We start from the raw sequence: 455,651 nt of genomic DNA, 5'->3' as shown, positions 1-455,651 counted from the left end.
GCATCGGAAGCGCTCGCGGAAGGCGAAGAGAAAGCAGTCATCGCGCGGGAAAACGCTGCCGCAAAGCATGACGAACTGCCGGCGCTCGAAGCCCGCTGGCGCGACGCGCAGACGCATCTGAACGAAGAACGCGCAGGCATCGCGCGCGCGGAGCAGGCGTTGAAGCTCGAAGCGGCGCATCAGCGCAACGCGGATCAGCAGCTTCAGCAGTTGCAGCAGCGCGAGGAGCGGCTCAGGACCGAATCGAAAGGACTCGACGCACCCGACGAAGCGCAACTCGAAGAACTGCGCATGCAGCTCGCCGAGCATGAGGAAGTACAGAGCGAAGCGCAGGCGCGTCTCGCCGATGCGCAGGAAACCGTGCCGCGTCTGGATGCCGAGCGCCGCGCGGCGCAGGAGCGTGTACAGGCCGAAAGCGCGCAGAACCACCAGCTCGAAGCGCGGCTTGCTGCCTTGCGGCAGCTTCAGGAAAGCGTTCAGACCGAAGGCAAGATCCAGCCGTGGCTCGACAAGCACGAGCTCGGCGCGCTGCCGCGCCTCTGGAAGAAGCTGCATGTCGAAGCGGGCTGGGAAGCGGCGCTCGAATCGGTGCTGCGTGAGCGGCTGGCGGCGCTCGAAGTATCGAATCTGGACTGGATCAAGGCTTTCGCCGCCGACGCGCCGCCCGCCAAGCTCGCGTTCTATTCGCCGCCCGTCGCCGGCAAGCCGCTCGACACGCCGCAAGGCTTGCGGCCGTTGCTGTCGCTCGTGCGCATCGACGACCCGGGCTTGCGCGCGGTGCTGAACGAGTGGCTCGCCACGACCTTCATCGCCGACGACATCGGCCAGGCGCTCGCGGCGCGCACGCAATTGCCGGAAGGCGGCGCGTTCATCGTGAAGGCAGGGCATGTGGTGACGCGTGTCGGCGTGCAGCTGTACGCCGCCGATTCCGAGCAGTCGGGCATGCTCGCGCGTTCGCAGGATATCGAAAATCTCACGCGGCAAGTGCGCGCGCAGGCATTGCTCGCCGACGAAGCAAAGGCCAACGCGGTACGCGCAGAAGCCGCGCATACCCAAGGCTCGCAAACTCTTGCCGATGCCCGCGCCGCCGCCGAACGCGCGACGCAACGCGTCCACGCGCTGCAACTCGATGTGCTGAAGCTCGCGCAGGCGCATGAGCGCTACACGCAGCGCAGCACGCAGATTGGCGAGGAACTCGAGGAAATCGTCGCGCAGATCGAGGAACAACGCGCGCTGCGGGCCGAATCCGAGGCGGCGTTCGAACATCACGATACGGAGCTCGCGCAATTGCAGGCGCGCTTCGAAGACAACCAGATGGCGTTCGAAGCGCTCGACGAAACGCTAACGGCCGCCCGTCAGGAACTGCGCGAACTGGAACGCGCCGCGAGCGACGCGGGTTTCGCCGCGCGCGGCCTTGCCGCGAAGATCGAGGAATACAAGCGCAATATCGACACGGCGCACGACCAAAGCGAACGCGTGGCGGCATCGCTCGAAGATGCGCGCGCCGAACTCGAAACCATCAACGAACAGACGGCGCAGACGGGCTTGCAGGACGCGCTCGAAGTCCGCGCGGCACGCGAGGAAGCGCTGCACGCCGCGCGCGTCGAACTGGACGATCTAACGGCGCGTCTGCGTGCCTCCGACGAACAGCGGCTACTCGCCGAACGCTCGCTGCAGCCGCTGCGCGACCGCATCAACGAATTGCAGTTGAAGGAGCAGGCCGCGCGCATCAGTGGCGAACAGTTCGTCGAACAGTTGCAGGCAGCGGGCGTCGACGAAGCCGAACTGCAGGCGAAGCTCACGCCGGACATGAAGCCTTCGTATCTGCAAGGCGAAGTCACGCGTCTGAACAACGCGATCACAGCGCTTGGGCCGGTCAACATGGCGGCGCTCGAAGAGCTCGTCGCGGCCACCGAGCGCAAGCAGTTCCTCGACGCGCAATCGGCGGATCTGAACGACGCCATCGGTACGCTGGAAGATGCAATCCAGCGAATCGACCAGGAAACGCGCGCGCTGTTGCAAGGTACGTTCGACGAAGTGAACCGACACTTCGGCGAACTGTTCCCGCGGCTGTTCGGCGGTGGCCAGGCCAAGCTCATCATGACGGGTGACGAAATCCTGGACGCTGGCGTACAGGTCATGGCGCAGCCGCCCGGCAAGAAGAATTCGACCATTCACTTGCTGTCAGGCGGCGAGAAAGCGCTTACCGCGACCGCGCTCGTGTTTGCGATGTTCCAGTTGAACCCGGCGCCGTTCTGTCTGCTCGACGAAGTGGACGCGCCGCTCGACGACGCCAACACGGAACGCTTCGCGAATCTCGTGCGCGCGATGTCGGTCAAGACGCAGTTCCTGTTCATCTCGCACAACAAGATCGCGATGGAAATGGCGCAGCAACTGATCGGCGTGACGATGCAGGAGCAGGGCGTATCGCGCATCGTCGCGGTGGACATGGAGTCGGCGGCGGGCTTCGCCCAAAACGGCTGAAGCGCGCGACGCAGCACCAGGATTTGAATGAGTGGCAGGCCGGACGCTGATCCGGCCAGGCGCGCAGGCGCGGAGTGGTGCGCAAAAGACCCGAGGCGTGATGCCGGAACGCGGTCCGATGCGTGCGACAGATCGCGCGGCGCTTCGTAACCCAAAAGAACGATGGAGCGTGCATGGACGAGTTGACACTCGGTTTGATCGGAGCAGGAGCCGTGGTGGTGGGCGGCGTGGTGGTGTACAACGCGTGGCAGAGCGCCAAGGTGCGCCGCAAGATGCCGCGTCCGATGCCCGACGAGGCAGCCGACGCGCTCGCGCGTCAGGAGACGGACGACGAGCAACCGTTTATCGAACCGGTGCGCCAGCCGCGTCGCGAGCCGGTTTCGAGCGAGAACGAAGCGCGCGTCGAGCCGAGCTTCGGCGGCGTGAGCCTTGCGGCCGAGCCGGCGCCCGTCGCGCCCGCGCCTATCGCTCCGGCTGATACCGCCGTCGATCTGCAGGCTGAAGCCACCGCCGCTGATGAAGCGGAACTCGCGAGCATTGACGAAGACGGACGCAACGAGCCGACCTTGCCCGCCACGAACACCATTTCGTCGGCGCCGCCGGCGCTGGTCGATCGCCGCATCGATTGCGTCGTGCCGATTCGCCTTGGTGGACCCGTTGCGGGAGACCGCGTGTTGCCGCTGGCGCAGCGTCTGCGTCGCGCGGGCACCAAGCCCGTGACGATAGAAGGCAAGCCCGAGGGCGATTCGACCTGGGAATTGCTTCGCAACGGCGCGCGTTATGAAGAGTTGCGTGCCGCCGCGCAACTGGCAAACCGCAGTGGCCCGCTCAACGAACTCGAGTTTTCCGAGTTCGTGACCGGCGTGCAGCGTCTGGCCGATGCCATCGACGGTTCGCCCGAGTTTCCGGACATGATGGAAACCGTGGGCATGGCGCGCGAGCTGGACGCCTTTGCCGCCCAGTGCGACGCGCAGCTCTCCATCAATATCCTGTCCGACGGCGCGCCGTGGTCGGCCAACTACGTGCAGGCGGTGGCCTCGCAAGACGGGCTTTTGCTCTCGCGCGACGGCACGCGTTTCGTGAAACTGGATGCGAAGCAGAACCCGGTTTTCATGCTCCTTTTCGGCGATACCAACTTTCTGCGTGACGACCTCACGTACAAGGGCGGCCAGATGATCACGCTGGTGCTCGACGTGCCGGTGGCGGACGAAGACATCCTGCCGTTCAGGCTCATGTGCGATTACGCCAAGTCGCTGTCCGAGCGTATCGGCGCGCGGGTCGTGGACGATCAGCGCCGGCCGTTGCCGGAATCCGCGTTGCTCAACATCGAAAAGCAATTGATGACGCTGTACGCCAAGCTTGAGCAGGCGGGCATGCCAGCAGGCTCGCCCGCCACGCGGCGGCTCTTCAGCCAATAAGCGCGAGGTCTCACGGCGCGCTCGTCTTTTAGCGTGCAGCGGGCTTCGAAATTGCGCCCCCGACCGGGGCGCTTTCTTTTGCGCGCGCGGCATCGCACGTTTCGTCACATCCTGGCCGTTTGGCCGATGCCACGATTTACCGATCTTCTGAGACAATCGAACGGTCGTTGGCAGACTTAATTCACTTTCCCAAGTATTTGTCGCATGTCCGCTAAAACGAAAGCCGAATCCGCCGCTGCCAGAAAGTCGGGCGCAGCCGTCCCCAGTGCCGATCGTCCGGCCGAGCGCGCGGCGTGGTTGCGCTCGGAACTTGAACGCGCGAATTACGCCTACTACGTGCTCGACCAGCCGGATCTGCCCGACGCCGAATACGACACGCTCTTCAAGGAATTGCAGGGAATCGAGACGGACCGTCCCGATCTCGTCACGCCCGATTCGCCGACGCAACGCGTGGGCGGCAAGGCGGCGGAAGGTTTTGAGCCCGTGGTGCACGACGTGCCAATGCTTTCGCTCAACAACGGTTTCGCCGACGAAGACATCGCCGCGTTCGACAAGCGTGTGTCGGACGCGCTCGCGCACGCGCCGGTGCAATATGCGTGCGAACTGAAATTCGATGGCCTGGCCATTTCCCTGCGTTACGAGGACGGCCGCTTCGTGCAGGCGTCCACGCGCGGCGACGGCGCGACCGGCGAAGATGTGACGGCCAACGTGCGCACCATCCGCTCCATTCCGCTCACGCTCAAGGGCAAGGACGTGCCGAAGCGGCTCGACGTGCGCGGCGAAGCACTGATGTTCAAGCGCGACTTCGAGCGGCTCAACGCACGTCAGCGCGATGCCGAGCAGCGCGAGTTCGCCAATCCGCGTAACGCCGCGGCGGGCAGTTTGCGTCAACTCGATCCGAAGATGACCGCGCAACGGCCGCTATCCTTTTTCGCGTATGGCATCGGCGTGCTTGAAGGCGCGGAGATGCCGGATACGCACGCCGGTCTGCTCGACTGGTACAAGGAAATGGGCTTGCCGGTGAACGCGGAACGCGGCGTGGTCGATGGCGCGGAGGGCCTGCTCGACTTTTTCCGCAAGACGGGCGAAAAGCGCGAGCAGCTGCCGTACGACATCGACGGCGTGGTCTACAAGGTCAACCGGCGCGACGAACAGGACAAGCTCGGCTTCGTTTCGCGCGCGCCGCGCTTTGCGCTCGCGCACAAGTTTCCGGCGCAGGAAGCGCTCACGCAGCTGCTGGCCATCGACGTGCAGGTGGGCCGCACGGGCGCCATCACGCCGGTTGCGCGCCTGGCGCCGGTCTTCGTCGGTGGCGCGACCGTCACGAATGCGACGCTGCATAACGAAGACGAAGTGCGCCGCAAGGACATCCGTATCGGCGACACGGTGACCGTGCGCCGTGCGGGCGACGTCATTCCCGAAGTGGTGGGCGCGATTCTCGACCGCCGTCCGGACGACGCGCGCGAGTTCGTCATGCCGACCGAGTGCCCGGTGTGCGGCTCGAGGATCGAACGTCTGCCCGACGAAGCCATTGCGCGGTGCACGGGCGGCCTTTTTTGTCCGGCGCAGCGCAAGCAGGCGCTGTGGCATTTCGCCCAGCGCCGTGCGCTCGATATCGACGGCCTCGGCGAGAAGATCATCGATCAACTGGTCGAAGAGAATCTCGTGCGCACGCCCGCCGATCTCTTCAGCCTCGGTTTCTCGACGCTCGCCGCGCTCGACCGGTTCGCCGACAAATCCGCGCAGAACCTGCTCGATTCGCTCGACAAGGCGCGCCACACGACGCTCGCGCGTTTCATTTACGCGCTCGGCATCCGCCACGTGGGCGAGTCGACGGCAAAAGATCTCGCGAAGCATTTCGGCTCGCTCGACCCAATCATCGCCGCTTCGGTCGAGGAATTGCTGGAAGTGAACGATGTCGGGCCGGTCGTCGCCGAAGCCATCCATAATTTCTTCAGCGAAGAGCACAACCAGCACGTCATCGAACAATTGCGCGTCAAGGTGTCGTGGCCGGAAGGTCCGCCCGCACCGAAAGCGCCGCTGGGCGTGCTGGCGGGCAAGACCGTGGTGCTGACGGGCACCTTGCCCACGCTCACGCGCGAAGATGCAAAGGAGATGCTGGAGGCGGCCGGAGCGAAAGTGGCCGGTTCGGTATCGAAAAAGACCGACTACGTGGTGGCGGGCGCGGAAGCAGGCAGCAAGCTTGCGAAAGCGGAGGAACTCGGGGTTCCCGTTCTCGACGAAGACGGCATGAAGAAGCTTTTGGAAGGAGTTACCCCATGATCCGAGAAATCCTGAAGATGGGCGATCCGCGGCTGTTGCGTATCGCCGAGCCGGTCGAGCATTTCGACACGCCGGAACTGCACACGCTGGTGCAGGACATGTTCGATACGACGCGCGACGCCAATGGCGCGGGCCTCGCCGCTCCGCAGATCGGCGTCGATCTGCAGGTGGTGATCTTCGGCTTCGGACAGAATCCGCGCTATCCCGACGCGCCGTCGGTGCCGGAGACGGTGCTCATCAACCCGATCATCACGCCGAACGGTCACGACATGGAGGAGGGCTGGGAAGGCTGCCTGTCCGTCCCCGGCCTGCGCGGCGCGGTACAGCGCTTTTCGATGATCCGCTACCAGGGCTTCGATCAGTACGGCAACGCCATCGAGCGGCTGGCGGAAGGTTTTCACGCGCGCGTCGTGCAGCACGAGTGCGACCATCTGATCGGCAAGCTTTATCCGATGCGTATTACCGACTTCTCGAAGTTCGGCTTCACGGACGTGCTGTTTCCTGGGCTCGATCCGGTTGGCGACGACTGAGAACGTGCGGACGCGCGAGGGCGCGTTCCGCATTTGCACACACTAAAAAGCCGCTCCTTGCGAGCGGCTTTTGTTCAGGCGAAGGACTTGGGCGTTCCGCTAACGGCCGGCTGGCGGAACAGCGCGACATGTTCAGGGTTCGCGGACGCTTGCAGACGTCCGTCCGGCAGGCGCGCAACCACGATTTCGCCGATGCCGGGGCTCATGACGACCACTTCATCTCGCAGGGCGAGCAAGGCGTCGAGCCGTCGACGGCCGCTGACGATTTCGAGGCCGCTTTTCGTTTCTCGGACAATGATCTCGACTGACATGGCGATTCTCCTTCGATCAGTTAAATGCTGAATCCTTGGTGCGCTGCAGGACGGTAAAAAAGTCTCTGCGTCACACTTGCCTAACGGAATAATGACTTATTTTCTTTAGGCGGTAATCAGCAAAAAAATAAAACTGGCGATCGATGTGGCGCCATCAGGGGTTGCAAGTCGAGACGTCGCTTTTTTGCGACGCAGCCGCGAAGCGGAGAGGATTGCGAGAACGGTCGTTCGTGGTTCGCTCCGAACGATGATCGTCCGGAGCGAAAACGCGCAATCAGAAGCTCTCGTCGGCGCCGAGATAGCGCCAGTGACCCGGCGGCAGCGCGCCCAGCGTGACGCGGCCCATGCGGATGCGTTTCAGACCGACGACTTCCAGTCCGACCAGTTCGCACATCCGGCGAATCTGGCGTTTTTTGCCTTCGTGCAGCACGAAGCGCAACTGCTCGCCGTTCTGCCAACTGACTTGTGCGGTCTTGAGCGGGACGTCGTCGAGCGACAGGCCGTGACGCAGCAGCGCGAGTTGTTCTTCCGGGAAGTGCTGATCCACATCGACTTCGTGTTCGCCGTAGCGCACGCGCACGAGGTACTCCTTGTCGACTTCGGAATGGTTGCCGATCAATTGCTTCGCGATGCGGCCATCCTGCGTAAGTACGAGCAGCCCGGTCGAATCGATATCGAGTCGGCCGGCCGGCGCGAGCGTGCGCAGATGACCCGGTGCGAAACGAATGCCGCTGCGGTCGTCTTGCCAGTGATTGGCCGGATTGATGAGCGTGACGGCGGGCTCGTAGCCGTCTTCTGCCTGACCCGATACGTAGCCGACCGGCTTGTGCAGCAAGATCGTGACGAGCAGCGACTGTGCGGAACGCGCGGCGGGCAGGACATCGATTTCCTGATCCGGGCGGATACGCGTGCCGAGCGTATCGGTGACTTCGCCATCGACGAGCACACAGCCTTTTTCGATCCACTCGTCCGCTTCGCGGCGCGAGCAGAGGCCGAGTTCGGACATCACCTTCGACAGGCGGACGAGGCCGTCGTCGTGAGCGCGGGGCTTGTGGGCGGGTTCGGTGGATGCCGGGATGACTTCGGCGTGCGGTGGGCGGTCGTCGCGTGATGCGGGACGACGGTCGCCCGCGCCGCGCTTGTCGAAGCTTGGGCGTGAATCGTCGCCACGCGGTTTGAACGTGCGTCGTTCATCGGTGCCGGGCGTGCGGTCGTCGCGCGTAAACGGACGGCGTTCGGAACGGTCGCTCGCGCCGCGCTTGTCGAAGCTCGGACGCGAATCGTCGCGCGGCTTGAAAGGGCGTCGTTCATCGCCACCGGGCGTGCGCTCATCGCGCGCAAACGGCCGCCGTTCGGAGCGATCGCCCGCGCCGCGCTTATCGAAGCTCGGACGCGAATCGTCGCGCGGCTTGAAAGGGCGTCGTTCATCGCTGCCGAGCGTGCGGTCGTCGCGCGCAAACGGACGGCGTTCGGAGCGATCGCTCGCGCCGCGTTTATCGGAGCTCGGACGCGAATCATCGCGCGGTTTGAAAGGGCGTCGTTCATCGCTGCCGGGGTTGCGGTCGTCGCGCGCAAACGGACGGCGTTCGGAGCGATCGCCCGCGCCGCGCTTATCAAAGCTCGGACGCGAATCGTCGCGCGGTTTGAAAGGGCGTCGTTCATCGCTGCCGGGCGTGCGGTCGTCGCGCGCAAACGGCCGGCGTTCCGAGCGATCGCTCGGGCCGCGCTTGTCGAAGCTCGGACGCGAATCATCGCGCGGTTTGAAAGGGCGTCGTTCATCGCTGCCGGGCGTACGGTCGTCGCGCGCAAACGGCCGGCGTTCCGAGCGATCGCTCGCGCCGCGCTTATCGAAGCTCGGACGCGAATCATCGCGCGGTTTGAAAGGGCGTCGTTCATCGCTGCCGGGCGTGCGCTCATCGCGCGCAAACGGCCGACGCTCCGACCGATCGCTCGGGCCGCGCTTATCGAAGCTCGGACGCGAATCATCACCACGCGGTTTAAACGCGCGTCGCTCGTCGCCGCCCGAAGAACCGGGCCGACGCTCCGACCGATCCCCCGCGCCACGCTTATCAAAGCTCGGCCGCGAATCATCACCACGCGGTTTAAACGCGCGCCGCTCATCGCCGCCCGAAGAACCGGGCCGACGTTCCGACCGATCCCCCGCGCCACGCTTGTCGAACCCCGCGCGCGAATCGCCCCCCGCACCGCGTGGTGTCGACGGCCGCTCGTGCGGCGTTTCAGGCCGCGTGGTCTTGCGGGCGGTGGAACTACCGGTGCGAACCGGCGACCGCGTCGACGATGTCGGACGCGGATGTTTGGCTGTCAGTTTGACGCGCATAAAGTTTCAGGCTGCGATCGCGCGCAGCAGTTCGGTCTCGATCTGGATCTGGGTGCGATTGTTCGACAAGCTCTTGCCGTCGAGCAAAAACACGTCCTCGACGCGTTCGCCAAGCGTGTTGATTCGCGCTGCCTGCACGCCGATCCGGTGTTGCGCCAGAACGCGCGCGATCGAATAAAGAAGGCCCTGCCGGTCGTTGGCCGACACGGAAAGGATGTAGTACTGGCCACGCTCGTCCGGGCGCAAATCCACACGCGGCGTGACAGGAAAGGTGCGCACGAGCCGCGATACGCGGCCCTTCGACGGCTCGGGCAAAATGCGCTCGTCCGCCAAAAGCGTGCTCAATTGTTGTTCGACGAGATTTGCGATGTCGCGATAACTCCCGTCGTGATCGGGATGCGCCACGAGAAAGTTATCGAGCGCGTAGCCATGTCGCGTCGTCGTCACGCGGGCATCCAGCACGGAAAGGCCATTGCGGTCGAAATACGCGCAGATGCCGGCGAACAGATCCGGCCGGTCCTTCACGTACACCAGCACCTGCAGCGCCGCGCCGATGGGCGACGGTCGCGCGCGCACGATCGGCGCGTCGCTTTCGACATGCCGGTACAGCACACGCGTTTGCCACGCAATATCCGCGGCATCGTGACGCAAGAAATAGCCGACATCCAGTTTGTCCCACAGCTCGCGCTGCGCATTCTCCGGCACGGTTTCGAGACGCAGGAGCGCGAGCGCCGCCTCCTGACGCGACTTGAGTTCCGAGTGCGCATCCGGCTGTGCGCCGCCGAGCACGGCGAGCGTCGCGCGAAACAGGTCTTCGAGCAGCTTGCCCTTCCAGTTGTTCCAGACCTTGGGCGACGTGCCGCGAATGTCCGCCACGGTCAGAAGATAAAGCGCGGTCAGCCGCCGCTCGGTCTTTACCACGGAGGCGAACTGCTTGATGACTTCAGGGTCGCTCGTGTCCTGCTTCTGCGCGACATGGCTCATCGTCAGATGCTGCTGCACGAGCCACACGACGAGGTCGGTGTCTTCCTGACACATGTCGTGTTCGCGGCAGAAGCGACGGGCATCGGCCATGCCGAGGGTCGAATGATCGCCGCCGCGACCTTTCGCGATGTCGTGGAAGAGCGCCGCGACGTAGAGCACCCACGGGCGCTCGAAATTGCCCATCAACTGACTGCAAAACGGATACTCGTGCGCATGTTCCGCTATTGCAAAGCGGCGCAGGTTGCGCAGCACCATCAGGATGTGTTGATCGACCGTATAGACATGGTAAAGATCATGCTGCATCTGTCCGACGATGCGCCGGAAGTTCAGCAGATAACGCCCGAGCACGCTCGTCTGGTTCATGAGACGCAGCGCGTGCGTGATGCCCTCGGGCTGCTTGAGAATCTCCATGAAGAGACGCCGGTTCTCCGGATCGCGCCGCCAGTCGCGGTCCATGAGTTCGCGCGCGTTGTAGATCGCGCGCAGCGTGCGCGCCGAGAGTCCCTTGATGCCGCGGGTCTGCTCGTAGAGCAGGAACGCTTCGAGAATGGCGTGCGGTTCGCGCTCGAAGACGTCGTCGCGGGCAATTTCCAGCATGCCCTGTTTCTCGACGAAGCGCCCCGAAATGACGCGCGTGATGCCGCTCGTCGACGGGAACAACTGCGCCTCGACGTTCTGAATCAGAATGGTCGCGAGCTGCGTGACGGCCTTTGCCGCCCAGTAGTAGCGGCGCATCAACTGCTCGCTCGCGCGCTTGGCGGTCGTCGGTTTGAAGCCGAAACTCTCGGCGAGCGGTGTCTGCAAATCGAAGACGAGAATGTCCTGGCGACGCTTCGCAATCACGTGCAACCGCGCACGCAAGGTCTTGAGAAACGCTTCGTTGCGGCGCAGTTCGCGCGCTTCGCGGTCGGTAATGAGACCGCGCAGGTCGAGTTCGCGCCAGCTACTGCCGAAACCGGCTGCGCGCGAAATCCAGAGAATGAGCTGAAGATCGCGCAGACCGCCCGGACTTTCCTTGATGTTCGGCTCGAGGCTGTACGGCGTGTCCTGAAACTTCGCGTGGCGCTGACGCATTTCCAGCACCTTCGCCTGGAAGAAGCCGCGCGGATCGAGCGTCTCCTTGTAGCGCGCGGAAAAGCGTTCGAACAGTTCCGCGCTGCCGAAGATGCGCCGCGCCTCCAGCAGCGACGTGAGGACGGTGACATCGCCGCTCGCTTCCGCGATGCATTGCTCGACCGAACGCACGCTGCTGCCGATATCGAGCCCGAGATCCCACGCCATGCCGATAAACCGCTCGACGCGCGCGTTGAGCGGGCCCACGTCTTCCTGATCGCCGCCGGCATCGGGCAGAAGCACGAGGATATCGACGTCCGAATACGGCGCGAGTTCGCCGCGCCCATAGCCGCCGACCGCGACCAGCGCCGCGTCCGCCGGCATCTCGCAGGCGGCCCAGGCGCCCTTAAGCGCGTCGTCGGTGGCGCGCCCGAGCGCGTGCATCAACGGTTCGACGTTCGAAGCCGTCTGAAAGCGTTCGATGAGCGCCGACTTCGCCGCCTTGTAGGCAGCGCGCAGCGTTTCACACGGCGTGGCGACAGGGACTGTGACGCTCATGGGCTCGGATTCAGGAAGGAAGAAGGCCGCGCACGCAAGCGCGGCCGGGGAGCGGCGGAGCTCAGGAAGCCGTGGCCGCGATCAAATGCGAGGGCGCCTGCGTGCCCGCGGACACGGTCAGGACTTCGTAACCGGTCGGCGTGACGAGAACGGTATGTTCCCACTGCGCGGAAAGGCTGCGATCACGCGTCTTGACGGTCCATTGATCCGGCATCGTGCGGATTTCGCGGCGACCGGCGTTGATCATCGGCTCGACGGTGAAGATCATGCCCGCTTCCAGTTCGATACCCGTACCCGCGCGCCCGTAATGCAGCACCTGCGGCTCTTCATGGAACACCTGGCCGATGCCGTGACCGCAATATTCGCGCACCACGCTGTAACCTTGCGCCTCGGCATGCTTCTGGATAGCCGCGCCGATGTCGCCGAGATGCGCGCCCGGACGCACCTGATCGATGCCGAGCCACATGCAATCGAAGGTGGTTTGCACCAGACGCTTCGCCAGAATGGACCCTTCGCCGACGATGAACATGCGGCTCGTGTCGCCGAAATAGCCGTTCTTGATGACGGTGACGTCGATATTGAGCGCGTCGCCGTTCTTGAGCACTTTTTCGCCGGGAATGCCGTGGCAGATTACGTCGTTGACGGAAATGCAGGTGGCTTTCGGGTAAGGCGGATAACCCGGCGGCTGATAGTTGAGCGGTGCGGGCACCGTGCCCTGTTCCTTCACCATGAGTTCGTGGCAAAGGCGGTCGAGTTCTTCGGTGGTCACGCCAGCAACGATATGCGGCGTGATGAAATCGAGCACTTCGCTGGCGAGCCGGCAGGCGACGCGCATTTGCGCGATATCGTGATCGTTTTTCAGCGTAATGGACATGACTAGGCTCAGAAATGCAAGTATGCGGCCGTGAGCCGCGAAATCGGCATTATCGCACCTTAGAGAGGGCGCCGCAGCCCGAATCAAAGGCACGCGGGGCATGGATCGGGCTTCCCAAGCGCTTTCGGGCACCTGCAAGCGGCTTGAGCTAGTCAATCCTCACATGCTATAGTTACGGGCTAAGTCCTATCCACACTTTTATTTAGGTGTAGTAGGGCTTGGAAAGTAGGTTGAAAGTTAAGGTGGCGGGACGTCTCGCTTCTCTTACAGACAATCGTTCGATTCGCAAGCCGGCGCACCCAGGGTGTCCGGCGTCCGGTTAGCTAGAAGCACCGGGCGCGGGATGCGGCAGCCGGCTTAAGACCCAACCCTCGCGGAGAATTTCATGGCAGTCACGATGCGTCAAATGCTGGAAGCAGGTGTCCACTTCGGTCACCAAACGCGCTTCTGGAACCCCAAGATGGCCCCGTTCATTTTCGGTCATCGCAACAAGATTCACATCATCAACCTCGAAAAGACGCTGCCGCTCTACAACGACGCGCTGAAGTACGTGCGTCAGTTGGCAGCGAACCGCGGCACGATCCTGTTCGTGGGGACGAAGCGTCAATCGCGCGACACCATCGCTCAGGAAGCCGCCCGCTCGGGTATGCCTTTCGTCAACGCCCGCTGGCTCGGCGGCATGCTGACCAACTTCAAGACCTTGAAGGTTTCGATCAAGCGCCTGAAGGACATGGAAGCATCCGTCGAATCGGGTGAAACCGAGCGCATGAGCAAGAAGGAAGCGCTTCTGTTCGAACGCGAAATGCAGAAGTTGCAGAAGTCGATCGGCGGCGTGAAGGACATGGGCGGCATTCCGGACGCGATCTTCGTGATCGACGTCGGCTACCACAAGATTGCCGTGACCGAAGCCAAGAAGCTTGGTATTCCGGTCATCGCCGTGGTCGACACGAACCACTCGCCGGAAGGCATCGACTACGTCATTCCGGGTAACGACGACGCCAGCAAGGCCGTCGCGCTGTACGCCGAAGGCGTGGCCGACGCGATCCTCGAAGGCCGTGCGAACGCGGTGAACGACGTGGTCCAGGCTGTCCGCGAAGGCGACGGCGACGAGTTCGTCGAGGTCAACGCAGAGGCGTAATCGAGCCCTGCGGCCGACATAAAAGGGGGCTTTGCGAAAGGCCCCTTTTTTTTAAGCCGCGGCACTCGGGAGCGCGGCATTGCGTTCCCGCACGTCCAGTACCCTTTCCCGTGGCGGATTCAAGCGGCGGGACGTATCAAACAGACTCAAGGAGCGAATGATGGCGGCAATTACCGCAAGCATGGTGGCAGAACTGCGCGCGAAGACCGACGCGCCGATGATGGAATGCAAGAAGGCGCTGACGGAAGCCGACGGCGACATGGCGCGCGCCGAAGAGCTGCTGCGCGTGAAGCTCGGCAACAAGGCGAGCAAGGCGGCATCGCGCGTGACGGCTGAAGGCATCGTCACGTCGTATATCGACGGCGGCGTGGGCGCGCTCGTCGAACTGAACTGCGAAACCGACTTCGTTGCCAAGAACGACGACTTCCTGGCCTTCGCCAAGACGATCGCCGAACTCGTGGCCAAGAACAATCCGGCTGACGTGGCCGCGCTCTCCGCGCTGCCGCTCGAAAGCTCGACGGTCGACGCCGTGCGCCTCGCGCTCGTCGGCAAGATCGGTGAAAACCTGTCGATTCGCCGTTTCGTGCGCTTTGAATCCGCGAACAAGCTGGCCTCGTATCTGCACGGAGCGCGTATCGGCGTTCTGGTCGAGTTCACCGGCGCGGACGAGCAAGTCGGCAAGGACGTCGCCATGCACGTCGCGGCCATGAAGCCGGTCTCGCTGTCGTCGGACGAAGTGCCGGCCGACCTGATCGCGAAGGAACGCAGCATCGCCGAGCAAAAGGCCGCTGAATCGGGCAAGCCGGCTGAAATCGTCGCCAAGATGGTCGAAGGCAGCGTCCAGAAGTACCTGAAGGAAGTGTCGCTCCTGAACCAGCCGTTCGTGAAGAACGACAAGCAGACGATCGAACAGATGCTGAAGGCTGCTAACGCGTCGGTGCAGAAGTTCGCGCTGTTCGTGGTGGGCGAGGGCATCGAGAAGCGTCAGGACGACTTCGCGGCGGAAGTGGCTGCGCAGGTTGCTGCCGCCAAGCAAGGCTGAGTTTTGAAGTGAAGGCGCTCGGCGGTATGGCGGCGCCGGGCATCGAAAGGCAGTAAGGCGGCAAGCATCGCGCGGGCGCGGCGAATTCGGGAAAACCCGTATACGTCGCGCCCGTCGCCCGATCCGGCCGCTTGCGGTAAATATTGTTTCACCCCTACAGTTCTACGTTGTTGCAACCCTCCTCGGCGCGATCGGAAACTCATATGCCCACAGCCTACAAACGCGTACTCCTCAAACTCTCCGGCGAAGCCCTCATGGGCGACGATGCCTTCGGCATCAATCGCGCAACAATCGAAAGGATGGTGGCGGATGTCGCTGAAGTAGTGCGGATGGGCACGCAAATGGCCGTCGTGATCGGCGGCGGCAACATCTTCCGTGGCGTGGCGGGCGGCGCGGCCGGCATGGACCGGGCGACGGCCGACTACATGGGCATGCTCGCGACCATGATGAACGCGCTGGCGCTGCAAGACGCCATGCGTCACGCCGGCATCGAAGCGCGCGTTCAGTCCGCGCTGCGCATGGACCAGGTGGTCGAGCCGTACATCCGCCCCCGCGCGATTCGCCAGCTCGAAGAAGGCAAGGTCGTGATCTTCGCGGCCGGCACGGGCAACCCGTTCTTCACAACCGACACCGCTGCCGCCTTGCGTGGCGCGGAAGTGGGCGCCGAAGTGGTGTTGAAAGCAACCAAGGTCGATGGCGTATACTCCGCCGACCCGAAGAAAGATCCGAGCGCCACGCGCTACAGCACGATCAGCTTCGACGAAGCGATCGGCCGCAATCTGCAAGTCATGGACGCCACGGCTTTCGCGCTGTGTCGCGACCAAAAGCTGCCGATCCGCGTGTTCTCGATCACGAAGCCGGGCGCGCTCAAGCGCATCGTGCAAGGCGACGACGAAGGTACGCTCGTCCACGTGTAAACTCTCGCGTTGAGAGTGGTCAACGAGAAGTTCAAGCGACGTTGAAAGGGCGCCGCGCCGCGGCCGGTGTGGAGCACGCCGGAAGATCGCGCGAAGGCGCCTAGATTGCCAGTAACCCAAGGTTTCGGAGGTTCAAATGAGTGTGGCTGACATTAAAAAAGGCGTCGACCAGAAGATGACGCGGTCGATCGAAGCGTTCAAGGCCGATCTCGCGAAGATCCGCACGGGCCGCGCCCACACGGGTCTGCTCGATCACATCCAGGTCGACTACTACGGCTCGAATGTGCCCATCTCCCAAGTGGCGAACATGACGCTCGTCGACGCCCGCACGATCGGCGTGCAGCCGTGGGAAAAGAAGATGGTCGGCGTCGTCGAAAAGGCGATCCGCGAGTCGGACCTCGGTCTGAACCCGGCAACGCAGGGCGATTTGATCCGCGTGCCAATGCCCGCGCTCACCGAAGAGCGCCGCCGCGAGCTGACCAAGGTCGTGAAGAGCGAAGGCGAATCGGCGAAGATCGCTGTGCGTAACCTGCGCCGCGACGCGAACGAGCAACTGAAGAAGCTCGTGAAGGACAAAGAGATTTCGGAAGACGACGAGCGCCGCGCAAGCGACGACGTGCAGAAATTCACCGACAAGTTCGTCGCCGAAATCGACAAGCTCGTCCAGACCAAAGAAGCCGAAATCATGACGGTGTGAGGCCGTAGATACGGTCTTGCCAGCCTCGACCATTTAGATTGAGGCTGGCTCTCACTTCTGTCGATTTCAAGATTCAACGGCCATGACCTATACCAGCTCTACCGTTCGCGTGCCCGATGTCGCGGCTGTCCCGCGCCACGTCGCGATCATCATGGACGGCAACGGCCGTTGGGCGACCGAGCGGCGCCTGCCGCGCGTCGCCGGTCACACCCGCGGCGTCGATGCGGTGCGCGCCACCGTCGAAAGCTGCGCGCGGCGCGGCGTCGAATTCGTCACGCTGTTCGCGTTCAGTTCCGAAAACTGGCGCCGGCCGACCGAGGAAGTGTCGTTTCTCATGCGCCTGTTCGTGACCGCGCTCGAGCGCGAGATCGGCAAGCTGCACGCCAACGGCATTCGTCTGCGCGTGGTCGGCGACACCGCCATGTTCGACGACCGCATCCGCGCGCTCATTCAGCGTGCCGAGACCAAGACGGCGCGCAATACGCGTTTGACGCTCACCATCGCCGCCAATTACGGCGGGCGCTGGGACATCATGCAGGCGACGAAGAAGCTCATCGCGCAATCGCTCGAACAGGGCGTGCCGGCGCGCGTGGACGACGAATCCTTCGCCGAGCATCTCGCCATGGCTTACGCGCCGGAGCCGGATCTCTTCATCCGTACGGGCGGCGAGCAGCGCATCAGCAATTTTCTGCTGTGGCAACTCGCCTACACCGAGTTCTATTTCACCGATACCTACTGGCCCGATTTCGACGCCGAAGCGCTGGATCGCGCCATCGCGTCTTATGGCGAGCGTGAACGCCGCTTCGGGCGCACCAGCGCACAAGTCGAAAACCAATCGCAGAAGGCCGACACCCTTTCATGCTAAGAACCCGTGTCATCACGGCAATCGTCCTGCTTGCGGTCCTCGTGCCGGTCACGTTGTTCGCGCCGATCGGCGTATTCGGGGCGTTGATCGGTTTTGTCGTCGTCTTCGCCGCATGGGAATGGGGACGGCTCCTCAAGCTCAACGGCGCGGGTCCGGTGGCCTACGCGCTCATTGCGGGACTCGCGCTCATTTTCAGCACGTTTCTCGGCGTCGCGCCCAAGGCGCTCTTCGAAATGGCCGCTATTTTCTGGGTGTTGGCCGGGCCATATGCGCTTTTGCGCAAGCCCGTGCTTTCGGCGGGTGCGTGGCGCGGCTTCCTGCTTTTTGCCGGAATCGTCGTGTTCGTGGCCTGCTGGCACGCGGTGGTCGCGGCCCGCACCGTGGGCGTGGCTTTCGTGCTATCGCTTCTTCTAGTAGTCTGGCTGGCCGATGTGGGCGCATACTTCGCCGGCAAAGCCCTTGGCCGCCACAAGCTGGCCCCGTCCATCAGTCCGGGCAAGACCTGGGAAGGCGCGATCGGCGGCTGGGTCGCGGTGATGGTCATCGGCACGATTGCCGCCGCCACCGGGTTCGAGGCGCCGACCGTATTCAGCGCGTTCGTCGAACATCTAGGCTGGGCGCGCGCGCTCCTCGCGCTGACCGTGCTGGTTGCGTTCAGCGTGGTCGGCGACTTGTTCGAATCGCTCCTTAAGCGCCAGGCGGGCGTCAAGGATTCGAGCGGTTTGCTGCCGGGTCACGGCGGCGTACTCGACCGGATCGACGCGTTGCTGCCCGTACTGCCGATTGCATTGCTGATGCTCGGCTAGAGAAGAATTCATGCAAAAACGTCTTACATTGCTCGGCTCCACGGGCTCGATCGGCGATAGCACGCTCGACGTCGTGGCACGGCACCCGGACCGTTTCTCGGTCTACGCGCTCACCGCGCATCGCAACGGCGACAAGCTCGTCGAACAGTGTCTGCGCTTCACGCCCGAAGTAGCCGTGGTCGGCGACGCGGAAACGGCTGCGCACGTGGCGGGCGCCTTGAACGCCGCGGGCTGCAAAACCGAGGTGACGCACGGCGAAGCCGCGCTGGTCGAGGTGGCGCGGGCGTCGCAATGCGACACGGTGGTCGCGGCCATCGTCGGCGCGGCGGGCCTTGCGCCTACGCTCGCGGCGGCGCGCGCGGGCAAGCGCATCCTGCTTGCCAACAAGGAAGCGCTCGTCATGTCCGGCCAGATTTTCATGGATGCGGTGCGTGACAACGGCGCCATCCTGCTGCCGGTGGACAGCGAACATAACGCCGTGTTTCAGTGCCTGCCGCCCTGCGCGGACAGCGAGGCAAAGCTGCACGGCGGCGTATCGAAGATCATCCTGACCGCATCGGGCGGCCCGTTTCGCACGCGCGAGCCGGCAACGCTCATCGACGTCACGCCGGACGAAGCCTGCAAGCACCCGAACTGGGCAATGGGCCGCAAGATTTCCGTCGATTCCGCGACCATGATGAACAAGGGCCTCGAAGTCATCGAGGCTCACTGGCTCTTCAATTTGCCCGGCTCGCGCATCGAGGTGCTGATTCATCCGCAAAGCGTGATCCATTCCATGGTCTCCTATGCGGATGGCTCCGTGCTCGCGCAACTCGGCAACCCGGACATGCGCACGCCGATCGCACATGCGCTGGCGTTTCCGGATCGCGTCGATTCGGGCGTCGCGCCGCTCGATCTCGCGCAGATCGCCACGCTCAGTTTCGAGAAGCCGGACTTCACGCGCTTTCCGTGTCTCGCGCTCGCAATCGGCGCGCTGGAAGCGGGCGGTCTGGCAAGCGCGGCGCTGAATGCCGCAAACGAGATCGCGGTGGAAGCGTTCCTCGCGCGCCGCATCGGTTTCATGGCGATCGGCGATGTCGTCGATCGCGTGCTGAACTCCTTGCCAAACGGCAGCGCTGCATCGCTCGACGACGTCCTCGCCGCCGATGCGAACGCGCGCCGTCTGGCGCATCGGTTTGTCGCGGAACTCACCGCCAGCGCGCCAGGCGCCGAGTCCATCGCCCATTGAGGCCGTCATGAACTTTCTGACCGAAATCGTCGCCTTCGTCGTTGCGATTGGCGTACTTGTCGTCGTCCACGAATTCGGTCACTACAGCGTCGCGCGCATGTGCGGCGTCAAGGTGCTGCGTTTTTCCGTGGGCTTCGGCAAGCCGCTCGTGAGCTGGGTCAGCAAGAAGACCGGCGTCGAGTGGACCATTGCCGCGTTGCCGCTCGGCGGTTACGTGAAGATGCTCGACGAGCGCGAAAGCGAAGAGAGCATCGCGCCCGAGGACCTGCCACGCGCCTTCAACCGGCAGCCGGTCGCCAAGCGCATTGCGATCGTCGCGGCGGGGCCTGTCGCGAACTTCATTCTTGCCATCGTGCTGTTCGCGGCGGTATTCGCGGGCGGCGTGTCGGAGCCCGAAGCAATCGTCGCGACCCCCGTGGCGAACACGGCAGCCGCGCGCGCGGGTTTCGAAGGCGGCGAAAAGATCGTTTCGATGCGCGACGCGGACAACGGCGGCGAAACGCACGCCATTCGCTCGTGGTCGGATCTGCGTTGGAAGATTCTCGATGCATCGTTCGATCATCGCCGCATCGTGCTTTCGGCGAAGACGCACGAAGGCACGTACGATTTTCCGCTGAGTGTCGGCACCATTTCGGATGCGGACGCCGAGCAGGACTTCATGGACAAGCTCGGCTTCACGCCGGGCGGTGGCACGCTTACGGTCGCGGGTGTGGAGGCGGGCAGCGCCGCGCAAAAGAGCGGTCTGCAGGCGGGCGACAAGCTGCGCGCAATAGACGGCCATAACGTCGATAACGCGACGAGCTTCATCGACTACGTGAAGGCGCACGGCGCGAAAGCGGTCACGCTCACGATCGAGCGTGCGGGCAAGCAGCAGACGGTGCAGGTGACGCCCGACGTCAAGCACGATGCGGCGAGCGGCAAGGATATCGGCCGTATAGGTGCTGCGCTCGCCAATCAGTTGCCTAGCGTCGACGTGCGTTACGGACCGGTGGAAAGTCTGCGTCTCGGCGTGAATCGCACGTGGGACATCAGCATGTATTCGCTGCGCATGTTCGGGCGGATGATCACCGGCGAGGCATCGCTCAAGAACCTTTCGGGACCGGTCACCATTGCGGACTATGCAGGAAAGAGCGCGCGTTTGGGTCTGACGGCTTTCGTTTCCTTTCTCGCGCTCGTGAGTATCAGCCTCGGTGTGTTGAACTTGTTACCGATTCCGGTTTTGGACGGTGGGCATCTGTTATATTATTTGGTTGAAGCCGTTACCGGCAAGGCGGTGTCCGATCGCTGGCAGCTGGTTCTGCAACGGGCGGGGCTGGTGTGCATCGTCGCTTTGTCGATGATCGCGTTGTTCAATGACCTGGCTCGCCTGATCCGTTTCTGATCCACTTTGACAATCTCTGGCGGCGTTGTTCGAGCGACCGCCGGAATGAATGCAGCTTTAAATACTGGGGAAGCACGTTGTTCAAACCTCATCGCTTTGTTCCTAAGACGGCTGTAGCCGCGGCGCTTGCCGCAACGGGTATCACGGCACACGCCGTTACGCCGTTCGTCGTGCAGGATATTCGGATCGAAGGTCTTCAGCGCATCGAACCGGGTTCCGTGTTCGCCTATCTGCCGATCAAGCAAGGCGACACGTTCACCGACGACAAGGCCTCCGAAGCGATTCGCGCCCTCTATGCAACGGGCTTCTTCAACGACGTTCAAATCGCAACCGAAGGCAATGTCGTGGTCGTGCAGGTGCAAGAACGGCCGGCCATTTCGAGCATCGATTTCGCGGGTCTGCACGAGTTCGACAAGGACACCATCACCAAGGCGCTGCGCTCGGTCGGCCTGTCGCAAGGCCGCTCCTACGACAAGGCGCTGCTCGACAAGGCCGAACAGGAACTGAAACGTCAGTACCTGACGCGCGGCTACTACGCGGCCGAAGTCACCACCACCGTCACGCCGGTCGACCGTAATCGCGTCACCATTCTGTTCTCGGTGGCCGAAGGTCCGAGCGCGAAGATTCGCCAGATCAACTTCGTCGGCAACAAGGCCGTGAGTTCCAGCACGCTGCTCGGCGAAATGCAGCTCTCCACGCCGAACTGGTTCTCCTGGTACACGAAGAGCGATCTCTACGCGAAAGAAAAGCTCACGGGCGACCTCGAAAATGTCCGCTCGTACTATCTGAATCACGGTTACCTCGAGTTCAGCATCGACTCCACGCAGGTGTCGATCTCGCCGGACAAGAAGGACATGTACCTGACCGTCGCCTTGCATGAAGGCGAGCCGTACAAGGTCAGCAGCGTCAAACTGTCGGGCAATCTGCTGAGTCGCGACGCCGAGTTGAGCAAGCTCATCAAGATCAAACCGGGCGAACTCTTTTCGGCCGAGAAGCTGCAGTCCTCGACCAAGGCCGTCGTCGACAAGCTCGGTGAATACGGCTACGCGTTCGCACAGGTCAACGCGCAGCCGGAAATCGATCAGGCGCATCACACGGTGGCGCTCACGCTGCAAGTCGATCCGAGCCGCCGCGTGTATGTGCGCCGCGTGAATATCGACGGCAACACGCGTACGCGGGACGAAGTCGTGCGTCGCGAAATGCGTCAGCTGGAAAGCTCGTGGTTCGATTCGAGCCGCCTCGCGCTCTCGAAAGACCGCATCAACCGTCTCGGTTACTTCACGGATGTCGATGTCACCACCACGCCGGTGGAAGGGACCAACGACCAGGTGGACGTGGACGTGAAGGTCGCGGAAAAGCCGACCGGCGCCATCACGCTGGGTGCGGGTTTCTCGTCGACGGACAAGGTGGTGCTCTCGGCGGGCGTCTCGCAGGACAACGTGTTCGGCTCCGGCACGAGTCTCTCGGTGAACGTGAACACCGCAAAGACCTACCGTACCTTGACGGTCACGCAGGTCGATCCGTACTTCACCATCGACGGTATCAAGCGGATCACGGACGCCTACTACCGCACTTATCAGCCGCTCTACTACTCGACTGATTCGAGCTTCAAGATCGTGACGATGGGCGCGGACACCAAGTTCGGCATTCCGTTCTCCGAGCAGGACACGGTCTTCTTCGGCGTCGGCGCCGAGCAGAACACCATGGACGTCGACTCGGCCACGCCGCAGTCGTACATCAACTACGTGAACGAATTCGGTCGCGTGGTGAACAACTATCCGCTGACGGTTGGCTGGTCGCGCGACAATCGCGACAGCGCGCTCGTGCCGAGCCGCGGTTACTACCTGCAATCGAACGCGGAGTACGGCACGCCTATCGGCAACACGACCTACGCTAAATTCGACGCGCAGTTCCAGTATTACTACTCGTTCGCGCGCGGCTTCGTGCTCGGCTTCAACCTGCAAGGCGGTTACGGCAAGGGCCTCGACGGCCAGACGTACCCGATCTTCAAGAACTACTACGCGGGCGGTATCGGCTCGGTGCGCGGTTACTCGCCGAGTTCGCTGGGTCCGCGTGACGCGAAAACGGGCGACCCGATCGGCGGTTCGCGCATGGCGGTGGGTAATATCGAACTCACGTTCCCGCTGCCGGGAACGGGTTATGACCGCACGCTGCGCGTCTTCACCTTCCTCGACGCCGGCAACGTCTGGGGCGACCCGAATCAGGGCGGCACGAGCGCCGGCGCGAACGGCTTGCGGTATGGCTATGGTGTCGGTCTTGCATGGATCTCGCCAATCGGCCCGCTCAAGCTGAGTCTGGGCTTCCCGCTGCAGAAACATGAAGGCGACCAGTATCAGAAGTTCCAGTTCCAGATCGGCACGGCGTTCTAAGCTGCGTCGCGACGAGAACAGAGGCTTCATTCATTTCGACGTAACGTGAGGAACACTTTGCGAACCGGTAAGCTTTCGAAACATATGGCGCTGGCGCTTGCGTTGTCGATGGTTCTCGGCCTGGGTGCGGCTGCGAGCGCGAGCGCTCAGGAAGCGCGCATCGCCGCGGTCAACTCCGACCGCATCCTGCGCGAGTCGGCGGCGGCGAAGGCTGCGCAGTCTAAGCTCGAGCAGGAGTTCTCCAAGCGCGACAAGGCGCTGCAGGACATGGCGCAGCGCATGAAGGCCATGTCCGACAACATGGACAAGAGTGGCGCCTCGCTCGCGCCAACCGACCGTGCCGCGCGCCAACGCGATCTGGCGCAGCTCGACGCCGACTTCCAGCGCAAGCAGCGCGAGTTTCGCGAAGACCTGAATCAGCGTCGTAACGAAGAACTCGCGGCGGTGCTGGATCGCGCGAACAAGGTCATCAAGCAGATCGCGGAACAGCAGCATTACGATCTGATCGTGCAGGAAGCGGTGTATGTGAGCCCGCGCATCGATATCACGGATCAAGTGCTGAAGGCGCTGGCTGCGAGCACGCAAAATGGTGCGAGCGGCGCGAGTGGCGCAAGCTCGAACTGACACGGAGTAATTGAACGCATGGCATCAGGCATGGCGATCACGCTCGACGAATTGGTCAGCCGCTTTGGCGGCGAGATAGTCGGCGCGGGCACGCAAAAGGTCGAGGCGCTTGCGCCGCTCGACAAAGCCGGCCCCGCGCAACTCGCGTTTCTCGCCAACCAGAAGTATCTGGCGCAAGTCGAGACGACGCGCGCCGGCGCGGTGTTGATCTCGCCCGCCGATCTGGAGAAGGTGGGCAATCGCGCGGGCACGAATTTCATCGTCACGGCGAACCCTTACGCTTATTTCGCTCGCGTCGCACAGGCGTTTATCGATCTTGCAACGCCCGTCTCGAAGCCCGGCGTGCATCCGAGCGCGTATGTCGATCCGGCTGCGCACGTCGCGGCGAGCGCGGTGATCGGGCCTCATGTGACGGTGGAAGCGGGCGCGGTCGTCGGTGAGCGCGTGAAACTGGATGCAGGCGTGGTCATCGGACGCGGCGTGAAGTTGGGCGACGACGTGCATCTGTATCCGAACGTCACCGTGTATCACGGCTGCAAACTGGGCGCGCGCGTGATCGTGCACGCCGGCGCGGTCATTGGCGCGGATGGCTTCGGCTTCGCGCCGGATTTCGTGGGCGAAGGCGATGCTCGCACCGGCACCTGGGTGAAGATTCCGCAGGTGGGCGCGGTGGACATCGGCGAGGACGTGGAAATTGGCGCGAACACCACGATCGATCGCGGCGCCATGGCGGATACCGTCATCGAAGAAAGCGTGAAGATCGACAATCTCGTGCAGATCGGGCACAACTGCCGCATCGGCGCGTACACGGTTATCGCCGGTTGCGCGGGTATCGCGGGCAGCACGAATATCGGGCGGCATTGCATGATCGGCGGCGCAGTGGGCATCGCAGGCCACGTCACATTGGCGGACTACGTGATCGTCACGGCGCAGTCGGGCGTCTCCAAGTCGCTGACGAAGCCTGGCATGTACACGAGCGCTTTCCCGGCGGTGAATCATGCCGACTGGAACAAGAGCGCGGCGCTGGTGCGCAATCTGGACAAGCTGCGTGATCGCATCAAGGCGCTCGAAACGGCGTTGGGCGAGAAAGCAGGTAAGGGCGACGCGGGCGGCGCGGAGTAAGCAAGCCAAGATCCGCTGGTTCAAAGCACTGGCCGGCAACCTTGATACGGGCAGTAAGCCGGCGACGTCAGCAATTTCAGCAGCGCAAGAGGTTGGTATTCTCACCGAGGCAGCGTCGAAACGTGCCGTGAGCAGGCCGAGTCAAGCAGTGTAAAAGCAGTGTAAAAGCGTCGAGGGTTCGTATCATCGCCGGCGCATAAACGAAACGCGCAGTAAGCAAGCCGGGTTCAACGGTTTCAAAAGGCGTCGACGGTCCATCCCATCATCGAGGCAGCAACAATACACGCAGCAAGCCGCATCGAAGATAAACACAAAGGCATTTCCGGCGGGCGCAAGATTCGTTCAACGCGTCCGCAGTCAATTTCCGCGCACAACACGCGCGCGAGCAGAACGACCATGAGCACAGAAAAAATCAACCTCGATATTCACAAGATCCTCACGCTGCTGCCGCATCGGTATCCGATCCTGCTCGTGGATCGCGTACTCGAACTCGAGCCGCACAAGAGCATCAAAGCGCTGAAGAACGTGACGATCAACGAGCCGTATTTTCAGGGTCACTTCCCGACGCGGCCCGTCATGCCCGGCGTGCTGATTCTCGAAGCGCTCGCGCAGACCGCGGCGCTCCTGACTTTCGCCGAGGAACCGCACGATCCGTCGACCACGCTGTATTACTTCGTGGGTATCGACGGCGCGCGCTTCAAGCGCGTGGTGGAACCGGGCGATCAACTGATCCTCAACGTCAACTTCGAGCGGTACATGCGAGGCATCTGGAAGTTCAAGGCGCGCGCCGAAGTGGACGGCGTGACCGCTGCCGAGGCCGAGCTCATGTGTACCGTGAAGAACACGGCCGCCTGAGGCCGCGTTCACCGTCAAGACACAGGCAGCACGAACAGCTTGAGGCGATAAGCGCATGAGCAAGATTCACCCTACCGCGATCATCGAGCCGGGCGCTCGACTCGACGATACCGTCGAAATCGGACCGTACGCGATCGTCGGCCCCCACGTCGTGATCGGCGCGGGCACGACGGTCGGTTCGCACAGCGTGCTCGAAGGGCACACGAGCATCGGACGCGACAACCGCATCGGCCACTATGCGTCGATCGGCGGGCGCCCGCAGGACATGAAATACCGCGACGAGCCCACGCGTCTCGTGATCGGCGACCGCAATACCATCCGTGAATTCACCACGCTGCATACCGGCACGGCGCAGGATCAGGGCGAGACGTCCATCGGCGACGATTGCTGGATCATGGCTTACGTGCACGTCGGCCATGATTGCCGGCTCGGCAACAACATCATCATGTCGAGCAACGCGCAACTGGCGGGCCATGTGACGGTCGGCGATCACGCTATCGTCGGCGGCATGTCGGGCGTGCATCAGTTCGTGCGTATCGGCGCGCATTCCATGCTGGGCGGGGCTTCCGCGCTCGTGCAGGACGTGCCGCCGTTCGTCATCGCGGCGGGCAACAAGGCCGAGCCGCACGGTATCAATGTCGAAGGGTTGCGCCGGCGCGGCTTCACGCCCGACGCCATTTCGGCGCTGCGCCAGGCGTATCGCATCGTCTACAAGAGCGGTTTGTCACTCGAAGAAGCGAAATTGCAACTGAAGGATCTGGGCAAGGCAGGCGGCGAGGGCGATGCTCCGGTCAAGGCGTTCTCCGATTTCATCGCGACGTCGCAGCGCGGCATCATCCGCTAAGCGCGCCCGATGACGCCAATCACCCACTCGCCACGCATTGCGATGGTCGCGGGCGAGCCTTCCGGCGACCTGCTCGCGGCGTCGCTGCTTCAAGGTTTGCAAGAAAGGTTGCCTGCCGATACGCGTTACAGCGGCATCGGCGGTCCGCGCATGACTGCGGCGGGCTTCGAAGCCCACTGGCCCATGGACAAGCTGTCCGTGCGCGGCTATGTCGAAGCGCTGCGCCATATTCCCGAAATTCTCGGCATTCGCAACGAACTGAAGCGGCAACTGCTCGCGGAGCCGCCGTCGGTGTTCATCGGCGTCGACGCGCCCGATTTCAATTTCGGTCTCGAAGAGCCATTGCGCGCAGCGGGCATTTCGACGGTGCACTTCGTCTGCCCGTCGATCTGGGCGTGGCGCGGTGGCCGCATCAAGAAGATCGTGAAAGCGGTCGATCACATGCTGTGCGTCTTTCCGTTCGAAATCGCGTTGATGGAAAAGGCGGGCGTGGCGGCGAGCTATGTCGGCCATCCGCTTGCCGACGAAATCCCGCTCGAACCGGATGTCGCCGGCGCGCGACGCGAACTCGGTATCGCACAAGGCGGTCCGGTGATTGCCGTGCTGCCGGGCAGCCGCCGCTCGGAGATCGCGCTGATCGGCCCGACCTTTTTCGACGCCATGGAACTCATGCAGTTGCGCGAGCCCGGCGTGCGCTTTCTGATGCCGGCCGCGAACCCCGCGTTGCGCGAGCTTCTGCAGCCGCTCGTCGATGCGCATCCGAATCTCTCGCTGACGATTACCGACGGCCGCGCGCAGACCGCCATGACCGCCGCGGACGCCATCCTCGTGAAAAGCGGCACGGTCACGCTCGAAGCCGCGCTGCTCAAGAAGCCGATGGTCATTTCCTACAAGGTGCCCTGGCTCACGGGCCAGATCATGAAGCGTCAGGGCTATCTGCCCTATGTCGGCTTGCCGAACATTCTCGCGGGGCGCTTCGTGGTGCCGGAGATCCTGCAGCACTTCGCCACGCCCGAAGCGCTCGCCGACGCCACGCTCAAACAGTTGAACGACGAAGCGAACCGCCGTACCCTGACGGAGATTTTCACGGACATGCATATCGCGCTGCGTCAGAACACGTCGCAGAAGGCGGCCGACGCGGTCGCGCGAGTGCTGCAAACGCGGAGAGCCGGATAATGGCGCGTGAGACAAAAGCGGTGCGGGCGACACTCCAAAGCGGGCTGGATTTCAGTTCGCCGTTCGACATCGTCTGTGGCGTGGATGAAGCAGGGCGCGGTCCGCTGGCGGGGCCGGTCGTGGCCGCCGCGGTGATCTTCGATCCCGCGAAGCCGCGCATCAACGGTCTCGACGATTCGAAGGCCTTGAGCGCGAAACGCCGCGAGGAGCTTTACGAGAAGATCGTCGATCGCGCGCTTGCTTTTTGCATCGCGTCGGCAAGCGTCGAGGAAATCGACACCATCAACATCCTGCATGCTTCCATGCTCGCCATGAAGCGCGCGGTCGAAGGGCTTGCGGTTGCGCCGACGCTCGTGAAAGTGGATGGCAACCGCTGCCCGACGCTGTCGATCCGCTCGGAAGCCGTGATTGGCGGCGACGCGCTCATCAAGCAGATTTCGGCGGCATCGATTCTGGCCAAGGTCACGCGCGACCGCATGCTGCTGGAATTGCACGACGTTCATCCTGTCTACGGATTCAATGCACACGCGGGCTACGGCACGCCGCAACATCTGAAAGCGCTTCATGAGCATGGGCCGTGCGAGCATCATCGGCGTTCGTTCGCGCCGGTGCGCGAGGCGCATATCCGTTTCGGCTCGATGCTGCCGGCCATTGCGCCCGAGGTGTTGCAAGCCGCCGCGACCATCAACGACGACCCCGATGCACGCGCGTTCTGAATCTTGAAATCGATCACCTCGCGGGACAACCCGCTCTACAAGCGTCTCAAGGCGCTCGCCGGTTCGACCGCGCAGCAGCGCCGCAGCGCTCACGCGCTCCTCGAAGGGCTCCACCTCGCTTCAGCCTATCTCGACGCCGCCGGTCAGCCGGAAACCTGCGTCGTGACCGAAGGCGCGCTCTCCCATGCCGAAGCGCGGGAGATCGTCGCGCGCATCGAGGAAAAACGTGTGATCGTGCTGCCGGATGCGCTCTTCGGCCAATTGTCGAGCGTCGTGCACGGCGTTGGCATGTTGTTGCTCGTTGAGAAGATCGATGCCGCGCTGCCCGACCGCGTCGAGGCAACCTGCGTGATTCTCGACGGCATTCAGGACGCGGGCAACGTCGGTTCCATTTTGCGCAGCGCGGCGGCGGCGGGTATCACGCGCGTTTTCTGCGCGCCGGGAACGGCTTACGCGTGGTCGTCGAAGGTCTTGCGCTCGGGCATGGGCGCACACTTTCTGCTCGATATCTTCGAGGATGTCGAACCGGCAAACCTGATTGCGCGCCTGGATGCGCCCGTGACCATCACCGACTCACATGGCGCGGTCGCGCTTTACGATTGCGATCTCGTGGGTCCGCTCGCATGGGTCTTCGGCAACGAAGGCGCGGGCGTGTCGCAGGTCTGGCGCGATGCAGTCACGCATCGCGTGACGATTCCACAGCCGGGCGGCATGGAATCGCTGAACGTGGCGGCTGCGGCGGCAATTTGTCTTTTCGAACAATGCCGCCAGCAGCGGCGCTGATCAGTAGTACGACGGCCGCTCCGGCTTGATCTCCTGCAGAATCGTGGTGGCGATTTCCTCGATCGACTTGTGTGTCGATGAAAGCCATTTCACGCCTTCGCGCTTCATCATCGATTCGGCTTCGTTGATCTCGTAACGGCAGTTTTCGAGCGCCGCGTACTTGCTGCCCGGCCGGCGCTCGTTGCGAATCTCCGAAAGCCGCTGCGGGTCGATGGAAAGACCGAACATCTTCTCGCGATGTTCCAGCAAGGGCGTCGGCAGTTTGCCGCGCTCGAAATCTTCCGGAATCAGCGGGTAGTTCGCCGCCTTCACCCCGTATTGCATTGCCAGATAGAGGCTCGTCGGCGTCTTGCCGCTGCGCGAGACGCCCACGAGAATCACGTCCGCTTCCGTGAGATTGCGGTTGGATTGACCGTCGTCGTGCGCGAGCGAGAAGTTGATGGCCTCGATGCGGTTCTTGTATTCCTCGGTATCCGCGTTCTGGTGGACGCGGCCCATGGCATGCGTCGACTTGATTTCCAGTTCGTGTTCGAGCGGCTCGATGAAGGTCTGGAACATGTCGAGCACGAGCGCATTGCAGCCCTTGACGATCTCGTTCGACGCGCTGTCGACGAGCGTCGTGAAGACGATGGGCCGCCGTCCGTCCAGTGACACCACTTCGTTGATCTTCTCGACGGTCGCATGCGCCTTGTCGATCGAGTCGACGAACGGCACGCGCACCAGCCGGAATTTCTGGTCGAACTGGGCGAGGATCGAATGCGCGAACGTCTCGGCGGTGATTCCTGTACCGTCGGAAACGATGAATACGGATGGCGGCATCGGCGATATGGGGAACGAGTTGGAAGGCACGTGCTCGAAGGTAACGCGCGAGCACGGGAGCGGAAAAGGCCTGTGTTAAGGTAACTGGATTCGGGGTGTGCGCCGCCGAACCATCGGGCGTCAAAGACCTCGATTTTGCCGTCTATTTGCTGATTATGCCGGGACAAAATTGAGAAATGGCACGGTAGAATAGCGGCAACCTGTTCGATAAGCAATTGCGTATGGATTGATTGGGATTTTCGTCAAAACGAGGTTGCTTCGCTTATTTTTGCTTCAAAGAAGCATGAATCCGAGCAGTTTCAGACGTCCCTATCCATACCGCGATGGCTTATCAAACAGGTTGTACGAGATGCGTCTCGCGCTTCCAATGAGCGCCGCCGCATATGAGCCCACTCGTGCGATCGTGAATTTCATCCACCTTAGGGGCTTGTATGACTAACGCAGTTAATGTTGCGAACGATGTCGCAAAGGATCAGGCGTATGTAGTTCCATTCGAGCAGTTGCGAATGACCGACGTGGAAATCGTCGGTGGCAAGAATGCGTCGCTCGGCGAGATGATCAGCCAGCTTTCCGAAGCCGGCGTTCGCGTGCCCACGGGCTTTGCCACAACTGCACTCGCGTTTCGCGATTTCCTGCATCACAACAATCTGACCGAACGCATTGCGAAGCGTTTGGAGACGCTCGACGTCGACGACGTGAAGTCGCTCGCCGAAGCCGGCAAGGAAATCCGCCAGTGGATCGTCGACGCGCCCATGCAGCCGCGTCTCGAAGACGAAATCCGTCGTGGGTTCGACGTCCTTCAGAACAGCTCGCCCGAAGAGCTTTCGTTCGCCGTGCGTTCCTCGGCGACCGCTGAGGATTTGCCCGACGCATCGTTCGCGGGTCAGCAGGAGAGCTATCTGAACGTCGTCGGCATCGAAGACGTGCTCGACCGCATGAAGCACGTGTTCGCGTCGCTGTACAACGACCGCGCCATTTCTTATCGCGTCCACAAGGGCTTCACCCACGCCGAAGTCGCGTTGTCGGCTGGCGTGCAGCGCATGGTCCGTTCGGACGTGGGCGCGGCGGGCGTCATGTTCACCATCGACACGGAATCGGGCTTCAAGGAAACTGTGTTCATCACGTCGAGCTACGGTCTCGGCGAAACGGTGGTGCAGGGCGCGGTGAATCCGGACGAGTTCCACGTCTTCAAGACCACGCTCGCGCAGAACAAGTATCCGATCATCCGCCGTTCCATCGGCTCGAAGCTCATCAAGATGGAGTTCACGAAGGCCGGCGAAGCGGGCCGCGTGAAGACGGTGGACGTGCCGCACGAGCAGCGCAACCGCTTCTCCATTTCCGATGAAGACGTGATCGAGCTCGCGAAGTACGCGGTGATCATCGAGAAGCACTATCAGCGTCCGATGGACATCGAGTGGGGCCGCGACGGTCGCGACGGCAAGATTTTCATTCTTCAGGCGCGTCCGGAAACGGTGAAGAGCCAGGCCGCGGGCAAGGCCGAGATGCGTTTCAAGCTGAAGGGCCAGTCGAACGTGCTGACCACGGGCCGCGCAATCGGCCAGAAGATCGGCGCGGGTCCGGTGCGCGTGATTCACGACCCGTCGGAAATGGAACGTGTGCAACCGGGCGACGTGCTCGTCGCCGACATGACCGACCCGAACTGGGAACCGGTGATGAAGCGCGCATCGGCCATCGTGACGAATCGCGGCGGGCGCACGTGCCACGCGGCAATCATCGCGCGTGAATTGGGCGTGCCGGCAGTGGTTGGCTGCGGCGACGCAACGGACTTGCTGAAGGACGGCGCGCTCGTCACGGTATCGTGCGCGGAAGGCGACGAAGGCAAGATCTACGACGGCCTGCTCGAAACCGAAGTGACCGAAGTGCAGCGCGGTGAACTGCCGAAGATTCCGGTCAAGATCATGATGAACGTCGGCAATCCGCAACTTGCGTTCGACTTCTCGCAGTTGCCGAACGCGGGTGTGGGCCTGGCGCGGCTCGAATTCATCATCAACAACAATATCGGCGTGCACCCGCGGGCTATTCTCGAGTACCCGAATATCGACGCCGATTTGAAGAAGGCCGTTGAAAGCGTTGCGCGCGGTCATGCGTCGCCGCGTGCGTTCTACGTCGACAAGCTGACCGAAGGCATCGCCACGATCGCGGCGGCGTTCTATCCGAAGCCCGTCATCGTGCGTCTGTCCGACTTCAAGTCGAACGAGTACAAGAAATTGATCGGCGGTTCGCGCTACGAGCCGGACGAAGAAAATCCGATGCTCGGTTTCCGCGGCGCATCGCGCTATATCTCGGACGACTTCGCCGAAGCGTTCCATATGGAATGCTTCGCGCTGAAGAAGGTGCGTGAAGACATGGGACTCGACAACGTCGAGATCATGGTGCCGTTCGTGCGCACGCTGAAGCAGGCGGAGCGCGTGGTCGGTCTGCTCGACAAGTTCGGGCTCAAGCGCGGCGTGAACGGCCTCAAGCTCGTGATGATGTGCGAGGTGCCGTCCAACGCGATTCTCGCCGAAGAATTCCTGCAGTTCTTCGACGGCTTCTCCATCGGTTCGAACGACTTGACGCAGCTTACGCTCGGCCTCGACCGCGACTCCGGCATGGAACTGCTCGCCGCCGACTTCGACGAACGCGACGAAGCCGTGAAGTTCATGCTGAAGCGCGCAATCGAGACGTGTCTGCGGCTCAACAAGTACGTCGGCATTTGCGGCCAGGGCCCGTCGGATCACCCGGACCTCGCCGAATGGCTGGCAAAGCAGGGCATCGAATCCATGTCGCTGAACCCGGACACCATCATTGACACCTGGCAGCAATTGGCGACTACTTTGTCAAAATAAGTAAGCCGTGCCTTTCCGTGTGCTGACGGAGAGGCGCATCATGCTATAAAAAACACCCCGGACCTTTCCGGGGTGTTTTCGTTTGGAGACGAGCATGGCGACGAATGGACTGATCTGGTGGATCGCAGCCGGTGCGTTGATCGTAACGGAGTTGTTTACCGGCACGTTCTATCTGCTGATGATCGCGCTCGGGTTGATCGCGGGCGGTCTTGCGCATGCAATGGGCGCGTTGCCGCACGTGCAGTTCGGCGTGGCGGCGGTCGTCGCGCTGGTCGCGGTCGCCGTGTTGCGGCGTTCGCGCTTCGGCAACTGGAAGCGGCGCGACGCCACGCGCGATGCGGCGGTGAATCTCGACATCGGCGCGACGCTCGAGGTCGACGAATGGCGCGATGGCCGCGCGCGGGCGATGTATCGCGGCGCGCAGTGGGACATCGTGCTGGCGCCGGGCGAGTCGGAAACGGCGCGCTGGTATCGCATCACCGCGCTCGACGGCAGCCGGCTCGTCGTTGCCGCAAAAGGCTCCTGAGCGCAAACCGGTCGAAACTCGATCAACAAGAACCCAAGGAGTAGAAAATGATTTTCGCGCTAGTCTTGCTCGTCATCGCAATCGTGATTGTGGTGAACACGGTCAAGATCGTTCCGCAGCAGCACGCATGGGTGCTGGAACGTCTCGGCCGCTATCACGCGACGTTGACGCCGGGCCTGAACATCGTGCTGCCGTTCATCGACCGCATTGCGTACAAGCACGTGCTCAAGGAGATTCCGCTCGAAGTGCCGAGCCAGGTCTGCATTACGCGCGACAACACGCAATTGCAGGTGGATGGCGTGCTGTACTTTCAGGTCACGGATGCCATGAAGGCGTCGTATGGATCGAGCAACTTCGTTTTTGCCATCACGCAGCTCTCGCAGACGACGTTGCGTTCGGTCATCGGCAAGCTGGAACTGGACAAGACTTTCGAGGAGCGCGATTACATCAACCAGAACATCGTCGCTTCGCTGGACGAAGCCGCGTCGAATTGGGGCGTGAAGGTGTTGCGCTACGAGATCAAGGACCTGACGCCGCCGAAGGACATCCTTCACGCGATGCAGGCGCAGATCACCGCCGAGCGCGAGAAGCGGGCGTTGATCGCGGCATCCGAAGGGCGCAAGCAGGAGCAGATCAACATCGCTTCCGGCGCGCGCGAGGCGGCGATTCAGAAGTCCGAGGGCGAGCGTCAGGCGGCGATCAATCAGGCGCAGGGCGAGGCAGCGGCCATTCTCGCGGTGGCCGAGGCGAACGCGCAAGCCATCGAGAAGATCGGCGCGGCGATTCAGACGGCGGGCGGCATGGAAGCGGTGAACCTCAAGGTCGCCGAGCAGTATGTCGGCGCGTTCGGCAATATCGCGAAGGCGGGCAACACGCTCATCGTGCCGGGCAACATGTCCGACATGGGCTCGATGATCGCATCGGCGCTCGCTATCGTGAAAGGCGAGGGCGGGGGCGGCATCATCAGGAAGAGCTAAAGCAGAAGGGGCGCTTTGGGGCGCCCCTTTTTGCATGCGGAATCAACGCGCGGCCGTTCGCATGAGACGCGCGCGTTCGCGGTCCCAGTCGCGCTTCTTCTCCGTCTCGCGCTTGTCATGCAGCTTCTTGCCCTTGGCAAGCCCGATCTCGCATTTCACGCGGCCTTCCTTGTAGTGGAAGTTGAGCGGCACGAGCGTATGCCCACGCTGCTCGACCTTGCCGATGAGCTTGTCGATCTGATCGCGATGCAAAAGCAGCTTGCGCGTGCGCACCGGGTCCGGGTTGATATGCGTCGAGGCTTCGGGCAGCGGGCTGATATGCGTGCCAATCAGGTACAGCTCGCCTTGCTTGATGACGACGTAGCCTTCCTTGATCTGCCCGCGGCCCGCGCGCAGCGCCTTGACTTCCCAGCCTTCGAGCACGAGACCCGCCTCGAAGCGTTCCTCGATGAAGTAATCGAAGAAGGCTTTTCTGTTGTCGATGATGCTCATGAATGGAAAGTGCCCAACTCGTTTAAAATCACAATTTTAGCAGCGCGCCGTCTGTGGGACGATCCCATGCGTGAAGCGCAGTTGCCGCCCAATCAAGCCACCCGCCGCGCCCTTTATGGCAGACGTCCAAAAAACAGTATTGATCCGCCATTCAGCGGAAGAAATGTTCGACCTCGTCACCGATGTCGCCGACTACCCCAATTTTCTGCCGTGGTGCGGCGGCGTGGAGATCGGGCGGCAGGACGAGAACGGCATGGAAGCGAAGATCGACATCAGCTTCAAAGGCATCAAGCAGCACTTTGCCACGCGCAACGTGCAAAAACGTCCGACCAGCATCGATATGGTGTTCTTAAGCGGCCCTTTCAAGAAGTTCACGGGTTACTGGCGCTTCACGCCCCTGCGCGCGGACGCCTGCAAGATCGAGTTCGCGCTCCACTACGAGTTCTCGAACCTCATTCTGGAGAAGCTGATCGGGCCGGTGTTCAGCCATATTGCCAATACGTTCGTCGATTCCTTCGTGAAGCGCGCGGATCAACGGTACGGCAAGAAATGAGCCTTCGTATCGACGTTTGCTACGGTCTTGCCGATGGCGCGAGCTTTCTCGCACACCTCGATCTGCGCGAAGGTGCGACGGTGCGAGAGGCCATTGAAGTGAGCGGGGTCTTGAAGCAGCATCCGGAAATCGATTTGTCGACACAAAAGGTCGGCGTGTTCGGCAAGGCCCAGCCGCTCGATACGGCGTTGTCGGACTTCGATCGCGTGGAGATTTATCGGCCGCTCAAGGTCGACCCAAAAACCGCGCGTTTGCGACGGGTGGCGAAGACACGCAAGGCCGGTTCGATCGAAGGCCGCAAGTGGCAGTCGAAGGATTCGCGTTAGCCGGCGCCTTTCAATGCGCAGGCGCTTCCTTGCTAACGCGAGGCGTCACGACGCTGTGCTGACGCACCGACCAACTCACGCCCGCAGTCAGCAAAGCGATGGCGCAGAGTTCCGGCACGCGCGGCCAGCGGCCGTCGTAGACAAAGGCATAGAGCAGCGCGAAGAGCGTTTCGAACGCAATCAGCTGACCGGACAGCGTTAGGGGCAAGCGCTTGGACGCCGCGTTCCACAAGATGTTGCCGACCCACGAACCGCCCGCCGCCAGGGCAAAACTCACGAGCCAGAACAACTGCCAGCGTTCGGGCGACACGGCGGCCTGCACGCTGCCTGCGGGCAACATCCACATGATCGCGCCGAGGATTGCGCCCAGCACGCCCGTCACGATTCCCCACAGCACCGACCATTCGTTGCCATCGAAACGATGGTTCGCCTGCACGTAGCGCGCGTTGACGACCGCATACCAGGTCCACGCGGCGAGCGCCCCGAGCGCGCATGCGAGGCCGGGCAAGCCGTGTCGGCACGCTGCTCGTCTCGACGCTGCCATGCTGCAAAAACACGTCGCGAAACACATCCAGATTGATGCACGCGATGCCCGCCAGGATCATCGACAACGGCCCGGCGAGGTGCCGCAATTCCACCGCGCCATGATCGCGCCGCCCCGCGAGCGTGACGGTGACGGGCAGGATGCCGACGATCAGCGATGTCGGCGCGACGCCGACCAGTTGCACCGCGCTTGCAAGCAGCATGTAGTAAAGAAGGTTGCCGACGAGCGCCAGTTTTACGAGCGCGAGGAGATCGGCGCGCGTGAGCTTGGTCATCAACCGCCGCGCGATAGGCAGCGCCACCGCGAGCGACACGGCGCCATACATCAGATACCGGCCGACGCTCAAAGCAAGCGGCGAGAAATCGGGCAACAGCCGCGGCGCCAGAAAAATGAAACCCCAGATTGCTCCGGCCGACATTCCGTACATCACACCGCGCTGCATCCCGACTCCCTGACCCACGTCCATTCGATGTAGGCGAGGGTAAAGGCGCGCGCCAGCCAGCGTCTTGTCTAATTCTGCATATGCCAGGAGCGGTCAGAACGCCCGCACGCCCGGCCCGTAACTTGCATGCGTTTGAGCTAAGCCGCTGTTCGGGCAGTGAAAACCCGAGGAACTATCGGTATAATCCGCTTTTGCGCCCATAGGATTTGCCATGCGTCTGATCCAGAAAGCACTCACGTTCGATGACGTGCTCCTCGTGCCTGCGTTCTCCAGCGTACTTCCGCGCGATACCAGTCTGAAATCCCAGCTGACTCGCAACATCTCCCTGAATATGCCCCTCGTGTCCGCCGCCATGGACACGGTCACCGAAGGCCGGCTTGCCATCGCCATGGCGCAGATGGGCGGCATCGGCATCGTTCACAAGAATCTCACTGCCAAAGAGCAGGCGCGCGAAGTCGCCAAGGTCAAGCGCTTCGAGTCGGGTGTGGTGCGCGACCCGATCACCGTGCCGCCGGAAATGCGCGTACGCGACGTCATCGCGCTCACGCAGCAGCATGGCATTTCGGGCTTTCCTGTCGTGGAAGGCGCGAAGCTCATCGGCATCGTCACCAACCGCGACCTGCGCTTCGAAGAGCGCATGGAAGAGCCCGTGCGCAACATCATGACGCCGCGCGAGCGCCTCGTGACGGTCAAGGAAGGCACGCCGCTCGCGCAAGCCAAGGCGCTGATGCATAGCCATCGCCTGGAACGCGTGCTCGTGGTCAATGACGCGTTCGAACTGCGCGGCCTGATGACCGTGAAAGACATCACGAAGCAGACCGAGAATCCGGACGCGTGTAAAGACGAAGACGGCAAGCTGCGGGTGGGCGCGGCAGTGGGCGTGGGCGCGGACAACGAGGAGCGCGTCGAGCTGCTCGCGGCGGCGGGCGTGGACGTGATCGTCGTCGATACCGCGCACGGCCACAGCCAGGGCGTGCTCGAACGCGTGCGCTGGGTGAAGCAGAACTACCCGAAGGTGCAGGTGATCGGCGGCAACATCGCTACGGCGGCTGCCGCCAAGGCGCTCGTCGAATACGGCGCGGACGCGGTGAAGGTCGGTATCGGTCCGGGCTCCATCTGCACGACGCGCATCGTCGCGGGCGTGGGCGTGCCGCAGATCACGGCAATCGCGAACGTCTCGGAAGGATTGCGCGGCAGCGGCGTGCCGGTGATCGCGGACGGCGGCGCGCGCTTCTCGGGCGATGTCGCCAAGGCGCTTGCGGCCGGCGCGAACGTCGTCATGATGGGCAGCATGCTCGCGGGCACGGAAGAGTCGCCCGGCGACGTGTTCCTGTTCCAGGGCCGCCAGTACAAGGCGTATCGCGGCATGGGTTCGGTCGGCGCGATGAAGGACGGCGCGGCGGACCGCTACTTCCAGGACAACTCGGCGAACATCGACAAGCTCGTGCCGGAAGGCATCGAAGGCCGCGTGGCCTACAAGGGCTCGGTCAACGCCATCCTGTTCCAGGTCATTGGCGGCGTGCGCGCGAGCATGGGTTATTGCGGCTGCAGCACCATTGCCGAGTTGCACGACAAGGCTGAGTTCGTGCAGATCACGGCGGCCGGCATGCGCGAGTCGCACGTGCACGACGTGCAGATCACGAAGGAAGCGCCGAATTACCACGTCGACTGAACATATTGACTAACCCGGGGATCGATCATGAAACCGTTGCTGCGGGCCGTGCTGATCGTCAATGCGCTGATCTTTCTGGCGTTCGGCGTATTGTTCCTGCTGACGCCGTGGACCGGCCTGTACGCCGCGCTGCAACTCGATCCCATCCTCGTTCAGCCCGCCTTCGCCGGGCAATTGCTCGGCGTGGCGTTGCTCGGACTGGCGTGGCTTTCACTGCACGCGGCTATCGACGGCGCGTTGACGGCGCGGGCCGCAAGAGTTTCGGGCCATGTGGAGTGGCTTTCCGGCGTCATCGTGCTGGTCTGGCTGCTTGGGTTGCGCACGCCGGAAGTGGCCGGCTTCGGGCAGGTGAGCGCAACGCTCGTTGGCATCGTGCTCATGGTGCTAGGTCTTGGCAGCGTGCGTTTGTCGTCGGCCGTGCGGCGGCGTGAGCGTCTGGCGGCGGCAGGCAAGGCTTCGGCCACGCGGGCAGAACAGAAGGCGGCGGACAAGCGCGAGCAAGGCATACCGTTGGACACCGCGACACGTCCGTTGGCGCGCGCGCCGGAAGCCACGGCCATCGATCCAGTTTCAGGCCGCACGGTCGATTCGTCCGGGCGTCCGCTTGATACCGCGACGCCGCTGTCTCGCACGCGTATGGACGGCGGCGCGGTCGATCCGGTCACGGGCCGCACGTTCGACCCCGTCGGTGGCCGCGAAATCGATCCGGTGACGGGCAAGCGCATCGAGCCTGTAATCAGCGGCGATATCGATCCGGTCACGGGCAGACGCGTCGATCCGCTGACCGGTGCAGATGTGCGCCAGACGCCGCTCTGATGGCGTGCAGACGGCAGATCATCGTCGGGCAGTACCGCAGTAAGACAAGCACGGTCGGCCTTTGCGCCGACCGTCGATTTATTGGCAGCCGGACTTCGCGCGAGATTCGCGCGCAGCCGGCACAAGACCCATTCGTTCACTTAGCCTTTGGCCGCAGCCATGCACGACAAAATCCTGATCCTCGATTTCGGCTCCCAAGTCACGCAACTGATCGCGCGGCGCATCCGCGAATCGCACGTCTACTCGGAAATCCATCCGTACGACGTCGATGAAACCTTCATCCGCGAGTTCGCGCCGAAGGGCATCATCCTGTCGGGCGGCCCGAACTCGGTCACCGAGGCGGGCTCGCCGCGCGCGCCGCAGGTTGTGTTCGATCTCGGCGTGCCGGTGCTCGGCATCTGCTACGGCATGCAGACGATGGCCGATCAGCTTGGCGGCAAGGTCGAACTCGGCAGCGTGCGCGAATTCGGCTATGCGGAAGTGGCTGCGCTCAACCACACGGGCTTTCTTGAAGGCATCGAAGACTTCAAGAGCGCCGAGGGCGAGGCGATGCTGAAGGTGTGGATGAGTCACGGCGACAAGGTCGCCGACTTGCCGGCCGGCTTCAAACTCATGGCCTCGACGCCTGCGTGTCCGATCGCCGCGATGGCCGACGACGACCGCCGCTTTTACGGCGTGCAATGGCATCCCGAAGTCACGCACACCGTGCAAGGCCGCGCGATGCTCGATCGCTTCGTGCTTAGACTGTGCGGCGCGAAAGCGGACTGGGAGATGGGCCATTACATCGACGAAGCGGTCGCGAAGATTCGCGAGCAGGTTGGCAGCGAGCATGTCATTCTGGGCTTGTCGGGCGGCGTGGATTCGTCTGTGGCGGCGGCGCTGTTGCATCGCGCGATCGGCGATCAGCTGACTTGCGTGTTCGTCGATCACGGCCTCTTGCGTCAGAACGAAGCCGAGCAGGTGATGTCCACGTTCGCCGATCACCTAGGGGTGAAGGTGATCCATGTCGATGCGAGCGCGGAGTTTCTCGCGAAGCTCGCGGGCGTGACGGACCCGGAGGCGAAGCGCAAGATCATCGGCGCCGAGTTCGTCGAAGTGTTCGATGCGGAATCCCAGAAGCTCACGGATGCCAAGTGGCTCGCGCAGGGCACCATTTATCCGGACGTGATCGAATCGGCGGGCAAGGGCAAGAAGGGCGCGCATACGATCAAGAGCCATCACAACGTCGGCGGCTTGCCGGAGACGCTGAACCTGAAGCTGCTCGAACCGTTGCGCGAGCTGTTCAAGGACGAAGTGCGCGAGTTGGGTGTGAAGCTTGGTTTGCCGCACGCGATGGTGTACCGCCATCCGTTCCCGGGACCGGGACTTGGCGTGCGTATTCTCGGCGAAGTAAAGCGCGAGTTCGCTGACCTTTTGCGTCAGGCGGACGCGATCTTTATCGAAACGTTGCGCAATACCATCGACAAGGAAACGGGCAAGTCGTGGTATGACCTCACGAGCCAGGCGTTCGCGGTGTTCTTGCCGGTGAAGAGCGTTGGTGTCATGGGCGACGGGCGGACTTATGAGTATGTCGTTGCGCTGCGCGCCGTGCAGACGCTGGACTTCATGACTGCGCATTGGGCGCATCTGCCGCATGAGTTGCTTGGGCATGTGTCCAATCGGATCATTAATGAAGTGCGGGGGATTAACCGGGTGGTTTATGACATCTCGGGGAAGCCGCCAGCGACGATCGAGTGGGAGTGAATCGACGTGTCTTTATGGGCCATCGCCGGGTAATTAACCCTTTACGAACCGGCGGACGATGCCCTGACAGCTGAACAATCTTGGGTGGCGCGGGATCAAAGCTTTTGGGAGGGGACGGGTTGACAAGCCCGTCGCTGCCTTGAGCTCTATGCTGGAGTGCCACCGCTAGAGCAGACGTGCAGCTTGCCCTTGCTTCGTCAGCAGTGATACCGCTTTTTTGTCGAAAGAAACGAAGGTCTCCGCCCCAAGCCAGCTACCATCGTAGGCGATGACCCCATCAGCAAAATCTCCGCCCGCATCCAGTAACGCAAGTCCTGCCTCGGCGCCCGGACGATTAACCACGACATTGCTTGTGCTCAACAGCGTGCGAATTGCGAAAGCGATATCCGCACGAGCAACGCCGTATTGGCCGCGCAGCACCCAAACAACCTCGCATAGCGTTTGCAGGCTAACCGCCACCATGTCGGCCGTATCCAAAAGTGCGACAGCGCGCGTTGTTTGAATTGCGTCATCGTCCACAATGGTGCGAAGCAGGACGTTCGTGTCAGCTGTCACCTTCATGCCTTGCCAGCCCCTCGGGCCGCGCCACAAGCGGCAATCGCGTCGTTAATTTCCTCGATAGTTAATCGAGCGCCGTTCGTCTTGCCCTTAAGAATGCCCCGCAGTTCCCGAAATGAACCCTTTGTTTGAGCGGCCGTCAATTCGGCCCGGCCGTCCGGCAGCAGGTTCAACTCGATTCTCTCGCCGGGCTTGATACCCAAGTGCTGCAGTACCTCTTTCCGAAACGTGACCTGGCCCCGCGCGGTGACCGTCAGTGTGCTCATGAGATACCTCCATCAGTTGATGATCGATTGTAATGCAAAACTGCATTACAATCGAGTTTAGGACAGCGTCAGCGCTGCCACTTCCACCGGCACAAACAAAACCGGCACCCCGAGGTGCCGTTTTTCGGCTTTACAGACTTTGCTTTCAAAACAACCTCAACAACCCATCCAGCCCAACGAAGTTAAACGCGAGACTAGCCGCCTCCCTCACCACCGGCTTCGCGCGAAACGCCACCGACAGACCCGCTTCCGCCATCATCTTCAAATCGTTGGACCCATCGCCCATGGCGATCGCGCGTTTCGGATCGATGCCGATCTCCAAGCAGGTCTCGCGCAGCGTGCGCGCCTTGACATCCGCGTTGACGATCTCGCCTAGCACCTTGCCCGTCAATTTGCCATCGACGATTTCGAGCGTATTCGCGCGCGTGTAGTCGAGGCCGAGTCGCGTTTTCAGCCGCTCGGTGAAGAACGTGAATCCGCCCGACACCAGCAGCGTTTTCAAGCCCGCTGCCCGCGCGCCGGCGAGCATGCGTTCCGCGCCCGGCGACAACTGCAGACGCTCGTCGAACACGCGTTGCAATGCGGTCGCCTCCAGTCCCTTCAACAGTGCGACGCGGCGCGTGAGACTCTCGTTGAAGTCCTTGATCTCGCCGCGCATCGAGGCTTCCGTGATCGCCGCGACTTCCGCCTTCAGCCCGCAGAAATCCGCGATCTCATCGATACATTCGATCGTGATGAGCGTCGAATCCATATCCATCGCGACGAGGCCGAAGTCGGTCAACTTCGCGTTTGCGTCGATGAACGCGTAGTCGAGCGCGTGCGTGCCGCAATAAGCGTCGACGTCGGCGCGTTGCAGCGGATCGGCATCGGTCAGGCGCAAGAGCGTGTCGTCGATACGCTGCGTTTCGCGCGAACGGGCGAGGGCGGCGAGCGGCTTCAGATGCGCATCGGAGATAAGACTGGGGCTTTGAATGACGAGGTTCATCGCAGGCGGATTGTGATAAGCGCGAAAACCGACATTGTACGGGCCCCACGCGGGTGAAGACCGGCTAGCCTGTCCCAAAGCCAAAGCCAAAGCCAAAGCCAAAGCCAAAGCCAAAGCCAAAGCCAAAGCCAAAGCCCAAGCCCAAGCCCAAGCCCAAGCCCAAGCCCAAGCCCAAGCCCAAGCCCAAGCCCAAGCCCAAGCCCAAGCCCAAGCCCAAGCCCAAGCCCAAGCCCAAGCCCAAGCCCAAGCCCAAGCCCAAGCCCAAGCCCAAGCCCAAGCCTACCGCTGCACGCTTGCCGGATCGACGTCCCAATACGGCGGCTCGCCGAAGCGCTCGGCCAGAAAATCGATGAAAGCCAGCGTCTTCGGCGGCACGAACGCGCGACTCGGATACACCGCCCAAATCGCGACCGTCTGCGCGCACGGATAATCATCGAGCAGCGTCACGAGTTCGCCGCTCGCGAGCAGCGGCGCCACGCTCCACGTCGACTTCAACGCGATACCGACGCCCGCCGCGATCGCGTCCCGGATCACTTCGCCGTTATCGGTCACGATGCGCCCCGACACGCGTACATCGATCACGCCCGTCGGCGTATGAAAGCTCCAGTCGCGCTGGTCGGATAGGATCACGCACTCGTGCTCCGCAAGCTCGGCCGGGTGCCGCGGCCGGCCATGCGCCTCGATATACGCAGGCGACGCGCACAGCACGCGCCGGTTGCTCGCCAGCTTGCGCGCGACGAGCGTCGAGTCCTTCAACGCGCCGATACGAATGGCGAGATCGATGCCCTCATCGACGAGATCGATGATCTGATCCGTCATGCGCAGCTCGATGCTCACACCCGGATACAAGCGCAGAAACGCCGGAATCAGCGGCGAAACATGCTGACGCCCAAGCGACGACGGCATGGTCACCCGCAGCCGTCCGTGAGGCCGTTCGCGTGCGCGGCCCACCGATGCGCGCGCGGCCTCGGCGGCATCGAGCAGTTCACGTGCGTGGGCCGCGAAAATCTCGCCTTCCTGCGTGACGCTCACGCGCCGCGTCGTCCGATGCAAAAGCCGCGCGCCGAGCATGCGCTCCAGCCCCGCGATGCGCGCGCTCGCCACCGCCGGGGAGAGGCCGAATTCACGCGCCGCCGCCGACAAACTGGCAAGCGCCGCCGCGCGCACGAACAAGCCGACGTCGAGCAGATCGAGACGTTCGCGCGCGTCGGAATCGGCATGGCTGGCAAGCGGTTCGCTACTCATTCGATGGATTTCCCAAAAAATGTTTCAACGATTATGACGGTTTTACGGAACGCCGACGGCGGCTAAGATGACTACACCTCATGCAATCAAACACGGAGCTCAAACATGAAAGCCATTGGACTGACTCGCTATCTGCCGATTTCGAATCCCGAATCGCTCGTCGATATCGAGCTCGACAAACCCGCGCCGTCCGGGCGCGACTTGCTCGTGAAAATCGAGGCGATCGCCGTCAACCCCGTCGACACGAAAGTGCGCGCGCCAAAGGACAAGACCGAGGCCACGCCGCGCGTGCTCGGTTGGGACGCGGCGGGCGTCGTCGAAGCGGTCGGCCCCGAGGTCACGCTCTTCAAGCCAGGCGATGCCGTCTATTACGCAGGCGACATCACGCGGCAAGGCGCGAACAGCGAGTTTCATCTGATCGATGAACGCATCGTCGGCGCGAAGCCGAAGTCGCTTGATTTCACGTGCGCGGCGGCGTTGCCGCTCACGACCATCACCGCATGGGAAGCGCTCTTCGACCGCCTGAACGTGTCCGCCGAAGGCAAGGACGCGGGCAAGACGGTGCTGATCATTGGCGGGGCGGGCGGAGTGGGGTCCATCGGCATTCAGTTGGCCAAGCAGGTTGCGAAGCTGAACGTGATCGCCACCGCATCGCGGCCGGAATCCGCGCAATGGGCGAAGGAGCTGGGCGCGGATCACATCGTCAATCACTTCGAGGACATCCCTAAGCAGCTGAAGGACGCGGGCTTCCCGCAAGTCGATTTCGTGCTGATCTTCAACGACACCGACAAGCATTTTCCGGCAGCGGCGGAAGTGATCAAGCCGCAAGGCGGCATCTGTACGATTGTCGAGAATGCGAAGCCGATCGCGGTCGAATTGCTGAAGGCGAAAAGCGCGGCGTTCCACTGGGAGTTCATGTTCACGCGCGCGATGTTCCATACTCCCGACATGATCGAACAGCACAAGCTGCTCACGGAAGTGGCGCGGCTGATCGACGCAGGCGCGATCCGCACGACGCTCGGCCGCGACCTCGGCAAGATCAATGCGACGAATCTGCGTGAGGCGCATCGCCTGCTGGAAGAAGGGCGCGCGATCGGCAAGCTCGTGCTAACCGGTTTTTGACGAACTTCAACGAAGCGGGCCATCGTTCAAGTGCACACGGGTTTTCCATTAGGAGACCCGGGCATGCTCGGCGCTAGACTGAATTCGCCTTCAGTCATCCGGCGAGTCGTTCGCGGCGCGCCGGAATTCCCCAAGCGTTTAAACGGAGGTGCCGGCATGAATCGTCGCCCGAATTTCAGTCGCATCGTTTCAGCGTTCGCGCTCGCGTTGGGCGTGACCGCGAGCGCGCATGCGACGCCAGGCATCAAGGTTCTCTCCGAAGCGCCCAATGACGGGCCGATCAAATACAGCGTGAAGATGGTGTCGAAGAGCTTCGGCAACGAACAGGAAACGCGCACCATCCGTTCGGGGCAAAGCGACGACTTTACCTGGCAGGGCGCGGCGCCTGCTGGCGCGCAGCCAGTGCCGGATGGCTGTCCGCAGGCTGCATCGGTGCCGCATAGCGCGGACGGCGCGGCGGTGCGCCAGGTGCAGATTCGCTTTGCGCCGGTCATCGCGGATAACGGCGCGGCCAATGTGCAGATCAGCTTTCGAGCTTATGCGCCGAAGGGTGTGAATAAGGTCACGGTCGGCGGCAAGAGCTTGCAGTGTCCCGTCGATAATCGCTTCAGCCAGGTCGTGCGCTTTTCCATGTCGACTTCGACCGGCTCCAAGAAGACCGTCACGCTCGATGATGGAACGCAACTGACGATTACGGCGAGTCGGAAGTAGGGCGCTGATGGCGCGGGCTTGTTTCGCGCTGATCGTGACTTGCTGCTTTGATCGGCATGCAGACGGCGGGGCGGTGGCTTAAGCATCGGCCCCGACGATAATCTCAGTGCAATCGGTCCGCGTGCGTCTCAGGCGAGGTCAACGAGGCTCTTGCCAGAGGCGATGTCGCGACCGCAATGCACAAGCGCACTCAAGCGCACTCAAGCGCACTCAAGCGGATTCAAGCGCATTCAAGCGCATTCAAGCGCATTCAAGCGCATTCAAGCGCATTCAAGCGCATTCAAGCGCATTCAAGCGCATTCAAGCGCATTCAAGCGCATTCAAGCGCATTCAAGCGCATTCAAGCGCATTCAAGCGCATTCAAGCGCATTCAAGCGCATTCAAGCGCATTCAAGCGCATTCAAGCGCATTCAAGCGCATTCAAGCGCATTCAAGCGCATTCAAGCGCATTCAAGCGCATTCAAGCGCATTCAAGCGCATTCAAGCGCATTCAAGCGCATTCAAGCGAAGCAACTAACCGTCTATTTCCTCGCCATCTAACTACTTCTATGTACACCGCTGTCACCAATTCATCTCCGTAAAGCTTACAGCCAGCAGCACCTTCCGCGGATCAGATCCAACAACGCAATCAACGCCCGCCGCCAATCTCCCTGATTTGGCACGCTTCCTGCGGTACACCCCGATGCCCGCTTCAAACGCAGCTTTCAACCGCGCGTGAAGCGCGTCCCATCGACGGTTCCGCCAGCGAGGTTTTCGCGATGCCGCACATGATCTGGAAGGGTGCGATCAGCTTCGGGCTGGTCCACGTGCCCGTGCAACTGTATCCCGCCACGCAGTCGGACAAGGTCGGCTTCAATCTGCTCGACAAACGCTCGATGGACCCCATCGGCTACAAGCAGATCAACAAGAACACCGGCAAGGACGTGACACGCGACAACATCGTGCGCGGCTTCGAGTACGAGAAGGGCAAATACGTCGTGATGACCGATGCCGAAATCCGCGCGGCCAATCCCGAGTCGACTCAAACGGTCGATATCCTCGCTTTCGTCGATGCCCCCGAAATCTCGTTCCTCTCGCTCGACACGCCGTACTATCTCGCGCCCGATCGGAAAGGCGAAAAGGTTTATGCGCTTCTGCGCGACGCCTTGAAAGACACAGGCAAGGTCGGCATCGCTAGCGTCGTGCTGCACAACAAGCAGCATCTGGCCGCATTGATTCCCGTCGGTCCCGCGCTTGCGCTCAACACCTTGCGCTGGGGCGACGAAGTACGCGATTTCACCGACTTCAAGTTCCCCGATGAAGACACGAAGAAAGCGGGCGTATCGCCGAAAGAACTCGACATGGCCAAGCGCCTGATCGACGACATGAGCGACTCGTGGGACCCGACGAAGTATCACGACACCTTCAAGGACGACATCATGGCGCTCGTCGACCGCAAGGTGAAGGAAGGCAAGGTCGCGGAAGTCATGAAGATCGACGAGGGTAGCGGCGGCGAAGGCAAGGCATCCGCCGATATTCTCGACCTTTCCGAACTGCTCAAGCGCAGCCTGAAGAAGGGCGGCGCGGCGCCGGCCAAGCGCGGCGCGGCTGCATCGAAAGACGACGATTCGGGCGAAGAACCCGCCGCGAAGCCCGCGCGCAAGACTACGCGGCGCAAACGTGCCTGAAGCGTGAGGCGTGCCTGGCCGCACCCATGAGCTGCGCGACGGCACGTTACGCGGTCTGATGAAGCAGACAGAGCGTGGCGACCAACCCCGCAACATCGGCGACGTTTGACGCGATCACACACAGCACCACGACTACCAAGCCTCCCATAAACGGAGCCACGAAAACGATGGCCGGCAAACTCGAAACCTATCAGCGCATGCGGCGTTTCAACGAGACGCCAGAGCCGTCCGGGACGCAGAAGGCTGCCGCGAAGAAACGCGCAGCCAAAAAAGCCGCCGCGGTCGAGACGCTCTCATTCGTGATCCAGGAACACGATGCGCGCCGCCTGCACTACGACTTTCGCCTGGAGCTCGACGGCACGCTCAAGTCGTGGGCCGTGCCGAAAGGCCCGAGTCTCGATCCGACGGTCAAGCGCCTTGCGGTTCATGTCGAAGATCATCCGATCGATTACGGTTCGTTCGAAGGCGATATCCCCGAAGGAAATTACGGCGCGGGCAGCGTGATCGTCTGGGATCGCGGTCGCTGGGCGCCGCAAGCCGGCAGCTTCGACGAAGCCCTGGCCGAATATGAAAAAGGCAAGCTCAAGTTCGTGCTCGATGGCGAAAAGCTGCAAGGCGGCTTCACGCTCGTGCGCAGCCACATGCGCGGTAGCGGCGACAAGGAACAGTGGCTACTCATCAAGGAACGCGACGACGAAGCGCGTCCCGAAAGCGAATACGACATCCTTCTGAAGCGGCCCGGCAGCGTCTTGTCGGAATCGCTCGGCGCGCGGGGGAAGGATGGCGCGGTCGTCGAGCGCATCGAGCGCAAGACCAAGCCTGCCGCCAAGAAAGCGGCCACCAGAAAAACCGTCAGCAAGACAGCGAATGGGCGCGAGCATCCGGATATCGTCGCGAACCGAAACGCGGAGTCGTTGCGCACGCTCTCGCATGACCCGGCGATAGAAGGCGCGGTCAAGGCCAAGCTGCCCGCGACCTTCAAGCCGCAACTGGCCACACTCGTCGATACCGCGCCGCCCGGCGAAGACTGGGCCTATGAGATCAAATTCGATGGCTATCGCGTGCTCGTGCGGATCGAGACGATCAAGGGCAAACGCGATATCCGCATTTTCACGCGCAACGGCAACGACTGGACGGCGAAGTTCAGCAAGCAGGTGAAGGCGCTCGAAGCACTCGACATAGAAGACGGCTGGCTCGATGGCGAAGCCGTCGTGCTCGACGATCGCGGCCTGCCGGACTTTCAGGGGCTGCAAAACGCGTTCGATGTCGGACGTCCGCAAGATATCGTCGTGTACTTCTTCGATCTGCCTTATCTGAACGGGTACGACTTGCGCGAGGTGCCTGTCGTGCAGCGCCGCGCCATTCTGAAGGCGATCGTCGAACCGCTCGCCGATCCCGTGCTGCGCTACTCGGAAGACTTCGCTTTTCACGCCGACGATCTCCTCAAAAGCGCCTGCGACATGGCGCTGGAAGGGATCATCGGCAAGCGGATCGACTCGACTTATGTCTCCGGACGCAGCGCGTCGTGGATCAAGCTCAAGTGCCGGCGCCGGCAGGAGTTCGTGATCGGCGGCTATTCGGAACCGGCGGGCACGCGCGGCGAGTTCGGCGCGTTGCTGCTCGGCGTGTACGACGCCAAGGGCAAGCTGCAATACGCGGGTCGCGTCGGCAGCGGCTTCGATCACGCCACGCTCACCGCCGTGAAGAAGGAACTCGACAAGCGCGAAACCAAAAGCATGCCGTTTGCGAGCGAGCCGCAGGAGCGCAGCCGCACGCCGGTGCATTGGGTGAAGCCCGAACTCGTGGCGGAATGCAATTTCGCGGAATGGACCAAGGAGCGCATCGTGCGACAAGCATCGTTCGTCAGTCTGCGCGACGACAAGCCGGCCAGGCAGATCGTCAAGGAAGAAGCGGTATCGGCGCGAAAGGTGGAAGACGAGGGCGCGCCGAAGAAGACGGCTGCCAGGAAAACCGCCGCGAAGAAAGCGCCCACGAAAACCGCGGCCAAAAGCAAATCGACCGCCGAGGTCGAAGGCGTCAAGATCAGCCATCCGGATCGCGTCATCGACAAGTCCACGGGGCTTCGGAAAATCGATGTCGTCGAGTATTACGCGTCGGTCGCTCAATGGATGCTGCCGCATCTGCACGACCGGCCCGTGTCCCTCGTGCGCGCCCCGGAAGATATCGGCGGCGAATTGTTCTTTCAGAAGCACAGCGCAAGGCTCGCGATTCCGCACATCACGCAGCATGCGGATATCGATCCGGGACATCCGCCGCTGCTCACCATCGAATCGGCGCAAGCGCTCGTCGGCACGGCGCAGATGGGGACGATCGAACTGCATACGTGGAACGCGCTGGCGTCGAACATAGAGAAACCGGATCGCATGGTGTTCGACCTCGACCCCGGCGAAGGCGTCGGCTGGAAGCGCATGGTCGAAGCCGCGAAGCTCACGAAGGAACTGCTGGCCGAACTCGGACTGACCTCGTTTTGCAAGACGAGCGGCGGCAAGGGCTTTCATGTGGTCGTGCCGCTCGCCAAACAGTCGGGATGGGACGAAATGAAGGGCTTCTCGCAAGCCGTCGCGCAGCATATGGCGAGTACCTTGCCCAAGTTCTTTTCCGCGAAGATGGGCATGCAGAATCGCAAGGACAAGATATTCATCGACTATCTGCGCAACAACCGCGGATCGAGCACGGTGGCGGCGTTCTCGTTGCGCTCGCGGCCGGGACTGGGCGCTTCGATGCCTATTGCCTGGGACGAAATCGACGAGGTCACGAGCGGCGATCAATGGAACATCGGCAACGTGGCCGAGCGCATGAATTCATTGCGCGCCGACCCGTGGGCCGACTACGCGAAGGGCCGCCAGCGTCTTACGGCGGCAATGAAGAAACAGCTTGGCATCGACGCTAAAAGCAAGACCAAGTGAACGCATCAAGGAGAGGGACCATGAAGCCAGTCAAGACAGCACCCGAAAGCGCGCCCGAACGCGGCCGCGAAATGTCGAGCAAGGACGAACAGACGCAAGTGGACGACGATTCATCGAACGCGGCGCTGCCGCACGAGGCGGATCAAAGTGTCGACTCGCAGGATGAGCACGAGCCGCGCGAAGTCGGCAAGCAGGCGCATGACGATGTAAAACGCGGTCTCGTCGATACCGACCGGCGCGGCGGCGGCGCGTATCAGGAAGCCACGCAGCGCGACGATCACGCGAACGAGAATAGCGGCGGCAGCAGCGGCGGCCGAGGCGCGAATTGAACCAGATGGTGAAACCACGAGTCTTGCACTGACATTGCGTGAGACGGTTGCGTAAAATGATTTTTGTTTCGAAAGCAGAACACGTCGATCATGCGTTTTCTACCGGATCATTCAGTGCCGCGCGCGTTTCATCCGGTAAGCGCTTCCGATGCAAGCCTCTTTGCTTGCTTGAACATCCATAGCGTCCTCAGCCAACCCGACAGAACATGTCCCAAGATCTATTGTCCCGGCTCAAGAACGAAACCGCCGTATGCCATACGCGGCTCGAGAACGCGCTCGACCTCATGCAGGACAGCCTGCAACGCGCCGAATACATTGCGCTGCTCGAACGCTTCTACGGCTATATCGCGCCGTGGGAAGACGTCGCGGGCGCGCAGATGCCCGAGTCGCTGCAAGTATTTTTCGATGAGCGCCGCAAGACGCCGCTCATCGCCGCCGATCTCGCCGTGCTCACGGGCGAGCGCGTGCCCGTGGGTTCGGTCCCGCGCGCTCACGCGCTTTACGATCTGCCACAGATCAAGAGCGTCGCGAGCGCGATCGGCTCCATGTACGTGATGGAAGGTTCGACCCTGGGCGGGCGTTTCATCGCGCCGCATGTTGCCAAGCTGCTCGATCTCGAACCCGGTTTCGGCAACGCTTATTTCGAAGGTTACGGTTCGCACACCGGCAGCATGTGGAACGCCTTCCGCACGACCGCCGCGGCGACGGTGCCCGAGGCGCAATACGACGAAGCCGTGCATGCCGCCATCGCGACCTTCGAGAGCATGCAGGCGTGGCTGTGCCCGGAATCCGCGGAGGTCGAAGACCTTCAGGCCGTGAGCGGAGTGGCCACATGAGCGAGGCGGCAAGCGGACCAGCCGGTTCTGCGTCCTTTCACGGCGACTCGCAAGGTCCGCCGGATGCCGTCGCGCGCCGCCTGACGCTCGACTCCGGCGTTGCGAGCAAGGACTGCGACGCCGAGCCCATCCATGCACCCGGTGGCATCCAGCCGCATGGCTATCTGCTGGTGCTGGACGACGCTCTGCGCATTCTGCAGGCAAGCGAGAATCTGGCTGCGCTCACGGGCCGCGACATCGAGACGCTGCCTGGCGAATCGCTCGAAACAGTGCTGGGCGATGTGGGCGCCAAGCGCATTGCGAAAGCCGCCGCGACGGCGGAGATCGACGACGCGCCGCTTTACGTCGGCCCGGTGGATGCCGCCAAAGCGGACCACGCTTCCGTGCGCCTGGATGTCACGGTGCATCGCCATGAAGGCGCGCTCATCGTCGAGATGGAAACGGCTGCAATCGGCGACGCCGCTTTCGCGTCCATGTATCCGCTCGTGCGCACGTTCGCACGCGGTTTGCAGGATGCCGGCACCGTGCAGGAACTCGCGGAACTCGCCGTGCAGGAAGTCCGCGCGATCACCGGCTTCGGTCGCGTCATGCTTTACAGCTTCGATGAGGAAGGCCGCAGTCATGTGCTCGCGGAAAATCGCGACGAAAGCTACGCGTCCTTTCTGCATCAGTTCTTTCCGGCTTCCGACATTCCGCGTCAGGCGCGCGCGCTGTATATGCGGCACCGGATTCGCCTCGTCGCCGATGTGAACTATCGCCCCGCGCGCCTCGTGCCGGCGCTCAATCCGCTGACCGGCCGCCCGACTGACCTCACTTACGCCACGCTGCGCAGCTTCTCGCCCGTGCATCTGGAATACATGCGCAACATGAACACGCATGCGTCGATGTCGGTATCGATTGTCGTGCGCGGGCGCTTGTGGGGCCTCATTTCCTGTCACGATCACGATCCGCGCATCGTGTCGTTCAATACGCGGCTGGCGGTCGAACATCTGGGGCACATGCTGTCGCTGCAGATCGAGGCAAAGGAAGAGCGCGCCGAGGGCGAATATCTCGCCGGGCTGCGTCGCACGATGGGCCGTCTCGTCAGCGCAATGGGCGAGCACACCAATTTCGTGGCCGGCTTGCAGGCGGCGCCGAACGACGTGCTGGGCTTCGCGCGTTCGGCGGGCGCGGCTATCGTCTTCGATGAAAACGTCACGCTCATGGGCGCGACGCCCGATGAAGACACGGTGCGCGCGCTCACGCACTGGCTCGCGGAAAACACCACGGGCGTGTGGGCAAGCGACTCGCTCGCGCGCGAATGGCCGCCCGCCAAGGCGCACGAGGACAAGGCGTGCGGCGTGCTCGCCGTGCCGGTATCGCAGATCTTCCGCAACTATTTGCTGTGGTTTCGCCCCGAGGTTATGCAGACCATCAAGTGGGCGGGCGAGCCGGTCAAGATTCGCGACGCGGAAGGCGCCAGCGCCCCACGCACGAGCTTCAGTCCCTGGCTCGAAACGGTGCGCGGGCATTCCGCCATGTGGCGTCAGGGCGAGATCGAAATCGCCAACGAATTGCGCGGCGCGCTTCTGAATATCGTGCTGCGCCGTGCCGAGGAACGCGCGGAACTCGCGACCGAACTCGCACGCGCGAACAAGGAACTCGAAGCGTTTTCGTATTCGGTATCGCACGACTTGCGCGCGCCGCTGCGCCATATCGCGGGTTACGGCGACCTGCTGCGCGAACTGGAAGGCGAGCGCATGTCGGAAAAGAGCCGGCGGTTTTTGAACAACATGCTGGATTCGGCGCGCTTCGCGGGCACGCTCGTCGACGATCTTCTGACCTTCTCGCAGATGGGCCGCGCGGCGCTCAGACCCGCTCCGGTCGACCTGAACCAGCTCGTCGGCGTGATCGTGCGGGAGTTCGAAATGGATGCCTCCGAGCGCCGGATCGAGTGGGTTATCGGCGATCTGCCGCGCATCACGGGCGACGCCGCCTTCCTGCAACTGGCGCTGCGCAACCTCATTTCGAACGCGGTGAAATATACGAGAACGCGAGAATCGGCGAAAATCGAGATATTCGCCCAGAAAAGCGGCGACGAGTACATCGTCGGCGTACGGGACAATGGCGTCGGCTTCGACATGAAATATGGAGCCAAGCTGTTCGGCGTGTTCCAGCGGCTGCACCGCGCGGAGGAGTTCGAGGGCACGGGTATCGGCCTCGCCAACGTGCGGCGGATCATCGAACGGCACGAGGGACGCACGTGGGCGGAAGGGCGGCTCGGAGAAGGCGCGGTATTCTATTTCTCCCTGCCGGTCGTGTTTCGACATGTCACGGGCCGCGAAGGCGTCCGCCTGGGTTCCGGCGCGCCGTCGGGAACCTGAATATCAGCGTCAATACCAGACCATGCTTAAACCGATTTTGCTTGTCGAAGACAATCCGAACGACCTCGAACTCACGCTCGTGGCGCTGGACAAAAGCCAGCTTGCGAACGAAGTGATCATCGCGCGCGACGGTCAGGAAGCTATCGACTATCTCACTTGCGAAGGCGACTGGAGGGAGCGCACGCCGGGCAATCCCGCCGTCATTTTGCTCGACTTGAAACTGCCGAAAATCGACGGGCTCGAAGTGCTCGACACGATCCGCTCGACCCCGGTTCTGAAAAGCGTGCCGGTCGTCATGCTCACGTCCTCGCGCGAAGAGCAGGACCTCGTGCGCAGCTATGAACTCGGCGTCAATGCTTATGTAGTCAAGCCCGTGGAGTTCGCGGAATTCGTCGAGGCGATCAGCGATCTCGGCGTGTTCTGGGCCGTGCTCAACGAGCCGCCGCCGGGTTCCACGCGCTTTCGCCGACCGCCGTCCGCGCAATGACCGACGTGAACCTCGTGAACTTCGTGACTGCCAATATCGACCGCATCGTGCGCCGCCGCGCGTTTTCTCGCGAGGCCGCCTAGACCATGCAGCCCCTGCATCTGCTTCTCGTGGAAGACAACGCACTCGATGCGGAGCTGACCATCGCTCAGCTCGAGCGCGCCGATTACGCGGTGGATGCGTCCATCGTCTACGACTCGGCGAACTTCATCGCGGAGCTCGCCGCCAAGCGCTTCGACGTGATTCTCGCGGACTTCGTCATGCCCACGTTCTCCGGCATCGAGGCGCTGAGCATCGCGAGCGAGCGCGCGCCGGATACCCCGTTCATCTTCGTGTCCGGGCTGCTCGGCGAAGAACACGCCGTCGACATGCTCAAACGCGGCGCGACCGACTATGTGCTGAAGCAGCGTCTGCAACGGCTGCCCGCGGTGGTGCGCCGCGCCATGCGCGAGAGCGACGAGCGTGCGCAACGCATTGCGGTGGAGCGCGCGCTGCGCGAGACGGAGACGCACTTTCGCATGCTGATCGACGCGCTGAAGGACTACGCCGTCATCACGCTCGACCCGGAAGGGCGCATTCGCACGTGGAACGCGGCGTCGGAGCGCATTCTCGGCTTTCCGGCGCAAGACGTGCTCGGCCAGAGCGCGAGCATCTTCTATAACCAGGAAGACCGCGAAACCGGCGTATTCGAGGACGAACTCGACATCGCGCGGCGCGAGGGCAGCGCCAGCGACGACCGCTGGCTGTGGCGCAAGGACGGCCACTCGTTCTTCGCCTCGGGCGTGACCACGGCCATCCGCACGGAAAACGACGAACTGATCGGCTTCTCGAAGATCGTGCGCGACGCCACCGACGCGCACATGGCCGCCGATGCCTTGCGGCTCGCCAAGGATCAGGCGGAATCCGCGAATCGCGCGAAAGACCATTTCCTGGCGGTGCTGTCGCATGAATTGCGCACGCCGCTCACGCCGATTCTCGCCGCCGTGCGTCTGCTCGAAATGAAGCATTCGCTGTCGCACGAGGCGCATCCCACGCTTGAACTGATTCGCCGCAATGTGGAACTGGAGGCGCGTCTGATCGACGATCTGCTCGATCTGACGAGCATCGCGCGCGGCAAGCTGAGTCTGAATTTCGCGAGCGTCGCGCTCGATACCTTGCTCACGAGCGCGCTCGACATGTCGGAAGCCGACATGCGCGCGAAGAATCTCACGCTCGACACGCGCTTCGACGCGCACCAGTTCGTCGTTTTCGGCGATGCCGCGCGCCTTCAGCAGATCGTCTGGAACCTGATGAAGAACGCGGTGAAGTTCACCCCGGCGGGCGGGCGGCTCGAAGTACGGACGTGGAATCCGGATCGCGCGACCATCGCGGTATCGGTGACGGATAGCGGCATCGGCATCAGCGCCGAAGCATTGCCGCGCATTTTTTCCGCGTTCGAACAGGCCGACGATTCCATCACGCGTTCCTTCGGCGGGCTGGGCTTGGGCCTGGCTATCGCCAGCACGCTCGCGCAGAAGCATGGCGGCACGCTCTCGGCCTACAGCGAAGGCCGCGATGCGGGCGCGCGTTTCACGCTCACGTTGCCGCTCGCGAAAATGGAGCCGCAGCACGAGGCCGAGCCGCTCGTCGAGGCAAAGCGGCACGAACACGGCCGTTCGCTGCGCGTATTGCTCGTCGAGGACAACGAGCAGACTTCATCGGCGATGGCGGAAGTGCTGGAGATGCTCGGTCACGTCGTTACTGTCGCCAGCACGGTGGCAGTTGCGCTCGAACGCGCGAAAGAGGCGTCGTTCGATCTTCTCGTGAGCGACATCGGCTTGCCGGATGGCACCGGTCTCGACATCGCGCGCGCGTGGCGCGAGCTGCAGCCCGACAAGCCCGCCGTGGCCATTACGGGCTACGGCATGGACGAAGACATTCGACGTTGCCGGGAAGCAGGTTTTCGGGATCATCTGACGAAGCCCGTCAACTTTTCGCGGCTCGAAGGGCTCATTCAGACGCTGGCCGAAACGCCGGACGCCTGAGCTGCAAAAAAATCCGGCCGAAGTCCGGATCGATGTCGATTGACGCCTGGCTTGCACGTTGTAGGGTAGGAGAGCGGCGCCGATTCCCGGCGCGTCTCGTCACTTCTACGGAGCCAGCCATGTCCACACCCGCCGTCAACCCCATTCCGCCTGGCATGCGTTCGCTGACCCCGCACCTCACGTGCGCGGGCGCGGCGGAGGCGATCGACTTCTACGTGCGCGCCTTCAACGCCGTCGAACTGGGCCGTCTGCCCGGACCGGACGGCAAGCTCATGCATGCCATGGTCAAGATCGGCGATTCGGTGCTGATGCTCGTCGACGAGAACCCGACCTTCGGCATGCTCGGCCCGAAGGCGATCAAAGGGTCGCCGGTGACCATCCACCTTTATGTCGAAGATGTCGATGCCACGTTCACGCAGGCCATCAATGCCGGCGCCGAAGTCACCATGCCGGTTGCCCAGATGTTCTGGGGCGACCGTTACGGCCGGCTCGTCGACCCGTTCGGGCATCAGTGGTCGTTGGCATCGCACGTACGCGACGTGAGCCCCGAGGACATGCAAAAGGCGATGACCGCGCCGCGCGAATAACGCGCCTTTCAAGGAGAGACTCATGAACAAGATATCGCCATGCCTATGGTTCGACGGCAACGCGCAGGAGGCCGTCGATTTCTATCTGAGCGTGTTCAAGGACGCACGCATGGTTGAAACCATGCTGCATAACGAGGCCAGTCCGGGCACGCCGGGCAGCGTGCTCGCCATTCTGTTCCAGTTGGAAGGCGAAGACATCATGGCGCTCAACGGCGGCCCAGAATTCAAGTTCACGCCCGCCCTGTCGTTGTTCGTCAAATGCGACAGTCAGACCGAGATCGACCGCTACTGGGACAAGCTTCTCGAAGGCGGCCAGGCGATGGCCTGCGGCTGGCTCACGGACCGTTTCGGCGTGACGTGGCAGATCGCGCCGAGAAAGCTGCTCAAGATGCTGCAGGACCCCGACCCGGACAAGGCCAACCGCACGATGACCTCGATGAGAACGATGGTGAAGCTCGACCTCGACGAACTGGAGCGGGCATACCGCGGAGCGTGACGCGAAAAGGAAGCGCTTCAGGCAGAGCGCTTCTTCGCCTTCCTCTCCACGAGCTTCGCGGCCATGAAGCGGTGATCCGGCGAGAACAGCCGCCGATACGTCAACACGACTGCGCCGACCACGCCGAGCGCCGAAGCCGCGGCGATCAGAAACATGATGACGATCTGATAGCGCACCGCCTGCAATGGCGATTGTCCCGCCAGCACCTGACCGGTCATCATCCCCGGCAGACTGACGAGGCCCACGACGGTCATCTGGTTGAGCGTAGGAATCATGCCCGCGCGCACGGCCTGCCGCGCGGGCCCTTGCGCGGCTTCCCAGCGCGTCGCGCCTAATGCGAGCGACATCTCCACGGCCGCGCGTCCGGCGGTCAGTTCCTCCGTCATGCGTTCGATGCCGAGCGACACGCCTGTGAGCGTATTGCCGAGAATCATGCCGAGAATGGGTATGGCGTATTGCGGCTCGTACCACGGATGAATGCGGATCACGACGAACAGCCCGAATGCGCAGATCAGCCACGAACTCGCCCAGATCGACACGATGCTGTCGGCGCGTTGTCCGGTGTAGGTGCGCCGTCCGCGATTCGAAGCGGACAATCCCGCGATGATGGTCATCAACGCCATGAGCGGCAGCACGACATACCACCGGCTGAAGGCAAACACCCAGCCGAGCACATAGCCTATCAGCAGCAATTGAACGACGGTGCGTATGGCCGCGATCGCGAGCTTGCGTTCGAGCCCGAGATTGAGCGCGACCGACAACGCGCCGTTCACCACGATCAGCGCCGCCGCAAGCGCGATATCGAGGAGACTGAGGTTTTGATAACCGTTCATGGCGCGCTCGCTTCGGTGAGGACGCCCGCGTTCATCGACAAATGACGCGTGGCCACGCGCGCAGCCTGTTCGGGGTCGTGCGATACCCAGATGCTCCCGCGCTTGTTGCCCGGTTTGTCATCCGCTTTGTCCGCCGATTCGAACCACGCGCTGACCAGCGCTTCGATCGAGCGCGCCGAAGCCGGATCGAGCGATGCCGTGGGCTCGTCGAGCAGCAGCACGTCGGGCGCGAGTTGCAGTACACGCACGAGCGCGGCGATCTGCGCCTCACCGCCGGACAACTCGCTTGCGGCCTTGTCGAGAAAGTCCGCGCCGCGTCCCGCCGCTTCCGCAAGTTGCGTGGCCATCGCGCGATCGAAACGGGCATCGCGATAAGCCTTGAGTGTGTACGGATAACGCAGGTTGTCCTCGACACTTCCGTCCAGCATCGCGGGCCGTTGAGCGATGTAGGCCACGCGTCGTCGATAAGCCGGAATGCCCGCGCGCGCGATACGCTCGCCGCGCCAAGTCACGTAACCCTCGTCGCAGGCATCGAGCAGCGCGAGGGTACGCAAAAAGACGCTCTTGCCCGATCCCGACGGTCCTGTGATCGCGGCGCGCTCGCCTTCGCTCAGCACGAAATCCGTGGGATGCAAAAGGACGGTGCCGCGCGCGGTATCGCGCCGTGCGACGCCAACGGTTGCGACGAGTGAAGAAGGCATCGGACCTCGTGGGGCATTTATCGAGCCGTCATCTTACGGAAAAGGCCGGGCGTTGCCCATGACATGCGGCGCTCATGACACACGTCGACCGTCACGCGGGCACACTCTGTGCTGCGCCACACACAATCAGAAAAAATGGATGGAGAGGTCATGGCGCAGGCCCGCACGAGCAGAAAAATCGGAAAGATCGTCGCATGGTTTTTTGCCGTTCTGGCGGTACTGATAGCGGTGATCGTGGTTATTTTCCTGACGTTCGACTGGAATCGCCTGAGGCCGTGGGTCGATGACAAAGTCTCGCAAGCTATTGGGCGGCAGTTTCATATTACCGGCGACCTGAAGGTGGGCTGGCGCCGTCCGCCTAACGAAACGGGCTGGAAACGCTGGGTGCCGTGGCCGCGCTTCTCGGCTGAAAAGATCACCGTCGCGAACCCGGACTGGGCGCGCAACCAGTATTTCGCCACGCTCGACGAAATCGACTTTCAGGTGGCCGTGCTGCCGCTGCTCGCGCACGACATCGTCATTCCCGCGATCAATCTGGTGAATCCTTCCATCGATGTCGAGCGGCTCAAGGACAACCGCAACAACTGGACGTTCAAGTTCAAGCAGTCCACCGAACCTTCGACGTGGAATCTCAAGCTCGGCGATATCTCGCTTGCAAAAGGCAAGGTCGGCGTGCACGACGAAGTGACCAAGGCCGAGATGCAGGTCGATATCGATACGCTCGGCCAGGCCGTGCCGATCGGCGAAGTGATGAAGCAGCAACAAGAGGCGTCGAGCAAATCGTCGGCGGAGATGGTCGGCAAAAGCGGCGCGGCCAAACTGGAAAAGCAGACGGATGCAGCGGCGGCTTCGGAGGCGTCCGCAGCTTCGGCTGCATCCGCGGCTGCGGCGGCGAATGCATCGGCGCCGAATCCGGCGAGTACGTCGGCCAATCAGAGCATCACGACGAAAGAAGGCGTGAAGCCGCCGATTCCGCCGTATGCCTTCGGCTGGACGGTCAAGGGCACCTACAACGGCGGCAGGGTTTCCGGCGACGGCAAACTCGGCGGCGTGCTCGCGGTGCAGGACGCGGCGCGCCCGTTCCCCGTTCAGGCCGATGTGCGCCTGGGTGACACGCATATCGCGTTCGTCGGCACCGTGACCGATCCCGCGCATCTCGCGGCGCTCGATCTGCGGCTGTGGATTCAGGCGGTCAGCATGGCGCATCTGTATCCGTTCACGGGCGTGACGCTGCCGGAAACGCCGCCTTTCGCCACGGAAGGGCGCCTCACCGGTCAGTTCAAGGAAGACGGCAACGTGTTCCACTACGAGAACTTCACGGGCCGCGTGGGTGGCAGCGACATCAACGGCTCGCTCGTCTATGCGGGCAGGAAGCCGCGACCGCTGCTTCAGGGCGAACTCGTGTCGCATCTGCTGCGTTTCGCGGACCTCGCGCCGATCATCGGTGCGGATTCGAACGCGAGCAAAGCCAAGCGCGGCGAGACGGAAAAGCAGCCGTCGGCGAAGGCGTTGCCGACCGAGGAGTTTAAAACCGATCGCTGGAAGGCCATCGATGCCGACGTGAAGTTCACCGGTCAGCGCATCATCAAGGACCCCGACCTGCCGATCACGGATCTCTATACGCACGTCGTGATGAAGGATGGCGTGCTGTCATTCGAACCGCTCAAGTTCGGCGTGGCGGGCGGCGCGTTCTCGTCGAACATTCATCTGGATGGCAGTGCGGCGCCTCTTAAGGGACGCGTGTCGGCGGAGGCGCGGCATCTAAAGCTCAAGCAGCTGTTCCCGACCGTGAAAACCATGCAATCCGCGCTCGGTGAAGTGAACGGCGACGCGGCGTTGTCCGCCACCGGCAATTCGCCCGCCGCGCTCGCTGCAACGTCCAACGGCGAGATCAAGGCGCTCGTGACGCAGGGCACCGTGAGCCCGGCTGTACATGGAAGCGGCGGGCCTGAACGTGGCGAACGTCGTCTACGAGAAGCTCTTCGGCAAGCGCGATGTGAACATCAACTGCGCCGCGACCGATTTCGTCGTCACGGATGGCGTGCTCGACTCGCGCGTATTCGCACTCGATACCGACGACGCGGTCATCAACGTCGACGGCAACATCAATCTGAAGAGCGAACAGATGGATCTGGGGATTCATCCGCATACGAAGGGCTTCCGCATCTTTTCGTTGCGTTCGCCGCTGTATGTGAAGGGCACGTTCAAGGACCCGAAGGTTGGCGTGAATGTCGGCGCGTTGGCGGTGCGCGGCGGTGCGATGGTCGGTCTTGGACTCATCAACCCGTTTGCCGCGTTGATCCCGCTGATCCAGCCGAGCAACAACAAGCCGTTGCCGTGCGCGCAGATGCTGGCCGACATGCGCAATGCGCCAACAGCGCCGCCTGCCGGACAGAAGCAAACGACCAAGGCGGCGCCGGCTTATATGTCGTCGGGTGCGGCCGCGGGCTCGGCTTCCAAGCCGCCGGCGAAGAAGGCCGTGCCGGCCGCGCCGGCCAGTGCGGCGCAGTATCGCGGAAGCTAAGAGCAACGTACTGCACAGGCTTGTCCACAGAATCTGTGGACAAGTCGGGCAAGGATCGAGCTATTCGTTTGACACGTAGAGCATGACCTGATCCGCGACGCACGGCGTTTTGCGAACAGAATCAAGAAATTAGCTGAGTCGCCAAGCGCTTTTCCACAGGCATTTCCCCGTTTGCGGGGGATAAGTTATGCAGAGGGCGCGGGCAGGTTGGCGCGACTTGAAGCGCAGGGTGTTTTTCGTTGCGCGTCAAATGCTTAGACGAGTTCACAGCGGGTTTTCAACAGGGTGGTCCCCAATTGCTGGGGACAACTTCGGCTCTTTGAGACGCCCTTCCTAGACCGAGATTCCCGGACCGCCATTGCTTCCGAGCAACTGCTCGACGGAATTCGCATCCTTATAGTCTTGCTCGGGCAGACCATCGAAAACAGCGATCACATCGTTGCTGACACCGGCTTCGCGCGCGGCATTCACTAGTGCGTCCTTGTTGGCTGGGAACGTGGCATAACGCAGGACTTCGGCGATTTCATCGTCGATGGGTTCGTCGTTCAGGCTCTGAGTTCCGGGTGTATCCGACATGGAATTCCTGTAGATGAAGAAGTGAGCGCTTCAGGTCTGTACCTGAATGGTCTGGCTTGCCATACCGTGACTCGGCGTACGCGATTTCGGCAGCGGCACATGACGCCAGTGCGCGTGGTCGAGACTATCTGCCGCGATTTCGGGCGCGGGCGGCGCGACCGGCCCGGCGTTCACACGCAAGGCAGCGCGCGTTGCGGCCACTACGGCCGAATCGTCAGTCGAACTCGTGTGCAGAGGCGCGGCGTAACACGACGCCGAAACCAATGCCATCGTCAACAACGTTGAGGTCTTCATCGGGCAACCCCTCCTCACGTAGGCAGCGAGAAGCATCAAGCAAAGCCTATGCCGATACGTCCCTCACGCACCGTTCGTGCGTGCATGCCAATGAAGCAGACCTCGCACGGGCGCAACGAGCGGTGCTCGCGCGCAAACACTTCGCGTGATTTCTAACTTATGAATAATCCGCTTCCACCCAGCGCTGCGGATCGGCATGCGCCGCGAAATTGCACAGCCGCGCACTTTCAGCGCTGGGTCGGATTCAGACGGAAGTATGCGTCGAGAAGAGAGGTTTTGTACACGACACCGAGCAGCAGCGGCTCGCTCTTTTTTTCGATGACAGGAAGCCGCTCGCCCTGAAACGCGAGGAAGTGCTGCAGTGCTTCGCCGAGCGACATGTCGGGTGTGAGCACGTCGAATTGCGGCTGGAGGTAATCGGCGGCGGTACGCGCGGATGTGTCTTGCTTGTCGAGAAGATCGGACGTGATGTCCTTGAGTGCGACCACACCGCGAAAGCGCCCCGCGTCATCCACGACATACAGATACTTCACGGGATATTCGAGGAACACGCGCGTCATGTCGTTCACGTTTGCATCGAGCGGGACGACGGTATCGGGCGGCTTGACGAGTTCGCGCATCTGCGTGGCCGCGAGGCGCAGACGCTCCTTCTCTTCGCGCGTGCGACGCAGGGTGACTTCGTACATCGACGTCTGCTCGGAGGTTCGGGCAATGAAATATGCCACCACGCACGAAAGCATGAGCGGCAACACCACCGAGTACGACAGCGTCATCTCGAAGATCATGAGGATCGCCATGAGCGGCGCGTGCGTGGCCGCGGCGAGAAACGCGCCCATGCCCACCATGGCGTAGGCGAATGGCTGTGAAGTCGTATGCGGCCAGATGGCGTGAACGCCGAGACCGAAGAGACAGCCGAGCACGGCGCCGACGAAAAGCGTGGGCGTGAAGATACCGCCTACCGCGCCCGAGCCGGCCGTCGCCGCGGTGGCGAGGAGCTTGAAGACGAGCACCAGCAAGAGCGCGGACCACGTCCACGGCTGATGCAGAAGCGAGTTCACCACTTCATAACCGTTGCCCCAGACTTCGGGCCACCAGATCGAAATGACGCCGACGATCAGTCCGCCGAGCGCGAGACGAATCGGCAAGGGCAGCGGCAACTTCGCAAAGCGCTTGCGCGACTCTGCGAGCAGCCGCAGGAAGTGTGGCGCGAGCGCGCCGCACAGCAAACCGAGCACGACGAAGAGCAGCACTTCGAGGCCCGCGATGGGCGGAAACACCGGCATCTGGTAAGGCGGCCGATACCCGGCGAACTCGCGCATCGTGATGTTGGCGACGACCGACGACACGACGATCGGCCCGAAGCTCTCCATGACGATGGAGCCCAGCACGATTTCGGTGACGAAGAACGCGCCCGCGATCGGCGCGTTGTATGCGGAGGTGATCCCGGCCGCCGCGCCGCACGCCACGAGCAGTCGCAGGCGCGGCGGATCGAAGTGGACCCAGCGTCCGATAAGCGATGAAGCGAGCGCGGCGAGCTGCACCATCGACCCTTCGCGGCCGATGGAGCCGCCGCTCGTGATCGTGAAAAGCGACGACAGGCTGCGCCAGATGCTTTGCCACACGGGCACGACGCCATCGCCGATGGTCACCGCTTCCATGTAATCCGTGTTCGCGTGCTTGTCTTGACGAACCCGTGCGACGATCAAACAGAAGCCCGCGATGAGCCCGCCCGCCGCTGGCAACACGATACGCAGCGGCCACGGCAGGCTTTCGGCCATCTTGACGAAGTTGCCGGGTTCGCCGCCGAACGCCCGTTGCAGCGAATCGATGCCTTCACGAAACGCCGATGTCGCGAACGCGCCCGCAACGCCGACGACGACTGCCCAGATGAGCATGGTGTGCGCATCCGACAAACGGAAGAGTTGTTGAGCGCGCGTGCGCAGCCGAAGCAGGAACGAAAGCACGGATTATCGTGGAAAGCTTAGAAGCAAATGGAATAAGGCCGACGCAAGGATAGCATTGCGCATCATCCGTCCACTTTCGAGCGCGCGAAAAAAAGCCCGGCTATCGAAGACAGCCAGGCTTTTCAAGTGATGCATCCAGCGCTTCGGTCTACGCGCTCACCACTTCGGCGCGAACGAAGGATTCGCGTTGCGCTTGCCTTCGTCGAGCTTGTCGATCTTCGCGATGTCGTCGGCGTCGAGCTCGAGCTTTTGCGCATCCCAGTTGATCTGTTGATGCTCCGGATTCGTCGATGCCGACAGCACCACGATATCGCGCGCCAAAAGCCATGCGAAGGTAACTTGCGCGGGCGTCGCGCCGTGCTTCTTCGCGATGGCCTTGATGGTCATGTCGTTATGCGCGCGGCCTTCGCCGAGCGGCATATAGGCGGTCACTTTCACGCCGAGCCGTTGGGTGGCTTCGACCAACGCGCGGTTCGCGAGGAACGGGCTCACTTCGATCTGGTTCGTCACGATCTCCTTGCCGCCCGGCGCCTCGAGTGCTTGTTCGAGCAGCGGCGCGGTGAAGTTCGACACGCCGTAATGACGGATGAGGCCGAGCTTCTGCGCTTCCTGAAACGCGCCAAGCGTTTCGGCGATAGGCACCGCGCCCTCGGGCGACGGCCAATGCACGAGCGCGAGATCGATCGTGCCGATATCGAGCTTTTCGTGACTGTCCTTGAGACTCGCGATCAGCTTGTCGTGCTGCAGCCGGTCCCACCAGACTTTCGTCGTCACCCAGACGTCTTCGCGCGGAATGCCTGACTCGCGCACGCCCGCGCCGACGGCGGCTTCGTTGTTGTAGAACTGCGCGGTGTCGATATGACGAAAGCCGATCTGCAATGCGCTTCTGACGGCTTCGGTGGTCTTCGCGGCATCGACACGGAATGTGCCGAGGCCGAAGGAGGGAATCGTTTCGATCATGCTGGCTCCTTGTTTCGTTGAGGCGATCAGTGAACTCAGTGACGCGTCTTACTTCGCGTCCTGATCGAGTTCGGGATAGTGCCTGAAAATGCCGGATTCGTTGAACGGGATGCGCCGTTCCGAATCGACATAAGCGGCGATATTGGACCGTTGCAGCACGGCGTCATGCAGCGCCGCGACACGCGGATAGTGCTTGCCGAAGGTCTTCATCGCGCGCGGGAAGGCGTAGTGCAGGCCATCGACGAGTTGAAAGACGGAGAGATCGACGTAGGTCGTCGTGTCGCCGACCATTTGTGTGTCGCCGTGCGGATTCTGCTTCAGCACGCGCTCGAAATAACCCATGAATTTGGGCACGCGCTGGTCCAGGAAATTTTTCGAGCGCGTTTTCGCGGCTTCTTTCTGGTCTTCGTAATAGAGATCGGTCGCGAGCGGATGATGCGTGTCATGCACTTCCGCGACGATATCCGCGATGGTCAACTGCAAGCCATGGGCTACGTAGCGCAAGCCTTCGTCCTTCGGCGCGAGCTTTAGCTTCGGGCCGAGATACAGCAGGATATTCGCGACATGCGGCACGATCAGATTGCCGTCCTTCAGAAACGGCGGCGCGAACGGAATGTGCGGCTCGGTCTTGCTGCCGAGGAGCTTCATCATCGCGTCCATGCCTTTCTTCGAACGCGCGACATCGATGTATTCGGCGCCCGCGTCTTCGAGCGCGAGGCGCACATATTCGCCCCGGCCTTGCAATCCGTCCCAGTAATAGAGTTCGTAAGCCATGCGTGGGCTCCTTGTCAAACGTGCCGTGCTTTTGACGCCATGCGCGGCGGATGCTTGGGTTGGCAAGTTAATCGCGTGCTGCTTGCCGCGCGGTCGAGCACGCGAACGAGTGTTCAGGCGAGCAACACGCGTACCCGCCTGGGGCCGTGGCGGCGCGGGCCGCGATGTAAAATGAAGCCTTTGCTCGAGGGCTGACTCGCGATGCCCGTCAGAGAGCGAACGACTTCGAAGCGGAGAGAAGATGGACAAGCAAGGCTTCACCACTGGCATCGTACACGGCGATCGTGACGCGGGCGTCGAGCATGGCGGCGTGCGTCAACCCATCCATACGTCGGTTCAGTATGGCTTCGAACGCGTGGAAGATCTCATCGGCGTGTTTCAAGGCACGAAGAAGGGCGGGTTCAACTATGCTCGTCAGGGCACGCCGACCACTGCGGCGCTCGAGCGCAAGATCACGAAGCTCGAAGGCGGCGCGGGTTCCATCTGCTTCAGCACCGGCATGGGCGCAATCTGCGCGGTGTTTCTCACGCTTCTGCGCGCGGGCGATCATCTCGTGTCGAGCCAGTTCGTCTTCGGCAATACCAATAGCGTGTTCGGCACGCTGCGCGCGCTCGGCATCGAAGTGACGGTGGTCGATGCAGGCGATGTCGCTAACGTCGCCAACGCGCTCAAGGCCAACACGCGCATGGTGTTCGTCGAGACCATCGCGAATCCGGGCACGCAGATCCCGGATTTGAAAGGTATCGGCGAACTGTGTCGCGAACGCGGGCTCGCTTATGTCGTCGATAACACCATCACGTCTGCGGCGCTTTTCAGGCCGAAGGATGTCGGCGCGAGCCTCGTCGTCAACTCGCTGACAAAGACGATTGCGGGACACGGCGCGGCGCTCGGCGGTGCGGTCACGGACACGGGCGTCTTCGACTGGAGCACGTACCCGAATATCGCCGATGACTACCGGCGCTCGCCCGCGAAGGAGCAAGGGCTTCTGCAAATTCGCAAGAAGGGTTTGCGCGACATGGGCGCGGCGTTGTCGTCCGAGCAGGCGCATCAGATTGCGCTAGGCGCGGAGACGTTGGCGTTGCGAGTCGGCAAGAGCAGCGATAACGCGCTCGCACTGGCGCAGTTCCTGGAGAAACACGAAGCGGTGGGTCGCGTGCTTTATCCGGGTTTGCCGAGTCATCCGCAATATGAAGTCGCGAAGAGTCTGTTCAAAAACGGCTCGTGGCTCTTGTCATTCGAGTTGCGCCATCCCGAACGCATGATCGACTTCGTCAACGCGCTGCAGATCCCGATCAAGGCGACCGGTCTCGGCGATACACGCACGCTCATCATCCCCGTTGCACCGACCATCTTCCACGAAGCCGGTCCGGACGTACGCCGCGCAATGGGCATTTCGGACGGCATGCTGCGCTTGTCGCTGGGTATCGAGGATATCGACGATCTCATCGCCGATTTCGAACAAGCGTTGAAGCACGCGTAAGCCGCGAAAGCGGGCTTCGAATGCAAAAAAGCCGTCGGTTCAGTCGACGGCTCTTTTGTGTCCAGCATCGATACGATCAGCCGAAAAGACGCTCCACACCATACGTGATCGCAAGTCCACCGCCGATCAACCATGCATACAGAATCGCGCCGGTTGCAATCGCACGCGGACCCGCTTCGCGAATCTGCGCGATGCGCGTTTCCATGCCGAGTGCGGTCATCGCCATGGTGAGCGCGAAGGTATCGAGCGTGTTGAGCGTGCTGGTCGCGCTGGCGGGCAACACGTGCAGCGAATTCACCACCACGAGCGCGAGGAAGCCGAAGGCGAACCAGGGCACCGCGAGCTTGCCCGTGCCGCTTTGTGCGCTTTGATCATGACGCTTGCGATTGATCCAGAAGCCGACCACGAGCAGGACCGGCACGAGCAACATGACGCGCGTCATCTTCACGATAGTCGCGATATGCGCCGCTTCCGGGCTCACGTTGCTTGCCGCGCCAACGACCTGCGCGACTTCGTGAATCGTGCCGCCGAAGAAAAGGCCCGTGCCGAGCGTGTCGAGATGCAACCAGCCTGCGTGAATCGCGAGCGGATAGAGGAACATGGAGAGCGTGCCGAACAGGACCACGCTGCCAACGGCCATCGCGCTCTTGTGGGGCTTCGATTGCAAGGTCGATTCGAACGCGAGCACGGCCGCGGCGCCGCAGATGGCGCTGCCGGCGGCCGTGAGCAAGGCGGTATCGCGGTCGAGCTTCATGACCTTCATGCCGAACCATGTGCCGATGGCAAGCGTACTCACGACCACCAGCACAGATACCGCGAAACCCGACAGCCCGACGTGCGCGATTTCTTGCAGACTCACGCGCAACCCGAAGAGCGCCACCGCGATGCGCAGCAATTTGCGCGCGGAGAAGTTCACGCCCGCCGCCCAGCTTTCGGGCATGCCGTGGCGCAGCGCGTTGCCGTAGATCGTCCCCGCGGCAATGCCGACGATCAACGGGCTGATGCCCAATCCAGCGATGAACGGCAGCGCGGACAGATGCGTCACGGCTGCCGCGAACAGCGCGACGAAAAGAATTCCGTTTAGCTGCCCACGCGCGGACGATGCTTCGGCGATTGACGGTGCGGCGGGTACGGCGGACATGGAGACGTCCTTTGACATTGCGTTGCGATGTGCTAATCCTAAATCACTCATATGCATATGAAAAATCGTGATTTAGGATGTAATGTATCGGTTGATCTGATATTTTTGCAAGATGACCCCGGATCAGCTGATAACCTTCGCCACCGTTGCCGAGCACGGCAACATCAGCCGCGCGGCTGTTGCGTTGCATTTGTCGCAGCCTGCCGTGTCGGGGCAGCTTCGGCTTTTGCAGGACGAATTCGGCGAATCGCTGTATTTGCGCGACGGCCGGGGCGTTCGCCTGACCGCAGCCGGCGAACAGCTGCTCGTCCACGCGGAGCGTGTGCGCGAGAGCTTCCGGCAAGCACACGCGCTGCGGGACGCGTTGCGCGGGCTCGAGCGCGGCACATTGCGTATCGGTGCGAGCACGACGCCCGCGAGCTACCTGCTGCCTTATCTGATCGCCGCATTCCACAAGCGCTATCCCGACGTGACGCTGACGACCATCGACGGGAACACGGCGGAAATCGTCGCTGCGCTCGGTTCGCTCGATATCGCGCTTATCGAAGGCCAGCCAAGTGGCGAGTTGCCGTCGGGCACTACGGTGACCGCTTGGCGCGACGACGAGATCGTGGCTATCGTTCCGCGCGGTCACCCGCTCGCCGAAAGGCAAGACGCCACGCTCGATGAAATCGGCGGCTATCCGCTCGTGCTGCGCGAAAGCGGCTCGGGCGTGCGGCAGATCGTCGAGCGCGCGTTCGCACAGGGCAAGGTGGCCGTGCGCGTCGCGCTCGAAATCGCGGGCGTCGAGGGCGTCAAGGAAGCGGTGCGGGCGGGCATGGGTATCGGCTTCGTCTCGGCAATGTCGATCCGGCATGAGGACGGCATGCTGCAACGCGTACACGTCGGCCCGGCGCCGCTCACGCGCCGCTTTTCGATCCTGCTTCCTCATGCCGACACGCCTTCGCGTGTCGCCGCGCGCTTTCTCGAACTCTGCCAGGACGCCTCGATTCTCGGCTAGGGAATTCCACTATGGCACAACGCGCACCGCCAAGAGCACTATTCGTCTTCATTGGGGCGCCACGGCGTCCTTTTCAAACAGCTGTAATGGAACCGGTTCCACCGCTAGTTTTTGTCAGTTTTCAATGGAAAAGAGGCGTGATTTCATCTGATGTTTCAAAAATCGGCATGCGCCCGGATGTCGTCGTAGTCGCCAGCGCCTTCGGCTCCGCCACGGTGCGCACCGATGGTCACGCAGTCTGCGCCGAAGCCGCCGCGCGCGCTGGCGCCCAGGGTTTCGAAGTGCGCCGCGAACTTTTCGCCGACGAATCCGATGCCAGTTTCGACGCGCTCTCGCGTCTCGGCGCGCGCATCCGCACACTCGGTTTGTGGGCCGTCCACTCGACGCCCGCAACCTTGTTTCGCGACGATGGCGCTCTCGATGACAGTGCGCTCGCCCAGACCATCGGCGAGGCGCATGCGCTGGGCGCGCGCATCGTGAAGCTGCAATTGGGCGGCACGGAACGCGGCGTGGCGACCGATGCGGCAACGCTCGATCGGTTGCTGAACGCGGTGGCGTCGTCGCCAGCGCGGGTGGTCGCCGAAAACGGCCAGTTGAAGGCGGGCGGCACGATCGGCGCGTTCGAGGCGTTGTTCGCGGCTTTGCCCGCGCAGGCGCAAAACGGGCTTGCGATGACCTTCGACACTGGCAACTGGCGCTGGCCGGATCAAGACCCGCTCGATGCCGCCGTGCGTCTCGCGCCGCACGTGGCCTATATCCATTGCAAGGCAGTGACAGGCGAGGGCGCGCGACGTTTCGCCATAGCCCCGTCGCAAGACGATGCGCACTTCGCCGCGCTCCTCGCGCAATTGCCGCGTGACGTGCCGCGCGGAATCGAATATCCCTTTCTCGACGCCGATGACGCCGCCGTTCAGGTCGCGCGTATCGCGGCATTTTGAATACAAGGTACCGCATGCAATCACAACGAAACGCCCTCGACATCGTTACGTACGGCGAGGCGATGACCATGTTCGTCGCCGCCGAAACCGGCGATCTGGCAAAGGTCGGCCAGTTCACCAAACGCGTCGCGGGCGCGGATCTGAACGTGGCTATCGGGTTGTCGCGGCTCGGCTTCAAGGTGGGCTGGATGAGCCGTGTCGGGCGAGATTCCTTCGGTCAATACGTGCTCGATGTGCTCGCGGCCGAAGGCATCGATGCGCGCCGCGTGAGTATCGACGAGCGCTATCCGACCGGCTTCCAGTTGAAGGGCAAGTGCGACGACGGCAGCGATCCGGCAGTCGAATACTTCCGCAAGGGCTCGGCCGCAAGCCATCTTTCGCTTGACGATTACGCCGCTGATTACGTGCTCAACGCGCGGCATCTGCACCTGACGGGCGTGGCGCCGGCCATTTCCGCGAGTTCGCGTGAACTGGCTTTCCACATGGCCCGCGAAATGCGTGCAGCAGGCAAGACTATTTCCTTCGATCCGAATTTGCGTCCGACACTCTGGCCGTCGCGCGACGCGATGGCGCAATCGCTCAACGCGCTCGCGGCGCTTGCCGATTGGGTGCTGCCGGGCGTGAGCGAAGGGTTGGCGCTGACGGGCTACGAGAAGCCCGAGGACATCGCGAAGTTTTATCTCGATCAGGGCGCGAAGGGCGTGGTCGTGAAACTGGGCGCATACGGCGCGTATTTTCGCACCGTCGATGGCGATGCCGGCATCGTGCCCGCGGTGCCCGTCGCGAAGGTCGTGGATACCGTCGGCGCGGGCGATGGCTTCGCGGTCGGCGTAGTGAGCGCGATGCTCGAAGGCCGCGACGTGCGGCATGCAATCGCGCGCGGCAACCGCATCGGCGCGCTGGCGATTCAGGTGATCGGCGACAGCGAGGGCCTGCCCACGCGCGCCGCGCTCGACGTGCTCGAAGCGCAGGATGTGGGCGCTGCCCTCGACGCCGCGTGATCCTCAGAGACTCAATCGAACTGTGTTCGGAGACAACCATGCAAGCATCTTCAACCCCGACTCTCGCCGTGCGCCGCTGGTGGATGATCATGCCGATCGTCTTCATCACGTATAGCCTTGCGTATCTGGATCGCGCGAACTATGGCTTTGCGTCGGCGGCGGGCATCAATCAGGATCTGGGCATCAGCAAGGGACTGTCGTCGCTGATCGGCGCGTTGTTCTTTCTCGGCTACTTCTTCTTTCAGATTCCGGGCGCGATCTACGCCGAACGCCGCAGCGTGAAGAAGCTCGTCTTCTGGAGCCTGATTTTATGGGGCGGTTGCGCCGCGCTGACGGGCATGGTGAGCAACATACCGTCGCTGATGGCGATCCGCTTCGTGCTCGGTGTCGTCGAAGCGGCGGTGATGCCCGCGATGCTCGTCTTCATCGCGAACTGGTTCACCAAGTCGGAGCGTTCACGCGCGAATACGTTTCTGATTCTCGGCAATCCGGTGACAGTGCTGTGGATGTCGGTCGTCTCGGGCTATCTCGTGAATTCGTTCGGCTGGCGGCACATGTTTATCGCCGAAGGTTTGCCCGCGGTGGTGTGGGCGGTGATCTGGTGGTTCATCGTGAAGGACAAACCCGCGCAGGTGACGTGGCTCACGGACGCGGAAAAGAGCGATCTCGATGCCACCTTGCGCGCCGAGCAAGCAGCGATCAAGCCGGTGAAGAACTATGGCGAGGCATTCAAGTCTCCCGCTGTCATCAAGCTGTGCGCGCAATACTTCTGCTGGAGCATCGGCGTGTATGGCTTCGTACTCTGGCTGCCGTCCATCCTCAAGAGCGGCTCCACGCTCGGCATGATCGAGACGGGCTGGCTTTCCGCAGTGCCTTATCTCGCCGCGACCATCGCCATGCTGCTCGCTTCCTGGGCCTCCGACAAACTGCAGGCGCGCAAGGCCTTCGTATGGCCATTCCTGCTGATCGGCGCGGTGGCGTTCGCGGGTTCGTATCTGCTTGGATCGAACCACTTCTGGGCTTCGTACGTCTTGCTCGTTATTGCAGGCGCGGCGATGTATGCGCCTTATGGGCCGTTCTTCGCGATCGTGCCTGAACTGCTGCCGAAGAACGTCGCGGGCGGTGCCATGGCGCTCATCAACAGCATGGGCGCGCTCGGTTCGTTCGTGGGTTCCTATGTCGTCGGATACCTGAACGGGGCCACTGGATCGCCGGCTGCGTCATACGTCTTCATGAGCGCGGCCTTGCTCGTGGCCGTGGCGTTGACGCTGGCCGTAAAGCCGCCAGCGGTGGTGAGTCCGCGCGTCGCCGTGGGGTCGTGATGTCCAGAGCTCCAGAGCGCTGCTGCTGTCTATGCTTTAATGGAAAGCATGAACGTAGCGGCCGTCATCCACTCTTACCATGAGCCTGCAAAGGTCTGAAAACTCCATGAGCCGAAAGAAAATCGTAGCCTACAAGTCCTTGCCATCCGATGTCGAAGCGTACCTTCGCGAGCATGCGGATGTCGTACATGTCGATCCGGCCGATCATGATGCATTCGTCGCGGCGCTCAAGGATGCCGACGGCGCCATCGGTGCGAGCGCGAAGATCACGCCCGCGATGATCGAAGGCGCGACGCGTTTGAAGGCGCTTTCGACGGTCTCGGTAGGCTTCGATGCATTCGATGTCGACGACCTGACCAAACGCGGCATCGTGCTCACGCATACGCCTGACGTGCTCACCGAATCGACCGCGGATACGGTCTTCGCGTTGATCCTCGCCAGCGCGCGCCGCGTGGTCGAACTCGCGGAATGGGTCAAGGAAGGGAACTGGAAAGCGAGCCTGGGCGAAGAAGGTTTTGGCGTGGATGTGCAGGGCAAGACGCTTGGTATCGTGGGGCTCGGTCGCATTGGTGGCGCGGTGGCAAGACGCGCGTCGCTGGGCTTTCGCATGAACGTGCTTTACACGAATCGCAGTTCCAACGAGCAAGCAGAGAAGGACTACGGCGCGAAGCGTGTCGAACTCGACGACCTCCTTGCGCAATCCGACTTCGTGCTTCTGCAAGTGCCGCTCACGGCTCAGACGCGTCATATCATCGGCGCGGCGCAGCTCAAGAAAATGAAGAAGAGCGCAATTCTCATCAACGCATCACGCGGACCGACCGTCGATGAAGCGGCGCTCATCGAAGCTCTCAAAGACGGCACGATTCGCGCGGCAGGCCTCGACGTGTTCGACAAGGAACCGCTGCCCGTCGATTCGCCCTTGCTCAAGCTGAAGAACGTCGTCGCGTTGCCGCACATCGGCTCGGCCACGCATGAAACGCGTCACGCGATGAACCTCAACGCCGCCGAGAACCTCATCGGCGCGCTCGATGGCACGCTCACGCAGAACATCGTGAATCGCGAAGTCCTCAAGCGCTGAACGCGGATCGGATCGCCGGGCAGCCACGATGCGCTAACATGCGCATGCCGAGGCCAACGACAACGATGTCGATACCGCTCGCCCGATGTCGGGCGTTCGTCAAGCCATCACGACCACCATGTCCGACGATCCCACTTCAAGCAACCGGCCGCGCGTTTTCGGGGCGCGCCGCGCGACCATCACCGATGTCGCGCGCGAAGCCGGCACCGGCAAGACCAGCATCTCGCGTTATCTGAACGGCGAGACGGGCGTGTTGTCGCCCGATTTGCGCGAGCGTATAGAGGCGGCTATCGCGCGGCTGGACTATCGACCGAATCAGATGGCGCGCGGCCTGAAGCGCGGGCGCAATCGACTGATCGGCATGTTGCTCGCCGACCTGACCAATCCGTACTCCGTCGAAGTGCTGCAAGGCGTGGAAGCCGCGTGCCATGCGCTCAACTACATGCCGCTCATCTGTCACGCGGCCAATGAAGTCGACATGGAGCGGCGTTATCTGCAACTGCTTACGACGTATCGCGTCGAAGGCGTGATCGTGAATGCGCTCGGCGTGAAGGAAGCGTTGCTGCAAGGCTTCACGCAAGGCGGTATTCCGGTCGTGCTGGTCGATCGTTCGGTGGAAGGCATCGTTACCGATATGGTCGGGCTCGACAATCCGGCGGCCGTTGCACTGGCAACCGGACATCTCATCGATGAAGGCTTCGACGAATTGCTCTTCATCGTGCAGCCCGTCACGCATGTCAGTTCGCGGCGTTTGCGCGAGGCCGCGTTTCGCGAAAGCGTGAGCGCGCGTGCTGCAAACGGCGCGACGCTCGTGATCGATCTCGCCGATGCGGCATCCACGCTCGAAGAAATCGATCGGCGCATCGAAGGTGCGCGCGCGGCAAACCGGCGCGTCGCTTTGTTCGCGGCGAACGGTCCGGTGGCTTTGCGCGTCGCGGTGCATCTCAAGGAACGATACGGCGCGGACTGGCAAGCGGGCGTCGCGTTGATGTCCATCGACGATTCCGAATGGGCGCAACTCGCCGGCATGACGACGGTGCGGCAGCCGACTTACGATATCGGCCGACGCGCGGTGGAGTTTCTGCATGAGCGGCTCGGCGGCGCGGTCATGCCGCCACGCGAATGTCTGTTGCCGGGAGAACTCGTCGTGCGCGCATCGACGACGAGAGCAAGACACGAAGCATCACAAGGAACCTGAATGGTCAGTCTATCGACGTTGCTGTGCGTGGGGTTCGCCACGTTCATCATCGCTGCATTGCCGGTTGTGTTGTATAAGCTCGCGAGGCCGCGTTTTCAGCTCGTGCCGCGCGAGGCGATACTCGGCATTGCCGTGTTTGCGCTTTTCGCCATGGTGATCGAGCGCGCGCTACATGGCTTCATGCTGGGCAATCCGGCCACGTCCGCGTGGCTGATGAATCCCGCGGTCTTCGTAGTCTATGGCGCCATCACTGCGGGCCTGTGCGAGGAAGTGGGCCGCTTCCTGGCGATGAAGTGGATCATCTCGCGCGAGCCCGGCGCGCTCGATCGTCCCGGTCCGGCGCTCGGTTACGGCATCGGACATGGTGGCGCGGAGGCGTGGATCGTCGGCGTGCTCGTACAGGCGCAATGGATCGTGTATGCGATCCTGGCCAACAACGGTACGCTCGATGCGCATTTCGAAAGCGCGCCGCTCGATGCAGTAGCGCGTATTCACTTGGTGCTGATGAGTCTCTCGCCTGTGTCGGCGGCTATCTTCGTGGTCGAGCGGGCGAGTGCGTTTGCCTTCCAACTCGGCTTCTCGGCACTGATGTGGCAGATGCTGCGCGAACGGTCGCGTCATGCGCTTGGCGTGCTGATTGCGGCCCACGCGCTCGTCGGCATGCCGGCCGCGCTCTTTCAAGCGCGCCTGATTCCGCTCGCCGCCGCCGATGCCGTGTATCTCGTGCTCGGCGTGATCGTCACCGTGGCGCTCGTGCGCTACTATCGCGCCGCAGTCACGCGCCAATCCTGATTCATCGAGTATCCATGGACGACTACCAATACGACTGCCCGAGCGCGGACATCGACATGCTTGCGCATGTCATCAGCGATCTCTTCCCCGAGCAGACGCAATTCGCCGAACGCCTCGACGACGAAGGCCGTACCTCGCTGACGATTCATTACATCGCGATGCGTTTCGGTTCGACGGCGCGGCGCATTGCCATCGACGTGCGTTTCGATGCTGCCGCGCTGGCACGATATCGAGCCATGCCGGTGAGGATGCATGCTCGAAGCTATGCAGTGTTACGTGCCTATGTGGAGGCGACGCTGGGTTCGCTGGAAGAAGCATACGCGAATGGCGAGGCGGTCCCGCGGCAGCTTGAAATCGAGATGGGAGAGGATTTCGCGTGAAGGGGCAGGTTGTATTCTGTATGCCGACAGGTTGCGTTTTGTATTCGAGATTTGAGCGAGGTGGGGCGGAACGGGTGATCGATTCAGATGCGAGTTGGCTGTTCGCTTTCGCATCTTGCACTCGGATGTGCGTGCGCTATGCGGCTGTCCGCGTCGGATGCGGCTATCTGAATTCTGTATGCCACGCCTTGGCATTTCGCATTCGAAGTCTGCGTGGATTTATTGAACCTGGTTGAGGCTGTCTTCGGCATACGTGCGATTTGAATTCCGCATGCCACGCTAATGCACTTCGCATTCGAATTCCGCGTGATCTGCACGCTCGTTGAGGCCATCCCCGTCGAAGGCAGCAACTTGAATCCTGCGTGCCGCGCCCCTGCATACCGCATTCAAACTTCGCGATAAACCTTCGCGAAGCGCGCCGCCTTCACGACGCCATAGTCGCCCGGCGCATACTGCATGACCCAATCGCCCGCGTCGCCGGTGAGCACGTCGCCATCGTCTGACCGCGCGATGGAAAAAGGCTCATGCATCTCCCGCGCAAGAACCACGCTCGGCTTGTTGCGGTAGGTTCCAGCCTCGCCATGCGCGATGCCGCCTTCCGGCACGTACTTGGGATCGAACCGGTCACGCGACACGACCCAGCGTTCACCCGTCGCGCCAGTGACGATAGCGTCGCCGGGCGCATAGCGATTCGGGCCTTCCAGGCTCATCAACTCGCCCGGCGCAGCGGCGAATTCCACGGTCACGGCTTCGTCCTTGACGACGCGGCGCGCGGCAGCATCTGTTGTGAGATCGAGGCGGGATAGATGGAGCATGATTAGTCGGCCAATGCGGTTGCGGTGCGGGATCGTAACGGCAATCGGATGATTTTGCATCCAGAATACGAAAAACCCGCTTCGTTCGCCATGATGACGCCCGATGCGGGTTTTGGCAAAGCCGCCGAATGCCAAGCATTCAAGCGCTTACGCGCTGCGGCTTAAGGCTTCGTCGTCGATGCCGGTTGTGCTGCGCCCGCGTGCGACGGATGACGAGCGCGTGCATTCTTTGCGCGATCATGATGCTCTTGACGGAAGCTCGTATCGGCAAGCTTCTTCTGCTCCGGCGAAAGGCTTGCGTAAAGCGGCTCGAAAGCCTCAACCAGACGTTTTGTGCCGTCTGCATTCGCCTGCGTGATCTGCTCGTATTGCTTCATGTCATCGAGCGCGGACATGGTGTCGCGTTGTGCAACGCGTTGGCGGTATAGATCGCCCACCGTGTGCGCGTTGTCGCGCATCACGTCGGCGAACTTCGACCACTGATCTTCCTGCTGCGATGTGATCTTGAGGCTTGCATGCAATTGGGCGATACGTTCTTCCACGCGAGCTTCGCGCTTCGTGGCGCCGGGCGCCGATGCCGCCGTCGTGGCGGAGGCAGATGCCGCGGAGGGCGCCGCGGTCTGTGCGAACGCGGCGCTAAGCATGCAAGATGCCGCCAGTGCTACGAATGTTTTTTTCATTCCGAAACCTTAGTCGAAGTAAGAGAAAGCGCGCTTGCTGGTTGATCTCAGTCAAGGCAGAAACGTCGTCGGCGGTTATTAGTAACACGCCTGCCTGACAATTCGCCTCGATTGCCACAACTGCTTACATCCGATACTTCTCTGGAAAATTCCGTAAAGGAAGCTCAAGCAAGATCGGGCGGTGACGTCGGCGATAATCCTGCTTGCGGCCGATTGCATACCGCATGCGGTACACAAAACGCATAACGCAACACAAACGCCAAACATCACAGCGAGAAGGACGACATGAGACCCCCGCGCCTCGACCAGCTCGACGACATCGACCGTAACCTCGTCGCGCTATTGCAGACGAACGCGCGTGAAAGCGTTGCCGATCTCGCGCGTCAGCTGGGCGTGGCGCGCACCACAGTCATCGCGCGCATGGCGCGGCTCGAAAAGAACAACGTGATAGCGGGCTACGGCGTACGGCTAGGCCAGGACGTGCTCGACGCCAGTATTCAGGCTTACGTCGGCATCAAGCTCGCGCCAAAGTTCGGCCGCGACGTGCAGAAACGCTTCGCGCGCATGCCGGAGATGCAACTGCTTTGCGCGGTAAGCGGTGAATTCGATTACGTCGCCTGGTTGCGTGCGGACTCGCCCGATCGCCTGAACGACTTGCTCGATGAAATCGGCACACTGGAAGGTGTGGAGCGCACCACCACCTCGATCATTCTGGCGCGCAAGATCGACCGTTCGAGTTAGGACGATACAAAACGCAGCGGGATATTGTCAAAACGTCGAAAATTATCGTCGATACGCATCATTTTGCGTCTAGGATCAATATTCGTCGGTCCCTAAACTGTATTCAGCATGCCTTCCCAGGCGACACAAAATGCAAAATACACTAGGAGAACAACGATGAAAGTAGCGTTAGTCGGCGCCGGATTGATCGGCAAGAGCATCGCCCACTTGCTTCGTGACACGGGAGACTTCGAAGTCGTTGCATTCGATCGCGACGAACAGGCGCTCACCGCGCTCGAAGCGGAGGGAATCGCGACTCGCCGCGTCGATTCCGCCGAGACGCCAGCGCTGCGTCAGGCGCTCCACGGCTTCGACGCACTCGTCAACGCCTTGCCGTATTACCTTGCCATCAGCGTTGCATCGGCGGCCAAGGCGGCGGGCGTCCATTATTTCGATCTGACCGAGGACGTGCGCGCAACGCATGCAATTCGCGCCATCGCGGAGGGTTCGGACGTGGCCTTCATGCCGCAGTGCGGGCTCGCGCCGGGTTTCATCGGCATCGTCGCGCATGATCTGGCCGAGCGGCTCGATAACGTGCGCGAAGTGAAAATGCGCGTCGGTGCGCTGCCCGAGTTTCCGACCAATGCGCTCAAATACAACCTGACATGGAGCATCGACGGACTCATCAACGAGTACTGTCAGCCATGCGAAGCGATCCGCGATGGCCGCACGCAATGGGTCCAGCCGCTCGAAGGCGTCGAACATTTCTCGCTGGATGGCATCGAGTACGAGGCCTTCAATACTTCGGGTGGGCTCGGCACGTTATGCGAGACGCTGGCGGGCAAGGTGGAATCGCTCGACTACAAGTCGGTTCGATACCCCGGCCATCGCGATCTGATGAAGTTCCTCCTCGACGATCTGCGCATGTCGACCGATCGCGACGGTCTCAAGGCAATGCTCAAGCGCGCGGTGCCATCGACTTCGCAGGACGTGGTGCTGATCTTCGTCACGGTAACGGGCATGCGCGGCGGCCCATCGGGACAACTTGTGCAGAACGTCTTCACGCGCAAGGTCTTTGCCAAGGAAGTCGGCGGCATGCCGATGAGCGCAATCCAGATCACGACGGCGGGCGCCATCTGTGCCGAGCTCGATCTGTTCCGCGAAGGCGTGCTGCCGCAAAGCGGGTTCGTGCGTCAGGAACAGGTGCCGCTCGCGGCGTTTTTGAATAACCGTTTTGGAAAGCTCTATCAAGGCGCGAATATGGTTTCGAGCGCGCCGCGGATGGCGACGCTCTGAACCAGCCACTTCAGATACGCCTCGTCGGTCTGCGAGGCAATAACGGACATGAGAGCGGACATGAAGACAGCACCACTTCGGCATTTTGCATGCACGCTGCCACACCTCAAGCCTGATCGATCACACGCTGATACCGCTTCATCAAGGGCGTCGCCGTGACGCCATGAATGATCACCGACGCCACGATCACCGCGATGACAAGCGGAACGAGCGGCTTGGCCACGTCCTTCGGCGCCTGCTCGATTGCATACAAAAGATAGTAGAACGAGCCGACACCGCGTATGCCGAACCAGCTCATCAGCCGCCGTTGCGCGCCATGTGCGCCCGATCCGATGAGCGATGCCTCCACCGACAGCGGCCGCGCCACGAAGAACAAGCAGCCGATCAGCAAGGCCGCTTGCCACGTGAATAGCTCACGCCAGATAGTGGCGAGCACGGCGCCGACCATCAGCATGATCGCGACTTCGGCGATACGTTCCAGTTCGATCGTGAAGCCATGCACGCGCTCGGCCATGAAGGCGTGCGCGCGGGCCGGATCGGATGCAGTGGCGCCGACATCGTCGGCGTCGATCGTGCCGACCGCTTCGCGCGCGGACTTGTCGCCGCTCGCTTTCTGTTCTACGCGTCGCATGGCGAGTCCCGCCGCGAACACGGCGAGAAACGCATACGTGTGCAGCAATTCGGCCACGCCATACGACAAGGCGATCAGTCCTAGCGCATAAAAACCTTCCGGACCGAGCGCCTGTCCGTGGCGCGTGCGCAGATAAGCCACGAGCCGCACAGCCAGTTCCCCGAGGAACCAGCCGCTGCCGAGCGCGCCGGCAATGCCCCACAAAGCCTGCAACGCGAAGCTCCAGTGCAGCACCGCCGCAGGCGACGCTTCGAAACGGCATACCGCGATGCCGAGCAGCGCGAAGGGCAACGCGATGCCATCGTTCAGTCCGCCTTCGCCCGTCAGCGAAAAGCGCAACAAGTCGATGTCGCCAGGCTTTTCGACCTGGACATCATGAGCGAGGACAGGGTCGGTCGGCGCGAGCATCGCGGCGAGCAGCAGCGAAGGCCCCCAGCTGAAGCCGAGCACATACACGCAAAAGACGGTGAGCAGGGCGACGGTCAAGACCATCGCGACCACGCCGAGCCGTAGCGGCAGTATCCAGATGCGGTCCGTGGGCGGCACGCGCAGACGCAAGCCGATGGCAAAGAGCGACGCGAGCATCGCGACTTCGGTGATGCGTCGCAAAACCGTGGCGTCGGTCGCGAGATCGAAATGCAGCATGTTCGCCGCGCCCGGCCCCAGCACGAAGCCAATGGCGAGGTAGCACATCGCGGTGCTGATCGGCAAATGCCGGAATGTCGAACTGGCGAGCCCCATGAAAATGAGCACGCCGCCGACGATGAGAAACCACATCGTCTCGGTCATGGAAGCCCTGTTCGATTGTTTCGAGGATGGCGGGAAGCCGTTTGGTCCTCGTTTGCATTCTGCATGCAGGATCAATGCAAGCGGCTGAGAAGACAACAGCAAGCACGTCACATGCCCATGCTTGCAGCAAACCTGCTTGCGCCCGACGATCCGCGTAATATTGGCTGGCTAATTTGCGTTTTGCATGCTGTATCCATTTGGTTCGGCGACACCGGTCCAGCGTGCGCATTTAGGAGATCAAGGCATGTCACAGCACTTCGATGCGGTCGTCATCGGTACAGGTCAGGGCGGCTCGCCGCTCGCCGTGCGGCTGGCACAGAGCGGAAAACGAACCGCCGTGATCGAGCGGCATCTTTTTGGCGGCACGTGCGTGAATGTCGGCTGCACGCCGACCAAGACCTATGTGGCGAGCGCGCGCGCCGCGCATGTGGCGCGCACGGCGGCAAAGTACGGCGTGATCGTCGGCGGCGACGTGAAAGTGGACATGGCGCGCGTCAAGGCGCGCAAGGACGAGGTCATCGCCGGATCGCGCAATGGCATCGAGGCGTGGCTGCGCGGCACGCACGACATCACCGTATTCGACGGACACGGGCGCTTCACCGGTCCGCATGCGCTGCAAATCGAAGCCGCCGATGGCTCGCAGCAGGACATCGACGCGGACATGATCTTCATCAACACGGGCACGCGAGCGTCGGTGCCGAAGATCGACGGGCTCGACGGCGTGCCGTATCTCACGAATTCATCGATTCTCGAACTCACCGAAGTGCCCGAGCATCTCGTCATCGTGGGCGGCAGTTATATCGCGCTCGAATTCGGGCAGATGTTCCGACGCTTCGGCAGCCGCGTCACGCTTCTGGTACGTGGCGAGCGCATCCTTGCGCGCGAAGACGAGGACGTCGCGCTTGCGATGCAGGACGTGCTCCAGCGCGAAGGCATCGAGTTTCGCTTCGGCACGGAACCGCGTCGCGTGGAAACGCAAAAGGGCTGCGTGCGAATCGTCACCGAGGGCGAAACGATCGATGCCTCGCATCTGCTGTTCGCCACCGGCCGCACGCCGAATACGGACGATCTCGGTCTGGAACATGCTGGCATCGTGCCGGACAAGCACGGCATCATCGAAGTGGATGGGCAATTGCGTACGCGCGTCGAGGGCGTATGGGCGCTGGGCGACGTGAACGGACGCGGCGCGTTCACGCACACGTCGTGGAACGATTACGAGATTATCGCGGCCAACTTGCTGGATGGCGAAACGCGCAGCGTCGATACCCGCATCATGGCTTACGCCGTGTTCGTCGATCCGCCGTTTGCGCGTGTCGGCATGAGCGAGGCGGAGGTCAGGAAGGACGGGCGTGAGGCGCTCATCGCCACGATGCCGATGTCGCGCGTAGGCCGCGCGAAGGAACGCGGTGAAACGGATGGCTTCATGAAGGCGCTCGTCGATGCCCGCACCGAGCGGATTCTAGGCGCGCAGATCTACGGCATCGAAGGCGACGAGGTCATTCATACGTTCATCGACATCATGAATGCCGACGCTTCCTACAAGACGCTGCAGCGCGCCATGCACATTCATCCGACGGTGAGCGAACTGGTGCCGACGCTTCTCGGCATGCTCAAGCCATTGAAGTGATTATCAAACCTTGACGGATGGTTCGGCGGTGCCGGCCTCGGCTTTCTCCGCTCCGCGCGTCTCCGGCATCGCGAGCCAGACGAGCAAGACGGCGAGCGCGCCCGCAGCGGCGAGGCCGAAAAAGCTCATCGACGTGCCGAAGCGATCGGCGGCAAAGCCTGCGGCCGCGGTCGACAAGGTTGCTCCGACGCCCGCTGCCAGCCCGAAGAAGCCGATGGTCAGGTTGTAATGCCCGCGCCCGCCGGCGACATCGGCGGCGATGAGCGGCAGCATCACGCCGAAGACGGCCGCGCTGATGCCATCGAGCATCTGGACCGGCACGAGCAGATAAGGGCTGCTGACGCCGGCGAAGAGAATCGCCCGCAGGGGCAAGGCGCAGAAGCCGATGATCAGAACCGGCCGGCGTCCCCAATGCTGCGCCTTGCGCCCGACCCACGGCGAGAGCGCCGCGACGATGAACTGCGGCACGATGATGCACGCGGCGATCACCAGTTGAACGTTGTCGCCCATGTGCGCGGTGACTTCGCCGGCGGCAAGATTCAGCATCGCCGCGTTCGAGAGATGGAACAGCACCACGCAAGCCGCGAAGATCAGCAGGCGCCGGTCTTTCAGAAGCTCGCGCAAGGACTCGCGCTCTTCGCCTTCCGGCGTCAGGTTCGGCTTGCCCGCAGGCATGCGCGGCACGACGGGCGGCGCATCGTAATGAATCATGCGCAAGGCGAAGATTGCCGGCAACGCGAGCGCCGCCGTGAGAAAGAACACCGAGCGCAAGGACAGATATTCTCCGAACGCGCCCATCAACGCGGCGGTCAGCGCGCTGCCTATGGACGCCCAGCGCGCGTTGCGGCCGAGCCGGTCGCCGAGATCGGCACGCGAGACGAGTGCGAGCGAAATCGCGGCCATCGCCGGGACCAGCATGCAGCTCGCGAAGCCGTGCAGCACTTCGGCGGCGAACACCGGAATGAAGGTCGGACTCGCTGCGAGCAACAACGCACTCGCGATGATCGCGACGATGGCCGAAAGCGCGGCGAACTTCTTGTTGCGCATGGCATCGACGAGCGCGCCCGCGGGCAGCTGGCTCGCCATCGCGCTGATGGTGCCGACCGACAGCATGAGGCCGATCTCACCCTGCGTCCATTTGTTGGCAGCGAGATAAGAGGCGATGAAAGGGCCGAAGCCCGTCTGCACGTTGGCGACGAAGAAGTTCAGCCAGTCGAGCGCGCGCAGACTTCGTGCAATTACCATGTTGTGATTCGGTTATCGATCTCGTGAATCTTCATGTGCGTCTTTTGCGTCATGTGCGTCGTCTGCGTCATTTGTTCGGGCGCGCGCCGGACGATGCCGACGACTGCGCCGCCACGGACCCGGATGCGGTCGTGCCGGTAGACGAGTTCGAAGGCCGGCGCGCCCGCCGATGCCGTGGCCGCCGGCGAAGAAACAGGCGCGGCGGGCGCGGCTACGACCGGCGAAACGATCTTGATCGGTTGCTCGGGCGAGTATGTCGGCGAGGCCTTCAGTTGCGCTTCGGTGAAGTCCATCTGCAAGCTCGCTTGCTTGTTGCGCGTCACGACATGCAGATCGCCCCAGTTCGCGGCCACATGGCGCTTGTCTTCCGCGAGCGAATTGCTCAGGTCGAGCACGAGCGCTTCGGGCTCGCCTTGCGAATCGACGAGCACGTCGACCACCCGTCCGATACGCGCGCCGGTCTTCTGGGTCACGGTCGAATCGACGAGTTGCAGGTAGCTCGGCGGCGCTTCCGCGACCGGTTGCGGCTTCGGCGCGGGGTCGGCGGGCTTGCCCTTGACGGCGGGCGCGGGCGGCACGAAGGTGATCGGCGCGGTCTTCGAGTTGGGCGCGAAGCGGAACGCGGTCCACGGGAAGTTGACTTTTCGGTCGCCTACGCCGAGGAAGCCGGCGAGGTTCACCATCATGAGCTTCGGCTTGGCGGCGGTATCGATATACAGGTCCACCGCGCGGCCCACGACCTTGCCATCGGCGCGCTGCACTTCGGCATCGAGCAGGCCGTGCAGCTGATCGTGCTGCAGGATACGCGTGGAGATGATCGGCGGGGGCGGAGGCGGCGGCTCGGGCGCCTCTTGCGGCTGCACGATCACCGGCTCCGGCGGTTTCGGTTTGACGATACGGCGTTTGGGCTTCGGCGCGGGCGCGGGCTTCGGCGTCGATGCGGGCTCGGGCACGGCGGCGACAGGCGCGGGTTCCTCGGGCTCGGTGCTCTCGGTTTCGTCCGGCGTCGGAATATACGAATGCTCGACGATGGGCGCGGGCGTCTGCACCGGCAAGAGTCCGCAGGCGGACAGGGCGAAGGCCGCGAAGATCACCGCGAGCGTTGCAAGCGGGAATCGCTCATGCCGCGCAGGGTGCCGCATCAGCGATGCGACAGCGCGCCAGGCGAGGCGCATAGCGAGCATCCCCGCTACGAGGCCGAGCGCGGCGAGGCCGGTCGTCGACGCATCGCTTCGATGCGAGAGTCCGCCTGTCATCACAAAAGCTCCATGGTTCCGTGTCACCTGTCGATCGGAGCGGGCACTGCGCGCCTCGCTCCAGTGCCATGCAAGAGGGCGGCTTCGTTACCGTGCATTCAGCGCGGCCTTGCCAGAGAGCGTGTCACGCGCGCCGTCACACATCAGACGGGCGTGTATGCGTGCTCGCCGCCTTCGCAAGACGCGCGGCAGTGTCCGGCGCGCCCATTTTTTCGGCGGCGTCGCGTGCGGAGAAACCGCCCTTGTCGCGCGCATCCGGATTGGCTCCACGCGCGATCAGATATTCGACGATCTCCACGCGATTGAACATGGCCGCGATCATCAACGCCGTGCGTCCGTCAGGCGATGCGCCTTCGACATCGGCGCCATGTTCGAGCAGCGTCTCGATTACAGGCTTGTAGCCCTTGAAGGCCGCGCCCGCGATTGGCGACTGGCCGTTATCGTTGCGCAGGTTCGGGTCGGCCTTGTGTTGCAGCAGCACGCGCACGGCATCGGCGTGGCCGTGATAGCTCGCGAGCATGACGAGGCTGTCGCCCTTGTCGTTGCGCAGGTTCGGCGGCAGGCCCTTGGCAAGCAGCGCGTCGAGCATGGCGGCGTCGCCTTTGCGCGCGACTTCGAAGACTTCGGTCGCGAAGGCGATCATTTCGTCGTCCGGGCCGTCGGCGGGGCCATTTGCCGGCGAAGCGTGCTGCGGGGCGTTGCCCGAAGGCGTATCCCTGGTTGGGTCGTGCGGCATGGTCAGCTCCATGGTTTCGCGTTATCTGAATGGCGCTGCGGGCAACCGGCTGCTCATCGGGTAAGCTTGAGCGCCGCGCGGAAATCTTCCGGGAGCATACACGGGGTTGCGTGCGCGCTTCATAACTCCGGCGCGCGGCGGGCTTGGCAACGCTCGTGCGACGGGGCGGGCAGCAGGAATCGCGCCAACTCTTTCAGCGTGTGCCACCGAAGCCCTGACGCTCAACGAATCCAAACTCAACCGCGCTCTTCGATGACGACCACTTCCCCCGATGACGATGCCCGCGTGCGCCGCCGCGCTCCCGCCGCCGAACGCAATGGCGATGCGATTCTATCGGTCTTGACGCGCGTGCTGCCGTCCGCTGGCGTCGTGCTGGAGATCGCGAGCGGCACCGGTCAGCATGCCGTGCATTGCGCGGCGGCGTTGCCCGGCATCGTGTGGCAGCCAAGCGATGCGGATGCCGCCGCGCGCGCATCCATCGACGCGTGGCGCGAGCATGCGGGCCTCGCGAATCTGAACGCGGCGCTTGCGCTCGATGTGCGTGAGGACGACTGGCGCATCGGCGAGGACGCGGGAATCGCGGCGGTCGTGTGCATCAACATGATCCACATCGCGCCGTGGGAGGCCGCCGAAGCGCTGTTTCGCGGCGCGTCGCGGCATCTTCCGGCGGGGGGCGTACTTTACCTGTATGGGCCGTATCGGCGCAATGGCGCGCATACCGCTCCGAGCAACGAAGCGTTCGACACGGAGTTGCGCGCACGCGATCCGCGCTGGGGCGTGCGCAATCTGGAGGCGGTGGAGGCGTTGGGTAGATCGGTGGGCTTTGCGCTCGAGGAAGTGGTGCCGATGCCGGCGAACAACTTCAGTCTGGTGTTTCGGCGCGGTAAGATCAGGTCGATCGGTTTGCGAGGCCCGACCGCGCCGCGAACCATCCGCGCCAGGGCACTGTCGCCATCAACGAGGCGAGGACGATCAGGCCGCCGCCGATCCATCCCGTTGCCGATACATGCTCGCCCAGCCAGACGCTTGCGAAGAGCGCGCCGAACGCGGGTTCGCTGCCCATCAAAAGCGATACGCGCGTCGGACTGCTGCGGCCAATCGCATAGTTTTGCGCGAAGAACGCGAAGAGCGTGCACGCGATCACGAGATACATCACCGAGCCCCAGAACGCGCCGTGTCCCGCGAACGACGGCAAGGGCTGCCATTGCGACGGCACGAAGAAGAACGCCAGCAGCGCGCTGCCGCTCGCGACGACGCCCGCCTGCACGGCCGTCACGGTGAGCGCCGGAAGCGGCGAGGCGCGCATCACGCGCTTGGTCACGCACACCGAGAGCGCGCGCAGCACGGCGGCGACCAGGATCAGCGCATCGCCGGGATTGAAGCTGAACGCGCCATCGCCGGCGAGCAACCACGCACCGCCGAGCGACACCGCGACCGCGAGCCACTCGGTCGCGCCGGGTTTGCGACGCAGCATCGCCCATTCGACGAGCGGCGTCATCACCACGCACAGACTGATAAGAAACGCGGCGTTCGCGGCGCGCGTGAGCATCACGCCAAAGGTCTCCGCGAGGAAGATGGCGAGCAGCAAGAGGCCGCAAGTCAGCACACCCATGAGCGTTTTCAGGTCGACACGGCGCAAGTGGCGCAGGTTCACGCTCAACAGCACGAAGGTAATGCCGAACCGCAACGCGATGAGCGCCAGCACCGGATAAAACCCGAGCGCGTTTTTGACGACGCCATAGCTGCTTCCCCAAACCATCGCCACCACGAAAAGCAGCAAATCGGAGACAGGAAGCAGGCGGCGAACAGGCGATGCGAAGGTCATGCGGCGGCTCCGGTAAGTGCTGACTGGCAGTGCCCAGCAGCGAGCCGTCATTGTCGAATGATGCGTTCATCGCGATAATTGGGTCTGGACGCACAGATTAATTGTCGCGGATGCACAAATGAACCCTTCGGATCTTTTCGACTTGCTGCCGGACATGGCGGTATTCGCACGCGTGGTCGATGCCGGCAACTTCTCGATCGCGGCGCGGCAATTGGGCAGCACGCCATCGACGGTGAGCCGGCAAATCAAGCGGCTCGAAGACGCGCTCGCCACGCGCCTGCTCGAACGTTCGACGCGCAAGGTGCGCGTGACGGAATCGGGATATCAGGTGTATCGGCATTGCCGCGACATGGCGACGGCCGCGTCCGGCGCGGTGGATGCCGCCGGGCAACTATCCGGCAAGCCACAGGGCAAGGTCTCGCTATCGGCGCCCACGGCATATGCGAAGTCGGTGATTCATCCGCTCGTGCCAGGCTTTCTCGCGGCTTATCCCGAAGTGGATTTGCAGCTCGTGTTCAGCGATCACGACATCGATCCGCTCGCGAGCGACGTCGATCTCGTCATTCGCGCCACCGACGATCCGCCGCAAGGTCTCGCGGCACGGCGCATCGGCCGCGTGCGATGGCTGCTGTGCGCGGCGCCTCGTTATCTTCAGACGCGCGGCGAGCCCGCGCATCCGCGTGATCTTGCGCGTCACGATTGCATTCCGCTCGGCGAGACCGTGGACGATCATCGCTGGCGGTTTGCGCGCGGCGGTGAGACGGCGACGGTCGCGGTGCACGGCCGGTACATCGCCAATCACGCGGGCGCGCGGCTCGACGCGGCGGAGAACGGCATGGGCATTGCGACTCTGCCGGAGTTCGCGGCGCGCGAAGCGCTTGCGAGCGGCCGCGTGCAAGCCGTGCTGGTGGATTGGGAGGTGCAGGCGCGCGCGTATCGGGGACCGGTGTGGCTGCTTTATCCGCCCAATCGCTTTTTGCCGCCGAAGGCGCGCGCGCTGATCGATTATCTGCACGCCCATCTCGGCGAGTCAGACTGACCGAACCGGCTTGACATGGCCCACATTGACGAAACGCAGGCTGCACGCGCACCGAATCGGGCCGCGCCGTGTAGACTGCCAAAGGTCGTTCATCGCGCCGCGCATCATGCGTGGCGCTCAATCCGATCTCCTTTTCCGGAGGCGTCGTACATGCACGCAGCGTTGCCGCAGGGCGAACAGGAAGCCGGTTCGGTCGATACAACAACAAGAGCGCCGCGCGATCTGCGCCGCGTCGATATTCATCCGGATCACTGGTATCCGCTTGCATGGTCGCGCGAGGTCAAACGCGGCAAGACGCACGCCGTGAAGTTCGCGGGCGATCCCATCGTGCTCGTGCGCAGTGAGTCGGACAAAGTGTTCGCGCTGGAGGACCGCTGCGCGCATCGGCAAGTGCCGTTGTCGGCGGGTGTCGTGGATGGCGAATCCATCCGCTGTTGCTATCACGGCTGGACTTACGACTGCACCGGCCGTTGCACCGACATTCCGTATCTCGGCCGCGAACGCTTGCCCAACGGCGTGCGTTCCTATCCGTGCCGCGAGGAAGCGGGGCTCATCTTCGTCTTCACCGGCGACCCGGCCAAGGCCGACGAAGCCAAGTTTCCCAACCTCGTCTCGGCGAGCGACAAAGCCTACAAGACACGCCGTTTCGGCAAGCCCGTGAAGTGCCATTACAGCTTCATGCATGAAAACCTGATGGATATGAACCATCAGTTTCTGCATCGGCGGCAAATGGGCAGCATGCGCGCGCGCTCGGTCGGACGACGTCGCGGCGACGACTGGATCGAAGTCGATTACACCTTCGCGCGCGAGGCGGGCAAGCAGCCTATCGGCGAGGCGCTCGTGTTCGGCCAGAAACGCGGCACCAAGGCCGACGATTCGCACAAGGACGTGATGACGATTCGCACCGAGTATCCGTACCAGACGCTCAAGATCCACACGAAGGACGAGACGATGGTAATGGACCTGTGGATCGCCTATGTCCCGCTCGATGCCGAACAGCGCACCAACCGCACCTTCGGCTTGCTGTCGATCCGCCGCCCGAAACTTCCCGGCGTGCTCGATGCCGCGTGGCCGTTGCTCGTGTGGTTCACCGAGCGCATCTTCAAGGAAGACCGGTGGATCGTCGAGCGCGAGCAGGAAGCGCATGACAGGCAGGGCGCGGATCACAACCACGAAGTGTTTCCGGTCATTCTCGAATTGCGCGCTTTGCTGACCGAGCATGGCGTGGCGCACCGCGCCGGTTATGGCGATGCCAAGCGCATCCATTTCATGCAGCCGGTGATGGACTTGCCGACGTCGTGATGCCACCGATTGCGGCGGCATCGCCACGGCGCTATACAAGAAGAAGGCCATTCGTCTGGAGGACCATCACATGAACGGCGACCCGACTGATCCGCGCAATCTGAACGATCCGCGCGCAACCGACCCGGCGGTTGGCGAAGCGCATCCTGGCGTCGAGCATTTCGATGCGGCGCTTTCACACGTCGATGAATCCGTCGCGGCAGGCAGGATGGCGGCCGGCGCGGCAAAGGGCATTCTTTACAGCATCATCGAGACGCTCGGCACGCTCGTCGGCGACCCGGATTTGCCTGCGCATGCGCGTTCGGGCTATGAAGGCTTGCTGGAAACAGCGCGCGAACTGCGCTCGAAGATCGACGACTGAGCCATCCGCGCGCAGTCTCATGAACCGCATGGTGACCATCCATGCGGCTTCCCAACAATCGATTAGTGATTTACATATTTCCTTCGGCACCGTAACGGCCTTCGTCGGGCCGTAAGCCGTGGTCAAACTCAGTCGCGCCGCGTGGCTGGCACTGTGCAAATCCTTTCAGTCGTGTCTTCGGCCCAGGCCGAGTCCTCGGGCACGCTTCCCTTCTCCGCGTATCAAATTTTCACATCGAGCCTTATCCAGTAGGGCTTTGAGGCGATCGCGCCGGCTTCGTCACAACTCTTCCCCGCTCTCGTCACATCTCGATATCCGTCCCGCAGTTGTCAGCTACCGGTCAGTTTCATGACCGGATGCCCAATATTTGCGCGCCAGAAAATACTGGTTAACCACACAGTGCAAAAAAAAGACACGAATCTGCCTGATTCTTTCGCATTGCATCCGTAAGCCATACACTTGCCAGCGATGAAATGTTACGAATTTATAAGGCGGTTCAGCGTTAAGCGGCATCCGTTACCGGCTCACTAAAGATCAGAAGATTCGCCATTCGCACACAGGAGAAGAAATGAAGGGTTTCCGCTTGACCAAGGCTGCCATCGTCGCCGCCACCGCCTTTGCCGCAGCAGTCCCGGCGTTCGCTCAAAGCAGCGTGACGCTTTACGGTATCGTCGATGACTCGATCGTCTACCAGAGCAGCCAGGGCGCACTTGGCTCCAACAGCGGCGGACGTTCGAACGTCAAGCTGGCATCGGGCATCTGGGCGGGTAGCCGCTTCGGCCTGAAGGGCGCCGAAGATCTCGGCGGCGGCAACAAGGCAATCTTCCAGTTGGAATCGGGCTTCAACATCAACAATGGCGGACAGCAATACGCCAACGCGATGTTCGGCCGCCAGGCTTGGGTCGGTCTCACGAACCCCACCTATGGTACGTTGACTCTCGGTCGCCAATACACGTCGTATTACACGCTGATGGCGCCGTATAGCCCGACGAACTGGCTGACCGGATACTTCGGCGCGCACCCGGGCGATCTGGACGAACTGGATACGATCTACCGCGCGAACAACTCGATCGTCTACACGTCGCCGAAACTCTTCGGCTTCACGGCAAGCGGCTCTTACTCTCTGGCTGGCACGCCGGATAGCGCCTATCGCGGATCGACGTGGTCGGGCGCCTTGCAGTACGCGCAAGGCCCGATCGGCGCGACGGTCGCGTTCACGCGTATCAACAACTCGACGATCGGCGGCGGCGTCTACGGCGCGGATTCGACGACCAACACAGGCGGCCAGTCGGGCATCTCGGCAGTCACGAACGGTTATCAGGGCGCGCAAGCTCAGAACCGCTTCGCGGTTGGCGGCGGCTACACGTTCAACAGCCAGTGGGATATTTCGGCGACGTACACGAACGTTCAGTACATCCCGGGTATCAACTCGAAGTTCACCGACACGGCGATCTTCAATACGGCTGGCACCGTGCTGCACTGGAAGGCAACGGCGGCATGGGACTTTGCCGCTGGCTACAGCTACACGTGGGCAAGCAAGGCGAACGGTATCGACGATGCAGCGTCCTACCATCAGTTCAACCTGAGCCAGTACTACTCGCTGTCCAAGCGCACGGGTCTGTATGCACTGGAAGCATTCCAGCGCGCCAACGGCCGCACGCTCGGCACGCCGACGTTCACCGCTGCGGGCGCGACGAATCGCCAGATCAACGCCACGGCTTCGATCGGCGACGGCTTCCAAAGCGCTCCGTCGACCTCGCGCAGCCAGTTCGCGGCAGGCGTGGGTATCATTCACCGCTTCTAAGCTTTCGGGCTGCCGAGCGGGTTGTACAAAGCTGCATGCAGAAAACCGGGCGCTTCGGCGTCCGGTTTTTTCGTTTACGTGGTCGATGCCGGGTTCATGTCGGGTTGCCGGGTTGCCATATTGCCGGGTTGCGGGCTTGCTGGCGCAGCCTTTGCTGCGAATGGTATTTCGCATGCAAACGTCGGCATTCAGTCTCGCTCAAGGGCCTGTAACGGAGATACGGACATGACCACCAAAGACGAATCACTCGATGAACAGTTGTTTCGCCTCTTCGCCGTCGAACAGCGCGTACTGGCACAAAATGTCGACGGCAAGGTTATCGACATCGGTGCGATCGAATCCAAAGACGGCGAGTATTGCGCGAGTCTCGATGTAGGCGAGATTTCAGTGGAGCCCAAGCGCAGCCCGGAACTGGCGCTCAAGGCTTTGGTGGAAGAGCTGTCGTTCGATTATCTCGATGGACTGTTCACCAGCGAAGGCGAGACGGAAGTGAGCGGGCGGTTGCAGGATTATCCGAACGTGGAATTTGCGCTCGATGAACCGCTGCCGCGTGGTTTGACCGATGGAACGCCACCACAGGTGTTCTGATGAGCGTTTGCATGCTGCATTCTTAATGCGGCATGCAGCATGCAAAATCACGCGTGCCCTCGCGGCGATTCACCACCTTCGACAGACCGGGCCGCGGCGCTGCCAGCCGAAATTCTGGTCTTACCGCCAGACAGCGTTCCGGAAGCATGCCCCCGGACCGGCGGTGCGTCGCGCGGGGGAAACATCGCGCCGACGAGGCGATCGACGAAATAGAAGAACTTGTCCGACGCGTACCCTGCAATGAACGCCAACGCAAGCGGCGATACGTCCTTGCCGCCCTCCAATAGCTTGCTGAAGAGTCCAATGGAAATGCCGACGATGATCGCGCTCGTCACATGTGCGCGATTCGCCACTTTCGAATGCTCGGGATGAAACGTGCTGGCAGACGACTCCGCGCTCAACTGCCGCAAGATCGCGGCGCACGCACCGAGCCATGCATACAGCACGGGCAGCAAGAAGCCGGTCACAGCACCCACAATGGAAAGAATGATGTCGTTTGCATACAGCGCCATCGCGCGGATGTCCTGATAGACGGCGATCTTCTGAAACCCTTGCTCGACAGCGTCGAGATCGGTCGGCGGATGCTCGTCCCCGGTCTGCGCGCGCGGTTTGGCCAGTAGCGGCAGTGTGATTTCGAGCACCTTCCGGGCGACGTCCGGATTGCATTGCCAGTCGCTGTCTACATTGCCGCCGGTGTATCGACGCGAATGCGAAGTGCGGTACGCGCTCTGAAAATTAAGCACGCTCTCTTGATCGTCGCAAGGCCGCTTATAAGGGCTGCGGATGACACCGAGTCCAAGGCCGGTGGTCAACGCACTAATGCGGGACACGTCCGCGAAAAGCTGCCGGTTATTGGTCGCGAAGTTCTGCAGTTCCTCCTTGATCTGCAGAGCGGGCTGCGAGTTCTGCAGCGCGATGAGAGCGGCATCGTCCTTCTTTTTGACAGCCTCGCCGATAGCCACCGCATGCGCCTGCAACTGGTTGTGCAGTGTGAGCGCGGCCGCGTCGTTGCTCTTCACGACGTTGGCGATATCGCTCGAAATCTGATTGCCCACGAAGAGCAGGCACGACAACGACACCACCAGCACGGTGAGCGCAATCGCCGAGCGCGTATAGATGCGGATTGCACGACGCGCGCCTTCGCGTGCTTCGTTGCCGGCAGTCGCGGCGACGACAGGCGTCACCGCATGCGCGATACGGCTCATCGCGGCATAGAAGGCGCTCTCCGTTTCCGCGTTCCACGTGCGGTTTTGCTGGGCGGCGCGTGCCCTCGACATGGCTTCGACATCGTGTTCATCGAGCGGTTTGCCGTTTTGTGCGCCATACGAGACCATGTCGCGGCAGTGATCGAGATCGGCGACGATGCTGCTGCCCGGATAATGCGACGCTGCCGCGATACGGCTCATCGCACCATAAAACGCACTGGCGGTAGCGCGGTTCCACACGCCGCGACCGAAGGCGCAGCGCGCGTTACGCACGGCGTCGACGTCGGCGTTGTCGAGGATCGTACCGGTTGCGGCAGCGCGCGAGATGAGTGCTTCGCATTTGGCAAGATCCTCGGCCGCGCGCGGCCCGGGATCGCCGTGCCCGGCTTCCGTATCGCTCGGCTCGATATCTTCGCGCTCGCCTGCGCGGAGTTGCGGTGTGGACGGTACGCTCATTACGGTCTCCCGTCGATCAAACCGAATAGGCGACAGCCCTGACGCTGGGATCGCCAATTGATCGGATTACTGATCGATCGACTGCTTGCTCATTGACCAACTGGCAGCCTGCGAAGCTGTGCGCAGAGTTGCGGATAGATGTCCAGAAAACCGGGCGTATCGAGCCGCTTGGAAAGGCTTGGATCGATCGTCTCGTTGAGCGCCGTACCTGCAACACGTGGTGCCTTTTCGCAAACATCCCTTAGCACGGCGCTTTTGCTAATGAACTCGGCGTATGAATCGATTGGTTCGCACGCGTAAGCGGCTAACGGAATATCGATTGGCTTGTCGAACACGAGGCCATGCGATGCCGCCTTCTCACGCAGCCATTCGGCGGGAATCAGCGGTAGCAGATCTTCGGGCGTGCGTGGTGGACTCAGGTAGCCGCCGCCGACATTGGCATGCGCGCCCATGAACCAGCGCTGCTCGAGCGGCAAGTTGCCACGATCCTCGGAACCTTGCGTCCACAACGTCGGCGCATAGAGCGAGCGATATTCGTTGGCCGCGATCGCGTGATACGCGGCCTTCGTCGTGTTGGACAGCGTCGTATCGTGGAACTTGTAGTAGCTCGAAAATCCCGGCACCGGCAATGTGCCGACTGGAATGCCCAGCTCGCCGACCGTATCCCAGACGCCAACGAATGCGATATCCACATCGCGCGAGAACTGCTTGCGATACGCGACGACTGCGTCATCCGTGGCGCTCGCATTCTGATCACGATAGATGCCGTATGCCTGATCGATCGAATCTTGTCCCGTGTCGGTGGCGAGCCCGCATTTGCGGATCAGCCCGGCAAGACTGCGCGCCGAATAGGCGCCGCGACTGAAGCCGAGAATGAAGATCGATGCGCCCGGTTTGTAGCGTTCGCAAAGCCACGCATAACCGGCCTTGATGTTTTCCGATAACCCGTCGCCGAACGCGCCGCCGAGGAACTTGCTGGCCAGCGCGAACAACCCGTTACCTTGTGTCCCGACGCCTTGAACGTAGAGCGTTTCCTGCTCGTCCGTCTCGGGTGCGAGCTTGTAGAGCAGATATGCGTTGGTGCGATCGTTGGGTTCGTTCCAGGTGCCGTCGAAAAAAATGGCGAGATTCATGATGAAGGGTCTCCTTACCAAATCTCGATACGCTCTCATACGTTGTCAGCGGTCTGACAAAAGCGCCTTGAGTAAGGGATAGGAAATCGCGGGGCAAGCTGCAAGCATCGGATACGCGAAAACGGCGCGCGGGCATGGAGCGGCTGTATTTTGGCGGATACGAGGGGGACCCATGCATCTTGCGCACGGACGGATCGACATGAATGTGCCATCCTTGATCCACGGCCGATGCGATAGGGCGTGATCGGGCCGTCGACTATTGCGGGGGTGAATCATGAAGAAAACGTTTCTTGCCATGATCGGTTTTGCATGCGCTGCAACACTCGGTGCACCGGCATTCGCACGCGACGATGGTCCGCGCTTCGCGCAGGACCATCTCGATCGGTTGGTCGCGCAGCATGCGGACGCGAATCGGCATATCCGCGGTGGGACGCATGGCGCGGCGGCATCGGGAACGGTGTCATCGCAAAGTTTTGGCAACGACGCTTCCAAGTGATCGCTCGCGGCTTTCGCGATGGCTTGTGTGCCGGCCGGGTGCAATAGGCACCAACGTGTACGGCGCCGGAAGAGAGACGCTTTCGTGCAAGGCGAGAGCGGAGAGGCATTACGCATTGGGTCGACCGCATGCAAAATGCAAATCGTTAGGGCGCGCCTGACAGCATCATGTGACGCTCCGAAGGAAAGCCACGTTCGTGCGACGCGAAGATGGCGCAGGTTCCAGGCATCCGGTCCACCGCATTCAACATGCAATCGGTTGGCAAAGGTATGAATTTTGCGACAACCGCCCGAATGTTCCGCGGCGACATGCCGACGATCCTCCCCGTCAATTCCCCTGAGAGCCATGACACGGAAAGCCCTATCGATAGCTGTACTCTCTGCATCTTTTCTGGCGGCAGGCTGCGCGGGCATCGGCCCGAGCCGTCTAAAAGCCGATCAGGTCGACTATTCACGCGCACTCGGCGATGCCAAGAAACGCGAAATTCTTGCCGCAATCGTCGGTTTGCGCTTCGCGGATTCGCCTTCATTCCTCACGGTGAGCAGCATCATTGCCGCCTACACGTTCGATACCACCGCTGGCGCCACGCTCAATGCGGGTTCTGGCAGCGTGCCGAACTACGCGGCAGCCACCGGAAGCGTGTCGTATTCGAACCATCCGACATTCACCTTCACCCCTACCACGGGCGACGCCTACGCGAGCGCATACATCCGCCCGCTCGCACCCGCGCTCGTGATGCCGCTTGCCGAAAGCGGCATTCCGGTCGATCTGCTCTTGCGCATCACGGCGCAATCCATCGGCGGCTTACAGAACGGCACGGCGCTCGGCGGCCCGAACGGATCAGGCGCGCCTGAATTCTTCATGCTGATTCAAGCGCTGCGACGTCTGCAACTGGCCGGCGAATTGAATATTGAATCACGTAATGGAAAGGATGGCGGCGTGTTCATCACGCTCGGCGCAACGCGCAGCGGCACTAATAAGCAGACCGTCGGCGATCTCACGCTTGTGCGTAAGCTGCTCAAGTTGTCCCCGAAGATGAAGACGTATGAACTCGTCTACGGCCAGGCGGCGGATCATGATCGCATTCCGATGGTCACGCGTTCCGTGCTTGGAATCCTGACCGATATCGGCGCGCAGATCACCGTGCCGGACGAGCAGGTGGGAACGGGAGCAACCAAGCCGACCATCGGGTTGATCGGCGGAGAGACGCGTCCGACCATCATCGTGCAAGTGGGCGAGAAGCCGCCGCAGGATGCGTATGTCAGCGTGCCCTACGACAAAACGAACTATTGGATCGACAGAAGGGATTTCGATTCGAAGTACGCATTTACCGTCGTGCAGAACCTGATGGCGCTAGCCGAAGTGACGGACACATCGAAAGCGCCGGTCGTGACGATCCCTGCCAACTGAGTTTGTCCGCGCGCTCGGCGTCTGCTCGTTATTGCTCTTCTGAAAGGCAGGTCGATTGGCGCCGCCGCTATGAACGTTCTCGTGTCGCAATGTCGCGAAGCGCGAAATGAGATTGCCAGCACGGCTCGGATAGGCCGCTTGCATTTGAATGCAAAGTACCTTGGCTTTGCATTCTGCATCAAATTACGCGCCAAGCAACACAAGCACACGCCAAGCGCAGACAACCCCAGCGCTTACTGCCCGAAGAACGTGCCGAACGCGCGAGGTTGAGTGCTCGCCGTGCGACCAGCTTGCGACGACCCAGCCGTGACCGAACCATAGTCATTCGACTGCGCTGACGCTTGCGCAATGGATTGCGTGCTCACACGCGCTTCGGCTGCCTGAATATTCGACGGATAGGTAGGATCGGCTGCGACCGGGTTGTAGCCGGCGTTCTCTAGTTGCGCGAGTTCGGCGCGAACCTGCGCGCGAGTAAGCGGCGCATTTGTTTGCGCGTAAGAAAGGGCGGGGACGGCAAAAGCAGCGGCGATGGCAATCGCAGAGAAGAACGGTTTCATGGATGTCGGCTCCGTGGTGGATAGGTCGTGCTCTTCGAATAGCTTTCGGGACAGCGTTTGCACGGAGTGTAGAGAGGGCTGAGTCGCCGATCATCTATCGATCCGTTGAAGGATCTTTCTAGGGATGGCAACAATCCATGGATGCGCTTGAATTAAAAATACCACTCACTGGCATACAAAATTAGGGTTTCACCTAGCCTATCGGCGTTCAAGACGTTCATCTTAAAATTAATCAACCGGACGGTCGGTTAATCGATATACTCGCTGCATCGCTTCTCAAAATAGAGCGGAGTCTCGCATGTACACGCAATCCCTCGATCTTCCGGGTCAGCCCGCGGTTTCGGACGCTACAGCCGAGGCGTCGTCGCAACAGCAGCATTTCGATGCGGTGATGCAGGCGGATGGCAAGATCGAACCGCAAGACTGGATGCCCGAGGCGTATCGCAAGACGTTGGTGCGGCAGATATCTCAGCACGCGCACTCGGAGATCATCGGCATGCAACCCGAGGGCAACTGGATCAGTCGTGCGCCTAGCCTGAAGCGCAAGGCGATCCTGCTCGCCAAGGTGCAGGACGAGGGCGGCCACGGCTTGTATCTCTACAGCGCGGCTGAAACGCTCGGCGTCTCGCGCGACCAACTGACCGACGCGCTGCATGCGGGCAAGGCCAAATATTCGAGCATCTTCAACTATCCGACGCCTACATGGGCCGACGTGGGCGTGATCGGCTGGCTCGTGGATGGCGCCGCGATCATGAATCAGATACCGCTGTGCCGCTGTACTTACGGCCCTTACGCGCGCGCGATGATCCGCATTTGCAAGGAAGAGTCGTTCCACCAACGGCAGGGCTTCGATGCCCTGCTCGCGATGATGAAAGGCACGCAAGCGCAGAAAGACCTCGTGCAGCAAGCCGTGAATCGCTGGTGGTGGCCCGTGCTGATGATGTTTGGACCGAGCGACAAGGATTCCATTCATAGCGGCCAGTCGTTCGCGTGGGGCATCAAGCGAATTTCGAACGACGACCTGCGGCAAAAGTTCGTCGATGCCACCGTCGAGCAAGCGAAGATTCTCGGCGTAACGTTGCCCGATCCCGATCTCAAATGGAACGAAGCGCGCGGTGCGCATGACTATGGCGAGATCGACTGGGACGAATTCTGGCGAGTGGTCAATGGTGACGGTCCGTGCAACAAGGAACGGCTTGCGACTCGCGTAAAGGCGAATGACGATGGCGCGTGGGTGCGCGAAGCGGCACTCGCTTATGCCGACAAACAAGCGCGCAAAGCGCAGGATCAGCAGAAACAGGCCGCATGAAGGAGACGACGATGAGCAAGGAATGGCCGATCTGGGAAGTGTTCGTGCGTAGCAAGCAGGGTCTAGATCACAAGCATTGCGGCAGCCTGCATGCGCCCGACGCGAGCGCTGCGTTGAGAATGGCGCGCGATGTCTATACGCGGCGTCAGGAAGGCGTGAGCATTTGGGTGGTGCCATCATCGGCTATCACGGCATCGGACCCGGCGGACAAGGGCGAATTATTCGAACCCGCGATCGACAAGATATATCGGCATCCTACGTTCTTCGTGCTGCCCGACGAAATCAATCACATGTAAGGGCGGGACATGACGACGCTCATTTCGACGCGCGAACATCTCGCTTACGTCCTGCGCCTCGCCGACAACGCGTTGATCCTCGGTCAGCGCAATGCCGAATGGTGCAGCCACGGTCCCGCGCTCGAAGAAGACATCGCGCTCGCTAACATGAGTCTCGATCTCATCGGACAGGCGCGCTTGCTTTATTCGCATGCGGCAACGCTCGAAGCCGAGATGACCGGCACGCAGAAAACCGAAGACGACTACGCGTACTTTCGTGGCGAGCGTGAGTTCGCCAACTATACGATTGCCGAGCTGCCGCACTATGGACCGCTCGCGGGCACGGTGCGAACCGAGCGCGATTACGCAGTGACCATCGTGCGCAACTTCCTCTATTCGGCGTTGATGGCTGAGTTATGGACGGCCTTGCAGGCATCGGCCGATGCGCAGCTTGCCGCCATTGCCGCGAAGTCGATCAAGGAAGTCCGTTACCACTTGCATCATGCACGCGACTGGCTCGTGCGCTTCGGCGACGGCACGGAGGAGTCGCATCGACGCGCACAGGCAGCACTCGACTATTTGATGCCTTACACACGCGAGTTTTTTGCGATCGAGGCAATCGAGCGCGCCGTTGCACAAGCAGGCATCGCGCCGCTTGCAAGCGATTTCGAAGCGGCATGGCGCGCACAACTCGGCGACGCTTTAGACGAAGCCACACTCACCGCGCCCGCCGATGTAAAGCATGTCAGCACAGGCAAACTCGGCGAACACTCCGAGCATATGGGTTATCTGCTCGCGGAGATGCAAAGCCTCGCACGTCAGCACCCGGGCGCAAGCTGGTGAACACCATGCACGCCGATACTGTCTTGCAACACGTATGGTCCGTGCTCGAAGCCGTGCCGGACCCGGAGATCCCCGTCGTATCCATACGCGAACTGGGCATCTTGCGCGACGTGCGTCATGGCGCGGACGGCGTGCTCGAGGTCGTGATTACGCCGACTTACTCGGGATGTCCCGCCATGTCGCAGATCGCCGAGGACATCGCGTATGCAATCCATACCGCGAAGCTCGGGGCGCATCGCATTGAGACGGTGCTCGCGCCGGCATGGACCACCGACTGGATCACCGATGAAGCGCGCGACAAGCTACGACGTTATGGCATCGCGCCGCCGACGGGGCAATGTGGAACTGCTGCGCCGAATCAGGAGCAACCGCTGCGTTTCGTGCCATATAAGTCTATGAAGCAGGAGCCGGTCGCGTGTCCTCGTTGCGGTTCGACGCATACGGAAAAGCTCGCGCAATTCGGCTCGACGGCGTGCAAGGCGCTGTACCGATGCGTCGATTGCCGCGAGCCGTTCGATTACTTCAAGCCGTACTGATCCGTTTCTTTTTTATCGATTCGACGCTCATGGCCACTCCGCAATTCCATCCGCTGCGCATTCGCGAGGTTCGTCCTGAAACGGCCGACGCGGTCACCGTCTCGTTCGATGTACCGCCACTGCTGCGCGACGCGTTCCGCTTCACGCAAGGGCAGTTCGTGACCTTGAAGGCGCATATCGACGGCGAAGAGACGCGCCGGTCCTATTCCATCTGCGTGGGTGTCACGGACTACGATCGCGATGGAGAATTGCGTATCGGCATCAAGCGCGTGCGCGGCGGGCGTTTTTCGAACTTCGCATTCGACACGCTGAAGCCCGGCCACGAGATCGAAGTCATGACGCCCGATGGCCGTTTCTTTACGCATCTGAATGCGGACCACGCCAAGCATTACGTGGCGTTTTCAGGTGGCTCGGGCATCACGCCAGTGCTCGCCATCGTCAAGACCACGCTCGATATGGAACCCACGAGCCGCTTCACGCTTGTGTATGGCAATCGCAGCGTGGATGCGATCATGTTTGCCGAAGAGCTCGAAGATCTCAAGAACCGTTATATGAGCCGCTTTTCGCTCTATCACGTGCTCTCGGACGACTTGCAGGATGTCGAGCTCTTCAACGGCGTGCTGGACGAAGCAAAGTGCCGTGCGTTCCTGCAAACGCTGGTGCCTCCGCAAGAAATCGATGAAGCCTTCATTTGCGGTCCTGGGCCGATGATGGATGCGGCTGAAGCCGCGCTCAAGAGTTCGGGCGTCGCACAGAAACAGATCCATGTGGAGCGTTTCGGTACACCCTTGCCGCAAGCGGGCGTTCCGGCCGTCGAAATTACCGAGAACACGCCTGCGGCCGACCTTGAACTCGTCATCGACGGAAAAAGGCGCAAACTGCGTTTGCCCTATGAAGGCGTGAGTGTGCTCGACGTCGGACTCAAAGCGGGTTTGGCGCTGCCTTATGCGTGCAAAGGCGGCGTGTGCTGCACGTGCCGCGCAAAAGTGCTTGAGGGAGAGGTAAAGATGGACCGGAATTTCACGCTCGAACAACACGAGATCGATGACGGTTTCGTGCTGACGTGCCAGTGTCATCCGGTTAGCGACCGCGTAGTCGTGAGCTTCGACGAACGCTAGACACGGCTTAGCGTGGCTTAAGAAAAACAATTCAGGAAATATCGGAAGAATTCTTTACGCATAAACCCTCGCAAGCGTTTGCACAAATTGTTTTGTAAGCTTTGTTTGTGTCATCGTACGGATGCTTTCAGCGCTTAGTTGGCGCTTAGTGAAAAGTATTCGAAATAGCGAACATCAAACGGGGCAAGCGAAACTTCGATGTGGATCGTCAGACTCGCGCTTAAGCGCCCGTACACGTTCATTGTCCTGTCGCTGCTGCTGCTTATCATCGGCCCGCTCGTGATCATGCGCACGCCGACCGATATCTTTCCGAACATCGACATTCCGGTCGTTAGCGTAATCTGGTCGTACACGGGCTTGCCTCCTGATCAAATGGAGCGCCGTATCACGCTCAATTACGAGCGTGGGCTTTCGGTGGCGGTCAACGATATCGAACATATCGAATCGGAATCGCTGCCAGGCATTGCGGTCATCCGCATATTTTTTCAGCCGAACGCAAACGTGGATGAAGCGATCGCGGAAATTACCGCGCTTTCGCAGACGCAGCTTCGTCAGTTGCCACAGGGCATCACGCCGCCGAACATCTTGCGCTTCAATGCGTCGACCGTGCCGATCTTGCGGCTTGCGTTGTCGTCGTCGGAACTCACCGAGCAGCAGCTCTACGACTTCGGCAATAGCTTTCTCAAGACGCAGCTTGCGACAGTGCAGGGTGCATCCGTGCCGTTGCCCTATGGCGGCAAGCAGCGGCAGATCATGGTCGACATCGACTCGCGCAGGCTGCAGGCAAAGAATCTTGCCCCCACCGATGTCGTGAATGCCATCAGCGCGCAAAACCTGATCTTGCCGACGGGCACGACCAAGATCGGACCGACCGAATATCAAGTGGGACTCAATGCGAGCCCGGATACGATCGAAGGTCTCAACGACATTCCGATCCGAACAGGGCCTGGCGGCACCATCTATATTCGCGACGTGGCGCACGTGCGCGATGGCTTTCAGCCGCAAACGAATATCGTGCGACTCGATGGCACGCGTGCGGCGCTTCTGACGATCAACAAGAGCGGCAATGCATCGACGCTCGATATCGTGTCGCGCGTGAAGAACCTGTTGCCGACGCTGCGTGGCATGGTGCCCGAATCTTTGAAGATAGAGCCGGTCGCCGACCAATCGCTGTTCGTGCGCGCATCGGTAGAGGGTGTGTTGCGCGAGGCCGTGATCGCGGCGGGTCTGACCGCGCTCATGGTGCTGCTGTTTTTAGGTAGCTGGCGCGCGACGCTTATCATCGCCATCTCCATTCCGTTGTCGATGCTCACGTCGATCGTCGCACTCTCGGCGATCGGGCAGACCATCAACATCATGACGCTCGGCGGACTGGCGCTCGCAGTCGGTATTCTCGTGGACGATGCGACCGTCGCTATCGAAAACATCAGCCAGAATCTCGAAGAAGGCAAGGAACTGGAGCAAGCGATTCTCGATGGCGCGCAACAAATTGCCGTGCCAACGCTCGTTTCCACGCTTTCCATCTGCATCGTTTTCATTCCGATGTTCCTGCTTACCGGCGTTGCGCACTACCTCTTCGTGCCGCTGGCCGAAGCAGTCGTTTTCGCCATGATTGCGTCGTACTTCTTCTCGCGCACGCTCGTTCCGACGCTTGCGAAGTATCTGCTGCGCAACCACGAACACATGGGTGGCGATGTCGAATCGATGAAGGGTTCGCGCAACCCCTTCGTGCGTATTCATCTCGGTTTCGAGAGGCGCTTCGAAGCGGTGCGCGGACGCTACCGCGCCTTTCTCGAAGCTCGGCTCGCGCATCCCGCGCGCTTCGCTTCGTTGTTCCTCGTCTGCTGTCTGCTCTCGCTCGCCCTCGCACCGTTTCTTGGCCGTGACTTCTTTCCTTCCGTCGATTCGGGCGTGATCGCACTGCACTTGCGCACGAAAACCGGCACACGTATCGAGGAAACAGCGGCATTGACCGATCGTGTCGACAAGCGCATTCGCCAACTCATCCCGTCGCGCGAGGTGCATTCGATCATCGACAACATGGGCTTGCCGGTATCGGGCATCAATCTTTCGTATAGCAACACCGGCACCATCAGTTCCGCCGATGCCGACGTGCTTATCACGCTCAACGAAGATCACGCGCCGACCGACGACTATATCCGCCAACTCCGCAAGCGCTTGCCGCAGGAGTTCCCCGGCGTGGCGTTCTCGTTCCTACCTGCGGATATCGTGAGTCAGATTCTCAACTTCGGTGTCCCGGCGCCGCTCGATATCGCCATCACGGGCCGCGATGTGCGTGGCAATCGCGCCTTCGCCAATCACTTGCTCGAGAAGATTCGTCGCGTGCCGGGTCTCGTCGATGCGCGCATTCAGCAGCCCTCCGATCTTCCATTCGTCAACGTCGAAGTAGATCGTACGAAGGCGCTTCAGGCAGGCTTTACGCAACGCGATGTCGCAAGCAATCTGCTCATCACGCTGTCGGGAAGTCAGCAGACGACGCCTACGTTCTGGCTCAATCCCGCGAATGGCGTGAGCTACAACGTCATTACGTCCGCGCCGCAATACGATATGAACTCGTTGCAATCAGTCGCGAATATTCCAGTGACATCGGCTAGCGGCAAGACGAATATTCTTGGCGCGCTTGCTTCATTGTCTCGCGGGTCGCGCGATGCCGTCGTGTATCACTACAACGCGCAGACCACCATCAATCTTTATGCAAGCACCGAGCGGCGCGATCTGGGCGCGGTGTCGGATGACGTTCAACGCATCATCGACGAAGCGCGCGGCCAATTGCCCAAAGGCTCGTCAATCGACATGCGTGGACAAGTCGAAACGATGAACGGGTCTTTCTCGGGCCTGGCGTTTGGATTGATTCTCGCCGTCGTGCTGGTGTATCTGCTTATCGTGGTCAATTTTCAGTCGTGGCTCGATCCGTTCATCATCATCACCGCGCTGCCGGGTGCGTTAGCGGGCATTGTCTGGATGCTCTTCCTCACGCATACGACGCTGTCCATTCCCGCATTGACCGGCGCGATCATGTGTATCGGCATCGCGACGGCCAACAGCATTCTCGTCGTGAGCTTTGCGCGTTCTGCATTGCAGGAACACGGCGATGCCATGCGCTCGGCGCTCGAACGCCGGCTACTCGCGTTTCAGGCCCGTGCTGATGACCGCACTCGCGATGATGATCGGCATGGTGCCCATGGCCATCGGTCTCGGCGAGGGCGGCGAACAGAATGCGCCGCTCGGCCGCGCGGTGATCGGCGGCCTGATGGTCGGCACCATCGCCACGCTCTTCTTCGTGCCCGTGGTGTTCTCGATGATCTATAAGCGTATCGAAGCGAAGCGCGGCGGCGCAAAGCACCTGGATGGCGAGCCGCAAGGCCAGTCGTGATGCCGATATATACGGAGTTCGAATGAACGAGCAGTCAAACGAACGATCGACACGCAAGCGCGGGCGCATGTGGCTCGTGATCGCGCTCGTGGTCGTCGTGTTGCTGGTGGCGCAGGGTATCTGGTCACGCCATTCCGCGCACGCGGAACTGGAACGCGATGCCGGCGAGCACAGCGTCCAGACCGTCGAAATCATCAAGCCGACGCGCATGAAGCCGACACAGGACCTCGTGCTCGCAGGCGATATCCGTGCCTTCTCCGATGCCCCGATTTTTGCGCGCACCAATGGCTATCTGAAACGCTGGACCGCGGATATCGGCACCAAGGTGCGCAAAGGACAGCTGCTTGCGGAGATCGATGCACCCGAGATCAATGATCAGCTGCGCCAGGCTCGCGCCGATGCGCAGACGGCGCGCGCCAATTATTTGTTGGCGAAGACCACCGCCGATCGTTGGGTGCAGATGGCGAAGAACAACTCGGTCTCGCGGCAGGAGACAGATGAAAAGACCGGCGACATGCTCGCCAAGGAAGCTGCGTTCAACGCCTCGCAGGCGAACGTGTCGCGACTGGAGCAGATGGTTTCGTTCCAGAAGATATATGCACCGTTCGATGGCGTCGTGACGGCCCGCAACACCGATGTCGGCCAGTTGATCGATGCGGGCAGCGCGGGGATCGGCCGCGAGCTCTTCCATATACAAGATGCCACTACGCTGCGCGTGTTCGTCGATGTGCCGCAAGCCTACGCGCGACTCGTGACACCCGGCTTGCCGGCGGAACTGATCCTCAACGAAGAGCGCAATCGCAAGTTCGAGGGCGTCACGGTGCGAACGGCGGGAGCGGTCGATCCGGTTGCACGCACCATGCGTGTCGAAGTCGGCGTGAAGAATCCGAGCGGGGAATTGCTGGCAGGCGCCTATGCGCAAGTGCGCTTTCATCTCACCAACGCTAGCGCGTCGTACACGCTACCCGGCAATGCGCTGCTGTTTCGTCCGGATGGCGTGCATGCGGCGAGCGTCGATGCGAACAATCGCGTGAAGCTGCTGCCGATCACGCTTGGAACCGATTACGGCACGCGCGTTTCGATCGCAGCCGGATTGTCGGGCGATGAGCGTGTGATCGTGAATCCCCCGGATTCGATCATTGATGGAGCGGCGGTCCGTATCGGACGCGCGAACGCCACGCCTGGTGCGAGTCAACCGAAGCAGGGCGGCGAAGCATCATGAGCATGCTGCATGCAAAATGCCGAATGCCAAGTTTGGCGGCGGTGCTGGCGCTAATGTTAAGCGGATGCGCGGTCGGGCCGGATTACAGCAAGCCCGACGTGGCGATGCCCGTTGCATACAAAACGGCAGAACCCGCCGATGCGCCCGTTCATGCGGACACACTGCCGCAAAACTGGAAAGCCGCGCAGCCCGCCGATGCCACCCAACGCGCTCCCTGGTGGGAAATCTACGGCGACCCGCAATTGAACGCTCTGGAGGAACGCGTCGCGAGCGCGAACCAAACGGTGGCGGCGGCATCCGCGCGTTTTCGCGGCGCGCGAGCGGCCGTCGCGCAGGCGCGTTCGGCATACTTTCCGACTGTCACGGCGAATGCTGCATTCAATCAGTCGCGGGCGTCGTCGAACATAATGTACAAGTCGAGCGCGGGCGTGACCGTGCCGGACTATCTGGTCGATGCGCAAATCTCGTGGGAACCCGACTTGTGGGGCCGCATTTCCCGCGCGGTCGAAGGTGGACGTGCGGGAGCGCAGGCAAGCGCAGCCGACTTGCAAAGTGCGATCCTGTCGATGCAGGCCGAGCTTGCAAGTAACTACTTCGAGTTGCGCGGCACGGTGGAGGAAGAGCGGCTTTTAAAGGAGACGCTGCAAGCCTACGACAAGGCGCTCGTGTTGACGCGTGACCGGTTTGCAGGCGGCATCGCGGCCGAGTCCGATGTTGCGCAGGCGGAGGAGCAGTTGCGCTCGACGCAGGCGCAGTTGATCGATCTCGAAACCGCGCGCGCGAGCCTCGTGAATGCAATCGCGATTCTCGTTGGCGAGCCGCCGTCGAGTTTCACGCTCGATGTCGAGCCGCTCGATGAAGGGCATGCGCCGCGCCCATCGGCGGCACTCGCTGCGCTGCCGCTTTCCGTGCCTTCCGCGTTGCTGGAGCGACGGCCCGATATCGCGGCGGCCGAGCGCCGCGTCGCTGAGGCCAACGCACGCGTCGGCGTGGCGACGGCCGCGTTCTTTCCGAATCTGCTGCTTGCCGCGACGGGTGGCCTCGAAGCCACCAATTTCAGTTCCTGGTTGATGGCGCCAAGCCGCTTCTGGTCGCTCGGGCCGCAACTCGCTTTCACCGCACTGGACTTCGGTGGCCGTGCCGCGGCACGCGATGCGGCACGCGCGACTTACGACGAGAGCGTCGCTGATTATCGTCAAACGGTGCTCACGGCTTTCGGGCAAGTGGAGGACAACCTCAACGCGCTGGAGGTTTTGCGCCGTGAGAGCGAAGCGCAACGCGACGCGGTCGATGCAGCGAAGCGCGCGTTATCGAAGGTTGGCAATCGCTACGAGAACGGCGCGATCACGTATCTGAACGTAGTGGTGACGCAGGCTATCGTGTTATCGGATCAACGCACGGAGGTGCGTATCGAGCGGCGGCGCATGGCGGCCAGCGTCGCGCTGATCAAGGCGCTCGGCGGCGGATGGACGACCGCCGCGTTACCAGATGCGGAAGAAGTATCGCGGCAAGAGTGAGAGGGCATTTTGCATTCGGTCTTTTGCATGCCGGAATTATGCATGCCGAATGCAATTGCCTGGCAGAAGCGCTCGCCATGTGAAACGCCGGGCCGCATTCGTCGCGTTCCCGGCGTATCGCCCAGCAGTCGAATACCTCAACCTTGCGCTTTCGGCCTGCAGATCATGAAGTATTGCGAACTCAACCACCAAGGCATATGCGGCACCGGGCTCATATGCACGGCATCGATATCGAAGCCCACGCTTACGAGATCGCGCAACTCACGGAAGTCGAAACCCTTATGCGTGATGCGCGGATTGATCGGCCGGCTCACGGACATGCCGACCATCGACTTGAGTACTTCGGAAGGCGTGTATTCCGATTTGAAGGAACGACTGCGGAGCATCCAGTTCGATACCTTCGGCGCGATTGCGAGGCCGTACATGATCGGCACCGAGATCACGAGCGCGCCGCTCGGCTTGAGAATGCGCGCGGCGTCATCGAGCAGCATGGCCAGTTCGTTGTCGTAGAGATGCTCGCAGACTTCGAAGGCGGTCAGCACGTCGACGCTTTGCGGCGTTACGTTGTTCAGCGACTCCGCGTATTTGACTTCGGGAAAGGTGGGCGCCATGTACGGATCGTGACCGACGAGCGTCACGTCCGGGCGCGCTTCGCCGAGCGTGTGCAAAAAGAGTCCAGGGCCAGCACCGAAATCGACCACCGTGCCGCGTTTCGCACATAGTCCGGTCACCAAATCGATCGCCATGTTCATGCGCGTTCGATGTGCATAACGCGCTAGCGGATTGCCGGATTTGACGGTTTGTTCTTCGTATGAAATTTCGCGCATCGGTGTGCTCCCCCTCGTTCGACTAGGCCATTTGTTCCTGGAATTTTCTGCGCCGCGTTCTTTTTTTTTATCGTTATGTCGGTTGATATTGCCGGGACTCACTGAGTCACGCAATCGACGACAGTAGGCCTTTAGCGCCTAACTTCTGCCGGCGTCCGCCACGTGCATCGGCCCTTGAGGCCTGTCTTGCAGCAGCGGAATCCAGACTACACGAAGAGCCACGCGCCGCATGCGATGAGGGCCACACTCCAGAGCCAATCGACGTTGACCCACCCCGTGCGTAGAAACCCGAGCCCCACACGCTCATGCACCGTCACGGCCAGCATGGAGATGACGGCAATGACGGCAAGCATCGACGCCGTGTGGATGGCGAGCGCGAGGGCGCCCGCTTCGAGCGCGCCGCCGGCAAGCTTGCCCGAGCACAGGGGCAAGAGCGCCGGCACGAGCATGAGGCCCGCGCCGTGGGCGCTCGACATCACGAACGACCACAACGCGAGGCCCGCGAGGCCCGTGCGCATGCCAACCGAAGGCCGTCCACGATGACCGCGCCACAGCCGCCATATGCCCCAGCCGATCAGCACCAGGCCTGCACCACGCGCGAGCATCTCATGTCCAAGCATGGTCCCGAGCGTAAGCGCGCCAACCAGCACGAGCCCTACCGATAAGGCATGACCGAGCGCAATCGGCACGAGCGAGATCAGAACGACGCGCCTGCTATGCGCATAGAGTCCGAGCGCGACGGCAAAGAGCCAGCCCATTGCGGGATTGAGTCCATGAAAGGCGCCCAATCCCGCAGCCGTGAGCCATAACGCCGACGAGGAGGTCACGGATAGCAGAACGAATCCGATGAGCAATCGCCGCCTTGCAGCCTGATCTGATGCGGCCTGTGCCCCTTCGGCCAGTCGATGAAGAAGTTCTTGTCGGTGCTAAGGCCGCCGTTCGGATCGGCGTCGAGCTTCACCATCCAGCCGTCGATGCCTTCGGGATAAAACTGCGCGTCCACCGCGCCATAAAGCGAGTTGGTGAAGTAGACGCGCCGACCATCGCGACTGACTTCGACCATTTGCGGTCCGCCATTCAGTGCACCGTTTTTAGCGCCGGGATGAGTGGCGCGCGACACGATCCCGCCGATGCGGACCTTACCCGTGAGCTTGGGCGAGAAGGGATCGGAGACGTCATACTGAAGCATGTCGCCCGTGCCCCAGCAGGACACGTAGAGGAAGCGATCATCCATCGAGAGATCGATGTCGGAGACGAGCGGCGGCACCGCGCCGAAGCCTTGAAGAAGCGGCGGCAGAACCGAGGCATCGGCAGGTTCCGCGGGAATGTCGATGATCTTCTTGACGGCCCACTTGTCCTTGTCGCGATACCAAGTCCATATCGACGAGGACAGATCCTTCAAGCTGATGACGCAATTCACGAAGCCGTATGCCTTAGTCGGATCGTGCGCGGGGCGCAGTTCGAACACGAGTTGATACTCATCGCCAAAGTCGATTTCCTGAATATGCTTGCGCTTGGTGAAGTCCCAGAAATGCAGTTTTCTGCCGTATTTCGCGCCTAAAAGAAGTTCGGGTACGAGGCCGCTCTCGAAGGTATCGGGCGTGCCCCATTCGCTCGTCACCATCGTGTCGTAACCGAGATGCCACCAGCCATCGTAGGCAAGCTGTTGCGGGCCGCGGTCCACTTCCCATCGGCCTAGTGGATCGAAGCTCTGTTGATCGAGCATCAGCACGCCACCAGGCGCTTTGCCTTCTGCATTGCCCAATGCCGTGATGTAGATGCCTCCCGGTCCGCAATGCACGGTATGCGGACGCGTATAGCCCGTTTTCTCGGCGAGTTCATCGGGCTCGATCGTGCGCACGATCTTGAGTTGCTTTGGATCGGGCTTCGTATCGACGATATGAATGCGCGACGAGCGCAGCCCCGGCACCACGAGATAACGCCTTTCCATATGCGGATGCGGCGCATTGGGGCAAAGACACGAAGAGCAGGCGTTCCAGCCGAAGTGATGCAGTTCGTCGCCGGTATCGGGCATGGCGAGTTCGCCGACGATCTTCGTGTAGTCCGGCGAATCGGGATCGACATCCACGACCGCCAGCTTGTCGGGCGTATTGCGCTCGGGGTCGAATGTCGCGACATAGGCGAGTGTTTCTCGCGGAGCCTTGGCTGCAAGGCGAGGCGAAGGATAGAAGCTCGGGTCGGGTTTCCATGTTGCCATGTTGCACGTCTCCGGTTAGCGGTCCTTGAGCGGCTCTTCTAAAGCGTTCTTGCGACTCTCTTACGTCTCTTGAAGTCTCTTCATCATAGGACAAGCGTGCGCGACTCGTTCCGTCAAGCTTCGAAGTATTTGCGCAATACAAAGCAACGTGCGCTTAAGGATCGCTCGGTCGCTCCAAGCTTTACCTCAGGCTGGCTTGAAAAATTCCATCGGCATGCACTGCGCCGTGAAGTTCGTTTAAGCGCATGATGCCTGGAAGCGCCGCACGCTCTCAAGCTGTGCAAGCGTCGCCCCTTGTTCCGCTAAGGAGGTTGCTTATGACCGAACCGATGATCAGCCTGATGGTGGGCATTGTCGTGCTGCTATGCGCCGCGGTGATTCTCGTGATGCATCATCGTCATCCGCATATCAACGTCCCCAAGGCACGATGGGTCGATACACATCCGCCGCGCGACTGGATGCGTCACAGACATTAAAGCTCGAAGTGTTTTAAGCACATGCGGCGCCGGCTGATTACCGGCGCTTTTTATTGCCTTGGCCTGGCTGCTATGAATCGCTTTAGCGTCTTGGCCCTTTCATCACTTCGGCTTCCATGGCGGCGTGCCATTCCTCGTTGTGCTCTATCGGCTCCATGTCTTCGTCGATGAACGCCGATGCACGCTCGGCCACGGAGCGCGTTTCCTCTTCATCGTCGATGTCGGCGGTATCGTCGTCATCGCCAGGAGGGTCGAGCATGTCCTTGATCATTGCGTTGAGTTCGGGTGTATCCCACGGCTCGTTCCGCTGCTTTTTCTTCTTGATGTAATGCCGCACTTCGGCGTCCTGCTCGGTGGTCAACGGCAGCCCGCGGAAGGTGCCTTGCGCGTCCAGGTTATCCATGATCGGTGCTCCTATTGCTGAGGCATTCAAGCGTTTTTGAGCCGTTCTAGTGTAACGCGCTTCGACCTCGTGCCACGTCGTATAAAATGGCGCGCTTTTCCCGAACGCATCGATACCTCGCCATGTGGTTCAAAAACCTCCAGCTTCACCGTCTGCCCGCACCGTGGAACATCACCCCTGAAAAGCTGCAGCAGTGGCTCGCGCCACTTGGCTTCAGTGCTGCATCGAGCGTCGAGAACGAACGGCGCGGCTGGGTTTCGCCGCACGGCGACGACTCGCTCGTCTATGCCGTCAACCGACAGATGCTCATTACGTATCGCGCCGAGAAGAAGCTCTTGCCCGCTTCGGTCGTGACGCAGTTCACCAAGGAACGCGCGCTCGAAGTGGAAGAACAGCAGGGCTTCAAACCCGGCCGCAAGCAGATGCGCGAGCTCAAGGAGCAGATCACCGACGAACTCTTGCCGCGCGCGTTCAGCATCCGGCGCGATACGCGCGTGTGGATCGACCCTGTAAATGGCTGGCTTGCAATCGACGCTGCGTCGGCGACGCTATGCGACGACATCATCGGTCTGCTCGTCAAGTCGGTGACCGATCTTCCGTTGATGAGTGTGCGCGTGGCACGGTCGCCCGTTTCCGCGATGACCGAGTGGCTCCTAACAGGCGAAGCGCCCGCGGGCTTTACGCTTGACCGCGATACCGAGCTGCGTTCTGCTGGCGAGGGCAATGCAACGGTCCGCTACGTGGGTCACGCGCTGGAAGCGGAAGACATGCGCCGTCATATCGAAGCGGGCAAGCAGTGCATGCGGCTTGCCATGACGTGGAACGACCGCGTTTCTTACGTCTTGACGCCATCGCTTACGTTGAAGCGGGTCAGCGCGCTCGACGTCATCAAGGAAGCCGCCGATCCCACCGCGACCAACGACGATGAACGCTTCGAATCCGACTTCACGCTGATGACAGGCGAACTCGCGCGCATGCTCGCCGACCTGACCGATGCGCTCGGTGGCGAGGAAGACCTTCGTGCAGCGGCCTAGATAGAAGCGGAAGCAGATGCAGCGGGTGCGAGAGAGGCGAAGGCGTAGTTGTTCTTGCCGTTACGCTTGACTGTGTACATGGTGTCGTCGGCGACCGCGACGAGGCGCCAATAGTCGCTCACCCGGTCCGGGTAGCTCGCGATGCCGATACTTGCTCGCACCAGCGAAAGACGCATCTGCATGTCGGTTTCGGTTACGCAATCGATAATCCGTTGCGCGATCGCGGCCAGCTCCTTGTCCCCGGAAAACTCGCGCACGAGCACGGCGAACTCGTCGCCGCCGATACGCGCGACGACGTCGCCACTACGCACGGTCTGGCGAAAGCGTCGCGATACCGCAATCAGGAACTCGTCGCCGATACGGTGACCGTGCGTATCGTTGACGCGCTTGAAGCCGTCGAGGTCGATATACAACACGGCGATGCGTGCCGGTTCGGTGCCGTTCGCAAGGCGCGCGGCCGACTCCTCCAGTGACGCGAACAGCTTGCGTCGATTGGGCAGGCCCGTCATCGCGTCGTGCAGTGAAGCGTGTTCGAACTCATGCGACATGCCGACCAATTGTCGATTGCGTTTTGCATACATTCCGATCGCCGTGATCAACACGCCGAACACGATCGCCGATAACGCGATGAGCGTATGCGACACGCTCACGATGCGCTCGCGCAGATCGGCGCTGGCGCGGTCGCGCTCGGTGCGCCAGTAGGCGTAGACGGAATCGAGCGCGCTGCTGGCCGCGCGAAAATCGGCAGCAGGCGAGAGGACGTCAGCGGGCATTGGCGGCGCGGGCACCGGGCTCGAACCGATGAGCGCGTGCAGGCTTCCGAGCCGCGCGGCAAACTCGATGCGCGCCTGGCGGTACGCAATGTGGTGCTGTGCATCGCTCGCCGGCGTGCCTAGCAGCACCACCGAGGCGCTACGCGCGGCATCGGCGCGCTCGACTGCTTCGAGCACGAGCCCGATGTATTCCTGATGCAATTGCACCGAGAAAATGGTGCGGACCTGAACCGCAAGAAAAAGCAGGCCGATGAGCAGCAGCGACAACGCCACGGCTGCAAGCGGAGCGGGCCCGCGAATGCCCGCACGCCGGGCGAGCGCCTGAACGGTATTCAAAATGCGATGCGGCAGCGGCCGATCCACGGCGTCTTCATCCGCGGGCATCGGTGGCGCTGCCGATGCTTCACGGACGGGAATATTCCTCTCGCTGACCGGCTGTTGCATTGCGTCGATAACTCACTCGATGGAAGAACGCGCCCACGCGCGCGAAGAGGCCGGTGTCCGTTCTGGCGCGCGCCGCGCGACGGCGTGCAGCCTGAGTCTGCCCGGCGCTCGCTTGGGCCGAAGCCGCACGGTTTCCGCGCGCCGAGGCAGTTTGCGACTGAGGTCGCGTTGCGGCCACCGCGCTCGGACGTTGCACGGTCGGCGCCGCTTGCGTTGGAGCGGCGGCGATAGCGGCGGCATCCACTGTGTCCGCGCCATAGACGGCGGGTGCAGTCGTGCTCACGGACGCATCGCGAACGGAGACGGGCGCCGCTTCCACTGTGCCAACGGCTTGCGTCTGCGTTTGCACCTGTGCAGGCACCTGAGCCGCGACAAAAGTCGGTTGATCGACACCTAACGTCTGGCGTGCGCTGGACATCGCTTCAGCATAGACGCGTTGATCGTGCGAGAACCACATGCTGTAGGCGATGGTTCCCAGCACGCCGACGGCCAACGCGCCCGCCGACGCGCTCCACAAGGCGAGACGCCCAAAGCGCAATGGTGCGCGCTGCGCCACGGGCTCATCCTCCAAATCGAGCGGCGGTGTTTCCATGGCAATGACAGTGGGATCATTCGCGGGTCGTGCGTGACCCGCGATGCTCTCCTGGGGTAGTTCAGCGTGGTGAGGCATGACAGCGCTCTCCGGAACGTGATCGTCGGGCGATGTCCAACTAGCGTTACACAACACGCTCGACACCGCCGTATAACAGTGGAATGGCGCGCACGCGATATGAAGGCCCGCGTGGCGCACCCATTCAAACGAATGGCCCAACTGATGATGAGTACAGCCTTGAAGATCGATGGCTATGCAGCGACAGCCGACTGATCCTTCTCGCCGCAATAAAGCATGCCGAACGCCCGCGTTACCTGGCGCTCAACGATGGATGCAATTCAGTTTGCTTCGCACGATGCCCGCGTAAGGAGGGCTGGCGCCGCATTTTATAGGCGAAGTGCTTGGAGCGGCACCATGCCATCGACATTTACAGGACGTGTTGCTCGCATTTTGAATACTACCGTAGCAGAGTTCACGCCCGCGCATCGAAATGGGGAATTTAGCGCTATTTGTCGGACGAGAAAGTCAAACTTATGTGCGATAGCGCACATAAAATGCAATCGGACCATCAGGCGGATAGGTTCAGCCCGTGCCAGTGTGGAACGGTTGCGGCTCGGTGGCCTGAGGCAGGCCGAAGCGCTCGAACTCGGAGATTACTTGCGCACCGAAGAGCAATAACGTGGCGAGTGCCTCCAGACTAAACAGCACGACAATCGACGTCGTCAGCGATCCGTACACCACGCTTACCTGCGAAAGCGTCGCGAAGTACCAGACGAGCACGTGGCGCGTGATTTCCCAAAGAATGGCAGCGGTCACGCTGCCTATCAACGCGAGCCGCAGTGACGGTCGTCCCACCGGCATCACGAGATAGATCGATGTCAGCACGAAAACCTCGCCCGCGAAGCCGAGCAAATACAGCAAAAGGCGCGACACGCCTTTGAGCGATATTTCGATGCCGAGGAAATAGAGGCTGTTCGTGCCCATCGCCTGAAGCCCGTTCGAGACGAAAGTCACGATCAGCATGCCGACGCCCAAGAACAGGATGTAGCAGTACGGCAGCAAGGCGGACAGGAGAAAGTGCCGACGGCGGATCGCCACGCGATGCACGAAGATCACCGACATCGCGTTCTCGAGCACGGTGAAGGCGAGCGAACTGAAGAAGATCATCGTGATGAGAAGAAGCCAACCGATGACCGCGCGATGCGTCAAAAAATTCGCGAGTTCACGCACGACTGCGCGTGCCTGTCCCGGCACGAGCCATTCGAGTAAATGGGAGAGCGTGTCGAGCAGTTCCTTCTGTCCGATGAATTTCGACAGCACGATCACGATGAGGATCAGAAGCGGCACGATCGACAAAAGCGCGTAATAAGCCACCGCGCCCGCGAGCAGCATGCCCTGATTGGCGCGAAATGCCTTGATCGTGCGCATGACGAAGCCGAACGGGTGACGTGCGACGTTCGCTACGTGCGGGCCCAGAATCGGGCCGAGTATCTTCGACATGGAGCCTCCGCGGCGCGTGGCCCACGGCGCCATGTCGTTCTGGAAAGCAAGTAATGCTCCCGTCCGTGAATACTCTTGCTCAGCCGGGACGGCGCGCCTCGCTACGGGCGGCCGCTTGCTGCGCGGCTTCTTCGAAGGCGAGGTCGAGCAGTGTATCCACGTCCTGGGCGGGCAAGTCGGCGGCATCCACGTTGCGCAGACGGCAAAAAAGGGCAAGCGCCTCGGCGGCTGCGGCGAAGGCGTTGTTCATATCGCGGGAGTGTAGGCGTTTCTTTCTCATGCACCGCATAACGGCATGCGGATCACCTGACTTTAGCGTGTGGTAAGCGTGTCGTTGCTTGTCGGTGCAATGATGCGCGCGGCGTTAGGCGACACGGGCGTGGCGGACATCGACCTCGCGCCGCCGATGAATCTACTCGGCTCAACGCAGCCACTTGCGCACGTCCTGCTCCCAGTCGGGCTGTCCGCAGTTCGGCGGGTTTTCCGGGCCTAGAACGGTGATGTAGCCTTTGCTCTTCATACAGGATTCGTAGGCGCGCACCTGTGTGCAGCGGTCCGCGCCTGCCTGTCGCGACTGCGTCTTGCAGGCGTTCATCGAGTTGTCCATGCCGCTGAAGTCGGCGGGACCGTCGTTGTCGGAAGCGGGTGGGTTGGCGCTCGCGGAGAATTCGACCGGGCCGGTCTGTGCGCAAGCCGAAAGGAATAGGGCGGTCGCGATTGAAAGCGCTCGGAACGGCAGACCCAGCGGGAAAGTTCTCATCTTCTCGATTCTCCAGGCGTTATCGATGTTTTGCGTGGTTGTTGTCGTGCACGTTCGAGGTGACATGGCCCGGTGCGCTGGCGTGCTTGATGGCTGTGGCGCAAAACGGGCAAAGTTGCCGGCGACGCTGGGCATTTTGTGTTTTGCATGCGGTGCACCTAATGCCAAGGGTGCTATTCGCAGTGCCGTTTGGGATGATGCCGTCGTGTCTATTATCCGCGCGGAGGTTACTGCGTGTCCCGAATCGTGACGTGATGGCTTTCTGCGTTTGACACGCGGCGGACTTGGCGCCCGCGCCTGTTTTGCCGCAGTCCCTCCTTGGTGGGATGCCGTCGGCTGCATTGTTCCTGTGTGTAGAGTTGATCGTGCTTTGCGTTTGGCATTTTGCATGTGGTGCTTTGCATGCCATCCGCATCATTCGCCATTCGCCATCCCTGCGCCAGGCACTGTATGCAAATCCACGGTCCAGAGACAGCCCATTTCGCCGATACCTCTCGTCTTTGAGACGATCGAGTAGTCAATCGAGACGCTGCGACATTCGCGCAACGGCCTGACGGACCTAAGCTTTCTCCATCGACGGACACAAGAGCGCAGCACGCGTTCTTACCCGCGCATTCACGGAGAAGGGCAATGGACACCAATGATCGTATGAACAAGCGTCAACCGATGCCGGTCGCTTTTTTCGGCATCGCGGTGGGCCTTCTGGCCTTGGCGGGCGCATGGCGAGCGGCGGCGCATGTCTGGGCGATTCCGGCCGTCGTGCCGCCGCTCTTGACCGCAGGCGCGCTGTCGGTTTGGCTCGCTTTGATGATCGCGTATGCACGCAAGTGGCTTATCGAGCGCGACGCGGCCATCGCCGAGATGGCGCATCCCGTGCAGTCGTCGTTCGCCGCGCTCGCGCCTGTATCGACGTTGCTCGCGGCGCAAGCGGTGCAGAACTATTCGCGGGAGTTGACGATCGCGTTGTTCGTCGCGGGTGTGGTGAGTCAGCTCGGCCTCGGCGCTTATCTTCATGGACGCTTCTGGCAAGGCGGCCGGAAGCCCGAACTGACGACGCCGGCCATCTATCTGCCAACCGTCGCGCCGAGTTTCGTCGCGGGAACAGCGGCAGCGAGTCTTGGCTGGACGCAGATCGGCGCGTTGTTCTTCGGGGCGGGTGTGTTCTCGTGGCTCGCGATCGAATCGATCGTGCTGCATCGCGCGGCTGTACACGATCCGCTTCCCGACGCGCTGCGTCCCACGCTCGGCATCCAGCTCGCGCCGCCGGTGGTGGGAGGCGTGTCGTATCTCGCGATTACGCATGGCGTGCCGGATCTCTTCGCTTACATGCTGCTCGGCTACGGTCTGTATCAGGCAATGATGCTCACGCGGCTCCTGCCGTGGATTCGTCAGCAATCGTTCACGCCTTCGTACTGGGCGTTCAGCTTCGGCGTGGCAGCGTTGCCGACGATGGCGATCCGCATGCTGGAACGCGGCGCAGCAGGTCCGCTGCTTTGGCTGGCTCCGGCATCTTTCATCGTGGCGAACGTGGTATTTGCGAGTCTCATCGTCGGGACCGCGCTGGCCCTGTTCAAGGGCAAGCTTTTTCCGATAGTGGCCACGCAAGTCAAGACAGTTTGAGACGACGAGCCTGCGAGGTGCAGGCTCGTTCAGCACGAACATGCAACTAATGGTCGGCTTTTTGAACATCCACATTCAACTGTCGATGTCGTACCGTTCTCCAAAACTAGCTTCCAGTTTGGCCTCGACGTAATCACGCAGAAACGCTACCCAAGTCTTGATCTTCGCATCGAGGTATTGGCGCGAAGCGTACATCGCATACACCGTCATCTTTTGCAGTTCCCAGTCCGGCAGCACGCGCACCAGCGCGCCATTCGAAAGCGAGGGCAGGGCAGACAACATCGGCAAAGGCGCAATACCCAGACCGTTGGCCACCGCGACGGCGAGTGCATCGGCGGAATTCACGCGAAGGCGGCCAGGCGGAAGTTCGACATCGACTTTTCCTTGCGCGCCTTCGAACGTCCATCGATCCACCGGAAAGAATGTCGTGACGAGTTGAAGGCACGCATGCTTCGAAAGATCTTCCACGGTCATCGGCATGCCGGCCCGCCGCAAATAGTTCGGCGATGCGCACAGCACGCTCGGCATCGTGCAAATACGCGTGGAGACGAGCGCGGAGTCGGGCAGCGTCGAACTCGTGACCTGCAGGAAGACGTCGTAGCCTTCGTCGAGCATGTCCGGAACCTGCTGCGACAAGGTCAACTCGACGCGCACGAGCGGATGCTCTTCCAAATACTGAGAAAGCGCCGGCACGACATAGTGATGACCGAAGGTGATCGGCGCGTGCATGCGCAACACGCCGCTTGGCGACACTTGCGCGTCGCTGGCTTCCGCTTCAGAGAGGTCGACCAGCGAGATCACTTCCTTGCAGCGCGCCAGATAGCGATTCCCAGCATCGGTCAATGCGACGCGGCGCGTCGTGCGATTCAAAAGACGCGTGCGCAGATGCGACTCGAGTTCGGTGATCGCGCGCGACGCTTGCGCGGTCGTAATGTCCATGTGCTGCGCGGCGACGGTAAAGCTTGCCGCCTCGGCTACCCGGACAAAGATTCGCATGCTGCGCAAGAGGTCCATTGGCAGGCATCCTTTTTATCGAGCCGGAAATATCCCATGCACGATACGAGCGCGCAACCCGCTGACGGGTTCAACAGGGCACTGCAAGCTTCATTTCAGTGTTCACATCTGTTACAGCGCTTGTAACTCAAGCCTGCAAAGGCGTCGCTAACATGGATTCATGGCTGCGATGCGCGGTCGCTTCGGACGAGGAAAACATGAACGTGAAGAGTCTCATCGGACTGGGTATCGCGTCTTGTGCGGGGCTTGCTTGTGGATCGGCGCTGGCGGGCGTGAGCGTCGGCGTCAATCTGGGTGTACCGGTGGCGGTCTATGCGCCGCCTCCGCCCGTATATGCGGCGCCCGCCGCGCCGGTTTATGCCGCGCCGCCTCCGCCGCCTCCGGTCGTGTATCAATCGCCGCCCGTGGTCGCTTATCAACCGGCGCCCGTTGTCGTCGCGCCGGGGCCTGCTGTCATCGTCGGATGGCATGGCGACCGGTATTGGGACGGCTATCGGTACTGGAACCGGCGTGACTGGTACGCGCATCACGGTGGATATGGATATCGCCGCTGGTAAGCGAGACGAACGGGGAGTCGCATCGATCATGAAAAACATTAATCGACAACACGGTAAGCGAGGTGCGGTTCGAACGCTCGCGACTGCAACTGCGATAGTCATCGCGGCGGGGCTTGGCGGCTGCATCTATGCGCCGCCTTACGGCTATGCGCCTGCGCCCGCTTACGGCTATGCACCGGCGTATGGCTATGCCTACGGCCCCGGTTATTACGCGGCGTCGGCGGTTTCAGTGGGGATCGGCGTGGGCGGTTATGGGCATTGGCACGGGCATTGATGCGTAATGGTTGTGAGGGCGGCAGGAGACGCCATGACTTCGTTGGAACACACGTTGCTCCTCCGTCCTCCGACCCGGAGGATCACGTCATGTCCCATGAAACCAAAACCTCACTTGCCGCCAACGCGCGCTGCGAATCTTTCATGCTGGCGCCAAACGGCTGGGTACCGAATAACACGCGTTTGCCGGTTCTCGTCTGGCGTAATGCAATCGACTCGCGCGAGTTCGACGTAGCCGGCCGCTTCGAATCTCTCTTTCAGCAAAACGGCTGGCCGCCGCAATGGCGCGACGGGGTCTTCGACTATCACCACTTTCATTCGACCGCGCACGAAGCGCTCGGCGTGATCTCTGGCGAGGCGGAATTGATCATCGGCGGGCCGAAAGGTCGAGTCATCGCGATCCGCGCGGGCGATGCCATCGTTCTTCCCGCCGGCACCGGGCACTGTCTTTTGACGAGTGGTCGTCGCTTTCAAGTGGTGGGCGCCTATCCGCCGGGACAGCAGTGGGACATCCGCCGCGAAGGCATCAGCGAGGCGGAGCGACAAGCGATAGAAGCGTTGCCGTTTCCCCATGACGATCCCGTGGCCGGCGAAGATGGCCCGCTCGTCCATCTCCGGCGGTAAAGCTACGCGCTCCTGGCGTCACTGCTTCGCTTCGGCTGCGCGTCGTGCGCGCGGCCACGCAACGCGCTTGACCACGCCCGTTGCAAGCCCTGTCCCGATCAGCACGATTCCGCACGCCACCGCCATCCCGACCGATACACGTTCCGCGAGAAATAGCGCGCCCCACAGAATTCCGAAGATTGGAATGACGAAGGTCACGGTAATCGCGCGAGCGGGCCCAGCCACGGCGATCAAATGGAAGAACAGCATGTAAGCGACGCCTGTGCATGCCACGCCCAATCCGAGCACCGCGCCCCATGCGTGCATCGACACGCTCGCTGTCGGCCACCAGAACAGCGCAAACGGTAGCAGGACGAGCGTCGCGGCGCTCATGGTGCCTGTCGCGACGATCAACGAATCGACACCCATGAGATGCCGCTTGGTGTAACTGGCGGCGATCCCATAGAACAATGTCGCGCCCAGTGCAGCCAGGGCGGCGAGCGCAGTGGCGAGCGGTGCAACGGGCGCGGCGCCGGCATCGTGGACGAACATCTGATCCCAAACTAGCGCGAGCACGCCCGCAAAGCCGATGGCGAGTCCCGCGATGCGTAGCTTGCTCAGGCGATCGTCGAGCCAGATGTAGGCGACGAGCGCGCCCCACAGCGGCGTGGTCGCGTTGATGACGGAAGTGACGCCAGCCGACAGCGTCAACTCCGCATAGGCGAAAAGGCAAAACGGCGCGGCCGAGTTGAGAATGCCGACCATCAGAAGCGGCCATGCGCGCTCGCGCATCGTGGTGAGTGCCTGACGCATGCGGCCGCGAAGCATGAGCACCGCAAACAAAAACACTGCGCCGATGCCGACGCGCAAGGCCATCAACGGCGCCACGCCGAAATCCGTTACGCCGATACGAATGAAAAGGAACGAACCGCCCCACAGCGCGGCAAGGATGAACAACTGGACGAGATTGACGGGATTCATGGCGGGCTTCGCAAGAGAGGGAAGAGCGAAGCCATGGTATCGGCGCTTGTTGAGCGGATGCTTCCGCGCGGCGTGAAACGAATCATGCAGCATCAAGCCCGCATCACCGATAAACGCTTCGTTCTTGTTCGCCGAATCGTAGGCTGGCCGTGTGGGCGTCGCAAACGAGCAATTCTCACGGATATGTGAGCCAGATTGCGATTGAGTCGATATCGCGTGGCGCCATATCGTCAGGAGCGAGTTGCCGCCGCGCCCATTCGGTGCGACTCTTGCGTAAGGGTGACATGGGCGTCACGACAGGCTTGATGACTTGGTGGGACGACGTAAAAAGGAGAGCGCCATGGACAATGCAAACGGCAACAAGAAGGGAGTTGCGGCATCGGGCGAATTGCTGCCGCTTCGGCAAAGGCGCGTGCAGGGCGCACTCGGGTCCGCGCTCACGCCCGGTCTCGAACAGCATCAGGGCGTGATTCCACTCTCGCCCGGCGCGCCGCACAAACCGGCGCACGCGGCGCATCCGTCGCATCCGTCGCGGCACGTGCATGGCAGCGTGCTGGAAGGCGGCGACAGTCCGGCCGTGCTCGCTCAGCCCGCAGCAGTCACGGCGCAGCATCTAGGTAGCCGGTTTCATCCGCAGGCGGCCAAGAACAAGTTCATCGAGCATGGGCGGCGCGCCAAGGACGCCGTTGCGATGCGCTATCGCGACGTCACCGAAGGCGCCGACGATTACGTGCACTACAACCCGTGGAAGTCGATAGCACTTGCGGCAATTGGTGGACTGATCGTCGGCTTGCTGGCCGCCCGCTGAACTTTTGTCGAAGTGCGGGCCTCGTCCTTGCTGAATCACGTAAATGGCGCGGTGCTTATCATTGCGTCATTCCAACATGAACCGACGACCCTTCAACATGCGCCCCGGGCGCAGCGAAATCTGGAATCAGCGTACCGCCGTGGAAAGCGATCCACGGCGCGTGATGCTCGTGCATTCCGAGTCCGATGTCGGCGAGTCTTTCGCGATGATGCTCGCCATGCGTGGCTTCGATGCCGTGCAGATCGCGGATGCGCAAAGTGCGCTTCATTTCGCTCACATGTGGCGGCCGCAGGTATTGTTCATCGATACACGCGTGAACGAGGCGCACGAGGTGCTGGCAAAGCACGACCATGCACTTGTACGCGCGTTGCGCGAATGTGGCAGGGAGGCATCGCTGGATCAGATGTTGATTGCGTTCGCGGCCGAGGAGAGCAGCGACCCACGCAACGTGTTGTTGAGCGCCGGCTATGACGGATTCTTCAGAATGCCGTGCCCCGTGTGGCGTCTTTTCGATGCGGTGACGCGTTTTTACGTGCACTGATAAGTGCATCGAGCGTCGATTCGTTCACCGAGGCGGCGCCGCCGCCCCGATGCAACGCGTACGCGTTTTGCTATTGCTTCGTACTGTTCCTGAAGTCGCCGGTTTCGAGTTCCACGGACTGGCCGTGATTGCGTTCGAGCGCTCGCCGCGCTGAATCTTCGATTTCGACGCGTCCGCCTTCGAACGCGCTGAGGATGGCATGGGAAGAGGTGCCGGTATTGCCGAAGTGATCGTTGAGCGCATCGAGAGAGACGCTGCACCAGACTTCACGTCCATCTACATTGGCTTCGAACGCAACTCGCGCTGCCGCCACGACGTGACGCCGCCCACTGAACTCTATCGTCATCCTTATTACCTCCGGTTGTTCGTTTGAGGCACGTGGACCGCAATGCTCGTGATCCACGCTTCAGGTCGCGCAACGGCAATGACGCTGGTACTCGACTCAAGCTGCACAACTACGCGCCTGTCCCGTGCATCATACGCCGCCCGCCACGGGTTCGTGCTTTTGCAATGGCCGTGCCCGAACGCATGTGGACACGCGTGCAACGATCAGCCACAACACGCACAACCGCCGCGATGGCGCATGCCGTAGCTCCCCGAATCTTCGCTCACGTTGGCGCCGCCGTTACCGCCGCGTCCAAGCGATGGCGCGCCGATGGTGACGCGCGCGCTGGTCTCACCGCAGCGTGGACAGGCTGCGGGTTCATCGCGTTCGGCGATACGGCGATTTGCTTCGAAAGTGCCGCAGTCGGCGCATTCGTAATCGTAGACAGGCATGGCTTCTATCGGGCAGAAGATGGAATGAACGACCAGTTTATCAAGTTCGAGCAAGCGACATTCCGCTTTACGCATTCTCGAATCTGCCAGAAAAACATTGAGTGGCACCTGCATTGCTGACAACAGGTAGCACCAATCGCCACAGGAGGCCACATGAAACGCAATATCGTTATGATCGTCACCGCGCTTGCAGCAGCCGCGCCAATCGCGAGCTTTGCACAGACCGAAGCTGCCAGCACCACGCTTGCCAACGACCTTACGCAACCGGACAAGGATTTCGTGCAGGGCGCGTCGTCTTCGGGATCGACGGAAATCGATGCCGCCAAGCTTGCTCAGACGCACTCGCAGGACAAAGACGTGAAGAGCTTCGCGCGTCATATGATCGTCGACCATACCAAGCTGACCGTGCAGCTAAAAATGGCGGCGCCCAAAGGCGTGACCGTGCCCAAGGACAATTCGGATACTTCCGCGATCGATTCGCTCAAGGCATTGCACGGCAAGGCATTCGATACCGCATATATCCAGAAGGTTGGCGTGCAGGGCCACCAGGAGGCAGTGGCGCTATTCCAGAAGGAAGCAGACGGCGGCCAGAACGCGAAGCTGAAGGAAGCGGCGCAAAAGGCGTTGCCGACGATCCAGGATCACTTGAAGATGGCTCAGGATCTCGCGTCGAAGAAGGGCGTGCAGTAGTCGTTCGTTGCGGCGTCAGCCCTATTGACGCCGCCATTCTCATGTATTTTCAACGCGCCTGTTCGCGTAACAGGCGCAAGCGCGCTTCAGCAATCGACTGGAAGCCGCCCCCGTGTTCGTCGAAGATCGATACCTTTCCCTGCCCGATGTCATATACCCAACCCTGCACTTGAAGCTGGCCAAGCGCGAGCCGTCCCGCGACTGCCGGATGCGTACGCAAATGCGTAAGTTGAAGGCGTATGTTTTCTTCGACCATCGCCTGAACCATGCGCTCGTGTTCGAGTTTTCGCGCCCGTACCACACTGCGCGCCGCTTCTGCGTTGCGTAACCACGCGTGCACGGTAGGCATTTCATCGGCGATGGTTGCGCCCGAGGCGAGGCCCTTCATCGCGCCGCAGTCGGAATGGCCGCAGATCACGATCTGCCGCACGTTCAATGCGAGCACCGCGTATTCGACTACCGCCGACACGCCGCCGAGCATCTCCCCATAAGCCGGCACGATATTGCCGATGTTGCGGCACACGAAGAGCTCGCCGGGCCGCGTCTGCGTGATCATCTCGGGCGACACACGCGAGTCCGCGCACGTGATGAAAAGCGTGTGCGGTGCTTGCCGTCGCGCAAGACTCTTGAAAAGCGCTTCGCTATCGGGGAAGACGAAGTGGCTGAAATCGTCCGCGCCTTGAAGCAGATAGAGGAGGTCGGGCGTGTCGGAGCCGTTGCGTTCTTCACTCATCGATTTATCGGACATGGGCGCCTCGGGTTCTGGACAATGCGCGGCGTTGGTTCGCGCTCAGGCGAGAGCTTGCGGGGTTTTGAGATAGACCGCAAGCGAAGGAGCGAGGGGCGGTGCACCAGGAGGGGGCGTGGGTCGGGGAATCGCTTTGCAAGCGAGGACGTTTCTTTATAGTTATTGACGAATTCGGACCGGTGGTTTGTTATCTTTGGGTCCGTTTTCTTTTGCGTGCCCGAAGCATGTCCGCCACATCCGATTCATACGGCGCAGCAGCGGCGTTTTACGCCAGCGAGCGGTTCGTTGAAGCGCTTGAAGCGCTGAGTTATCAAATAAATCAGCCGTACGCGGATATCGAAGCGCTGAATCTCGCCGCGGTGTGTTGCTATCGCCTGAGTCGACTCGACGAGGCCGAGTCGCATTGGCGTCGTGCGGTAGCGCAAGATCCTCAATACGCCGGTGGATATGCCAACCTCGGTAATTTGCTGATGCTGCGAGGCAGATTGGAAGATGCGGAAACTGTCTATCGCGAGGCGATTGCCATTCGTCCTGATTTCGCGGAGGCTCATTACAATCTCGGTAATCTGCTTGTCAAAAAGGGACGTCTTGTGGAGGCAGAGGCCGCGCTTCGTCAGGCGTGCGCCGCGCGCGCCGATTTTGCGGACGCACATTTCAATCTCGCGAATCTTTTGAAGAGTCAAAGTCGGTTGGCTGAGGCTGAAATTGCCTTTCAACGCGCAATTGCTGATAGAGGAAATTACGCGGACGCATTCAACAATCTGGGTAATTTATTGCGCGAAACAGGACGCCTCGTGGAAGCGGAGGCGGCTTTGCGGCAAGCCGTGGCGTGTCGCCCTGATTTTGCTGAAGCAAACTTTAATCTCGCTCAGGTTTTGAACGATCTGAAAGACTTTGCGCAAGCTGAGGCGTTTTACCGGCGCGCCGTCGAACTCCGACGAGACTACTCGGAGGCACACGTCGGTCTCGGCGCGGTTTTACATAAGCTGCAACGCGTGCGAGAAGCGCAAGCGGTATTTCTCGCGGAATTGTCGATTTGTCCGGACGACGCGAATGCGCTTATGGGGCTGGCCAATGCCTACCACGCACTCGATTCGTTGGAGGATGCGGAACGCATATATCGTCGAGTTCTCATTCTGGAGCCGGATAACATACAGGCAAGAACCACACTCGGTTATACGCTTCAAAAGCTGGAGCGCCTTTGCGATGCCGAGACTGAATACCGCAAGGCGTTGATTCTGGCGCCCGATGCTGCCGATATCCACTACAACCTCGGCATACTTTATGGTCATCAAGATCGCCTGAACGACGCTGAACGGACATATCGCCGGGCCATAGAATGCTGTTCGGATCACGTCGAAGCGCATAACAATCTTGGCCGGATTTTGCAAAGCCTCGGTCGCCTTGAAGAGGCTGAATCAATCCTGCGCCGGTCGATTGCAATCCGAGACGATATTCCCGAGGCTCATAATAACCTCGCCGGCGTACTCAAGGATATGGGCGCAATGGAAGAGGCAATCCAAAGCTTCCGTCGCGCCGTCGATTGCGGACCGAACGATGAATGTGTGCATCGAAATCTCAACTACGCGCTGACCTATCACGCAGAAACGCCACGCGAAATTCTCGAAGAATGTTTGCGCTTCGCCGCGCGACACGAAGCGCCGCTGCTTCGCCATGACATCGTCCATACCAACAATCGCGATTCTGAGCGACGGCTCAAAATTGGCTACGTCGCGCCAGACTTCGACGGACGCTGTCAGGCCATGTTCACCGCGCCGGTCTTCGCGCAACACGATCACGCGGCGTACCACATCTTTTGTTATTCCAGCGTTAAAACGCCCGACGCGATAACACACCTGATCCGTCCGATGGCCGACACTTGGCGCGACGTTCACGCGCTCGACGACGAGCAATTGGCGCAACTCGTTCGCGACGATGGCATCGACGTATTGGTCGATCTGACGATGCACATGTCGCGCGGCCGTCCATTATTGTTCGCACGCCGACCGGCGCCTGTGCAAGTGCAATGGCTCGCGTATCCGGGCACGACGGGTAGCAGCGCCATCCGCTATCGCCTGACCGACCCGTGGATCGATCCGCGCGACACGGCCGATCTCGCCGATCGTTATAGCGAAGAGACCGTGTGGTTGCCCGAGACGTTCTGGTGTTTCGATCCGCGCGTCACGTCGCCGAATGCACCGAACGTGAATGCGTTGCCAGCGTGGCGCAACGGTCACATTACATTCGGATGCCTGAATAATCCGTGCAAGGCGTCCGAGCGCACGTTGCGCATGTGGGCGGCAATACTCGCCGCCGTGCCCAATGCGCGCTTCATTCTGCTAGCCGGTCCCGGCCCGCGCGAACGTTTCAGTGAGCGTCTCGGCGCGTTGGGCGTCGATCTGTCGCGCGTTCGGTACGTGGGATATCAGTCGCGCGTCGATTATCTGCGGACCTATCAATCAATCGATATCGGCCTCGACACCTATCCGTACAACGGCCACACGACGAGCCTCGACGCCTTGTGGATGGGCGTGCCCGTGCCATCGCGCGCGGGCGAAACATCGGTCAGCCGCGCGGGTCTGAGCCTGCTGATGAATCTTGGCATCGGCGAACTCGTGGTTCATGACGACGCGGCGTACGTCGATGTCGTGACTTGCCTCGCCAACGATCTGCCGCGTTTGACCGAGTTGCGCTCGACGTTGCGCGCAAGGCTCGAACGCTCGCCGATGATGGATGCACCGCGCTTCACGCGCAATCTGGAAGCGGCGTATCGGCAGATGTGGCGCGCATGGTGCGCTTCGCCAGGCGCTTGAAAAAGAGCGTCACTTCGGTTTTTACGAACCGAAGCCTCTGAAAATTCACGTTTTTCAGTGTCGAATGCTGCGATAGGCTTGGGTCATCGTAAGCAAAAAGAAAGGATTCGACATGAAATGCCCCGTGTGTCCCGCGACGGATCTCCTGATGACCTCGCGCGAGAGCATTGAAATCGATTATTGCCCGTCCTGTCGCGGCGTGTGGCTCGATCGCGGCGAACTCGACCGGCTCATTCAGCGCGACGAACAGGTCTCGCCGCAGCAAACGGCAGGGCGCGAAGCGTGGCGCGACAAGGGCGACGATCGCGACCATCGCGACCATCGCGTGCGACCGCGCTATGACGACCATCGCTATGGCGACTCGCACTCGAACTATGGACATTCACGCAAGAAGAAGTCGTTTCTCGGCGATCTGTTCGACTTCGGCTGAACCCGTCGTTCCAACTTTTCAGGCAATCCGACCCAACCGCGCGCTGCGCGAAGGAGATCAAGCATGGCAACGGTAAAGCAAGTACTCAAGGCCAAGAGCGATGACATGGTGCATACCATCGACGTCGAAGCGAGCGTGTTCGATGCGGTCGTGCTGATGTCGAAGGCCGGCGTCGGTGCCGTCGTGGTCACGGTGGGAGGGCGCGCGGACGGCACGGTGTGCGGGATCGTCACGGAGCGCGACTACGCGCGCAAAGTCATCTTGCAGGACAAGGCATCACGCAATACGACCGTGTGCGAAATCATGAGCGCGCCCGTGTTGTCGGTGAGCCTGCGCACGAGCACCGACGAATGCATGGCGCTCATGACCACGCGCCATGTCCGTCATTTGCCGGTGATCGAATGCGGCCGGCTGATGGGGATCGTTTCCATCGGCGACATGGTGCGGCAGTTGATCGATGAGCAGCAGTTCGCGATCGAGCAGCTGGAAACGTACGTACGCGGAACCAGCGAAGAAATGCCCGCTTGCGCGCTTACCCGGCGCAGTCCCGTGCCGCAGACGTTGGCGCTGCGCTTCGCTTGATGCGCAAATCAGCGCGCATCCGCATTCAACAGACGCCCCAGGCTATCCGCCAAGCCACGCCATCCCCCCAACTCGTTCGCGCGTACGAGCCGCGTGGCCGGATACCACTTCGTTACCGCCGGATCGCGTTCGTACCGCCATTCAGCGACCTGATTGAGCAGCAAGTAATTGCGTTTGCCGAGGGCGCCCGCGATGTGCGCCAGGCTGCCATCGTTGCCGGCGAACGCATCGAGCCGGTCGAGCAGGGCGATGGATTGCGCGAAAGTCGTGTTGGAATCGAGCGTCGTGAAACGGTTGAGATTGCGTGAACGCGGGTCGTCCAGCCAACGCTTGCGCTCGAAGCCGCGCTGCATGATGACCCAGTAGATGTCGCCGGAGTGGTCGAACAGCGCGTCGAGATCGGGCAAACACAGGCTCCGATGACCAAAATTGTCTGGCGATTCGGACGACGACCAGAAGATGCCTACGCAGCGCCTGCCGCGCGCGCGATGCCAGATCGTGTCGAGAATGGCGTCGGCCGCATCCGGCTCTGCGGGCTCGATATAGCGCCCCAACGGCATATGGCCGAGCGCTGGGAAGAGGGACGTGAAGAGCGCGAAGGGATCGGTCCACATGTCGCCTTCCGCCGATGCGCGTGTGAAGCCGGCCGCGCGCATCGCGGCAGCAAGCGCCTCGTGTTCGGATTCGGGTATGACGAGCCTGAACCGGCTGTCTTCATACTCGACTTTCACTCCCATGACTTCCAGCGCGCCTAGATAGCGCACCCATTGAATAAGATCCCCGTAACCGGATGCAATCGACTTGACGGTGATACGCGCGGGCAATTCACGCTGGCCGCTCCAGTATCCGTCGAGATTCACATGTGGAAAGAGCACGCGCCGCGCTTCTGGCGACGACCACCATCGATGCATTGCCGCAACTCCATGCTCGATGCCGTGCAGCCGCATCTGGCTGCGTGCCTGGTGATGGCCGAGCACGTAGACTGAATGCTCGTCGACGCCATCCGCGCTCAAATCGAGCACGCGTTGATCCTCGCCGAGATAGTGCCAGCCGTAGACGCGCCACAAAAACGCGCCGATGGCCGGCGTCATCGGCTTTTTCCCGAAATAGTCGATTGCGGTGAGCGCCGTTTCCTTGAGCCCCAAATGGGAGCAGGCATCGGCGAGACAGTGAATCTGGTAGCCGAAGACATCCGACTCGCGCGTCAGATAAAAACAGATGTCGAGCGCCTTCTCGAATTGCTGCGCGCGCAAATGCGTTACCGCGCGCCAATGCCAATAATCGGCGCTGTTGCTGTCAGCGGCGCGGCGTGCATCGAGAAACTCGAAGCATTCGTCGATGTCGCCGGCATATAGTTTCGGCGAAAGGTCCTGGTAGTTTTCGATCATGCGATGACTCTTATCGTTTGACGCGGACGCGCTCAATTGGCGTAACCGGGTAGTCTGGCACTTCGATGTCACTGTGTTTCGAAGTTTCGATTAATCTTTGAGAAAGATGACAATTTTTGAATTAATCGGTGACGAACGGCTATTAAGTATAGGTGGATGTTGCATGCAAAAACACGGCATCTCCTTATAGTTTTGCCGTTGAATGGTGCTACTTCTAAGTCTTACCAAGTAATTGGCAACGGATTCGGTGTTGGCGCATTGCGTGATCATGGCCGCGAAGGGAGACTCGATGGATGGCCAGGATGGACGACGCTGCCCGCCAGCGGGTGCGAGCCGCCCCGTATGTTGTCGGGCTTGACGCCATCCGCGTAGCGCCTAAAAAACACGCAGAATCCCATCGCGCTACGAGATCGACTTGTCAGACTGCGACCTTCAACAGCGCACAACAGAATGGCTGCGAATGCGGATTCTGCGTCATCAACGCCAAGCAGCCCTTCACTCCGGGCCGCGTGGCGCGTAAATCTTTTGTGCAAGGTCCGAAAATCAACTCCGCTTCGACGACACGAAAGGCGGCGAGCATGTACTTCTAAATGCGGAGCGCAATCGGGATATTGCAGTCGAGACTCACTGGGACGGGCACGACACGAAGATTATCGGAACAACGAAACCACCGTCGTGAAGCACGACCGGACCGAGTCGGTTGGCCATGACGAAACGATCACCATCGGTTATTGATCGTAGCGAGCGGGGGAACAACAACGAGAAGATTCCCATCGGCGCGAACCGGACCGATACCGTAGGCGAGAAGAAGCCATCACCGTTGACGCCAAGCGCACAATCCTCGCCAAGCCCTGGAGACCGCGACCGTGCTCTTGCAACGCACGCGGTAGGCATCGATGAAACCGTTTCGGTGGCGCGATGCGGAGAGGTGACCATCGGCGCGTTTCAGGCGGTGCCGATGGTGCTTACGAAAGCGTGAAAGTCGGCGCGAAACAGACGATCGAACTGCAAGGAGATATTAACTGCGATCAAGTTATTTTCATTTCTAGCAGTAATCTATCTTTTGAAAATGCCCTATGGCAATTACGTAATTCAGCTTTTCCCGTATTTTGATCGAGTGCAAAGGACGTGAAATTACAGCTTCAATACTTCACCTCACGTGATAGGCTGCCAATCATTGATCTTTCCGCTTGTAACGGAGCAGGTAAAGTTTAGCGCGATTGGTTTTCCAACGACGAAAGAGATCATTTCCGAGATATCCATGTCCGGCGCCTTTAGGCCGCACCGCCAAGTACGCGACACGCGCCAGCAATCGACACCGTTGCTTTAGCAGTCTTAGCTTACTTTTTCTTCGGATTATCAGACATATTCGGCAGTGCTCGAAAATCACAACTAGAAATGTCCTAATCAACATCTATCGCTTCCCCCTATTAAAACCCTGTCCGTGCCGAATAAGAATTAAGCCGTCGAATTCAAATAAACGTGATTCGAGAGCAGGCGCGACTCGCCGACAACAGTGTAAGAACTGTAGTCCTCGCAAGTGACGCGATGGATTCCAGACGCTAAACAAAACGCGCATGGAAGGTCAATTTTTCTGAGCGCGCACGAGTCCATTCATCCGAACAGATCGCCGCTTAGCACGCGAGCATCCCAAATGAATCGACGTGCGCAACTAGAATCAGTCAAAGAGGAACAAGAAGAGATGAATTCCGGCTCGTTATTCGAAGTCTTCGTCCGCAATACAAACCGTGGAGTAGCAGCCTCTTACACCAGTCTACGGGACGGAGAAACCGTCGAACGCACATTGACTCACGTCGAACTACTCCAGCGTGCCAGAGCGTTGGCAGGGTGGATGAAGCAGAAGGGCTTCTCGGGTAAGCGCGCCATCATGGTGTTCCCAGTTGGCTTGGAGTTCGTGGAAGCGTTTCTGGCGTGTCTCATGGCGAATGTTATAGCGGTGCCGGTTGCACCGGTGCCGCTCACGGGCGACTCCAACAAGGTTCGGCGAATGCTCGCGATCATGGAGGATTGCCAGCCATCGCTAGTGCTGGGTGTCAGCAAGAGTATCGGCAATTCGGCGCTCTTCGTGGGACGGTATCCCCAATATGGAAACCTGACGTGGCTGGAAGTCGATCGATTCGACGAATGGGATTCGTTGTCCGACTTAAGCTTCGACATGCCGTCTCCCGAAGCAATTGCATTGCTGCAATACACGTCTGGCTCCACGGGCATGCCCAAGGGAGTCATGCTGTCGCACCGAAACATCCTCAGTAATTTGCAGCAATGGGATCAGGGACTGGGGCATGACGACGACAGCAAGCTCGTCTGCTGGGTGCCGCATTACCATGATCTCGGCTTACTGTACGGCATCCTGTTCCCGATGTATCGATGCATCTCGGCCTATCTGTTGCCGGGCGTTGCGGTCGCGCAGAAGCCATCGCGCTGGCTGCGCGCGATTTCGGATTTCAAAGGCACGCACAGCATGGGGCCCAACTTCATCTACGGGCATTGCTGTGAGCGCATGACAGAGCAGGAATGCGAAGGTCTCGATCTGTCTTCCTGGCGCATGGCGCTCAACGCCGCAGAGCCGATCCGCGCGGAAACCGTGGAGCGATTCACCCGAAAGTTCCGGCCGTTCGGCTTCGATCCTCTCGCCATGACGGCGGCCTACGGTCTGGCCGAAGCGACGTGCATCGTCACAGGCCAGAACTGGGATTCGCCATGTCGCATCCTGCGCTTGTCCGACAAGGAACTGCAGCGCAACAAGGTCCGGTTGGCGGGACCGGACGAGACGGTTGCGTCCCTGGTGGCCTGCGGTCAGCCGCTATCGGACACCATCGTGAAGATCGTCGATCCCGCAGGCTTGACCGAATGCGCGCCGGACGAGGCCGGGGAAATCTGGGTATCCGGCGACAACGTGGCGAGCGGCTACTGGATGCGGCCCGACGAATCGGCGGCGACGTTCGGCGCCACCCTGCCCAGCGTTCCCGGCAAGGTTTTTCTGCGCACGGGTGACCTCGGTTTCATTCACGAGGGCGAAGTCTTTACGACCGGGCGCATCAAGGATCTCATCATCGTGCGGGGGGCAAACTATTATCCGCAGGATGCTGAAAGCCTCCTCGAGCGCGCCCATCCTGGTTTCGTGCATGGCTCCTGCGCTGTTTTTTCGGTGCTAAAAGAGGGCGAGGAGCGCGTGGTCGTGGTCCAGGAACTCACGCGCGGACATCGCAACGGCCCTTATGAGGAGATGTTCGATGCGATCCGGCGCGCGGTGGGGGCGGCGTTCGATCTCCCGGTGGAATCCATCGCCCTGATACAGCCAGGCACCACGGCCAAGACCTCGAGCGGCAAGATTCAGCGCCGCCAGTCCAGGCAGGCTTTTCTCGACGGTAGTCTGCGGCTCAAACTGACGGGAGATTTTGGATTCGCGTCCAGAGATCTTGGTTCGCTGCTCAGCGGTCAACAGTTGTCGTTCGGCCCGCTGGCCATCTCCTTGCCGATTTTTGACGGCGGTAGGAACAAGGCAAACCTCGCGGCGGCGGATGCGCGCTACCAAGAGGCTGTGGCATCGCACAAGAGCAAGCTGTTGCTGGCGCTGAAAGAAGTCGACGATGCGCTGACTGAAATCGCGACGAATGAAACCGCTGTGACGGGACGACAGCAAGCGCTCGATGCTGCCAGACGAGCAATTGCAGTCGCCAAGGCCCGTCAGAAGAGTGGCTTGACCAACTACCTGGATGTGCTGGAGTCGGAGCGCACGATGCTGACCATCGAACGAGCCAGCCTGCAAAACCGCATGCGGGCGCTCGTCGCTAGCGTCGAACTAGTGCGTGCGGTAGGCGGGGGATGGGACGCAGGGAGTGCGGTAACTCCCGGCCAGTTGGAGTGATGGCGTCGCCAGGATGCGCGTTGAGGCGCCTCCTGGCGACGCGACGCTTCTACGACGATGCCAACGGCTTCGCCTTCTGGGCGGCGATCTTCTCCACAAGACCTGCGAGCCAGCACATGGGACACCCCTTGAGCAGGAAGAGGGCGGTGACAAAGCAAACCATGGAAAACAGCTTCACTGCCGAGGCGGAAAAAATCAGGAAATACATGCCCGCGCCGATGAGAAGGAGCGCTAGAACTCCCCTCAACAGATGAATGGTGATAGATCGACTGCAATACATGGATGCCTCCGAAATGAGTGTTGTCGATGCGTCTTCGGGAAGATTCGAACGGAGTTCGTTATCCCTTAAGTCTTCGGCCCACCATCGCGCACATTGGACAAAAACCGACGAAACCCATCACGACGAACGACACGCCCGCAACGACAAGCAGCCACTTGAGCCACGGCTCCATAGGGATGACGAACGCGACGATGGCGACAGCCACGCCAACGCTGGTTCGAAGGGCACGCTCCCACAGAGGCAGGTTTTTCTGAAAAAAAAGTGCAGACATATGCGTTTGTTCTCTTGTTCGATTAATGAGTTAAGACGGCAAGCTTTCTGTTTAGATGTGTGCGAAAAAGCTAAATTGAAGCTATCTTGAGCAGCTGATTCTGCGCCGATGGGAATACTTGCGCTCGCAATAAATACATTTTCCACTTGCCAGCAAATCCGCTTGAAATTCGTTATGCGAAGCAAATATTCAATGCTAAGGATATGCGTCATACATGAACGATGTCAATGAGTTGATCGTGATCTTATTATGAGATAAAAAATGATTAGGTATTCTTATATACGTCATTTTTATCGATAGGAAAGGGAGATTGCCAGGGCGCACGCAAAATCGGCGATTCGCGGATTTTCACCGCCTGTGTTGTCGCCGATGTTTGCTTTAGTCAAGGCAAGGCAACGCACGCGTCGCCGACGTTGCGCTTAACTCGAGAATTGCTCGTTAGCATCAGGCGGCAATCGGCCACCTAAACTCTTTGCCGAGATAAAAAACGTCAGGCAGGTCAAAGGACGATCTACCCTATAGCTTTTTCAATTCCCGGATTGTGTCGCAGCAAGTTCGGAAGAGGTCGGGTCGGCCTTAAGCCACGTCATCAACATTTCATCGATTGGCGGCTAACGGGCGGCGGCCGGTTCGGTCGTGTATTCATCGACAAAGTTCGCGGTCGAAGGCATCACGGAAGCCATGCATGCCGAGTTGAAGCCGCTGAACGTTCACGCGACGGTGGTTGAACCGGGCTGTTTCCGTACGGATTTTCTTGATGCGTTCTCGCTGCTCGCCGCGCCCGACGTGATCGATGAGTACGACGAAACCCCGGGCGCAGTTCGACGCACGACATTAGAATATGCGCGCTACATTCATGTCGAGGCCAATTTGAAATGTCCGATATCCGGCTAAATTGAAATGTCCGGTTTGGGGTCGGTTCCTGCTTCCAAAGAAGACAGTTTCCCCACCGAGGCTGCCCGCATTTCGGCACTTCTGAGCATCATCGCGTTCAGGTCGATCTGCTTGAGTTCGCGTTGCTTGCGCGTGTTGTTGGCGCGCATCTTCGGGCGCACCTCTTCGCCCCGATTGGTGCGTGAGGGCGCTGACTTGATAGGGCGATTGTCGCGCTCCATCTGCACCTGCCTCGACAGCGCAAGGACGTGTCCAAGACGCTTGTTGTCGACCTCAGCGCCCTGGTCGACATGGGACAGGCGATCATAACGCCGACAGGGCAACGCCGCGCCATTCGCCCAAATCTCGATGCGCCCGTCCGGGTACTCGTACACATCGAGATAGCGATGGATCAAGGCGCGCGTCGCCGGCGAATCTTCAAGCAGGTACATCACGCGATCGTATTGCACCGTCAGCGAGGCCGAGACGCAACGAGATTCGCGTGCCGTCAGAATCGAATCGAGATCCTCGTCGGCACGCACCGGACGATGCGCGTCAAAGTCGCTCTTCGCGCGCTTGCCGAAACGGTCGTTGAAGTCGGCGATGGAAGTGGGGCGCATAAGCATTCGCGGCCTCCCACGTGTCGATCTCGCGCAGCCGCAATTCCTTGACGAGCCGATCCTGCAAGGTCAAGTTGGCACGCTCCACGCGCCCCTTCGCCTGACTGCTGTTGGCGCACAGGGTCTCGACGTTGAGCTCGTACAAGGCCCGGCCAAACTGCGTGACCCCCTTGTCAGCCTTGCGCGAGCCCCGGTTGAGCGAGAACACACTGGCTTTATCGCTATGCAGCGCCAAGGGCTTGCCGTGCTGCTCGATGTAGCGGCGCGTTGCCTCGAAATAACTGAAGGTCGATTCGGTGGCCGTGAAGTGCAGGGTCATCAGACGGCTGGTGGCATCGTCGATGAACACCAGCAGCGTGCACGCCGGCGCGCGAGCTTCGAACCAGCGATGATCGCTGCCATCGATCTGGATCAGCTCGCCATAGCACGAGCGACGGTTGCGCGGCTGATGGATCCTTGGAGGACGCTGTCGACGTGGCGTCCAGAGTCCGGCGCCGATCATGAGCCGCCGAACGGTTTCCTTGGCCAGCCGAATGTCATGACACTCGCGCAGCTTCTCGCAGGCAAGCGTCGGGCCAAAATCGCTATAGCGCTCTTTGACGATGGCCACGGCCCGGACCGCCAAGCCCGCGTCGACACGATGATTGCCCGTTTGACCGCGCTTGCCGGAAACCAGGCCCGGCGCGCCTTGTTCGCGTAACCGCGCACTGAGACGCCGCACCTGTCGTGTACTCAGTCCAAGTCGCTCGGCGGTCCGCCACGGTTTGAGCAGTCCGTCGACCACTGACTGAATCACTTTGAATCGGTCCAACTCGCGCATCGACATGGTAATCGTGTCCGTTGCAGCCATCGCGGTCTCCTGCGCCGAAGCATCGGCGCGGGGTAAGCTTAGGCGGTTCGAAGCGGACATTTGAATCTGGCTAAAAGCGGACATTACAATCTAGCCGCTACAACGCAAATCTGCGCTAATTTATCTTATGTAAAGTTTTGCTAGCTGTGGTCGAAGGGTGAATCATTAGACAAAAAACGGCGCCTACGTTATTGTATCGCCCCCACTTAATCTCCCTGGGGAATCTAAGTGCCCACACAGGTACGACATGGCCGCATCGAGGATTTTCTCGCCCTAGCAGATGGGCTTTCGTGCAGGGACATCGCGCGTTTACTTCGCTGCTGCCTGCGTACAGTCAAAAATTATGTCGCTGGTCGCTCGCCGATTCCTTGGCATCGAATCGAAATTCTTCGCACATTGCTCGACGATTCCCGCGACGCACCGAAATGCAAGTGCATACGCGGAGATCCAAACGAAGATGGGAGCGTGGTCGCAAACCTTGAAGATGGCATAGCAACCGAAGACGTTCCGCCTGAAGAGCTGCTCGCTTGGGTTGGAACTCATGCCCCACACTACCTCTCTAGCAAACGCAGCTTCTCTCACTACGTTAAAGGCTGGAACGTCGTCGACAAGATTCGACGCGCTAAACGCGAAGGCACGTTTCGATCGGTGCAATCGAGATGGAGGAAACTTGCTCTCGATCTGGCCACGTCATGGCGTTGTTGCTTTTCGCCGTAAAGGGGCCGGGTGTTTTCGGCGCAATGGCGCCAGCGAAAGGCGCCTGATTCGGGGCTCGAACGGGGATCAAGAATCCTTGTTTTTACCTCCTTTCGCAAGTGCTGATTTGTTGCTCTCGGGCATCGGGCGTGGAACACGGTAGCTCTCGCCGTCGAGCACGACGCGGTATGCCGCGTGTCGCAAGCGATCAAGCGTTGCAGCGCCGAGCATTTTGTTGGTCGCGAACGCGTCGCCCCATTCCGTAAAATCCAAATTACTTGTTAAGACAGTCGATGTACGCTCGTACCTCTCGGCAATCAGATCGTGGAAGTCTTCGTCTTCGGGCGTGCGCATGGGTTTCAGTCCAAAGTCGTCAATGATGAGCAACGGCACCTTGGCAAGCGCCTGGAATCGCCGTTCGTAGGAGCCCACGGCTTGCGCGTTGCGTAGCGTGCTGAGAAGCCGAGTCTGAGTCATGAACAGGACATCGTGACCTTGCCGGGCGGCGGAGTGGCCCAGTGCCTGCGCCAGATGGCTTTTGCCTGTTCCGCAAGGACCGGCGATCAGCACGCTGACCTTCTCATCGATGAAGCGACAGGTCGCGAGATCATGGACGACGGCGCGATTAAGATTGGGTAGCCGGTCGAAGTCGAAACCTTCCAGTGTCTTCTGTCCACGGAAGTTCGCGCGGCGCATGCGGGCGTCGAGCTTTCGATGATCGCGCCGTGCGATCTCGTCCTGGATAAGCAACGTCAGGAAATCGGTATAGGCGAGCTTACGGTCGATGGCTTCACGGTTGCGTGCTTCGAGCGTGTCGAGGATGCCGGACAGTCGCAATTGCTTAAGAGAAGACGTGAGTTCGGGAATTGGATTCATGTTCAATGGATCAGGAGAGTCTGGGTATCGCGGCAGAAGCGGCCGCCGTGGGTGTAGGTGGTCGAGCCTGACTCAACAGGTTCAATCGACAGCCAGGTCTGATCGAGGCCTTTCTGCAAGATCAGCTTGACGGCTTTGTAGCTCGGCGTGCCGAAGTGATTCGCGCGACGGCAGGCCGCCTCCAGGCGCGATGCGCCGAACTGCTGAGCGAAGCGCAGCACGCCCTGGACGGCGCGCAGCTTGATGAGAACCTGATCGCCGAAGAGCGTGTGAACAAGCGCGTAGCATGACGGCCCGATACGTTGTGCTTCTCTCAGACACCATTGGGTGTCGTGCATTTGCCAGGCCTGTGCTGCTGGCGGCATGTGATCGGCCACAGTGATACGCGTTCCTGGCGTAGTCTGGCGGACATGCGATGCCGACAGTTCGTGCTCGTAGTAGAGCTGCACCATGGTGGCGGTCGCCTTGAGCCACAGATCTTTACCGGCAAGCCGGAACGGCACAGAATAGTAGGCGCGCTCGAATTGCACATGGGCGTCGCGATGAACCTTCACGCGCGCCCAGGTTGCCAGCTCGGGCGGCACATCGGGAAGCGGCTGCAACAGCGCCTGTTCGACATCCTCGAAACGCTTGAGCGGCACTTCGCGCGTCGTGCCATGCGTCCGGGTGCTGGCCTCGTGCATCACCCAGGCTCGCGCTTGCCGGTTGGCGTCGTCAAGGTCACGGAATTCGCGAAGAGGAAGGAAACTCGACTTCACGTATTTGACGCCCGACTCGACAATTCCTTTTTTAGCCGGGTCCCTCGGCGGACACGGATCGACCTTGAACGAATACCCTTCGGCGCATTGCGCGTAAGCGCGCTGGACTTCGGGTTCGTAGATGCAGGCCTTGACGATGGCACACTTGGGGTTATCGATGATGACGCGGCCCACTACGCCATTGAACCACTCGAAGGCGTGACGGTGACATAGCAACCATGTGTCGACGCTCTGATCGCGGACAAACTCAACGTATTGATGCCGCGACCAGCACAACGTCATCACGAAGAACCACGTCTTGTGGACCTCACCGGTGTGTGCATCGGTGATGGTCGGACCTGCGCCGAAATCAACTTGCGCGGCTTCTGCGGGTTTGAACTCAAGCCGCATCGGAACATCCGGCGTGAGCTCCGCCTTCAATTGCTGAAGTAGCCTGTAGACGGATGAGTAGCTTCCCGTGTAGCCGTGGTTGCGCACCAGCGCGCTGTGAATCGTCGTGCCGGGGACGCCCGCGTCGTGCCACTGGGCAATCTGTTCGCGCCACGGTTCGGCCGACGAGATACAGCTCGCGGGCAGGAACTCCTTGTGGCTGAACGCTGTAGCAAGCTGCGCGTCATCCGGCAGAGCGTTGTCCGGAGAAAGCCACCCGCGCTCGGTTGCGATCTCCCGCACGGCTGCCAGCTTCTTACGGCCCATGATCTTCGACCGGTCGATATCCCGGTCGGAGTCACCCTGGCGCATTCGCACCAGAACCTGTCGATATTGGTACATCTCGAACTTCCTCTTCAAGCCACCCTCCGGAGCAAATGCGTGCCGGCAGAGTAGCGGTTGGTGAAGTTCGAGCGCCCGACTCAGACGCCAGTGGCGCCTTTACGGCGAAAATCTACTGGCGCCTATATGCCGAAAAACTTGCGGCGCCTAAACGCCGAAAACTCCCTGGCGCCTTTATGCCGAAAACGGTTTGGCTCCTTAACGGCGAAAGTTCACAGGCGTTCCGGGAAACTATTCTCGGCCGCACCGGCGTACTTTCGCAATCGCAACTAGTGTAAAAATTTTGGACAGAAAGTATTGACAAGGCTGACCCGCTGAGTGCGCTGGCACACGCGCAAATTCGGCCGCTGCCGCCCATGCTTCCACTTCATTCGCGTAGTCTTCGGGTAGCACCTTCAGATTGCGATCGCTTTTGCCCCCGATCACAACGGACTGACGCTTGCCCGCGCGGTTGTGATGCCCGTGTGTACGCACCCCAGCGTAGCTTTCGCGCTGCGCGATATGATAGCGATGGCTGCCACCTTCGCGTCGCGTGAGATTGACTTGGGTAAGCGTGCAGTCGCTTGCCTTTTATTTCGGGCTGATTTGGGTGAACAACAAATGCAGATCCTTCACATTCATCATCGCGTCGAATCGTCCGGAAAGGCGAGTCACCGATGACATATCATGCGCTTGCAGCCTCAGCCGTCTTTTCGAAGACGAGGATCTGCGAGCGACCAAACATGAGTTTGTAGCCGTTCAGAAGTTTGGTCAGTGAGCTGACCCCCGGATATGTACCCGGCGGCGTCCCTTTGACAATGCGACTCGTCCAAAGATACGAAAACGGCTTCATCGTTAGGTAGAGCGGTATGAGCACCTTTCGTTTAGATCGGTCGACACGTATTTCAGTGAGTCTACATCCCATGGAACCAAAGAAGTAGATCAAGTGAAGAGGCGTATATGGACTGATATGGCCACGGTCGAGCAACGTCCCATTGCTTTGACGCATGTTGTTCGCGCCGAATTGAAAGAACGTACCTGTAAAAAGAAACTGAAAACGAGAATAAAGGTTAGCGATGTTTGGTGTCGAAATAATTATCCGGCCTTGCGGCGCTGTCACTCTAACCAATTCCCGCATCAGACCTATCGAGTTGACTACATGCTCGATCCCTTCGAGGCACGTCACGACATCGAACTCTCCGTTAGACCATGGCAGAGGAGCCTCCATGTTTGCGCGAGTAGATCCTGGCCAACCGTTGATGTCTGCTTTAACGACCTGATGTCCTAGCTCTTCGAGTGTGGATCCAAAGACGCCGCACCCGGCCGGAATATCAAGTATTCGCTCGTTTCCACGAGAGTGCTCTGCCAAGTAGGCAAGCACAATTTCCATATACCTCGTCATGTCTAAACGGTCAAAGCTGAAACCCGGTTCCATTTCGCCTCGTAATTCGGATGAGAAACGTATGAAGATACCATTTCAGCCTTGCTTTCAACAATATGACCTTGTCTGAAAAAAGCAAAAAATCGAAAGCAGCCGGGACGTCCGCGATATGAACGCACGCTGTAACCGCCGAAGGTCCCTGCAAGCGAACTTCCTCGCTCAAGAAGCGCGCTTGCGAAAATGAGATCGGTGCTTGGCTGTTGTAGGGTCATCTCGTACCTCTAACTCGAGTGCGCTCGTAAAGCCCGCGTCGCCCGTGAGCGTGTGCACCACCCTTTTGACAAGCCAAAGCGTGTCGTCAATTTCAGGTTTAAAGCCTTTGATCGTCACTGGCAGTTCAGGAAACACCTCCGCGCGGCCGTGCGCCAATGTGTAATCCATCGTGGCCTGACTGCGCTGCACCCGCGCATATTCCGCCTTCGCTGCTGCTCGTGCCTCGGCTTCGCTCGCGTAGTCTTCGGGCAGCACTTTCACATTGCGATTGTTTTCTCCGCCGATCACAACGGACCGCCGTTTACCTGCGCCGTTGGAATGCCAATGCGCCCGCACGGCAGAATAGCTCTCGCGCTGTGCGACGTGGTAGCGATGGCTATCGCCGTCCTTCCGCGTGAGTCTCACCTCGGCAAGCGCCCGCCCGCTCGCCGTCTTGCCGGTGCCGATCGGCATGAAGAGCAAATGCAGATCCTTGACGTTCATTACTGCGTCGAAGCGCCGGGCAAGCCGCGTGAGAAACGACATATCGCTCTCATGGGTCTGATCGATATGGGCAATCGCGACCGAGGCGAGCACCTCACTCACCGCGGCTTTTAGCGAATGTCGTGATGCAATGGTGCGCACGATCGCGCCGAGTGTCTGGCCATGCCAGCTTTGTTCGCGCCGCTCGTGCATGGCATGGGTCATCGAGGCTGATCGTGCGCGAATCGTGATGAGATCGGGTGCGCCGCTGTGCTCGATTTCATCGACCGTGAAGACTCCTTTGTCAACAAGCGACTCCCCAACCCACCCGATCGCCACGCGAATGTTTGCACCACGTTTCGGTATGGCAAATGTGTTTTTGGAATCGTCGATGACGAGATCAAGCGTGTCGGATTCTTCGGCGCGCGACTCCGAGAGCGTCAGACTGATGAGCTTGGGCGCGATCAGGCGCGACAGATCACGACCATCGAGCGTGATGCGATAGTCGGCTTGCGGTTGTAAGCGTGCGTGCACGGTCATGCTCAGGAACCTTGCGCATTCGCTAACGCATCGTCGTCGACACGCTTGATCAACAAATTGAACTCGATCTTGCGAGCAACACCATCACGCGTGTGATAGCTCGCGGTCTCATTCAAGCTCTCGATGATGAACGCGCCATACACGGTGCCCGCGCCGTCAACAAGCACATACGCCTCGCCCGTGTCCCCCATCTTCGCGAGCTCGCCCAGCGAGGCGATAGCGCCAATTGAATTGTCTTGCGCGATCATGCCATTGAGCGTGATCGTGTCGTCACCGACGCCCACGTACTGACTTGCATCACGCACGCCAATGCGCGAGCTGGTTCGATGCTTCCAGTTGCGCTGGCGTTGCAATTCCTTGAGCGGCGCGGTTTTGAGACTAAAGACGAACTGTCCCAGCGACATCATCATGGCGGCTCCCTCGTGCTTACGCTTTATCCCGCAGGCTTGAGCCCAAGCGCGACTGCTTCGCGCGTTCACGGCGATCGAGCTCAGCCGCAACGGCTCGCGCGATGGCTTGCGCGTCCATGCCCGGCTGCGGATAGATGTTGATCGTGACCGCATCGGTAGCGTTCCTTGCTGCACTACCCGCTGCCGTCGCCGCCAATGGTCCGCGCGTGTCGATTGGCACGCGCGGACGTGTCAGCGCGACGGTAGGCTCAATAGACTTGGTGAGCTGCGGCACTGCCGCGATCGCAGGCGCAGCGAACGAGCTTGCCGCGACTGCCGCCAGGCCGATGGCCGCGCGTGCGACACGCTCCTGAGCGCGGTCGATGCCGAGCGCCGCGCCCTCTCCGACGAAGTGGCCCAGTGCGCTGAAGACGCGACTTGGGCTGTGGATGCCGAGCTTTGCCTTGAACCAGCCGACGGTCGAGCTCGCCACGTTCATGATTGCATCCTTGACCGACCCCATACTGCTCGTAATGCCGCTCACCAGGCCAGAGATGATGTTCGTCCCGATCGTCGCCATCGAAGCGGGGAGTGCTTTGAGCCATGCCACGCCCCCGGCAAACGTCGATCGCATATGCTCCCAGAGCGATGACGCACCGGATTTGATCGTGTCCCAGTGCGTGTAGATGGCGTACGCAGCCAGGGCGATCACAGCGACGAGGGCCGTGATCGCAAGCCCGATCGGGCTCATCAGCAGCGCTCGCCCGGCGAACATGGCGGCAGAGCCAAACATCCGAAACGCGCCGACGGCAAGCCCCAGCCCTCGCGTCAAGAGACCGCCCTTCATGCCGAGCACCGCCATGCTAAAACGCAGCAACGCGAGCGGCCCAAGGATGGCCGCCAAAGCAATCGTCAACGTCCCGCACACGGCAAGTAGCGCGGCGAATACCGCTAACACGGTAATGACGGCCTTCGCCGCGCCCGGATGCGCTTTGACCACGGTGAGCAACCGTTCGGCTAGCGAGCGCGTTTTGTCGAGCCCCGCGTTATAGAGCGGCGTGACGCGCTGACCAATCTCATTTTTGAGGTCACGCAGCTTGGCCATTGCGGCAAGCTCTTTGCCGCTCGTTTGCTCCTGCGCAATGCCGCTCAGCGTATCAATGTCCGCCGCCACCTTGTTCTGGCGCTCGTTCTTTGCAATCTGATTGCGTTGCAAGAACATCGTGGTGAACAAGTTCGAGGCGGTCGAGTTCGTGAACATCGAGCCGATCGTGCTGACGATCGCTTTCTCGTCGGTGATCCCTTTCTTCGCAAGCGCTGGTAGCAACGTCTCCTTCATCCACTCATAGGGCGAGGACTTGAACTGTTCCGAATTGAGCAGCGCTCCATCGGCGAATGCCTTGACGTGGCCGTTCTTGTCGTATTCGACTTTTTTGGAATCGAGCAGTCCGAGATTCATCAGCTTGCGCGCGGCGCGTACGGTCGTGCGCCCCTCGATCAGGTTCTGGTAGCCCGACATGAGGCCCTTACCGGCGCTGCCGCGCATCTCCTGAATAAGCGGCTCCATCTGATAGAAGAACGCGTCTTTGGAAAGCGACTTGGCGGCCACGCCGCCGCGCTGAATGAACTCCATCCACTGATCACCGCCGACCCGGCCGCCGGTCGCCGATATCACTTTCTGAACGCGGTTGGCCTCATCCAGGAACGTCGCTTGGTCCTTCGTCCCGCCTCGCAGTTCGATCACCTTGAGCATGTTCATGAACTTGCGCTCATTGTCTTCGGCATGCTCTCCACCGTACACGGCGTCGTTCGCAAACTTCATCTTCGACAGGATTGGTGTTGCAACCTTTGCATGGTGTGAATCGGCAAAGACCGACATCGAGTCGCGCATCATGGTCATATTGTCGGAGGTGCTCGCGCCGTACACCTTCATGCCGCGTGCGAACTTTACGGCGTCCTGCGTGGCGTGCTCGCCCAAGCCCAGAGCCTGAATTCGTGCGATCTCATTCTGGACCTTCTTGGCCTCGCCGAGCGTCTCACCCAGGCCGCCCAGAATGTGCGTGCCGGTGCTCTTGGCCGCATAGCCGCCGATGGCCATGTTGGCCCCGACGCCCTGCATGGCTTGCATCTTTGTGCGGGCGGCCGCGATGCGCTTCTCGCGCTCCGCAAGCTGTTCGAGTTGCTTGTGCTGTTGCGCGATCGATTCCTTAGTCGCGTCGATGCTCGTCTTGAGTTCGCGCTCGTGCCGAGCCAGGCTCGATGTCGCGACACCCGCGTCCGATAGCTTCGTTCGCAACTCGCCCAACTTCGCGACCTGCTGACTATGCTTGGCGGTGAGCGTCACGGCGGCCTGCTTGGCCCGCTCGAAATCAGCAATCATGGCTTTCGACGGCGGCCCCGATGCATGCAGCGCGCGTGTGAGTTCTCCCACGGTGGCGTGAGCGGACTTCATTTCAGCCGTCGTCTTGGCAACGCTACCGGAAAGCTCGCGAAACGCGGCGATGTTCTTCTGCGTGTTGCTCAATTGGGTTAACTGCGCACGCGTTTCTTTGAGCGATGAGGCGAGCGCTTTGTTGCCTGCGAGCATGGTCTTCAAGGGCTTGGTGATCTTGTCCACCATGTCGAACATGACCCGAAGTTTCAATGCGTTGTCCACCGCTATTCGCTCCCGCTACGTTGCCGCGCCCGCTCGCGCCACGCCATCAGCTCCACTAGACCAAAGTCATCCATTACCGCAGGCGTCCAGCCAAAGACCACGGCGATGTCGGCCATCGCATCTTCTACCCTTTCAGGGATTCCAGTTTCGATTTGACGGCCTTCGACATCAAAAAACCCGCAAAGATGCCTCCTAACTCGACCAGATCAGCGGGATCGATGTTGGCGACATCGTGCTCGGTGAGCGTAGGCATGCTGATGCGCGGCAGCACCTTCGAGAGCGCGGCGACATCGAGGTTCACGAGGTCGGACAGCGACACGCCGCGCAACTCGCCCGACTTGGGTTTTCGCAGCGTGACAGTGGTGATGGTCTGCTCGCCGCGCACCAATGGCGTGTCGAGCGTGTGCGTGTTTGCATCGGCCTTCGGTTCGTTATCGATTTGATTGGTTTCCATATTCGTTTCTGTCAGTCAAAGTGGTGAAGGAATTGTGAGCGCTGCGCCCCAGCTCAAATGCCGATCGCTTTGCGAAGCGCGGCCAATAGATCCTTGCCGTTGATCTTTTCGATCGAGTTGATGAAGTCGATCTCGATGAGCTCTTGCCCGTTGATCGTCAGCTTGTAATAACTCGCGACGGTCGTGACCTTGAACGCGGTGTCGTCTTTGGCCTTCGCTGTGCCCATCTCGATCTCGCTATGCCGACCCTTGATGACAATTTCGACTGAATCGACACTGGTTGCGTCTTCGGACTGGTAGCCGCCAGAAAAGCGCAGCAACACGCCATCGTGCGTGGTCACGCCATACTGGGCGAGTACAGGACGCATCAAGCCGCCGCACGTCCATTCCATCTGGATGCCCTCTTGACCGAAATCAATCTTGATCGGCCCGCTCATGCCTGCGCCCTGATAGTCCTCCATCTTGCGGGTGAGCTTGGGCAGCGTAACCTCGGCAACTTGCCCGATAAAGCTTTCGCCGTTGTGAAACAGGTTGAATCCTTTGAGTTTGCGAGGCATACCCATGTTTTTAGCTCCTTGAAGGGGTCACGCAGCTGGTCACGGTGACGCCAACGGTTAAGGCAAATCGTTACGCGCTCACGCGCGAGGCGAAGTCTGCGAGATACCGGTCGGTGATGCGCTGACGCAGCACAAGGTTTTCAAGCGGCGGCACGGGCGTATAGTCGTAGTCGATGAACGACTGCCCAGACTTCAACGTGTCGGTTGTGTTGGGGGCAGGATCGAACCAGGCCGAGCCGCCGATCAGATAGCCTTGAGAAATCCACGCCCTGAATTTGCCGTTGATCGTCTCGATGATGTCGCGCGGCAACGACGGATGAAGCGGCCCGTCGACGACGGGCATTTGTGCTTCCGCGATCGAATCGGCGAGCACCTGTGCGGTGCGCGTCGAGTTCTCGAACGCAAAGAGCGGATCGCTGGAGCAGGTACGCGAGCCCCAGAACCGGAAGCCGTCCTTGTTGATGAGCGTCGTGACGCCTTTTTCATTGAGATAACCCGCGTCGGTAGCCGGATCTTGCAGACCCCACGAGACGTCAGCCGAGATGCCCACCACGCCATTGACGGCGACGTTCGAGAGCGTCTTGTGCCAACCGATTTGCTCGTCGATCTTCGCACGCAGACCTAATGCGTACGCCACTGACGGAACCTCGACGTTTTTCTTCGCATCGCTATCCCAGGCGATGAAGTTAGGCCAAAGGAGCATGATCTCGCGCTGGCCGAATTGGTCTCGATACGCGGCGACCTCCTCCTTGGTCTTGCACCCCCAAGCGAACGCATACGTCATCGCGCGCAACGATTGCGCAATCGGCAGCATGGCGGCGGCGACTTCCGGCCGGTCCAGTCCCGGCACACCGATAATGCGCGGCGTGACATGAAGCTTCGCGTTTGCGGCGAGAAAAGCTTTCATGCCGGTGTAGCGGCCGTCGCTCGTCACGGTCCCGATCACATTGCCGACCGTCTCGTCCTGGTCCTTACCTTCGGCCACCCGCACGACAACAGTAAGGGCCTTCGTCTGCGCGCCGATGGCGCGAAGCGTGGTAGAGAGCGTGCCCTTCTTTCCAGCTTTACCTAGCGCGTCGACGACGTTCGTGAGCAGAACCGGTGTATTCAAAGGAAAGGCGTTTTCGTCCGCATCGTCTGCCGTGCACACCACGCCGATCACAGCGGTGGCCACGGTGCGAATGGGTCGCGTGCCCTGATTGATTTCGATAACACGAACGCCGTGGTGATAGTAGGTTGGCATGGTGCGAAACTCCGATGATGAGGGTGAGTAAATACGGGAGATGAGGCTTACGGTACTGTGATGTCAGGCACCACATCGGCGTCGCTGAACACGAACCGATTGGGCGGGAGCGCGGACGGGTCGATGCGCTCGGGGGGCGGCTCGATCAGCACTCGCTCGGCAAACCGAGTCAGGTCTTCGCCCTTACCAGGCACGCCCTCCACCTGAACGGTAGCGATACCGATGGACTGCGCGCCTTGTTGCGCGACCTCGCGGTTGTAGAAGCTTGCGACCTCGACGATGCTCTGCTTCAACTGCAGATCAACAGTCACTCGGCGGACAACATGAAACGATGCGGGGACACCGATCGAGGCGATTTCAACGTTTTTTTTCAGCGGCATATGTGGATTCCAAATGAGAGATTTACAGGGGTGACACCGGCCACTCGATGTGCTTCGGGAAACCGGGTTGAGCGGTGACTGCGCGAAGCGCCTGGCGATAGACGACGAGCGCTTTGAAAGTGGAAGCATCCAACGTCGTCGGCACGCCCGCGTCTTGCTCGTCACGATGCCGATCGACTAGCCACTGTGTCGCGGCGAGCCGTTCGTTGCGTTGCTCGCGCGCTTGGGCTGCGATGACTTCCATATCCTCCACGTAACTCGCAATTGGACCGAACTCGCCCGCGACCAATCGGGCGAATAACGCCCGACCGTGCGCTTCAACATCAGTGGGCATAGCAAAGAAGACCTGTGGTTCCGTGATGCCCATCGGATGATTGGGGAACGTCACAGTGCAGCGGATGCATTGCTTTTGCTCGGGATCCATCCATTGAGGGTTCGTGACGGTGCCGATCTCATACGGATCGCGGATCACCGGCGCTTCGTGCAATATCGCGCTGGTGCTGCGAGCTGAATGCGCGGCATGACGGTTGGCATTGGTGTCGAAAAGGATTGGAATCTTCATGATTAGCTGATGCGTTGCCAGAGGTAGACATACAGCGAATGGTTGCCACCGACCTTGCACTGATCCTGCCGACGCCAGTTCCCCGAGTACGCGGCAAAGCCGCCATCAGAGGGTTGAGTCGGCGAGATATAGCCGGGACGCGAGGTGCGAAGGCAAAACGAGCCGACGCCGCCTGGATCAAGGATCGTGCGGGGCGCAGCCCAGTTGCCGAAATTAGTGTGCGTAAGGATCGCGCCGATGTAGGTGGTATCGACATACATGTCGACATTGGCGCCCCAGTTAAGCGTTACCTTGTGGGCGGTATCACTCACGACATAGCCATACCCGCCGTTGCCATTTCGGATCGGCGCGCGTGCGTTGATGCCGTTATCACGCGCAGCGAATTGAGTGTTCAGCCAGTTGGACAGCCATCCACCCCAAACACCGCCGGAGAGGTTGCCGTCGCTGGCGAGAGAGGCGTGCCCACCGCCTGCGTAGACATAGCCCAAAGACACAAGATCAGCGCCTTGCACACGCTGATTCGAATACAGTGGCCCGTTGATCGAGCCTCCGTTCGTCGTCAAGGGATTGGGCAGATTGCCAGTGTCCCAGGGCGTGACACCCGCCCATGTCGGGCGCGCGCGCGGCAAAGACAGCACGCCGCTGTCGGACAAGGTCGCGTTAATCGCGCGATTCGCGCTATTGACGAATTCGAGTTGCCGTTGCGTCGCGTTCGAACGTACAAAAGGCGAGAAGCCGTTCGCATCGAATAAGAGCGCCGGACTATAGGGAGAGCCCGCAGACTTCAGACGAACATCGCCGCCTACCGGTCCGCCCGTAGTCGAATATTTGCCGTCTAGCGCGGCCTGCAACCCGTCAATCTCGAGAATTGCGTGGTGGTGCCCACGATTGGATTTGTCAACGATGGCGTGACCGATCGCCGCTTGAACACCGGCCGGTGTCGCCGCGCGGCGAGTATCCGTGCCCGCGACGGTCTCAGCACTGGTGGCAAGCTCCACCACGCCTTGCCGTTCCGTGGTCGCCGGCGGATTGAGGAACGACGTTTCGCCAAAGACCAACTGCGTAGCATCGATCGCCGCGAACTGCATGTCACACGAGAGCAACAGCAAGGCAGCGGGCGACTTTTCCATGATCGGCGTGTCCTGCCCGTACGCGGCTAGCAGCGTGCCGTCTTCGAGATACAGCCCAAAACCGTAAAGCGAATATTGGTCTTCGCTATCGTCCGTAAGCGTCGCGTGAATCGTGTCGGGGGCCACGTTCGTGCCGCCGAAGGTGATGATGCGCTTGAGCTCGTTCGGCAGCGACTTAAGCGCCTTGCTCGACTCGAATGCCGCGGTCGCAAGACCGATCTCGACAATCTTGTGCGCATTCGTACCGTCCTTATTCGGTGCAACGAGCGCCGCGCGGCCAGCATCGGTTAGGGTGAGAAGATTTGCCATCGTCTGCTAGTCGATTCGTTATTCACATAAATTGAGTCGGCGGTACACTGCCACGCGCGCCGCAGCGCCGATCGGTTGCTGAACCTGCTTCGAAAATCCCTGCTTGAACGTGTAGTGCGCCCGCAGGGGCTTGGTGCGGTCGATCTCTGCACGGATGTCGGCTACATACTCGGCGCTCGGCACCTTGCCCTCATGACCGCTGACGGTCATCAGGATTTCGAACGTGCCTGGCCTGCCCTCCGGCTGGAGCTCGAACCACTCGCGCAGGATGAGGTTGCCACCGAAGGCTGCAACCACCTCGCGCACCGCGGCGGCCGTCCCCTTGCGACGCGCTACGGGTATAGCCTGCTTCACACGCGCGCGTTTCACGTGTTCGGGCCAATACCCTTTCCACGTATCAACGCCCAACTGCCACGCGAGCCACGGCAGGAGATCGAGACGAATCGCATCAGGATCGATGAGCGTGGCAAGCGGCGTCGGAATGTCGTCAATAGATGCGCTCGTATCGGCAAACCGGCGTTCGAGCCGAGTCGCATTGGGCGGAAGCAATCTATTCAAGGATGTACACCCCGTCGTCGATCAGTTCGATGCTGGTGCAATAAGGCGCTTGCGTCTTGGACGCTTTGATACTTTGGAGCGGCTGCTCAAGCACGACCTTCTGAACGCCCGGTGCGCGTGCGGCCGCATAGATTCCATCGAGCGTGACTTCCATCCCAAGCCGGTGCATCTGCTCGGCGTAGCCTTTCATGGCTTTGTTGGCCTCTTCAAGCGCGACCGCGCGATCGGGGCCGGAGAAGAAAGTCAACCTCGCGCGCACCTCATATTTGATGACTTCAGCTGACTTGACCGTGACCTTATCGGTGAGCGGTCGCACGTCGCTCGCACTCAACGCGGCGGCGACGGCATCAATCAAGCTCGCTTCGGCCGCGCCATCATCCAAGCGAGACAGGATCGTGACGAGCACCTCACACGGCGCGGGACTGATGGCGGTCGCGTCGAGCACATGAGCGTGCGCGTTGCGCGCAAGCGAGATATAAGCGCCTTCGGGACCTGCCACGGAGAAACGCTGTGGCGCGAGCTGCACCCGCGCACGCAGATCGGCATTGCCCTCCATCTTGGCCTTGGTCCCCTTCTCGGCGTTCGCCGGCGTGATCGTCTGCCGTTTAATGCCGACGAGCGCGGCCAGATGATCCAGGTCTGCATCGATCGCATACGCGAGCATGATTCGGCGCGCGGCATCGTTCACGCGCTGGCGCAGCGTCATTTCGCGATAGGCCAGCAGCTGCAACAAGCGCACAATCGGCTCCGATTCGAGCTTGAGTGTCTCCGATATCTCCGCCTGTTCCTCCTTGGCATGCAGCGAGACGAATTTCGCTTTCAAAGTCGACAACAAGGTGTCGAAATCGATCGTCTCGATGATGTCTGGCGACGGGAGCTTAGAAAGATCGATAGGTGTTGCGCTCATGCTACTTTTCCACTCAAGACGTCAACGCGCGCACGCACGGGCGTGCCGCTCACACCGGTCCAGCCCTCAATTTCAAGATAAAGCACCCCTTGCGCGGCCTCGTCGGCGACAAGCAGCACCCGAGTCAACGTGAGACGCGGCTCCCAGCGCATCAGCGCAGTCGCAACGGCCGCATACAGGCGAGTTCGCATCGCGCCGTTGGCCGGTGCGTCGATCAGATCGGTCAATTCGGAGCCGAAGTCGCGACGCTTGATGCACGAGGCAAGCGGCGTCGAAACGATCTTGCCGATCGACTGGTAGAGATGATCGAGGCCGGAGATCCAACGGCCGTTGAGTGCGTTCATGCCTTTCATACGGTCCTCCTCAGTCGGCTCGTTCGTCGGCTCGCCCGTCGGCGTATTGCCGACTTTCCGACCCTTCCTCCAGCGGCCGCATTCATGCCTCTGAAGTTCGCGCCCTTGATCGGCTTACTCGTCGGCGCATTAGAGCCTTGGGCACGATGCAGATGGCTTTCCACACTCACACCGGCCGCCGTCACGTCCTTCGAGAAGTGAGCACCGCCGTCAATGCGCATCGCATGGCCACCGCTCCCGCCTCCACCCTGTCCGCTCATACCGGACTGGAATGCAAATGCGCCTACGACCGTCATTGATCTGCTGACCACGACATCGCCGTCGAGCAAAATGTGCTTCGCGTCCAGCGTCGCATCATCGCTGCGAACGGTGACCGCTTTGCTTTCGACGACGACGGCGCCAGGCGCGCTCAGGTTCACCGATGCGCCGTCCGGAAGACGGACTGAGAGTGAATGCTTGGCGTGGTCGTATTGCACGAGCGCGCCATCGGGGTAGGCGATCGCGTGAACGTCGGGACTGCGACTCGGCGGCGTCACTGCATCACAGAAGACACCGCCCCAAGCCACACCTTGCGCAAGATCGCCCATTGGACAGAGCAGGATCACTTGCTCGCCGACGCTCGGTGGATTCCAGGCACGGGTCTTACCGGCGCGCAAGGTGACGAATGGCAACCAGTTCGTCATGAGCCCAGGCGCATGCTCATCATCGGGGTCGCCCACCGACACCCGCACGCTGGGCGGGTTCGTCGAGAGGTCAACCTCGGCCACTGATCCTCGGCGGATCAGGTTGATGAGAAGGCGGCGAAATTCATTGGCGTGCATGTCGCCAATCTTGCCAAGCAAGCGCGCGCGAGACGAGTAATCACCGATGTTTCGCGCCTGGACACAAAATTGTCCGCCGAGGAAAATGCTAATCGTGTGAGATATGTTTGAGCAGCATGTCGCGGATCAACTCGCGATCGTCGCGGGTGAAGCCAAGCAGCTCACGTGCGGGATAGCGATACTCCGGGCCACCGGGCGCGACATGATCCGTCTCACCGAATTGATGCACACGCGCGATCCGCGCCACGCGACCGATGAAGCCGATGGCGAGCCCGTTCGCATCGGCTTCAATGCGCATATAACGCGTCGTGCGAAGCTTGGAGAACATTGCCGAGCGCTTGATTCGGCCTCGCTTGCCGCGCAGCTTCTTTGTTCCAGACTTCAAGCGCGGCTTGCGGGGTTCATAAGCACTGCCGTCCGGATTGCGTTGCGCGGCGATGCGCGCTTGCTGGCTGCGGCGCAGCTCGCGGGCGATATCGCGCATCACCGCGCGCCGAGCAGCGGGATCAAGCTTGGCAAGCAGCGTGCTGGCCCACGTCTCCAGGCTATCGAGTTGAGATTGTGAGTCCATCGTCTGCTAACCATTCAAACAGCAACCTGTTCGCCCCCGGCATCGTCGACCTTGAGGCGCTTGCTGATAAGCTTTTCCGCCAAGCGCAACAGATAGTGCGTAAGCGGCCACCTCTGGCGGCGTCTCGCTCAGTAACCTTACCCACTCACCGTATGCGCTGATATCGCCTACATAGCCCACAGCTTGGCGACGGATCAGATTTGCGATCGCATCGCTTTGTTCCATGCGATTCATTGAGGTATTTGAGGACATGACTTGCTCCAACATCGAATGTTTCAACGAAGCGAGCGGACGGATTCAATTCAGCTTTCCCAAGGCTGCTGGGCGGATTGTGAATCATCAACATGTGTCACTGTTCGCGCGCCATTCTCAACCGTCACGACGACACTTTCGGTGAGTTGCAGCTTGATAGACACGTCGGCGGTGCTGTTGCCAAGAATGTCGATCTCGTAAGTGATGCCGCTTTCACGCTGATCCCAGTTCGTTACAAGGTCAGGCTGATGCGCGCGGACCCAATTAATCACCGCGATGAATATGTCGTCTGCCTGGCCCGCGTAATCAAGCACTAGCACATTGAGCACGTATCGGTATTCGAACGAGCTCGACTTCGCGCCGGTCGCGGCAATCGATCCTTGATCGATAAATACCGTCAGCTTGTCCGGGTTTTCAGCAAGCGTCGGAATAGCGGCTGCGAGCGCCCCGCGCAAACTGCCAGGTTTAATCATGCTTTGCATCCTTGCTCTGCGCGGCGTTCCGCGTCTGCGCGCGAGCCTGACACTCGACGATCAGATCGACTTTCGCGGCGCACGTGGCCCACGCGCCCTTCGCTGTTGTCAGTGCGTCCTGTAACTCGCCGTTAGTGCGTGGTGACATCGCCGGTAGACCGCACGGCGTGATCGTCTGGCACTGCTGCACTAAAATCTGCGGAGCCGGTGTAGGCTGGATTGGCTGACAAGCGCACAACATCATCAGGCAAAGCAGTGTCGGCCCAAGCGTGAACGGTCGGACTGTCATGGATGGCTTCCCTCATCGCTTGGCGTTGCGTCGAGATAGTCTTCTCGGCAGCGGCCGTCGCCCTGTCGAGCTGCGCTTGCTGCCGCGCTTTTTCAAGAGCGTCACGTTGAAGATCGCGAATGGTCCTATCGCGATCTTCAATGCGCTGGCTCGCGGCGCGCAGTAGTCCACTTTCCACCCCGAGCTGCGCACGCAACGCTCGGACATAAAGCACGGCGCTGACCGACGCTGCAATGAGCAGTGCGCAGACAGCGAGCTTAAATTTGATCGCGAGAAAGTTCATGCAGTCGCTTCGGCTGGCGTTGGCTTAGGCGCGAGCGTAGGCGTAGGCGCATAGCGCTCATACGCGCGCGCAAGCTTCACGTCATAGAGGTTCGCCTTGTACGCCTTGCCGTTATAGCCTTCAGCAAACGCCTCCCAGCGGCGCGATTTCAACGCCGCGAGCAGCTTGGCGTCAGCGGCAACGAAACGCACGAATGCATCGAGCTGCTCCCTTTCGCTCGCCTCCATACGCGACACGAACTCTTGCGGGCTTTGATAATCGAGTCGCTTCCAGTGTTCGCCCATGACCTGGAAGGCGCCCCAGCTCGTTGCCTCCCAGGCGGCGACTGGTGCGAGCATCTGAGCCCACGCGAGCCGCACATATTCCGCCGATCCGCCTTCATAGCCGCCACGGGTTTCCGACACAATGTTCGGGTAGCGAGCCGCGAGCGGATTGGGGTCGATCCCGTGGGTCACCAACCGCTCCCAGAATACGTGGCGCTCGAACAGGATGACGGGTCGGCCATCAGCAAGGAAGCCTTCGCCGCGAGACTCGACCTCGTTCACCGCACGCACGCACTCGACAGGAACATCGAGTGAGGCGGCCGCTTTAACGATATCCGCATCAGCAAGATGCTTGGCATCTCGCTTTCCGGTTGCAAGCGCAAGCATGGTCTTCGGCCCTGCAAGGCCGTCGATCACGAGACCCGCGTCGGCTTGTAACTTTTTGACGGCAGTCTCGGTAGACTCATCAAATACATGCGTCACCGCGAGCTCGAAACCTGCGCGAAGCAATCGGTGCTGCAAAAGCGCCACCTCATCGCCCATCGAGCCAAATCGAAGGATCCTCATTGTTCGCCACTCCATAAAAGGCGCGCCACGTTGCCGCGCGCGCAGAACACAAAAAACGCGAGCAAAACCGACCGCGCGGCTTCGAGGAAGTCCACGTGCCGGGGATGCAGCGCCAGCTCGATTGCCGAACATCCAAGTACGCTCACGAGCGACCAGGCAAGCCATGAGACGTGAGCTCGGTGCCGAGCGCCGTTGCGCCGGAAGAACACGATGCGCAGCGCCGCCACGACGTGCGCCATCAAGGCGATGCTGGCAAAAGAGAGGTTCATGTCACTTGCCCCGCTTGAGGAGCGCAAGCAGATCCACGCTCTTGACCCGCTCGATAAGCTGCAACGTCACGGTGATAACCAACGAAGCCGCGAAGAAAGCGGCGACACCGCTTGATCGCACCGGCGTCGAATCGATGATCTCCGGGGCAGTCATATAACCCATGATGAGCGAGATGATCATGTAGGCCGCGCGCTGGACGATACCGATATCTTTCGATGTCACGACAACGAGCGCTGCGCCCGCGAATGCTCCGATCAGCGCATTGCCGTCGATTCCCGGTGCAAGGCTCGCAAGTCCAATCACAGCGGACAGCGCCATCGCAGTGGTAGTGTTGGGCTCGGCCATGGGCCAGTTCCTCAATCAATCGAACAATTGCAATAAAGGCGTCGTGCTAGCGACTTCACCGAGTTCGGGCATGCTCACGAGCGTGCCAAGAGGAAGCATCAGACCCAGATCGGCAAGACCCGGGTTCGCTTCGAGCACCGCCTCGACCGTGCCGTTGGTGCGACCATAAAATCGCCAACACAACAAATCGACCGTATCGCCCTGCTGCGAGCGCACCTTCATCAAATCGCCTCGACCGTTAATCTGCGCCGCCCGACGATATCGCCCAAGGCCCAATAGGCATCCCGGCGCGCCTCGTCCGGCGACAACGCCACGGCATCGACGCGGCGCGTTCCGCTCTGTGATGTGTCGTAGCCCCGATATCGCTCCAACACCAACGCATGCGCCCAGCCGTACACGGCGCGCCGATAGCGGCGCACCTGGACGCTTTCGCCTGCGACCTGGCGAGGATGGGTCGCCGCCAGATCGGCCGCCCCGCTTGCCTCACATTTGACGCGCCACGCATGCAAGACGTCGGCCGCATGGGCGATGCCTTCGACTACCGCATCGAAAAGCCGCGCGTCCGTCACCGTGCCGTCCAGGCGCAAGACGACCCGCACGTCTCGTAGATCGATGTCCGGGTACCAACCGTCGCCCTTGAGGATCGGCTCGACGCGCGGCGGGTTCGGATCATGGGCCGCGTGCGCTGAAATCGGAGCGACCGATACGAAATCGTTCATCGCCGCCTCGTCGTGCAAGGGTGACGGTAGGGTGGGCGGTGGACGCGCGTCGTTCGGCCAAGTGCAATACCTGCCGCTCGGCGCGCGTGCCGCCCTGTCGCGAGGGACGCGTTACTCATCCGATTCGCTCCCCGCCGAATCGGATAATGGCGCTCGAGCCGCGAGCGCCGCCTCGATGCGAGCGATGTCGCGTTTCACGCCAATCCGGTTGTTCAGTTCGAACGCGACGCTCAACGCATCGAGTGCAGCCACCGGGTTGCTCGCCTCGATCGCCAGCCCGTATGCCTTGTTGAGCTTCGCCTTGATCTGGTCGACCATATCGAACGGCGCAACCAGCGCAATCACTTCGGCGAGCATGTCCGCGTCGACGCCCTGCGCGTCGGCGAATCCTTCGGCCACCGTCGCCGCAAGCGTGCGCTCGAACGTGGCGGGCATCTGCAACCCATGACGGATTGCATAGGCGGCAACGTCGAGTGCGCCGCGCCAGTCGCCGGCGTCGATCATCCAGACCATCACCGTCACCAGTACATCGTCTTGGCCGCCTTCGTCGCTCGACAGCGCTTGAGCGATGTATGGGGCGTAGTCCGGCAAGACTTCGCGCTTGATCTCGATCTTGCGTGCCATCGAGCGCGTATCCTTCAGGCGCATCTGATCGGCCGCGAGTTTCGCGCGCATCAGGTCTTGCGCGCGGGCCTGTTGCCGACCTGCGCTGACCGATACGTTCGACGTGCGCAGCGCCGCGATCTGCTTCAGATGACGGGAAATCGGCGTGTCTCGTTCCATGGCGCGCTTAATCCGCCTGATTCTGAGCGGGCTTGGTCTCGCTGCTCGCAAACTTCACGTTGTCGATCAGACAGCCCGCGCTGTAGTCCTCGACCACGTACGCTTCGTTGCTCGATTCGAAGAACTCGTAGCGGTCGCGCTTCGGATTGTCGATGATCGAGCGGCGTCGGCCGCCAATCTGCCAGTAAATCGACAGATTTTTCTGCGGCGTGATGAACAGCTTGCCGCTCGGCATGAACGGCGCACGCACGGCCTTAATGCCGCCCATGCGCTGCTGGCTCACAATCAGGTTGGCCGCGATCTGGTCAACCGGACGATTGTCCGCGTTGAGCGTGACGAAGTAGCGGTCGAGCATCGTTTCGCGGCCACACAACACCACCAGATCGGGGTTACTCGCATGCCACGGCGCGACCAGCGAATTCACCGCTTCGAAGACGAGCGCGTCGGGCGTGTGATAGTGCGCGTCCTTTCCGCCCACCACAATTTGGTCTTTCATGACCTGATGGGGCGCGTACAGACGGTATTTCTCAAGCCAGCCCACATTCACGTCCTCGCACACCGGATTTTTCGACCGGTCCGACGTGGCCGCACGCGACTTGCCGTTAAAGCCGATGCGAATGCGATCCAGCGCTTGCTGACGAATCAGCATGTCGCGCAGCTTCGCCTGAAAGCCGTTGAGGTGCGCCCACGCATCGAGCAGGTCGTAACGCATCTGCGTATCGAAATTCGTCTGCGTCGCAAAATATCCGTTCGGATCGAAGTCGTGCGGATCGATCGGCTCGCGCTCTTTCTGAGTGGTGTCCGTCGTGCTCGCGATCGTCGCGCCGATCAGCAGGCCCAACTTCTCGCCTTTCTGCGCGGTGACGCCGATCATGTTGATGCCCTTCAGAAAGTCATCCGACTCCTGAATGCGTTTTTCGATCGTTTGCTGGACGGACGGCGTAACGGCAAACTTCTTTGCCGCGTCAGCGACGCCGCTCAATCGTGCGACCTGCTGCGAATAAGCTTCGATCGCGGCGCGTGCAATCGGTGTCATATCGTTTCCTTGTGTGCGATGCGTGGGTTCTTCGGTAAGCGGCTGCCGCGATCAGCAGTCGGTCAATTCGCCAGTGCCGCCGGTGCCGCCACCACCGGTGACGGGCGGGCGCGGCGCACTGAACTGCACCGATTCCATCTTCTTCACGAAATCGGAGAACTGTTGTTCGAATCGGTCGAGGCGTTCCGTTACGGCTTTGTCTGCCGCTTCGCCCTGCGCCTCACGCTGAGCCTGATGGAACGCTTGGGCGAGTTGCTCGGCCGTGAACGTCTGCGGTGCGCCCTTCCCCGAGCCCGCTGCTGGCGAGTTGGCTGGAGAGTTGGATGGCGACACTGCGTCGCCCACCTGAGCGCCGCCGCTCGATTGCGCGCTGAAACCGAGCTTGGCGAGCACGTTGCCGAAGAACGTCACCGGATCAGGCGCACCGCTCGCACCGCTCGCATTACCCGCTTGGTCGGCCTCGCCGAAGTCCGTGTCGATCTCGACACTCGCCGAGAACACGTTTTCGGGACGCTGTTTCTTCGACCGAAAGTGATCGGGATGCTGCTGAGCGAACGTCAACACGTCGGTGCCGAAGCTGGCCGGACTGTCGGTCACGCCCAGACCCACCAGATATGCCTTGCCAGAGCCGCCAAAGTTCGTATCGATTTCGACGCTCGAATAGATTTTCTGACGGCTCTTCGCCATCGCTTTTAGATCGTCCGTCGGATCGATCTGCGCGAACAACGCCAACTTGCCGTCCTCTACCGCTTCGGCCTTCAACGCGCGCACATCGCCGAATGCACGGAATGGGCTATCGGGCGCCATGCCACGAATGTGCTCGCAGAACACGCGTGCGCCGATCTTCGTTTTCGGGTCGTACGTGCTCGCCATGTCTTCAATCTGCTGACGCGTGATTTCGCGCCCGTCCGTCGTCGCGCCTTGCGTCGCCACGCGCTTCCAATTCAACGGCATCGTGTTTCCTCCCTGATCCAGTCCGGTGTCGTTGCATGGTGCGTGAGCCGCGAGCGCACTTCAATGCGCCGCGTGGCGCGTGAGCCTCAGCACAAATTCAAGGGCTCACGCCTGCGCTCCCGCGCGCGATACGCTCGACACATGACCACCGCAAACCCGTTTTCCGCGTTCCCCGACCGATCACAAGTTGTCGAACTAGCCGTTCGCCGCGCCGCACGCGACCTGTTCTGGTCGGGCTGGACGATCACGGCCATTGCCGAACACATCGGGCACAAGCGCTCGACTGTCGAGACATGGAAGCAACGGGGGAAGTGGGATCAAGCGACGCCCGTCGACAAGATCAGCGACGCGCTTGACCAGCGCATGCGCGTGCTCATCACCAAGGAGAACAAGGACCCCAAAGACTTCAAGGAAATCGATCTGCTCGGCCGCGAGATCGAGCGAATGTGCAAGATTCAGGCACGCAGCGCACGCGCTTCTGCCCAGGTTGGACATGAAGAAACCGCCGCCCCGCGATCACCGACACGCAGGTCCAAACGCAACGCGATGAGCGACGAGCAGCGCCAAAAGCTCATCGATGCCGTGAAGGATTGGCTAATCGGCCATCAACGCATCTGGTACATGAACCGCGCGATGCGTCGCCGCAACATCCTGAAGTCGCGGCAGATCGGTGCGACATTTTATTTCGCGATGGAAGCGCTCGAGCGCGCGCTTGAGACGGGCTATAACCAGATTTTTCTGTCGGCCAGCCGCGCGCAGGCTCACGTGTTCAAAAGCTACATCCAGAAGTTCGCCTGGAAAGCGGCCGAAGTGGAATTGACGGGCGATCCGATCATTCTGCCCAACAGCGCGGAACTGATTTTTCTTGGTACGAGCTCGCGCACCGCACAGAGCTATAACGGCGATCTGTACTTCGACGAGTATTTTTGGGTCGGCAATTTCGCGACGCTTAACAAGGTGGCGCAAGGCATGGCAACGCACAAGCACTTGCGCATGACGCACTTCTCGACGCCATCGACGACGACACACGAGGCGTATTCATTCTGGACGGGCGCGCACTATAACAAGGGGCGCGCAGCCGATCAACGCGTTGAAATCGATGTCTCGCATACGTCGCTTGCACGTGGTCTGACATGTCCAGATGGCCAATGGAGGCAGATCGTTACGGTGGAGGACGCCGTCGCCGCAGGCTTTGACAAAATCGATATCGACGAGCAACGCAACAGCAATAGCCCAGCTGACTTCGCCAACCTGTATATGTGTGAATTCGTCGACGACACGGCCTCAGTGTTCCCGTTCGACGCAATGAAACGCTGCATGGTCGATAGCTGGGAAGCGTGGACCGATGTGAAGCCGCTTGAGGCGCGTCCGTTTGGCGTGCGACCCGTCTGGATCGGCTATGACCCCGCACTGTCGAGCGAAGGGGACGCCGCCGGATGCGTGGTGATCGCACCACCCACCCAACCGGGCGGCAAGTTCCGCGTGCTCGAACGTCACCGCTGGCGCGGCGAGGACTTCGAGACACAGGCGCAATACGTGCGCGAGATCACCCGGCGCTATAACGTCACCAAGATCACGGTCGACGCAACCGGCGTCGGTTACGGGCTATATCGTCTGGTTCAGCAGTTCTTCCCGCGCACCTACGCATTGCAATATTCGCCCGAACTCAAGACGCGACTGATTTTGAAGGCGCAGTCGGTCATCACAAACGCACGACTCGAATTCGACGCCAGCTACACGGACCTGGTGCAGTCATTCATGTCGATTCGCCGATCGATGACCCCAAGCGGCAGCAAACTCACCTACACCGCCGCACGCAGCCAGGAGATCGGCCATGCAGATTTGGCCTGGGCCTGCATGCATGCGCTCGACAACGAACCGCTTGAAGGCGCGACCCGCGCTCGCAGCACTGTGGAGTTCTATTAATGCTCGTCACCTCGATCAGCAGCGCCAGCGAAATTGCAGCGCGCGACACACTCAGCTCAATTACCACATTCGAGTTTGGCGACGCCGCCACCGCGCTTGAAGCGCCCGACATCTTCGACTATCGCGAACTGTGGACGATCAACGGCTTTTTCGAGCCGCCCATTTGTCGAACTGGACTGGCGAAATCGCTTCGCGCGGGCACCCATCACGCCTCCGCCCTGTACTTCAAGCGCAACGTACTCGCCTCGACGTTCATCCCGCATAAGAGGTTTTCGCGCGAATCGTTCAGCCGCTTGGCGCTGGATTATCTGACCTTTGGCGATGCCTACCTCGAACGCGAAACCAATTTGTTAGGCAAGGCACTCAACTACCGGCCGACCGTCGCGAAATACACGCGCCGGATGACGGATCTGGAGCACGTTGCGCTGATCGACGGATACCAGGTCGCCCATACCTTCGAGCGTGGTTCAGTGTTTCAGCTCGCCGAGCCCGATGTGAACCAGGAGGTGTACGGGCTGCCTGAGTACATCGCGTCACTTCAAGCGGCGTGGCTCAACGAGTCCGCGACGCTGTTCCGCCGTCGCTACTACGCCAATGGTTCACATGCCGGTTTCATCCTGTACCTGAATGATCCATCGGTCGATCCAGAGGATGTGGACGCAATTCGTCAGCAGTTGCGCGAGACGAAGAACCTTGGCAACTTCCGAAATTTGTTCGTGCATTCGGCCAGTCGCGACGGCAACGGGAACAAGGGCTCACTCGAGTTAATTCCGATATCGGAAGTGGCCGCCAAGGATGAATTCTTTAACATCAAAAATATCACGCGCGACGACAGTCTCGCCGCCCACCGCGTACCACCGCAACTGATCGGTATCGTGCCGAGCAACACCGGCGGATTCGGTGCGGCCGACACTGCTGCACGCGTGTTTGGCTACAACGAAATCCGACCGTTACAGCAAAAATTCTTGGCGATCAACGAATGGGCCGACGAGGAGATTGTGCGGTTCGAGGACTACGCTGTGCCACCCGCTGCATCACCTAGTCACGTCTAGGAGCAAAGACATGAGCAGTTTGAAAACGCAATTCGAATACGCCGAACCGGTCGCCATCGGCATGAACACGGCGGGACTGAACGAGTCCGCGACGCTGTTCCGCCGTCGCTACCACGCCAATGGTTCACATGCCGGTTTCATCCTGTACCTGGATGATCCATCGGTCGATCCAGAGGATGTGGACGCAATCTGTCAGCCGTTGCGCGAGAGCAAGAAGCTTGGCAACTTCCGTCATTTGTCCGTGCATTCGGCCAGTCGCGACAGCAACGGGAACAAGGGCTCGTTGGAGCTGATTCCGATATCGGAAGTGGCTCCGCGGATGACTTTCAGAGGCGGTTTAAAAAAGAAGTGAAGGACTCTGCTAACTTTACAGACATCCTGCCTCCATGACGACGAGACCAAGGGATAGACAAGCCAATCATTGACGACAGATTATGCGCCAACTCGAACCGTTACTGCTCCAGCCGAAAGCTCATCGCGAGAAGTACTCTGGTCGCAAGCCGGTACCCGGTCATGCAACGTGAACGACATTGTGTTTGTGTTGCGCACAGGGCTGAGTTGGCGCGATCCCCCGGAATGAGCCGCGGCTCTGCCGTGACTTGTTGGCGCCGCCGACGCGACTGGCAGGAAGCGGTGTTTAGGATCGACTGCGCGAAGTGCTGCTCGCCACGTTACGCGCAGCAGGCCAAATCGACTTGTCACGCAATTATCGATTCGTCTTTCGTGCGAGCTTGCGGGCCCCAAGACGGCTTGCGCTGCCGGATGCGTTTGACCTGCTCGCGCCTACTCACGCGGGAATGGCACAATTTGATCATACGAAAAATCAAGTTTCAACGTACCGTCGTTACCGTACTTGTCATATAAATATACCTTCCGAATACCTAAGTAGTTTTCCCATCCAAATTGTGTAAGACGCGATATTGGAATTGTTAATCTGCACACGTAGACGTCGAAACCATTCTTTTCGAGGGGGTAGGGGTCAACAACGCTTCGTTGGTCATTTTGATCAATTTCAACTTTATACAGTGACCCGATCAGAAAGATGGTAGATGCCAATAGAATCTCGCCCGACCGAAAACCACAGGATTGGCGGGGGCTGATGAACCAACTAACGACATCAAGTCGGTCTCCCCAATTATGCGCCGCGTACGCATTTACTCCTGCGCCCGTGGACATACCAGCAGATGCGTCGGTAGCTGCCACTCGCTGTTTTGAATCAGGGACCTCGTTAACGAAAATCTCAATATTCGGCGAAAGCAATAGCTCAATGCGTATTCGATTGAACGCAGTCTTACAGTGGAATTTTTTCGTCCAGCTATGTGCAGTCTGCATTTCATAACACGGTACATCATCCGCCATGGGCCTAAATTCATTGAAGGAATACATTTTCCAAATATAGGGATTAGAGTAGTCAATGATTTTTGCAGTGACCAACGCGCATTTAAAACCGTCGGCGAGTGACTCATCACGAGTCGATAGACGACTTCCGTCAGCAAGACTAACTTGCGCCGCAACCTGGACGCATCCCTCGATCAACGTTGTCAAATATAATCTCAAGTTCGCATTTGAACTCAAATCATGAACGTCGACAGCTGAAATTTCGTTATCTACTTTTTGAAGCAAAGGATACTCAGAGCAGGAACAGGAGCAAACCCATCCAGTGCTGCGATGTTGTCCCAATCTTTCCCCAGTTTCAGCATCGATAAGTTCTATCCAGCGAAAAAGCTCGTCAGGACTTATGTCAAGATATCGACCTTCAGCGTCGTACGATTCGAACACAATATCAATGGCGGCCTGGTGTTTTCCATTTGCAAAAACAAACGGACTCCCGCGGCCTGGCGTTCGAACTTGAAACTTCGCTACTTTTTTGACGCACTTCCACGTTCCTGGTTTCATAGAAATCCCTTCGTTGATTTCGAGCGCAGACCGATGCACTGAAGTGCGCTGATGTTCCGCGCGCATTCAAAACACACCTTTATGGTGCAGGCGCCCCCCCTGTATTTGCCCTTGCGAATGCTGACGGACGCGAAGGGGCAAAAAGCACGATTCAGGAGTGCGCGCCTGCATATGCGATCCGATTCCGAGTCTAGCGACATCTCGCTGAAATTTTCTTGACAAGGGAAGAACTCTTTCTCCATGGCGCTTTAATTTGTCCTTAAGGTTGAAACGTGCCTTACTAAGGACAAGTGTTAGCGGCACCGAGCAAGCGCCACAAGAAGGCGGCGCAAGGTTGGGTACTCTTGACATCAAAAATTGCGTGCGACGATAGCCTCGCCGCCGATTTCAGCGAAATGACGAGCGACGAGTCACCCGCCACTTGTCGCACTGACACCGGTCGAGCTTGGTTTTCCGAGCCTGCGTCTGGACCCGCACACCGCGCGTCAAAGTGCGTCTGGAAATATCCTCCAATAGTCGCCGAAACCCGCGTCGCGCCGGCTTGCGCCTGTCCAACCTTTTGCGTCTGGAAACGCCATTTTGTTTTGGAGGGCAGGCGCGGAGGGGACTGCGATTTTCGAGGTCGCAGCGCGCACGACGCGCCTAAAGGCGGCACCGTAAAAAGGTGCCTCACGACGCGCGTCTGACCTGCAACGGGCTTCGCGCGGCCTGCGACATCCTCGCGAGCATCGTGACGCCGAGCCCTCTACAGGGCTGCAATCAACCCACGCCGACGATCGATGCACACAGCTTTTGATAGCACTTTTTGATTGCATGCGCTTTCACTTTCTGCTATCATGAACACATGAAAGCCAAACATGCCCGTACCCTCGCCGCGATCTTCACCAAACCAACCCTCAGCGGGATCGTGTTTTCGGATATCGAGGCGCTTGTAAAATCGTTGGACGGCGACGTGATCGAGCGCGAAGGTTCGCGCGTGAAGATTCTGTTAAACGGGCAGGAATGGCGATGCCACCGACCGCACCCCGGCAAGGAAGCACGTCGGTATCAGATTGAGGAAGCGCGGGAGTTCTTTGAACGAGCAGGAGTCAAGCCATGAACACCATGCATTACAGCGGATATATCGCTCGCGTCGAGTTTGACGAGCGGGATAATATTTTTGTCGGGCGCGTGCTCGGCGTGAATTCGATCATCAGTTTTCACGGCGAGTCCGTGATCGAATTGCGCACGGCCTTTATTGAGGCGATTGATGATTATCTGGCGGATTGCAGAGAGCGCAATGTCTCGCCGGAGAAACCGGCATCGGGCCGGTTAATGCTGCGCATCAATCCGAATGTGCATGCGGCGGTCAGCATTGCGGCGTCGGCCGCTGGCGAGAGCATCAACCAATGGTCGGAAGAGGTTTTGGGGCGTGCAGCACGCGAAGCACTCGACCATGCCGCGCACGCCTGATGACCGGAAGAGTCGCCATTTAACTACGCTCGGTCTGTCGTCGGTGCACGATCCGCGCGACGACATTTATTTCGGTCGCGCCGACCTTCAAGGCGACACCGTGATTAGCTTTTATGGCAAGACTGCTTCCGAGCTCCTTACCGCCTTTGTTAAGGAGATCGATGATTATCTGGCACGACACAACGAGCGTAGAAACGACACAGCACACTTCAATTCGCGCGGCTGATTCCGCTTATTGAATAGGGCAGCACGGGCCCACGCACCTTAACGCTTTCGCACCCGCTATAGACTCACGCTGACTCGTATTACGAGGCGAGCACGTAGAGACGCCCGCGCCTTCGCATATGCCTTGACCGACTCGAAAGTTTTCTCGTTTTACGCGCTCGTTCTACACGATCGCGTCGAACGAGCGCGAAGTCTCTTACGATGCATCCCTCGACGCGTCACGCGCGGCATCTAGCGCGGCGCGAAGGTCCGCTCCCTTCCCGATACAAACATCATCGTGCACACGGATAATCTCAATGTGTTTCGGGAGTTGAGTGCCTCTTCCGGCGAATCGGATACGCACATCCCCGCATTGCGTGCCAAGCCAGTCCAATCGGGCGGCATCGGCTATCGATTCCACCGCCGACTCGATGGGATTTGACCGCTCGACCATACGAGGCATCACCTTTGACTTTCCAGCCTCGCTCGCCCTCTTCACGCCCTTCTCAAGCGCGGCCACAGCTCCAGTGCCATGCTGGCGCATTGTCTTGATGGCCGTCGTCGCCGACACCTTGCCGCTCGTCACCATGTCGCGTATCGGTTTAGGCGCTCCAACGAGCGATAGCACGTTCAATACTTTCGCCAGAGGGAAACCTGTACGGCGCGAGATTTCCTTCTCAGAAAGGCCGCGACCGATCAGCGTCTTGCAGACCAATCCCTCCCCGTACGGCGTCAATCGCTTGCCGCTGTTATTCGTGATCAGGCCGACAATCCGATCTTCGTCCGTCGTGCCCCTGGCTTCGTTCACAACCGGCACAGCCTCGATGTTCGCGCCCTCTTCGTTGGCCAACTGCAACGCCGCGAATCGAGAATGACCGTCCGACAAATACAGAAATCCATCCGCTGCGGCCAGGACGGTCAACGGCTTGTGTCGATAGAAGCCGTTCGCCTTGATTGAGTCCGCCAGTTCGCGGACGTGCTGCGCGTACTCTGGATCCGACGAGCGGGCATCGTTGAAGCCTGGCCGCAGTCGGATCGCATCGAGCGACACCATGTAGATGTCAACGGAGCCTTGTCGATACGGTGCCACTACCTGTTTGACGTTGCCAGCGACGAGCTCAAGCACGCCCTGCTCTGTAGACTGGATACTCACGGCTATTCTCCTTTTACATGTTGGCGCGTTACGCGCCTCCTGACAAAACCGTCTCTTCGCCCAGCTCGACATCGGCGAATAGGGGCAGCGACTGCCGTCGCCCGAGCTTGGGAATTGGGACGACGGGCGGAATCAAATCAATACGTGTGCGGCACGCGTGACCACACCGCACGTTGTCGCACTGAAAATCGATCAACCACGCTGTGTCAGAAAGCTTCTCCATAGCGCGTGCAATCGAGCGCGAACCACAGTGCGGGCACGCAATCGAAAATCTCACAGCACCCCCCGTACGCGTTTGGTTGTGCGCGAATTGACTGGCCCACGCAGCCCAGGAGCAACCCCGGCGTGAATCTCCAGCACGACATGTGGATTCGGAGCCTGCGCGGGCGACAGCGAGAACAGGATTTCGAAACTGGCCGGAGCACGGTATCCGCACGCCTCACAACAGAAGTACAGGCGACGCAATAGGACACCGAGTTGCTCGCTGTGCCGCACTTCCAATTCTTCGCTACACGATGGGCACTCCATGACCATCGTGCGCGGCTGATCGACGCATTCGCTCATGACGCCTCCCATCGCTTCTCGCGCGTGCAAATCGAGGGACGGCCTCTCGCTTCCGCAAGCGCGTAGTCCGCAAGCAAATCCCCTATGTCATCGGAACTCACGTGAATTTCCTCGACCGCACGTGCAACCGGCCGTGCGTGCAGATCAGAACGCGCATGCCGATCCGGGACATCGGCCGTGCGCCACGAATTCGTCGTCGCCGCACCCCTTCCCGCAGGCTCGCCGTTATCGGCGCGATCGTAGTCAGCGATCCAGTCGTCAAAGTCGCTCGAATCAGGCGTTTGGCTCTGCGTACAGTTATTGACACGAGTCCAAGGGCACGCTTCGCGCGCCAACCCCAATCCCAACTCCCAACTCATGCGGCTCGAATTACGAGTGAGGTCGATCTCGGCATCGCTCGGCACACGCGGCACGATCGTCCATGTATGTCGGTTTGTGCGCACCACCATGCTCACGAACTTCTCACGCAAAACGATCCCGTCTTGCTCATACCGAATGCCGCGAGCCTCCAGGCCCTTAACGCAATCGCCCACTGGCTCCCCGTATTGGCCGAGGCGCTCATCGTATTCACGATAGATCTGCACCGGGCGATCGTTGCGAGGACAGAACATGCCGCCGTTGGACTTCACGTACTTCGCCCAGGATGCGGACTCGACCTCACCATCGCTGTACTGGAATTTATTCACGGCCGCGTACATTTCATCGAGCACGCAAGGCGCGCCATCAGGCACCTTGTCGATTCGGCGCGCCTCGCGCCACACGGTCACGGGCGGACCACCGATCGGCTGGAACTGACGGATGCCCCACGTCGATGCCCACGCATCAACCCGCATCGCCGTCTCAAGACCAGCGTTGCCAAACATGTCGTCTTGCACGCCGTACCCGTCGATATTCTTCGCGACGTATTTCGCGATGTAGCCCGCCGCTGTTCCTCGCTTCCAATCGATCGGCCTGAAATCGACGCGGTGATGTTTCGCGCCTCGCTCATCAGGCGAATCCTCCAGCGCGTAACGTCGTATCCATGCGCACAAGCGCGGCAACAGCGCCGCACGCTCGTCTCGTACGAACACGTCTTTTACGCGCCCGCGCTGACCGGGTGCGCGCACGCCTTTGCGGCGACGGAACAAGGCGGGATCGAAGAAGACAAGAAAATGCCAATGCGGGGTGCCGTCATGATTAGGCTCGGCGATACGAAAGCCGTACCACTTCACGCCGTGATTGCCGAGGAACGCGCGCAGACGCGCGAACATGCTTGAAAGATAGGACTGCGCTTCGTTCGGTAGCGTGCCGTCATAGCGCGGGTTCTCGCGAACGTTCCTCACGTACCACCGCCCGTTCGATCGAACGGATCGTTTGCCCTTGGTGAACTTGTGCATGCGTGATGGACACGTCACCGTAAGGAACAAGCCGATGTGCCCGAGCTCGCGTGCGATTGCCTCGCACCCGTTGATGCGAGTCATCAGTTCGCCGCGCTTGATCGCAGGGTTCGAGACGGAGCGTTCTTTTAAATCAGCCAACGAAAAACACGCGCCTTCTTCATTCGTTGCCAGTGTCCGTTCAAGCAATCTTTGGGTCCGCTTGCGCTGCTGCACGCGCCTTTTGAGGGATTCATCGCTCACGTACGAACCCATCTTTGCGTTGATAAACCCAAGTTGCATCGCCGCGGCTTCGAAGAATTTACGATGCATGACGCGAATCGCCTTTCGCCACCACTTTGCGCAAGTCATACGCAAAATGGCGGGCTGATCCATCACGCCAGCGATGGCGCCATTGCGGGTGATGCGCATCGGCATCGGCGGTTCGCAATTGAACTGCCGCACGACGCGTTCGAGCGCCGCACGCCGTGCCTTCTTACCGGTGTAAGCGGGGGCAAGTCCAAGACATTCCGCCGCCTTCCGCGCAGCCGCTTCGCGGATCGTTGCGTCGTCAGCGTTTAGCGGGAGCTTTAATGCGTTCAGCCGGGACGTGATATCGAACAGGAACAGATTCGCGGTGCGGCGTGCGTCGATATTGCGCGCGGCGTGACGCTCGCGCCATTGTTGGTCGATCTGGTCGCGCCAGCGAGCCGGAAAGCCTTGAAGTCGCTGCGACGCCCATTGCTCATCCGTCGGTATACGTCTATAGCTCATGCGATTGCGGAAGAATTAATGAATATTAAATCGATCTCTCCTGTCTTTTCATCCATTCATAGCCTGGTTAAAGAAATATGGAATTTCAAGCTTCGAAAGGATTTATCCGACCGAGTGATTGCGCTCAATGAGCTAATCTTTTCCGCGCAATCGAACCTGTTCGTTCAGCAGGAGACGATAACGATGTTTCGCGCTAAAGCCGACGACGTTGTAGAAGAAATTGGTCGCCTTGCAAAATAAGAAGAGGAGAAGAAGAATTACGATATGTACGAGCCGATACCCGGCTCCTCTGTGTGGCACTACCGCGCGGATGATGGTGCGGATCAGACGATGGCCCAGCGGCCCAAGCCCTCGGACGATCTTTGTCCCCGCTGCTTCGACAAGAACGAGCGATTGGTACTTCAGGGTTTTGAATATCAGGGTCATCGCCTTTCTCCAAGAAATGCTTCTCGTATGGGTTAGTCGCGAATGTCGACAAACCGCCCAAATCAACAATCGACTTCTTCTAACATAGCGCGGCACGGCCGATGAAATGCGCCTCGCCATCGTTGCCTTGACTTGAGCGCCGCTATGTCCGCTGCGGCGCTTGAACTGACCATGACGGCTGCACGCCATCTTCATCTTCCGGATGCATGCCGCACCATGCGAGCACGCCGACTATTACGATCAGCCAGATCGCCCACAGTGGCATCGGCTTCTTTTCCGGTTTTAGATTCATAGATTTGAGTTTCTAATTTGCAACATAACGGCCGCGCTTTGACAGGTCGCGCAGCAATGGACGCAGTTCTCGCATTGCTGCGGCTTCGGCTTGATCGGATTCCACCGTACGCGGCGGGCTCGATAGCTTCGGAACCGTAGCAAGCACGCCTGCACCAATGCCGAGAACCGCTAGGTCCTCGATCAGCAGTTCGCGCGTCGAACACACCTCATCATCGCGGCGCTGATCCATGTCAGCCCCGCGACGTGCCAACCGCGAACAGGGGCATGTCGGCTGCATCGTCACCGACACACACTGACGTGCTCGGCTCGATGCCGGTTGCCGCGCAAGCCGCAGGTGAAACCCAAACCACTTCTTCGCGCGCTACGGTGCCGACCTGCCCGCTTGCACGTGCGCTACGGGTGAAGCGCGCCCACCCACCCAAGGCGCGGTCGTACATTCCCGACGCATAGCCGCTGACGACGGCCATACCACGCAGATTTGCGAGCATCGCCAGCAGATCGGCATGTTCGAGCGCCGACATTTCGCAGCGATAGTCGCGGCCAAGCCCACGCGACACGCTGATGCGCACTTCGGGTAGGTATGGCGGATCGACGTAGAAGAGGACACTCGGCGCGTCGTATTTCGCGATCAGCTCGACAGCGGGCATATGCTCGATCAAGGTTCCGCGCAAACGTGCGCCAATGGCCGCGAGGCGCCCGGGGTATCGAAGCCATTGCCCCGCCCCATCCGACCAGACGTCCGCAGCAAAGCCCGTCGGAGCTTGCAGCGGTCGAGTCGATCCACTGCTACCGAAACCCATCTGCGCCCGCACGCACAACCGCCGCGCACGCTCAACCGGTTCATTCGTCTCAAGCCATGCATCGTTAAATTCGGCACGCGCGTAAGGTGTCGCCTCCAATGCCGCGATCAGACGTGCGCGCATGGCATCGTCGCGGACCACGCGAAACAGATTCACAATCTCGCCGTCGAGATCGTTGTAAATCTCGACTTGGCTTCGCGGCTTCTGCAGTAGAACGGCGGCCGAGCCACCGAACGGCTCGACATAAGTTTCATGCGGCGGCAGGTGCGAGAGCACCCATGGCGCGACGCGAAACTTGCTACCAAAATAGCTGATCAGTGGCGCTGTAACGCTCACGCGGCCTCCGCGTTGATCATTCGAAGTGCTTCCCGCGCAGCGCGCAACGCGTCATCGCGCGACATGCAGCAAGCCGGGGCGGCCCCGCTTTGCTCGTACCAGTGGAATTCTGACCGGCGTACCGTGAAGTAGCCGCCGCGCGTGCGATGTTCGTAGAACGGGCCGGTTTCGGTAATGTCGCGCTCGATCTGGCGAGGCGCAGCGGCTCGAACGTCAGCATCTGTCATACGGACCTCGCGATGGACGATGCACGCTTCGCCGATGACGTACCCTGGCTATCGCTCGCGCGCTTGTAGGTGTCGATCGACGAATGCTCGCGACAGAGCCGCAGCACGCCCGATTCGATATCCGTCTCGATTTCGGGGCGTTCAACGTCAGCACACGCCAAAAGTACTCCCTCCTGACCGTGGTATAAATCCACCTCCCTGACCGGCCCCGTTTCGGTTTCTTGCAGTTGCGCGCGCACACGCGTAACCGTGATGACCTTCGCATCAACCAACGTGGTGTAGATAGACATGAAAACCTCTGAATTCATCGAACTCAATGCAGTCAAACCGCATCAGTTGCTTGACGAGAACCTCGACGCTCGGCCAGCTCCCGATGTGATCGAATCGTTTGTCGCGATCGTTGAGCACATCGATTACACGTATCCAGTCGGCCAAGATGTGAAACAGAACCTCGAAACCGCGCTGTCTGACTTCTACGGTGCCTATGCTCAACGTCTTTCGCCCGACACAATCACGACCCTGCGCAAGAAAATTCGTACCGGCGTTGCGCACATCGCGACGCTTTCGACGCGCTTGTAACTGCGGGGCGACTGACCCGACCTCACACATCGCACATGACGTCGAAAGGCCTCATGTCGTCGCACACCTCGTCGCGGTGCGCATACAAAACCGCTGCCTGCTGCACGTTTGTTACCGGCCCGAGATACGGATCGAAATAGCCAAGCAGCCGCCCTGCCATCGAGAAAAACAGGTGCACCACGCGCGGCGCATCGCCGACTCGAACGTCGCCAACCATGGCGCGCACGTGAATGAGAGGCATCACCTCCGGCACCGTCAGTTCCGTAACGCGCGGCGCAGTAGCACCAATACCCGTTGATCCGCTATTCATCTGGATCCCCTCACACGGAAACTCGTGACAGCGCGTATCTGCTGCGCGCGTGGTCCCTCCAGTGCTGCCAGCCGCTGCACTTCATCGCGCGCGCGATGGCGGGCCATGCTTTGCGCATTGCTCGCGCGGATCACGCGCTGAATTGCGATCCTCTCTTCGTTCTGCCAGTTAGTACTGCTATTGATGTTCATTGCTTGAATTTCCAAAGATACCAACGCCTTAAGGCGCCAGCGATGTCAGAATGGCGTCAAAACTAGGATTGGGGGTTATGCGTCGCGCCCTTGCTTCGGGATGTGCTTGATCGCGCGATCCAAATAAGCCGAACACCAGTCCAGCCGTGTACGGGCGGCGTTTGCTTCCCACTTCGCCGCGAGAGCAGCCGTGATCTGCTCGGGAGTCGCGCCTGCGCGCTCCGCACAGTCGAACCCGCGCGAAATCATGTCGATCCATTCACTCACGTCGTCAGGTGCCGGTCCGACCTCCCTCAATTCCACGCGGCTGTGATCGCAGATGCCAGCGGCACGACTACCGAGGCGGGACGTGTTAGCGCCGTTCACGACCGTATCCGGCAAAGAGGGCATTGCGGCGTAATCGTTCACGACTCGCGGACGCCTTTCCATGTCGAACGCGCGACGCAACACATCACTGCGCGCACGGAAGCGCACCGGATCCTCAGTCGAGGTTTCGGCGACGCCATCCTGATGATTTGTGATGTTCCAAAACGAAGTCTGATGCCATGACAACAATCGCGAAACGTTCGCGATCATGACGTGCGCCCGATGAAGTTCCCGGCATAGCGTTGAAGCGTCAGCGTCCTTAATCACTGCCCCGCGCGCTTGGGCGCGCACAACCCCGCCTCCTTCCTCGATCACAGCGGCGTGATAGTTCGCCGCTCCCCACATACGCTTCTGGTCGAAAGTCACAACACCGAGCGCATTGCGGATGATGATGTCCGCGGCGCGCAACTCGTCGCGCAGTTCATTGACGATCGGATTCACGCCTCACCTCTCGACTCATCTAGCTTTCGCCCCGGCGGGCGTTTCCGAGCATACTTTCGCGCATACATCCGCGCCCTTCGCGGAGGACGCAGGAAGATGCTCCATACTCTCCGCTCGCGAATCAACAGGAGCGACGCATAGAAAGCTGTCTTATATCGAACGTTGAACTGGCCTCGTTCGATTCTAAGATTGTCGACGGCCTCAACCTCAAAACGGTCACCAAGTTCACCCGCGGCTACCCCATGCAAATCGGAATCCACAATCGCGCCGGGACGCTGTACCGGAGTATGTGTCTGGAAGGCAGGATTGAATGGCTCGGAATCTTGCAATGATGTTTCGATAATGGATATAGTTCTCACCTGCCGATCGGTTGAGTGGTTATCGTCCTGCGTCATAATGTCGCTCCGTTTCATAGGGTAAGCGGTTGGAGGGAACGCAAAGCCAAGCGCCGACAGCCGCTAGTACACGTCCGATTCCCTAATTGCGCGGATCGTGTGACTATGGGTGTCAAAGAAGTTTCGGTAGCGTCCGACTACCGCATACGCCTGAAGCTCAAAAGCGCTCAAAAAGATTTTTATTCCGCTTACAGAGCTCTTCATTCCAAAGGCGCTTACTTCTTTCGGAACCGGTTGACTGCGGCAAACGGCAGCGAGCCGAGCCCTTGTATTTTGATGGCTTAGTAATTGGCTTCGTATGGCCTGTGACTTAGGACAGGCGATGTTTTGACGTTGATCAAAAGGAGGAAAAGCACCATGGAAAGTCGCTTGATAGCCGACTCGCTTGTGGCAGCATTTGATCCCTCGGTCGTCGCTGGCCTCGACCTTTACACAGTCCATCAGTGGAGCATCCAGCCAAAAATGCAGATTGCTCTTCGAAATGAGTCGAGAAGCATCTATCGAACAATCGGCGTTGACGGCATGGTCAGGTGGATGAACGCGCTTGATTGGTTCATCGAGAGGGGGTTCGTCGATGAGATCGGGCCCTATGGCGAGAGGTGGGGCAATTACGATGCTATCTTCACTCGAAGACGTTGATTTCTCAATAAATTCTCCGAGTTGCCCCTCTTCGCACGCATAGGCATGCGAGCAGGTTGACGAATTTTGGTAATCAACTGCACAATCTCGACTTTTACGCATCTACCGCTCTCCATGTGAGCTTGGCCTTCATCGCCAAAACCGAATTGGGTTGGCAAAGCTGCTTTGCGGCTAATGCCTGCCATCGCTCTGGCTCTAGCCGGTTCCGTTGAAATGCCAATCTATTCTCTAATCAAACAAGCGTCGAAGAACGCTAAATATGTTCTCGATAAATATCCTTATGGCGGGCCGAACCCAGATGCATTGAACGAACTTATAAACGCTGTAGAACCGTTGCGACAGATGTCGAACGGCGCATGGGATGCCGCCGAGTCGCTACTCTGCGAAGCGGAGTATTTCTACTCTGGTTACTGCGCCGAAGTCCGTCATCAGACTTACCGTAGCTGGGCGAGTAGACGATCCCGTGACGACATGTATCGAGATGTCATCCGGATGCGCCTTGAAGCCATCAAGTACTTGAGCATTCTTTGATCTGTGCATCGTCAAAACCTCCGCGTTGATAGCGATACTATCGAAGTGTTGACGCCCGTATGTTCGGACGTGGACCGCCCCGACCTCGCGCAGATTGGCGACATAAACTCGACTCTCACATACAGTTAGCTGTATTACCGATATTCCTTGTTCAATCTCAGAGTAGTATCGGCTTCTCAAAGCTACCGCGAATCGATAAAAAATGTTTATCGGAGACGAAGATGCCTACCTACACACTAATAAAACAGGCTTCGAAGAACGCCCAACATGTCCTTGAAAAATATCCAGACCCGGGGCCAAACTGCGCCGCATTGAAAGAACTTGAGACGGCGATCGAGCCGCTTCGGAAAATTCCGAGCTGTGCCTGGGACACTGCTGCGATGCTTTTAGCGGAAGCGCGCTTTTACTATTCGACCCACACCTCCGAAATTCGTAACAGGTCGTGGCGTGTCAGGATCTGTCATGAGTCTCACGACGAAATGTACCTTGCCGTTCTGCGAATTCGGCTGGAGGCCATCAAGCATCTGAGCGGATATTGAACTCACAGAGCGTCCGTGCTTATGACCTTCCAAGTGTGGTGTCGCACCACAGAAATGGAACCAAGCCATGCGGTTTTCAAAACGGTTTGCCGACGAGCGATCTCTCACAGCTGTCGCTGATGCTAAGCGCGACATTTTTTGTGAAGTGGCGCGCTCGGATTTCGATCGTCGGAAATCTGAAAGCGGTGCGCGAATGTCGACAAAAATTTCATGGGCAAGGCCGGACCCTTCTAATGCATGGTCGTGTAGAACTGCTGAGCACGTCATTTGATCCCCCTGCTAACCCCTATGTACCTTCGTCGCGAAGTCGCCCGGCGCGCTGGGTAATGATCCCAGGAACCGGCGGGGTTGAGGTCCGGTGCCGGGCGACATGCGAAGAATAGTTCGACCCAGTCGAACATGTCAAGCCCTATCGAACGTTCGACCATTGCGAACGTTGCCGGCGGTCGAGCGTTCGGATAGTCTTGACGCTGGGTTGAATTTCTTAGGGGTCTACTGATGAAAACTACGATTGAATGGCTCGACGATGTGAAAAGCGAGTTAAAACTACCGTCTGATTACGCAGCAGCCAAAGCACTCGGCGTAACTCGTTCAACTGTCAGCGCTTATCGAAACGGAAAATCGACTTTTGACGAAGATACCTGCTTCCGGGTCGCCGAGATCCTGGGCGTAAGAGCATTTGAAGTCGTTGCGTCAACCCATGTAGAGCGCGCGCGTGATGATCGCCATCGCGACTTCTGGATGGATGCCTTGGAAAAATTTTCCAGGGGTTTTCGGTGGCTGGCGGTACCCGCTAACGCTTGTCGGGCTTGGCCCCTACAGGTGTAACGCCAGCTTCAGTTAGCAAAACTCTTTATCTTATGTAAACTCAAAGATTAGACACAGCAACCACGACCCCAACATCACCCCATTTCCTCCGCCCGCCTCAAAAGAAACGCCTGCTCCCGAGCATTCCTGGTCAACGCGGCCGCACGCGCGAACTCCTCGCGCGCTTCGTCTTTGCGTCCCAACTTCGCCAGCAAATCCGCACGCACACTTGGCAACCAGGGATAAGTCCTGAGCGCTGGCTCGTTACGCAAATCATCAACGATATCGAGCGCAGCCTGCGGCCCATAAGCCATGCTCACCGCGACCGCGCGATTCAGTCCGACTACCGGCGTGGGCGCCGTTTGCATGAGCGCGTCGTATAACGCGACGATCATCAGCCAGTCAGTCGCGTCGGCGCTCGGTGCGCGCGCGTGACACGCGGCAAGCGCCGCCTGTAGCGCATACACGCCGCGCGCGCCGCCCAAGGTCTCCGAGCGCTGCAAGGCCGTCAGCCCGCGACGAATCAAAAGCGGGTCCCAGCGGCTGCGGTCCTGATCGGGCAGCAAAATCGGCCGTCCTTGGGCATCGACACGCGCCTTCGTGCGCGACGCCTGAATCTCCATCAACGCGACGAGGCCGTGAACTTCGCTCTCCGTGGGCATCAGCTCGGCGAGAATGCGTCCGAGACGCAGTGCGTCTTCACAGAGCGCGGGGCGCATCCAGTCGTCGCCGGCGGTCGCTGAATAACCTTCATTGAAAATTAAATAGATGACTTCGAGCACCGACGCAAGCCGCGCCGCCCGCGCGTCCGCCTGCGGCACCTCGAACGGCACGCGCGCCGCCGTCAGCGTGCGCTTCGCGCGCACGATCCGCTGCGCGATGGTCGGCTCCGGCACCAGAAACGCGCGCGCGATTTCATCGGTCGTCAAGCCGCCGAGCAGGCGCAACGTCAGCGCGGCGCGGGCATCGACGGAAAGAACGGGATGACACGCCGTGAAAATCAGCCGAAGAAGGTCGTCGCCGATGTCGTCTTCGCGGGCCGCGTCGAGGGCATCGACGAAATCGGGCGTGATGTGCATCTCCTGGGCGTCGAGATCGCGGCCCAGTTCCTCGTGCTTGCGCGCGTGCAGCGTGTGCTGCCGCAGCCGGTCGAGCGCCTTGTTCTTCGCTGTCGTCATGAGCCACGCTCCCGGCTTGTCCGGCACGCCCGCATCGGTCCAATGCTCGAGCGCCGCGACGAACGCGTCCTGCGCGAGTTCCTCGGCAAGCGCGACGTCGCGCACCACGCGGGCCACGCTCGCAATCACTTTCGCCGATTCCATTCGCCAGACCGCGTCGATAGTCTTGCGCGTCGCGATCGACTGCGCCGCCCGCCCGGCGTCCGAACGCTCGCTCACGCCGCTTCCGGATTCATATGCACGAGTTCCCAGATGTGACCGTCCAGATCCTCGAAGCCGTGGCCATACATGAAGCCGTGATCCTGCGGTTCGCGCGGCGCCCGCCCGCCCGCTTTCAACGCCTTCGCGACGAGCTCGTCCACTTCCGCCCTGCTCTCGCACGAAAGACACACGAGCGTTTCGGTGGCCTCGTGCGGATCGACGATCGCCTTTGCGGTGAAGGTCTGGAAGAACTTCTCGACGAGCAGCATCGCGAAGATGTTTTCGCCGATAACGAGGCACGCGGCGTCGTCATTGGTAAAAGCCGGGTTGAACGAGAGGCCGAGTTCCTTGAAGAAGGTCATCGAGCGCTTCAGATCGCGCACGGGCAAGTTGACGAAAATCTGTTGATGCATGGCGTAAGGCTCCGACGCGAATGGAAAGACGAGCGAAATTGCCGGCTTCATTGGGACGACGTTCGACGCGCCCGCCGATCGACAGGAAATCACCCGGGAGCAGCGAAACTCGCCTCAGAGATAGCACGGCCCGACTTTGCGGACCTCGATCGTGCACCACGCGGCCGCCGGGCACGTTGCGGCAATTTCAACTGCTTCGGCGTGCGTTTCGCAATCGAGCAGGAAAAATCCGCCGATCATTTCTTTTGCCTCGGCGAACGGTCCGTCGATGATTCTCGCGTCATCCGCCGATGCCCGCGAAACCCGCGACGCATCCTTGAGCGAAGTCAGCGACTCGCATGCGCGCAAAACGCCACGCGCTTTCAGGCCGTCGGCGAACTCTCCCATCTGCCGATACGCCTCGCGCCCCTCTTCTGGCGTGCGTTGGCTGCGTTGCTCCACGGGCTCGATCACAAGTAGCAGATAAACCACATCCACCTCCACGAAAAGTTTTTTAGCGTCGCTCAAGTTAAACCGTCGTGGCGCTATCGGCAAGGCTGGCGTGGGTTTGCCATGCGAAATCAAGCAAAAATCTATCCTCATACGTAACATTTTGTTACTCAGTATTACTCAACGCCATTCGATCCAGCGAGTAGTATTTGCTTCCGACGAGTCGGAAATGTCTTAGAAACGAGCAATAGTTACCTTTTATCGATTTCTTCTCATCATTAGTTCCAGCAGACCACCCGCTTTTCGTCACCCTTCTATCTCGCGATATCGAGCGATATAGCAAACGTTTGCGCGTTCAACCGTTCGTGTAGCAAAAGCGGGAAGCGTGCATGTCGAAGCCGGTCGGATGGCGTATCAGAACCCAGCCCGCCTGTCGAAAACCAGATGCTTTTTGCATCGCTGGGCGTAATCGAAATGAACGCCTGGTTTTATCTGCGCTTATGCGTTTTGAATCGATGACCAAAAGTCCTTTCCTGCTTTCGACGCTCGTTCTCGCTCTTGCCGGTTGCGGCGGCAGCGACGGCGGTTCTCCCGCCTCCACGAGCGCGGCTAGCGCCGGCCCCGCCGGCGTGGCAAACGCCTCCGCCGCCTCCGGCTCCGAAGCCGATGCCACCGAACAAGCGGTTGCCAAGGCTGCCTCGAATCTGCGTCTGACGTGTGCTTCGCCGGCGGTGTCGTCGGCATCGGCCGGCAACGGCAAGATTACCGTCGATACCCCCGGGGGCGACGGTTCGCGCATGTTCGCGATCAACGCCAAGTTCAAGGTCGCCGTCACCACGCGCGCCGGCAGCGCCGATACGCTCAAGTGGACTATCGCCGATGCGCTCGGCAAGACGGTCGCGAGCGGCAGTTTCGCGGTGCCTTCCGTTGCAACGACCACCCTCACCTGCTCGTCCACGCTCGCCGGCTACTTTGCCGTGTCCGCGACGCTCGCCAATGGCGGCGGTCAGGTGCAAACCTCAGGCACGCGTCCGAATGGCTTCGCGAGCTTCGGCGTGACGCCGGATCTGAGCGGCACGATTCCGGCCGTGACCTACACGAAGCAGGAACAACATCGCTTCGGCATGCAAGGCTTCAACGACAACGGCGTCATGCTGTCGGCGCTCGGCATTTCCTCGACTATCGACGATCGTCAGATGTCGGTGATGGAACCGAACGGCCGCAACACCTTCAACCCAAGCGCGAACAACCTCGATCCGTTCTACACGTCGGGCAAGGTCATGCGTCTCGTGCGGCTCGACGGCATTCCCGGCTGGGCAAGCGGTCACGGCCTGAGCCCGGACTACGGCTATGCGCCGGCCGATCTCGGCTACTTCTCGAACTACCTGTCGCGCGTCGGTCAGGAAACGGAGGCGATTCGCCAGAAGTACTATCCGACGATGTCGTCGAACTACTATCAGGTGACGTGGGAGCCGTACATCCTGTGGAAAGACACGGATGCCAACTTCGTCGCGCTCTACAAGGCCGCGTATCAGGGCCTGCATGCGAAAGATCCGCACGCCGTCGTGATGGGCCCGGCCGAGCCGTTCCCGTCGCTGACGACGGATCGCCTCAAGCGCCTCGCGCCCTTGGGTTACGCGCAATATATCGACGGCATCGCGACGCACGGTTATTACGATGCGGGCACGTCGCCCTCGCATCCGCCGGAGCGTCATCACACGGACCCGGACCCCGCCGATGCCGCGAATTCGCTGCTCAACGAGATGCGCAACCTGCGCGCGGAGATGGCGAAGGAATACAAGCCGAACATGAAGCTGTTCGTGACGGAAACGGGTATCAGCTATGACATCGGTTCGAGCTATGGCCCGAACTATCCGTCGCCGAACATTCTGTACGCACAGGGCGCGGTGGTGGCGCGTACGCATATCATCATGCTCGGCGAAGGCGCGGATCAAACCTATGTCTTCTTCGGCCCGGACTTCCCGGGCGAACCTGGCTACGGCACGTTCTTCGACCTCGACAATCCGCAAGCGGCATTCGGCACGACCAACATCAGCCCGAAGCCGGCCGCGATGCAAGTCGCCACGATGACCCGCGTGCTCGACGGCACGGTGACGCTCGGTCCGGTCAAGAACCTGCCGGCCGGCGTGTACGCCTATCAATTCCAGCAGCTTGGCAGCGGCAAGATCATCACCGCGTTGTGGACGCATAACAATGCAGTGTGGCCCGCGGCCGACGGCACCTTCAGTTCGAGCTACAACACCTCGTACAAGCTGCAGGTAGGTGTGCCGGGCACGGCGGGCACGGTGGCGTTGATCGATCCGATGGGCAACGTGTCGAGCGCGCCGTACAACAACGGCGGCATCACGCTCACGCTAACCGAGTCGCCGCGTTATATCGTGTCGACGCTGGCGGACATCGCGAAGAACAATACTACGAAGCCGCTGGGTTATAGCGGCAACTAAGCGCGATCGAGATACTCGAACGAAGACAACCCGTACCGTGGCAACGCGGTCCGGGTTTTTTATGACTTTGAAAATCCTGTCTCGATATTGACAGCGCGCCTGGTTCCAACTGATACTCCATTCCATGCACGCAGACCTCGTCCTCGCCATCGCCGCGATTAAAAACCCAATGAACGCCATTAAGCATGGCGGGTCATCGGGAGAACGTGTGCGCTAGCAGCCAAGGCTCAAGCAGACAAGTTGGTTCCGAAGGCCCCGCCGAAAGACGGGGCCTTTTGTTTGATGCGTGCTGGCCTTCCGTCTTCGGCTCACGACATGGAGAGCGAGATGGAAGAAGGTTCGGAAGTGCTACAACGCGGCGTGTTGCACGGCGTGGCAGCGGGCAAGCTGGATGCGAGCGGCGCACGCGTGGTGGTGTATGTCGAAGTCGCGCCGCATCAGACGGTGTCGTGGCGTCTTGCACGCGATGCCGACTTGCGTATCGCCGATGCATCCGTGTGGCTCACGCGTCATCAGGATCCCTACGATTACTGGATGAAGCCCGGCGATATCGTGCGCCTGAAGCGCGGCGAACGCGTATGGTTGTCGTCGGAGAGCGAGCACGCGGTCGAGGTATCGCTGACGTCGTATCGCAAGAATAAGGCGCGCACTTGGGCGCGGATTCTCGCGCGCTTCATGCCGCGCGCCGCGAACGCGACCAGCTTCTGAGCGTGCGCTCAAGACGGGCGCTCAAGGCAGGCATTCAAGGCAAGACACAGCGAAAGTTCGCCGCGACATTGATGCTGCCCTTACCCAGGTAACGCGGATAGCCGGGGTAACGGCAGATCGGCCGCGTGCGTCCGTTGGTGGCCGGCGCAATGTCGCTGCCGATGAGCGTCTCGGGCGCCGTGCCATTCGTGACCCACTCGTCGAGCGCGCCCAGTTCGTCCCATGCGGGAATGAACACGCCGTTGCCATGCTGAAAACCCGGCACCATGTAAAGCCGCATGAAGGAATCGACGCTGTCTTGGCCGTACTTTTCGATGAGCCCGTTGAAGAACGCGATGGTCTGGTTCGGGCTGATGACTTCGTCGGAGAGTCCGTGCATTGCAATCAGCTTGCCGCCGTGCGCGATGAATGCCGCGAAGTCCGGGTTCATCGCGCCGACCGTGTAGGCGAGCGTGATGAGCCGTTGCTTGTAGCGCGCGGGATCGTTCAGGTCGAAATTGAGCGAGTTGAACGAGAGATCGCGCGTGACGAAGTGGCGGATATACGCGTCGCCTTGCGCGAAGAGATAGCCATTGGCGCCGAAGGTTGGCGGCGAAAGCAGCGTGGGTGAATCGCCGAGACCGAGCGTGCCGGAGAAATCGACGCCCTGAAACACGTTGTAGCCCGGATAAGTATCGACGTTATACGCGAGCGGATACGGCAGCTTCAGGCCATCGCGCAGGAGTTCGAGCGTCTCGATCTGCACGTCGGAAAGACAACTGTCGCGCAGTGAAGGCCGCTGCCCGTTCGCGCAGCGCAACGACGCGATGATCTGCGGCTCGAGCTTCCGGCAAGCTTCCACATTGCCGACGATGCCATCGGCCGCGCCGTCGAGCTTGTCGCATTCATGCACGACCGTTTCGAACAACCGCCGCTGCTGCGCGAGGCCGACGAATCCGCCGGGCTTGGCATAGGACGCCTGCCCGACTTTCACGCCCATCAGCCGCACGCCCGAGAAGTTGATAGCCGGCGCATTGGCGATCACGCCGTCGTAATCGTTCGGAAAGCGTTCGATGACCGTGAAGCCTTCGCGTCCGCCGGTCGAGCCGCCCGCGAAGTACGTCTTCTCGGGCGAACGTCCATAGCCCATCTGGATGAGCGCGAGCGCGACATCGCGGGTCTTCTTGAGATGCGCGAAGCCGAAGTTGACGATGGCTTCGTCGTTCACGGCGAAGTCCGCGCGCCCCGCGTTGCCCGAGTGCCCCGAGTCGGAGCCGAAGGTCGCATAGCCGCGCGCGAGCGGCGTCGAGTCGGGCGCGAAAGGCATGGGTTCGGTGCCGGAGACGAGCGTGCCGTTATAGCCGCCGCCGCCCATCTGCAACGCGCGGCCGTTCCATCGGCTTGGCAGATTCACTTCGAAGCGGATGTCGGGCGTGTTGTCCTGGATTGCCCGGATGATGCCCGTGACGCGGCAATACTCGCCGTTGCGATTGCCCGGCGCGGCGGCCTTCGTCACGGACGCGCTCTCGATCAGCGCGCCGCGCGTCGGCAGACCGATGATCGATGCGGGCACCGTCTTGCCACCGAGGTCTTCGCAATGCTTCGTGAGATACGTGGCGGCATGCGCGCCCGCAAACGGCAAGGCGAGCGCCAAGAAGACGAGCAACTGCCGCCATGTCCTCATGGACCGGCCCGCGAGACAGCTAGATGAAAGACAGCGAAGACGTGACACGAGATGGGTTGGCCGCTTCGAACGCCGCTCAATATATAAGAAGCGATCGGCGAAGGCCAATCGCACCGGCTGCACGTTGTTGCGGCACAACCGCCGCACATCTCGCGCCTGCCCTCTTTCGCTTCTGGTCGAAGCGTTCATTCGCCGTCCCATTCGCCGCGCAGGTCGCTGCTTTCGAGCAACTGAAGCAGGGTCTCGGCGGGCCGGCTCAGATGTTTCGCGCCGAACGCGATGAACTCCACCTCCGGCAATCCCGGCAACGCTTCGCGATTCACAGGCGGCGCGAGTCCGCGTCCCGCCAGAAAATGCGAACGCACCGTGAGCCCGAGTCCGCCGCGCGCCGCCGCGATGCAGCCCGCATGGCTGCTGCTCGTGCAGACGGTTTGCCAGCTCGCGCCGGCCATGGCGAGCGCATCGAGTACCACAGCGCGCGTCACGCTCGGCTCGGCGACCAAGATGAGCGGCAAGGGCTGAGTCGTATCGACGATGGCGCCTGGCTTTGCAAGCCACTCCAGTCGGCCGCTGAACAGCCGCGTGCCGCGCGCATCGCCGATACGGCGCTTGCCGACGGCAAGATCGAGTTCGCCAGCATCGACGAGTTGATACAGCCGTCCCGTCATGCCGATGGTGATCTCCAGTTCGACATCCGGATGCGTGTCGCGAAAGGCGGCAAGCACGCTCGGCAGCGGCCCGAGCGCCAGATCGTCCGATGAACCGAGCCGCACGCGTCCGCGCAGCCGCGGCGAACTGAACTGCGATTGCGCATGCGCCATCGCTTCGAGAATCACGCGGGCGTGAACGAGCATGGCTTCTCCGTCGGCCGTGAGCGCGAGAGAATGGGTATCGCGCACGAGGAGCCTTCGTCCGACGCTTTCTTCGAGGCGTCGAATGTGCTCGGAGACGCTCGACTGGCGCAGACCGAGCTGACGGCCGGCGTCGGTAAAGCTGTGCGACGTGGCCACGGTCGCGAAGGTGGTCAGCCACACGGGATTCAGCATGCGGCATTGTGATCGGAAATCACGATCACAGTCAATGCGGTTAGCGGTCTTCCCGATAGCGCGCGGAGTCATTAACATTTCGCAATGCGCGCTGACGGGCTTTTCACTGGCCTTTCGTCAGGCTTTCGCGGCGCGCCGCTCCTGCCACTTCGCCCCTCAAATGAACAAACTGTCATCGCACACGGCTCTACTCTGGATCGTCGCCGTGGGCTTCTTCATGCAGGCGCTGGACACGACCATCGTCAATACGGCGCTGCCGTCCATCGCCCGCGATCTGCACGCGGCGCCGCTCGCGATGCAGTCCATCGTTGTCGCCTACACGCTCACGATGGCGCTTTTCACGCCCGCTTCGGGCTGGCTCGCCGACCGCTTCGGCACGCGGCGCGTGTACTTCGTCGCGATCACGTTGTTCGTGATCGGCTCGCTTGCCTGCGCGAGCGCCCACACGCTCGATCAACTCGTCATGGCGCGCGTGCTGCAAGGCATCGGCGGGTCGATGTTGCTGCCAATCGGCCGCCTTGCCATTCTTCGCACGATGACGGGCGAAGCCTACGTGTCCGCGCTCGCGATGATTTCGGTTGCCGGACAGGTCGGCCCTATTCTCGGTCCGACGCTCGGCGGCTGGTTCGTTCAGTCGTTCACGTGGCACTGGATCTTTCTGATCAACGTGCCGATCGGCGCGGTCGGCCTTTATGCCGTGCGGCGCTTTCTTCCCGACGACGCCATCAGGAACGCGCCGCCTTTCGATTTCGTCGGTTGCGGGCTCTTGTCCCTGTGCATGGTGGCGTTTTCGTTGGCGCTGGATAGTCCGGTGCAAACGCATCGCGGGCTCGTGTCGGCGGCGCTGTTCGTCGTGGCCGCCGTCTCGGCCTTCGCGTATATCCCGTATGCGCGCAGAAAGCGCAATCCGCTCTTTCATCTCGCGCTCTTTCGCGAGCCGAACTTCAGCGTCGGGCTGATCGGCAATCTGGTTTGCCGGATCGGGTCGAGCGCGGTGCCGTTCTTGTTGCCGCTTCTCATGCAGCTCGAACTCGGTTACGGCCCGCTGCATTCCGGCTTGATGATGCTGCCTATCGCGTTCGCGGGCACCTTGTCGAAGCGCTGGATCGCGGGCCTCGTCAAGCGCTACGGCTACGACAATTTTCTGCTGGTGAATACGGCGCTGGTGGGCGCGTCGATCATCGGCTTTGCGTTGTTTTCGCCGTCGCTGCCGCTCGTCGTGGAGATCGTCATTCTCGCGCTCTTCGGCGCCTGCAATTCGATGCAGTTCGCGGCGATGAACAGCGTCACGCTCAAGGGCCTTTCCATCAAGGATGCGGGCAGCGGCAACAGCCTCTTCTCGATGGTGCAGATGCTTGCGATCGGGCTTGGCGTGTCGATCGGCGGGTCGCTCGTGCAGGTGTTCGAGCATCAGTTCGGCTCGGGCGCGATCGGTTTCAGACTGAGCTTCCTGTGCATGGGCGTGGTGACGTTGCTATCGGGTCTCGTGTTCAGACGGCTCGACAACGCGCCGCGCGCCGCCGCGCCCGCGCCTGCCGCGCGCTGATATCGGCGTGCGTCCGGGTAGCCCCGAGCGCGCGGCACGCATAAAGACTATCCTGTCGATCGCTATTCAACCTCGGGAGCGCAATCGTGCAATATCGCAAATTCGGCAGCACCGGTCTCACCGTCTCGCGTCTCACCCTCGGCACGATGACCTTCGGTTTGCAGACGGAGGAAGACGCGTCGTTCGCCATCATGGATCGCGCGGCCGAGGCGGGCGTCAATTTCATCGACACCGCCAACGTTTATCCGCTTGGCGCGACGAACGACCTCGCGGGCCGCACCGAGGAAATCGTCGGACGCTGGTTGAAGGGCCGGCGGCATCAATACATTCTCGCCACCAAGGCCGTGCACGCGATGGGGCCGCTTACATGGGATCAGGGCGCATCGCGCAAGCATCTGCTCGATGCAATCGATGCGTCGTTGAAGCGTCTTGGCACCGACTACGTCGATCTCTATCAACTGCATAACGACGATCGCGACACGCCGCTCGACGAGATGCTCGAAGCGCTCGATACCATCGTGAAAAGCGGCAAGGCACGCTATGTCGGGGTATCGAATTTTCTGGCGTACAGGCTCGCACGTGCGCTAGGTCGCGCCGATGTACTGCGCACCGCCCGCTTCGTTTCCGTTCAGCCGCGTTATAACCTGCTGTTTCGCCAGATCGAGCGTGAACTGCTGCCGCTGACGGTGGAAGAGGGGCTCGCCGTGATTCCGTATAACCCGCTCGCGGGTGGCTTGCTGACTGGCAAGCACAAGCACGACGCCGCGCCTTCGGACGGACGCTTTACCGCGACGGTCGGCAAGGCGGGAGAAATGTATCAGCAGCGCTACTGGCATGAGCGCGAGTTCCAGACCATCGAAAAGCTGAAAGATGTGGCGAAGGAAAACGGCCGGTCGCTTGCGAGCACATCGCTTGCATGGGTGCTGGCGAATCCGGCGGTGACCTCGGCGATCATCGGTGCAAGCCGCGTCGAACAGCTCGACGAGACGCTCGCGACAGTGGAGCAGCCGATCGATACCGAACTCAAGGCGAAGCTCGACGATCTGACGGTGGAGTACCGATGGGGTGACGCGTTGCGTTGATCACCCTCGCCCCGGCCGCGCCCGATACAAGCCTTCGAGCGAATAAATCGCCAACGCCGCCCAGATCGCGCCATAGCCGATCAGACGGTCATGCCCGAACGCCTCCTGATAAATCACCACGCCGATGAGCAACTGCAGCGTCGGCGTGATGTACTGAATCAGGCCGAGCATCGACAAGGGAATGCGCCGCGCGCCGGCCGCGAACAACAGCAACGGCACGGCGGTGATCGGCCCGGCCGCCGCGAGAAGCACCTCGATGCCCACGGACGCATCCAGGAAACCGCTATGTCCGTTCGCGCCGAGCACGAATAAATAAAGCAGCGCGACAGGACACAGCAACATGGTTTCGAGCGTGAGCCCTTCGAGCGCGCCGAGCTTCGCCGTCTTGCGCAACAACCCGTAGCCGCCGAAAGTCAACGCGAGCGCGAGACTGATCCAGGGCGGCGCGCCGTTCACCCAGGTGAGCCACAGCACGCCGAGCGCGGCGATGACAACGGAGAACCATTGCATCGGCCGTAACCGCTCGTGCAGGAAGGCCATTCCGAACAGCACGTTGACGAGCGGATTGATGAAGTAGCCAAGACTTGCCTCGACGATTCGCCCGTCATTTACCGCCCAGATGTAAATGCCCCAGTTCGTCGATAGCAACACGGCGCTCGCCGCGAAGCGCGCAAGCAGACGTTTGTCGCGCAGCACCGGGCCGAGCCAGCGCCACTGACGCCGCACCGTCAGGACGATGAAGAGGAAGATCAGCGACCAGGCCATGCGGTGCGCAAGCATCTCTAGCGCGCTAATCGAATGCAACGCCTTGAAGTAGATCGGAAACAGGCCCCAAAGCGCGAAGGCCGCGAATGCGTAGACGACACCAGGATTCATTGTTGGATACGTAAAGCGCACCGTGCCACGCACGTGGAACGCGCATTGCTCTTGCATCCGGCTCGATTGAGACCGGAAGCGGTCCGCAAGGAATGAAAGCCGGATTTTAGTCGAGAGCGGTGTCAATGGTTGAACGCTGACCGAAGCGCCGGTCGAAACAGCGCTCCAACGCAGTGCACGAATGACGTCGGCAGCCGCGTGCTAGCATGCGCGAACTCGAGCGGCGCTGCCCGCTCCCCTTCCGCTTAACCGGTCCCAATGAATAATCAGTCCGTCCATCAAAGCTTCTTTCATATCCTGTTGTTCGTCGTCACGCTCGCGCTTGCGTGGGTGCTGCTGCCCTTCTTCGGCGCGATCTTCTGGGGCGCGATTCTCGCTATCCTGTTTCAGCCAATGCAGCGCTGGCTCACCGTGCGCTTCGGCAAGCGGCGCAACCTCGCCGCGCTGACGACGTTGGCTGCGGCGATTCTCATCGTCATCATCCCGTTGGCCGTGGTGGCCGTGACGCTCGTGCAGGAAATCGCGCTTGTCTACGCGCGCATCAAGAGCGGCGACCTGAATTTCGGAGTGTACTTTCAGCACGTGCTGCATGCGCTGCCGACTTCGGTGCAGCAGATGCTCGGGCGCTACGGTCTCGACGATATCCCTGGCATCCAGCGTCGACTCATGGAAGGCGCGGCGCAGATCAGCCAGTTCGCGGCGGCGCAGGCGTTGTCCATTGGCCAGAACACGTTCCAGTTCGTCGTGAGCTTCGGCGTCATGCTGTATCTGGTGTTTTTCCTGCTGCGCGATGGCGGCGAGATCGGCCGGCGCATCCGTCGCGCCTTGCCGCTCGATCCGGCGCCGAAGCAGCATCTGATCGCGAAGTTCACGACCGTCGTGCGTGCGACGGTCAAGGGCAATATCGCGGTCGCCGCCGCGCAGGGTTTGCTGGGCGGGCTCATCTTCTGGATTCTCGGCATCAACGGCTCGCTCTTGTGGGGCGTGCTGATGGCGTTTCTCTCGCTCCTGCCCGCGGTCGGCGCGGCGCTGGTCTGGGCGCCCGCGGCGATCTACTTCTTCGCGACCGGCCAGATCTGGCAAGGGCTCGTGCTGGTTGGATTCTGCGTGGTCGTGATCGGTCTCGTGGATAACGTCCTGCGCCCGATTCTCGTCGGCAAGGACACGAAGATGCCTGACTGGGTCGTGCTCATTTCGACGCTCGGCGGCATGGCGCTTTTCGGCATCAACGGCTTCGTGATCGGGCCGCTGGTTGCAGCGCTCTTCATGGCAAGCTGGGACATCTTCACGCAAGACGAGGAAGGCAAGGAAATCTGAAGCCTGCTTCGGACAAGAAAAAAAAAGGGCTCCGCGAGGAGCCGTTTTTCTTTAAAGCTACCGATCAGCGCGCGTGATTCGGCGGCGTGTACCGACAGTCGAAGCGCTTTCTCACCGTGCCATTTTCATCGACGCTCTCCAGATAAACGTCGAACTGCCACAAGCGCGCCATGTGCTTGAGCACTTCGTCGCTGTCGTTCGACAGATGCCGGTTGTCCGTCATGAAGTGGCGCAGCGTGAGACTGCGGTCGCCGCGCGTGTTCACCGAATAGACCTGAATGTTCGGCTCGCGATGATGTATGTCGTATTGGCGCGACAACGCCTGCCGCACATAGCGATAACCGCTGCCGTCGTGAATGGCCGAGACTTCGAGCGAATCGCGCATGTCGTCGTCGAGAATCGAGAAGAGGCGCATTTCCCGGATCAGATGCGGCGACAAATACTGCGCGATAAAGCTCTCGTCCTTGAAGTTGCGCATGGCGTAGTGCAGCGATTCGAGCCAGTCGCTGCCCGCGAGTTCGGGGAACCACTCGCGATCTTCATCCGTCGGGCTTTCGCAAATGCGGCGAATGTCGCTCATCATCGAAAAGCCGAGCGCGTACGGATTGATGCCGCTGTAATACGGCTTCGTCACGGGCGGCTGATACACCACGTTGCTGTGCGAATGCAGGAACTCCATCATGAAGCCGTCTTCGAGCCGGCCTTCGTTATAGAGCGTGTTGAGCAGCGTGTAGTGCCAGAACGTGGCCCAGCCTTCGTTCATCACCTGCGTCTGCCGCTGCGGATAAAAATACTGCCCGACCTTGCGAACGATACGAATGACTTCGCGCTCCCACGGTTCGAGCAGCGGCGCGTTCTTTTCCGCGAAGTACAGCAAGTTCTCCTGCGGCTCCGGCGGATAACGGCTTTCGATTTCCTCGGCGGACTGTGCCTTGCGATTCGGCAAGGTGCGCCAGAGTTCGTTGACTTGCGACTGCAGATATTGCTCGCGTTCACGCCGCATCGCGGCTTCCTTCGCAAGCGAAAGTTTCTGCGGGCGCTTGTAGCGATCAACGCCGTAATTCATCAGCGCATGGCAGGAATCGAGCAGTTCCTCGACGCGATCCAGCCCGAAGCGCTCCTCGCATTCGGCGATGTAATTCTTCGCATACACGAGATAGTCGATGATCGCGTGCGCGTCGGTCCACAGCCGAAAGAGGTAATTGCCCTTGAAGAAGGAGTTGTGCCCATAGGCCGCGTGCGCGATGACGAGCGCCTGCATCGTCATCGTGTTCTCTTCCATGAGGTACGCAATGCATGGGTTCGAATTGATGACGATCTCATACGCGAGACCCATCTGCCCGCGCCGATAGCTCTTCTCGGTCGACAAGAAGTGCTTGCCGAAGGACCAGTGCCGATAATTCACCGGCATGCCGACGGAGGCATAAGCATCCATCATCTGTTCGGCGCTGATGATTTCGAGCTGAATGGGATAGACGTCGAGCCCGTATCGGTTGGCGACGCGCGATATCTCGGCGTCATATTCCTCGATCATCTCGACGGTCCAGTCGGACGGGCACGGCAGCGGCCGCTTTTCTGCAACATTCATCCTGCCTTCCTTGTGCGTCTCCTCGGACGCCTTGTCTTCGACTACATCCTTGTCTGCTTCCTTCCCTTCTTCCAGTTCCAACGTCGATGCAACCGCACGATCGTCCGTGCCATCCGGTCGAGCCTTGCGCGCTTCCTTCTGCACATTCCGTTTCGTCATGCAGCCGCCTGTTGCTTTTCGAAGAGTTCGCGGAACACGGGGTAGATGTCCGCGGCGGAGTCCACCTTCTTCATGGCCAGTTCAGGCGCGCCGAGCGCAAGTTGCGCATATTCCACCCACAGATTTTGCTCTTCTGGCGCAACTTGAATATAGGCGAAATAACGTACCTTCGGCAGGATGTCGTCCGAAAGGAGCTTGCGGCACTTGGGGGAATCGTCGGTCCAGTTGTCGCCGTCCGATGCTTGCGCGCCGTAAATGTTCCATTCTGTCGGCGAATAACGCTCGTCCATGATTTTCTTCATGAGTTCGAGCGCGCTCGACACCACGGTGCCGCCGCTTTCGGTCGAATGGAAGAAAGTGTCTTCGTCCACTTCCTCGGCTCGCGTGTGATGGCGGATGAACACCACTTCGATTTTCTCGTAGTTCCGCTGCAGGAACAGGTAAAGGAGAATGAAGAAGCGCTTGGACAAGTCCTTGCGCTGCTCGTCCATGGAGCCGGAAACGTCCATCAGACAGAACATGACCGCCTTGCTCGACGGCGTGGGCTGCTTGACGCGATTCACATATCGCAGATCGAATGGGTCGATGAATGGGATACGCGTGATCCGGCCCTGCAGGATCACGATGTCCGCTTCCAATCGCGCGATGTCTTCGGGATCGGCGTTATCGCTCTTGAGTGCTTCGAGCTGACGTTCCATCTCGCGCAGTTGCGCGGTGAGCGGCATGCCGAGCGCGATACGCCGCCCGAGCGCGCTCCTCAGCGAACGCACCACGTCGATGTTATTCGGCGTACCTTCCGCCGCCCAGCCCGCACGCACGTTCTTCCACGTGGGCACCGCGAGCAGTTGCGTCTTCACGAGACGCGGCAGTTCGAGATCGTCGAAGAAGTACTGCATGAATTCTTCGCGCGACAGTTCGAACACGAAGTCGTCCTGGCCCTCGCCTTCGTTGCTCGCGCTTTTGCCGCCGCCGCCCGAACCGCCTTGCGGACGCGGAATCTTGTCGCCGCGAATATAGTCGGCGTTGCCCGGATGAACATACTCGCGCTTGCCGCCCGGTCCATGACGGAACGAGGGCTCGGCGATATCCTTCTTGGGGATGGTGATGCTCTGAGTGCTCTGAATATCCTTGATGCTGCGATCGCGCACCGCGTCCGAAACCGCGCGGCGAATGTAGTTCTTGACGCGTCGCAGAAAGCGCTCGCGATTGGCGATGCTCTTGTTCTTACCAGCTAACCTGCGGTCGATGATCTGGTGCAGCACATTCAGTCTCCCGCGTTGATGGCGAGGATGCGAGGCGCTGCGCGAGCCTTGGGCGTGCCGCGAAGGGCATGCCAGCGTCTCTCTCTCGCAAAGTGCCCGCTTTGCCGCTCAGGAAGTCACACCTTGCGGCGCAAACTTCGGTCCCGAGCGGCGCGGACCTACATTACAGCATGCGTCCTGCTTACGACGACTTGCGCACGCGCAGATACCAGTCGCAGAGCAGCCGGACCTGCTTCGGCGTATAGCCCTTCGCGACCATGCGATTGACGAAGTCTTCATGCTTGCGTTGCTCTTCGGCCGAACCTTTCGCATTGAACGATATGACCGGCAGAAGTTCTTCGGTGTTCGAGAACATTTTCTTCTCGATCACCACCCGCAGCTTCTCATAACTGATCCACGCCGGGTTTTTGCCGCCATTGGCCGCCCGCGCACGCAACACGAAGTTCACGATCTCGTTGCGGAAATCCTTCGGGTTGCTGATGCCTGCCGGCTTTTCGATCTTTTCCAGTTCCGCATTGAGCGAGGCACGGTCGAAACTCTCACCGGTATCGTGATCGCGGAACTCCTGGTCCTGAATCCAGAAGTCGGCATACGTCACGTAACGGTCGAAGATGTTCTGTCCATACTCCGAATACGATTCCAGATAAGCGGTCTGAATTTCCTTGCCGATGAATTCGGCGTAGCGCGAAGCCAGTACGTCCTTGATGAACGACAGATACTTCTGCTCCGTCTCCGGCGGAAACTGTTCGCGCTCGATCTGCTGTTCAAGCACGTACATGAGATGCACCGGATTCGCCGCGACTTCCGACGAGTCGAAGTTGAAGACGCGCGACAAGATCTTGAACGCGAAGCGCGTGGACACGCCTGTCATGCCTTCGTCCACACCGGCAAAGTCGCGGTACTCCTGATACGACTTCGCCTTCGGGTCCGTGTCCTTGAGGTTCTCGCCGTCGTACACCTGCATCTTCGAAAAGAGGCTGGAGTTTTCAGGTTCAGCCAAGCGCGTGAGCACGGCCATCTGCGCCATCATCTTGAGCGTGCCTGGCGCGCATACCGCCTCGGCCAGCGACGAGTTACGCAGAAGCTTTTCGTAGATCTTGACCTCTTCGCCGTAGCGCAGGCAATACGGCACCTTCACGACGAAAATACGATCGAGCAGTGCCTCGTTGTTCTTGTTGTTGCGGAACGCCTTCCATTCCGACTCGTTCGAGTGAGCGAGAATCACGCCGTCGAAAGGGATCGCGCCGAAGCCTTCCGTGCCCTTGAAGTTGCCTTCCTGCGTAGCCGTCAACAACGGGTGCAACACCTTGATCGGCGCCTTGAACATTTCGACGAATTCGAGCATGCCCTGATTGGCGAGGCACAGGCCACCCGAATAGCTGTATGCGTCCGCGTCGTCTTGCGAATAGGTTTCGAGTTTGCGGATATCCACCTTGCCGACGAGCGAGGAGATGTCCTGATTGTTCTCGTCGCCAGGCTCGGTCTTGGCAATGCCGATCTGACGAAGAATGGAAGGATAGCGACGCACCACGCGGAATTTGCGGATGTCGCCGTTGTACTCGTGCAGGCGCTTCACGGCCCACGGAGACAAAATGCTCTTGAGATAGCGGCGCGGAATGCCGTATTGCTCCTCGAGCACGGGACCATCTTCGTCGTAATCGAAGAGGCCAAGCGGTGATTCGTTGACGGGCGAGCCCTTGATCGAATAGAACGGGACGCGCTCGGCAAGCTGCTTCAAACGTTCGGCGATCGACGACTTGCCGCCGCCCACCGGACCCAGCAGATACAGGATCTGCTTCTTCTCTTCCAGACCCTGCGCCGCGTGCCGGAAATACGACACGACGTTCTCGATCACTTCCTCCATTCCGTAGAACTCACGGAATGCCGGATACACCTTGATGACCTTGTTCGCAAACACACGCGAAAGCCGCGGGTCGAGTCTCGTGTCGACGAACTCGGGTTCCCCGATGGCCGTCAACATACGTTCGCCCGCTGTTGCATATGTGGCAGGATCTTCCTTGCAGAGCGCGAGATACTCTTCGAGCGAGAATTCCTCCTCGCGGGTTTTTTCGAAGCGGGTCGCGAAACTGCTGTAGATATCCATGCTACCTCCTCGCCGAAGTCAGAAAGCTATGCCGTGCGCAACGCGCGTAATCGAAACGACATCGCTTGAATTCATCCTAAACCCTTTCGAATTTTTTTTCACGCACTTGCGAAGCTATCCATCTGAGAAGAAGTGCTAGCTACACGAATTATTTTCGGTGCCCTACAATCCTCATCCCAATCTCCTCTTTTGCACATGGTCTTGCGCGGCGTTCTCGCCGCCTGTACGCATGACCGCGCTTTTGTCACTCTCACCCTGCCTTCATCCGCCAGCATCGTTGGGCGCCGTACGCTGTTGTTTCCATCTCATGACTCATACGTGCGCGCATGCATGTCAGATGCAATAACGCGGGTTACGCGGCTGTCGTGACAATAACCGCGCGTGGCGTGTGGACTCTATGAACGCGTGGTGCGACGTGACATGAAGCGTCAGGTAAGAACGAGTTCGAGCTCGCCGATGCGGTCGATCGCGCCATGCACCATCGCGGGACCTTCCACGCGATAAGCGCCCGTATAAGAACCCGTGGTGATGGTCCAGAACGGTTCGACCGTCAGCCCCATGCGCGAACAATGATTGACGAGCCACGGCAGCACGACGCGGGGATCGCCCGCTGGATTGCCTTGCGCGGCCGGAGCAATCGGCAGGCCATCGAGCGTCAATTCGATACGCGGCGACAAGAAGTCGAAGCCCGCCGATACGACCTCATAAGGCTCCATGCCGCTCACGATGAGCGCGCCGTTGTTCTGCGAATCGGCAAGTTGCGCGAGTGGGTCGACGTTGGGCCATTGCGCGAGGCGGCTATCGACGATTTCGAGTGCGACGGCCATGCCGCCCAGTGCGTCGAGGACTTCGGCGTGGCTGTAAGGGTCGCTACGCGGCGGCAGCGGGTAGGCAAAGCGAAACGCTATTTCGAGTTCCACCAGTACGTGAAAAAACGAGTCGAACGCGAGCCGCGCAGGCGATACATGCACGAGGTCTGCATCGATGGGTGCGCCTGCGGCGAGGGCATCGGGCGCGCGGGCGCCGATCTTCCATGCGCCGATGCGCGCGTTTGCCGCACGCAGCGTCTCGTGCTGGATGGCATAGGCCGTGGGCGCGTCGGCGGGAATGTCGCGCGGCGCAAGCGTCTCGATGCTCCGATGCTGCCGGCGCGCGTCCACAAGCTGTGCGGCGAGTGTCGATCCGGTCATGTCGATAGTCCTCGTATGCAAGATGATGCGGTGGCATCAGTGTACGGGGACGCGCTCGATGATGGCGACAGGTGCGTCTTGCGTTCGCACCTCCGGCTTTAGACTTGGCGCCGCCATGCGCGCGACGGCGAAGTTCCGTTACCGCAGCGGGCTCAAAACGTCTCCCAATCCCCGCTTGCAGCCGCCGCTGCAACCGCCGGCGTGGCAGCCGGCTTTGCTGCCTGCGAAGGCTTGGCGGGGACGGGGCGCTTGCTTGCCGCCACAGCCGCTGGCTTGCGCGTAACGCGCCTGGCGGCGCTCACCGAAGCCGAAGCCAAAGGCGCATCCGCGCTGAAACCCTCATTTACCTGAAACACCGCAACCGCCTGACGCAAACGTCCCGCCTGATCTTCCAGCGATTGCGCCGCTGCTGCCGCTTCCTCGACGAGCGCGGCATTCTGCTGCGTCACTTCGTCCATCTGCGTGACCGCAAGCGACACCTGGTCGATACCACTCGACTGCTCCTCCGACGCCGCCGCGATCTCGCCCATGATGTCGGTCACGCGCTGCACCGCGCCGATGATCTCGTTCATCGTGCGGCCCGCTTCATCGACGAGCGTGGTGCCCGACTGCACACGCGCCACCGAGGTATCGATCAACTCCTTGATTTCCTTCGCCGCCGCCGACGAACGCTGTGCAAGCGAGCGCACTTCTCCCGCGACCACCGCGAAGCCGCGCCCTTCCTCGCCCGCGCGGGCCGCTTCCACGGCTGCGTTGAGCGCGAGAATGTTGGTCTGGAACGCAATGCCCTCGATGATCGTGATGATGTCCGCGATCTTCGACGAACTGCGGTTGATCTCGCCCATGGTATCGACGACCTGCCTGACGACCGTGTTGCCCTTGCCCGCGATCTCCGACGCGTTGGCCGCGAGCGCGCTTGCCTGACGCGCATTGTCGGCGTTCTGACGGACCGTGCCGGTCAGCTCTTCCATGCTCGACGCGGTTTCCTGCAACGCGGATGCTTGTTCCTCGGTACGCGACGACAAATCGGTATTGCCGGCGGCGATCTGCTGCGTGGCCGATGCGATCGATTCGCTGCCCGAGCGCACGGTGCGAACCGTCGTCAGAAGGCTTGCGCGCATCTTGGCGAGTCCTTCGAGCAATTGCCCCATTTCGTCGCGCGAAGTGACCACGACTTCACGGCGCAGGTCGCCCGCGGCAATCGCCTCGAAATGGCCGAGCGCGGCTTCGAGCGGGCGCGCGATGGCGCGTCGGAGCGAAACCCACGCGAACGCCGCCGCGGCCAGCCCGAGCGCGATGGCAGACATCGCGACCGCGCGGAACCACAGAAACTGGCTCTGCGCGTCTTCGTAGCTCTTGTGCGAGGACTCGGACAGGAACTTGCGCAGCGTTTCGTTGGCGTTGGCGTAATCGTTGTAGATCGCCTGCATCGACTTGGCGGAAGCGATGATCGCGTCGTGGTCGTTGGCGGCAACGGCCTTGAGGCCCTTGTCGAGCTCACGCTGCAGTTCGAGACGTTTGGCCTGCGCCGCTTCCGCGAGGCGCGCTTCGCCGGACTCTTGCGGCAGCGCCGTGTATTGCTTCCAGAAGCCATCGGCGCGCTCGCGCATGAGGCGTGAACGCTCGATGGTCGCCGCGACTTCTGCCGTGCCCGCGAGCAGCGCGCCGCGATCGAACACGAGCCGTTCGCGCATGGCGTACATCTCGGTGTTGCCGACGGCGATGGCGCTCGGCATCTGATTCGAGTAGGTATCGAGAAACGCGGTGTTCGAGTGATTCATGCCGCTGAGGCCGAGCGCCCCGATGGCGATCAGCAGCGCGCCGAGAAACGCCATCGAGATGCCGATGCGCGCCTTGATGGTCAAAGCCTTGTTCATGTGTCGTCCCATGCCGCTCGTCAATGCGGTCGTAGCCAGGTGAGGGCCGGCGCGCGCGGAGAGTCGCCGCAACCGATTCGCGTAGCGGCGCTCCTGCGCTCGCTTACTATGTAAACGGCGCGAAAGGGACTGGCTTGAGGATATTTATTTCATCAGACGAAAAGAACGGCGCAAGCTACGCGCCGGTTTTCAGTGAAAACTGAACACTTATGCGGAAATTTCGCTGCGATGCGGAATCGAAGGCTGCGCGCCCTCACGCGTGACCGCAAGCGCGGCGGCGCGCTGGCCGAAACCGATGGCGTCGAGCACCGCCGAGCCGCGCGCGAGTTCCGCGGCAAATCCGCCGATGAAGGTATCGCCCGCCGCGGTGGTATCGACAGCCTGCACTTTCGGCGAAGGCAAGTGCTGGCCGCCGTCGTCGCCATTACCGTCTGATACGAGCAGCGCGAAGACGCCCTGCCCACCGAGCGTCACGATCACGTTGCGCGCGCCTTTTTGCCGGAGCGCGTGCGCGGCGCGGCGCGCATCGTCGGGTGTGGAAATGGCAATGCCCGACAGCGTCGCGGCTTCGAGTTCGTTCGGAATCAGATAATCGACGAGGCCGAACCAGTCGGCCGGCAACTCGTTCGCGGCGGGCGCGGGGTTGAGGATGGTCGTGCGCTGCAGGCGCCGGGCGGCAAGCGCCGCGCGCACCGTATCCGGCGGCGTTTCCAGCTGGCAAACGATTACGTCGGCGCGCGCAAGAAGCGCCTCTTGAGACGCGATGCTCTCGGGCGTCACCTGCGCGTTGCTGCCCGCCACGATCACGATGGCGTTCTGGCTCGCATCGTCGACGATGATGAGCGCGACACCCGTTGGCGCGTCGGTGCTGAGAGCCACCGTGGCGCAGTCGATGCCTTCCGCCTCGAGACTCGTCTTGAGCGTCGCACCGTTGCTGTCGTCGCCAACGCAGCCGATCATCGCGACCTCCGCGCCCAGGCGCGCCGCCGCCACCGCCTGATTACCGCCCTTGCCGCCCGGCACTTGCGCGAACGCGTGGCCTGCGAGCGTCTCGCCGGGTTTCGGCAAACGCGGCGCGCGTGCGACCAGATCCATGTTCAGACTGCCGACCACGGTGACGCGGCCTTGCTTGGCTATTGACTTGTCGCTCATTACGCTCCTTGTGTTGCTTCCAACGTCTATCCGGCGCGTCGCGCCTCGTGCACGACCGCCGTCGATTCGCGCCGCACGAGACGCGGCGCCACGACGCGCCGCCGCGTATTGCCCGCGAGCTTGCCGGTGATCCGCTCGATCAGCGTTTGCGCGGCCATTTCGCCGAGCGCGCGCACCGACTGTCCGACGGTAGAAAGCGCGGGATACGTGTACCGCGAGAGTTCGACATCGTCGAAACCGATGATCGAGCAATCCGTCGGCACGTTGATATGGCGTTCCGCGGCCGCCCGCAATGCACCGATGCCCATCATGTCGTTGCACGCGAAAATGGCCGTCGGCTTCATCGAGTCGAACAGTTGCGATGCTGCCGCGTAACCGCCCGTCGCCGAGAAATCGCTCTGCACGATCGCGTTCGGCTCGATCTCGATACCGCGTTCGGCCATCGCGCGAATGAAGCCATGCAGACGCATAGCGCTCACCGCCGTCGCGACCGGCCCGGTAATGCAGCCGATCTCCGAATGCCCGAGTTGCAGCAGATGCCGCGTGGCGAGATACGCGCCCTTCTCGTGGTCGATCTGCACGAGATCGGCCGTGACGCCTTCGATATTCCGGTCGACGATCACGAGCGGTTCGCGCGATCCGGAAAGACTGTGCGCGAGCACCGAATCCTCCCCCGCCGATGCAATGACCAGCCCGTCGATGCGCTTTTCCTGCAGCACGCGCAGGTAGTGGCGCTGCTTCGCGGGATCGTCGTCCGAATTGCAGAAGAATACGCAATAGCCGTTCTTCGCGCAGCCGTCCTCGACGCCGCGCGCGAGTTCCGCGAAATAAGGGTTCGTCGCGTTCGGCACCAGGAGGCCGATGGTCGCGGTGGACTTCGCCTTCAGCGAACGCGCGACGGCCGAGGGCACGTAATCGAGTTCACGAATTGCCCGTTCTACTTTCGCCCTGACATCGGCCGATACCGGCCTCGAATTGTTGACCACATGGGACACCGTCGTAAACGACACCCCGGCAATGGCTGCCACGTCTTTTATCGTCGCCATACATCGTCCTTCGCTATCTTTGTGCTGCTGCTCTCTTATTTGAAATAGGCGTTCGGTGCGCACTGGCCTCGCGTGCGCTTTTTGGTTTCGCTGTTCCCGTCAGCTACGGCGTAATGCTGCCGCTTCCCCGATCGCCCTGGTCTTTGCTGCATGCTGCCTGTCATCCCGGCGCGCCCCGTGCGCGCCGTACTGCCTTACCCTTTGCTCCTTGGTCGAATTCGCCTGACGCTCCCCGTCAAGCCCGCTTACGCCGGCTGCGATACGTGTCGAGCACGACCGCCACCACGATCACCGCCCCGGTGATGATGCGCTTGGTCGGTTCGTTCGCGCCGATCTGCGCGAGCCCCGCCGCCAGCACGGAAATGATCAAGACCCCGAAGAACGTGCTGATGACCGAGCCGCGCCCGCCCATCAGACTCGTTCCGCCGATCACCACCGCCGCGATCACCTGCAACTCCAGCCCCGCGCCGCCGTTAGGGTCGGCAGCTTCGAGGCGCGAAATCTGAAATAGCGCGGCGAGCCCGGAGAGCGCGCCCATCAACGCGAAAACGATTACCTTGTAAGGACGCGGATTCACGCCCGCAAGCCGCACGGCTTCCTCGTTCGTGCCTATTCCTACGAGATATCGGCCAAAAACCGTCCGAGTCAAGACCAGGTGCGCAATTATCATCACGGCGACCGCGATCACGAACGACGGCGAGATGCCGAAAGCGATCGGATTCGACAGAAAATCGAAGGCGTCGCCGATATACGCGGTCCGCGAATTGGTCATCTGGTAGGCGACGCCGCGCGCCGCTTCCAGCACGCCGAGCGACACGATGAACGACGGAATGCGCCACGCCACCGTCACGAGCCCGGTCAGCGTGCCCGTCAGCGCGGCGGCGGCCATGCCCATCAGCGCGGACGGCAACGCGGGCCAATGCCACTTCAACGCGGCGACGCTCACGACCGATGCGCCGAGCGCCAGGACCGACCCCACCGACAAGTCGATTCCCGCGATGATCAGCACGAAGGTCATGCCCACCGACATCACGACCAAATCCGGAATCTGGTTGGCGATGGTGCTGAACGTCTCGTAGGTGAGGAAGTGCGAACTCAACACCGAAAACAGCGCGATCATCGCGGCGAGCGCGCCGACGAGACCGAGGTAATTCGAAAAGCCCAGCCGCGTGCCGATGCCCTTCGGACTCTTCGGCGCATCGGCTGGCAGATTGGCTTGAGTCTGACCGGTCATTCAGTGCTCCACTTTTTGGTCTTGTTCGGGCGGCTTCGCGTCCGGCGCGAGCGGCTCGTGCAGCATGGCTTCGCGTTTCGCATAGCCCGCGAAGGCTGCGGCAAGCAGCGCATCCTGCGTCCAGTTGGCGCGCTCGAACACGCCCGTCATCCGTCCCGCCGACATCACGCCGATACGGTCGCAAATCAGCATGAGTTCGCGCAGATCGCTCGACACGACCACGAGCGCGCGTCCTTCGCGCGCCAGTGCGCCCATGAGCCCATAGATATCGAACTTCGCGCCCACGTCGATCCCGCGCGTCGGTTCGTCGAACAGGAGCACGGTGCAGTCGCGGGCGAGCCAGCGGCCGATCACCACTTTCTGCTGATTGCCGCCCGACAGTTCCGAGACGGCCTGCGCCGGCCCGGATGTGCGAATACGCATGGCGTCGATCTGCGTCTGCGCGAGCGCGGCTTCGCGCTTCGTGTCGATCACGCCGTGACGCGACACCGCGTCGAGATTACCCAGTGAAACGTTCGCGGCGATAGGCAAGCCAAGCAGCAGGCCCTCGCCCTTGCGGTCCTCCGTGATGAGCGCGATGCCGTGCTTCACCGCATCCGACGGCGAATTCACGGCAACGGGCCGCAACGCCTGCCCGCCGTGCGCAATCGAGACCGTGCCGGAATCCGCGCGATCCGCGCCGTAAATCAGGCGCATGAGCTCGGTGCGGCCTGCGCCAATCAGCCCGCTCACCCCGAAAATCTCGCCCGCCTTCACTTCGAAGGAGACGTCGCGCACCACGCTGCCGCGCGTCATGCCGGCGACCTTCAGCGCCACGCCGCCGATTCTTCTTTCGCCCAGGTCGATACGCTCGCCGAGTTCGCGTCCGACCATCAGCGTCACGAGCCGATCGCTCGACAGTTCGGCCATTGGTCCGAGATGCACGAGACGCCCGTCGCGCAGGACGGCAGCGCGCTCGGCGACGCGGCGCAATTCCTCTAGCCGGTGCGAGATGTACACGAGCGCGACGCCGCGCGCTTTCAGGCGGTCGATCTGCTCGAACAGCAAATCGACTTCGCGCGCGGTGAGCATGGCGGTCGGTTCATCGAGGATCAGCACGCGGCAATCGCCGATCAGGTTGCGCGCGATCTCCACCATTTGCTGATGCCCGATGCCGAGCGCACCCACGAGCGTGTCCGGGTCGATGGCGTCGAGCCCGACTTGCGCCATTGCGTGGCGCGCATCTTCCGCGAGCTTCTTGCGGTCGATCCAGCCAAAGCCGCCTTTTTTCGGCAGGCGGTTGAGGAACAGGTTTTCCGCAATCGACAAAGTCGAAAGCAGATTCAGCTCCTGCATGACCATGCGCACGCCGAGCGCTTCGGCCTCGGTGCGGCTTTGCGGCGTGTACGGCTTGCCGGCGAGCGTCATCGTGCCGGCCGTGGAGTTCACCAGCCCGCCGATGATCTTCGACAAGGTGCTCTTGCCCGCGCCGTTCTCGCCCGTCAGCGCGAGCGCTTCGCCCGGCACGAGGTCGAGCGTGACGTCCGCGAGCACCGGCTCGACATAGGTCTTGCCGACGCCGCTGACTGTCAGCACGCTGGCATCGTTCACGTCGTTCGCTCCTCGAAAGGGGCGCCATGGAATTGGCTACGCATCCTCGCTGTGTGTTCCGCTTGGGGCCCGACGGCTTGGCGCAAAGCGTCGCGCAGGCAAGGGCCTACGTCGACGTTCAAACGCGCTCGTTCGTGCTTTATCGGCATGAAAGCCGCGAAACTTGAATGGACCGAGGCTCGCGCATTCATGCCGTAGTGAAGGTTTGCGCCCGCTCCGTGTTCCGGCGGGCGGAGCTGACTGCTGCATCGCCGCGTGCGACGACAGGCAGCAGCTCGTCATGTCATGCCTACTTCGTGATCAGTTCGACCGGCGTTTCCACGACCGTCGACAGCTCCGACTGCTTTTTCTTGCCGGAAATCGCCTTCAGCGCCACGTCGATCCCGAACACCGCCTGTTTTGCGGCGTATTGATCGGCGGTGGCGAGCACGCGGCCGTCCTTCAACATCGGCTTGATGGCCGTGATGTTGTCGAAGCCGACCACCTGCACCTTGCCCGCCTTGCCCGCTGCGCGCACCGCCGACACCGCGCCGATCGCCATGTTGTCGTTATCGCACAGGAGCGCCTTCACGTTCGGGTTCGCGTTCAGGATCTGCGAGGCGACCGCGTTGCCCTTGTCGATTTCCCAGTCGCCCGACTGCAGCGCGACGACCTTCATGCCGCCACCTTCCATCGCGTCCTTGAAGCCGGCGCTGCGCGCCTGCGAGTTGGTCGTCGTGGTCACGCCTTCGACGATCGCCACTTCATCGCCCTTCTTCAGATGCTTGGCCAGATAGTCGCCGACCTTCTTCGCGCCTTTGCGATTGTCCGGACCGACGAACGGCACGTTCAGATTCTTCGACTTCAACACGTCCGGGTCCAGCCGGTTGTCGATATTGACGACGATGATGCCCGCGTCCGCCGCCTTCTTGATCACCGGCACGAGCGCCTTCGAATCCGCTGGCGCGATGATGAGCGCGTCGACCTTGGAGACGATCATCTGCTCGACGATGCGAATCTGCGCGGCGGTATCGGTTTCGTCCTTGATGCCGTTGGTGATGAGATCGAACTGGCCGGAGTTGTGTTGCTGATAATCCTTCGCGCCGTTTTCCATGGTCAGGAAGAACTCGTTGGCGAGCGACTTCATGACGAGCGCGACCTTCGGCTTGGCCGGCGTCTGCGCAAAGACGGACGACGATGCGAACGGCAGCGCGGAGCACGCGATCAGCGCGACGGCGGCCGACAGCACGCGGCGGCGGATGTTTCGATTCATGGATCTCCTCCAGTACTTTCGTTTTGAGTTGTCTGGGCGAAACTGATTCTGGTCAATCTCATAGCCTGACGAGCGTTGGCAAACGCGAATGTCCAGTCGCTGCTTTCAACGCTGTTCAACGTTTGCCCGCCGTCGATTCTCGTTGCGAAGCGGCGTCGGGTCAATCGGGCTAACGTGTAGTGGGCGCTTTGAACATGCGCCGAAATGATGGCTCGACCGCATTCGCAAGAAGAAAGCTGCCAGCCGCGGCCGTTGGCGGATGCAATGTGCTTGCGGTCAAGGGTTTCAAAGGTCTTCCACCGACTCGCCTTCGATCTCGTTGTCGATGATCTTGCGCGCGTAGTCGATGCCCGCGCGCACCGCGTCGATCGGGCTTTCGAAAGGTTCCTGATCGGGCACGCCGAACATCGCGGTGCGGCCGCTGTCGCCGTGCGCGCTGCGGGATATCGTCGTGACGATATCGAAATGGCGCGGACCGTCGTCGGGTTCGTCACGCTCCTTCGCGCGCCGCAGAGCCTGCACCTTGATTTCGAAACCCTTGTAGTGGTCGGATAGCGGAGTGGACATGCGCGTGCTCCTTGTCGTTGGTGGCGGCCGTGGGTAGGACAGCCGCCTTTTCTGAATGCTGCACTAAAAACTCTCGAGGCGTCCATGAACATGCCGGTCTTACGGCGAGCTGCATACGCGAGCTCTTTTGCCTTGTAGCGAAAGCCGTTTGCAAGGCGTATTCCCTCTCGTCTCCCGATTTCACCCGATGCCACACATCAGTGATATTCGGTTTGCCATAATGCACGGGCGGATGGCGCATGCTTGTCAGGCGCATCCGGCATTCGTCGTCCAAAGAACAAACTTCATTCAAATCAGGGAGCGTCACATGATCATTCGAGCCACCGCCCTTGCAGCAGTCATCGCTGTTTCCAGCCTCACGATCAGCGCGAGCCCGGCGTTCGCCGCCAACACCCAGCAATCGAAGATGACCGACTGCAACAAGCAGGCAGCCGACAAGAAAGGCGATGAGCGCAAGGCGTTCATGAAGAGTTGTCTGTCGTCGTCGGCGCCCGCCGCCGCGCCCATGACCCAGCAAGAGAAGATGACCGCGTGCAATGGTCAGGCATCCGGCAAGAAGGGCGACGACCGCAAGGCGTTCATGAAGAGCTGCCTCAGCAACAAAGGCTGATTGCCGGCATTGCGTAATGCGCCGCGCGGCATCGTGCGGCGCCCATCCTTCGCCTCTTGCTGCTTGGGGATATTGCACTGCACCCAAGCAAATGATTCGCACCGTCGTCTTTTTCTCCTAAGATGGCGCGAAGGCGGCCCCCCAATATTCGAAGAAACACGCCATCGGCCGCCGCTCGTCTAGCGGGGCGTCATGCCTCGCACGGAGGCAATGGATGGCATGGAGACACAAGAACCGCTGGTTCAGGCGGTGGCTCGTCACGATCACCTTCTGGCTCGTGCCGGTGATGATCGTCGCGGTCAATGAAGTACGCGACGAAATGGCCTACAACACGGTCGATCTGCAAAAGTCGCTATCCACGTGGGAACTGACCGATGCCCAACGCGCATCGGGCGCCGCGGCCCGCTGTCATGGCGCGCCCGACGAAGCGCGGGCCGCCGGCTGTCCCGCCGACATCCTCAGCGCCAATGCGGGCAAGCATCAGGAAGCGCTCGACGAATACGATCATCGCAAATCCACGCTCGCGGGTTATCTCTGGCACGCGTTCGTCGGCTACTGGGTCGTTCCTGCTGCATTTTTGTTCGTGCTCGGCATGGTGATCGGCATCATTCGACGACTGCTACGGCGCACACCGGGCGAGCAAAACGCTTCGGCAGCCGCGCCCGCGTCCAAAGTAAAAACGACGAGTCACCCTTGAAGCCGGGTCGGGAACGGTCGTTGCTACTGATGACAGCGGCCGCAGCGTAACATCGACGGCCGTGCGGTGAAATTAATGCAAGCCATACGGAAACGGTTCGGGCGAAATCGCGCTGTCAGGTCTTTCCAATCGAGCGGTTTCCGGGTGAGCGTTGCGCTGTATCGCATGACGAAGGTTTTTGTCGTGTAGCTACGCAACAACGATATCAGTGACAGATTGGGCGTAAGCTTGCCAAGTCAAAGTTACCGAAGGGAGCGGCGGCACTGCGCGCGGGTTGGTTCGAAGCAATTTTTCGGGTCATCCGGCGGGGTCTGATGGTTGCACGGTGCTGTGCTATAACTTGGCGAACCTCACCCTCCCGATCTAATGGGGTTTCCCAAATTCCACGATGGAGAACAACGATGCAAAGACGAAACTTCATGCTCAAGTCGACGGCTGTGCTGGCACTTGGCGGCCTCACGCTGGCGGGATGTACGACCAATTCCAACACGGGTCAGGAAAAGGCTGCAGGCACTGCTGATGACCGCCGCTCCATCGACGCGGACGTCGACAGCGCAATCCAGCGCCTCTATTCGACCGTCGCCGGTTCGCGCGAACTGGTCGCCAAGTCGCGCGGCATTCTGGTGTTTCCGTCCGTCATTCAGGCTGGCTTCATCGTCGGCGCGCAATATGGCAAGGGTTCACTGCGCGTGGGCGGCGGCACGGTCGGCTACTACAGCACGACCTCCGGCTCGTTCGGCCTGCAGGCAGGCGCGCAGTCGAAGTCGCTGATCTTCCTGTTCATGACGCAAGACGCGCTCGACAAATTCCGCAATTCGGACGGCTGGTCTGCCGGCGCGGATGCATCCGTGGCACTCGTGAAGATGGGCGCAAACGGCGCGGTGGATACGAACACGGCCACCAGCCCGGTCGAGGCGTTCGTGCTGACCAACGCCGGCTTGATGGCCGACGTATCGCTGGCAGGCACGAAGGTGACGCGCCTGAAGATGTAAAAGCCGGCTCGCGCGGCCTGGCCGCGCGTTTTGCTGCTTTTGGCGTCGACAAAGCATGACCGCCGTGTGTCGCGACCTGATGGTCGCGGCACACGGCGGTTTTTTTGTGCTTTCGCGTTGCGGACTTAAGTCGTCGCGCGATCGATCAGCTTGAAGCGCGAGCGCTTCTGCGCGCGCACGACGGACTGATACGCATCGATATACTGCCGCGCCATCCGGTGCGCGGTGAAGCGCTCCTCGAAACGCTTGCGCACGCCTTCGCGCGACAGCGTATGCAGCCGATTCACGGCGGCGACCGCACCGATCTCGTCTTCGACGATGAACCCCGAGACGCCCTCGTCCACCACTTCCGGCACGGCGCCGCGATTGAACGCGATGACGGGCGTGCCGCACGCCATCGACTCGATCATCGCCAGACCGAATGGCTCCGGCCAGTCGATCGGAAAAAGCAAGGCATGTGCGCCCGATAAGAACTCGGCCTTCTGACTGTCGTTGATCTCGCCGATATATTCCACGTACGGCAACTTGAAAAGCGGCGCGATCTCACGTTCGAAGTATTCGTGGTCCGCCGCGTCCACCTTGGCGGCGATCTTGATCTTCAAGCCACAACGCCCGGCAATGCGAATGGCCGTATCCACGCGTTTTTCCGGCGAAATGCGCCCGAGAAATGCCAGATATTCCTGCTTGACCGGTTGCGGTTCGTAGAGCTTTTCCGGCAGCGCGTGATAAACCGTCGTCACCCACTTCGCCTGCGGCAGCGGATGACGCTGCGCATCGGAGATGGACACCACCGGCGCGGTGTTGAAAGTATCGAAAACCGGCTGCTGCTCGGGCAGATCGAGCCGGCCATGCATGGTCGTGAGAAACGGCGTGTCCTGGCGCTTGAACAGCGAGAACGAGTAGTAGTCCATGTGGAAGTGCAGGACATCGAAGTCTTCCGCGCGGCGGCGCACCATTTCCAGCAGCAGCATGTGCGGCGCGATGCGGTCGCGAATGGCCGGGTCCAGACGCAACGCGCGCGGCCAGACGGCTTCGAGATTCGCTTTGGTTTGCGAGTCGCCAGTGGCGAAAAGCGTGACTTCGTGACCGAGCTCGACGAGCGCCTCGGTCAGATACGAGACGACGCGCTCCGTTCCGCCATACAGCTTGGGCGGCACCGATTCCGTCAACGGGGCAATCTGGGCAATTCTCATCGTTCTCGTCTCCCTGTCGGCCGTGAACTTCGTGCCGGCCGGCGTCAGCGCTGCAATGCTCGTTCTCGCGTCATGCGAAAAGGTCGCGCCAAGTTCCCTAAACGTTCGGGCAAGTCGCCTGAACGTGTGTCGAGTATGACAGTAGGCCGTAAGGTCTGGATAACGAGGTTTGCCCTAGGCGACGGCGCGCTCGTTTTGCGCGCTGGTTTGGCACGTGATGTCATTATCGATGGCTCATGCGTCAGCACCGCCGCCTATTTCACTTTCATCGCTCTGTTACAGGTCCGAAACAATCGTTTCGGATGGCGGTTACGGGTTCTTTTTCATGGCCGGCGCGGGCTTCTTGCGCGGTTTGCCACGAAGATCGGCAAGGAAATTGTCCCGCCACACGCCCAGATCGTATTTGCGCAGCGAAGTCATGTTGGTTTCGTAGCGCTGGCGGCGTTCCGCGAGCGGCATGGCGAGTGCGCGCGAGATGGCGTCGCTGGTGCCGACGATGTCATGCGGATTCACCATCACCGCGCCCGTCATTTCCGCGGCCGCGCCGGCGAATTGCGACAGCACGAGCACGCCCGGATCGTCGGGATTCTGCGCGGCGATATATTCCTTGGCGACGAGATTCATACCGTCGCGCAAGGGCGTGACGAGCCCGACTTGCGATTCGCGAAACAGCGACATCAGCTTCCACCGGTCGTAACGCTGATTCAGATACCGGATAGGCGTGTAATCGAGGCCGGAATAGCGCCCGTTGATGCGCCCTGCTTCGTATTCCAGATTCTGGCGGATCTGTTGATACGTCTCTACGTCCGAACGCGTAGGCGGCGCAATCTGCACGAGCGTGACGTTGCCGCGCCATTCCGGCGACTTCTCCAGAAAATGCTCAAACGCGCGAAAGCGCTCGACGAGCCCTTTCGAATAATCGAGCCGATCGACGCTCATGATGAGCTTGCGCCCTTCCAGACTCTGCTTGAGGTCCATGACATCCTGACGCGCTTCGCCGCGCTCGGCCTGTTCGGCGATCTCGTCCGGAAACACGCCGATGCGGTAGACGCCCGTCGTGAGCTTGCGACCGAACGCTTCGACATGTCCGTCGGGCGTCGCCGTGCCGTGCGCGTGCCGCACGATGTAATCGTGGAACGCGGTCTGATCGCCCTCGGTCTGAAAGCCCACGACGTCATAACAGCACAGCGACTTGACGAGCTCCTCGTGAGGCGGAATGTTCAAGAGAATTTGCGGCGACGGAAACGGGATATGCAAAAAGAAGCCGATGCGATTCGTCACGCCCGCGCTGCGCAACGCCTCGGCGAACGGAATCAGGTGATAGTCGTGCACCCAGATCACGTCTTCCGGTTCGAGCAGCTTGATGAGTTTGTGCGCGAGCCACGAATTCACGCGCCGATACCCCGCGTATTCGTCACGATCGTAGACGGCAAGATCGTTGCGATAGTGGAAAACCGGCCACAGCATGGCGTTGGAAAAGCCGCGGTAGTACTGGTCGTAGTCCTTCTTCGGCAGGCCGACGGTGGCGAACGTCACCGCGCCGTCTTGCTGTAGCGTCGGCCCCTGGTTCGCGACGGTCTCGCTCACCACGTCCCCGCTCCAGCCGAACCACACGCCGCCGCTGTCTTTCAGCGCGCCGAACACGCCGACGGCGAGGCCGCCCGCAGAGCCCTTGGTTTCGGTCGGGGTAGCGACCCGGTTGGATACGACGACGAGACGGCTCATGAGTATTCCTTTTTCGTTTGCTGACTACGATGATTCGGTTGCGGTGCTTCGCTTGAGATTTCTGTCGCTTCTATCGCTTCAGCGCATCCACCGGCGCGGTCGATGCCGCCGAGTTCGCGCGCGGATCGGGACCCGTGCGCTCGCCCCGGCTCGCGACCGGGTCCGCCGCGGTATTCGCGGTGGTTGGCGATGCCGTGTTGGCGCGTTCCAGCGGCGGCGCGAAGTCTACGTGCTTGCTGTCGGTGGAGAGATCGGCCCGTGCGCGTGGCAGATACTGCGGATACGCCGCCTGCACGAAATTCAGCAAGCCTTCGCGCACCCGGCAGCGCAAATCCCAATTGAGCGCGGAGTCGAAGGAACTGACGAGCGCGCGCAATTGCATGGCGTGCTCGGTGGCATCGGTGACTTGCAGCACTTGCACGCGGCCGTCCCACTCCGGCGCGCTCGCCAGAATGCGTTCGAGTTCCGCGCGCAGCGGCGCGATCGGCATGCGGTAATCGACGAAAAGAAACACCGTGCCGATGATCTGCGAGCTATTGCGCGTCCAGTTGGTGAACGGATTCTCGATGAACCATTGCAACGGCACGATCAGCCGCCGCTGGTCCCAGATGCGGATCGACACATAGGTACCCGTGATCTCTTCGACGCGGCCCCACTCGCCCTGAATCACGACGACGTCATCGAGACGAATGGGTTGGGACAGCGCGATCTGCAAGCCGGCGATCAGATTACCGAGCACGGGCCGTGCGGCGATACCCGCGACCAAACCCGCCACGCCGGCGGAAGCCAGCAAGCTCGCGCCGATCTGCCGCACGCTCGGAAACGCCATGAGCGCCCCGCCAAAACCGATGATTACGATCACCACCATGACCGAGCGCGCCAGCACGCGCGCCTGCGTGTGGATGCGGCGCGCGTTGAGATTGTCGTCGGTATCGAGCGGATGCGCCTGCACGATCGCCTCGCCCACCGCGCTCGCCGAACGCGCGGCGAGGAACGTGAGCGCGCCGATCAACGCGACGGTTTCGATATCGCGCAATACGCCGATGAGCGGCAGCGTGTCCGGCGCCTCGAAGATCACGAAGCCGAACGCGAGCATGATGACGAGGACGAGCGCGGGCGCGTCGATGTAGCGCAACACCGTGCTCATCAGCGGATACGGCCGCGCGACGCGCGTCAAGACGCGCGCACCGATCCGATGCACCCCGATGGCGACGATCAGTGCGATGGCGGCGGCGCACAGCGCGCCGGGCCAGGTGCCGAGCGGGCGCTCGGCTAGATCGAGAAAGCGGTCGAAAGAAAGCATGAGCGTCGCGGGATCAGCCTCGCAGGAAGGTGGATACGGCGGCCGCGTGCACGAGCCTTGCCACTATGCGCCATGTCGGACGCATCGTGCGCGGTTCGTGCTGCCGGGGTGCGTCTTTAGTCGGCGTCCAGGTCGGCTTCTACGTCTTCAAGTGCAGCGGCGGGCGGCGTCGAGCATCAAGCAAATTCGCTGCCCGCCTCGCAGCCTTGCGATCAACGTTCCGCCTTGCAGGGAAACGCCTTGCCAAGTCCGAGCGACACCATGGTCGTCGCATTGAAGCCGGACTTGTCGGGATTGTCCGCGATGTACTTGCGCACTGCATCGGTCAGTTGTTGCGGCTTGACTTCAGCGGGCAGGCAAAAGTATTGGCCGACTTGCGGGCCGGAGGTTCCGCCAATTGCCTCGATGGTGTTATACACGCCGTCCGCGGCGCCTTCGATATAGGCCGCGCAGGCAGTACGGGAGTTCGGGTCGGTCTTGGTGCAAAGTTGATTCAAATCGCTGCCAGTGAATGCGAACGCGCTGACGGGCGTGGCGAGAACACAGGCGAAGACGAATTTCCGCAGCATGGTCTTCCTTTTATGTGGAGCGGCGGCTCGAAGGGGCGCGGCGGCCGCGCCTGGCCGCCCGCTCCCCGTGGTTACGTTATTTTGCACTGTTTGTGCTGCTTGCGGCGCCCGTCGAGGCCGCCGGCATGGCGTCGAGGCGTGCCTGCAGGCCTTCCGCGACGTCCTTCTCGTTGTACTTCTTCGCGAAATCCACAGCCGTCATGCCAAGCTGGTTCTTCACGCGCAAGTCCGCGCCTTCGTCGAGCAAAAGCTTGCAGGTGGACAGATGCCCGCCGCGTGCGGCCATCATGAGCGGCGTCGTGCCGTTCGGCGCGCCGGCATCGATATAGGCCGAATGGTCGAGCAGAATCTTCACGATATCGTCATGACCGTTGGTTGCCGCGTAGTGCAGCGGCGACCAACCCTTCTTGTTCACTTCGGCATCCTTGGCGATCAGGAGATTCACGAAAGTCGCGTCGCCGTTGAGCGCGGCGAGCATCATCGCGTTTTCACCGGCCGGGTCCTGCTTCTCCAGATCGGTCTTGGGATTGTCGGCAAGCGCCTGGCCTACCTTGTCCGACTTCTCGCGCGCGGCGATCACGATGAGCGGTGCGCCCGTGTTGTCGACGGTATTCGGGTCCGCGCCCTGCGAAAGCGCCTTCTTGACCGAGGAGATGTCGTCGAACTTGACGTCCTTGATGAGCGCGTCCACGGACTCGGCCAACGCGGGTTGCGCGAACGCGCACGCGGCGAGCAGCACGCCGATCAACATTTGCCGCGTGCTCGAACGTGTGCTCGTGCGCTTGCTTTGTCCCGCTTCACGCGAGGAAAACATCGGGGATTTATTCATAGTGAACCTTTGGATTGCCTTTGAAACAGTGGTTCTCGCCGAGCGTGCCGGTCAGACGGCCTGCGCGCCCGGCGGGATCTTGAACAGCCGGAAGAAGTTGTCGGTGGTGGCTTTCGCGACCGCTTCGTCCGTCTCTTCGCGCAACTGCGCGATGTGACGTCCGACATAGCTCACGTAAGCTGGTTCATTCGGCTTGCCGCGATACGGCACCGGCGCGAGATATGGCGAGTCGGTTTCGATCAGCAGACGTTCGAGCGGCACGCGCCGCGCCACGTCGTGCACGTCCTCGGCCTTCTTGAACGTGACGATGCCCGAAAGCGAAATATGAAAGTTCTGCGCGAGCGCGGCTTGCGCCACTTCCCACGTCTCGGTGAAGCAATGCATCACGCCGCCCGGCACGCTCGCGCGTTCTTCTTCCATGATACGCAGCGTGTCTTCCGGCGACGAACGCGTATGGATGATGAGCGGCTTGCCGGTCTCGTGCGCCGCGCGAATGTGGTTACGAAAGCGCTCGCGCTGCCATTCCATGTCGGCGATGCTGCGGCCTTCCAGCCGGTAATAGTCGAGCCCGGTCTCGCCGATTGCGCAGACTTTGGGATGCCGCGCCAGTTCCACTAGTTGCGCGACGCTCGGTTCCGTTGCGTCTTCGTGGTCCGGATGCACGCCAACCGATGCGAAGATGTGCTCGTGCCGCTCGGCGATATCGAGCACCGATGGCAGCGTCTCCAGATCCACCGACACGCAAAGCGCGTGCGTGACCTTCTGCTCGCGCATCTTGTCGAGCACTTCGGGCAGCCGGTCGGCGAGGCCTTCGAAATTGATGTGACAGTGGGAATCGACGAACATCCGCTACTCCTTTGCTCTCGCGCCAAGCCGCAAGCCGAGAATGACGAGATCGCGCTCGACGCCGTCCAGAACCGCGACGCGCGGCAGCGTGCCCCACGACTCGAAACCGAAGCTGCCGAAGAGCTTCATGCTCGGCTCGTTATGTCCGAAGACGAAGCCGAGCACGGTGTCCACATCAAGCGTCGGCGCGCGCTCCAGCGCCTCGTGCAACAACAGCTTGCCGAGCCCCTTGCCGCGCGCGCGTTCGTCGAGATAAATGCTCACTTCGACCGTGCGCGCGTAGGCCGGACGGCCGTAGAAATCGGAGAAACTCAGCCACGCGATGACTTCGCCGCCCTCTTCCACGACCCACAGCGGACGCTTGTCCGGTCCGTGCGCGTGAAACCAGGCAAGGCGGCTTTCGACTGGGACCGGATCGAGGTCGGCCGTGACGAGGCGCGAGGCGACCGTCGAATTGTAGATGGCGACGATGGCGGGCAGGTCGTCCAGCGTGGCGTCTCGATATTGAAGACTCATGGCGTGATTGCGTTCAGGTTCAGGCGAAGATGTCGCGATAGCCCATGAAGAGTTCCTCGAACACGAGACGCGCGTTCAACGGATGATTCTCCACGGCGCGTTGCCGCGTGACGGTTTTCATGTAGCGCGAAAGCGCAGCCGGGTCGGCGCTGGCGGCGCATCGCGCGAGCGCCTTGGCCGCGCCCGGAAAATAGCGCGGGCGGCCTGCCGTGCGCTCGGCGAGCACGTCGTAAAGCCAGCGTTGCAGCCAGCCGAGCACCAGCGGCACCGGCAGTTTCTGCAGGTTTTCGCCGCACGCGAAGGCGTCGCAGTTCGGGCCGGCCGCAAGTTGCGCCAACGTGAAATCGCGCAGCGCGCGGTTCTCGTCGCTCGCGAGCGCAAGCGCGTTGAGCGGCGCGCCGCCCGCTTGCGCGAGAAGCCCGGCGGCATCGTCGATACCTCGTGACGCAAGCCACGCGCGCGCTTCGTCGAAGGGCGGCACGCTCATCGGCCACTGTCGGCAGCGGCTGATGATGGTTGGCAACAAGCGGTCGATACGCGCCGACACCAGCAGGAACACGACGCCCGAAGGCGGTTCTTCCAGCGTTTTCAAGAGCGCGTTGGCCGCCGCGACATTGAGCGCTTCGGCGGGATAAAGCAGCACGACACGCAAGCCGCCGCGATGCGATCCGAGACTGCAGAAGTCGAGCAGCGCGCGTACCTGTTCGATCTTGATTTCCTTGCTCGGCGCGCGGCTCTTCTTGCCTTCGTCGCCATCGGCTTTCTCGGCGGATGCATCGGCGGAAGAATCCGCGCCTGCCGCCGCAAGCCCTGCAAGCGCCTCGGGCAACACCGCGCGGTAGTCGGGATGATTGCCCTGCGAGAACCACAGGCAAGCGGAACACGTGCCGCACGGCTCGCCGCTCGGCAGATGCGTTTCGCACAGCAACCCTTTCGCCAGATACTGCGCGAATTGCAGCTTGCCGATGCCCGCTTCGCCATGCAGCAAAAGCGCATGCGGCCAGTTCGCGCGTAGCTGCTGGAGACGCTGCCAGTCGTTGGCTTGCCAGGGATAAATCATCGGCGGTTCAGTGGGTTAGGCGTTGCTTGAGCGTGGATCAAAGGCTCGCGATGACATCTTCGAGCTGCGTGCGGATATCGTCGATGGGCCGGCTCGAATCGACGATGAAAAACCGCTGCGGCGATTCGGCCGCGCGCCGCAGATATTCGGCGCGCGTGCGCTTAAAAAATGCCTCCGATTCGCTCTCGAACTTGTCCGGCGCGCGCGCGGCCGAACGGCGTTCGCTCGCGGTCTCCGTCGGAATGTCGAACAGAACGGTAAGGTCCGGCTGAAAACCGCCCTGCACCCAGCGTTCCAGCGCTTCCAGCTTGTCGCGCGGCAGACCGCGTCCACCGCCCTGATAAGCAAAGGTGGCATCCGAAAAACGGTCCGACAGCACCCAGTCGCCATGCGCGAGCGCCGGTTCGATGACCTGCGCGAGATGCTCGCGGCGCGCGGCGAACATGAGGAGCGCCTCGGTTTCGAGGTCCATTGGCTGATTCAGCAGAATGCCGCGCAACGTTTCGCCGAGCGGTGTGCCGCCTGGCTCGCGCGTCATCACGACCGAGCGCGCGTGCGCGGCGAGTTTTTCGGCGAGCCGCTCGCGAAACCACTCCAGATGCGTGGTCTTGCCCGCTCCGTCGATACCCTCGAATGTAATGAACTTGCCCCGCGCCATTCACTGACCCCGGATGTATTTGTCGACGGCCTTGTTGTGGTCGCCCAGGTTGTCGGAAAAGATGCTGCTGCCGTCGCCGCGCGACACGAAATAGAGCGCATTGCTCGCGGCGGGATTGAGCGTCGCGGTGAGCGCGGCCACACCGGGCAGCGCGATCGGCGTGGGCGGCAAACCCATGCGCGTGTAGGTATTGTACGGAGTGTCGGTCTGCAGATCCTTTTTCTTCAGATGCCCGCCGTAAGCCGGACCGAGGCCGTAGATGACGGTCGGGTCGGTCTGTAGCGGCATGCCGATCCGCAGCCGGTTGGCAAACACCGCCGCCACCAGCGGCCGGTCGGTTGCGCGCCCCGTCTCCTTCTCGACGATCGACGCCATGACGAGCGCCTCGTAAGGCGTCTTGTAAGGCAAATTCGGCGAGCGCGTGTTCCAGGCTTCGGTGAGCCGCTGCTGCATGATCCGGTACGCGCGCTTGTAGACCGTGAGGTCGCTCGTGCCCTTGTCGAAAAGATAGGTATCCGGGAAAAACAGTCCTTCCGCCGATGCCTTGTCCACCTCGGGCGCGCCGATTGCACGCAAGAGGTCCGTGTCGGACATGCCGGCGGTGTCGTGCGCGAGCGCGGGGTTGGCGTCGAGTTCGGCGCGCATTTTTTGCAACGTCCAGCCCTCGATGACGGTGGCCACGTACTCGTTGACGTCGCCGCGCGCGATCTTTTGCAGCACTTCATACGGTGTCACGCCGCTTTTGAACGCGTAATTGCCGGATTTGAGCTGCGACGAAAGCCCGAGCACGCGCGTCATCAACACGAAAAGCTCGGATTCGACCGGCACGCCGCCGCGAATCAACTGGGCGCTGACGCTGCGCAAGCTGCTGTGAGGCTTGATGGTGACGTCGAGTTCGGCGGGCGTGAGGTTCATTGGCCGATTGGCCCAGTAATAAACGCCACCTGCGAGCGCCGCCGCGAGCACCGCGACGATCACCACCGCCACGACGCATTTCTTGAAAAGGGACATGCCAGACACACTAGGAATAAGACCAATATAATAACTTGCCCGCCTGCGCCCCGGTCAGTTTGACCGGCCGGACCGACTGACAGGATTGACCGCACTTGACGCCATGAATTCCCAAACCCAGCTTTCCCCCGGTTCTGCTCCAAGCGCCATTCCCGCCGACGACTTCGAAGCCGTGAAGACAGCGGGCGCTTTCGTGCCGCTCACGCAGTTCGGCGTGATCGACATCAAGGGCGAAGATGCCGCTTCGTTCCTGCACAACCAGGTCACCAACGACGTCCAGCATCTCGACGCATCCACGGCGCGCCTCGCGGGCTATTGCTCGCCGAAGGGACGCCTGCTGGGTTCGTTTCTCATGTGGCGTTCAGCCGATACCGTGCGTCTCTTGATCTCGCACGATGTCCAGGCGCCCGTGCAAAAGCGTCTGTCCATGTTCGTGCTGCGCGCAAAGGCGAAACTGAGTGACGCGACGCCGGAACTCGCGGCAGTCGGCTTTGCGGGCGATGTGCGCGCGGCACTCTCCGGCATCTTCGATGCGTTGCCCGACGGCGTGCATGTCAAGGTGGAAGGTCCGCATGGCGCGCTGATTCGTGTGCCGGATGCGGCGCATCGGCCGCGTTTCCTGTGGGTCGGCCCAAGGGCCGATATCGAAGCACGACTGCCCGAGCTCGGCGAGAAGTTGCGGCGCGCGGGACCGGCGCTGTGGGACTGGCTCGACATCCACGCGGGCGAGCCGCGCATCACGCAGGCGACGACCGAGCAGTTCGTCCCGCAGATGGTCAACTTCGACGTGCTGGGCGCGGTGAACTTCAAGAAGGGTTGCTATCCGGGACAGGAGATCGTCGCGCGCAGCCAATATCGCGGCACGATCAAGCGACGCACGGCGCTCGCGCACGGCGAATCGGCCACGCCGGGCGCCGAGCTGTTCCATTCGGCCGATCCCGGTCAGCCTTGCGGCATGGTGGTCAACGTGGCGCCGGCCGAAGGCGGCGGCGTGGATTGTCTTGTGGAGATCAAGCTGGCGTCGCTGGATAACGGCTCGGTGCACGTCGGCGCCGCCGATGGCCCCGCGCTCGAATTCGTGCCGCTGCCCTACGCCTTTCCTGCCGACGCCTGAACGCCATGTGCCTGATCGTCTTCGACTGGCAACCCCAGGCCGCGCCCGCCAACGGCCGCGCGCTGCTGACGCTGGCGGCGAATCGCGACGAGTTCTTCCGCCGCGAGACCGACCCGATGCATTGGTGGACCAACGCGCCCGGCGTGCTCGCGGGCCGGGATCTGACGGGCGGCGGCACGTGGCTTGGCGTAACGCGCGACGGGCGCTTTGCTGCGCTGACGAACTATCGCGCGCCGAGCGAGATGCGGCCGGATGCGCCCACGCGTGGCACGTTGGTCAGCGAATATTTGACGGGCGAGCGCGTCGAGCCTTTGAAGTATCTCAAGCGCGTTGCCCTGGAAGGTCATCGGTACAACGGCTTCAATTTACTGTGCGGGGATTTAACACGACGTGAGCTCGGCTGGTACGGCAATCGCGCCGATGCCGAGCCGGTTTTGCTCGAAGCGGGCGTGCATGGGTTGTCGAACAGCTTGCTGAATACGCCGTGGCCGAAGCTCGTCGCCCAGCGCGATGCTTTACGCGATTTGATTCACGCCGATGAGCGGCCATCGCTCGACGAGCTGATCGAAACCTTGCGTGACCCGCGTATCGCCGACGATCACGTCTTGCCATCCACTGGCCTTTCCATCGAGCGTGAACGCGTGTTGTCGGCGGCGTTTATCGAGAGCGATGGATACGGCACGCGCGGGACGACGGCGTTGCAAGTGTTGCCGCTGACGCATGGTATGGAGCTGCATGTCAAGGAACGCAGTGACGATGACGGTTCGCACAAGGTCGTGCGGCCGGGGGATTTTGTGCGGGCGTTCGGGTTTGAGGTGGCGTGACGCATGATCGCCGCGACCCACGTTTCAACAGTAAGAGCACTATCAAGGTAATCGCAATGGCGACAAATTTGCCATGTACTTTTCAGAATCTAATCAAGCCCTCACCCCAACGCCTTCCTCAACGCAGCCACCGCATCCGCATGCGCCCGCGCCACGTCGCGAACAAACCCGCCCATCTTGAAGAACTCGTGAATCATCCCTTCATACCGCATCAGTTCCACCGATACGCCCTGCGCTGAAAGCTTCTCCGCGTAAGCGACATCTTCATCGTAAAGCGGATCATGATCCGCAGCCGCGATCCACATCGGCGCCACGCCACGATAATCCGGCTGCCCGCCCGCCGCATCCAGCGGCGCAAAACGCCAGTCGTCCCGGTCGCGTTCATCGCGCACGTACTGCTCGAAGAACCATTGAATCGTCTCTGCGCTCAGCAAGTACCCTTCGGCAAGCCGCGCATGCGATTCGCTTCGCTGCCACGCGCTCGTCCCCGGATAAATCAGCATCTGCAATTGCAAGGCGATGCCTGCATCGCGCGCCAGCACCGAACACACCGTCGCGAGCGTGCCGCCCGCGCTGTCTCCACCAATCGCGATGCGAGCCGGATCGATCCCCAACGTGGACGCCTCTCGCGCGAGCCATTGCAAGGCGTCGAAGGCATCGTTCACGGCGACCGGAAACTTGTGTTCGGGCGCAAGCCGGTAATCGACAGATACCACCGCGCAGCACACGTCATGCGCGAACTTGCGGCACAGCGCGTCGTGCGTCTCGATGCTTCCCACCGTAAAGCCGCCGCCATGCAGATACATGAGCGCGCCAAGCGGCTCCGCCCAATTCGGCTCGATCGGATAATACGCACGCACACGAATGGACCCGCCATCGCGCATAGGAACGGGAAGATCTTCGACACGCGCCATGGGCAACGGCGCGACATCGAGAATGGGCGCGCTCATCGCATAGGCGGCGCGCGCTTCTTGCGGCGTGAGCGTGTGATAAGGCGTGCGCCTCGCGCGTGCGATCATCTGCAAGACTTGCGCGACCTGGGGATTGAGCTGCATTGTCATGCCGATGCCGAGGTCAACGCGACTTGAGCGACATGGGATCGCTCGGGTCGCGCAGCTGCGCGATGTCGTCCAGCCGCAGCTGCACCGAAGGCATGATGTTCGGATGCGTGACCACATAAAAACGATTCGCGCGGATAGCGTCGAAGGTCAGTTCGGCGACATCCCGCGCCGATAGCTTGCCGTGCTCCACCGCCTTTGCCAGTTGCCGCGCCGCGAGCTTCTGCGACGCCGTCATCTCTTCGTCGTTGACGAGCGCGCAGGGCCGCGCGCGTTCGGCATCGGCGATACCGGTCGGCACGAACGCCGGACACAACAAGGACACGCCGACCGACGCGCGCGCGAGCCGCAGATCGTGATGAAGCGTCTCGGTCATGGCCACGACCGCATGCTTCGACGCGTTATAGACGCCCATTGCGGGCGCGGCGAGCAGCCCCGCGACCGAAGCCGTGTTGACGATATGCGCCGGTTCGTTCTGGGCCAGCATGATCGGCGTGAACGCGCGAATGCCGTTGGCAACACCCATCACGTTGACGCCGAAGACCCATTGCCAGTCGTTCGCGCTGCTCTCCCAGATGAAGCCGCCAGCGCCCACGCCCGCGTTGTTGAAGAGCAGATGCGCGCCGCCGAAGGCATCGAGCGTAGCGCGGGCGAGTGCATCGACGTCCGCGGGATTCGAGACGTCCGTTCGCACGCCGCGCGCCTCGGCGCCTCGTTCGCGCAGCGATGTCACGGTGGCATCGAGCGCGGTGGCGTCGATATCGGCGAGTACGAGCTTCATGCCGAGCGCCGCGCCCTTTAGCGCAAACTCGCGGCCGAAGCCGCTCGCCGCGCCAGTGATCACGGCGACTTTTCCTTCGAAGCGGTCCAAGCGGGCTCCTTTCTCGCGTGGTGTGGTACTCGGCGCGTCAGATGAGCTTGACGAGCTGCTTGCCAAAGTTCTTTCCGCGCAAAAGACCGAGGAACGCTTCAGGCGCATTTTCCAGTCCCTGCGCAATGATCTCGCGGTAGATCAGCTTCTTGGTCGCGACGCGTTCGCCGAGTTCCTTCAACGCTTGCGGCCACAATTCCATGTGCTCGCTCACGATGAAACCCTGCAGCTTCAGACGCTGCGTGAGCAGAATGCGCGGCGCCTGCAGCGGCAATGGCTTGCCGTCGTAGCCCGAGATCATGCCGCACAACGCAATGCGCCCGTGTGCGTTCATGCGCGGCAACACGGCATCGAGCACTTCGCCGCCGACGTTTTCGAAATAGCCATCGATGTCATCGGGCGCTGCGGCTTTCAGCTCGTCGTACAAATGGCCCGCCTTGTAGTCGATGCATGCGTCGAAGCCCAGCGTCTCGACGACATAGCGGCACTTCTCGGCGCCGCCCGCAATGCCGATCACGCGGCAGCCCGCAGCCTTCGCCAGTTGCCCGACCACGCTGCCGACCGCGCCGCTTGCCGCGCTCACGGCGACCATATCGCCAGCCTTCGGTTCGATGATGCGATTCAGGCCATACCAGGCCGTCACGCCCGGCATGCCGACCGGGCCGAGATACGCGGACAGCGGAACGTGCGTGGTATCGACGGCATAAAGACCCGTGCCGTCCGATGTCCCGTATTCCTGCCAGCCGTACATGCCGACCACGTTGTCGCCGACCTTGAACTTCGGATTGCGCGACTCGACCACTTCACCGACCGTGCCGCCGATCATCACTTCGTTCAACGCCTGCGGCGCGGCGTATGACTTGGCATCGCTCATGCGCCCGCGCATGTACGGATCGAGCGACAGATAGTGATTGCGCACGCGCAGCTCGCCTTCCCGCAGCGGCGCAAGCGGTGTTTCGACGAGCCTGAAATTGTCGGTCGATGCCTCGCCTTCCGGTCGCGATACCAGCAAAACCTGGCGATTCTTCTGAGCGTCTGCCATTGCGAATCCTCCTGTTCGGAATGAATCAAGCGTCGCTCGGTCCCGGCGTGGCCTTGGGATCGGAACGCATTTTCTGTTTCACGATATCGCGGCCCACTGCGAGCCTGCGCATGTATTTGAACGTGCCTAGCGCCTTGGCGACGAAATGCCCTTCGCTGTCGCGCACTTCGCCTTCGCAATACGCCATGGTGGTGGAGCGATGCAGCACGCGCCCGATGCCGCGCAATTCACCGCGTCCCGGCTGCATGAAGTTCACCTTCATCTCGACGGTAACGACGCCGATGCCATTGCCCGCGAGACTGCGCGCGGCGAGTGCCAGCGCGGAATCGAGCAAGGTCATGGTGACGCCGCCGTGCGCGATGCCCCACGTGTTCAAATGCGCATCTTCGAGCGCGAGCCGCACTTCCGCTTCGCCGTCGGCGGCCTTGACCAATTCCACGCCGAGCGAGTCGATGAACGGGCTTTCGATGGCGACGTCATGTGGCTTGTCGGTCATGGTCGTCACACTTCGTAGTCGACGCATTGACGGTCTTCGCGCACCGCGGCAATGAAGTCTTTCAGCGCCACGTGCTTCGGATGCACCTGATAGGCAACGAGCGCCGCTTTGTCGTCGAAGTCGGAGACGAGCACGACATCGTAAGTGCAGTCGAAACCCGGTTGCGCCGTACCGACCTCGAAGTGTCCCTGCCCCTTAACGATGCTGCGGCAGGTTTCGAGCTTCTCCTTGAGCTTCTGCGCATTCTCCGCGCGGCTCGCGCCTTCCGCCGACTCCTTCAGCTTCCACATGACGATGTGACGTAACACGGCAACTCCTGGTCAAGAAAACGATTAAGGCAGAAGCGTAGCAAAGATTCGACGGTAGCTTCGGAGGCTCACGCGAGCAAATAATCGGAGCGTATGCGTTCGACACCCGCGTCGCGCATTTCGCGCCACGCTCGATCAAGCGAGCCGTCGAGATCGATCGCGCGGCACGCGTCTTCTATCACGCTCACTTCGAAGCCCGCGCGACGCGCATCCAACGCGGACCACGCAACGCAATAATCCGTCGCCAGCCCCGCGACCCATACGCGCTTCGCACCGACGTCGCGCAGATAGCCTGCAAGACCCGTGGGTGTCACGCGATCCGCTTCGAGAAACGCGGAGTAGCTGTCGACATGTTCGTGATGCCCCTTGCGGATCACGAGCCGCGCGTGCGGTAATTGCAGGCCGCGATGTAGCGCCGCGCCCTCGGTGCCCTGCACGCAATGCACCGGCCACAGCACCTGTTCGCCGTAAGGCATTGTCATCATGTCGAAGGGCGCCCGTCCTTCGTGATTCGCCGCGAACGAGACATGCGAGCGCGGATGCCAGTCCTGCGTCAGAACGACATGCGAGAACGCGCGCGCCAGGCGGTTGATGACGGGCACCACCTCATCGCCTTCCTTCACGGCGAGCGCGCCGCCGGGCATGAAATCGTACTGCACGTCCACGACGAGTAAAACGTCTTCTACGGGTTTCATCATGCTCATCTTCAAGGGTTGAACCGGCCGTTGACCGCCGCGAGTTGCGTCACGCGGGCGGCGGGCTGCCATGCGTCGCCGTTGGGCTGTTGCGCATAGCGGCGCATGGCGCGTTCCACGGCGGCGAGGCCGATGGTGTTGGCGTAGAACATCGGGCCGCCGCGCCAGAGCGGGAAACCGTAACCCGTCAAATAGACCATGTCGATATCCGAGGCCTTCGAAGCGATGCCGTCTTCGAGAATACGCGCGCCTTCGTTGACGAGCGCGAGCATGAGCCGCTCGACGATTTCATCGTCCGCGATATGCCGTCTTTCGATGCCTGCTTCCTTCGAATACGCGACGATCATGTCGTCGACCGCTTGTGATGGCAGCGCATCGCGCTTGCCTGGCTCGTAGTCGTACCATCCCGCACCGGTCTTTTGTCCGAAGCGGCCCGCTTCGCACAGCCGATCCGCGATTTTCGAATAGCGCAGCTCGGGCTGCTCGACATAACGGCGCTTGCGAATGGCCCAGCCGATGTCGTTGCCCGCAAGATCGCTCATGCGAAACGGCCCCATGGCGAAGCCGAAATCTTCGATTGCACGATCGATCTGCGCGGGCAGCGCGCCTTCCTCCAGCATGAAAAGCGCCTGCCGCAAGTACTGTTCGACCATGCGGTTGCCGATGAAGCCATCGCATACGCCCGAGACTACGGCCGTCTTCCTGATCTTCCGCGCGAGTTGCATGACGGAGGCGAGCACGTCCTTGTCCGTTTTCGCGCCGCGCACCACTTCGAGCAGCTTCATCACGTTGGCGGGACTGAAGAAGTGCGTGCCGATGACATCGCCCGGACGTTTCGTGAACGCGGCGATTTTGTCGAGATCGAGCGTCGATGTGTTCGATGCGAGAATCGCGCCGGGCTTCGCGACTTCATCGAGGCGGCGGAAGACTTGCTCCTTCACGCCCAGGTCTTCGAATACCGCTTCGATGATCAAGTCCGCGTGCGCGAGGTCCGCATAATGGAGCGTCGGTTGAATGAGGGCCATGCGTTCATCGACCTCATCTTGCGTGAGCTTGCCCTTCTTCACTTGCGCTTCGTAATTGCGGCGCACGTTCGCCAAACCCCGGTCGAGTGCGTCCTGTTTCGTTTCGAGCAGCACAACGGAAAACCCCGCGTTAATGAAGTTCATGGCGATGCCGCCACCCATCGTGCCCGCGCCGATCACGCCGATGCGCTCGATCTTTCTGACGGGCGTGTTCGACGGCACATCCGCGATCTTGGACGCCGCGCGTTCGGCGAAGAACGCGTGCCGCAGCGCGCGGCTTTCCGGTGTCTGCACGAGCGCGAGAAAGCATTCGCGCTCGAAGGCGAGCCCGCGTTCGAAGCCTTCTTTCAGGCCTTTTTCGATGGCATCGATGCACTTGTGCGGTGCCGGAAAATGCTTCGCCGTCGCGATGGCGTTCGCGCGCGCGGCCTGGACGATTCGATCGGCATCCGTGTGTTCGATGGGGCGTTCGCGCACTTGCGGGTGCATGCCGTCACGCTTGGCGACGTGCTGAGCGAAACGCACGGCGCCATCGAGCAAGTCGCCTTCGATCATTTGGTCGAAGAGCGCGGTATTCGCGAGTCGTTCGGCTAATACCGGCGTCCCCGACACGATCATGCCAAGTGCCCTTTCGAGGCCAACCACGCGCGGCAACCGTTGCGTGCCGCCCGCGCCGGGCAGGAGGCCGAGCTTCACTTCGGGCAGCGCGATCTGCGCGCCGGGCGACGCCACGCGGAAATGCGCGCCGAGCGCGAGTTCGAGGCCGCCGCCCATCGCCACGGCGTGAATCGCCGCGATCACCGGCTTCGCGCTGCCCTCGATTGCTTCGATGACCGTCTTGAGCGTCGGTTCTTGCGTCGCCTTCGGCGTATTGAATTCGGTGATGTCCGCGCCGCCCGAAAACGCCTTGCCGGCGCCGATCACGACGATGGCGCGCACGTTGTCTTCGTCACGCGCGCGCTCGATGCCTTCCACGATGCCAAGCCGTGTCGCGTGCCCGAGGCCGTTCACCGGCGGGTTGTCGAGTGTGATGACGGCGACGCCGTCGTGGATCGTGAAGTGCACAGCCATGAAGATGTCTCCCGTTCGCGCGTCTTTGGCGAGGTCATTGTGAGTGATCGACGCAGAATACACAAAGGAGAACGATCGTTCAAATGCGCGTCGTCCGGCGAATGAAAACGCCCCGGATCGACCGGGGCGCGAGGTCAGCCGGAAGCGCTGGTATCAAGATGTCTTCTCACCCTTCTCCGGCAGCACATGCTCACGATACAACGCGCGCAGCCGCACCTTCTGCAGCTTGCCCGTCGCCGTATGCGGCAACTCGTCGGCGAACACGACATCGTCCGGAATCCACCACTTCGCGACCTTGCCCTCGAAATGCGCGAGCAAATCCTCACGCGTGATGGTCGCGCCCGGACGCAGCACGGCGACGATCATCGGCCGCTCCGTCCACTTCGGATGCGAGCACGCAATGCACGCCGCCTCCGCCACCTGCGGATGCGACACCGCGATGTTCTCCAGATCGATCGAACTGATCCACTCGCCGCCCGACTTGATCACGTCCTTGCTGCGATCGGTGATGTTCATGAAGCCATCGGCGTCGATGGTCGCGACATCGCCCGTCGGGAACCAGCCGTCGATGAGCGGCGACTCGTCGCGCCGGAAATAGCGGTCGATGACCCACGGTCCGCGCACGTGCAGATCGCCGAACGACTGGCCGTCCCAAGGCAGTTCGTGGCCGTCGTCGCCGACCACTTTCATATCGACGCCAAAGAGCGCGCGCCCCTGCTTTTCGAGCGAGATGCGCTGTTCCTCGGCCGAACGCTGCTTCTGCCGGAAACTCAGCCGCGCGAGCGTGCCGAGCGGCGACATCTCCGTCATGCCCCACGCATGAATCACCTGCACGCCGTAGTCTTCCTCGAAGGTCTTCAGCATGGCGGGCGGACACGCCGAGCCGCCGATCACCGTGCGCTTCAAGGTCGAAAAGCGCAAATCGTTCTGCTTCATGTAGGCGAGGAGCGCCAGCCATACGGTCGGCACGCCCGCCGAATAGGTGACGCCTTCCGCTTCCATCAACTCGTAGAGCGACTTGCCGTCGAGGTCCTTGCCGGGGAACACCAGCTTCGCGCCGACGAGCGGCCCCGCATGCGGAATGCCCCACGCGTTGACGTGGAACATCGGCACGACGGGCAGGATGGAATCGCTCGATGAAGCGCCCATCGCATCGGGCAAGGCCGCGCCATAAGCATGCAGCACCGTCGAGCGATGCGAATACAGCGCGCCCTTCGGATTGCCCGTCGTTCCCGACGTGTAGCAAAGAAACGATGCCTGACGTTCATCGAGCATCGGCCATTCGTAGACGCCATCCTGTTCGCCGACGAGACTTTCGTAGCTCATCACCGGCACGCTCAGGTTCGAAAGATGCTGCTCGATGCAGGCGGCATCGCCGAGTGCGATCCAGCCTTTCACGTTCGGACACTGCGGCGCGATCATCTCGACGAGCGGCGCGAAGGTCATGTCGAACAAGACGTACGAATCGTCGGCATGATCGATGATGAACGCGACCTGATCCGGAAAGAGACGCGGATTGATGGTGTGGCACACGGCGCCCATGCCCGCCACGCCGTAATAGCACTCCAGATGCCGGTAGCCGTTCCAGGCCAGCGTGCCGATGCGCTCGCCCTGCTCCACGCCGAGCGCGATCAAGGCCTGCGCGAGTTGCTTCGCGCGCTTCTCGCAATCGCGGTAGGTGTAGCGATGGATATCGCCTTCGATACGCCGCGACACGATTTCCGTATCGCCGAAGTGGCGCGAGGCATGGGACAACAGGGACGACGCGAGCAACGGTATTTCCATCATCTGGCCGTAAAGCGGCGACGTCATGGGTGATTTCCTCGGTGAGTCGGTTGGCGAGTCTGGGCTCGAGTCATTGGATCGGTCATTGGCTTTGCGCCGCCCGATGCCCGGCCGGGCGCGGCCCTGCAGGCCCGCGGGCGCGGATTTACAATATCGTTTAACCAAAAGGCGCTCAATATGTCGTTTTCCCCAAGCAATGCCGTGCGTGCAGCGTCCGGCGAGAAGGCTTCCGGCGCTGATTCCATGGACGCCATCGCCGCCGCGATCAAGGTTGGCCAGCCCGGCTCGTTCGCGGCGCTCGGGGCCGCGTTTCTGACGCGCCTTCCCGCCACGCCGGTGCCCGATCCTTATCTCGTCGCGATCTCGCGCGAAACGGCGGACATGCTCGGCATCAATCCGGATGTCGCGGAAGGCAGCGAGCAAAAGCGCTTTGCCGAATACTTCGCCGGCAATCCCACGCGCGAATGGCCCGCCGGCGAACTGCCTTACGCAGCGGTCTATTCGGGGCATCAGTTCGGCGTGTGGGCAGGTCAATTGGGCGATGGCCGCGCACTTACACTCGGCGAGATCGAGCCAGACGCCGATCGGGACCATGACGGCACACGCTTCGAACTTCAGCTGAAGGGCGCGGGCCGCACACCGTATTCCCGCATGGGCGATGGCCGCGCCGTGTTGCGTTCGTCGATCCGCGAATTCCTGTGCTCCGAAGCCATGCACCATCTGGGCATTCCCACGACGCGCGCGCTCGCCATCGTCGGCTCCGATATGCCGGTGCGGCGCGAGAGCATGGAAACAGCGGCGATCGTCACGCGCGTCGCGCCGAGCTTCGTGCGCTTCGGGCATTTCGAACACTTCTATTCGAACGACCGCGTCGACGATCTCAAAGCGCTTGCCGATCACGTGATCGAGCGCTTCTATCCGCATTGCCGCGATGCCGACGATCCCTACCTCGCGCTCCTCGACGAAGCCGTGCGCAGCACCGCCGATCTGATGGCGGAGTGGCAAGCCGTCGGCTTCTGTCACGGCGTGATGAACACCGACAACATGTCCATTCTCGGTCTCACGATCGACTACGGCCCGTTCGGTTTCATGGATGGCTTCAACGCGCATCACATTTGCAACCACACGGACACGCAAGGGCGCTATTCGTACAGCCGTCAGCCGCAGGTCGGCTATTGGAACCTGTTTTGTCTGGCGCAGGCGCTGGTTCCGCTCGTCGGCGCGAACCTGCCGGAAGAAGACCGTGCGCAACGCGTGGTCGAGGAAGCGCAGAAGGTTCTCGAACGCTACAAGGCGCGCTTCGGCCCTGTGTTCGAAGCGAAGATGCGCGCCAAGCTCGGCCTCGAAATCGCGCGCGAAGGCGATGACAAACTCGCCAACGGTCTCCTCGAAATCATGCACGCGAACCGCGCGGACTTCACGCTCACGTTCCGGAACTTGTCGAAGCTCGCGAAATCCGATACCTCGAACGATTCGCCCGTGCGCGACCTCTTTCTCGACCGCGCCGCTTTCGACGCGTGGGCGGTGCAGTATCGCGAACGTCTCGCGCACGAAACGCGCGACGATACGGATCGCGCGGCCGCGATGAATCGCGTGAATCCGAAGTACGTGCTGCGTAATCACCTGGCCGAACAGGCGATTCGCCAGGCGAGCGAAAAGGATTACACCGAAGTGGCGCGGCTTCTCGACGTGCTGCGCCGTCCCTACGACGAACAACCCGAATACGAAGCCTACGCCGGCCTGCCACCCGACTGGGCGAGCGATCTGGAAGTGAGTTGTTCTTCTTAGGATCGCCCCAAAATAGCTGGCCTGATCCGTTTTTCCGACTTTCGGCCGATAAAAGGAATGATATGAGCAGAGACGACACCACCGACAACACTGGCGCCACGGCGTATCCGCTGCAAATGGACGATGCGGCGTATCGCAGCGAACTCAACGACATGCAGTATCAGGTCACGCGCCACGCGGCGACCGAGCGCCCGTTCTCCGGCGAATACTGGGACCACTTCGAGCGCGGCGTGTATGACTGCGTGTGTTGCGGCACGCCGCTTTTCGAATCCGCGACCAAGTTCGACGCGGGCTGCGGCTGGCCCAGCTACTTCAAGCCGATCAACGGCGAAGTGATCGAAGAGAAGACCGACCGCTCGCACGGCATGCTGCGCATCGAAGTGCAGTGCAAGAACTGCGGCGCGCACCTCGGCCACGTCTTCGAAGACGGCCCGGCGCCCACCGGTTTGCGGTATTGCATCAACTCGGCTGCGCTACAATTCGAATCCAAGTAAGCGCGGGCGGGTTGTGGCGGGCTAATCAATAAGCCCGTGCATAATTTTCTGCCGCATGGAACGCCCGCTTCTCGAGAGCGGGCGTTCGTTTCGCGCGCCGCAGCCTGCTCGCTGCCCACCTCATCGCCACGCCAATGAAATTTCTGTTCGATCTGTTTCCGATCATCCTGTTTTTTGTCGCATTCAAGATCTGGGGCATCTATACGGCAACTGCCGTGGCCATCGCGGCGACGCTCGTGCAGATCGCGTGGGTGGCGTTCCGCCATCGCAAGGTCGATCCAATGCTGTGGGTGAGTCTCGGCGTGGTCGTGGTGTTTGGCGGCGCGACGCTCGTGCTGCACAACGATACCTTCATCAAATGGAAGCCCACCGCGCTTTACTGGCTCTTCGCCGTGGCGCTGATCGTCGCGCAACTCGGCTTCAAAAAGAACCTCATCGAAGCGATGATGGGCAAGCAGATCGTCCTGCCGCATCGCGTGTGGGGACAATTGAACGTGGCGTGGGCGGTGTTTTTCGCGCTGCTCGGTATCGTCAATCTCGTGGTGGCGTTTCACTTCACCACGGACCAATGGGTCAACTTCAAACTCTTCGGCGCGACGGGGTGTCTCGTGGCGTTTATCGTCGCGCAAAGCTTCTGGCTCGCCAAATACATGAAGGAGGATGGTCAATGAACGCTTCCTTCGATTTTCCGAACGCGAGCGCGGCCGACAAGATCGCGCATCTCGAAGCGCGCCTCGAAGCGGCGCTCGAACCGCAAACCGTGCATATCGAAGACGACAGCGCGGCGCATGCCGGGCATGCCGGCGCGGCTTCGGGCAGTCATTACACGGTCACGGTCATCGCCGAATGCTTCGCGGGCCGCGCGCGAGTGGCGCGGCATCGACTGGTGTATGATGCGCTGGCCGCGGAAATGCAGCATGGCGTGCACGCGCTGGCCATTCGGGCTTATACGCCGCAAGAGTTCGCAGAACAATTCGAATAGACTCCGCGCGGGCTTTGGCGCCTGATTGCCGCGCTTTTGCCTCGCCTCTCCCGCGTGTCGAATCACTCAGCTTCTTCCAGATCAACCTCTCAATCAAGCGCCTTTCGAGGTCGCTCGTTGCTCAGTTAGGAACCTCCGATGACTTTGAAAAAAACCCGCGTCTGGGTCTTGCTGGCTGCGTTCGCCGCGGCTCCCGCGTTTGCGCAGAACATCGCCGTCGTCAATGGCACGCCGATTCCCACGTCGCGCGCCGATGCGCTCGTGAAGCAACTCGTCCAGCAGGGTCAGCAGGATTCGCCGCAATTGCAACAGGCGGTGCGCGAGGAACTCATCAACCGCGAAATCCTGATGCAGGAAGCGTCGCGCGAAGGCCTGCCCATGCGTCCCGACGTGAAGGCGCAGATCGCGGTCGCGCAACAGACGGTCGTGCTGCGCGCGATGATCGAAGACTTCGTCAAGAAGAACACGCCGACCGACGCCGAGATCCAGGCGCGCTACGAGCAACTCGTGAAGCAGACGGGCGGTGGCAAGGAACTGCATCTGCATCACATCCTCGTAGAAAGTGAAGCGCAGGCGAAGGACTTGATCGCGAAGATCAAGGGCGGCGCGAGCTTCGAGGACTTGGCGAAGCAATACTCGAAGGACCCGGGATCGGGCAAGAACGGCGGCGATCTAGACTGGTCCGCGCCGCAAGCCTACGTGCCGGAATTCGGCGCCGCCGCCGAGAAGCTCAAGAAGGGTGAAGTAACGCCGCAGCCGGTGAAGACGCAATTCGGCTGGCACATCATCCGTCTGGACGATACCCGCGACGTCGCCCCGCCGCCGCTGGAACAAGTGAAAGCGCAGATCGCGCAGCAGATTCAGCAAGAGAAGCTGCAGGCGTTCGAGGAAGGGTTGCGGAAGAAGGCAGTGGTGAAGTAAGAGCGCTGATCGCCCTTCGTCGCTGTCGGACAAAGCCGCCTTCGGGCGGCTTTGTCGTTTTCGGTGCGTGTCTGCAATCGGCAAAAAAACACCCCGAAAAACCACTTCGGGGTGCTCTCATCCCACCGATACAACCGAACCTCACCCCATGAACCGCCGCGCGTTCTGAAACACGCGCAGCCACGGACTGCCGTCAGTGGTCCAGTCATCCGGTGTCCAGCTCATTTGCACATTGCGATGCACGCGCTCCATATGCGGCATCAAAACGGTGAAGCGGCCGTCGGGCGTCGTGACCGACGTGATGCCTTGCGGCGAGCCGTTCGGGTTGAACGGATACTGCTCCGTCGCGCGGCCGTGATGATCGACGAAACGCATGGCGACGAGTGCCTTCGCGGCATCGCCCTGTTGCGAGAAATCGGCGAAACCTTCACCATGCGCGACCGCCACCGGAATGCGCGAGCCTTCCATGCCGCTAAAGAAGATCGACGGCGAACTCTCCACTTCCACGAGCGAGAAGCGCGCTTCGAACTGCTCGGACTTGTTGCGCGTGAACTTGGGCCACGCCTCGGCGCCGGGGATGATTGACGCCAGGTTCGACATCATCTGGCAGCCGTTGCAGATGCCGAGCGCGAAGGTATCGGCGCGGCTAAAGAAGGCGGCGAACATATCGGAAAGACGCGGGTTGAAGCGAATGGTCTTGGCCCAGCCTTCGCCCGCACCCAGCACGTCGCCATACGAGAAGCCGCCGCACGCCACCGCGCCCGCGAAGTCGGCGAGTGTCGCGCGGCCTTCGAGCAGATCGCTCATATGTACGTCATGCGCATCGAAGCCCGCGCGGTCGAATGCATACGCGGTTTCGAGATGCGAGTTCACGCCCTGCTCGCGCAGGATCGCCACGCGCGGACGCGTGTTCGTCGCGATGAACGGCGCGGCGACGTCTTCCGCCGGATCGAAGGTCAACACGGGCGACAAGCCGGGATCGGCGGCATCGAGCAATGCGTCGTATTCGGCGTCGGCACAAGCGGGGTTGTCGCGCAGACGCGCGATGCGCCAGCTCACCTCGCTCCATGCGCGCTGCAACTCGGTACGCGGCGCATCGAAAATCTTCTTCGCGTCGCGATAGATCTCGACCGTGTCGCGCTCGTTCGGCTTGCCGATGACATGCGCGCACGCCGACAAACCATGCCCGCGCAACGCGCCGAGCACGGCATCGCGATCCGCCGCGCGCACTTGCACCACCGCGCCGAGTTCTTCCGTGAACAGCGCGCGGATCGTGCGGTCGTCGCGCCGGCCGCTCGTCTGCTTGGTCCAGTCTTTCGCGTCGCCGTAATCGGATTCGTGGTCGGCATCGAGTGTCAGCATGTCGACGTTGAGCGACACGCCCACGTGCCCCGCGAACGCCATCTCGCAGACCGTCGCCCACAGGCCGCCGTCCGAGCGGTCGTGATAGGCAAGCAGCTTGCCGTCGGCGTTGAGCGCCTGAATGGACGCGAAGAAGCGCTTGAGGTCTTCGGGATCGTCGACGTCGGGCACGGCATCGCCCACTTGCTGCGTCACTTGCGCGAGGATGCTGCCGCCCATGCGATTGCGCCCGCGCCCCAGATCGATGGCGATCAGCACCGTATCGGCATCCGCGACGAGTTGCGGCGTGAGTTGACGGCGCACGTCCTCGACCGGCGCGAACGCCGAGATGATGAGCGACACCGGCGACACCACTTCCCGTGAGCCGCCGCGTGCGTCCTGCCACTTGGTGCGCATCGACAGCGAATCCTTGCCGACCGGAATGCTGATGCCGAGCGCCGGGCACAGTTCCATGCCGATGGCCTTCACCGTGTCGTAGAGCGCCGCGTCTTCGCCCGCGCTGCCGCACGCGGCCATCCAGTTGGCGGAGAGCTTGAGCTTGCTCAACGATTCGATCGGCGCGGCAGCGATATTCGTCACTGCTTCGCCCACTGCCATGCGGCCGGATGCGGGTGCGTCGATGATGGCGAGCGGCGTGCGCTCGGCCATCGTCATGGCTTCGCCGCGATAGCCCGCGTAGTCCATGGTCGTGATGGCGCAATCGGCCACCGGCACTTGCCACGGGCCCACGAACTGGTCGCGCGCCGTCGTGCCGCCCACCGAACGGTCGCCGATGGTGATGAGAAACGACTTGCTCGCGACGGTCGGGTGCTTGAGCACATCGACGGCGACTTCCGAAAGCTGCAGGCCGGTGACATCGACCGGCGTGAAGCTCGGATGTTCGCGCGCAACGTCGCGATGCATTTTCGGCGGCTTGCCGAGCAGCACATCCATCGGCATGTCGACGGGTTCCTGACCTTCGTTTTCATCGTCGATGAGTTCGAGGTCGCGCTCGTCCGTCGCCAAGCCGACCACTGCCACCGGGCAGCGTTCACGCTCGCAGATTGCCTCGAAGGCCGGCAGATCGGCGGGCGCGATGGCCAGCACATAGCGCTCTTGCGCTTCGTTCGACCAAATTTCGCGCGGCGACAGTCCGCTTTCCTCGAGTTGTACCTTACGCAGTTCGAAGCGCGCACCCTTGCCCGCGCCATCGACGAGTTCGGGGAACGCATTCGAAATGCCGCCCGCGCCGACGTCGTGAATCGACAGAATGGGGTTGTGCTCGCCCAGTTGCCAGCACGAGTTGATGACTTCCTGCGCGCGGCGTTGAATTTCAGGATTGCCGCGCTGCACGGAATCGAAGTCCAGCTCGGCGGTGTTCGCGCCCGTGGCCATCGAACTCGCCGCGCCGCCGCCCATGCCGATGCGCATGCCCGGTCCGCCGATCTGGATCAGCAGCGTGCCCGCCGGCAGATCGTTCTTGTGCGTGTGCTGGTCCGAGATATTGCCGATGCCGCCCGCGATCATGATCGGCTTGTGATAGCCGCGCACGCGGCCCGCGACGTTCTGCTCGAAGGTGCGGAAGTAGCCACCCAGGTTCGGACGGCCGAATTCGTTGTTGAATGCCGCCGCGCCGATGGGGCCGTCGATCATGATCTGCAACGGCGACGCAATGCGATCCGGCCGGCCATACGCCTCATGCGTTTCCGACGGATTGCGCGAGACGAGCGGCGTGGCGGCATCGCGGGCGTTTTCCCACTTCTGACGCGCATCGGGCAAATCGAGGTTCGATACCGTGAAGCCCGCGAGACCGGCTTTCGGACGCGCGCCGCGACCGGTCGCGCCTTCGTCGCGGATTTCGCCGCCCGAGCCCGTTGCCGCGCCCGCGAACGGCGAGATCGCGGTCGGGTGATTATGCGTTTCGACCTTCATCAGCGTGTGCGTCAACTCGACCTTGCGCTGATACTGCTCGCTCTCGCCGCGCGGAAACCAGCGCTCCGCGACGCCGCCCGCCATGATCGCCGAGTTGTCCGAGTACGCGACGATCGTGCCTTCGTGATTCAGCTTCTCGGTGTTGCGGATCATGGCGAAGAGCGACAGATCCTGCTTCTCGCCGTCGATGGTCCATTCGCCGTTGAAAATCTTGTGGCGGCAATGTTCGCTGTTGGCCTGCGCGAACATCATCAGTTCGACGTCGGTCGGATTGCGGTTGAGGCTTTTGAAGGCATCGACGAGATAGACGATCTCGTCTTCCGCGAGCGCGAGGCCCAGTTCCGCGTTGGCCGCTTCGAGCGCCGAACGCCCGGCGCCGATGATATCGACCGTCTGCAAAGGCTTGGCGGGCAGTTCGTCGAAGAGATGCAGCGCCTGATCGCGCGAGGCCGCGACGCTTTCGGTCATGCGGTCGTGCAACGCGTCGGCAACGGCGGCGCGCGCTTCGTCCGACAGGGTTTTCCTGCCGCCGAGCAGACCGCTCTTCAGGACGACCGTGTATTCGACGCCGCGCTCGATACGCCGCACTTGCGTGAGGCCGCAATGATGTGCGATGTCGGTCGCCTTGCTCGCCCACGGCGACACCGTGCCGAAACGCGGCACGACCAGAAACGTTTCGGCGTGGCCGCGTCCCTTGCCTTCTTCGAGCGGCGCACCGTAGTGCATCAGCGCGTGGATGCGGTTGCTGTCCTCATCGGAAAGCGGTTCGACCGAATTCACGAAGTGCAGAAACTGGCCGCGCACGCCGACGATGTTCGCGTCGATGCGCGCGAGCGTCTCGAGGAGGCGGGTCTGACGGAAATCGGAGAGGGCCGAAGCGCCGGGGAAACACGAGAAGTGGGCCATTGTGACGGTGCGTCGATGACGTCTGTGTGCCGCTAGGTGCCGCGCTCGAAACGCCGGAAACGGCCACGAGCGTGGATGAGCGACGTGAGGCGAAAGGAAGACCGCGATTATACCCCGGATGCGTCTCAAATTCGGCCGGCCCGACCGGCGCCATTGCCCGTCGCGCGTGCGCATCCCGCCGCAAACGTGACGCATGGCTTATCCTGAAATCGATCCTGCAGTGTACGCAGTGCAGAAACGTTCGCGACGGACATGCTGCGATCTGGCACCTATGGTCCCGGCGCGGCTCATTTGGCGCTATCATGGCGCGCTTTCTTCGGGTGTGGCGAGTCTGCCGCGCCCGCCGTCTCATCGTCGACATGCGCGGCGCGCCCGAGCTTGCGGCGCGGTATGCGGCGCAAGTTCGCGCCTTCGGGCAAAAAAGTCATGGATGTCATCGTTATCGGCGGAGGAATCGCCGGCATCGCCACCGCTTACCAGTTGCATGCGGCCGGGCATCGCGTCTGCGTGGTCGAGCGCTACGCGACCGTCGCCCAAGGCGCCACTTATGGCCAGGGCGGCGCGCTTCTGCCCTCTCCGCTCGATGTCTGGTTCGGACCGACCTTCATGTCGTCGAACCGCGCGAAGCAAAACGGCATGGTCGTGAAGACCGGCTTTCATAGCGCCGTGCGCGATTTTCTGAAACAACTCGCCATGCTGCGCGAGCCGGACGCGTTCGCGGCGCAATATGCGTTGCTGGAACCGCTCGTCGCGTTGTCGCGCCGTACCGTCGCGGAAATCGAGAGCGCACTGCAACTCGAATTCGAACAGCGGCGCGGCATGCTGCACGTGTTTCGTCACGCGCGCGAACTGGAGGAAGCGCAGCCGGCCATCGATCTGTTGCGGCAGTTCAAGGTGCCGCATCGCGTGCTGACGCCTGAGGAATGCGTCGCGGCGGAGCATTCGGTGCCCGAATATCCCGAATTCGCGGGCGGCGTTTTGCTGCCCGAGGAGCGCACGGCCAATTGCCCGCTCTTCACCAAGCAACTGAAGCAGGTGCTCGAAGACGGCGGCGTGCAGTTCCGCATGAATCGCACGGTAACGGCGCTGCGTCTGGACGATAAGCGCGCGGCCGTCGAACTCGCCGATCCGGACGCGAGCCGCAACAAGCGCAACGAAAATGTCGAGTTGATCACGGCGGACGCCGTCGTGGTCGCGGCGGGAGCCGAGACGCCCGCGCTCGTCAGGAAGTCCACGCCGTGGCTGTATCCGCTGCGCATGCATACGCTCACCGCGCCGATTGCCTACGAAGAGCGCGCGCCGCATCTGACGGTCGTCGATTCGATGAAGCGCATCACGATGACACGTGTGAACCAGCGTCTGCGCGTGGCGGGCGCGGGCGTATTCCAGAGCGCATCCAAGGCCGACAAGCCGCTCGATGCGAGCCTCGCCCGTCGTGCCCTCGACGTGCTCGGTCAGGGCACGCACGACTGGATTCCGGGCGCGGGACGCGTCTCGGCCGCGCGTCCGTGGGAAGGCCTGCGCCTCTTCTCCGCCGATGGCCTGCCGGCAGTCGGCGCGACACGGCATCCGCGTGTGTTCGTGAACGCGGCGCATGGTCCGGCGGGCTGGGGGCTCGCGTGCGGGTCGGCGAAGGTGGTGGCGGACCTCCTGTCCGATGTGACGCCCGAGGTTCCGGAACAGACACTTGCGGCATTGAGTATCGAGCGGTTTTGAAGAGCGCGCGTCCGTGCTCTCGCGTGCTGCGGTGCTAGTGGCTGCGTCGGCTTGGCATTCGGTTTGTGCGAGCCGCGCGCGTCTTTGAGCGACTCACGAAACTTGCGATCCTGGTCGAGCCGAATCGCCACCTGCTTCAGGCACGAACGGTGCGAATCGGCGCAATGTTCGCTGCACGCCTATCATCGTCGACATGACCGATCCCCGACCGCCCTACTTCACGCCCCGCGACGATGCCCTTGCGCTCCTGACGCTCACGGAGCTGCGTTCGCTCGAAGCGCGCGCCGCTGCCGCGCTGCCGCCTCACACGCTGATGGCCCGCGCAGGCGCCGCCGCCGCACAGCTTCTGCTCGATACGCGCGACCTTCATACGAAGAAGCCCGTCTGGATCGTCGCCGGCCCCGGCAACAACGGCGGCGATGCGCTCGTGATGGCTGAGCGGCTTCACCGCGCGGGAGTGACGGTGCGCGTTTGCATGCCGGTCGAGGTCAAGCCCGACGACGCCCGCTGGGCGCTCGAAGCAGCGCGTGCCGCAGGCGTGACGATCGACACCGAAGTCCCCGCATCGTTCGATGAATTCGGCTGGCTGATCGACGGCATGTTCGGCATCGGCCTGACACGGGTGCTGGACGGCGTGTTCGCCGACATCGCGACACGTCTGTCGCAAAGCGCGCGCGATGCCGACAGCCGCGACTATGGCCGAGTGCTCGCGCTCGACGTCCCGAGCGGTCTCGACAGCGACACCGGCGCACCCGTCGCGGGCGGCGCAAGCGTGCGCGCGAACGAGACGATCACGTTCATCGGCGCGAAGCCGGGCCATTTCACGGCGGAAGGCCGCGATCTGTGCGGCACGCTGCATGTCGCAACGCTCGACATCGAGCCGCCCGCCGCGCCTTCCATCGTGCTCAACGTGCCGGCCCTTTTCGCGGCCCACATGCCGCCGCGCGACAATGCGACCAACAAGGGCACATTCGGCACGCTTGCCGTGATTGGCGGCGATACCGGCATGTGCGGCGCGCCCATCCTCGCCGCGCGCATGGCGCTCTACGGTGGCGCGGGCAAGGTCAACGTGGCGTTTCTAGGCGAAGGTGCGCCGTCCTACGATCCGCCGCATCCCGAACTGATGCTGCATCACGTCGACGACTTCGCGCTCGAAAAGATGGACGCGCTTTCGATCGGCTGCGGCATGGGCAAGAGCGACCGCGCGAGAAAAGTGCTCGCCGATGTCCTGAAGCTCGACGTCGCCAAGCTGCTCGACGCCGATGCGCTAAATCTCGTCTCGAAAGACGACGCCCTCGCCGCAGAAGTCGCGGGACGCGGCGCCAGGGGCAATCCGTGCGTGCTCACGCCGCATCCGCTAGAAGCCGCGCGGCTCTTGCAAACCGATGCAAAGGCGGTTCAGGCGGACCGCATCGCGGCCGCGCGTCGGTTGGCAACGCGTTATTCGGCGGTCATCGTGCTGAAAGGCTCGGGCACGGTCATCGCGTCGCCGGATGGCCGCGTCGCCATCAATCCGACCGGAAACGCAGGACTCGCCACCGGCGGCACCGGCGACGTGCTCGGCGGATTGATCGGAGCATTGCTCGCCCAAAAGTTGCCTGCGTATGAGGCGGCGCTGGCAGGCGTGTACTTTCACGGGCAGGCCGCCGAGCATCTGGCGAGCGAAGGCACCGGGCCTGCGGGACTGACGGCGGGCGAACTTGCGCCTGCCGTGCGCAGTCTCATCAATCGGCGCTTCTATAAACGGCAGCAGCGCGCCTGATTCGCGCGAGGCTTGCACGGCGCCGCGATGACGCCTTGCAAGCATTCGTTCATGCATCGTCGCTATACTGCCTCTTGCTTCTTACATTCGAGCATCCGCGGCACCGCTGGTCGCGTTCACGAACTGACTGACGCCACCCGCCAAGCCGCCTTTGCACGAACGTTTCCTTTGTCACTCAGGACTATCGAACCGTTATGACGCTCAAATCGCTACCCGCCTGGTCGGCGCTCCAATCGCACTACGATGCCATGTCCGGCGAGCGCCTGCGCGACTGGTTCGCGCCGCAAAACGACACCGCGCCCACGCGCGCCGAGCGCTTCACGTTCGACGGCGGCGGTATCAGCATCGACTTCTCCAAGAACCGCATCACCGACGCCACGCTCAAGCTGCTCATTCAACTCGCCGAAGAGGCGAAGGTGATCGAGCGCCGCGACGCCATGTTCGCGGGCGATATCGTCAATATCACGGAACATCGCGCGGTGCTGCATACGGCGCTGCGCGCGCAAACCGACGACGCGCCCTTCGCCGAACAGGTCCGCGCCGAGCGCGCGAAAATGGCCGCGTTCGCCGACAAGGTCCGCGACGGCTCGTGGACCGGCTATACCGGCAAGCGTATCCGCCATGTGGTGAACATCGGCATCGGCGGCTCGGACCTCGGGCCGAAGATGGTCGTGCACGCGCTGCATCATCTGGCATCGAAAGAACTCGACACGCATTTCGTCTCCAATGTCGATGGCGCCGATCTCTGGAACGTGCTCCAGCAAGTCGATGCCGAAGAGACGCTCGCGATCATCGTCTCCAAGACCTTCACGACGCTCGAAACCATGACCAACGCGCACTCCATGCGCGATTGGTTCTTGAAGCAGGGCTGCCCGGAAAGCGAGCTTTCGAAGCACTTCGTCGGCGTCTCGGCGAACCCGGCGGAAGTGGTCAAGTTCGGCATCGCGAAAGAAAACGTCTTCGAGATGTGGGACTGGGTCGGCGGGCGCTATTCGCTGTGGTCGGCGGTGGGCCTGTCCATCGTGATCTCGGTCGGACCGAAGAACTTCGACGCGCTGCTGGAAGGCGCGTACGCGATGGATCAACACTTCCGCGAAGCGCCGCTCGACAAGAATCTGCCCGTGCTGATGGGCATGATCGGCATCTGGTATCGCAACTTCTTCGGCTCGCAGAGCGATCTGATCGCGCCTTATTCGCAGGCGCTGCACTATCTGCCTTCGTATCTTCAGCAACTGGAGATGGAAAGCAACGGCAAGTCGGCGACGCTAGCAGGCGGCATGGTCGATTACCCGACCGCTGCCGTGATCTGGGGCGAGCCCGGCACGAACGGCCAGCACGCGTTTTTCCAGATGCTGCATCAAGGGCCGACCATCATCCCGATCGATTTCATCGCCGTGCTCACGCCTGAGCATCCGCTCGTCGATCACCATGCGAAGCTGCTCGCCAACTGCTTCGCGCAAAGCGAAGCGCTGATGCTTGGCCGCACGCTCGAAGAGGCGAAGAAGGTCGCGGGCCCGGGCAAGGAAGAACTTGCCACGCATTTGAGCTTTCCGGGGAATCGGCCGACCACGACCATCATTCTCGATGCGCTCACGCCCGAGGCGCTCGGCGCGCTTATCGCGCTGTACGAACACAAGGTGCTCGTGCAGGGCGCGGTGTGGGACGTGAACTCGTTCGATCAGTGGGGCGTGGAACTCGGCAAGATTCTCGGCAAGGTGGTCGAGGCGGATATCATCGCCGCGAGCACCGATCCGAAGAAGCACGATGCCTCGACCTCCGCGTTGATCGAGCGCGCACGCAAGGCCTTGAAGTACTGACGGCTGGTTGCGTCGTTAAAGCCCGCATCGGCCCGCATCGGTCGATGCGGGCTTTTTTATACGCTCAGGCCATTGACGAGCCGCCCTGCTTCGATCGTCACGGTGGCATCGCAACGTTCGGCGAGTTCGACGTCGTGCGTGACGAGCACGAGCGTCGCGCCGTTGCGTTCGTTCATCGCGAACATGAGATCGATGATGGCATAGCCCGTGGCGGCGTCGAGGCTGCCGGTGGGTTCATCGGCGAACAGCACCGCCGGATGCGTGACGAAGGCGCGCGCCAACGCCACGCGTTGCTGTTCGCCACCGGACAGCAGCTTGGGATAATGCGCCGTGCGTTGCGCGAGACCGACCTGATCGAGCAGCGAGCGCGCGCGCGCGGCAATCTGATCGTGCGGCAACTCCGCGCGCAGTTCGAGCGGCAGCATGACGTTCTCGAGCGCGGTGAGATGCGGCATCAACTGGAACGACTGGAACACGAAACCGACCGCGCCGCTTCTGAGCGCGGCGCGCTGGTCTTCATCGAGCGTGGAAAGCTCCTTGCCCAATAAACGAACCGAGCCCGCGCTCGCGCTGTCCAAACCCGCGAGCAGGCCGAGCAGTGTCGACTTGCCCGAGCCCGATGCCCCGACGATCGCCACGCTGCTGCCCTTCGCGATGGACAGATCGATCTGATCGAGTATCGTGAGCTCGCCCGTTGCGTCCTTCACCCGCTTGCTTAAACCCCGAACTTCGATGACCGGCTCGATATTGTTTTGCATGGACACCCTGAAAAAGAACTGGAGCGCGCGTGCTTGCGTCGCCTTGACAATGCTTGCGGCAAGTTCCGCGCTGCATGCACAAGACGCAGCGACGAACAAGCCTGCAATCGTCGTGCTCGGCGACAGCCTTTCCGCCGAATACGGATTGCCTCGCGATACCGGCTGGGTCAATCTGCTGCGCCAAAGGCTTGCGAAAGAGCGTCTCGATTATAGCGTCGCCAATTCGAGCATCAGCGGCGACACCACGAGCGGCGGACGCGCGCGATTGACCGCCGTGCTCACGCGTATCAAGCCGGCGGTGGTAGTCGTGGAACTCGGCGCGAACGATGCCTTGCGCGGCGTGCCGCTTGCCACCACCGAGACAAATCTGCGTGGAATAGTCGAGGCATCGCAGGCGGCGCATGCGAAGGTTTTACTCATCGGCATGTACGTTCCGCCCAATTACGGCCCCGACTATTCGCAAAAGTTCCACGCCATCTATGAACGCATCGCCAAGGACAAGAACGTGGCGCTCGTCCCTTTCCTGCTTGCCGGGATCGAAAACAAGCCGACGATGTTCCAGTCGGACCAGATTCATCCGACGGTGCAGGCCCAGCCATTGCTATTAGAAAACGTCTGGCCAAGCTTGAAACCCTTGCTGGGCGCAAGTGCGTCGTAACAACGAAGACGCCAGCCGCGACAGCTTTTCCAACAAACGCGGAACACGGCCAAGATTCAGTTATCTGAGACTTTCGCGTAACTCTTATAACCCCGCTCGCAAGAGAGCGCTCTACAAGGAGGTCACGTGAAATACTTCCCTCTGGTTGCATTGACCATCGCGATTTCGGCATGTGCCGCTCAACCGCCCGCAGGCGTGCAGCAAGTCGGCATGAGCGACAAGCCGGTCAAGGCGGTCGCCGAATGCGTCTCGCATGCATGGGCTGACAAGACGCAACAACAAGTCGTGTCGCAAGATACGCTTGCCAACGATCAGGCCGTCGATGTCTATGTGCCGGGTCAGCAGCCGCCGAATGGCGCGGCTGCCGTGGTGCGTCCGAAGTGGTCCGGTCCGGGCTCGTGGGTGGGTTTCCGCGCATCGGGTGCCGCTGGCAGCCAGGCGACGGGCGACATTCAGGCTTGCCTGTAAGGACACTGTTGCTGGTTACATCGGGCAGCAATGAAAAAGCCCCGCGTCCTTTCGGACACGGGGCTTTTTTGTGCGACTGACGTTTTACTGCTTCTTATTGATTGGCCGCAGGCACCGGCGCCTGACTCAGCTTGACCTTCGAGCGCGCCTTCAACGAGTCGATATACGCTTCCATCTCGGCTTGAGCATAGACCTGCGCGATCTGCTGCTGCGCGCCGGCGAGACGATCCGCGGCCACCGCGTTGGCTTTCTCGATACCGTTGACGCGATAGATCGCATAGCCGTCCGTGCCGAGGTCGACGCCGACGTACGCGGGCAACTTCGAGGCATCCGCCTTGAAGATCGCGCTCAACGCGGCAGGCGGCAAGCCCTGCGCGTCGTTGCGCGAGACGATGATCGGTGACGTGAAGCCATCGGTCGACTTCGATTTCTGCAGATCGGCAAGCTTCGTCTGGCCTTCCTTGAGCGCCATCGCAGCTGCGTCTTGCGCGACGACCTTCGTGCGTACCGCGTCCTTCACGGCGTCGAACGCGGGAACGGTCGAAGCCTTGTAGTCGGTCACACGCGCGGCGATCAGCGTGTTGTTGCCTGCATCGACGGCTTGGGTGTTGTTGTGATCTTTCACCGAGTCCGGTGAGAACACGGCCGCCAGAAACTTCGCATTGTTGAGCGGATTGTCCTGCGGCAATTGCGTGTTGAGCTTCGGACCGACCGTAGCGGTCTGAACCGTGAGCTTGTATTTGTCGGCCGCGGGCTGCAGCGACTTCGCCTGTTCGTAGACGGTGTCGGTGAAGCCTTGCGCTGCTTCTGCAAAGCCTTTGCTGCCCTGTTGCGCGGCGTAGTCCTTGGCGAGCGCTTCCTTCACTTCGTCGAACGACTGCGTAACCGACGGCTTGACGTCCGTTGCCTGAATGATGTGGTAACCGAAGTCCGACTCGACGATATCGCTCACTTCGCCCTTTTTCAGGTTGAACGCGGCGTCGTCGAAAGCCTTGCCGCCCGCGATCTGACCGCGCGCGAAGTAACCGAGGTCACCGCCCTTCGACGCCGAGCCCGGATCTTCCGAATTCTTCTCCGCTACTTGCGCGAACTGATCGGGATGCGCCTTTACTTGCGCGAGCAATTGTTCGGCCTTCTGCTTCGCCTTCGCCTTGTCGGCCGCGCTGGCGTCCTTCGGCGCGTTCACGAGGATGTGACTCGCGCGCACCTGACCTTCCGTGCGGTAGCGCTGGATGTTGTCGTCGTAGAACTTCTTGAGATCGGCGTCGCTCGGCTTCGATGCCGCCGCGAGCGTGGACGGCGACAGCACGAGGTACTGAATGGTCGCGGTCTCGGGCGTGGCAAAGTCATTGCGATGCGCGTCGTAGTACGAATGCAGTTGCGCGTCGGTGGGTTGAACTTTCGCGGCGTAATCCGCCGCGCGCAGCGACATGCCCTGCACCGCGCGACGCTGCTCGGACAATTCGGTCAGGCTCTGCGCGAGCGACTTCGAGGTGAACGAAGACTCCTGAATGCTTGCCGGGATCTGCTGATTTGCGATTGTGTAGCGCATGCGCTCGTCGTACTGCGCGGGCGTCATGCCCTGCATGGCGAGCATTTCCTTGTAACGCTCGATGTCGACGGAGCCATCGGGCTTGCGCAGCGACGCGACGATCGGATCGGACAGCAGCGCGCGACGCACGGCGTCGTCGGATGCGGTCAGATGCAGGCGTTGCGTCTCGTCCGACAGCGCGCGCTGTTGCACGAGACTGTCGACCATGGCGGCGCGCGCTTCGGGCGTGTCGAACATGCGGGCGTCGAACTGAGCGCCCAGCATGGAGCGCGCGCGATCCACTTGCTGGCGGAAGGCGTTATCGAATTCGGGGCGCGTGATCTTGTGACCGTTCACGCTGGCGACGTAAGCGCTTTCGTCGAAAAAGTTGCTGAAACCCTGAATCCCGACAATGCCGAGACCCGGCACGATGATCAGGATCAGCAGGGCCATCATCAGGCGCTGGTGATTACGGAAGAAGTCGAGCATGCGTAGCGCTGCGTGGTTAGAACAAAACGCTCGATATTACAACAGCGCGAGGGGAAAAGGCGACAAGTCGGGGTGTAAGGCTTCCGGTGGGAGCCGCGTTTGGTGGTCCATCTATGTTCCAGGAAGCGGAAAATCCTTCGTACTCAAAGGCTTAACCGTTCATGCGGAAGATTCGGCGGCATTATCGCAATGCCTGCAAATTTGGCAATGCACGAGACGCGTCGACGCTGTAAATTGCTTCGGAATCTTAATCAAGAAGCGGAAAAGAGAAAGTCCCGCAAGCTTGTGACTTGCGGGACTCTTTCAGTCGATCCTGGCGGAGCGGACGGGACTCGAACCCGCGACCCCCGGCGTGACAGGCCGGTATTCTAACCAACTGAACTACCGCTCCTTGCTTGATGCTCAACCCTAACTGCTGTGAACCGGAAACTGGTGGGTGCTGAGAGGCTCGAACTCCCGACCTACGCCTTGTAAGGGCGCCGCTCTACCAACTGAGCTAAGCACCCGTTCCGCGATTCAAGCGTTGCTGCTTTTTGCTACTCCGCGCTGACTAGCAGCTCATGTAAGAGTTGCCGTATCCAGCGAGTCCGCTAGTTTAGCGCATCCTTCAGCGCTTTGCCAGGCCGAAATTTCGGCACCTTGGCCGCCTTGATCTTGATGGCCGCGCCCGTGCGCGGATTGCGTCCCGTACGCGCCACGCGCTTGCCCACGGCAAAGGTTCCGAACCCCACGAGCGTCACCGTTCCGCCCTTTTTCAAGGTCGCGCTCACGCCGCCGATCACGGCTTCGAGTGCACGCCCCGCTGCCGCCTTGGAAAGATCGGCTTGCTCCGCGATATGGTCGATCAGGTCAGTCTTGTTCATTGTGATCCCCGAATCTGTAATGGCACGATGTGGTCGATGTCGTTTCGCATCGAAACGAGCAGCATCGATTTTTCGATTCGATGCGCGGCCATTAAACGCAGCCGAAACGGGAGTGTCAACGAGGGTTGCGCCTGATTTCATCTGCTTTGGAAGCACTGCTCGAATTCGTCGACGCAAACAAAAAGACCCCGCAAGCGTGAACCTGCGGGGTCTTTTTTTACGACTTGGGCCGTAAGTGCGACAGCGTCAATGAAGCGTGCTCAGTGCTTCACGAACTCGCCGACAGCCGGACCATCTTTCTTCGCTTCAGCGGCCACTGGCGGCTTGGCTTCTTCTTCCGGCAACGGTGCCGGCGCGCGTTCGAGCGCCAGTTCCAATACGCGATCGATCCAGCGAACCGGAATGATCTCGATGGCGTTCTTCACGTTGTCCGGAATGTCGGCCAGATCCTTGGTGTTTTCTTCAGGGATCAGCACGAGCTTGATGCCGCCGCGATGCGCCGCCAGCAGCTTCTCCTTCAACCCGCCGATAGGCAGCACTTCGCCGCGCAGCGTGATTTCGCCCGTCATCGCGACATCCGCGCGAACCGGAATACCGGTCAGCACAGAAACCAGCGCCGTCGTCATGGCGATACCGGCGGACGGACCGTCCTTCGGCGTCGCACCTTCGGGCACGTGAATGTGGATGTCCTTCTTCTCGAAGGCCTCGTCCGACACACCGAGACGACGCGAACGCGAACGCACTACCGAGCGCGCCGCTTCGACAGATTCCTTCATCACGTCGCCGAGCGAACCCGTGCGGATCACACCGCCCTTGCCGGGCATGACCGCCGCTTCGATCGTCAGCAAATCGCCGCCGACTTCCGTCCACGCAAGACCCGTCACCTGACCGATCTGGTTTTCCTTCGCGGCCAGACCGAAGTCGTATTTGCGCACGCCGAGGAAGGTGTCGATGTTCGTGCCATCGACCTTCACCGCGCCTTCGGCCTTCTTCAGCAACAGCATCTTCACGACCTTGCGGCAGATCTTCGACACTTCACGTTCGAGCGAACGCACGCCCGCTTCACGCGTGTAGTAGCGAATGATGTCGCGGATGGCTTGTTCCGCCACTTCGATCTCGCCGTCCTTCAGACCGTTATTGCGCTTTTGCTTCGGCAACAGATAACGCTGCGCAATGCTGACCTTCTCGTCTTCCGTGTAACCCGAAAGGCGGATGACTTCCATCCGGTCGAGCAGCGGCGGCGGAATGTTCAGCGAGTTCGACGTCGCGACGAACATCACGTCCGACAGGTCGAAGTCCACTTCGATGTAATGGTCCGCGAACGTATGGTTCTGTTCCGGGTCCAGCACTTCGAGCAACGCCGATGCAGGATCGCCGCGGAAATCCATCCCCATCTTGTCGACTTCGTCGAGCAGGAAGAGCGGATTGCGCACGCCGACCTTGGTCAGGCTTTGCAGAATCTTGCCGGGCATGGAACCGATATACGTGCGACGGTGCCCGCGAATCTCGGACTCGTCATGCACGCCGCCAAGCGCCATGCGCACGAATTTGCGATTGGTCGCGCGAGCGATGGACTGCCCAAGCGACGTCTTGCCGACGCCCGGAGGCCCGACGAGGCACAGAATCGGCGCCTTCACTTTCTCCACGCGCTGTTGAACCGCGAGATATTCGAGAATGCGTTCCTTGACCTTTTCCAGACCGAAGTGGTCTTCGTCGAGCACGCGCTCGGCATTGGTCAGGTCGTTGTTGACCTTGCTCTTCTTGCGCCACGGCAGACCAATAAGCGTGTCGATGTAATTGCGCACGACAGTGGCTTCCGCCGACATCGGCGACATGAGCTTGAGCTTCTTGAGCTCGGCGTCCGCCTTCTTCTTGGCTTCCTTCGGCATGCGCGCGGCCGTGATGCGCTTCTCGAGTTCTTCGAGATCCGCACCCTCCTCGCCTTCGCCCAATTCCTTCTGGATGGCCTTGACCTGTTCGTTCAGGTAATACTCGCGCTGGCTCTTCTCCATCTGGCGCTTCACGCGGCCACGGATACGCTTCTCGACCTGAAGGATGTCGATTTCAGCTTCGAGTTGCGCGAGCAAATGCTCGAGGCGTTCGATCACAGGGAACATCTCGAGGATGTGCTGCTTTTGATCGAGCTTGAGCGGCAAATGCGCGGCGATGGTGTCCGCGAGACGACCCGCTTCGTCGATGCCCGACAGCGACGTCAGGATCTCGGGCGGAATCTTCTTGTTGAGCTTCACGTACTGATCGAACTGCGACACGATCGCGCGACGCAGCGCTTCAGTCTCGGCGCTGTCGGCGTGGTCGGGTTCGAGCGGCATCACATCGCAGGAAAACTGCGTTTCCTGTTCTTCGATGGACAGCGTCTTTGCGCGCTGCAAGCCTTCGACGAGCACCTTCACGGTACCGTCCGGCAGCTTGAGCATTTGCAGGATGTTGGCGACACACCCTACTTCGTACATGTCCTTTTCGGTCGGCTCGTCCTTCGCCGCCGTTTTCTGGGCGACGAGCATGATGTGCTTGCCACCTTCCATCGCGGCTTCGAGCGCCTTGATCGACTTGGGCCGCCCGACGAAGAGCGGAATCACCATATGCGGGAAAACGACTACGTCGCGCAGCGGGAGCAGCGGCAACGTGATGCGTTCCTGCGGGAGGAGTTGGGTTCCTGACATTTCATTTCCCCATTAATGGAATCGGTTCGTTCGTAAGTAAGGCCGTTAAGAGCTATTGCAAGCCTTTATCGGAAGGGAAAAGTCGTTAGTCGACGACCTGGTCAGTAACGTCCACAATAAACCGAAAAAATAAACAAAGGCCGTTCACGTTGCCATGAACGGCCTTTCGCCGGGACACAGCCTGCTTCAGTTCGACCCTGCTACTTTCGGTGCGTCTTCGTAGATGAGCAACGGCTTGCCGTCGCCGTCGATCGTGTTGTCGTCGACGATCACCTTCGAAACGCCCTTCATGGTCGGCAGCTCGTACATGACATCGAGCAACGCTTGTTCCAAGATCGAACGCAACCCGCGCGCACCCGTCTTGCGACGAATGGCCTTTTGCGCGATGGCCTGCAGTGCCGCCGGACGAATCTCCAGTTCCACGCGTTCCATGGCAAAAAGCTTGTGATATTGCTTTACCAGCGCATTTTTCGGCTCGATCAGAATCTTCACGAGCGCGGCTTCGTCAAGCTTGCCGAGCGTGGCCACAACCGGCAGACGGCCGATCAGTTCGGGAATAAGACCGAACTTGATCAGATCTTCCGGTTCCACATCCCGCAGTACTTCGCCGGCATCGCGATCCTGCTTGCTCTTCACGCTCGCGCCAAAGCCAATGCCGGTTTTTTCCGTACGATCGGTAATGACTTTCTCGAGCCCGTCGAACGCGCCGCCGCAAACGAACAGGATGTTGGTTGTGTCGACCTGAATGAAGTCCTGGTTCGGATGCTTGCGCCCGCCTTGCGGCGGCACCGAAGCCATCGTGCCTTCGACAAGTTTCAGCAGCGCCTGCTGGACGCCCTCGCCCGACACGTCGCGCGTGATGGACGGGTTATCCGACTTGCGGCTGATCTTGTCGATTTCGTCGATATAAACAATTCCGCGCTGCGCCTTGTCGACTTCGTAATTGCAGTTCTGCAGCAGCTTCTGGATGATGTTTTCGACGTCTTCACCGACATAACCGGCTTCGGTCAGCGTGGTGGCGTCGGCAATGACGAACGGCACGTTCAGCATGCGTGCAAGCGTCTGCGCGAGCAGCGTCTTGCCGGAGCCGGTCGGCCCGATCAGCAAGATGTTGCTCTTCGACAGCTCGATCTCGTCTTTCTTGTCGAGGTGCTTGAGACGCTTGTAGTGGTTGTACACGGCCACGGCGAGAATTTTCTTCGCGCGTTCCTGGCCGATGACGTACTGATTGAGGATGTCGCTGATTTCCTGCGGGCTCGGCAGGTCGGACTTGGTCAGCCCGGCCTCTTCTGCCGCGCCGGCCGCTTCGTCGCGAATGATCTCGTTGCACAAGTCGATGCATTCATCGCAGATGAACACGGACGGCCCAGCGATGAGCTTCTTCACCTCATGCTGGCTCTTGCCGCAAAACGAGCAATACAGCAGCTTTTCGCTGCTGGAACCTTTTTTGTCCGCCATAAATGTGTGAGCCTCCGGACACTCTTGTTACATGATACGCCCTTCGATCCGGCCACGCAGTTTCGCCTGTGTGGCCCGTCCGAAGCGCGTTTTGGCGCGTTTCGCGTGACGCCGCATGCGCCACTCGCAACAGCCGGCTTCGTGTTTCGTGGAAGCCGGCGCGGCGTCGTTCCGGACGCCTTAAGGACGCTTATGCAAAACCTGGTCAACGATGCCGTACGCTTGCGCGTCATCGCCCGACATGAAGTTGTCGCGGTCGGTGTCGCGTGCAATGCGCTCGACCGGCTGACCTGTGTGATGCGACAGCAATTGGTTCAGACGCTCCTTCAAGTACAGGATTTCCCGCGCTTGAATTTCGATGTCCGACGCCTGACCACGCGCGCCACCCAGCGGCTGGTGAATCATCACGCGCGCATTCGGCAACGCGACGCGCTTGCCCTTAGCGCCCGACGCCAGCAGGAACGCGCCCATGCTTGCGGCGAGCCCCATGCAAAGCGTGGTGACGTCGGGTTTGACGAATTGCATCGTATCGTAGATCGCCATGCCGGCTGAAACCGAGCCGCCCGGGCTATTGATGTAGAGGCTGATGTCCTTGTCCGGATTTTCGCTCTCGAGAAACAGCAACTGCGCGACGACAAGATTCGCCGACTGATCATTGACTTCGCCGACGAGAAACACCACGCGCTCTTTCAGGAGGCGCGAATAGATGTCATAGGCACGCTCGCCGCGGCCGCTGGTTTCCACGACCATCGGAACGAGGCCGAGCGCCTGGGCTTCGAAGTCCCGCGATGCGTGGGACGCCAGTGTGTCGAGCAATTCAGCGCGAAAGGTCATGCAATTTCCTTGTTCGGAATAGGGATACTGATCGACGAAGGAGCATCCGGTAGAACGGCATGCGTACGCACAAACTTTAATGCAAAAAAGGCGTGAGGGCCGTCAGTCCGACGACCCGCACGCCCCCGGGCTCTACGCGTCAGGCTTGCGCCGTTGCGCTGGCCAGTTCCTCGAAGCTGACTTCCTTGTCGGTCACCTTGGCCTTGCCGAGAACGAAATCGACGACGTTGCTTTCAACGACGTACGCTTCCATTTCGGAGAGGCGCTGCTGATTCGAATAATACCAGCGGACGACTTCCTTCGGGTCTTCGTAGCTCTTGGCGAATTCGTCCACTTCCGCGCGGATCTGCTCGGGCTTGGCCTGCAGTTCGTTGGCCTTCACCAGTTCTGCGAGCACGAGGCCCAGCTTCACGCGACGCTCGGCTTGTTCAGCGAACATTTCGGCGGGGATCGGTGCGTCGGCAGCGTTCGGCACGCCACGTTGTTGCAGATCCTGGCGCGCCATTTCGACGAGACGTTCCTGGTCCTGTTCGATCAGCGCCTTCGGCACGTCGAGTTCGGAAATCTTGAGCAACGCGTCCATGACCTGATTCTTCACGATCTGCTGCGTGCGGCGCTTTGCTTCGCGCTCGAGGTTGTCCTTGATCTCGCCGCGCATTTTCGTGAGATCGCCGTCTTCGATACCGAGCGACTTCGCGAATTCCGCGTCGATTTCCGGCAGATGCGGCCACTCGATCTTTTTCACGGTGACGGCGAACTGCGCGGTCTTGCCGGCGACGTCCTTGCCGTGATAGTCCTCGGGGAACGTAAGGTCGAACTCGCGCGTTTCGCCGACCTTCAGGCCGGTCGCTGCTTGTTCGAATTCCGGCAACATGCGGCCTTCGCCCAAGACGAACGCGAAGTCTTCCGCGCTGCCACCTTCGAACGGCACGCCGTCGAGCTTGCCGATGAAGTCCAGCGTGACGCGGTCGCCTTCCTTGGCCGCCGTGTCCGCGCCGCCGTCGCCATGCTCGCCGCCTTCGCCGCGCGCGTGGAAGTGCACGCGCTGCTTGCGAAGGATGTCGAGCGTACGGTCGACTTCGGCTTCGGAAATGGTCGTGACGGTGCGTTCGATTTCAGCGGTGGCGACGTCGCCGAGCTTCACTTCGGGATACACCTCGAAGGTCGCGTCGAATGCGTAGTCTTCCGCAGCGGCTTCGACCTTCGGCGCAAAGCTCGGCTGGCCCGCGACGCGCAGGTTTTCGGTGCGCGTGACGTCGAAGAATTCCTTGCCGACCTTGTCGCTCAGCACTTCGGCTTCGACCTGACCGCCGTATTGCTGCGTGACCATCTTGAGCGGCACCTTGCCCGGGCGGAAGCCCGGCATGCGCACGGTCTTGGCCAACTGGCGGATGCGCGAGTCCACTTCCTTCTGCACGGTGTCTTTCGGCAGCGAGATGGTGACGCGGCGTTCGAGCTTGCCGAGGTTTTCAACTACGTTAGCCATGGCTTCAATCGTCCTAGAGTATTCGGGTGTTCGGTGTTCGGTTCTTCCGCGGTTCTGGTTGCGCGGGTCCGGATGAGTTCTGCATGAGCCGCGCCGGGTGCGATGTCGGGCTTCGAAAACGCGCCGCCATGTCGAGACAAGGGAGCGCATCTCGCGACCGCCAGATGTTCGCCAACGCCGAGTCAGCCGGCAGAGCCAAGTATTCTAGCAAACAAATCGCGCGGCCTCTGACCACGAAACCCGCTTGGCCCGTTTCGAGCGATTTGCACGGTTTTTCAGCGCAATTCCACTCGAAATACACATTTTGAGTCCATCGGCGCGACACTGCGATGGCGGTTATCGCACCTTCGCTATTTTGCTGCGGGCGGAGCGCTGATAAGCTTGCCGGCGCGTGATTCACGAGAAGCGAAAGGAGCGCGCATTGCGTTGCGCGCTCGATTACCTCAACGCATGAAGCGCATGCGCCATACGCATGGCGACGCGCGATGCAATGCGCATACATCGGGCTTCGCTTCGGCTTTTCAACGTCCACTCACACAGAAAATATTCGAGACACCATGCCTAACGTCACGTCTGCCACGTCTGCCCCTGTCGTCGTCATCGCGCCCGATTCGTTCAAGGGTTCGCTTTCCGCCGAGGGCGTTGCCAACGCCATTGCAGAGGGCATTTTGCGCGCGCGTCCGGATGCCGAAATACGCATTCATCCAATGGCCGATGGCGGCGAAGGCACGCTCGACGCCATGCTCTCCGCAGGCGGCGAACGACGTCTGCTCAACGTGCGCGGCGCGGCTTCGGCCCGGCGCGACGCGGCGACCGGATTGCTGGCGGATGGCGGCGCGATCATCGAGACGGCCGAAGTAGTCGGCATCACGGACCCGGACGGCATGGCGACGCCCGTCACGGAGCGCAGCACGCTTGGCATGGGCGAGGCGATTCGCGCCCTGCTCGATTCGGGCGCGCGCACGTTCTACGTTGCGCTGGGCGGCAGCAGCACGAACGACGGCGGCGCGGGTCTGCTCGTCGGGCTCGGCTTGAAGCTTTTCGATGCGAACGGGCGCGAACTCGAGCCGGTGCCGTCGGCGTTGGCGAAGATCGCGCGTATCGATGCGTCGGGGCTCGATTCGCGCGTGAAGGAAGCGGAGTTCATCGGCATGTCGGACGTCGATAATCCGCTCACCGGCGAGCACGGCGCGACCGCGATCTTCGGTCCGCAGAAGGGCGTGACGCCGGAGCAAGTGGCGACCATCGATGCCGCCCTCGCGCATTTCGCGGATCAACTCGAACCGGCGATGGGAATCGTCAAGCGCGACGAGCCGGGCGCGGGCGCGGCGGGTGGTCTGGGTTTCGCGCTGCATATGCTGGGCGCGCGCTTCGAAACCGGCGCCGAAGTGGTTGCGCGCGAGATCGGACTGGATGCGGCACTCGAGGGCGCTGACTGGCTCATCACCGGCGAAGGCCGGTCGGACGTGCAGACGCTGCACGGCAAGGCGCCGTTCATCGCCTGCAGGCACGCGCGGGACGCAGGCGTGCCGGCGACGCTTTTGTCGGGCGCGGTGGATTCGGCGGCGCTGCCGCGTCTGTCGGAGTTTTTCAGCGGATGCTTTTCGCCCGCGCCCGGCCCGATCACGCTCGATGTCGCGATTCGCGATGCCGCGCGCTTGCTGGCGAACGAAGCGGAGCAGTTGACGCGGTTGAGGTTTGGAGCAAAGTGAAGGGTCGGTGCTTGCGAAATGGCAAGCGCCAACAAAAAACCCCTTTCAGAAACAAAGGGGTTTGTTTGGTGCGAGGAGCGGGACTCGAACCCGCACACCATTGCTGGCGTCAGGACCTAAACCTGGTGCGTCTACCAATTTCGCCATCCTCGCAGCACGACTTCGAGCGGGGTTTCGTTTTGCCGCGCAACCTTGGTTGCGTGGCGCCGCAAAGCGCCCGGCGCTGTTTCGCCGTGTTCGACACCGGTCCAGTGTGTCGAGCCCGAGATTCTAACGCATTCGTCTGGTGATGTCTGGGAAAATCCGTGACAGCTTTCTAGGGGCGTGATTTCGGCTCAGGGAAGGCATTGAATCTTCAGGAATCCTCGACGTCGATTGTTGCCAGGTTCAAGGATAGTCGCGTCTGTTGTGAGCCACCCGACAGCGAACGATTCAGGGCTCACGCATCCGTTCACGGTTCAAAGCGTCTCCTCCGGCGCGGCTCGTCAAATTGCGACGCGCGATCGAGTGCGAGAAGCCGCAGCGTGCATCGTCAGACGGACACGCCGCCCAACTCCACCATGACCACTTCGCCTTTGGCCTGCGAGCGTCCGGCGAAATCGATACCCGATTGCCCCATCAGCTTCCTGATCTCGTCAGGCATCCTTTCGCTTGCTTGCGCTGCCGCAATCGGCCTGTCGATATGCGACAGAAACTGCCGCACGCTAGATGGCGGCAGGAACACGAAAACGTTCAGCGGATAAGACAGCTTTGCATCGCTGGCGCGGTTGGCCGTGATGTGCAGTCCCATGGTCGGCGAGACGTGCATCTGACGCGGACACACTCGAAAATCGAAGCCGAAATCGCTTGCCACGCTTCTCAGGAGAAACGGCAGGCATCTGTCTCCAAACTGCTTGTTCTCGGTCTTGCTGAGGGCCATGGCAGCCTCCGGTGCGCGCGCGGTTCGTTCACGAGCGCCCAGTGTTGCGCGGCGCGAAAACGGCGTCGGTGGGTCGGCGCACATCCGCGTCGATCACCGTGCATCGGGAAGACGTTCGCCGCGCCTGGCAGCGGAGCCTTTCGCGGGCGGATAAAATAGGCGTCGCGTCACGTTCATGCGTCAGAACAATCAAAGCCGGACGCCCCGCCCCACTTGGCCTACCCCACAAGCTCAGTTCGTGAATTTCGACGATTATTGCCAGCAAAAAGCCGCGCCCGAAGGCTCGGGCACTTACTACGCGCTCCGTCGCGCGCCCACGGCGCGTCAGCCGCTTTTGAGCGCGCTCTATGCGTTGCGGCGCGAACTCGAAGAGACCGTGAAGGAAACGAGCGACCCGACCATCGGGCGGACCAAGCACGCGTGGTGGCAAAACGAACTAGGCAAGCTCGATGCCGGTGAACCCACGCATCCCGTGACGAAAGCCTTGCTGGCGCACGCACCGTCCGCGGCGCAACCCGTGCTCGAAGATGCGGGCCGCGCGCTGATCGATGGCTTCGGCATGGATCTCGATCAGGCGCGCTATCTGGACTGGCCAGGACTGCGTCGCTATCTGGAGCAGACTGGCGGCGCGTTCGGAACGGCGGTCGCGCGTGCGACCGCGCGCGATCCGGCGCAAGCCGCGTCGTGGGCGGCGCCGCTCGGTTCGGCGCTGTTGCTGGCCGAGCGCGTGCAGGAAATCGGCGACGACGCGCGACATGGACGCATCTACGTTCCTATCGACGAACTGCAGCGCTTCGGCGTGACGGCGGCGGACATCATCAATCGCAAATACAGCGATAGCTTCACGGAACTGATGCGCTTCCAGACCGAACGCGCCCGACGTGCGCTCGAAGATGCGCTTGCCGCAATACCGCCGGCCGAGCGTTCATCGCAACGTGTTTTGCGCTCGCAGGCGGCGCTGTCGCTTGCGCTGCTCGACGAGATCGAGCGCGAGGGTTTTCAGGTGCTGCACCAGCGGATAGCGCTAACGCCAATTCGGAAGCTCTGGATCACCTGGCGGACGCGATAGGTGCGTGGACAGCGCTTTTCATTGCTGTTGATTCTTCGGCGCGTCGATTGGACGCGGGGCGCAACGGGCTGACGTCGTCACCGCGATTCGAAGGCGCTCGTGAATACCGCCTCCGCCATTCGTGTCTGCAAACGGCCAATGCACGCGAATAAACCGCAGCGCTTGCGCAGCAGGCCCAATGCGGCTAGCGATCGGGTCGAACGCGTGAGCGGCGGCTCTTCAATGGCGCGAGCCGGAAACGGAAGACCGCTAGAACATAGCAATAACGTCTACGCACGAATCAATGGCAGCGCGTCCGAAGACGGCCCCAGGCTCGCCACCGATTCGAGCTCCGCGCACGCGCTCAGAACCGTCGCATAAACCCGCCTGAAGTCGATGCCGACGCTCACGCCGCCATCGACGTCCAAGTCATCCAAACGTGGCGCTGCCCCATACAGCCCGCCGCTCACGCTTCCACCCAACACAAATTGTGGTGCGGCCGCGCCGTGATCGGTGCCTCGCGCATCGTTTTCACGAGCGGAGCGCCCGAACTCCGAATGACTCATCACAAGCGTGCTGCGCCAGTCGCCCGACGCGATCAACGCGCGTCGCAACGAAGCGAGCCCGTCCGCAAGCTGCGCCAGCACACGCGCGTGCTTGGCCGCCTGATGCTCATGCGTATCGAACCCCGGTAGCGTAAGACGCACGAGCGCGACCTTGTCACGTTCAGCGCGCCCGACGATGAAACGCGACGCCGCATCGCATGAAGCGGCAAACGAAGCGCGTGCCTGCCCGATCCATTCGACCGCGCGGCTGGCATTTGCGAAAGGCCCCGCCTCCGCCGTGCCAACGACGCTCGCACGCGTTGCGTCCGAACGCGCAAGCCAGCCATCACGGCGATATTGGGCGGCGCTCGAAGCCGTATCCCAGATTTCGCGGGAGCGAAAATGCGAGCGGCTGGAGCTCGCATACCCCACGCCCTGGACGATGGCCAATTCGCGCGCTTCCCAAGCCGGCATCAACGCGAGCAAGGAAGGATGCAGCCCGGTTTGCTCATCAAGATGCAAGACATGCTCGCGCGGGATTGCAAGCGTCGGCCTGAGCGCGCGATAGCGATCATCGTTGAGCGGGATGACCGTGTTGAGGCCGTCATTGCCGCCGCTGAGTTCGACGAGCACGAACGTCTTGATCGAACGTCGCGCACGCGCCGTGGCGAATCCGTCCGCGCTCGCGCCACCTGCAAGCGCGCCGGCAATCTGCATGAAGCGGCGTCGGTTCATCGCGGCTCGCGCTCAACGCTTGTAGAGATCGCGCACGGCCTCTTCGATATGTTGACGCAAGAGGCGCCGCTCATCGGCGGTCATGACGGTATGGCGCGGAGGACGCGCGGGCGGTGCCTGATCGACCTGCTGAACAGGCTGCATCGTGGCGGCTTTGGTGTCGCGGTCGGGAAAATTGCCGTTCTTGGACGAGCGCTGCTGCGCGCGAATCATACGGCCGTCGAAGCGATTCGGCCGGGTGTCGGACGTGGTGTCGAAAGCGGTTGAGGGACGCGCGAAGCCCGGCGTCTGGGCGAAAACATGGTGCGTGCTCAGGATGGCGCAGAGCGCGCTGGCGAGAAGCGTTAGTTTGAAGATGCGCTCGACGCGCACGGGTCCGCGTTGCCGCGCTCCCAACATGTTTTTCCCTTCGTTGCTCGACAACCGGACAGCCTCATTCTTTTAGCGCACGTCTCAAAAGGCTTGGTCCGGCCAAATGACGCGCTGGTCTAATGGAGTATCTACCGAATGGCGGGCTTAGGTAAGGGAGTGTACGCATAGAACCTTTTGGGCGTGCCACAGTCGCCGTAAATTTTGTAACGGACTGTTACACTCGCTTTTGTTACAAACTCGACGATTGAACAAACGCGCTAAGATGCCGCCATGGAAACCAAGAACCCATCCAAAATTCTCGTCGTCGACGACGACCCGCGCCTGCGCGATTTGCTGCGCCGTTATCTGGGCGAGCAAGGCTTCAACGTGTATGTCGCGGAAAACGCGCCGTCGATGAACAAACTCTGGGTGCGCGAGCGCTTCGATCTGCTCGTGCTCGACCTCATGCTGCCCGGCGAAGACGGTCTTTCCATCTGCCGCCGGCTGCGCGGAAGCAACGACCGCACGCCGATAATCATGTTGACGGCGAAGGGCGAGGACGTGGACCGCATCGTCGGTCTGGAAATGGGCGCGGACGACTACTTGCCGAAGCCGTTCAATCCGCGCGAGCTCGTCGCGCGCATTCACGCGGTGCTGCGCCGCCAGACGCCGTCGGAGTTGCCGGGCGCGCCGTCCGAAACCACCGAGGTATTCGAGTTCGGTGAATTCGCGCTGAATCTCGCCACGCGCACGCTTACCAAGAACGGCCAGGAGATTCCGCTGACCACGGGCGAATTCTCGGTGCTGAAGGTGTTTGCACGGCATCCGCGTCAGCCGCTCTCGCGCGAAAAGCTGATGGAACTCGCGCGCGGCCGTGAATACGAAGTGTTCGACCGCAGTCTCGACGTACAGATTTCCCGCCTGCGCAAGCTGATCGAGCCGGACCCGAGCAGCCCGCGTTTCATCCAAACGGTGTGGGGCCTGGGCTACGTGTTCATTCCCGACGGCGCGGCCTGATGCCTCATGCTTTGACGCGAGTCCGCCACGCTTTTTTTTCCTCCATCGAGCCGAACCCGATAGACCCATGCGCATCGACAGGCGGCTACTGGCGCTTGCGTTCGGCGGCCTGTTCTGGCGAACCTTCGCGCTGATCGCGCTGCTCATCGCGGTCAGTCTCACGGCATGGTTCCAGAGCTTTCGAGTGATCGAGCGGGAGCCGCGCGCGCAGCGCGTGGCGCTTCAGCTCGTCGCCGTGGTCAAGCTCACGCGCACGGCCCTGCTCTATTCCGATCCCGATCTTCGTCGCGCGCTCCTGCAGGATCTGGAGAGCAACGAAGGCGTGCGCGTGTATCCGCGTGAGACCACCGACAAATACCGCCTGCAGCCGGATGAATCGCTCAACCGTCTGATCGAGCGCGACGTGCGCGGACGCCTTGGCAACGACACGATCATCGCGCAATCCGTGAACGAGATTCCCGGCGTGTGGATCAGCTTCAAGATCGACGACGACGACTATTGGGTTGCGCTCGACCGCGATCAACTGGATACCGTCACCGGTCTGCAATGGGCCGGCTGGGGGGTTTTCGCGCTCGCGCTGTCGCTCTTCGGCGCGGCGTTCATCACGAGTCTCGTGAACCGGCCGTTCGCGCGACTGGCGCTCGCCGCGCGCAAGGTCGGTTCGGGACAATCGCCCGAGCCCTTGCCGGAGCGCGGCATGGGCGTCGCCGCGGAAACCAATCGAAGCTTCAACCAGATGGTGCAAGACCTCGAACAGCTCGAAGCGGACCGCGCGCTGATGCTCGCGGGCATTTCGCACGATCTGCGCACGCCGCTCGCGCGTTTGCGGCTCGAAACCGAAATGAGCCCTTCGGACGAAGCCACCAAGCTCGCGATGATCGACGACATCGAACAGATGGACATGATCATCGGGCGCTTCCTCGACTACGCGCGGCCGATGCAGCGCATGCCCGAGGCCGTCGATCTCTCGATGATCGCGAGCGAACTCGTCGCGCGCTTCCAGGCCGACGAAGGCGTCGTGATGCGCACCGACCTCGCGCCCGGCGCGGTGATCGAAGGCGACCCGACGGATGCGCGCCGCGTGGTCGGCAATCTGCTCGAAAACGCGCGCAAGTACGGGCGCAGCGAGCAGGACGACATCGCGCGGATCACCGTGCTTACGCGCGTCACGCACGGCAAGGTCGAACTCTCGGTGATGGACGAAGGCCGCGGCATCCCCGACGATCAGGTCGCGCTCATCACACGGCCCTTCTATCGTGTCGACGCCGCGCGCACGCAGGCGAACGGCACGGGTCTCGGCATGGCGATCGTGCAGCGGCTCGTCTCGCGTCAGCGCGGCACGTTGCGCCTGCGCAATCGCACGCCGCTTGCGGGCTTCGAAGTCACCATCGATTTCCCGGTGATGAAAGGCGCACGTTTCGACGGCGTCTGACACCTCCCGCGTTTCCTGGAAATTCGTCAAAAACTATTTGAAGTTATAGTCAAATACTATTGCTTCGATTTAGTGATACGCTTAATATGGATTTGTGCAGCGCGATGGCATGACGATTGTTTTCATGTCCGCGTTACGAAGATTCAGTAGCCTCATTTTGCGTTTGTCCTTTCAACGAACACAGGAGTCACTGCATGAAGACCGTTGGCGATAAAGTCGAAGCATTCACCGTCACCGCTGCCAAGCCGGGTTTCAATCACCACGAAGAAAACGGCCAGTCGGCATTCGAAGAAATCACCGAGCAGTCGTTTCCGGGCAAGTGGAAAATCATCTACTTCTACCCGAAGGACTTCACGTTCGTCTGCCCGACTGAGATCGTCGAGTTCGGCAAGCTGGCAAAGGACTTTGAAGACCGCGACGCCATTTTGCTCGGCGGCAGCGTCGACAACGAGTTCGTCAAGCTCGCATGGCGTCGTGAGCACAAGGACCTGAACAAGCTGAACCACTACTCGTTCGGCGACGTGAAGGGCGAACTCATCGACCAGCTCGGCGTGCGCGACAAGGAAGCCGGCGTGGCGCTGCGCGCGACGTTCATCGTCGATCCCGACAACGTCATTCAGCACGTCTCGGTCAATAACCTGAACGTCGGCCGCAATCCGGAAGAAGTGCTGCGTATTCTCGACGGCCTGCAAACGGACGAACTCTGCCCGTGCAATCGCGCGGTCGGCGGCTCGACGCTCTGATCGCACGAGCCTTTAAGCGCCTCAGGCAACGCCCGTAGCCCGCCCTCTTTCGAGCGCCCGCTCGGAAGCCGGCGGGCTTTATTGACGCCATCGAATAAGGAGAACGCATGGAATTCCTGTCATCGATCAAGGAGCTGGTGCCGGACTACGCGAAAGACATTCGCCTGAATGTCGACGGGACGATCGCCCGTTCGTCGCTGGAAGGCAACGACGCGGTCGGCGTCGCGCTCGCCGCCGCGTATGCCGCGAAGGCGACGAAGATCGTGAATATCATCCGCGAGTCGGGTGTCATGGCGCCGGAAGAAGTCAATGCCGCGCTCACGGCGTCCGCGCTGATGGGCATGAACAACGTCTGGTATCCGTACCTGGAGATGGCCGACAACGCCGATCTCAAGACGCAGCCGGCTGGACTGCGCATGAACGCGTATGCATCGCACGGCGGCGTCGACAAGCGGCGCTTCGAGATGTACGCGCTCGCGGCGTCGATCATCGGCAAGTGTCACTTCTGCGTGAAGTCGCACTACCAGAATCTCGTCACCGAAGGCATGTCGACGACCCAGTTGCGCGATGTCGGGCGCATCGCGGCCGTGATCAACGCGGTGGCGCTCGCCATCGAGGCCGAGGCGAAGTAAGCCCTTGACGCCACGCGCGCGTGGCGTTCGATTTCAACTATCGATCGACGTGCGCCGCAACAGCACCGCGGCCTGCGCCTCGATACCTTCCTTGCGGCCGAGATAGCCGAGCTTTTCGTTGGTCTTCGCTTTCACGTTGACGCGATCGACGGCCAAGTCCAAGTCTTCCGCGATATTCGCGCGCATCGCCTCGATGTGCGGCGCGAGCTTCGGCGCCTGCGCGATGATCGTGCTGTCGATATTGGCGATGGCGAAACCCGCTTCCGACACGCGCTTGAACGCTTCGCGCAGCAGCACGCGGCTGTCGGCGCCGGCGAATTCCGTCGCGGTATCCGGAAAGTGCCGGCCGATATCGCCGAGCGATGCCGCGCCGAAGAGCGCGTCGGTGATGGCGTGCAGCAGCACGTCCGCGTCCGAATGGCCGAGCAGGCCGCGTTCGTAGGGAATCGTCACGCCGCCAATGATGAGCGGGCGGCCCTCGACGAGTTGATGTACGTCGTATCCCTGTCCGATTCTGAAATCCATCGATGCAACCTTGCTGTAGAAAGTGTGTGTCGGAGCCGTCAGGCCTTCGTGGCGAGCATCGCGCCCGCGAGCGCGAAGTCTTCCGGATAGGTCACCTTGAAGTTGCGCAGGCTGCCCTGAACTAATCGCGGCGAATGGCCGAGCCATTCGATTGCGCTCGCTTCGTCCGTGAGATCGTGACCGTCGTGACGCGCACGTTCGATCGCTTCGCGCAACATGCCGAGGCGGAACATCTGCGGCGTTTGCGCCTGCCAGAGCCCGTCGCGCGATTCCGTGCGGGCGACGCGCGGGTGGTCATCCGCTGCATCGGGCATGCTCGGTGCGACCCGTTTCAGCGTATCCGCGACCGGCAATGCGAGAATGCCGCCCACGGCGTCGTGACGCAGGGCGCCGACGAGCTTGCGAATCAGTTCCGGCGTGATGCCGGGACGCGCGGCGTCGTGGACGAGCACCCAGTCGTCGTCGCGTGCGCCGAAATCGGCCAGCGCGACGAGACCGTTATACACCGATGCCTGTCGTGAAGCCCCGCCGCAGCGCTGCACCGCGAAGCGCAGGCCGGCAAAGCGGCGCGCATCGAAATGATGATCGTCGGGAGCAAGTACGACGAGGGTCTGCGAGAATTCGGAACACGCGTCGAAGGCGGATAACGTGTAACCAAGCATCGGGCGGCCCGCGACGGTCTGATATTGCTTCGGCATGGGTGCGCCGGAGCGGCTGCCGTTGCCGGCGCACGGAATCAGCGCGAACAGGCGCGACGTAGTGGCGGGTGAAATCGATGGCGCAGTAGACGGCGCATTTGACGAATTTGCAGTCGTAGTCACGGGCAGATCACTGAGCCAGGTCAAAGTGGAGCCCGGATTTTATAATAGGTCTTTAGCGACCACGTCCGGCCCGTCCTCGAAGAGGGCGAAAGAGCCGACGGTTAATTGCATATATATGTCCTCGAAAGCCGTCAACGCGCAGTCCAGTTCTCCCATCCCGCTCGTGAAGGCGGGTCAGCGCTTTGTCTTCGACGGCGCGCCCGGTTCATCCGATGCCCTCGCCATCGCGCGTTATTACACGGCAAATCGCGAGTCCGTGCGGCTCTTGACGGTGCTCTGCGCAAGCGCGGTCGATGCGCAACGCCTCGCAACCGAAATCCCCTATTTCGCGCCGGATGCCCGCGTGCGTCTCTTGCCGGACTGGGAAACGCTGCCGTACGACACGTTCTCGCCGCATCAGGACCTCGTATCCGAGCGTCTCGCGACGCTGCACGATCTGGGCGAAGGACGTTGCGACATCCTGCTCGTGCCGGCGACCACGGCGCTTTATCGCATGCCGCCCGCGTCGTTTCTCGCGGCTTACACGTTTTCATTTACGCAGGGCGAGCGCCTCGACGAAAGCAAGCTCAAGGCGCAGTTGACGCTCGCGGGTTACGAGCACGTGAGTCAGGTCGTGCGTCCCGGCGAATATTGCGTGCGCGGCTCGCTGATCGACCTTTATCCAATGGGCTCGCCGCTGCCGTATCGCCTCGACTTGTTCGACGATCAGGTCGATTCCATCCGCGCCTTCGATCCCGACACGCAACGCAGCCTGTATCCCGTGCGCGACGTGCGCCTGTTGCCGGGCCGCGAATTTCCGTTCGACGAAGCCGCGCGCACCGCGTTTCGCAGCCGCTGGCGCGAAGTGTTCGAGGGCGATCCGAGCCGCTCGCAGATTTACAAGGACATCGGCAGCGGCGTGCCGTCGGCGGGCATCGAATATTACTTGCCGCTCTTCTTTGACGACACCGCAACCCTCTTTCACTATCTGCCGGAGAACTCGCAACTCGCGTTCGTCGGCGACATGGATGCCGCGATCAAACGCTTCACGGCCGACACGAAGCAGCGCTACAACTTTCTTTCGCATGATCGCGAGCGGCCTTTGCTCGAACCGCGCCGCCTCTTTCTAAGCGACGACGACTTCTTCACGTTCGCCAAGCCGTTCGCGCAACTGAAGTTCCCGGCGTCGCCCGAAGGCGGCTGGGCCGTGCCGCTGCCAGGGCTTGCTATCGACCGCCACGCGGACGAACCGTTGCTCGCGCTGCGCCATTATCTGGAGCAGACCGAAAACCGCGTGATGCTGGTCGCGGAATCGGCGGGACGGCGCGAAGCCATCCAGCAATTGCTCGTCGATAACGGCCTGCGCGGCGAACTGCGCGACACGTTCCAGGAATGGCTCGGCGCGGATGCCAAATTCACGCTCGGCATAGCGCCGCTGGCGAACGGTTTTTCGTTGCCGGAAGCGAAGCTGTCTATCGTCACCGAGACCGAGCTCTACGGGCCGCTCGCGCGCCGCGCAGGACGCCGCCGCCAGGAACAGGCGAGCAATGTCGATTCGATGGTGCGCGATCTCGCCGAATTGAAAATCGGCGATCCGGTGGTGCACGCGCAGCATGGCATCGGCCGATACATGGGTCTCGTGTCCATGGACCTCGGCGAAGGCGAAACCGAGTTTCTGCACCTCGAATACCAGAACGACGCCAAGCTCTACGTGCCCGTCGCGTTGTTGCATGTGATCTCGCGCTATAGCGGCGCCGATCCCGAAAGCGCCCCGCTCCACACGCTCGGTTCGGGCCAATGGGAAAAAGCCAAACGCAAGGCCGCGCAGCAGATTCGCGATACCGCAGCCGAACTGCTCAACCTCTACGCCCGCCGCGCCGCGCGCGAAGGCTACGCGTTCAAGCTCGATCCACGCGACTACGTGAAGTTCGCCGAGAGCTTCGGCTTCGAGGAAACGCCCGACCAGGGCGCCGCGATTGCCGCGGTCATCGGCGACATGACGAGCGGCAAGCCGATGGATCGGCTCGTGTGCGGCGATGTCGGCTTCGGCAAGACGGAAGTGGCCTTGCGCGCGGCGTTCATCGCGGTGATGGCGGGCAAGCAAGTGGCGATACTTTCCCCCACCACGCTGCTCGCCGAACAGCATACGCAGACTTTCACCGACCGCTTTTCCGACTGGCCCGTGCGGATTGCCGAACTGTCGCGCTTCAAGAGTTCGAAGGAAGTCACGCAGTCGATCGCGCAGATCAACGAAGGCAGTGTGGACATCGTCATCGGCACGCACAAGCTGTTGTCGTCGGATGTGAAGTTCAAGCGGCTCGGGCTCGTGATCATCGACGAGGAACATCGCTTCGGTGTGCGGCAGAAGGAAGCGCTCAAGGCGTTGCGTGCGGAAGTGGATGTACTCACGCTCACCGCGACGCCCATTCCACGCACGCTCGGCATGGCGCTCGAAGGCCTGCGCGACTTCTCCGTGATCGCGACCGCGCCGCAGAAGCGCCTTGCCATCAAGACCTTCGTGCGGCGCGAGGAAGACGGCGTCATTCGCGAAGCCATGCTGCGCGAGCTGAAACGCGGCGGGCAAGTCTACTTCCTGCATAACGAAGTGGAAACCATCGAGAATCGCCGTTCCATGCTCGAAGCACTCGTGCCCGAAGCGCGCATTGCCGTGGCGCACGGCCAGATGCACGAGCGCGAACTCGAACGCGTGATGCGCGATTTCGTCGGCCAGCTCGCGAACGTGCTGCTGTGCACGACCATCATCGAAACGGGTATCGACGTGCCGAGCGCGAACACCATCATCATGCATCGCTCGGACAAGTTTGGACTCGCGCAGCTGCACCAACTGCGCGGGCGTGTCGGGCGTTCGCACCATCAGGCTTATGCGTATCTGCTCGTGCACGACCCGCAGTCGCTGACCAAGCAGGCGCAGCGCCGGCTCGAAGCCATTCAGCAGATGGAGGAACTCGGCTCGGGCTTCTATCTGGCCATGCACGACCTCGAGATTCGCGGCACGGGCGAAGTGCTCGGCGACAAGCAATCGGGCGAGATTCACGAGATCGGTTTTCAGCTTTACACCGACATGCTCAACGACGCCGTGCGCGCACTGAAGGAAGGCCGCGAGCCGGATCTCAACGCGCCGCTCGCCGCCACGACCGAGATCAATCTGCACGCACCGGCCATCTTGCCCGCCGACTATTGCGCGGACGTACAAGAGCGTCTTTCGCTCTACAAGCGGCTTGCGAACTGCGAATCGAGCGATGCCATCGACGGCATTCTCGAAGAGCTCGTCGACCGCTTCGGCAAGTTGCCGCCGCAAGCGCATGCGCTCGTGGAGACGCATCGGTTGCGGCTTGCGGCGAAGCCGCTCGGTATCTCGAAGATCGACGCCAACGAGAGTTCCATCGGCTTGCAGTTCGTGCCGAATCCGCCTGTCGATGCCATGAAGATCATCGAGATGGTGCAGAAGAACAAGCACATCAAGCTCGCGGGACAGGACAAGTTGCGCATCGAAACGCGCAGCCCCGATCTCGCGGTGCGCATTGCCACGGTGAAGGAAACGTTGCGAGCGCTCGGCGCGCCGGTGCGGCAGTCGGCGGCCGTGGCGCGCTAGGTTCATCCGGCGCGTGGGTATCGACGGGAGGCACGGCGCGCGCATCGATCGGAAGACGGATCAAGCGCCGCGCCCGGCGCACCCCGTCATGGCCGCTCTCTGCAAGGCAGTGACGGGAGCCATGCCGCAGCGCATATATTGACCAGAAGGTCAGCAAGCGTGGTTTCGGCTATGATCGGCTTCTACCCCGCAGGAGCGAAAAATGTCCCAAATCGCCGCTGAGGCGCAACAAGCCACGACCTCCGCCACGCCTCAATCCTTACCCTGGATCGAACGTCTCGTTTCCTTCGATACAGTCAGCCGCAATCCCAACCTCGGCCTCATCGAAACCGTGCGCGACGAACTGCGCAAGGCGGGTGTCGAAGCCAGCATCACGACCGATTCACGCGGCCAGTGGGCCAATCTCTTCGCCACGGTGCCCGCGCACGACGGTCAGACGAACGGCGGCATCGTGCTGTCGGGACACACCGACGTGGTGCCGGTCGACGGTCAAAATTGGAAAAGCGATCCTTTCAAGCCCGAAATCCGCGATGGTCTGCTCTACGGTCGCGGCACCTGCGACATGAAGGGGTTTATCGGCGCGGCGCTCACAATGCTGCCGAAGATGCAGGCGACAAAGCTCGCCAAGCCGATCCACTTCGCGCTTTCGTTCGATGAAGAAGTAGGCTGCGCGGGCGCGCCGCTCATGATCGCCGACTTGCAAAAGCGCGGCGTCAATCCGGATGGCTGTATCGTCGGCGAACCGACTTCCATGCGCCCGGTCATCGCGCACAAGGGCATCAACGCGTTCCGCTGCTGCGTGCGTGGCTTTGCGGCGCATTCGTCGCTTACGCCGAAGGGGCTGAATTCGATCGAGTACGCCGCGCGCCTCATCTGCTTCATTCGCGACGTCGCCGATGAATTCCGCGCCAAGGGCCCGTTCGACGAGTTCTACGACGTACCCTTCACCACCGCGCAGACGAGCACGATCAAGGGCGGCAACGCGCTCAACACCGTGCCCGCGGAATGCACTTTCGACTTTGAATTCCGCAACCTGCCGACCATCGACCCGGACCCTATCTTCAAGCGCATCGAAGCGTTCGCGCGCGACACGCTCTTGCCGAAAATGCAGAAGGAGCACGAGAACGCGGCCATCGAATTTTCGAAGATCGCCGCCGCGCCCGGACTCGACGCCACCGAGCAGGCCGCCATCACGCAACTCGTGCGCGCGCTCACCGAGAATCAGGAGAAGCGCAAGGTCGCTTACGGCACCGAAGCGGGACTTTTCGCGATTGCGGGCGTGCCGAGCATCGTGTGCGGACCGGGCAACATCGAACAGGCGCACAAGGCGAACGAATACGTGTCGCTCGACCAACTCGTCGCTTGCGAAGCGTTTCTCGGCAAGTTCATCCATAGCATGTCGGTCGAAGCCCAGGCGCGCTAATCATCGACCGTCGTACGATCCATCGAGCCATGTCCACAGCAACGCATTCCGACCATACGATCGACGGCACGCCCATTCCAACCCTCGACGAGATTGCCGAGCAGCATATGGCGCTCACGCCCTGGGTAGCGCGCACGCCGATCTTCGAGCGGCACGATTTTCCGACGCTCGAAGGCACGCCCGTCACGTTCAAGTTCGAGCTGCTGCAGGCAAGCGGCACGTTCAAGGCGCGTGGCGCGTTCTCGAACATCCTCGCGCTCACCGACAGCGAACGCGCGGCAGGCGTGACGTGCGTGTCGGCGGGCAATCATGCGGTCGCGGTGGCTTACGCGGCGCAGCGCATGGAAGTGGGCGCGAAGGTGGTCATCACGAAGAACGCCAGTCCGACGCGCATCGCGCTTTGCCGGCGCTTCGGCGCGGAAGTCGTGCTGGCGGAAAATGTGATCGAGGCCTTCGAGATCGTGCGGCGCATCGAGGCCGAGGAAGGACGCTTCTTCGTGCATCCGTTCAATGGTTATCGAACGGTGCTGGGCACGGCGACGCTCGGTTACGAGTGGACGTCGCAGGCGCCGGATCTCGATGCGGTCATCCTGCCAATCGGCGGTGGCGGGCTGTCCGCCGGCGTTTCGACCGCCATGCGTCTCGCCAACCCTTCGCTGCATGTCTATGGCGTGGAACCGGAAGGCGCGGATGCGATGAGCCGAAGCTTCGCCGCCAATCACACGATCAAGCTGAGTTCCCTGCACAGCATCGCCGATTCATTGATGGCGCCGCATACCGAGCAATACAGCTATGAACTGTGCAGGCGACATATCGACGAGATCGTCACCGTATCGGACGACGCGTTGCGGCACGGCATGCGGCAGTTGTTCAACGAACTGAAGCTGGCTGTGGAACCGGCGTGCGCGGCAGCGACCGCCGCGCTGCTCGGACCGTTGCGCGAGCGTCTGCAAGGCAAGCGCGTGGGCGTGTTGCTGTGCGGAACCAACACGGACCCGGCGACGTTCGCGACGCATTTGGCGAGTACGTGAAGTGCCATTGCAGGCGCTGCGTGGAACCGAAGCATCTGGCAATTGCTGGCAATTGCTCGATGCTCACAGTGACATCGTAGGTAAAAAGCGGCTTTAAGCGGCGCTTGCCGTGTTCAGGCGAACACGCGGAAAAGCGCCACTCTCGCGGTTCCTCGTCAACGAGAGCAGACTAACGCGCCTGCGTTCACAGCACCTCGGCCAGCCTTCTGCGCTCATTGCGCTGCATGAAGTAATTCGCGGCGATCACCCCGACCGTCACCAGCGCGATGAACAACGTCGCGAGCGCATTCATTTCCGGATTCAGCCCCAGCCGCACGCGCGAAAACACGACGAGTGGCAGCGTGGTCGATCCCGGTCCCGACAGAAACGCGGAGAGCACGAGATCGTCAATCGACAAGGTGAACGACAGCAGCCAACCCGCCACGAGCGCCTGCGATATCAGCGGCAGCGTGATCGCGAAGAACACGCGCAGCGGTGTCGCGCCGAGATCGAGCGCGGCCTCTTCCAGCGACGGATTCAGCTCCCGCACGCGTGACTCCACGATGATCGCCACATACGAGATGCACAGCATCACGTGGCCGATCCAGATGGTGAAGAGCCCGCGCCCCGCCGGCCAGCCGATCAGCTTGGCCATCTCCACGAAAAGCAGCAGCAACGAGATGCCCTGAATGACCTCGGGAATCACGAGCGGCGCGTTGATCATGCCCGTGTAGAGCGTGAAGCCGCGAAAGCGTCCCATGCGCGCGAGCACGAACCCCGCCCACGTGCCGATCACGACCGACGCGCACGCCGTCAGAAACGCGATGCGCAACGACAGCCATGCCGCCGCGATAAGCTCGTCGTCGTACCAGAGCGCCTTGTACCAGCGCAGCGAAAACTCCGTCCACACGGTGACAAGCTGCGACTCGTTGAACGAATAGACGATCAGGCTGAGGATGGGGATATACAGAAACGCGAACCCGATTCCGAGCGCGGTGATCTGCAGCGGACGGCTCGGCTTGATCATCGTTTCTCCTCCAGTTGCTTCGCCTGGAAGTGCTGGAAAAGCGCCATCGGCACGAGCAGGAGGAGCACCATCGCGCAGGTGACTGAGGATGCCATCGGCCAGTCGGCGTTATCGAAGAACTCGTTCCACATGACGCGGCCGATCATCAAGGTATCCGCGCCGCCGAGCAACTCGGGAATGACGTATTCGCCCACCGCCGGGATGAACACGAGCAGACATCCGGCGATAATCCCGTTCTTCGACAGCGGCAAGGTAATCTGCAGGAACGCCTTCCAGGGCTTGGCGCCGAGATCGTAAGCGGCTTCGAGCAAGGTGAGATCCATCTTCACGAGATGCGCGTAAAGCGGCATGACGAGAAACGGCAAGTACGAATACACCATGCCGATATAAACCGCGACATTCGTGTGATAAAGCTCGATTGGCGAATGGATGAGGCCGATCGACATCAGGAAGTTGTTGAGCAAGCCGTTGTTCTTGAGAATGCCGATCCACGCGTAGACGCGTATCAGGAACGACGTCCAGAACGGCAGCATGACGGCCATCATCAGCAGATTGCGCGAGGCCGGATTCGCCCGCGCGATGTAATACGCCATCGGATAGCCGATCACGAGGCACAGCAAGGTCGAAACCGCCGCGACCAGCAGCGAATTCATGTAGGTCGCGAAGTACAGGCTGTCGGTGACGAGAAACGCGTAGTGCGAGAAATCGAGCGCGATATTCAGCACGCCCTCTTTCAACGCCACGATATCCGTGTACGGGGGAATGCCGAGCTGGCTGTCCGCGAAGCTGATCTTCACGACGAGCAGGAACGGCACGAAAAATAGCAGCAACAGCCACAGGAACGGCCCGGCGATGACCGCGGTGCGGCCGCTCACGCCCATCCGGTCGAGCAGTTTCATCATCATGCCGTCAGCACCACGCCCGCCGACGCGCTCCAGCGCACGTAGACTTCATCGTCGAAAGTGGGGGAATCGATTTCGCCGAGCGCGAGGCTCGATACGTTCGCGACCACCGTCTTGCCGCTTTCGAGCGTCACGTGATAGAGCGTGTAGCCGCCCATGTAAGCGATATTCGTCACACGTCCGCGGCCCCAGTTGAACGCGCCCTCGGGCGGCTTTCTCATGAGCGCGATACGTTCCGGGCGCACCGAGATGGTCACCGGCATGCCGAGCGGCCCGGTAATGCCGTGGTTCACATAGAGCCTGACCGGCAGTTCCGGCGACTCCACGAAGATATGGTCTGGCTCGTCCTCGACCACGTTGCCGTCGAAGAGATTGGTCGAACCGATGAACTGCGCCGAGAAGCGGCTGTTTGGATACTCGTAGACCTCGTGCGGCGTGCCGATCTGCACGATACGCCCTTCGCTCATCACGGCGAGGCGCCCGGCCATGGTCATCGCCTCTTCCTGATCGTGCGTGACCATGATGCAGGTGACGCCCACCTGATCGAGGATGTTGACGAGTTCCATCTGCGTGCGCTGGCGAATCTGCTTGTCGAGCGCGGACATGGGTTCGTCGAGCAAGAGTAGCTTGGGACGCTTGACGAGGCTGCGCGCGAGCGCCACGCGCTGCTGCTGGCCGCCCGACAACTGATGCGGTTTGCGCTTCGCATACTGGCCCATCTGCACGAGTTCGAGCGCGGCTTGCACGCGCTCCTTGAGTTCGCCACCGCGCACGCCTTCCTGCTTCAAACCGAATGCGACGTTCGATTCCACGCTCATGTGCGGAAAGAGCGCGTAGGACTGAAACATCATGTTCACCGGCCGGCGATACGGCGGCATCTGCGCGAGGTCTTCGCCTTCGATCAGAATCTGCCCTTCGGTGACGGTCTCGAGCCCGGCGAGCATGCGCAACAGCGTGGACTTGCCGCAGCCGGAACTGCCGAGCAGCGCAAACAGTTCGCCCTTCGCAACCGACAGGTCGACGCCCCTCACGGCCACCGTCTCGCCGAACTTCTTCACGACGCCGACGACCTGCACGAAGTTGTCGTCCGACACGAGTCCGGTGGACGGAAAATTGTCCGGCGCTTGTCTGCCGGAATTAGGCGCTGCCTTCAACGCGCTCGACTGCTCACTCATGATTGCCTGTTCGACTCCTGCAACTTGTCCTTCATCGATGACTTCGTCTGCCCGGCTACGCGACGATCACGAACAAAGCCCCCGGAGGTCCAGGGGCTTCGTCGGTTCAAAGCATAACCCGCTTTTGCTAACTAGCGGCCGGATTTGAGTTCGGTCCACAAGCGCGTCTGCAGACGCTGGATTTCGGGCGGCAACGGCTTGAGCAGGAACAGCGTCTTGATGACATCCTGCGGCGGATAGACAGCCGGATCGTTCGCCACGTCCTTGTCGACGTACTTGCGCGCTTCGAGGTTCGCGCTCGGGTAATACACCGCATTCGTGATCGCGGCGTGCACCTGCGGCGTCTCGATGTAGTTGATCCACTCGTGCGCGGCGTCCTTGTCCTTCGCGTCCTTCGGAATGGCCATCACGTCGAACCACACCGGCGCGCCGCCCTTCGGAATGTAGTACTCGATCTTGTAAGCCTTCTTCGCGTCCACGGCGCGATGCTTGGCAATGACGACATCGCCCGACCAGCCGTAGGTGAAGCACACGTCGCCGCCGACCAGGTCGTTGATATAGCCCGACGAGTTGAATTGCGTGATGTACGGGCGAATCTTCTTGAGCATCGCGAGCGCCTCGCGATAATCGGCGGGATTCGTGCTCATCGGGTCCTTTCCGATGTAATGCAGCGCGGCGGCGAACATCTGGTCGGGCGCATCCAGCACGGACACGCCGCACGCCTTCAGCTTCGAAATGTTCTCGGGCTTGAAGAGAATGTCCCAGTTATTGAGTTCGACGTTCGCGCCGAGTATTTTCTTTACCTTGTCGACGTTATAGCCGAGGCCGGTCGTGCCGTACGCCCAGGGCACCGTGTACTTGTTGCCGGGGTCCGCGCCTTCCACGAGCTTCATCAATTCGGGATCGAGATACTTGAGGTTCGGCAGCTTGGACTTGTCGAGCGGCGCGAAAATGTTTGCCGCGATCTGCTTGCCGGCGTAGTTGCTCGTCGGCACGACGATGTCATAGCCCGAATTGCCCGTCAGCAGTTTGGCCTGCAGCGTGTCGTCGCTGTCGTAGTTGTCGTACTTCACCTTGACGCCGGTTTGCTTGGTGAAGTTGGGGATCGTGTCCTTGGCGATGTAATCCGACCAGTTGTACACGTTGAGCTGCGTGTCTTTGGCCGATGCCGTGAGGGACATCAGCGGCAACAGCGTCGCCGCGCACGCCAGCGCGCCCGCGAATTTGGCCAGCTTGGCCACGGGGGCCGCCAGTTTCTCGTTCATCTCGTTTCTCCCTTGTTCCGACTGTCGACGGCGTCGTGTCGGGCCCGGCTCTCAAGGAACGGCCCGCGAACCCCATAAAAACCCGAAAACTACCATTAAACCGAAGCACGACAAAAATAATGTCCGGCTTGTCGCGCGAATCTCACGTGCGTCGAGGGCAGCCGCCTGGTCATAAGGCCTGCCCGTGCCACGGTTCATCGATCTGCTGTACCGAAAGTGCGCGCATTTTAGCGTCTAATGACGCCGTGCGACACCTGATAAAACCACACTCGTCAAAGGGAACCACGCCGCGAAAGCATCGCGAAATGTCATTATCGATGGAAGGGACTTAAGCATCCACGTGCGACCGTCGCTCGTAAAGACACAAGAGCGGCGCGACGGCACGGTTTGAGCCCAATTCCTTGCCTGACGAATAGCCAGCGGAACACTCGTTGCTAGCCAATTCGGATGTGCGTTGATTTTTCCCACGCATTCTCAACCGGCAACGCGTGCGCTCGTGCCGCGGCTTCAGAAGCCGTGACACGACAGCGCTGTTGCAACGCTATTCAAGGCAACCGACCGCATGAACACCAATCCGTCCGCGCTTGCGCAGCTTTCGGCTACCGAGCCCGACGTACCGCCTCAATCCGGCAATCGTCAAGACCGGCCCCGCGCGCCACGCGGCCGCTGGTACACGTTCGTCGGCGCGGGTTCGCTCGTCGCGGTCGGCTACATGGACCCGGGCAACTGGGCGACGGCGCTGGCGGGTGGCGCGCGTTACGGCTATCAGTTGCTCTTCGTCGTGCTGCTCGCGAGTCTCATGGGCATGCTGCTGCAATGGGTGGCGTCGCGCGTGGGCGTCGTCACCGGCCGCGATCTCGCGCAGTTGTGCCGCGAGCGCTATAGCCGCCGCACGACGCTCGTGCTGTGGCTCGCATGCGAAATCGCCATCATCGCGTGCGACGTGGCCGAAGTCGTCGGCAGCGCGGTCGCCTTGCAGATGCTCTTCGGCGTCTCGCTGACCGCAGGCGTGTTGTTCTCGGCGGTCGGCACTTTCATCATGCTCGCGTTGCAAAGCCGTGGGCAGCGGCCGCTCCAGCGTGCCATCACGGCGATGATCCTTTTCGTCGGCTTCTGTTTCGTCGTCGAACTGGCGCTGGCGCATCCCGTCTGGAGCGATGCCTTGCGTGGCTTCGCGCCCCCGCGCGAGCTTCTGCGCGATGCCGGCATGCTCTGGCTCGCCGCCGGCGTGTTGGGCGCGACTGTCATGCCGCACAACCTTTATCTGCACTCGGCGCTGGTGAAGGAACACGCCCCTCACCACGACGACGCAACCATCGGCCGCGCGCTCAAGGGCGTGAATATCGATACGTTCGCATCGCTCGGGCTGGCGTTTATCGTCAATGCGTCGTTACTGGTGGTGGCCGCGTCGGTGTTTCATGCAAGCGGCCACTTCGATGTCGATGATCTTGCGGACGCGCATCGGCTCATCGCACCGCTCGTGGGAAGCCACTGGGCGGGCATTGCGTTCGCCGCCGCCCTGCTCGCGTGCGGCTTGAACGCGACGGTCACGGGCACGCTCGCCGGTCAGGCAGTGATGGAGGGCTTCCTGCAGCTAAAAATGGCGCGCTGGGCGCGGGCGCTTTTGACGCGTTCGCTTGCCATCGGCCCGGCGCTTTTCGCCGTCGCGAGCTTCGGGCAGCATGGTTCGAATACACTGCTCGTCGCGACTCAGGTCGTGCTGAGTCTGCAATTACCGCTGGCAGTGATTCCGCTCGTGCGCTTCGCTTCCGATGCCGGTCTCATGGGCCGCTGGCGCGTCGCCCGCGTGCCGCTTGCACTTGCCTGGGCTTGTGCAGGACTGATTCTTGCACTGAACGGCGCGCTGTTGTGGCAGATGGTGGGTTCGGTCTGAGCGAAAGGCGTTGGTATCGGCGTCGGCGCCTGGGCAACCTCCCGCGGGCTTGAGCAAGAAATGCCTGCAAGCGCGATAGTGCGAGTGCCCGACCAATGACTCGGCACAGCGCGCCGCGTCAGCAGCCCTGCCGCACACCCCGACAACAAAACGCCAAACTACCCGATGCATCGTCCAAATTCGTTTGTTTTGCCGACACTCCTTCGTGCGGCTCATGCCCAAACCGGCGCTCGGCGCCGTCTTCGCGCCGCGACGTTCGCACTTGCCACGCTCAGTGCAGCGAGCACGGCGCATGCCACTGTCTCCGTGCTGCAACCGGCACGCGAAGCGGCGGCGTCGCAGCCGCTCGAAATCACGCTGCTTTATACCGATGACGGTAGCAAACCGCTTTCCATCGATGTGCCGAAGCAACTGACGGTGAATCTCACCAATGGCGATCTGCCGCCTGCACCACTCACGCTCGCCCGCGATCCGAAGGTGCCGGACCATGTGCGCCTCGCGCCTGGGCAGTATCGCCGGGTGCGCTTTACGGCTGCGTGGCCCGAAAGCGCGCGCGGCACGATGAAGATCGATCCGGTCGGCTTCGATGCTTCACCTATGCTCGTCACGCTCAACCGCGGCAATACGCAGACGCAGGTGGTCGCCGCCGAGAAACGCGAAGCGCAGGCGACGACGCCCGCGCAAATGGCCACCGCCACCGCCGCCGCGAACACGACGGCCGTGCCGACGACGACCATCGACACCATGCTGTCCGGCCGCCTTTCGACCTTCGAGCCGATGTACTTCGCCGATGGCGAGAACGGCGACAACCTCGCCAAGTTTCAGTTCAGCTTCAAATACCGGCTGCATCTGCCGGACGACCCGCGCTCGCGCGGCTTCCTCGACAATCTCTACTTTGCGTACACGCAGACGACCATCTGGAACCTCTCCGCGCCGTCCGTCCCGTTTCGCGATACGAGCTATCAGCCGCAGCTTTTCTACTACGTGGAAGACACGGGCGTGAAGAGTCCGTTGTTCACGCGCATGGGCGTGGCGGCGGGTATCGGGCATGAATCGAACGGCAAGAGCGGCGATGAATCGCGCGCAATCAACATCATGTTCGTGCGGCCGACGTGGGATTTTGGCGACCTGAACGGCGAGCATCTGACCATCTCGCCAAAGATCTATTACTACTTGTCGAGAAGCGGGAATCACGACATCGCGGATTATCGCGGCTACACCGACTTCCTGGTCAAATACGGCAGCCCGGATGGCTGGCAGCTCGCGACGACCTTGCGCAAGGGCACGAAGCACTGGTATGGCAGCGTGGATTCGCAGCTCACCTACCCGCTGGCGAAGCTGATCGGCAGCGCATGGGGCGGTTATGTGTTTGCAAGCTACTTCAACGGTTACGGCGAAGATATCCTCGATTACAACCAGCGGCGTCACTGGATCGCGCGAATAGGCTACAGTATTGCCCGCTAATGTCTTTCAATGCGCGCGTCATGGCTTTGGTCGTGGCGCGCGGCAATCAACGAATCCATGTCTTCGAATCTCCACGATCTTCCTGATAGTCCCTGCATCGGCGTGTGCTCCACGCTTTTCGACGACATTTGCAAAGGCTGCGGCCGCACGGCGGGTGAAGTGTCGAATTGGGTGTTTCTTTCCGATGCCGAGAAGCAGGCCGTGTGGGAGCGGATCAAACGTGAAGGGACGGCGATGCGGTTCAGGAAGCCAACGTGAACCGGCTCGGCTAAAATGGTTTTGGCGGACCCGGACGAGCAGCATCCGCCTCAGTCATGGCGAAACCCGGGATGGGCTGCCGATGCGGGGTTGCTGGTTTCCCGACACAACAAAACCAGCGCCATAACCAATGAAAAAGCCGCGCATACGTCTGTATGCGCGGCTTTTGTTTGCAATGCCGACTGCGGCTTTACTGAATGCCCTGACTCGACAAGAAGTCCTCGTAATTCCCACCGAAGTCGCGCAATGTGCCATCCGTCTTCACTTCGATGATCCGGTTCGCCAGCCCGCTCACGAACTCGCGGTCATGCGACACGAAGATCAGCGTGCCTTCGAACTTGTCGAGTGCAATCTGCAGCGATTCGATGGACTCCATGTCCATGTGGTTGGTCGGCTCGTCCATGAGCAGCACGTTATGGCGGCCGAGCATGAGCTTGCCCCAGATCATGCGGCCCTTCTCGCCGCCCGACAGCACCTTGACGTTCTTCTTGATGTCGTCTGCGTTGAAGAGCAGGCGCCCGAGCGTGCCGCGCACCATCTGGTCGTCATCGCCTTCCTGACGATACTGGTCGACCCAGTCGGACAGCGTCTCGTCCTTCGGAAACTCTTCGTAAGTGTCCTGCGGCATGTAGCCGACGTTCGCGTTCTCCGCCCACTTCACGCGGCCGCCGTCCAGGTCGAGCGCGCCCCTGAGCGACTTCAGAAGCGTGGTCTTGCCCGCACCGTTTTCGCCGATGATGGCGATCCGCTCGCCCGGCTGCACGCTCAGGCTGAAGTTCTGAAAGATCGGGCGGTCGTACTTCTTCGTGATGCCCTCGGCCACCACCGCGATGTTGTGCAGCTTCTTCTCGAACTCGAAGCGGATAAACGGATTCTGCCGCGACGACGGCTTGAATTCCTCGATCTTGATCTTGTCGATCATCTTGAGACGGCTGGTCGCCTGACGCGCCTTCGACTTGTTCGCCGAGAAGCGGCGCACGAAGTCCTGCAGGTCGGCCACGCGTTCCTTCGCCTTCGCGTTCGCGTTCTGCTGACGCTCGCGCGCCTGCGTGCTCGCCAGCATGTAGTCGTCGTAGTTGCCCGGCCAGAGCTTGAGCGTGCCGTAATCCATGTCCGCCATGTGCGTGCAGACCTGGTTCAGGAAGTGTCGATCGTGCGAGATGATGATCATCGTCGAGTTGTACTGGTTGAGCACGTCTTCCAGCCAACGGATCGAGTTGATGTCCAGGTTGTTGGTCGGCTCGTCCAGCAACAGCACGTCCGGTTTCGAGAACAGCGCCTGCGCCAGCAGCACGCGCAGTTTCCAGCCTGGCGCAACGTTGCTCATCGGGCCATTGTGATCGGCGATATCGATGCCGATGCCAAGCAACAATTCGCCCGCGCGCGCTTCGGCCGTATAGCCGTCGTACTCGGCGAACTTCGCTTCGAGGTCGGCGGCGCGCATGTAGTCGTCGTCGGTGGCGTCGGGGTTCGCGTAGATCGCGTCGCGCTCGGTCATCGCGGCCCACATTTCGGTGTGACCCATCATGACCACATCGAGCACGCGCATGTCTTCATACGCGAACTGGTCCTGACGCAGCTTGCCCAAACGCACGTTCGGCTCGAGCATGACGTTGCCCGAACTCGGCTCCAGATCGCCACCCAGGATCTTCATGAAGGTCGACTTGCCGCAGCCGTTCGCGCCGATCAAGCCATAGCGGTTTCCCTCGCCGAACTTGACCGAGATGTTCTCGAAGAGGGGCTTGGGCCCGAATTGCATGGTGATATTGGCGGTAGACAGCACGGCGCGTCCTTTGAATGATGTACGGCGAAAAACCTATGATTTTAGCAGATTTTGGTGGCGATTCTGGCCGGGAGCGGCATGAGCCTTGGCATTCCGGCAGATTACGCGGATCAAAAAACATCGGGGCGCCGGCCGAACCGGCCGCGCCCCGCGCTCAACCGCTCTCGATCCGCGCGCGGCGGATGCGCTTCAAGTCCGTTCAGCGATAAACGCCTTCACCACGGCTGCATCCGCAGGAACGATATCGAACCTTTGTGGCAGTTTTTCAAGTCCCACGAACGCGACGGGACGCTCCGGCTCGCGGTTCAACGCCTCGCGGATGGTCTCGCCGAATTTGATCGGCTGCGCGGTCTCGAGCACGATCATCGGCACACCGGGTTTGAGGTTCTCGCGCGCAACCTTCACGCCGTCGGCGGTGTGCGTGTCGATCATCGTGCCGTAACGCTCGAACACATCGCGAATGGTTTTCACGCGGTCGTCGTGATCGCTCTTGCCCGACACGAAGCCGAATTGCTTCACCCGCGCAAAGTCGCCGCTCGCCGCGAGATCGAAGCCGCCCTTCTCGTCGACGTCGCGGAACAGTTGCAGCACGCGCGCCGGGTCGCGGCCGAGCAGGTCGTACACAAAACGCTCGAAGTTCGACGCCTTCGAAATATCCATGCTCGGGCTGGTCGTGTGATACGTTTCGTCCGCGCCGCGCACGCGATAGATGCCCGTGCGGAAGAACTCGTCGAGCACGTCGTTTTCGTTGGTGGCGACCACGAGCTGATCGATCGGCAGACCCATCATGCGCGCGATATGCCCCGCGCAGACGTTGCCGAAGTTGCCCGACGGCACCGTGAACGACACGCGCTCGTCGTTGCTCTTCGTCGCGGCAAAATAACCCTTGAAGTAGTACACGACTTGCGCGACCACGCGCGCCCAGTTGATCGAATTGACCGTGCCGATCTTGTGCTTCGCCTTGTAGGCGTGATCGTTCGATACGGCCTTCACGATGTCCTGGCAATGGTCGAAATTGCCTTCGACCGCGAGGTTGAAGATGTTCGGGTCTTGCAGCGAGAACATCTGCGCCGTCTGAAACGCACTCATCTTTTTATGCGGCGAAAGCATGAACACACGCACGCCGGTCTTGCCGCGCATGGCATATTCGGCGGCGCTGCCGGTATCGCCCGACGTTGCACCGAGAATGTTGAGCGTTTCGCCGTGCTTTTCCAATGCGTACTCGAAGAGATTGCCGAGTAGTTGCATTGCCATGTCTTTGAAGGCGAGCGTCGGACCATTCGACAGTTCGAGCAACGACAGCGGCGTGCCGTCCTCCACGCCGAGCGTCTTCAGCGGCGTGATCTGCGCGGCGCTTTCTTCGTGGCGCACGTTGCTGTAGACCTGCGCGACGTAAGTCTTGCGCGTAAGCGAACGCAGGTCGTCGGCGGGAATGTCATCGCTGAATTTCGACAGCACTTCGAAGGCGAGATCCGCATACGACAGCGTGCGCCAGCGCGCGAGCTCATCGGCCGATACGCGCGGATATTCCGCCGGCAAATACAGACCGCCGTCCTTTGCGAGACCGCCGAGCAAGATGTCCGAGAACGTGTGGCGCTCGTTCGAGCCGGCGCCGCGCGTCGAGATGTAGTTCATGTCGCGTTCCTGTGCTTAATTCAGCGTTGCCATGCGCAGTTTCGTCACCTTGGAGACGACCGTGGAGAGCGCTTCGATCTGGGCGATCGCCGCGTTCGCGTTCTTTTCCACCGTCTCGTGCGTGATGAGGATGATGTCCGTCTCGCCCTTGTGCTCGCCGCCGACGTCTTCCGATTCCTTCTGCAGCAACGCGTCGATGGAGATGCCCTTGTCCGCGAGAATGCGCGTGATGTTGGCAAGCACGCCCGTCACGTCGGCGACACGCAAACGCAAGTAATAGCCGCTCGTCACTTCGTCGATTGGCAAGATGGGCGTGTTCGCCAGACTGCCCGGCTGGAAGGCCAGATGCGGCACGCGATGCTCCGGGTCGGCCGTATGCAGACGCGTGACATCCACGAGATCGGCGACCACGGCCGACGCCGTCGGCTCCGCGCCCGCGCCCTTGCCGTAGTAGAGCGTCGTGCCGACCGCATCGCCATGCACGACGACCGCGTTCATCGCGCCTTCGACGTTGGCGAGCAGACGCTTGGCCGGCACCAGCGTGGGGTGCGTGCGCAACTCGATGCCCTTCTCCGTGCGCCGCGCGATGCCGAGCAGCTTGATGCGATAGCCGAGATCCTCCGCGTAACGAATGTCGATGGCCGCGAGCTTGCTGATGCCTTCCACGTACGCGCGGTCGAACTGCACCGGCACGCCGAACGCGATCGCGCTCATGATCGTGACCTTGTGCGCGGCGTCGACGCCTTCGATGTCGAAAGTGGGATCGGCCTCCGCGTAACCCAGATCCTGCGCGCCCTTCAACGCGGTCGCGAAGTCCAGCCCGCGGTCACGCATCTCCGAAAGAATGTAGTTCGTCGTGCCGTTGATGATGCCCGCGATGTATTCGATACGGTTCGCGCTCAGGCCCTCGCGAAGCGCCTTGATGATTGGAATGCCGCCCGCCACCGCTGCTTCGAACGCAACCATCACGCCCTTCGCGTGCGCGGCTTCGAAAATCTCCGTGCCGTGCACCGCGAGCAGTGCCTTGTTCGCCGTGACCACGTGCTTGCCGTTGGCGATGGCGCGCAGCACCAATTCGCGCGCGAATCCCGTGCCGCCGATCATTTCGCAAACGATGGATATCGCCGGGTCGTCGACGACGGCGAGGAAGTCGTCGGTGACCGCCACGTTCGCTGCCGCTTGCACCTTCGACGGTGTACGCACGGCAATGCGCGTGATCTCGATACCCCGTCCCGCGCGGCGCCTGATTTCTTCCTGATTGCGGCGCAGCACCGTGAAGGTGCCGCTGCCAACCGTGCCGAAGCCCAACAGTCCTACTTTGATCGGTTCCATACAGCGTGAGTCTTCTAAGAAAAGTTAAGCGGAGTGACGTTTGCGATAGCCGTCGAGAAAGCGCGCGATGCGGTTGATCGAGTCGGCCAGATCGTCGAGGTTCGGCAGGAAGACCACGCGGAAGTGATCCGGCGTCGGCCAGTTGAAGCCCGTGCCTTGCACGAGCAGCACGCGTTCTTCGAGCAGCAGGTCGGTGATGAATTGCTGATCGTTTTCGATCGGGTACATCTTGGGATCGAGCTTCGGGAACATATACAGCGCGGCCTGCGGTTTCACGCACGTGACGCCCGGAATGGCCGTGAGCATGTCATAGGCGAGCTCGCGCTGTTTGAACAGCCGCCCGCCCGGCACGATCAGGTCGTTGATGCTCTGATAACCGCCGAGCGCCGTCTGGATGGCGTATTGGCCGGGCACGTTCGGGCACAAGCGCATGGACGCGAGAATGCCCAGACCTTCGAGATAGTCTTTCGCGCGACGGCGATTTTCCTCGATGAGGCCCGACACGGCCATCCAGCCCGCGCGATAACCGCACGAACGGTAGCTCTTCGAGAGACTGTTGAACGTGACGGTGAGCACGTCCTCGGAGAGCGCGGCCATGGACGTGTGCGTCATGCCGTCGTAGACGATCTTGTCGTAGACCTCGTCCGCGAAAATGATCAGGCCGTGTTCGCGCGCAATGTCGATCAGTTCGAGCAGCAGTTCGTCCGAATACAGCGCGCCCGTCGGATTGTTTGGGTTGATGACGACGAGCGCCTTGGTGTTGGCGGTGATCTTCGAGCGGATGTCGTCGAGATCGGGCATCCAGCCATTGCCTTCGTCGCACATGTAGTGACGCGGCGTGCCGGCCGAAAGACTTACCGCGGCCGTCCAGAGCGGATAGTCGGGCGCGGGCAGCAACACCTCGTCGCCATCGTTCAGAAGCGCCTGCATGGCCATGACGATAAGTTCCGACGCGCCGTTGCCGATGAAAATGTCGTCGAGCGTCACGCCCGTCACGCCCTTTTGCTGCGTGTAATGCATGATCGCCTTGCGCGCGGCGAATACGCCCTTCGAATCCGAATAGCCCGACGAACCCGGCAAATTGCGGATCATGTCCTGAATGATCTCGTCCGGCGCTTCGAAACCGAACGGCGCCAGATTGCCGATATTGAGCTTGATGATGCGATGCCCTTCTTCTTCGAGACGCTTCGCGTGTTCGAGCACGGGCCCGCGAATGTCGTAGCAGACGTTTTGCAGCTTGTTGGATTTGAGAATCGGTTTCACGGGCGCGGCTCTTGTGTTTGGGCTGTCTGGTGGATTCGTTTTTAAGGATTCGTTCTGGCGTTCTGTCGTTTCGGCGTTTCGATGCAGCAGGTGCCTCGGTCGATGCTCCGGCGGTTCGTGTCCGCTTCCGGAACGCGCACGCGAAGCGGGATGACACGAAGTGACGCGGGATGGCGACGAGCTGCGGCAGACTACGGCATGTTACTGGACTGCCGCCGCTTCTCGGGATTTCGAACCCTGGGCGAGGAACACCGCGCCGGATAGGGGCGCAGGCGTAACGCTACGGATTGCGTGTCGAAGGCGGCTTGTGGCGGCACGCGAGCGCAACGGGGGCCGCACGAGCGGTCCGCGCGGCTGGAAAGTTATAATTTACTGATTATGGCCCGGTTCCGCAATGCACCAAACACTGGCGCGAAGCGCCTTTTGGTGCGTTTTCCGCCGCCTTCTCGCGCTTTTTTCAGCCGCGTTCGGCGGATGCCGGGTTTCACTCCTTTCCTTGCCGGACCATCGTTTTGAAACTTCATCAAGACTCCAGCGGCGCGCTCAACACCATCACGAGCTACGGAGACGACTTCGTCGCAATCAATCTCGAACGCCATGAGGGCAGCGTGATCGTCATGCCCGAGGTGCCCGTCGTCAAATGGCCGGTGGCATCGTTCGACGCGCTCGCGCCCGAGCATTTCGAGGAACTCGTGAAAGCCGCGCCCGAAGTGGTCATCTTCGGCAGCGGTTCCAGATTGCGCTTTCCGCATCCGCGGCTCACGGCGGCGTTGACCAAGCATCGTATTGGCGTGGAAACGATGGATATCGGCGCTGCCTGCCGCACCTACAACATATTGATGTCCGAAGGCCGGCGCGTGGCCGCCGCACTGCTGATCGAGGAATGAGCGGAAACTAAGGCTCGGCTAAGGATGCGCCGCAATACTTCGGCGACAGGCGCCTCTTTGGCGCACGCGCTGGCGTCTCGGCGCCCGGCGTGCGCCAATTTGACGAATCCGGCCTGGCAGTGCGATACACTCCCGCCCGGCGAACGTTGCGCCGAGCCTGAAAGGCGGTAATACAGCGTGCGCCACGGCCAGTCCGGCGCTCATGCGAGCCTGCACGCAAGCGATGGCTTCGCGCCCCGCGCGGCCGGTTGCGCCACTCATTCACAAGCGCCGCGCATGGCGGCATCGAACAGGTCGACTTCATGAACGATACGCCTTCGCGGCTACCGCTCACGCGTCTCTCACTCATTCTTCTCGTCGTCGCGCTGGCCGTCATCTGGTTCGGGCCGCTCGGGCTCAGGCATCTCGTGCCGAGCGACGAGGGCCGCTACGCCGAAATGGCGCGCGAAATGTTCGTCACCGGCGACTGGATCACGCCGCGCTACAACGGCTACAAATACTTCGAGAAACCGCCGCTACAGACCTGGGCGAACGCGCTGACCTTTGCGTGGTTCGGCGTCGGCGAATGGCAGGCGCGGTTCTATACGGCGCTTTGCGGCTTCGCGGGCGTGCTGATGGTCGGCTACACGGGCGCGCGGGTCTTCAACGCGATGACGGGCTTTGCGGCCGCCGTGATTCTCGCGACCTGCCCGTACTGGAACCTGATGGGCCACTTCAACACACTCGACATGGGCCTGTCGTTCTGGATGGGGCTCACGCTCTGCGCGCTTTTGCTCGCGCAACGCCCAGGGCTGGCCGGGCGCGAAGTGCGGCTCTGGATGTGGCTTTGCTGGGCGGCGATGGGCGCGGCCATGCTTTCCAAGGGGCTCGTCGGCGTAATCCTGCCGGGCGCGGTGCTGATCATCTACTCGCTCGTGGCGCGCGACTGGGCGCTCTGGAAGCGGCTTTATATCGGCAGCGGGCTGATCGTGTTCCTGATCGTCGTCGCGCCGTGGTTCGTGCTCGTGCAGATGAAGAACCCCGAGTTCTTCGATTTCTTCTTCATCGTGCAGCAGTTCAAGCGCTATCTGACGCCCGAGCAGAACCGTCCCGGACCGTTCTATTACTTCGTGCCGGTGCTCATCGTCGGCTTTCTGCCGTGGCTGTCGATCGCGTTCCAGAGCATGCGCCACGGTCTCAAGACGCCGCGCCAGCCCAACGGCTTCGCGCCCGTGACCATGCTGCTCGTCTGGTCCGCGTTCATTTTTCTGTTCTTCAGCGCCTCGCATTCGAAGCTGCTGTCCTATGTCTTGCCGATTGCACCGGCGCTCGCGCTCGTCTTCGGGCTTTATCTGCCGTCGCTGACGAAGCCGCGTTATCGCATGCATCTGATCGGCTATGCGGTGTTCCTGATCGCCGCGGCGTTCGGCGCGATCTTCATCGGCCGGGCGGGCAGCGCGAATACGCCCAATGCGCTGTATCGCGCGTTCCAGATGTGGGTTTATGCGGGACTGGCGGTGGCGTTCGTCGTGACGCTCGCGGCGCTCTGGCTCAATCGCCGGAACGTGCTTGCGGGCGCGGCAGGACTGGGCGCGGCGTGGCTGCTGCTCGGTACCATCGCGGGAACGGGTCACGACGTTTTCGGCACCGACAGCTCGGGCGTCAAGCTCGTGCCGGCCGTGAAAGCCGCGATGGCGAAACTCCCGCCCGGCACGCCCTTTTACTCGATCGCCAAGCTCGATCACACCATGCCGTTCTATCTCGATCAGCCGATGATCATGGTGCAGGAAGCCGACGAACTCACCTTCGGCGTGCAGACGGAGCCGCGGAAGTGGGTGCCGAGCATCGACCAATGGGTCAAGCTTTGGGACTCGCAACCGTATGCGCTCGCGCTGATGCCGCCTGGCCGCTACGACGACCTCGCCGCCCGCCATGTGCCGATGCAGGTCATCGCCCGCGACGCGCGCCGTGTGATCGTCGAGAAACCGCAACCGTGATGGCGCACTCTGCCACCTCGCGCGGCATCACGTCTGACACAGTGCGTGCCACGCGCGCAAGCGGATTGCACGACCGTTCGGCCAACCCCGTTGTGGCGGCCCGGCTTTTTCCTTATCGTGTGAGACCAGCAAGACCGTCGGCACGATCAACCAGGCGCCAACCCGCGACTAATCCGCAATGAATCCGATTTCCTTCGCTTGTATCCTCATCGGCGTATTGTTGAACGCGTGCGCGCAGTTGCTGCTGAAGGCGGGCGTCAACGCCGTCGGGCATTTCGAACTCACGGCAAGCAACATTCTGCCGGTCGGTTTCAGGATCGCGACGCAATGGCCGATCATCGGCGGCCTTGCCTGCTATGTGCTGAGCGTGGGCGTGTGGATCGTCGGCCTGTCGCGCGTGGATGTGTCGATCGCCTATCCGATGCTCTCGCTCGGCTATGTCGTCAACGCCTTCGCGGCGTGGTATTTGTTCGGCGAGGTGCTGTCGCTGCAGCGGCTGATCGGCATCGGCATCATTCTGCTCGGCGTGGTCGTGCTGGCGCGCGGTTAGGCGCCGCGACCGGCGTTGAATTCACTCGTGCCGCCAATACATCAGATCAACTCCATTTTCTTAAGCAAATAGTCCATGACTCAGACATCGCGGCCGTTCCTGCCCTTCGTCAAGCCCGACATCGATGAAGAAACCATTCAGGGCGTCGCCGACGTGCTGCGTTCCGGCTGGATCACGACGGGCCCGCAGAACCAGCAGTTCGAGGCGGAATTGTCGGCGTTCGTCGGCGGCAGGCCGGTGCGCGCGTTCAACTCAGGCACCTGCACGATGGAAATCGGCCTGCGAATTGCAGGCGTCGGCGCGGGCGACGAAGTCATCACGACGGCGATGACTTGGGTATCGACGGCGAACGTCATCATCGAAGTCGGCGCCACGCCGGTTTTGGTCGATATCGACCCGGCCACGCGCAACATGGACCTGAACTTGCTGGAACGCGCCATCACGCCGCGCACGAAAGCGATCATGCCGGTGTTTTTGGGCGGCCTGCCGGTGGATATGGACCGGCTTTACGCCATCGCGCGCGCCCACAAGCTGCGCGTGATCGAAGACGCGGCGCAGGCGTTCGGTTCGAGCTGGAACGGCAAGCGCATCGGCGCGTTCGGCGATCTCGTTTCGTTCAGCTTTCACGCGAACAAGAACGTGACGTCGATCGAAGGCGGCGCGCTCGTCTTGAACGACGAGGACGAAGCCGAACTCGCGCGGAAGTATCGCCTGCAGGGCATCACGCGCACGGGTTTCGACGGCATGGACTGCGACGTGCTCGGCGGCAAGTACAACCTGACGGATGTGGCGGCGCGCGTGGGTCTCGGGTCGCTGCGCAAGGTGGAAAGCATCACGCAACGGCGGCGCGAACTGGCGCAGCTTTACTTCGATGCGTTCGACGGCGGCGCGGCCGTGAAACTCGGTCTAGGCTTGCCGCCGCGCAACTTTACGGACAGTAACTGGCACATGTTTCAGGTCACGCTGCCGCTCGATCAACTGAATCTCACGCGCGCGCAGTTCATGGGCGAGCTGAAGGAGCGCGGCATCGGCACGGGCGTGCACTATCCGGCCCTGCATCTGTTCACGCTGTATCGCGAGCGCGGCTTCAAGGAAGGCATGTTCCCGCACGCGGAGCACTTCGGCGCATCCAACGTGACGTTGCCGCTTTTCCCGCAAATGAGCGCGGAGGACATCGCGCACGTGGTCACTTCCATCGACGAGATCTGTGCGCAGCACGCCAGACTGCATGCCTAACAAGGACACCCAGCGCAACATGAGTCATACGGATTTCGCGGCGACGGCACCCGAGGTAACGGTCGTCATTCCGGTCTACAACGAGGAAGCCGGCCTCGCCGCCCTCTTTGAGCGCCTTTATCCGGCGCTCGATGCGCTCGACGCATCGTACGAGGTGATCTTCATCAACGACGGCAGCCGCGACAAGTCGGCCGCGCTGCTCGCGCAGCAGTTCCACGTGCGTCCGGACACCACGCGCGTGATCCTGCTCAACGGCAACTATGGTCAGCACATGGCGATTCTCGCGGGCTTCGAGCAATCGCGCGGCGAGATCGTTGTCACGCTCGACGCCGACTTGCAGAATCCGCCCGAGGAAATCGCCAAGCTCGTCGAAAAGATGCGTGAAGGCTACGATTACGTCGGCACCATTCGCGAACAACGGCAAGACAGCCTGTGGCGCAAGAAGGCATCGCTTGCCATGAACCGTCTGCGCGAGCGCATCACCAAGATTCGCATGACGGATCAGGGCTGCATGTTGCGCGCGTACAGCCGGCATATCATCGACACGATCAACCGCTGCGGCGAAATCAACACGTTCATTCCGGCGCTTGCCTACACCTTCGCGCAGAACCCGATCGAAGTGGGCGTGGCGCACGAAGAGCGCTTCGCGGGCGAATCCAAGTACTCGCTTTATAGCCTCATCCGGCTGAACTTCGACCTCGTGACGGGCTTTTCGGTCGTGCCGTTGCAATGGCTGTCGTTCATCGGTGTGATTCTTTCGGTCGGATCGGCGGGACTGTTCCTGCTGCTGTTGATACGCCGCTTTATGTTCGGCGCGGAAGTTCAGGGCGTGTTCACGCTCTTCGCCATCACGTTTTTCATGCTCGGCGTGATCATCTTCGCGCTCGGCCTGCTCGGCGAATATATCGGCCGGATCTATCAGCAAGTGCGCGCGCGTCCGCGCTATCTCGTGCAGACCATCCTCGAGCAGCGCGACGGCCTGCCCACGGCCAGCCAGCCGCGCCAGCAAGTGATCCATCTGGCGGTCGCCGATCGCGAGGACGAAGGCCGATGAAGCCGCGCGCCGTCGTATTCGCTTATCACAATGTCGGCGTGCGCTGCCTGCAGGTGCTGCTCGCGCGCGGCGTCGACGTGCGGCTCGTCGTGACGCACGAGGACAGCGCAAGCGAGAACATCTGGTTCGGCAGCGTGGCGCAGGTCGCGGCGGAACATGGCATCGACGTGATCACGCCCGCCGATCCCAAAGCGCCCGACGTGCACGACGCAGTCGCCCGCGCCGCGCCGGAATTCATCTTCTCGTTCTACTACCGGCACATGCTGCCCGTGACGCTGCTCGCGTTGGCCAGGCGCGGCGCGTACAACATGCATGGCTCGCTGTTGCCGAAATATCGCGGCCGCGTGCCGACCAACTGGGCGGTGCTCAACGGCGAAACCGAAAGTGGCGCGACGCTGCACGAAATGGCCGAAAAGCCCGACGCCGGCGCGATCCTCGCGCAGACGTCCGTGCCTATCCTGCCGGATGACACCGCCGCTCAGGTCTTCGACAAAACCGTGGTCGCCGCCGAGCAAACGCTCTGGCGCGTACTGCCCGCCCTGCTTGCCGGCGAAGCGCCGCGTCTGCCGAACGATCTCGCCGCCGGCAGCTACTACGGCGGGCGCAAACCGGAAGATGGCCGCATCGACTGGACGGCGAACGCACAACGCGTCTACAACCTGATTCGCGCGGTGGCGCCGCCCTATCCCGGCGCGTTCACGGACATGGGCGGCGAGCGCTTCATCGTCGCGCGGGCGCGCCTCGTTCCTGAAACCGGTGCGCCCGGCGTTACGCGCGAGCGGCTCGCCGCGCTCAGGGATTTGCCCTGCGGCCTGACGCTGGCGGATAATGCGCTGTTTGGCGTCTGCGGCGATGGCCGCGTCGTCGCCGTGCACGAGTTGCGTCATCGGCCATTGAATGCCGAAGCGCAGCCCGTGGGCGAGGAGCGCACCGTCGAACCCGCCGAATTCGGCCGAATCATTCAATCCTCTCGTCATTCATGAAAAAAGTTCTCATCCTGGGTGTCAATGGCTTCATCGGCCATCACCTTTCCAAGCGCATCCTCGAAACGACCGACTGGGAAGTCTTCGGGATGGACATGCAAACCGATCGCCTGGGCGACCTCGCGAATCACGAGCGGATGCATTTCTTCGAAGGCGACATCACCATCAACAAGGAGTGGGTCGAGTATCACGTCAAGAAGTGCGACGTGATTCTGCCGCTCGTCGCCATTGCCACGCCCGCGACCTACGTGAAGCAGCCGCTGCGCGTGTTCGAACTGGACTTCGAGGCCAACCTGCCGATCGTGCGGTCGGCGGTCAAGTACGGCAAGCACCTCGTGTTTCCGTCGACCTCCGAGGTGTACGGCATGTGCGCCGACGAGCAGTTCGATCCGGAGAACTCCACGCTTTCCTACGGCCCCATCAACAAGCCGCGCTGGATCTACGCCTGCTCGAAGCAGTTGATGGACCGCGTGATCTGGGGTTACGGCATGGAAGGCCTCAACTTCACGCTGTTCCGCCCGTTCAACTGGATCGGCCCGGGCCTCGACTCCATCTACACCGCGAAGGAAGGTTCGTCGCGCGTGGTTACGCAGTTCCTGGGACACATCGTGCGCGGCGAGAACATCAGCCTCGTCGATGGCGGCGCGCAAAAGCGTGCGTTCACGGATATCGACGACGGCATCGGCGCGCTGATGAAGATCATCGAGAACAAGGACGGCATGGCGTCGGGCAAGATCTACAACATCGGCAATCCGGTCAACAACTTCTCGGTGCGCGAACTCGCGCACAAGATGCTCGCGCTCGCCGCCGAGTATCCCGAGTACGCGGAGACCGCGAAGAAGGTGCAGCTCGTCGAGACTTCGTCGGGCGCGTACTACGGCGCGGGCTATCAGGACGTGCAGAACCGCGTGCCGAAGATCGACAACACCATGCAGGAACTGGACTGGAAGCCGGAAGCGAGCATGGACGACGCGCTGCGCAAGATTTTCGAAGCGTATCGCACGCTCGTCGGCGAAGCTCGCGCGCTCGTCGAGCAGTCTTAAGGAACGGCGCGTGGCCCGTATCGTTCTCAAGATCGACGTCGACACCCTGCGCGGCACGCGCGAAGGCGTGCCCAATCTCGGCAGATTGCTCGACAAATACAGCGCCCGCGCGACGTTTCTGTTCAGCCTCGGGCCGGATCACACCGGCTGGGCGCTGCGCCGCGTGTTCCGGCCGGGATTTCTCAAGAAGGTGTCGCGCACGTCTGTCGTCGAGCATTACGGTGTGAAGACGCTGATGTACGGCGTACTGCTGCCAGGGCCGGATATCGGCCGCGAGGCGAAGGCCGAAATGCGCGCCATCCACGAAGCCGGGTTCGAATGCGGCATCCATACGTGGGATCACGTCTACTGGCAGGACAACGTGCGCGCGCGCGATCAGGCGTGGACCGTGTCGCAGATGCAGCAAAGCCATGCGCGCTTCATCGAGATTTTCGGCGCGCCGCCCGTCACGCATGGCGCGGCGGGCTGGCAGATGAACGGCTACGCGTTCAAACAGATCGACGCCTGGGGCATGCGCTACGCATCCGACGGGCGCGGCCATACGCCGTATATTCCAGTGCTCAATGGCCGCACGCTCGATCACATTCAGATGCCGACCACCCTGCCGACGCTCGACGAAATCCTCGGCGTCGATGGTGTCGACACGACCAACGTCGCCGCGCATCTCTTGCGTCACACGCAGAACAATCCGCGCGACCAGGTTTTCACGCTGCACGCCGAACTCGAAGGCCAGAAGCTCGCGCCGGTGTTCGAGCAACTGCTGGCGGGCTGGCGCGCGCAGGGACACAGCTTCGCCACGATGGGCGACTATCATGCGACGCTGGACCGCGCTTCCCTGCCCACGTACCCTGTCACGTGGGGCGAGATCCCTGGCCGCGCCGGCGAATTGATCGTTCAGCCGGGCTGATCCGCTTCTGCTTACTAGTCCCTCTGCTTCAAATAAACAACATCTGGCCAAGGTTGGGCTACGCGCCCGACCCTGGCCGACAAAGGAGAAACTTCGTGTCAGTCGCAGTCGATCAGCCCGTTCCCGACTTCACCGCACCCGCCACCGGCGGCGAGTTCACGCTCTCGAACCTGCGCGGCAAGAAAGTCGTGCTGTTCTTTTATCCCAAGGACAACACGCCCGGCTGCACGACGGAAAGCCTGCAATTTCGCGACCACTACGATCAATTCCAGGCCGCTGGCGCGGAAGTGGTTGGCATCTCGCGCGACAGCGTGAGATCGCACGACAACTTCAAGGCCAAACTGGAGCTGCCGTACACGCTGGTATCGGACGCCGACGAAGCCATCTGCTCGCTTTTCGATGTCATCAAAATGAAGAAGATGTATGGCAAGGAAGTGCGCGGCGTCGAGCGTTCCACGTTTCTGCTCGATGCAAAAGGCGTGCTGCGCCGCGAGTTTCGAGGCATCAAGGTGCCGGGGCACGTCGAGGCCATCGTCGAGGCTGTACAAGCAATTTGAGGCGCGCTATATTGGTCCGCAATGAGCGCCTGTCCACCCCATGACCTTCTACCGAGCGAAAGCTGCCGTACGCCATTAGGCGCAACGGCAGGAGCCCGGGCTATGCGAGGCATCTACGGCGGTACAGCGCACCAGACTCGAAGTCAGCCGCTGGTTCCGGTAGTCGGGACGGCGGCTTTTTTATTGGCGTCGCGCGAATGCCACAGTCGGCCACGAAGTTTTCCGGACCTTCGCACAACACCAGTGGACGCACACTCAAGGAGCAGATCGAAACTTAGGCGAACCGGCGTTTTCGACAAACGAAGCGCGCCGCCGGACGCAGACTGCGAACCACGATTCGCTGCGAGGGCGAACGAGCAGAATGCGACAGGCGGCGCGCAATATACGACCCGATTCCTTTCGAGGGAACACCATGCCTTTGCCTACCGCCCCGGCCAAGCTCGGCCATCTCCTCCCGGCTGAGGAATACAAAGCCAAAGCCCGGCCGTCGAAGCAGAAGAAACAGACGTCGTCATCCGGCGACGAGGAAAACGGCGCGGTCCAGACCGTCGCCGCCGAGCGTCCCGCGGCGAATGCCGCGCATACGCTGCGTTCCATCGCGAGCGAGGTGCTGACCCAGATTCCGCTCGAAGCGCCGAGCGAAGCCGTCATGCCCGCCGCGCCCGCACCTGCAACGCGCGCACGCCGCACTAAACAGACTGCCGCGCTCCTGCAGCCGGCGCCGAACGCGCGTCAGGCAGCCGATGAAGCCGCGCCCGCAACGCCTGTCGAACCCGCCGCGCGCGAAGCCCGTACCGGCCGCGCGGATGCACCCGTCGCGCCCGCGGCCACGACCGCCGCGCGCGCCGCGAAAGAGCCGGCCGCGCAGAACAAACGCCGTCAGCGCGGCGTGCAGGAAGCCGAATTGCACAAGCTTTTCGTGCTCGATACCAACGTGCTGATGCACGATCCGAGCTCGCTCTTCCGCTTCGAGGAGCACGACGTCTATCTGCCGATGATGACGCTCGAAGAACTCGACAATCACAAGAAGGGCATGTCGGAAGTCGCGCGCAATGCGCGTCAGGTGAGTCGCACGCTCGACGCGCTCGTCGCGCACGCGGGCGAGATGTCGGCGGGGCTGCCGCTCGCCGCGCAGGGTAATCGCGACGCGCTCGGACGGCTCTACTTCCAGACGACGCTCACCGATATCGAACCGGTCGAAGGCTTGCCTGTCGGCAAGGCGGACAACCAGATTCTCGGCGTCGTGCGCGCGTTGCAGAAAGAGCGCCCGGACCGGCAGGTCGTGCTGGTGTCGAAAGACATCAACATGCGTATCAAGGCGCATGCGCTCGGCCTGCCCGCCGAAGACTACTTCAACGATCAGGTTCTCGAAGACAAGGACCTGCTCTATTCGGGCGTACGCGCGCTGCCGCAGGACTTCTGGACCAAGCACGCCAAGGGCATGGAGAGCTGGCAGGACACGAAAACCGGCACCACGTATTACCGCGTGACCGGTCCGCTGTGTTCGTCGATGCTCGTCAACGAGTTCGTCTATCTGGAGCCGCAGAACGGCGAGCCGTCGTTCCATGCGGTGGTGCGCGAGTTGAACGGCAAGACGGCGCTCTTGCAGACGCTGCGCGACTACGGCCATCACAAGAACAACGTGTGGGGCATCACGGCGCGCAATCGCGAGCAGAACTTCGCGCTCAACTTGCTGATGAACCCGGAGGTCGATTTCGTCACCCTGCTCGGTCAGGCCGGCACCGGCAAGACGCTCATGGCGCTTGCCGCCGGCTTGGCGCAAGTGCTCGACGACAAGCGCTACAACGAGATCATCGTGACGCGCGCGACCGTGCCCGTGGGCGAGGACATCGGCTTTTTGCCGGGCACCGAGGAAGAGAAGATGCAGCCGTGGATGGGCGCATTCGACGACAACCTCGAAGTCCTGCAGAAAACCGACGATGCCGCCGGCGAATGGGGCCGCGCGGCGACGCAAGAACTGATTCGCTCGCGTCTCAAGGTGAAGAGCATGAACTTCATGCGCGGCCGGACGTTCGTGGATAAGTACGTGATCATCGACGAGGCGCAAAATCTCACGCCCAAGCAGATGAAGACGCTCGTCACGCGCGCGGGTCCGGGCACGAAGATCATTTGCCTGGGCAATATCGCGCAGATCGACACGCCTTATCTGACTGAAGGCAGTTCCGGCCTGACCTACGTGGTGGATCGCTTCAAGGGATGGACGCATAGCGGCCATGTGACGCTTGCGCGCGGCGAGCGCTCGCGTCTGGCGGATTACGCGTCGGATATTTTGTAAGCGCTTTTGACTTGACGAAACGGCCCGGTGAAGCGATTCGCTGGGCCGTTTCTATTCGTCCGATCGTTTCGCCACTGCAACACTTACGACGCAAACTTCATGTCATGTCTCAGGAAAACTTGCCGCACGTCCGTTCGGCGGTCTAGTATCGACAGACTGCCCTCTTTTGGCGAGATGCTGCTCGCCGTCTGCAATGCGTCGAATCTGGCTGCCGCTTCTTGTCTCCGTTCTGCTCGCCGCGTGTGGAAGCGTGCCGCAGGAGAGCGCGCGCAAGCCGGCGGCATCGTCGACAGCCGCGAATCGCACGTACAAGCCGCCTCCTGGTTTCCCGACTTTCGTCGACCATAGCGTCGGGCGCGAGGAAATCTCGATTCAGGCGATGGCGCTCGTTGGTGTGCCGTATCGATGGGGTGGGAATACGCCGGAAGCGGGCTTCGATTGCAGCGGACTCGTACGCTATGTGGTGGATCGCGCGGCGTCGGTGAATCTGCCGCGAACGACCGCCGAGATGAGCGGGCGCGGGGAATCGATCGAGCCGGACGGCGTTGCGCCCGGCGATCTGATTTTCTTCAACACGACGGGGCGGGCGCATTCGCATGTCGGGATTTATGTCGGCAAGTTGCGGTTCGTGAATGCGCCATCGACGGGCGGGACGGTCCGGCTCGATTATTTGACCAATCCTTATTGGGCAAAGCGTTTCGACGGAATCAGGCGCGTTGCGCCGCCGAAGAGCGGGCCCGCGCCTTTCGATGCGCCGACGTACTTGGCGTCGCCTGCTGGATCTGACGTGCCGACGGCGGCGGGTGCGAGCGCTCAGGTTTCGGCTAATGGACGGTTATCTTCGACGCCTGCCGATTCATATGCTCGGGAAAGCGCGGCGGGGACGAGTAACGAGGCATATCAACCGCCTGTATCGGCATTGAATGCGGGGGAACGGCGAAGCACGGTGACCAATGCCGCACGATCCAACGCCGATGCGTTCGAGCCGCCGCCATCCAGTTTGAGTGCGGCGCAGCGGCAGGCGCTTGCGGCCGGCGCGACGGCCAGTTCCGCGCGATCGAATGCCGATGTTTCCGAGCCGCTCCCATCGACCTTGACCGCAGCGCAGCGACAGGCACTCGCGGCTACCGGTACTGCACAATCCAGTACCGATGCCTTCGAGCCGCCGCCACCTACTTTGAGCGCGGCGCAGCGTCAAGCGCTTGCGGCAGGTGCAACCACCAATACCGCACGATCCAGCGCCGACGCCTTCGAACCTCCGCCGCCCGCCTTGAGCGCCGCACAACGCCAAGCCCGCCTTGCCGGTGCAATCGCGCCATCCGCGGTGGCAGGCTCGGCAAACGCTTCCCCCGATCCCATCCAAGCCGCCGCTGACGCCTTCGAACCGCCGCCGCCGACATCGAACGCCGCACGCAAGCAAGCGCGCGCGGCGCAGGCAACGAGCGATCCCGCCGATCCGCCCGCGCACGTCATCCGCGCATCGACCGGCTCGCTTACCGCGCCGCGTCCGAACCAAGCTGACGATCCCATCGCGCGCTTCGCCACCGGCAGCAACTGAGACTTACACGAGATTCAAGGCGCGCGGCCGCGTCCCGAACACCGACTTTGAGGCCGGAATCTCTTCGTCGCGCTGTTCGCGTCTGCCGTTTTGTTCTGTCCGCGTTGCCCTATATCGCCGGATTTAGGCTTTATGGATAGAAATAGCGCTTCGGTTACGGCAACGCCGCGCGCGGCTAAAGCGCATCCGATACATATCGAACCGAGCGAAACGCAACTCCATCGCCATCCACAGTCGTCGCCCCTCTCTGCTATCGTGACTAGATCCCGCCGCGACAGGCGGCGCAATCAGAAGGAGCCAATCACCATGGACTTGGGTCTTGCCGGGAAAGTCGTCCTGATCACGGGCGGCAGCAAGGGAATCGGTTTTGCATGCGCAAAAGCCTTTGCAAGCGAAGGCGCAAAAGTCGCGATCGTCTCGCGCGATGCCGCCAACCTCGCGCGCGCCCGCGAACAACTCGCGAAAGAAGGTCATCACGTGCATCTCGCCCGCGCCGATCTGCACGAAGCGCACAGCGCCGAAGATGTCGTCGAGGAAGCGAGCGCCGCGCTCGGCCCCATCGACATCCTGATCAACAGCGCCGGCGCCGCGCGCCGCTACGATCCCGACACGCTTGACGCTGCCGCGTATAAAGCCGCGATGGACGCGAAATACTTCTCCTACGTCTATCCGCAGCAAGTGGTGCTAAAGCGCATGGCCGAACGCTTGCGCGGCGATCCGAACATCGAGCCGGGCGCGATCGTGAATATCGTCGGCATGGGCGGCAAAATCGCGTCGGACATTCATATCGCGGGCGGCGCGGCCAATGCGGCGCTCATGCTCAATACCGTCGGCCTTGCGCATCACTATGCCAAGCTCGGCATTCGCATCAACGCGATCAATCCGGGATCGACGCTCACCGAACGCGTCGAGGAAGCCCTCGCGCTCGAAGCCGAACGGCAAGGGACGACACGCGACGCCGTGCTCGCCGAGAGCCAGTCGAAGGTGCCGCTAGGCCGCTATGCGAAACCCGAGGAAATCGCCGACGTCGCGCTGTTCCTGGCGAGCCGTCGCGCGAGTTATGTATCGGGCGCAATCATTCCGATGGACGGAGTGTCGTCGCCGATCATCTGAGAGCGACGCCGCCGAGCGCGGCAATCGATTTGCAACAGATGCAAAACGGCCCCGTCGTGAACGGGGCCGCTGAAGAAACCGACTACAAGATTCGGTGGCCGATCCACCAACCGACCGCCGCGAGCACCGCGGATGCCGGAATAGTCAAGATCCACGCCCACACGATATTTCCCGCGACGCCCCAGCGCACCGCGCTGAATTTCTGCGTCGCGCCCACACCGACGATGGCGCCCGTGATCGTATGCGTGGTGGACACCGGAATGCCGAGGAACGATGCGACGAAGAGCGTGATCGCCCCGCCCGTTTCCGCGCAAAAACCACCGACGGGCTTAAGCTTGGTGATCTTCTGACCCATGGTGCGCACGATGCGCCAGCCGCCGAACAAGGTGCCAAGACCCATCGACAGGTAACACAATCCGATGACCCAGATGGGCGGCGCGTCTGCCGCGGAAGAAGCGTAGCCAGTCGCGATCAGCAGCATCCAGATGATGCCGATGGTCTTCTGCGCGTCATTCCCACCGTGGCCGAGCGAATAGAGCCCGGCGGAAATGAGCTGCAAGCGCCGGAAGCGCCTATCTACCTTCGATGGTGGCGTGCGGAAATACAGCCACGACACGAGCAGCATGAAAAACGAGCCGAGCACGAAGCCGAGCAGCGGCGAAATGAAAATGAACGCGACAGTCTTCAGAAGACCGTCCATGTTGAGCGATCCCCAGCCCGACTTGGCGAGCGCGGCACCGACGAGTCCGCCGATCAGCGCGTGCGACGAGCTAGACGGAATGCCGTAGTGCCATGTGACGATATTCCAGCCGATCGCGCCGACGAGTGCGCCGAAGATCACGTAGTGGTCGACGATATCGGGATCGATCGTTCCCTTGCCGACGGTCGCCGCGACCTTCAGGTGGAAGATGAAATACGCGATGACGTTGAACGCCGCCGCGAAAGCGACCGCTTGTTGTGGCTTGAGCACGCCGGTGGAGACCACCGTGGCGATGGAGTTGGCCGCGTCGTGAAAGCCGTTCATGAAGTCGAACGCGAGCGCGACTATGACGAGCAAGGCGACTGCCCAGATGGCGAGTTGAATCGAATGCATCGGTTGCTTTTGTTTTGACCAGCTGTGAAAAGCGCCGGTTTTGTCCTCTTGACCCGCCGCACGGAGCTTTGATCACGCGCTGGCGGGCATGGCCGGCGTGGTCAGGCGTTTTCCAGAACGATGCCTTCGATGATGTTCGCGACGTCTTCGCACTTGTCGGTGATCGTCTCCAGCAACTCGTAGATGGCCTTCAGCTTGATCAGCGTCTTGACGTCGTCTTCCTCGCGGAAAAGTTTCGACATGGCGGAGCGCAAGACGCGGTCGGCGTCGGATTCCAGGCGGTCGATTTCTTCGCAGATCTTCAGGATTTCGCTCGCGCGCTTCATGTCCGCGAGCAATTCCACAGCCTTCTGCACACGCAGGCACGTCGCCGTGCAGATGTGCGCGAGCTGGCTCGCCTCGGAAGTCACCGCGCGTACGTCGTAGAGCGAAATGGCCGTGGCGACGTCCTCCATCAAGTCGAGGATGTCGTCCATCGTCGTGATGAGCTTGTGGATTTCGTCGCGATCGAGCGGCGTGATGAAAGTCTTGTGCAGCAGATCGATGGTTTCGTGCGTGAGCTTGTCGGCGCGCTTTTCGGCCGTCTGGACGTTCTGCTTGTGGACCTCGGCTTCGTCGAGGTTATCGATCAGCAATTCGAGCTCGCGGCTTGCATCGATGATGCATTTCGCGTGCGCGTTGAAAATCTCGAAGAATTTGCCCTCGGTGGGCATGAAACGACCGAACATGAAAATCCCGAAAAATGGGTCAATGAGACAGACATCAAACCGACATATTGTACCTTTGCCCGGCAGCCCACGCACCGCGCGCGAAGCGCCGCGCGGCGCGTGTCGACACGAAGTCTTGACATCGAGCAGAAGGGATGCGCGCGGCTTCGGGCGTTATTCGCCGTAAAAACTCTGCGCGCCGGCGAAATTGTCGAACTTCGTGTATTGGCCGTGAAAAGTCAGCCGCACGGGCCCGATCGGACCATTACGCTGCTTGCCGATGATGATTTCCGCCGTGCCCTTGTCCGGGCTGTCGGGGTTATAAACTTCGTCGCGGTAGATGAAGAGAATCACGTCCGCGTCCTGCTCGATAGCGCCGGATTCCCGCAAATCCGACATGATCGGACGCTTGTTGGGGCGCTGTTCCAGACCGCGATTCAACTGCGAAAGCGCGATCACCGGCACGTCGAGTTCTTTCGCGAGCCCCTTGAGCGAGCGCGAGATTTCCGAGATTTCGGTCGCGCGGTTTTCGCCGCCGCCGGAGCCGGACATCAGCTGCAAATAATCGACGATGATGAGCCCGAGCTTGCCGCACTGCCGCGACAAGCGCCGCGCGCGCGAGCGCAGTTCCATGGGGTTCAGGCCGCCCGTTTCATCGATGAAAAGCTGCGCCTCGCTCATTTTTTGGACCGCGTGCGTAAGCTTCGGCCAGTCTTCGTCGGTGAGGCGGCCGGTACGCATTCTGTGTTGATCCAGCCGGCCGACCGAGCCGAGCATACGCATGGTCAGTTGCGTGCCAGGCATCTCCATCGAGAAAACGGCGACGGGCAGACCATACTCCACCGCCACGTATTCGCCGATGTTCATCGAGAACGCCGTCTTCCCCATCGACGGACGTCCGGCCACGATGATCAGCTCGCCGCCGTGCATGCCCGACGTCATGCGGTCGAGGTCGACGAAACCGGTTGGCGTGCCCGTGACATCGCTCGGATTGGCCGTGTGGTAAAGCGTGTCGATGCGCTCGACAACTTGCGTAAGCAGCGGTCCGATTTCCAGAAAGCCCTGCGTGCCGCGCGCCCCGTCCTCGGCGATGGAAAACACACGCGATTCCGCCTCGTCCAGAATCTGGCGCACTTCCTTGCCTTGCGGATTAAAGGCATCGGCGGAAATTTCATCGGCGACGGAGACCAGGCGGCGCAGCACCGCGCGATCGCGCACGATTTCCGCGTAACGGCGAATGTTCGCTGCGCTAGGCGTGTTCTGAGCAAGCGCATTCAGATACGCGAGCCCGCCCACTTCCTCGGCCTTGCCGGCCATGTTGAGCGCTTCGTAGACGGTAATGACGTCGGCGGGCCGGGTGGTCGAGATCAGCTTGCCGATGTGCTCGTAGATGATCCGATGGTCATAGCGATAAAAATCGCCTTGCGACATCACGTCGGCGATTCGGTCCCACGCCGCGTTGTCCAGCAGCAAACCGCCGATCACCGATTGCTCGGCTTCGATCGAGTGCGGCGGAACCTTCAGCGCGTCGAGTTGCGGGTCTTTGGACGGAGCGTTCATGGGGTGGAATTATCGATGAAATAGACGCAAGCGGACAATAAAAAAGGCAGGAACCTGAAACGGTTCCTGCCCTTCTTTTCTGCCGGACTCGGCTGGCTGGGCGTGAAGCCTTACCAGCGGTCCGCAGCGACCTTAGGCGTGCTCGCCCAGCACCGACACCGTGACGTCGACCAGCACGTCCGTATGCAGCGCCACTTGAACAGCGTGGTCGCCCACCAGCTTCAGCGGGCCTTGCGGCAGACGCACTTGCGCCTTTTCCACTTCTGCGAAGCCTTGAGCCTTCAGTGCTTCGGCGATGTCGGCGTTCGTGACCGAGCCGAACAGACGGCCGTCCACACCTGCCTTCTGCGAGATCTGAACCGTGAAGCCGTTCAGCTTTTCGCCTTGCTTTTGCGCGGAAGCCAGCTTTTCAGCGGCAACCTTTTCGAGATCGGCGCGGCGCACTTCGAATTCGGCGATTGCGTCTTTCGTTGCGCGGCGAGCCTTCTTGCCGGGGATCAGGAAGTTACGTGCGTAGCCGTCCTTGACCTTGACGATGTCGCCCAGGTTGCCCAGGTTGACGACTTTTTCCAAAAGAATGATTTGCATTTTGGCTTGTTCCTTATGCGTCGTCTGATTAGGCCTTGTGCAGGTCGGTGTACGGCAGGAGCGCGAGGAAACGCGCGCGCTTGATTGCCGTGTCGAGCTGGCGCTGATAGTGCGCCTTCGTGCCCGTCAGACGAGCCGGCGTGATCTTGCCGTTTTCGCCGACGAAGTCCTTCAGCGTTTCCGTGTCTTTGTAGTCGATGTACTCGACACCGGCTGCCGTGAAACGGCAGAACTTCTTGCGCTTGAAGAGCGGGTTTTGTTGCTGACGACGCTTGTCGAATTTCTTACCAGTCGGGCGGGGCATGTTCAGTCCTTTCCAATGTCCTGCAATTCTGTGATGTGAAACACCAGGGTTCGTGCGTTGCGGCTTTTTTTAGCCAGAAAGCCGGTGAAGCGTGTTTCCACGCCCATCTGACAGCTTTCCAGTCTGCCGCTCACCTCGCCGGCGGCTACGGCCGGCATTGTCAGTTCGACTTGACGGGCAATGCCCGCTTCGACGACTTCCGTTCGGTGATGCAACGTGCAGCTTGCGATTGGTACGCCGGCGGGCGTGTATCGCACCGGTTCGCGTTCCACGACGCTCGCTGTCAGTTGCAGCCTGTTCACTTAATTCCTGGTGGCTGACGAAAATCTTCGCCTTAAGCCTGCGCTTCGGACGGCTGCGAGGCCGCCTTCTTGGCTTCTTCGCGCTGCACTTCCTTCATCATCGGCGACGGGCCGGTTTCGGCCTTCTTCATCTTGACGATGAGGTGACGCAAAACGGCGTCGTTGAACTTGAATGCGTGCTCGAGTTCTTCGAGCGTAGCTTGATCGCATTCGATGTTCATGCAGACGTAGTGAGCCTTCGCGAGTTTCTCGATCATGTAGGCCAGTTGGCGACGGCCCCAGTCTTCGATACGGTGGATCTGGCCACCGTGCGAGGTGATCGTGCTCTTGTAGCGCTCGATCATGGCGGGCACTTGCTCGCTCTGATCGGGATGCACGATAAATACGATTTCGTAATGACGCATATTCACTCCTTGTACTGAACTTTTGGATTAAAGCCACCCGGGCGTCGGACCGGTGCGGCAAGTGAGAAGCCCAAGACTATAACGCGATGCCTTCCCCAAGGCAAGCCAAATCGGCGGTTTCCGAAAGACTTTGGCCATGATTTCAAGCAGTTACAACGTGGCCACACAAAGCCGCACGAGCCGTACAAAGCCGCGCGAGCGACGCTTAAGCTGAGTGCGTCCCGGCGGGCAATGGTTCGCCGGGAAGCGCGAGCGGATGGCTCCAATAACCGTCCTGCGCGTAAATTTCCTTCAAATAATCAATAAAGTAGCGCACGCGCGCCGGAACGTAGCGCTGCTGCGGATAAACCGCGAGGATGTCGTAGTCGGGCAGCTCGAAGTCGTCCAGCACGGTTTCGAGTTCGCCCGACGCCAACTGACGCTGAATCTCCCAGGTCGAACGCCAGCCGAGCCCGAGCCCCTCCGATGCCCAGCGATGCAGCAACTCGCCGTCGTTGCAGTCGAGATTGCCGGTCACGCGCACCGTCACGAGCTTGCCGTTACGGCGAAAGTACCAGCCGCGGTTCTGTCCGCCTTGCAGATTGAACGCAAGACAGTTGTGATTCGGCAAGTCTTCGAGCGTCTTCGGCCGGCCGTGCTTCCTGAAATACGCGGGCGTGCCGCAAACCACGCGGCGGTTGCTCGCGAGCTTCACGGCGACGAAGTTCGGGTCCACCGCCCCGCCGATGCGGATCGACAAGTCATAACCTTCGCGCACCAGATCGACGACGCGGTCGGTCAGATTGAACGACATCTGCAATTCCGGTTTGTCGACGAGGAAAAGCGGCGCGTGCGGCGCGACATGCATGCGCCCAAACGCCGCCGGCGCCGACACGATCAGATGCCCGCCCACCGCGCGCCGGCCGGCCGCGAGTTCGTTCTCGGCCTGATCCCACTCCGCGAGCAGATTCTTGCAGCGGTCGAGAAACGCCGCGCCCTCCTCGCTCACGACGAGCCTGCGCGTCGAGCGATACATCAGTTTGACGCCTAGGCGCTTTTCGAGCGCGTCGATGCGCCGGCCCAGGATCACCGGCGACACGCCCTCTTCCAGTGCCGCCGCCGCGAGACTGCCGGCTTCGGCCACGCGCACGAAGGTTTCGATCTGCTTGAAGCGGTCCATCTCTTTGTCTCCGGCCTCATTCGATACTTTTTGTTTGGTAAAAAACGACTCCGGTTGATCTTATCAAACCTTTTGCACGCGCCTAAAGTGCATCGGAAGCCTGCTGCCATGCGCACGACCAAGACAGCAACCCCGAATAGAGACCCCTGGAAGGAGACAACCATGCCCAAGATGAGAGCCGTCGACGCAGCCGTCCTCGTGCTGGAGAAGGAAGGCATCGACACCGCGTTCGGTGTGCCCGGCGCCGCCATCAACCCGTTTTACTCGGCGCTCAGAAAAGCCGGCAGCATCAGCCACGTGCTGGCGCGCCACGTCGAGGGCGCCTCGCACATGGCCGAAGGTTATACGCGCGCGGCTCCCGGCAATATCGGCGTTTGTATCGGTACGTCGGGGCCGGCGGGCACGGACATGATCACGGGCCTCTACTCGGCTCAGGCGGATTCGATCCCCATTCTCGCGATCACGGGCCAGGCGCCGCGTGCGCGTCTGTACAAGGAAGACTTCCAGGCCGTCGATATCGAATCGATCGCCAAGCCCGTCACCAAGTGGGCCGTCACCGTGCGCGAACCAGCGCTCGTGCCGCGCGTGTTCCAGCAGGCGTTCCATCTGATGCGCTCGGGCCGTCCGGGTCCGGTGCTGGTCGACCTGCCGATCGACGTGCAGCTCGCCGAGATCGAATTCGATATCGACACCTACGAGCCGCTGCCGATCTACAAGCCGAAAGCCACGCGCGCTCAGGTCGAAAAGGCGCTCTCGATGCTCAACGACGCCGAGAAGCCCTTGATCGTTTCCGGCGGCGGCGTGCTGAACGCAGCGGCGGAAGATCTGCTCGTCGAGTTCGCCGAAACGCTCGGCGTGCCAGTGATCCCGACTTTGATGTCGTGGGGCGCGATTCCCGACGATCATCCGCTGATGGCAGGCATGTGCGGTCTGCAGACGTCGCACCGCTACGGCAACGCGACCATGCTCGCGTCGGACTTCGTGCTTGGCATCGGCAATCGCTGGGCGAATCGCCATACGGGCAGCGTCGAGGTCTACACCAAGGGCCGTAAGTTCGTGCACGTGGATATCGAGCCGACGCAGATCGGCCGCGTGTTCGGACCGGACCTCGGCATCGTGTCGGATGCGAAGTTCGCGCTCGAACTCTTCGTCGAAGTGGCGAAGGAATGGAAGGCCGCGGGCAAGCTTGCGGACCGTTCGCAATGGGTCAAGGACTGCCAGCAACGCAAGAGCACGATGCTGCGCAAGACCCACTTCGACAACGTGCCGATGAAGCCGCAGCGCGTCTACGAAGAGATGAATCTCGCGTTCGATCGCGACACCTGCTTCGTCTCGACGATCGGTCTTTCGCAGATCGCGGGCGCGCAGTTCCTGCACGTGTTCAAGGCGCGTAACTGGATCAACTGCGGCCAGGCCGGCCCGCTCGGCTGGACCATTCCCGCCGCGCTCGGCGTGCGCGCCGCGGACCCGCAACGCAAGATCGTCGCGCTCTCGGGCGACTACGACTTCCAATTCATGATCGAGGAACTCGCTGTCGGCGCGCAGTTCAAGCTGCCTTACGTGCACGTGGTCGTGAACAACTCGTATCTCGGTCTGATTCGTCAGGCGCAGCGCGGCTTCGACATGGACTACTGCGTGCAGCTCGCGTTCGACAACATCAACGCGCCGGAGCTCGAAGGATACGGCGTGGATCACGTCGCGGTCGCCGAGGGTCTTGGCTGCAAGGCGCTGCGCGTGCACAAGCCCGAAGACATCGCGCCGGCGTTGAAACAGGCGCAGGCGCTCGCGGCGCAACATCAGGTGCCGGTCGTGGTCGAGATGATTCTCGAACGCGTGACCAACATCGCGATGGGCACCGAGATCGACGCGATCAACGAGTTCGAAGAGCTCGCCGAAACGCGCGCCGATGCGCCGACCGCCGTGACCGTGACGCCGCTCGACTGAGCGTCCTAGAACTGACCGACCATCAGGAATAAAGACATGCCGAAATTTGCCGCGAACCTGACCATGCTGTTCAACGAAGTCCCTTTCCTCGACCGCTTCGCGGCGGCGTCGAAGGCGGGCTTCAAGGCGGTCGAGTTCCTGTTTCCGTATGCGTACTCGACCGGCGATTTGCAAGCACGCATCGAGGAACACGACCTGCGGATCGTGCTGCACAACCTGCCCGCGGGCAACTGGGAAGCGGGCGAACGCGGCATCGCCTGCCTGCCGGATCGCGTGAGCGAGTTCCGTGAAGGCGTGCCCCGCGCAATCGAATACGCGAAGGCGCTGAAGGTGCCGCAAGTGAACTGCCTCGTTGGCATTCCGACGGCGGGGGTATCGAAGGAACAGGCGCGCACGACGATCATCGAAAACCTGCGCTTCGCCGCCGATGCATTGAAGAAGGAAGGCATCCGCCTGCTCGTCGAGCCGTGCAATGCCTACGATATTCCGGGCTTCGCGCTGAACCGTTCGTCCGAAGGGCTCGACGTGATCCGTGCGGTCGGCTCGGACAATCTGTTCCTGCAATACGACATCTATCACATGCAGCGCATGGAAGGCGAACTGGCCGCGACGATCAAGAAGAACCTGCCGTCGATCGCGCATATCCAGCTCGCCGACAATCCGGGGCGCAACGAACCGGGCACGGGCGAGATCAACTACGCGTTCCTGTTCGATCTGCTCGATTCGATCGGCTACGAAGGATGGATCGGCTGCGAATACAAGCCGCTTGCAAGCACCGAAGCGGGCCTTGGCTGGCTTCGCACGATCGCCGCCGCAAAGCCGCGCGCCGCCGCTTAAAACCCGAGACACAAGGAGAGCAAGAGAGTATGGCAACCATTGGATTCATCGGCCTTGGCATCATGGGCGCGCACATGGCGCGCAACCTTTTGAAGGGCGGTCACAAGGTCGTCGTGAACGGCAAGTTTCCGGTGCCCGACGACATCCGCGCACAGACGCAAGTCGCGGCCGATTCCACCGGCGTGGCGCAAGCGAGCGAGATCGTCATCACGATGGTGCCCGACACGCCCGATGTCGCCAACGTCCTCTTCGCCGATGACGGCGTGGCCAACGGCCTCACGAAGGGCAAGCTCGTGATCGACATGAGCTCGATCAACCCGCTCGATACGCAGGACTTCGCGAAGAAGATCAACGCGCTCGGCTGCGACTATCTCGATGCGCCCGTGTCCGGCGGCGAAGTCGGCGCGCGCGAGGCATCGCTCACGATCATGGTGGGTGGCCCGCAGAAATCGTTCGATATCGCGAAGCCTCTGTTCGATCTCATGGGCAAGAACATCTCGCTCATCGGCGACAACGGCGCGGGTCAGACCTGCAAGGTGGCGAATCAGATCATCGTCGCGCTCAACATCGAAGCCGTCGCCGAAGCCTTGTTGTTTGCCTCGCGTTCGGGCGCCGATCCGGAACGCGTGCGCCGGGCATTAATGGGCGGGTTCGCCGCGTCGCGCATTCTCGAAGTGCACGGCGAGCGCATGACGAAGCGCACGTTCGACCCGGGCTTCCGTATCGAACTGCATCAGAAGGACTTGAATCTTGCGCTCGAAGGCGCGCGCAAGATGGGTCTCGCCCTGCCCCACACCGCGAGCGCGCAGCAGTTGTTCAGCGTGTGCGCGGCCAATGGCGGCAAAGCCTGGGATCACTCGGGACTCGTGCGGGCGCTTGAAATCATGTCGAACTTCCAGGTTGCTCAAGAACCGCAGAAGGCGAAAGCCGCGGCTTGAACGACCGGTACCGTGGGGCGTCCCGCGTATGGGCACGCGGGACAAATGCCGCTCTGGGCTGAGGGCGGCAAGTGGGGTCCGAGAGCGGCACCCGTCGGTCGAGCCGGGTAAGCCTTGGTCGGTCAGACGGTTTTCCGTCGGGTGTCCGCGTCGGATTGTTGGATCGCGCATGAACCAGCCATTGTCACAATCTCCGAACTATCCTTGAAGTGATGCGACTAACGAAGCCTTGCCCTGGCGCAAGCGCTCACCATCGACACTTAAGGAGTTCAGCAATGGGAATCCTCAGCTTTATCAAGGAAGCAGGCGAGAAGCTCTTTGGTGCAACCTCGCAAACCGCGCAGGCCGCGCCCGCGGCCGTGGATGTCGCGGAGCTCAATCTCAAGGCCGGCGAAGCCATCGCGACGTACATTCGTTCGCAAGGGCTCGAAGCGCAGGATCTGCAAGTGAAGTACGACGGCGCGTCGCACACGGTCAGCGTATCGGGCGAAGCCGCGGATCAGGCCACGAAGGAGAAGATCCTCGTCGCGGCGGGCAACGTGCAGCACGTGGACAAGGTGGATGACCAACTGACCGTGCCGTCGCCCGCTCCGGAGTCGCAATTTCATACGGTCGTGGCCGGCGACAATCTCTGGAAAATCGCGGAGAAGTATTACGGCAGCGGCGCGAAGAACGATGTCATCTTCGAAGCCAACAAACCCATGCTCAAGAGCCCGGACAAGATCTATCCGGGACAGGTGCTACGCATTCCGGCTGCAAGCTGAAGCAACGAAAAACGCGAACTCCGGTTCGCGTTTTTCGTTTCAGTTTTAGTACGTCTCGAAGATGCGCTGAAGGCCGGGCGCATCGCTCACGCCTCTCGCAAGCGCCAGTTGCAACAGCACGCGCGCCTTGTACGGATTGAGCGTGCCCGCGCTGACGGTGCCGAGCGCATCGTCGGGTGCGGCGCCGTTGCGCATCACATGACCCGAGCCGACGCGCGATGAACGCACCACCGCCACGCCTCGCCCAATGGCATCGGCGAAGGCTTGCGCGAGCGTCGAACTCATGGAGCCGTTGCCGGTACCCGCAAGCACGATGCCCTTCACGCCAGCGCCGACGAGCGCATCGACCGGAACGCGCGATACGCCCGCATAACTCGCGACGATTTCGACCATCGGCCAGTCTTGCGGCACGGTGAACTCGCTCGCGAGCGTATGCGGCCGCACGACTGTGCGTTGAAACTCGACGCGTCCGTCCTGCACGAAACCGAGCGCGCCCGCTTCGGGCGAACGGAAGGCATCGACGGCATAGGTGCTCGTCTTCGTGACTTCGCGTGCGCTGTGGATCAAATTATTGAACGCGATCAGCACGCCCTGCCCCGCCGCCTGCCTCGAAGCGGCGACCGTGAGCGCGTTGAGCAGATTCAACGGACCATCGGCGGACAGCGCACTGGAGGGCCGCATCGCCGCGGTCAGGACGACCGGCTTCGCGCTCTTCACCGTCAGATGCAGCAAGTAAGCGGTCTCTTCGAGCGTGTCCGTGCCGTGCGTGACGACCACGCCATCGATATCGTCTTGCGCGAGCAGTGCATCGATCCGCCGCGAAAGCGTCGTCCACAGCGCGGGCGTCATGTCCTTGCTGTCGATGCTCGCAATCTGTTCCGCGTGAATGCGCGCGACCGAGCCGAGCGCGGGCACGGCTTCGAGCAGCTTGTCGACGCCGACCACGCCTGCTTTGTAACCCGCTGTCCTGGATGCATCGCCAGCTTGTCCGGCGATAGTGCCGCCCGTCGCGAGAACGGCGAGGCGCGGCAAGGTATCGAGAGAAGTGTTCATGCCGGCGATTGTAAATCAGCCGGGATGAACCTGAACTCGCTCAAGCCGCTTCGCGCAGTTGCGCCGCGATCTGCGCTTCGTCGAGTTGCGGCGCGAACATCTCGATCAGCCGGTAAGCGTAAGCCCGCAAGAACGCGCCCTTGCGCAAGCCGACGCGCGTCGTGCTCGCCTCGAACAGATGCTGCGTATCGAGCGCGACGAGTTCGCTGTCGCGCTTCGGGTCATACGCCATCGCCGCGACGATGCCGATACCCATGCCAAGCTCGACATACGTCTTGATCACGTCGGCATCGATGGCGGTGAGGACGATATCGGGAATGGCACCCGCGCTCGCGAAGGCCTGGTCGATATGCGAGCGTCCCGTGAAATCCTGATCGTAAGTGACGACCGGATACTCGGCGATCTGTTCCAGCGTGATGTTCTCAAGTCCGACGAGCGGATGGCCCTTCGGCACGACGACCGTGTGATGCCACGAGTAGCACGGGAACGTGACGATGTCGGGATAGCGGTCGAGCGCTTCCGTCGAGATGCCGATATCCGCTTCGCCGTTGATGATCATCTGCGCGATTTGCTGCGGACTGCCCTGACGCAGCGCGAGATGCACCTTCGGGAACACTTCCGTGAACTGGCGGATCACCTTCGGCAGCGCGTAACGCGCTTGCGTGTGCGTCGTCGCCACGACGAGATGGCCGTTGTCCTGATCCGCGAACTGGCGCGCGACGCGGCGCAGGTTTTCAGCGTCGAGCAACATGCGCTCGATCAGCTGATGCACCTGTTTGCCAGGCTCGGTAAGACCGGTCAGACGCTTGCCGCGTCGGATGAAGATATCGACGCCGAGTTCGTCCTCGAGGTCCTTGATCTGCTTCGACACGCCAGACTGCGACGTATATAGCACGTTCGCGACCTCGGTCAGATTCATGTTCTGACGCACTGCTTCGCGCACGAAGCGCAATTGCTGGAAGTTCATTTCAGCCTCTCTTTATGCCGTTGCTTTTGTTTGTTGTGCCCCGTTCGCATCGCCTGCCGGGAACACGCGCAACGCGCGCGGCACGGCGGTCGCGCCGTCGCCTACGTCGAGTCGCAGCGTGCGCCACGACTCGCGGTCGAGTTCCGCTTCGAGGATGCGCCCCGAGTTGCCTTCGAGTTCCACGCGCACCGAGCCGCCGAGCGTCACCACGCGCCGCACGCCGACCACGATGCCGTCGCGATGCGTGCCATCGACGGGATAGATCGCCAGATCGTGCGGACGCACGTAGGCCAGCGCGCGGCCGCTGAAATGCGCGGGCACGGCAATGGCCTGCGTGGCGCCATCGGCGACGAAGCCGTTGGCATCGACATGACCTTGCAGGCGATTGGCCGCACCGAGGAACTCGTAGACGAACGAGGTCTGCGGATGGTCATACACGTCTTGCGGGCTGCCCACCTGCTCCACGCGCCCATGATTCATCACGACGATGCGGTCCGCCACTTCGAGCGCCTCTTCCTGGTCGTGCGTGACGAAGAGCGTCGAGATATGCAGATCGTCGTGCAGACGGCGCAGCCAGCTACGCAATTCCTTGCGCACCTTGGCGTCGAGCGCGCCGAAGGGTTCGTCGAGCAGCAGCACTTTAGGTTCGACGGCAAGCGCTCGCGCCAACGCGATACGTTGACGCTGACCGCCCGACAGTTCGGACGGAAAGCGCTCCGCGAGCCAGTCGAGTTGCACGAGCTTCAACAATTCATGCACCTTCTCGCGGATGACGGCCTCCGTTGGCCGCTCGCGACGCGGCTTCACGCGCAAGCCGAAGGCGACGTTCTCGAACACGGTCATGTGGCGGAACAGCGCGTAATGCTGGAACACGAAGCCGACTTGCCGCTCACGCGCGCCCACTTCGGCAACGTCCTCGCCGTTGAGCACGACCTGACCGGCATCGGCATATTCGAGGCCGGCGATCACGCGCAAGAGCGTGGTCTTGCCGCAGCCGGAAGGTCCGAGCAGCGCGACGAGTTCGCCCGACGGAAAATCCAGCGTGACGTTGTCGAGCGCGGTGAAGGTGCCGAAGCGCTTCTGCAGATTGCGAACGATGATGCTCATGATTGATCCACGCCTTCCATTTATACGGTTGCCTTCACGTCGCTCAGCGTGGCCGTCATGCGGCGCTCCGCGATCAGCTTCAGCCCGAGCGTGACGAGCGCGAGCAATGCAAGCAGCGACGCCACCGCGAAGGCGGCCGAGAAGTTGTATTCGTTGTAGAGAATCTCGACGTGCAGCGGCATGGTGTCGGTCTGGCCGCGAATGTGGCCCGAGACCACCGAGACCGCGCCGAACTCGCCCATCGCGCGCGCGTTACAGAGAATCACGCCGTAGAGCAGGCCCCACTTCACGTTGGGCAACGTCACGCGCCGGAAGATCTGCCAGCCCGACGCGCCGAGCACGTGCGCGGCCTCTTCCTCGTCGTTGCCTTGCGCCTGCATCAACGGAATCAGTTCGCGCGCGACGAACGGGAACGTCACGAAGATAGTCGCGAGCACGATTCCCGGCACCGCGAAGATGATCTGCACATCGTGCGAAATCAGCCACGGTCCGAACCAGCCCTGCGCGCCGAACATGAGCACGTAGATGAGGCCGGAGATCACGGGCGACACCGAGAACGGCAAGTCGATGAGCGTCGTCAGAAGCGCCTTGCCGCGAAACTCGAACTTGGCGATGGCCCACGATGCCGCGAGCCCGAACACCACGTTGAGCGGCACGGCAATCGCGGCGGTCAAGAGCGTGAGCTTGATGGCCGACCACGCGTCCGGGTCCTTGAGCGAATCGAAGTAATAGTCGATGCCCTTCGCGAAGGCCTGCACGAACACGGCGACGAGCGGCACGACCAGAAACAGCGCAAGAAACACGAGCGCGATACCCGTGAGTATCCAGCGCACGGCGCGCGGTTCGGTGACGGGATTGAGCCGGTTGGTCTCGCCGCGCGCGGCGGTGTTCACTGGAAGCGCCTTGCTGTTTGGCGTGCTCATGCGTGACCTCCGCCCGGAGTTCCGGCATGCAGCGAGGGCCCCGCGGCCACCACGGGCGCCGCGCCCGTCTTGCTCGTGCGGCGTTGCAGGAACCATTGCAGCGTGTTGATGAGGAGCAGCATGAGAAAGGACACGCACAGCATCACGACGGCGATGGCCGTCGCGCCGGCATAGTCGTACTGTTCGAGCTTGGTGATGATGAGCAGCGACGTGATCTCCGATTTCATCGGTACATTGCCCGCGATGAAGATGACCGAACCGTATTCGCCGAGCGCGCGCGCGAACGCAAGCGCGAAACCGGTCAGAAGCGCGGGAAAGAGCGCCGGCAACACGACGCGGCGAAACGTCAGCCAGCGCGTGGCGCCGAGACATGCGGCGGCTTCTTCCTGCTCGCGCTCGAAGTCTTCGAGCACCGGCTGCACCGTGCGCACGACGAACGGCAAGCCGATGAACGTCAGCGCCACGAGCACGCCGAGCGGCGTGAACGCCACCTTGATGCCGAGCGGCGCGAGATACTGCCCGATCCAGCCGTTGCTCGCGTACACGGCGGCAAGCGAAATGCCGGCGACGGAGGTCGGCAGCGCAAACGGCAGATCGACGATGGCATCGACGACACGCTTGAACGGGAACGTGTAGCGCACGAGCACCCATGCGACCAGGAAGCCGAAGATCGCGTTGATGACCGCCCCGCCGAGCGCCGCCGTGAACGTGAGTCGATACGACGCCAGCACACGCGGCCCGGTGACGGCGCGAACGAACTGCGCCCAGTCGAGCGTCGCGGTCTTGGCGAAGGTCGCCGCAAGCGGAATCAGCACCACGAGGCTCAGGTAAGCCACCGTGATGCCGATCGTCAGCCCGAAGCCGGGTAACGCACTCGGCTTTCGGAAAGTGAACGTTGTCATCTTTGCTTCATCCTTGATCGTCCTGCCTTCGGCGCCCGGGGGATAAGCGCACTGTTTTTTAGTCTCGTCATGCGCGGCCGTCTTTGCGGCCGCTTTCATTGCGACTCGAGCGCCTCGCGGCGCCCGGTCTCTTGTCTGCTTACTGCGGCTGATAGATCGAATCGAACACGCCGCCGTCCGCGAAGTGCGTCTTCTGCGCTTTGGTCCAGCCACCGAAGGTGTCGTCGATGGTGTAGAGCTTGAGCTTGGGGAACTGCTTGGTCAGCTCGGTGGGCACCTTGTCCGAACGCGGACGATAGAAATTGCGCGCCGCGATCTGCTGGCCTTCGTCGCTATACAGATACTTCAGATACGCTTCGGCCAGCTTGCGCGTGCCGTGTTTGTCGACGACCTTGTCCACCACCGCCACCGGCGGCTCGGCCAGAATGCTCACCGAAGGAACCACGATCTGAAACTTCTCCGGACCGAATTCCTTGAGTGACAGGAACGCCTCGTTTTCCCATGCGATCAGCACGTCGCCCTGACCGCGCTGCACGAAGCTGGTGGTCGCGCCGCGTGCGCCGGAATCGAGCACGCCTGCGTTCTTGTAGAGCTTGGTCACGAACTCCTTCGCGGTCTCTTCGTTGCCGCCGGGCTTGTGTTGCGCATACGCCCACGCCGCCAGATAGTTCCAGCGCGCGCCGCCCGAGGTCTTCGGGTTCGGCGTGACGATCGACACGCCCGGCTTGGTGAGATCGTCCCAGTCCTTGATGCCCTTCGGGTTGCCCTTGCGCACTAGAAACACAATGGTCGACGTGTACGGCGATGCATTGTCCGGCAGACGCTTCTGCCAGTCCGTCCCGACGATGCCCTTGGAGGCGAGCGCGTCGATGTCGTAAGCAAGCGCAAGCGTCACGACGTCTGCCTGAAGCCCGTCTAGAACCGCGCGCGCTTGGCCGCCGGAACCGCCATGAGATTGCTTGAAGGTGACCGTTTCGCCGGTGTCCGCCTTCCACTTCTTCGCAAAGGCCTGGTTGAAGTCCTGATACAACTCGCGCGTCGGATCGTACGAGACGTTCAGAAACGACGTGTCCGCGTGCGCGGTGGCCGAGATTCCGAAACTCGCCGCCGTGATCGCCAGCGCGGCAAAGAGTTGTTTCGCGCCGCCCTTCAATCCAGCCCTGATGCTATGCATTCCCCGTTCTCCGTCTTATCGAATTGACGGAATCAGTCTAAAGGCGAGCTTATATGATTAGAAATAATTGTTTCTCACTTTTTTAGATGCAAAAGTGCTAAAGCGAGAGTTTTCGCAGTCCGAGGGAGAAATAGCGACTGTTTGAGCGCGCTGCAGCCTTGTCAGTAAAGGATCTCGCGACGAACTTCAAGTAAAGCTTGAAAAGCGCGAAATACTGTATAAAAATACAGTCATCTGTCCATCCATACAGTGCGCCGAGGCTCCAGCAAGTGACCAAACCCTCAAAACTTACCGCGCGACAGCAGCAAGTGTTCGAGCTCATCCAGCGAGCCATCGACCGCACGGGCTTTCCGCCCACGCGTGCCGAGATCGCCGCCGAGCTTGGCTTCAGTTCCGCGAACTCCGCCGAGGAACATCTGCGGGCACTGGCGCGCAAGGGCGTGATCGAACTCGCGGCGGGTTCGTCGCGTGGCATCCGCCTGTTGGGAGGCTCCGCGCGCATCGACCGTTCGGACGACCTTCCGCATCAGTTCACCTTGCCGCATCAGAGCATCATGCAGTTGTCGCTTCCGCTGGTCGGGCGCGTTGCGGCAGGCAGTCCCATCCTTGCGCAGGAGCATATTTCGCAACACTACGCGTGCGACCCTGCGTTCTTTTCGGGCAAGCCCGACTATTTGCTGAAGGTGCGCGGCTTGTCCATGCGCGACGCGGGCATTCTCGACGGCGACCTGCTTGCCGTACAGAAGCGCAATGAAGCGAAAGACGGGCAGATCGTGGTCGCGCGTATTGGCGACGATGTCACGGTGAAACGCTGGAAGCGCCGGCCAGATGGCGTGGAATTGGTCGCGGAGAATCCCGACTACGAAAACATCTTCGTGCGCTCCGGCAGCGGCGACTTCGCGCTGGAAGGAATCGCGGTCGGGCTCATCCGCTCCGGCGAGTTCTAACGCACGACTCGAGCGCGCGGCGCGTCAACATCGCCGCCCGCTTCGCCTCCTCGCCCTCGCGCGACGCGGCACGTTTCAAAAATTACAAGCATGACGGCCACCGCTCGCGGCGTGCCGCGGTGCGTCCTATCGTCTGTCGTCTGTCGTCCGCCGTCTGGAGAGTCATCATGGAACGTTTCGCCCGTTTGCTGCCCTTTCGTCAGTTTGGCCGTCTGCGTCATTTGCGCTCGCTGATCTCATGTGCCGTGGCGCGGCCTGAAGCGGCGCCCGATCTCTTCGACGAGATGCCCGCGTTGCCGTCGCGTCAACCCGCCTTCGCCCGTGTGTCGCTCAAAAGCGCGGTGCATGCGGAATCGGAACAGCGCGCGCCGGTACGGGTGTATCGCAGTGAGTCGCGGGTAATCATGGTCGGCAATATCGGCGAGGTGTCGCGCATGATCGACCGGTGTATCGACGAGGAACGCGCCGGCGTTAGCAGCGGCATTCTGGCCTGAGCGCGGTCGAGCGTTTGCCGAGTGAATTTGAGTTATGTGCAATGCAGGCAGTCCGCAATCTATCGGCTGCAAGGAATGAAGCTCGGGATATATCCGGCGTGAACATGGTCAATCGTTCTTTCATGTCACCCATGTCACGCCGGGGGTCGTTCCTTCGCATGTCCCGCACTACGCGTTATTTCGTCGCCGCGCTCGTCATTCTCTTCATCGTTGCAGGGTTAAGCCTTGTCTATGCGTCGCCCTATATCGCGCTGAACCGCGTCAAGCACGCGGCCGATGCACGCGATGCACAGACCGTCAACGAATACGTCGACTTCCCCGCACTGCGTGAAAGTCTCAAAGAGCAAGTCGGCGCACTGCTGACGCGGCGCGTCGATATCCAGAAGAGCGGCAATCCGCTCGCGATCATCGGTGCAATGATCGGCGCGGCGCTCGTAGGGCCGCTGGTGGATTCCTACGCTACGCCCGAAGGCGTCGCCGCGATTTTGAATGGCATTCCGCCGCGGGGAGATCCAGGCGAGCATCCACCGGATGTCGTGCCACCGGTTCGAGACGGTCAGGCGGCGGCGAGTTCACCGCCGTCGGAAGCGGCATCGAGCATGGTTGCGACTCAAGAACCGCCGCGACAACCACCGCAGACCACGGCCGGATATCGCAGCTTCGATACGTTCGTGGTGACCTACCAGCACGGTGCCGGCGATGCGCGGTACTCCGCGATCTTTCATCGGTACGGGTTGATAACGTGGAAGCTGGTTGCGGTTGATTTGAACGGGTGAGTTCGTTGTTGGACAACCATTAAAGTGCCGGTAAGCGCTTCATGGCATTTTTTGCGGCGTTAAGCGTGCGCGGCCGTCACGCAAGGAGACGGCAGCTGGCGCTGATAGCGCAAAAGAGCACTGGCCGACGCAGGCCAGCCTCATCGCGCAAACCTATCCTCAAACACTTACTTCGGCCCGGTCCGGCTTCGCCGCATAAGCCGCCTCATCTTCCGCTTCGGCCGACTCACCTGCCTGACAAACCGCAACCAATATGCTGCATGACACGCGATCGAGCAGCGGTGTGTTGCCCGCGCCCATCCACCAGCGCGCGAGACCGCTGCGGCATCGATGGCCGACCACGACCAGATCGACCTTAAGACTTTCCGCCAGCGTGGCGATTTCATCGATCGGATGCCCGAATGCGAAATGGCCCTGCGCCTGCAAGCCGCGTTCGCGCAGCCACTCCACGCCTTCTTGCAGGATATCGCGTGCGGCATCCTCGAACCGTCCGCATGCCATGTCGGTCAGAAGACCGGCGCTTTGCGCAATGCTCGAACGCATATCCACCACCGCCAGCACGTGCGTCTCCGCGTTCAAGGCAAGCGCGAGATTCGCGCCCTGACGCAACGCCTTGCGGCCCTCTCTGGAGCCGTCGTAGCACAACAGGATTTTTCGATAGCCTGACATCATGATCTCCCTGCCGCGTAGCCGATGGTGTCGGCAAATCGAGTGCGGCGCATCTTCATCATGGTAGGTCGCCTCATGCGTGGCAACGATGGAAAACGCTTACATGGCAACAAGCGCTAGCGCACACCGTGCCAGAGGCCTGAGCGCCTTGCCAGACAAGCGCGCGGCGCCATTTGCCAAAACAACAGGAAGACGCGATGCACGCTTCGATCACAGGAACGATGCATGCGCTTGCATGCAAAGCGCCGCGCTGGTGCATTGGATTACACTAGCCGGCTGAGTTTTCTCCTCGCAGGACGGCCGCATGACCGACATAAATCACCGAGCTGGCGCGAACCCGAACGCGGCGCCAGCGATCGAATTCAGCGAAGTCAGAAAACATTACGGCGAGCGAAGTGTCGTCGATGGCTTGTCGTTCGACGTTCAGCCTGGCGAGTGTTTCGGCCTGCTTGGCCCGAACGGCGCGGGCAAGACGACGACGCTCAAGATGCTGCTCGGCATTACATCGCCCGACAGCGGCACGATCCGTCTCGTCGGCGAACCCGTGCCAGCGCGCGCACGCTTCGCGCGGCAACGCGTGGGCGTCGTGCCGCAATTCGACAACCTCGATCCCGACTTCACCGTGCGCGAAAACCTGCTCGTCTTCGGCCGCTATTTCGGCTTGGCAGGCGCGCGCATGGAAGCCATCGTGCCTTCGTTGCTCGAATTCGCGCGCCTCGAAAGCAAGGCCCAAGCGCGCGTCGGCGAACTGTCGGGCGGCATGCGGCGGCGGTTGACGCTGGCGCGCGCCCTCGTCAACGATCCCGACGTGCTCGTGATGGACGAACCCACCACCGGCCTCGATCCGCAAGCGCGCCATCTGATCTGGGAACGCCTGCGCTCGTTGCTTTCGCGCGGTAAAACCATTCTGCTCACGACGCACTTCATGGAAGAGGCCGAACGCCTGTGCGACCGGCTTTGCGTGATCGAGGAAGGCCGCAAGCTCGCGGAAGGAAGGCCGCGCGAGTTGATCGAATCGGTGATCGGTTCGGACGTCATCGAAATCTACGGACCCGATCCGCAGGCGCTGGCCGCCGAACTGGAACCGTTCGTCGCGCGCACGGAGATCAGCGGCGAAACGCTTTTCTGCTATGTCGACGACCCGCAGCCCGTGCATGCGCGCGTGAAGGGCCGGACGGACGTGCGCTATCTGCATCGTCCGGCGAATCTCGAAGATGTTTTTCTGCGCCTGACCGGGCGCGAGATGGTGGACTAATCAAGCGATGGACACTTTCGATCGATCAGGCGCAAGCATCGAGAAAACACGCGTGCGAGCCAAACACGCCGATACGCTCTCGCCCATGAGCAACGCGCTTCCCGCCAACGCGAGCAACTGGATGTCGGTATGGCGGCGCAATTATCTGGTGTGGAAGAAGCTCGCCATTGCATCGATGATCGGCAATCTCGCCGATCCGATGATCTATCTCTTCGGGCTAGGCCTCGGTCTCGGCTTGATGGTCGGACATGTCGACGGCGTGTCGTATATCGCGTTTCTCGCGGCGGGCACGGTGGCGTCGAGTGTGATGATGTCCGCGAGTTTCGAGGCCATGTATTCCGGTTTCTCGCGCATGCACGTGCAGCGTACGTGGGAAGCGATTATGCATACGCCGCTGACGCTCGGCGATATCGTTCTCGGCGAAGTGATCTGGTCCGCGAGCAAATCGGTCTTGTCGGGCGTGGCGATCATGCTGGTGGCGGGCGCGCTTGGCTATGCGAGTTTTCCGTCGATGCTGCTCGCGCTGCCCATCATCGTGCTTACGGGACTCGCATTCGCGAGCACGGCGATGATCGTCACAGCCATTGCGCCGAGCTACGACTTCTTCATGTTCTATCAGACGCTCGCGCTCACGCCCATGCTCTTGCTCTCCGGCGTGTTCTTTCCGGTCGCGCAATTGCCTGCTTTTGCGCAGCATGTGACGCAGGCGCTGCCGCTTTATCAGGCGGTCGAGTTGATCCGCGCCGCCATGCTCGGCCGGCCCGTGCACGGACTCGCGTTGCATCTCGCGGTACTCGCGGCGTATTCGGTTGTGCCGTTCTTCCTGTGCGCGTGGCTGTTTCACCGCCGCATGATGAAATAAAGGGCGATGAATCATCGCCCTTTATTCCGACAGACAACCACGGATTTACTTCACGCCGAACTCTTTGTGGCCGCCGAAGCCGAAGCGCATTGCCGAAAGCATGCGCTCCGGGAAGGCTTCGGCATCGCGCGACCGGAAGCGCGTATAAAGCGCCGCTGACAACACTTGCGCCGGCACCGCTTCCTCGATGGCCGCTTCGATCGTCCAGCGCCCTTCGCCGCTATCGGCCACTTCGGTCGAGTAGCGTTCGAGCGAACCATCGCCCGCAAGCGCGCCCGCGGTCAGATCGAGCAGCCACGACGACACCACGCTGCCACGCCGCCAGACTTCCGCGACATCGGCCAGATCGAGCGTGTAGCGCTCGTTTTCCGGCAATTCGGTCGATTCCTTGTGCTTCAGAATATGGAAGCCCTCGGCATACGCCTGCATCAATCCGTACTCGATGCCGTTGTGCACCATCTTCACGAAATGTCCCGAACCCACCGGTCCGCAATGCATGTAGCCGTTCTCGACACGCGCATCGCGTCCGTCGCGGCCGGGCGTCAAGGGAATGTCGCCGCGTCCCGGCGCAAGGGTCGCGAGAATCGGATCGATACGGTTCACCACCGCGTCATCGCCGCCGATCATCATGCAGTAACCGCGCTCCAAGCCCCAGATGCCGCCTGACGTGCCGACATCGACGTAATGCAGGCCCTGCGCTTTCAGCTCGGCGGCGCGGCGGATATCGTCCTTGTAGAAGCTGTTGCCGCCGTCGATGATCACGTCGTCCGGGCTCAGAATCTGCCGGAGATCGTTAAGCGTGTCCTCCGTGATCTTGCCGGCGGGCAGCATGAGCCAGACGACGCGCGGCGTGGCAAGTTTTGCGACCAGATCGCCGAGATCCTTCGCGCCGGTCGCGCCTTCGCTCGCGAGTGCGTCGGTTGCTTGCGGACTGTGGTCGTAGACGACGCATTGATGCCCGTCGCGCATCAGGCGGCGTCCGATGTTGCCGCCCATGCGCCCCAGTCCGACGATGCCAATCTGCATGTCCGTTACTCCTTGCCGTTGTGTTTGACGCGTTCGATCTGCTTTTTCGCTTCTTCGTAGACGCGTTCCGGCGTGAAGCCGAATTTGGCCTGAAGCGCCTTCAACGGTGCGGACGCACCGAACGTATGCATGGCGAGCACGGTGCCGAGCCGGCCGACGTAGCGGTCCCAGCCGAGCGTGCCGGCCTGTTCGACCGCAACGCGAGCATTCACGGCATTCGGCAACACCGATTCCTTGTAGGCTTCGTCCTGTTTCTCGAAGAGGTCCCACGAAGGCATCGATACGACGCGCGCCGCGATGCCTTCGGCCTTCAGCGTCTCGTAGACGCCCACGCACAGCGCGACTTCGCTGCCGGTGGCAAGCAACAGCACTTCGGGCGTCTTGCCGCCTTCGGTGTCGGCAAGCACGTAAGCGCCGCGCCGCACGCCTTCAGCCGACGCGTATTTCTTGCGATCGAAGGTCGGCAGCGGTTGACGCGTCAGCACGATGCACGACGGCTCCTTGTGATACGACAGCGCGACGCGCCATGCTTCGCCGACTTCGTTGGCATCGGCGGGACGCAGCGTGGTGAGGCCCGGCACGCCACGCAACGAAGCGAGTTGCTCGATCGGCTGGTGCGTCGGTCCGTCCTCGCCCACGCCGATGGAATCGTGCGTGAACACGTAGACCACCGGCAGTTCCATGATCGCGGAGAGGCGGATCGGCGGCTTCATGTAGTCGCTGAAAATTAGGAACGTCGACGCATACGGCCGCATGTTGGACAGCGCGAGTCCATTGGCAACCGAGCCCATGCCGTGCTCGCGAATGCCGAAGTGCAGATTGCGGCCGTCGTAGCTCGTTGCCTCGAAACTGCCCGCGCCGTCGAACTTCAGATTCGTTTTCGTTGATGGCGACAAGTCCGCCGCGCCGCCGATCAGCCAGGGAATGGACTGCGCGATGGCGTTCAGCACCTTGCCCGACGACTCGCGCGTGGCGATTCCCTTTTCGTCCGGCTCGAAGGTCGGAATGCTCTTTTCCCAGCCTTCCGGCAGCTTCGCTTCGAGCATCAGCGTGAGTTGCTTCGCGAGATCCGGATAGTCCTTGCCGTAGGAATCGAACTGCTTCTTCCAGGCTTCGTGCGCCGCCTTGCCGCGCGCGCCCATGCCGTCGGCGAAATGTTGCACTACGCCGTCGGGCACGAGGAACTGCGCGTCTTCCGGCCAGCCGTACGCGCGCTTCGCCGCCTTGATCTCATCGGCGCCGAGCGGTTCGCCGTGCGCGGCCGCCGTGTCCTGCTTGTTCGGCGCGCCCCAGCCGATGATGCTCTTCACCACGATCAGGGTCGGCTTGTCGGTGGTCGCCTTCGCCTTGTTGATGGCCGCTTCGAGCGCGGCGGCGTCGTTGGCGTCGTCGACGTGCAGCGTGTTCCAGTTGTAGCCGTGAAAGCGCGCTTCGACGTCGTCGCTATACGCAAGGTCGGTGTGTCCTTCGATCGTGATGCGGTTGCTGTCGTAGATCCAGATGAGATTCGACAGCTTCAGGTGCCCCGCGATCGATGCCGCTTCGTGCGAGATTCCTTCCATCATGTCGCCGTCGCCGCAAAGCGCGTAGACACGGTAATCGAATAGCGGCGAATCGCTTTTGTTGAAGTGCGCTTCTTTCCAGCGCGCGGCCATCGCCATGCCGACGCTGTTGCCGAGACCCTGACCGAGCGGACCTGTCGTGGTTTCGACACCGGTCGTCATGCGGTATTCCGGGTGGCCCGGCGTCTTGCTGTCGAGCTGACGAAAATTCTTGATATCGTCGATCGAGATGGCCGGCTTGCCGGTTGGCTTGCCGAACTCGTCGACTTCCTTCACGCCGGACAGATGCAGCAGCGAATAGAGCAGCATCGACGCGTGCCCGACCGACAGCACGAAGCGGTCGCGATTCGGCCAGAGCGGCGCGTCGGGATCGTAGCGAAGATGGTTCTGCCAAAGATGGAACGCGACTGGCGCGAGCGCCATCGGCGTGCCGGGGTGACCCGAATTGGCTTTCTGCACGGCGTCCATCGACAGCGTGCGAATGGTATTGATCGTGAGCGTGTCAAGATCGGCGGAAGACTTCGGCGTTGCTTGAGACATGAGCGACGACTCCTTTGCTAAGGGCGCGCTGTGGCTGAGGGCGCCGCAGCGGGCAACCAGGACCATCGAGCAAGTGTAGTGCCTTACAGCCGGCACTGCATCGCAAGTGACACATGGGGCGCGCCGTCGCCCTTATCTGGCGGTGATTCCGGGGCGCGGACAAGCGGCGGCGTTACGGCAGGATACGGACGCAATGCATCCTTGAAGCTTTGCAAAAGTAAGGCAAGGTCTAAGTAAGCGAAGCGCGCATCGCCGATATTGCGTGCGCGCGAACGGTCAATCGTGACACATCCGCGCGCAGGCCATCAGGTTTCGCGCCAAGGCCTTGTTCGCAAACGGTTTAAGGCGCGGCAAAGGCGTGACCGGAAGGACGGTTCAAGGCGCCGGGTTAGGCTGACGTTCATGAAGCGCTTCGATCTCGGCGATGATTTCCTCGGAAAGTTCGACGTTCACGCTGTCGATGTTTTCCTTCAGCTGTGCCATCGACGTCGCACCGATCAGCGTGCTCGTCGTGAACGGACGGCTGTTGACGAACGCCAGCGACAACTGCGCGGGCGTCAAACCGTGGCGCTTCGCCAGTTCGACATAGGAAGTGACGGCAGCGATTGCCTGCGGCTTGCTGTAACGCTGAAAGCGCTCGAATAGCGTGATGCGCGCGCCGGCCGGGCGCGCACCGCCTTCGTATTTGCCCGAGAGCCAGCCGAAGGCCATCGGCGAATAAGCAAGCAGGCCCACGCCTTCCTTGTGCGTGAATTCGGAGAGCCCAAGTTCGTACACGCGGTTCACGAGACTGTACGGATTCTGAATGCTGACGACGCGCGGCAAGCCCGCCTTTTCCGACGCGCGCAAGAATTGCGCGACGCCCCACGGCGTTTCGTTGGACAGCCCGATATGACGAATCTTGCCGGCCTTTGACGAGTTCGCCGAGCGCGGCGAGCGTTTCCTCGATCGGCACCGTGTATTCATCGTCGATGTACGGATAGTTCGGGCGGCCGAAGGTCATCGTGCTGCGGTCGGGCCAATGCAGCTGATACAAATCGATGTAATCCGTTTGCAGGCGCGCGAGGCTGCTGTCGACGGCTTCGACGATATTCTTGCGGTCGAACTGGTTGCCCGCGCCGCGGATGTGCCGCGGATTGTGCGGCTGGCGCGCGGGCCCGGCGATCTTGGTGGCAAGCACGATATCGGCGCGCTTGCCGCCGTTCCTCGCGAGCCACGTACCGATGTACTCCTCGGTGCGGCCTTGCGTTTCAGGGCGCGGCGGGACCGGATACATTTCGGCGGCATCGATCAGATTCACGCCTTGAGCGAGCGCGTAGTCGATCTGTTCATGCGCCTCGCTCTCGGTGTTCTGCTCGCCCCAGGTCATGGTGCCAAGCCCGATCAGACTCACGTCGACACCCGAATCTCCCAGCTTCCGATACTTCATTGCGTTCCCTCTTGTTGCCATTGTGTTGGCGTTGCGTTGGCGTCCTGTCGGCCTTTCGTCGGCGATGCAGTCGAACGGCGGGCCGCAACCGCAAAAATTACCATAGCCGTGCGAGATCTGCTGTCGTGGCTAAAATAGCGGGCCGCGTCACGGCTTTGCAGCGCATCCGAACCTACCCATTTTGCACAAGGAAGTCTCAGCCGATGCCCTCTCCCGCTGCTCCAACTGACAACGAACGCGCGCAGCGAGGCTCATCGCTCATCATTACGCTGGTCGCGGCCACGTTCTTCATGGAGAACCTCGACGGCACGATCATCGCGACCGCGCTGCCGCAGATGGCGCATTCGTTCAACGTGCATCCGGCCGAGATGAGTCTCGGCATCACCGCGTATCTGCTGACGCTCGCGGTGTTCATCCCGATTTCCGGCTGGGCCGCCGACCGCTTCGGTTTGCGCACGGTGTTCGGCAGCGCGATCGCCGTTTTCACGGCCGCTTCCGTGCTGTGCGCGACGACTTCGACCCTGCCCGCGTTCGCGGCGGCGCGCGTCTTGCAGGGCATCGGCGGCGCGATGATGGTGCCGGTCGGGCGCCTGGCCGTGCTGCGCGCCACGCCGAAGAACGACCTCATGCGCGCCATCGCCATCATCACCTGGCCGGGGCTCGTCGCGCCGGTGATGGGACCGCCGCTCGGCGGCTTCATCACCACGTATTCGTCGTGGCGCTGGATCTTCTATCTCAATGTGCCGCTCGGCATCATCGGTTTCTTGCTCACGTTGCGCTTCATCGACAACGTGCGCGCGGATGCGAAGCGCCGCTTCGACCTCGTCGGCTTCGCGCTGTGCGGAATCGCCTGCACGACGCTGCTCTATGCGATGGAGCTGATCGGCCGCAACGAGACGTCGTGGCGCTACGCCGGCGTGCTCGTGATCGTCGGCGTGGTGGCGAGCGTCGCGTCGTGGTGGCATTTGCGGCGCGCGGCGCATCCGGTCGTCGATCTGTCGGCGCTCAAGGTAAGGACCTTTGCCGTGGCGATGGGCGGCGGGTCGCTGTTTCGCATCGCCATCAGCGCGGCGCCGTTTTTACTACCGCTGATGTTTCAGGTCGGCTTCGGGCTGAACGCCTTCGAATCCGGCCTGCTCACGCTCGCGGTGTTCGCGGGCAATCTTTCGATGAAGCTCATCACCACGCCCGTAATGCGGCGCTTCGGCTTCCGGCCGGTGCTGATCGTCAACGGCGTGATCGCCGCGCTTTCGCTTGCCGTGATGAGCTTGCTCACGGCATCGACGCCGACGTTCGTGATCGTCGCCTTGCTGTTCGCGAGCGGCTTGTCGCGCTCCTTGCAGTTCACGGCGCTCAATACGCTGAGTTTCGCGGATGTGCCGAAATCGCAGATGAGCGCGGCATCGGCGTTATCGAGCACGCTCTTTCAGATGACGATGGGCGTGGGCGTCGCGGTCGGCGCCATCGCCCTGCGCTTTGCCGAATGGCTGCATGGACACGACGCGCAGTCCATCGCGACGGAAGATTTCAGCGTGGCATTTTTGATCGTCGGGCTGGTGGGATTGATCGGCGTGGTGGATCTGTTCAGCCTCAAGCGCGATGCGGGAGCGCTCGTGTCGGGGCATAAGGGGAAGGTTTGACGGATTCGTCGTGTGTTGGGTTTCGGAGCGACACTGTCGAAATGAAGGCCGCGTTTTTGCGGTGATCTCCTGAGCGGCCTTTGCCTGGCCTCAAGTTTCGCTCCGACGCGCCGTAATCCGCGTTATGAACACGCACAGTCTCGACTCCATCGCCGCTCTCAGCGAAGCTGTAGCCGTCATCCGTCACGCGCGCGGGCTGAAGAATCCGAACGACCTGCCCACCGGCACGCCTGAATGGAAAGCCGCGAGCGATGCCTTCGCCGACGACTTCGTGCGCGCACTCGACGGCGAACCGAGCGTGCGCGCCTGGTGGTGTTTCTGATCTTCCGATCGTCGATGCAAGCCGATGCGTTGAACGCCGTTTCCCGCGCGAACCCGGCAATTCCTACGAGTCTCATTCCCGAAATTCCGGTTTCCCGAGTCAGGTCTTCCTAAATCGCTCAACGTTTGCGCCTGGCTATCAAGACCACCGGCCCCCACGCCGAAAACTTGCATATCACCATGATCCTTTCGGGAGCCGCCTGTGAAGTGGGCCGTTTCTTTTCTATCTATCGTCGTTGTCAGTTCCCTGACCGGCTGCGCGCCGCTGCCGGCCGCCAATCCGGTCGCGCAGACCGATAAGCCGCCGGTCGCCACGGGCATCATCAGTTTCGAGATTCCCGCCGATGCCCTCGGCGCCCGCGATGCGCAACTCAGCGCAATTCTCACCAAAGCCGGCTCGCTTGCAGCCGCGCAGAAGCAGCCGACCACCATTCTCGTCACCGCGCTCGCGCAGGATTTGCCCTATATCAATCAGGCAATCTGGAGAGGCGTGCCGGCGAAACGCACCGTCCGGCTGAGCCTCGAGAACCGCACCGCCGGCGCGCGCGAGCCGTACAGCGTGTCGATCAAACCAACGCAAGGAGGCTGACATCATGCGACGCACTCTCTTGGTCATCGGCGGCTTGCTGGTTTTTTCGACCGCATCCGCTGGTCCGCTCGATGTCAGCGCGCCCGGCGTGCAAACCTTGGCCGCGCTCATGCCCGGCTCGCCGCGTGTGTATCCGCCGCTGCCGACGCTCGCCATGCTGCCGCCTTCGACCGGCGACGACGAACTTCCCGCCAAGCCATCCGCGAAAAAGAGCAGAAAGGCGCGCCCGGTCGCGGATTGCCGATGCGACGGTCCCGAACCGCGTCTCGTGGTATCAGGCGAATCGCGCAGTTATATGAAAGACATCGAACAGCGGCTGGACGCCGCGTTGATCCGCTGAACGCCAGATGGGCGGACAACAAACGCCTATCGACCGCTTCGTATAAGACCAACACGGGAGCCACGATTCATGTTTCCACCAGCGATAGCCGCCACGCGGCTTGCCCTCGCCGCCTGCGCGGCGCTCGGATTGTCGCTTGCATCCGGCGCGGTGCACGCCGATGACTGTTTCGAACTGGCGGGCGCGTATCAGGGCGTCAATCCGCTCGTGCTGCGCGCGGTTGCCTGGCGCGAGTCGAAAGGCGACGCCAGCGCAGTCAACCGCAACGCCAACGGTTCCATCGATGTCGGCCAGTTGCAGATCAATTCGATTCATTTTCCCGACCTGGCGCGCCAGGGCATTCCGCATCGCGCGCTCGCCGATCCGTGCGTAAACGTGTTCGTCGCGGCGTGGCTGCTCAAGCAAAAGATGGTCAAGTACGGCAACACGTGGCGCGCGATTGGCGCTTATCACTCGGAATCGCCGAAACATCGCGATGCCTATGCGCGAAGCATCCAAAGCATTCTCGTGAGCTGGGGCGAATTGCAGCCGGCGATGCCCTAAGCTTCGGCATCGACGATTCAGCGCCTTCGCGCCTTCGCGCCTTAGCGCCTTAGCGTTTGAGCCAGTCGAGCCAGCCAAGCGCGATCGCCGCGTTGACGATCACACCGGCGGTGGCCGCGATTGCCGCGATCATCGTCCAGAAGGCCGAACGGCGCGATGCCTGCGCGGATTCGCGGGCGAGTTGCGCGGCGTCGTTGGCCGAATTGACGGATGCGAACATCGCGCGAAACTGCTCGTCCTGATGCGCGACCTCCTTGCCGTGCAACCACGCGCGTTTGGATGCGGCTTCGGGGTCGCTCGTGGCGGCTTCGTCGAGATCGGCGCGGACGGACGCTTCGCCCGCGGCGTCGTAGCGGCGAAAGCGTGCTTCGCGGGTGCTGCCGTGGTCTTCTTCGGGTGGATGGCTCATGTGACGCTGATTTTGATCGTGGCTTCGAGAACAGTCGATTCTGCCAGCAGTCCGAGGCGCGTCGTGTCCCGGTTCGCAGGCAGCAGACACGACCGCGCAACCACGCGCGGCCGTCGATCACCGCACCGGCTTCAAAGCTGACTCATCCCGCCATCGATCACCACTTCAGAGCCCACGATGAACCCCGCCTCCGCCGACGCCAGCAGCAGCACCGTCGCCGCCACTTCGCTCGACTTGCCGAAGCGCCCGAGCGGAATCTGGCTTTGCAGTTGCGCGGCGGCTTCATCGGCGAGGCCGAGCTTGTCGTGCAAAGGCGTCGCGATGGGACCGGGGCTCACCACGTTCACACGCACGCCGCGCGGCAGCAATTCCGCCGAGAGCGTCTTCGCAAGCGAGATGAGCGCTGCCTTGCTCGCGGCATAGATCGACGAAGCGAGCATGCCGATATGCGCGTTGATCGAACCGTTCAGCACGATGGATGCGCCTTCGTTCAGTAGCGGCACGAGCGCCTGAATCTGAAAATACGGACCCTTCACGTTGATCGCGAAGGTTTCGTCCCACGCTTTCTCGTCGATATCTACGAACGGAGCGAACGTGGCGACGCCTGCATTGACGAACACAGCGTCGAGCCGGATGTGCGCGTCACCGAGATGCCGCGCGAGTTCCTGCGCGGCGGCGATGGTGCCCGTGACATTGCGTATGGCGACGGCGTTAGCGCCGAGCGTCTCGCGCGCCTTGGCGAGAGAGACTCCATCGCGACCCGTGATGACGACGCGCGCGCCTTCCGCGGCGAATGCCTGCGCCGCCGCCAGACCAATGCCGCTGTTGCCGCCCGTAACCAGAACTGTCTTGCCTTCGAAGCGATTCATGACGTTCTCCTTTGAACGTTGATCAGTGTGAAGGCAGTATGGCGGGCTTTGCGAGCAATGCCGTACGGGTAAATCGAGGAAAACGTGCGGAATTGTCGAACGAGTTGAGCGGCGCACGGCTGCGAACCGTGCGTATTGCCAATGCTAGCCTCAGCGATCGTTGCTCATGCCTTTTAGCTGATCGTTGCCGGCGTCGCGCGCGGCATCGGCGGTAGCAAAGTTCTCTTCCGATACGAGCGCGCGTCTCACTTCGCGCGCTTCGAAATCGACTAGCACGAGTACCCAGACGAATCCGCCCGCTTGCTCGGCCGTCTGCACGAACGCGCGGACGTTGCCTTCTTTTGACGATGTCATCCTGACCTCCTCCTTGGTGGAACCACGACACGCGCGGTGACGACGAACGTCGCTTAGGCTTCGAAATCCAGACCGCCAAGCAGCACGGAAGTCTCGGCCTGCGAGCGCGTGACCATATCGACATCGCGTGCGCCTTGCCAGGCCGCGAACTTGATGTCGAGTGCGTCCAGATAGCGCATAAAGCGCGCCTCCCCGTGAGGATGCATGAGACGCTCGATCTCCTCGTCGTCCCACGTGAGAAAGATGTTGAGCGGCAACGGATAACCACGCGCGCGCTCGTCGTCCGCATGCGGTGGGGTTTGAGCGCCGAGGTGCAATTTGGCAGGCTGGTGCGGATATTCGCCGGGAACGATATCGACGCGCACGCCGTGAAGCAGCGCCGCCACTCGCTCGGCGATACGCGGCATGAATTCGCTTTCGAAGCGAAGCGCCTGCTCCAGGTTCAACGCCCTTCTCCGTGTGCTTTCAATGCGTGCGGCGCGCCGTCAGACTGGCGGCAAATCCTCGAGCGATTTTTCGATCTGCCCGTCTTGCACGCGCGCTTCGATGCCGATATGGCCGTTCGCGTAGGGCAGCGAGCTGACTTTCGGACCGAGAAAAGTGCGACCGCCGAGGGTAAAGAGCGTGCGGACCTCCTTGCCGCTCTTGATGGCGTCCACGACCTCCTGCACTTCCACGATGGTGGTGGGCGCGGCCCAGTCGTTGGTCGCGGAATCGAAGCTGCCCCAGCGCACGTTGGTCACGCGATCGTTGACCCAGCGCACGCCGTCTATCGCCAAGGTAGTCATGGCTGCCTCCGTTGCCGTGTTCGGAATGGTGGTTTGATGATGCTAGCACGGGGGAGGTGTGGGGGTTGGCTGGTTCGAGTGTCTGTCGAAACGTGCCTTTCGACAAAGCGCTTCGCCGCACTGCGGTAAAATCACACCTTCGCCTTAAACCGATGCAGACCGCGCCACGGTCAGTCGCTCCACATGTCCGCCGTTCAAAAAATCAGCCCCCGCCGCGTGTCCGTCGCTCCGATGATGGACTGGACCGACAGGCATTGCCGCTCGTTGCATCGGCTCGTGTCGCGGCACGCTTACCTCTACACAGAGATGGTGACCACGGGCGCCCTGCTTTACGGCGATGTCGCGCGTCACCTTGCGTTCACGCCCGCCGAAGCGCCGGTTGCGTTGCAGCTCGGAGGCAGCGAGCCGGCCGATCTGGCAAAGAGCGCGAAGCTCGGCGAGCAGTGGGGCTATGACGAAATCAATCTGAATTGCGGCTGCCCGTCCGAGCGCGTGCAGCGCGGCGCGTTCGGTGCATGTCTGATGAAAGAGCCGCAACTAGTAGCAGACGGCGTGAAAGCCATGCGCGATGCCGTGTCGATTCCCGTGACGGTCAAGCACCGTATCGGCGTCGATTCCGTCGAGGACTACGCGTTCGTGCGCGATTTTGTCGGCACCGTCGCCGATGCGGGTTGCGAAGTGTTCATCGTCCATGCGCGCAACGCTATCCTGAAAGGCCTGAGCCCGAAGGAGAACCGCGAGATTCCGCCGCTCAAATACGAATATGCGTATCAACTGAAGCGGGATTTTCCGCATCTGGAGATTTCGATCAACGGCGGCATCAAGACGCTCGACGAGGTCGAGGAACATCTGAAACACGTCGATGGCGTCATGTTGGGCCGTGAGGCTTATCACAACCCGTATGTGCTCGCGGGCGTCGATACACGCTTTTATGGCGCGACGACGGCGATTCCTTCACGCGAGGAAATCGAAGCCGGACTCATTGGCTATGCACGCAACGAACTTGCGCGCGGCACGTATCTCGGCGCGGTGACACGTCACGCGCTTGGGCTGTATCGCGGCACTGCCGGTGCGCGTGGATGGCGGCGCGTGCTTTCCGATAGCCGGCGGCTAGCAACCGGCGATCTTGCGATTTTCGACGAAGCGCGTGCTCATTTGCGCGAAGGTGCGGAAGCTATCGAATCTTGAAGCCGTCTAGCGAACGAAGATGCGTGAAAGGGCTAGGCAAGCGCAATTTTAGTTCGTATAATCTCGCTTCTTGATTGCTGAGCAACTTTCGGCAAGATGGAATCAGGTAGTTCAGTGGTGGCTGTAGCTCAGTTGGTAGAGTCCAGGATTGTGATTCCTGTCGTCGTGGGTTCGAGTCCCATCAGCCACCCCACGGAATTAAAGCAAAAAGCCCGGTCAATTGACCGGGCTTTTTGCTTTTCCGAAAGACGAAATCTTCCGCGAATTTTCAGCCGACGCGCCTGTCTCATCAAAGACCGCGGCGCTCCCGTCGCGGCTTCGCTCGTGGAGACTCGACATGAAAAAAACGACCCTCGCGCTTCTCCTCATCTGCTCGGCCGTAGTGGCGCAAGCCCAAACCGCGCGCCCCGACGACAACGCCTCGATGGTCAAGCCGCCGAGCGCACCCGGCTCGCCTTCCGCCGAGACCACGCGCCCGAACAATCCCGACAACATGCCGGTGAAGCGCCCCAACCCGCCGCCCAACAGCGACCGCATGCTGCATCACAGTCCGGCGAGCGACGCCATTGCAAAGTAAGCGCGTCCGCGTCATATCTGCTTAGGCATCGCTTCGACACCGGCTCGCGCGCCCCTATAATGGCGCGTCACGACAACCAACGAGAGCCGCGGTTCGCCGCAAGCGGTCCTGCCAATGCATAAAGTCATTCTGCCGTTCGTTTCTGGTTTTCTTGCCGCACTCTTCTTTCGGGAATCGACGCTCGCGCTGCTGCATGCAGCAGGTCTCATCGATCAAGCCGGCTTTTCCATCACCCCTTTTCTGCCGCTCGGCATTCCAACTTTTATCGCGAATGCGTTATGGAGCGCGGTGTTCGGCGTGCTGCTCTCGTGGCTCTTGCGCGTTGCGCCGGAGAACCGCGCGCCGTGGATTGGCTCGCTCGTATTCGGCGGGATCGTGCTAACTGCGGTCGGCGCATTCGTGATCGATCCCGCGCGCGGCATCTGGCCAAGCGGCAACATGCTGCCGCGACTCGCGCCCAACTTCATCGCCAACGCAATCTGGGGCTGGGGCGCGCTCGTCTTCATGCGCGCTTTCACGGCCGGCAACGAGTCGCGTTGATCGCGCGTTCTCGCTAAGAACGCTCAGTCCTTGAGCAAACGCAGCGGATGCGTCGCCGGCGTCCAGGCGCTCTCGAACATACGTTCGACATCCTTGACGCCCACCTCCTCCGCCCGCGCGATCTTCCAGCTCGGCTGATTGTCCTTGTCGACGATACGGGCCCGAATGCCCTCGATCACATCGCCGCGTTCGAACGTCGTGCGCGTGAGATCGAGGTCACGGCGCAAGGTCTCCGCCATCGACGAATACCGCGCGCGATCCACCTGCTGCAGCGAAACATCCACCGACAAAGGCGAACGTTCGCGCAGTTCCGCCGCCACGCGCTCGGCCCATTCGCGCGCGGCGCCATCCGTCTCACGCGCGAGCGATGCGAGAATCGCCGCGCCATTGCCCGTGGCGAAATGCTTGTCGATGAGCGTGCGTCCCTCGGCAAGCGCGCTGCGGTCGAGCGTCGGGCTCACCTTGTATTTCGTCGTCTCGTTTTCGACGAAGCGAACGATCGCCACGCCATCGAGAAAGCGCTGATGCCGTAGCGATTCGATCAAGCCCGGCAACGCGCCATCGTCGAGATAAGCGTCGGCCATGCGCGCATAGAGCGCGTCTGCCGCGCCCATGCTCGCGCCCGTCGCGGCCAGATAACGCCCGATCGCGCCAGGCGCGCGCGCGAGAAACCAGCTCACGCCGACATCGGGAAAGAGTCCAATACGCGTCTCGGGCATCGCCATCTTGGTCGACTGCGTGACGATTCGCAGCCCGCCCGTATGATGCGCGCCTTGCGAGATACCCATGCCGCCGCCCATCACGACGCCGTTCATCACCGCGATATACGGCTTCGGGAAGGTGAAGATCGCGTGGTTGAGCTTGTACTCGTCGGTGAAAAACGCGTCGATCGAATCGCGGTCGCCCGCCTGCGCCGACTCGTAGAGAAAGCGGATATCGCCGCCCGCGCAAAACGCCCGCACGTGCGGGCTATACACCACGACGGTGCGGATTGCCTGGTCGTGACGCCAGGCGCGCAAGGCCTCGCTGATCGCGCGCAACATGGGCGCGGACAGCGCATTCAGAGCCTTCGGGCGATCGAGTGCAATGAAGCCGATGCCGTTGGCGGAGTCGATACGGATATCTTCGGTGGTCATCGTGTTGGAGTGTCGGGTCGGTTCGTTCTGTCAGTCAGTTTGGCAGGCCAGATGCCAGCCAGTACTCAACCTGCGGTCAACCTGTTGTTCACTACGCGAGCCACGCGTCGAGCGATAACTCGAGTATCTCGGCCGCAGGCATTGCCCGCGATACGCCGCACAGCGCCAGCGCGACGATGCCATGCAAAGTCGCCCACAACGCCTGAGCGCAATCGGCCGGCAGTGTCTCCGGCGGCAGGCGCTTGAGCCGCCCCGCGGCGCGTAGTTCGACGAAGGCATCGGTCATCGACGAAAGCGCAGCCATGCCGTCATCGGTGCCATGGGTTCCATCGCCGCGGCGGTCCGCGTCCATGAACATCAGCCGATACGTCTCCGGCTCGGCCAGGCCGAATTCGACATAGACGCGCGCCATTGCTCTAAGACGCGCGGCGGGATTGGCAATGCTCGCTTGCGGCGCAAATGCCGCGCGCAATGTCGCATGTCCTTCTACGCACAAAGCGTGCGCGATGTCCGCGCGGCTCCGAAAATGCAAGTACAAAGCGGCAGGCGAATAGTCGATTGCCTGCGCGAGCCGGCGCATCGAAAGTGCTGCAAAGCCTTCACGCTTCACGATAGCTCGCGATACGTCGAGTATGCGCCCGCGCAAGGCATCCCGCTGCTCTTGCCGCAGCGAACGCGCCTTGCCCGATGGTGTCGATATGTGTCGCGGCAGATCCATGCGGGATATTGTCGACATCGCCTGTCGGCTAGTCAAACCCGAATTTGCATGACGCGAACGGTCACCGCGCAAGCAGCGCGGCTAGCCAGCAAAACGATCAGACGATCATCTTGCCGCTGTCGCTATCGCGAGGCGCGGCTCGATAAAGCGGCTCGTCGGATTCGCCCAGCAGCACGGAGGCGAAGACGATGCATAGACCCAGAAAAACGACACCGACGGCTGCCCAGATGAGCCATAGTGCGTTCGACTCAATAAGCGAGTGGAAAAAGGAGAGAAACATGACGACCCCACGCGACTTTTTATAATGGTTGCTCGTTGTGGCTTGCACGATGAAGCGCAGATGCCCGAGCAAATGTCGTGCCGCACGAAATCGCCATGCGTGCGGCCGTAGCGAGATAGTACCCGCAAAGCGGAGATACGCAGTCGAATTGACGGAACGCTAGCGTGCGCCGCTTTCAGGCGAGCACGCGTCCTGGCGGAAAATGACCGCTCTTGAGAAGCACGGGCATGCCATTCGTGACTTCCAGATGCTCGCGCGCCACGGCTTCGATGCGCGCACGGCCTGCATCGAAAGCGCTGATCCAGCCGCGGCTATCGTAAGTCTCGGCGCCGAAATGATCCTCCAGCGCTTCCACCGATATGGCGCACGGTACGCGTCGTCCGTCGACGAGCGCGGCGAATTCGATGGTGAGGTTGGAGTCGCAATAACCGGGCGCGTCCGGAAGGAAACGGATGTCCATGATGTTCTCGTGGCTCAGGCGCGGTTGCTGTCCGAAGAAACCGGCCCCGGAGTGTTACAGCACCGACGCAAAGTCGTTCAGGCATTCCCTGCAGGATTGGTTTCGAGCAAAGGACCGAGGCGCTTATGGTAACTGCGTCGATGCAGCGCGGTCCAGCGGCGCGCAGTGTAGAGCGTTAGGCTGCGAGCACGTCCTCGTTCACATCGACGACGAGCAGCGAGCTCGCCAGCGGATCGGCGTAATTGAAATCGAGCAGGCGGCTCATGTCGCGCACCCGCTCGCATACGCGCTCACGCGCCTCCTCCGACAGATGCGGATAGTCCCGCAGTACCTGCGGCTCGAACCGATAATGCACACCCCAGGCGATGTTGCCCGGATGATTCGCCACCCCGCTCGTGCGCCAGCTCACGAACAACGCGGGCGTGGCTTCGAGGCCGATCTCCGCGATGTCCGCGCCGCTCGGAAAGAGGTCGATCAGGCAGTTGGCGATGTCATAAAGCACCGCGTGCCGGAGATGAACGGGGCGCATCACGTCATCGGTTTCAACAAGCGGTCGATATACTCGCGCCCCGCCTGTTCGACGTGCGCAAGCGCGGCATCCTCGGTGGCGAAGCGCCGTTCCGGGCCGAGATCGACGAGCGCCTCGAAGCGATGCACATCGTCCGGACCACCACGCGCCAGGCTCACTGAGCCGACATAGATCGGCTTGAGCGCCTGCCCGGCGTTGTCTTCGTTGCGATCGCCATCGTGCGCCTGCACGAGCCGGGCGGACGCGCTGATGTAATACCCTCGGTAAGGACCGGTCACTCTTTCGGCCATCGTGTTGACCTCCTTTTTATGTTGGTGACGAATCACACGTCATGCGGCAATTACAACCGGCGTTTGCCATCTATCAGGCGCGCGATCCGGAAAATAGTTCACGCGAACCTGTCTTTACCGCTTAACGCCGTTCGTTCGATGATTCGCAAGCCTCGCGCCCGGTTCGAGCCATCGTGCTTTTTCACGGCGCGCGTAGCGTATGGGACAATGCGTATCCCAAAAAGCCGCCGAAAAAACGTCCTGCGGCGAAGTCATTGCAATCACGAGGAAAAGATGAAGGAATTCGATCGGCGCTCACGCCGGCTCATCGCGCGCGCGGCGGCGCCTGGCATCGCCCTGATCGCGGTTTTTGCCATCGCCGGAACGAGCGGATGTGCTTCGTCCAACGATGCATCGCTCATCAATCTTCCCGATGGCCAGACGGGCTACGCAGTGAACTGCAGCGGCGCCGATGCCGGATCGAGCTGGGCGAGCTGCTACGTGCTCGCGGGCAAGGCATGCGGCGCGACGGGTTACGACATCGTGTCGAAGGACAACGAGGAAGGCGGTCCGAGCGGCGGCGGCTTGAACAACGTCGTGACGGCAAACGTCAAGAATCGCTCGATGATCGTACGCTGCAAGTAGCGGTGCCGCGCCGCGTCAATGCGCGCTCATCTTCGAAAACACGTTCAGCACAATGACGCCCGCGACGATCAGCCCCATGCCCAACATGGCGGGAATATCGGGCGTCTGCTTGAAGAAGAACGTGGCGACGAGCGTAATCAACACGATGCCCGCGCCCGACCACACGGCATAGACGAGGCCGACCGGCAAGGTCCGCAAGGTCAGCGACAGCAGATAAAACGACAACCCATAGCCGATCACGACGATGGTCGCGGGTAACGCGCGCGTGAAGCCATCGGAGGCGCGTAGCGCGGAGGTCGCGACGACTTCCGCGACGATCGCAATCGCAAGCAACACATAAGCGGTGGAACGCATCGGCTGGTTGGGTCTCCGTTGAGTCTTTGGAATGCGTGACGACGCTCAGACGCGGCCGAGCGACAATGCGGCGAAGTCATGGCCGAGCACCGCGCATAGCGCTTCGACCACCATCTGATGATCTTCGCGCTGAGGCAGCCCCGACACCGTCACGGAGCCGATCACGCCGACATTCGCGACGCGCAGCGGAAAGCCGCCGCCGTGCGCCGAGTAATCGGCGGCATTGAGGCCGTACTTGTCGGCGAGCGTGGTGCCCGCCTGTTGCAGCGAGAGACCGAGCCCGTACGAACTGCGGCGAAAGTGTTCGACAGTCTTCGCCTTGCGTTCTGCCCAGCGCGCGTTGTCGGGCGTGGCGCCATCGAGCGAAGCGAAGAACATGCGCTGACCGAACGTGCGCACATCGATGACCACGACCGCGCCGCGCGCCATCGCCATCTCGCGCAGTTGCGTGCCGGTTTGCCAGGCTTCATCGGCATGAAACTGCGGGAACACAAGCGCGCGTTCCTGATGCGCGATGATCTGCAGATCGTGAGGAATATCCATGATGGCGTGCGTCCTTTGAAAAGGTTCGATGTGCGTTAGCGCTGACGAGCTTTAGGGGATTTTGACACGAGGGATACGCAGGCGTTGCGCCGCGTCTGGTCATGAAGTGGAGGTATTGCGACTTGCCTTACTTCCAGTACTGCGCCCATACATGTATGCAACTGCGTGCTGGAAAAGCAAAAGCCCGGCTTTAACCGGGCTTTTGCTTGAATGCTTGGTTGCGGGGGTAGGATTTGAACCTACGACCTTCGGGTTATGAGCCCGACGAGCTGCCAGACTGCTCCACCCCGCGTCCGTCGAAGAAAAGATTATAAGTCATCACTTACTCAAGCGCAATGGTCTTCGTGCGTTCTTCTACGTAAGCTCATCTTCCACGCGGGCAGCAAAACTTCATTGGTTTAGTCGAAAGGCCATCGCGGGACGCATGGCATAATCGATCGGTCATCGAGCATTGAAAAAAGATTCGGGCACGGCATGCATTACTTGCGTCGCGGCATGATCAGAAAGTTAAGCGGGTTCGCTGCGCTATGCGCGATCCTGCTGCTTTCGTTCGCGCCGCTCGTAGCGCAAACGCTGGATGGCAAGCGCGTCGAAGCGCTCTTCTCGTCCATATGCGCGTCGAGCTCGAATGGCATCGCGCATACGGTCGATACCGCATCGCACGCGAACCATGACGCTTTTTCGCATCTGCAAGCGTGCGGATATTGCGACCTGCTTGCGCATGCGCCTACGCCGCCATCGATGCCGCATGGCTTCACGGCATCGACTTTGGCCGACGACACTTTCGTCGCCAAGCAAAACAGCACCGCGCCGCATCGCATGCCGCCAGGCGTGGCGCTGCCTCGCGCGCCGCCTGCTCTCGCCTGATACGCGTTCCCCTCTTCCGACATGCCATACCTCGCGTTTGCACGCTTCGCGCGGCAAGCGTGAAAATCACAAGGATGCATCATGAGTACCCTATCCGCCTTGCGCGGCGCGCTGGCTTGCGCATTCTTCGCATCGGCGTCGTTTGCGTTCGCGCACGCGCTGCCGAAGCTGCAACAGCCTGGGCCCGGCGCGACCGTCAACGCGCCGCACGAAGTATCGATCGACTTCGGCGAAGCGCTCGAACCGACCTTCAGCAAACTGACCGTGACCAATGGTCAGGGCAAGCAGGTCAACACCGAAAAGTCCGTCGTCGATACGAAAGACAAAAAGCACATGAGCGTCGCACTCCACGACTTGCAGCCGGGCGTCTACAAAGTGCAATGGACAGCTGTCGCCGCCGATGGTCATCGCACGCAGGGCAACTATAACTTCACGGTCAAGTGAGAAAGCAATGAAGAAAATCGCTGTATTGTTCGGCGCGCTGACGTGCGCATCTTTCGCGACGCTGTCTCATGCCGCGCCGCTCGAAGCGCGCGATTGCTGGGTTCGCGCAATGCCGCCGAACCTGCCTTCGTCGGGCTACTTCACGCTGGCCAACAATGGCGACAAAGCCGTCACGCTCACGGGCGTCGATACCCCCGCGTTCGGCATGGCGATGATGCACAAGTCGGATACCAAAAGCGGCACCGCGACGATGGCCCCCGTCGATTCCGTCGATGTCCCCGCGCATGGCACGCTACAGTTCGCACCGAAGGGTTATCACGTGATGCTCGAACAGCCGGGCAAGCCACTCAAGATCGGCTCGACGATTCCGCTCACGTTCAGCTTCGCGGACAAGAGCACGCTCGATGTGAGTTGCGCGGTGAAGTCCGCGGCGACGGTCGGTAACTGAAGCACCGTCACCAATAGAAAACGCGCCGGGTTCGTTTAGAACCACGGCGCGTTTTTTTATCCTGCCTTACCCATCACGGCTTATTAAACATATCCATGATCTGCTTGCGCTCATCGGTGGTGACTTGCGGCGCGGGCGGCGCCTGCATGCCCGCCGGGCCGACGCCGCCGGTAGTGTTGGTATCGCCCGCTGTCGGATTGACGTTGTCCATGCCGATGCTCGCAACGAAGCCCGCACCCGGCGTGCGATCGGCATAGAACAGTTCGCCGTCCACGGTGGTCACGCCGTCGGGCCGCTGCATCTGTTCCTGCGGGATGCCGCGCAACGCGCGTCCCATGAAGTCGACCCAGATCGGCAACGCAAGCTGCGCGCCGAACTCGCGGCTGCCCAGCGTCTTCGGCTGGTCGTAGCCCATCCACGCCACCGCGACGAGCTGATGCTGATAGCCCGCGAACCAGCCGTCCTTGGCGTCGTTGGTCGTACCCGTCTTGCCTTGCAGGTCGCTGCGCTTGAGCACGTTGGTGCCCGAACCCGTGCCCGCCGTCGCCACCGTATGCAACAGGCTATTCATGACGTAAGCGTTGCGCGGTTCGAGCGTCTGCGGCGCGTTCTTGCTGGCCGTGAGCGGATCGGCGCGCGAAATGACGCTGCCGCGCGCATCGGCGACTTCGCCGATCAGATACGGGTTGATGCGATAGCCGCCATTCGCGAACACCGAGTACGCGCCGCTCAACTGCAACGGCGTGACGAGTCCCGCGCCCAGCGCGAGCGGCAGATACGGCGGCGTCTTGTCCTTGTCGAAGCCGAACTTCTGCGTGACGAAGTCCTGCGCGTAGCTCGTGCCGATATACGACAGGATACGAATCGACACCAGGTTCTTCGACTTCTGCAAGCCGGTGCGCATGGACATCGGGCCGTCGGGTTGATCGTCGTCCTTCGGTTCCCAGGCGTCGCCACCGGGCGATGCGGGCGGAAAGTACAGCGGCGCGTCGTTGATGATGGTCGCCGGTCCCAAGCCCTTGTCGAGCGCGGCCGAATAGATGAACGGCTTGAAGCTTGAACCCGGCTGACGCCACGCTTGCGTCACGTGGTTGAACTTGTTCTTGTTGAAGTCGAAGCCGCCGACGAGCGCGCGGATCGCGCCGTCCTGCGGCACCATCGAAACGAGCGCGCCTTCCACTTGCGGCAATTGCGTGATCTGCCACGTGTCCTTCGCGTCCTTCGCCAGCCGGATGATCGAACCCGGCTTGATGGCAAGCGCCTTCGATGCATTGTTGCGCAGCGCGGCCGCGACGAAACGCAGGCCCTCGCCGGAAATGGTGGCCGTATCGCCGCCGACGAATTGCGCGACCACTTGCTTCGCGTTCGCCACGGTCACCACGGCAGCGACGAGTTCGCCGTTGTCCGGATGATCGACGAGCGCATCCTCGATGGCTTCGGCGCGATCGTCCGCGTTGCCCGGCAGAGCGATGCTGCCTTCCGGCCCGCGATAACCGTGACGCCGCTCGTAATCCATGATGCCCTTGCGCACGGCGCGATAGGCCGCGTCCTGATCGGCGGAATCGATGGTCGTCGTGACCGTCAGGCCGCGCGTGTACGCTTCTTCCTTGTACTGCGCGTACATCATCTGCCGCACCATTTCCGCGACGTACTCCGCATGCACGCCGTATTCGGTGCCACCCGACTTCGTGCGAAGTTCTTCGGCGACCGCCTGATCGTATTGCTCGCGCGAGATGAAGTGCAGATCGAACATGCGCTTCAGAATGTACTGCTGACGCACCTTCGCGCGCTTCGGATTGACCACCGGGTTATATGCCGACGGCGCCTTTGGCAAGCCGGCGAGCATGGCGGCTTCGGCAAGCGTGATGTCCTTCAGGTCCTTGCCGAAATACACGCGCGCCGCGGCGGAAAAACCATAGGCGCGTTCGCCGAGATAGATCTGATTCATATACAACTCGAGAATCTGGTCTTTCGTCAACGCGCGCTCGATTTTGTAGGCGAGCAGCATCTCGTAGATCTTGCGCGTATAAGTTTTTTCGCTCGACAGAAAGAAGTTGCGCGCGACCTGCATGGTGATCGTACTTGCGCCTTGCGACGCGCCGCCGTGCGTGATGTCGCTCACGCCAGCACGCAGAATGCCGATGAAATCGACGCCACCGTGATCGTAGAAGCGGTAATCTTCAATGGCGAGCACCGCCTTCTTCATCTGGTCGGGAATGTCCTGAAAACGCACGAGGCTGCGGCGCTCTTCGCCGAATTCGCCGATCAGCACGTGATCCGACGTGTAGACCCTAAGCGGCACTTTCGGGCGATAGTCGATCAGCGCATCGAGCGAAGGCAGGTTCGGCTCCATCACGACGAGCGCATAGCCGACGATCAGCCCGCCCACCACCACGCCGATAGCCGCGAGCCCCGCGAACCACAGCGCGACGCGCGCGAGCGGCGAGCGTCGGGAATCGCGCCCGTCGCGGCCATTCTTTCCATTGCGGCCGCCATTGCCGCCATTGCCGCCATCGCGTCCGTTGCCGCCGTTGCGTCCATTGCCGCCGCCGGCATCGTTGGATGAGTCGTTCCAGCGAGGTTCGCGATTCAGTCGCGATGAATTCGTAGAGTCGGGTCGTTTGATGATAGGCATGACTGGGATCGTTCCGCGCGCTTCGAAGCGCGCGCTCTGTGGCGCCTTGGGTATGTCAGCGCCTGAGCACTTTCAGAAAGACGGGACCAAGCGAATGGGCAGGCCGGCTTCGACCGTGTGGGACGGGTAACCGTGAATAACAGCGCATTTTAAAGAATTCGCAGGCGACACTACAAAACCCGTCGCGATTTTTTGTAAGTAATTGCCGATGTGGCGCCCGAAACCCGGTCTTCGGCGGAAAGGGTCGGGGTTGCACCGGGGTTATCCCCCGAAAGTGTTGAGAGCCTTGTGGACAACCGTATGAGAAAATAGCCAAGTGGTTGATCGCAGAGCAGTTTTGCGAAATGCCCGAGGATCGTCGCCATGCGGTCGCGGCCGCACGCGCGAGCCCGCGAAACCGATATGATTGGTTTTAAGCCACTCAGGTTTCAAGTGGCGCCAGAAGTTGCGGTAAAGAAGTCGTGCCGTTTGATGATAGGGAACGCGGTTCAAGCGCCCACTCGTGCGTACGCGCTTACGCGCTTACAACCGCCCTACTGTTTGCGAGCTGCTCATGACGACCAAGCCTACCGAACGCATCGTTGTTTTCGTGACCCCGGCGCAGAAACTCGCCATCAGCAACACGGCGGATCAGCTCGGCATCAGCGTGAGCGAGCTGATGCGGCGTGCAGTGCTCAACTTCAACGCGACGAGCGAGCAGATCAAGGCAGCGGGTATCGTCGATCGCCTGCGCGCGCCCAAGGCGCCCGATCCACTGACCGTGGCCTTGCGCAGCGTCGCCGCTAAGGCCGCGGCCCGCGAGGCGCGGGAAGCAGCGGCAAGCGCCACGAAGCGCGCGGCCGCGAAGCTTGCGCACCTTCCTGTGCCCGACGAATCCGCAAGTCCCGACGAACCTCTGGACGACGATGCCTCTCTAACCGACGATGGCCGCGCGGACAACTGAAGCACGCGCTGTATTCCGCTTCGTTCGTTTGCACGACGTTACACTCCTTCACCTTGCTTAAGCCCCGATTAAGGCGCGGCATGCTCTAATAAGCGGGGTAAACCCGGTCGTCATCGGCTGGTCAACGACGCTTGCAATCCTGCGCCATGCGCCTCACATTCGAGCCGCGCGGGCTTGCATGCCGCGGTCTTCATCAAGGAGAAATACATGTCGCTTCTGGATTCCATCACGCGCACGGTCAAAGGTCTGCTCAACGACGCAGCCGACACCATGCAGGACCCATCGCGCGATGCGCGGCAGATCGTGCGCGAGCTCGACGACAGCATCGCCAAGGCTGAGAACTCGCTGATCGAAATCGAGGCGCAGGTCGCCACGCAGCAGAGCAAGCGCGACGTCGCGGCCGAGAAAGCGAAGAAGTACGAAGACGGCGCGAAGCGCGCGCTGCAAACCGGCGATGAAAGCCTCGCGCGCGAAGCTCTCGCCGCGCAAGCCAACGCCGAGACGGAACGCGATGCCCTCGCCGGCGAATTGCAGACACTCGTGCCTTCGGTGGAGCATTTGAAGCAGCAAATCGCCGACATGCGTCAACGTCGCAACGACTTGAACGCGCGCTCGAACATTCTGCAGGCCAAGCAGCAGATCGCCACCGCGAAAGACACGGCGGCGACCGCGCTGGGCGGCATCGGCGGAAAGAATCTGTCCGAAGACTTCCAGAAGCTCGAAGACAAGGTGCAGTTGGCCAACGCGCGCTCGGACGCGCGTCTGAATTCGGCGGATCAGAAGTCGGGCAAGGCGCTCGACGACAAACTCGCGGCGCTCAATCGCGGTCCGTCCGTGGAAGACCGTCTCGAAGCGCTGAAGAAGCAGTTGAATACGCCGGCGCAGTAATATGTTCGTCGGTGCGCGGCGCGGCCCTGGCGGCTCGCGCGCGCCGGACGAATCAGCGGGAATCGCGCTTGCATGCAAGCATTCGCTTTCCCCGATTGCAGCTCAGAAAGGAGACGGGTGCTTATCGCGCCCGGCCTGCAACATGAAAAAGACTCTGTCGGCTCTTGCGCTCTCGCTATCCCTGGCCCTTTGCCTGTCGGTTGCGTCTCCGCTCGCCTTCGCCGTGCCAACCGCGCAGCAAGTCGAGCAGTCGATGACGCAAGGCAACTGGCCAAAGGCCGATTCGCAGTTGAGCGAAGTGCTCGACGCGCATCCGAAGAATGCTCATGCGCATTATCTCTATGCGCAGGTGCTCGATCGCGAAGGCCGCTATAGCGACGCGCTTTCGCATCTTCAACAGGCGCAGTCCATCGATCCCGCGCTTGGCTTCACGACGCCCGCGCGCTTCAACGAAACGCAGGCGCGCATTCAGGCCGATGCGAATCGCGCGAGCATCAGCCCAAACACCGGTAACGAGACACGCAGTTCGACCGGCGCGGTCGCGACCAATCCGTTCAATCAGGGCGCACAGGTCGCGCCGCAGAAACATGGACCGTCGATCGGCATGTGGATCGGCTTGATCGTGCTGATCGGTGCGATTGCGCTCGTGCTGCGCTGGGGAATGAAGCGCGCCCGCGTCCGTGACGATGGCCGCGCCGACGACGATCGTCGCACGCAACTCAAGCGCGCGACCGAACTGCTGAACGAAGTGCGTTCGCTCAAGCTCGACGTCCGGCTTTCCACGACGCCTGGGCATGAGGCATTGCTAAAGGAAGTGGAAGGCGCCGAGACGCAATTGCGTGAGATGGTCGAGGCGTTGTCGGATGCCAAAAACCCCGTGCCGCCGTATGCGATTCAGGATTTGGAAAATCAGGTGGCGAGTTTGAGGGCGCGCGCCGAAGGCCGTCCCGACCCGAACGCTGCCCAGGCCGCGGCGCAGGGACAGTCGGCGTATGCGCAAGAAGCGGAGCGCTTCGGGCGCGGGCAGCAGCAGCCTTACGGGCCGCAGGGGCCTTATCCTCAACAGGGTCCGTATCCGCAGCAAGGGCAACAGCCACCGGTCGTCATTCAGCAAGGCGGCGGTGGATTCGGCGGCGGCATGGGCGGTTTGTTGACTGGCGTTCTGCTTGGCGAAGCGCTGTCGAACGGACGAGAACGCGTAATCGAGCGTGACGTGCCGGTGGAACGTCGCAACGACAACGGCGGCGGCCTGGACTTCGGTAACGGCGGCGGCGGCGGCGGCGGTCTCGACTTCGGCAACGGCTCGAACGATTGGAGCGATGGCGGTGGCGGCGTAGACCTCGGCAGCACGGACGATAGCTGGCGCGATACGTGATTCGCGCGGTTGGAAACTGGCGTTATGAGCCCCGCTTCGTGCGGGGTTTTTTTTGGGGGCGCTCGCTTGGCTTTTCGGCCGTAACGTTCAGCATGTGGAGCGTGCGCTAAAGCTCGATATTTCGAGCATTAGCAGCTATGGAGACCGACCCAGTCCGGCACATCGACGTGTGTTGCTGCCATAAGCCCGCGCAAAAGCTCAATACATCAGGGACGCGAAAGGCTCACCCCCCGCCACCCAAAAACCGCAACAACGCCCACAAGAACTTGAAGAACCCAACCACGAATTCCCAAATGCGTTCGAGCTGATCCCAGGTTGCAACGCGCATCAACGCTTGCAGCATCATGCGCCAGGCGCCGCGCGAAGTCTTTCATGCAACCGCACAGGGAAAAAGAAGCGAAATGGCATGGTTAAAAAAAGAGGCGGCTCGCCGCCGCCTCGTCGTCATCGAGGGAACTGCATGATAACCGCTTGCGTCCGGTCACTACGCAAGGGTCATCTCATTCCTCACGCGGCCGGCTTGTCTTCCGGCGCATCGGGCGGCACGTCATCCGTCAGCGCTTCTTCCAGTCGCTTGAAGATTCGCCGCGTCGCGCCGCGCGCATGCAAGGCCAACAGCAGCAGCGAACGCCCCGTCACCTGATACACGTTCCCCGAGTCGAAATCTTCCAGTTCCTCGCGAATCGGCGCGTTCGTATCGATGAGGCAACTCCACTGATCCGAGCCCGGGATATCAGGCAGCTTGAAATCCACGACATCGTGATATGAATTGACGATCAACAGCAACGTCGCATCGGATGCCGGCTTGCGAATGCCCGTCGCCTGCGCGCGACCGTCGAGCACCATGCCGAAGCAGCGCATGTTCGGGTCGCCCCATTGCTCGTCCGACAGTTCCTGGCCGTCCGGACTAAGCCACTTAACGTCCGCGACTTCGAGATCCTGGCGATACTCGCCCGTCAGGAAGCGCTGACGCCGCAGCACGGGCAGCGTATGACGCAAGGTCGTCAATTTGCGGACGAACTCGGTAAGCGCGCGACCTTCGTCGTCGATATCCCAGTTCACCCAGCTGATATCGTCGTCCTGACAATACGCGTTGTTGTTACCCTCTTGCGTGCGGCCGAATTCGTCGCCGGCCAGGATCATCGGCGTGCCTTGCGAGAACAGGAGCGTCGCGAGCAGATTGCGCTTCTGGCGCTCGCGCAGCGCGCGAATCTCGGGATCGTCGGTCGGACCTTCCACGCCGCAGTTCCACGACTTATTGTCCGAATGGCCGTCCTTGTTGTCTTCGCCGTTCGCGTCGTTATGCTTGTCGTTATAGGAGACGAGATCGTTGAGCGTAAAGCCGTCGTGCGCCGTGATGAAGTTCACGCTCGCCCACGGACGGCGTCCGCGCTTGTTGAACTTGTCGCCCGACGCGGTCATGCGCGTGGCGAGTTCTGGCGCTTCGCCTTCGTCGCCCTTCCAGAAACCGCGCACGGTATCGCGATAACGGTCGTTCCATTCCGCCCAGCCCGGCGGGAAACCGCCGACCTGATAGCCGCCCGGACCGCAATCCCACGGCTCCGCGATCAGCTTCACGGTCGCGAGGATAGGGTCCTGACGGCAGCTGTCGAGAAACCCGCCGCCTTCGTCGAATCCATAGGTCTCGCGTCCGAGAATGGTGGCGAGGTCGAAGCGGAAGCCATCGACGTTCATTTCCGTCACCCAGTAACGCAGGCTGTCGGTGACCATCTGCAAGACGCGCGGATGCGAAAGATTGAGCGTGTTGCCCGTGCCCGTATCGTTGATGTAGTAACGCGGCTCGTCCGGCATCAGCCGATAGTACGACGCGTTGTCGATACCCCGGAACGACAGCGTCGGCCCGCGTTCGTTGCCTTCGGCGGTGTGGTTGTAAACCACGTCGAGGATCACTTCTAGGCCGGCTTCGTGCAGGCGGTCGACCATCTCCTTGAACTCCGCGATCGCACCCGAACCGCGCGCAAAGAAGCGCGGATCGGCAGCGAAAAAGCCGATGGTGTTGTAGCCCCAGTAGTTCGTGAGTCCCTTGTCGAGCAGGTAGCTGTCGTTGACGAACGCCTGGATCGGCATCAGTTCGACGGACGTTACGCCCAGACTCTTGATGTAATCGACGATTTCCTTCTGGCCGAGCCCTTCGAACGTGCCGCGCATATGCTCGGGAATCGCCGGATGGCGTTTCGTGAAGCCGCGCACGTGGGTCTCGTAGAAGATCGTGTGTTCCCAAGGCACGCGGCCACGTGTCGGGTGCGTCCACGAGAACGTCTGATCGACGACCTGGCACTTCTGCATGAAGGGCGCGCTGTCGCGTTCGTCGAAGGTGAGATCGTCGCCTTCCGCGTTGAGCGTATAGCCGAACACGGCGGGGTCCCACTTTAGTTCGCCAACGTGCGCCTTGGCATACGGGTCGAGCAGCAGCTTGTTCGGATTGAAGCGATGTCCGGCTTCGGGCTCGTACGGTCCGTGCACGCGATAACCATAGACCGCGCCGGGCGCCAGGTCGTTGATGTAGACATGCCATACTTCGTCGGTATATTCGGGCAATTCGATGCGATGCGTCTCCTGCTCGCCCTTTTCGTCGAAGAGGCACAGCTCGACTTTGGTGGCGTGGGCGGAAAACAGCGCGAAGTTGACGCCTTTTCCGTCCCAAGTCGCGCCGAGCGGAAAGGGAGAGCCCTCGGCAATGCGGAGTTCGTTCGGCATGAGATGATGAGTTCGAATAGAGTGACGCGTAAAGCGTCGGGATGATGTGTCGCATTGGGCGATTCCAGCGGACATGAGTGAGCACATCGCGTGCCCACGCGCACGCAGGCTCCTCCGGCGTGATGCTTGCTTCGGCGCAAGATTAGATCGACACGCCGACCGAGTGAGTGGGCGTGCCTTGTAAAAACTATCGGCGCGTAAGCGTCTGAAGGAGAATTCGCTTGCCCACGCGCCCGAACTCCTTGGCATCGACATCATCCGATACGCTTGGCACGGCCGAGGAAAGCCGCGCCAAGGGCCGCGCGCTACGCGACGCCGTGCCCTTCGAAGCCCACGCGGGCTGGCAGCCCGAAGCCAACCGGCCGAACCCTGTCGAGCGCGTGCTCGCCGTCAACGCCGGCCGTCAAGAGCGGCTCATCCCGCTGCGCATGGCGCGCATGGCCGAGTCGCCGTTCGCGTTCCTGCGCGGGTCGGCCACGGTCATGGCCTGGGATCTGGCGAAGTCGCCCTCGATCGGGCACAACGTGATCATCGACGGCGACGCGCACATCAATAACTTCGGACTCTTTCGCACGCCGCGTCAGGACGTGGTGTTCGACCTCAACGATTTCGACGAAACACTCGTCGGTCCGTGGGAGTGGGACCTGAAGCGCCTCACCGCGAGCATCAACGTGGCCGCGCGCGAAAATGGCGTCGATGCGAGCGGTCGCGAGCGCGCGGTGCGTTCGGCATGCGCGGCGTATCGCACGTCCATGGCTTCGCTCTGGCAGGTGAGCCCCTACGATCTCTGGCAAATGCGTTCATACGCGAGCGCCCTCCACATCGACGCGCCGACCAGGCTCGATGCCAGCGAAAAGGAAACCATCACGAAAACGGTCGAGCGCGCAATGAAGCGGTCGCACGCGACCATGCTCGCCAAGGTCGCCGAACCCGCTGGCAAAAGCTGGCGCTTCAAGGTCGATCCGCCGATTCTCACGCGCCTCGACGCCGCCGAGAAGAATCATGTGGTCGATGGCCTGAAGCCGTATCTGCAAACCATCGCGGGCGAATGGCGCATCATGCTGGAACGCTACGAAGTCGCCGATGTGGCGCATCGCGTGGTGGGCGTCGGCAGTGTCGGCACACGCGCCTATCTCGTGCTCATGCTCGGCCGGGCGCTCGGCGACCCGCTGTTCATCCAGGTGAAGGAAGGCATCGTGCCGGCCGCCGCGCCCTTCGTCGCGCCGCTTGACGAGACGCAGCAGCATCAGGGGCGTCGCGTCGTGCAAGGGCAAAGGCTCATGCAGAGTTCGTCGGATGCGCTGCTTGGCTGGACGACCATCGCCGGGCGCGATTTCTACGTACGCCAGATGAAGCAGATTCGCGGCTCCATTCCGGTCGACTGGCTGCATGGCGCGACCTTCGATTTCTACGCGTGGTGTCTCGGCCTTCTGCTCGCTCGCGCGCACGCCCGCACGGGCGACGCCGCGCTGATCACGGGCTATTGCGGCACCTCCGACAAGTTCGACGCCGCCTATGCAAGCTGGGCCGAACGCTACGGCGCACAGACTGTCGCGGATCACGCGGCATTCTGCGCGGCTATCAGCGTGGGTCACGTGAGCACGACCTGAAAGGCATGTCCCGCGCGCCGCGCGCACGTTCATCGAGCGAATTGACTATCATGCTCGTGTCTCTAGACGAAGCGCGCGCCTTATGGCGTTTCGTCTGTGGATCAATGGCATAGCCCTTGCTGCCGCTTTTAGCTCGCAAAAAATGTCTCACACCAACCGGAGGAAGCCGCGCATGAGCATGATCGACGAATTCAAGAACTTCGCCCTCAAAGGCAACGTGATGGACCTCGCCGTTGGTGTGATCATCGGCGGCGCTTTCTCGACGATAGTCAACTCCGTCGTGAAGGATCTGATCATGCCGGTGGTCGGTCTGGCCACGGGCGGGCTCGACTTCTCGAACCTTTTCATACGTCTGGGGCAGATACCGCCCAGCTATAAAGGCAATCCCGATTCGTATAAAGACTTGCAGACCGCGGGTGTCGCGGTGTTCGGCTACGGTTCGTTCATTACCGTGCTGATCAACTTCATCATCCTTGCGTTCATCATCTTTCTGATGGTCAAGTTCATCAACAATTTGCGCAAGCCCACCGAAGCGCCGCCGCCGCCCGCCGCCACGCCGGAAGACGTGTTGCTGCTGCGCGAGATCCGCGACGAGCTGAAACGGCCGCGCGTCTGATTCGATCACGGCCGCAAGCCGGGTTTGTCGAGCGCGTGAGCGCATTGCATTCGGGCGCACCCACCCGTCAATTGGTGCGCCCCCCCGCTTTTTTCTTTCTTTAGGCTGTTCGACAGGGCAGCAGCGGGACTATTATTGAGATAGATGCTCAGAGGGATGCCAGCGGGCCGCCAAACGGTCATCGGCATGATTCGTGCGCCACGGGTGTGCACCGGTAGCAGAACCCGGCGTGCATTCAAGTTTGCGAATCACCGTGACCGGATCACATCGATGCGCTATAAAAGATCGACGTGCGGCACGCAAGACGGGAGTGGCCGCATGAGGACGCTGCGTTTCTTGCAAATCTTTTTCAGGCGAGTTTTTATGTCCTTCCCGAAAAAGCGTAAACGTGTGAAAGCTGATGGCGACGAGTCTTTCCTCGCCGTGGTGCGGCATTTCAAGCCGTTCGGTCAGCTCGATACGAAAATTGCACGCGCTCGCGCGCAGGACGAGCCTGTGCTCTACGCGCATGTGCTGCCAGGGCTCGATGTCCTGCTATGCAGCGTGCGCGGCGCTCAACCGCCCTATCCCGCCATCGACGAACTGCACAGGCGCTGCGTGGAGTCGATCACAAACGCGCTCGAACAGCCGCTCGACGGTCTGGAGAACGGCGGCTACTGGTACGAAGCGAACGGCTTCGGCTTCCTCGTGTTTGCGAGCCGCGCTCGCACGCAGATCTTAAGCGAATTCGGCGCGACCGTTTCGGCGCGCAGGCGGCGCGGCGCGCGTCGTCAGGATGCGGGCGACGCCGCATCGCGTCCGCTGCGCTGATTTCCGGCTGAATTCCTTCGATGTTTTCCCCCGCGCCTCGCTCTTTCGCGAGGCGCGCGTCTTTCATGCGTCGGCTGTGTGTTGGCGCACGCCTTGCTGCATCGACACCGCGAGTATTTCGCATTGCACCCGTTCGCCCCGAGCGATCGCCATGCTTTTCACAAGGAGAACATCATGACGGAACACGTCTACAAGCAGATCGAACTCACCGGCTCGTCGCAGGAATCGAGCGATGACGCCGTGCGCGTCGCACTGTCGAAGGCATCGAAGACGCTGCGCAACATTCACTGGTTCGAAGTGACGGAAACGCGCGGACATGTCGAAGACGGCAAGATCCAGCACTGGCAGGTGACGATCAAGGTCGGCTTGCGTATCGAAGACTGATTGCTTCAATTAAAAACCGCGCGTCGTGGCAGCACGACGCGCGGTTTTTCGTTTCGCAGCCTGCTCGCGAGGCTTACTTCGGCAGCGAGCCGTCCACACCTTCCACGTACCAGTTGATACGCTGCATTTCCGGGTCGGTCAGCGTCTTGCCGGCCGGCACCTTTTCCGCGCCCGACTGATCCTTGATCGGACCCGTGAACACATCCCACTTGCCCGAGTGCAGATCGTCACGCTTCGCCGACACGGCTTGCATGGCCTTCGGCGGAATCGCGCTGCTGTTCAGGTCTTCGAGGTCCACGGCCTTCTGCGGCATACCGAGCCACACCGGGTCGTTCTTCCACTTGCCATCGAGCACTTGCTGAATGACCGCGTTGTAGTACACGCCCCAGTGCGCGACCACCGAACCCAAATGCGCGTTCGGGCCGAACTTCTTCATGTTCGAATCCCAGCCGAAGGCGAACACGTGCTTCTCGTTCGCGGTGTTGAGCGTGGCGTTCGAGTCGGTGTTCTGCAAGAGCACGTCCGCGCCCTGACCGATCAGCGTTTCGGCAGCCTGCTTTTCCTTGCCCGGATCGAACCAGCTGTTGATCCAGATGACCTTCGTGTGGACCTTCGGATTCACCGAACGCGCGCCCATCGTGAACGCGTTGATGTTGCGGACCACTTCGGGAATCGGCACCGATGCCACGAAGCCCAACGTATTGCTCTTCGTCACATAACCGGCGGCGACGCCTGCCAAGTACGCGCCTTGATACATCCGCACGTCATACGTGCCGAAGTTTTTGGCCTTCTTGAAGCCCGTGGCCGTGAGGAAAATCGTGTCCGGGAAATCCTTCGCCACCTTCAACTGGAAGTCCTGATAGCCGAAGCTCGTGCCGAAGATGACCTTGTTGCCCTTGTTCGCCAGATCGCGGAACACGCGCTCCGAGTCGGCGGATTCCGGCACGTTTTCCACGCGCGTGATCTTGATCTTGTCGCCGAACTTCGCTTCGGCTTCCTTGCTGCCCGCGTCGTGCGCGAAGGTCCAGCCTGCATCGCCCGGATTGCCGAGATAGACGAACGCGACGCCCGGTGCATCCGCCGCTTGCGCGCTCGCCGTCGCGAGCGTAGCGGACAAAGCGACGGTTGCCGCGATTGCCTTCAGCCATGGTTTATTCATTGTGTTTCTCCTGGTCGATGTTGTTTGATGAGCCACGAAATGGAAAACGACGTGCGCCAGTTTCGTCGGAAAAAAATCGCAACGGAACCGTCTGACGGCGCGCGTGCTGCCTCCCTGCAACAGCGGAGAACCGCGCGCGCGTTGCCAAATCCACGTTCAGCTTGCCGCGAAGAACGGCTTGCCAAGCGATGCGGGCGCGTTCAGCTTGATGGTGTTCGGATTGCGCGAGATCAGCACCAGCACGACGATGGTCGCGATATACGGCAGCATCGCGAGAAACTGTGTCGGCACCGGCACGCCGATGGCCTGCGCGTAGAACTGCAGCGCCATCACGGCGCCGAACAAGAGCGCGCCGATCAAAAGACGCCCTGGCCGCCACGTGGCGAACACGACGAGCGCGAGTGCAATCCAGCCGCGTCCGGACGTGAGCTGCTCCTGCCAGACGTGCAAATAGACGATGGAGTAATAGCCGCCCGCGATACCGGCCATCGCGCCGCCGAAGAGCGTTGCGCCGTAGCGCACGCCGACCACGGGAAAGCCCACCGAGTGCGCGACCGAAGGCGATTCGCCGACCGAGCGCAGCACGAGCCCCGCACGCGTCTTGTAAAGAAACCAGCCGATCACGCCAAACATGATGAACGCAAGATAGCCGAGCGGCGTAAGCGAGAAGATAGCCGGGCCGAGCACGGGAATGCTGGCAAGACCCGGAATCGGCATCACGTCGATGCTCGCGCGCACTGCCGCCGACGTGTACGGCTTGCCCACGTAGGCCGAAAAGCCGATGCCGAAGATCGTCAGCGAAAGGCCGGTGGCGACTTGATTCGCAAGCATGGTGATGGTGAGAAAGCCGAACAGCAGCGCCATCGCGATGCCCGCGAAAATCGACGCGACGATGCCGAGCCACGGATTACCCGTGATCGATGTCACCGCGTAGCCGGTGACGGCGCCCATCAGCATCATTCCCTCGACGCCCAGATTGAGCACGCCGGACTTTTCCGCGACGAGTTCGCCCGCGCCCGCGAACATCAGCGGAATGGCCGCGACGACCGCGCTCGAGGCGAGATTGCTGGCTTGATTGATATCCATGTCGTAGGTCTCGTCAGGAAGCGTGATGCGCGATCGCGCGGCGCCGGATGCGGTAATTGACGAACAGGTCGCAACCGAGGAGGCAAAAGAGCAGCAAGCCCTGGAAGACGCCCGCAAGCGCCTGCGGCAGTTGCAGCGAGGTCTGCACCGCTTCGCCGCCGAGGTAGAGCAGCGCCATCAGGAGACTTGCGAGCACGATGCCCACCGGATGCAGCCGTCCCACGAACACGACGATGATCGCCGTGAAGCCGTATCCCGGCGACCAGCCCGCCTGCAATTGCCCGATAGGCCCGGCCACTTCGCCCATGCCCGCGAGCCCGGCGAGGCCGCCCGAGAGCAGGAGCGAGGTCCAGATGGTCTTCTTGTCCGAGAAACCGGCGTAGCGCGCGGCGAGCGGCGCAAGACCGCCCACGTTCATGCGAAAGCCCGCGAAACTCTTGCGCATGAAAACCCACACGAGCGGCACCGCGATGGCCGTGAGAAACACCGACGCGTTGATACGCGTGCCCTTGAGCCACGTCCAGTGCCAGTCGCCGTAGAGACGCGGGAAGAGCGCGTCGTCGCCGAACATCGCCGAGATGGGGAAGTTCATGCCTTCGGGGTCGCGCCACGGGCCGCTCACGAGATAGATCAGCAACTGCGTGGCGACGTAGGTGAGCATGAGGCTCGTCAGAATCTCGTTGGTGTTGAAGCGGCTCTTGAGCAGCGCGGGAATCGCCGCCCAGAGCATGCCGCCCACGACGCCGCCGAGCATCATCAAGGGCAGCGTCCACCAGCCGGAGGTATCGCCGACATGGATGGCGATGCCGCCCGCGACGATGCCGCCGAGAAGCATCTGCCCTTCCGCGCCGATATTCCACACGTTCGCGCGATAACCGACCGCAAGCCCGAGCCCGATCAGGCACAAGGGCGACGCCTTCAGCAGGAGCTCCGACCAGCCGTTCACGTTCGAGAGCGGTTCGACGAAGAACGCGTGCATCGCGCGCAGCGGGTCCTGCCCGACGAGACTGAAAATCAGGAAGCCGATGACGAGCGTCGCCACCGCGGCGACCACGGGCACGGCGAGCTGCATGGCGCGCGACGGTGTCGGGCGCGCTTCGAGTCGATAAGGGAAGATCATCTTTACTTGCTCAATGAGTCGAGTTCGGCTGCGGGCGCGCGCTTTCCGTCGAAGAGTCCGGCCATGAACAGGCCGACTTCCTCCGCGTTGGTTTCGCGCGTCTTGCGCACCGGCGACAGCTTGCCGCGCGCGATCACGGCGAGCCGGTCGCAAATGTCGAACAGTTCTTCCAGTTCCTCGGAGATCACGAGAATGGCGACGCCGCGCGCCGCGAGATCGAGCAACTGCTGGCGGATGAAGCCCGCCGCGCCGACATCGACGCCCCAGGTCGGCTGGGCGACGACGAGCACCTTCGGCTCCTGAAGAATCTCGCGGCCGACGATGAACTTCTGCAAATTGCCGCCCGACAGACTTTGCGCGAACGCGCCGCTGCCGCCGCAACGCACGTCGAAGGCCTTGATGCAGCGATCGGCAAAGCTCTTGACCGCGCGCGAGTTGACCCAGCCGCCGCGCACCATGCTCTGCCGATGCGCGGTGAGCAAGCCATTCTCGGCAAGCGACATGGCCGGAACCGCGCCGCGCCCGAGCCGCTCTTCCGGCACGAACGCAAAGCCCAGACGCCGCCGCGCGCCCGCGGACAGCCGCGCGGCTGGCGTGCCGCAGATCGACACGGCGTCCGTTGCGACATGGGAATCGCGAATCTCGCCCGAGAGCGACGCGAGCAATTCCGCCTGACCGTTCCCCGACACGCCCGCGATCCCGAAAATCTCGCCCGCCTGCACGACAAAGGAGACGTTTTCGAGCGACGTGCCGAACGGATCGGGACTCGCCACCGAAAGGTTCTTCACCGCGAGCCGGACATCGCCCGGCGTGTGTTGGCGACGCTGATAATCCGGCAGCGAATGGCCGACCATCAATTGCGCGAGCGAGGCATCCGTTTCGTTGCGCGGATCGACATTGCCGGTCACGCGGCCGCCGCGCATCACGGTGGCGTTCTCGCAGAGCGCGCGAATTTCGTCGAGCTTGTGACTGATGTAGAGAATGCTGCACCCTTCCGCCGCGAGCCGTCGCAACACGGTGAAGAGCTTCTTGACCGCTTGCGGCGTCAGCACCGAAGTCGGCTCGTCCATGATGAGCAAGCGCGGGTTCTGCAGAAGACAGCGCACGATCTCCACGCGCTGACGTTCGCCGACGGTGAGACTGTGAACGTGACGTTGCGGATCGACATCGAGCCCGTAGTCCGCCGACACATCGCGAATACGCTTGGACAGCGCTTTCATGTCGAACTTGTCGTCGAGCGCGAGCGCGATGTTTTCGCCAACGGTCAGCGTCTCGAACAGCGAGAAGTGCTGGAACACCATGCCGATGCCGAGCTTGCGCGCCGCCGCCGGACTGCCGATTTCGACGACTTCGCCCTGCCAGCGAATCTCGCCTTCATCCGGACGCACCGCGCCATAGATGATTTTCATCAGCGTGGACTTGCCCGCGCCGTTCTCGCCGAGCACCGCGTGAATCTCGCCTGGCTTCACGATGAGGTTCACGCCGTCGTTGGCCTTGACGGACGGGTACTGCTTGCTGATGCCGGATAGCGCCAGGCGCGGTGGCGTATCCGTAGGGGTGATGGCGTTGCCCATGAGTTCACGGAGTGCGCCCGGCCACCGGCAGGCCGAGCTGGAAGAAAAGGACCGCAGACGGGTCTTGTGACACAAAGGTGTCGCATCAAACCATACCGCGGGCAGAATTTACAGAATTCGCGACACGAAGTCGATCTCTCAAAATTCGATGCAATGCGCCGCTCTCCCAGTCTTTGCGGGTAAGCCACACCTTGACGTAATCTCTCCGTCATATTAAAAATGATATGCAACACCCTACGAACGATCAGCCAGAACATATACTGGCTATAGCGGAGATAACATGAGTCAGCAGCGCGAGGCGATCGATACATACTTATTGCGCGTCTTGCACACTTTGCTGATGGAACGCAGCGTCACCCGTGCGGCCGTCAAGCTTAATCAGTCGCAACCTGCCATCAGCGCAGCGCTCAGGCGTCTGCGCGACATCACCGGAGATCCGCTGCTCGTGCGCGGCAAGTCCGGGATGGTGCCCACCGAATACGGTCTACGCTTGCTCGAACCCACGCAGAATGCCTTGCGCGAGATCGAGCGAATCAAGGTGCAGCAGCATAATTTCGACCCTTCCACGTCGGTGCGGTGTTATCGCATCGGCTGTCCCGACTATCTGAACGTTCTGTTCGTGCCGACAGTTGTCGAGCGCTTCCGGCAGGCCGCGCCCAATGCAACGCTCGAATTCCATTCGCTCGGGCCCGCGTTCGATTACGAACTCGCGCTGGAAGACGGCAAGCTCGATATCGTCGTCGGCAACTGGCCCGAACCGCCGGAGCAATTGCATCTGTCGAATCTGTTCGTCGACAAGATCGTGTGTCTCGTCAGCAATCAACATCCGTTCGCCAAGCGCGGCGGTCTCACGCTCGATCAATATCTCAACGCGCCGCATCTTGCGCCCACGCCTTATTCGGTCGGGCAGCGCGGGGCGATCGACGTGCATCTGGCGCGCGAGCGGCTCAAGCGTCATGTCGTGGTCACGCTGCCTTACTTCAATCTCGCGCCTTACGTGCTGATCAAGTCGGATCTCGTCTTCACGACTACCCGCCTCTTCGCCGATCATTACGCGAGGTTCCTGCCGCTTGCCGTCGTGCCGGCGCCGCTCGACTTTCCGCCCATGCAGTACTACCAGTTGTGGCACGAGCGCTGTCATTACTCCGATGAGGTTCGGTGGCTGCGCGGTCTCGTCGCGGAAGCAACGCGCTCGCTTATCGATCAGCCTTGAAAGCGGTTCTTGCGGCTTGGAACGCGCCATCCCGGCGCATTCCGGAGCCGCCTTCCCGCGTTTCTAACGCCTACCCGTGACTCGCCAGTTCACCCGCGAGCCGGTTATGCCGCTCTACCACGGCGCCCAGATCCAGCGTCGTCAGGCGCCCTTCCTTCACTACGATTTTCCCGTCGATCACGCTCGTCGATACCTGCGACGGCGCGCAGAACACGAGCGCCGCCACCGGATCGTGCAGCGCGCCCGCGAACGCCGGCTGCGACAGGTCGAACGATACGAAATCGGCCGCCATGCCCGGCGCCAGCGCGCCGATGTCGTCGCGATTGAGCACCTTCGCGCCGCCGAGCGTGGCGATTTCCAGCGCTTCGCGCGCGGTCATCGCGTCAGGGCCGAAGCCGACGCGTTGCAGCAGCAACGCCTGCCGCACTTCGCCGACCATCTGCGCGCCATCGTTCGATGCCGAGCCATCCACGCCCAAACCCACGGGCACGCCCGCGTCACGCATCGCGCGAATGGGCGCAATGCCCGACGCGAGACGCATATTCGAGCACGGACAGTGCGCGACGCCCGTTCCCGTGCGCGCAAAGAGCTCGATGCCCGGCTTGTCGAGCTGAACGCAGTGCGCATGCCATACGTCGTGACCGACCCAGCCCAGGTCTTCCGCGTATTCGGCGGGCGTCATGCCGAACTTCTCGCGGCTGTACGCCACGTCGTTCACGTTCTCCGCGAGATGCGTGTGCAACGACACGCCGTATTCGCGCGCGAGCAGCGCCGAATCGCGCATCAACTCGCGGCTCACCGAAAACGGCGAGCAAGGCGCGACGACCACCCGCAGCATCGCGTAGCGGCCTTCATCGTGATACGTTTCGATCAGGCGCTGCGAGTCCTTCAGAATGGCATCTTCCTTTTCGACGACCGAATCCGGCGGCAAACCGCCGTCTTTCTGACCGACGCTCATGCTGCCGCGCGCCGCATGAAAACGCATGCCGATTTCGCGCGCCGCCTCGATGCTGTCGTCGAGCCGGCTGCCATTCGGATAGATATACAGATGATCGCTCGATGTGGTGCAACCCGAGAGCATGAGTTCGGCCATCGCCGTCTGCGTCGACACGCCGATCATCTCGGGCGTGAGATGCGCCCAGATCTTGTACAGATTCGTGAGCCAGCCGAACAGCTCGGCGTTCTGCGCGGCGGGAATGGCGCGCGTCAGGCTCTGATACATGTGGTGATGCGTATTGACGAGGCCGGGAATCACGAGATGACCGCGCATGTCGAGCACGTCGTCGGCGGTTTGCGGCAATTCGCTCGTCGGGCCAACCGCGACGATGCGATTGCCTTCGATATACAAACCGCCATCGGCGATCTCGCGGCGCGTCTCGTCCATCGTGACGAGCATTCGCGCGTTCTTCACCAGCAGACTGCGGGTTTTCGCTTGCATCTGTTTGCCTCCGAAGTTGGAATCGAAAAAGTAACTGGACCGTGTGTAAAGCCCCGGTTACCCAGCTTCGACGCCGTCTTCGGGACGCGGCATGATAAGCGCGCATCGCCACTTTCCGCAGCCAAAAATATCGCGGCAATGGCACAGCCGGCATAGTCGTCTTCAGGCCCGCAATATATTCGCGAATTTTGGCGCGGTTAGCATCGCCCGATAGCCGTGTGGAAGCGCGGCGCGGGCGTCTCGTGAAGAAGAACCAAGCTTACGCGCCGCTGTCATGCGCCGGGCATTATCTTTCCTATCGGGGCCGCACAGCGCGTCTCAAATTTCTACAATGCTGATCACGGCGCGCATCTGAAACGCCGACGGGTATGTAGCCACTGACGTGGAGCCTCGATCCGCCGCCGCCGCACCTCGGACTGAGTCCACGGTGCGGGTTTTTCGGATCGATGCGCGAGCCGGTCATCGCACAACTCAAGGAACATGCGAATGGGCAAGCTCACTACCCACGTCCTCGACACCGCGCACGGACGTCCCGGCGCGAACATCAAAGTCGAGCTCTTCGCGCTCACGAACGACACGCGGCGCGCCATCAAAACCACCCTCACCAACGACGACGGCCGCTGCGACGCCCCGCTGCTCGAAGGCGCCGAACTCGTCACGGGCGAATACGAACTCGTCTTTCACGCAGGCGATTACTTCGCCGCGTTCGGCGTCACGGTGCCCGAACCGCGCTTCGTCGATCGCGTGGTGCTGCGCTTCGGTATCGCGGATGCAGACTCGCACTATCACGTGCCGCTGCTCGTCTCGCCGTGGGCCTACAGCACGTATCGCGGCAGCTGAGCGCGAAGCCGAGCCCCAAGCGAGCGTTGAACAGAACACAACGGAACACACCAGCACATCGCGTTCGTCCCCAGACACGCTGACGATGTGCGCATAACGATTCGGTAGTGGAGGAGTAAATGGAAGGCTTTGTCACCGACTGGCTCAATCTGGCGTTGCGTTGTCTGCACGTCATCGTCGCGATCGCGTGGATCGGCGAGTCGTTCTACTTCGTGGCGCTCGACAACAGTCTCAAACCGCCGCAAGACCCCAACGCCCGCCGACGCGGCGTGTTCGGCGACTTCTGGCACGTGCACGGCGGCGGTTTCTACCACATGCAGAAGTACTCGGTCGCGCCGCAAGACATGCCGGAGAATCTGCATTGGTCGTTCTGGCCGTCCTACACCACGTGGATGTCCGGCTTCGGCTTGTTCTTCGTCTTGTACCTGCTTTCGCCGAGCACGTATCTCATCGACAAGAACGTGCTCGAAATGGGACCGGTCGTGGCAGTCTCGGCCGCGCTCGGTTTCCTGATGGCCGGTTGGATCGTCTATGACACGCTGTGCCGCGTCTTCGGCAACAACGATCGGCTGCTCGGTATCTGCGTCGGCATCTATGTGCTGGTTGCCGCGTTCGTCGCGTGTCACGTGTTCGCGGGGCGCGCCGCGTATCTGATCACGGGAGCGATGCTCGCGACGATCATGTCGGCGAACGTGTTCTTCGTCATCATTCCGGGCCAGCGCAAGATGGTCGCCGCGATGCTCAAGGGCGAAACGCCCAACGCCATTTACGGCAAGCGCGGCAAGCAGCGCTCGGTGCACAACACATATTTCACGTTGCCCGTGGTGTTCGCGATGCTGTCGAATCACTACGCGATGACCTACACGCACAAGTTCAACTGGGTTCTGCTCGTGCTCATCATGCTGGCGGGCGCGTTGATCCGTCAGTTCTTCGTGATGCGTCACCGTGGTCAGGTGCTCTGGTACATGCCGGTCGCGGGTCTCGTGCTGGTGCTCGGCGCGTTTGCGTGGACCATGCCTTCGCCGACGATTCCCGTGGCGCAAGCCGCAGGCGCACCAACGCTCAAGGTCGCCGATATCCAGCCGATCATCCAGCAGCGCTGCGCGACGTGCCACTCCGCGCATCCAACCATGATGGGCAGCGCGCCCGCCGGCGTCCTGCTCGATACATCGGCGGAGATCAAGCAGAACGCGCAGCGCGTGCATCAGCAGGCGGTCACGCTAAAGGCGATGCCGCTTGGCAACGTCACGCAGATGACGGACGCGGAACGGCAGAAGATCGCTGCGTGGTTCGACGGAGGCGCGGTGCAGTAACGCTATCGCCCCGCTCTTCGTTGTCGAGAAATAGCCCGATCGATTCGCTTCGATCGGGCTATTTGTTTTGGTGACGACTTGCCGCGGGCGCTCGAACATATCCACTCCCCTCGCGCGACCCAAGAGATGCCTTTCGTCGAAAGAGTTTTTCTAACTCGGACCGGCATTTAATCTGCTTTGCCATAGCTTCGGCGCGTGGTTAATCTTGCGTCTGTTTTCGCGGTCGCGATCGTGCCGCAATCGTCTTTGGTCCGAGTCCACCACCACTTTGAAGGTTCGCTAAATGGCTGACATCACCCAGGCGCCTGTGATTTTGATTACGGGTGGAAGCCGTGGCGTAGGCGCGGCGACTGCGCGTCTCGCTGCCGCGCACGGCTACGATGTGGCGATTAGCTTCGTGTCGAACGAATCCGCCGCGCTCGCGGTCGCGGCCGATGTCGAAGCGCTCGGCCGCGGAGCGTTGGCCGTGCGCGCCGATAGCGCGGACCCCGAGCAGGTCGCTCGGCTCTTTGCGGCGCTCGACCGCGAGTTCGGCCGCATCGATGTGCTGGTCAACAACGCCGCAATGCTCGCGCGCCAGTCGCGCCTGGAAGACCTGGACTTCGAGCGGATGCAGCGCATCTTCGCGGTCAACTCCATCGGCCCTATTCTCTGCGCGCAGCAGGCGGTGAAGCGCATGTCCTACCGGCACAATGGACGCGGCGGCGTGGTGATCAACATCTCGTCGGCTTCGGCCCGGCTCGGCAGCCCGAATGAGTACGTCGACTATGCGGCGTCGAAGGGCGCCATCGAAACCTTCACGACCGGTTTTGCCAAGGAAGTCGCGCGCGATGGCATACGCGTCAACTGCATCCGCCCTGGGCACATTTACACGGACATGCATGCCAGCGGTGGCGAACCAGGACGAGTGGACCGCGTGAAAGACTCGATTCCGATGGGACGCGGCGGTCAGCCCGATGAGGTCGCGCGGGCGATTCTATGGCTGGCAAGCGCCGAGGCTTCGTTCATCACCGGCACGTTTCTCGATGTCACCGGCGGCAAGTGAGCGGTGCTCTTCGTCGCATGCGTGTCGCTCGTCTCACGCGCACCGCGCGGCCGGCGCCTGACCCACTTGCCCCGCCGCGCGATCTCACGCTCAATGCGCCGCGAAGTAATCCTTCACCGCGCCGATGAACGTGTCGATGTCCTCGCGCGACACATCCCGATGCGTCACGAAGCGCGACGCATAGAGCATCTGCGTAAGGATGCCGCGTTCCTTGAGATACGCCTCCAGCGGCGCGCAATGCGCCTCCGGGATGCGTGCGAACACCATGTTCGTGGCATGCGACTGAATGCCGATGCCATCGATCTGCTTCAACCCTTCAGCGAGACGTGCGGCGTTGTCGTGATCTTCGGCGAGCGCTTCGACATGATGATCGAGCGCATAAAGACATGCCGCCGCGATCACGCCCGCCTGCCGCATGCCGCCGCCCAGCACCTTGCGCCAGCGATGCGCCACTTCGATCAACGCACGGCTTCCCACCAGCACGGAGCCGACCGGCGCGCCAAGTCCCTTCGAGCAGCAGATGGACACGGAATCGAACGGTGCCGCAAGTTCGCCCACCGGCTTGCCCGATGCCACCGCTGCATTGAAGACGCGCGCGCCATCGAGATGCGTGGCGAGTCCGCGTTCGCGCACGAGCCGGGTCGCGGCCAGCACGTATTCCGCCGGCAGCACTTTTCCGCCGATGGTGTTTTCGAGCGCGAAGAGACGCGAGCGAGCAAAGTGATCGTCGATGGGTTTGATCGCGGCGATGATCTTTTCGAGCGGCAACGAACCATCGGGCGCGTTCTCGATAGGCTGCGGCTGAATGCTGCCGAGCACGGCCGCGCCACCGCCTTCGTACTTGTACGTGTGCGCCATCTGGCCGACGATGTATTCGTCGCCGCGCGCGCAATGCGCCATTAGCGCGGCGAGGTTGCTTTGCGTGCCGCTGGGAAAGAACAGGCCCGCTTCCTTGCCGGTGCGCGCGGCGAGCGTGGCCTGAAGCTTGAGCACGGTGGGATCGTCGCCCCAGACGTCGTCGCCGGTTTCGGCGGCGGCCATGGCGGCGAGCATCGGCAGGCTCGGACGGGTGACGGTGTCGCTACGTAGATCGATCATGCGTGGTTCTCGCTTTTCGTGCGTGTCGGTGTCGGGGCGTATATCTTAGTCCCGCCGGGCGCCGCGCGAAAAAAAAAGACCGGTCAAGGGCACCGGTCTTCTTGCTCCGACTGAACGCACGAATGCGTTACCGCATGGCCTCAGCGGTCAGCCAGAGCGATTCCTTCAGGTCCTGCTCGTTGAGATTGCGCCCTTCCCCGCCGCGATCGACGACGATGAAATCGCTGACCTTGTCGAGCGCGAGCAGCGGATGATGCCAGACGCCCTTCGCATAGTTCACGCCTTGCCAGCCCTTCGTGACGAACGCGCGAATCTTCGATTCGTCCAGCTCGCCCGCCGGCGCGACGACGACGAGATACGTGCGGTCGTCGAGCGGCAGAAATGCCTGGCTGCCCAGCGGATGCCGTTCCATCATCTTCACTTCGAAAGGCAGCGTGCGCGGCTGCCCGCGAAACAGATTGACGAGCGTATGGCCGCCTTCATCCGTCACATCGACGCGGCACAGATCGTGAAACCGGATCGTCGTGCCGAGGTTGATCGGAATCTCTTTCGCGCCATCGAGTTCGATGACATCGCCGAAAGGCTCGAACGCAGCGCGCGTCAACGGTTCGATAGCGAGCTTCTTCATCATGCAAGCGTTCCGAAAAGACGCAGACGCGATACGCCGCCGTCCGGGAAAATATTGAAGCGCACGTGCGTCACGGGGCCGAGCGCCGCGAGCTCCGATTCGAAGAAATGCTGCTTGTCCATCGCAAGCTTTTGCTCGCCGAGAAGGACCGGCCAGAACATCGCTTGCGTGACGAGCGAGCTGTCCGTGCCGCCCTTCACGTTGGCTGCCTGCAGCGAGCAGCGATCCGGAAAATTGCCCTTGAAGTGCGCGGTATCCACTTCGACTTTCTTGATGATGCCAGGCTGCGCCAGCGCGACGATACACCAGTCGTTGCCAGGTTCGCGGCGGCGGCGCGTTTCCCAGCCGTCGCCCATGTTGACGCCGCGGCCGGGCATCAGCAACGTGGAAGCGAGCCCGAAATGCTGGTTGTTCGTGCCGACGAGATACGCGCCGTTTTCCATCGCGGCCAGATCGAACAACTGATTGCGATCCGCGTTGCGCCAGTCGAGTTGCGGCTGACCATAAACACGCAATCGCGCGATGCCGCCATCCGGATAGACATTCACGCGCAAATGCGTGAACGGCTGCTCGACGGCCACATCCAGATAGTGATGGCTATTGCCCTGCAAGGTCGTCGACGGCACGATTTCGGTCCATTGGGTCGACTGATTCGGCGCACCGTCCGTGACATGCGCGCCTTCAATCGATGCCGCCGGCGGGAAGTTGCCCGTAAAGTGGCTCGTATCCAGATCGATGCCCTTGATCACGCCCGGACGCGCGAGCTTGACCACGCACCAGTCGTAGCCGGTCGTGCGCTTGCGGCGCGTTTCCCAGCCGTCCATCCACTTGCCGTGATCGTCGAACTTGCCGGGGATGAACACGGCGGGCTCGGGGTTTAGCATGCGTTCTTTCGGCGCGAAGAAATCGTCGCTCGCCTCCAGTGCCTGCGCGCCCAGACGCGGGTCCGCGAGATTCACATAACGGCGCGTGAATTCGGGCGCGTTGGGATCGAGTGTCGGAATTGCCATTGTCTTCGTCCTTGTCTTTACGGTGAAATGCGGATCAGTGCTGGATCAGGTCGTCTAGCCTGAAACGCGCGATCCGGTAAATCTGATCGAGACTCGCGCGAAGCTCCTCGGCGCGCTCGTGCCGCACACGCTTTTCGAAGTTCGCGATGATGCCGTGGCGGTCGTAACCCCTCACGGCGAGAATGAACGGAAAGCCGAACTTCTGACCGTACTGCTGGTTCAGCGACTGCAGGCGGTCGAACTCTTCCTGCGTGCAGAGATCGAGGCCCGCGCCGCTTTGCTCGCGCGTGGATTCTGCGGTCAGTTCGCCGCGCACCGCCGCCTTGCCCGCGAGTTCCGGGTGAGCGTTGATGAGCGCGAGCTGCTTCTCCTCGCCCGCCGTTTCGACGGCTTGCGACATGGTCGCGTGCAGGCTGTCGATGTCCGCGAACGGGCGCTTTGCCGCCGCGATTTCCGCGACCCACGGCGAATGTTCGAAGATGCCTGCGAGCACCGTCACGAAAGTGTCGGCGGGCATGGAGTTGAGTTGGTCGAGTGTGTATTGCATCGCCTTCATGCCGCCGTCCCGTTTGCTTGTTGATGAGGATGATGCTCGCGCCAGTGCTTCGCGATATCGACCCGCCGCGAGACCCACACGCGGTCGTGTTTCTCGATGTGATCGAGAAACTTCTGCAGGCCGCGGAAGCGCCCCGGGCGTCCGAGCAGCCGGCAGTGCATGCCGATGGAAAGCATCTTCGGCGCTTCGTCGCCCTCTTCGTACAGAACGTCGAAGGCATCGCGCAGATACGTGAAAAAGTGTTCGCCCGTATTGAAGCCTTGCGGCGTGGCGAAGCGCATGTCGTTGGTGTCGAGCGTGTACGGCACGATCAGATGCGGCTTCTTCTCGCCGCCCGTGACTTCGACTTCGGTCCAGAACGGGAGGTCGTCGCCGTAATAGTCCGAGTCGTAGAGAAAGCCGCCGTATTCCGCCACCAGCCGATGCGTGTTCGGGCTATCGCGGCCCGTGTACCAGCCGAGCGGACGCACGCCGGTGACACGCTCGATGGCTTCCATGCCGAGGCGCATGTGCTCGGCTTCGCGCTCGGGCGACATGTCCTGATAGTGAATCCAGCGATAGCCGTGGCAGGCAATCTCATGCCCCAGTTCGACGAAAGCCCTGGAAAGCTCCGGATGCCGCTCCATGGCCATGCCGACGCCGAAGATGGTGAGCGGCAACCCGCGCTTTTCGAATTCGCGCAGAATGCGCCACACGCCTGCGCGCGAGCCGTATTCGTAGATTGACTCCATGCTCATGTGACGCGACGGATACGCTGCCGCGCCCACGATTTCCGACAGAAACTGCTCCGAGCCCGGATCGCCATGCAACACGCAGTTTTCGCCGCCTTCCTCGTAATTGAGCACGAACTGCACGGCGACGCGCGCGCGCCCCGGCCAGTTCGCCTGCACGGGATGGCGGCCGTAGCCGATCAGGTCGCGGGGGTAGTTCGGATCGTGTGACATGGCGAGGGATAGTGTCGATGGGCAAAAAATGCGTCGAATCAACGATTCTGCGGTGTTTCAGTGTAACGAAAAGCCCCGGACGCGCCCATACAGCGGCGCAGATAATCCGGGTCACGGCAGGTGTATGTAGATCGGCGTTTTTGCCATCAGCGCGGGCTGAAATCCGACAACACGCCGTCGTAGCGCTTGGTGAGCGGGCGGGCGAAGTCGCCGCGTTTGGCCGTATGGAGCTTGAGCGCGACGAGCGCTTCCGCCCATTTCACGGCCGCCGTCACGCCTTCGACGACCGGTGCGCCGATCGCATCCTCGACTTCGCGGCAGAACTCGGCCATGCCCGCGCAGCCGAGAACGATGGCGTCCGCGCCGTCTTCGTCGAGTGCGCGCCGGCATTCTTCGATGATCGTCTGGCGCGCGGCCGAACCGGGCTCGTCGAGTTCGAGCACGGCGACATCGGTGGCGCGCACGTTCTTGCAGAAGCGTGTCATGCCGTATCGCTCCGCGAGATGCCAGGCCATGCCGCAGGTGCGCTGCAACGTCGTCACGACCGAGAAGCCCGGTGCGATCACGCTCGCGGCATGCATGGCGGCTTCCGCGATACCGATCACCGGGCCGCGCGCAAGTTCGCGTGCTGCATACAGCGCGGGGTCGCCGAAGCAGGCGATCACGTAGCCGTCGATACCCTGCCGCTCACCCGCTTCCACTTCGGCGAGAAGTCCGAGCGAGGCGACGGCTTCGTCGTAATAGCCTTCGATGGAAGGCGGGCCCATCGTCGGACTGACCGCGATGATCTCCGTGCCGGGCGCGGCGACTTCGCGGGCGCAGCGGCCCATGGCGTCGGTCATGCGCTGGGTGGTGTTGGGGTTGATCAGTTTGATGCGCATTGCGGTTCTCCTTGCTGCTTCTGGCTTGCTGCGGTTCTAAGGCTTTGCATCTTGCATCTTGCATCTTGCATGCCTTCGGATGGGATGCGGTCTTTTGCATGCCATCCGAAGGCGTATGGTCTTTTGCATGCTTCGATTGCTTCGATTGCTTCGCTCGCGGTTTCGACGCTTTGCATCTCGCGTTTCGCATGCCTTCGGTTAGGGTGCGGTATTTGCATGCCGCCCGCTGGCATCCGGCATTTGGTCCTTTAGATGCAGTCGGCCGGCGTACAGTCCTCTGCATGCTTCGCTTGCTGCGCTCGCGGTTCTAAGGCTCTGGCGTCTTGCGTCTTGCGTTCTGCAGGCCTTCGGATGGCATACGGTCTTTTGCATGCCACCCGCTGACATCTTGTCTTTTGCATGCAGCCGGCCGACATACAGTCATTTGCATGCCAGCCGGCCGACATCGCAATACGCGTCAAACCCGCTTCCGATCTGCCAACACGTAATAAAACACCGCCGCCAATCCCGCGCCGATGAACCACGAAAAGTTCGCGGAGCTTTCCAGCGACGGCAGCATCACACAAAGAATCGCGATCACCGCAGCGGGCAACAACGCCATCACCGCGCGACGATTCACGCCCTTCGTGTACCAGTATCGACCGCTCTCTGAAGTCGTGTAGAGGTCATCGACCACGAGTTTGCCGCGCTTCATCAAATAGAAATCCACGATCAGGACGCCATAAAGCGGCCCGATGAAGCTGCCGAGAATATCCAGCGTGTAATGAATCACGGCCGGATTGTTGAACAGGTTCCAGGGCGTGATGAAAATCGATGCCGTCGCGGCCATCATCCCGCCTGCGCGCCAGCTAATCAGACGCGGCGCCACGTTCGAAAAGTCGAACGCCGGCGACACGAAGTTCGCCACGATATTGATGCCGATGGTCGCAATCGTGAACGTCAGCGCGCCGAGAATCACAGCCGTCGGATGATCGATACGGCCAACCGTTTCCACCGGATCGGTGATCAATTGTCCGAACACCGGCAGCGTCGCGGCAGTCGTGACGACGGTCACGAGCGAGAACGCCAGGAAGTTGACCGGCAAGCCCCAGAAATTGCCGCGCTTCACGCTGCGAAAGCTCTTGCAATAGCGCGAGAAGTCGCCGAAGTTCAGCATCGGACCGGAGAAGTAGGAGACCACCAGCGAGATCGCGGTGATCATCACCGGCACCACTTCCATGCCGTGATACTTCACGCCGCCCAGATTCAGCCCGATGTTCTGAATGCCCGCACGCCACACCATGTAGCCCGCAAGAATAAACATCACGACATACACAGCCGGGCCGGCGAAGTCGATGAACTTCTTGATCATCTCCATGCCGCGCCAGAACACGATAGCCTGCAGCACCCACAGCAACATGAAGCCCGCCCAGCCGAGCGCGGACAGCCCGACGAAGCCATACCGATGCACATCCGCGTAAGGCATGAGCGAGGGCACGAATTTCAGCACGACGATAACCAGCGCGCTCGATGCCAGATAAGTTTGGATGCCGTACCACGCCACCGCAATCAGCCCGCGAATGACCGCCGGAATATTCGCGCCGAGCACTCCGAAGGTCGCGCGGCACGCAACCGGATACGGCACGCCCGCGACCTGACTCGGTTTCGCGATGAGATTGCACAACACGTTGACGAGCCCGATGCCGATCAACAACGACACGAGCACTTGCCAGCTCGTGAGGCCGAGCGCGAACAGACTGCCCGCGAAAACATAACCGCCGACGCTATGCACGTCCGACATCCAGAAAGCGAAGATGTTGTACGCGCCCCAGGTCTGATTTTTAAGCGGAGCGAGGTCTTCGTTACAGAGCCGGTCGCTATAACCGGCAGGCATACCAGAATGGTCGCGGTCTCCTTGAAACTCGCTTTCGTACGGCGGCAGAGCTGAGCTGCCGGATGCACTGAACTGGCCCATGACGTCTCCTTCGATAGGCTGCTTGCGTGATGAAAAAAGGCAAATGCTCGTGCGTGACTGGGATCAGTCGGATACCTTCGCCGGCCTTCGGATTTCACTCGGGCTCTGACGCGGTACTCTTGGGATTTGCTGGTTCGCCGGGAGCGTAATGACAAAAACGCGCGGGCACTTGCCTTCGCGCCTGCCGCCACGGCGATTGTCATTGCGCGCTCTTCTATTTCCCGAGCGGTCATTCAGTGCAGCGCATGACGCGCGTTGGATGGCGCGCGCATTGCAGACTTAAGGCGTTGCTTGCTACCGGTCGACCGGGTCGACAGCGTCGAGAATCGGCGCACTTTCGGCCGGCCGCGCAAAGACTTCTTTCAGATCGACCGCGCCGCGCGCTGGCCGCTCCAACATTTTCAATTCGACATCGCGCAGATGCTGCGCCATCAGATTCGCGGCCTTCGCGGCATCGCCGGCGTCGAGTGCGGCGAGAATCGCTTCGTGATCTTCGAACGAGCAAGAACTCCTGCCGAGCGATTCATACAGCGCCGAGATCAGCGTCGAGCGTGCAACGAGTCCGGACAGACATTCGCACAGCACGGTGTTGCCGGTGAGTGCGGCGAGCTCCGTGTGAAACTCGCCAGAAAGACGAATCCACTGCGAGAAGTCCCGGCTCTCGAACGCACGCCGCTCCCGCCCGATAGTCATGCTGATCGACTTGAGCCGACGCATGCCGTGCCCCTTGCCGATGCGCTCCACCACCGCCAGTTCGATGATGCGTCGCATCTCGAACACCTCATGCACTTCCTGCAGCGACGGACTCGCGACGAAGGCGCCGCGGTTCGGCTCCAGATCGACCAGTCGCTCGTTCGCCAGTTGCGCGAGCGCCTGACGTACCGTGCCGCGTTTCACATCGAACACTTCGCATAACTGCGCTTCGGTCAGCTTGGCCCCAGGCGCAAGCCGATGCTCGAGGATCGCGGCGCGGATGTTCTCGGCGATCGACTCGGCATTCGCTCCGCCATTCAGGCTCGAAGCGATCGATGCTGCACTCGGTTTGGGTTCGGACATGATGTGCTCGCTTGCATGTTGACCATCTTAGAATCGACATAAAGATTGTCAACAATTTGTTGTAAAAAGCTGCGATGAATCGGGCGTACAGGGACGACCCATTGTTCGCACAGCCATTTCCCACGGGCATAAGCGAGGATTCATCGACGTTTTGTCAGCATTGTTCGCACTTTTTTGTCGACAATTGAGCACGGGAAGTAAGCCGATATCAACTCGCGTGGAAATATAAGAAAGACAGTTAGTTGCGATGCGAGAATAAAAGAAAGGCGCTATGAAAAGCGCCCACGTTCCCCGATCAAACCAGATGCGGATAATCGGACATCGTCAACTTGAACCCGCGCTCGTTCGATACGAGATGCGCCGACGCGCCGAACGGCAACGTAAGCAGGTTATCGACGTGTCCGAACTGCAAGCCGGTGACGACGGGAATTCCCGTTACTGCCCTCACCTGATCGATCATCGCGTCGAGTGAGTAGCCGTTGTCGTATTCGGACAAGCGTCCACCCGAGAACTCGCCCATCACGATAGCCTGCTGCCGCCCAAGCACGCCCGACTGATGCAGCTGATAAATCATCCGTTCAATGCGAAACGGATGTTCGTTCACATCCTCGATGAACAGAATGCCGCCCTCGACCGGCGGCAAATACGGCGTACCGACCAGCGACGCAAGTATGGCCAGATTGCCGCCCCACAACATGCCGCTGACATCGACGGATTGATGCTGCGGCTCATGACTCGTCACCGTCAGCGTGGGATGCGAGATCGCCTGCCAGAAATGCGTCATCGTGAAGATGCTCAGATGCTCCGCGCCGAAGTCGCCCGCGAACATGGGGCCGCCGAAGGTCTTGACGCCCGCTTGCGCAAAAAGCGCGCATTGGATGGCCGTGAAATCGCTATGGCCGACGAGCGCGACAGGTTGATCGCGCAGCCTGTCGCGCAAGCCGTCGTAATCGAGACCATGAAGAATGCGCGACGCGCCATAGCCGCCGCGCACGGCAAGCACCACGTCCGGCAAACGACGCGACGGATCGGCGAGCCGGTTCAAATCGGCCGCGCGCTCGCTGTCGGTGCCGCCAAAACGCTGGAAACGGCGCCGCGTGGCATCGACGTTCTCAAGCTTGTGCCCTTGAGCTTTCAACCTGCCGATGCCGCGCTCGACAGCCGCCGGATCGTTCGGATAGCCCGAAGGCGCGATCAGATCGATGGTGCGTGATTTCACGTTTATCAGTTCGTTTTGTTGGTGGAAACAGCGAACTCGCCGCCCTGCCCGGCTTCGCGCGCGCGCCGCAAATCGCGTTCTTCGCGCGCCAGACGCCTTCGTTCCGCAAAGAAGTTCTTGAGCGACCGGCCGCATTCGTCCGCAAGCACGCCGCCTGTCACGCTGGTGTGATGATTGAGCCGCTCGTTGGCGAACACGTCGACCACGCTGCCGCATGCGCCCGTTTTCGGATCGGCCGCACCGAACACCACGCGCGCGATCCGAGCATGCATGATAGCGCCCGCGCACATGAGGCACGGTTCGAGCGTGACATAAAGCTCGCAGCCCGGCAGCCGGTAGTTTTCGAGCGATTGCGCCGCCGCCCGCAAAGCGGCCATTTCGGCGTGCGCGGACGGGTCATGTCCGCCAATGGGATGATTGAAGCCCGTCGCGATGACTTCATCGCCACGAACGATCACCGCACCCACGGGCACTTCGCCCGCGCGGCGCGCTTCGTCGGCGGCTTGTTGCGCGAGCGCCATGAAGCGGCGATCGCGTTCGTCGGAGGAATCGACGGATGCGGTGGAAAAGGAAGCGTCGGAAAGGTTGGGGAGGTCGGGCGACAAGATCAGCCCATCTCGCTGCGGCCCTGAGCGCGCTCGGACAGCCGCTCGGCAATGCGCCGCCTGTATTCATGCGGCACGCAACCGCCGCCGCGCAAGGATTCGAGCGCCATGTCGAGCGCGAGCATCTTCACCTGAATACGGCAGCGCGCGGCCGGGTCGGTCACGCGGTCCAGCTCGTCCTGAAGCCCGCGCAGTGCGCGCAGCTGTTCGACGGCTGGCGGGACGAAACCCGCGTTCTTGAGAATACGATTGGCGACGCGCACTTCCTCCGGCACGAGGAGATCGTCGTCCAAGGCGAGGGGCGCGCCTGCGCCGGGAAGATCGTTGAATTCGCCGCGCGAGGCGGCTTCGTTGATCCGCTGTTCGACCAAAGCATCTAGCAATTTCATCGGGGGATTCGACCGGCTCTCACTGGTTGGCGGGCGCGGTCTGTCGCGATTTCCGTGGGTTAGCCTGAAGTCGGATGGCAGCCGGAATACCACGCTTGAAGCGCTGTTCGGCAGATCCCGACAATCCAATTCCTATTCTAACAGCGGCTGGCACGCTGTTTTCATCGCGCGGCCAGAGCGCGATCGGGCTGCATTGTATACCGGCTTTATGCGTGATTTTCGCCACATTCGATGGCGTCGTTTCGACGAATGTGCTTTCGCGTATAGCCTTCGGTCGCCCGCATGAGGCTGCGCGTGTATTCGTGCTTCACGTCGCGCGCGCGGACGGCTTCCACATCGAGTTGCTCGACGATCTCGCCATTTTTCATCACCGCGACGCGCTGACACAGAAAACCGACCACGGCGAGGTTGTGACTCACGAGCATCATCGTGAGCTTGCGCTCCGTGTGCAAGCGACGCAGCAAGTTGAGGATTTCGGCTTGCACGGAGACATCCAGCGCGGACGTCGGTTCATCGAGCAAGAGCACGCGCGGACCCACGATCAACGCGCGCGCAATCGACACGCGCTGCCGCTGCCCGCCCGACAATTGATGCGGATACCGAAATCTGAACGCCGGTCCGAGCCCGACCTCGGCAAGCGCGGCCAAAATGCGCGCGTCTTCATCGCCGATACCGTTGATCGCGAGCGGCTCGCGCAAGGTCTTGTCGACCGTGAAGCGCGGATGCAGCGCCGCGTACGGGTCCTGAAACACCATCTGCGGACGGCTATCGCTGACTCGCAGGCTTCCGCTCGACAGTGGCACGAGGCCGGCAAGTGCGCGCAGCAAGGTCGACTTGCCGCTGCCCGATTCGCCGACGAGCCCGAACACCTCGCCCTCCTCCACGCGAAAAGTCACGTCGCGCACGGCATCGACGTGACCGGTCTTCGTGCGGAAACGAATGCTCGCGCGGTCGATATCGATCATCGTGCGCTGTCTCCTTCGAACGATTCCGTGAGCCACGCCGGATCGCGCCGCAAGGTCGGCAACTCGGCGGGTGGATCGACGAGCGGCGGATTGGCGGCCAGCAGCCCGCGCGTGTACGGATGCTTTGCGTGCGCGAGATCCGCCGCCGCGCATGTCTCGACGATCCGCCCGCCGTACATCACTGCCACGCGGTCGCAAAACGACATCACGAGCGGCAGGTCGTGGCTGATAAAAACGAGTCCTGTGTCGTGACGCTCGATCATCTCGTCGAGCACGGCAAGCACTTGCATGGAGACGAGCACGTCGAGCGCGCTGGTGGGTTCGTCGGCGATCAAGAGGCGCGGGCCGGCGAAGACCATCATTGCGATCATCACGCGCTGGCCCATGCCGCCCGACAGCTCTTGCGGATACGCATCCGCCACGCGCTCCGGGTCGCGGATATGCACCGCCGACAACGCCTCGACGATACGCGCGCGCATGGCCTTGCGGCCGAGGCGTTCGCCTTGCCGCGCGAAGGTTTCGCGCATTTGCTGCGCGACGGTCATGACCGGGTTCAACGAGAATTTCGGGTCTTGCAGAATCATGCTCATCTGCGTGCCGCATAAACGCCGGCGCTCGTTCGGCTTCATCGCGAGCAAGTCCTGGCCGTCGAAACGCAGGGCTTTCGCGGCCCAGTTCGCCCCTTGCGGCAAGAGACCGAGCAGCGCGCGGCCGGTAAGCGACTTGCCCGAACCGGATTCCCCGACGATACCCAACCGTTCGCCGCGCTCGACCGACAACGAGACGCCGCGCACGGCGGGCATCGGCACGCCGTCGTGGCTGGCGAAAGAAATATCGAGTCCATCGATCTCGCACAAGGACATCTCAGCCTCCGTGACGCGGATCGAAGACATCGCGCAAACCGTCGCCGAGCAGATTGAACGCCAGGCTCACGGCGAGAATGGCGAGGCCGGGAATAGTTGCAACCCACCATGCATCGAGCAGCACATTGCGGCCAGAGGCAACCATGTAACCCCATTCGGGACTCGGCGGCTGCGCGCCCAGTCCCAGAAATCCGAGCCCCGCGACGGCGAGGATGATGCCCGCCATGTCGAGCGTCGCGCGCACGATCACCGACGACGAACACAGCGGCACGATATAGCGCAACAGAATGCGCGCGGGCGACGCGCCCTGCAGACGCGCCGCGTGGATGAAGTCGGCCTGCGCGAGCCGCAGCGATTCGGCACGCGCGAGCCGCGCATACGGCGGCCACGCCGTGATCGAAATGGCGATGACCGCGTTGAGCACGCCCGGCCCGAGCGCCGCCGCAAACGCGAGCGCGAGCACGATCTTTGGAAACGCGAGCGCGACATCGGTAATGCGCATGAGCACGGTATCGACGAAACCGCCGCAATAACCCGCCACCGTGCCCATGAGCAAACCCACGGGCACGACGAGCACCACGACCAGCATGGCGATACTCAACGTGAGCCGCGAGCCGTGCACGAGCCTCGACAGGATGTCGCGGCCGAGCTGATCGGTGCCGAACCAGTGCGCTGAGTTGGGCGGCGTAAGGCGTTCGGCGAGCACTTGCTGCAACGGGTCGCGCGTGACGACGAGCGGCCCGAAGATCGCCACCACGACGAGCAGCACGAGTATCGCGAGACCGAACATGCTGAGCGGATTCGCCGAGAACGCGCGCCAGCGCCGGTATGCGCGCCCGAGCGCCGCCTGACGCGGCGACGCGGGCGTGTCGGTGAGCAACCACGCGCGCCAGTGCGCCCGCGCGGGTTTCATCGGCGTGCGCTCGACGGGCGAATGCATCGACAAGCGTCCTCCATGTCAGCGTGCGCGCGGATCGAACACGCGGTAAAGCGCGTCGGTCAGCAAATTGAGCGCAATGAACGTCGCGCCGATCACGAGCGTGCTGCCGAGCACCGCGTTCATGTCCGCGTTCAAAAGCGCGCCCGTCAGATACGAGCCGATGCCCGGCCACGCGAACACGATTTCTGTCAGCACCGAGCCTTCGAGCAGATAGCTGTACGCCAAAGCGATCACCGTCAGCAACGGCACCGCGATATTGCCGAACGCGTGCCGCCAGATCACGCGCCGCTCGGACAAGCCCTTCGCGCGCGCGGTCGTCACGTATTCCTGGCTCAGTTGTTCGAGCATGAACGAGCGCGTCATGCGGCTCAGATAAGCGATGGAATAAAACGCCAGCACGCCCGCCGGCAACGCGATATGCGAGAACGCGTTTCTAAAGACGTCCCACTCGCCCGCGAGGAGCGAATCGATTAGTAGACTGCCGGTGCGCGTATCGACCATGCCGTCGTACATCGGGTCGATGCGGCCCGGACCCGAAACCCAATGAAGGCGCGCATAGAACAGCAACAGACCCATCAGCGCGAGCCAGAATACGGGCACCGAACTGCCCGCCAGCCCGATGAAGCGCGCGATGTGATCGACCATGCGGTTGTGCTTCACGGCCGCAATCACGCCGAGCGGCACGCCGATGCAAACGCCGATGAAAGTGGAGAGCGTCGCCAGTTCGAGCGTCGCGGGAAACACGCGTTTGATGTCGTCGATGACGGGATTCGCCGTCAAGAGCGACACGCCTAGATTGCCGTGCAGGACATCGCGCGCGTAGATCATGAATTGCTCAATGAGCGGCTTGTCGAGCCCGAGCTGCAAACGCGCCGCCGCATACGCCGCCGCCGATGCGCGGTCGCCGAGAATGGCAAGCACGGGATCGATGGGAATCTTGCGGCCGATGAAGAACGTGATCGCAAGCAGCCCGGTGAACGTCACCGCGAGCATGATGATCCAGCGCACGAGTGCAAGCACGAAGCGCACGCCCCTTCGCCGGCCGCTCGCGGCGCGCATTCGGTCGAAAAACGTGGGCGTGACGGACATTCGCAGGCTGCTTCGCTGGTTATTGTTTTTTGATGTCTTTGTAAGAGACGAGATCGTTGATCGGCCCGACTTCCAGCCCGCTCACGCCCGGCCGCGCCGCCACCTGCGACACCTTCTGGAACATGATGACGAAGGGCGACTTCGCGAGCACTTCGCGCTGCATGGTCTCGTAGCTCTGCGCGCGCTTTTTCGTATCGCTTTCGGCGAGCGCGGCGTTCGTTTCCTTCGTCAGTTGCGCAATGTCCCAGGCGTTGCGCCACGCAAGCATTTTGTAGCTCGACGCATCCGAGTTGTCCGGATTCCACACGAAGCCCTGCGCGTTGCTATGCGGATCGATATAGTCCGCCGACCATTCGCCGATATAGATGTCATGCGCGCGCGCCCGGTAGCGCCCGAGCGTCTGCTTGTTGTCGCTCGGCATGAGTTGAACCTTGATGTTGGCAAGCGCGAGGTTCGCCTGCACCGCCTGCGCAATCTCGCTGTATGGATAGTCGTTGCGCACGTCCATCTTCACGGTGAAGCCATTCGCAAGACCGGCCTTGGCCAGCAACGCCTTGGCCTTCGCGACATCCTGGTGATACGGATTGTCATTGAGCGCGCCCAGGAATCCCTCGGGCAGGAAGGTTTCGTGCACCTTGTACGTCGTGCGGATGACGTTCTTCTGAATGCCCTGATAGTCGATCAGCCACTTCATCGCCTCCCAGACTTCGGGCTTCGCCAGATTCGGATTCTTGTTGTTGAGGCCGAGATACATGAGCGTTGCCTGCGGCACGGCGTTCACCTTGATCTTGCCGGCCTTGGCAAGCGTGTCGAGGTCGTCGGGGCTCAGATCGCGTGCCACGTCGATGTCGCCGTTCTCGATCATCAGACGCTGGCTCGCCGCTTCGGTCACATGGCGCAGCACGATGCGCTTCATGGCAAGCGGCGCGCGATACCCGTCGAAACGTTGCAATACGATGCTGTCGTTGGCCGTCCACTTCACGAGCTTGTACGCGCCCGAACCGGCCTCGTTCGTCTTGAGCCATTCGTTGCCGTAGTCGCTGCCCTTCTGATGCGATTCGAGCAGCTTGCGATCCTCCACCGACGCCGGCCACGAGCCGAGCACGTTCAACACGAAAGTCGGCGCGTAGCGTTGATCGGTGGTTATGGCGACGGTCGTATCGTCGATCTTCTTCACGTTCTGCAGCGCGTTGGCCTTCGTGAGCCCGATGCCCGCAAGCACGGCGGCCGCGCCCTTGTCCAGCAACGCGGTGCGCTGGATGGACCAGGCGACGTCGTCGGCGGAAAGCGGATTTCCCGAATGGAACTTGAGGCCGGGGCGAATCTTGAACGTGAACGTCAGACCGTCCTGACTGACCGACCACGACTGCGCGACGTCGCCGTTGAACTTCGACGGGTCTTTCAGATCGACGCGCACCAGCCGGTCGTACGTGTTCGCGACGTATTCCTCGGGCACGAGTTCGTAGATTTCGCCGGGATCGAGCGAGGTGAACTCGTCGAGCAGCGTTGCCATGACGAACATGTCCTTTGGCGTGGCGGCCTGCGCGAGTGTCAGTGTTCCCGCGCCCGCCAAAACCAGAGCCATTGCCAGTGCCGCCGCGACTGCCTTGCGCAAGACCATGTGCTTTTCCGTTCGAAGTGAGGTTGGGTTCACATCAGCCGCAACGGGCCGCTTTCTTCGTTGTCGATGAGAGCAAGTTCGCGCGAGCCCGGCAATTCGTAATGCCACCACTCGCTGGGTATATGCGCGAAGCCCGCGCCGTGCATTACGCCGAGCAGCAGCGTGCGGTTGTGCTGTACGTGCCTTGGCAAACCCGCGTGAAAGTGCGCGGACTCGGGGACCATTGCGTCGAAGCCCGTGCCCATGTCGAGCTCGCTGCCGTTTTCATCGACGAGCGTGAGGTCTACTGCCGTGCCGCGGCTGTGATTCGAGCCGCGCTTGAGATCGGCGATGAAGGTCGGGTCGGGCAGAAAGTCCCAGAGCACCTGCTGCGCTTGCGGCGGCCGATAGGCGTCGAAAATCTTGAGCGTCATGCCGAAGCTTTGCGCAATGGCGACCGCGCGGCGCAAGGCCGCCTCGGCGGGTTCGAGCAGCAGACAATGCTGCGCTTTGTAGATGGGTTTGCCGGTGAGATTGCGATCGGTCGCGTAGACGAGATCGATCTCCACCTGATGCGTCCGTGGCGTGATGTGCAGCAAGGAGAATCGAGTCATGTTTCTGGATGCGGAAGCTGCGGTTCGTTTCATTCCGATAGACGAACCTTAACCCGATAGAAAAATCCGCGAAACTGTTTGTTTGGGTGGTTTTGTTTCGGCCGACGGGTTGGGTCGGGCGAGCAAGCGCCACCGGGCGAGCATCTCACCCCAACGCCTTCTCCAACGCCCTTTCCACGTCCGCCCTCAAATCGCTCTCGCTCTCCAGCCCGATATAAAGCCGCACCAGCACGCCCTCATGCGGCCACTTCGACGCCGTGCGCATCGACCGGATGTCGTAGGGCATCGCGAGGCTGTGCGCCCCGCCCCAGCTCCAGCCGATGGAAAACAGCTCGAGCGCCTCGACGAACGCATCGACTTGCGCCGCGCCATGGCGCGCGTCGAACACGAACGAAAACAAGCCGCCCGCGCCGCCCGAAAAGTCCCGCTTAAAGAACTCGTGGCCAGGACAATCGTCCAGCGCCGGATGCAGCACCGCCGCGACTTCCGGGCGCGTCTTCAGCCATTTTGCCAAAGCAAGCGCGGAACGGTCATGGGCCTCGTAGCGCAGTTGCATCGTCGGCAAGCTGCGCAACACGAGCGATGCGTCGTCGGACGACACACCCACGCCCAGCCGCATGCGCGCGCGCTTGAGCTTCTTATGCAGCTCGAAATCGCGAACGATGGTCGCGCCCATCAGAATGTCGCTGCCGCCCGACTGATATTTCGTCAGCGCCTGCACCGAGATATCGACGCCATGTTCGAACGGCTTGAACGCGAGCCCCGCCGAATACGTGTTGTCGATCGCCGTCACGATGCCGCGCGCGCGCGCCACGGCAACCATGGCCGGCACGTCCTGAACTTCCATCGTCACCGAGCCGGGCGCTTCGAGCCAGATGAGCTTCGTGTTGTCACGGATGTCATCGGCAATGCCCGCGCCCTTCATCGGATCGTAGTAGGTCACCTCCACGCCGAAGTCGCTCGCGAGCCAGTCTGCGTGATCGCGATTCGGTCCATACACGTTGTCCGGCACGAGCACGTGATCGCCCGACTTCACCAACGCAAAGTACACGTTCGAAATGGCCGCGAGCCCGGACGGTTGCAACAGTGCGTGCTCGCCGCCTTCGATCGTCGCAAGCCGCTGCGCAAGCGCGACCGTCGTAGGCGTGCCGTGCAGCCCGTAGCGCCATTTCGAATCGTCGCTCCAGACGAGTTCGCGCAAGGTGGCGAGGTCCGGAAACACCACGGTCGAGGCGCGCGTAACCGGCACTGAAAAGGACTCGAAGCCCGGCGTGATGCGGTCATCTGGCTGGACGATACGGGTTTGCAGGTCGCGTTCGGAGTTGCTTGAATCGGTCATGTCGAAGCAGAGTTGAGTGGTTGATGCGCGGGAGTGTCGCCAACGCTCGGCCGAGGAATAGAAGTGGGAAGGTTCGCAATGGGCGTCGTGTCGAGCACTGACGCCCGCTTCGAACGACCATCACTCACCGATGATCACGTTGCTCGTCCCGCCCACCGCATTACGCGGCGGCGCAGGTTCGAGCGAAGGCGCGGGCGGCGCACTGCGCGTGAGAGGCGCACCCTGCACAGCGGGCAGCGTCGCTCCCGCCACCGCTGGACGAAGATCGAATGGCCTGGAATTGGAATCGTCCGGGTCCATGCGCTCGCCCGACACGCTGCCATCCGCCGCGAACTTTCCCACCCAGTTGCCAGTGATATGCGTGCCGTCGTTCGATTCCTCGATCTCCAGCGTATCGCCATCGCGATCGCCAGCAACGAGAATCACCGACGGGCTGCCCGCGAACCGATATTCGCCATGCACGCCCGAGGGATCGTCGGTCTTCGCGCCGAGCCTCATTTCGATTTGCCGGTCGCCGAGCGTGCCGACATAACGCGGAAAGCGCGCGTATTCCGGGTTCGGCGTGAGCGGCTTTTGCGGTGGCAAGGCAAGCGTTTCGATAGCCTGCTGCGCGCCATGCGACTCGCCCTTCGCGCTGACAGGCGCATTCGCCGCGGCCGTCGACGCATCCGGCGGCATTGGAGAATTACAGCCGGCAAACGCGAATGCGGCGCCTGCGATCGTCGCCCAGTGCAAGCGCTTCATTGTTTCGATCATCCTTCGTTCCTTGACCCAAGCTCCGAGCGTCAGATGCGCTCGAAAATCGCCGCGATACCCTGACCGCCGCCGATGCACATCGTCACGAGCGCATACCGCCCGCCAATGCGCTGCAACTCGTACAGCGCCTTCACGGTGATGAGCGCGCCCGTCGCGCCGATCGGATGCCCAAGCGAAATGCCCGAACCGTTCGGATTGACCTTCGCCGGATCGAGCTTCAGTTCCTGCGTGACCGCGCAGGCTTGCGCGGCGAAGGCTTCGTTCGCTTCGATCACGTCGAGATCGGCGACGCTCAGTCCCGCGCGCTCCAGCGCCTTTTGCGTAGCGGGAACGGGGCCAATGCCCATGATTTTCGGATCGACGCCCGCATGCGCGTAAGCGACAAGGCGCGCGAGCGGCTTCACGCCGCGCTTCTCGGCGACGCCGCGCTCCATCAGCACGACAGCCGCGGCCGCGTCGTTGATGCCCGATGCATTGCCCGCCGTGACCGTGCCGTTTTCCTTCGCGAACACGGGACGCAGCTTCGAAAAATCTTCGGCCGTCGCGTTCATGCGCACATGCTCGTCGCGATCGAAAACGGTGTCGCCCTTCTTCGATGCCAGCGTGATCGGCAGAATCTGTTCCTTGAAGTAACCGGCTTCGATAGCCCGCGCCGCGCGCCGGTGCGATTCGAGCGCGAGCGCGTCCTGCGCCTCGCGCGTGATGCCGTACTTGTTCGCGACGTTCTCGGCCGTCACGCCCATGTGGATCTTGTCGAACGGGTCGTTCAACGCGCCGAGCATCATGTCGACGACGCGTGCATCGCCCATGCGCTGACCGAAGCGCGCGGCGGGCATGACGTAGGGCGCGCGGCTCATGCTTTCCGCGCCACCGCCGATGGCGATCTCGGCGTCGCCCAGCAAGATGGATTGCGACGCGGACACGATGGCCTGCAAGCCCGAGCCGCACAGACGGTTTACCGTGAGCGCGGGCGCGTGTTGCGTCACGCCGCCGTCCAGCGCGGCCACGCGCGCGAGATACATGTCACGCGGCTCGGTCTGGATCACGTTGCCGAACACGACATGGCCGACCTCGTCGCCCTGCACGTTTGCACGCGACAACACTTCGCGCACCACGCGCGCGCCGAGATCGGTCGGCGTGAAATCCTTGAGCGCGCCGCCGAAGTCGCCGATTGCCGTGCGTACACCGCTTACCACCACTACTTCTCGCATCATGTTCTTGTCTCCTGAGTTTGCGTGGGTCTTTTACTCCGCGAGCGCAGACTCCACTGTCTTTCTGGTCGGAATGGGGGCTACCGCGCCGAAGCCTTGCGTCGATAACGCCGCCGCCACGTTGGCATAACGCGCCGCCATAAAAGGGTCGTCACCCGCGACGATACGCGCGATGAACGCGCCGCCGAAGCAATCTCCGGCGCCGGTGGCATCGACCGCGTTCACGACGCGGCCCGGCACCACGCGCCGCTCATTGGGTGTCGCGATATACGCGCCTTCCCGGCCGAGCTTGAGCGCGACGACTTTCGAGCCGAGCGCGAGCAGGAAGTCGACGATGGCGTCCTTGTCTTCATGGCCCGTGATGACGGTCACGTCGTCCCAGCTCGGCAGGCAGATGTCCGTCATGCGCAGCGCTTCGAGCATCACCGCGCGGGCGCGCGCAAGCGGCCACAGCTTCAGGCGCAGGTTCGTGTCGAAACTCACCTTTGCGCCGTGCGAGCGCGCGTGATCCATCGCGGTAAAAGCGGCATCGCACGCGGATACGCCGATTGCGAGACTGATTCCCGACAGATGCACGACCTTCGCCGCCGCGATCGCGTCGAGCGGCAGATGCGCGCTCGCATAACGGCTCGCCGCCGAACCCGCGCGCAAGTAATCGAAGCGATGCCCGCTCTCGCCGTGCGACACGAAATAAACGCCCGTGGGCGCGGTATCGTCGATACGCACCGTCGATGTATCGACATTCTCCGTGCGCCAGAGATCGAGCAGCAGTTGCCCGAACTGGTCGTTGCCGACGGCGGACACGAAGCCCGTCGACGCGCCTTGCCGCGACGCCGCGATCAGAAAGTTCGAGACATCGCCGCCGAAGCCTTGCAGATAGTTCGGCTGATTTCGCGTCGACTGGTTGAACTCGATCATCGCCTCGCCGAGCGCGAGCACCGAAGGCATGGAATGCGCCATGACTTATACCTCGCCCCAGAGATCGTGGCCGTCCGCGCCGGTGATCTTGACGGAGACGAAGTCGCCGGCCTTGTAGCGCTTCGACGCCTTCGTCGCCGGCGCGATATACACCACGCCGTCGATTTCCGGCGCATCCGCCGCCGTGCGGCCAACGCCGCCGTCCGTGCTCACTTCATCGACGAGCACGCGCAGCGTCTTGCCGACTTTCCTTTTCATGCGCGCGGCCGACAGTTCCTCGGCCAGTTCCATGAAGCGCGCGCGGCGTTCCTCGCGGACTTCGTCGGGCAGCGCGCCATCGAGTTCGTTGGCCGTTGCGCCTTCGACCGGCGAATACGCGAAGCAGCCGACGCGGTCGAGATCCGCCTCGCGGATAAAGTCGAGCAGCGTTTGAAACTGCTCCTCGGTTTCGCCCGGAAAGCCCGCGATAAAGGTGCTGCGGATGGTCAGATCGGGGCAAATCTCGCGCCACGTCTTCACGCGTTCGAGCACTTTCTCCGCATTGGCCGGGCGCTTCATGCGCTTCAGGACTTCGGGATGCGCATGCTGGAACGGCACATCGAGATACGGCAGAACGTGGCCGCGCAGCGGGCCTTCGGCCATCATCGGGATGACTTCGTCGACGCTCGGATACGGATACACGTAATGCAGACGCACCCACGCGCCGTATTGCGACGCGAGCTCGCCAAGCGCGCCGACGAGTTCGGTCATGCGCGTCTTGATAGGCTTGCCGTCCCAGAAGCCGGTGCGGTATTTGACATCGACACCGTACGCGCTCGTGTCCTGCGAGATGACGAGCAGTTCCTTCACGCCGGACTTGAACAGATTTTCGGCTTCGAGCATGACTTCGGCGATGGGGCGCGAAACGAGATCGCCGCGCATCGAGGGAATGATGCAGAACGTGCAGCGATGATTGCAGCCTTCGGAAATCTTGAGATACGCGTAATGACGCGGCGTGAGCTTGATGCCCGCGGGCGGCACGAGATCGGTGAACGGATCGTGCGGCTTGGGCAGATACGAGTGCACGGCGTTCATCACTTCGCTGGTCGCATGCGGACCGGTGACGGCGAGCACTTTCGGATGCACTTCTTCGATGAGCCCCGTGCCGCTCGCGCTCTTTTTCGCGCCCAGGCAGCCCGTCACGATGACCTTGCCGTTCTCGGCAAGCGCTTCGCCGATGGCGTCGAGGCTTTCCTGCACGGCTTCGTCGATGAAGCCGCAGGTGTTGACCACGACGAGGTCGGCGCCATCATAGGTGCCGGAGATTTCGTAACCTTCGGCGCGCAGCTGGGTCATGATCTGCTCGGAATCGACAAGGGCTTTCGGGCAGCCGAGACTGACCATGCCGATGCGCGGCGCGGGCGTGCTAGTGCTTGATTTCAAAGAAGTATTCACGGGGACATCCGGAGAAAGACGCGCGCGGGCGACAGCGCGTGCCTCGGTCGAGGCGAATCTCGTATTTTAACCGGTTGTGGCGTGGAGAATCACTGACGGCCGGCCGCATACATCTTCACAGACGATTTCTCCCACGCGCGTATTAACTGGACGGGCGAGATTCCTGCCTGCGTCGAGAAGGGCGATTTCCTTAAGCGCGCGTTGCGCTGTCCGGTCAATGACGCACGATGGCACCAGCACGCAGTCACCCGCGGCGGCTTCATGGCATTCAGCGAAGTCTCGACGGATTTTCAAGCGCATCCGCCGCTCGGCGCGGCGGTGGCTGAGTCGGCCCGTGCGCTCGGGCCATGAGCGCCTATTTCTTCTCGGTCGTCGGCGGCACGACAGGCGTCGGAAACGGAAACGTGTTAAACATCGTTTTCGCCTGGGTCTGCATCTGCTCCTGCATCTGCACGAACATGTTCTTCGACTGCTCAATGTAGCTCGTCATCATGCCCTGCATCATTGGCGCCTGCATGTTCATGAATTGCGACCAGACTTCCGGATTGAGCGCGTTGCCGTCGTAGATGCCCTTGCTCTGTTCGGACAGCTTCTGCTGGATGTCGATGAACGCCTGGATATTCTTCTCCAGATACGTGCCCATCATGCCCTGCATGGCATGGCCGTAGAAGCGGATGATCTGCGAGAGCATCACCGATGAAAACATCGGCAAGCCGCCGCTCTCTTCCTCGAGAATGATCTGCAGGAGAATGCTGCGCGTGAGGTCGTCGCTCGACTTCGCGTCCAGCACTTTGAATTCTTCCTGATCGAGCACGAGCTGCTTCACATCCGACAACGTGATGTAGGTGCTCGTTTCCGTGTCGTAGAGCCGCCGGTTAGGATATTTTTTGATGAGTCGTTCGGCGGATTTCTTTGTAGTAGTGGTGGTCATTTAACGCCTTTAAACGCAGGACTTTACTGCGGTGCTAGCCGCCACGGCTTGCATTGTCGCAATAAAGCGTTGCCGCCAGTTCGCCGCGTCGTTGATCTATCCGGCAAGCAGCAGCGTCCCTCTTCACGCCTTCACGCCTTCGCGCCTTCCGTGAGGGACGCCGCCACCCGTCAGCCCATGTGCAAGCCGCCGTTCAGCGAGAAATCCGCGCCGGTGGAGAATCCCGATTCATCGGAAGCGAGCCACGCGACGATGGAGCCGATTTCATCCGGCGTGCCGAGCCGGCGCACGGGAATGGTCGCCACGATCTTCTCCAGCACTTCGGGGCGAATGGACTTCACCATCTCCGTGCCGATATAACCCGGCGACACCGTGTTGACCGTCACGCCCTTGGTCGCCACTTCTTGCGCCAGCGCCATCGTGAAGCCGTGAATACCGGCCTTCGCGGTGGAGTAGTTCGTCTGGCCGAACTGCCCTTTTTGACCGTTCACCGACGAAATATTGATGATGCGCCCGAAGCCGCGCTCGACCATGCCGTCGATCACCTGCTTCGTCACGTTGAAAAGACTCGTCAGGTTGGTGTCGATGACCGCGGTCCAGTCTTCATGCGTCATCTTCCGGAACACGACATCGCGCGTGATGCCCGCGTTGTTCACCAGCACGTCGACTTCGCCGACTTCCGCCTTGACCTTGTCGAACGCGTTCTTGGAAGACTCCCAGTCGCCCACATTGCCTTCCGACGCGATGAAATCGAAGCCGAGCGTCTTCTGGTCTTCCAACCATTTCACCCGGCGCGGCGAGTTCGGGCCGCAGCCCGCGACGACCGTGAAGCCATCTTTATGGAGCCGCTGGCAAATGCTCGTGCCAATTCCGCCCATCCCGCCGGTTACATACGCTACGCGCTTTGTCATTCCTCACTCCATTTTCGTTATGCGGAACGGCGTTCGAACGACGCCTTCCGCTTGGCCCTTCCCATGCCTTCGGGTGTTGCGCTCAGTCACGCTCGAGCGCAAGCGCCACGCCCATGCCGCCGCCGATACACAGCGACGCCAGACCCTTCTTCGCATCGCGCTTCTGCATTTCGTGCAAGAGCGTCACGAGAATGCGGCAGCCCGATGCACCGATCGGATGGCCAATGGCAATTGCGCCGCCGTTCACGTTGATCTTCGACTGATCCCAGCCCATTTGCTTATGCACGGCAAGCGCCTGCGCGGCGAAGGCTTCGTTGATCTCCATCAGGTCGAGGTCGTTCACCGACCAGCCCGCGCGCTCGAGACAACGCTTCGATGCAGGCACGGGACCCATGCCCATGACCTTGGGATCGACGCCCGCATTCGCATAAGCCTTGATGCGCGCAAGCGGCGTGAGACCGAGCGCCTCGGCCTTCTTCGCCGACATCACGACGACCGCGGCCGCGCCGTCGTTGATGCCCGATGCGTTCGCCGCCGTCACCGTGCCTTCCTTCGAAAACGCGGGCTTGAGCGTGGAAAGCGCTTCGGCCGTGACGCCGTGGCGCACGAATTCGTCGGTGGCAAACCGCAGCGGCTCGCCCTTGCGCTGCGGAATGGACACCGGCACGATCTCGTCGTCGAAGCGCCCTTCCTTCTGCGCCTTCTCGGCCTTGTTCTGCGACAGCGCCGCGAACTTGTCCTGGTCTTCGCGCGAGATGCCGTATTCCTTCGCGACGTTCTCGGCGGTCGTGCCCATGTGGTAGTTGTTATAGACGTCCCACAGGCCATCGACGATCATGGAGTCGATCAGCTTGGCGTCGCCCATGCGAAAGCCGTCGCGCGAGCCCGGCAGCACGTGCGGCGCCGCGCTCATGTTTTCCTGACCGCCGGCGATGACGATATCCGCATCGCCCGCGATGATCGCGTTGGCCGCGAGCATCACGGCCTTCAAACCCGAGCCGCAGACCTTGTTGATCGTCATGCCCGGAACCATGTCGGGCAACCCTGCCTTGATGAGCGACTGGCGCGCCGGATTCTGTCCCGAACCCGCGGTCAGCACCTGACCCAGAATGACTTCGCTCACCTGATCCGGCTTCAGTCCCGCACGCTCCAGCACCGCGCGAATCACCGTTGCCCCCAGTTCCGGCGCCGCGATCTTCGCGAGCGAACCACCGAACTTGCCGACCCCTGTACGCGCGGCCGATACGATCACTACGTCAGTCATTTCAGTTTCCTTTGGCATCAAATGAATTCGGTTATGCGTGCGACTTCGCGCCGTGTCAGAAGTCGCGTTCCAGCACGTAGCGTCCGGGCGCGGGCTCGATCACCGGATAAGTCTTCGAGCCTTGCGACGTGCCCGCCTTCACTTCCTCGCCCGCGTTTTGCGCGAGCCATGCGGACCACGTCGGCCACCAGCTTCCCGGATGTTCCGTGGCTGCCTCGAACCACGCGTCGGCGGTTTCGGGCAGGCGCTCCTCATGGCTGTCGAGCATCCAGAAACTGCGCTTGTTCTTCGACGGCGGATTGATGACGCCCGCGATGTGCCCCGACGCGCCAAGCACGAACTTTTGCGGGCCCGTGAGAATGGGCGCGGATGCATACGCGGACTTCCACGGCACGATATGGTCTTCGCGCGAACCGTAGATGAAAGTGGGCAACGAGAGCGTCGACAGATCGATCGCCTCGCCGCACACCGTCAGCGCGCCCGGTTCGCGCAGCTTGTTCTCCAGATACGTGTTGCGCAAATACCAGACGCACATCGGACCGGGCAAGTTGGTCGAGTCGCTGTTCCAGAACAGCAGGTCGAAGGCTTGCGGCGTGCGTCCCTTGAGATAGTTGTCGACGACGTAATTCCACACGAGATCGTTCGGCCGCAGATACGAGAACGTATTGGCGAATTCGATCCCGCGCATGAGCCCGGCGGGCGCGCCGTTCTTGCCGCCGATCGACTGCTCGCGCATCTGCACGTGTGCTTCGTCGACGAAGACGTCGAGCACGCCGGTGTCGGAAAAATCGAGCATCGAGGTGAGCAGGGTCATCGACGCGGCCGGCTCTTCGCCGCGCGCCTTCGCTACCGCGAGCGCCGTCGCCAGAATGGTTCCGCCGATGCAGAAGCCGAGCGTGTTGATCTGCTCCTCGCCCGTGATGTCCTTGATGACGCCGATGGTTTCGAGCACGCCCTGTTCGACGTAATCGTCCCATTCCTTCGCGGCGAGCGATTGATCCGCATTGCGCCACGACAGGATAAAGACTTGCTGCCCTTGTTCGAGCGCATAACGCACGAGCGAGCTTTCAGGCTGAAGATCGAGGATATAAAACTTGTTGATGCAAGGCGGCACGATCAGCAAAGGCCGCGCATAAACCTTCGGCGTGAGCGGCTTGTACTGGATCAGTTGCACGAGTTCGTTCTCGTACACGACCGAGCCTTCCGTCGAACCGATGTTCTTGCCAACCGCGAAGCGCGACTCGTCCGACTGCGAGATCTTGCCGCGCTGCAAGTCGTTGAGCAGGTTGAGCATGCCCTGGCGCAAGCTCTCGCCCTTGCTTTCGATGACCGTCTTCTGCGCTTCGGGATTGAGCGCGAGATAGTTGCTCGGCGAAGCCGCAGCCGCCCATTGCTGCACCGTGAAGCGGATGCGTTCGCGCGTCTTGGGATCGCTCTGCACGGCGTCCGCGAGTTCTTGCAGATAACGCGCGTTCAGCAGATACCACGCGGCCGTGAAGGCATATGCCGGCGTGTTCTGCCACGTGGTGTCGGTGAAGCGGCGGTCCTTGAGCGATGCAGGGTCGATGCTCTGCTCGCCCGCCTGCTTGAGCAATGCGGCGGCATCGCGCGAATAATTGCTTTGCAGTTGTTGCAGACGCTCGGGCGCGATGGCTGCCGTCGGAATCTTCGGCAACGTAGGCAAGCCCTGCATCGACGCGCCGAAGCCCGGCATGCTGCTCGCGAGCTTGGCGAATTCGGCCAGGCCGTTCATCTTCGCGAAGTCGGGCATTTGCGGCATGACGGTTGGAACCGCGCCGAATGCATTCGGAAATGCACCGGGCAAACCCGCACCGGACAAACCCGGAAACGCGCCCAAGCCGGGAAACGAACCAAACGAACCGAACGCTCCGAACGGCGGCGCGCTCGCGCTATTCGCAGCGGCTCCGTCATTCGTCTGCGCGTTGGTTTGCGCGTTGGTCTGGGGATTGAATTTCGCCCATTGCGCGGGATCGGCGACCGAGCGCCACGCGTTGAGCCATTGATCGAACGCTTGCTGTACGCCTGTCGGATCAGCGGGAACTTCAGCCGTCGAACTGCTGGCAGTACGGGAGCGGGCGGAGGACGCAGAGGAGGAACTAGATTTGGAAGCCATACCCGCTTTTGACCTGTAAGTCTCGCAAGACTGATTGCTGATGCAGGCATCGCCGGGCTTGTCTCAACCAGCGCGCAAGTGTCGATGCGCACTATGCGCGCCACAAGAGTCACCTAGCTACGCCGTGCCCGATTGAATGAATTCCGGGAACATTCTTGCTCTTAGGACTCAGGCATGTCAATGCTTCACCTGATTTTGCCGCAGTGCGATATTTTTTTAATTATCGTTTTCCCCATGCGAGATATTGCATTCGCATGGGCTTACGCAAGTTCCTGCGACTTAAAGCTGGCAGTTGTCGCTGAATGCAGATGACGAGCAGTTAATCGCCAAGCCAGATCATGGCGGCCATGCGTCCCGTCACGCGATCGCGACGATACGAATACAAGCGCTCTCGCTCGCTCACCGTGCAGTGCGTACCGCCATGAACGCGCTTCGCTTCCACGCCGATATCGGCTAAACGCAAGCGCGCAAGCGTATAGATGTCGGCGAAGTATTTGCCTTGTGCGCCGGTCGGCTTGAACGCTGCCGCGGTGAGGTCGCGTTGATCCGCATTCGCGATCGACACGAAGGCATCGAGCACGTCCTCGCCCACTTCGAATGCAGCGGGACCAATGGCCGGACCGAGGTAAGCATTGAGGCGCGATGTCGGCACGCCCGCGAGTTGCGCCACCCGCGCGCCCGTCTTCTCGACGATACCGCCCGCAAGACCTCGCCAGCCCGCATGCGCGGCGCCGACCGCGCGGCCTTCGTCGTCGCAGAAGAGGACCGGCAAACAGTCCGCCGTCATCACCACGCAGACGACGCCCGGCCGGTCGGTCACGCTCGCATCGGCGCGCGTCGGACCGGCTGCACGGCGCTCGATGACCGCGTGCGCATCTTCAACCGTCGTGCCGTGAATCTGTTCGAGCCACGCGGCTTGTCCGATGCCCGTCAACGCCAGCGCGCGACGGCGATTTTCAGCGACGGCATCCGGCGCATCGCCGCTCGACAAGCCAAGATTGAGACCGCCCGCGCCCGGCGTGCCGCCACTGAAAGGCGCCGCGCTCACGCCGCCCGCGCGAGTCGTCACGAGCGCATGCACACGCGGCGAGACGCGCCATTGCGGCCACACGCAATCATCCGCGCTCAATGTGACGTCAGTGCGATGGGTCATGCTTCGTCGTCCTCGGCATCGGCATCGTGTTCGCCTTCTTCGTCGTCGTATTCGTCGTCCCAGTCTTCGCCGTCGTCCATTTCATAGACTTGCGAGAAGTCGTCGTCTTCGTCGAGTTCGAGTTCGTCGTCGCGCCCGAAGCCGAGTTCCGTGGCGAGCTTGACGAGATCCTCGGGCACGTCCGCGCGCCAGTGCACCTGCTTTCCCGTTGCCGGATGAACCAGACCGAGCCGCCACGCGTGCAGCGCCTGACGCGCAAAGCCGTCGGGCAGCGGCGTCACCGAACGCCGGCCGCGTATGTGACCGTAGACCGGATCGCCAAGAAGCGGATGGCCGCTCGCCGCGCAGTGCACGCGAATCTGGTGTGTGCGTCCGGTTTCGAGATCGCAATGGATCGCGCTCACGGGCTGCCCGTTCCACTGCGTCCGGTCGATGGTGCGAAAGTGCGTGCGCGCCGGTTTCCCCGATGCGCCTTGAACCACGGCCATGCGCGTCCTGTCGCGCGAATCGCGGCCGATGGGCGCGTCGATGGTGCCGTCGTCCGGCATCCTGCCCCACACGAACGCGACATAACGGCGCTTCACCGTGCGCGCCTGCAACTGCCGCACGAGGTCGGTCTGGGCTTCGAGCGTGCGCGCGACGACCATCAGCCCCGAGGTCTCCTTGTCCAGCCGATGTACGATGCCCGCGCGCGGCAGCCCCGCCGCCGCATCGCCATAACGATGTAGGAGACCGTTGAGCAAGGTGCCGCTCCAGTTCCCCGCGGCGGGATGCACGACCATGCCGGCGGGCTTGTTGATGACGACGAGCGTTTCGTCTTCGTACACGATGTGAAGCGGCACCGGCTCGGGCGTGAACGCGAGTTGCTCGGGCAACAGGTCGGGCACGAGCGCGATGGTCGCGCCAAGCGGCACGGGCTGGCGCACCTTGGCGCTGGCGCCATCGACGAGCACGCGCCCTTCCTCGATCCAGCCTTGCAGACGGCTGCGCGAAAACTCGGGGAAGATCTTGGCCAGCACCTTGTCGAGCCGCTCGCCTGCGAGTTCGTCCGGCACGCGCGCCTCGCGCGGCGCTTCCTCGTTGCGATGCCGCGCTTCCTTGCCGCGATGCGGCGTGCCGGCATCGGGCGCATGCGCGTCCGAATCGGTAGAAGCTGCGTCGTCGGGCTTGGCGCTTCGGCTATAATCTTTGAGTTGGTCTTTGGTACGGCGTGTACTTGAGCGGGTCATTTGAACGGGATATCGGGTTGTACCCGGTGAGTCAGTCTTCATCTCGGGCTGCAGTTCGGGACATTGCGCAAGACGTTCTTTACAGCGCGCGACACTGCCGGGCAAACTTCAATGCAGGCAATGCAAGGAAGCCGCGCCAGACCGTTGCGGACCGGGAAACCGGGCGGAATTCGAAGGATTTCCAAACGGAAAATCCCGAGCGAAAACCGCACCGGACACACAGCTAGACATAGCGAGATTCAGCCAGGAACAGCAAGCACTAATGCGAGCCTTCAACACCATTCATCAATCGATGCAGCAATCGATCAAGTATCTGGCGCTGGGCGCGAGCGTCGCCATTGTCACGGCCTGCCACGGCTTGCCGGAGAAGACCGACGAAACGGCTACGTGGAACAACAACAAATTATATACGGAGGCCCAGGACGCGCTTTCAGGCCGCGACTGGGGCAAGTGCTCCAAGTATTTCGAAGCGCTCGAAGGCCGCGATCCGTTCGGTCACTTCGCGCAGCAGGCGCAGATCAACGTGGCTTACTGCAACTGGAAAGACGGCGAGACCGCATCGGCGGATCAGGCAATCGACCGGTTCATCAAGCTGCACCCGGATCACCCGGACATCTCGTATGCCTACTACCTGAAAGGCATGATTCACTTCAACGACGACCTCGGACTCTTCGGCCGCTTCTCCGGCCAGGACATGAGCGAGCGCGACCCGAAGTCGCTGCGCGAGTCGTATGACGCGTTCAAGGTCGTGGTCGATAAATATCCGCAAAGCAAGTATGCGCCCGACGCCGCGCAACGCATGCGCTATATCGTGAACGCGCTCGCTTCGCACGAAGTCCACGCGGCGGATTACTACTATCGTCGCGGCGCGTATGTCGCGTCCATTAACCGGGCGCAGCTCGCCATTCGCGAATACAAGAACGCGCCGGCCACCGAAGAAGCGCTGCATCTCATGATGCTCTCATACGAGAAGCTCGATCAGCCGCAACTCGCCGACGACACCAAGCGCGTGCTTGCCGCCACGTTCCCCGACAGCCCGTATGTCACGGGCAAGCGTCGCGCGAGCGCGGAAAAGGCGTGGTATCAGATCTGGTAAGCAGAACGCGAGATCGTTCGGCTGGTCAGGCAAAAATGGGCGCTTCGGCGCCCATTTTGTTTGTCGATCAACCGCTCCCGCGCCCTGCTGCAAGCCTTACTCGGCAAGCTCCGCCGACGCGTCCGCCGCTTCGCTGAAAAACGCCCGCGCGACTTCCAGTTCACGCGTGCGCTTGAACGGCGGCAGGCTTTGCCAGATGCGTCGGCCGTATGGTTTATCGACGAGCCGCGTGTCACAGATCATGAGCACGCCGCGATCCGTCTCCGCGCGAATCAGCCGCCCCGCGCCCTGCTTGAGCGTGATGACGGCCTGCGGCAACTGATGCACGGCGAACGGGCTCAAGCCTTTCTTCGTGAGCGCGTCGAGGCGCGCGGCAAGCACGGGATCGTCGGGCGGCGCGAACGGTAGTTTGTCGATGACCACGAGCGAAAGCGCATCGCCACGCACGTCGACACCTTCCCAGAAGCTCTGGCTGCCGACGAGAATCGCATTGCCATACGCGCGGAAGCGGTCGAGCAACTCGGTACGGCTCGCGTCGCCCTGCACGAGCAGCGGATTGTCCCAGCCGCGCCGCTCGATCACGTCGCGCAGACGCTGGGAGATGCGATCGACCGCGCGCAGCGTCGTGCACAGCATGAACACGCCGCCACCCGATGCCTCGATCACCGGCAACGCGGCGTCGAAGACGGCGTCGGTGAACTGCGGCGAGGACGGCTGCGGCAGATTGCGCGGCACGTACAAAAGGCCCTGCGACGGGTAATCGAAGGGACTCGGCAAGGTCATCGAGCGGCGCGCGTTCAAACCCATTTGCGCCGCGTAATGCGTGAAATCGCCACGCACCGAAAGCGTCGCGGAGGTGAAGATCCAGGCACGCGGCACGCCCGCGCGCTGCTTCGCGAAGATCGGCGCGACCGACAGCGGCGTCTCGTGCAGTTGCACCGTGTGCGAGAACACTTCGATCCAGCGCACCATCTCGTTGGGCTCGTCGCGCGCGGCTTCGGCGGCGGTATCCGCGTCTTCGACCACTGCACGTTCGAGCGCGGTCGGCGGCTTGGTCCAGCCCGACAAAAGCCCTTGCAATTCGCGCGCGCGCCGCACCAGCGCCTGCAGCGATTCCGCGCGCTCGCCGTGTGCGCCGAGCGCGGCCGTGAGTGCATCGAGATGGGTTTGTAGCGTGTCGAGCGCTTCGAAAAGCGGATGTCCATCGGCCAGCTGGCCGAGCGAGAGGCGAATCGAATCTTCCCGGAATGCGAGCCGCAGGTCGCGCGCCGCGCGTTCGAGCGCCGCGCCGAGCTTGGTCCAGTCGGCGGCGTCGCGAGCGTGGGACAAACCTTCGGCCACCGCATCGCGGGCGAGTTCGAGCAGTTGCGTGGTCGAAAGCGTCTCGCCGAAAAAGAGCGTCGCCGTCTCGGGCAACTGATGCGCCTCGTCGAAGATGATGGTGTTCGCCATCGGCAAGAGTTCGGCCATGCCGGTGTCGCGCAGCATTACATCGGCGAAGAACAGGTGATGGTTCACCACCACGATGTCCGCCTGTTGCGCTTCGCGGCGCGCCTGCATCACGAAGCAATCCTTGTAATGCGGGCAATCTTGTCCGAGGCAATTGTCGCGCGTGGACGTGACCATCGGCCAGACGGGCGAGTTCTCGGGGACACTCGCAAGTTCGGCCTTGTCGCCCGTGCGCGTGATCTTGGCGAAGCGCACGATCTCCTGCAGATGCGACGTGTCCTGACGCGTCGGCAGCCGCCCGTTGTCGGCGGTGCGTTCGAGATAGTAGTGGCAGAGATAGTTGGCGCGGCCCTTCAGCATCGCGGAGGTGACCGGCACGGCGAGCGCGTCGCGCACGGTCGGGATATCGCGCTGAAAGAGCTGATCCTGCAAGTGTTTGGTCCCGGTCGAAACGATGACCTTGCCGCCCCACAACATGGCCGGAACGAGATAAGCGTAGGTCTTGCCCGTGCCCGTTCCCGCCTCGACGATCAGCGTGTTCTCGCCGCCATCGACGGCGCTCGTCGCGGTGGCGATACCCACGTCGTCGGCGGATGCCTCGTCTACCGCATGCGGCTTGTCCGATGGCCCGAGCTTGCGCGCCGGGCGGCGCTGCAATTCGAACATCGCGGGTTCGGGCATGGCGCGGCCGGACGCTTCCATCGCGGCGGCGACGGAGCGCGCCATGTCGATCTGCGACGCGCGCGGCCGATAGCCGTCGATCGCGCGCGCGAGAAGGCCTTCGGCGGAGAAGATGGCGTCGAGTTCCGTGCGGCGCTTGTCCGTGAGTTCGAGCGCAGCGCTTGCGCTGTCGCGGGGTTGTGCGGGTAAGTTCAAGGCGGGGCTAGATCCTGCGGTTGCGGTCACGGCGCATGGCGGCGCTTTGCTGCCTCAAGCGCCTCGACCCGCGTCGATGCGCTTCAATGCGCGTCGCCGTCGAGCTGCAGTTGCAGCAGAAGTATGGTGTCTTTCACCTTGAGCTTGCGCTTTTTCAAGCGCCTGAGCTCGAGGTCGTCGATACCGCCCATCTTGTCGATGAGCGTGGACAAGCCGTGATGCTCTTCCTGCAATTGCGTGATGCGATCGCGGAGCACGGTGGCATCCACGGCGGGTTGTCGGGGTGCGTTCAAGCGCTGCTGCATGCTCGCCTCCTTTCATCCTCATCGCCCGGGCGGTGCCTTGGGCGTCACTTACCTGGTTGCTGCTGTTGCTGCTGTTGCTGCTGTTGCTGCTGTTGCTGCTGTTGCTGCTGTTGCTGCTGTTGCTGCTGTTGCTGCTGTTGCGCCTGCTGGGCTTGCTGTGCCTTTTCCTGCTGCTTGCGCGCGGCTTCTTTCTGACGCGCCTCGACTTCCGCGCGATGCTGCGCGGCATCGCGTTGTTTCTGTTCGTAACGGTCCGCCTTCTGCTCGCGGTCCTGCGCGTCCTGCACGCCGCGGGCGCGCGCTTCCTCGAGTTGCCGCTGATAGTCCGCCTGCTTGCGGTCGTACGCGGCCTGATTGGCCGCGCGCTGCGGCGCCTCGGCCTGACGTTGCGCGGCGGACAGCGCGTTCTGACGCTGCTTTTCCTCGTAGGACTGCTGGCTCGACTTTTCGCTGGCGGCGCGTTGCGGCGCTTCCGCATCGTATTGTGCCTGCTTGAGCGCGGTCTGTTCGTCGCGCTGCTTCGTGCGCTCGGCGCGTTGTTCGTCGTCGAGAGCGAGCTGCTGCTGGCGAATCTGCTTGCGCTCTTCACGCATGGCCGTGCGCGCGTTGTCGAGACAGTGGTTCACGAAGAATTTGCCGTAGCAGTCGTGTTCCTTGACGCCGTATGCGTAGTCGTTCTGCGCGGTGCGTTTGTCGAGCGCCTTTTGCCGGCGCGCATTGTCGGCCTTGAGCGCGTCTTCGGCGCTCGGCTCGGCACTGACCATGGCGGATGAGGCATCGCCGAGCGGCGTGGCGCGCACCGACGTGGTGGGGTCGATGCCCTTGGGCGTCTGCGCAATGGCATTCGGCGCGAGAACGAGCGTGCACAGAAACGCGCACGCGGCGCAGATGGACGCGAGCGGGGAAAGGCGAAGTTTGGGCAAATGAATGGACGGCAACGTGATAAAGACCCGATGCATTAAGCGATGCAACGACAGACGCAATGCAGCCTGCGCGATGCCGAAATTCTATCACCGTGAACCGGAGCCCTTCTCCATTTATGGCAAAATCCCCCGCTCAAGCAACCCGGCCGCAACCGGCAGCACGCCCGCTTTGCGAGGCGCAAGAAGTAGTCAGCGCGCACCAAGCGGGACACAGGGCGTAAAGCGCGCAACGCGTCGCACGGGATGCGCGCCCTGCGTCTTGCCGTTGCACAAGGCCAGCAGAGAGCAGACAGCGCAGACCATGACGCAAACCGTAGCACTCAAGATCGTACAGCGCATTGCCACCGAGCTTACCGTGCAGCCGCGCCAGGTGGCCGCCGCCGTGCAGCTTCTGGATGAAGGCTCGACTGTCCCGTTCATCGCCCGGTATCGCAAGGAAGTGACCGGCAATCTCGACGACACGCAACTGCGCACGCTCGAAGAACGCCTCCTGTATTTGCGCGAACTCGAAGACCGGCGCGCCACGATTCTTTCGAGCATCGACGAGCAAGGCAAGCTCACCGACGAACTGCGTACATCGATCGAAGGCGCGGACAGCAAGCAGGTGCTGGAAGACCTGTATCTGCCGTATAAGCCGAAGCGCCGCACGCGCGCGCAGATTGCTCGCGAAGCCGGCCTGGAACCGCTTGCACAGGCGCTCCTCGCCGACCCGACGCTCGATCCGCAGAGCGAAGCCGCGAAGTTCGTCGATACCGAAAAAGGCGTCGCCGATACCAAGGCCGCGCTCGACGGCGCACGCGATATCCTTTCCGAGCAGTTCGGCGAAACGGCCGAGATTCTCGGCAAGCTGCGCGAGCACCTGTTCAACCAGGGGCTTGTCATGTCGACCGTGGTCGAGGGCAAGCAAGGCGAGGAAGGCGAAAAATTCCGCGACTACTACGACTACAGCGAAACCATCCGCACGGTGCCGTCGCATCGCGCGCTCGCGCTGTTCCGTGGCCGTAACGCGGGCGTCCTGAGCGTGAAACTCGGGCTCGGCGAGGAACTCGACGCACAAACGCCGCATCCGGGCGAAGTGATGATCGCGCAGCACGTGGGCATCGCCAATCGCGGCCGCGCGGGCGACAAATGGCTCGCCGACGTGTGCCGCTGGTGCTGGCGTGTCAAGGTGCAGCCGCATATCGAAAACGAACTGCTCACCAAGTTGCGCGAGGAAGCCGAGCACGAAGCCATTCGCGTGTTCGCGCGCAATCTGAAGGACTTGCTGCTCGCCGCGCCCGCTGGCCCGAAAGCCGTGATTGGCCTCGATCCGGGTCTGCGCACCGGCGTGAAAGTCGCCGTCGTCGATCGCACGGGCAAGGTGCTGGCCACCGACACCATCTATCCGCACGAGCCGCGCCGCGACTGGGACGGTTCGCTCGCGAAGCTCGCGCGCATTGCCAAGGCGACGCAGGCAGAGCTCATTTCCATCGGCAATGGCACGGCATCGCGCGAAACCGACAAGCTCGCGAGCGAGCTCATCGCGAAGCATCCCGAACTCAAGCTGCAGAAGATCGTCGTGTCCGAAGCGGGCGCGTCGGTATATTCGGCTTCCGAACTCGCGGCGAAGGAATTTCCGGACCTCGATGTTTCACTGCGCGGCGCGGTTTCCATTGCGCGCCGTCTGCAGGACCCGCTCGCGGAACTCGTCAAGATCGACCCGAAAGCGATCGGCGTCGGCCAGTACCAGCATGACGTGAATCAGCGCGAACTCGCACGCTCGCTCGATGCGGTCGTCGAAGATTGCGTGAACGCCGTCGGCGTCGATGCCAACACGGCTTCGGTCGCGCTGCTTGCGCGCGTATCCGGTTTGAACGCGACGCTTGCACGTAATATCGTCGATTATCGCGATGCCAACGGGCCGTTTGCGTCGCGCGAGAATCTGAAGAAGGTGCCACGTCTCGGCGACAAGACGTTCGAGCAGGCCGCGGGTTTTCTGCGTATTAACAACGGCGAGAATCCGCTGGATCGCTCGTCGGTGCACCCGGAAGCGTATCCGGTCGTCGAGCGCATTCTCGCGAAAATCAAGAAGCATGTCGGCGATGTGCTCGGCAAGCGTGAAGCGCTCACGGGCCTCTCGCCCACCGAATTCGTCGATGACCGCTTCGGTCTGCCGACCGTGCGCGACATCCTCGCCGAACTGGAAAAGCCGGGCCGCGATCCGCGTCCGGAGTTCAAGACGGCGACGTTCCGCGAAGGCATCGAGAAGATCGCGGATCTCGAACCGGGCATGGTGCTCGAAGGCGTGGTGACGAACGTCGCGGCGTTCGGCGCGTTTGTCGATATCGGCGTGCATCAGGACGGACTCGTGCACGTTTCCGCGCTGTCGACGAAGTTCATCAAGGACCCGCATGAAGTCGTGAAGGCAGGCCAGGTCGTCAAGGTGAAGGTGCTCGAAACGGATGTGAAGCGGCAGCGCATCTCGCTGACCATGCGTCTCGACGATGACTTCGCGCCGGCAGCGGCAGGCAGCGGCGCGCCTTCGCAACCGCGTGCAGGCCAGCAGGACCGGCGCGCGGGCGGCGGGCGCGATGCGCGTTCGAATAATCAGCGCCGCGAGCCGGAACCGGGTGGCGCGATGGCCGCTGCTTTCGCCAAGCTCAAACGCTGACAGCCGGCACGCTTCAAACAAAAAACCCACGCTTTGCGGCGTGGGTTTTTTGTTTCCAGAAGCAAGCGCTCGTCAGATTTCGATCTTCGTGCCCAACTCCACGACGCGATTGGCCGGAATGCTGAAGAAGTCCGTCGGCTTCGCGGCGTTCTGATGCATCCACGCGAACACGCGCTCGCGCCACACCGACATGCCCGGCAACTCGGTCGGCACCACCGTTTCACGCGCCATGAAGAACGACGTGTCCATGAGTTCAAACGTCATTGCGTGCGTGCGCGTGATTTGTTCGAGCACGGCTTTCACGTCCGGCGTTTCATTGAAGCCATACGCTGCCTTCACGAGAAAGAGCCCGCCGCCAACGTCCTTCACTTCCATGCGATGCGCGCCATCCACATACGGAATATCGCGCGTGATGAAGTTCAGGAAAATGGTGCGCTCGTGCAGCACCTTGTTGTGCTTCAGGTTATGCAGAAGACTCACGGGCACGAGCGAATCGCTGCCGGTCAGGTAGATCGCCGTACCCGACACGCGATGCGGCGGATGCGCGAGCAGCCCTTGCAGGAACGGCATGAGCGGAATACCGTCGGCGGCCGTGCGATCCTTCACGATCATGCGGCCTTTGTACCAGGTCATTAGCAGGAAGAAGAGTATTCCGCCGATGCACAGCGGCAGCCAGCCGCCCTGCCCGATCTTCAACAGACTCGCGCCGAAGAAGCCGATGTCGATCGTGAGCAGCACCGCGATCAGCGCGCCGACGAGCCAGCGGTTCCAGCCCCAGAGATTGACCATCACCACCGAGAGCAGGATGGTCGTGACGAGCATGGTCGCGGTCACGGCCAGTCCATAAGCCGCCGCCAGATTCTCCGAACTCTTGAAGCCCACCACGATGCACAGGATGATGAAGAGCAGCATCCAGTTGACGAGCGGAATATAGATCTGCCCGATCGCCAGTTCCGACGTATGCAGGATCTTCATGCGCGGCACGTAACCGAGCTGAATAGCCTGACTCGTCAGCGAATACGCGCCCGAAATCACTGCCTGCGATGCAATCACCGTGGCGACGGTGGAAAGGATCACGAGCGGGAGCAAGGCCCAGTCTGGCGCCAGCAAGAAGAACGGACTTTCGATGGCCGACGGCGTATGCATGAGCAACGCGCCCTGCCCGAAGTAATTCAGCAGAAGCGACGGCATGACGAGCGCGTACCAGCCGCAGCGAATGGGCTTCGCGCCGAAGTGGCCCATATCGGCATAGAGCGCTTCCGCTCCGGTCAGCACCAGCACGACCGAGCCGAGCACGATGTAAGCCTGCAACACGTGCGAGGCCATGAAGGAGATTGCATAGTACGGGTTGAGCGCGACCAGCACGCCCGGTGCGAGCACGATGTGATAAGCGCCCAGCACGGCGAGCGTGATGAACCACACCAGCATGATCGGGCCGAACAGCTTGCCGACCACTGCCGTGCCATGGCGCTGAATCCAGAACAGCAGGACCAGGATGACCATGGTGATCGGCAGCACGTAAGGCGACAGCTTCGGTGCGGCGAGTTCCAGCCCTTCCACCGCCGAGATGACCGACATGGCGGGCGTGATGACCGCATCGCCATAGAACATGCAGGCGCCGAAGATGCCTAGCATCAGCAGCACGCCCGACATGCGGCCCGGCTCCTTCACGCTGCGCAGCGCGAGCGTCATCATGGCGAACACGCCGCCTTCGCCGTTATTGTCGGCGCGCATGACGAAGAGCACGTACTTGACCGCGACCACCATGACGATGGCCCAGAAGAGCAAGGAGATGACGCCGAGAATGGACGCCTCGGAAAGCGCGATGCCGTGCGACGGGCTGAACGCTTCCTTCAGGGAATAGAGCGGACTCGTACCGATGTCGCCAAAGACGACGCCAATGGCGGCGAGCGCAAGAGATGGCAAAGGCTGTTTATGCTCTTGCGCGTGAGTCATGTTAGTCATAAAAGCGAGATGTCCGTCCAGGGCGGAAAGAAACGAACGCCATTCTATCTAACGTCGCGTGCAAAAACGCTGCCTCTCGTATTGCCCGATTGCCCGGCAACACGCGTGTGTGAGTTTAGCATCGCGTTTCGTGCGCGTCGGCTGAACGATTCAGGGCGCTTGGCTGCATCTGTGAAATTAGGTGACCCAAAGCAAAAACGCCGTTGCGCCCGGCATGAAGCGGGACGAACGGCGTCTTGCCCGTTATCGGGCAGCAAGAACGAGGCGACGAAGTGGCGCTCACTCGCGGCTGTTCTGCAGGCCCCGCTTGATCCAGGCGCCGAGATTGTGCGGCCGTACCGTGTCCCACTCCTCGAACGGTTGATGAATCCACGGATTGGTTTCGAGAAACTGCACGTGATAGTCGGGCGTAACCTTCGAGCACGCCTTGTACCAGAGCACGGCCGAGCGCACCGCCGTAATGGCCGGATAGCGCTCCTTCAGATGCTCCTGCACGCGCGCGAGCGTAACGCCTGAGTCGACCAGATCGTCCACCAGCAAGACGTTGCCGGACAACTCGCCGCGCGTCATGGTGATGTACTGCGCGATGTCGAGATCGCCCTGCTCCGTGCCCGCGGCTTCGCGATACGAACTCGTTGCGAGAATGGCGAGCGGCAAGTCGTAAATGCGCGAAAGTTGGTCGCCGACGCGCAGCCCGCCGCGCGCCAGACACAGGATCTTGTCGAACTTCCAGCCTGAGTCGTGTACTTTGAGCGCGAGGACTTCGATCAACCGGTGATATTCATCCCAGTTGACCCAAAGATTTTTGTCGTCGTTGCGCGGGTCCGTCATCGCGATCATGGTAAGACTCTTTCAAATACGTACTAAGGGTTATATATGAAATGTGGCCGCAAGGTAGCGGCCACATTCTTTACAGCGTCCGGCTCAGGTTGAAACGCTCGCGCTCAGACCTTGAACGGATGACGCAACAGGATGGTTTCATCGCGGTCCGGTCCGGTCGACACCATGTCGATGGGCACGCCGGCAACTTCCTGCACGCGCACGAGATAAGCACGCGCGTTCTCGGGCAGACTGTCCCATTGCGTAATGCCGATGGTGCTTTCCTTCCAGCCGCCGAAGGTCTCGTAGACCGGTTCGCAACGCGCCACTTCCGAGGCGCCGCGCGGCAGGATATCGACCTCTTTGCCGTCGAGTTTATAGCCTACGCACAGTTTCACTTCCTCGAGACCGTCGAGCACGTCGAGCTTGGTGATGCACAGCCCCGAAATACCGTTGATCTGAATGGAGCGGCGCAGCGCGGCGGCGTCGAGCCAGCCCGTGCGACGCGGACGACCCGTGACCGAACCGAATTCCTTGCCGACGGTCGCCAGGTTCAAGCCCACCTGGTCCTGACGTTGCGCGTTGTCGGCATCGTACAGTTCGCTCGGAAACGGGCCCGAACCGACGCGCGTGCAATACGCCTTGGTGATGCCGAGAATGTAGTTGAGCCGTTGCGGACCGATACCCGCGCCCGAAGTCGCCGCACCCGCGACGCAGTTGCTCGACGTGACGAACGGGTAAGTGCCGTGATCGACATCGAGCAGCGTGCCTTGCGCACCTTCGAACAACAGATTGCGGCCAGCGTGGTTTTCGTCGTACAGACGGCGCGAGACGTCCGTGACCATGGGTTCGAGACGCGGCGCGTAACCGAGCATGGTGTCGAGCGTTTGCTGGTAGTCCACTTCGGCCGCGCCCAGATACTTGCTCAGCACGAAGTTGTGGAAGTCCAGCACTTCGCGCAGACGTTCGGAAAACACCGGCACGTCGAAGAGGTCCTGCACGCGCAGCCCGCGACGGCCGACCTTGTCTTCGTATGCCGGACCGATACCGCGCCCCGTGGTGCCGATCTTGCCCGCGCCGCGACGCGCTTCGCGCGCCTGATCGATCGCGACGTGATATGGAAGAATGAGCGTGGCGGCTTCGGAAATGAACAGGCGTTTCTGAACGTCGATGCCCGCGGCTTCGAGCTCGTCGATTTCCTTGAACAAAGCTTCCGGGGACAACACGACGCCATTGCCGATATAGCAGGCCGTGCCCGCGCGCATGATGCCCGAAGGGATGAGGCGCAGAATGGTTTTCTTGCCGCCGATGATGAGCGTGTGGCCGGCGTTATGACCGCCCTGGAAGCGCACGACGCCCTGGGCGTGGTCCGTCAGCCAGTCGACGATCTTGCCCTTGCCCTCATCACCCCACTGGGTGCCCACCACGACGACGTTGCGCCCCGGGTTCACATTCACTGCACTGGCAGACATGTTGATTCGTTAGCTGGTTAAAAACGTATTTTACCTATGTTCGCCACAGGTTCCGAATTTTTCGGGATACGTCGGGGTTAGGAAATCGGCATCCATTCGTATGACGCGCGTCTCACTTCATGCGCCGCGCTCAGGCGCCGCGTTCAGGCGCGCGCTTCGACGATCCATTGGCCGTCGCGCTCGATAAGTACGCGGTCGAAGGCGAATTCGTCGAGATCGTGCTCGTGACCCGGCAGCGCCTGAATGACCACTTCGCCGGCATCGCGCAATGCGGCGACGGCGGCGCGTAGCGTGTCTTCGTGCTTCCACGGTGCAAGGATCGCGCTGCCGCGGGCATCGACGGGAGAAATACGCGCGACTTCACGCAGGTCCAGCGAAAAGCCCGTTGCCGGACGCGCACGTCCGTAGGCGAGCCCGACATCGTCGTAGCGGCCGCCATGCGCGACCGCGTTGGGCACGCCGTCGACATAGGCGGAGAACATCACGCCGCTGTGATATGCGTAGCCGCGCAAATCGGCGAGATCGATCATGAGTTCGGCGCCGTCGACCTGGCTTGCGAGAAACGCGAGATCGTCGAGCGCACGCGCGATGACCGGCAGATTCGGCAGACGGCCGCGCGCGGTTTCGAGCACCGAGGCGTCGCCGTAGAGCGTAGGCAGCGCGCGCAACGCTTCGCGCGGCACCTGGCCGAGATGCGCCGTGAGTTCGTTGATACGCGGCACGTCCTTGCTCGCGAGCGCCTCATAGAGCGCTTCGCCAAGCGATGCAGCCGCCGGTTCCAGTTCCAGCAACGCGGCGAGCACGCCCGCGTGGCACAGATCCAGACGCACTTTCGTGAGACCCGCGAGATGCAGCGAATCGAGCATCAGTTGCTGGATTTCGAGGTCCGCTTCGAGCCCCGCGTGACCGTAGATTTCCGCGCCGATTTGAATCTGCTCGCGCGTCGCGTGCAGGCCGCGCGGACGCGTGTGCAGCACGTTGCCCGCATAGCACAGACGCGTCACGCCATGCCGGTTCAGGAGATGCGCGTCGATGCGCGAGACCTGCGGCGTGATGTCCGCGCGCAAGCCGAGCGTGCGCCCGGACATCTGATCGACGAGTTTGAAGGTGCGCAGGTTCAGATCGCTGCCGCCGCTCGTCAGAAGCGATTCGAGATATTCGAGCATCGGCGGCATCACGAGCTCGTAACCGTACGAACGGAAACGATCGAGCAGACGGCGTCGCAACTCTTCGATCTTGCGGGCTTCCGACGGCAAGACGTCGGCGATATTCTCGGGAAGTAACCAGGTGGACATCGATACGTTTCCTACGGGGCGCGCGGCGCGTGACGCGGCGCGCTTTGACGAACGGATTTAAACAAGATAGGCCAATTGGCGCATCACGGTGTGCTCATGTTGCGATGAGCAGCAGGATGAGCCCGAGCACCATCGCGATCAGTCCGCCAATGCGGATGTGATGCGTCGGGCGCTCCGCGATGCGGCGAAAGGTATCGCGCCACGCGGTCGGAAAAACGAAGGGAAACATTCCTTCGATGATCAGCATCAACGCAAGTGCGAGCAGTAACGTCTCGGCCATGTTCCAAGGGAGAAAGGCGAAAGCGCGAACGGATCGCGCTTTCGCGGGGCACGATCAGCGCTTGGCCGTGGCAGCCGCGGAAGAAACATCCGCGCTGCCGCCGTTCGGGCCGCGCATGAAGCGGAAGAAATCGCTGCTCGGGTCGACCACCATCACGTCGCCCGGTTTGAAGGTCTTCTTATACGCTTCGAGGCTCTGATAGAACTGGTAGAACTGCGGATCGCGTCCGTAGGCGTCCGCCGCTATGGCTGCCGCCTTGCTGTCTCCTTCGCCCTTGATGGACTGTGCCTGACTGTATGCATCGGCGAGAATCGCCTGTTGTTCGCGCTGAGCGTCCGCCTTGATCTTGTCGGCATCCGCCGTGCCCTTCGCGCGCTCGATGGCGGCGGCCTGCTGACGCGCCGCGATCATGCGTTTGTAGACGGAGTCGGCTACCACGGACGGAAAGTCGATACGCGTCATCTGTAAATCCACGAGCTGCACGCCGAAGGCCGCCGCCGCGTCTTCCACCGACTTCTGCGCTTCGCTTGCGAGCGTTTGCTGGCTGCCGAGCGCGTCCGTGAGCGAACGCTTCGCGAACGCACTGGCGAGCGACGTGCGCGCGAGCCCGACGATGCGCTCCTGCGCGGTCTGCGTGTTCTTCTCGTTGCTCTCGAACAGTTTGAGCGGATCGGCCACGCGATACTTGATGACGGTATTCACCAGCACGTCGTTCTTGTCCGACGTGGCGAAGCGGTCCGCGCCCGCTTCGTCGATGGTGAGCGTGCGGGTATCGACGAGCGTGAGCGTCTGGAACGGCGCGGGCAGCTTGAAATGCAGGCCCGGGCCGTCGAGTTTCGGTTCGCCGTCACCGTGGGAAGCCACGACGGCAGCATGCCGTTCGTCGACCGTGAAGATCATCGATGAACCGATGAACAGCACGATCACGACAGCGACCACAAGCGCAATGATTCGATTCATGTTCTCGCGCTCCTTATTGCAGGTCGTCTTGACGATTGCGCGAGCGGAAAGCATCGCGGGAGCGCAGCGGGTCGCTTGCACTGCTTGCGGCACTGGCCGCGCTGGCCGCACTGGCTGCAGTCGTCGCGCTGGCCGCGCCGTTGATCGCACCGTTGGCCGGCGCGTTCACCACGGCCGGCGACGACGCCACGCCCGGCGCACGCGCCTGTGCGCCATCGCCAGCGGGCGCGCTAGCGGCTGCGGCGGCACTGGCGGTATCGGCTTCTTTCACCTGCTGACGATTCGCCTCGACGAGCTTATCCAGCGGCAGATACACCACGTTACTGCCTGCCTTGCTGTCCACGAAGACCTTCGTGGTACGCGAATAGATTTGCTGCATCGTGTCCAGGTACATGCGTTGACGAATGACCGCGGGCGCTTTCGAGTATTGCTCGTAGACCTGCTTGAAGCGCTCGGCGTCGCCCTGTGCTTCGGTGACCTGGCGATTGCCGTAGGCCGTGGCTTCGTCGACGAGACGCGCCGCGTCGGCTTTCGCACGCGGCAGCAGCTGATCGGCATAGGCTTGCGCGGTGTCGCGAGCGCGCTCGTTGTCCTGACGCACGCGCGATGCTTCCTCGAATGCCGCCTGCACTTGCGTCGGCACCTGCACGCTTTGCACGGTCACGCCCGTCACCTGCAAACCGGTGCGGTAGAGATCGAGCGAGCGCTGGATGGATTCAGTTAGACGCGCGCGCAACGCCTCGCGATCCTTGTAGAGCATGTCGTCCGTGCTGATAGACCCGGCGATCTCGCGGACTGCCGCCTGCGACGCCTGCGTAACGCTCTGGTCGGGATCGAGATTACGGAACAGGAAGTCGGTCGGCGACTTGATCTGATATTGCACGGCGAAGCGCACGTCGACGATATCGGCGTCGTTCGTCAGAACCGAGGCATCGCGCACGTTGCCTTGCGCGAGCGCGGTGCCGCGACCCACTTCGACCGAGCGGACCTGCGAGATGTCGACTATATCGTGCGACTGAAACGGATACGGCAGGCGCCAGTGAATGCCTTGCGCCACCGTTTGCCGATATTTGCCGAACTGCGATACCACGCCGACGTGACCGTCCTGTACGACGAACACGCCGCTGCCGAGATAGATGGCGATCAGCACGCCAATGACGATGCCAAGCCCGATGCGCGTGCCGCGGCCGTTCTCGCGCGGCGCGCCGCCGTTGGGCTTGCGTCCGAACAGACCGGCGATGCGACGGTTGAAGTCGCGCCACATCTCGTCGAGATCGGGCGGGCCTTCGTCCTTGCCGTTCGGGCGCTTGCCGTCTTGCGGACGCTTCGAGTCGTTCTTCACGCCGTTGCCTTCGCCCCGCCCCCAGCGCGGATCGTTGATCGAAAAGGCGGCATGCATGCGCTGCCTGTTAGTCCGCTCGTTGTAGTCGTTCACTCGGTGATTCACCATTAGACAGCCGGGGGTAGACATCCAGACAGATAAGCCCGGGCGATGCAATCCGGAGTTCCGCGAGCCGATCAGTGACCGTGCTCGGAAACCTTGTGGTCACGTTGTTCGGTCAGCCGGTGGTCTTCCGGCTGCGCGTTCGTGTCGTGTGTTTCGTTTGACCCGGACAGCGGGGATTGCGTTGCATCGGACTCGAGTTGCGGCGCTTCGATTTCAGCGAGCACGCTCGGTAAGGCCTCTTCGCTTTCGTCCGTTTCCGCAGCAGCGATTTCGGCGATGGCGGCGCGCAGCGCATCGAGCCCCTGGCCCGAGCGTGCACTCAAAAAGACGCGCGAAATATTACCATACTCGTCCCTTTCAACCGCTTCGCCACGGGCCGCCAGCTCAGGCACCGCGTCGATCTTGTTGAAGACGAGAACCTGCCGGATGGAATCCGCGCCGATGCCGCGCAATACCTCGTTCACCTGATCGATTTGATCGAGGCGCACGGCGCTCGATGCATCGACCACATGCAGCAGCAAGTCTGCGTGGATGGTTTCCTCGAGCGTGGCGCGAAACGCCGCGACGAGCTGGTGAGGCAATTCGCGGATGAACCCGACCGTGTCCGATACCACCACGTGCCCCGCTTCCTCGCCGAGATAGACGCGACGCGAGGTTGTGTCGAGCGTGGCGAAAAGCTGGTCGGCGGCGTACGCTTGCGCCTTCGTGAGCGCATTGAACAGCGTGGACTTGCCTGCGTTCGTATAGCCGACGAGGGACACCGACATCGTGCGATTACGCGTGCGCTGACGACGCTGCGTACCATGCTGACGGCGCAACTTCTCGAGCCGGGTCTTGAGCGCCTTGATACGCTCACCGATCAGCCGGCGGTCCGTTTCGAGCTGCGTTTCGCCCGGACCGCGCAGGCCAATACCGCCCTTTTGCCGTTCCAGGTGAGTCCACGCGCGAATGAGCCGTGTCGACAGATACTGCAGCTGTGCGAGTTCGACCTGCAATTTGCCTTCGTGGCTGCGGGCGCGCTGCGCAAAAATGTCGAGGATGAGGCTCGTGCGGTCCACCACGCGACGGTCGAGCGCGAGTTCGAGATTGCGCTGCTGCGCGGGCGCGAGTGCGTGATTGAAGATGACGAGCTCGACGTCGTTCGCTTCGCAAGAAAGGCGCAGTTCTTCAACCTTGCCGCTGCCAATGAACATCTTGGCGTCCGGAGCCGAACGGCGGCCGGTTAGCGTGACGGCGGGATGGGCGCCTGCACTTTGTGCGAGCAGGCTGAGTTCTTCCAGACTGGCTTCGAAATCGATCTTGCCGAAGTCGATGCCGACGAGCGCTGCATTGATCAAATTGATATTTTTCGGTTTTTGAAGCGACCGGCGAATTGTTTGATGTTCGCTTTTTGTGAAAACAGCGCCGGTCGCGACGAGGTTTAGGACGATTCAGCGTCCGGGTGGAAATTCACCGGACGGGCCGGCACGACGGTGGAAATGGCGTGCTTGTAGACCATCTGTGTGACCGTATTTCGGAGCAACACGACATACTGGTCGAACGATTCGATGTTTCCTTGAAGCTTGATGCCGTTGACCAAATAGATCGACACCGGCACGTGCTCTTTACGCAGCGCGTTCAAAAACGGGTCTTGTAACAATTGCCCTTTGTTGCTCATAGCAAACTCCGAGTTTTTTTGCAGGTTGGATGTATTGTCGGCGAAGAAAAAGAGATCCGCCGACAATCGCTACACTATAGCTGATTTTCGTTTCCGCACCAGCCTGGCCAAATGGCCGACCGGCCTGAAACGCTTGACTCACGCGGCTTTCAGCCTTTGTCCGCGTATGGGTTATGGCTCGACCGGAACTCTATGCGCAGTGGCGTCCCGACCAATCCGAAAGTTTCTCGGAAGCGCCCTTCCAGATAGCGTTTATAAGTCTCGGTAATGGCGTCGAGCGCATTGCCGTGCACCACGATGATCGGCGGATTTTGTCCACCCTGGTGTGCATAACGCAGCTTCGGACGAACCGGACCGCGACGGCGCGGCTGCTGAAACTCCACCGCGTCGATGAGCGCGCGCGTGAGCTTCGGTGTTGGCAACTTGGCCATGGCGGCGGCGTAGGCTTCATCGACAGACTTCATCAATGGGCTGATGCCGCTCTTCTCCAGCGCCGAGACGTAGTGAAATTTAGCAAAGTCCAAAAACTTGAGCTTGCGGGTGAGATCCGCCTTCGTGCGCTCGCGCACATGCGAATCCAGACCGTCCCACTTGTTCACGCCGACCACGAGCGCGCGGCCCTGTTCGACCACGAAGCCCGCGATGTGCGCGTCCTGATCCGAGATGTCCTGCTGGGCGTCGAGCAAAAGGATCACGACGTTGGCATCGGAAATGGACTGCAAGGTCTTCACCACCGAAAACTTCTCGATGGCCTCGAACACCTTGCCGCGACGACGCAAGCCCGCCGTGTCGATAAGCGTGTATTTGCGGCCTTGTCGCTCGAAATCAATATAAATCGAATCGCGCGTGGTGCCGGGCATGTCGAACGCGATCACGCGCTCCTCGCCGAGCAATGCGTTCACGAGCGTCGACTTGCCAACGTTCGGACGTCCGACGATGGCAATCTTCACGCCGTGCTGCGCCTTCTCTTCTTCGCTCTCCTCGGGCTGACCGGCATAAGCGATGTCGAGCGCGTCGTTGATCATCTCGGTGACGCCGTCGCCGTGCGCAGCCGAGATCGCGCGCGGATCGCCGAGACCGAGTTCGTAGAAGTCGGACGCGACGGCCGAATACTTCATGCCCTCAGCCTTGTTCACGACGAGAAAAAGCGGCCGGCCGGTCTTGCGCAGATAGTCGGCAATCGCCTTGTCTTGCGGCGCGAGCCCGTTGCGTCCATCGACGATGAACACGACGATGTCTGCCTCTTCCACCGCCTGACGCGTCTGCCGCGCCATTGCGTGCAGGATGCCGTCTTTCGCGACCGGCTCGAAGCCGCCGGTATCCACGACGAGATACGGCCGCTCGCCGCCCACGCGGCCTTCGCCGTAGTGGCGGTCGCGGGTGAGGCCGGGCAGATCGGCGACGAGTGCATCGCGCGAACGCGTCAGCCGGTTGAATAAGGTGGATTTCCCCACATTGGGGCGCCCGACGAGGGCAATCACGGGTTTCATCAGATGTTGTTCAAGGTTGAACGCAAGACGGCACACGAGGCGTGCGAACGAGACCTCTCGTTCCGCTCATGCCGCGCCACGGCTGCGCTTGTCGAAAATTAGCATGGATTCGGCTTGCGGCACGCGCGACGCGTCACGGCGTCAGTGTGTCAAGCCTGCGGCGCTGGGACGCCGCTGCGCCTCGTCAGAGGCAGTTTTGGCGCGCCGCCTTCGCGCGACGCGCTTTGATTCTTGCAGCCCACCGCGCGTTTTGCGTTCCGCTGGCAGGCTCTCGGGAGTGCGCGCGATTGCCGCGCCTCCTGCTTTCTCTTGCGGCCCGGTTCTGGCCGGACCTGCCGCGCGATCGGCTTCGAGCGCGCAATACCGCTCGATCAGACGATCACGCGCGTGTTAGTTGCTGGGACGAAAGCCGTAGATGCCGCCGTCGTGCGTCAGGACCACGAGCGTGTTGCCGGCGAGCACGGGCGGCGCGGTGATCGCGCTGCCGTCGGTCTTGGCGCGGCCGACGAGTTCGCCGTTATCCGCGCTCAGGAAGTGGACGTAACCTTCGAAGTCGCCAACAACGACCGCGCGACCGAGAATATACGGCACGCTGACCTGGCGGTTCTTCAGCTTGTCCGTTTTCCAGAGCTGCGAGCCGTCCGAGGTGCGGAATGCATTTACGACCGACCAGTCATCGCCGGCTGCGACCAAGTCCGAATCCTGCGCAAGACCGCTGTCGGACGAGAAGCTCTTTTCCCAGTCCGGACGGCCGGAATTTGCATTGAAGCAGCCGATGCGGCCCTGGAACGTCACCGCGCAACTCTGCGCGCCGACGAGTCCCGGTGCGCCGGTCACGTCGTTGATGCGCTCGACTTCGGTCACGCCCTTCGGATACGAAACCGGTGTTTGCCAGAAGGCATCGCCCGTTTGCAGGTTGATTGCAGCGAACGTGCCGCCCGGGAATCCAGCAAGCACGGCCTGATTGCCGGCGAAGGTCATGCCCGCCGCGACGCGCAGATTCAGCGGCACCGCGCGCAATTGGAAGACCCACTTTTGTTCGCCGGTCTGCGCGCTGAAGGCCACGACCTTGCCGTCGATGGTACGCACGATCACGAGGTCGTTGCCGACGAGCGGCGGCGAGATCAGTTCGCCCGGCGCGACTGCCGTCCACAACTGCTTGCCGTCCGGTCCGAGCACGTAGACCGAACCCTTCAGACCGCCGACCGCAGTCAGATTGCCGTCGCTGCCGACGCCCGCCGACAGATCGTCCTTGAGCTTGATGCGCCAGACATCCTGACCCGTTTTCGCGTCGATCTTCACGACCGAGCCGTTCTCGCCTGCGGCAAAAATTGCGTCGCCCACGGCAACCGGCGCGAACAGATAGCGGCCTGCCTTGCCGACGCTCGCCTTCCACGCCTGGGAGACGTTGAGCACCGGCTTGAACTCGACGAGCGGTGTCGGCACGCGGCGTTCATCCTTGGTGGATGAGCAAGCCGCGAGCAAGGCGGTCATCGCGCAGGCAAACGGCACGGCGTAGCGTTTCAAAAAAGTCATCGGTGGACGCAACATGAATTATCGGATTCGGTTGATCGGCGCCCGGCCGCGCCTTCGCCTTCAAGGCGTTGCGCGGCCGGGCGGCCTGATTGTTATATGGCTCGGTCGATTGCGGCGGCGCGCGCTCTTCAGCCGCCGAGCGCGTCGAGCTTGAACTGGACCAGTTGCCGCGCGGAGGTATCGTTCGCGGGCAGCGCGCCGAGCGCCAGCTTGTAGGATGCGCGGGCGTCGTCGCGCTTGCCTTGCGCCGCAAGCAGATCGCCGCGACGGTCCGCGATCACACCCTTGTAGGCGTCGAGCGGCGCATCCGCGAGCAGCTTCAGACCCGCGTCGTAATTTTTCTCGTCGAGCAGCACCAGCGCGAGGCGCAGCTTCGCGACTTGCTTGTACTCGTCGTCCTTCGCGTGATCGATGGCCCATTGCAGTTGCGCTTTCGTGCCGGCGGTATCGCCCGCCGTGTATAGCGACTTGGCCGCCGTGAGCGCGCTCATCTGAGCGTAGGCCGTGCTGCCGAACTTGTCTTCCATATCCGTCGCAATACGGCTCACCATTTTCTGATCATTGCCGGTGACGGCCTGCTGAAGCTGGTCGTACAGCACGGAAGCTTCGGCCGCCTGATGACGCTGCCAGTAATTCCAGCCGTTGTATCCGGCTGCGATTACAAGCGCCACGAGGATGATCCACGTCGTGGAATTACCCCACTTGGCCCACCAGGCTTTCAAACTTTCCAGTGATTCTTCTTCGTCGTGATAGCTCATCGTCCAGCTATTCCTTCCTGCGTTTCATTGCACTTCGAGTGCCGTGCGCGATGCCGGACGGTTCACTCATCCAGCGCGATGCCCACGGCCATTGCCCGCGTGTCGGGCCGCCTAGTCTTCGGCGGATGCCACCATCGCATTGATTAGGTATTCGGTCAAGTCTTCCGCCGGAACGTTGACCTGCTCGTTCTTTTGCGCGTCCGACGTTTCGGCGCCCGTGCGGCGCAGCGGCTTTACGCCGATCGTGCCCTGCGCGAGTTCGTCTTCGCCCAGCACGACGGCAAAAGCCGCGCCGCTCGCATCGGCTTTCTTCATCTGTGACTTGAAGCTGGCAGGCGCGCCGTCCGGACTGCAATGCAGGATCACGTCGAGGCCCGTGTCGCGCAGACGCTCCGCCACGATGAACGCCTGCTCGGCGGCAGCTTCTCCCTGATGCACTACGTAGACGTCCGTACCTTCCGCTTCCGGCACGAGATTCTCTTCCTTCAGCAACTCGAGGATACGCTCGACGCCCATCGCCCAGCCGCACGCGGCCGTGGGCTTGCCGCCAAGTTGCTCGATGAGCGGGTCGTACCGGCCGCCGCCCGCCACCGTGCCTTGCGCGCCGAGCTTGTCGGTCACCCACTCGAACACGGTGAGGTTGTAATAGTCGAGACCGCGCACGAGACGCGGATTGATCTTGAACGGAATGTTGTTGGCCTTCAGCAGCCTTTGCACGCCCTCGAAATGCTTGCGCGATTCTTCGCCCAGGAAGTCGGTGAGCTTTGGCGCGTTCTGCGCGATTTCCTGCAGCGCGGGATTCTTCGTGTCGAGCACGCGCAGCGGGTTGGTGTAGAGACGTCGTTTGGCTTCTTCGTCGAGCGCGTCGACGTGCTGCTCCAGATACGCGATCAGTTCCTTGCGGTGCGCCGCGCGCTCGTCAGGCTGGCCAAGTGAATTCAGTTCCAGGCGAATGCCGGTCAACCCAAGGTCGTCCCACAGGCGCTGACACATCATGATGATTTCGGCGTCCGTGTCCGGTCCCGCGAAACCGAGTGCTTCCACGCCGACCTGATGGAACTGGCGATACCGCCCGCGCTGCGGACGTTCGTGACGGAACATCGGGCCGATGTACCACAGGCGCTTCGGACCGTCGTAAAGCAGGTTGTGTTCGATGCTCGCGCGCACCACCGCCGCCGTGTTTTCGGGCCGCATGGTGAGATGTTCGCCGTTGAGCGAATCGGTGAAGCTGTACATCTCTTTTTCGACAATATCCGTCACTTCGCCGATCCCGCGCGTGAACAACTGCGTATGCTCGATGATCGGCGTGCGGATGTTCTGATAACCGTATGCGCGCAGCATCGACTTCACCGTGGATTCGAAAAAGTCCCACAACGCGGCATCCTGCGGGAGGATGTCGTTCATGCCCTTGACGCCGGTCAGCTTGCCGAGCCGTTTCTTCTGTTCAGTCATCTGTCTTTAAAGTGTTGCCGCGGACGTTTCTTCGCGCTTGCCGGTTTCTTGCCCGTAGGTGCGCTCGACGTAGTCGCTGACGATTTGCTGGAATTCCTCGGCGATACGCTCGCCACGCAAGGTCTTCACCTTCACGCCGTCGATAAACACGGGCGCGGCGGGATTTTCGCCCGAACCCGGCAAACTAATGCCGATGTTCGCGTGTTTCGATTCACCCGGCCCGTTGACGATGCAGCCCATCACCGCGACGTGCATCTTCTCGACGCCGGGAAACTGGTCGCGCCACACGGGCATGGAGTTGCGCAAATAGCTTTGGATCTGCGACGCGAGTTCCTGGAACAGCGTGCTGGTCGTGCGCCCGCAGCCGGGACATGCAATGACCATTGGCGTAAAGGAACGCAGGCCCATGGTCTGGAGGATTTCCTGACCGACGACCACTTCGCCCGTGCGCGCGCCGCCTGGCTCGGGCGTCAGCGAAATACGGATGGTGTCGCCGATGCCTTCCTGCAGCAGCAACGACAGCGCCGCCGTCGAAGCGACGATACCCTTCGAGCCCATGCCTGCCTCGGTCAGGCCGAGATGCAGCGCGAAGCTGCAACGTTTAGCGAGTTCGCGATAAACGGCGACCAGATCCTGCACGCCGCTCACCTTGCACGACAGGATGATCTTGTCGCGACCGAGGCCGAGTTCGACCGCGCGTTCCGCCGAGCCGACCGCCGACTGGATCAGCGCTTCATACATCACGCTTTGCAGTTCCCACGGCGCCGAGCGCGCGGCGTTTTCGTCCATCATGCGCGCGAGCAGGTCCTGGTCGAGGCTGCCCCAGTTCACGCCGATGCGCACCGGTTTGTCGTACTTGATCGCGGCTTCGATCATCTGCGCGAATTGCGTGTCGCGCTTTGCGCCCTGTCCGACGTTGCCGGGATTGATGCGGTACTTCGACAGCGCTTCGGCGCACGCCGGATGATCGCGCAGCAGCAGATGCCCGTTGTAATGGAAGTCGCCGACGAGCGGCACGGACACGCCCATGCGGTCGAGTTGATCGCGGATGTGCGGCACTTCCGCCGCCGCTTCCGGCGTATTCACCGTGATGCGCACGAGTTCGGAACCCGCCTGCGCCAGTTCCTTGATCTGGATGGCGGTTCCGATGGCGTCGGCGGTGTCGGTGTTGGTCATCGACTGCACGCGCACCGGTGAGTCACCGCCGATGGTGACGAGCTGACCGCCCCAGCGCACGTCCACCGCATGCGATGCACGACGCTTCGACGAGCCGCCGAACACCGGTTCGGTCGAACAGATCTTGCTGCTAATCAGGGATTGAGCTTCGGATTGCATCGAAAAACCCTTTGGCCACCAGGCGCCGCGTGCAAGCGGCGCGACGGTGCGAATATGGAACCTTGAACGGGCATCACGGAAAAAGCCGGAATGCCCATGACTTGCACGCGCGCTGAACCTCCGACTCCGACACCGCTACGCGCCGCCCGTTCAGGGCAGCGTGAAGCGCGCGACGTTGCCGCGTGCGGAAACGTATTTCTTGGCGTCGACCGGCTGATCGTCAAACGAGATGGAATCGACGCTCTTCGCGTTGCCGACGGTCACCTTGAACGGCGCTTCGCCCTGCACGCGTTGCGTGCTTCCCGCGTGGACGAGACCGGAGAAAACCTCCTTGCCGTCCTTGCCGCGCACGCTGAACCAGCTATCTTCCTTCACTTTCAATTCGACTGCGCTCGCGCCCGTGCCGGCGACGACCGGCGCGGATGCGGCGGCGCCAGCGGCCGGCGCCTGCTTGGCTGCGGCCGACGCGCTTGCGCCCTGCAACGCCGCAATGGTCGACGACGAGGCCGGCAACGCGTTCGTGCCGAGCGGACGTGGCATTGGCTGTTCGCCGGGCGCGGCGGCCACTTCGGGCAGCGAGGCGGCTTCGCCGGTGTTCGCCGCGGCGGCTTCATCAGGCGTGGAGACGACGGAAGCGGACACCGTGTCGCCCGGCGCAGCCGTGCCAGCGCCCGTGCTCGACTTGAGGCGCGCGAGCCACGCCGACGAATCGCCGCCGGTATGCCACATCACGAGCGCGGCCAACACCACGACGACCGCCGCGATGCCCCAGAGCCACGAGCGTTTCTTGCCCGACGAACCACCGAGTGGCACCGACACGCGCTGTCGCGGCAGACCCGCACCCGCCGAAGCCGGCACCTTCAGATTTTGCCCGACCGCCGCGCCCTCGCGACGAAACGCCTGCGTGAAAGGCGCGGGATCGGTACCAAGAACCTTGGCGTAGCTACGCACAATACCCGCTGCGAACGTGCGATCGGGCAATTGACTGATGTCGCCCGCTTCGAGCGCGAGCAGCTTGTTCGGCGAAACCTTGAGACGCGCTGAAATGTCGTCGATCGACCATGACTTCGCGTGACGAAGCTGCGCGAGCCGCGCGCCGACAGCGGCAATCGAATCCAGAGGCCCCGTCTGGCTCGCGTTCGATGCCGCCCCGCCAGTGCCCGCCTGACCGTCATGCTCATTGACAGGAAGACCCCCGGTATGACTGCCAAAAGGCGTCGGGTGCTGCGGCTCACTCATCCCAATTTCCTCGCATCGATTCTTTTATATAGCGCGGCTAAGCCGGCGGATTGCATCAAAACGTGAACGATACAGCCCCGGCAATGTTGCAGACCGCTTTATAACAAAATGTTCGGCTTTGCGCGCCGGCCTGGCGCGACTTCCGTCTTTTCGGACTTGTTTTTCTTCGCTGTACGGCGGCAATGCGTCAGACCGCGCGCACCTCGATCACCTTGCCTGGCGCGCGACCCATGCGTTCCACGAGGCGCGTGCGATCCTTCACTTCGCCCGCAAGCTGCCCGCAAGCTGCGTCGATGTCGTCGCCGCGCGTCTTGCGCACGGTGGTGACGATGCCCGCGTCCATCAGAACCTGCGCGAAGCGCTTGATCTGCTCGTTCTTCGAACGAGTCAGACCTGATTCCGGGAACGGATTGAACGGAATGAGGTTGAATTTGCACGGCACGTCGCGCGTGACGGCCAGCAGTTCGCGCGCATGGGCTTCGGTGTCGTTGACGCCGTCGAGCATGCAGTATTCGAACGTGATGAAATCGCGCGGCGCAACCTTCAGATAGCGCTGGCACGCAGCCATCAATTCACGCAGCGGATACTTCTTGTTGAGCGGCACCAGCATGTCGCGCAGCGGATCGTTCGGCGCGTGTAGCGACACGGCGAGCGCCACTGGCAGATCCGCGGCGAGGCGGTCCATCATGGGCACGACGCCGGAAGTGGATAGCGTCACGCGACGGCGCGACAGGCCATAGGCGTTGTCGTCGAGCATCAGACGCATGGCGGGCACGACGGCGTCGTAATTCAGCATGGGCTCGCCCATGCCCATCATCACGACATTGGTGATGACGCGCTCGCCCTTTCCCGGGCCGCCGACTTCGCGCCCGAGCGACTTGCGCAGCGCGAATTCGGCCATGCGCAACTGGCCGACGATCTCGCCAGTGGTCAGATTGCGGGAGAATCCCTGCTTGCCCGTGGAACAAAACCGGCAGTTCACCGCGCAGCCGGCCTGCGAGGACACGCACAACGTGCCGCGCGTTTCCTCGGGAATGAACACGGTTTCGACAGCGTTACCGTTGCCTACGTCGATCAGCCACTTGCGCGTGCCGTCGGTGGAAACGTGATCGCGAGAGATTTCGGGCATCGCCAAACTGGCGCGACCCTTGAGTTTTTCGCGCAGCGATTTCGCGAGGTCCGTCATGCCGTCGAAGTCGTCGACGCCATATTGGTGGATCCAGCGCTGCAATTGCTTGGCGCGAAACGGCTTTTCGCCCAGGCTGCCGCAATAAGCGACGAGCCCGGCGGCGTCGAGATCGAGAAGATTGACGGTGCTGCTGTTCGTCATGTCGAGTCCTGCCATTTCAGATTGCGAAGCTCGGGAGCTTTTGCCCGAGACCGTTCGCGCCAATTCCTGCATGTTCCAGCTTTTCAAGCGATGCCGGCGCGACAGCCGCATGATCCGGCGCACTGCCTCGAGGCACGGACCGATGCGGCAACCAACGCGCGACTTAGCGCGAGTAGACGTTCACTTGCGAGAAGAAGAACGCGATTTCCTGCGCTGCCGTTTCCGGAGCGTCGGAACCGTGCACGGCGTTTGCATCGATGCTGTCCGCGAAATCAGCGCGGATCGTGCCCTTGTCTGCCTTCTTCGGATCGGTCGCGCCCATCAGGTCGCGGTTCTTGATGATCGCGCCTTCGCCTTCCAGCACTTGAATCTGCACCGGACCGGAGATCATGAATTCCACGAGGTCCTTGAAGAACGGGCGTGCAGCGTGCACTGCGTAGAACTTTTCCGCGTCCGCGCGCGACAGATGCACCATGCGCGAAGCAATGATCTTGAGTCCAGCACTCTCGAAACGGCTGTAGATTTGGCCGATAACATTCTTTGCCACTGCGTCCGGCTTGATAATCGACAGGGTGCGCTCGATTGCCATGAAAAACTCCAAAAAATTAACGGTTTACGGATTAAAAGGAATCGACAATTGTAGCATGAAGCAGGGTATGATTGCGATTGAAACCTTACGGCGCCGTAAGGGTCGAACCGTCATACATCAGCGTGCCTTAAGCGTCTATCGCGCCGAGAAACGTTGGCGCCATTGATTTCGGACCGTGCGGCAGTCATATTGGAGTCGAGCCGCGCTTTGCAACCGCCCCGCGACATCAGGCACTGCACGAAATCGGAATGGCGCGGGCAACGGCCTCATAATCGCTTAAGTATTCCTACCGTATCATTCGTGTATGACGGATGTAGCGCGGGTCGACGACAGACAATTTGAAGCAAGGAGAAACCATGAACGAATCACCCTACAGTTTTGGACGCAACGGCAGCGTCACTTCGGTCGAGGTGCGCAACCGCGTGCTACGCAACACTTACTGGCTGCTCGCGCTCTCCATGGTGCCGACGGTGCTCGGCGCGTGGGTCGGCGTAGCGACGGGCTTTTCCCTCTTCGCGGCCACCAGCCCGGCAATGAGCTTCATCGCGTTCATGGCGATTGCGTTCGGCTTCATGTTCGCCATCGAGAAAACGAAGAACAGCAGCATGGGCGTGATCGTCCTGCTCGGCTTCACGTTCTTCATGGGCCTGATGCTCTCGCGTCTTCTGAGCTTCATCCTCGGTTTCTCGAACGGGCCGCAGCTCATCATGATGGCCTTTGGCGGCACGGGCGTGATTTTCGCGGCCATGGCGACCATCGCCACGGTCAGCAAGCGTGACTTTTCGGGCCTCGGCAAGTGGCTGTTCATGGGCGTGATGGTCATTCTGCTGGCTGCAGTCGCGAACATTTTCCTGCAACTGCCGGCGCTCGTGCTGACGATTTCCGTGCTCGCCATCGTGATCTTCTCGGCTTACATGCTGTTCGACGTGCAGCGCGTTGTGAATGGCGGCGAGACGAACTACATCAGCGCGACGCTCGCCATCTACCTCGATCTGTACAACGTCTTCACGAATTTGCTGGCACTGCTTGGCATCTTCGGCGGCAACCGGAACTGATCGAACCGGTGCTTCAAACGAAAAACCGGCCTTCGGGCCGGTTTTTTTGCGCCTTCTTAAATAAAAGCGCTTCAGTCGCGTTCGAACAATGCAATGGATTCGACGTGCGACGTATGCGGGAACATGTTGACGACGCCCGCGCCCTTCATCCGATACCCCGCCTCGTGGACGAGCAGGCCGGCGTCGCGCGCGAGCGTCGCCGGGTTGCACGACACATAAACGATGCGCTTCGGCAGCGAACCCTCGCCGCTTTGAGCGATGTCCGCAAGCGCCTTCGCCACTGCGAGCGCGCCCTCGCGCGGCGGATCGATCAGATATTTGTCGAAGTGCCCGAGCGCGCGCAGATCGTCGGCAGTCACTTCGAACAAATTGCGGCAGGCAAACGACGTATGGCCGTCCACGCCATTGGCCTGCGCGTTTTCCAGCGCGCGCGCGGTCAGCGCTTCGCTTCCTTCGATACCCACCACTTCGCGCGACACGCGCGCAAGCGGCAGCGTGAAGTTGCCGATGCCGCAAAACAGATCGAGCACACGATCGTTCTCTTCCGGCGCGAGCAGGCTCAACGCGCGCGCCACGAGCACGCGGTTGATCTGATGGTTCACCTGCGTGAAATCAGTCGGCTTGAATGGCATGCGGATGTGAAACTCCGGCAGCGTATAAGCCAGTTCGCTCTCGAGCGGATAAAACGGATAAACCGTGTCGGGACCTTTCGGCTGCAGCCAGAATTGCACGCCGGCGTGTTCGTCCGCGAAGGCGCGCAAAAGCGCTTCGTCGGCGTCGTTGAGCGGTTCGAGAATGCGCAACACCAGCGCCGTCACGTCCGCGCCAACCGCAAGCTCGATCTGCGGCATGCGGTCACGAATGGACAAACCGGCTACCAGATGCCGCAGTGGCACGAGCATGGCGGAAACGTGCCGCGGCAGCACCTCGCAGCTCGTCATATCGGCGACGTAGCTGCTCTTGCGTTCATGAAAGCCGACGAGCACGCCGCCCTTTTTCTCAACGTGCCGCACCGTCAGGCGCGCGCGATAGCGATAACCCCACGACGGCCCGTGAATCGGCCGGAACATGGTTTCCGCGCGCAGTTTCGACAAATGCTGGAGATTGTCCTCGAGCACCCGCTGCTTCACGGCAATCTGCGCGCGCACGTCGAGATGCTGCATGGAACAACCGCCGCACGTGCCGAAGAACTGACACTTCGGCTTCGTGCGGATGACCGCCTCGCGCAACACGTTCACCACTTGCGCCTGCTCGAAACTCGGCTTCTTGCGATAGCTCGAATAGCTCACTCGTTCGCCGGGCAGCGCGCCTTCGACGAAGATCACCTTGCCCGGCTCGCCGTTCTCGTTGACCGTGCGGCCGACGCCGCGCGCGTCCATGTCGAGTGACTCGATTTCGATTTCGGGCGCGACGAATGACGGATCGGGCGTAACGGTTTTGGCCGGCGCGGCGCGGCGGCGATGCGAATTTTTTCGAGCGGCTTCAGACACCTGCGTACTTCCTGACTGACGTGTTGGCAAAGGCGAGATTGTAGACGAACGTCACGGCCTCGCACTCACCGGCCGAATGCGGCGAGATATTCGGCCCAATGCGGCGACGCTTCCAGCGCGAGCGCGTTCTTCACGAAGTTGATCTCGTCCGCGTACTCGTCCGGCGTGAGTCCGCCACGCATCATCTGAAAGCGGCAATACATAAGGTAAGTGTTGACGACATCCGTTTCGCAATAGTTGCGGATCTCGTCGATCTGACCATCGCAATAGGCGTCCCACACCTTGCCGCCGTCCATGCCCAGCTTGCCGGGAAAGCCGCACAGTTTGGCGAGTGCATCGAGCGGCGCGTTGGCGCGCGCCTGATACATCGCGAGCACGTCCATCAGGTCGAGATGCCGCATGTGATAGCGGCTGATGTAGTTGTTGAACCTGAACTCGCGATCGTCCTGGCCCAAGTCCCAGTAACGCGGCGCGGCGATGCCATGCACGAGCGCACGATAATGGAGCACGGGCAGATCGAAACCGCCGCCGTTCCACGAAACGAGTTGCGGCGTGTATTTTTCGATCACGCGATAAAACGACTGGATCAACGATGCCTCGCCATCCGTCTTCGTGCCAAGCGAGCGCACGCGAAAACCGCTGTCGTCGCGAAAGACGCAGGAGATGGCGGCAATGCGTTGCAGATGATGCGGCAGGAAGTCGTTGCCTACGCGCTCGCGGCGCGCGGCGAACGCGTGTTCGGCGACTTCGCGCGCGGACAAATCGTCGGGTAAGTCTTCGAGACGGCGAATGCCGTCGACATCGGGAATGGTCTCGATGTCGAATACGAGAATCGGTGTCATTGAATTCTGGAAACGCGGCGCTCTTTCGAACGCCGCTTTGGAGCGTTAAAGCACGGCGTCCTTGCGCACGCCGTTCGAGGCGAAGAAGCGTTTGAGCCGCAAGAGCGCCTCTTGCTGGATTTGCCGTACGCGTTCGCGCGTGAGGCCCATTTCATCGGCCAGTTCTTCGAGCGTGGCGGGTTCGATATGGTTCAGCCCGAAACGCCGTTCGATCACATGCCGATGTTTATCCGACAGACGCGAAAGCCAGAGCCGCGTGAGCGTTTCCAGTTCGCGGTGCTGAACTTCGGCATCCGGCGACTGGCTTTGATCGTCCGAAAGGAGATCGAGCAGGCTGCTGCCGGGGTCGAGGTCGAGCGGGGCATCGAGCGAAGCCGTGTGTTCGTTGAGCGCGAGGATATCGGTGACTTCCTCCGGCGTCTTGCCGGTGAGATACGCAATATCCTCGATGCTCGCGTCGCGGCGCTCGGGCGCGACGGGATCGGTGGAATTCGCCGAGTTCTTTTCCAGATGACGCTTCGCGCGCAACACTTGATTCAGTTCGCGAATCACATGCACCGGAAGGCGCACCGTGCGCGCCTGATTCATGATTGCGCGCTCGATGCTCTGGCGAATCCACCACGTGGCGTAAGTCGAAAAACGAAAACCGCGCGTGGGATCGAATTTCTCGATTGCGTGCATGAGACCGAGGTTGCCTTCCTCGATCAGATCGAGCAAAGGCACGCCGCGATTGAGATAACCCTTAGCGATACTCACCACCAGCCGCAAATTGCGCTCGATCATGACCTGGCGCGCCTCGAACTCGCCCGCCTTGGCAAGACGCGAATAACGCTGCTCTTCCTCGACGGTGAGCAGCGGTTTCACGCTGATGCGATTGAGGTAATGCTGAATGGTGTCGGCCGTCAGTTCGGCCTGCAAAAGAGAGCGAAAGTCGTCGGGTTCGGGCGCGGAATCGTTTGCGCCTTCTCCCGACTCGTCGCCACCCTTTTTACGGTTTTCGCCTTCTTCGTCGGAATCGATATCGACGTCGATGTTTTCGGCATCGTCGTCTCGGGTCGAAGCACCGTCTTCCACCGACACTTGCAACGGTCGGCTGATGGTCTCAGTCTCGGCTTGCGGCTGGCGGCGCTTCGTTTTTTGCATGATGGCTCGCTTTATTGCGGCGGCAAATACTTCAGTGGGTCAACAGGTTTTCCCTGCCGGCGAACTTCGAAATGCAACATCACACGGTCTGAATCGCTGTTGCCCATTTCGGCGATTTTTTGACCTTTGGTCACCGCGTCTCCTTCTTTTACCATCAAAGCGCGGTTGTGTGCGTACGCAGTGAGAAAAGTCGCGTCGTGCTTGATGATGATGAGATTCCCGTAGCCGCGCAAGCCATTTCCGGAGTAGACGACCCTGCCATCCGCCGATGCATTGACTGCATCTCCCGGTGCACCGCCAATGTTCAAACCTTTGTTCTTCGCGTCGTCGAATGTGCCGAGAATCGGACCACGCGCCGGCCAGATGAAAGCCGGTTGAGCCGTTGCCGCGCTGTCCACGCCCGGCGCCGGCGTGGTGCCCGCGAGCGCACCCGATGCAGCGCCCGGCGCCGCGCCCATGCCCGACGACGGACCGTAGTACGGCGGCTGCGTCGTTGCACCCGACTGCGGCGTGCCATAGACGCCCGCGCCGCCGTTAAGCGGTTGCGTAGCCACCGCGCCACCCGCGATCGGTGCGGTCGACACGCCCGGCGTCGCCGCTGCCAGATTCGCACCCGGAGGCGCCACACGCACCAGTTGACCGACTTCGATCTGGTTCGGGTTCGTCAGGTTATTCCACGTTGCGATGTCGTGATAATTCTGACCGTTTTCCAATGCGATCCGATATAGGGTGTCGCCCGGTTTCACGCGAATATAGCCAGGCGGCGGCGGCTGGTTGGCAAGCGCGGCGGCATCCGTGGCGATAGGCGCGCCCGTTCTGTCGACCACCGGCGCTGAATCCATCCGCGACGCACAGGCCGCCAGCATGGACAGCGCAAGGACGCACACACCGCGCTGCGCCGCCGTTAGGCGAACGTCCGCACGCGTTTCTCGCAAAGCACGCAAGATACTCATCGGTTTCAAATCACTCCGGATTTTAAAGGTACAAAAAAAACGCGATCGAGCTGCGACTCCCGCCATTGCGTGGCCGACACGCGCGTGACGAGCGTGAGCACCTGCGACTGCGCGGCCTGCGAGCCCACCGGCGCGACGAGCCTGCCGCCTATCGCCAGTTGTTCGAGCAAGGCCTGCGGCACGTCGAGTCCCGCGCACGCGATCACGATGGCATCGAACGGCGCCGCGGCAGCCAGTCCGAGCCGCCCGTCGCCGTAATGCAGCCGGATATTCGGCACACGCAGCGGCCGAAGATTGAGCTTGGCGCGTTCGGACAACGGCCGCACGCGCTCGATCGAATAAACCTCGGTCGCGACCTGCGACAGCACCGCTGCCTGATAGCCGCAACCGGTGCCGATTTCCAGCACCTTGTCCAACGTGCGCCCGGCCGCGACCAGTTCGATCATGCGCGCGACGACCGACGGCTTCGAGATGGTCTGATGGTGACCGATCGGCAGCGCAGCATCTTCGTAAGCCTGCGCGGCGAGGCCGGGGTCGACGAACATATGGCGCGGCACGACCGACATGGCGTTCAACACGCGCGGGTCGGTCACGCCGTTCGTGCACAGGCGTTCGACCATGCGCTCGCGCACCCGTTCCGAGGTGAGCGTCTGCGTGCTGGCGAATGCCACGTTGGGCGCGCCCTTTTTCGTGGCCGTCGATGCCGCGTTCAGATCGCGTCCGGCGGGACGCTGCGCGGTGCGCAATGCACTCGTTCGGGGATGCGGCGCCTGGGCCGGACTGCGATTCGCGCCCGGAACCGGTTTCGCAGTTCCACTTGCCGGTTTGGTAGCGGCCTTGGCGACGGAATTGACGACAGGCTGAGCCACCGAGCGCACCGGAAAAACCGTGGTCGCGGACTTGGCGGATGCCGCCGCGCTCGCCGGATTCTTGAGCGCTGAAGCCGCGCCGCGCACACTGCCCGGCTTCGCGGCAGCGGCTTTCGTGGTCGATACCGCCACTGACTTGGCGCGCGCGTCCTGCGTGCGGCCGGCCGGCTTGCGCGGCTCGCGCACGAGGTCCGCGAGCGCCAGCGGGAAGCGCTTGGCGCGCTCGTCGCTCATGAGCGACGGCTCCCGGCTTGCGCCCATTCGCGGGTCTCGGCCATGAGTTTCGTGTGAGTCAGGTCGAGCTGCAGCGGCGTGATCGAAACGAAGCCGTTCGCGACTGCGTGAAAGTCGGTGCCTTCGCTGGCGTCGAGCGCGTTGCCCGACGGGCCGATCCAGTAGATCGGGTTGCCGCGCGGGTCGGTCTGGCGAACTACCGGCTGCGACGGATGCCGCTTGCCCAGACGCGTGACCTTCCACTCGCGCAGTTGGTCGTACGGCAGGCTCGGAATATTGACGTTCAGAAGCGGATGACCCGGCATGGGGTGATCCAGAAAATGCGCGACGATTTCGGCGGCCACGCGCGCCGCATCTTCTAGATGCAGCCAGTCACGCCCGACGAGCGAAAACGCGATAGCCGGAATGCCGAACATGAAGCCTTCGGTGGCGGCCGCGACCGTGCCGGAATAGAGCGTGTCCTCGCCGACATTCTGGCCGTTGTTGATCCCTGACACGACGAGATCGGGCCGCGCTTCGAGCATGCCGGTGAGCGCGATATGCACCGAGTCGGTTGGCGTGCCGTTCACGAAGTTGAAACCGTTAGCCGACTGATGCACGCTCAATGGCCGCGACAACGTGAGCGAGTTGGACGAGCCGCTGCAGTTCTGCTCCGGCGCCATCACCGTTACTTCGCCGAGCGGCTGCAAGGCGTCGTGCAGCGCGTTGATGCCGCGCGCCAGGTAGCCGTCGTCGTTGCTGAGTAGGATTCGCATCCGGCGATTGTAACCGAGGAAACATGACGCGCCCACGCTTTGCGGGGTCGCGCACAGACAGCCGTCTGCCCTACACTTGGCGTCGGCCCATCAAGGAGGACACATGCGCGCCGTTCGATGCAACCAACACGGATTACCCGATACGCTCACCGTCGAAACGCTGCCGGATTTGCACCCCGAAGCCGGGGAAATCGTCATCGATGTGAAGGCCGCGAGCGTGAATTTTCCCGATGTACTGATCATCCAGAACAAGTACCAGTTCAAACCGCCGCTGCCATTTACGCCGGGTGCGGAACTCGCGGGAATCGTGCGTGAGGTGGGTGCGGACGTCACGCGCGTGAAACCTGGCATGCGCGTCGCGGCTTACACCGCGCAAGGGGCATTCGCGCAACAGGCGCGTGCTCGGGAAACGGATTGCGTCGTGCTGCCCGACGACGTCGACCTCGCGCTCGCCGCAGCCTTCACGCTTGCCTACGGCACGTCCTATCACGCGCTCGTGGATCGCGGCGCGCTCAAGTCGGGCGAGACGCTCCTCGTGCTCGGCGCGGCGGGCGGCGTGGGCGTCGCGGCAATTCAGATCGGCAAGATTCTCGGCGCGCGCGTGATCGCGGCGGCATCGAGCGCGGAAAAGCTCGCGTTCTGTCGCGAGCAAGGCGCGGATGAAATCATCGACTATCGAAACGAAGACTTGCGCGAGCGCGTCAAGGCGCTCACCCATGGCCAAGGTCCCGATGTCATATTCGATCCGGTGGGCGGCGCCTATGCCGAACCGGCGTTTCGCAGCATCGGCTGGCGCGGGCGCTATCTCGTGGTCGGCTTCGCCAACGGCGAGATCCCGAAGCTGCCTCTCAACCTCGCGTTGTTGAAGGGCGCGAGCATCGTCGGCGTGTTCTGGGGCGATCACATGCGCCGCGAACACGCGATCGCCGATACCGAATTTGCCACCATGGTCGACTGGATCAAGGCCGGCAAGTTGCTGCCGGTGGTGACCAAACGCTATCCGCTCGATGCAACCGCGCAAGCCCTCGATGACATGATGAACCGGCGCGTGACGGGGAAGATCGTGATCGAGCCTTGAGGCGCTTCGAAGGTTGGTCGTGGGCCACGGTGCATGCGCGACGCCCTGCCCCATGCGCAAGCCGGCACCGGTGTCGCGGCCATCTTCGGGCCGCCGCGAGAGTTCGCGTTTTTTACGCGTAACGACTTCCTCAGATCACGTTCGCCGCACGCAACCGCGCGATGTCGTCCTCGGCATACCCAAGCGACCGAAGCACTTCGTCCGTATGTTCGCCGAGTTGCGGTCCGAGCCAGCGCGTCTCGCCAGGCGTCTCGGACAGCTTCGGCGTCACGTTCGGCAGCGTGATCTCGCGGCCGTCCTGCCACGGAAAACGCTGCAGCATTTGACGCGCGATGTACTGCGGATCGGTGAACATGTCGGCCACGCTGTAGATACGGCCGGCGGGCACATCGGCGGCGTTGAGGACGGCGAGTGCCTCGTCGATACTGCGCGTCGACAACCACGCGGCGATGGCATCGTCGATTTCCTGCGTGCGCGGCACGCGGCCATCGTTCGAAGCGAGCGCGGGATCGTCGGCGAGATCGGCACGGTCGATTGCCGTCATCAACCGCTTGAAAATGGGATCGCTATTGCCGCCAATGACAATGCTGCCGTCGCGGCACGGATAGGTATTCGACGGCACGATGCCCGGCAGCGACGCGCCGGTGCGCTCGCGCACCATGCCATAGACGCCGTACTCGGGCACCACGCTTTCCATCATGTTGAAGACGGCTTCGTAGAGCGCGACATCGACCACCTGCCCTTTGCCGCCATTCACCTGCCGATGATGCAGCGCCATCAACGCGCCGATCACGCCGTGCAGCGCGGCAATGGAGTCGCCAATGGAAATGCCGATGCGCGGCGGCGGTAACTCGGGATAGCCCGTGATATGACGCAAGCCGCCCATCGATTCGGCGATCGCGCCAAAGCCCGGTCTGTCGCGATACGGCCCGGTCTGGCCGTATCCCGAGAGCCGCACCATCACGAGACCGGGGTTTTCGGCAGAAAGCACCTCATAGCCGAGCCCAAGTTTTTCGAGCAAGCCCGGCCGAAAATTTTCGACGACGATATCCGCTTCTTTCGCCAGCCGCCGCACGATCTCCTTGCCCTCTTCGGCCTTCAGATTGATCGTCACGGACTTCTTGTTGCGCGCCTGTACCGCCCACCAGAGCGACGTTCCGCCCACTTCAGGGTAAAGCTTGCGCCACTTGCGCAGCGGATCGCCGCCCTTCGGATCTTCGATCTTGATGACATCCGCGCCGAATTCGCCCATGAAGCGCGCCGCGAACGGTCCCGCGATGAGCGTGCCGAGTTCCAGCACCTTGACGCCGGCAAGCGGGCCCGTCGATGCGGTCATGTCGTTCGTCTCCGCCAATTTTTAAAGTGGGATGTCGAGTGGCTTGAAGCGCGGCGTGCCGTCGGCGAGCGTCTCGTTGAACATCGCGGCGGGCCGCACCCACAAACCGCGATCATGCGGCCAGAGATGCTCGTAGACGATCATGGCTTCCTCGGTTTCCGAGTGCCGCGCGACGCCGATCACGCGATACAGCCCGCCCTTGTAATGTCGATGCGTCGCGAGCGCGAGTGCTTCGGTTTCTGTCATCGATGCAGTCCTTGATCTTTTCTCACACCGAGCGGCGGTCGAGCATCGCGCGGGCGATGGTGCCGGCATCGACGTATTCGAGTTCGCCGCCCACCGGTACGCCGCGCGCGAGCCGCGTGACCTTCAGCCCTTTCGACTTGAGCGTCTGTGCCAGATAGTGCGCGGTCGCCTCGCCTTCGTTGGTGAAGTTGGTGGCAAGCACCACTTCATTCACGGTGCCGTCGAGCGCGCGGTTGATGAGCCGCTCGAAGTGAATTTCCTTCGGCCCGATGCCGTCGAGCGGACTCAGCCGGCCCATCAACACGAAGTAGAGCCCGCGATACGTGAGCGTCTGCTCCAGCATGATCTGATCGGCCGGCGTCTCGACGACGCATAGAAGCGCGGAATCGCGTTCTTCGTCGCTGCATACTTCGCAGATGTCGGCTTCGGTGAAGGTATTGCACTTCTCGCAGTGCTTCAGATGCCCGGTCGCGAACAGCAGCGCGTTGCCGAGTTTGTCGGCGCCCGCGCGGTCGTGCTGCATCAGGTGATACGCCATGCGCTGCGCCGACTTCGGGCCGACGCCGGGCAGCGCACGCAGCGCTTCGACGAGCGCCGACAAGGCGGATGGTTGTTTCATGTGTCCTCATGGGCGGGCCGAAAGCGCGGCAAACGCCGCGTGCGCCTTCGGCCACGCGCTTAAAACGGCAGCTTGAAGCCGGGCGGCATGGGCATGCCGGCCGTCATGCCGCCCATCTTTTCCTGCGTGGTGGCTTCGGCCTTGCGCACGGCGTCGTTGAACGCGGCGGCAACCAAGTCTTCGAGCATGTCCTTGTCGTCGGCGAGCAGGCTCGGGTCGATCTGCACGCGGCGCACGTCGTTCTTGCAGGTCATCGTCACCTTGACGAGACCGGCGCCGGACTGGCCTTCGACCTCGATCAGCGCGAGCTGATCCTGCATCTTCTTCATGTTTTCCTGCATTTGCTGAGCTTGCTTCATCAGCCCGGCGAGTTGGTTCTTCATCATGATTCGGCTCCTTGAAACGGATAGTGCGTATGACGGGCAGACGCTCAGGCGAAAATGCCCGTGCGCCCGGTTGATTCGTTCGCGGCGCGGCTTCTGACGGCGCGCCTCGCGGGATGGCTTATCTTACAGAAGACGCGCCCGAAGGATTCGCGCCCGTTGCGGCAACCGGCTTGATCGATCCCTGCACGATGCTCGCGCCGAAATCGCGAATGAGCGATTGCACGAACGGGTCTTGCCTGATTTCCTGCTCGGCTTGCTGCTGGCGTTTCGCGCGTTCGGCGGCGTCGAGCGCGGCGGCGGTGCGGCGTGCGGGCGCAACCGACACATTGACCTCGAGCGCGCGGCCGAGTTTCTCCGTGAGCGCGGTCTTGAGCTTGGCGACTTGCGCGGCGTCCGCGTATTGCGGCACGGGAACGACGAGTGTGAGCGAACTGGCGTCGCAGGCGGTCAGTTCGCTGTTGAACGCGAGCTGGTATGCGATGCCCTTGAGCGGCAGATCGACCGCGAGCGTCGCCCATTCTCCCGCGATGCCTATAGCGTCGAGCGGCACGGCGGGCGGCAGCGGCGTGGCGTCGATCTTCGGCGCGGGCTTCGCTGCGGGCGCGGGTTCGTTGCCGAAGCGCATGTCGTCCGGTGCGTTATCGAACGCGGGCATGTAGCCGTCGTCGGGAGCGGCGGAGAAGTATTCATCCTCCGATCCGGGCGGCGGGTAGTCGTCGGGCGGCATGTCTTCCCAAGGAGGGATGACCTTGGGGCTTGCTTTCGCGTTGGCGTCATTGCCGGCGCGAGCGGCATTGTCGACGCTGGCGTTCGTGTTGGTGTTGATGTGGGCGCTACCGTTGCCCTTGCTGTCGACGCCCACGCCGGTGCTGCGCCCGCGAACGCCATTGTCGAGGCCGACGTTGCTCCCGCCAATGGCATCAGCACCCGCGTTGTCTGCCGCAGGCGTCGCCTGTACGTCAGAGCCCGCGCTGGCGCGCGGCGCGACGCGGCGCGGCGTCGGCACGGGAACCGAGGGCTTCGGCACGGCAGGTTTCGTTGCAGCAGGAGCGCCCGCTGGCGCTGCCGCCGCGCCTCTTCCACCACGATCCGATGAAAGTCGCATTCCCGCACTACGCAATACTTCGAGCGCGTCCCTCGCGCCACCTGCGGCGCTGCGCGGCGCGACAGATCCGGCAGACGGCGACACGGTTTCGGACGCGCCATTATTAGAAGCCTCGTCTACAGCTTGCCGAGCCGCGGCAGAAAGCGGCGCCGATGCGACTGGCACTTCGTCAAACACAACGTCTCGTGCATTCCCGACAGCAGACGGCGTATTGGCCTGAACGATCTCTCCTGTGCCTTGCGCGAGCGGCGATTCGGCGGCCTCGGCTACAGAAGGCGACTCGGCAGAGTCGGCCTTCCGCACATCTGAAGATGCGGCGCTCGGCGTGGCCGAATCGAAGTCTTTCCGCGCCACTGGTGCATCGCTTGAAGATGCGATGGTGTTCAGAGGCGCGGCCGAATCGGCAGCGGCCGCGGCAATATCCCGTGCGCCTGGAGGCGTGGCGCTATCTGCAACAGGAGCGGGATTGGCAGTGGCCGTCTGCGCGCCTGAAGATGCGGCGCTGTCCGACACTAAAGCTGAATGACCGACGTCCGCTCTCGATGCGCTTGACAAGCCAGCCGTGTTTGCAAGCGCAGTCGAATCGCCAGAGGTCGCGTTCTTCGCGCCCGAAGGAGCGGCACTTCCTCCAGCGTCCGGCAAGTCCGCGGAACCGGCGTAAGCCGCACGCGATGCCGCATCCGCCATCGCCGAATCTCGTGCATCGGACGCTCCGACTGGCTTCGCGACTGATTCAGCCGATTCGACACTGCGCTTCGCTTCAGCGCCCGCAAGCTCGTCGGATGCGTCACGTGGCCCGACTTTCGCCGAGGTCGCAGACCGTGCGCCATGCATGTCCAAATCGGAAGCAGCCGCTTCACCCGACTCAGCCAACTTTTCAAAAGAACGGTCGCTAATCTGGTGCCGCGCGCCCGCTCGATCCGCCAGAACGCCATCGCGAGCCACCGGTGCCGGCGCCACGGCCCGCTCCGCCATAGCTCCCGCGAGCGCCGCATTGCGCGCGCCCTTCACGCTTTGCGGCGCGCTCACCACGAGCCCGCCACCGCCACCTCCGCCCGGACCGCCAGCGGGTTCGAACGCGAGCATGCGCAGAAGCGTCATGGTGAAGCCCGCGTATTCATCAGGCGCGAGCCCCAGTTCGCTGCGTCCGACGGTCGCGATCTGGTAGAACAACTGAACCTGTTCGGCCGACAAGCCCTCGGCGAATCGACGAATATCTCCCGCCTCCGGCCACTCGTCCAGCACCGATGCCGGCGCGAACTGCGCCCACGCAATCCGATGCAGCAAGCTCGCCAGATCCTGCAACGCGGTCGAGAACGATAGACTGCGCAAAGCCATTTCATCGGCGATGGCAAGCACGCCCGCGCCATCGCTTGCGGCGAGGGCATCGAGCAGACGGATCAGATAGCTTTGATCCAGCGCGCCGAGCATGCCGCGCACGGCTTCCTCGGTCACCTGATTGGCCGAATAGGCGATAGCCTGATCGGTCAGCGAAAGCGCGTCGCGCATGCTGCCGTCCGCCGCGCGCGACAACAACCGCAGCGCCTGCACTTCGAACGCAATGCTCTCTTGCTGGAGGATGTTCTCCAGATGCGACACGATATGCCCCGCGGGCATCTGCTTCAGATTGAACTGGAGGCAGCGCGACAGCACGGTGACCGGAATCTTCTGCGGATCGGTCGTGGCGAGAATGAACTTCACATGCGGAGGCGGCTCTTCCAACGTCTTCAACATGGCGTTGAACGCGTGGTTCGTGAGCATGTGCACTTCGTCGATCATGTAGACCTTGAAGCGCGCGTCGACCGGTGCATAAACCGCGCGCTCGAGCAGCGCCGCCATTTCGTCGACACCGCGATTGCTCGCCGCATCCATTTCAACGTAATCGACAAAACGGCCTTCGTCGATTTCCCGGCAAGCGCGGCACACGCCGCACGGCTTCGAGGTCACGCCGGTTTCACAGTTGAGCGCTTTTGCAAAGATGCGCGAAAGCGTGGTCTTGCCGACGCCGCGCGTACCGGTGAAAAGATACGCGTGATGCAGGCGTCCACCGTCGAGCGCGTGCGTGAGCGCACGAACGACGTGCTCCTGGCCGACGAGCGACTCGAACGATTTCGGCCGCCATTTGCGTGCGAGAACTTGATAGGTCATGCGCGAAATTGTATCAGCAACGACTAGCGGCAAACGCCGCCGAAAGCGGCTGTCCGGCGCATCTGGAGCACGCGTGAAGATGCGGATTCAAGTCGCGTAGATGCGAGCGAATCGACTAAAAACCAGAGGAGAGTGAAGCAGGAAACCGCGGAGACTGAAGCCGGAAAAACGCAAATAAAGCGGAAGGTGACGAGCCCGACCCTCGGCACTGGTGGAAAGCGGCTGTGGCTGCTTCGTTCCCGACCTGACCAGGTTGACCGCGCCACCATGCGAGGAGGCCCGTCACGTCGAATCATATCACGCCGATAGCCGCGCCCGATAGACCTCGCGAGCACGCCGCCGACGCCATGCAGCTCCGCTCTTGCATTGCCCGAATGCGCCTCCAGCTGAGCAATGAAGGGCTGCGCGACGGCGCCTATCGGCATCGGCGACAGATAGCAAATTAAGCTAAGATGAGCGTTGAATCACGTGCGGCGCATGCTTCATCGTCCATGCGGCCAGTCCGCAAGGCTCGTCAGACGTGGTAAGCCGGCTTCGTCTCGCCCAAGCGGCGACGAAAATCTTTTACTGTTTTGGTGTATCGTGGCGAGCATTCAAACGCGGGCCTCGAATCAATAGAGGTATTCAGACAATGAGCGAATCAATCAAGCACATCAGCGACGCATCTTTCGAACAAGACGTCGTCAAGTCGGACAAACCTGTTCTGCTCGATTTCTGGGCCGAGTGGTGCGGTCCGTGCAAGATGATTGCCCCGATCCTCGATGAAGTCGCAAAGGATTACGGCGATCGCCTGCAAATCGCGAAGATCAACGTCGACGAGCATCAGTCGACGCCGGTAAAGTTCGGCGTGCGCGGTATCCCCACGCTGATCCTGTTCAAGAACGGCGCAGTGGCCGCGCAGAAGGTCGGCGCGCTGTCGAAGTCGCAGTTGACCGCGTTCCTGGACAGCAACCTGTAATAGCTCGACCGGTTCGGAGCCAGCATCGTCGGCCTTTGAACCGCGCTTGAACCACGGCGCCGATGTTGTCCACCGACAACATCGGCGCCAAAGCCCCGCCCCCGGCCAACCTAAGGCCCGCGTCGCGTGTGCTATGCTACAATTACAAGAGTTCAAGAAGTACTAAGTCCTAGAGCGGTTCCGCTCACCTCTTCTCCCAAATCTTTCTGTCGTACCTCTTCTCCCTGGCGGGAAATCCGTATGCATTTATCCGAGCTCAAGTCTCAGCACGTGTCTGCACTGATCGAGATGGCCAATGGCCTCGAGATCGAAAATGCGAACCGCCTGCGCAAGCAGGAACTCATGTTCGCCATACTTAAAAAGCGCGCCAAGGGTGGCGACACGATTTTCGGCGACGGCACGCTCGAAGTGCTGCCCGACGGCTTCGGCTTCTTGCGTTCACCCGAGACTTCGTATCTCGCGAGTACGGACGACATCTATATCAGCCCGTCGCAGATTCGCCGCTTCAACCTGCACACCGGCGACACCATCGAAGGCGAAGTGCGCACGCCGAAAGACGGCGAGCGCTATTTCGCGCTGGTGAAGGTCGACAAAGTCAACGGGCAGCCGCCCGAGGCCTCGAAACATAAGATCATGTTCGAGAACCTCACGCCGCTGCATCCGAATAAGCCGTTGCCGCTCGAGCGCGAAATGCGCGGCGAGGAAAACGTCACTGGCCGGATCATCGACATGATCTCGCCTATCGGCAAGGGCCAGCGCGGTCTGCTCGTGGCGTCGCCGAAGTCGGGCAAGACGGTGATGCTTCAGCACATCGCGCATGCCATCAAGTCGAACCACCCGGATATCGTGCTGTTCGTGCTGCTCATCGACGAGCGTCCGGAAGAAGTCACGGAAATGCAGCGTTCGGTCAAGGGCGAAGTAATCGCTTCCACCTTCGACGAACCTGCCGCGCGCCACGTCCAAGTCGCGGAAATGGTGATCGAAAAGGCCAAGCGCCTGGTCGAAATGAAGCACGATGTCGTGATTCTGCTCGACTCCATCACGCGTCTCGCGCGCGCCTACAACACGGTCGTGCCTGGCCTCGGGCAAGGTGCTGACGGGCGGTGTCGACGCCAACGCGCTGCAACGTCCGAAGCGCTTCTTCGGCGCCGCGCGCAATATCGAGGAAGGCGGGTCGCTCACGATCATCGGCACCGCGCTGATCGAAACCGGCAGCCGCATGGACGACGTGATCTACGAAGAGTTCAAGGGCACCGGCAACATGGAAGTGCACCTGGAACGGCGTCTCGCGGAAAAGCGCGTGTATCCGTCGATCAATCTGAACAAGTCGGGCACGCGCCGCGAGGAACTGCTGATCAAGCCGGACCTGCTGCAAAAGGTTTGGGTGCTGCGCAAGTTCATTCACGACATGGACGAAGTCGAAGCCATGGAATTCCTGCTCGACAAGATCCGTCAGACGAAGAGCAATTCCGAGTTCTTCGACTTGATGCGGCGTGGTGGCAGCTGATTTGCCATTCGCTTCTGCGTCGAGAAAAAACCGCCTGCCTTTGGTCAGGCGGTTTTTTTATGTCGTCGCTGTCGGCTGATGTCGATTCGCGTTTGCCGGCCACTCTATCCGCGTGGCGACAGCTCCAGCCGATCCCGCAAGCAGCGCATTCTGCCCACGATCGTCCCCCATCCGTACAATCCGGTCTATCGCGCTTCCAACGCCTCAATCGATGACCAATCCCTTCACCCGCTGGTTCGGCGCGCAACGCCGCGAGCGCACGCTGCGCAAATACGCGATCGACGAAAGCCTGTGGCGGCGCACCCTCGATGCCTATCCGTGCTTCGGCCACCTGAATCCGGCCGACCTCGAACGTCTGCGCGAGACCGCGAGTCTCTTCATCGCGCAAAAGGAATTTTCGACCGCGCACGATCTCGAACTGACCGACGCAATGATCGTCTCCATCGCCGCGCAAGCCTGTCTGCCCGTCCTCAACCTCAGTCTCGACCTTTATCGCGGCTGGGTCGGCGTGATTGTCTATCCGGGCGAGTTCGTCATCAAAAAGACAGTGGAAGATCAGGACGGCGTCGTGCACGAAGTGGAACACGATGCCAGCGGCGAAGCATGGGAAGGCGGCCCGGTCGTGCTCTCGTGGGAAGATGCCCAGATGGCCGATGGCGCTGACGCCTACAACGTGGTGATCCACGAATTCGCCCACAAGATCGACATGGTGAACGGCGAGGCCGATGGTCATCCGCCGCTCTATCGACGCTGGCACGCGCCGCTCGACTCGACCGCATGGGCCGATGTCTTCGATAACGCCTATGACCAATTCTGCGCCCGCGTCGACGCGGTGCCGCAGCGCCGTTTCGGCCGCTTCGAGCGCGAATCGCTGATCGATCCCTACGCGACGGATCATCCGTCCGAGTTTTTCGCGGTCTGCAGCGAGGCGCTGTTCGTTACGCCGAAACCCTTCGAAGCGGAGTATCCCGAGTTGTATCGCCTGCTTGCGCGCTATTACCGGCAGGACCCGGCGGGCGTCGGCGCCCTCTTCTAAAGCTTCCCAAAAAGATGTCAAGGGTCTGATTTTCTGGCATAATCGCCGTTTTTCGACCCTAGGCAAGTGACTCGCACGAGCGCCTTGAACTCAAGACGCAACGGGTTGGCTACCGCCAGATACCAGGAAAGACCATGAAAGAAGGCATTCACCCGAATTATCGCGAAGTTCTGTTCGTCGACATGTCGAACGACTTCCGTTTCGTGACCCGCTCGACCATCCAGACGCGCGAAACCGCCGAATTCAACGGCAAGTCGTACCCGCTCGCGAAGATCGAAGTGTCGTCGGAATCGCATCCGTTCTACACCGGTCAGCAAAAGATCATGGACACGGCAGGCCGCGTCGAGAAGTTCAACAACAAGTTCGCTCGCTTCTCCACCAAGAAGTAAGACGGACCACCGTTTCAGCAAAAAGGGCAGCTCTGGCTGCCCTTTTTTGTCTCTGCCGTTTCCATGATGCTGCACGGCAAAACGGTAAGGGTTGTTGCACGGCGTTACCGCGAGCCCGTCGACACTGACGCACTCCGAGGCGCGCGTCTACAATGCCGGATGCTCTGGCCCCCGCCGCGCTTGCACGCACCTGGCAACCTACCCGCACGCACCAACGCACGGCGCACTGCCCGTTTCTCTCGATAAGCCCTCACGCATGCGATCTGTCGTTCGTCTGACCGCCTCCGCCACCAGCGCCCTGCCGCGCTGGCTGCTGCTCGCCATCTGTATCGTCTACGCGTCGTTCGGGCTGTTCGGCCGCGACCCGTGGAAGAACGAGGACGCGGCGGGCTTCGGCGTGATGTGGACGATGGCCAACGGCGACGCGCGCGACTGGCTGCTGCCCAATCTCGTCGGCAAGGCGCTCACGGGCGACGGCCCGCTGATGTACTGGCTCGGGGCATCGTCGATCCGGATCCTGAGTCCGTGGGTCGATGCCAGCAACGCCTCGCGCGTGGTCACGGGCCTGCTCTTCACCATCGCGTGCGCGTTCGTCTGGTACACGGCCTATCTGCTTGGCCGGCGCGACGAAGCCCAGCCATTCAAATACGCGTTCGGCGGCGAACCCGAGCCGCGCGACTACGGCCGCACGCTCGCCGACGGCGCCTTGCTGATTCTCCTCGCCTGCTTCGGGCTCGCCGAGCGCGGTCACGAAACCACGCCGCAGCTCGCGCAGTTCGCCGGCACCGCGATGCTCATTTACGGCCTCGTTCGCAGCATCGACAAGCCGATTCACGGTGCGCTCGTGTGGGGCGCGGCAATCGGCGTGGTCGGCTTGTCGAGCTCGCCCGTGCTGGTGTTCGCGCTTTTGCTATGCACGCTTGCAATGACCATCATCGTGCGTCAGGTGCGCGCCGCGCCGCTGCTGATCTACGGCCTGCCCGTCGCCGTCGTGCTGATCGCCGTGTGGGTGCTGCCGACGCTGCATTTCTTCCCCGACGACGGCGAATGGTGGCTGCGTCAATGGTGGCGCAACAGCTTCGATACTTTCTCCGGGCCGCCATCGCTCGTGTTCGGCTACGCGATGAAGAACCTGCCGCTCTTCACCTGGCCCGCCTGGCCGCTTGCAATCTGGGCCTTCGTGAGCTGGGGCGGCATGCGCCGCTCGCCGCACGTCGCCGTGCCCTTGTCCGTGATCGGACCGCTGCTCGTGCTCGTCGTGCTGCAGGCGCGCGAAACCAATCGCCTCTTCTTGCTGCTGCTGCCGCCGCTGTCCGTGCTCGCGACTTTCGCGCTGCCGACCTTGAAACGCGGCGCGATCAACGCGATCGACTGGTTCGCCATGCTCAGTTTCACGATCATCGGCACGCTCGTCTGGCTCGTGTGGACGGCCGGCATGTTCGGCTTTCCCGCGCCCATGGCCCGCAATCTCGCGCGCCTCGCGCCCGGTTTTCATCCTGAATTCAAACTCATTTCGTTCGTCTGCGCGGTCGCGGTGACGGCGTGCTGGTTCCTGCTCGCGCGCTGGCGGCTTGCACGCCATCCGAAGGTGCTGTGGCGCAGTGTCGTGCTATCGAGCGCGGGCACCACGCTGATGTGGGTCTTGCTCATGACTTTATGGCTGCCGGTCGTCAACTACAGCCGGACGTATCGCGATGTCGCGGAGCAGATCGCCGATCATCTTCCGCCCGACTACAACTGCATCTCGCCCGCACGTCTAGGCGACGCGCAGATCGCCACCTTCGCGTACTTCGGCGGCATGCACTTCGCGTTCGACGAAGATTGCGACGTGGTGCTGCGTCAGGATCGCGCGGATTACGGCGATCCGCCGTCCATCTCGGCGTTCGAATGGAAGCTCGTCTGGGAAGGCCGGCGCGTGGCCGACCGCGACGAGCGCTTCCGCCTCTACGTGCGCATTGCGCGCCCCACGCCGCCGGTCAAGAAGCCGCTGCGTCCGAAAAGCCTGCGCCGGGTGCAATAGCGCATGGGCGCCGCCGTGTCTTCCAAAGCCGCCACGGGCATGCTGAGCGATGTCCGCAAGATCGGCGCGCTTGCTTGGCCCGTGCTGATCGGCCAGCTTGCGGTGATCGCGTTCGGCGTGATCGATACCGCGATGGTCGGCCGCTTCTCCGCCACCGATCTCGCGGCGCTCGGGCTCGGTTCGTCCGTCTATATCTCGGTGTATATCGGCTTGACGGGCATTCTCGTCGCGCTCCAGCCGATTGCCGGGCAACTCTTCGGTGCGGGCCGCGAGGCGGAAATCGGCGAGGAAACGCGGCAGGCGCTGTGGCTCGCTTCGGTACTCATGGTGATCGGCTTCGTTCTGCTCTACTTTCCCGAACCGCTGCTGAGTCTCGCGAAAGCGCCGCCCGCGCTACATGACCGCACGGTGGACTACTTGCGCATTCTCTCGTTCGGGCTGCCCGCGAGTCTCGTGTTTCGCGTGTATAGCTCGCTGGCGAACGCGGTCGGCAAACCGCGGCTCGTGATGTTTCTACAAGTCGGCGGGCTCGTGCTCAAGTTTCCGCTCAATACCTGGTTCATCTTCGGCGGTTTCGGCGTGCCCGCGCTCGGCGGTCCCGGCTGCGCGCTTGCGAGCACGCTCATCAATTGGGCGCTCGCCATCGTCGGAATCACGGTGCTGCTGCGCGTGGAATTCTTCCGGCCGTTCGGCATCTTCGCGCGCTTTTGCTGGCCCGTGTGGAAGCGGCAGATGGCGCTGCTGCGTCTCGGCATTCCGATGGGGCTTTCGTATCTCATCGAAGTGACGTCGTACACGTTCATGGCGCTCTTCATCTCGCGCTTCGGCACGACCACGCTCGCGGGACATCAGATCGCGGGCAACCTCGGCGCGGTGCTCTACATGACGCCGCTTGCCATCGGGATCGCGTCGTCGACGCTGGTGTCGCAGGCGCTCGGCGCAAAGCGTCTGGACGACGCGGCCTCGATCTCGCGGCACGGCATCGGCATGGCGTGCGTGCTGGCGCTGGTGTACGGCGTGATCCTGCTTGCCGCGCGGCCGCAGATCATCGCCGCCTACACGCCCGACGCCCACGTAATCGCCGCCGCGATGCCGCTCGTCTTCATCATCTTCTTCTATCACCTCTGCGACGCGCTGCAGATCACCACGGCGTTCATCCTGCGGGCGTACAAGGTCACGCTCGTGCCGACCGTCATCTACGCCATCGCGCTGTGGGGCATCGGCCTCGGCGGCGGCTATCTGCTCGGCTTCGATGTCGGCGGCATGGTGCCCGAGTGGCTGCAAGGCGCGCGCGGCTTCTGGATAGCCAATACGGTGAGTCTCGGCGTGGCGGGCGTCGGCCTCTTTCTGTACTGGCGGCGCGTGAGTACGCGGCATCGCAACGTGGCGACGCGCTGAGAATCGCCGAAATGCGTCAACGCAACCGATTCGTCGCAAGAATGGCGTAGGGCTCCAGTAAAATCGCGCGGACAAGAATTACTCGGAACGAGTGGATGAGCCGCGTCATGAAAAAACAAAAATGGATTCTGGCCGCAACCACCCTCATCGCCGCTTTCGGCATGAGCGTCGCGATGTATCGGGCCGATGCCGCGCGCGTCGTGACCGTGTCGCCACAAGGCAAGGTCGTGCAAGTGCGTCAGGTCGTCGTGAAGTTCGACGAAGCCATGATCGCGTTCGGCAGTCCGAGCGCCGCGGCGCCCGGCAAGCTCGCCTGTAGCGGCGCGCCCGCCGCGGCCACCGCCGGCGGCGCGCGCTGGATCGACGAAAAAACCTGGGCCTACGATTTCAACGCGGACTTGCCGCCAGGAGTGCGCTGCGGCATCGACCTCAACAGCGGCTTGAAATCGAGCGCGGGCAACGCGCTGTCCGGTCCCAGCCACTTCGCGTTTCAGACGGGCGGGCCATTCGTTACGCGCGTCGAGCCGAGTTACGGCGATATCGAGGAAGACCAGACCTTCGTGCTGCGGTTGAACGGCCCGGCCACGCAAGCGTCGGTGCTCGATCACGTCTGGTGCGAATCGAGCGCACTCGGCAACCGCATTCCCGTAAGGACGGCCGACGACGCCACGCGCGGCGCGCTTCTCAAACACTTCGGACTCGCTAAGGAAAGCGACCGCGTGCTCACGCTCGCATGCGGGCAAACGTTGCCGTCCGGCTCGAAAATGCAGTTCGTCTACGGCGCGGGCGTCACCGGGCCGAGCGGCATGCCCAACGATGTCGAGAAGCGCTTCGACTACAAGGTGCGCGATCCGTTTTCCGCGAGCTTCACGTGCGAACGGGAGAACGCGAACGCGCCCTGCACGCCGCTGCGCCCGCTCAGGCTCATGTTCACCGCGCCGATCAGCCGCGCCGACGCCCAGAAGTTCGCGTTGCGTGGTCCCAAAGGCACGGTCGCGCCGCACTTCGATGAAGACAGCAAGGACGCGGAAGTCGAAGCAGTAGAATTCGCCGCGCCGCTGCCGGAGCGCACCGATCTCACCATCGAGGCGCCCGCCAATCTCAAGGACGTGAGCGGCCGCACGCTCGCCAACGCCGACTTCTTCCCGCTCAAGACCGCGACCGCGCCCATGCCGCCGCTCGCGAAGTTCTCGTCGGGCACGTTCGGCATCATCGAGCGCTTTGCAGAGCCGGACATGCCCGCCATGTTGCCGGTCACGCTGCGCCATGTGGAAGCCGACCTGCACGTGCAAGGGCTCGACTCGGGCACCTCGCAGATCACCAAGCTCAGACTCGACGCCGACACCGACATCCGCCAATGGATGCGCAACGTCGATTTGTTCGACGGCATCGGCATGTCGCGCTCGTCGATCGAAGCGCGCATGCCCTCGCTTTTGAAGAACGGTATCGCGCCCGTCATCGTGCCGGAATCGGACGGCACCGTGAGCCGCAATCCGACCATCGACATTCGCTCGCTTTCGCTCTTGAGAAAGCGCGCGGGCGTCGAAACGCTCACGCTGCCCGCCGCCGATCCCAAGGCGCTGCGTCCCTTCGAAGTCGTCGGCATTCCGCTCGCGAAGCCGGGCTTCTATGTCGTCGAACTGGCGTCGCCGGCGCTCGGCGCGTCGTTGATGGGTCAGAACAAGTCGATGTTCGTGCGCACGTCGGTGCTCGTCACGAACCTCGGCGTGCACTTCAAGCAAGGGCGCGAGAACAGTCTCGTCTGGGTGACGACGCTCGACAAGGGCAAGCCCGTCGCCAATGCGGATGTACGCGTGACCGACTGCAACGGCGATCAAGTGGCCACCGGCAAGACCGATGCGCAAGGGCTCGCGACCATCGGCAAACCGCTCGCGGCCATCCGCGAATGCAACGAGAACAGCTTGTCGTACGGCGGCTTCTTCGTCTCGGCGCGCGTTACCGATCCGGTCACCGGACCCGACATGGCCTTCGTGACCTCGGACTGGAATCGCGGCATCGAATCGTGGCGCTTCAACGTGCCGACCGACATGAGCACGAGCCGCACGGTACGCGCGCACACCATTTTCGATCGCACCTTGCTGCGCGCGGGCGAAACGGTGTCGATGAAGCACCTGATGCGCGTCGAAACGCTCAAGGGTTTCGGCTTCCCGCCGAAGTATCCGACGCGCGTGACGATTCGTCATATCGGCAGCGGACAGACGTGGCACATGCCGCTCGCGTGGAGCGCCGATCACAGCGCCGACTCGAGCTTTGCCATTCCCGCCGCGGCCAAACTCGGCGAATACAGCGTGACGCTCGATAACGGCGCGGCCAGCGACACCAACGACGCGAGCGACGACGACGGCGAAGGCAGCAATGTCACGCAGTCGTACGAGACAGGCAGCTTCCGTGTCGAGGAATTCCGTCTGCCGGTGTTCAAGGGCACGGTCTCGGCGGGCGACAGCAAATCGGCCGGTCTGATCGCCGCGCAAGAAGCGCCGGTCGATGTCCACCTCGAATATGTGCAAGGCGGCCCGGCATCGAACCAGCGGGTGCAAGTGTCGGCGCTCGTGCGCGACACGTCGCCGCCCTTCGCTTCAGACTACGATGCATTCAGCTTCTCGCCGTATCGCAAACCCGCGGACGATGGCGCGAGCGCGCCCGCCGAGGACGAGGACAGCGAGCAGCAGACGGAGACCACGACGAAACTCGTCGCCGACAAGCTGCGCGTGACGCTCGATCGCAATGGCGACGGCACGCTGATCGTGAAGCCGCTGCCCGCCGTCGATTCGCCCAAGCGTCTCGCGCTCGAAGCGAGCTTCGCCGACCCGAACGGCGAGATCCAGACCATCAGCGGCAGCGCCACGCTCTGGCCCGCCGCGGTCGCCGTGGGCGTGAAGGCGGTGCATTGGGCGTCGGTCGGCGGTTCGGTGCCGGTGCAAGCGCTTGCGCTCGATTTGCAGGGCAAGCCGCGCGCGGGCGTATCGGTCGAAATCAAGGGCATGGCGCGCGTGACGTCGAGTTCGCGCAAGCGCATGGTCGGCGGCTTCTACGCCTACGACAACCATTCCGAAACGAACGACCTGGGCACGCTTTGCAGCGGCAAGAGCGACGATCACGGCATCGTCTCGTGCGATGCCAAGCTCAAGACCGCCGGCAATATCGATCTGATCGCCGTCGCGAAAGACGGCGATGGCCGCACGGCCAACGCGAGCACGTCGGTCTGGGTCACGCGCGAAGACGAACTCTGGTTCGGCGGCGAGAACACGGACCGTATCGACGTGCTGCCGGAAAAGAACAGCTACGAGCCCAGCGAGACCGCGCGCTTCCAGGTGCGCATGCCCTTCCGCTCGGCCACTGCGCTCGTCGCGGTGGAGCGTGAAGGCATCATCGAAACCCATGTGGTCGAACTGAACGGCAAGGACCCGACCGTCGAACTGAAGGTCGAGCAAGCGTGGGGGCCGAACGTCTATGTGTCGGTGCTCGCGTTGCGCGGACGTATCCATGAAGTGCCGTGGTATTCGTTCTTCACGTGGGGCTGGAAAGCGCCGGTCGAATGGGCGCACGCGTTCTGGTATGAAGGCCGTCAGTATCAGGCGCCGACGCCGCTCGTCGATCTCTCGAAGCCCGCGTTTCGTTACGGGCTGGCATCGATCAAGGTGGGCACGGCATCGCACAAACTGGCGGTGAGCGTCACGCCGGACGCGAAGTCGTACACGGTGCGCGCCAAGGCGCATGTGAAGGTCAAGGTCGCGTTGCCTGACGGCAAGCCCGCGCCCGCAGGCACGCAGATCGCGGTCGCGGCCGTCGATGAAGCCCTGCTCGAACTCATGCCCAACCAAAGCTGGAACGTGCTCGACGCGATGTTGCAGCAGCGCGCCTACGGCGTGGAAACATCGACCGCGCAGATGGAGATCATCGGGCGGCGGCACTTCGGGCGCAAGGCAGTGCCAGCGGGCGGCGGCGGCGGACATAGCGCCACGCGCGAACTCTTCGATACGCTCCTGCTGTGGAATCCGCGCGTTACGCTCGATGCAAACGGAGAAGCATCCGTCGATGTGCCCTTGAACGACGCGCTCACGCGCTTTCGCATCGTCGCCATCGCGGCGGTGGGCGCGGGACGCTTCGGCACGGGCAGCGCATCGATTCAAAGCACGCAGGACTTGCAACTCATCTCCGGGTTGCCGCCGCTCGTTCGTGTGGGCGACGCATTCCATGCGCAGTTCACGCTGCGCAACACGACGCGGCGCACCATGCGCGTCGTCGTCACGCCGCACGCCGGTTCGCTCGCGCTCGATGCACGCACGGTGGAACTCGCGCCGGAATCGTCGCGGGAAGTTGCTTGGGACGTGACCACGCCCGACGTGCTCGGCATGAACGCATCGGCGAGTCTCGCCTGGGACGTGAGCGCGGTGGAGCAAGGCAGCGCTTCGGCCACGAAGCCCGCGAGCGATGCCGTCAAGCTGCAGCAGCGCGTCGTCGCGGCCATTCCGGTCACGACGCAGCAAGCGACCATCGCGCAGGTGGACGGCACGTTCAGCGTGCCCGTCGCGCCGCCCGCCGATGCCAGCACGTCGAGCAACGGCGCCGTGCGCGGCGGTATCGCGGTGTCCTTGCAGCCGAAGCTCGCGGACGGCTTGCCCGGCGTGCGACGCTGGTTCGAACGCTATCCGTATAACTGCCTCGAACAGCAGACTTCGCGCGCGCTCGGCCTCATGGACGCAGCGCAATGGCAAGCCGTGCTCACGCGCATGCCGTCGTATCTGGATCGCGACGGTCTCGCGAACTACTTCCCGCCCTACGACGACGAACGTCCGACCGGCAGCCCGACGCTCAGCGCGTACTTGCTCGCGGTATCGGACGAAGCGTCGAAGCTCGACCGCCGTTTTGCGATGCCCGCGGAATTGCGCGATCAGCTCGCCGCCGGTCTCGCGAATTTCGTCGACGGCAAGCTCGAACGCAAGTTCTGGGCGCCGCGCAACGACCTCGACTTCGAAAAGCTCGCCGCCATCGAAGCGCTTTCGCGCTACGGTCTCGCGCAGCCGCGCATGCTCGGTTCGATCACCGTCGCGCCGGATCAATGGCCGACCTCGGCCGTGCTCGACTACTACGCGATACTTTCGCGCGTGGACGGTATCGCCGATCGCGAAGCGAAGCGCGCGCAGGCCGAGCAGATCATCCGTGCGCGGCTCACGTATCAGGGCACGCGTCTCACGTTCTCGACCGAACGCGACGACGATCTCTGGTGGCTCATGACTGGCAATGAGACCAACGCCGCGCGCACCGCACTCATCTTCGCAAACGCGCCCGCGTGGAAGGACGAGATGCCGCGCCTCGTGGCCGGCCTCCTCGCGCTGCAGAAAAACGGCGCATGGCAGACCACGACCGCCAATCTGTGGGGCTCGCTCGCGGTGGGACGCTTCTCGCAAATTTTCGAAAGCACGCCGGTCACGGGACGCACGAACATTGCGCTGGGCGCGGCGACGCAGAGCGTGGACTGGAGCGCTGCCGCGCCTGCATCGGCGTCGTCGTCGGCGACCCCGATCACTAAGAGTGTCAACACGCGCAGCAGCTTGCTGCCGTGGTCAACCGGCTCGCTCACGTTGACGCAAGACGGCACGGGCAAACCTTGGGCGACCATCGAAAGCCTTGCGGCCGTCGCGTTGAAGGCGCCGTTCGCGGCGGGCTATCGCATCGTGAAGACGGTGACGCCGGTCGATCCCGCCGTGAAGGGCGTGCTCTCGCGTGGCGACATCGTGCGCGTGCATCTCGACATCGACGCGCAAAGCGACATGACCTGGGTCGTCGTCAACGATCCGATTCCCGCTGGCGCGACCATTCTCGGCTCCGGTCTCGGACGCGACTCGGAAGCGGCGACTTCCGGCGAGAAGCCGGATCGCGGTTCGTGGCCTGCCTTCGTGGAACGTGGTTTCGAAGGGTATCGCGCGTATTACGACTATCTGCCGAAGGGCAAGCTGCAAGTCGAATACACGATGCGGCTGAATAACGCCGGTTCGTTCGGCCTGCCGCCGACGCGTGTGGAAGCGCTCTACGCACCGTCATCGTTCGGCGCATTGCCAAACGCGACGGTCGTCGTGAAGCCGCTCGCCGCCAGCGCGAAGTGACGCCGTGAAGCGCGCCCTGTGCTTTCTGATCGGCTGCGTCGTGGCAACGGCGGCGTGCGCGTCGCCGAGCTTCGACGAGGTGCGCGCGAACTGGCGCAGTTCCGACTGGGTGCTGTTGTCGCGCGATGGCGAACCGCTGCAACGCACGCGTGTCGATACGCACGCGCGGCGCGGCGACTGGGTTGCGCTTGCGGATGTCTCGCCCGCGTTGCGTGAGGCCATCGTGGTTTCGGAAGACAAGCGCTTCTACGACCACGCGGGCGTCGACTGGCGCGGCGCGGCGGCGGCGGCATGGGCGAATCTGTGGAACACGCGCACGCGTGGCGCATCGACGGTGACGATGCAGCTCACCGGACTCATCGACGACGATAACGGCAAGCCGAACGGCCGCCGCAATATCGGCGAAAAGGCGCAGCAGACAGTAGGCGCGCTATGGCTCGAACGGAGCTGGCGCAAGGACCAGATTCTCGAGGCGTATCTGAATCTCGTGCCGTTTCGCGGCGAGATCGTGGGTTTATCGGCGTTGTCGCAGACGCTTTTCAACAAGGCGCCGTCCGGGCTCGATGAACGCGAGGCCGCGCTCGCCGCCGCGCTCGTGCGCGCGCCGAATGCGCGTTATGACAAGGTCGCGTCGCGCGCCTGCGTCATCTTGCGCGACATGCAGGCTTTGCATACGAGCGACAAGACGCACGCGAACGACCCGTGCGTCAACCTGGACAGCTATGTGCAACTGACGCTCACACGCACCGCGTCGGCGCCGGGCTTCGCACAAGGCGACGACGCGCTCGCGCCGCATTTCGCGCGGCGCGTTGCAGGCGAAACGCATCCCAAGGCGGGCGATCGCGTGCGCTCGACGCTCGATGCGCATGTGCAGCGCTTCGCGCGCGACACGCTCGCGCGCACGCTTGCCGAACTCAACGCGCGGGCTCATCCGCGCAATGTGCACGACGCGGCGGCGGTGGTGATCGACAACGCATCCGGCGATGTGCTCGCTTGGGTCGGTTCGGCGGGCGGCTTGTCGAACGCGCCCGAAGTCGATGCGGTGCTCGCCGCGCGGCAGGCCGGTTCGACGCTCAAGCCGTTTTTGTATGCGCAGGCCATCGACGAAAAACGCCTGACCGCGGCCACGCTGCTCGACGACGCGCCGCTCGATCTCGCCACCGGCGGCGGCCTCTATATTCCACAAAACTACGATCACGACTTCAAGGGCTGGGTGAGCGTGCGTACGGCGCTCGGGTCGTCGCTCAACGTACCGGCAGTGCGCGCGCTCGTGCTCGTCACGCCGCATCGCTTTGCAAAGACGCTGGTCGCGCTCGGTCTGCCGCTCACGCAAGCGGGCGATTATTACGGCTTCAGCCTCGCGCTCGGCAGCGCGGATGTCACGCTGGCCACGCTTACCAATGCGTATCGCGCGCTGGCCGACGGCGGTGTCGCGCGGCCGTCGTTCGATCTTGCGAGCCACGCTGCCGCGCCTGCGGGAAAGCGCGTGTTCAGCCCGGAGGCGAGTTTCATCGTCACGGACATGCTCGCCGACAACAACGCGCGCACGCGCACCTTCGGTTTCGACAGCGTGCTCGCCATGCGCACTTTCAGCGCGGTCAAGACCGGCACCAGCAAGGACATGCGCGATAACTGGGCCGTCGGTTTCACTTCGCGATACACCGTCGGCGTGTGGGTCGGCAATGCCGATGGCGCGCCTATGTGGGACGTCTCCGGCGTCACCGGCGCGGCGCCCGCGTGGAATGCGCTCGTCGGCTATCTGCATCGGCGAGCCGCCAGCCACGCGCCGACTGCGCCGTCGGGCGTGATCGAAACGCAGGTCGCGTATCAGAACGATATCGAACCGAAGCGCGGGGAATGGTTCGTGCGCGGCACGCAGATGAGCGCTATCGGCATCACGGCGAACGCGGCGGGCTCAAGCAGAGCGAGCGGCAAAGGGGACAGCCAGGCGGCGCGCATTGGAGCGCCGACCAATGGCACCATCTTCGCGCTCGATCCCGACATTCCGCCCGCGCGCCAGCGCGTGTGGTTCGAACGCTCGGGCAATGGCGCGCTCGCGTGGCGCCTCGACGGCAAGCCGTTCGGCCGCGATGCGCGCGTCGCCTGGCTGCCATGGCCGGGACATCACGTCCTCGAACTCGTCGATGCGCGCGGCAACGCGGTCGATTCAATCGCCTTCGAAGTGCGCGGCGCGTTTCTCAAGACTGCTCAAAGGCCGTCGCGGTAAGGCCGAAGCATGCCTTGCAGCATGCAAAATATTGATGCGTCATCCAATCTGCATTGCGCGACGTTAAAGATTGTGCGCTCGTGTGGTGCGCGCGGCGGGGTCGTGCACAATGCGAGCCGTCATCGTTCGGGACTTGTTTTTGCCCTATGCTTAACGGCAAAGTCGTTATTCTGTCGTAAGCCCGGACGCATCGATTCATCATTCTTTTCCATTGCCTGGAGTGCCGTCATGCTGAAAAAGCTGCTGATGCTGTGCTTTGCGTTGATGCTGTCCGTCGGAACCGCGTTTGCCGCGGTCGATGTCAATACGGCCGATCAAGCCGCGCTCGATTCCGTGAAGGGCTTGGGTCCGGTGAAGTCGAAAGCGATCGTCGACGAGCGCGCGAAGAACGGCCCGTTCAAGGACGCCGACGATCTCGCGACGCGCGTGAAGGGTCTTGGAACGAAGTCCGTGGCCAAGCTCGAGGAGAACGGTCTGACCATCGGCGGATCGTCGCAGCCGCCCACGGGCAAGACCACGAAGCCCGCCGTGAGCAGCACGCAAGGCGCCGCGCCGTCCAACTCGACGGTCAAATCGTCGACAGCCGCCACGGCGGCAACCTCGCCCGCGGCCACCACCGCGCAAACGCCAGCCGCCACGCCGCAAGCGCCGGCTACCGCCACACCTGCTTCGGCTACGAAAAAGAGTTCGCGCAAGTCCAAGGCCGCAAGCGCGGCGGCGGCTGCAAGCGCGGCGCCGGCAGCGACGACGGCACCCGCCGCGGCAAGCGATGCGAAGCCTTCGAAGCGCAAGAGCAAGAAAGACAAGGCCGCGAGCGCCGCGGCTGCCAGTCAATAAAAGTTAGAAAAGATCGAGGCGAGCAGGCGACGGCCAACCGCATCATGCCATCGCCCTTCAACCTCAAGTACTTCGTCTCAAAGCTCGCGTTTCGCTCTCTTCGCACGATGCAAGCGCGTCACGCGAGCCACCCCACCCCGCAACTTCTCGTAGTGAGACTGCCATGAGCCTAATCGATATCCTCGCCTCCACCCTCGGCAACTCGTCGCAACAAGGCGGCCAACCCGGTCAATCCGGCCAGGCTGCGCTGATCACGGCGGCGCTCGAATTCGTCAACAATCAGCCGGGCGGTATCGCGGGGCTGATCCAGCGCTTTCATCAGGCGGGCGCGGGCGACATCGTGTCGTCATGGATCGGCACGGGCGAAAACAAGCCCATCAGCCCGGACACGCTGAACAACGCGCTCGGCTCGGACAACGTCGGTGCGCTCGCGCAGAAAGCCGGCGTGTCGAGCGATCAGTTGTCGGGCATGCTCGCGGCGGTGCTTCCGCATATCGTCGACCGCGCGACGCCGAACGGCGAAGTGCCCGCCAATGGCCAGATGGATCTGTCGAGTGTGCTCGGATCGCTAGGCGGCCTGGCGGGTCTCTTCGGCAAGAACGAAGCGCCGAAACAAGGCTGAGTCTGATTCATCGCGTTTGTGTTGGACCCTGCAAGCGGTCGCCTTGCGGGGTTTTTGTTTTGCGGGCCGCGGCGTTGGCGTCATCGATCGTTCCCGCTGCCGCCAAACAAAAAGGGCGATGGATCACCCATCGCCCTTTAGAAATCGCCGCCGAAGAACAAGCAGCGATCAACCGCCTTTAGTGCACTACGCGGTCGAACACGAACTTCCCGTCCTTGATATCGACCGGAATGACGTCCTTGGGTCCGAACCTGCCAGCCAGAATCAGCTTGGCGACCGGATTCTCGATCTCCTGCTGAATCGCGCGCTTCAACGGCCGCGCGCCGAACACCGGGTCGTAGCCGACCTTGCCGATCTGTTCGAGCGCCGCATCCGACACGTCGAACTGCATGTCGAGCTTGGCCAGGCGGTCGTGCAGACGCTGCAACTGAATCATCGCGATCGATTCGATATTCGCGCGATCCAGCGAGTGGAACACCACCACGTCGTCGATCCGGTTCAGGAATTCCGGCCGGAAATGCAGCTTCACCTCTTCCCAGACGGCGTCCTTCACCGCTTCGTGCGGTTCGCCGACCATGCTCTGGATGACATGCGAACCGAGGTTCGACGTCATCACGATCACCGTGTTCTTGAAGTCGACGGTGCGGCCTTGTCCATCGGTCATGCGGCCATCGTCGAGCACTTGCAGGAGCACGTTGAAGACGTCCGGATGCGCCTTCTCGATCTCATCGAGCAGGATCACGCTGTACGGCTTTCTACGCACGGCTTCGGTGAGATAACCGCCTTCTTCATAGCCGACGTATCCCGGCGGCGCACCGATCAGACGCGCGACGCTGTGTTTCTCCATGAACTCGCTCATGTCGATACGAATGAGATGATCTTCCGAATCGAACAGGAACGCGGCCAGCGCCTTGCACAGTTCCGTCTTGCCGACGCCCGTCGGCCCCAGGAACAGGAACGAGCCATACGGACGGTTCGGATCGGACAGACCCGCGCGCGAACGGCGAATCGCGTCGGCCACCGCGCCGATGGCTTCGTCCTGACCGACCACACGCTCGTGCAGCTTGCCCTCGATCTGCAACAACTTCTCGCGCTCGCCCTGCATCATGCGCGAGACCGGAATGCCCGTGGAACGCGACACCACTTCCGCGATTTCCTCGGCGCCCACTTGCGTGCGCAAAAGACGCGGACGCGTCGGGTTGTTCTGCTCCTGCGACTCGGCCTGCGTCACTTGCTTGAGACGCGCTTCGAGTTCGGGCAGCTTGCCGTATTGCAGTTCGGCCACTTTCTCGAGCTTGCCTTCGCGCTGCAAACGCGCGATGTCCGCACGCGCCTTCTCGATCTCTTCCTTGAGCTGCGCGCTGCCCTGCACGGCGGCCTTTTCGGCGGTCCAGATTTCTTCGAGATCCGAATATTCGCGATTGAGCCGGTCGATTTCTTCCTCGATGAGTTGCAGACGCTTCTGCGATGCCTCGTCCTTCTCCTTCTTCACGGCCTCGCGTTCGATCTTCAACTGGATGAGACGGCGGTCGAGCTTGTCCATCTCTTCGGGCTTCGAATCGATTTCCATCTTGATGCGCGACGCCGCTTCGTCGATCAGATCGATCGCCTTGTCCGGCAGAAAACGGTCCGTGATATAGCGATGCGACAACTCCGCCGCCGCGACGATAGCCGGGTCCGTGATCTCCACGCCGTGATGCAACTCGTACTTTTCCTGCAAGCCGCGCAGGATCGCGATGGTCGCTTCCACCGAAGGTTCGTCGACCAGCACTTTCTGGAAACGCCGCTCGAGCGCCGCGTCCTTCTCGATGTATTTGCGATATTCGTCGAGCGTGGTCGCGCCGATGCAATGCAATTCGCCGCGCGAAAGCGCCGGCTTGAGCATGTTGCCCGCGTCCATTGCGCCTTCGGCCTTGCCCGCGCCGACCATCGTATGAATTTCGTCGATGAAGACGATGGTCATGCCTTCGTCCTTGGCGATATCGCTCAGCACGGCCTTCAGGCGCTCCTCGAACTCGCCGCGGTACTTCGCGCCCGCGAGCAGCGCCGCCATGTCGAGCGACAGCACGCGCTTGCCCTTGAGCGTTTCGGGCACTTCGCCGTTGACGATACGCTGCGCCAGTCCTTCGACGATAGCCGTCTTGCCGACGCCCGGTTCGCCGATCAGCACCGGATTATTCTTGGTGCGGCGTTGCAGAATCTGGATCGAACGGCGGATTTCGTCATCGCGGCCGATCACCGGATCGAGCTTGCCTGCGCGGGCGCGCTCGGTCAGGTCGACGGTGTACTTCTTGAGCGCCTCGCGCTGACTTTCGGCGTCCTGGCTATCGACCTGCGCGCCGCCGCGAACCGCGTTGATCGCGGCTTCGAGCGCCTTGCGCGTAAGACCATGCTGGCGGGCCACGCGGCCCACTTCGCCTTTGTCGTCCGCGACCGCGAGCAGATACATTTCGCTCGCGATGTAGGTGTCGTTGAGTTTCTGTGCTTCTTTATCGGCGTTGTTGAGCAGGCCCGCGAGATCGCGGCTGACCTGCACGTTGCCGTCCGTGCCTTGCACTTGCGGCAAACGATTCATCGCGTCGTTGAGCGCGTTTTGCAGTGCCTGAACCTGCACGCCCGCGTGCGACATGAGCGAGCGCGCGGAACCGTCCTGCTGCGCGATCAGCGCGGCAAGCAAGTGAACCGGTTCGATATACTGGTTGTCGTGACCGACCGCCAGACTTTGCGCGTCTGACAGCGCTTCCTGAAATTTGGTGGTGAGTTTGTCGATTCTCATTATTGAAAGCTCCAATTCGAATACGACCGAAATGAGGCGCTTTTGGCCGGTTTCAAGCCTCGTTTAGCCGTTTGCGCGCACTTTTTCGCTTGATTTCGAGAAAGCCCGCGCGAGGGTCGACGCATGAGAATGACCTGTCCGTCCGGTTTCCGTTCACCGTCCGGCCGCGTGCAGGACTTAACCGCGCGTCAGGCAGACGAGCTTTGCATGCGCTCGACCGATACCGGAATCACGCTCACGATGCCAAGCAACTGCGAGAGCTCATCCGCCGGACGCGCGAGTTCGCCGACCGTATGCTTGTCGAGTTCCGCAAGGAAGGCATCGCGCGCCGTCGCGAAGACGCCGCGCAACAAGCAGGCCGACTGAATCACGCATTGCCGGTGTGCCTTGTCGCGCGAAAAACAACCGACGATGTCGAAGTCGCTTTCCATTGTTCGCACGATCTCGCCGATCGTCAGATAAGGCGTGCGCTCGCCAAGCCGCAGTCCGCCATGACGCCCTCGCACCGTTTCCACCCAGCCGAGTTCGCCCAATTGTTGGACTATTTTCATCAGATGATTTCGCGAGATGCCATACGCCTCGGATATCTCGCCGATGGTCGAAAGGCGGGACGGGCGCACGGCAAGATAAAGCAGGACGCGCAGGGTGTAGTCGGTGTAGTCGGTCAGTCGCATGATGTCACGATGATTTTGTGCGCGGAACACGCGCATCGAGAACAACGGAGCCAGAGGCACGCGGGCAAACGAAGAGCAGACGGCGAAAGCGGCGCGACGCGGGATGCGCGGAAAAACACCGTGCGCGCGCCAGCGACAATGACCTCAACGCGCACATAAGGTCTAACATCCTGACGCGGCCTGCCACGAAAAATTGAACGACCGGTCGGATTATCGCTGTTCAAGACGCGACATTTTGCGACAAAACAGCGCCTATCGTCAGCATAATGTGCTGACGCTTGCGTGTAAGCATCCGCATAACATTTATTTGCCATGACCCTTCACGAATCATCTGCCCGCCCGGCTCGCTTTGCGGAACCGGACGAAGCCAACATCCGGACGCTCGTGGAGACGTTTTATCGCCGTGTCGATGACGATCCCCTGCTCGGCCCGATCTTTTCGCGCGAACTGACGGGCCGCTGGGACGAGCATCTCGCTAAAATGACGACCTTCTGGTCGAGCCTCGTGTTGGGAACGAAGCAGTATCGCGGGAATGTGCAAGAGGCGCATCGGCCGCTCGAAGGTATCGCGCCCGAGCATTTCGCACGCTGGCTTACGCTCTTTCTCGACACCGTGGACGCGCGTTACGAGCCGGCCGCCGCCGTGCAGTTCATGGAACCGGCACTGCGGATCGCGCACAGTTTGCAATTGAGCAAGTTCGGCTGGGATTACAAGATTCCCGACGCGCAGCAGGAACTTCTCGCGGCGCTCAAACGGCAGCGCACCGGCGGCCGGGAAGAGCCGCGTTTCGCGGCGCAGCCATCGGCGGAAGCGTTTCCAGCGAGATTCGTGGGACGTTCGGCGGATACGGAGTGACGCTCGCGGCGTTCTTCCTCGCCGATCACGCTTGTCTTGCCGCCCAAGGTTTTTGGCTTTTACCCGTTTGCGAGCGCTCTTAGCGCGATTTCGCGTGCCGCTTTTGTCTCGCTAGTCACGCGGTAAGCGGTTTGACTTGTCCGCGGATCGTCGCCTTTTCCTAAGACCATCGCCGCGCTTTAGCTTTTCGGCTTTTGCCAGCGAGCCAGCGCCGTATCATCCGATTCGCGCGCATCGACCCAGCGCTCGCCCGCGTCGGTTTTTTCCTTCTTCCAGAACGGCGCCTGCGTTTTCAAGTAGTCCATGACGAAGGCGCACGATTCGAACGCCTCGCCGCGATGCATCGCCGTGGTTGCGACCAGCACGATCTGATCGAGCGGCCTCAGTTTTCCCACGCGATGTACGATCAGCACGTCCGACCCAGGCCAGCGCGCACGCGCCGACTCGGCAATCTCGTGCAGCGATTTCTCCGTCATGCCGGGATAGTGCTCGAGCTCCATCGTCTCGACCGCGCTGCCTTCGTTCAAGTCGCGCACCGTGCCGACGAAGCACGCCACCGCGCCCACTTTCGGATTGCCCGCTCGCAGCGCGGCGACTTCCGCGCCGAGATCGAAATCCGCCTCCTGTACGCGCACGATCGTCATGTCAACCGCCCGTGACCGGCGGGAAAAACGCCACTTCGCAGCCATCCGTGATGCGCTGCGACGGGTCCGTCATGACGTGATTGCAGGCCATGCGCAACGCACGGCCTTCGGCGAGCGTTTCGGCCCACGCGCCGCCGCGCATGCGCAGCCAGGCGCGTACATCGCCGACATTCACGACGGTGTCCGGCACGCTGACCGTCTCGTTCGCGACACCCAGCGCTTCGCGCACGCTCGCAAAAAATCTCAGTTCGATATGCATTTGATGGCCTTCTACCGCATCAACTCTGAAAAGGGAATGAAGCGCACCGTCTCGCCCGCGCGGATGGCGTGATCCGGCGGATTG

General features: G+C 61.8%; 428 protein-coding genes, 5 tRNA genes, 1 other RNA gene and 8 pseudogenes (2 of these 442 running past the window's edge). 186 read left to right on the top strand and 256 right to left on the bottom strand.

Annotated elements, in window-relative coordinates:
- The 4 genes from smc to def all read left to right on the top strand — a co-directional run.
- Window positions 1-2,484, top strand: the 3' portion of a protein-coding gene (gene smc, locus P9292_RS36235) for a chromosome segregation protein SMC (protein ID WP_309963903.1). 1,032 nt of this gene lie to the left of the window's left edge; 2,484 of the gene's 3,516 nt are visible here — the last part of the coding sequence; its start codon lies off the left edge, out of view; its stop codon occupies window positions 2,482-2,484.
- A 173-nt stretch (window positions 2,485-2,657) separates the two neighbouring features.
- The gene (locus P9292_RS36230; protein WP_309963900.1) at window positions 2,658-3,902 is read left to right on the top strand and encodes a cell division protein ZipA C-terminal FtsZ-binding domain-containing protein; all 1,245 of its coding nucleotides are present in this window, start codon (window positions 2,658-2,660) and stop codon (window positions 3,900-3,902) included.
- 204 nt (window positions 3,903-4,106) lie between these two features.
- Window positions 4,107-6,185, top strand: a complete 2,079-nt coding sequence (gene ligA / locus P9292_RS36225) for an NAD-dependent DNA ligase LigA (RefSeq protein WP_309963898.1) — start codon at window positions 4,107-4,109, stop codon at window positions 6,183-6,185.
- Window positions 6,182-6,715, top strand: a complete 534-nt coding sequence (def, locus tag P9292_RS36220) for a peptide deformylase (protein ID WP_309963895.1) — start codon at window positions 6,182-6,184, stop codon at window positions 6,713-6,715. Before ligA ends, def begins: the two co-directional genes overlap by 4 nt.
- A 74-nt stretch (window positions 6,716-6,789) precedes the next feature.
- On the opposite strand, the gene P9292_RS36215 is transcribed toward def, so the two are convergent.
- From P9292_RS36215 to map, 4 genes are all read right to left on the bottom strand, one after another.
- Window positions 6,790-7,026 (bottom strand): hypothetical protein, encoded by a 237-nt coding sequence (locus P9292_RS36215; RefSeq protein ID WP_244827756.1) that lies wholly within the window; start codon window positions 7,024-7,026, stop codon window positions 6,790-6,792.
- 274 nt (window positions 7,027-7,300) lie between these two features.
- A complete protein-coding gene (locus P9292_RS36210; protein WP_309963892.1) occupies window positions 7,301-9,364 on the bottom strand; it encodes a pseudouridine synthase in 2,064 nt (687 codons plus the stop codon).
- Window positions 9,365-9,370: 6 nt separating this feature from the next.
- Window positions 9,371-11,959 (bottom strand): [protein-PII] uridylyltransferase, encoded by a 2,589-nt coding sequence (locus P9292_RS36205; RefSeq protein ID WP_244827758.1) that lies wholly within the window; start codon window positions 11,957-11,959, stop codon window positions 9,371-9,373.
- Between the two features lie 61 nt (window positions 11,960-12,020).
- Window positions 12,021-12,833 carry a type I methionyl aminopeptidase gene (map, locus tag P9292_RS36200; protein WP_244827759.1) on the bottom strand — a complete coding sequence of 271 codons (813 nt, stop codon included), beginning with the start codon at window positions 12,831-12,833 and terminating at the stop codon, window positions 12,021-12,023.
- A gap of 385 nt (window positions 12,834-13,218) precedes the next feature.
- Between map and rpsB the strand changes: the two genes are divergently transcribed.
- The 16 genes from rpsB to P9292_RS36120 all read left to right on the top strand — a co-directional run bounded on the left by rpsB (window position 13,219) and on the right by P9292_RS36120 (window position 29,417).
- Window positions 13,219-13,971 (top strand): 30S ribosomal protein S2, encoded by a 753-nt coding sequence (rpsB, locus tag P9292_RS36195; protein WP_244827760.1) that lies wholly within the window; start codon window positions 13,219-13,221, stop codon window positions 13,969-13,971.
- Between the two features lie 160 nt (window positions 13,972-14,131).
- Window positions 14,132-15,013, top strand: a complete 882-nt coding sequence (gene tsf / locus P9292_RS36190; RefSeq protein WP_244828013.1) for a translation elongation factor Ts — start codon at window positions 14,132-14,134, stop codon at window positions 15,011-15,013.
- A gap of 203 nt (window positions 15,014-15,216) precedes the next feature.
- The gene (gene pyrH / locus P9292_RS36185; RefSeq protein ID WP_244827761.1) at window positions 15,217-15,930 is read left to right on the top strand and encodes a UMP kinase; all 714 of its coding nucleotides are present in this window, start codon (window positions 15,217-15,219) and stop codon (window positions 15,928-15,930) included.
- Window positions 15,931-16,066: 136 nt separating this feature from the next.
- Window positions 16,067-16,627, top strand: coding sequence for a ribosome recycling factor (gene frr / locus P9292_RS36180; protein ID WP_244827762.1), 561 nt, complete (start codon window positions 16,067-16,069; stop codon window positions 16,625-16,627).
- 82 nt (window positions 16,628-16,709) lie between these two features.
- Window positions 16,710-17,492: a polyprenyl diphosphate synthase gene (gene uppS, locus P9292_RS36175; RefSeq protein WP_244827763.1), complete on the top strand. Its 783-nt coding sequence runs from the start codon at window positions 16,710-16,712 to the stop codon at window positions 17,490-17,492.
- Window positions 17,486-18,298, top strand: coding sequence for a phosphatidate cytidylyltransferase (locus P9292_RS36170; RefSeq protein WP_309963890.1), 813 nt, complete (start codon window positions 17,486-17,488; stop codon window positions 18,296-18,298). The genes uppS and P9292_RS36170 overlap by 7 nt, the downstream gene beginning before the upstream one ends.
- A 10-nt stretch (window positions 18,299-18,308) precedes the next feature.
- Window positions 18,309-19,526: a 1-deoxy-D-xylulose-5-phosphate reductoisomerase gene (locus tag P9292_RS36165; RefSeq protein ID WP_250464499.1), complete on the top strand. Its 1,218-nt coding sequence runs from the start codon at window positions 18,309-18,311 to the stop codon at window positions 19,524-19,526.
- 7 nt (window positions 19,527-19,533) lie between these two features.
- Complete coding sequence (gene rseP, locus P9292_RS36160) at window positions 19,534-20,907, top strand: RIP metalloprotease RseP (RefSeq protein WP_309963888.1); 1,374 nt, start codon at window positions 19,534-19,536, stop codon at window positions 20,905-20,907.
- A gap of 77 nt (window positions 20,908-20,984) precedes the next feature.
- Complete coding sequence (gene bamA, locus P9292_RS36155) at window positions 20,985-23,297, top strand: outer membrane protein assembly factor BamA (RefSeq protein ID WP_244827767.1); 2,313 nt, start codon at window positions 20,985-20,987, stop codon at window positions 23,295-23,297.
- Between the two features lie 84 nt (window positions 23,298-23,381).
- On the top strand, window positions 23,382-23,921 hold the full coding sequence (locus P9292_RS36150; RefSeq protein ID WP_309964314.1) for an OmpH family outer membrane protein: 540 nt from the start codon (window positions 23,382-23,384) through the stop codon (window positions 23,919-23,921).
- Window positions 23,922-23,951: 30 nt separating this feature from the next.
- On the top strand, window positions 23,952-25,043 hold the full coding sequence (lpxD, locus tag P9292_RS36145; protein ID WP_244828014.1) for a UDP-3-O-(3-hydroxymyristoyl)glucosamine N-acyltransferase: 1,092 nt from the start codon (window positions 23,952-23,954) through the stop codon (window positions 25,041-25,043).
- A 396-nt stretch (window positions 25,044-25,439) separates the two neighbouring features.
- Window positions 25,440-25,898, top strand: a complete 459-nt coding sequence (gene fabZ, locus P9292_RS36140; protein WP_244827769.1) for a 3-hydroxyacyl-ACP dehydratase FabZ — start codon at window positions 25,440-25,442, stop codon at window positions 25,896-25,898.
- Between the two features lie 55 nt (window positions 25,899-25,953).
- Window positions 25,954-26,742: an acyl-ACP--UDP-N-acetylglucosamine O-acyltransferase gene (gene lpxA, locus P9292_RS36135; protein WP_244827770.1), complete on the top strand. Its 789-nt coding sequence runs from the start codon at window positions 25,954-25,956 to the stop codon at window positions 26,740-26,742.
- A gap of 9 nt (window positions 26,743-26,751) precedes the next feature.
- On the top strand, window positions 26,752-27,918 hold the full coding sequence (lpxB, locus tag P9292_RS36130; RefSeq protein ID WP_309843072.1) for a lipid-A-disaccharide synthase: 1,167 nt from the start codon (window positions 26,752-26,754) through the stop codon (window positions 27,916-27,918).
- On the top strand, window positions 27,918-28,634 hold the full coding sequence (gene rnhB / locus P9292_RS36125; RefSeq protein WP_244827772.1) for a ribonuclease HII: 717 nt from the start codon (window positions 27,918-27,920) through the stop codon (window positions 28,632-28,634). The genes lpxB and rnhB overlap by 1 nt, the downstream gene beginning before the upstream one ends.
- Window positions 28,635-28,637: 3 nt before the next feature.
- Entirely contained in the window at window positions 28,638-29,417 is a 780-nt protein-coding gene (locus P9292_RS36120; protein ID WP_309963885.1) for an RNA methyltransferase, read from the top strand.
- Here P9292_RS36120 and P9292_RS36115 read toward each other — a convergent pair whose 3' ends face one another.
- Window positions 29,418-30,236: a pyruvate, water dikinase regulatory protein gene (locus P9292_RS36115; protein WP_244827774.1), complete on the bottom strand. Its 819-nt coding sequence runs from the start codon at window positions 30,234-30,236 to the stop codon at window positions 29,418-29,420. It lies immediately after the preceding gene.
- Between the two features lie 431 nt (window positions 30,237-30,667).
- Between P9292_RS36115 and ppsA the strand changes: the two genes are divergently transcribed.
- The 3 genes from ppsA to P9292_RS36100 all read left to right on the top strand — a co-directional run bounded on the left by ppsA (window position 30,668) and on the right by P9292_RS36100 (window position 34,588).
- Entirely contained in the window at window positions 30,668-33,085 is a 2,418-nt protein-coding gene (gene ppsA, locus P9292_RS36110; protein WP_309963883.1) for a phosphoenolpyruvate synthase, read from the top strand.
- Window positions 33,086-33,179: 94 nt separating this feature from the next.
- Window positions 33,180-33,611 carry an NfeD family protein gene (locus P9292_RS36105; protein ID WP_250464507.1) on the top strand — a complete coding sequence of 144 codons (432 nt, stop codon included), beginning with the start codon at window positions 33,180-33,182 and terminating at the stop codon, window positions 33,609-33,611.
- Between the two features lie 47 nt (window positions 33,612-33,658).
- Entirely contained in the window at window positions 33,659-34,588 is a 930-nt protein-coding gene (locus P9292_RS36100) for an SPFH domain-containing protein (RefSeq protein ID WP_244827777.1), read from the top strand.
- A 42-nt stretch (window positions 34,589-34,630) separates the two neighbouring features.
- Here the strand turns inward: P9292_RS36100 and smpB are convergent, their stop codons facing one another.
- The gene (gene smpB / locus P9292_RS36095; protein ID WP_250464509.1) at window positions 34,631-35,080 is read right to left on the bottom strand and encodes an SsrA-binding protein SmpB; all 450 of its coding nucleotides are present in this window, start codon (window positions 35,078-35,080) and stop codon (window positions 34,631-34,633) included.
- A 115-nt stretch (window positions 35,081-35,195) separates the two neighbouring features.
- On the opposite strand from smpB, the gene P9292_RS36090 reads away from it, so the two are divergent.
- Window positions 35,196-35,633, top strand: coding sequence for a type II toxin-antitoxin system RatA family toxin (locus P9292_RS36090; RefSeq protein WP_244827779.1), 438 nt, complete (start codon window positions 35,196-35,198; stop codon window positions 35,631-35,633).
- The gene (locus P9292_RS36085; RefSeq protein WP_244827780.1) at window positions 35,630-35,959 is read left to right on the top strand and encodes an RnfH family protein; all 330 of its coding nucleotides are present in this window, start codon (window positions 35,630-35,632) and stop codon (window positions 35,957-35,959) included. Before P9292_RS36090 ends, P9292_RS36085 begins: the two co-directional genes overlap by 4 nt.
- 10 nt (window positions 35,960-35,969) lie before the next feature.
- Here the strand turns inward: P9292_RS36085 and P9292_RS36080 are convergent.
- Window positions 35,970-36,945 (bottom strand): annotated as a pseudogene (locus P9292_RS36080) (DMT family transporter).
- A 211-nt stretch (window positions 36,946-37,156) separates the two neighbouring features.
- On the opposite strand from P9292_RS36080, the gene guaB reads away from it, so the two are divergent.
- The 3 genes from guaB to guaA all read left to right on the top strand — a co-directional run bounded on the left by guaB (window position 37,157) and on the right by guaA (window position 41,176).
- On the top strand, window positions 37,157-38,617 hold the full coding sequence (guaB, locus tag P9292_RS36075; RefSeq protein WP_244827782.1) for an IMP dehydrogenase: 1,461 nt from the start codon (window positions 37,157-37,159) through the stop codon (window positions 38,615-38,617).
- Between the two features lie 27 nt (window positions 38,618-38,644).
- Window positions 38,645-39,433, top strand: coding sequence for a hypothetical protein (locus tag P9292_RS36070; RefSeq protein WP_244827783.1), 789 nt, complete (start codon window positions 38,645-38,647; stop codon window positions 39,431-39,433).
- A gap of 159 nt (window positions 39,434-39,592) precedes the next feature.
- Entirely contained in the window at window positions 39,593-41,176 is a 1,584-nt protein-coding gene (guaA, locus tag P9292_RS36065; RefSeq protein ID WP_309963881.1) for a glutamine-hydrolyzing GMP synthase, read from the top strand.
- 165 nt (window positions 41,177-41,341) lie between these two features.
- Here guaA and P9292_RS36060 read toward each other — a convergent pair whose 3' ends face one another.
- The 4 genes from P9292_RS36060 to P9292_RS36045 all read right to left on the bottom strand — a co-directional run bounded on the left by P9292_RS36060 (window position 41,342) and on the right by P9292_RS36045 (window position 44,230).
- The gene (locus P9292_RS36060) at window positions 41,342-41,737 is read right to left on the bottom strand and encodes a type II toxin-antitoxin system VapC family toxin (protein WP_250508935.1); all 396 of its coding nucleotides are present in this window, start codon (window positions 41,735-41,737) and stop codon (window positions 41,342-41,344) included.
- A complete protein-coding gene (locus tag P9292_RS36055; RefSeq protein WP_309963878.1) occupies window positions 41,734-42,000 on the bottom strand; it encodes a transcriptional regulator in 267 nt (88 codons plus the stop codon). The genes P9292_RS36060 and P9292_RS36055 overlap by 4 nt, the downstream gene beginning before the upstream one ends.
- Window positions 42,001-42,145: 145 nt before the next feature.
- On the bottom strand, window positions 42,146-42,985 hold the full coding sequence (serB, locus tag P9292_RS36050) for a phosphoserine phosphatase SerB (protein WP_309963876.1): 840 nt from the start codon (window positions 42,983-42,985) through the stop codon (window positions 42,146-42,148).
- A gap of 279 nt (window positions 42,986-43,264) precedes the next feature.
- Entirely contained in the window at window positions 43,265-44,230 is a 966-nt protein-coding gene (locus P9292_RS36045) for a LysR family transcriptional regulator (protein WP_250508938.1), read from the bottom strand.
- A gap of 105 nt (window positions 44,231-44,335) precedes the next feature.
- Here P9292_RS36045 and P9292_RS36040 point away from each other — a divergent pair, with 105 nt between their 5' ends.
- The 11 genes from P9292_RS36040 (at window position 44,336) to P9292_RS35990 (ending at window position 57,779) form a co-directional block, all read left to right on the top strand.
- On the top strand, window positions 44,336-45,352 hold the full coding sequence (locus P9292_RS36040; RefSeq protein WP_244827789.1) for a zinc-binding alcohol dehydrogenase family protein: 1,017 nt from the start codon (window positions 44,336-44,338) through the stop codon (window positions 45,350-45,352).
- Between the two features lie 156 nt (window positions 45,353-45,508).
- Window positions 45,509-46,063, top strand: coding sequence for a DUF6013 family protein (locus P9292_RS36035; RefSeq protein ID WP_309963872.1), 555 nt, complete (start codon window positions 45,509-45,511; stop codon window positions 46,061-46,063).
- A 758-nt stretch (window positions 46,064-46,821) separates the two neighbouring features.
- Complete coding sequence (locus P9292_RS36030; protein WP_244827791.1) at window positions 46,822-47,730, top strand: Ku protein; 909 nt, start codon at window positions 46,822-46,824, stop codon at window positions 47,728-47,730.
- A 167-nt stretch (window positions 47,731-47,897) separates the two neighbouring features.
- The gene (gene ligD, locus P9292_RS36025) at window positions 47,898-50,657 is read left to right on the top strand and encodes a DNA ligase D (RefSeq protein ID WP_309963870.1); all 2,760 of its coding nucleotides are present in this window, start codon (window positions 47,898-47,900) and stop codon (window positions 50,655-50,657) included.
- 20 nt (window positions 50,658-50,677) lie between these two features.
- The gene (locus P9292_RS36020) at window positions 50,678-50,986 is read left to right on the top strand and encodes a hypothetical protein (RefSeq protein WP_409015361.1); all 309 of its coding nucleotides are present in this window, start codon (window positions 50,678-50,680) and stop codon (window positions 50,984-50,986) included.
- 206 nt (window positions 50,987-51,192) lie between these two features.
- Window positions 51,193-51,822, top strand: coding sequence for a biliverdin-producing heme oxygenase (locus P9292_RS36015; protein WP_309963868.1), 630 nt, complete (start codon window positions 51,193-51,195; stop codon window positions 51,820-51,822).
- Window positions 51,819-54,185: an ATP-binding protein gene (locus tag P9292_RS36010; RefSeq protein ID WP_250525756.1), complete on the top strand. Its 2,367-nt coding sequence runs from the start codon at window positions 51,819-51,821 to the stop codon at window positions 54,183-54,185. The genes P9292_RS36015 and P9292_RS36010 overlap by 4 nt, the downstream gene beginning before the upstream one ends.
- Window positions 54,186-54,207: 22 nt before the next feature.
- Window positions 54,208-54,672, top strand: a complete 465-nt coding sequence (locus P9292_RS36005) for a response regulator (RefSeq protein WP_309843048.1) — start codon at window positions 54,208-54,210, stop codon at window positions 54,670-54,672.
- Window positions 54,673-54,758: 86 nt separating this feature from the next.
- Window positions 54,759-56,696, top strand: coding sequence for a response regulator (locus P9292_RS36000; protein WP_244827796.1), 1,938 nt, complete (start codon window positions 54,759-54,761; stop codon window positions 56,694-56,696).
- A 119-nt stretch (window positions 56,697-56,815) separates the two neighbouring features.
- A complete protein-coding gene (locus P9292_RS35995; protein WP_309963866.1) occupies window positions 56,816-57,283 on the top strand; it encodes a VOC family protein in 468 nt (155 codons plus the stop codon).
- A 22-nt stretch (window positions 57,284-57,305) separates the two neighbouring features.
- Window positions 57,306-57,779: a VOC family protein gene (locus P9292_RS35990; RefSeq protein WP_309963864.1), complete on the top strand. Its 474-nt coding sequence runs from the start codon at window positions 57,306-57,308 to the stop codon at window positions 57,777-57,779.
- Between the two features lie 17 nt (window positions 57,780-57,796).
- Here the strand turns inward: P9292_RS35990 and P9292_RS35985 are convergent, their stop codons facing one another.
- Window positions 57,797-58,612, bottom strand: coding sequence for an ABC transporter permease (locus P9292_RS35985; RefSeq protein WP_309963862.1), 816 nt, complete (start codon window positions 58,610-58,612; stop codon window positions 57,797-57,799).
- A complete protein-coding gene (locus P9292_RS35980; protein ID WP_309963861.1) occupies window positions 58,609-59,313 on the bottom strand; it encodes an ATP-binding cassette domain-containing protein in 705 nt (234 codons plus the stop codon). The genes P9292_RS35985 and P9292_RS35980 overlap by 4 nt, the downstream gene beginning before the upstream one ends.
- Window positions 59,314-59,463: 150 nt before the next feature.
- Here P9292_RS35980 and P9292_RS35975 point away from each other — a divergent pair.
- A pseudogene (locus P9292_RS35975) lies at window positions 59,464-61,837 on the top strand (AsmA family protein).
- Window positions 61,838-62,170: 333 nt separating this feature from the next.
- On the opposite strand, the gene P9292_RS35970 reads toward P9292_RS35975, so the two are convergent.
- From P9292_RS35970 to P9292_RS35950, 5 genes are all read right to left on the bottom strand, one after another.
- Entirely contained in the window at window positions 62,171-62,413 is a 243-nt protein-coding gene (locus tag P9292_RS35970) for a DUF2795 domain-containing protein (RefSeq protein WP_250464545.1), read from the bottom strand.
- 30 nt (window positions 62,414-62,443) lie between these two features.
- Window positions 62,444-62,707 carry a hypothetical protein gene (locus P9292_RS35965; protein WP_244827803.1) on the bottom strand — a complete coding sequence of 88 codons (264 nt, stop codon included), beginning with the start codon at window positions 62,705-62,707 and terminating at the stop codon, window positions 62,444-62,446.
- 227 nt (window positions 62,708-62,934) lie between these two features.
- Window positions 62,935-64,671: a ClcB-like voltage-gated chloride channel protein gene (locus tag P9292_RS35960; protein ID WP_309963859.1), complete on the bottom strand. Its 1,737-nt coding sequence runs from the start codon at window positions 64,669-64,671 to the stop codon at window positions 62,935-62,937.
- Window positions 64,672-64,827: 156 nt separating this feature from the next.
- Complete coding sequence (locus P9292_RS35955; protein WP_250464550.1) at window positions 64,828-65,631, bottom strand: aldo/keto reductase; 804 nt, start codon at window positions 65,629-65,631, stop codon at window positions 64,828-64,830.
- A 48-nt stretch (window positions 65,632-65,679) separates the two neighbouring features.
- A complete protein-coding gene (locus P9292_RS35950; RefSeq protein ID WP_309963856.1) occupies window positions 65,680-66,405 on the bottom strand; it encodes a glutathione S-transferase in 726 nt (241 codons plus the stop codon).
- 241 nt (window positions 66,406-66,646) lie between these two features.
- On the opposite strand from P9292_RS35950, the gene P9292_RS35945 reads away from it, so the two are divergent.
- The gene (locus P9292_RS35945; protein ID WP_309963854.1) at window positions 66,647-67,885 is read left to right on the top strand and encodes a cystathionine gamma-synthase family protein; all 1,239 of its coding nucleotides are present in this window, start codon (window positions 66,647-66,649) and stop codon (window positions 67,883-67,885) included.
- 76 nt (window positions 67,886-67,961) lie between these two features.
- Here the strand turns inward: P9292_RS35945 and P9292_RS35940 are convergent, their stop codons facing one another.
- Window positions 67,962-69,026: a YeiH family protein gene (locus tag P9292_RS35940; RefSeq protein ID WP_309963851.1), complete on the bottom strand. Its 1,065-nt coding sequence runs from the start codon at window positions 69,024-69,026 to the stop codon at window positions 67,962-67,964.
- A 112-nt stretch (window positions 69,027-69,138) separates the two neighbouring features.
- Between P9292_RS35940 and P9292_RS35935 the strand changes: the two genes are divergently transcribed.
- The 8 genes from P9292_RS35935 to P9292_RS35900 all read left to right on the top strand — a co-directional run bounded on the left by P9292_RS35935 (window position 69,139) and on the right by P9292_RS35900 (window position 76,735).
- The gene (locus P9292_RS35935) at window positions 69,139-70,026 is read left to right on the top strand and encodes a LysR family transcriptional regulator (RefSeq protein ID WP_309963849.1); all 888 of its coding nucleotides are present in this window, start codon (window positions 69,139-69,141) and stop codon (window positions 70,024-70,026) included.
- A gap of 167 nt (window positions 70,027-70,193) precedes the next feature.
- Window positions 70,194-70,964, top strand: a complete 771-nt coding sequence (locus tag P9292_RS35930) for a TIM barrel protein (protein WP_309964310.1) — start codon at window positions 70,194-70,196, stop codon at window positions 70,962-70,964.
- A gap of 14 nt (window positions 70,965-70,978) precedes the next feature.
- A complete protein-coding gene (locus P9292_RS35925) occupies window positions 70,979-71,965 on the top strand; it encodes a sugar kinase (RefSeq protein ID WP_309963847.1) in 987 nt (328 codons plus the stop codon).
- Between the two features lie 38 nt (window positions 71,966-72,003).
- Window positions 72,004-73,287: an MFS transporter gene (locus P9292_RS35920; RefSeq protein WP_309963843.1), complete on the top strand. Its 1,284-nt coding sequence runs from the start codon at window positions 72,004-72,006 to the stop codon at window positions 73,285-73,287.
- A gap of 106 nt (window positions 73,288-73,393) precedes the next feature.
- Window positions 73,394-74,365: a D-glycerate dehydrogenase gene (locus P9292_RS35915; RefSeq protein ID WP_309963840.1), complete on the top strand. Its 972-nt coding sequence runs from the start codon at window positions 73,394-73,396 to the stop codon at window positions 74,363-74,365.
- A 118-nt stretch (window positions 74,366-74,483) separates the two neighbouring features.
- Window positions 74,484-75,563 carry a LacI family DNA-binding transcriptional regulator gene (locus P9292_RS35910; protein WP_250464700.1) on the top strand — a complete coding sequence of 360 codons (1,080 nt, stop codon included), beginning with the start codon at window positions 74,484-74,486 and terminating at the stop codon, window positions 75,561-75,563.
- Entirely contained in the window at window positions 75,564-76,355 is a 792-nt protein-coding gene (locus P9292_RS35905) for a YhfC family intramembrane metalloprotease (protein ID WP_309963838.1), read from the top strand.
- A 14-nt stretch (window positions 76,356-76,369) separates the two neighbouring features.
- Window positions 76,370-76,735 carry a DUF3022 domain-containing protein gene (locus tag P9292_RS35900; protein ID WP_250464566.1) on the top strand — a complete coding sequence of 122 codons (366 nt, stop codon included), beginning with the start codon at window positions 76,370-76,372 and terminating at the stop codon, window positions 76,733-76,735.
- A gap of 386 nt (window positions 76,736-77,121) precedes the next feature.
- Here P9292_RS35900 and P9292_RS35895 read toward each other — a convergent pair whose 3' ends face one another.
- Window positions 77,122-77,550 (bottom strand): PGDYG domain-containing protein, encoded by a 429-nt coding sequence (locus P9292_RS35895; protein ID WP_309963837.1) that lies wholly within the window; start codon window positions 77,548-77,550, stop codon window positions 77,122-77,124.
- 161 nt (window positions 77,551-77,711) lie between these two features.
- Window positions 77,712-78,230: a Spy/CpxP family protein refolding chaperone gene (locus P9292_RS35890; RefSeq protein ID WP_250508956.1), complete on the bottom strand. Its 519-nt coding sequence runs from the start codon at window positions 78,228-78,230 to the stop codon at window positions 77,712-77,714.
- A gap of 285 nt (window positions 78,231-78,515) precedes the next feature.
- On the opposite strand from P9292_RS35890, the gene P9292_RS35885 reads away from it, so the two are divergent.
- Both P9292_RS35885 and P9292_RS35880 read left to right on the top strand, forming a co-directional pair.
- The gene (locus P9292_RS35885) at window positions 78,516-78,971 is read left to right on the top strand and encodes an Lrp/AsnC family transcriptional regulator (protein ID WP_309963835.1); all 456 of its coding nucleotides are present in this window, start codon (window positions 78,516-78,518) and stop codon (window positions 78,969-78,971) included.
- A gap of 156 nt (window positions 78,972-79,127) precedes the next feature.
- Window positions 79,128-80,246: a saccharopine dehydrogenase C-terminal domain-containing protein gene (locus tag P9292_RS35880; protein ID WP_244827818.1), complete on the top strand. Its 1,119-nt coding sequence runs from the start codon at window positions 79,128-79,130 to the stop codon at window positions 80,244-80,246.
- A gap of 106 nt (window positions 80,247-80,352) precedes the next feature.
- Here P9292_RS35880 and P9292_RS35875 read toward each other — a convergent pair whose 3' ends face one another.
- Window positions 80,353-81,666: a sodium:proton antiporter gene (locus tag P9292_RS35875; RefSeq protein WP_244827819.1), complete on the bottom strand. Its 1,314-nt coding sequence runs from the start codon at window positions 81,664-81,666 to the stop codon at window positions 80,353-80,355.
- A gap of 244 nt (window positions 81,667-81,910) precedes the next feature.
- Between P9292_RS35875 and P9292_RS35870 the strand changes: the two genes are divergently transcribed.
- Window positions 81,911-83,293 (top strand): FAD-containing oxidoreductase, encoded by a 1,383-nt coding sequence (locus P9292_RS35870; protein ID WP_309963832.1) that lies wholly within the window; start codon window positions 81,911-81,913, stop codon window positions 83,291-83,293.
- Window positions 83,294-83,296: 3 nt separating this feature from the next.
- Here P9292_RS35870 and P9292_RS35865 read toward each other — a convergent pair whose 3' ends face one another.
- From P9292_RS35865 to P9292_RS35855, 3 genes are all read right to left on the bottom strand, one after another.
- Entirely contained in the window at window positions 83,297-84,538 is a 1,242-nt protein-coding gene (locus P9292_RS35865) for an MFS transporter (protein ID WP_244827821.1), read from the bottom strand.
- Window positions 84,532-85,794 (bottom strand): PRC-barrel domain-containing protein, encoded by a 1,263-nt coding sequence (locus tag P9292_RS35860; protein ID WP_309963830.1) that lies wholly within the window; start codon window positions 85,792-85,794, stop codon window positions 84,532-84,534. The genes P9292_RS35865 and P9292_RS35860 overlap by 7 nt, the downstream gene beginning before the upstream one ends.
- 136 nt (window positions 85,795-85,930) lie before the next feature.
- Window positions 85,931-86,437 (bottom strand): ankyrin repeat domain-containing protein, encoded by a 507-nt coding sequence (locus P9292_RS35855; RefSeq protein ID WP_250525816.1) that lies wholly within the window; start codon window positions 86,435-86,437, stop codon window positions 85,931-85,933.
- Between the two features lie 345 nt (window positions 86,438-86,782).
- Between P9292_RS35855 and P9292_RS35850 the strand changes: the two are divergent.
- Window positions 86,783-87,412, top strand: a pseudogene (locus tag P9292_RS35850) (DUF938 domain-containing protein); the annotation flags it as partial.
- A gap of 7 nt (window positions 87,413-87,419) precedes the next feature.
- Here the strand turns inward: P9292_RS35850 and P9292_RS35845 are convergent.
- On the bottom strand, window positions 87,420-88,355 hold the full coding sequence (locus P9292_RS35845) for an EamA family transporter (protein ID WP_309963827.1): 936 nt from the start codon (window positions 88,353-88,355) through the stop codon (window positions 87,420-87,422).
- 118 nt (window positions 88,356-88,473) lie between these two features.
- Here P9292_RS35845 and P9292_RS35840 point away from each other — a divergent pair, with 118 nt between their 5' ends.
- The 5 genes from P9292_RS35840 to P9292_RS35820 all read left to right on the top strand — a co-directional run bounded on the left by P9292_RS35840 (window position 88,474) and on the right by P9292_RS35820 (window position 93,449).
- Window positions 88,474-89,394 carry a LysR family transcriptional regulator gene (locus P9292_RS35840; protein ID WP_309963825.1) on the top strand — a complete coding sequence of 307 codons (921 nt, stop codon included), beginning with the start codon at window positions 88,474-88,476 and terminating at the stop codon, window positions 89,392-89,394.
- 150 nt (window positions 89,395-89,544) lie between these two features.
- Window positions 89,545-90,696, top strand: a complete 1,152-nt coding sequence (locus tag P9292_RS35835; protein WP_250492436.1) for an aromatic ring-hydroxylating dioxygenase subunit alpha — start codon at window positions 89,545-89,547, stop codon at window positions 90,694-90,696.
- Window positions 90,697-90,766: 70 nt separating this feature from the next.
- The gene (locus P9292_RS35830; RefSeq protein WP_244827827.1) at window positions 90,767-91,057 is read left to right on the top strand and encodes a hypothetical protein; all 291 of its coding nucleotides are present in this window, start codon (window positions 90,767-90,769) and stop codon (window positions 91,055-91,057) included.
- Between the two features lie 568 nt (window positions 91,058-91,625).
- Window positions 91,626-92,861, top strand: coding sequence for a porin (locus P9292_RS35825; protein WP_244827828.1), 1,236 nt, complete (start codon window positions 91,626-91,628; stop codon window positions 92,859-92,861).
- A gap of 21 nt (window positions 92,862-92,882) precedes the next feature.
- Window positions 92,883-93,449, top strand: coding sequence for a hypothetical protein (locus P9292_RS35820; RefSeq protein WP_309963823.1), 567 nt, complete (start codon window positions 92,883-92,885; stop codon window positions 93,447-93,449).
- A 47-nt stretch (window positions 93,450-93,496) separates the two neighbouring features.
- Here P9292_RS35820 and P9292_RS35815 read toward each other — a convergent pair whose 3' ends face one another.
- Together P9292_RS35815 and P9292_RS35810 are read right to left on the bottom strand one after the other, a co-directional pair.
- Window positions 93,497-95,110, bottom strand: a complete 1,614-nt coding sequence (locus tag P9292_RS35815) for a hypothetical protein (protein WP_309963821.1) — start codon at window positions 95,108-95,110, stop codon at window positions 93,497-93,499.
- Window positions 95,111-95,199: 89 nt separating this feature from the next.
- Window positions 95,200-96,243 (bottom strand): DUF2235 domain-containing protein, encoded by a 1,044-nt coding sequence (locus P9292_RS35810; RefSeq protein WP_250525779.1) that lies wholly within the window; start codon window positions 96,241-96,243, stop codon window positions 95,200-95,202.
- Between the two features lie 274 nt (window positions 96,244-96,517).
- Here P9292_RS35810 and P9292_RS35805 point away from each other — a divergent pair, with 274 nt between their 5' ends.
- Window positions 96,518-96,739, top strand: a complete 222-nt coding sequence (locus tag P9292_RS35805; RefSeq protein ID WP_250492432.1) for a hypothetical protein — start codon at window positions 96,518-96,520, stop codon at window positions 96,737-96,739.
- A gap of 345 nt (window positions 96,740-97,084) precedes the next feature.
- Window positions 97,085-98,149 (top strand): hypothetical protein, encoded by a 1,065-nt coding sequence (locus tag P9292_RS35800; RefSeq protein ID WP_250464599.1) that lies wholly within the window; start codon window positions 97,085-97,087, stop codon window positions 98,147-98,149.
- A gap of 233 nt (window positions 98,150-98,382) precedes the next feature.
- Here P9292_RS35800 and P9292_RS35795 read toward each other — a convergent pair whose 3' ends face one another.
- Entirely contained in the window at window positions 98,383-98,706 is a 324-nt protein-coding gene (locus P9292_RS35795) for a DUF4148 domain-containing protein (protein ID WP_309963819.1), read from the bottom strand.
- A 298-nt stretch (window positions 98,707-99,004) separates the two neighbouring features.
- On the opposite strand from P9292_RS35795, the gene paaA reads away from it, so the two are divergent.
- The 8 genes and pseudogenes from paaA (at window position 99,005) to P9292_RS35755 (ending at window position 108,920) form a co-directional block, all read left to right on the top strand.
- Window positions 99,005-100,015 (top strand): 1,2-phenylacetyl-CoA epoxidase subunit PaaA, encoded by a 1,011-nt coding sequence (gene paaA / locus P9292_RS35790; RefSeq protein WP_250508967.1) that lies wholly within the window; start codon window positions 99,005-99,007, stop codon window positions 100,013-100,015.
- Window positions 100,016-100,026: 11 nt separating this feature from the next.
- On the top strand, window positions 100,027-100,311 hold the full coding sequence (gene paaB, locus P9292_RS35785) for a 1,2-phenylacetyl-CoA epoxidase subunit PaaB (protein ID WP_309963817.1): 285 nt from the start codon (window positions 100,027-100,029) through the stop codon (window positions 100,309-100,311).
- A gap of 9 nt (window positions 100,312-100,320) precedes the next feature.
- Window positions 100,321-101,133, top strand: a complete 813-nt coding sequence (paaC, locus tag P9292_RS35780) for a 1,2-phenylacetyl-CoA epoxidase subunit PaaC (RefSeq protein WP_309963815.1) — start codon at window positions 100,321-100,323, stop codon at window positions 101,131-101,133.
- A 5-nt stretch (window positions 101,134-101,138) separates the two neighbouring features.
- Window positions 101,139-101,669 carry a 1,2-phenylacetyl-CoA epoxidase subunit PaaD gene (gene paaD / locus P9292_RS35775; protein ID WP_309963813.1) on the top strand — a complete coding sequence of 177 codons (531 nt, stop codon included), beginning with the start codon at window positions 101,139-101,141 and terminating at the stop codon, window positions 101,667-101,669.
- Window positions 101,670-101,698: 29 nt separating this feature from the next.
- The gene (gene paaE, locus P9292_RS35770) at window positions 101,699-102,787 is read left to right on the top strand and encodes a 1,2-phenylacetyl-CoA epoxidase subunit PaaE (RefSeq protein WP_309963810.1); all 1,089 of its coding nucleotides are present in this window, start codon (window positions 101,699-101,701) and stop codon (window positions 102,785-102,787) included.
- 198 nt (window positions 102,788-102,985) lie between these two features.
- A pseudogene (locus tag P9292_RS35765) lies at window positions 102,986-106,181 on the top strand (efflux RND transporter permease subunit).
- A gap of 22 nt (window positions 106,182-106,203) precedes the next feature.
- Complete coding sequence (locus tag P9292_RS35760) at window positions 106,204-107,403, top strand: efflux RND transporter periplasmic adaptor subunit (RefSeq protein WP_250464612.1); 1,200 nt, start codon at window positions 106,204-106,206, stop codon at window positions 107,401-107,403.
- A gap of 23 nt (window positions 107,404-107,426) precedes the next feature.
- The gene (locus tag P9292_RS35755) at window positions 107,427-108,920 is read left to right on the top strand and encodes an efflux transporter outer membrane subunit (protein WP_309963808.1); all 1,494 of its coding nucleotides are present in this window, start codon (window positions 107,427-107,429) and stop codon (window positions 108,918-108,920) included.
- Between the two features lie 137 nt (window positions 108,921-109,057).
- On the opposite strand, the gene P9292_RS35750 is transcribed toward P9292_RS35755, so the two are convergent.
- The 3 genes from P9292_RS35750 to P9292_RS35740 all read right to left on the bottom strand — a co-directional run bounded on the left by P9292_RS35750 (window position 109,058) and on the right by P9292_RS35740 (window position 111,965).
- Entirely contained in the window at window positions 109,058-109,747 is a 690-nt protein-coding gene (locus P9292_RS35750; RefSeq protein ID WP_309963806.1) for a methyltransferase domain-containing protein, read from the bottom strand.
- A gap of 206 nt (window positions 109,748-109,953) precedes the next feature.
- The gene (locus tag P9292_RS35745; RefSeq protein WP_309963804.1) at window positions 109,954-110,601 is read right to left on the bottom strand and encodes a hypothetical protein; all 648 of its coding nucleotides are present in this window, start codon (window positions 110,599-110,601) and stop codon (window positions 109,954-109,956) included.
- Window positions 110,571-111,965: a selenium-binding family protein gene (locus P9292_RS35740; RefSeq protein ID WP_250508974.1), complete on the bottom strand. Its 1,395-nt coding sequence runs from the start codon at window positions 111,963-111,965 to the stop codon at window positions 110,571-110,573. The genes P9292_RS35745 and P9292_RS35740 overlap by 31 nt, the downstream gene beginning before the upstream one ends.
- A 317-nt stretch (window positions 111,966-112,282) precedes the next feature.
- Between P9292_RS35740 and P9292_RS35735 the strand changes: the two genes are divergently transcribed.
- Entirely contained in the window at window positions 112,283-112,441 is a 159-nt protein-coding gene (locus P9292_RS35735; protein WP_309963800.1) for a hypothetical protein, read from the top strand.
- Window positions 112,442-112,523: 82 nt separating this feature from the next.
- Here P9292_RS35735 and P9292_RS35730 read toward each other — a convergent pair whose 3' ends face one another.
- Window positions 112,524-112,844: a hypothetical protein gene (locus tag P9292_RS35730; protein WP_250525786.1), complete on the bottom strand. Its 321-nt coding sequence runs from the start codon at window positions 112,842-112,844 to the stop codon at window positions 112,524-112,526.
- 122 nt (window positions 112,845-112,966) lie between these two features.
- On the opposite strand from P9292_RS35730, the gene P9292_RS35725 reads away from it, so the two are divergent.
- Window positions 112,967-113,878, top strand: a complete 912-nt coding sequence (locus tag P9292_RS35725; protein WP_250525787.1) for a recombination-associated protein RdgC — start codon at window positions 112,967-112,969, stop codon at window positions 113,876-113,878.
- On the opposite strand, the gene P9292_RS35720 is transcribed toward P9292_RS35725, so the two are convergent.
- From P9292_RS35720 to P9292_RS35700, 5 genes are all read right to left on the bottom strand, one after another.
- On the bottom strand, window positions 113,875-115,035 hold the full coding sequence (locus P9292_RS35720; protein ID WP_250464622.1) for a GGDEF domain-containing protein: 1,161 nt from the start codon (window positions 115,033-115,035) through the stop codon (window positions 113,875-113,877). The two genes, P9292_RS35725 and P9292_RS35720, sit on opposite strands and share 4 nt — an antisense overlap.
- A gap of 19 nt (window positions 115,036-115,054) precedes the next feature.
- Window positions 115,055-115,765 carry a hypothetical protein gene (locus tag P9292_RS35715; protein WP_309963797.1) on the bottom strand — a complete coding sequence of 237 codons (711 nt, stop codon included), beginning with the start codon at window positions 115,763-115,765 and terminating at the stop codon, window positions 115,055-115,057.
- Window positions 115,766-116,269: 504 nt separating this feature from the next.
- On the bottom strand, window positions 116,270-117,187 hold the full coding sequence (locus tag P9292_RS35710; protein WP_244827851.1) for a YihY/virulence factor BrkB family protein: 918 nt from the start codon (window positions 117,185-117,187) through the stop codon (window positions 116,270-116,272).
- 79 nt (window positions 117,188-117,266) lie between these two features.
- The gene (locus P9292_RS35705) at window positions 117,267-117,437 is read right to left on the bottom strand and encodes a hypothetical protein (RefSeq protein ID WP_250464626.1); all 171 of its coding nucleotides are present in this window, start codon (window positions 117,435-117,437) and stop codon (window positions 117,267-117,269) included.
- A 171-nt stretch (window positions 117,438-117,608) separates the two neighbouring features.
- The gene (locus P9292_RS35700) at window positions 117,609-117,947 is read right to left on the bottom strand and encodes a hypothetical protein (protein ID WP_309963794.1); all 339 of its coding nucleotides are present in this window, start codon (window positions 117,945-117,947) and stop codon (window positions 117,609-117,611) included.
- A gap of 630 nt (window positions 117,948-118,577) precedes the next feature.
- Between P9292_RS35700 and tehA the strand changes: the two genes are divergently transcribed.
- On the top strand, window positions 118,578-119,567 hold the full coding sequence (tehA, locus tag P9292_RS35695) for a dicarboxylate transporter/tellurite-resistance protein TehA (RefSeq protein ID WP_309963792.1): 990 nt from the start codon (window positions 118,578-118,580) through the stop codon (window positions 119,565-119,567).
- Window positions 119,568-119,642: 75 nt separating this feature from the next.
- On the opposite strand, the gene P9292_RS35690 is transcribed toward tehA, so the two are convergent.
- Complete coding sequence (locus P9292_RS35690) at window positions 119,643-120,581, bottom strand: LysR family transcriptional regulator (RefSeq protein WP_250464631.1); 939 nt, start codon at window positions 120,579-120,581, stop codon at window positions 119,643-119,645.
- A gap of 197 nt (window positions 120,582-120,778) precedes the next feature.
- On the opposite strand from P9292_RS35690, the gene P9292_RS35685 reads away from it, so the two are divergent.
- From P9292_RS35685 to P9292_RS35675, 3 genes are all read left to right on the top strand, one after another.
- The gene (locus P9292_RS35685; protein ID WP_309964305.1) at window positions 120,779-121,138 is read left to right on the top strand and encodes a hypothetical protein; all 360 of its coding nucleotides are present in this window, start codon (window positions 120,779-120,781) and stop codon (window positions 121,136-121,138) included.
- A 28-nt stretch (window positions 121,139-121,166) separates the two neighbouring features.
- Window positions 121,167-121,412, top strand: a complete 246-nt coding sequence (locus P9292_RS35680) for a hypothetical protein (protein WP_309963789.1) — start codon at window positions 121,167-121,169, stop codon at window positions 121,410-121,412.
- An 89-nt stretch (window positions 121,413-121,501) separates the two neighbouring features.
- Window positions 121,502-122,035, top strand: coding sequence for a cupin domain-containing protein (locus P9292_RS35675; RefSeq protein ID WP_309963787.1), 534 nt, complete (start codon window positions 121,502-121,504; stop codon window positions 122,033-122,035).
- Between the two features lie 18 nt (window positions 122,036-122,053).
- On the opposite strand, the gene P9292_RS35670 is transcribed toward P9292_RS35675, so the two are convergent.
- Window positions 122,054-122,995, bottom strand: coding sequence for a DMT family transporter (locus tag P9292_RS35670; protein WP_309963785.1), 942 nt, complete (start codon window positions 122,993-122,995; stop codon window positions 122,054-122,056).
- A gap of 340 nt (window positions 122,996-123,335) precedes the next feature.
- Between P9292_RS35670 and P9292_RS35665 the strand changes: the two genes are divergently transcribed.
- Both P9292_RS35665 and P9292_RS35660 read left to right on the top strand, forming a co-directional pair.
- Window positions 123,336-123,803 (top strand): glycine zipper domain-containing protein, encoded by a 468-nt coding sequence (locus tag P9292_RS35665; RefSeq protein ID WP_309963783.1) that lies wholly within the window; start codon window positions 123,336-123,338, stop codon window positions 123,801-123,803.
- A gap of 76 nt (window positions 123,804-123,879) precedes the next feature.
- Window positions 123,880-124,344: a response regulator gene (locus tag P9292_RS35660; protein ID WP_309963780.1), complete on the top strand. Its 465-nt coding sequence runs from the start codon at window positions 123,880-123,882 to the stop codon at window positions 124,342-124,344.
- A gap of 70 nt (window positions 124,345-124,414) precedes the next feature.
- On the opposite strand, the gene P9292_RS35655 is transcribed toward P9292_RS35660, so the two are convergent.
- A complete protein-coding gene (locus P9292_RS35655) occupies window positions 124,415-124,690 on the bottom strand; it encodes a DUF1488 domain-containing protein (RefSeq protein WP_244827860.1) in 276 nt (91 codons plus the stop codon).
- 203 nt (window positions 124,691-124,893) lie between these two features.
- Window positions 124,894-125,121 (bottom strand): zinc ribbon domain-containing protein, encoded by a 228-nt coding sequence (locus tag P9292_RS35650; RefSeq protein WP_309845228.1) that lies wholly within the window; start codon window positions 125,119-125,121, stop codon window positions 124,894-124,896.
- A gap of 153 nt (window positions 125,122-125,274) precedes the next feature.
- Between P9292_RS35650 and P9292_RS35645 the strand changes: the two genes are divergently transcribed.
- Window positions 125,275-125,811 carry a DUF4142 domain-containing protein gene (locus P9292_RS35645; protein ID WP_250464641.1) on the top strand — a complete coding sequence of 179 codons (537 nt, stop codon included), beginning with the start codon at window positions 125,275-125,277 and terminating at the stop codon, window positions 125,809-125,811.
- Between the two features lie 49 nt (window positions 125,812-125,860).
- On the opposite strand, the gene P9292_RS35640 is transcribed toward P9292_RS35645, so the two are convergent.
- Window positions 125,861-126,559 (bottom strand): carbonic anhydrase, encoded by a 699-nt coding sequence (locus P9292_RS35640; RefSeq protein WP_244827862.1) that lies wholly within the window; start codon window positions 126,557-126,559, stop codon window positions 125,861-125,863.
- Window positions 126,560-126,783: 224 nt separating this feature from the next.
- Between P9292_RS35640 and P9292_RS43370 the strand changes: the two genes are divergently transcribed.
- The 3 genes from P9292_RS43370 to P9292_RS35615 all read left to right on the top strand — a co-directional run bounded on the left by P9292_RS43370 (window position 126,784) and on the right by P9292_RS35615 (window position 130,384).
- Window positions 126,784-129,372 (top strand): tetratricopeptide repeat protein, encoded by a 2,589-nt coding sequence (locus P9292_RS43370; RefSeq protein WP_409015349.1) that lies wholly within the window; start codon window positions 126,784-126,786, stop codon window positions 129,370-129,372.
- A gap of 112 nt (window positions 129,373-129,484) precedes the next feature.
- Complete coding sequence (locus P9292_RS35620; RefSeq protein ID WP_250508987.1) at window positions 129,485-129,802, top strand: zf-TFIIB domain-containing protein; 318 nt, start codon at window positions 129,485-129,487, stop codon at window positions 129,800-129,802.
- A 63-nt stretch (window positions 129,803-129,865) separates the two neighbouring features.
- The gene (locus P9292_RS35615) at window positions 129,866-130,384 is read left to right on the top strand and encodes a CBS domain-containing protein (RefSeq protein ID WP_309842938.1); all 519 of its coding nucleotides are present in this window, start codon (window positions 129,866-129,868) and stop codon (window positions 130,382-130,384) included.
- An 8-nt stretch (window positions 130,385-130,392) separates the two neighbouring features.
- Here the strand turns inward: P9292_RS35615 and P9292_RS35610 are convergent, their stop codons facing one another.
- Window positions 130,393-131,772 carry a hypothetical protein gene (locus P9292_RS35610; protein ID WP_309963769.1) on the bottom strand — a complete coding sequence of 460 codons (1,380 nt, stop codon included), beginning with the start codon at window positions 131,770-131,772 and terminating at the stop codon, window positions 130,393-130,395.
- A 520-nt stretch (window positions 131,773-132,292) separates the two neighbouring features.
- Here P9292_RS35610 and P9292_RS43365 point away from each other — a divergent pair.
- From P9292_RS43365 to P9292_RS35600, 3 genes are all read left to right on the top strand, one after another.
- Window positions 132,293-132,451 (top strand): bacteriophage T4 gp5 trimerisation domain-containing protein, encoded by a 159-nt coding sequence (locus tag P9292_RS43365; protein WP_409015444.1) that lies wholly within the window; start codon window positions 132,293-132,295, stop codon window positions 132,449-132,451.
- Window positions 132,452-132,472: 21 nt separating this feature from the next.
- On the top strand, window positions 132,473-132,751 hold the full coding sequence (locus P9292_RS35605; protein ID WP_309963766.1) for a hypothetical protein: 279 nt from the start codon (window positions 132,473-132,475) through the stop codon (window positions 132,749-132,751).
- 675 nt (window positions 132,752-133,426) lie between these two features.
- On the top strand, window positions 133,427-135,661 hold the full coding sequence (locus tag P9292_RS35600; protein WP_309963764.1) for an AMP-binding protein: 2,235 nt from the start codon (window positions 133,427-133,429) through the stop codon (window positions 135,659-135,661).
- 49 nt (window positions 135,662-135,710) lie between these two features.
- Here the strand turns inward: P9292_RS35600 and P9292_RS35595 are convergent, their stop codons facing one another.
- Complete coding sequence (locus P9292_RS35595) at window positions 135,711-135,869, bottom strand: hypothetical protein (RefSeq protein WP_250464678.1); 159 nt, start codon at window positions 135,867-135,869, stop codon at window positions 135,711-135,713.
- A gap of 130 nt (window positions 135,870-135,999) precedes the next feature.
- Window positions 136,000-136,212 (bottom strand): DUF2892 domain-containing protein, encoded by a 213-nt coding sequence (locus tag P9292_RS35590; protein WP_284507706.1) that lies wholly within the window; start codon window positions 136,210-136,212, stop codon window positions 136,000-136,002.
- Between the two features lie 582 nt (window positions 136,213-136,794).
- On the opposite strand from P9292_RS35590, the pseudogene P9292_RS35585 reads away from it, so the two are divergent.
- Window positions 136,795-137,040, top strand: a pseudogene (locus tag P9292_RS35585) (SDR family NAD(P)-dependent oxidoreductase); the annotation flags it as partial.
- Window positions 137,041-137,102: 62 nt separating this feature from the next.
- On the opposite strand, the pseudogene P9292_RS35580 reads toward P9292_RS35585, so the two are convergent.
- From P9292_RS35580 to P9292_RS35430, 31 genes and pseudogenes are all read right to left on the bottom strand, one after another.
- Window positions 137,103-138,531, bottom strand: a pseudogene (locus tag P9292_RS35580) (ISNCY family transposase).
- A gap of 807 nt (window positions 138,532-139,338) precedes the next feature.
- A complete protein-coding gene (gene istB, locus P9292_RS35575; RefSeq protein WP_309957871.1) occupies window positions 139,339-140,127 on the bottom strand; it encodes an IS21-like element helper ATPase IstB in 789 nt (262 codons plus the stop codon).
- A gap of 2 nt (window positions 140,128-140,129) precedes the next feature.
- Entirely contained in the window at window positions 140,130-141,656 is a 1,527-nt protein-coding gene (gene istA, locus P9292_RS35570; RefSeq protein WP_309957873.1) for an IS21 family transposase, read from the bottom strand.
- 664 nt (window positions 141,657-142,320) lie between these two features.
- Window positions 142,321-143,070: a methyltransferase domain-containing protein gene (locus P9292_RS35565; protein WP_309958529.1), complete on the bottom strand. Its 750-nt coding sequence runs from the start codon at window positions 143,068-143,070 to the stop codon at window positions 142,321-142,323.
- 165 nt (window positions 143,071-143,235) lie between these two features.
- Complete coding sequence (locus tag P9292_RS35560) at window positions 143,236-144,291, bottom strand: phage late control D family protein (RefSeq protein ID WP_309958530.1); 1,056 nt, start codon at window positions 144,289-144,291, stop codon at window positions 143,236-143,238.
- Window positions 144,292-144,293: 2 nt separating this feature from the next.
- Window positions 144,294-144,701 carry a phage tail protein gene (locus tag P9292_RS35555; protein ID WP_250481381.1) on the bottom strand — a complete coding sequence of 136 codons (408 nt, stop codon included), beginning with the start codon at window positions 144,699-144,701 and terminating at the stop codon, window positions 144,294-144,296.
- Between the two features lie 16 nt (window positions 144,702-144,717).
- Window positions 144,718-147,300 (bottom strand): hypothetical protein, encoded by a 2,583-nt coding sequence (locus P9292_RS35550; RefSeq protein ID WP_409015147.1) that lies wholly within the window; start codon window positions 147,298-147,300, stop codon window positions 144,718-144,720.
- Window positions 147,301-147,338: 38 nt separating this feature from the next.
- Window positions 147,339-147,410, bottom strand: a complete 72-nt coding sequence (locus tag P9292_RS43360) for a GpE family phage tail protein (protein ID WP_409015387.1) — start codon at window positions 147,408-147,410, stop codon at window positions 147,339-147,341.
- A gap of 50 nt (window positions 147,411-147,460) precedes the next feature.
- Window positions 147,461-147,790, bottom strand: a complete 330-nt coding sequence (locus P9292_RS35540; protein ID WP_309958532.1) for a phage tail assembly protein — start codon at window positions 147,788-147,790, stop codon at window positions 147,461-147,463.
- A 53-nt stretch (window positions 147,791-147,843) separates the two neighbouring features.
- Complete coding sequence (locus P9292_RS35535; protein ID WP_309851341.1) at window positions 147,844-148,353, bottom strand: phage major tail tube protein; 510 nt, start codon at window positions 148,351-148,353, stop codon at window positions 147,844-147,846.
- 64 nt (window positions 148,354-148,417) lie between these two features.
- On the bottom strand, window positions 148,418-149,590 hold the full coding sequence (locus P9292_RS35530; RefSeq protein WP_309960412.1) for a phage tail sheath protein: 1,173 nt from the start codon (window positions 149,588-149,590) through the stop codon (window positions 148,418-148,420).
- Window positions 149,591-149,637: 47 nt separating this feature from the next.
- Window positions 149,638-149,970, bottom strand: coding sequence for a hypothetical protein (locus P9292_RS35525; protein WP_309851336.1), 333 nt, complete (start codon window positions 149,968-149,970; stop codon window positions 149,638-149,640).
- A gap of 22 nt (window positions 149,971-149,992) precedes the next feature.
- Complete coding sequence (locus tag P9292_RS35520) at window positions 149,993-150,442, bottom strand: phage tail assembly chaperone (protein WP_309958534.1); 450 nt, start codon at window positions 150,440-150,442, stop codon at window positions 149,993-149,995.
- 92 nt (window positions 150,443-150,534) lie between these two features.
- Window positions 150,535-151,971, bottom strand: a complete 1,437-nt coding sequence (locus P9292_RS43355) for a hypothetical protein (protein ID WP_409015172.1) — start codon at window positions 151,969-151,971, stop codon at window positions 150,535-150,537.
- 18 nt (window positions 151,972-151,989) lie between these two features.
- On the bottom strand, window positions 151,990-152,529 hold the full coding sequence (locus P9292_RS35510) for a phage tail protein I (protein WP_309960410.1): 540 nt from the start codon (window positions 152,527-152,529) through the stop codon (window positions 151,990-151,992).
- Window positions 152,522-153,436, bottom strand: a complete 915-nt coding sequence (locus tag P9292_RS35505) for a baseplate J/gp47 family protein (protein WP_309960408.1) — start codon at window positions 153,434-153,436, stop codon at window positions 152,522-152,524. Before P9292_RS35505 ends, P9292_RS35510 begins: the two co-directional genes overlap by 8 nt.
- Window positions 153,433-153,789: a GPW/gp25 family protein gene (locus P9292_RS35500; protein ID WP_309960407.1), complete on the bottom strand. Its 357-nt coding sequence runs from the start codon at window positions 153,787-153,789 to the stop codon at window positions 153,433-153,435. The genes P9292_RS35505 and P9292_RS35500 overlap by 4 nt, the downstream gene beginning before the upstream one ends.
- Window positions 153,786-154,631 (bottom strand): phage baseplate assembly protein V, encoded by an 846-nt coding sequence (locus tag P9292_RS35495; protein WP_309960406.1) that lies wholly within the window; start codon window positions 154,629-154,631, stop codon window positions 153,786-153,788. Before P9292_RS35495 ends, P9292_RS35500 begins: the two co-directional genes overlap by 4 nt.
- A 67-nt stretch (window positions 154,632-154,698) precedes the next feature.
- The gene (locus tag P9292_RS35490) at window positions 154,699-155,181 is read right to left on the bottom strand and encodes a phage virion morphogenesis protein (RefSeq protein ID WP_309958539.1); all 483 of its coding nucleotides are present in this window, start codon (window positions 155,179-155,181) and stop codon (window positions 154,699-154,701) included.
- Window positions 155,182-155,187: 6 nt separating this feature from the next.
- On the bottom strand, window positions 155,188-155,433 hold the full coding sequence (locus P9292_RS35485) for a hypothetical protein (protein ID WP_309958540.1): 246 nt from the start codon (window positions 155,431-155,433) through the stop codon (window positions 155,188-155,190).
- A gap of 50 nt (window positions 155,434-155,483) precedes the next feature.
- Window positions 155,484-155,915, bottom strand: coding sequence for a phage tail protein (locus P9292_RS35480; RefSeq protein ID WP_409015134.1), 432 nt, complete (start codon window positions 155,913-155,915; stop codon window positions 155,484-155,486).
- On the bottom strand, window positions 155,899-156,150 hold the full coding sequence (gene lysC, locus P9292_RS35475) for an Rz1-like lysis system protein LysC (RefSeq protein ID WP_309958756.1): 252 nt from the start codon (window positions 156,148-156,150) through the stop codon (window positions 155,899-155,901). The genes P9292_RS35480 and lysC overlap by 17 nt, the downstream gene beginning before the upstream one ends.
- Entirely contained in the window at window positions 156,038-156,478 is a 441-nt protein-coding gene (locus tag P9292_RS35470) for a protein lysB (RefSeq protein ID WP_309958765.1), read from the bottom strand. The genes lysC and P9292_RS35470 overlap by 113 nt, the downstream gene beginning before the upstream one ends.
- Window positions 156,475-157,308, bottom strand: coding sequence for an N-acetylmuramidase family protein (locus P9292_RS35465; protein ID WP_309958541.1), 834 nt, complete (start codon window positions 157,306-157,308; stop codon window positions 156,475-156,477). Before P9292_RS35465 ends, P9292_RS35470 begins: the two co-directional genes overlap by 4 nt.
- Entirely contained in the window at window positions 157,305-157,577 is a 273-nt protein-coding gene (locus P9292_RS35460; RefSeq protein ID WP_309958542.1) for a phage holin family protein, read from the bottom strand. Before P9292_RS35460 ends, P9292_RS35465 begins: the two co-directional genes overlap by 4 nt.
- A gap of 1 nt (window position 157,578) precedes the next feature.
- Window positions 157,579-157,923 carry a putative holin gene (locus P9292_RS35455; protein WP_309851682.1) on the bottom strand — a complete coding sequence of 115 codons (345 nt, stop codon included), beginning with the start codon at window positions 157,921-157,923 and terminating at the stop codon, window positions 157,579-157,581.
- A gap of 15 nt (window positions 157,924-157,938) precedes the next feature.
- On the bottom strand, window positions 157,939-158,145 hold the full coding sequence (locus P9292_RS35450) for a tail protein X (protein WP_309960405.1): 207 nt from the start codon (window positions 158,143-158,145) through the stop codon (window positions 157,939-157,941).
- Window positions 158,145-158,642, bottom strand: coding sequence for a head completion/stabilization protein (locus tag P9292_RS35445; protein WP_309960404.1), 498 nt, complete (start codon window positions 158,640-158,642; stop codon window positions 158,145-158,147). Before P9292_RS35445 ends, P9292_RS35450 begins: the two co-directional genes overlap by 1 nt.
- 111 nt (window positions 158,643-158,753) lie before the next feature.
- Window positions 158,754-159,425 carry a phage terminase small subunit gene (gpM, locus tag P9292_RS35440; protein WP_309958544.1) on the bottom strand — a complete coding sequence of 224 codons (672 nt, stop codon included), beginning with the start codon at window positions 159,423-159,425 and terminating at the stop codon, window positions 158,754-158,756.
- A 7-nt stretch (window positions 159,426-159,432) separates the two neighbouring features.
- Complete coding sequence (locus tag P9292_RS35435) at window positions 159,433-160,461, bottom strand: phage major capsid protein, P2 family (RefSeq protein WP_309851517.1); 1,029 nt, start codon at window positions 160,459-160,461, stop codon at window positions 159,433-159,435.
- Window positions 160,462-160,512: 51 nt separating this feature from the next.
- Window positions 160,513-161,415: a GPO family capsid scaffolding protein gene (locus P9292_RS35430; RefSeq protein ID WP_309960401.1), complete on the bottom strand. Its 903-nt coding sequence runs from the start codon at window positions 161,413-161,415 to the stop codon at window positions 160,513-160,515.
- A 141-nt stretch (window positions 161,416-161,556) separates the two neighbouring features.
- Between P9292_RS35430 and P9292_RS35425 the strand changes: the two genes are divergently transcribed.
- The 3 genes from P9292_RS35425 to P9292_RS35415 are packed head-to-tail and all read left to right on the top strand — an operon-like array spanning window position 161,557 to window position 164,745.
- On the top strand, window positions 161,557-163,341 hold the full coding sequence (locus P9292_RS35425; protein WP_309963761.1) for a terminase large subunit domain-containing protein: 1,785 nt from the start codon (window positions 161,557-161,559) through the stop codon (window positions 163,339-163,341).
- A complete protein-coding gene (locus P9292_RS35420) occupies window positions 163,341-164,393 on the top strand; it encodes a phage portal protein (protein ID WP_309963758.1) in 1,053 nt (350 codons plus the stop codon). Before P9292_RS35425 ends, P9292_RS35420 begins: the two co-directional genes overlap by 1 nt.
- Window positions 164,394-164,403: 10 nt before the next feature.
- Window positions 164,404-164,745 carry a hypothetical protein gene (locus P9292_RS35415; RefSeq protein WP_309842913.1) on the top strand — a complete coding sequence of 114 codons (342 nt, stop codon included), beginning with the start codon at window positions 164,404-164,406 and terminating at the stop codon, window positions 164,743-164,745.
- 431 nt (window positions 164,746-165,176) lie between these two features.
- Here P9292_RS35415 and P9292_RS35410 read toward each other — a convergent pair whose 3' ends face one another.
- Window positions 165,177-166,355: a hypothetical protein gene (locus tag P9292_RS35410; RefSeq protein ID WP_309842910.1), complete on the bottom strand. Its 1,179-nt coding sequence runs from the start codon at window positions 166,353-166,355 to the stop codon at window positions 165,177-165,179.
- 778 nt (window positions 166,356-167,133) lie between these two features.
- Here P9292_RS35410 and P9292_RS35405 point away from each other — a divergent pair.
- From P9292_RS35405 to P9292_RS35395, 3 genes are read left to right on the top strand one after another with little or no spacing between them, the layout of a single operon-like run.
- A complete protein-coding gene (locus tag P9292_RS35405) occupies window positions 167,134-167,388 on the top strand; it encodes a type II toxin-antitoxin system HicA family toxin (RefSeq protein WP_309842907.1) in 255 nt (84 codons plus the stop codon).
- On the top strand, window positions 167,385-167,741 hold the full coding sequence (locus P9292_RS35400) for a type II toxin-antitoxin system HicB family antitoxin (protein WP_309842904.1): 357 nt from the start codon (window positions 167,385-167,387) through the stop codon (window positions 167,739-167,741). Before P9292_RS35405 ends, P9292_RS35400 begins: the two co-directional genes overlap by 4 nt.
- Window positions 167,725-167,967, top strand: coding sequence for a hypothetical protein (locus P9292_RS35395; protein ID WP_309842901.1), 243 nt, complete (start codon window positions 167,725-167,727; stop codon window positions 167,965-167,967). The genes P9292_RS35400 and P9292_RS35395 overlap by 17 nt, the downstream gene beginning before the upstream one ends.
- Window positions 167,968-168,162: 195 nt before the next feature.
- On the opposite strand, the gene P9292_RS35390 is transcribed toward P9292_RS35395, so the two are convergent.
- The 10 genes from P9292_RS35390 to P9292_RS35350 form a co-directional block, all read right to left on the bottom strand.
- A complete protein-coding gene (locus P9292_RS35390; protein WP_309963756.1) occupies window positions 168,163-169,098 on the bottom strand; it encodes a ParB/RepB/Spo0J family partition protein in 936 nt (311 codons plus the stop codon).
- Between the two features lie 28 nt (window positions 169,099-169,126).
- Entirely contained in the window at window positions 169,127-169,321 is a 195-nt protein-coding gene (locus P9292_RS35385) for a hypothetical protein (protein ID WP_404989142.1), read from the bottom strand.
- Window positions 169,322-169,371: 50 nt separating this feature from the next.
- A complete protein-coding gene (locus P9292_RS43350) occupies window positions 169,372-169,626 on the bottom strand; it encodes an ogr/Delta-like zinc finger family protein (RefSeq protein WP_404989360.1) in 255 nt (84 codons plus the stop codon).
- A 32-nt stretch (window positions 169,627-169,658) separates the two neighbouring features.
- Complete coding sequence (locus P9292_RS35380; RefSeq protein ID WP_309963754.1) at window positions 169,659-171,791, bottom strand: replication endonuclease; 2,133 nt, start codon at window positions 171,789-171,791, stop codon at window positions 169,659-169,661.
- 132 nt (window positions 171,792-171,923) lie between these two features.
- Window positions 171,924-172,217: a hypothetical protein gene (locus tag P9292_RS35375; RefSeq protein ID WP_309842892.1), complete on the bottom strand. Its 294-nt coding sequence runs from the start codon at window positions 172,215-172,217 to the stop codon at window positions 171,924-171,926.
- A 142-nt stretch (window positions 172,218-172,359) separates the two neighbouring features.
- Complete coding sequence (locus tag P9292_RS35370) at window positions 172,360-172,509, bottom strand: hypothetical protein (protein ID WP_309963752.1); 150 nt, start codon at window positions 172,507-172,509, stop codon at window positions 172,360-172,362.
- 12 nt (window positions 172,510-172,521) lie between these two features.
- Window positions 172,522-172,740, bottom strand: coding sequence for a hypothetical protein (locus tag P9292_RS35365; RefSeq protein WP_309842889.1), 219 nt, complete (start codon window positions 172,738-172,740; stop codon window positions 172,522-172,524).
- 1 nt (window position 172,741) lies between these two features.
- Window positions 172,742-173,647 carry a DNA adenine methylase gene (locus P9292_RS35360; protein ID WP_309847176.1) on the bottom strand — a complete coding sequence of 302 codons (906 nt, stop codon included), beginning with the start codon at window positions 173,645-173,647 and terminating at the stop codon, window positions 172,742-172,744.
- On the bottom strand, window positions 173,644-173,874 hold the full coding sequence (locus P9292_RS35355) for a hypothetical protein (protein WP_309847174.1): 231 nt from the start codon (window positions 173,872-173,874) through the stop codon (window positions 173,644-173,646). Before P9292_RS35355 ends, P9292_RS35360 begins: the two co-directional genes overlap by 4 nt.
- On the bottom strand, window positions 173,871-174,164 hold the full coding sequence (locus tag P9292_RS35350) for a hypothetical protein (RefSeq protein WP_309963749.1): 294 nt from the start codon (window positions 174,162-174,164) through the stop codon (window positions 173,871-173,873). The genes P9292_RS35355 and P9292_RS35350 overlap by 4 nt, the downstream gene beginning before the upstream one ends.
- Between P9292_RS35350 and P9292_RS35345 the strand changes: the two genes are divergently transcribed.
- Window positions 174,163-174,453 carry a hypothetical protein gene (locus P9292_RS35345; RefSeq protein WP_309842879.1) on the top strand — a complete coding sequence of 97 codons (291 nt, stop codon included), beginning with the start codon at window positions 174,163-174,165 and terminating at the stop codon, window positions 174,451-174,453. The two genes, P9292_RS35350 and P9292_RS35345, sit on opposite strands and share 2 nt — an antisense overlap.
- A 22-nt stretch (window positions 174,454-174,475) precedes the next feature.
- Here the strand turns inward: P9292_RS35345 and P9292_RS35340 are convergent, their stop codons facing one another.
- The 4 genes from P9292_RS35340 to P9292_RS35325 all read right to left on the bottom strand — a co-directional run bounded on the left by P9292_RS35340 (window position 174,476) and on the right by P9292_RS35325 (window position 176,897).
- The gene (locus P9292_RS35340) at window positions 174,476-174,763 is read right to left on the bottom strand and encodes a hypothetical protein (protein ID WP_309842877.1); all 288 of its coding nucleotides are present in this window, start codon (window positions 174,761-174,763) and stop codon (window positions 174,476-174,478) included.
- Window positions 174,760-174,954: a hypothetical protein gene (locus P9292_RS35335; RefSeq protein WP_309842875.1), complete on the bottom strand. Its 195-nt coding sequence runs from the start codon at window positions 174,952-174,954 to the stop codon at window positions 174,760-174,762. Before P9292_RS35335 ends, P9292_RS35340 begins: the two co-directional genes overlap by 4 nt.
- 75 nt (window positions 174,955-175,029) lie before the next feature.
- Complete coding sequence (locus P9292_RS35330; RefSeq protein ID WP_309936227.1) at window positions 175,030-175,761, bottom strand: dATP/dGTP pyrophosphohydrolase domain-containing protein; 732 nt, start codon at window positions 175,759-175,761, stop codon at window positions 175,030-175,032.
- 458 nt (window positions 175,762-176,219) lie between these two features.
- Window positions 176,220-176,897, bottom strand: coding sequence for a hypothetical protein (locus tag P9292_RS35325; protein ID WP_309842868.1), 678 nt, complete (start codon window positions 176,895-176,897; stop codon window positions 176,220-176,222).
- Between the two features lie 72 nt (window positions 176,898-176,969).
- On the opposite strand from P9292_RS35325, the gene P9292_RS35320 reads away from it, so the two are divergent.
- The 3 genes from P9292_RS35320 (at window position 176,970) to P9292_RS35310 (ending at window position 178,693) form a co-directional block, all read left to right on the top strand.
- Complete coding sequence (locus tag P9292_RS35320) at window positions 176,970-177,326, top strand: hypothetical protein (protein ID WP_309842865.1); 357 nt, start codon at window positions 176,970-176,972, stop codon at window positions 177,324-177,326.
- 221 nt (window positions 177,327-177,547) lie between these two features.
- The gene (locus P9292_RS35315) at window positions 177,548-177,865 is read left to right on the top strand and encodes a hypothetical protein (protein WP_309842861.1); all 318 of its coding nucleotides are present in this window, start codon (window positions 177,548-177,550) and stop codon (window positions 177,863-177,865) included.
- 498 nt (window positions 177,866-178,363) lie between these two features.
- Window positions 178,364-178,693: a helix-turn-helix transcriptional regulator gene (locus P9292_RS35310; RefSeq protein ID WP_309842859.1), complete on the top strand. Its 330-nt coding sequence runs from the start codon at window positions 178,364-178,366 to the stop codon at window positions 178,691-178,693.
- Window positions 178,694-178,767: 74 nt separating this feature from the next.
- Here the strand turns inward: P9292_RS35310 and P9292_RS35305 are convergent, their stop codons facing one another.
- From P9292_RS35305 to P9292_RS35295, 3 genes are all read right to left on the bottom strand, one after another.
- Window positions 178,768-179,994 (bottom strand): sigma-70 family RNA polymerase sigma factor, encoded by a 1,227-nt coding sequence (locus P9292_RS35305; protein WP_309964302.1) that lies wholly within the window; start codon window positions 179,992-179,994, stop codon window positions 178,768-178,770.
- A 71-nt stretch (window positions 179,995-180,065) separates the two neighbouring features.
- Window positions 180,066-180,464: a VOC family protein gene (locus tag P9292_RS35300; RefSeq protein ID WP_309963747.1), complete on the bottom strand. Its 399-nt coding sequence runs from the start codon at window positions 180,462-180,464 to the stop codon at window positions 180,066-180,068.
- Window positions 180,465-180,578: 114 nt separating this feature from the next.
- Window positions 180,579-180,935 carry a YciI family protein gene (locus P9292_RS35295; RefSeq protein WP_309964299.1) on the bottom strand — a complete coding sequence of 119 codons (357 nt, stop codon included), beginning with the start codon at window positions 180,933-180,935 and terminating at the stop codon, window positions 180,579-180,581.
- Window positions 180,936-181,408: 473 nt separating this feature from the next.
- Between P9292_RS35295 and P9292_RS35290 the strand changes: the two genes are divergently transcribed.
- Both P9292_RS35290 and P9292_RS35285 read left to right on the top strand, forming a co-directional pair.
- On the top strand, window positions 181,409-183,358 hold the full coding sequence (locus P9292_RS35290; protein ID WP_309963745.1) for a hypothetical protein: 1,950 nt from the start codon (window positions 181,409-181,411) through the stop codon (window positions 183,356-183,358).
- A gap of 327 nt (window positions 183,359-183,685) precedes the next feature.
- Window positions 183,686-184,066, top strand: a complete 381-nt coding sequence (locus P9292_RS35285) for a DUF2917 domain-containing protein (RefSeq protein ID WP_244827871.1) — start codon at window positions 183,686-183,688, stop codon at window positions 184,064-184,066.
- A 34-nt stretch (window positions 184,067-184,100) separates the two neighbouring features.
- On the opposite strand, the gene P9292_RS35280 is transcribed toward P9292_RS35285, so the two are convergent.
- On the bottom strand, window positions 184,101-185,729 hold the full coding sequence (locus P9292_RS35280; protein ID WP_309963742.1) for a tannase/feruloyl esterase family alpha/beta hydrolase: 1,629 nt from the start codon (window positions 185,727-185,729) through the stop codon (window positions 184,101-184,103).
- Between the two features lie 185 nt (window positions 185,730-185,914).
- Window positions 185,915-186,775, bottom strand: coding sequence for a LysR family transcriptional regulator (locus tag P9292_RS35275; protein ID WP_309963740.1), 861 nt, complete (start codon window positions 186,773-186,775; stop codon window positions 185,915-185,917).
- Window positions 186,776-186,866: 91 nt separating this feature from the next.
- Here P9292_RS35275 and P9292_RS35270 point away from each other — a divergent pair, with 91 nt between their 5' ends.
- On the top strand, window positions 186,867-188,321 hold the full coding sequence (locus tag P9292_RS35270; RefSeq protein WP_309964296.1) for a DHA2 family efflux MFS transporter permease subunit: 1,455 nt from the start codon (window positions 186,867-186,869) through the stop codon (window positions 188,319-188,321).
- An 86-nt stretch (window positions 188,322-188,407) separates the two neighbouring features.
- Window positions 188,408-189,403 carry an aldo/keto reductase gene (locus P9292_RS35265; protein WP_309842846.1) on the top strand — a complete coding sequence of 332 codons (996 nt, stop codon included), beginning with the start codon at window positions 188,408-188,410 and terminating at the stop codon, window positions 189,401-189,403.
- On the opposite strand, the gene rarD is transcribed toward P9292_RS35265, so the two are convergent.
- Window positions 189,404-190,279 (bottom strand): EamA family transporter RarD, encoded by an 876-nt coding sequence (gene rarD / locus P9292_RS35260; protein WP_250492390.1) that lies wholly within the window; start codon window positions 190,277-190,279, stop codon window positions 189,404-189,406.
- Window positions 190,280-190,537: 258 nt separating this feature from the next.
- Here rarD and P9292_RS35255 point away from each other — a divergent pair, with 258 nt between their 5' ends.
- Complete coding sequence (locus P9292_RS35255) at window positions 190,538-191,596, top strand: AI-2E family transporter (protein ID WP_244827876.1); 1,059 nt, start codon at window positions 190,538-190,540, stop codon at window positions 191,594-191,596.
- Between the two features lie 64 nt (window positions 191,597-191,660).
- Here the strand turns inward: P9292_RS35255 and P9292_RS35250 are convergent, their stop codons facing one another.
- The 11 genes from P9292_RS35250 to P9292_RS35200 all read right to left on the bottom strand — a co-directional run bounded on the left by P9292_RS35250 (window position 191,661) and on the right by P9292_RS35200 (window position 206,617).
- Window positions 191,661-193,184, bottom strand: a complete 1,524-nt coding sequence (locus P9292_RS35250) for a SpoVR family protein (RefSeq protein ID WP_409014977.1) — start codon at window positions 193,182-193,184, stop codon at window positions 191,661-191,663.
- Window positions 193,185-193,339: 155 nt separating this feature from the next.
- Window positions 193,340-194,605, bottom strand: a complete 1,266-nt coding sequence (locus tag P9292_RS35245; RefSeq protein ID WP_244827878.1) for a YeaH/YhbH family protein — start codon at window positions 194,603-194,605, stop codon at window positions 193,340-193,342.
- Between the two features lie 181 nt (window positions 194,606-194,786).
- The gene (locus tag P9292_RS35240) at window positions 194,787-196,709 is read right to left on the bottom strand and encodes a PrkA family serine protein kinase (protein WP_244827879.1); all 1,923 of its coding nucleotides are present in this window, start codon (window positions 196,707-196,709) and stop codon (window positions 194,787-194,789) included.
- Between the two features lie 428 nt (window positions 196,710-197,137).
- Entirely contained in the window at window positions 197,138-197,899 is a 762-nt protein-coding gene (locus tag P9292_RS35235) for a hydratase (RefSeq protein ID WP_309963735.1), read from the bottom strand.
- Window positions 197,900-198,051: 152 nt separating this feature from the next.
- Complete coding sequence (locus P9292_RS35230) at window positions 198,052-199,776, bottom strand: methyl-accepting chemotaxis protein (RefSeq protein WP_309963732.1); 1,725 nt, start codon at window positions 199,774-199,776, stop codon at window positions 198,052-198,054.
- Window positions 199,777-199,983: 207 nt separating this feature from the next.
- A complete protein-coding gene (gene rbsK, locus P9292_RS35225; protein WP_309963730.1) occupies window positions 199,984-200,928 on the bottom strand; it encodes a ribokinase in 945 nt (314 codons plus the stop codon).
- 26 nt (window positions 200,929-200,954) lie between these two features.
- On the bottom strand, window positions 200,955-201,974 hold the full coding sequence (locus tag P9292_RS35220) for a LacI family DNA-binding transcriptional regulator (protein ID WP_244827883.1): 1,020 nt from the start codon (window positions 201,972-201,974) through the stop codon (window positions 200,955-200,957).
- Between the two features lie 235 nt (window positions 201,975-202,209).
- Window positions 202,210-203,208, bottom strand: coding sequence for an ABC transporter permease (locus P9292_RS35215; RefSeq protein WP_244827884.1), 999 nt, complete (start codon window positions 203,206-203,208; stop codon window positions 202,210-202,212).
- Window positions 203,209-204,798, bottom strand: coding sequence for a sugar ABC transporter ATP-binding protein (locus P9292_RS35210; protein ID WP_309963728.1), 1,590 nt, complete (start codon window positions 204,796-204,798; stop codon window positions 203,209-203,211).
- Window positions 204,799-205,087: 289 nt separating this feature from the next.
- The gene (locus tag P9292_RS35205; RefSeq protein WP_244827886.1) at window positions 205,088-206,050 is read right to left on the bottom strand and encodes a sugar ABC transporter substrate-binding protein; all 963 of its coding nucleotides are present in this window, start codon (window positions 206,048-206,050) and stop codon (window positions 205,088-205,090) included.
- 285 nt (window positions 206,051-206,335) lie between these two features.
- On the bottom strand, window positions 206,336-206,617 hold the full coding sequence (locus tag P9292_RS35200) for a hypothetical protein (RefSeq protein ID WP_244827887.1): 282 nt from the start codon (window positions 206,615-206,617) through the stop codon (window positions 206,336-206,338).
- Window positions 206,618-206,924: 307 nt separating this feature from the next.
- On the opposite strand from P9292_RS35200, the gene P9292_RS35195 reads away from it, so the two are divergent.
- From P9292_RS35195 to P9292_RS35185, 3 genes are all read left to right on the top strand, one after another.
- Window positions 206,925-207,227, top strand: a complete 303-nt coding sequence (locus P9292_RS35195; protein WP_309963725.1) for a PsiF family protein — start codon at window positions 206,925-206,927, stop codon at window positions 207,225-207,227.
- Between the two features lie 214 nt (window positions 207,228-207,441).
- Complete coding sequence (locus P9292_RS35190) at window positions 207,442-207,924, top strand: hypothetical protein (protein WP_250464863.1); 483 nt, start codon at window positions 207,442-207,444, stop codon at window positions 207,922-207,924.
- Window positions 207,925-208,325: 401 nt separating this feature from the next.
- Window positions 208,326-208,916: a YSC84-related protein gene (locus tag P9292_RS35185; RefSeq protein ID WP_244827890.1), complete on the top strand. Its 591-nt coding sequence runs from the start codon at window positions 208,326-208,328 to the stop codon at window positions 208,914-208,916.
- A 125-nt stretch (window positions 208,917-209,041) separates the two neighbouring features.
- On the opposite strand, the gene P9292_RS35180 is transcribed toward P9292_RS35185, so the two are convergent.
- From P9292_RS35180 to mltG, 10 genes are all read right to left on the bottom strand, one after another.
- A complete protein-coding gene (locus tag P9292_RS35180; protein WP_244827891.1) occupies window positions 209,042-210,109 on the bottom strand; it encodes a glycosyltransferase family 4 protein in 1,068 nt (355 codons plus the stop codon).
- Between the two features lie 309 nt (window positions 210,110-210,418).
- Complete coding sequence (gene otsA / locus P9292_RS35175; RefSeq protein ID WP_244827892.1) at window positions 210,419-211,834, bottom strand: alpha,alpha-trehalose-phosphate synthase (UDP-forming); 1,416 nt, start codon at window positions 211,832-211,834, stop codon at window positions 210,419-210,421.
- Window positions 211,835-211,904: 70 nt separating this feature from the next.
- Complete coding sequence (locus P9292_RS35170) at window positions 211,905-213,137, bottom strand: mechanosensitive ion channel family protein (protein WP_250509015.1); 1,233 nt, start codon at window positions 213,135-213,137, stop codon at window positions 211,905-211,907.
- A gap of 212 nt (window positions 213,138-213,349) precedes the next feature.
- Entirely contained in the window at window positions 213,350-213,706 is a 357-nt protein-coding gene (locus tag P9292_RS35165) for a Rap1a/Tai family immunity protein (protein WP_244827894.1), read from the bottom strand.
- A 76-nt stretch (window positions 213,707-213,782) separates the two neighbouring features.
- The gene (locus P9292_RS35160; RefSeq protein WP_309964294.1) at window positions 213,783-214,457 is read right to left on the bottom strand and encodes an ankyrin repeat domain-containing protein; all 675 of its coding nucleotides are present in this window, start codon (window positions 214,455-214,457) and stop codon (window positions 213,783-213,785) included.
- 129 nt (window positions 214,458-214,586) lie between these two features.
- Window positions 214,587-215,381 (bottom strand): TatD family hydrolase, encoded by a 795-nt coding sequence (locus P9292_RS35155; protein WP_309963722.1) that lies wholly within the window; start codon window positions 215,379-215,381, stop codon window positions 214,587-214,589.
- A 3-nt stretch (window positions 215,382-215,384) separates the two neighbouring features.
- Window positions 215,385-215,897 carry a GNAT family N-acetyltransferase gene (locus tag P9292_RS35150; RefSeq protein WP_250509017.1) on the bottom strand — a complete coding sequence of 171 codons (513 nt, stop codon included), beginning with the start codon at window positions 215,895-215,897 and terminating at the stop codon, window positions 215,385-215,387.
- A 19-nt stretch (window positions 215,898-215,916) separates the two neighbouring features.
- Entirely contained in the window at window positions 215,917-216,957 is a 1,041-nt protein-coding gene (locus tag P9292_RS35145; protein ID WP_309963719.1) for a DNA polymerase III subunit delta', read from the bottom strand.
- Between the two features lie 37 nt (window positions 216,958-216,994).
- On the bottom strand, window positions 216,995-217,615 hold the full coding sequence (gene tmk, locus P9292_RS35140) for a dTMP kinase (RefSeq protein WP_244827898.1): 621 nt from the start codon (window positions 217,613-217,615) through the stop codon (window positions 216,995-216,997).
- Window positions 217,616-218,626, bottom strand: a complete 1,011-nt coding sequence (mltG, locus tag P9292_RS35135; protein WP_250464856.1) for an endolytic transglycosylase MltG — start codon at window positions 218,624-218,626, stop codon at window positions 217,616-217,618. It lies immediately after the preceding gene.
- Between the two features lie 85 nt (window positions 218,627-218,711).
- On the opposite strand from mltG, the gene P9292_RS35130 reads away from it, so the two are divergent.
- Window positions 218,712-219,740, top strand: a complete 1,029-nt coding sequence (locus P9292_RS35130) for a YgfZ/GcvT domain-containing protein (protein ID WP_409015341.1) — start codon at window positions 218,712-218,714, stop codon at window positions 219,738-219,740.
- A gap of 5 nt (window positions 219,741-219,745) precedes the next feature.
- Complete coding sequence (locus tag P9292_RS35125; RefSeq protein WP_309963717.1) at window positions 219,746-220,564, top strand: NRDE family protein; 819 nt, start codon at window positions 219,746-219,748, stop codon at window positions 220,562-220,564.
- Window positions 220,565-220,665: 101 nt separating this feature from the next.
- Here P9292_RS35125 and P9292_RS35120 read toward each other — a convergent pair whose 3' ends face one another.
- The 8 genes from P9292_RS35120 to P9292_RS35085 all read right to left on the bottom strand — a co-directional run bounded on the left by P9292_RS35120 (window position 220,666) and on the right by P9292_RS35085 (window position 228,942).
- Entirely contained in the window at window positions 220,666-221,619 is a 954-nt protein-coding gene (locus P9292_RS35120) for an alpha/beta hydrolase (protein ID WP_309963715.1), read from the bottom strand.
- A gap of 19 nt (window positions 221,620-221,638) precedes the next feature.
- Window positions 221,639-222,493, bottom strand: a complete 855-nt coding sequence (locus tag P9292_RS35115) for an SDR family oxidoreductase (RefSeq protein WP_309963713.1) — start codon at window positions 222,491-222,493, stop codon at window positions 221,639-221,641.
- Window positions 222,494-222,530: 37 nt separating this feature from the next.
- Window positions 222,531-223,535, bottom strand: a complete 1,005-nt coding sequence (locus P9292_RS35110; RefSeq protein ID WP_309963711.1) for an NADP-dependent oxidoreductase — start codon at window positions 223,533-223,535, stop codon at window positions 222,531-222,533.
- 25 nt (window positions 223,536-223,560) lie between these two features.
- Window positions 223,561-224,031: a PaaI family thioesterase gene (locus P9292_RS35105; protein WP_244827907.1), complete on the bottom strand. Its 471-nt coding sequence runs from the start codon at window positions 224,029-224,031 to the stop codon at window positions 223,561-223,563.
- Between the two features lie 5 nt (window positions 224,032-224,036).
- The gene (locus P9292_RS35100) at window positions 224,037-224,339 is read right to left on the bottom strand and encodes a Dabb family protein (protein ID WP_244827908.1); all 303 of its coding nucleotides are present in this window, start codon (window positions 224,337-224,339) and stop codon (window positions 224,037-224,039) included.
- Between the two features lie 68 nt (window positions 224,340-224,407).
- The gene (pncA, locus tag P9292_RS35095) at window positions 224,408-225,034 is read right to left on the bottom strand and encodes a bifunctional nicotinamidase/pyrazinamidase (protein WP_250509136.1); all 627 of its coding nucleotides are present in this window, start codon (window positions 225,032-225,034) and stop codon (window positions 224,408-224,410) included.
- An 11-nt stretch (window positions 225,035-225,045) separates the two neighbouring features.
- Window positions 225,046-227,130 (bottom strand): 3-hydroxyacyl-CoA dehydrogenase NAD-binding domain-containing protein, encoded by a 2,085-nt coding sequence (locus P9292_RS35090; RefSeq protein WP_309963709.1) that lies wholly within the window; start codon window positions 227,128-227,130, stop codon window positions 225,046-225,048.
- 153 nt (window positions 227,131-227,283) lie between these two features.
- Complete coding sequence (locus tag P9292_RS35085) at window positions 227,284-228,942, bottom strand: 3-(methylthio)propionyl-CoA ligase (RefSeq protein ID WP_250464839.1); 1,659 nt, start codon at window positions 228,940-228,942, stop codon at window positions 227,284-227,286.
- Window positions 228,943-229,092: 150 nt separating this feature from the next.
- On the opposite strand from P9292_RS35085, the gene P9292_RS35080 reads away from it, so the two are divergent.
- From P9292_RS35080 to P9292_RS35060, 5 genes are all read left to right on the top strand, one after another.
- Window positions 229,093-230,703, top strand: coding sequence for a protein adenylyltransferase SelO (locus tag P9292_RS35080; RefSeq protein WP_409015339.1), 1,611 nt, complete (start codon window positions 229,093-229,095; stop codon window positions 230,701-230,703).
- Window positions 230,704-230,765: 62 nt separating this feature from the next.
- Window positions 230,766-231,197, top strand: a complete 432-nt coding sequence (gene msrB / locus P9292_RS35075; RefSeq protein WP_309963707.1) for a peptide-methionine (R)-S-oxide reductase MsrB — start codon at window positions 230,766-230,768, stop codon at window positions 231,195-231,197.
- Window positions 231,198-231,331: 134 nt separating this feature from the next.
- A complete protein-coding gene (locus tag P9292_RS35070) occupies window positions 231,332-231,868 on the top strand; it encodes a septation protein A (protein ID WP_244827912.1) in 537 nt (178 codons plus the stop codon).
- Window positions 231,865-232,179: a BolA family transcriptional regulator gene (locus tag P9292_RS35065; RefSeq protein WP_244827913.1), complete on the top strand. Its 315-nt coding sequence runs from the start codon at window positions 231,865-231,867 to the stop codon at window positions 232,177-232,179. The genes P9292_RS35070 and P9292_RS35065 overlap by 4 nt, the downstream gene beginning before the upstream one ends.
- Before the next feature lie 138 nt (window positions 232,180-232,317).
- Complete coding sequence (locus P9292_RS35060) at window positions 232,318-233,100, top strand: peptidylprolyl isomerase (protein WP_244827914.1); 783 nt, start codon at window positions 232,318-232,320, stop codon at window positions 233,098-233,100.
- Window positions 233,101-233,241: 141 nt separating this feature from the next.
- Here P9292_RS35060 and purL read toward each other — a convergent pair whose 3' ends face one another.
- Both purL and P9292_RS35050 read right to left on the bottom strand, forming a co-directional pair.
- Window positions 233,242-237,279, bottom strand: a complete 4,038-nt coding sequence (purL, locus tag P9292_RS35055; RefSeq protein WP_309963704.1) for a phosphoribosylformylglycinamidine synthase — start codon at window positions 237,277-237,279, stop codon at window positions 233,242-233,244.
- Between the two features lie 287 nt (window positions 237,280-237,566).
- Window positions 237,567-237,707 (bottom strand): hypothetical protein, encoded by a 141-nt coding sequence (locus P9292_RS35050; protein ID WP_250464833.1) that lies wholly within the window; start codon window positions 237,705-237,707, stop codon window positions 237,567-237,569.
- On the opposite strand from P9292_RS35050, the gene P9292_RS35045 reads away from it, so the two are divergent.
- From P9292_RS35045 to pgi, 3 genes are all read left to right on the top strand, one after another.
- On the top strand, window positions 237,706-238,995 hold the full coding sequence (locus P9292_RS35045) for an FAD-dependent oxidoreductase (RefSeq protein ID WP_309963701.1): 1,290 nt from the start codon (window positions 237,706-237,708) through the stop codon (window positions 238,993-238,995). The two genes, P9292_RS35050 and P9292_RS35045, sit on opposite strands and share 2 nt — an antisense overlap.
- Window positions 238,996-239,188: 193 nt before the next feature.
- Entirely contained in the window at window positions 239,189-240,757 is a 1,569-nt protein-coding gene (locus P9292_RS35040; RefSeq protein ID WP_309963699.1) for an NAD(P)H-hydrate dehydratase, read from the top strand.
- A gap of 194 nt (window positions 240,758-240,951) precedes the next feature.
- On the top strand, window positions 240,952-242,574 hold the full coding sequence (gene pgi, locus P9292_RS35035) for a glucose-6-phosphate isomerase (protein ID WP_309963697.1): 1,623 nt from the start codon (window positions 240,952-240,954) through the stop codon (window positions 242,572-242,574).
- A gap of 56 nt (window positions 242,575-242,630) precedes the next feature.
- Here pgi and P9292_RS35030 read toward each other — a convergent pair whose 3' ends face one another.
- Entirely contained in the window at window positions 242,631-243,332 is a 702-nt protein-coding gene (locus P9292_RS35030) for an ABC transporter ATP-binding protein (RefSeq protein WP_244827920.1), read from the bottom strand.
- Here P9292_RS35030 and P9292_RS35025 point away from each other — a divergent pair.
- Window positions 243,331-243,990 (top strand): arylesterase, encoded by a 660-nt coding sequence (locus P9292_RS35025; RefSeq protein WP_370652113.1) that lies wholly within the window; start codon window positions 243,331-243,333, stop codon window positions 243,988-243,990. The genes P9292_RS35030 and P9292_RS35025 overlap by 2 nt on opposite strands.
- A gap of 126 nt (window positions 243,991-244,116) precedes the next feature.
- Window positions 244,117-244,458 carry a hypothetical protein gene (locus tag P9292_RS35020; protein WP_244827921.1) on the top strand — a complete coding sequence of 114 codons (342 nt, stop codon included), beginning with the start codon at window positions 244,117-244,119 and terminating at the stop codon, window positions 244,456-244,458.
- A gap of 94 nt (window positions 244,459-244,552) precedes the next feature.
- On the opposite strand, the gene P9292_RS35015 is transcribed toward P9292_RS35020, so the two are convergent.
- The 8 genes from P9292_RS35015 to tig form a co-directional block, all read right to left on the bottom strand.
- Entirely contained in the window at window positions 244,553-246,478 is a 1,926-nt protein-coding gene (locus P9292_RS35015) for a SurA N-terminal domain-containing protein (protein WP_309963696.1), read from the bottom strand.
- Between the two features lie 314 nt (window positions 246,479-246,792).
- Window positions 246,793-246,869: transfer RNA gene (locus P9292_RS35010), tRNA-Asp, on the bottom strand.
- Window positions 246,870-246,908: 39 nt separating this feature from the next.
- A tRNA-Val gene (locus tag P9292_RS35005) sits at window positions 246,909-246,984 on the bottom strand.
- 84 nt (window positions 246,985-247,068) lie between these two features.
- Window positions 247,069-247,347, bottom strand: coding sequence for an HU family DNA-binding protein (locus tag P9292_RS35000; RefSeq protein ID WP_309845217.1), 279 nt, complete (start codon window positions 247,345-247,347; stop codon window positions 247,069-247,071).
- 254 nt (window positions 247,348-247,601) lie between these two features.
- Window positions 247,602-250,022, bottom strand: a complete 2,421-nt coding sequence (gene lon / locus P9292_RS34995; RefSeq protein WP_244827924.1) for an endopeptidase La — start codon at window positions 250,020-250,022, stop codon at window positions 247,602-247,604.
- Between the two features lie 186 nt (window positions 250,023-250,208).
- Entirely contained in the window at window positions 250,209-251,480 is a 1,272-nt protein-coding gene (clpX, locus tag P9292_RS34990; protein ID WP_244827925.1) for an ATP-dependent Clp protease ATP-binding subunit ClpX, read from the bottom strand.
- A 180-nt stretch (window positions 251,481-251,660) separates the two neighbouring features.
- Window positions 251,661-252,314 (bottom strand): ATP-dependent Clp endopeptidase proteolytic subunit ClpP, encoded by a 654-nt coding sequence (gene clpP, locus P9292_RS34985; RefSeq protein WP_244827926.1) that lies wholly within the window; start codon window positions 252,312-252,314, stop codon window positions 251,661-251,663.
- Window positions 252,315-252,453: 139 nt separating this feature from the next.
- Window positions 252,454-253,800, bottom strand: a complete 1,347-nt coding sequence (tig, locus tag P9292_RS34980) for a trigger factor (protein WP_250509030.1) — start codon at window positions 253,798-253,800, stop codon at window positions 252,454-252,456.
- Between the two features lie 557 nt (window positions 253,801-254,357).
- Between tig and P9292_RS34975 the strand changes: the two genes are divergently transcribed.
- On the top strand, window positions 254,358-255,512 hold the full coding sequence (locus P9292_RS34975) for a glycerate kinase (protein ID WP_250509031.1): 1,155 nt from the start codon (window positions 254,358-254,360) through the stop codon (window positions 255,510-255,512).
- 66 nt (window positions 255,513-255,578) lie between these two features.
- On the opposite strand, the gene P9292_RS34970 is transcribed toward P9292_RS34975, so the two are convergent.
- Window positions 255,579-255,665, bottom strand: a tRNA-Leu gene (locus P9292_RS34970).
- 379 nt (window positions 255,666-256,044) lie between these two features.
- Window positions 256,045-256,431 carry a hypothetical protein gene (locus P9292_RS34965; protein ID WP_250464820.1) on the bottom strand — a complete coding sequence of 129 codons (387 nt, stop codon included), beginning with the start codon at window positions 256,429-256,431 and terminating at the stop codon, window positions 256,045-256,047.
- A 238-nt stretch (window positions 256,432-256,669) separates the two neighbouring features.
- On the opposite strand from P9292_RS34965, the gene P9292_RS34960 reads away from it, so the two are divergent.
- Window positions 256,670-257,500: a squalene/phytoene synthase family protein gene (locus P9292_RS34960; RefSeq protein WP_244827930.1), complete on the top strand. Its 831-nt coding sequence runs from the start codon at window positions 256,670-256,672 to the stop codon at window positions 257,498-257,500.
- A gap of 269 nt (window positions 257,501-257,769) precedes the next feature.
- Here the strand turns inward: P9292_RS34960 and P9292_RS34955 are convergent, their stop codons facing one another.
- A complete protein-coding gene (locus tag P9292_RS34955) occupies window positions 257,770-258,759 on the bottom strand; it encodes a DUF1501 domain-containing protein (RefSeq protein WP_309963693.1) in 990 nt (329 codons plus the stop codon).
- Between the two features lie 12 nt (window positions 258,760-258,771).
- The gene (locus P9292_RS34950; protein ID WP_284503086.1) at window positions 258,772-259,158 is read right to left on the bottom strand and encodes a hypothetical protein; all 387 of its coding nucleotides are present in this window, start codon (window positions 259,156-259,158) and stop codon (window positions 258,772-258,774) included.
- A 243-nt stretch (window positions 259,159-259,401) separates the two neighbouring features.
- Here P9292_RS34950 and ompR point away from each other — a divergent pair, with 243 nt between their 5' ends.
- The 4 genes from ompR to P9292_RS34930 all read left to right on the top strand — a co-directional run bounded on the left by ompR (window position 259,402) and on the right by P9292_RS34930 (window position 262,934).
- Window positions 259,402-260,127 carry a two-component system response regulator OmpR gene (ompR, locus tag P9292_RS34945; protein WP_008349770.1) on the top strand — a complete coding sequence of 242 codons (726 nt, stop codon included), beginning with the start codon at window positions 259,402-259,404 and terminating at the stop codon, window positions 260,125-260,127.
- A gap of 67 nt (window positions 260,128-260,194) precedes the next feature.
- Entirely contained in the window at window positions 260,195-261,559 is a 1,365-nt protein-coding gene (locus tag P9292_RS34940; RefSeq protein ID WP_244827933.1) for an ATP-binding protein, read from the top strand.
- Window positions 261,560-261,753: 194 nt separating this feature from the next.
- The gene (locus P9292_RS34935) at window positions 261,754-262,302 is read left to right on the top strand and encodes a peroxiredoxin (RefSeq protein WP_244827934.1); all 549 of its coding nucleotides are present in this window, start codon (window positions 261,754-261,756) and stop codon (window positions 262,300-262,302) included.
- A 107-nt stretch (window positions 262,303-262,409) separates the two neighbouring features.
- Window positions 262,410-262,934: a carboxymuconolactone decarboxylase family protein gene (locus P9292_RS34930; protein WP_244827935.1), complete on the top strand. Its 525-nt coding sequence runs from the start codon at window positions 262,410-262,412 to the stop codon at window positions 262,932-262,934.
- Between the two features lie 33 nt (window positions 262,935-262,967).
- Here the strand turns inward: P9292_RS34930 and ispF are convergent, their stop codons facing one another.
- Both ispF and ispD read right to left on the bottom strand, forming a co-directional pair.
- A complete protein-coding gene (gene ispF / locus P9292_RS34925) occupies window positions 262,968-263,459 on the bottom strand; it encodes a 2-C-methyl-D-erythritol 2,4-cyclodiphosphate synthase (protein ID WP_244827936.1) in 492 nt (163 codons plus the stop codon).
- 38 nt (window positions 263,460-263,497) lie between these two features.
- On the bottom strand, window positions 263,498-264,157 hold the full coding sequence (ispD, locus tag P9292_RS34920) for a 2-C-methyl-D-erythritol 4-phosphate cytidylyltransferase (protein ID WP_284507717.1): 660 nt from the start codon (window positions 264,155-264,157) through the stop codon (window positions 263,498-263,500).
- 238 nt (window positions 264,158-264,395) lie between these two features.
- Between ispD and mfd the strand changes: the two genes are divergently transcribed.
- The 3 genes from mfd to P9292_RS34905 all read left to right on the top strand — a co-directional run bounded on the left by mfd (window position 264,396) and on the right by P9292_RS34905 (window position 270,326).
- Window positions 264,396-267,872, top strand: a complete 3,477-nt coding sequence (mfd, locus tag P9292_RS34915) for a transcription-repair coupling factor (protein ID WP_309963690.1) — start codon at window positions 264,396-264,398, stop codon at window positions 267,870-267,872.
- A 202-nt stretch (window positions 267,873-268,074) separates the two neighbouring features.
- Window positions 268,075-269,295 carry an acetylornithine deacetylase gene (argE, locus tag P9292_RS34910; protein WP_244827938.1) on the top strand — a complete coding sequence of 407 codons (1,221 nt, stop codon included), beginning with the start codon at window positions 268,075-268,077 and terminating at the stop codon, window positions 269,293-269,295.
- A 29-nt stretch (window positions 269,296-269,324) separates the two neighbouring features.
- Window positions 269,325-270,326 (top strand): threonine/serine dehydratase, encoded by a 1,002-nt coding sequence (locus P9292_RS34905; protein WP_244827939.1) that lies wholly within the window; start codon window positions 269,325-269,327, stop codon window positions 270,324-270,326.
- Between the two features lie 184 nt (window positions 270,327-270,510).
- On the opposite strand, the gene P9292_RS34900 is transcribed toward P9292_RS34905, so the two are convergent.
- The 4 genes from P9292_RS34900 to P9292_RS34885 all read right to left on the bottom strand — a co-directional run bounded on the left by P9292_RS34900 (window position 270,511) and on the right by P9292_RS34885 (window position 274,674).
- Window positions 270,511-271,329 (bottom strand): ABC transporter permease subunit, encoded by an 819-nt coding sequence (locus P9292_RS34900; RefSeq protein ID WP_244828036.1) that lies wholly within the window; start codon window positions 271,327-271,329, stop codon window positions 270,511-270,513.
- Window positions 271,329-272,237: an ABC transporter permease subunit gene (locus tag P9292_RS34895; protein ID WP_250464810.1), complete on the bottom strand. Its 909-nt coding sequence runs from the start codon at window positions 272,235-272,237 to the stop codon at window positions 271,329-271,331. The genes P9292_RS34900 and P9292_RS34895 overlap by 1 nt, the downstream gene beginning before the upstream one ends.
- Complete coding sequence (locus P9292_RS34890) at window positions 272,234-273,409, bottom strand: ABC transporter ATP-binding protein (protein ID WP_250464807.1); 1,176 nt, start codon at window positions 273,407-273,409, stop codon at window positions 272,234-272,236. Before P9292_RS34890 ends, P9292_RS34895 begins: the two co-directional genes overlap by 4 nt.
- 131 nt (window positions 273,410-273,540) lie before the next feature.
- Window positions 273,541-274,674 (bottom strand): polyamine ABC transporter substrate-binding protein, encoded by a 1,134-nt coding sequence (locus tag P9292_RS34885; protein WP_409015335.1) that lies wholly within the window; start codon window positions 274,672-274,674, stop codon window positions 273,541-273,543.
- Between the two features lie 562 nt (window positions 274,675-275,236).
- Between P9292_RS34885 and P9292_RS34880 the strand changes: the two genes are divergently transcribed.
- The 3 genes from P9292_RS34880 to P9292_RS34870 all read left to right on the top strand — a co-directional run bounded on the left by P9292_RS34880 (window position 275,237) and on the right by P9292_RS34870 (window position 278,290).
- Window positions 275,237-276,568, top strand: coding sequence for an Nramp family divalent metal transporter (locus P9292_RS34880; protein WP_250525836.1), 1,332 nt, complete (start codon window positions 275,237-275,239; stop codon window positions 276,566-276,568).
- A gap of 165 nt (window positions 276,569-276,733) precedes the next feature.
- Window positions 276,734-278,032 carry a phospholipase A gene (locus tag P9292_RS34875; RefSeq protein WP_370652115.1) on the top strand — a complete coding sequence of 433 codons (1,299 nt, stop codon included), beginning with the start codon at window positions 276,734-276,736 and terminating at the stop codon, window positions 278,030-278,032.
- 57 nt (window positions 278,033-278,089) lie between these two features.
- Complete coding sequence (locus tag P9292_RS34870; protein WP_309963687.1) at window positions 278,090-278,290, top strand: DUF1289 domain-containing protein; 201 nt, start codon at window positions 278,090-278,092, stop codon at window positions 278,288-278,290.
- Between the two features lie 190 nt (window positions 278,291-278,480).
- Here the strand turns inward: P9292_RS34870 and P9292_RS34865 are convergent, their stop codons facing one another.
- The 4 genes from P9292_RS34865 to P9292_RS34850 form a co-directional block, all read right to left on the bottom strand.
- Complete coding sequence (locus P9292_RS34865) at window positions 278,481-280,073, bottom strand: ABC-F family ATPase (RefSeq protein WP_309963685.1); 1,593 nt, start codon at window positions 280,071-280,073, stop codon at window positions 278,481-278,483.
- A gap of 189 nt (window positions 280,074-280,262) precedes the next feature.
- The gene (gene thrC, locus P9292_RS34860) at window positions 280,263-281,708 is read right to left on the bottom strand and encodes a threonine synthase (RefSeq protein WP_309963683.1); all 1,446 of its coding nucleotides are present in this window, start codon (window positions 281,706-281,708) and stop codon (window positions 280,263-280,265) included.
- A gap of 15 nt (window positions 281,709-281,723) precedes the next feature.
- On the bottom strand, window positions 281,724-283,040 hold the full coding sequence (locus P9292_RS34855) for a homoserine dehydrogenase (protein WP_309963681.1): 1,317 nt from the start codon (window positions 283,038-283,040) through the stop codon (window positions 281,724-281,726).
- Between the two features lie 24 nt (window positions 283,041-283,064).
- A complete protein-coding gene (locus P9292_RS34850) occupies window positions 283,065-284,303 on the bottom strand; it encodes a pyridoxal phosphate-dependent aminotransferase (RefSeq protein WP_244825201.1) in 1,239 nt (412 codons plus the stop codon).
- Between the two features lie 512 nt (window positions 284,304-284,815).
- Between P9292_RS34850 and P9292_RS34845 the strand changes: the two genes are divergently transcribed.
- From P9292_RS34845 to P9292_RS34790, 12 genes are all read left to right on the top strand, one after another.
- Window positions 284,816-285,190: an Mth938-like domain-containing protein gene (locus P9292_RS34845; RefSeq protein WP_309842733.1), complete on the top strand. Its 375-nt coding sequence runs from the start codon at window positions 284,816-284,818 to the stop codon at window positions 285,188-285,190.
- 302 nt (window positions 285,191-285,492) lie between these two features.
- Window positions 285,493-287,166, top strand: coding sequence for a glycosyltransferase family 39 protein (locus P9292_RS34840; RefSeq protein WP_309963679.1), 1,674 nt, complete (start codon window positions 285,493-285,495; stop codon window positions 287,164-287,166).
- A gap of 178 nt (window positions 287,167-287,344) precedes the next feature.
- Entirely contained in the window at window positions 287,345-287,716 is a 372-nt protein-coding gene (locus P9292_RS34835; RefSeq protein ID WP_244825204.1) for an SMR family transporter, read from the top strand.
- 75 nt (window positions 287,717-287,791) lie between these two features.
- Window positions 287,792-288,952: a DegT/DnrJ/EryC1/StrS aminotransferase family protein gene (locus P9292_RS34830; protein ID WP_309963677.1), complete on the top strand. Its 1,161-nt coding sequence runs from the start codon at window positions 287,792-287,794 to the stop codon at window positions 288,950-288,952.
- 19 nt (window positions 288,953-288,971) lie between these two features.
- On the top strand, window positions 288,972-290,006 hold the full coding sequence (locus P9292_RS34825; RefSeq protein WP_244825206.1) for a glycosyltransferase: 1,035 nt from the start codon (window positions 288,972-288,974) through the stop codon (window positions 290,004-290,006).
- Entirely contained in the window at window positions 290,003-290,989 is a 987-nt protein-coding gene (locus P9292_RS34820) for a formyltransferase (RefSeq protein WP_309963675.1), read from the top strand. Before P9292_RS34825 ends, P9292_RS34820 begins: the two co-directional genes overlap by 4 nt.
- A complete protein-coding gene (locus P9292_RS34815; protein WP_244825208.1) occupies window positions 290,986-292,032 on the top strand; it encodes a bifunctional UDP-4-keto-pentose/UDP-xylose synthase in 1,047 nt (348 codons plus the stop codon). The genes P9292_RS34820 and P9292_RS34815 overlap by 4 nt, the downstream gene beginning before the upstream one ends.
- 10 nt (window positions 292,033-292,042) lie before the next feature.
- Complete coding sequence (locus P9292_RS34810) at window positions 292,043-292,939, top strand: polysaccharide deacetylase family protein (protein ID WP_309963673.1); 897 nt, start codon at window positions 292,043-292,045, stop codon at window positions 292,937-292,939.
- Window positions 292,940-293,034: 95 nt separating this feature from the next.
- Window positions 293,035-293,496 (top strand): peroxiredoxin, encoded by a 462-nt coding sequence (locus P9292_RS34805; protein ID WP_244825211.1) that lies wholly within the window; start codon window positions 293,035-293,037, stop codon window positions 293,494-293,496.
- Window positions 293,497-293,908: 412 nt separating this feature from the next.
- Window positions 293,909-295,792, top strand: a complete 1,884-nt coding sequence (locus tag P9292_RS34800) for a PhoH family protein (protein WP_250509041.1) — start codon at window positions 293,909-293,911, stop codon at window positions 295,790-295,792.
- 193 nt (window positions 295,793-295,985) lie between these two features.
- Window positions 295,986-297,350 carry an NlpC/P60 family protein gene (locus P9292_RS34795; RefSeq protein ID WP_309963671.1) on the top strand — a complete coding sequence of 455 codons (1,365 nt, stop codon included), beginning with the start codon at window positions 295,986-295,988 and terminating at the stop codon, window positions 297,348-297,350.
- Window positions 297,351-297,656: 306 nt separating this feature from the next.
- On the top strand, window positions 297,657-298,463 hold the full coding sequence (locus tag P9292_RS34790) for an SDR family oxidoreductase (RefSeq protein WP_244825216.1): 807 nt from the start codon (window positions 297,657-297,659) through the stop codon (window positions 298,461-298,463).
- An 82-nt stretch (window positions 298,464-298,545) separates the two neighbouring features.
- Here the strand turns inward: P9292_RS34790 and P9292_RS34785 are convergent, their stop codons facing one another.
- The 8 genes from P9292_RS34785 to P9292_RS34750 form a co-directional block, all read right to left on the bottom strand.
- Window positions 298,546-299,556, bottom strand: coding sequence for an inorganic phosphate transporter (locus P9292_RS34785; protein WP_244825217.1), 1,011 nt, complete (start codon window positions 299,554-299,556; stop codon window positions 298,546-298,548).
- Window positions 299,557-299,657: 101 nt separating this feature from the next.
- Window positions 299,658-300,284: a DUF47 domain-containing protein gene (locus P9292_RS34780; RefSeq protein WP_244825219.1), complete on the bottom strand. Its 627-nt coding sequence runs from the start codon at window positions 300,282-300,284 to the stop codon at window positions 299,658-299,660.
- Between the two features lie 153 nt (window positions 300,285-300,437).
- Window positions 300,438-301,823 carry a replicative DNA helicase gene (locus P9292_RS34775; RefSeq protein WP_244825221.1) on the bottom strand — a complete coding sequence of 462 codons (1,386 nt, stop codon included), beginning with the start codon at window positions 301,821-301,823 and terminating at the stop codon, window positions 300,438-300,440.
- 132 nt (window positions 301,824-301,955) lie between these two features.
- Complete coding sequence (gene rplI / locus P9292_RS34770; protein WP_244825222.1) at window positions 301,956-302,411, bottom strand: 50S ribosomal protein L9; 456 nt, start codon at window positions 302,409-302,411, stop codon at window positions 301,956-301,958.
- A 28-nt stretch (window positions 302,412-302,439) separates the two neighbouring features.
- Window positions 302,440-302,715 carry a 30S ribosomal protein S18 gene (gene rpsR / locus P9292_RS34765; protein WP_060857153.1) on the bottom strand — a complete coding sequence of 92 codons (276 nt, stop codon included), beginning with the start codon at window positions 302,713-302,715 and terminating at the stop codon, window positions 302,440-302,442.
- 2 nt (window positions 302,716-302,717) lie between these two features.
- Window positions 302,718-303,017, bottom strand: coding sequence for a primosomal replication protein N (priB, locus tag P9292_RS34760; RefSeq protein WP_244825224.1), 300 nt, complete (start codon window positions 303,015-303,017; stop codon window positions 302,718-302,720).
- A gap of 32 nt (window positions 303,018-303,049) precedes the next feature.
- Window positions 303,050-303,421, bottom strand: coding sequence for a 30S ribosomal protein S6 (gene rpsF / locus P9292_RS34755; protein WP_061117413.1), 372 nt, complete (start codon window positions 303,419-303,421; stop codon window positions 303,050-303,052).
- A gap of 205 nt (window positions 303,422-303,626) precedes the next feature.
- A complete protein-coding gene (locus P9292_RS34750) occupies window positions 303,627-304,580 on the bottom strand; it encodes a LysR substrate-binding domain-containing protein (RefSeq protein WP_309963669.1) in 954 nt (317 codons plus the stop codon).
- A 162-nt stretch (window positions 304,581-304,742) separates the two neighbouring features.
- Here P9292_RS34750 and gcl point away from each other — a divergent pair, with 162 nt between their 5' ends.
- The 4 genes from gcl to lysM all read left to right on the top strand — a co-directional run bounded on the left by gcl (window position 304,743) and on the right by lysM (window position 309,063).
- Entirely contained in the window at window positions 304,743-306,524 is a 1,782-nt protein-coding gene (gene gcl, locus P9292_RS34745) for a glyoxylate carboligase (RefSeq protein ID WP_244825227.1), read from the top strand.
- 36 nt (window positions 306,525-306,560) lie between these two features.
- Window positions 306,561-307,361: a hydroxypyruvate isomerase gene (hyi, locus tag P9292_RS34740; protein ID WP_250464776.1), complete on the top strand. Its 801-nt coding sequence runs from the start codon at window positions 306,561-306,563 to the stop codon at window positions 307,359-307,361.
- A gap of 29 nt (window positions 307,362-307,390) precedes the next feature.
- On the top strand, window positions 307,391-308,299 hold the full coding sequence (locus tag P9292_RS34735; protein ID WP_309963667.1) for a 2-hydroxy-3-oxopropionate reductase: 909 nt from the start codon (window positions 307,391-307,393) through the stop codon (window positions 308,297-308,299).
- A gap of 275 nt (window positions 308,300-308,574) precedes the next feature.
- Window positions 308,575-309,063: a peptidoglycan-binding protein LysM gene (lysM, locus tag P9292_RS34730; protein ID WP_309963665.1), complete on the top strand. Its 489-nt coding sequence runs from the start codon at window positions 308,575-308,577 to the stop codon at window positions 309,061-309,063.
- 45 nt (window positions 309,064-309,108) lie between these two features.
- Here the strand turns inward: lysM and P9292_RS34725 are convergent, their stop codons facing one another.
- The 6 genes from P9292_RS34725 to P9292_RS34700 all read right to left on the bottom strand — a co-directional run bounded on the left by P9292_RS34725 (window position 309,109) and on the right by P9292_RS34700 (window position 315,189).
- On the bottom strand, window positions 309,109-310,116 hold the full coding sequence (locus tag P9292_RS34725; RefSeq protein ID WP_250525826.1) for an asparaginase: 1,008 nt from the start codon (window positions 310,114-310,116) through the stop codon (window positions 309,109-309,111).
- Between the two features lie 40 nt (window positions 310,117-310,156).
- Window positions 310,157-311,083 (bottom strand): CysB family HTH-type transcriptional regulator, encoded by a 927-nt coding sequence (locus P9292_RS34720; RefSeq protein ID WP_244825235.1) that lies wholly within the window; start codon window positions 311,081-311,083, stop codon window positions 310,157-310,159.
- Between the two features lie 12 nt (window positions 311,084-311,095).
- Complete coding sequence (locus P9292_RS34715; RefSeq protein WP_244825237.1) at window positions 311,096-312,190, bottom strand: sulfate/molybdate ABC transporter ATP-binding protein; 1,095 nt, start codon at window positions 312,188-312,190, stop codon at window positions 311,096-311,098.
- A gap of 20 nt (window positions 312,191-312,210) precedes the next feature.
- Entirely contained in the window at window positions 312,211-313,113 is a 903-nt protein-coding gene (cysW, locus tag P9292_RS34710) for a sulfate ABC transporter permease subunit CysW (RefSeq protein WP_250464766.1), read from the bottom strand.
- Window positions 313,110-314,015, bottom strand: coding sequence for a sulfate ABC transporter permease subunit CysT (gene cysT / locus P9292_RS34705; RefSeq protein ID WP_244825239.1), 906 nt, complete (start codon window positions 314,013-314,015; stop codon window positions 313,110-313,112). Before cysT ends, cysW begins: the two co-directional genes overlap by 4 nt.
- A 139-nt stretch (window positions 314,016-314,154) precedes the next feature.
- Window positions 314,155-315,189 (bottom strand): sulfate ABC transporter substrate-binding protein, encoded by a 1,035-nt coding sequence (locus tag P9292_RS34700; RefSeq protein WP_309963663.1) that lies wholly within the window; start codon window positions 315,187-315,189, stop codon window positions 314,155-314,157.
- A 269-nt stretch (window positions 315,190-315,458) separates the two neighbouring features.
- Between P9292_RS34700 and lexA the strand changes: the two genes are divergently transcribed.
- The 3 genes from lexA to P9292_RS34685 all read left to right on the top strand — a co-directional run bounded on the left by lexA (window position 315,459) and on the right by P9292_RS34685 (window position 317,406).
- Window positions 315,459-316,136, top strand: a complete 678-nt coding sequence (lexA, locus tag P9292_RS34695) for a transcriptional repressor LexA (RefSeq protein ID WP_250464764.1) — start codon at window positions 315,459-315,461, stop codon at window positions 316,134-316,136.
- 167 nt (window positions 316,137-316,303) lie between these two features.
- Complete coding sequence (locus P9292_RS34690) at window positions 316,304-316,630, top strand: hypothetical protein (protein WP_309963660.1); 327 nt, start codon at window positions 316,304-316,306, stop codon at window positions 316,628-316,630.
- 158 nt (window positions 316,631-316,788) lie between these two features.
- Window positions 316,789-317,406, top strand: coding sequence for a DUF2939 domain-containing protein (locus tag P9292_RS34685; RefSeq protein WP_309963657.1), 618 nt, complete (start codon window positions 316,789-316,791; stop codon window positions 317,404-317,406).
- A gap of 159 nt (window positions 317,407-317,565) precedes the next feature.
- Here P9292_RS34685 and P9292_RS34680 read toward each other — a convergent pair whose 3' ends face one another.
- Window positions 317,566-318,075, bottom strand: a complete 510-nt coding sequence (locus P9292_RS34680) for a universal stress protein (RefSeq protein ID WP_250464890.1) — start codon at window positions 318,073-318,075, stop codon at window positions 317,566-317,568.
- A gap of 304 nt (window positions 318,076-318,379) precedes the next feature.
- Here P9292_RS34680 and nodI point away from each other — a divergent pair, with 304 nt between their 5' ends.
- Window positions 318,380-319,330, top strand: a complete 951-nt coding sequence (gene nodI / locus P9292_RS34675) for a nodulation factor ABC transporter ATP-binding protein NodI (protein WP_309842683.1) — start codon at window positions 318,380-318,382, stop codon at window positions 319,328-319,330.
- Window positions 319,331-319,415: 85 nt separating this feature from the next.
- Window positions 319,416-320,192: an ABC transporter permease gene (locus tag P9292_RS34670; RefSeq protein ID WP_309964285.1), complete on the top strand. Its 777-nt coding sequence runs from the start codon at window positions 319,416-319,418 to the stop codon at window positions 320,190-320,192.
- Between the two features lie 45 nt (window positions 320,193-320,237).
- Here P9292_RS34670 and gnd read toward each other — a convergent pair whose 3' ends face one another.
- The 3 genes and pseudogenes from gnd to P9292_RS34655 all read right to left on the bottom strand — a co-directional run bounded on the left by gnd (window position 320,238) and on the right by P9292_RS34655 (window position 324,749).
- Window positions 320,238-321,302, bottom strand: a complete 1,065-nt coding sequence (gene gnd, locus P9292_RS34665; protein WP_244828041.1) for a phosphogluconate dehydrogenase (NAD(+)-dependent, decarboxylating) — start codon at window positions 321,300-321,302, stop codon at window positions 320,238-320,240.
- On the bottom strand, window positions 321,224-323,320 hold the full coding sequence (tkt, locus tag P9292_RS34660; RefSeq protein WP_309963656.1) for a transketolase: 2,097 nt from the start codon (window positions 323,318-323,320) through the stop codon (window positions 321,224-321,226). Before tkt ends, gnd begins: the two co-directional genes overlap by 79 nt.
- Window positions 323,321-323,695: 375 nt before the next feature.
- A pseudogene (locus P9292_RS34655) lies at window positions 323,696-324,749 on the bottom strand (NADP(H)-dependent aldo-keto reductase).
- A gap of 203 nt (window positions 324,750-324,952) precedes the next feature.
- Here P9292_RS34655 and P9292_RS34650 point away from each other — a divergent pair.
- The 5 genes from P9292_RS34650 (at window position 324,953) to P9292_RS34630 (ending at window position 328,182) form a co-directional block, all read left to right on the top strand.
- Window positions 324,953-326,389: an MFS transporter gene (locus tag P9292_RS34650; RefSeq protein ID WP_309963653.1), complete on the top strand. Its 1,437-nt coding sequence runs from the start codon at window positions 324,953-324,955 to the stop codon at window positions 326,387-326,389.
- A gap of 124 nt (window positions 326,390-326,513) precedes the next feature.
- The gene (locus P9292_RS34645; protein ID WP_244825252.1) at window positions 326,514-326,711 is read left to right on the top strand and encodes a hypothetical protein; all 198 of its coding nucleotides are present in this window, start codon (window positions 326,514-326,516) and stop codon (window positions 326,709-326,711) included.
- Between the two features lie 201 nt (window positions 326,712-326,912).
- On the top strand, window positions 326,913-327,299 hold the full coding sequence (locus P9292_RS34640; RefSeq protein ID WP_309842672.1) for a hypothetical protein: 387 nt from the start codon (window positions 326,913-326,915) through the stop codon (window positions 327,297-327,299).
- 4 nt (window positions 327,300-327,303) lie between these two features.
- Window positions 327,304-327,639 carry a hypothetical protein gene (locus P9292_RS34635; RefSeq protein ID WP_250509053.1) on the top strand — a complete coding sequence of 112 codons (336 nt, stop codon included), beginning with the start codon at window positions 327,304-327,306 and terminating at the stop codon, window positions 327,637-327,639.
- 69 nt (window positions 327,640-327,708) lie between these two features.
- Entirely contained in the window at window positions 327,709-328,182 is a 474-nt protein-coding gene (locus P9292_RS34630; RefSeq protein ID WP_250525821.1) for a lytic transglycosylase domain-containing protein, read from the top strand.
- A 49-nt stretch (window positions 328,183-328,231) separates the two neighbouring features.
- Here P9292_RS34630 and P9292_RS34625 read toward each other — a convergent pair whose 3' ends face one another.
- The 5 genes from P9292_RS34625 to P9292_RS34605 form a co-directional block, all read right to left on the bottom strand.
- Window positions 328,232-328,591: a hypothetical protein gene (locus P9292_RS34625; protein WP_244825260.1), complete on the bottom strand. Its 360-nt coding sequence runs from the start codon at window positions 328,589-328,591 to the stop codon at window positions 328,232-328,234.
- A 131-nt stretch (window positions 328,592-328,722) separates the two neighbouring features.
- Window positions 328,723-329,460, bottom strand: coding sequence for an SDR family oxidoreductase (locus P9292_RS34620; RefSeq protein WP_309963651.1), 738 nt, complete (start codon window positions 329,458-329,460; stop codon window positions 328,723-328,725).
- Window positions 329,461-329,610: 150 nt separating this feature from the next.
- Window positions 329,611-329,814: a hypothetical protein gene (locus P9292_RS34615; protein ID WP_244825263.1), complete on the bottom strand. Its 204-nt coding sequence runs from the start codon at window positions 329,812-329,814 to the stop codon at window positions 329,611-329,613.
- A 53-nt stretch (window positions 329,815-329,867) separates the two neighbouring features.
- Window positions 329,868-330,260, bottom strand: a complete 393-nt coding sequence (locus P9292_RS34610; protein ID WP_244825264.1) for a DUF5594 family protein — start codon at window positions 330,258-330,260, stop codon at window positions 329,868-329,870.
- Between the two features lie 39 nt (window positions 330,261-330,299).
- On the bottom strand, window positions 330,300-330,602 hold the full coding sequence (locus P9292_RS34605) for a hypothetical protein (protein WP_244825265.1): 303 nt from the start codon (window positions 330,600-330,602) through the stop codon (window positions 330,300-330,302).
- Between the two features lie 183 nt (window positions 330,603-330,785).
- Here P9292_RS34605 and dusA point away from each other — a divergent pair, with 183 nt between their 5' ends.
- The 4 genes from dusA to P9292_RS34585 all read left to right on the top strand — a co-directional run bounded on the left by dusA (window position 330,786) and on the right by P9292_RS34585 (window position 332,907).
- A complete protein-coding gene (gene dusA, locus P9292_RS34600; protein ID WP_309963648.1) occupies window positions 330,786-331,790 on the top strand; it encodes a tRNA dihydrouridine(20/20a) synthase DusA in 1,005 nt (334 codons plus the stop codon).
- 117 nt (window positions 331,791-331,907) lie between these two features.
- A tRNA-His gene (locus P9292_RS34595) sits at window positions 331,908-331,983 on the top strand.
- A gap of 144 nt (window positions 331,984-332,127) precedes the next feature.
- The gene (locus P9292_RS34590) at window positions 332,128-332,367 is read left to right on the top strand and encodes a hypothetical protein (protein WP_244825267.1); all 240 of its coding nucleotides are present in this window, start codon (window positions 332,128-332,130) and stop codon (window positions 332,365-332,367) included.
- A 114-nt stretch (window positions 332,368-332,481) separates the two neighbouring features.
- Window positions 332,482-332,907, top strand: coding sequence for a hypothetical protein (locus tag P9292_RS34585; RefSeq protein WP_309963646.1), 426 nt, complete (start codon window positions 332,482-332,484; stop codon window positions 332,905-332,907).
- A gap of 23 nt (window positions 332,908-332,930) precedes the next feature.
- Here the strand turns inward: P9292_RS34585 and P9292_RS34580 are convergent, their stop codons facing one another.
- The 6 genes from P9292_RS34580 to P9292_RS34555 all read right to left on the bottom strand — a co-directional run bounded on the left by P9292_RS34580 (window position 332,931) and on the right by P9292_RS34555 (window position 336,320).
- Window positions 332,931-334,043, bottom strand: a complete 1,113-nt coding sequence (locus tag P9292_RS34580; protein ID WP_244825269.1) for an enoyl-CoA hydratase/isomerase family protein — start codon at window positions 334,041-334,043, stop codon at window positions 332,931-332,933.
- A 91-nt stretch (window positions 334,044-334,134) separates the two neighbouring features.
- Window positions 334,135-334,779, bottom strand: coding sequence for a TetR/AcrR family transcriptional regulator (locus P9292_RS34575; protein WP_309963643.1), 645 nt, complete (start codon window positions 334,777-334,779; stop codon window positions 334,135-334,137).
- Between the two features lie 79 nt (window positions 334,780-334,858).
- The gene (locus P9292_RS34570; protein WP_244825271.1) at window positions 334,859-335,041 is read right to left on the bottom strand and encodes a hypothetical protein; all 183 of its coding nucleotides are present in this window, start codon (window positions 335,039-335,041) and stop codon (window positions 334,859-334,861) included.
- A gap of 175 nt (window positions 335,042-335,216) precedes the next feature.
- The gene (locus P9292_RS34565; RefSeq protein WP_244825272.1) at window positions 335,217-335,501 is read right to left on the bottom strand and encodes a DUF1488 domain-containing protein; all 285 of its coding nucleotides are present in this window, start codon (window positions 335,499-335,501) and stop codon (window positions 335,217-335,219) included.
- Between the two features lie 175 nt (window positions 335,502-335,676).
- A complete protein-coding gene (locus P9292_RS34560) occupies window positions 335,677-336,030 on the bottom strand; it encodes a hypothetical protein (RefSeq protein WP_244825273.1) in 354 nt (117 codons plus the stop codon).
- Complete coding sequence (locus P9292_RS34555; protein WP_244825274.1) at window positions 336,030-336,320, bottom strand: hypothetical protein; 291 nt, start codon at window positions 336,318-336,320, stop codon at window positions 336,030-336,032. The genes P9292_RS34560 and P9292_RS34555 overlap by 1 nt, the downstream gene beginning before the upstream one ends.
- 273 nt (window positions 336,321-336,593) lie before the next feature.
- On the opposite strand from P9292_RS34555, the gene P9292_RS34550 reads away from it, so the two are divergent.
- Window positions 336,594-336,944 carry a hypothetical protein gene (locus tag P9292_RS34550; protein WP_250525878.1) on the top strand — a complete coding sequence of 117 codons (351 nt, stop codon included), beginning with the start codon at window positions 336,594-336,596 and terminating at the stop codon, window positions 336,942-336,944.
- Window positions 336,945-336,959: 15 nt separating this feature from the next.
- Here the strand turns inward: P9292_RS34550 and P9292_RS34545 are convergent, their stop codons facing one another.
- The 3 genes from P9292_RS34545 to P9292_RS34535 all read right to left on the bottom strand — a co-directional run bounded on the left by P9292_RS34545 (window position 336,960) and on the right by P9292_RS34535 (window position 338,133).
- Window positions 336,960-337,298, bottom strand: a complete 339-nt coding sequence (locus tag P9292_RS34545) for a multidrug efflux SMR transporter (protein WP_244825276.1) — start codon at window positions 337,296-337,298, stop codon at window positions 336,960-336,962.
- Window positions 337,299-337,343: 45 nt separating this feature from the next.
- A complete protein-coding gene (locus tag P9292_RS34540; protein WP_244825277.1) occupies window positions 337,344-337,841 on the bottom strand; it encodes a heme-degrading domain-containing protein in 498 nt (165 codons plus the stop codon).
- A gap of 215 nt (window positions 337,842-338,056) precedes the next feature.
- Window positions 338,057-338,133, bottom strand: a tRNA-Met gene (locus P9292_RS34535).
- Between the two features lie 203 nt (window positions 338,134-338,336).
- On the opposite strand from P9292_RS34535, the gene P9292_RS34530 reads away from it, so the two are divergent.
- From P9292_RS34530 to P9292_RS34520, 3 genes are all read left to right on the top strand, one after another.
- Window positions 338,337-338,708, top strand: coding sequence for a DUF2946 domain-containing protein (locus P9292_RS34530; RefSeq protein WP_309963640.1), 372 nt, complete (start codon window positions 338,337-338,339; stop codon window positions 338,706-338,708).
- 81 nt (window positions 338,709-338,789) lie between these two features.
- A complete protein-coding gene (gene copC, locus P9292_RS34525) occupies window positions 338,790-339,152 on the top strand; it encodes a copper homeostasis periplasmic binding protein CopC (RefSeq protein WP_244825279.1) in 363 nt (120 codons plus the stop codon).
- 7 nt (window positions 339,153-339,159) lie between these two features.
- Window positions 339,160-339,600, top strand: a complete 441-nt coding sequence (locus tag P9292_RS34520; protein WP_250464726.1) for a copper chaperone PCu(A)C — start codon at window positions 339,160-339,162, stop codon at window positions 339,598-339,600.
- A 73-nt stretch (window positions 339,601-339,673) separates the two neighbouring features.
- Here the strand turns inward: P9292_RS34520 and P9292_RS34515 are convergent, their stop codons facing one another.
- Entirely contained in the window at window positions 339,674-342,235 is a 2,562-nt protein-coding gene (locus P9292_RS34515; protein WP_309963636.1) for a penicillin-binding protein 1A, read from the bottom strand.
- Between the two features lie 553 nt (window positions 342,236-342,788).
- Between P9292_RS34515 and P9292_RS34510 the strand changes: the two genes are divergently transcribed.
- From P9292_RS34510 to P9292_RS34500, 3 genes are all read left to right on the top strand, one after another.
- Window positions 342,789-343,178, top strand: coding sequence for a plasmid mobilization protein (locus P9292_RS34510; RefSeq protein WP_409015328.1), 390 nt, complete (start codon window positions 342,789-342,791; stop codon window positions 343,176-343,178).
- A gap of 207 nt (window positions 343,179-343,385) precedes the next feature.
- A complete protein-coding gene (locus P9292_RS34505) occupies window positions 343,386-344,066 on the top strand; it encodes a PspA/IM30 family protein (protein ID WP_309963632.1) in 681 nt (226 codons plus the stop codon).
- Window positions 344,067-344,208: 142 nt separating this feature from the next.
- Entirely contained in the window at window positions 344,209-345,441 is a 1,233-nt protein-coding gene (locus tag P9292_RS34500; protein ID WP_309963630.1) for a tetratricopeptide repeat protein, read from the top strand.
- Between the two features lie 507 nt (window positions 345,442-345,948).
- Here the strand turns inward: P9292_RS34500 and glgX are convergent.
- Window positions 345,949-348,159, bottom strand: coding sequence for a glycogen debranching protein GlgX (glgX, locus tag P9292_RS34495; protein ID WP_250492328.1), 2,211 nt, complete (start codon window positions 348,157-348,159; stop codon window positions 345,949-345,951).
- Between the two features lie 221 nt (window positions 348,160-348,380).
- On the opposite strand from glgX, the gene P9292_RS34490 reads away from it, so the two are divergent.
- The 4 genes from P9292_RS34490 (at window position 348,381) to P9292_RS34475 (ending at window position 351,579) form a co-directional block, all read left to right on the top strand.
- Window positions 348,381-349,769, top strand: coding sequence for a DUF2252 domain-containing protein (locus P9292_RS34490; protein ID WP_244825285.1), 1,389 nt, complete (start codon window positions 348,381-348,383; stop codon window positions 349,767-349,769).
- A gap of 172 nt (window positions 349,770-349,941) precedes the next feature.
- Complete coding sequence (mscL, locus tag P9292_RS34485) at window positions 349,942-350,385, top strand: large conductance mechanosensitive channel protein MscL (RefSeq protein ID WP_244825286.1); 444 nt, start codon at window positions 349,942-349,944, stop codon at window positions 350,383-350,385.
- A 318-nt stretch (window positions 350,386-350,703) separates the two neighbouring features.
- Window positions 350,704-351,195 carry a hypothetical protein gene (locus tag P9292_RS34480; RefSeq protein WP_244825287.1) on the top strand — a complete coding sequence of 164 codons (492 nt, stop codon included), beginning with the start codon at window positions 350,704-350,706 and terminating at the stop codon, window positions 351,193-351,195.
- Between the two features lie 174 nt (window positions 351,196-351,369).
- A complete protein-coding gene (locus P9292_RS34475) occupies window positions 351,370-351,579 on the top strand; it encodes a dodecin (RefSeq protein WP_244825288.1) in 210 nt (69 codons plus the stop codon).
- A gap of 73 nt (window positions 351,580-351,652) precedes the next feature.
- Here the strand turns inward: P9292_RS34475 and P9292_RS34470 are convergent, their stop codons facing one another.
- The 4 genes from P9292_RS34470 to P9292_RS34455 all read right to left on the bottom strand — a co-directional run bounded on the left by P9292_RS34470 (window position 351,653) and on the right by P9292_RS34455 (window position 356,518).
- Window positions 351,653-352,738, bottom strand: a complete 1,086-nt coding sequence (locus P9292_RS34470) for a BMP family ABC transporter substrate-binding protein (protein ID WP_244825289.1) — start codon at window positions 352,736-352,738, stop codon at window positions 351,653-351,655.
- Window positions 352,739-352,894: 156 nt separating this feature from the next.
- Window positions 352,895-353,824 carry an ABC transporter permease gene (locus P9292_RS34465; protein WP_244825290.1) on the bottom strand — a complete coding sequence of 310 codons (930 nt, stop codon included), beginning with the start codon at window positions 353,822-353,824 and terminating at the stop codon, window positions 352,895-352,897.
- A 13-nt stretch (window positions 353,825-353,837) separates the two neighbouring features.
- Entirely contained in the window at window positions 353,838-354,944 is a 1,107-nt protein-coding gene (locus P9292_RS34460; protein ID WP_250509067.1) for an ABC transporter permease, read from the bottom strand.
- Between the two features lie 2 nt (window positions 354,945-354,946).
- Window positions 354,947-356,518 carry an ABC transporter ATP-binding protein gene (locus tag P9292_RS34455; protein WP_250509068.1) on the bottom strand — a complete coding sequence of 524 codons (1,572 nt, stop codon included), beginning with the start codon at window positions 356,516-356,518 and terminating at the stop codon, window positions 354,947-354,949.
- 280 nt (window positions 356,519-356,798) lie between these two features.
- Here P9292_RS34455 and P9292_RS34450 point away from each other — a divergent pair, with 280 nt between their 5' ends.
- Entirely contained in the window at window positions 356,799-357,731 is a 933-nt protein-coding gene (locus P9292_RS34450) for a LysR substrate-binding domain-containing protein (RefSeq protein WP_244825293.1), read from the top strand.
- 70 nt (window positions 357,732-357,801) lie between these two features.
- Here the strand turns inward: P9292_RS34450 and P9292_RS34445 are convergent, their stop codons facing one another.
- The gene (locus P9292_RS34445; protein ID WP_244825294.1) at window positions 357,802-359,169 is read right to left on the bottom strand and encodes an 8-oxoguanine deaminase; all 1,368 of its coding nucleotides are present in this window, start codon (window positions 359,167-359,169) and stop codon (window positions 357,802-357,804) included.
- A gap of 486 nt (window positions 359,170-359,655) precedes the next feature.
- Here P9292_RS34445 and uraH point away from each other — a divergent pair, with 486 nt between their 5' ends.
- From uraH to P9292_RS34430, 3 genes are all read left to right on the top strand, one after another.
- A complete protein-coding gene (gene uraH, locus P9292_RS34440) occupies window positions 359,656-360,009 on the top strand; it encodes a hydroxyisourate hydrolase (RefSeq protein ID WP_244825295.1) in 354 nt (117 codons plus the stop codon).
- A gap of 119 nt (window positions 360,010-360,128) precedes the next feature.
- A complete protein-coding gene (locus P9292_RS34435) occupies window positions 360,129-361,322 on the top strand; it encodes a urate hydroxylase PuuD (RefSeq protein WP_309963627.1) in 1,194 nt (397 codons plus the stop codon).
- Window positions 361,323-361,605: 283 nt separating this feature from the next.
- Entirely contained in the window at window positions 361,606-362,367 is a 762-nt protein-coding gene (locus P9292_RS34430; RefSeq protein WP_309963625.1) for an SDR family oxidoreductase, read from the top strand.
- A 90-nt stretch (window positions 362,368-362,457) separates the two neighbouring features.
- Here P9292_RS34430 and ltaE read toward each other — a convergent pair whose 3' ends face one another.
- The 28 genes from ltaE to P9292_RS34290 all read right to left on the bottom strand — a co-directional run bounded on the left by ltaE (window position 362,458) and on the right by P9292_RS34290 (window position 392,058).
- Window positions 362,458-363,465, bottom strand: a complete 1,008-nt coding sequence (ltaE, locus tag P9292_RS34425) for a low-specificity L-threonine aldolase (RefSeq protein ID WP_309963622.1) — start codon at window positions 363,463-363,465, stop codon at window positions 362,458-362,460.
- 127 nt (window positions 363,466-363,592) lie between these two features.
- Window positions 363,593-364,093, bottom strand: coding sequence for an ureidoglycolate lyase (locus P9292_RS34420; RefSeq protein WP_244828042.1), 501 nt, complete (start codon window positions 364,091-364,093; stop codon window positions 363,593-363,595).
- Window positions 364,093-365,103: an allantoicase gene (gene alc, locus P9292_RS34415; protein WP_244825299.1), complete on the bottom strand. Its 1,011-nt coding sequence runs from the start codon at window positions 365,101-365,103 to the stop codon at window positions 364,093-364,095. Before alc ends, P9292_RS34420 begins: the two co-directional genes overlap by 1 nt.
- 34 nt (window positions 365,104-365,137) lie before the next feature.
- Complete coding sequence (gene uraD / locus P9292_RS34410; RefSeq protein WP_309963620.1) at window positions 365,138-365,659, bottom strand: 2-oxo-4-hydroxy-4-carboxy-5-ureidoimidazoline decarboxylase; 522 nt, start codon at window positions 365,657-365,659, stop codon at window positions 365,138-365,140.
- Window positions 365,656-366,603 (bottom strand): allantoinase PuuE, encoded by a 948-nt coding sequence (gene puuE / locus P9292_RS34405; protein WP_244825301.1) that lies wholly within the window; start codon window positions 366,601-366,603, stop codon window positions 365,656-365,658. The genes uraD and puuE overlap by 4 nt, the downstream gene beginning before the upstream one ends.
- 146 nt (window positions 366,604-366,749) lie before the next feature.
- Complete coding sequence (locus P9292_RS34400) at window positions 366,750-367,484, bottom strand: aspartate/glutamate racemase family protein (RefSeq protein WP_250464922.1); 735 nt, start codon at window positions 367,482-367,484, stop codon at window positions 366,750-366,752.
- 457 nt (window positions 367,485-367,941) lie between these two features.
- Window positions 367,942-369,438, bottom strand: coding sequence for an NCS1 family nucleobase:cation symporter-1 (locus P9292_RS34395; protein WP_309963618.1), 1,497 nt, complete (start codon window positions 369,436-369,438; stop codon window positions 367,942-367,944).
- Between the two features lie 294 nt (window positions 369,439-369,732).
- Window positions 369,733-370,494 carry a GntR family transcriptional regulator gene (locus tag P9292_RS34390; RefSeq protein WP_309963616.1) on the bottom strand — a complete coding sequence of 254 codons (762 nt, stop codon included), beginning with the start codon at window positions 370,492-370,494 and terminating at the stop codon, window positions 369,733-369,735.
- Between the two features lie 295 nt (window positions 370,495-370,789).
- A complete protein-coding gene (ldcA, locus tag P9292_RS34385) occupies window positions 370,790-371,713 on the bottom strand; it encodes a muramoyltetrapeptide carboxypeptidase (protein WP_250464925.1) in 924 nt (307 codons plus the stop codon).
- A 5-nt stretch (window positions 371,714-371,718) separates the two neighbouring features.
- The gene (gene tadA / locus P9292_RS34380) at window positions 371,719-372,318 is read right to left on the bottom strand and encodes a tRNA adenosine(34) deaminase TadA (RefSeq protein WP_309963613.1); all 600 of its coding nucleotides are present in this window, start codon (window positions 372,316-372,318) and stop codon (window positions 371,719-371,721) included.
- Between the two features lie 2 nt (window positions 372,319-372,320).
- Window positions 372,321-372,707 carry a DnaJ family domain-containing protein gene (locus P9292_RS34375; RefSeq protein WP_244825306.1) on the bottom strand — a complete coding sequence of 129 codons (387 nt, stop codon included), beginning with the start codon at window positions 372,705-372,707 and terminating at the stop codon, window positions 372,321-372,323.
- 206 nt (window positions 372,708-372,913) lie between these two features.
- Window positions 372,914-373,672 carry an ABC transporter ATP-binding protein gene (locus tag P9292_RS34370; RefSeq protein WP_309843173.1) on the bottom strand — a complete coding sequence of 253 codons (759 nt, stop codon included), beginning with the start codon at window positions 373,670-373,672 and terminating at the stop codon, window positions 372,914-372,916.
- Window positions 373,669-374,535 carry an ABC transporter ATP-binding protein gene (locus tag P9292_RS34365; protein WP_409015324.1) on the bottom strand — a complete coding sequence of 289 codons (867 nt, stop codon included), beginning with the start codon at window positions 374,533-374,535 and terminating at the stop codon, window positions 373,669-373,671. Before P9292_RS34365 ends, P9292_RS34370 begins: the two co-directional genes overlap by 4 nt.
- A gap of 1 nt (window position 374,536) precedes the next feature.
- Window positions 374,537-375,475, bottom strand: a complete 939-nt coding sequence (nikC, locus tag P9292_RS34360) for a nickel transporter permease (protein WP_409015322.1) — start codon at window positions 375,473-375,475, stop codon at window positions 374,537-374,539.
- 18 nt (window positions 375,476-375,493) lie between these two features.
- Window positions 375,494-376,564, bottom strand: coding sequence for an ABC transporter permease (locus P9292_RS34355; RefSeq protein WP_250509082.1), 1,071 nt, complete (start codon window positions 376,562-376,564; stop codon window positions 375,494-375,496).
- Window positions 376,565-376,583: 19 nt separating this feature from the next.
- Complete coding sequence (locus P9292_RS34350; protein WP_409015320.1) at window positions 376,584-378,185, bottom strand: ABC transporter substrate-binding protein; 1,602 nt, start codon at window positions 378,183-378,185, stop codon at window positions 376,584-376,586.
- A gap of 29 nt (window positions 378,186-378,214) precedes the next feature.
- Window positions 378,215-378,778 carry a D-alanyl-D-alanine dipeptidase gene (gene ddpX, locus P9292_RS34345; protein WP_250492314.1) on the bottom strand — a complete coding sequence of 188 codons (564 nt, stop codon included), beginning with the start codon at window positions 378,776-378,778 and terminating at the stop codon, window positions 378,215-378,217.
- 145 nt (window positions 378,779-378,923) lie between these two features.
- Window positions 378,924-380,117: a cystathionine beta-lyase gene (locus P9292_RS34340; RefSeq protein ID WP_309963610.1), complete on the bottom strand. Its 1,194-nt coding sequence runs from the start codon at window positions 380,115-380,117 to the stop codon at window positions 378,924-378,926.
- A 120-nt stretch (window positions 380,118-380,237) separates the two neighbouring features.
- Entirely contained in the window at window positions 380,238-380,873 is a 636-nt protein-coding gene (locus P9292_RS34335) for a hypothetical protein (protein WP_404989215.1), read from the bottom strand.
- 29 nt (window positions 380,874-380,902) lie between these two features.
- Window positions 380,903-382,087, bottom strand: coding sequence for a beta-ketothiolase BktB (gene bktB / locus P9292_RS34330; RefSeq protein ID WP_309963607.1), 1,185 nt, complete (start codon window positions 382,085-382,087; stop codon window positions 380,903-380,905).
- A 30-nt stretch (window positions 382,088-382,117) separates the two neighbouring features.
- Entirely contained in the window at window positions 382,118-383,044 is a 927-nt protein-coding gene (locus tag P9292_RS34325) for a sugar kinase (RefSeq protein WP_250492312.1), read from the bottom strand.
- A gap of 3 nt (window positions 383,045-383,047) precedes the next feature.
- On the bottom strand, window positions 383,048-384,436 hold the full coding sequence (gene rimO, locus P9292_RS34320) for a 30S ribosomal protein S12 methylthiotransferase RimO (protein WP_409015316.1): 1,389 nt from the start codon (window positions 384,434-384,436) through the stop codon (window positions 383,048-383,050).
- Between the two features lie 355 nt (window positions 384,437-384,791).
- Window positions 384,792-385,367 (bottom strand): polyhydroxyalkanoate synthesis repressor PhaR, encoded by a 576-nt coding sequence (gene phaR, locus P9292_RS34315; protein WP_244825315.1) that lies wholly within the window; start codon window positions 385,365-385,367, stop codon window positions 384,792-384,794.
- A gap of 170 nt (window positions 385,368-385,537) precedes the next feature.
- Window positions 385,538-386,278 (bottom strand): 3-ketoacyl-ACP reductase, encoded by a 741-nt coding sequence (locus P9292_RS34310; protein WP_244825316.1) that lies wholly within the window; start codon window positions 386,276-386,278, stop codon window positions 385,538-385,540.
- A gap of 82 nt (window positions 386,279-386,360) precedes the next feature.
- Window positions 386,361-387,542 carry an acetyl-CoA C-acetyltransferase gene (locus tag P9292_RS34305; RefSeq protein ID WP_244825317.1) on the bottom strand — a complete coding sequence of 394 codons (1,182 nt, stop codon included), beginning with the start codon at window positions 387,540-387,542 and terminating at the stop codon, window positions 386,361-386,363.
- 55 nt (window positions 387,543-387,597) lie between these two features.
- Entirely contained in the window at window positions 387,598-389,676 is a 2,079-nt protein-coding gene (gene phaC / locus P9292_RS34300; protein WP_309963602.1) for a class I poly(R)-hydroxyalkanoic acid synthase, read from the bottom strand.
- A gap of 319 nt (window positions 389,677-389,995) precedes the next feature.
- The gene (gene pgeF, locus P9292_RS34295) at window positions 389,996-390,829 is read right to left on the bottom strand and encodes a peptidoglycan editing factor PgeF (protein ID WP_309963600.1); all 834 of its coding nucleotides are present in this window, start codon (window positions 390,827-390,829) and stop codon (window positions 389,996-389,998) included.
- On the bottom strand, window positions 390,826-392,058 hold the full coding sequence (locus P9292_RS34290; protein ID WP_309963597.1) for an RluA family pseudouridine synthase: 1,233 nt from the start codon (window positions 392,056-392,058) through the stop codon (window positions 390,826-390,828). The genes pgeF and P9292_RS34290 overlap by 4 nt, the downstream gene beginning before the upstream one ends.
- Window positions 392,059-392,350: 292 nt before the next feature.
- On the opposite strand from P9292_RS34290, the gene P9292_RS34285 reads away from it, so the two are divergent.
- Window positions 392,351-393,154 (top strand): outer membrane protein assembly factor BamD, encoded by an 804-nt coding sequence (locus P9292_RS34285; RefSeq protein WP_244828049.1) that lies wholly within the window; start codon window positions 392,351-392,353, stop codon window positions 393,152-393,154.
- A 96-nt stretch (window positions 393,155-393,250) separates the two neighbouring features.
- On the opposite strand, the gene P9292_RS34280 is transcribed toward P9292_RS34285, so the two are convergent.
- The 3 genes from P9292_RS34280 to P9292_RS34270 all read right to left on the bottom strand — a co-directional run bounded on the left by P9292_RS34280 (window position 393,251) and on the right by P9292_RS34270 (window position 396,743).
- Window positions 393,251-395,479: an ATP-dependent DNA helicase gene (locus tag P9292_RS34280; RefSeq protein ID WP_309963595.1), complete on the bottom strand. Its 2,229-nt coding sequence runs from the start codon at window positions 395,477-395,479 to the stop codon at window positions 393,251-393,253.
- A gap of 83 nt (window positions 395,480-395,562) precedes the next feature.
- The gene (locus P9292_RS34275; RefSeq protein WP_244825322.1) at window positions 395,563-395,784 is read right to left on the bottom strand and encodes a DUF465 domain-containing protein; all 222 of its coding nucleotides are present in this window, start codon (window positions 395,782-395,784) and stop codon (window positions 395,563-395,565) included.
- A 44-nt stretch (window positions 395,785-395,828) separates the two neighbouring features.
- A complete protein-coding gene (locus P9292_RS34270; RefSeq protein WP_309963593.1) occupies window positions 395,829-396,743 on the bottom strand; it encodes a colicin transporter in 915 nt (304 codons plus the stop codon).
- 265 nt (window positions 396,744-397,008) lie between these two features.
- Here P9292_RS34270 and P9292_RS34265 point away from each other — a divergent pair, with 265 nt between their 5' ends.
- Entirely contained in the window at window positions 397,009-399,357 is a 2,349-nt protein-coding gene (locus tag P9292_RS34265; protein ID WP_244825324.1) for a Tex family protein, read from the top strand.
- 72 nt (window positions 399,358-399,429) lie between these two features.
- Here P9292_RS34265 and P9292_RS34260 read toward each other — a convergent pair whose 3' ends face one another.
- From P9292_RS34260 to ndk, 17 genes are all read right to left on the bottom strand, one after another.
- Window positions 399,430-401,322, bottom strand: a complete 1,893-nt coding sequence (locus P9292_RS34260; protein WP_244825325.1) for a potassium transporter Kup — start codon at window positions 401,320-401,322, stop codon at window positions 399,430-399,432.
- A gap of 279 nt (window positions 401,323-401,601) precedes the next feature.
- Window positions 401,602-402,162 carry a phosphoribosyltransferase gene (locus P9292_RS34255; protein ID WP_244825326.1) on the bottom strand — a complete coding sequence of 187 codons (561 nt, stop codon included), beginning with the start codon at window positions 402,160-402,162 and terminating at the stop codon, window positions 401,602-401,604.
- 104 nt (window positions 402,163-402,266) lie between these two features.
- Window positions 402,267-403,613, bottom strand: coding sequence for an adenylosuccinate synthase (locus tag P9292_RS34250; RefSeq protein ID WP_250492305.1), 1,347 nt, complete (start codon window positions 403,611-403,613; stop codon window positions 402,267-402,269).
- Between the two features lie 143 nt (window positions 403,614-403,756).
- Complete coding sequence (locus P9292_RS34245) at window positions 403,757-404,908, bottom strand: ATP phosphoribosyltransferase regulatory subunit (protein ID WP_250464955.1); 1,152 nt, start codon at window positions 404,906-404,908, stop codon at window positions 403,757-403,759.
- Window positions 404,909-405,002: 94 nt separating this feature from the next.
- Window positions 405,003-405,188: a DUF2065 domain-containing protein gene (locus P9292_RS34240; protein ID WP_244825329.1), complete on the bottom strand. Its 186-nt coding sequence runs from the start codon at window positions 405,186-405,188 to the stop codon at window positions 405,003-405,005.
- Between the two features lie 54 nt (window positions 405,189-405,242).
- Window positions 405,243-406,148 (bottom strand): protease modulator HflC, encoded by a 906-nt coding sequence (gene hflC, locus P9292_RS34235; RefSeq protein WP_244825330.1) that lies wholly within the window; start codon window positions 406,146-406,148, stop codon window positions 405,243-405,245.
- A 13-nt stretch (window positions 406,149-406,161) separates the two neighbouring features.
- A complete protein-coding gene (gene hflK, locus P9292_RS34230) occupies window positions 406,162-407,583 on the bottom strand; it encodes an FtsH protease activity modulator HflK (protein ID WP_309964279.1) in 1,422 nt (473 codons plus the stop codon).
- 83 nt (window positions 407,584-407,666) lie between these two features.
- Window positions 407,667-408,932 (bottom strand): GTPase HflX, encoded by a 1,266-nt coding sequence (gene hflX, locus P9292_RS34225; RefSeq protein WP_244825332.1) that lies wholly within the window; start codon window positions 408,930-408,932, stop codon window positions 407,667-407,669.
- Window positions 408,933-409,015: 83 nt separating this feature from the next.
- Window positions 409,016-409,252, bottom strand: a complete 237-nt coding sequence (gene hfq, locus P9292_RS34220) for an RNA chaperone Hfq (RefSeq protein WP_006999489.1) — start codon at window positions 409,250-409,252, stop codon at window positions 409,016-409,018.
- Window positions 409,253-409,401: 149 nt separating this feature from the next.
- The gene (gene der, locus P9292_RS34215; protein ID WP_244825333.1) at window positions 409,402-410,742 is read right to left on the bottom strand and encodes a ribosome biogenesis GTPase Der; all 1,341 of its coding nucleotides are present in this window, start codon (window positions 410,740-410,742) and stop codon (window positions 409,402-409,404) included.
- Between the two features lie 390 nt (window positions 410,743-411,132).
- Window positions 411,133-412,278 carry an outer membrane protein assembly factor BamB gene (gene bamB, locus P9292_RS34210; protein ID WP_250464959.1) on the bottom strand — a complete coding sequence of 382 codons (1,146 nt, stop codon included), beginning with the start codon at window positions 412,276-412,278 and terminating at the stop codon, window positions 411,133-411,135.
- A 128-nt stretch (window positions 412,279-412,406) separates the two neighbouring features.
- Window positions 412,407-413,036 (bottom strand): tetratricopeptide repeat protein, encoded by a 630-nt coding sequence (locus tag P9292_RS34205; protein WP_250492301.1) that lies wholly within the window; start codon window positions 413,034-413,036, stop codon window positions 412,407-412,409.
- Between the two features lie 111 nt (window positions 413,037-413,147).
- Complete coding sequence (hisS, locus tag P9292_RS34200; RefSeq protein ID WP_244825336.1) at window positions 413,148-414,488, bottom strand: histidine--tRNA ligase; 1,341 nt, start codon at window positions 414,486-414,488, stop codon at window positions 413,148-413,150.
- A 6-nt stretch (window positions 414,489-414,494) separates the two neighbouring features.
- Window positions 414,495-415,823 (bottom strand): flavodoxin-dependent (E)-4-hydroxy-3-methylbut-2-enyl-diphosphate synthase, encoded by a 1,329-nt coding sequence (gene ispG, locus P9292_RS34195; protein WP_244825337.1) that lies wholly within the window; start codon window positions 415,821-415,823, stop codon window positions 414,495-414,497.
- Between the two features lie 150 nt (window positions 415,824-415,973).
- A complete protein-coding gene (locus P9292_RS34190) occupies window positions 415,974-417,062 on the bottom strand; it encodes a helix-turn-helix domain-containing protein (protein ID WP_309963586.1) in 1,089 nt (362 codons plus the stop codon).
- Window positions 417,063-417,249: 187 nt separating this feature from the next.
- Window positions 417,250-418,392, bottom strand: a complete 1,143-nt coding sequence (gene rlmN / locus P9292_RS34185) for a 23S rRNA (adenine(2503)-C(2))-methyltransferase RlmN (protein WP_309963584.1) — start codon at window positions 418,390-418,392, stop codon at window positions 417,250-417,252.
- A 163-nt stretch (window positions 418,393-418,555) separates the two neighbouring features.
- On the bottom strand, window positions 418,556-418,981 hold the full coding sequence (gene ndk, locus P9292_RS34180; protein WP_309963582.1) for a nucleoside-diphosphate kinase: 426 nt from the start codon (window positions 418,979-418,981) through the stop codon (window positions 418,556-418,558).
- Window positions 418,982-419,337: 356 nt separating this feature from the next.
- Here ndk and P9292_RS34175 point away from each other — a divergent pair, with 356 nt between their 5' ends.
- The gene (locus P9292_RS34175; RefSeq protein ID WP_309963580.1) at window positions 419,338-420,036 is read left to right on the top strand and encodes a Bax inhibitor-1/YccA family protein; all 699 of its coding nucleotides are present in this window, start codon (window positions 419,338-419,340) and stop codon (window positions 420,034-420,036) included.
- A gap of 71 nt (window positions 420,037-420,107) precedes the next feature.
- Here the strand turns inward: P9292_RS34175 and rlmD are convergent, their stop codons facing one another.
- From rlmD to surE, 6 genes are all read right to left on the bottom strand, one after another.
- The gene (rlmD, locus tag P9292_RS34170; protein ID WP_309963578.1) at window positions 420,108-421,526 is read right to left on the bottom strand and encodes a 23S rRNA (uracil(1939)-C(5))-methyltransferase RlmD; all 1,419 of its coding nucleotides are present in this window, start codon (window positions 421,524-421,526) and stop codon (window positions 420,108-420,110) included.
- 65 nt (window positions 421,527-421,591) lie between these two features.
- A complete protein-coding gene (locus P9292_RS34165; RefSeq protein ID WP_250464970.1) occupies window positions 421,592-422,368 on the bottom strand; it encodes a 3'-5' exonuclease in 777 nt (258 codons plus the stop codon).
- A gap of 45 nt (window positions 422,369-422,413) precedes the next feature.
- Window positions 422,414-423,511 (bottom strand): RNA polymerase sigma factor RpoS, encoded by a 1,098-nt coding sequence (rpoS, locus tag P9292_RS34160; RefSeq protein WP_309963576.1) that lies wholly within the window; start codon window positions 423,509-423,511, stop codon window positions 422,414-422,416.
- Window positions 423,512-423,522: 11 nt separating this feature from the next.
- Window positions 423,523-424,464: a peptidoglycan DD-metalloendopeptidase family protein gene (locus tag P9292_RS34155; RefSeq protein WP_244825345.1), complete on the bottom strand. Its 942-nt coding sequence runs from the start codon at window positions 424,462-424,464 to the stop codon at window positions 423,523-423,525.
- Window positions 424,465-424,469: 5 nt separating this feature from the next.
- The gene (locus P9292_RS34150) at window positions 424,470-425,567 is read right to left on the bottom strand and encodes a protein-L-isoaspartate(D-aspartate) O-methyltransferase (protein ID WP_309963574.1); all 1,098 of its coding nucleotides are present in this window, start codon (window positions 425,565-425,567) and stop codon (window positions 424,470-424,472) included.
- Window positions 425,564-426,322: a 5'/3'-nucleotidase SurE gene (gene surE, locus P9292_RS34145; protein WP_309963572.1), complete on the bottom strand. Its 759-nt coding sequence runs from the start codon at window positions 426,320-426,322 to the stop codon at window positions 425,564-425,566. Before surE ends, P9292_RS34150 begins: the two co-directional genes overlap by 4 nt.
- A gap of 103 nt (window positions 426,323-426,425) precedes the next feature.
- Here surE and P9292_RS34140 point away from each other — a divergent pair, with 103 nt between their 5' ends.
- Window positions 426,426-427,400 (top strand): NADPH:quinone oxidoreductase family protein, encoded by a 975-nt coding sequence (locus P9292_RS34140; protein ID WP_309963570.1) that lies wholly within the window; start codon window positions 426,426-426,428, stop codon window positions 427,398-427,400.
- Between the two features lie 130 nt (window positions 427,401-427,530).
- Here the strand turns inward: P9292_RS34140 and P9292_RS34135 are convergent, their stop codons facing one another.
- The 6 genes from P9292_RS34135 to ffs form a co-directional block, all read right to left on the bottom strand.
- Window positions 427,531-428,736 (bottom strand): CaiB/BaiF CoA-transferase family protein, encoded by a 1,206-nt coding sequence (locus P9292_RS34135; protein ID WP_244825349.1) that lies wholly within the window; start codon window positions 428,734-428,736, stop codon window positions 427,531-427,533.
- 21 nt (window positions 428,737-428,757) lie between these two features.
- Window positions 428,758-428,982: a DUF1653 domain-containing protein gene (locus P9292_RS34130; RefSeq protein ID WP_045450705.1), complete on the bottom strand. Its 225-nt coding sequence runs from the start codon at window positions 428,980-428,982 to the stop codon at window positions 428,758-428,760.
- A 22-nt stretch (window positions 428,983-429,004) separates the two neighbouring features.
- Complete coding sequence (recR, locus tag P9292_RS34125) at window positions 429,005-429,601, bottom strand: recombination mediator RecR (RefSeq protein ID WP_244825350.1); 597 nt, start codon at window positions 429,599-429,601, stop codon at window positions 429,005-429,007.
- A 59-nt stretch (window positions 429,602-429,660) separates the two neighbouring features.
- A complete protein-coding gene (locus tag P9292_RS34120; RefSeq protein WP_244825351.1) occupies window positions 429,661-429,987 on the bottom strand; it encodes a YbaB/EbfC family nucleoid-associated protein in 327 nt (108 codons plus the stop codon).
- A 118-nt stretch (window positions 429,988-430,105) separates the two neighbouring features.
- Window positions 430,106-433,240 carry a DNA polymerase III subunit gamma/tau gene (gene dnaX, locus P9292_RS34115; protein ID WP_309963566.1) on the bottom strand — a complete coding sequence of 1,045 codons (3,135 nt, stop codon included), beginning with the start codon at window positions 433,238-433,240 and terminating at the stop codon, window positions 430,106-430,108.
- Window positions 433,241-433,425: 185 nt separating this feature from the next.
- Window positions 433,426-433,524: signal recognition particle sRNA small type (gene ffs / locus P9292_RS34110), an RNA gene on the bottom strand.
- A 347-nt stretch (window positions 433,525-433,871) separates the two neighbouring features.
- On the opposite strand from ffs, the gene trxA reads away from it, so the two are divergent.
- The 10 genes and pseudogenes from trxA to P9292_RS34060 all read left to right on the top strand — a co-directional run bounded on the left by trxA (window position 433,872) and on the right by P9292_RS34060 (window position 450,359).
- Complete coding sequence (gene trxA / locus P9292_RS34105; RefSeq protein WP_008349330.1) at window positions 433,872-434,198, top strand: thioredoxin TrxA; 327 nt, start codon at window positions 433,872-433,874, stop codon at window positions 434,196-434,198.
- Between the two features lie 240 nt (window positions 434,199-434,438).
- Window positions 434,439-435,705 (top strand): annotated as a pseudogene (gene rho, locus P9292_RS34100) (transcription termination factor Rho).
- A 211-nt stretch (window positions 435,706-435,916) separates the two neighbouring features.
- Window positions 435,917-436,741 (top strand): zinc-dependent peptidase, encoded by an 825-nt coding sequence (locus tag P9292_RS34095; protein WP_250464981.1) that lies wholly within the window; start codon window positions 435,917-435,919, stop codon window positions 436,739-436,741.
- Window positions 436,742-436,875: 134 nt separating this feature from the next.
- On the top strand, window positions 436,876-437,130 hold the full coding sequence (locus P9292_RS34090) for a type B 50S ribosomal protein L31 (protein ID WP_016345518.1): 255 nt from the start codon (window positions 436,876-436,878) through the stop codon (window positions 437,128-437,130).
- 256 nt (window positions 437,131-437,386) lie between these two features.
- The gene (locus tag P9292_RS34085) at window positions 437,387-439,150 is read left to right on the top strand and encodes a glycosyltransferase family 39 protein (protein ID WP_244825355.1); all 1,764 of its coding nucleotides are present in this window, start codon (window positions 437,387-437,389) and stop codon (window positions 439,148-439,150) included.
- Window positions 439,151-439,189: 39 nt separating this feature from the next.
- Window positions 439,190-440,548, top strand: a complete 1,359-nt coding sequence (locus tag P9292_RS34080; protein ID WP_250465062.1) for an MATE family efflux transporter — start codon at window positions 439,190-439,192, stop codon at window positions 440,546-440,548.
- A 107-nt stretch (window positions 440,549-440,655) separates the two neighbouring features.
- Window positions 440,656-446,673, top strand: a complete 6,018-nt coding sequence (locus tag P9292_RS34075) for an alpha-2-macroglobulin family protein (protein ID WP_409015309.1) — start codon at window positions 440,656-440,658, stop codon at window positions 446,671-446,673.
- Window positions 446,674-446,677: 4 nt separating this feature from the next.
- Complete coding sequence (pbpC, locus tag P9292_RS34070) at window positions 446,678-448,900, top strand: penicillin-binding protein 1C (protein WP_309963562.1); 2,223 nt, start codon at window positions 446,678-446,680, stop codon at window positions 448,898-448,900.
- A gap of 228 nt (window positions 448,901-449,128) precedes the next feature.
- Entirely contained in the window at window positions 449,129-449,737 is a 609-nt protein-coding gene (locus P9292_RS34065) for a helix-hairpin-helix domain-containing protein (RefSeq protein ID WP_250464988.1), read from the top strand.
- A 49-nt stretch (window positions 449,738-449,786) separates the two neighbouring features.
- Window positions 449,787-450,359 (top strand): YidB family protein, encoded by a 573-nt coding sequence (locus P9292_RS34060; protein ID WP_409014978.1) that lies wholly within the window; start codon window positions 449,787-449,789, stop codon window positions 450,357-450,359.
- A gap of 178 nt (window positions 450,360-450,537) precedes the next feature.
- On the opposite strand, the gene clpB is transcribed toward P9292_RS34060, so the two are convergent.
- Both clpB and P9292_RS34050 read right to left on the bottom strand, forming a co-directional pair.
- The gene (gene clpB, locus P9292_RS34055) at window positions 450,538-453,135 is read right to left on the bottom strand and encodes an ATP-dependent chaperone ClpB (RefSeq protein ID WP_309963559.1); all 2,598 of its coding nucleotides are present in this window, start codon (window positions 453,133-453,135) and stop codon (window positions 450,538-450,540) included.
- Between the two features lie 188 nt (window positions 453,136-453,323).
- Window positions 453,324-453,809, bottom strand: coding sequence for an Rrf2 family transcriptional regulator (locus P9292_RS34050; protein WP_250492286.1), 486 nt, complete (start codon window positions 453,807-453,809; stop codon window positions 453,324-453,326).
- 312 nt (window positions 453,810-454,121) lie between these two features.
- Between P9292_RS34050 and P9292_RS34045 the strand changes: the two genes are divergently transcribed.
- A complete protein-coding gene (locus P9292_RS34045) occupies window positions 454,122-454,664 on the top strand; it encodes a group III truncated hemoglobin (RefSeq protein WP_309963556.1) in 543 nt (180 codons plus the stop codon).
- A gap of 179 nt (window positions 454,665-454,843) precedes the next feature.
- On the opposite strand, the gene moaE is transcribed toward P9292_RS34045, so the two are convergent.
- The 3 genes in view from moaE to glp are tightly spaced (at most 11 nt apart) and all read right to left on the bottom strand, a layout consistent with a single transcriptional unit that may run on beyond the window.
- Entirely contained in the window at window positions 454,844-455,308 is a 465-nt protein-coding gene (moaE, locus tag P9292_RS34040; protein WP_309963554.1) for a molybdopterin synthase catalytic subunit MoaE, read from the bottom strand.
- Window position 455,309: 1 nt separating this feature from the next.
- Complete coding sequence (gene moaD / locus P9292_RS34035; RefSeq protein WP_244825364.1) at window positions 455,310-455,567, bottom strand: molybdopterin converting factor subunit 1; 258 nt, start codon at window positions 455,565-455,567, stop codon at window positions 455,310-455,312.
- Window positions 455,568-455,578: 11 nt separating this feature from the next.
- Window positions 455,579-455,651 carry the 3' portion of a gephyrin-like molybdotransferase Glp gene (gene glp / locus P9292_RS34030; protein WP_404989362.1) on the bottom strand. Its footprint extends 1,166 nt past the window's final position, so only the last 73 of its 1,239 coding nucleotides appear in the window; its start codon lies off the right edge, out of view; its stop codon occupies window positions 455,579-455,581.

Source organism: Caballeronia sp. LZ001, from assembly GCF_031450875.1.
In the GTDB taxonomy this organism is placed as follows: Bacteria; Pseudomonadota; Gammaproteobacteria; order Burkholderiales; family Burkholderiaceae; genus Caballeronia.
The sequence above is the reverse complement of the archived record's forward strand: the minus strand, read 5'-3'. Positions and strand labels throughout refer to the sequence as shown.

What these genes read in the sequence shown, in the direction of transcription:
- P9292_RS36230 (WP_309963900.1), top strand. Translation starts at nt 2,658, where the DNA reads ATGGACGAGTTGACACTCGGTTTGATCGGAGCAGGAGCCGTGGTGGTG.
- ligA (WP_309963898.1), top strand. Translation starts at nt 4,107, where the DNA reads ATGTCCGCTAAAACGAAAGCCGAATCCGCCGCTGCCAGAAAGTCGGGC.
- def (WP_309963895.1), top strand. Translation starts at nt 6,182, where the DNA reads ATGATCCGAGAAATCCTGAAGATGGGCGATCCGCGGCTGTTGCGTATC.
- P9292_RS36215 (WP_244827756.1), bottom strand. Translation starts at nt 7,026, where the DNA reads ATGTCAGTCGAGATCATTGTCCGAGAAACGAAAAGCGGCCTCGAAATC.
- P9292_RS36210 (WP_309963892.1), bottom strand. Translation starts at nt 9,364, where the DNA reads ATGCGCGTCAAACTGACAGCCAAACATCCGCGTCCGACATCGTCGACG.
- P9292_RS36205 (WP_244827758.1), bottom strand. Translation starts at nt 11,959, where the DNA reads ATGAGCGTCACAGTCCCTGTCGCCACGCCGTGTGAAACGCTGCGCGCT.
- map (WP_244827759.1), bottom strand. Translation starts at nt 12,833, where the DNA reads ATGTCCATTACGCTGAAAAACGATCACGATATCGCGCAAATGCGCGTC.
- rpsB (WP_244827760.1), top strand. Translation starts at nt 13,219, where the DNA reads ATGGCAGTCACGATGCGTCAAATGCTGGAAGCAGGTGTCCACTTCGGT.
- tsf (WP_244828013.1), top strand. Translation starts at nt 14,132, where the DNA reads ATGGCGGCAATTACCGCAAGCATGGTGGCAGAACTGCGCGCGAAGACC.
- pyrH (WP_244827761.1), top strand. Translation starts at nt 15,217, where the DNA reads ATGCCCACAGCCTACAAACGCGTACTCCTCAAACTCTCCGGCGAAGCC.
- frr (WP_244827762.1), top strand. Translation starts at nt 16,067, where the DNA reads ATGAGTGTGGCTGACATTAAAAAAGGCGTCGACCAGAAGATGACGCGG.
- uppS (WP_244827763.1), top strand. Translation starts at nt 16,710, where the DNA reads ATGACCTATACCAGCTCTACCGTTCGCGTGCCCGATGTCGCGGCTGTC.
- P9292_RS36170 (WP_309963890.1), top strand. Translation starts at nt 17,486, where the DNA reads ATGCTAAGAACCCGTGTCATCACGGCAATCGTCCTGCTTGCGGTCCTC.
- P9292_RS36165 (WP_250464499.1), top strand. Translation starts at nt 18,309, where the DNA reads ATGCAAAAACGTCTTACATTGCTCGGCTCCACGGGCTCGATCGGCGAT.
- rseP (WP_309963888.1), top strand. Translation starts at nt 19,534, where the DNA reads ATGAACTTTCTGACCGAAATCGTCGCCTTCGTCGTTGCGATTGGCGTA.
- P9292_RS36150 (WP_309964314.1), top strand. Translation starts at nt 23,382, where the DNA reads ATGGCGCTGGCGCTTGCGTTGTCGATGGTTCTCGGCCTGGGTGCGGCT.
- lpxD (WP_244828014.1), top strand. Translation starts at nt 23,952, where the DNA reads ATGGCGATCACGCTCGACGAATTGGTCAGCCGCTTTGGCGGCGAGATA.
- fabZ (WP_244827769.1), top strand. Translation starts at nt 25,440, where the DNA reads ATGAGCACAGAAAAAATCAACCTCGATATTCACAAGATCCTCACGCTG.
- lpxA (WP_244827770.1), top strand. Translation starts at nt 25,954, where the DNA reads ATGAGCAAGATTCACCCTACCGCGATCATCGAGCCGGGCGCTCGACTC.
- lpxB (WP_309843072.1), top strand. Translation starts at nt 26,752, where the DNA reads ATGACGCCAATCACCCACTCGCCACGCATTGCGATGGTCGCGGGCGAG.
- rnhB (WP_244827772.1), top strand. Translation starts at nt 27,918, where the DNA reads ATGGCGCGTGAGACAAAAGCGGTGCGGGCGACACTCCAAAGCGGGCTG.
- P9292_RS36115 (WP_244827774.1), bottom strand. Translation starts at nt 30,236, where the DNA reads ATGCCGCCATCCGTATTCATCGTTTCCGACGGTACAGGAATCACCGCC.
- ppsA (WP_309963883.1), top strand. Translation starts at nt 30,668, where the DNA reads ATGACTAACGCAGTTAATGTTGCGAACGATGTCGCAAAGGATCAGGCG.
- P9292_RS36105 (WP_250464507.1), top strand. Translation starts at nt 33,180, where the DNA reads ATGGCGACGAATGGACTGATCTGGTGGATCGCAGCCGGTGCGTTGATC.
- P9292_RS36100 (WP_244827777.1), top strand. Translation starts at nt 33,659, where the DNA reads ATGATTTTCGCGCTAGTCTTGCTCGTCATCGCAATCGTGATTGTGGTG.
- smpB (WP_250464509.1), bottom strand. Translation starts at nt 35,080, where the DNA reads ATGAGCATCATCGACAACAGAAAAGCCTTCTTCGATTACTTCATCGAG.
- P9292_RS36090 (WP_244827779.1), top strand. Translation starts at nt 35,196, where the DNA reads ATGGCAGACGTCCAAAAAACAGTATTGATCCGCCATTCAGCGGAAGAA.
- P9292_RS36085 (WP_244827780.1), top strand. Translation starts at nt 35,630, where the DNA reads ATGAGCCTTCGTATCGACGTTTGCTACGGTCTTGCCGATGGCGCGAGC.
- guaB (WP_244827782.1), top strand. Translation starts at nt 37,157, where the DNA reads ATGCGTCTGATCCAGAAAGCACTCACGTTCGATGACGTGCTCCTCGTG.
- P9292_RS36070 (WP_244827783.1), top strand. Translation starts at nt 38,645, where the DNA reads ATGAAACCGTTGCTGCGGGCCGTGCTGATCGTCAATGCGCTGATCTTT.
- guaA (WP_309963881.1), top strand. Translation starts at nt 39,593, where the DNA reads ATGCACGACAAAATCCTGATCCTCGATTTCGGCTCCCAAGTCACGCAA.
- P9292_RS36060 (WP_250508935.1), bottom strand. Translation starts at nt 41,737, where the DNA reads ATGAAGGTGACAGCTGACACGAACGTCCTGCTTCGCACCATTGTGGAC.
- P9292_RS36055 (WP_309963878.1), bottom strand. Translation starts at nt 42,000, where the DNA reads ATGAGCACACTGACGGTCACCGCGCGGGGCCAGGTCACGTTTCGGAAA.
- serB (WP_309963876.1), bottom strand. Translation starts at nt 42,985, where the DNA reads ATGAACCTCGTCATTCAAAGCCCCAGTCTTATCTCCGATGCGCATCTG.
- P9292_RS36045 (WP_250508938.1), bottom strand. Translation starts at nt 44,230, where the DNA reads ATGAGTAGCGAACCGCTTGCCAGCCATGCCGATTCCGACGCGCGCGAA.
- P9292_RS36040 (WP_244827789.1), top strand. Translation starts at nt 44,336, where the DNA reads ATGAAAGCCATTGGACTGACTCGCTATCTGCCGATTTCGAATCCCGAA.
- P9292_RS36035 (WP_309963872.1), top strand. Translation starts at nt 45,509, where the DNA reads ATGAATCGTCGCCCGAATTTCAGTCGCATCGTTTCAGCGTTCGCGCTC.
- P9292_RS36030 (WP_244827791.1), top strand. Translation starts at nt 46,822, where the DNA reads ATGCCGCACATGATCTGGAAGGGTGCGATCAGCTTCGGGCTGGTCCAC.
- ligD (WP_309963870.1), top strand. Translation starts at nt 47,898, where the DNA reads ATGGCCGGCAAACTCGAAACCTATCAGCGCATGCGGCGTTTCAACGAG.
- P9292_RS36020 (WP_409015361.1), top strand. Translation starts at nt 50,678, where the DNA reads ATGAAGCCAGTCAAGACAGCACCCGAAAGCGCGCCCGAACGCGGCCGC.
- P9292_RS36015 (WP_309963868.1), top strand. Translation starts at nt 51,193, where the DNA reads ATGTCCCAAGATCTATTGTCCCGGCTCAAGAACGAAACCGCCGTATGC.
- P9292_RS36010 (WP_250525756.1), top strand. Translation starts at nt 51,819, where the DNA reads ATGAGCGAGGCGGCAAGCGGACCAGCCGGTTCTGCGTCCTTTCACGGC.
- P9292_RS36005 (WP_309843048.1), top strand. Translation starts at nt 54,208, where the DNA reads ATGCTTAAACCGATTTTGCTTGTCGAAGACAATCCGAACGACCTCGAA.
- P9292_RS36000 (WP_244827796.1), top strand. Translation starts at nt 54,759, where the DNA reads ATGCAGCCCCTGCATCTGCTTCTCGTGGAAGACAACGCACTCGATGCG.
- P9292_RS35995 (WP_309963866.1), top strand. Translation starts at nt 56,816, where the DNA reads ATGTCCACACCCGCCGTCAACCCCATTCCGCCTGGCATGCGTTCGCTG.
- P9292_RS35990 (WP_309963864.1), top strand. Translation starts at nt 57,306, where the DNA reads ATGAACAAGATATCGCCATGCCTATGGTTCGACGGCAACGCGCAGGAG.
- P9292_RS35985 (WP_309963862.1), bottom strand. Translation starts at nt 58,612, where the DNA reads ATGAACGGTTATCAAAACCTCAGTCTCCTCGATATCGCGCTTGCGGCG.
- P9292_RS35980 (WP_309963861.1), bottom strand. Translation starts at nt 59,313, where the DNA reads ATGCCTTCTTCACTCGTCGCAACCGTTGGCGTCGCACGGCGCGATACC.
- P9292_RS35970 (WP_250464545.1), bottom strand. Translation starts at nt 62,413, where the DNA reads ATGTCGGATACACCCGGAACTCAGAGCCTGAACGACGAACCCATCGAC.
- P9292_RS35965 (WP_244827803.1), bottom strand. Translation starts at nt 62,707, where the DNA reads ATGAAGACCTCAACGTTGTTGACGATGGCATTGGTTTCGGCGTCGTGT.
- P9292_RS35955 (WP_250464550.1), bottom strand. Translation starts at nt 65,631, where the DNA reads ATGATCGAAACGATTCCCTCCTTCGGCCTCGGCACATTCCGTGTCGAT.
- P9292_RS35950 (WP_309963856.1), bottom strand. Translation starts at nt 66,405, where the DNA reads ATGGCTTACGAACTCTATTACTGGGACGGATTGCAAGGCCGGGGCGAA.
- P9292_RS35945 (WP_309963854.1), top strand. Translation starts at nt 66,647, where the DNA reads ATGGACAAGCAAGGCTTCACCACTGGCATCGTACACGGCGATCGTGAC.
- P9292_RS35940 (WP_309963851.1), bottom strand. Translation starts at nt 69,026, where the DNA reads ATGTCCGCCGTACCCGCCGCACCGTCAATCGCCGAAGCATCGTCCGCG.
- P9292_RS35935 (WP_309963849.1), top strand. Translation starts at nt 69,139, where the DNA reads ATGACCCCGGATCAGCTGATAACCTTCGCCACCGTTGCCGAGCACGGC.
- P9292_RS35930 (WP_309964310.1), top strand. Translation starts at nt 70,194, where the DNA reads ATGCGCCCGGATGTCGTCGTAGTCGCCAGCGCCTTCGGCTCCGCCACG.
- P9292_RS35925 (WP_309963847.1), top strand. Translation starts at nt 70,979, where the DNA reads ATGCAATCACAACGAAACGCCCTCGACATCGTTACGTACGGCGAGGCG.
- P9292_RS35920 (WP_309963843.1), top strand. Translation starts at nt 72,004, where the DNA reads ATGCAAGCATCTTCAACCCCGACTCTCGCCGTGCGCCGCTGGTGGATG.
- P9292_RS35915 (WP_309963840.1), top strand. Translation starts at nt 73,394, where the DNA reads ATGAGCCGAAAGAAAATCGTAGCCTACAAGTCCTTGCCATCCGATGTC.
- P9292_RS35910 (WP_250464700.1), top strand. Translation starts at nt 74,484, where the DNA reads ATGTCCGACGATCCCACTTCAAGCAACCGGCCGCGCGTTTTCGGGGCG.
- P9292_RS35905 (WP_309963838.1), top strand. Translation starts at nt 75,564, where the DNA reads ATGGTCAGTCTATCGACGTTGCTGTGCGTGGGGTTCGCCACGTTCATC.
- P9292_RS35900 (WP_250464566.1), top strand. Translation starts at nt 76,370, where the DNA reads ATGGACGACTACCAATACGACTGCCCGAGCGCGGACATCGACATGCTT.
- P9292_RS35895 (WP_309963837.1), bottom strand. Translation starts at nt 77,550, where the DNA reads ATGCTCCATCTATCCCGCCTCGATCTCACAACAGATGCTGCCGCGCGC.
- P9292_RS35890 (WP_250508956.1), bottom strand. Translation starts at nt 78,230, where the DNA reads ATGAAAAAAACATTCGTAGCACTGGCGGCATCTTGCATGCTTAGCGCC.
- P9292_RS35885 (WP_309963835.1), top strand. Translation starts at nt 78,516, where the DNA reads ATGAGACCCCCGCGCCTCGACCAGCTCGACGACATCGACCGTAACCTC.
- P9292_RS35880 (WP_244827818.1), top strand. Translation starts at nt 79,128, where the DNA reads ATGAAAGTAGCGTTAGTCGGCGCCGGATTGATCGGCAAGAGCATCGCC.
- P9292_RS35875 (WP_244827819.1), bottom strand. Translation starts at nt 81,666, where the DNA reads ATGACCGAGACGATGTGGTTTCTCATCGTCGGCGGCGTGCTCATTTTC.
- P9292_RS35870 (WP_309963832.1), top strand. Translation starts at nt 81,911, where the DNA reads ATGTCACAGCACTTCGATGCGGTCGTCATCGGTACAGGTCAGGGCGGC.
- P9292_RS35865 (WP_244827821.1), bottom strand. Translation starts at nt 84,538, where the DNA reads ATGGTAATTGCACGAAGTCTGCGCGCGCTCGACTGGCTGAACTTCTTC.
- P9292_RS35860 (WP_309963830.1), bottom strand. Translation starts at nt 85,794, where the DNA reads ATGACAGGCGGACTCTCGCATCGAAGCGATGCGTCGACGACCGGCCTC.
- P9292_RS35855 (WP_250525816.1), bottom strand. Translation starts at nt 86,437, where the DNA reads ATGATCGCCTTCGCGACCGAAGTCTTCGAAGTCGCGCGCAAAGGCGAC.
- P9292_RS35845 (WP_309963827.1), bottom strand. Translation starts at nt 88,355, where the DNA reads ATGACCTTCGCATCGCCTGTTCGCCGCCTGCTTCCTGTCTCCGATTTG.
- P9292_RS35840 (WP_309963825.1), top strand. Translation starts at nt 88,474, where the DNA reads ATGAACCCTTCGGATCTTTTCGACTTGCTGCCGGACATGGCGGTATTC.
- P9292_RS35835 (WP_250492436.1), top strand. Translation starts at nt 89,545, where the DNA reads ATGCACGCAGCGTTGCCGCAGGGCGAACAGGAAGCCGGTTCGGTCGAT.
- P9292_RS35830 (WP_244827827.1), top strand. Translation starts at nt 90,767, where the DNA reads ATGAACGGCGACCCGACTGATCCGCGCAATCTGAACGATCCGCGCGCA.
- P9292_RS35825 (WP_244827828.1), top strand. Translation starts at nt 91,626, where the DNA reads ATGAAGGGTTTCCGCTTGACCAAGGCTGCCATCGTCGCCGCCACCGCC.
- P9292_RS35815 (WP_309963821.1), bottom strand. Translation starts at nt 95,110, where the DNA reads ATGAGCGTACCGTCCACACCGCAACTCCGCGCAGGCGAGCGCGAAGAT.
- P9292_RS35810 (WP_250525779.1), bottom strand. Translation starts at nt 96,243, where the DNA reads ATGAATCTCGCCATTTTTTTCGACGGCACCTGGAACGAACCCAACGAT.
- P9292_RS35805 (WP_250492432.1), top strand. Translation starts at nt 96,518, where the DNA reads ATGAAGAAAACGTTTCTTGCCATGATCGGTTTTGCATGCGCTGCAACA.
- P9292_RS35800 (WP_250464599.1), top strand. Translation starts at nt 97,085, where the DNA reads ATGACACGGAAAGCCCTATCGATAGCTGTACTCTCTGCATCTTTTCTG.
- P9292_RS35795 (WP_309963819.1), bottom strand. Translation starts at nt 98,706, where the DNA reads ATGAAACCGTTCTTCTCTGCGATTGCCATCGCCGCTGCTTTTGCCGTC.
- paaA (WP_250508967.1), top strand. Translation starts at nt 99,005, where the DNA reads ATGTACACGCAATCCCTCGATCTTCCGGGTCAGCCCGCGGTTTCGGAC.
- paaB (WP_309963817.1), top strand. Translation starts at nt 100,027, where the DNA reads ATGAGCAAGGAATGGCCGATCTGGGAAGTGTTCGTGCGTAGCAAGCAG.
- paaC (WP_309963815.1), top strand. Translation starts at nt 100,321, where the DNA reads ATGACGACGCTCATTTCGACGCGCGAACATCTCGCTTACGTCCTGCGC.
- paaD (WP_309963813.1), top strand. Translation starts at nt 101,139, where the DNA reads ATGCACGCCGATACTGTCTTGCAACACGTATGGTCCGTGCTCGAAGCC.
- paaE (WP_309963810.1), top strand. Translation starts at nt 101,699, where the DNA reads ATGGCCACTCCGCAATTCCATCCGCTGCGCATTCGCGAGGTTCGTCCT.
- P9292_RS35760 (WP_250464612.1), top strand. Translation starts at nt 106,204, where the DNA reads ATGAACGAGCAGTCAAACGAACGATCGACACGCAAGCGCGGGCGCATG.
- P9292_RS35755 (WP_309963808.1), top strand. Translation starts at nt 107,427, where the DNA reads ATGCCAAGTTTGGCGGCGGTGCTGGCGCTAATGTTAAGCGGATGCGCG.
- P9292_RS35750 (WP_309963806.1), bottom strand. Translation starts at nt 109,747, where the DNA reads ATGCGCGAAATTTCATACGAAGAACAAACCGTCAAATCCGGCAATCCG.
- P9292_RS35740 (WP_250508974.1), bottom strand. Translation starts at nt 111,965, where the DNA reads ATGGCAACATGGAAACCCGACCCGAGCTTCTATCCTTCGCCTCGCCTT.
- P9292_RS35735 (WP_309963800.1), top strand. Translation starts at nt 112,283, where the DNA reads ATGACCGAACCGATGATCAGCCTGATGGTGGGCATTGTCGTGCTGCTA.
- P9292_RS35730 (WP_250525786.1), bottom strand. Translation starts at nt 112,844, where the DNA reads ATGGATAACCTGGACGCGCAAGGCACCTTCCGCGGGCTGCCGTTGACC.
- P9292_RS35725 (WP_250525787.1), top strand. Translation starts at nt 112,967, where the DNA reads ATGTGGTTCAAAAACCTCCAGCTTCACCGTCTGCCCGCACCGTGGAAC.
- P9292_RS35720 (WP_250464622.1), bottom strand. Translation starts at nt 115,035, where the DNA reads ATGCCCGCGGATGAAGACGCCGTGGATCGGCCGCTGCCGCATCGCATT.
- P9292_RS35715 (WP_309963797.1), bottom strand. Translation starts at nt 115,765, where the DNA reads ATGCCTCACCACGCTGAACTACCCCAGGAGAGCATCGCGGGTCACGCA.
- P9292_RS35710 (WP_244827851.1), bottom strand. Translation starts at nt 117,187, where the DNA reads ATGTCGAAGATACTCGGCCCGATTCTGGGCCCGCACGTAGCGAACGTC.
- P9292_RS35705 (WP_250464626.1), bottom strand. Translation starts at nt 117,437, where the DNA reads ATGAACAACGCCTTCGCCGCAGCCGCCGAGGCGCTTGCCCTTTTTTGC.
- P9292_RS35700 (WP_309963794.1), bottom strand. Translation starts at nt 117,947, where the DNA reads ATGAGAACTTTCCCGCTGGGTCTGCCGTTCCGAGCGCTTTCAATCGCG.
- tehA (WP_309963792.1), top strand. Translation starts at nt 118,578, where the DNA reads ATGGACACCAATGATCGTATGAACAAGCGTCAACCGATGCCGGTCGCT.
- P9292_RS35690 (WP_250464631.1), bottom strand. Translation starts at nt 120,581, where the DNA reads ATGGACCTCTTGCGCAGCATGCGAATCTTTGTCCGGGTAGCCGAGGCG.
- P9292_RS35685 (WP_309964305.1), top strand. Translation starts at nt 120,779, where the DNA reads ATGAACGTGAAGAGTCTCATCGGACTGGGTATCGCGTCTTGTGCGGGG.
- P9292_RS35680 (WP_309963789.1), top strand. Translation starts at nt 121,167, where the DNA reads ATGAAAAACATTAATCGACAACACGGTAAGCGAGGTGCGGTTCGAACG.
- P9292_RS35675 (WP_309963787.1), top strand. Translation starts at nt 121,502, where the DNA reads ATGTCCCATGAAACCAAAACCTCACTTGCCGCCAACGCGCGCTGCGAA.
- P9292_RS35670 (WP_309963785.1), bottom strand. Translation starts at nt 122,995, where the DNA reads ATGAATCCCGTCAATCTCGTCCAGTTGTTCATCCTTGCCGCGCTGTGG.
- P9292_RS35665 (WP_309963783.1), top strand. Translation starts at nt 123,336, where the DNA reads ATGGACAATGCAAACGGCAACAAGAAGGGAGTTGCGGCATCGGGCGAA.
- P9292_RS35660 (WP_309963780.1), top strand. Translation starts at nt 123,880, where the DNA reads ATGAACCGACGACCCTTCAACATGCGCCCCGGGCGCAGCGAAATCTGG.
- P9292_RS35655 (WP_244827860.1), bottom strand. Translation starts at nt 124,690, where the DNA reads ATGACGATAGAGTTCAGTGGGCGGCGTCACGTCGTGGCGGCAGCGCGA.
- P9292_RS35650 (WP_309845228.1), bottom strand. Translation starts at nt 125,121, where the DNA reads ATGCCTGTCTACGATTACGAATGCGCCGACTGCGGCACTTTCGAAGCA.
- P9292_RS35645 (WP_250464641.1), top strand. Translation starts at nt 125,275, where the DNA reads ATGAAACGCAATATCGTTATGATCGTCACCGCGCTTGCAGCAGCCGCG.
- P9292_RS35640 (WP_244827862.1), bottom strand. Translation starts at nt 126,559, where the DNA reads ATGTCCGATAAATCGATGAGTGAAGAACGCAACGGCTCCGACACGCCC.
- P9292_RS43370 (WP_409015349.1), top strand. Translation starts at nt 126,784, where the DNA reads ATGTCCGCCACATCCGATTCATACGGCGCAGCAGCGGCGTTTTACGCC.
- P9292_RS35620 (WP_250508987.1), top strand. Translation starts at nt 129,485, where the DNA reads ATGAAATGCCCCGTGTGTCCCGCGACGGATCTCCTGATGACCTCGCGC.
- P9292_RS35615 (WP_309842938.1), top strand. Translation starts at nt 129,866, where the DNA reads ATGGCAACGGTAAAGCAAGTACTCAAGGCCAAGAGCGATGACATGGTG.
- P9292_RS35610 (WP_309963769.1), bottom strand. Translation starts at nt 131,772, where the DNA reads ATGATCGAAAACTACCAGGACCTTTCGCCGAAACTATATGCCGGCGAC.
- P9292_RS35600 (WP_309963764.1), top strand. Translation starts at nt 133,427, where the DNA reads ATGAATCGACGTGCGCAACTAGAATCAGTCAAAGAGGAACAAGAAGAG.
- P9292_RS35595 (WP_250464678.1), bottom strand. Translation starts at nt 135,869, where the DNA reads ATGTATTTCCTGATTTTTTCCGCCTCGGCAGTGAAGCTGTTTTCCATG.
- P9292_RS35590 (WP_284507706.1), bottom strand. Translation starts at nt 136,212, where the DNA reads ATGTCTGCACTTTTTTTTCAGAAAAACCTGCCTCTGTGGGAGCGTGCC.
- istB (WP_309957871.1), bottom strand. Translation starts at nt 140,127, where the DNA reads ATGAATCCAATTCCCGAACTCACGTCTTCTCTTAAGCAATTGCGACTG.
- istA (WP_309957873.1), bottom strand. Translation starts at nt 141,656, where the DNA reads ATGTACCAATATCGACAGGTTCTGGTGCGAATGCGCCAGGGTGACTCC.
- P9292_RS35565 (WP_309958529.1), bottom strand. Translation starts at nt 143,070, where the DNA reads ATGGAACCGGGTTTCAGCTTTGACCGTTTAGACATGACGAGGTATATG.
- P9292_RS35560 (WP_309958530.1), bottom strand. Translation starts at nt 144,291, where the DNA reads ATGACCGTGCACGCACGCTTACAACCGCAAGCCGACTATCGCATCACG.
- P9292_RS35555 (WP_250481381.1), bottom strand. Translation starts at nt 144,701, where the DNA reads ATGATGATGTCGCTGGGACAGTTCGTCTTTAGTCTCAAAACCGCGCCG.
- P9292_RS35550 (WP_409015147.1), bottom strand. Translation starts at nt 147,300, where the DNA reads ATGGTGGACAAGATCACCAAGCCCTTGAAGACCATGCTCGCAGGCAAC.
- P9292_RS35540 (WP_309958532.1), bottom strand. Translation starts at nt 147,790, where the DNA reads ATGGAAACCAATCAAATCGATAACGAACCGAAGGCCGATGCAAACACG.
- P9292_RS35535 (WP_309851341.1), bottom strand. Translation starts at nt 148,353, where the DNA reads ATGGGTATGCCTCGCAAACTCAAAGGATTCAACCTGTTTCACAACGGC.
- P9292_RS35530 (WP_309960412.1), bottom strand. Translation starts at nt 149,590, where the DNA reads ATGCCAACCTACTATCACCACGGCGTTCGTGTTATCGAAATCAATCAG.
- P9292_RS35525 (WP_309851336.1), bottom strand. Translation starts at nt 149,970, where the DNA reads ATGCCGCTGAAAAAAAACGTTGAAATCGCCTCGATCGGTGTCCCCGCA.
- P9292_RS43355 (WP_409015172.1), bottom strand. Translation starts at nt 151,971, where the DNA reads ATGGCAAATCTTCTCACCCTAACCGATGCTGGCCGCGCGGCGCTCGTT.
- P9292_RS35505 (WP_309960408.1), bottom strand. Translation starts at nt 153,436, where the DNA reads ATGAGCGCAACACCTATCGATCTTTCTAAGCTCCCGTCGCCAGACATC.
- P9292_RS35500 (WP_309960407.1), bottom strand. Translation starts at nt 153,789, where the DNA reads ATGAAAGGCATGAACGCACTCAACGGCCGTTGGATCTCCGGCCTCGAT.
- P9292_RS35490 (WP_309958539.1), bottom strand. Translation starts at nt 155,181, where the DNA reads ATGGACTCACAATCTCAACTCGATAGCCTGGAGACGTGGGCCAGCACG.
- P9292_RS35485 (WP_309958540.1), bottom strand. Translation starts at nt 155,433, where the DNA reads ATGTCCTCAAATACCTCAATGAATCGCATGGAACAAAGCGATGCGATC.
- P9292_RS35480 (WP_409015134.1), bottom strand. Translation starts at nt 155,915, where the DNA reads ATGCAAAGCATGATTAAACCTGGCAGTTTGCGCGGGGCGCTCGCAGCC.
- lysC (WP_309958756.1), bottom strand. Translation starts at nt 156,150, where the DNA reads ATGATGTTGTGCGCTTGTCAGCCAATCCAGCCTACACCGGCTCCGCAG.
- P9292_RS35470 (WP_309958765.1), bottom strand. Translation starts at nt 156,478, where the DNA reads ATGAACTTTCTCGCGATCAAATTTAAGCTCGCTGTCTGCGCACTGCTC.
- P9292_RS35465 (WP_309958541.1), bottom strand. Translation starts at nt 157,308, where the DNA reads ATGAGGATCCTTCGATTTGGCTCGATGGGCGATGAGGTGGCGCTTTTG.
- P9292_RS35460 (WP_309958542.1), bottom strand. Translation starts at nt 157,577, where the DNA reads ATGAACCTCTCTTTTGCCAGCATCGCCTTGATGGCGCACGTCGTGGCG.
- P9292_RS35455 (WP_309851682.1), bottom strand. Translation starts at nt 157,923, where the DNA reads ATGGCCGAGCCCAACACTACCACTGCGATGGCGCTGTCCGCTGTGATT.
- P9292_RS35450 (WP_309960405.1), bottom strand. Translation starts at nt 158,145, where the DNA reads ATGAAGGTGCGCTCGCAGCAGGGCGATACGGTCGATTTGTTGTGTTGG.
- P9292_RS35445 (WP_309960404.1), bottom strand. Translation starts at nt 158,642, where the DNA reads ATGAACGATTTCGTATCGGTCGCTCCGATTTCAGCGCACGCGGCCCAT.
- gpM (WP_309958544.1), bottom strand. Translation starts at nt 159,425, where the DNA reads ATGGAACGAGACACGCCGATTTCCCGTCATCTGAAGCAGATCGCGGCG.
- P9292_RS35435 (WP_309851517.1), bottom strand. Translation starts at nt 160,461, where the DNA reads ATGACACCGATTGCACGCGCCGCGATCGAAGCTTATTCGCAGCAGGTC.
- P9292_RS35430 (WP_309960401.1), bottom strand. Translation starts at nt 161,415, where the DNA reads ATGCCGTTGAATTGGAAGCGCGTGGCGACGCAAGGCGCGACGACGGAC.
- P9292_RS35425 (WP_309963761.1), top strand. Translation starts at nt 161,557, where the DNA reads ATGACCACCGCAAACCCGTTTTCCGCGTTCCCCGACCGATCACAAGTT.
- P9292_RS35420 (WP_309963758.1), top strand. Translation starts at nt 163,341, where the DNA reads ATGCTCGTCACCTCGATCAGCAGCGCCAGCGAAATTGCAGCGCGCGAC.
- P9292_RS35415 (WP_309842913.1), top strand. Translation starts at nt 164,404, where the DNA reads ATGAGCAGTTTGAAAACGCAATTCGAATACGCCGAACCGGTCGCCATC.
- P9292_RS35410 (WP_309842910.1), bottom strand. Translation starts at nt 166,355, where the DNA reads ATGCGCGCGGAACATCAGCGCACTTCAGTGCATCGGTCTGCGCTCGAA.
- P9292_RS35405 (WP_309842907.1), top strand. Translation starts at nt 167,134, where the DNA reads ATGAAAGCCAAACATGCCCGTACCCTCGCCGCGATCTTCACCAAACCA.
- P9292_RS35400 (WP_309842904.1), top strand. Translation starts at nt 167,385, where the DNA reads ATGAACACCATGCATTACAGCGGATATATCGCTCGCGTCGAGTTTGAC.
- P9292_RS35395 (WP_309842901.1), top strand. Translation starts at nt 167,725, where the DNA reads ATGCCGCGCACGCCTGATGACCGGAAGAGTCGCCATTTAACTACGCTC.
- P9292_RS35385 (WP_404989142.1), bottom strand. Translation starts at nt 169,321, where the DNA reads ATGGAGAAGCTTTCTGACACAGCGTGGTTGATCGATTTTCAGTGCGAC.
- P9292_RS43350 (WP_404989360.1), bottom strand. Translation starts at nt 169,626, where the DNA reads ATGGAGTGCCCATCGTGTAGCGAAGAATTGGAAGTGCGGCACAGCGAG.
- P9292_RS35380 (WP_309963754.1), bottom strand. Translation starts at nt 171,791, where the DNA reads ATGAGCTATAGACGTATACCGACGGATGAGCAATGGGCGTCGCAGCGA.
- P9292_RS35375 (WP_309842892.1), bottom strand. Translation starts at nt 172,217, where the DNA reads ATGACCCTGATATTCAAAACCCTGAAGTACCAATCGCTCGTTCTTGTC.
- P9292_RS35370 (WP_309963752.1), bottom strand. Translation starts at nt 172,509, where the DNA reads ATGAATCTAAAACCGGAAAAGAAGCCGATGCCACTGTGGGCGATCTGG.
- P9292_RS35365 (WP_309842889.1), bottom strand. Translation starts at nt 172,740, where the DNA reads ATGGATCAGCGCCGCGATGATGAGGTGTGTTCGACGCGCGAACTGCTG.
- P9292_RS35355 (WP_309847174.1), bottom strand. Translation starts at nt 173,874, where the DNA reads ATGACAGATGCTGACGTTCGAGCCGCTGCGCCTCGCCAGATCGAGCGC.
- P9292_RS35345 (WP_309842879.1), top strand. Translation starts at nt 174,163, where the DNA reads ATGAAAACCTCTGAATTCATCGAACTCAATGCAGTCAAACCGCATCAG.
- P9292_RS35350 (WP_309963749.1), bottom strand. Translation starts at nt 174,164, where the DNA reads ATGTCTATCTACACCACGTTGGTTGATGCGAAGGTCATCACGGTTACG.
- P9292_RS35340 (WP_309842877.1), bottom strand. Translation starts at nt 174,763, where the DNA reads ATGAATAGCGGATCAACGGGTATTGGTGCTACTGCGCCGCGCGTTACG.
- P9292_RS35335 (WP_309842875.1), bottom strand. Translation starts at nt 174,954, where the DNA reads ATGAACATCAATAGCAGTACTAACTGGCAGAACGAAGAGAGGATCGCA.
- P9292_RS35325 (WP_309842868.1), bottom strand. Translation starts at nt 176,897, where the DNA reads ATGCGTAAAAGTCGAGATTGTGCAGTTGATTACCAAAATTCGTCAACC.
- P9292_RS35320 (WP_309842865.1), top strand. Translation starts at nt 176,970, where the DNA reads ATGCCTGCCATCGCTCTGGCTCTAGCCGGTTCCGTTGAAATGCCAATC.
- P9292_RS35315 (WP_309842861.1), top strand. Translation starts at nt 177,548, where the DNA reads ATGCCTACCTACACACTAATAAAACAGGCTTCGAAGAACGCCCAACAT.
- P9292_RS35310 (WP_309842859.1), top strand. Translation starts at nt 178,364, where the DNA reads ATGAAAACTACGATTGAATGGCTCGACGATGTGAAAAGCGAGTTAAAA.
- P9292_RS35305 (WP_309964302.1), bottom strand. Translation starts at nt 179,994, where the DNA reads ATGGAATCGGCGAAAGTGATTGCGAGCGTGGCCCGCGTGGTGCGCGAC.
- P9292_RS35300 (WP_309963747.1), bottom strand. Translation starts at nt 180,464, where the DNA reads ATGCATCAACAGATTTTCGTCAACTTGCCCGTGCGCGATCTGAAGCGC.
- P9292_RS35290 (WP_309963745.1), top strand. Translation starts at nt 181,409, where the DNA reads ATGACCAAAAGTCCTTTCCTGCTTTCGACGCTCGTTCTCGCTCTTGCC.
- P9292_RS35285 (WP_244827871.1), top strand. Translation starts at nt 183,686, where the DNA reads ATGGAAGAAGGTTCGGAAGTGCTACAACGCGGCGTGTTGCACGGCGTG.
- P9292_RS35280 (WP_309963742.1), bottom strand. Translation starts at nt 185,729, where the DNA reads ATGAGGACATGGCGGCAGTTGCTCGTCTTCTTGGCGCTCGCCTTGCCG.
- P9292_RS35275 (WP_309963740.1), bottom strand. Translation starts at nt 186,775, where the DNA reads ATGCTGAATCCCGTGTGGCTGACCACCTTCGCGACCGTGGCCACGTCG.
- rarD (WP_250492390.1), bottom strand. Translation starts at nt 190,279, where the DNA reads ATGAATCCTGGTGTCGTCTACGCATTCGCGGCCTTCGCGCTTTGGGGC.
- P9292_RS35255 (WP_244827876.1), top strand. Translation starts at nt 190,538, where the DNA reads ATGAATAATCAGTCCGTCCATCAAAGCTTCTTTCATATCCTGTTGTTC.
- P9292_RS35250 (WP_409014977.1), bottom strand. Translation starts at nt 193,184, where the DNA reads ATGAATGTTGCAGAAAAGCGGCCGCTGCCGTGCCCGTCCGACTGGACC.
- P9292_RS35240 (WP_244827879.1), bottom strand. Translation starts at nt 196,709, where the DNA reads ATGGATATCTACAGCAGTTTCGCGACCCGCTTCGAAAAAACCCGCGAG.
- P9292_RS35235 (WP_309963735.1), bottom strand. Translation starts at nt 197,899, where the DNA reads ATGACCGGATCGACACTCGCCGCACAGCTTGTGGACGCGCGCCGGCAG.
- P9292_RS35230 (WP_309963732.1), bottom strand. Translation starts at nt 199,776, where the DNA reads ATGAACAAGGCTTTGACCATCAAGGCGCGCATCGGCATCTCGATGGCG.
- rbsK (WP_309963730.1), bottom strand. Translation starts at nt 200,928, where the DNA reads ATGAGCGACAAGTCAATAGCCAAGCAAGGCCGCGTCACCGTGGTCGGC.
- P9292_RS35220 (WP_244827883.1), bottom strand. Translation starts at nt 201,974, where the DNA reads ATGGCGACGATAAAAGACGTGGCAGCCATTGCCGGGGTGTCGTTTACG.
- P9292_RS35215 (WP_244827884.1), bottom strand. Translation starts at nt 203,208, where the DNA reads ATGACCGGTCAGACTCAAGCCAATCTGCCAGCCGATGCGCCGAAGAGT.
- P9292_RS35205 (WP_244827886.1), bottom strand. Translation starts at nt 206,050, where the DNA reads ATGAATCGAAACATCCGCCGCCGCGTGCTGTCGGCCGCCGTCGCGCTG.
- P9292_RS35200 (WP_244827887.1), bottom strand. Translation starts at nt 206,617, where the DNA reads ATGTCCACTCCGCTATCCGACCACTACAAGGGTTTCGAAATCAAGGTG.
- P9292_RS35195 (WP_309963725.1), top strand. Translation starts at nt 206,925, where the DNA reads ATGATCATTCGAGCCACCGCCCTTGCAGCAGTCATCGCTGTTTCCAGC.
- P9292_RS35190 (WP_250464863.1), top strand. Translation starts at nt 207,442, where the DNA reads ATGGCATGGAGACACAAGAACCGCTGGTTCAGGCGGTGGCTCGTCACG.
- P9292_RS35185 (WP_244827890.1), top strand. Translation starts at nt 208,326, where the DNA reads ATGCAAAGACGAAACTTCATGCTCAAGTCGACGGCTGTGCTGGCACTT.
- P9292_RS35180 (WP_244827891.1), bottom strand. Translation starts at nt 210,109, where the DNA reads ATGAGAATTGCCCAGATTGCCCCGTTGACGGAATCGGTGCCGCCCAAG.
- otsA (WP_244827892.1), bottom strand. Translation starts at nt 211,834, where the DNA reads ATGAGCCGTCTCGTCGTCGTATCCAACCGGGTCGCTACCCCGACCGAA.
- P9292_RS35170 (WP_250509015.1), bottom strand. Translation starts at nt 213,137, where the DNA reads ATGCTTTCTTTCGACCGCTTTCTCGATCTAGCCGAGCGCCCGCTCGGC.
- P9292_RS35165 (WP_244827894.1), bottom strand. Translation starts at nt 213,706, where the DNA reads ATGCTGCGGAAATTCGTCTTCGCCTGTGTTCTCGCCACGCCCGTCAGC.
- P9292_RS35160 (WP_309964294.1), bottom strand. Translation starts at nt 214,457, where the DNA reads ATGTTGATCGGCGTGCTGCTCGCCGCGTGCGCGTTCGCGCAACCCGCG.
- P9292_RS35155 (WP_309963722.1), bottom strand. Translation starts at nt 215,381, where the DNA reads ATGTTCGTCGATTCCCACTGTCACATCAATTTCGAAGGCCTCGCCGAC.
- P9292_RS35150 (WP_250509017.1), bottom strand. Translation starts at nt 215,897, where the DNA reads ATGAGTCTTCAATATCGAGACGCCACGCTGGACGACCTGCCCGCCATC.
- P9292_RS35145 (WP_309963719.1), bottom strand. Translation starts at nt 216,957, where the DNA reads ATGATTTATCCCTGGCAAGCCAACGACTGGCAGCGTCTCCAGCAGCTA.
- tmk (WP_244827898.1), bottom strand. Translation starts at nt 217,615, where the DNA reads ATGGCGCGGGGCAAGTTCATTACATTCGAGGGTATCGACGGAGCGGGC.
- mltG (WP_250464856.1), bottom strand. Translation starts at nt 218,626, where the DNA reads ATGTCCCTTTTCAAGAAATGCGTCGTGGCGGTGGTGATCGTCGCGGTG.
- P9292_RS35125 (WP_309963717.1), top strand. Translation starts at nt 219,746, where the DNA reads ATGTGCCTGATCGTCTTCGACTGGCAACCCCAGGCCGCGCCCGCCAAC.
- P9292_RS35120 (WP_309963715.1), bottom strand. Translation starts at nt 221,619, where the DNA reads ATGCAGCTCAATCCCCAGGTCGCGCAAGTCTTGCAGATGATCGCACGC.
- P9292_RS35110 (WP_309963711.1), bottom strand. Translation starts at nt 223,535, where the DNA reads ATGGCAGACGCTCAGAAGAATCGCCAGGTTTTGCTGGTATCGCGACCG.
- P9292_RS35105 (WP_244827907.1), bottom strand. Translation starts at nt 224,031, where the DNA reads ATGACCGACAAGCCACATGACGTCGCCATCGAAAGCCCGTTCATCGAC.
- pncA (WP_250509136.1), bottom strand. Translation starts at nt 225,034, where the DNA reads ATGAAACCCGTAGAAGACGTTTTACTCGTCGTGGACGTGCAGTACGAT.
- P9292_RS35090 (WP_309963709.1), bottom strand. Translation starts at nt 227,130, where the DNA reads ATGGCTGTGCACTTCACGATCCACGACGGCGTCGCCGTCATCACACTC.
- P9292_RS35085 (WP_250464839.1), bottom strand. Translation starts at nt 228,942, where the DNA reads ATGACGTCGCCGCTTTACGGCCAGATGATGGAAATACCGTTGCTCGCG.
- P9292_RS35080 (WP_409015339.1), top strand. Translation starts at nt 229,093, where the DNA reads ATGTCGTTTTCCCCAAGCAATGCCGTGCGTGCAGCGTCCGGCGAGAAG.
- msrB (WP_309963707.1), top strand. Translation starts at nt 230,766, where the DNA reads ATGAGCAGAGACGACACCACCGACAACACTGGCGCCACGGCGTATCCG.
- P9292_RS35070 (WP_244827912.1), top strand. Translation starts at nt 231,332, where the DNA reads ATGAAATTTCTGTTCGATCTGTTTCCGATCATCCTGTTTTTTGTCGCA.
- P9292_RS35065 (WP_244827913.1), top strand. Translation starts at nt 231,865, where the DNA reads ATGAACGCTTCCTTCGATTTTCCGAACGCGAGCGCGGCCGACAAGATC.
- P9292_RS35060 (WP_244827914.1), top strand. Translation starts at nt 232,318, where the DNA reads ATGACTTTGAAAAAAACCCGCGTCTGGGTCTTGCTGGCTGCGTTCGCC.
- purL (WP_309963704.1), bottom strand. Translation starts at nt 237,279, where the DNA reads ATGGCCCACTTCTCGTGTTTCCCCGGCGCTTCGGCCCTCTCCGATTTC.
- P9292_RS35045 (WP_309963701.1), top strand. Translation starts at nt 237,706, where the DNA reads ATGGATGTCATCGTTATCGGCGGAGGAATCGCCGGCATCGCCACCGCT.
- P9292_RS35050 (WP_250464833.1), bottom strand. Translation starts at nt 237,707, where the DNA reads ATGACTTTTTTGCCCGAAGGCGCGAACTTGCGCCGCATACCGCGCCGC.
- P9292_RS35040 (WP_309963699.1), top strand. Translation starts at nt 239,189, where the DNA reads ATGACCGATCCCCGACCGCCCTACTTCACGCCCCGCGACGATGCCCTT.
- pgi (WP_309963697.1), top strand. Translation starts at nt 240,952, where the DNA reads ATGACGCTCAAATCGCTACCCGCCTGGTCGGCGCTCCAATCGCACTAC.
- P9292_RS35025 (WP_370652113.1), top strand. Translation starts at nt 243,331, where the DNA reads ATGGACACCCTGAAAAAGAACTGGAGCGCGCGTGCTTGCGTCGCCTTG.
- P9292_RS35030 (WP_244827920.1), bottom strand. Translation starts at nt 243,332, where the DNA reads ATGCAAAACAATATCGAGCCGGTCATCGAAGTTCGGGGTTTAAGCAAG.
- P9292_RS35015 (WP_309963696.1), bottom strand. Translation starts at nt 246,478, where the DNA reads ATGCTCGACTTCTTCCGTAATCACCAGCGCCTGATGATGGCCCTGCTG.
- lon (WP_244827924.1), bottom strand. Translation starts at nt 250,022, where the DNA reads ATGTCAGGAACCCAACTCCTCCCGCAGGAACGCATCACGTTGCCGCTG.
- clpX (WP_244827925.1), bottom strand. Translation starts at nt 251,480, where the DNA reads ATGGCGGACAAAAAAGGTTCCAGCAGCGAAAAGCTGCTGTATTGCTCG.
- clpP (WP_244827926.1), bottom strand. Translation starts at nt 252,314, where the DNA reads ATGACCTTTCGCGCTGAATTGCTCGACACACTGGCGTCCCACGCATCG.
- tig (WP_250509030.1), bottom strand. Translation starts at nt 253,800, where the DNA reads ATGGCTAACGTAGTTGAAAACCTCGGCAAGCTCGAACGCCGCGTCACC.
- P9292_RS34975 (WP_250509031.1), top strand. Translation starts at nt 254,358, where the DNA reads ATGCCTAACGTCACGTCTGCCACGTCTGCCCCTGTCGTCGTCATCGCG.
- P9292_RS34965 (WP_250464820.1), bottom strand. Translation starts at nt 256,431, where the DNA reads ATGGCCCTCAGCAAGACCGAGAACAAGCAGTTTGGAGACAGATGCCTG.
- P9292_RS34955 (WP_309963693.1), bottom strand. Translation starts at nt 258,759, where the DNA reads ATGAACCGACGCCGCTTCATGCAGATTGCCGGCGCGCTTGCAGGTGGC.
- P9292_RS34950 (WP_284503086.1), bottom strand. Translation starts at nt 259,158, where the DNA reads ATGTTGGGAGCGCGGCAACGCGGACCCGTGCGCGTCGAGCGCATCTTC.
- ompR (WP_008349770.1), top strand. Translation starts at nt 259,402, where the DNA reads ATGGAAACCAAGAACCCATCCAAAATTCTCGTCGTCGACGACGACCCG.
- P9292_RS34940 (WP_244827933.1), top strand. Translation starts at nt 260,195, where the DNA reads ATGCGCATCGACAGGCGGCTACTGGCGCTTGCGTTCGGCGGCCTGTTC.
- P9292_RS34935 (WP_244827934.1), top strand. Translation starts at nt 261,754, where the DNA reads ATGAAGACCGTTGGCGATAAAGTCGAAGCATTCACCGTCACCGCTGCC.
- P9292_RS34930 (WP_244827935.1), top strand. Translation starts at nt 262,410, where the DNA reads ATGGAATTCCTGTCATCGATCAAGGAGCTGGTGCCGGACTACGCGAAA.
- ispF (WP_244827936.1), bottom strand. Translation starts at nt 263,459, where the DNA reads ATGGATTTCAGAATCGGACAGGGATACGACGTACATCAACTCGTCGAG.
- ispD (WP_284507717.1), bottom strand. Translation starts at nt 264,157, where the DNA reads ATGCCGAAGCAATATCAGACCGTCGCGGGCCGCCCGATGCTTGGTTAC.
- mfd (WP_309963690.1), top strand. Translation starts at nt 264,396, where the DNA reads ATGTCCTCGAAAGCCGTCAACGCGCAGTCCAGTTCTCCCATCCCGCTC.
- argE (WP_244827938.1), top strand. Translation starts at nt 268,075, where the DNA reads ATGTCCCAAATCGCCGCTGAGGCGCAACAAGCCACGACCTCCGCCACG.
- P9292_RS34905 (WP_244827939.1), top strand. Translation starts at nt 269,325, where the DNA reads ATGTCCACAGCAACGCATTCCGACCATACGATCGACGGCACGCCCATT.
- P9292_RS34895 (WP_250464810.1), bottom strand. Translation starts at nt 272,237, where the DNA reads ATGATGATGAAACTGCTCGACCGGATGGGCGTGAGCGGCCGCACCGCG.
- P9292_RS34890 (WP_250464807.1), bottom strand. Translation starts at nt 273,409, where the DNA reads ATGAGTGAGCAGTCGAGCGCGTTGAAGGCAGCGCCTAATTCCGGCAGA.
- P9292_RS34885 (WP_409015335.1), bottom strand. Translation starts at nt 274,674, where the DNA reads ATGAACGAGAAACTGGCGGCCCCCGTGGCCAAGCTGGCCAAATTCGCG.
- P9292_RS34880 (WP_250525836.1), top strand. Translation starts at nt 275,237, where the DNA reads ATGAACACCAATCCGTCCGCGCTTGCGCAGCTTTCGGCTACCGAGCCC.
- P9292_RS34875 (WP_370652115.1), top strand. Translation starts at nt 276,734, where the DNA reads ATGCATCGTCCAAATTCGTTTGTTTTGCCGACACTCCTTCGTGCGGCT.
- P9292_RS34870 (WP_309963687.1), top strand. Translation starts at nt 278,090, where the DNA reads ATGTCTTCGAATCTCCACGATCTTCCTGATAGTCCCTGCATCGGCGTG.
- thrC (WP_309963683.1), bottom strand. Translation starts at nt 281,708, where the DNA reads ATGAACTACATCTCGACGCGCGGCGCCGGCTCGAACGAGCGCCACACG.
- P9292_RS34855 (WP_309963681.1), bottom strand. Translation starts at nt 283,040, where the DNA reads ATGGAACCGATCAAAGTAGGACTGTTGGGCTTCGGCACGGTTGGCAGC.
- P9292_RS34840 (WP_309963679.1), top strand. Translation starts at nt 285,493, where the DNA reads ATGAACGATACGCCTTCGCGGCTACCGCTCACGCGTCTCTCACTCATT.
- P9292_RS34835 (WP_244825204.1), top strand. Translation starts at nt 287,345, where the DNA reads ATGAATCCGATTTCCTTCGCTTGTATCCTCATCGGCGTATTGTTGAAC.
- P9292_RS34830 (WP_309963677.1), top strand. Translation starts at nt 287,792, where the DNA reads ATGACTCAGACATCGCGGCCGTTCCTGCCCTTCGTCAAGCCCGACATC.
- P9292_RS34825 (WP_244825206.1), top strand. Translation starts at nt 288,972, where the DNA reads ATGAGTCATACGGATTTCGCGGCGACGGCACCCGAGGTAACGGTCGTC.
- P9292_RS34820 (WP_309963675.1), top strand. Translation starts at nt 290,003, where the DNA reads ATGAAGCCGCGCGCCGTCGTATTCGCTTATCACAATGTCGGCGTGCGC.
- P9292_RS34815 (WP_244825208.1), top strand. Translation starts at nt 290,986, where the DNA reads ATGAAAAAAGTTCTCATCCTGGGTGTCAATGGCTTCATCGGCCATCAC.
- P9292_RS34800 (WP_250509041.1), top strand. Translation starts at nt 293,909, where the DNA reads ATGCCTTTGCCTACCGCCCCGGCCAAGCTCGGCCATCTCCTCCCGGCT.
- P9292_RS34795 (WP_309963671.1), top strand. Translation starts at nt 295,986, where the DNA reads ATGCGTCGAATCTGGCTGCCGCTTCTTGTCTCCGTTCTGCTCGCCGCG.
- P9292_RS34790 (WP_244825216.1), top strand. Translation starts at nt 297,657, where the DNA reads ATGGACTTGGGTCTTGCCGGGAAAGTCGTCCTGATCACGGGCGGCAGC.
- P9292_RS34785 (WP_244825217.1), bottom strand. Translation starts at nt 299,556, where the DNA reads ATGCATTCGATTCAACTCGCCATCTGGGCAGTCGCCTTGCTCGTCATA.
- P9292_RS34780 (WP_244825219.1), bottom strand. Translation starts at nt 300,284, where the DNA reads ATGTTCGGTCGTTTCATGCCCACCGAGGGCAAATTCTTCGAGATTTTC.
- P9292_RS34775 (WP_244825221.1), bottom strand. Translation starts at nt 301,823, where the DNA reads ATGAACGCTCCGTCCAAAGACCCGCAACTCGACGCGCTGAAGGTTCCG.
- rplI (WP_244825222.1), bottom strand. Translation starts at nt 302,411, where the DNA reads ATGCAAATCATTCTTTTGGAAAAAGTCGTCAACCTGGGCAACCTGGGC.
- rpsR (WP_060857153.1), bottom strand. Translation starts at nt 302,715, where the DNA reads ATGCCCCGCCCGACTGGTAAGAAATTCGACAAGCGTCGTCAGCAACAA.
- rpsF (WP_061117413.1), bottom strand. Translation starts at nt 303,421, where the DNA reads ATGCGTCATTACGAAATCGTATTTATCGTGCATCCCGATCAGAGCGAG.
- P9292_RS34750 (WP_309963669.1), bottom strand. Translation starts at nt 304,580, where the DNA reads ATGGACCGCTTCAAGCAGATCGAAACCTTCGTGCGCGTGGCCGAAGCC.
- gcl (WP_244825227.1), top strand. Translation starts at nt 304,743, where the DNA reads ATGCCCAAGATGAGAGCCGTCGACGCAGCCGTCCTCGTGCTGGAGAAG.
- hyi (WP_250464776.1), top strand. Translation starts at nt 306,561, where the DNA reads ATGCCGAAATTTGCCGCGAACCTGACCATGCTGTTCAACGAAGTCCCT.
- P9292_RS34735 (WP_309963667.1), top strand. Translation starts at nt 307,391, where the DNA reads ATGGCAACCATTGGATTCATCGGCCTTGGCATCATGGGCGCGCACATG.
- lysM (WP_309963665.1), top strand. Translation starts at nt 308,575, where the DNA reads ATGGGAATCCTCAGCTTTATCAAGGAAGCAGGCGAGAAGCTCTTTGGT.
- P9292_RS34725 (WP_250525826.1), bottom strand. Translation starts at nt 310,116, where the DNA reads ATGAACACTTCTCTCGATACCTTGCCGCGCCTCGCCGTTCTCGCGACG.
- P9292_RS34720 (WP_244825235.1), bottom strand. Translation starts at nt 311,083, where the DNA reads ATGAACTTCCAGCAATTGCGCTTCGTGCGCGAAGCAGTGCGTCAGAAC.
- P9292_RS34715 (WP_244825237.1), bottom strand. Translation starts at nt 312,190, where the DNA reads ATGAGCATCATCGTTCGCAATCTGCAGAAGCGCTTCGGCACCTTCACC.
- cysW (WP_250464766.1), bottom strand. Translation starts at nt 313,113, where the DNA reads ATGAGCACGCCAAACAGCAAGGCGCTTCCAGTGAACACCGCCGCGCGC.
- cysT (WP_244825239.1), bottom strand. Translation starts at nt 314,015, where the DNA reads ATGACAACGTTCACTTTCCGAAAGCCGAGTGCGTTACCCGGCTTCGGG.
- P9292_RS34700 (WP_309963663.1), bottom strand. Translation starts at nt 315,189, where the DNA reads ATGCATAGCATCAGGGCTGGATTGAAGGGCGGCGCGAAACAACTCTTT.
- P9292_RS34690 (WP_309963660.1), top strand. Translation starts at nt 316,304, where the DNA reads ATGGAACGTTTCGCCCGTTTGCTGCCCTTTCGTCAGTTTGGCCGTCTG.
- P9292_RS34685 (WP_309963657.1), top strand. Translation starts at nt 316,789, where the DNA reads ATGTCCCGCACTACGCGTTATTTCGTCGCCGCGCTCGTCATTCTCTTC.
- P9292_RS34680 (WP_250464890.1), bottom strand. Translation starts at nt 318,075, where the DNA reads ATGTCAGGCTATCGAAAAATCCTGTTGTGCTACGACGGCTCCAGAGAG.
- nodI (WP_309842683.1), top strand. Translation starts at nt 318,380, where the DNA reads ATGACCGACATAAATCACCGAGCTGGCGCGAACCCGAACGCGGCGCCA.
- P9292_RS34670 (WP_309964285.1), top strand. Translation starts at nt 319,416, where the DNA reads ATGAGCAACGCGCTTCCCGCCAACGCGAGCAACTGGATGTCGGTATGG.
- tkt (WP_309963656.1), bottom strand. Translation starts at nt 323,320, where the DNA reads ATGTCTCAAGCAACGCCGAAGTCTTCCGCCGATCTTGACACGCTCACG.
- P9292_RS34650 (WP_309963653.1), top strand. Translation starts at nt 324,953, where the DNA reads ATGCCCTCTCCCGCTGCTCCAACTGACAACGAACGCGCGCAGCGAGGC.
- P9292_RS34645 (WP_244825252.1), top strand. Translation starts at nt 326,514, where the DNA reads ATGAACACGCACAGTCTCGACTCCATCGCCGCTCTCAGCGAAGCTGTA.
- P9292_RS34635 (WP_250509053.1), top strand. Translation starts at nt 327,304, where the DNA reads ATGCGACGCACTCTCTTGGTCATCGGCGGCTTGCTGGTTTTTTCGACC.
- P9292_RS34630 (WP_250525821.1), top strand. Translation starts at nt 327,709, where the DNA reads ATGTTTCCACCAGCGATAGCCGCCACGCGGCTTGCCCTCGCCGCCTGC.
- P9292_RS34625 (WP_244825260.1), bottom strand. Translation starts at nt 328,591, where the DNA reads ATGAGCCATCCACCCGAAGAAGACCACGGCAGCACCCGCGAAGCACGC.
- P9292_RS34620 (WP_309963651.1), bottom strand. Translation starts at nt 329,460, where the DNA reads ATGAATCGCTTCGAAGGCAAGACAGTTCTGGTTACGGGCGGCAACAGC.
- P9292_RS34615 (WP_244825263.1), bottom strand. Translation starts at nt 329,814, where the DNA reads ATGACATCGTCAAAAGAAGGCAACGTCCGCGCGTTCGTGCAGACGGCC.
- P9292_RS34605 (WP_244825265.1), bottom strand. Translation starts at nt 330,602, where the DNA reads ATGACTACCTTGGCGATAGACGGCGTGCGCTGGGTCAACGATCGCGTG.
- dusA (WP_309963648.1), top strand. Translation starts at nt 330,786, where the DNA reads ATGTCCGCCGTTCAAAAAATCAGCCCCCGCCGCGTGTCCGTCGCTCCG.
- P9292_RS34590 (WP_244825267.1), top strand. Translation starts at nt 332,128, where the DNA reads ATGAAAAAAACGACCCTCGCGCTTCTCCTCATCTGCTCGGCCGTAGTG.
- P9292_RS34585 (WP_309963646.1), top strand. Translation starts at nt 332,482, where the DNA reads ATGCATAAAGTCATTCTGCCGTTCGTTTCTGGTTTTCTTGCCGCACTC.
- P9292_RS34580 (WP_244825269.1), bottom strand. Translation starts at nt 334,043, where the DNA reads ATGACCACCGAAGATATCCGTATCGACTCCGCCAACGGCATCGGCTTC.
- P9292_RS34575 (WP_309963643.1), bottom strand. Translation starts at nt 334,779, where the DNA reads ATGTCGACAATATCCCGCATGGATCTGCCGCGACACATATCGACACCA.
- P9292_RS34570 (WP_244825271.1), bottom strand. Translation starts at nt 335,041, where the DNA reads ATGTTTCTCTCCTTTTTCCACTCGCTTATTGAGTCGAACGCACTATGG.
- P9292_RS34565 (WP_244825272.1), bottom strand. Translation starts at nt 335,501, where the DNA reads ATGGACATCCGTTTCCTTCCGGACGCGCCCGGTTATTGCGACTCCAAC.
- P9292_RS34560 (WP_244825273.1), bottom strand. Translation starts at nt 336,030, where the DNA reads ATGCGCCCCGTTCATCTCCGGCACGCGGTGCTTTATGACATCGCCAAC.
- P9292_RS34555 (WP_244825274.1), bottom strand. Translation starts at nt 336,320, where the DNA reads ATGGCCGAAAGAGTGACCGGTCCTTACCGAGGGTATTACATCAGCGCG.
- P9292_RS34550 (WP_250525878.1), top strand. Translation starts at nt 336,594, where the DNA reads ATGAAGGAATTCGATCGGCGCTCACGCCGGCTCATCGCGCGCGCGGCG.
- P9292_RS34545 (WP_244825276.1), bottom strand. Translation starts at nt 337,298, where the DNA reads ATGCGTTCCACCGCTTATGTGTTGCTTGCGATTGCGATCGTCGCGGAA.
- P9292_RS34540 (WP_244825277.1), bottom strand. Translation starts at nt 337,841, where the DNA reads ATGGATATTCCTCACGATCTGCAGATCATCGCGCATCAGGAACGCGCG.
- P9292_RS34530 (WP_309963640.1), top strand. Translation starts at nt 338,337, where the DNA reads ATGATCAGAAAGTTAAGCGGGTTCGCTGCGCTATGCGCGATCCTGCTG.
- copC (WP_244825279.1), top strand. Translation starts at nt 338,790, where the DNA reads ATGAGTACCCTATCCGCCTTGCGCGGCGCGCTGGCTTGCGCATTCTTC.
- P9292_RS34520 (WP_250464726.1), top strand. Translation starts at nt 339,160, where the DNA reads ATGAAGAAAATCGCTGTATTGTTCGGCGCGCTGACGTGCGCATCTTTC.
- P9292_RS34515 (WP_309963636.1), bottom strand. Translation starts at nt 342,235, where the DNA reads ATGCCTATCATCAAACGACCCGACTCTACGAATTCATCGCGACTGAAT.
- P9292_RS34510 (WP_409015328.1), top strand. Translation starts at nt 342,789, where the DNA reads ATGACGACCAAGCCTACCGAACGCATCGTTGTTTTCGTGACCCCGGCG.
- P9292_RS34505 (WP_309963632.1), top strand. Translation starts at nt 343,386, where the DNA reads ATGTCGCTTCTGGATTCCATCACGCGCACGGTCAAAGGTCTGCTCAAC.
- P9292_RS34500 (WP_309963630.1), top strand. Translation starts at nt 344,209, where the DNA reads ATGAAAAAGACTCTGTCGGCTCTTGCGCTCTCGCTATCCCTGGCCCTT.
- glgX (WP_250492328.1), bottom strand. Translation starts at nt 348,159, where the DNA reads ATGCCGAACGAACTCCGCATTGCCGAGGGCTCTCCCTTTCCGCTCGGC.
- mscL (WP_244825286.1), top strand. Translation starts at nt 349,942, where the DNA reads ATGAGCATGATCGACGAATTCAAGAACTTCGCCCTCAAAGGCAACGTG.
- P9292_RS34480 (WP_244825287.1), top strand. Translation starts at nt 350,704, where the DNA reads ATGAGGACGCTGCGTTTCTTGCAAATCTTTTTCAGGCGAGTTTTTATG.
- P9292_RS34475 (WP_244825288.1), top strand. Translation starts at nt 351,370, where the DNA reads ATGACGGAACACGTCTACAAGCAGATCGAACTCACCGGCTCGTCGCAG.
- P9292_RS34470 (WP_244825289.1), bottom strand. Translation starts at nt 352,738, where the DNA reads ATGAATAAACCATGGCTGAAGGCAATCGCGGCAACCGTCGCTTTGTCC.
- P9292_RS34465 (WP_244825290.1), bottom strand. Translation starts at nt 353,824, where the DNA reads ATGGATATCAATCAAGCCAGCAATCTCGCCTCGAGCGCGGTCGTCGCG.
- P9292_RS34460 (WP_250509067.1), bottom strand. Translation starts at nt 354,944, where the DNA reads ATGATCTTCCCTTATCGACTCGAAGCGCGCCCGACACCGTCGCGCGCC.
- P9292_RS34455 (WP_250509068.1), bottom strand. Translation starts at nt 356,518, where the DNA reads ATGGGCAACGCCATCACCCCTACGGATACGCCACCGCGCCTGGCGCTA.
- P9292_RS34450 (WP_244825293.1), top strand. Translation starts at nt 356,799, where the DNA reads ATGAGTCAGCAGCGCGAGGCGATCGATACATACTTATTGCGCGTCTTG.
- P9292_RS34445 (WP_244825294.1), bottom strand. Translation starts at nt 359,169, where the DNA reads ATGCAAGCGAAAACCCGCAGTCTGCTGGTGAAGAACGCGCGAATGCTC.
- uraH (WP_244825295.1), top strand. Translation starts at nt 359,656, where the DNA reads ATGGGCAAGCTCACTACCCACGTCCTCGACACCGCGCACGGACGTCCC.
- P9292_RS34435 (WP_309963627.1), top strand. Translation starts at nt 360,129, where the DNA reads ATGGAAGGCTTTGTCACCGACTGGCTCAATCTGGCGTTGCGTTGTCTG.
- P9292_RS34430 (WP_309963625.1), top strand. Translation starts at nt 361,606, where the DNA reads ATGGCTGACATCACCCAGGCGCCTGTGATTTTGATTACGGGTGGAAGC.
- ltaE (WP_309963622.1), bottom strand. Translation starts at nt 363,465, where the DNA reads ATGATCGATCTACGTAGCGACACCGTCACCCGTCCGAGCCTGCCGATG.
- P9292_RS34420 (WP_244828042.1), bottom strand. Translation starts at nt 364,093, where the DNA reads ATGAAGAAGCTCGCTATCGAACCGTTGACGCGCGCTGCGTTCGAGCCT.
- alc (WP_244825299.1), bottom strand. Translation starts at nt 365,103, where the DNA reads ATGGCAATTCCGACACTCGATCCCAACGCGCCCGAATTCACGCGCCGT.
- uraD (WP_309963620.1), bottom strand. Translation starts at nt 365,659, where the DNA reads ATGAAGGCGATGCAATACACACTCGACCAACTCAACTCCATGCCCGCC.
- puuE (WP_244825301.1), bottom strand. Translation starts at nt 366,603, where the DNA reads ATGTCACACGATCCGAACTACCCCCGCGACCTGATCGGCTACGGCCGC.
- P9292_RS34400 (WP_250464922.1), bottom strand. Translation starts at nt 367,484, where the DNA reads ATGCGCATCAAACTGATCAACCCCAACACCACCCAGCGCATGACCGAC.
- P9292_RS34395 (WP_309963618.1), bottom strand. Translation starts at nt 369,438, where the DNA reads ATGGGCCAGTTCAGTGCATCCGGCAGCTCAGCTCTGCCGCCGTACGAA.
- P9292_RS34390 (WP_309963616.1), bottom strand. Translation starts at nt 370,494, where the DNA reads ATGTCCGAACCCAAACCGAGTGCAGCATCGATCGCTTCGAGCCTGAAT.
- P9292_RS34375 (WP_244825306.1), bottom strand. Translation starts at nt 372,707, where the DNA reads ATGAAATTGCTAGATGCTTTGGTCGAACAGCGGATCAACGAAGCCGCC.
- P9292_RS34370 (WP_309843173.1), bottom strand. Translation starts at nt 373,672, where the DNA reads ATGATCGATATCGACCGCGCGAGCATTCGTTTCCGCACGAAGACCGGT.
- P9292_RS34365 (WP_409015324.1), bottom strand. Translation starts at nt 374,535, where the DNA reads ATGTCCTTGTGCGAGATCGATGGACTCGATATTTCTTTCGCCAGCCAC.
- nikC (WP_409015322.1), bottom strand. Translation starts at nt 375,475, where the DNA reads ATGCATTCGCCCGTCGAGCGCACGCCGATGAAACCCGCGCGGGCGCAC.
- P9292_RS34355 (WP_250509082.1), bottom strand. Translation starts at nt 376,564, where the DNA reads ATGTCCGTCACGCCCACGTTTTTCGACCGAATGCGCGCCGCGAGCGGC.
- P9292_RS34350 (WP_409015320.1), bottom strand. Translation starts at nt 378,185, where the DNA reads ATGGTCTTGCGCAAGGCAGTCGCGGCGGCACTGGCAATGGCTCTGGTT.
- ddpX (WP_250492314.1), bottom strand. Translation starts at nt 378,778, where the DNA reads ATGACTCGATTCTCCTTGCTGCACATCACGCCACGGACGCATCAGGTG.
- P9292_RS34340 (WP_309963610.1), bottom strand. Translation starts at nt 380,117, where the DNA reads ATGACCGATTCAAGCAACTCCGAACGCGACCTGCAAACCCGTATCGTC.
- P9292_RS34335 (WP_404989215.1), bottom strand. Translation starts at nt 380,873, where the DNA reads ATGATCGAAACAATGAAGCGCTTGCACTGGGCGACGATCGCAGGCGCC.
- bktB (WP_309963607.1), bottom strand. Translation starts at nt 382,087, where the DNA reads ATGATGCGAGAAGTAGTGGTGGTAAGCGGTGTACGCACGGCAATCGGC.
- P9292_RS34325 (WP_250492312.1), bottom strand. Translation starts at nt 383,044, where the DNA reads ATGGCGCATTCCATGCCTTCGGTGCTCGCGCTCGGCGAGGCGATGATC.
- phaR (WP_244825315.1), bottom strand. Translation starts at nt 385,367, where the DNA reads ATGACCACCACTACTACAAAGAAATCCGCCGAACGACTCATCAAAAAA.
- P9292_RS34310 (WP_244825316.1), bottom strand. Translation starts at nt 386,278, where the DNA reads ATGACAAAGCGCGTAGCGTATGTAACCGGCGGGATGGGCGGAATTGGC.
- P9292_RS34305 (WP_244825317.1), bottom strand. Translation starts at nt 387,542, where the DNA reads ATGACTGACGTAGTGATCGTATCGGCCGCGCGTACAGGGGTCGGCAAG.
- phaC (WP_309963602.1), bottom strand. Translation starts at nt 389,676, where the DNA reads ATGGCTTCCAAATCTAGTTCCTCCTCTGCGTCCTCCGCCCGCTCCCGT.
- pgeF (WP_309963600.1), bottom strand. Translation starts at nt 390,829, where the DNA reads ATGACCCATCGCACTGACGTCACATTGAGCGCGGATGATTGCGTGTGG.
- P9292_RS34290 (WP_309963597.1), bottom strand. Translation starts at nt 392,058, where the DNA reads ATGACCCGCTCAAGTACACGCCGTACCAAAGACCAACTCAAAGATTAT.
- P9292_RS34285 (WP_244828049.1), top strand. Translation starts at nt 392,351, where the DNA reads ATGCAGCAATCGATCAAGTATCTGGCGCTGGGCGCGAGCGTCGCCATT.
- P9292_RS34275 (WP_244825322.1), bottom strand. Translation starts at nt 395,784, where the DNA reads ATGCAGCAGCGCTTGAACGCACCCCGACAACCCGCCGTGGATGCCACC.
- P9292_RS34270 (WP_309963593.1), bottom strand. Translation starts at nt 396,743, where the DNA reads ATGCATCGGGTCTTTATCACGTTGCCGTCCATTCATTTGCCCAAACTT.
- P9292_RS34265 (WP_244825324.1), top strand. Translation starts at nt 397,009, where the DNA reads ATGACGCAAACCGTAGCACTCAAGATCGTACAGCGCATTGCCACCGAG.
- P9292_RS34260 (WP_244825325.1), bottom strand. Translation starts at nt 401,322, where the DNA reads ATGACTAACATGACTCACGCGCAAGAGCATAAACAGCCTTTGCCATCT.
- P9292_RS34255 (WP_244825326.1), bottom strand. Translation starts at nt 402,162, where the DNA reads ATGATCGCGATGACGGACCCGCGCAACGACGACAAAAATCTTTGGGTC.
- P9292_RS34250 (WP_250492305.1), bottom strand. Translation starts at nt 403,613, where the DNA reads ATGTCTGCCAGTGCAGTGAATGTGAACCCGGGGCGCAACGTCGTCGTG.
- P9292_RS34245 (WP_250464955.1), bottom strand. Translation starts at nt 404,908, where the DNA reads ATGTCCACCTGGTTACTTCCCGAGAATATCGCCGACGTCTTGCCGTCG.
- P9292_RS34240 (WP_244825329.1), bottom strand. Translation starts at nt 405,188, where the DNA reads ATGGCCGAGACGTTACTGCTCGCACTTGCGTTGATGCTGATCATCGAA.
- hflC (WP_244825330.1), bottom strand. Translation starts at nt 406,148, where the DNA reads ATGAATCGAATCATTGCGCTTGTGGTCGCTGTCGTGATCGTGCTGTTC.
- hfq (WP_006999489.1), bottom strand. Translation starts at nt 409,252, where the DNA reads ATGAGCAACAAAGGGCAATTGTTACAAGACCCGTTTTTGAACGCGCTG.
- der (WP_244825333.1), bottom strand. Translation starts at nt 410,742, where the DNA reads ATGAAACCCGTGATTGCCCTCGTCGGGCGCCCCAATGTGGGGAAATCC.
- bamB (WP_250464959.1), bottom strand. Translation starts at nt 412,278, where the DNA reads ATGACTTTTTTGAAACGCTACGCCGTGCCGTTTGCCTGCGCGATGACC.
- P9292_RS34205 (WP_250492301.1), bottom strand. Translation starts at nt 413,036, where the DNA reads ATGAGCTATCACGACGAAGAAGAATCACTGGAAAGTTTGAAAGCCTGG.
- hisS (WP_244825336.1), bottom strand. Translation starts at nt 414,488, where the DNA reads ATGACTGAACAGAAGAAACGGCTCGGCAAGCTGACCGGCGTCAAGGGC.
- ispG (WP_244825337.1), bottom strand. Translation starts at nt 415,823, where the DNA reads ATGCAATCCGAAGCTCAATCCCTGATTAGCAGCAAGATCTGTTCGACC.
- P9292_RS34190 (WP_309963586.1), bottom strand. Translation starts at nt 417,062, where the DNA reads ATGAGTGAGCCGCAGCACCCGACGCCTTTTGGCAGTCATACCGGGGGT.
- rlmN (WP_309963584.1), bottom strand. Translation starts at nt 418,392, where the DNA reads ATGACGAACAGCAGCACCGTCAATCTTCTCGATCTCGACGCCGCCGGG.
- ndk (WP_309963582.1), bottom strand. Translation starts at nt 418,981, where the DNA reads ATGGCAATCGAGCGCACCCTGTCGATTATCAAGCCGGACGCAGTGGCA.
- P9292_RS34175 (WP_309963580.1), top strand. Translation starts at nt 419,338, where the DNA reads ATGAACGAATCACCCTACAGTTTTGGACGCAACGGCAGCGTCACTTCG.
- P9292_RS34165 (WP_250464970.1), bottom strand. Translation starts at nt 422,368, where the DNA reads ATGACACCGATTCTCGTATTCGACATCGAGACCATTCCCGATGTCGAC.
- rpoS (WP_309963576.1), bottom strand. Translation starts at nt 423,511, where the DNA reads ATGCAAAAAACGAAGCGCCGCCAGCCGCAAGCCGAGACTGAGACCATC.
- P9292_RS34155 (WP_244825345.1), bottom strand. Translation starts at nt 424,464, where the DNA reads ATGAGTATCTTGCGTGCTTTGCGAGAAACGCGTGCGGACGTTCGCCTA.
- P9292_RS34150 (WP_309963574.1), bottom strand. Translation starts at nt 425,567, where the DNA reads ATGAGCGACGAGCGCGCCAAGCGCTTCCCGCTGGCGCTCGCGGACCTC.
- surE (WP_309963572.1), bottom strand. Translation starts at nt 426,322, where the DNA reads ATGCGAATCCTACTCAGCAACGACGACGGCTACCTGGCGCGCGGCATC.
- P9292_RS34140 (WP_309963570.1), top strand. Translation starts at nt 426,426, where the DNA reads ATGCGCGCCGTTCGATGCAACCAACACGGATTACCCGATACGCTCACC.
- P9292_RS34135 (WP_244825349.1), bottom strand. Translation starts at nt 428,736, where the DNA reads ATGACCGCATCGACGGGCCCGCTTGCCGGCGTCAAGGTGCTGGAACTC.
- P9292_RS34130 (WP_045450705.1), bottom strand. Translation starts at nt 428,982, where the DNA reads ATGACAGAAACCGAAGCACTCGCGCTCGCGACGCATCGACATTACAAG.
- recR (WP_244825350.1), bottom strand. Translation starts at nt 429,601, where the DNA reads ATGAAACAACCATCCGCCTTGTCGGCGCTCGTCGAAGCGCTGCGTGCG.
- P9292_RS34120 (WP_244825351.1), bottom strand. Translation starts at nt 429,987, where the DNA reads ATGATGAAGAACCAACTCGCCGGGCTGATGAAGCAAGCTCAGCAAATG.
- dnaX (WP_309963566.1), bottom strand. Translation starts at nt 433,240, where the DNA reads ATGACCTATCAAGTTCTCGCACGCAAATGGCGGCCGAAATCGTTCGAG.
- trxA (WP_008349330.1), top strand. Translation starts at nt 433,872, where the DNA reads ATGAGCGAATCAATCAAGCACATCAGCGACGCATCTTTCGAACAAGAC.
- P9292_RS34095 (WP_250464981.1), top strand. Translation starts at nt 435,917, where the DNA reads ATGACCAATCCCTTCACCCGCTGGTTCGGCGCGCAACGCCGCGAGCGC.
- P9292_RS34090 (WP_016345518.1), top strand. Translation starts at nt 436,876, where the DNA reads ATGAAAGAAGGCATTCACCCGAATTATCGCGAAGTTCTGTTCGTCGAC.
- P9292_RS34085 (WP_244825355.1), top strand. Translation starts at nt 437,387, where the DNA reads ATGCGATCTGTCGTTCGTCTGACCGCCTCCGCCACCAGCGCCCTGCCG.
- P9292_RS34080 (WP_250465062.1), top strand. Translation starts at nt 439,190, where the DNA reads ATGCTGAGCGATGTCCGCAAGATCGGCGCGCTTGCTTGGCCCGTGCTG.
- P9292_RS34075 (WP_409015309.1), top strand. Translation starts at nt 440,656, where the DNA reads ATGAAAAAACAAAAATGGATTCTGGCCGCAACCACCCTCATCGCCGCT.
- P9292_RS34065 (WP_250464988.1), top strand. Translation starts at nt 449,129, where the DNA reads ATGCTGAAAAAGCTGCTGATGCTGTGCTTTGCGTTGATGCTGTCCGTC.
- clpB (WP_309963559.1), bottom strand. Translation starts at nt 453,135, where the DNA reads ATGAGAATCGACAAACTCACCACCAAATTTCAGGAAGCGCTGTCAGAC.
- P9292_RS34050 (WP_250492286.1), bottom strand. Translation starts at nt 453,809, where the DNA reads ATGCGACTGACCGACTACACCGACTACACCCTGCGCGTCCTGCTTTAT.
- P9292_RS34045 (WP_309963556.1), top strand. Translation starts at nt 454,122, where the DNA reads ATGACCCTTCACGAATCATCTGCCCGCCCGGCTCGCTTTGCGGAACCG.
- moaE (WP_309963554.1), bottom strand. Translation starts at nt 455,308, where the DNA reads ATGACGATCGTGCGCGTACAGGAGGCGGATTTCGATCTCGGCGCGGAA.
- moaD (WP_244825364.1), bottom strand. Translation starts at nt 455,567, where the DNA reads ATGCATATCGAACTGAGATTTTTTGCGAGCGTGCGCGAAGCGCTGGGT.